This window comes from Antarctobacter sediminis (assembly GCF_019218285.1).
In the GTDB taxonomy this organism is placed as follows: domain Bacteria; phylum Pseudomonadota; class Alphaproteobacteria; order Rhodobacterales; family Rhodobacteraceae; genus Antarctobacter; species Antarctobacter sediminis.
The window spans coordinates 732,728-1,184,679 of record NZ_JAHUZG010000001.1; the positions used below are offsets into that span (position 1 = coordinate 732,728).

A 451,952-nucleotide genomic window follows, 5' to 3' on the forward strand; every position below is an offset into this window, starting at 1 on the left:
GCTATCCCCCTCGCTAATGTCGGAGATTGAAGGCACCTTCTCGACAGCCGCAACCTACGCAGGCAAGGGCCTGCTTCCCTTTCCGGCTGCTGTATCGGAGGAACAGAAGGGCAAGGCAATCTCTGGCCTTCAATCAGGGGCCTTGGCAGTCCGGACCAGCAAGGCCGATTACGCTCAACAGACCGGCGGACATCAAAGCGAATGGCGCAGGGTGGACCTCTCCGCCGATCTACAGAAGACGGACTTCGCCGAAATCAGCCGCGATCTGCACATTCGCCTGCTGACCGGGTGCGGCATTCCCCCGGCCTTGATGACAGAGAACGGCAACGCAGGGGCGATGCGGGAAGCATACAGGCTGTTTGTGCTGCAAACCATCCAGCCCCTTGCCCGTCAGTGTCTGCCCGAACTCATGGACAAGCTGGGCCTGACCAGCCTCACCACGGACGACATGATGAGCGCGGACGTGGCAGGCCGTGCCAGAGCCGTGGGCATTCTCACCGGGGCCGGGGTATCCCTCGACAAGGCTTTGAAGATGGCGGGCTGGGATGATGACTAAGCTTTCCCCTCTCGACATGGCCAAGAGAGCCGCAGCCCGTAGCCCGATCTACAAGACAGCCGTGCTCTATGGCGTTGCCCATGACAATGGCACCACCGCCTTCACCGCCGAGGGTAACCTACAGTTTGACCGGCTGGAACAGACCTTCGGCTATGTCGATATGAGCCGGGAAACCACCCTGACCGCTGCCCAGACTTATGAAGGCGACCACCTGCTAACCGTGCTGACTGCTGAGGCACCGAATGGCGTGGCCCTGATTCTCTTGGATGGCCGGTTCTACACCGTGCAGAGGGTGCAAGCTGGGGACGCTCTGGGCGTGTCCGTCACATTCGCCTGCAACAGCATCCCCGACGATGAACCGCCCGAGATAAGGAATGCCTGATGCCCGTGAAGCAACTCGACTGTGAACCGCTGCCCAACATCCCCGGCAAAGACGCCACCGCCGAACAACTGGCGCAGGCCATGCACGATCTGATCATCTGGGCATTAAACCGGCGACTTGGGGAACTGATTGCCGCTGGCATGACTGGCGATGACCTGAAATACCTGCACCGCATCGCCAAGCGGTTCGAGAAGGGCACGAACAAGGTAAGCGACTGGGGATGGCTGCAAGAACATATGCCCGAACTTGAGGCCGTGAGCATCCAATACACCCGGAACTGCCCCAAGACTTAGTAGGCAAGGAAAGCCCGAACTGCCTACTATCTGCCTACTAATGCCAAACACCCCTGAAACACCCTCTGCTGGGTGTCTCGTAAATCTCTGATTTACTTGGGATTTTTGGCTCCGGCGGTAGGGATCGAACCTACGACCAATTGATTAACAGTCAACTGCTCTACCGCTGAGCTACGCCGGAACTTGTGAGGAGGCGTATAACAATCTCGAATCCGGGCGTCCAGAGGCTTTTGTCACAAAAATGTGGATTACGTAGGGGCGGGCGAAAAAAATTCGAAAACGGCCTCTGCCGACAGCGCTCCTTGCGGCGCGACACGGGATTTTTCCGCAAGGTCAATGAGATGCGCCAGAACGTTCCGCGTGGCGGCGGGCAGAAGCGCGGCGGGGACCTCGGTGTAGATCCGCTCGGCCAGCGTGCGGGCGGTGGCGGGACCGTCGGAAAGGGCGTTCAGGATCTCGGCCTCCCGGCCACGGCGATGAATCAGCAGGGCCTCAAGACGCTCTGCCGGCGAGTCGACGGGCGCCCCATGCCCGGCGTGAAAGACCGACCAGTCGCGGAGCTTCAGCCGCTCCAGAGATCCCATGAAAGCGGTCAGATCGCCATCAGGCGGAGAAACAAGCGACGTTGCCCACCCCATCACCAGATCGCCGGAGAAGAGGACATCCCCCCAGGCAAAGGCCAGATGGTTGGCCATGTGTCCGGGCGTATGCAGCGCCTCGACACGCCAACCGTCCCCTTCGACAACATCGCCGTCCGCAAGCGTTTCATCAGGAGCAAATGCGCTGTCGACACCTTCTCCACCGCCTACAAGCCCCCCTTGGGCGAGGGCCTGCATCACCGCGCTGCGGCCGGCCTCGGCGGGGCCGAAGCCCAGCACGGGCGCACCGGTTTCACGCGACAACGCGCGGGCCAAGGGCGAGTGATCCAGATGGGCATGCGTCACGAGGATATGAGTGATCTTCTGCCCGGGACCAACAGCCGAGAGCAGCGCCTGCAAATGCGTATCGTCCTCGGGGCCCGGATCGATGACGGCAAGCCCGCCCGTCCCAAGAAGATAGCTGTTCGTTCCGCGAAAGGTCATCGGAGAGGCATTGGGCGCAAGCACGCGACGCAGACCCGGCGCCAGCTGTTCGGCCACACCGGGCAGAGGTCGAAATTCGGGTTGGGGATCCTGCATCGTCTTGTCCTTTTGGCGATGGCGGGCGCGGCCGCTGCGGGCTAGGCTTAGCGCATGTCCTTCAAGTGGCTCAAACAATATATGCCCCGCAGCCTGTACGGCCGTGCCGCGCTTATCCTGATCCTGCCGGTGGTGACGCTGCAACTGGTGGTCTCGGTGGTGTTTATCCAACGCCATTTCGAAGGTGTGACCGTTCAGATGAGCACCGAACTGGCGCGGCAGGTGAATCTTGTGGTCGAAGACATGTCGCAACAGGCCACGGCCCTGCGGCTGGGCATCCGCCCGCAAGCGGTGACCGAGGACACTCTGCCGGCTGCGAACCAACGCCGCTGGTATGATTTCACCGGCATCGTGGTGATCCGCGAACTGACCCAGCGAATCCCCGCGCTGGAACGCGTGGTATTGCCCAGCGACCGCGAGGTCTTTCTCTATCTGCGCAGCGACGGGCAATTGTACCGTGCCAAGGTGGAACGCACGCGTGTCTCGGCCTCAAATCCGCACCAGTTGTTCGTCAACATGCTGTTCTTTGGCGTCCTGATGACCCTGATCGCCTTTCTCTATCTGCGCAACCAGTTGCGGCCAATCACCCGATTGGCCTCGGCGGCCGAGGCTTTTGGCAAGGGCCGTTCAGTGCGGTATTCGCCTGCGGGCGCAACCGAAGTCCGGGCCGCCGGCCATGCTTTCCTTGAAATGCGGGCGCGGATCGAACGCCACATCGAACAGAGGACGATGATGCTGTCCGGGGTCAGCCATGATCTGCGCACGCCGTTGACGCGGCTACGGCTGGGCCTGTCTTTGCTGGACGATGATGATCGCGAACCGCTGGAACGCGATGTCGAGGAAATGCAGCGGCTGATTGATGCTTTCCTTGATTTCGCCCGTGGAGATGCCGAGACCGGCGACTCGGAAAAAACCGATCCCTTTGGGCTGGTGCGGGCCATTGTCGAGGATGCACAGCGCGGCGGGCAGGCGGTGGAACTTGGCGCACTGTCCGGTGAAGGTGATGCCATGCTGCGGCCGCGTGCCTTGCGCCGTGCGGTTGAGAATCTGCTGGCGAACGCCCGCCGCTATGCCAACCACAGCCGCGTGTCGGTTCAACTGACCCAACGGTCGCTGCGCATCCGGGTCGAGGACGACGGTCCCGGCATTCCCGCCGATCAGCGCGAAGACGCATTGCGGCCCTTTGTGCGGCTGGATCCGGCGCGGAATCAGGACAGGGGGTCGGGGGTCGGGCTTGGTCTTGCCATTGCCGCCGATATCGCCCGCGCCCATGGCGGCGTTTTGCGGTTGGGCCAAAGCGAGGACATGGGCGGCCTGCGCGCCGATATCGTCATCGGCCTGTGACCAAACCGTCGGTCAATTCCTGAAAACTCGACAGATACGCCACGGTTTCGCCGTTTCCCGGTCACTTAGCCGCAAGAGGTTTGGCCCAGAGTGGTCCCATCACGCCACCCCAAGTTTACGCGTTTCTACAGGAGTTTCGAAATGGCCGTCATGACCCTTGCCGCCGCTGCCCTCAGCCTTGTCACCCTTGGCGGCAGCGATGCCGATACCCCCAAGGGGCTGGTCCTCGCGCAGGCAACCCCCTTTGTCACAACCCAGGGCATCGCTGCGCCGCAAGGCGACTATATGACCACGCCCGAAGGGTGCACCTATCGCCGGACACAGGCACCCGGTCAGCCAGTGCGCTGGATCATCGTGGTCAATCCGCACCACGTCGGCAAAACCCTGTCGCCGCGGAACTGCAAGGCGATGCTGTGACCCTCTGAAACGCCAAAGCGCGCCGGGGTTCACCGGCGCGCTTTTTCATGCTGCAAGGGCAGGGGTCAGAACCAGCCTTGGACCGTTCTGGCACCAGAGGAAATGTCCTCGCCGATGCCTTCGACGGTGCCACATCCTGCCAGCCCGGCAGCCAGCGCAATTGCAATTACAACTCTCATCTCTGCCTCATGTCCGGTCTTGTCGCCGATGGTAGCGGGCGGGGTTATTCGCCCTCCCACCACCATACATCAGGCTGAAACCCGAGCCAATCGCCGTAGATCGGCAGACGGTCGGCCGCATAGGTCAGTTCCTTCACATGCGCGATACGGCTGACCGCGTATTTGTCCTGAACCGGGATCACGTAGCGCCCCGAAATCAGCACCCGGTCCAGCGCCCGCGTGGCGGCAAGGAATTCGTCACGGGTTTCGGCGGCCAGAAGGGCATTGATCATCGCCTCGGCTGCGGCGGATTTCATGCCCATCCAGTTGCGCCCGCCTTCCTGATCGGCCGCCTCGATTCCCCAATAGGCGAATTGTTCGTTGCCCGGGCTCAGCGACAATCCCCGCCGAAAGGTGGTCATGTCGAAATCAAAGAGGTTCGTCCGCTCCTTGTATTGCGCCGGGTCGATCATGGTCACCTGCGCGGTGATCCCGATCCGTTCCAGCGCGCGGATAAAGATCTCGGCCATGGCGACATTTTCGCTCTGGCCCTGCTGCAACAGGATCTCAAAGTCAAAGGGCTCGCCCGAGGCGTTTTTCATCACGCCGTCCTGAACCGTCCAGCCAGCTTCGGCCATGAGGTCGACCGCCGCGGCAAGGTTCTTGCGGTTGCGCGGGCTGCCATCGGAAACGGGCAGGGCGTACCCCTCCAGCGCTCCGGGCAGCAGTTCGTCCGCGAAAGGTGTCAGCAGGTCCTTCACCAGACCGTCGGCTGCCCCCTCGCGCATCCCCAACAGCGAGTTGCCGTAATAAGAGGTGATGCGCGGCTGCGCGCCGCCGGTCAGCGTGTCGTTGATATATTCAAAGTTGAAGGCATGGATCATCGCATCCCGCACCCGCCAATCCGCGAATTCCGGACGCCGGGTGTTCATCACGAAACCGGTGATGCCCGTGGGCCGCTGGTGCGTGATCTCGGACTGGACGACGTCACCCTTTGTCACCGCCGGGAAATCATATTGCGTCTTCCATTTCTCGGCATTGGTTTCACGGATCGTATTGATGATCCCGGCCTTGAATGCCTCGAACAAGGCGGTGTCATCGGCAAAGAACTCCAGCCGGATCTTGTCCAGATTGTTCGTGCCCCGGCGGAAATTCACATCCTTGCCCCAGTAATCGGGGTTCCGGTCCAGTTCGACATAGCGGCCCGGTTCATAGTCGCCGATCGTGTAGGGGGCCGAGGTGATCGGAACGAGGTCGAGGCTGGAGTTTTCAAAGTCCAGCCCTTCCCACTGGGCCTTTTTCAGGACCGGGCGCATCCCGATGATCAGCGCCAGTTCGGGATTGTCCTCGTTAAAGGTAAAGCGGATGGACCGGTCGCCGGTCTGTTCCATGCTTTCGATCTTGTCCCACAGGCCACGATAGCGCGGGTGACCCTTGGTGCCCAATGTCTCGTAGGACCACATCACGTCTTCGACCGTGACCGGGCTGCCGTCGGAAAATTCGGCCTCGGGCCGCAGGACAAATTCGACCCATTCGCGATTCGGCCCGACATCAATCGATTCGGCCAACAGTCCGTAAAGTGCGAAAGGTTCGTCGTAGTTTCGCCCCATCAGGCTTTCGTAGACGAGAAAGCGCAATTGCCATGGGGCCGAGCCTTTCAAGATCAGCGGGTTGAGGCTGTCGTAGCTGCCTAGCTCGCCCGTGATGATGATGCCGCCGGTCGGCGCATCCGGGTTCGCGTAGGGCAGCGACACAAAATCAGGTGGAAGCTGCGGATCGCCATACATAGCTATGCCATGCTGCGGTTCTGCCCACAGGCTCCCTGCGGAGAGAATCGCTCCCGCGGCGACGATTTTTGCCGTCAGGTTTTGGAAAAAATTTAGGTACATTTCAGCAACGACCCCTGTCTGCCCTTGTTTTGTTAGCCGCAAGCGTATCGCTCGTTTTACGCCTTTTCAAACTTTTAGCTTGGACTCACGCAGCGAAAAGCTTATACAGAGTGCACTGCTCGATAGGTTTCTTGCCTGTATGAAACCTGCCTCAATGACTGAACCCCGGCCTTGCGCCGGGGTTTTTTTCTGCCCAATCGTCGGGCAAGGCAATCACGCTTTACGTCACGTTTCCGTTCACAAAAGCCCGGTCGCGGGAACCCGCCGACGCGCTCTGCGTAATCTTCGCGTGCAGTGTCATTGAGCAGGTGCAAGCCCGCCCCCGCCGATCTATGCTGCACCTGCAAAATTCTGGGAATTGGGGAGCAGACATGTCGCTTCAGGGAAAGACCGCCGTCATCACCGGATCGAATTCAGGCATCGGGCTTGGCATCGCGCATGAGATGGCCAAGGCAGGGGCCTCGGTGGTGATCAACTCCTTCACCGACCGCGAAGAGGATCACGCGCTTGCCAGGGCCATCGCCGAAGAACACGGCGTCGAAGCGCGCTATATCAAGGCGGACATGTCCAAGGGCGAGGAATGCCGCGCGCTGATCGAACAGGCCGGCGCCTGCGACATCCTGATCAACAACGCCGGCATCCAGCACGTCGCCGCCATTGACGAATTCCCGACCGAGAAATGGGATGCGATCATCGCCATCAACCTCAGCTCGGCCTTTCACACCACCGCGGCCGCGCTGCCCAAGATGCGCGCCGCTGGCTGGGGCCGGATCGTCAACATCGCCTCGGCGCATGGTCTGACCGCCTCGCCGTACAAAAGCGCCTATATCTCGGCCAAGCACGGCATCGTCGGCATGACCAAAACCGTGGCCCTTGAAACCGCCGAGGAACCGATCACCGCCAATGCGATCTGTCCGGGCTACGTGCTGACCCCGCTGGTCGAGGCCCAGATTCCCGACACCATGAAGGAATACGACATGGACCGCGAAACGGTGATCCGCGATGTCATGCTGGCCCGTCAGCCATCCAAGGAGTTCGCAACCGTCGAACAATTGGGCGGCACTGCGGTTTTCCTCTGCTCTGACGCGGCGGCGCAGATCACTGGCACGACCATCAGCGTCGATGGCGGCTGGACTGCTCTTTAAGACCGGCCAGAAGGGGGCCTGCGCCCCCTTCAACCGCTTCTGACCTCCCCGGACTCAAGACAACGAAGGACACGCGCCATGGCCCAACCGGTGCGGATCAACCTTGCCCTCCAGGGCGGTGGCGCACATGGCGCCTTTACCTGGGGTGTGCTGGATCGGCTGTTGGAAGAGCCGGACATTGAAATCGCCGCGATCAGCGGCACCTCCGCCGGGGCCCTGAACGGTGCTGCGTTGAAATCCGGCCTCTTGCAGGGCGGTCACGAAGGCGCGCGAGAAATGCTGACCTGGCTCTGGGAACAGATCGGTGCGCTGCGGGACGAGGCTTTGCCCGACTGGCTGCAAGGGTGGATGCCACACCCGGAGGTGGTCAGCAAAAGCCTTGAATATTCGCTGCCCTACAGCTGGGGCGAGGCCGTGGGCCGCATGGTGTCGCCCTACGCCTGGGGACCGTTGTACCACAACCCGCTGGAGCGGATCGTTGAACGGTTCGATTTCGGCCGCGTCTGCGCCGAGCAGGGCCCAGAGTTCTATGTCAGCGCAACGCAGGTGCGCGATGGCAAGATTCGAGTGTTTTCCGGTGACGAGATCAATCCCAAGGTCATCATGGCTTCGGCCTGCCTGCCGACAGTTTTTCAGGCGGTCGAATTGGAGGACCCCAAGACCGGGACCGTCGAACCGTTCTGGGATGGCGGCTATACCGGCAACCCGGCGCTGTTCCCGATGTTCGAGAAACATCTGCCCGATGACTTGCTGGTGGTGAACATCAATCCGCTGCGGCGGGACAAAACGCCGGTCAGCCCGCCCGAGATCCAGAACCGGATCAACGAGATCAGCTTTAACTCGTCGCTGTTGCGGGAACTGCGGGCGATTGATTTCGTCCAGAGGCTCCTGCACTCGGGCGCTCTGGTCCCGGGATCAATGAAGGACGTGCGGGTTCACATGATCGCGGATGACGCGCTGATGAACGCATTGTCCGTCGCGACCAAGATGGTGCCGGTGCCTACGGTCATCGCCCAGATGAAAACCGCCGGACAGCGGGCCGCGGGCCGGTTCCTCGATGCACATAAGGACGATCTGGGCCAGCGGCAAACCGTTGACCTGCGCGCCATGTTCACCTGACACGGTTCAGGACGCCTTGCGAAACTGCGCTTCCAGCGACTTTTTGGCGTCCTGTCCGTTGGGATAGACAAGCCCCGCCGAAATCACCAGTTTGGCGGCATCCTCAAGGCTCATGTCCAGTTCGATCACGTCTTCCTTGGGGAAGAACAGCAGGAACCCCGAGGTTGGGTTGGGCGTGGTCGGCACAAAGACCGACATCAATTCGCCGCCAGTGACGGCCCGCTGCGCGACTTCACCCTTGGCCGTGGTCGAGATAAAGCCGATCGCCCAAATACCCTTGCGCGGGTATTCGATCAGGCAGGCCTTTTCAAAACTGCGCTCGGACTGGGCAAAGATCGTTTCCGCCAACTGCTTGATGCCGGAATAGATCGACCGCACCACCGGTGTCCGTTCCACAAGGCTTTCGGCGAAACTGATCATCGACCGGCCAATCAGCCCCTTGGCGATCCAGCCGACGATGATGGTGAAGATCAGGAAAACGACAACACCCAAACCACGCACGTTGATTTCGATCCGGCCATCTTGGTTTCGGTCCAGAAGGTCGAATAGCCACGGCAGACGCGGGCCATCCGGGCCGGTCAGCCAGCGGTTCAACAGGGCGTTGGGCTGATAGCTGTCGGGCACGAAGGGCCAGACGAAACCGTCGACCCAGCCGACCACCGTCCAGATCAACCAGACAGTGAGACCGACGGGGGCGATCACCACGATCCCGGTCAGAAAAGAGGTCCGCAGGCGGGCGAACAGGCCCGGCCGCTTGGGCGTCGTTGGTTCAAATGGCGTGGTCATCGCAAGTCCCGGTACGATCCTTCGAAAGGTAGGAGGAAGCAGCGCAGTCTACAATGGGGCGTCGCGATTTCCCGGCAATCAGGCGGGCAGGGCGCTCATTTCTTTCGCAATATCCGCCGCCAGACGCGCATTGTTCAGGACCAGCGCAATATTCGCTTCCAGCGACCGGCCTTCGGTCAGCTCGTAAATGCGTTGCAGCAGGTAGGGCGTCAGGTCCTTGCCCGCGATTCCATGTGTTTCGGCGTCGCGCGTGGCCTCGGCGATGATCGGCGCCAGGGTCGCGCGGGGAATTTCCGCCTCGACCGGGATCGGGTTGGCGATCAACTGACCGCCGGGCAGGCCCAGACGCAGGCGCATCCGGTGCGCAGAGGCGATTTCGGCAGCGCTGTCCGCCCTCAGCGGCGCTCGCAACCCGGCCTCACGGGACCAGAAGGCAGGCAGTTGATCCTGCCCGAACGCCATGACCGGCACGCCCAGCGTCTCAAGCCGTTCCAGCGTCTTGGGCAGGTCAAGAATGGCCTTGGCTCCGGCCGCAACCACGGTCACAGCGGTCTGGGCCAGTTCCTGCAAGTCAGCCGAGATGTCAAAGGTCGTTTCCGCCCCGCGATGCACACCGCCGATCCCGCCGGTGGCAAAGACCTCGATCCCGGCAAGATTGGCCGCAATCATCGTGGCGGCCACGGTGGTCGCGCCAGTGCCACCACGGGCCATGCAAACCGCCATATCGGCCCGCGACAGCTTGGCAACCTTCTTGGACTGGGCCAGCGCTTCCAGCTGATCATCTTCAAGACCGACGTACAGCGTGCCGTCGATCACCGCGATGGTGGCCGGGGTGGCACCAGCCTCGCGGATCACCGACTCGACCCGGCGCGCCACGTCAAGGTTCTGGGGCCACGGCATGCCATGGGTGACGATGGTGCTTTCAAGGGCAACCACGGGGCGGCCTTCGGCGAGCGCTGCGGCAACGGCGGCGGAACAGGTGAAGGGGGTCATGTGCAGTCTCCTCCGGAAACATAGTCTGCCGCGACGGCCAGCGCCTGCCGCAAGGCGGCCTGACGGTCCAGCCCGTCGCGTTCGGCGGCAATATGGGCCGCCATGAAAGTATCGCCCGCACCGGTGACACGGGTCACGGTTACGGGCCTTGGGGTTTCGGTCACGACACCGTCACGTATGGCATCGCCGCACGGCGCGCCGCCATTGGTCACCAAAGCACGCGCGGCCCCGCGAGCCACAAGTGCGGCAGCGGCCTCGGGCGCGCTGGTCAGCGGCGCCTCGCATAGCAGGCAGGCCTCTTCGAGATTGACATAAAGCGTCCCGCGCCCCGCCGACAGAAAGGGCAGCAGCCGTGTCGCCTTGCCAGGGCTGGCCGGTGCGATCCGCAGATCCGCCAGCGCAAAGGCCGGATGTTCTGCAATTTCCGCCAGCAAGCCCTCTGTCAGGTTGCCATCCAACGCGATTGGCCCCTGAAAGGGCGCATCGGGCGTGCCCAGCGGTCCATTGATCAGCGGCGATAGGATTCGGTCGCCCGCCGCCTCCAGCGAATGCGCATCGGCAATCGCCGCCACCAGCCCGTTTGACGCCTCGATCGCCATGTAGCGGTCCGTCGGAAGATCCTTGGCGCGGGTCAGATGGGTGATATCCAAACCCAGCCGCGCACATGCCAGCGAAAGCTCTGCGCCTTCCGCATCTTCTCCCACCACGGAAAGCAAGGCCGGATGAAAACCAAGGCCCGCCAGTGTCATGGCGATGTTCAGGGCCACGCCGCCGGGGATCCGCGTAATGCGGCCCGGTTTGTCATTGCCGGAAACCATCGGGTCGGTACAACGGCCGATCACGTCCCAGAGGACGGAACCGATGCAGAGGATATCAGGATCGCGCGGTGTCATTGGAGCGTTATTGGCGCGAAGGGCAGGGCGGTGCAAGCCGCATCCGACCGGCTTAGCGCGGCAGCATGTCCTCTTCGTCGGTCCGCATCTCCAGCCAGTCCCGAAATGCCAGCAAAGCCGGAGGTGTCGGGCGATCCGCGGGCCACACAAGGTAGTAAGATCCAAGGCTGACCGGCGACGCCTCATGAGCGGGCAGCAGACTGCCTGCCGCACGTTCAGTGGTACTGAGATAATCGGGCAAAAGCGCAACGCCCAGCCCATGCAGGGCCGCCTGAAGAATGGCGGTGAACTGATCGAATGTCGGCCCGGGCAAGGGGCCAGGCGCCATGCCCTGTGTCGCAAACCACGAGGCCCAAGCCTGCGGCCGTGTCTGGATATGCAGCAAAGGCATACGCCGCAACGCATCCAGAGATTGCGGGCCGTCCGGCAGCAAGGAAGGCGCGGCAAAGGGCTGCACGGTTTCCCTCATCAGCCGCAGATGATGCGTATCCGGCCAGTCCGGAGTGCCAAAATGCAAAGCCGCATCAAAGGGTTCGGCACCGAAATTGAAAGGACGCAACCGCGTGGTCAGGTTTACCGTCACCTCGGGATGGCGGCGCGTGAAATCCGGCAGCCGGGGCACCAGCCAGCGCATCCCGAAACTGGGCAGGATCGCCAGATGCAGCGCACCGCCCGACGGATCAAGCCTTAGCGCCATTGCGGCCTCGGTCAGGCGATCAAGCGTTTCGCGCACCGTCGCGGCAAAACCTCGCGCTTGAGGAGTGAGGCGCAAGGCCCTGTTTCCACGCAAAAAAAGCGTCACGCCCAACTGTTCTTCCAACGTCTTGAGCTGACGCGAAACCGCGCTTTGCGTCAGGTTCAGTTCTTGTGCAACGGCGGTGGCGCTGCCCAGACGGTCCAGCGCTTCGAGTGCACGCAATGCGGGCAGGGGTGGCAGATGCATTCCGATTCCTCATGAATACCTGCGATAATGTCGTTTTTCCATGAACAGGCTGCAAGCTATACTGATCCACAACAAAGGAGTGCCCGATGAACGAGATGACCCCGGCCAAGCCCAGCCTGAAACCCAAAGACGCGCCGGATCTTGGCGGTTTTGATTGGCAGGACGCGTTTCGCCTTGCCGATCAGCTGAGCGAAGAAGAAAGGATGTTGGCGGATGCAGCCCGCAACTTTGCCGACGAAAAACTGGCCCCGCGGGTGATTGACGCCTTCGAAGAGGAAACCGTGGCACCCGAGATCTTTGCCGAAATGGGCGAGATGGGTCTGCTGGGCGTGACGGTGCCCGAGGAATACGGCGGTCTGGGTGGCTCTTATGTCTCTTATGGTCTGGTCGCCCGCGAAATCGAACGGATCGACTCCGGGTATCGCTCGATGATGTCGGTGCAATCCAGCCTCGTGATGTACCCGATTTACGCCTATGGATCCGAGGAGCAGCGCAAGAAATACCTGCCTAAACTGGCAAGTGGGGAATGGATCGGTTGCTTTGGCCTGACTGAACCGGACGCCGGCAGCGACCCGGGCAGCATGAAAACCCGGGCCGAAAAGATCGACGGTGGCTATCGCCTGACCGGGTCCAAGATGTGGATTTCAAACGCGCCGATTGCCGATGTTTTTGTGGTCTGGGCCAAGTCCGACGCCCATGACGGCAAGATCCGCGGTTTCGTACTGGAGAAAGGCGCCAAGGGGCTGTCCGCTCCGAAGATCGGCAACAAGCTGTCGCTGCGCGCTTCGGTGACCGGTGAAATCGTCCTTGATGGCGTTGAATTGGGCGAAGAGGCTTTGTTGCCGCATGTTCAAGGTCTTAAAGGGCCGTTTGGATGTTTGAACCGGGCCCGTTACGGGATCGCATGGGGGGCGCTTGGCGCGGCGGAGTTCTGCTGGCATGCAGCGCGGCAATACGGACTGGATCGCAAGCAATTCGGCAAACCGATTGCCCAGACGCAGCTGTTCCAAAAAAAGCTCGCGGACATGCAGACGGAAATCTCGCTGGGGCTGCAAGGCTGTCTGCGGGTCGGTCGCCTGATGGACGAGGCAAAGGCCGCACCGGAAATGATCTCGATCCTCAAGCGCAACAATTGCGGCAAGGCGTTGGACATCGCACGCATGGCGCGCGACATGCATGGCGGCAACGGAATTTCGGCGGAATTCCAGGTGATCCGGCACATGCTGAACCTCGAAACGGTGAACACCTACGAAGGCACGCATGACGTACACGCATTGATCCTGGGCCGCGCGCAAACCGGCCTTCAGGCGTTTTTCTAGCGCCTGACCAGAAGGATAGCGCGCGGCGTTGGTCTTACTTGAACCGGTCGGGAATTTCGATCGGTTGCAAAATCAGCGCCGTGCGCCCATCCGTGTAATAGGCCTGCAACCGGCCGTGACCGATGTCTTCGAGGGTAAAGCAGTTCTCGCTGTTGTCGCGAAAGTTCTTGTAGCGCGTGCAATAGCTGTTGCCATCGATACGATAACTGCCGGGTTCATCCTTGGGATCGGCATCGGCAGGGCCTGCCATCCAAAGCGTCGACGTGCCATCCGGATGATAGACCACGCTGGCGACAACGGTTTCGGTTTCGGGATTGACGCCTTGATAGGCTTTGCCGGTGATGACTTCGGTCATGGTGGCGGCATCAATCATCTGCTGCGCTCCGGCAGGAATGGCAAAGCCAAGGGTCAGGGCAATGGTAGCGATGAAACGACTGGTCACAAGGGAACTCCCGCAATGGTTGTGTGCGTCAGTTTTGGCAGCATCGGGGAGCATAAAGCAAGACAAACCAAAGGGGCCGTGCGGGTCATGTTTGTTCTTATAATCAGTATTATGTAAATTTCTGATACGCACGGACCACGCCAAACCCTTGATCCATTGAAGGATCTGCCGCTAGCCTCGGCGCAGAGTTCATTCCTTCCCGCAGGCCCATGTCCAGATTTCTTTTTCAACTTACGCTTCTGATCGTCGTGACGGTCTTTCCGGTGCGCGATACCCAAGCCGCCGAATTCACAATCCTGCCGGTGTCACCTTTCGAATCCAACTGCTGGCTGGAAGTGATGACCGGTACAATCGTGCCCGGCAGCTTTGTCCGCGAAGCCATCCCAAGATGCGAAACCGATACGTCCGGCCATAGCCCGAACTACGGCTCCCGCGTGGATACTTCGGCCATCGGACGCAGCGAGAGCTGGCAGTTCTGGGACAGCGAAAGTGACCGTCCCGCCTTGGGCCTTGACGGTGCATGGAGCTATCAGGAAATCCATGACGTGGCCGCGGTTCAGGCGCTGGCCAACGGGCGCGTGATCAGGATGGACGGCACGATCCAGCCCGGAGACGCCGACAGGTTCGAAAGCTTTCTGCGCGAAAACAACCTGCTGAATTGTCTCGATGACGAGTATTGTCCGCATCAAAACGTTCTGGCGTTGGACAGTCCGGGCGGCAGCCTTGGCGAAGCGCTCAAGATCGCGGACATGGTGCAGCGCTATGATTTTCCGGTGCTGATCCCCGCCGATGCGGTCTGTGCTTCGTCGTGCAGCTTTGTGTATTTCGCCGGTTACACAGAATACGAAAGCTTTTTCCATAATCGCCGGTTCATCCATGAAACCGGTCGCCTGATGGTTCACAGACCTCGCATTGATCTGGCCGAGCGGGCGTTTTCCACCGGTGAGGTCCGGCAGATCGTCGAGGTTCTGGACGAGGTCAAGGAAGAGGCCATTCGCCAGTTCCTTCAGGCCCGCATTCCCCGGCTGGTGCTGTTGCAGATGTATGAAACCGCATCTGAAGATCTGGCGACCATTCCGTTGGCTCAGATGACCGGATTTGCCACCGTGATCGGATCAACCGCCTTGCAGGACACCCTGCCCGACCGCCATGGCATCCTGTCGTTCTGTGCCTTCCAGTATTACAATCACTCGGGTCGCATGCATCCCGATCTGCTCAAGAACCTCGAAGTACGCGACGAAAGCTTTGCCACGTGGATCGACAAGGAGGATTTCCTCTGCTTCGGGGCACGTTTGCCCGATAATGGATGGGTCTACGATGCCTGTCACGACAACTTCGGCTATGCCTGCGCCTTGATGCAATACGCCGAAAACGAACTGCCGGCTGGCAGTTTCACCCCGGATGGCGAATTTCCGACCTATGGCGCGCTTCTGGCAAGTTACCCGGGCCGCGGGCGGCACGACCTGATCCGCGCCGCCTTGTCGTGGAGCGGAGCGTTTGCGGATCACCTGCCGCGCTGGGTCAATGTCGCCACGGTTCCGCGACACTACTGCGGCGCGCTGGACATCGGTGCGCCGCAAAGCACTCGCCGCCTTCAGGCCGCGCTGAATGCCCGCGGCTATGACGCCGGTCCGGTCGACGGCATGATGGGCGGACGCACGGTTGCGGCACTGGCCGCCGCGGCCTCTGCCGCAGGTCAGCCACTGGGCGACACGATCACCCAAGATGTCCTGCGCGTCATCGGCGTCGCCGAGACCGACATTGACGCCATGCGGTTGTGCCAATGAGTGCAGAAACAGACCGCAAGCGGCGCAAGAGCAACGATTAATACGAAATCAGGCTGCCTGCGACGCGATCCGCTGGACAGGACCGCATGGCAGCTTTTACCGGTGGTTCAAACACCTCCGGAGACACGCATGACCTCGATCCTCGTTCTAAACGGTCCCAATCTCAACCTTTTGGGCACCCGTCAGCCCGAGATCTATGGCCACACGACACTGGCTGATGTCGAGGAGATGTGTGTCGCACATGGCAAGGCGCGCGGCGTTGCCGTCACCTGTGCGCAATCCAATCACGAAGGCGCGCTGGTGACCTTCATCCATGAGGCGCGCGGCGTGCACGACGGCATCATCCTCAATGCCGGCGCATATACCCACACTTCGATTGCGCTGATGGATGCCATCAAGGGCACCGAAATGCCAACCGTCGAACTGCATCTGTCCAATGTTCATGCCCGCGAAGAGTTTCGCCACCGGTCCTACATTGCCCCCGCCGCCATCGGCGTCATAGCGGGTTTCGGCGCAAACGGGTATAAATTGGCTATCGACGCCCTTCTGGGCCATCTGGAGACCCGGTCATGACACCCGAACTGAGAGACTACCTGATCGAAGTGACCAATGCCGAAGAGATCGAACCGCTATGGGAAACCCATTGCGCACGGATGGACTCTTATGGCTTTGACCGGCTCATATATGGGTTCACGCGGTTCCTGACCGCCAACAGTTTTGGCGACCCGAACGATCTGATCGTGCTGACCAACCACACGCCAGCCTATCGCAAGGGCTTTGTCGAGGATGGCCTGTACCGCCACGCGCCCATGGTTCGCTGGGCGCTGGAGAACGAAGGCCATTGTAGCTGGCGCGCCTTGGCCGAACAGATCACCAAGGGCACGCTGGATGACAAGGCGGCAAAAGTCGTTGCCTTCAACCTGCAACACAAGGTGCACGCCGGGTATACGATCAGCTTTAAGTCGGTTTCGCACAGGGCCAAGGGCGCGATTTCGCTGACCACGCGACCTGAGATGAACCAGGACGAAGCCGACGCCGTCTGGGCGGAACACGGGCAGGACATCGTTCTGATGAACAACCTCGTGCATCTCAAGATCCTCACCCTGCCCTTGCCGCTGGCTGGTCAGAATCTGACGCCGCGCCAGCGCGAAGCCTTGGAATGGGTCGGTGACGGCAAGACGATGCAGGACATTGCCCAGATCATGGGGCTGACGCAGGCCACCATCGAAAAGCACCTGCGGCTTGCGCGCGAGACCCTGAATGTTGAAACAACGGCGCAAGCCGTGGCAAAAGCCGCGTTTCACAACCAGATGTACATCCTTGAGGCGCAATAAAGTTACGACCCAAGTTAATCTTAAGGGAACAATGGGTTAACGGCCAATGCTTGCGTGATTTCAGCGTGAATTTCGCTGTTTTACCCTTTGGTCAGGAAATCCGTACTTCCTTTACCGAGGGTAAATTGCGATTGTTCAAGCGTTCCGTGAGTGGTGGCTTTGGCCATGGAACGAAGGGGCTGCAACCCGCGTATTTCCGGGCCCTGCGGTTCTTCGCTGGTTCGGTGGTGGCAATTACCGCTGCTGCCGGCCAGCATCCTTTCGGGGTCCCTGGATCTCATCCCCAATGTCTCACCGGGGGCCCCGAATCCACGATCCCCCAAGTCTGACACAATCGCACGCAGCATTTGCCCGGCGGAAAAAGAAAAGGCGCCGAACCCATGTCCGGCGCCTTTAATAGCGTCAGGGGCAAGGCGCGCGCCCTGCCCCACAATCCGAAAGATCAGCCCTGAGCGGCCTTCGCCACTTCGGCGGCGAAATCTTCTTCTTTCTTCTCGATGCCTTCACCGACCTGCATACGGACAAAGCCCACGATCTCGGCGCCTGCGTCCTTGGCGGCCTGCTCGACGGTCTTGTCGGTGTCCAGCGCGAACTGCTGGCCCAGCAGGGTCACTTCGGCGAGGAACTTCTTCATGCGGCCAACGATCATCTTTTCGATGACGGCGTCGGGCTTGCCGGATTCCTTGGCGATGTCGATTTGAACCTGACGTTCTTTCTCGACGATGGCCGGATCCAGCTCGGCTTCGTTCAGTGCGGCGGGGCTCATCGCGGCGATGTGCATGCCGACCTGCTTGCCGAACTCTTCGTTGCCGCCCTTGAGCGCCACCAGAACACCGATCTGGCCAAGGCCGTCGGCAGCCGCGTTGTGCACATAGGCCGCAACGACGTCACCTTCGACCGACGCCATGCGGCGCAGCGACATGTTCTCGCCAATGGTGGCGATCTTGTCGGTGATGGCTTCCGAAACGGGCTTGCCGCCCATGTCGGCATTGGCCAGCGCTTCGACGTCGGACACGGTCAGGGCGACATTGGCAATGCCGGACACCATGGCCTGGAACTCGGCGTTCTTGGCAACAAAGTCGGTTTCCGAGTTCACCTCGACGGCAACGCCTTTGCCACCGTCGACCTTGACGGCCACCAGGCCCTCTGCCGCGGTACGGCCGGATTTCTTGGCCGCCTTGGCCAGACCCTTGGTGCGCAGCCAGTCGATTGCGCCTTCCATGTCGCCGTCGGTCTCGACCAGCGCCTTCTTGGCATCCATCATGCCTGCGCCGGTCATCTCGCGCAGTTCTTTCACCTGTTTTGCAGTGATCGCCATGGTTTGGCTCTCCTCATCGATTCTTTACAGGAGGTCGGGTGGCCCCGCGCCGGGGACGATCCCCGGGCTTCGGCCACCCTATGTCACGGGCACATGTCGCTTTTGCGACAGTCGCCCAGGGGCCTGTGTCAGCCCTCGGCACCTTCGCCAGCTTCGGCCAGCAATTCTTCGGCCGGAGCGTCTTCGAGCGCGCCCAGGTCGACGCCTGCGGCTTCCATCTGGCCGGTCATACCGTCCAGAGCTGCGCGGCTGACGAGGTCGCAATACAGCGCGATGGCGCGTGCCGCGTCGTCGTTGCCGGGGATGATGTAGTCAACGCCATCGGGCGAGCAGTTGGTGTCGACGATCGCCACAACCGGGATGCCCAGCTTGTTGGCTTCGGCCACGGCCAGCGCTTCTTTCTTGACGTCGATGACGAACAGCATGTCCGGCACACCGCCCATTTCACGGATACCACCCAGCGAAGCTTGCAGCTTCGTCTGGTCGCGTTCCATGTTCAGGCGCTCTTTCTTGGTCAGACCTTCGGCGCCGCCTTCCATCTTTTCGTCGATTTCGCGCAGGCGGTTGATCGACTGGGACACGGTCTGCCAGTTGGTCAGAGTGCCGCCCAGCCAACGGTGGTTCATGTAGTACTGCGCGCATTTCTCGGCAGCTTCGGCGATCGGCTGAGCCGCCTGACGCTTGGTGCCGACGAACAGCACGCGGCCGCCCTTGGCAACGCAGTCACGGATCGCGTTCAGCGCCGCGTCCAGCATCGGGACGGTCTGCGTCAGGTCCATGATGTGGATGCCGTTGCGCGCACCGTAGATGAACTCGCCCATGCGGGGGTTCCAGCGCTGCGTCTGGTGGCCAAAGTGAACGCCAGCTTCCAGCAGCTGACGCATGGTGAACTCGGGAAGAGCCATGCCTTCTATCCTTTCCGGTTTCATGCCTCGGCGGGGGATCAAGGCGCTTGCCTCAACCGGTGGACCCTTGGGGATGTCTGTCCAATAGGCCCGCCCCCGCCTGCGGGGTTCATGGCGGTGCCTTTAGCGGGGTTTTCCCAAGGGCGCAAGCCCGGATCTGGCAGGAAAGTGGCGGCACGGTCCGCCCGTGGGTCAGGGTTGAACCTTTTCGGGCTTTTTCTGCCCTTCATCTGCTACGCTCAACCACGTTTTCACCCCGCGCAGGAATTCTCCAAGCTCGGCCATGCGGGCCCCCATTTCGGTCAGCTGCAAACTGTCGGGTGCGCGGTCCCCCAGTTCTTTGGCCAGCTTTTCGGCCTGCGCATTGATCCGGGCGATCTCTTTCTCGATGTCTTTGGTTTCCTGCAAAAGGCGCGCTTCGCGGTCCTCGCGCTTGGTCAGTTTGCGCATGTCCGCCATCAGACGTTTCAGCCGCAGACGATCTGACAGGGCCATGTAGATCAGCCATTGCGTCATCGCCGCGCCAAACCCGGTGACCTGAAATTTCCACCGGCGGCGTTTGCCCCACATGTCCATCAGGGCGTCCCGTTCCAATGTGCCGAATTCCACTTGTGAATAGCGCAGGCGCACGCTGGACCTGTTTTCATTGCCGATGCGCGCCAACGCCGCACCGGGCGCACATGCAAACCCAAGGAGGACAAACAGGCTGTGGCGGCGGGTCGGCATAAGGCTGGTCATGATCGGGGCCTTTCAAAGCGGTGGGCTATCATAACATAATCCACCGCCCCGATCTGTCGCAAAAGGCGGGAAAACCCGCCCTGCCCTTACAGGAACACCCGTTCCACGAACCAATAGGCTCCGACACAGGCAATCGCCAGCGACGCCGGCACGGCAACGAAGTGGCGATAGGCGCGCACGTCATCGACAAAGCTCGCCGACAACAGGCAGAGAATGCTCAACCCGGCCAAGGGCCAGAGGAACACAGGAGCCCCCGCGCCCATGGCTTCGGTGAAACCGGGACCGTTCAACAGATACCCCGCGGCCACAAAGCCCAGTGCCAGCACCCCATAGACGACTTGCCCGGTGCGCAGATCGGTGCGCCCGCTGTCCACGCGCTGCGCGAGATAGACCAACAGGAAGGCAATCGCGATCACCGTCAGCTGGCCAAGCTCCACCCCGACGTTGAAACCGATCAGCGCCGGGATGAACTGCCCCGCAGGAAGACCGAACTCACCCAGAACCGAGGCAAAGCCCAACCCGTGCAACAGGCCAAAGACGAAAATCACCACCGGCCGCCACTTGTGCAGACCGTCCGAAACGATGTTTTCCACCGCGACATAGACGATGGAAGCCGCGATGATCGGCTCGACGATGCTGCCGGGAATGTTGACATACCCCAGCGCGCCCAACGCCAGTGTGACCGTATGCGCCAGCGTAAAGGCCGAGATCTGCCACAGCAGCGGCCCAAGCCGAGTCGACAGAAAGAACAGACCCAGCACAAACAGAATGTGGTCCAGCCCCATGGGCAGGATGTGTTCGAACCCGACCGGAATGTAATAGGCAAAGGCACCGAACCCCGACATGGCATTGCCACCCGCGATTGCGATCGGGTCCGAGGTGCCGCCGGTCAGATACCCGGTGAACCCGTCCTCGACATCTGTCTGGCGCAGGATCAGAGTGCCGTATTCCGACGGCCAGCTGACCGTCAGCGCCTCTGCCCCGGCCGGCAGCGGACCGGTAAGGAACAGGCGCGACTCGCGCGGCAGGCTTTCGTCCGGGACATCATCAACCTGAACCTCGGTCACCGTCAGAGAGACCCCCTGCCCGTCCGCCGCGATGCCAAGGCTGGACAGGACCCCGGCAAGGCCGGACTGGATCTCGGCTTGCAGCGCCTCGGGGGACAAGGCGCGCAGGCTGTCGACACGATCCGCGCCGTCGGCCTCGTTGGTATCGTCCAGCCCCTCCAGATCGATCCCGGCCAGAACCGGCTCCATACTAAGTCGCAAGACCAGCGATACGGCACCGTCCTTGGTGGTCAGATCCCCGATGGCGGGCCTGACCTCATGGGCCTGAGCGGTTGAAACGGATACCACAAGCGCCAGAAGCGCGGCAAAAAATCGGAACATGGCAGACCCTGTCGGTTTTCTATCGTTACACGCCAAGATGACGCAGCCCGAAACAAGATCAAGCATCAATCCCGCCGAGCCGCCCCCGAAACCGCCCGAAAACGAAAACCGGCGGCCCCTGCAAGGGACCGCCGGCACTCATCCTTTGATGCTGTGATCCCGAAAGGGTCAGCCCAACGCATAGCCTGCGCCGCGCACGGTGCGCAGCGGATCGCCGCCGCCATGCTGGCACAGAGCCTTGCGCAGACGGCCGATATGCACATCGACCGTACGCGTATCGACATAGATGTCACGGCCCCAGACCCGGTCGAGCAATTGCTCACGCGACCAGACCCGTCCCGGCTTTTCCATGAAGGTCGTCAGCAGGCGGAACTCGGTCGGACCCAGCTTCAGCGCCTGGCCGTCGCGGGTGACACGATGGGTTTCGCTGTCCAGCACGATGTCCTCGTACTCCAGCCGCAGCCCCGCCGCCGCGGGACGGGCACGACGCAACTGCGCCCGCACCCGTGCCATCAGTTCAATCACCGAATAGGGTTTGACCACATAGTCATCCGCTCCGGTTTCCAGCCCACGCACCCGGTCCACTTCTTCGGACCGGGCAGAAAGCATGATGATCGGCACGTTGCGCGTATCCGACCGGGTCTTGATCTGGCGGCAGACCTCGATCCCCGAGACATTGGGCAGCATCCAGTCCAGAACGATGATGTCCGGGCTTTCCTCCTCGATGAGGACAAGCGCCTCTTCACCGTTTTCGGCCCGCGTCACGCGGAACCCTTCGGCTTCGAGGTTGTAGGTCAGGACTTCGCGCTGTGCCGCTTCGTCCTCGACCACCAGAACCGTTGGCTGATCTGCTGGCATGGTCTCAGTCCTCGTTTTCCGCGATTTCTTTCGGCAGATCGGGCGAAAGCGCCGGGTCGATCGACGTGCGGTCTTCCTTGACGCGCAGATCCTCCGGCTTTTCGCCCGTCGCGAGAAAGATCACCTGCTCGCAGATCGAGGTCACATGGTCGCCCATACGCTCGATGTTCTTGGCGATGAAATGCAGGTGCATGCAGGCCGTGATGTTGCGCGGATCTTCCAGCATGAAGGTCAGGAATTCGCGGAACAGCGTGTTGTACATCTGGTCGACGTCGCGATCCCGTTCGATCACGTCCTCGGCCAAGGCCGCATCCCGCTGGATATAGGCATCCAGCGCGTCCTTCAGCATCAGCTCGACCTCACGCGCCATCCGGCGCAGCGAAGGTGCGGTGCCGCCGATGGGCTGCATCTGCACCAGAACGCTGGTCCGCTTGGCCATGTTCTTGGACAGGTCACCGATCCGTTCAAGGTTCGCCGACATGCGCATGACCGACAGCACGATGCGCAGGTCGGTCGCCGTGGGTGCCCGCAGAGCGATCACGCGAGCGGCCTCTTCGTTCAGGTCCTCTTCGAGCGCGTCGATGGCGGCGTCGCCCTTCTGCACCTTCATGGCCAGATCGACGTCGCGGGTTTCCAGAGACTTGGCCGCCTCCATGATCGCCGCTTCGACCAGACCACCCATTTTCATGATCTGCGCCTGAATGCCTTCCAGGTCGCGATCATAGGAGGTCACGATGTGTTTGTTCAGATCTGACATCATCCAATCCGCCCCGTGATGTAGCTCTCGGTCCGGCTGTCGACCGGGTTGGTAAAGATCTTGCCCGTGTCGCCGTACTCCACGAGGTTGCCAAGGTGGAAGAACGCGGTTTTCTGGCTGACACGCGCGGCCTGCTGCATCGAGTGCGTCACGATGACAACCGAATATTCCTGCCGCAGCTCGTCGATCAATTCCTCGACCTGGCTGGTCGCGATCGGGTCCAGCGCCGAACAGGGTTCGTCCATCAACAGGACTTCGGGTTCGGTGGCAACGGCGCGCGCGATGCACAGACGCTGCTGCTGACCGCCCGAAAGCCCGGTGCCCGGCGCGTCCAGACGGTCTTTGACCTCGTCCCAGATGGCGCCACGGCGCAGCGATTTCTCGACGATCACGTCAAGGTCCGCCTTGCTTTTGGCCAGCCCGTGGATCCGCGGACCATAGGCAATGTTGTCATAGATCGACTTCGGGAAGGGGTTCGGCTTTTGAAAGACCATGCCGACCTTGGCGCGCAGCTGCACGGGGTCGACACGCTTGTCGTAGATGTCCTCTCCGTCGATGCGGATGTCACCTTCGACGCGGCAGATGTCGATGGTGTCGTTCATGCGGTTCAGACAGCGCAGGAAGGTGGATTTCCCACAGCCCGAAGGGCCGATGAAGGCGGTCACGGTCTTGTCTTCGATCTCGCAGTCCACGTCCTTGATGGCGTGCGTGGACCCGTAATAGACCTGCACCTTGCGTGCGGCGATCTTGATGTCGTTCTGCGTCACGTCTCTCTCCGTGTGCGGTGCGTCGTACATATTCATAACTCCTAGATCCGCAATCCGGCTCTTACCAGCGGCGCTCAAAGCGGCGGCGCAGAATGATGGCGATGATGTTCATGGTCAGCAGGAAGATCAGCAGGATGATGATGCCACCCCAGGCCTTTTCATAAAACGCCTGGTCGGCGCGTGCGGCCCAGGTGTAGATCTGCGCCGGCATGGCCGAGTTCGGATCGACGAACCCGCCGATGAACCCGTCCGGATAGCCGCGCGCCACAAAACCGACCATACCGATCAGCAACAGCGGAGCGGTTTCCCCCAGCGCCTGAGCCAGACCGATGATGGTGCCGGTCAGGATGCCCGGCATGGCCAGCGGCAGAACGTGGTGGAACACGGCCTGCATCTTGGAGGCCCCCACACCCAGCGCCGCGTCGCGGATCGACGGCGGGACCGCCTTGAGCGAGGCGCGGGTCGAGATGATGATCGTCGGCAGGGTCATCAGTGTCAGCACAAGACCACCGACAAGCGGCGCCGATTGCGGCAGGTGCATGAACTGGATGAACACGGCCAGACCAAGGATACCGAAGACGATCGATGGCACGGCCGCAAGGTTCGAGATGTTCACCTCGATCATGTCGGTCCAGCGATTTTGCGGGGCAAATTCCTCGAGATAGATCGAGGCGGCCACACCGATGGGCAGCGACAGGAACAGCACCACCAGCATCATGAAGAACGAGCCCACGACCGAGGCACCGATCCCGGCACCGCCGGGGTTGTCCACGCCCGAGTCCGCCCCGGTGATGAACCCCCAGTCAAAGGTCGTATGGATGATGCCCGCATCGGCCAGCGCATCCACCAGATCGAGGTCCGTAAGCATCAGGAACCGGCTGTCCTGAACGGTCTCGCGTTTGACGCGGCCCTTGAAATAGCCGTCCACCCGCGACGAGGCGTTCAGTTTGAAATCCACGGGCTCGCCGATCTTGTCGGGATTGGCGGCATAGTATTCGCGGATCGTGCCGCCGGTCTTGCCCATGATCCGCTCAATGGCGGCCTCGTCAAAGGCAACCTGGATACCTTCATCGACCAGCTTCTCCTGAAGCGCGGTGTTAAAGAAGGTCTGATAGGCCTTGGTCTTGAACAACTGGCCTTCGGCTTCGTCGACCTGTTCTTGGGTCATCGTGAATTTCACGTCGACCACGGTTGTGGTGAAGGCCGGAAGACCGGACCGCACGATTGAAAAGGCCAGAACGGCGAGAAAGAACAGCCCCGTGGCAATCGCGGCGATCCCGTAAGCCTGAAAGCGCTTTTCGGAAGCGTTGCGTTTTTTGGTCCGGGCGTCGTCGGCAACCAGCGACATCGTCTTCCGGCGCGGGTTGGGTGTATCCATGCTTGCGTCGGTCATTAGTCGTACTGCTCCCGGTATTTGCGCACGATGTACAGGGCGAAGACATTCAGCCCCAGCGTCATGATGAAGAGGGTCATGCCAAGCGCGAAGGCGACCAGCGCCTCGGGCGAGGCAAAGTCGCTGTCGCCGGTCAGCTGCGACACGATCTTGGCGGTCACGGTGGTCATCGCCTCGAACGGGTTGAGGCTCAGCCGGGCGGCGGCACCGGCCCCCAGGACCACGATCATGGTTTCCCCGATCGCGCGGCTGGCGGCCAGCAGGATGGCCCCCACGATGCCCGGAAGGGCGGCGGGAAGGATCACCTGCTTGATGGTTTCCGACTTGGTTGCGCCCAGCCCGTAGGAACCGTCGCGCATCGCCTGCGGAACCGCGTTGATGATGTCATCGGACAGCGAGCTGACGAAGGGGATCAGCATGATGCCCATCGTGATGCCCGCAGTGATGACGGCACGCTGTCCGGCCATCCAGTCCGCTCCATCGGGGCCAAAGACGGTCAGCAGCATCGGACCGACCGTCAGCAGCGCAAACAGACCGTAGACGATCGTCGGGATACCGGCGAGGACTTCGAGCATCGGCTTGGCAAAGGCGCGCACCGGCTTCGAGGCGTATTCGGACAGATAGACCGCTGCGAAAAGCCCGACAGGCACGGCAACGATCAGCGCCACGATGGAGATGTAGAACGTCCCCCAAAGCAGTGGGATCACACCGAGGCTGGACGAACCGCCACGGCCCGAAAAGCTGGGAGCCCATTCCAGGAGGGTAAAGAATTCGCCCGCCGGGTACAGCCGGAAGAACTCGATCGTGTTGAAGATCAGCGACAGGACGATCCCGACAGTGGTCAGAACCGCAATCGAGGCCGCCGCGATCAGCAGCGCCATGACGCCTTTTTCCACCACGTTGCGGGCGCGGAAATCAGCGTTGGTTTCCTTCAGCCCCCAAAGCGCGCCAGCCGCCGCGACAAAGATGACCAGCGCCGTCATCAAGAGGTTCGCGGTGGAACTGATGGACCGGTATTCCTGAGCGGCGCGCAGAACTGTCTGCGTGATCTGGTTGGTCACGACCTGACCGGCATCCTTGAGCCGGGTGGTCACGTCGGCAAGGTCGATCCGCGCATTGCTGGCGAATTCCTCGGTCATGACGCCTGCGGCCACCGCGTTGTCCAGACCGTCGGCGGTCCGCCGAACCTCGGCCAGAACCAGACCGCGGCTGGACCCGTCGGCGATCTCGCTGTCGGGGATCATGCCGGAAATGACATTGTTGATGTAAAACGGCTGCGCCAGCAGCCAGACGACCATCAGCAGCATGGCCGGAACCACGGCTTTCAGGGCGACGTTCGAACCGTAATAGGTGGGCAGCGAATGCAGGTCGCGTCTGTCCCCCCCGGCGCTGTTCAATGCGCGTGCGCGGCCAAGGATGAATCCCACGGCGGCCAGCACGAGCACGGTTACGATGAGCCAGAATACAGGCATGTGCCCCCCGGTGTCAGTGTGTCTGGAAAAGATCCATAAAGACGGAAACGGGGGCGGCGGAAAATGCCGCCCCCGAAAGCGTCAGGCGTAATCAACCCTATGGGGTTGAATTACATGCCTTCGCCCATGACCACTTCGTCAGCGATCATCTGCTGGGTCTTGGCCAGCTCGGGATCGGCAACCAGGCCGTAGTTGGACAGCGGGCCATTCGGGCCTGCGATCTCGTCAGCGACGAAGAAGGATGCGTATTCCTTCAGGCCGGGGATCACGCCGATGTGGGCTTTCTTCACGTAGAAGAACAGCGGGCGCGACACCGGGTATTCGCCGGTCGAGATGGTTTCGGTCGACGGGGAAACGCCGGCCATGGTCGCAACTTTCAGCTTGTCGGTGTTGTTCTCGTAGAACGCCAGGCCGAACACGCCGATGCCGTGGGGGTTGGCGTCGATCGAAGCGAGGGTTTCGGTGTAGTCGCCGTCGATGTCGACCGAACGACCGTCGGTGCGGACTTCGAGGCAGGCGTCTTCTGCGTCGTCTTCCGACATGCCGGCGGCGATCATCGCGTCGAATGCGCCGGTCATTTCACAACCAACCGCGATCACCTTTTCTTCAAAGACTTCACGGGTGCCGTGCTTGGTGCCCGGGATGAACGCCAGGATCTCGGCGTCGGGCAGGTCGGCGTTGAATTCGTTCCACTTGGTGTAGGGGTTGTCGACCAGTTCGCCGTCAACCATGACCTTCGGTGCCAGAGCGGTGAAGATGTCTGCCTGAGTGAAAGCAGTGTAGGCCGGACCGGTCTGCTGCGAAGCGAACACGATGCCGTCATAACCGATGCGAACTTCGATGATGTCGGTCACACCGTTTTCGGCGCAGGCCTTGATTTCCTTGTCACGGATTTTGCGCGACGCGTTGGCAACGTCGGTGTGCTCGGTGCCGACGCCCTGGCAGAAACGCTTGAGGCCAGCGGACGAACCGCCCGATTCCACAACCGGGGTCGCGAAGTCGGTGTTGTCACCGAACAGCTCTGCCACGATCGAGGCGTAGGGAAGAACGGTCGAGGAACCGGCAACCTGGATGTTGTCACGTGCTGCGGCAGTGGTGGCCGAGACAGCGGCGATCGCCAGAGCGGAGGCGGTCAGTTTTGCGAATTTCATGGAATGCTCCCTGAACTTAGGATTCGATCATCCCCACGATGATCTTGAGCGGAGCGCTAAAGGTCGCGCGCAATGCTTTTGTGACACGCGTGTAACGCTTTTATGACACCGCCAATCCTGTGCGCGAAATTCAACTTATGCGTGAAAATACACCTACAGGCATCATTCTCAGGTTCAAAACCTGCCCCGGGGTCATCCGACCAAAGTCTTGCCCGGGCTGGAAAAACCGAAAATTCATTCGAATGTATCAGAGATTACACGCAGATGACGCAAGGGCAATCCGCGTCACTCGAATCGATTCCCCTACCGCCGGCGACTCGCCAGTCGCGCCTTCATCCGCGCCTTGGCCACCTCTGTTCCGTCGTGAAAGGTGCCAAACAGCTTGTCCCAGGGAACCTCCAGCGTGCCGTAGTTCACCTCGAAATAGCGGTGGTGCATCTGGTGGTGGAAATTGCCCAGATGCAGCCGCTTGCGCCCCGCCGCCCACAGCCCTTCAAAACCGGTATGTGTGGTGACCGCGTAAAGCGCGTAGAACATCAGGTGACAGATCAGGTGCACCGGGTGGGTCGGCACGATGAAATGAATCGCAGCCGTCCCGAAATACAGCAGATGTTCCAGCGGATGCATCGACAGGCCGGACCACGGGCCGACATCGGTATTGCGATGGTGCAGCGCGTGAAAACGGTACAGCAAATCGGAATGCAGAAGCCGGTGAATCCAGTAGAAATAGAAGCTTTCCCAGATCGGGATCAGGAAAAAGATCGCGACAAACCAGACAGCGCCATCCGACCAGAGCCACACCGGCGCCACGCCATTGGACATGGCCCACCAGATCAGCGCCTCCCAAGCCGTCCAGATTGGCACGCCCGAGGCCAGCGTCCAGAACATGTTGTCCCGCAACTGGTCGCCAAAGGAAAACATGCGCCCCTGCCGGGGAAAGGGGCGCGGATCATACTTGTGGTCGCGGCCCTGCAAGCCGCCCGCATGAAAGACAAGGTGCAAGCCATGCGCCAGAGCGAAGATCAGGCAGAAATTCCGCAGCAGGATCAGGCCGATCCACGAACCCGGCGTCGCGGCCTCGGCCAAATTGGGCGAGGCCCAGCCCCAGGCCGCAAACGCCAGACCGACGATGGCCAGATTGACAGAGATCGGGAACCACGCGCCCCAATACCATGCCAGCACCGCCCCCGGCCGTGGCGGCCAAGTGAACAACGGGTTCACCTGTAGCGGCAGATCCGCCGGGGTGTGGTTCCATTCCTTCCGCGCCATGGGGTCCTCCGCCTGACGGGGGAACGCTGCCACAGCCGCATCGAAAATCAAGCCCCCGGCGCGTCGGTCAGGACTCGGGCAGCAACAGGCTGAAACGCGTCCCCTGCCCCTTTTCGCTTTCAATCCGCAACCGGCCACGGTGGCGGTTCACGATATGTTTGACGATGGCAAGCCCAAGCCCGGTGCCGCCCATCTCGCGCGAGCGGTGGTTGTCGACACGATAAAACCGTTCCGTCAGGCGGGGCAGATGCACCGGGTCGATGCCGGGGCCACTGTCTTCGACCACCAGTGTCACGCCCTGTCGCCGCAAACGGGCGATATATTCGGGCAGTCCCAACCGAACGGTGACGCGGGTGCCCTTGCCGCTGTACTTGATGCCGTTTTCGATCAGGTTGGTCAGGACCTGCCGCAACTGGTCTTCGTCCCCGGTCACCAGCACCGGCTCGTCCTCGGGCAGGTCGGTGTCCAGCGTGACCCCGGCGTCCTCGGCCATGGGACACAGGCGTTGCAGGGTGGACCTGACCAAAGACACCAGTTCGACACGTTCGGTCGGGCGAACCCGCTCTTCGGCCTCAACCCGGCTAAGCGACAACAGATCACCAACAAGCCGGTTCATCCGGTGGGCCTCGGCCTCCATGATATTGAGGAACCGCTCTTGCCCGGCGGGATCATTGCGGGCCGGCCCTTTCAAGGTCTCGATGAAACCGATCAAGGCCGTGAGCGGTGTCTTGAGTTCATGGCTGACGTTGGCCACGAAGTCGCGCCGCATCTGCGTCAGCTGATGCGCGTGGGTCACGTCTTCGAAGCTGACAAGCACGCCCTGCCCCGATGGCATGTCGATCGGGCGCACCGTCACCCGAAATGTCGTGTCCTGCCGCCCGTCGTTGCCAAGGAACTCTGTCGCGCGCGGCGCGCGGTCGCGCAGGCAATTCTCGATGGCGTCCAGAACCTGCGGTTGCCGGATCGCGGTAAAGAAATGCCGTCCGCCGATCCCGGTGCCCAGCAGGGCCTGCGCCTGCGCATTGGCCGCTTCGATCCGCTCGTCGCGGCGGATCACCAGCGCGGGCATGGGCACCGCTTCGACAAACCCCGCGACGAAACCGGTCATCAGAGCCCCCGTGCCGCGGCAAGACCGTCGCCAAAGCAGGCCAACAGCGCCTCAGGGTCCTCAAGCCCGACCGAGACCCGAAAGAACCCTTCGGACACGCCCATCGCGGCGCGAGCATCGGGCGTCAGCGCGCGGTGCGACGAGGATGCGGGATGCGATAGGGTTGTGCCCACATCCCCCAGCGTGGGTGCAAAGGCGACGCCGCGCGCGGCCTCGGCAAAGGCATTGGCCGCCGCCCGTCCGCCTTCGATTTCAAAGCTGACCATGTGACCACCGCGCCCCTGCAACAGCGATTGCGCGCGGGACGCTTCGGGGTGGTCGGGCCGGGTAGGATACAGGACCTTGCGCACGCCTTCCTGGGTCGACAGGTAATCTGCAAGCCGCTGCGCATTGTCCTGCGCCCGCTGATAGCGCAACTCGAAGGTGGCCAGACCCCGTTCCGCCAGCCAGCAGTCAAAGGGGCTTGGGGTCATGCCGGTTGTCACCGCAAAGATGCGCATCCGTTCCGTCAGCGCCGGATCTTTCGCCGCAACCCAGCCCAGCGTCGCGTCCGAATGCCCGGCCAGCAATTTGGTGACGGAATGCAGCACAATGTCCGCGCCATGTTCGAACGGCCGCACCCCAAGCGGCGTGGTAAAGGTATTGTCCACCGCCAGCAGGACGCCCCGCTCGGCGCAGAGCGCGGCAATAGCGTCCAGATCGGCGATACGGATCGTCGGGTTCGACACCACCTCTATCAGCAACACCTTGGTTTCAGGGCGGATCGCTGCGGCCACCGCCGTCACATCGGTCGCGTCCACCAGAGAGGTGTCGATGCCAAGCCGCGGGAGATCCTCGGCCATCATTCGCAACGAACGACCATACAGTTGGTCCGCGCCGATCACGTGGTCGCCGGTCTGGCACAGGCCCAGAAGAACCGCGCTGACCGCCGCCATGCCCGAGCCGACAACCAACCCGCCGTTGGCCCCCTCCAGCGCGTCGATGCGCTGGGCCAGAACCTCGGCGTTCGGGTGGCCTTCGCGGGCGTAGGTAAAGCCCGTTTCGCGCCCTTCGTACTGGGAATCCAGTTCATCCGGCGTAGCCGATGCATAGACCACCGAGGGCGACAGCGGTGTGACCACCGGCGTCGAAAGAGAGGCGGGCCAGCCCGCGGGGCGTTGCAGCGTTTTCTTCATCTCGCCTGTGTCCTTTTCGCGTTTTGCCGGATGCTTAGCCCATCGCCCGGACGCCGTCGATAGGCCCCGGCGGCACAGGGTCCGCCCCGGCTGCGGATCGGTTGACGGAACAAATTCCTATCCAAATGATCCAATTGGCTGTAGGCACTCAGGCGTTACCAAGGGGAAACCGTACCAGTGCGCGACGACAGCAATCCCGGCGAAGCAACAAACCGCGCGTCTGCGCCCGGTGCAAAAGAGCTTCTGGCCGCGTCGCAACCCGGGGCCGTCGATATCTATCAAGGCGCGCTGGACATCATCGGCAACCTGTTCTGGTCCCGTGACTGGGAACCTCTGCGCGACCATATCCTTGTCCCCAACCGGATCACCGCGCTGGACACTGAACGCATTGTTCACAGCCTCGACGAATGGATCCATCTCGCCAAGGCCGCCCGAGAGAGTTTCGTCCGGCTGGGCGCGACGGAATACCATCGCCTGTGCCGCAGTGCATGGTTCGAGGATGAGGACTGCCGCCGGATCTCGGGCGTGCATGAAACCTATATCCTTCGTGGTTCGACCCTTGTCATGCCGCCGCATCAGGGCTTTTTGATGTTATGGCAGTGCGATGACGGGCGCTGGCGTTCGGACGGTCTGCGGGCGGACAAACGCGATACCGTCCTGCCGACGATTCACGCCGACAGGATCACGCCGCCCAAACTGTGAAACTGCCGCTCAGACCGCCTTCAGACCGGCTGCGAAACGCGCCGCGTTCGCCTGATAGCTCAGCGCGGATTTCTTCAGCCCTTCGATGGCCGCCTCGTCCAGATCACGCACCACCTTGCCGGGAACCCCCATCACAAGACTGCCGTCGGGAATTTCCTTGCCCTCGGTGATCAGGGCACCCGCCCCGATCAGGCAGTTCTTGCCGATCTTGGCCCCGTTGAGGATCGTCGCCCCCATGCCGATCAGGCTGTTATCCCCGATGGTACAACCATGCAGCATGACCTTGTGGCCGATGGTACAGCCTTTGCCGATGGTCAGCGGATAGCCCATATCGGTATGACAAACGACGTTTTCCTGCACGTTCGACCCTTCGCCGACGCGGATTTCCTCGTTGTCGCCTCGCAGTGTACAACCGAACCAGACCGAGGATTTCGGCTCCATTACCACCTTGCCGACAAGGTTTGCATCCGGCGCGACCCAAGCGTCCGCCGCCAGTTGCGGTTCAATTCCGTCCAACGCGTAAAGGGTCATGACAGTTCCTCGAATTCCCGTTGCAGTCCACGCACGTGTTCCAAAAGCCCAGGCTGTTGCGTGCGCCGCAGTCGTGCGGCCGTGACGACGCTTTTCAACCGCGCCTCGGTTTCGTCCAGATCCTCGTTCACCAGAACGAAATCATAGGATCCCCAGTGGCTGATCTCGTCCCAGCTTTTCTGCATCCGCTTGGCGATTACATCGGCCTCGTCCTGTGCCCGCGCCTCAAGCCGCCGCTTGAGTTCGGCGATGGACGGCGGCAAGAGAAAGATCGACAGCGTGTGCAGCGCCAGTTCCGAGTTCGTCATCTGCTGGGCGCCCTGCCAGTCGATATCGAACAGCACGTCCTTGCCGGCGATGATCGCATCCCGCACCGGCCCTTTGGGCGAGCCATAGAAATTGCCGAACACATGGGCGTGCTCCAGCATCTCGCCGTCATTCACCGCCTTCTTGAAGGCGGCTTCGCTCATGAAATGGTAGTCTTCGCCATCCACTTCGCCGGGGCGCGGCGCACGGGTGGTGGCCGAAACCGAAAAGACGATCGACGGATCCCATGCGCGCAGACGCCGGGCAAGGGTCGACTTGCCCGCACCCGAAGGCGAAGACAGGATGATGAGCAGCCCGCGTCGGGTTGCAGTTTCGGTCATGTGCGGGTCACTCCACGTTCTGAACCTGTTCTCGCATCTGGTCGATCACCGTCTTGAGCGCCAGCCCGGCGCCGGTCAGACGGGTGTCGCCGGATTTGGAACACAGGGTATTTGCCTCACGGTTGAACTCCTGCATAAGGAAGTCGAATTTCCGGCCAACCGCGCCTTCGGCCTGCAACAGGGCGCGCGCCGCCGCGATATGGGCGCGCAACCGGTCAAGCTCTTCGGTCACGTCGGATTTCACCGCGATCAGCGCCAGTTCCTGCGCGATGCGCGCCTCGTCGACACCATCGACATTGGACATCACCCGCGCCAGTTGCTCTTGCAGGCGCGCGGCCTGCTGCGGTTGGCGCTCGGCGACGGCGGCTTCGGCTTCGTCGACGAGGCCGGTGATCTCGTCCAACTGCTGTTCAAGAATGCGTGTCAACGCCGCACCTTCGGACAGACGCATCTGAACAAAACCGTCCAGGGCGGCATCGAAATCCTTCAGCAGGGCCGCGCAAAGCGCCGCCGGGTCGGCCTCGGGGATTTCGGTCGTCAACACTCCGCGAAGGCCCACGATCTCGGCCGCGGTCGAGGGGGCCAGCGACAGGCCCTCGGCCATGGCCTCGGCCTCGATCCGGTGCATGGCGGCCAGAACGGCGCGCATTTGCGGTTCATCCAGCCGCAGCCCGCCGTCGCTCTCATCCGTGGCCAGTTTCAACGAGATTTGCAGGTTGCCACGTTTCAGCCTGTCGCCACAGCGCGTGCGCACCCCGGCCTCCAGCCCGTCGATCCCGTCAGGCATCCGCAGCCGCAGGTCCAGCCCCTTGCCGTTGACCCCGCGCAGCTCCCACGTCCAGCTGCGGCCAAGGCCCTGGCCGCTCTGGCTTGCAAAGCCGGTCATAGATTGCCGCATCACGGTCCTCCACTGGTGCTGCAACCGGGGTATCGGCAGACGCGCCCGGGCGCAAGCGCCTGCCCGTCCGTTAACCTTCGGTTCAGAATTAGGGCGAATTTGATGAGAACCTCTGCTAGTAATACTTTCGTAACCTTGATTAAGCAGGCTTGGTGGTCGGGGGGCCCCGCCATGCTGTACCGGACGACAGGAGCATAGCATGTTGGGCAAAGGTGGTAGCGACAAGGACGTCGTTTCGATGACGGATCGTGAAAAGATGCGGCGGCTGGCACCGCTGCGGCAGGTCGAGGCGTACTGGCACGGGCTTTGCGCCCGCGATGCCGTGCCCCTGCGCAGCCAGATCGATCCGCGCGGCATGGAAGACGCGCTGGAAAACGCTTTCCTGATGGAACGGATTGCGCCGACCATGGCCAAGATCCGCGTGGCCGGCACGCATCTGAACGATCTCATGGGGATGCAGATCGCGGGAATGCCGCTGTCCTGCCTCGTGGCCCCGTCAGACCGTGAACGGTTCGGCGAGGCGGTGGCGCATCTCTTTGCCGATCCGGCGATCATACGCATTGATCTGGTGGCAGAGGGCGGGTTCGGCAAACCCGATATGGAGGCGCATATGATCCTGCTGCCACTGCGGTCGGATTTTGGCGATCAAACCCGTGCGCTGGGCGCTTTGATCAGCCATGGCCGCATCGGCCGCACCCCACGCCGCTTCACTCTGCGCAATGTTGAAGTGACCCCGGCGCTGGGCGGCGCAGCGGATTTCACTTCGGACGCACCGGCCCGTCCGGCGCCCACCCCGGCACTTCAGGAACCTGCCGCGCCCTATCAGCCGCGCCCGGCGGAAGATCTGCAAAGCACCGCCGCACCCGCCACCCATGGCCATCTGCGGCTTGTGGTCAGCAACGACTGACCGGCCAGTCCTGACAGGGACGTTGACCAATAGGCCTCGACCCCACGGTCGGGGCCTTTTGGGGTCTATCGTCCGCGACCTGCGGCAGGATGAGGCAAATCTTTGAAAGGACTGTGTCTGGGTCAAACCGCGAGGGCGTCATAGCTAGGCCTACCGCGGTTTTTCACTGCGGACGCAATCCACGCCACCGCAGGGAGACAGGCCATGCAGGAAGTGTTCATCGTCGGGGAAATGCAATGCGCCCCGGACAAGATCGCCGAAGTCGAAACCATTCTCACCCGCCTTCGCGCAGCGACCCGCGCCGAGAAGGGATGTATTTTCTACCAGTTCTTCGAGGCAGAAAACCGCCCCGGCGTCTTTGCCACCATCGAACACTGGCAAAACGCCGAGGCCGAAGCCGCCCATTGGGGCACCGAGCATCTCAGGGAGGCGACCAGCCGATTGGGGCCGCTGCTGATCGGCGACATGCGGTTGTCCCGCTACAACCGGACCGGCGGCGAAACCGGCTGCATCTAGTTCATTCCCGCTAGCGTGCCCCCCATGTATCGGACAGGCGATAGCCGCCGGGCCAGGGATCGGACGGGTCCAACATGTGCTGATGGATACCGGTGATCCAGCCGCGCCCGGAAATCTCTGGCAGGATCGCCGGACGATCCCCGACCTGCGTTTCGCCAAGGATCGTTCCGGAAAACCGCGACCCGATCAGCGAACGTGCGGTCAACCGATCGCCCACCGCCATCTGGCCACGGGCGTGCAGCACCGCCATGCGCGCCGACAGGGCCGTACCGGTCGGCGACCGGTCGACCTTGCCGGGCTGGATCGCCACGGCGGCGGCGGTTTCCAATCCCTCTGCCCCCTCCCGCAGCGGCCCGGCAAACAGGCAAAAGGAGAAATGCCGCCAATCGGGGTTCTCCGGGTGAGTGAACCCAAGCTGCCGGTTGGCGGCATTGGTGATCCGCACACCCAGCCGGGCGATCTCATGCGCTTCGCCCTCGACCAGGGAAAACCCCAGCGCCGCCGCATCGACAATCACGAAACTGTCGCCGCCATAGGCGGTGTCGACGGTCAGGCTGCCCAGCCCCTCAACCTCCAGCCTCTGATCCAGTTTCGCAGCAAACGAAGGCAGGTTCTGCACGTGGATCCGCTCGGCCTTGCCCGCCCGGCAATCGGCCCGCACCCGCACCAGCCCGCCGGGTGCCTCCAGCACCAGATGCGTCACCGGCTCGACCATCGGCACCAGCCCGCCATCCAGAAGGACCGTCGCCACGCAGATCGAGTTTGACCCGGACATGGGCGGCGTGTCCTCGGGTTCCATGATGATCCACGCGGCCTGCGCCTTGGGGTGTTTCGGCGGCACCAACAGGTTCACATGGCGAAAGACCCCGCCGCGCGGTTCGTTCAGCACGAAGTTCCGCAAGGTCTGATCCTGCGCGATCCAGCGGCTTTGCTCCCAGATCGTCTCGCCCGGCGGCGGAAGGACACCGCCGACGATCACATCGCCCACCTCGCCTTCGGCATGGGCCGAGATCACGTGCACCGTCTTGACCGAGCGCACCTCAGATGTCCTTCAGCAGCCGCAGCGCGTCATAGATCGCCGCGTGGGTGTTGCGGGCGCTGACCGCGTCGCCGATCCGAAACAGCTGGAACGCCCCTTCCGCATTGCGCCGGATCGCTTGCGGGCGACCCTCGATCAGCGCGTCGTGATCCACCTCGCCCCCGTTGGACGACAGGGGTTTCAGGGCGAAATACAACTCATCCATCGGCAGCGTGCCATAGTTCACCACCACCTGATCATAGGTATTTTCCTTGGTGAAATCGCTGTAATCCGTGCCGATCACGGCTTTCAGGCGGTTGCCGTCGGGCAGCACGTCGCGCAGGCGCCGCGTAACGGTAAAGGTGACGTCCTTGTCTTGCAGGGCGCGCATGTAAGGCACAAGATTCATGGCCATGACCTCGGGCGCGAAACTGCGGTCCGGTGTCATGATCTCGACTGTGGCCCCCGCCTCGGCGGCGACTTCGGCGGCCATCAGCGCGGGGTGATCGCCGCTTTCGTCATAAACAAGAACGTCGCGCCCCGGCTTTATATCACCGGAAATCACGTCCCATGACGACACCACATGCGGGTTTTCCGCTCCGCTTTCAAAAAGTTCGGTGTTCGGCAGCCCGCCGGTCGCCACGATCACAACATCCGGGTGCAGCGCGGTCACGTCTTCGACTTCGGCCCATGTGTTGAAGCGGAACTCGACATCGCGCGCCGCGCATTGCGCCATGCGCCAGTCGATGATCCCGATCATTTCGCGCCGGCGCGGGTTAAGCGCCGTCAGCCGCACCTGCCCGCCGGGGTCCGGCTGCGCCTCAAACACGGTGACGGCATGGCCGCGTTCGGCGGCGACACGCGCCGCCTCCAGCCCACCGGGGCCGGCACCGACGATCACCACGCGCTTGCGGTGTTCCGTCCGGGCGATGTCATGCGGCATGGTCAGTTCGCGCCCCGTGGCCGCGTTATGGATGCAGAGCGCCTCGCCCGCCTGATAGATCCGGTCAAGGCAATAGGTGGCCCCCACGCAGGGACGAATGTCATCCTCGCGCCCCGAGAGGATCTTTTGCACCACCTGCGGGTCCGCCATATGGGCGCGCGTCATGCCGACCATATCCAGCTGTCCCGACGATACCGCGAAACGCGCCGTCGCCACGTCCGGGATACGCGACGCATGGAACACAGGCATCCCGGTCGCCGCCCGGACCGCGCCCGCCAGCCCAAGGTGCGGCGCGCTGGCCATGCCCTGCACCGGGATCATGTCGGTCATGGCCGGATCGGTGTGAATGCGCCCCCCGTTGATGTTGAACACATCCACCACACCCGCCGCCTGAATATGTTTGGCCAGAGCCACGCCTTCGTCCAGATCGATCCCGCCGGGCGTGTTTTCATCCGCGCCCATCCGCAGGCTCAGGATGAACTCTTCGCCCACCCTCTCGCGCACGGCTTTCAGCACGTCCAGCGTCAGTTGCGCCCGCGTCGCGGTGGAAGCGCCACCATAGGGTCCGTCCAGTTCGTTGCTGAGCGGTGACATGAACTGATCCAGCAGATGGCCATGGGCGATGATTTCCAGCCCGTCCATGCCGCCTTCCTTCATCCGTTCCGCCGCATCGGCAAAATCGGAGATGATCCGCGCGATGTCCCAATCCTCGGCCAGCTTGGGAAAGGCCCGGTGCGCCGGTTCCCGATGCTTGGTCGAGGACACGGAGGGCAGCCAATTGCCCTTGGACCACGTGGTGCGGCGGCCAAGGTGGGTCAGCTGGATCATCACCGCCGCGCCATGTTCGTGCACGCCATCCGTCAACCGCCGGATCCACGGCACGACCTCGTCCTTGTAGGCAAGGATATTGTTAAAGACCGGCGGGCTGTCCTTGGACACCGCCGCCGACCCGGCCGTCATGGCCAGCGCCACGCCGCCCTTGGCCCGTGCCGCGTGATAGGCGGCATAACGGTCCTTGGGCATCCCGTCTTCCGGATAGGCCGGTTCATGGCTCGTGGTCATGATCCGGTTGCGAAGGGTCAGGTGTTTCAGCTGGTACGGCTGGAGAAGAGGATCGTTCGACATGGGCAGCACTCCTGGCAATGGCGTGACGATCCGCAAAATGTTCACTTATGTCAAGTCTGCGTTCATAGCTGTCCATTTTTCTTGTGGGTCTGCCCGCCTTGGCCTATGGTCAGCCCATGAAAACGGATGTTCAGACCGACGAAGAGACGGGCAAGGCCAGCGGTTGGCGCGGTTCGCGTGAGATATGGTTGCAGGCGGCGCAGCAGGCGCTGGTGTCCTCGGGCGTCGACGCGGTCAAGATCCAGCCGCTGGCGACGCGGCTGGGTATTGCACGCACCAGTTTCTACTGGTTCTTCAAGGACCGAAAGGCCCTGTTGGCGGCGCTGCTGGACACCTGGGAGGCCAAGAACACCGGCGCCTTTGTCGAAGCCTGCGGCGGCTATGCCGAAACCATCACAGAGGCGATCCTGAACCTGATCGTCGTCTTTCACGACAATACCCTGTTCGACCCGCAACTGGACTTCGCCATTCGCGGTTGGGCGCATCAATCGTCGGATGTCACCGCCCGCGTGCATGACGCCGACGAGGCGCGGCTTGCCGCCATCCGCCACATGTTCCTGCGTTTCGGTTTTGCCCCCGAGGATGCCGATGTGCGCGCCCGCACCGTCTATCTGACGCAGATCGGCTATATTTCGATGCAGGTCAGGGAAACGACCGAGGTGCGGATCGCCCGTGCCCCCGGCTATGTCAAAACCTTCTGCGGCCATGCGCCCAGCGTGTCGGAACTGGCCCGTTTTCGCGCCCGCCTTGGGGCCGCGCCGGCCGCCTGATCCCCGCCCCCGCGCCTTTCTGCGCCGGGTATGCTATGATGGTCCCGCGCCTTGCCCGGTCACAGCTTTGCCAGAGGCCAGATCATGTCCCAGACCTATCTCAGGAATCCCGACGCGCTTGTCAGCACCGACTGGCTGGCCGACAATCTCGATGATCCGTCCTTGCGGATCTACGACTGCTCCACCGTGCTGGAGTTCCAGCCCGGCGGCGACCGGCCCTACCGGGTTGTCAGCTGCGCCAAGGAACATGCCGAAGGTCACATCCCCGGTGCCGCCTACCTCGACCTTCAGGCGGATTTCTCTGACGATGCCAGCCCCTATGGCATGACCCTCGCCGCCCCGGACATCGTCACCGCCGCCTTTGAGCGCGCGGGCATCGGCGACGACAACCGCGTCATCCTTTACAGCCGGCGCAGCCCGTCCTGGGCGACCCGCTTCTGGTGGATGCTGCGCTGGCTGGGTTTTGACAACGCGGCGGTTCTGGATGGCGGGTTCGAGGCATGGCAGGCCGAAGCCCGTCCTCTGGCCACCACATCCGCGCCTTATCCTCCCGGCAAGCTGACGCCAGACCTGCGCCCCGCGCTCTTTGTCGACAAGCAGGCCGTGCTGGCGGCGCTTGACGATCCCGACACCTGCATCGTGAACGCGCTGGGCCGGGACGTGTTTTCCGGCGAGAACCCCCGTTATGGCCGCCCCGGGCGCATTCCGCGCAGCATCAGCCTGCCGCAGGTCGAACTGGTTGACCCGGAATCCCACCGTTTTCTGCCCGTGGAACAGATCGCGCGTGCCGTTTCAGAGGCAGGGGCCGACGGGCACCGGCGGCACATCACCTATTGCGGCGGCGGGATCTTTGCCACCGTCGATGCCTTCTGGCTGCACCAACTGGGCCGTGATGACATTGCCGTCTATGAAAATTCGATGAGCGAATGGGGGCCCGATCCCGCGCTGCCAATCGAACGGGATTGACCGGAAAGCGCCCAAGAGGCTTGCGGCACGATGACCTTTCGGAAACAGTCACCCAAGGCCAAGTGATTGTAACAAGGAAGGTTCTTTATGCGCAGGCATGTTCTGTGGGCTGTGACAGCCTGTTTCCCGGTGTTTCCATCCATCACCCAGGCGGCCGAACTGGACATCCTCCCTCCGCCCGACATTCCGATCGAATACGAAGTGCAGGCGCCCGATCCCGCGCGCGCTTGCAGCTTTCGCCTGACCGGTCCATTGGCGACCGGTGATGGTGACCGCATCGTCGCCCGTCTGCAACAAACGCCGCGCGGCGTTCCGACCCCGGTGCTTTGCCTCGACAGTCCCGGAGGGTCGCTGGTCGAGGCGCTGGAACTCGCCCGGTTCCTGCGCAGCGCAAAGATCGGCACCCGGCTGGAACCCGGCACCCGATGCGAAAGCGCCTGCGCGCTGGTCTTTATGGCGGGCAGTTTCATCCCGCATGAATCCGGCCCCCGAAAGTGGCGGGTGATGCACCCGACGGCCCGGTTGGGGTTCCATTCGCCATCGCTGAACGTGCCCGAGGGCAACTACCGCGCCGATACGGTCAAGGCGTCCTACGAATTGGCCATGCGCAGCCTTGCGATGACCCTGACACAACTGGTCCAGAACCGGGATTTCGACGATGGCGAGCATCTGAAACCCTCATTGATGGCTGCCATGCTGCAAACCCCGTCGGACAGCATGTACCACATCCAGACGGTGGATCAGGCCGGGCGCTGGGGGATCACCGTCGGCCCGCTGACCGGTCAGGACACAACGTTCGACGCGCCCGCATTGCGGCGTGCCTGCGCCAACAAGGTGGCCTGGGAGGCAGACAAAAGCGCGCTGGAGGCGGCCCATTACGACCGGTGGCATGTCGCCTTTGGCAAGGATCAGTACGGCCCGAAAGTGGATGTCATCTACGACGAATTCTGGGGCGACGCCTGCACTTGGGATGTCCCGGAAAGCGCCGCAGCCACCGGCAGGATCGCCCTGCCAGACCTTGGTCAAGGCCTCCTCGACCTCAGCAAGCTGGTGGATCCGTCCACCCGGCTCGTCGATCTGCCGCACTAGGGTTTGACACGGAGGCCGTTACGGTACGGCACCGCGGCCGCCCCGGGATCTAGCCCAAGACCCCAAGGCGGCCCAGAGCATAGACCGTGGCAACCATCAGGACGCCGCTGGCAAGGTTGATCCGGAACATGGCCCAACGCCCCTTCGACTTGCCAGGGGCAACGCCATCGCGGGTCTTGATCGCACTCCCGATGACGCCGAATTCCACGAAGGCATTTACCGTCGCGGTAACGAGAAAGAAGAAGACAAAGAGCGCAATGGGCAAAACCGCGTTGTCGTAAGCCGGTCCCGGGCCCTGGATACCCGCGTCCAGCATGAACCCGACCGGAATGCCGAGGCAGATGCCGACAAGGGTCGAAACACTATTCGCCTGCACCACCGCGCCAAAGGCCCGCGACGTGGACAGGTCAAAGACCCTTTTGACAGCCATCCATTCCAACAGGAAAGGCAGTACCGCAATCCACCACAAGACGGCGGCGGCGGGCAGAAAGATCCATAGGCCGAACCAGGCAAAGGCCGGCGCCGGCAGAACCACGAGCCAAGCCACCAGAACCGCCTTGAAGGCATGAAAGGGTTTCCGGACGGGCATGGCGCCATCTTGCCTGTCAGGCGGACCGTTGCGTTGATCCGGATCAACCCCGTCGCGGAGGACCTGCCCTTGGCTTCCGCAGAACCCCGAAACGCGAAACGCCCCCGCGGTTTCCCGCAGGGGCGCAAATCCCGGTTCTGCAAAAGCGATCAGGCGCTGGCCGCTTCCATCGCCTTTTCGCGGCGCGCCACCAGTTCCTCGGCCACGAGGAAAGCCAGTTCCAGCGACTGCGACGCATTCAGACGCGGATCACAGGCGGTGTGGTAGCGGTCCGACAGGTCCTCTTCGGTGACTTCACGCACGCCGCCGGTGCACTCGGTCACGTCCAGCCCCGTCATCTCGAAATGTACACCGCCGGGGATGGTGCCCTCGGCATCGTGGATCCCAAAGAAGTCGCGGACCTCGCGCAGCACGTTGTCGAACGGACGGGTCTTGTACCCGGTGGCCGATTTGATCGTGTTGCCATGCATCGGGTCACAGACCCAGGTCACGTTGGCGCCCTCTTCCTGCACGGCCTTGATGAGGCGCGGCAGATGCTCTTGCCCTTTGCCCGCACCGAAACGCGCGATCAGCGTCAGCTTGCCCTCTTCATTGTTCGGGTTCAGCGTCTGCATCAGCACCTTGAGATCCTCGGCACTGGTGGTCGGACCGCATTTCAGGCCAACCGGGTTCAGAACGCCACGGGCAAATTCCACATGCGCGCCGTCCGGCTGCCGGGTGCGGTCACCGATCCAGATCATGTGGCCGGACCCTGCCAGCCATTTGCCCGAGGTCGAATCCTGACGGGTCAGCGCCTCTTCGTATTCCAGCAGCAGCGACTCATGCGAGGTGTAGAACTCGACCGTTTGCAGCGTATGCGCCTGATCCCCGGTCACACCGGCCGCGTTGATGAAGTCCAGAGCATCCTGAATGCGGTTCGCCATCTCGCGGTACTTGCCCGCCTCGTCACCCTGGGTAAAGCCCAGCGTCCACTGGTGGACCTTGTGCACATCGGCGTAGCCGCCGGTCGAAAAGGCGCGCAACAGGTTCAGCGTGGCAGCGGCCTGCGTGTAGGCCTGCAACATCTTTCTGGGATCGGGGATGCGGGCCTCGGGGGTGAAGGCCAGCTCGTTGATGATGTCACCACGGTAGCTGGGCAGTTCAAGACCATCCTTGACCTCGGTCGGAGCCGAGCGCGGCTTGGCGAACTGACCGGCCATACGACCGACCTTTACCACCGGAACCTTGGCACCGTAGGTCAGCACCATGGCCATCTGCAACATCACCTTGAAGGTGTCGCGGATCGCATCGGCCGAGAACTGGTCGAAAGCCTCGGCACAATCGCCGCCCTGCAAGAGAAAGGCCTCACCCCGTCCGGCGGCACCAAGGTGCGACTTCAACCGGCGCGCCTCGCCCGCAAAGACCAGCGGCGGATACTTGGCCAGCTGCGCCTCGACGGCGGTCAGGGCCTCTGCGTCCGTATACTCGGGCATCTGAACCCGCGGTTTCGCACGCCAGTTCGATTTCTGCCACTCGGTCATTGTCTCTCTCCGGTTGATCATTTCGAGCGCTAACGGAGGTGCTGTATACTTAACGTCTTCGTGCAAGACCACAGTGTTTTTTGCGACATGGCTTGACGCTTTGTTCTTGTTCTGCCCATGTGCTTCGACCAGCCTGCGGATGTAACGCCGCAGCCCGTCCAGGAAGGTGCCCGAGATGTTTCCCCCGCCCCAGCAGCAGGTCATCGAACTCGACACCGTGCCGGCCAAGCCGCGCCGTTTTGTCTTCGTGCTGCTCGACAACTTCACCATGCTATCCTTTGCCGCTGCGCTGGATTGCCTCCGTCTTGCCAATCGGATGGCTCAAAAGCCGCTGTATGAATGGCGTGTCATTGGCGAAGGTGGTGAGACGGCCACCTGTTCGACCGGCACGGTGTTCAACCTCGACGGCGATCTGGAAGAATTGCACCGCGAAGACACGATCCTTGTCTGCGGCGGTGCCGACGTTCAGAAGGCGACCACCAAGCGCCTGCTCAGCTGGCTGCGGCGCGAGGCCCGCAAGGGGCTGACCATCGGCGGGCTTTGCACCGCCGCCTTCGCGCTTGCCAAGGCCGGGCTGCTGGACGGCAAGCGCGCCACGATCCACTGGGAAAACCAGGACAGTTTTTCCGAAGAATTCGACGAGGTCGACCTGACCAAATCGGTCTTTACCATCGACGGCAACCGGCTGACCACTGCGGGCGGCACCTCGTCGATCGACCTTGTGTTGCAGATCATCGCCAACGACCATGGCGAGGAACTGGCCACCGCGGTGGCCGATCAGCAGATCTATTCCTCGATCCGCACCGACCAGGACACCCAGCGCCTTTCCGTGCCCACCCGCATCGGCGTGCGCCACCCCAAGCTGAGCCAGGTCATCCAGATGATGGAATCCAACATCGAGGAACCGATCAGCCCGGCCATCCTTGCCAAAGAGGTCGGCATGTCGACACGCCAGCTGGAGCGCCTGTTCCGGCGTTACCTCAACCGTTCGCCAAAGCGGTATTACATGGAACTGCGCCTGCAAAAGGCGCGCAACCTGCTGATGCAAACGGAAATGAGCGTCATCAACGTGGCTCTGGCCTGCGGTTTTGCGTCGCCCTCGCATTTCTCGAAATGCTACCGCGCGCATTATAAAACCACGCCGTACCGCGAACGCGGGGCGCAGGCGACCCGGCTGTCGGTGTGATCCGCACATCACGCCTGTTGCTTCGGCGGGCGCGGCCTGCCGATCTGGAACCGCTGCACGCGGTGCTGTCGTCCCCCAAGGCGATGCGCTATTGGTCGCATCCCGCGCATGAGGACATCACGCAAAGCCTGACCTACCTGCGCGGCCTGATGGATGACCGGCCAGAAGCGTTCGACCTGATCGTCGACTATCAGGGCCGCTGCATCGGCAAGGCCGGCATGTGGCGGGCACCGGACTTCGGCTATGTGCTGCATCCGGATTTCTGGGGCATGGGACTGGCGTCCGAGGCGCTGTCCGCCTTGTTGCCCGAGCTTGAACGTCAGCGTCCGCAGCTGGATCAGCTGACAGCCGAGGTTGACCCGCGCAATGCTGCCTCGATGCGCCTGTTGCGAAAACTTGGGTTCACGCACCTGCGGACGGAGGAAAAGAACTTTCTCTACGGCGGGTGGGAATGGTGCGACACCGCCTATTTTGCCCGCCCGCTCCGCGCGCAGTGATAGGCTGAGGGCAAAGACCCTGTTCACAGGGCCGCCGCTGGCCTAGGCTGGGACCGCACCCCGGCTGACATCGCGCAGGAGGCAAGCCCCTGTCTCACCGATCCAATCCAGCAACCGCCGCGCGGCTTGGCGGGCTTTGGGCCAAGTCACGCCGCGCCGCGGAAAACACGCCCGCCGCCCGCAACCGCGCGGTTGACCTGTACCGCGCCGTAGCCATCGGTTTTGTCGTGCTTGGCCACTGGATGATGGTCGCGCCGGTCTATTCCGATGGCGCTGTATCGCTGGCCAATATCCTCGCCGAAGACCCCTGGACCCAGTACCTGACCTGGCTTTTTCAGGTCATGCCCGTGTTCTTTTTCGTCGGCGGATTTTCCAACGCGATTTCATGGACATCCGCAAGGCAGGATCCCGAACGTCGCAGGATCTGGGCCGCAACACGGCTTGCACGTCTGCTGAAACCCACCGTCCCGCTGATCCTGCTTTGGGCACTGGCGGGGTTTGTCGCTAAACTCGCTGGCGTGCCGCGCGAACTGATCGACCCAGCCAGTCAGGCGGCGCTGGTGCCAGTGTGGTTCCTTGCGGTCTATATCGTCATCACCGTGGCGGTCCCCGTGACGGCTTGGGTCTGGGACCGGATCGGCCCGGTCTCGGTCCTGGTGTTGATGCTGGGGGCGATTGCCGTCGATGCCATCGCCTTTGGCATGGACATGGGATGGCTGCGCTGGGCGAACTACGGCTTTGTCTGGCTCGCCGTTCACCAAATGGGATTCTGGTGGCAGGATCGCGACCGATGGCAACCGCCATGGCCGCTGGTTTCAGCCTTCGGCCTGATCTGGATGCTGATCCTCGTGGTCGGGCTGGGCTTTCCTCTGGCGCTGATCAGTGTCCCGGGCGAAGATATCTCGAACACGCGACCCCCGACCACCGCCATGCTGGCGATTGGTCTTTTGCACATCGGCTTCCTGATCGGCATCCTGCCGCTGGTGCGCCGGGCATTGGAAAACAGACGGCTCTGGGCGGCGGTGATCCTCGTCAACCAGATGATCATGACGGTCTATCTGTGGCACCTGACGGCGGTCATCGTCCTTTTGGGGCTGTCCATGGCCGCAGGTGGGCTGGGCATGGGGATCGCGCCAGGAACGCCCCTGTGGTGGCTGTTGCGCCCGGTCTGGGTCATCTGTCTGGTTCTGGCGCTGTTGCCTTTTGTTTTGATGTTCTTCCGGTTCGAAGCCGGCGGAAAATCGACGACACGCGCGCTGCCCGGGCATGTTCAGGCGATGTTGGGCGCGCTGATGACCTGCGCCGGAATGATCCGGCTGGCGCTGAACGGGATCGGCAGCGGCTTTGCGCCGGGCTTCGATGGGTTTGCCGTCGCGCTGGTCATTGCCGGAGCGCTGGTGGCGACGCGCCGGTTCGGCGCGCCCTAAGCCCCCTTCACGCTCGCGATCCCGCGCAGGCGTCCGTCAGCTGTTTTCATCGGGCGCAATCCGATAAAGCGCACCGTTCCCGACGCTGAGGAACCACAGCATGCCATCCGGGCCCTGGTCCAGATCGCGCACACGCAGGGTTTCATCGCTTTTCAGTTGCTCGACCTCGGTCAGCGGATCTCCGGCCATGCGGGCGATATAGTCGAATTTCAACGATCCGACGAATCCGTTGCCCGCCCAGTCGGACACAGAGCCATCGTAAAAGGTCATCCCCGAGGGTGCGATTGACGGATCCCAGTAATGGACCGGCTGCGCCATGCCGTCCTTCTGCGACCCTTCGCCGATATTGGAACCGTCATAATTGACCCCGTAGGAGATCACCGGCCAGCCATAATTCACCCCCGGGTCGATGCGGTTCACCTCGTCGCCGCCCCGCGCGCCGTGTTCGGCGACCCAAAGCTGCCCCGATCCATCCATGGCCGCACCCTGCGGGTTGCGGTGGCCATAGGACCAGATCTCGGGCAAGGCCCCGTCTGTATCCAGAAACGGGTTCCCCGGAGCCGGTGCCCCGTCGCGGGTGATCCGCAGGACAGACCCGTTGTGCATCGACAGATCCTGCGCCTTTGGCCCGTCGCCCCGGTCGCCGATGGTCACAAACAGCGTGCCGTCCGGGCCTTCGACCAGACGCGAGCCGAAGTGAAAGCCGCCGCCGGTTCCGCGCACAATCTCAAAGATGACGCGACCATCGGTCAAACGGGACAGATCTTCGGACAGTTGCGCCCGATAGACCGCCGTGCCTGACCCGCGCAGGCCCTGCCGCTTGGCATAGGTAAAGAACACCTCACGCGTTTCGGAAAAGTCTTCGGGGACAAGAACATCAAGCAGGCCACCCTGCCCCTGATCCACCACCCGAGGCGTTCCCCGCACCTCTTGCGGTTCGCCGTCGCGGACCACCAGCAGGCGGCCGCCACGTTCGGTCACCAGCACATCGCCACCGGGAAGAAAATCAAAGGCCCAGGGGGTATCCAACCCCTCGACCACGGGAATCACCTCCATCGTGCCGGCCCCGGTCTGCATCGGTCCGGCAAGCGCCGCACCCGTCCAGCCGACCAGAAAAGCCATGCCTGTCACCGCAGAAAATGCTCGCATCGCGCCGTTCCTCCCTGTCTTTCCCTCGATGTGGGGCCTCTATCCGCTGCGGCAAGAGTGACTTGGCGTTCGGCGTGCGGCAGTCCGTCGCTTCGCCCCTTTTCTTTTCCCCAAACCCTGCTTAGGCTCCGCTCAGGACATCAAGATCCAACATGGGAGCTATCAAATGAAGAAATTGTTGCTTGCCACCACGGCGGCGGCGCTGACCGCTTCGGCTGCTTTCGCCGAAAGCCACGGCAGCGAAGCCAAGATCGGCATCATCCTCGGCTTTACCGGGCCGCTGGAATCGATCACGCCGGCCATGGCCGATGGCGCCGAGCTGGCAATTGCCGAAGTGAACGCGTCGGGCAAATTCCTGGATGGCATCATGCTGGCCCCGTCGCGCGCTGACTCGACCTGCATCGACGCCGCCGCAGCCACCGCCGCCGCGGAACGCCTCGTTTCCGAAGGCATCGTGGGCATCATGGGCGCGGATTGCTCGGGCGTGACCGGTGCGATCCTCGCGAACGTGGCGCTGGCCAACGGCATCCCGATGGTGTCGCCCTCGGCAACCTCGCCGGCCCTGTCGACCGCCGAAGACAACGGCCTGTTCTTCCGTACCGCGCCTTCCGACGCCCGTCAGGGTGCCGTGATGGCCGAAATCCTTGCGGAAAAAGGCATCACCGAAGTTGCGGTGACCTACACCAACAACGACTACGGCAAAGGTTTTGCCGACGCTTTCGAAGCAGCCTTCGACGGCACCGTGACCCTGTCCGCACCGCATGACGACGGCAAGGCCGACTATTCGGCCGAAATCGGCGCTCTGGCATCCGCCGGCGGTCAGGCACTGGTTGTTCTGGGCTACACCGACCAGGGCGGCAAGGGCATCATCCAGGCATCCTATGACACCGGCGCGTTCGATTTGTACGTGATGGGTGACGGCATGTATGGCGACACGCTGTTCTCGGAACTGGCAGACGCGCTGGAAGGCTCGATCGGCACTGTTCCCTGGGCACAGGGCGAAGGCGCCGAAGCGTTCTCGGCAATCACCAAGGCAGCAGGCATCAACGCCGACAGCTCGTACACCCGCGAGTCCTATGACGCGGCTGCGCTGATCGCCATGGCCATGATGAAGGGTGGCGAAGCGACCCCGGCGGCCATCGCGGCCAACCTGCTGGACGTTGCCAACGCTCCGGGTGAGCTGATCCTGCCCGGTGAACTGGGCAAGGCGATGGAAATCCTCGCCGCGGGCGGCGATGTCGACTATGTCGGCGCCTCGGGTGTGGAACTGATCGGCCCGGGTGAGGCCGCAGGTTCCTACCGCCACTACACCATCACCGGTGGCGCGGCAGAAACCGTCGAGTTCAAGTAAACCGACACGAAGGAAAGGCAGCCGGGACTCTCCCGGCTGCTTTTTCCGCATATGGCAGGCGCCGGTCAGAGCGCCGCCATCAGGGGGCTATCCAATTGATAAAGGTGGACAACCTGCACCGTCATTTCGGTGCCTTCCGAGCCGTTGATGGAGCTTCGCTGGAGATCGCCAAAGGGTCGATCACCGGGCTGGTGGGCCCCAACGGCGCGGGCAAGACGACGCTGTTCAACGTGATCGCGGGCGCGCTGCCTCCGACCTCGGGCACTGTCATCATGGACGGCGAGGACATCACCGGACTGCCGCCGCATGAACTGTTTCACAAGGGACTGCTGCGGACGTTCCAGATCGCGCATGAATTCCACTCGATGACCTGCCGCGAAAACCTGATGATGGTCCCCGGCGGCCAATCGGGCGAGTCGCTGTGGAACACGTGGTTCGGGCGCAAGCGCATCGCCGAGGAGGAACGCGCGCTAAAGGCCAAGGCCGACGAGGTGCTGGACTTCCTGACCATCTCGCATCTGGCCGATCACCCGGCGGGCGCGATTTCAGGCGGTCAGAAAAAGCTGCTGGAACTGGGCCGCACCATGATGGTCGACGCCAAGATCGTCTTTCTCGACGAGGTCGGCGCGGGTGTGAACCGAACCCTTCTGAACACCATCGCCGACACGATCGTTCGCCTCAACCAAGAGCGGAACTACACCTTCTGCGTGATCGAACACGACATGGATTTCATCGGCCGCATCTGCGACCCGGTCATCGTCATGGCCGAGGGCAAGAAACTGGCCGAAGGCACGCTGGACGAGATCAAGGCCAATGAGCAGGTCATCGAGGCCTATCTGGGCACGGGTCTGAAAAACAAGGACCAGGTGGCACAGGCATGAGCGACAATCCCTATCAGAACGACCGGGGCAACCACGATGCCTCGATCACCAAGCAAGGCAAGCAAAGCGAGATCGACCCCACGCGCCGGTCCGGCCCGATGACGGATGCGCCCGGCGGACCTTTCCTGATCGGTGACAGCATGACCGGCGGTTACGGCAAGGGGCCGGACATCCTGCATGATTGCACCATCGCCGTGGACAAAGGCGAGATCGCCGTGATCGTCGGCCCCAACGGCGCCGGCAAATCCACAGCGATGAAAGCGGTGTTTGGAATGCTGGACGTGCGGTCGGGCCATGTGCGGCTGGACGGCCATGACATCACCGCGCTGACCCCGCAGGATCGCGTGGCGCAGGGCATGGGCTTTGTCCCGCAGACCAGCAATATCTTCACCTCGATGACGGTCGAGGAAAACCTTGAAATGGGTGCCTTTATCCGGCTGGACGATTTCAAGAACACGATGGAGCAGGTCTATGAACTGTTCCCGATCCTCAAGGAAAAGCGGCGGCAACCCGCAGGCGAACTTTCCGGCGGCCAGCGTCAACAGGTGGCCGTGGGCCGCGCGCTGATGACCCAGCCCAAGGTTCTGATGCTGGACGAACCCACCGCCGGTGTGTCGCCCATCGTGATGGACGAACTCTTTGACCGGATCATCGAAGTGGCCCGCACCGGGATTTCCATCCTCATGGTCGAACAGAACGCCCGGCAGGCGCTGGAAATCGCTGACAAAGGCTATGTTCTGGTACAGGGCAGGAATGCCTATACCGGCACGGGCAAAGAGTTGTTGGCCGATCCCGAAGTACGCAAGTCGTTCCTGGGGGGCTGACCCGTGCGACCCATGGATCACGCGATGCTGGGGATGTTGGTGCTGGGCACCCCGGCAACAGCCGCCGTGCAGGCATATGCCTGCACGCTGTCGCGGGACGAGGCGCGGATCGACCTGCGCTTTGACCTCGACCCGGCCAGCTTTTCGCCCGCACTGGACAGTCGTGAGCCGCCCCGGCGTCGCGTCAGTCGTGTCACACTTTCGGACGGGCGCGGCTTTGAGGCCGAGGCCATACTGGGTCAGGACGGCAGCCGCGGCTTCTGGGCGGACAGCGAGAACATGCTGCTGACGGTGGCCGCCGATGGCACCGCCCGTCTGAGTGACGCCGCCAAGACACCCTGGCAGGGCCAATGCAAGGAGATCGACTGATGTGGAAGACCACTCTGGCAATCGGCATGACCCTTGCAGCGACCGTGCCGGCGCTTATGGCGCAGACCATCGAACAGCCGGGCGCGGCGTTGATGGCTTGCGAATACTCGGTGGAATGCCTTGACGAAGAGGCCTGCACCTTTGCGCAATTCGGTCATGACGTCACCCTGCCCGAACAGATGCCCGGCGAGGCGGTTCTGGACCTTGGGACCGGCCCGGCAAAAGGCACGGCGCAGGTTTTGAACGGCGTTCTTGTCATCATGGCACATGACCAATACGGCAGCTATCTGCTCAGCCAGACCCCGGGCGGGCTGGCCAAGCTCAGCGTGCAATTCGCCGAACCGCTGACGGTTGTAACCTACCACGGCGAATGCGTGGTGACCGGATGAGCCGGCGAACGACCAACAAGACAACAAGAGCCGCCGGGGCAACCGCGCGGCCGACCAACGAGGGCAACGACTGATGGATTTTCTCAACGCCATCGTGGCGCTATCCAACTTCGTGATCATCCCGGCCATGGCCTATGGCAGCCAGCTGGCGCTTGGCGCGCTGGGGGTCACGCTGATTTATGGCATCTTGCGGTTCTCGAACTTTGCCCATGGCGACACCATGGCTTTCGGGACGATGATCGTGATCCTGTTCACTTGGCTGTTCCAGTCCTGGGGCATCAGCCTGGGCCCGCTGCCCACGGCGCTGTTGGCGATCCCCTTCGGCATCGCTGGTACTGCGGCGCTGGTGTTGCTGACGGACCGGGGGGTCTATCGCTTCTATCGTGGGCAAAAGGCCAAACCGGTGGTCTATGTGATCGTGTCGATCGGGGTGATGTTCATCTATAACGGGCTGACGCGCTTTATCCTTGGCGCCGATGACCAACGGTTCGCCGATGGCGAACGCTTCATCATTTCGGCCCGCGAATTTAAGAACCTCACCGGTCTGGACGAGGGTCTGGGCCTTAAGACAACGCAGGGTCTGACCGTGGTCACAGCGGTGATCGTCGTGGCGCTGTTGTTCTGGTTCCTGAACCGCACGCGCACCGGCAAATCCATGCGCGCCTATTCCGACAATGAGGATCTGGCCCTGCTGTCGGGGATCAACCCGGAACGGGTTGTCATGGTGACATGGCTGATTGTGGCCGCGCTGATCACCATTGCAGGCACGCTTTACGGTTTGGACAAGAGCTATAAGCCGTTCACTTACTTCCAGCTTCTGCTGCCGATCTTTGCCGCCGCCATCGTCGGCGGTCTGGGCAGCCCGCTGGGCGCCATCGCGGGCGGCTTTGTCATCGCCTTTTCCGAGGTGGCGATCACATATGCGTGGAAAAAGGTCCTGACCTACATGATGCCAGAGTCGCTGGAACCGTCCGGTCTCGTGCAACTTATGGCCACGGAATACAAGTTCGCGGTCAGCTTCATGATCCTCGTGGTGGTGCTGTTGTTCAAACCCACGGGCCTGTTCAAGGGGAAATCGGTATGAGCCATCAGATCCGTACTCTGGCGCTTTTCGCGCTTGTCGCCGCGCTTATCCTTGGCACCGGCCTGATGCAGGGCTGGGACCTTGCGCTGGTCATCCTGAACATGGGCCTGATCAGCGCGATCATGTCGCTGGGCGTAAACCTGCAATGGGGCATCGCCGGGCTGTTCAACGTCGGCGTCATGGGGTTTGTCGCGCTTGGCGGCATGGCCGTGGTGCTGACATCGGTTCCGCCCGTCCAAGAGGCCTGGGCCGCCGGTGGCGCGCGTGCCCTGCTGGCGCTGGTGCTTGGCGCGGGCACCGTGGTGGCCACCGTTCTGGCATGGAAGAAGACCCGCAACCGTTACCTTGCTGCCGCGATCCTGATCGTGGGTTTTGTCCTTTACCGGCTGGTGCGCGATCCGGCGGTGGATGCCATCGAGGCGGTCAACCCGGCGGGCACTGGCTTCCTTGGTGGGCTTGGCCTGCCGGTGGTGCTAGCCTGGGCCGTGGGTGGCCTTCTGGCGGCCGGTGGCGCATGGATCATCGGCAAGACGGCGCTTGGCCTGCGGTCCGATTATCTTGCCATCGCGACACTGGGTATTTCCGAGATCATCATTGCCATCATGAAGAACGAGGAATGGCTGACCCGGGGCGTCAAGAACGTGTCCGGCCTGCCGCGCCCGGTGCCCGATGCCATTGACCTGCAAAACGACCCATCCTTCGTGGAACGGGCGGCGGGTTTCGGGCTGGACGCCACTTCGGCCTCGACCCTTTACATCAAGATCAGCTACGGCCTTATGTTCGCCGTTGTGCTGGTGGTGCTGCTGGTGCTGGCCCAGATGGCGCTGAACTCGCCTTGGGGCCGCATGATGCGCGCGATCCGCGACAATGAAACCTCGTCGCGGGCGATGGGCAAGGACGTGACTTTCCGCCATCTGCAAGTATTCATCCTTGGCTCGGCGATCTGCGGCATTGCCGGTGCCATGATGACCACGCTGGACGGCCAGTTGATCCCGACCTCGTACCAGCCTCTGCGCTACACCTTCCTTATCTGGGTTATGGTGATCGTCGGCGGATCGGGCAACAACCTTGGCGCGGTTCTGGGCGGCTTCCTGATCTGGTTCCTTTGGGTGCAGGTCGAAGTGCTGGGCCCCGGCGTCATGACATGGATCACCAGCTGGTTGCCGGATGAATCCGGTCTGAAGGCGCACCTCCTGAACAGCGTGCAGCACATGCGCCTGCTGACCATGGGTGTGATCCTGTTGCTGGTGCTGCGCTTCTCGCCGCGCGGGCTGTTGCCGGAACGGTAATTTACAACCCGCCAGCGAAACGACAAAGGCCCGCACCATCGTGGCGCGGGCCTTTGCTGTTATGGTTCCGCAACACAGGACCAAAGTCGTATGGGCTGCGGCAGCCTGCCCTCTTCCGAAATGTAACGGAAAAGATACATTGCATACTTGGCAAAAACGAAGGGGTGACCAAGATGGACTGGCACGAGCTTTCAGCCAACTGGGACAACATGTTCGGCAAACTCAAGCGCCGTTTCCCGGCGATTGACCGCAGCAGCCTGTCCGAGGCGCCGCGCGACTGCCGGGTCCTGACCCAGCATATCGCCGACATGCATGAACTGACGCCGAACGAGGCCCGCGATGCCTTGCAGGATTTTCTGCACCTCGAAGATCTGGCCCGGCGGGCGTCGGAACTGTCCAGCCAATAGGCCAGTGGCCCGGGATCAGGCCAACGACGTCACCCAGAGGATCGTCGCATCCTCGGGGGACACGGAAATCACGTTGTGCCCCATGGTGGCGTCGTAATAGGCGCTGTCGCCGCGCTTCATTTCGATAGGTTCGTAAAACTCGGTGTACAGCGTGACGACACCCGTCAGGACAAAGAGGAATTCCTCGCCGTCGTGGCGCACCCAGCCGTCGAACTCTTCCATGCTGCGCGCACGGACACGCGCGCGATACGGCAGCATTTTCTTGCGTGTCAGGCTTTCGGCCAGCAACTCGTGCTCATAGGTCGCCGTTGCGTGGCTTTGTCCGTCCCCGGCGCGGGTCACCGCCATGCGTCCGTTGACCTTTTCCTGCTGCGGCGGCGTGAACAGCTGCGGCACAGAGATCTCCAACCCGACGGCCAGTTTCTTGAGCGCGTCATAGGTGGGCGACATCTGCCCGTTTTCGATCTTGGACAGCGTTGACCGGGCCAGACCCGCCTGCCGCGCGGCCTGTTCCAGCGTCCAGTTGCGTTCCTTGCGCAGCTCACGCACCCGCTGACCAAGGTCAAGCGGTTCGGCATGCGGGGTTTCGCCACCTTCGCGGGCGATGCGGATCAGGGATTTCGGGTCTTTGGACATGGGGATTGGCTATAGGCCGCAGGGGGCGACCTTGCAAGCGTCCCCCTTGCAGCTTTGGGCCGCGCGGTCTAGCTGACTTGCATGAATTCGACCGTCTCGCTTTTCGACGAAGGGCCCTTTGCGCCCTGCCCCGCGCCTTTCAACCTCGCGGCCCATGTTCTGCGCGCCGGAGAGGCGGCCCCGGACAAGATCGCCCTGTCGGTGGTGCGCCCATCCGGCGCACAGCGCTGGTCCTATGGGCGGCTGATCGCGGCGGTGCGCGGCACGGCAACCGGCCTGCGCGAGGCGGGCATGGTTCCCGGTGACATCCTGCTGATGCGGCTGGGAAATACCGTCGACTTTCCGATCGCCTATCTTGGGGCGATTGCTGCCGGGGTGATCCCGGTGCCGACCTCGTCACAGTTGACCGCGCCGGAAGTGGCCGGGATCATCGCGCATCTTGCGCCAAAGGCCATCCTTCGTGCGGAAAAGGTCGCTTGCCCGGACACCGATCTGCCGGTGTACGGCCCCGAAACCTATGAGGCGTGGCACGATCTGCCGCCTGCGGACTATGAAATGGGGGACCCGGACAGGCTTGCCTATATCATCTATACCTCCGGCACCTCTGGCACGCCGCGCGCCGTGGGACACGCGCATCGCGCTATCTGGGCGCGGCAGATGATGATGGACGGCTGGTATGGCCTGACCGCCGATGATCGCCTGTTGCACGCGGGTGCCTTTAACTGGACCTATACGCTGGGCACAGGCCTGATGGACCCATGGACACGCGGCGCTACGGCCCTGATCCCGGCCGCCGGGACCGATCCGGCACAGTTTGCCTTGTTGATGAAACGGTTCGAGGCGACGATCTTTGCCGCCGCGCCCGGGGTTTTCCGCCAAGTGCTGAAATACCCGGTCCCCCAGATGCCCGCCCTGCGTCACGCCCTTGCGGCGGGCGAAAAGCTGTCCGAGGCACTGCGCGCCCGCTGGCGCGACAGCGTCGGCACCGAGATCTACGAAGCCTTCGGCATGTCCGAATGTTCCACCTTCATTTCCTCGGCGCCCGAACGACCGGCGAAACCGGGCACGCTCGGCCGGCCTCAGGCCGGGCGCCGCGTGGCCATCCTTGGGCCGGATGGCATCCCGGTGCCCACCGGACAGGAAGGTGTCATCGCGCTGAACCGGCACGACCCGGGCCTGATGCTGCGATACGTCGGCGCGCCCGAAGCAACCGCCGGGAAATTCAACGGCGACTGGTATCTGACCGGCGATCAGGGCGCGATGGATGCCGAAGGTCATGTCACCTACCTTGGCCGCGGCGACGACATGATGAATGCCGGTGGCTACCGGGTTTCCCCGCTCGAGGTCGAGGCCGCGCTGGCCGGTCTGCCCGGCGTCACCGAACTGGCCGTGACCGATATTGCCGTGAAAGAAGACGTGCGCATCATCGCCGCCTTTTATACCGCCGAAGACGAACAGGACGAAAACGCGCTGAAAGCCGCCGCCGCGGACCGCCTCGCGCGTTATAAATGTCCCAGAACCTTCATTCGCGTGGACAGCCTGCCACGCAATCCGAACGGCAAACTGCAACGCAACCGCCTGAAGGATCACGTGATCGACTGACCGGGGCAGATTTGCCAAGACATTTCACCTCTGCCCGCCAACCGGTGTATTCAGGGCGCAAGGGAGAACTCCATGATCCAACTCGACATCTTTTCCGATCCGATCTGCCCTTGGTGCTATATCGGCAAGGCCTATCTTGACCGCGCGCTGGAGGCGAACCCGGACCATCCGTTCCAGATCCGCTGGCTGCCGTTCATGCTGAACCCGGACATGCCCGCCGCTGGCATGGATCGGCGCGAATACCTTGAAACCAAGTTCGGCGGCAAGGACGGCGCGGTCCGCGCCTATCTGCCGGTCGAGGAACACGCCAAAAAGGCGGGTTTGTCGATGAATCTCGACAAGATCACCAAGACCCCCAACACCATCGACGCCCATCGTTTGATCCACTGGGCCGGGATCGAAGGGCGGCAGACGCCCATCGTATCCAGCCTGTTCCGGGCCTATTTCATCGAAGGCCGTGACATTGGCGATGCCGAGGTTCTGGCCGACGTCGCCGACGGTTGCGGTCTGGATGCCAGCCTTGTCCTGCGTCTGCTGGCCTCGCAAGAGGACCGGCGCGAGATCGTCGAACGCGACGCCGCGGCGCGTGGCATGGGCGTGAACTCTGTCCCCACATTCATCGTGGCGGGCAAACATGCGGTTCCCGGGGCGCAGCCGCCCGAATTGTGGAGCCGGGTGATCGAGGAACTGCGCACCGGGGCCGACCCCGAGGCATGACCCGGCTGCGCCTTCTCACGCTGCTATTGACGCTGGTCCTGATCATCTTTGGCGGGACCGTCTTCTTTCGCCACGTTGAAGGCTGGTCCTGGCTCGATTCCTATTTCTTCACAGTCGTGACCCTGTCGACCGTGGGCTATGGCGAACTGGTGCCGCAGACGGCGATTGGCCGCATTGGCACCACGGTTTTCATCCTGCTGGGACTGGGCATTTTTGCGGTGGCCGTCCAACAATTCGGCGTCTTTGCCATGCGCAAGCGTGAAGAGCATACCGAATGGTTGATCGCGCGGCTGGGCCACGAGGACAAGACCGTACCCCCGGCCAATGAAGATGACCCGCCGGAAGGCAAAAGCTGATCTGTTCCTCGCCTAAAACGCGTGTTAAGGCCGGGCTTTGACATTACGCGAGGTCCCCCGATGCAGGCGCCCCAGGAAACCCCGGTTCACAGCGCGCCCACGGCGGAAATGCCCGGTCGGGTGGAATTGATCGCCCTCATGGCGATGCTGGCGGCGATCATCGCCTTTTCCATCGACGCCATGTTACCCGCCCTGCCCGCCATGGCGGCCGAGATGAGCCCCGACGCGCCGAACCGCGTGCAACTGGTGGTGACGATCTTTGTTTTGGGCATGGGCATCGGCACGCTGTTCACCGGCCCCCTGTCCGATTTCTTTGGCCGGAAACCGGTGGTTCTGGCCGGGACTGCACTGTATATCGCCGCCGCCGCACTGGCCGCGCAGGCCGAAAGCCTTGGCATGTTGTTGTTTGCGCGCCTGTTGCAGGGCCTTGGCGCCGCCGGTCCTCGCGTTGTGTCCATGGCGATTATCCGGGACTTGTTCGCCGGGCGGCAAATGGCGCAGATCATGTCTTTTGTCATGATGGTCTTTACGCTGGCCCCTGCCATCGCGCCGACCATCGGCGCGGCGATGGTTTCCTTCGCGGGATGGCATTCGATCTTTTGGGCCTTTGTCTTCTTTGCCGGCGTGCTCAGCCTTTGGTTGAGCGTTCGCCTGCCGGAAACCCTGCCACGCGGGGCGCGTCTTCCGTTCCGGACAGCCGACCTCTGGCAGGCGACGAAGGAAACCATGTCATACCCCGTGGTTCGCCTGTCGATCGCGGTTCAGAGCTGTGTCTTCGGCATGTTGTTCGCAACGATTTCCAGCGTGCAGCAGATCTATGAAATCAGCTTCGACAAGGGCGACTCCTTTCCCCTGTGGTTTGGTGTCGTCGCGATCCTGTCCGCCTCGGGCAGCGTTCTGAATGCCATGCTGGTGGTGCGCATTGGCATGCGCAGGCTGGTGTCGATCATGCTGGCGGTTCAGATCGTCCTCAGCGGCGGGCTCTTGTTGGTGCAACTGGCCGGTGTCAGCGGCGACGCGTTGTTCGTGATCTTTTTCATTTGGCAGTTCGGCGCCTTCTTTCAGGCGGGCATGACCATTGGCAATCTCAACGCCATGGCGATGGAACCGGTAGGCCATATCGCGGGCATGGCGGCCTCTGTCATTGGCTTCATCTCGACCGTGGCCGCCGTGGTGCTGGCCGTGCCCGTTGGGCTGATGTTCGATGGCACCGCACTGCCCTTGGCCATCGGCGTATTGGTCTTTGCCATCGCCGGTTTGCTGTTGATGCAGGCCATGCGCCGGGCCGAGTCCCGCATGGCACCGTAGCCGGATCGGTCAAACCTCTGCCATGCCGCGCATCAGGTCCTCTTCGGTGAATGTAAAGGCCTCGATATCGCAGGATAGTTTCTTGGAGGCGATGGTCATCCGGCGAGAGGTCGAAGCCAGTTGTCGCGACCGTTCAGACACGCGGCGGGTTTCGCCATCTGCCTGTTGAATCTGGTTGTGCAACCCGGTCATCGCCCCGGCCTGATCTGCGTTGCGGGTCGCAATGGCGTCGGTCATCTCGCTGGTTCGGGCGATGCGCTCCATGATCTCGTCAAGGCTGTTGCCCACTGCGTCCACCAGTTCAGCGCCGGTGGTGACCTGTTCAGAGCTTCGGGTGATAAGCGACCGGATGCCCGCCGCGGCTTCGGACGTGCTTTGGGCAAGGTGGCGCACCTCTGCCGCCACTACGGCGAACCCCTTGCCCGAGGGACCGGCCCGCGCGGCCTCGACCCCCGCATTCAGGGCCAGCAGGTTGGTCTGAAAGGCCACATCATCAATCAGATCCACGATCTGCGAAATCTCGCGTGAGCTGTCCTCGATCCCGCGCATCGCGGTGATGGCCTGTGTCGTGACGGTCCCGATGCGTTCGGCGCTTGCGCGTGCTTGTCCCGCCGCAGAGGCCGCCTGTTTCGCCTCTTGTACGGTCGCCTCAAAGGCCTGAAGCAACTGGGTTGCGGCCGTTGTCATCTCGGCCAGACGGTCGACCTGATTGCCCGATTGTCCCGAAAGCGCGATCATGTCCTGCGCCAACCCCTGCGCATCGGTGGTGAAACTGCCAGCCAATGCATTCGCACTGAGAAAGGAATCCCGCAGGGTTTCGACGGTGGTGTTGAAATCCTCGCGCATGATCTCATAGGCCTCGGGGAATGGCTGATCGATCCGGCAGGTCATGTCGCGCCCGCTAAGCCGGGTCAGCGCGACCCGCACCTGCGCGATCACTTCTTGCGCGACAATGTTGGACGCCTCGGCCTCGGCCTGCGCATCGGCGGCCATGCGACGTTCGGTTTCCAACCGGGCGTTGGTCTGGGCAAGGCGTTCGCGTGCCTTTTTCCGTTGGATCATCGACGTGGCCAGCACCCCGCCTTCCAACAGCACGACCGCAAGATGCAAAAGCCCGCGCAGCAGGATCGACCCGCCTTCTCCCACGGGCCAGACCAGCGCGGGCCAAACCGTCCCGACCCCGAACAGATGGACCGCCGTCAGCCCGCAGGCCCACGCAAGGACAGGAACGCTCCCCAGTGTCGAGACAACCGCCAACACGGCGAAAAAGATCAGATGCGTATCGGTTTGCCATGGATGCCCGGAAAATTCCGCAGTGACCACAACCGCTTGCAGGATCAGCATGGTTGCAATGCCGTAACCGCCCAGCACATGCCCGCCCCGTGTGGACAAGGCCGCGAGTATTGCCGCCACCGGCAACACATGAATCAACATCCCCGGCACCTGCCCCGATGACAGGATCACCAACCAGGCCAGCGGCACGACCAAAACGCTGACCACGACCGCGATCACCCGGCCATCCATGCGCCAAAGCTGGGAAAACAGGGTGTTCATTGTCGTCTACTCCACAGGGGGATGGGGGTCTTGGGCCGCATGTTTCCTGTAGCCAGCCCTACGCCGCGCCCCTTACCTGCGGATTAACGGCCCATTTTTAATGCCTAAAATCCATTCTCTCCGCGTCGCTTGGTCCCAGCGCCCCTATTATCGTATACATTTGCATACCGCATTTCCGCACTGCCGAAAAACCGCTATGAAGGAGCCGAGTCAGACAAGGCCGAAGGGGCGCATCATGACGAAGATCAAGGTCGACAACCCGATCGTCGAGATGGACGGGGACGAAATGACCCGCATCATGTGGGACTTCATCAAGCAAAAGCTGATCCTGCCGTATCTCGACATCGATCTGCTGTATTATGATCTGGGCATCGAGGAACGGGACCGGACCGAGGACCAGATCACGATCGACGCCGCCGAAAAGACCAAGGAGGTCGGCGTCGCCGTCAAATGCGCCACGATCACCCCGGACGAGGCGCGGGTCGAGGAATTTGGCCTGAAAAAGATGTGGCGCAGCCCCAATGGCACCATCCGCAACATCCTTGGCGGAGTCGTCTTTCGCCAGCCGATCATCTGCCGCAACGTGCCGCGCCTGGTCCCCGGTTGGACATCACCCATCGTTGTCGGACGCCATGCCTTTGGCGATCAGTATAAGGCCACGGATTTCACCTTTCCCGGCCCCGGCAAGCTGACGATGAAATTCGAAGGCGAAGATGGCACCGTGATTGAACGCGAGGTCTATGACGCGCCGTCAGCGGGTGTCTATCAGGCGATGTACAACCTCGATGCCTCGATCATCGATTTTGCCCGTGCCTCTTTGAACTACGGACTGAACCTTGGCTGGCCGGTCTACCTGTCGACCAAGAACACGATCCTCAAGGCCTATGACGGCCGTTTCAAGGATCTGTTCCAACAGGTCTTCGAGGAAGAGTTCGAGGAAAAATTCAAGGAAAAGGGCATCTGGTACGAACACCGGCTGATCGACGACATGGTGGCCTGCGCCATGAAGTGGAACGGCAAATTCGTCTGGGCTTGCAAGAACTACGACGGCGACGTTCAGTCCGACACGGTGGCACAGGGCTTTGGCTCGCTTGGTCTGATGACGTCGCAACTGATGACGCCAGACGGCAAGATCGTCGAGGCCGAAGCCGCCCATGGCACCGTGACCCGCCATTACCGCCAGCACCAGAAGGGCGAGTCGACCTCGACCAACTCGATCGCGTCGATCTATGCTTGGACCGGCGGGCTGAAGCACCGCGCCAAGCTGGATGACAATGCGCGTCTGCGTGAATTTGCGGAAACCCTGGAGCGGGTGATCGTGGAAACGGTGGAATCGGGCCATATGACCAAGGATCTTGCCTTGCTGGTCGGCCCGGATCAGGGATGGCTGACGACCATGGGCTTTCTAGAAAAGATCGACGAGAATCTGAACAAGGCCCTCGCAGGCTAAATGCCCTCACGGCGGGGCGCGCGGGCAGATCCCGCGCCCCTGCCCCTCTGACCGGCGACAAAAGGGTTGCATCGCTACCGCACCCCGGCCCCGGACGCCCCGGCGCGGCTTGGAAAACCTTTGCGACAGGCGCTATGTCTTGGGGTGCTGCCACGCGACAGGCCCGGAGATCCCTATGAAAGCTGCTCGTCTTCCCCGTTCCCTCCTGCCCGCGCTTCTTGCCTGCGCCTCACTTGCGCCGCTGGCGTCCGAGGCAGGTGAGATCGTTTCGACCCCGGGCACGCATTTCGATTGCGCCGCCACGCTGACCGGACCGATCGAACCCGGCGATCTGGCCAAGATTGCCGCGCTGGACACGCGCAGCTTTGCCGGGGGCGACCGGCCCTTGTGCCTGAACAGCCCCGGCGGAAGCTTTGTCGAGGCTCTGAAGATCGCCGATTACCTGAATGAACGCGGTGTGCCCACGGCGGTGGACGATGGCGCTGAATGTTACCAATCCTGCGCGCTTGTCCTTTTGGGTGGCAGCAGCCTGACCCACAGCCAAGGCACGGTGCCCAACAAGCGGATGCACCTGAACGCCAAACTGGCCTTTGGCAGCCCCAGTCTCGCCTTGGACGATCAGAGCTATACACCCGAACAGGTGGCCGCGGTCTATGGGTCGGCCTTGCAGGCAGCCAGCGAACTGACCGCACGGCTGGATGATTTCGACATGACAGCCGATTTCGCCGCGCAGGTTCTTGCGCTGACAGACAGCGACCTTCTGTTTGTCGACCGCGTGGATCAGGCCCGCGCGCTTGGCCTGAAGCTGGAAGGATTCGAAGCGCCAAGCAGCCTTGGTGACGAGATGGTCACCCGCGCCTGTATCGCGGAAAAAACCGCCTTCGATCCCGATGTCTCGGAACCCGGGCAATCGGTCTATGACCACCGGGTGCTGCGCGAACAGGGCGCAACCGCCCATCGCAAAGCCACCTACGTGGTCGAGGCCATCATCGACGGCGTGCCCTCATGGATCGGCTGTCAGGTCGAGTTGAACACCGGCGCGGGCGATACCTCGGCTGCGCTTCGGATGCGGATCAGCCCGGATTGGACTGCGGGCGGGAACCCGTCGCTTTTTGCGGTTCACAAAGCCCTGTTGCCGTCCGACTGGATCGACGTGCCTTTCCGCGATTTCTGGAAATTCATCCCCGAAAACCAGACACTGGCCGAAGCCCGCAAGATGACCGCCCCGGATGCCAGTTCGTCGATTATCGTGGCCCCCGTGCGGGACCTGCCCGCAACCACACGCGGCACCGAGGACGTGCTGGCGCTTCTGTTCGACGACCGCAAGGAGATCCAGAACCGTCTGACGCTGCTGGGCTTTGACACCAATGGAGCGGACGGCATTTTTGGCCCCGGGACACGCAACGCGCTGCGCGACTGGCAACGCAGCAACGGGTTTCAGCCCACCGGCTTCCTTGATGCCGCGCAGCGTGACGCGCTCTTCCTGCAAAGCGAATCGCAATACCTTGTTTTTGCAGAAGAAGAACGCCAGAGGGATTTGGAGGACCAGCAGCTGCGCAACGCGCCTGCGCCTGTCTTCAATCCGCCGCCCGCCGCGAACACACCCGCGCCCGAACCGCAGGGCCAGCGCGTGCGGGTCTGCCAGCGCACCATCTTTGGCGAATTGGTCAACTGCCGGATTGAATTCCGCTGAACGAAAGAAAGGCGGCGGACCCTTGGGCCCGCCGCCGTTTTTGATGTCAGGGCCTGCGCGCGCCGCATCCATCCCCAACAGATGCGGCGCACAGCTGCCCCTCCCGGATCAGCTTTCGTCAGCCGGGATGACACCGGCGGTCCGCGCCGCCTCCAGTTCCTCTGCGCTCAGCAGGCCGTCACCATCGGCATCTGCGCCGGTGAAGTCGTCCTGCGAAACGTCCGGGTACATGGCCTGGACCTCTTCCAGCGACACCAGCCCGTCTCCGTCCATGTCGAGCTTTGCGCCCTCCATGTCCTGAGCAAAGGCAGGCAGGCTGAAAGCGGTCAGCGCGGCGATGGTGGTCAGGGTCGTTTTCATAGTCTTTCCTCCGTGAGTGGTGGTTGGAAGTGAGGGATACATGACGTTCCCCCGACCGGGTTGCGAGAGCCATCGACGCCAGCGGCGAAAACGGGCGGCGGGTCGCCAGAAATGCCCTGTCGCATAGGCGGACCAAAGCCGCCCCAAGACCACGCGCGACAAGCCGCGGATCAACACAACCACAACTGGCAACGCCCCGCCTAAGCGGATCGAAAATTTACATGAGCGGGAACCCACACATCCCTGATTTAGAATAGAAAAAAGGCGTTCCTTGGGGAAGGAACGCCTCTAGTTTCGCGAACAAGGCTCGTCTATTTCACCGCCCGAGTTTTTTGCCTGCGGCCTTGTCAGCGTCTGGGGCCAGCGCACCGGCCCCGGAACGGATGGCGGGACGGGACTCCCTAACCACCCAAACCATGCGGGGCCAAAGGCAACTGGCCCCACATCACCCCCCTAGGGTGTCTCTTATGCCCGTTTCCGATCCACGAGGGGCAACTCCCCGACGGTTCGGAAATGGGCCATTCCGGTCATCATGTCGAAGCGGTCCACCACCAGATCAAACCCGCTTCCGTCATGGGCAACGGCGCGCAGGGGCGCCTTGCCGCGCATGGCTGTTCCGATGAACCGCGCCGGCATCGCGAAGGACCCGGTTCCGCGGTGACCCCGGACACCCGGGATCACACTGACGGTGAGGGTCATGGGATCACTCAGCAAGCCATCCCATTCGAGCACGCAGTCCACCTCCAACGTGGCCATGGCCCGTCAGTCCTCAGCTACAACCCGAGGTCGCGCCGCAGGTGTTGCACTTCATGCAGGTGCCGTTGCGCACCAGCGTGTAGTTGCCGCATTCGCCGCAGGCTTCGCCTTCGTAGCCCTGCATCTTGGCCTTGGTCACCGCGGTCATCGCCATGGCCGACGCCGAGCCCCCGCCCGATTTCGGACCGGCGGCCGTTGCGGGCACCAGCGTGCGCAGCACCTGATCCGGATCGGTCCCGGCTTCCAGCGCGACAGTGGCCTGACCGCCCTGCAAGACCACCAGTTCCTGCGGCAGACGCTTGCGCAGGTAGCCGGTCGAACTGATCTGTTTCAGCACTTCGAGGCTGCGCGATGCGGCGGTTTCCGACAGTTCCTTGACGTTGCTCACGCCTTCTTCCTCGCCGCGGCCCAGATCGTCAAAGGTGGCCCCTTCGGGTTTCACATGGGCAAGGTCGGTGCGGTCCAGATAGGACACGGCCAGTTCGCGGAAGATATAGTCGAGGATCGAGGTCGCATTCTTGATGCTGTCATTGCCCTGCACCATGCCCGCCGGTTCGAACTTGGTGAAGGTGAAGGCATCGACGAACTCTTCCAGCGGCACGCCATATTGCAGACCGACCGAGACAGCGATGGCAAAGTTGTTCATCATCGCACGGAAGCCAGCGCCTTCCTTGTGCATGTCGATGAAGATCTCGCCAAGCGCGCCATCCTCGTATTCACCGGTCCGCAGGTACACCTTGTGGCCACCGACGATCGCCTTCTGGGTATAGCCCTTGCGGCGTTCCGGCATCTTGGTGCGTCCGGCGCGGATAACTTCCTTGATGACCACCTTTTCGACGATCTTCTCGGCCAGCACCTCGGCTTTTTCCTGCGGTGTACCGGTTTCCAGGATCTCGGCGGCCTCGTCGTCATCTTCGACCAGTGCGGCGGCCAGCGGTTGCGACAGTTTGGAACCGTCACGATACAGCGCGTTGGCCTTTACCCCCAGCGACCAGGACAGCTCATAGGCCTTCTGGCAATCTTCGATGGTGGCATCGTTGGGCATGTTGATCGTCTTCGAGATCGCGCCCGAGATGAACGATTGCGCCGCAGCCATCATGGTGATGTGGCTTTGGACCGACAAGAAGCGCTTGCCCTTCTTGCCGCAGGGGTTGGCGCAGTCAAAGACCTTGAGGTGTTCTTCCTTCAGGTGCGGCGCACCTTCGAGGGTCATGGTCCCGCAGACATGGTCATTTGCAGCCTCGACCTCTGCCTTGGTAAAGCCAAGGTGGCGCAGCAGGTCAAAGCTGGGATCGGTCAGTTTCTCGGCGGGAATGCCCAGAACGTCGCGGCAGAATTCTTCGCCCAGCGTCCACTGGTTAAAGACAAAGCGGATGTCAAAGGCCGAGGCCAGCGCGCTTTCCACCTTTTCGATCTGTGCCGGACCAAAACCATGGCCGATCAGCGCGGTATGGTTGATGCCCGGCGCATTGCCCAGCGTCTGATGACCCACCGCATAAGAGATGATCTCTTCGATCTGGCTCGAGGTATAGCCGAGGTTTTCCAGCGCCGCAGGCACCGACCGGTTGATGATCTTGAAATAGCCACCGCCTGCGAGCTTCTTGAACTTCACCAAGGCAAAGTCCGGTTCGATCCCGGTGGTGTCGCAATCCATGACCAGACCGATGGTGCCGGTCGGCGCGATGACCGAAACCTGCGCATTGCGGTAGCCGTGTTTTTCCCCAAGGCTGTAGGCTTCGTCCCATGCCGACATGGAAAGATGCACCAGCGCCTCGTCCGGGCAGTTCGCGAGGTCCAGCGGAACCGGCTTGACGGCCAGTTTGTGATAGCCTTCCGACGCGCCATACGCGGCGTTGCGGTGGTTCTGGATCACCCGCAGCATGTGCTCGCGGTTACGTTCATAGCCCGCAAAGGCACCCAGTTCGCCAGCGATCTCCGCCGAGGTTGCGTAGGCCGTACCGGTCATGATCGCGGTCAGCGCACCGCAAAGCGCGCGGCCTTCGTCCGAGTCATAGCCATAGCCCATGTTCATCAGCAGCCCGCCGATATTGGCGTAGCCAAGACCCAGCGTGCGGAAATCATAGCTGAGCTGCGCGATTTCCTTGGACGGGAACTGCGCCATGGTCACCGAGATCTCAAGCGTCAGCGTCCACAGACGTGTGGCGTGGATATAGCTCTCGGCGTCGAAACGACCGTCCTTGAGGAAGGTCAGCAGGTTCATCGAGGCCAGGTTGCAGGCCGTATCGTCGAGGAACATGTACTCGGAACAGGGGTTCGAGCCGCGGATCGCGCCGTCTTCGGGGCAAGTGTGCCACGCGTTGACGGTATCGTGGAACTGGATACCCGGATCGGCACAGGCCCATGCCGCGTGGCCCACCTGTTCCCAAAGGTCGCGCGCCTTGATCACCTTGGCCACTTCGCCGTCGGTGCGGCGGATCAATTCCCAATCCTTGTCTTCCTTGACGGCCTTCAGGAAGGCGTCGGTGACGCGGATCGAGTTGTTGGAATTCTGGCCCGAGACCGACGCGTAGGCTTCGCTGTCCCAATCCGTGTCATAGGTCGGGAATTCAATCGAGGCATAGCCCTGACGAGCATAATCCAGAACGCGTTTGATATAGGTCTCGGGGATCATGGCGCCCTTGGCTGCTCGGATGGCCGCCTTCAGGGTCTCGTTCTTCTTGGGCTCATATGCGTCCGCTTCATCGCCGTCCCAGACACGGATTGCCTCGAAGATACCGTTCAGCATCTTCTCGTGCATCTTCGAGCCGGCGACGATGGACGCCACCTTTTGCTCTTCCTTCACCTTCCAGTTGATGAATTCTTCGATGTCCGGGTGATCGGCGTCGCAAATCACCATCTTCGCTGCTCGACGGGTCGTCCCGCCCGACTTGATCGCACCGGCGGCGCGATCACCAATCTTCAGGAACCCCATCAGGCCCGAGGACTTGCCTCCACCTGACAGGGCCTCTCCTTCGGCACGCAGGGAGGAGAAATTCGTGCCGGTGCCGGAGCCGTATTTGAACAGGCGCGCCTCGCGCACCCACAGATCCATGATACCGCCTTCGTTCACAAGGTCATCGCTGACCGACTGGATAAAGCAGGCATGAGGCTGCGGATGCTCATAGGCTGATTTCGATTTGACCAGTTTGCCGGTCTTGTAATCGACATAGAAATGGCCCTGACCGGGGCCGTCGATGCCATAGGCCCAGTGCAGGCCCGTGTTGAACCACTGGGGGCTGTTCGGGGCGGCCATCTGGGTGGCCAGCATCACGCGCATTTCGTCGAAATAGGCGCGGGCATCTTCTTCGGTGGTGAAATAGCCACCTTTCCAACCCCAATAGGTCCAGGCGCCGGCCAGACGGTCAAAGACTTGGCGCGCGCTGGTTTCACCCGTCTTGGGAGTGTCCTTGGAGGCCGGGACCGACCGCCACAGGAACTCGGGCACACCTTCTTCGCGGACGCGCTTCAGTTCGGTCGGGACGCCGGCCTTGCGGAAGTATTTCTGCGCGATGACATCGCTGGCCACCTGGCTCCAGCCTGCCGGCACTTCGAGAGCGTCGAGTGCAAAGACCGTGGTGCCATCCGGGTTGCGGATCTCGGATTTGGTCGTGACGAAGTCGATATCCGCGTAGGCGTCCTGACCTGCCTTGGTGAATTTTCTTTCGATTTTCATCGCTGCTGCCCCTGAGCGTGTCCCGTGTCTCGTGCCGGCGGGATGACAAGGGTGAAACGTGCCCTGACCCCGCGGTTGCCACGCGGGCCGAGGCGCGACGCCTCGATTGTGTCTTTGATGAGCTTGTCTGTCCCTTGCCGCCGTCCACTATATGTTGTGGGCTTCCCGACCGGCCTCCACAAAATGGCCTTGGGGCGGCGCAGTCGTCAACGGCTTTTTTTACGAAATATACATATATTTGGTGTTGACCGGGAGGGGTGGCACAAGGGGCGGTAGGCATCCCCCGATTCAACAACAGGCTGTTAATAAATCAGGTTGAACAAAAGCCCAATAAAACTTGGCGCGGCATGTACTTGCACACAGAACCCTGTGGACAAGCGCTCGATTTGCCCTGTGGGCGATTAATTTCCCTTAATCTTCGTGAACACGGCCGATGTTGCGTTTGGATCACGCGCAACCCTGTCCCTCGCAGCGGTTTTGCGCCTCCACACCAGATCTAGTGGCCCTGCCGATTCTCCCGGTATCGCCCGCTGACCCCATATCTTGTCCCTGCCCGCCCCTTCGCAGACCCGGGCTCCGACCGGACACGACGAAAAAGGCCGCCCCAAATGGTGCGGCCCTGCGGATCTATCAACCCTGTGGTGAAATGGTCGGGGCGGCGAGATTCGAACTCACGACCTTCTGTACCCAAAACAGACGCGCTACCAGGCTGCGCCACGCCCCGACTCTCAGGCTTTGTGCGGTCTATCCGCAGGAAGCGAGGTTGAAAAGCCCCTTTTCGCGGATCAGCACGGCCAAGCTGCGCGGCGGATCATCGGATGGCGCATTTCCGCCCCCTCGCCGATCCCCAGCATCTTGGCGTAGCCACCGTTGATTTCCAGAACGAATTGCACCTGGTCCCCGCCGGGGATCGAGGTTTCGTCATGCGGCTTGGCGTTGCTGTGCACATGCACCACCACACCGCGGCTGTCTGCAAAAATGATGTCCAGCGGAATAAATGTATTCTTCATCCAGAAAGCCACCGGTTGCGGCGCCGGGTAGACAAAGAGCATTCCCTTGCTGGGCGGCATGGATTTGACGTTCATCAGCCCCTGCGCCCGGTCATCGGGTGTCGAGGCCACATCCACCGTGAACCGCATCGGCGCATGGCCGCCACGGATATACAGGGTATCCGCGCGACAGGCGCCGATCTTGTTGTCGGGATCATCGGAAACCTGCGGTCCGGCATCGGCCAGCGGTTCATCGCCAATCGGAAGGATCGGATCAATCGCCGGGGGTTTTTCCGCCGGAGGCTCGTCATCGGCCTTGGCCACCGGTTCCTCTTCGATCGGAGCATCTGGATCCCGGTCTTGTGCCACCGGGGTTGCCGGATCCGGGGATTCGGCCTCGGGTGGCTGTGTGGCCGGGACCTGCGCCGACGGGGGCGGCGCGGCTTCCTGTTCCAGAATGACAGAGCCACCGTCCTGGCTCCAGACCGGCCACGCAACCAGCGTGGCAAAGACACTCAACGCGACAAGGCGTTTTCCCATGCGTTCACTTCCATCGCCATGCGTCCTCGCTTGCCCTCGACCACGCGAATTGCCAAGGCTTCGCCCGGCTGCAAATCCGCGAGACCCGAGCGGCGCAGGACCTCGATATGAATGAACACATCTTCGGGTTTTCCGAACACATTTGCAAACCCGAAACCCTTGGCCTTGTCGAACCATTTGACCCGCGCAGGTTCCAGCGGGGCCTGCGCCATGACTTCGGGATCGAGTTGTTCGAAATCGGCCAGCGGCGCGCACTCCGGAGTCTCGGGCGGTTCGATCGTCAGAACCTGAGTCGCCTGTACGCCGCGATCCGTCCGCTGCACCGCGATTTCGATCCGCGCGCCATCGGCGACCGAGCTTTGTCCGAAATTCCGCAAGACATTTGCATGCAGAAGGATGTCCGGTCCGCCATCGTCCGAGATCACAAAGCCGAAGCCCTTGACCGGATCAAACCATTTCACCCGGCCAGAGACAGCCGTCTGTTCCATTTCCTCTCGAGTCAACTGCGCTTCCAACTGTACCAACTTTATCCCCACTCAGAGTCTTGGAACAAAGCTTGCCCACAGCGCAAGACTGCGCGAATGCCCTATTTTGTGTCAGCATGGTTAAGACATTCGAATGAATACCGTTCATGTAACGTGAAATTACAAAGTAAATTCAGTCACTTCACGGGTTCAATCGCGTCACATCCCAAGGCGCCGATATATCCTTTCGGACCCAGCGAAACCGGTCGTGCAGGCGGAATGCACCGTCTGCCCAGAACTCGATTTCGACCGGGCGGATGCGGTATCCGCCCCAGAACGGCGGGCGCGGCGGGTTGGTTCCATGCCGCGCCGTGACCTTCGCCACCTCGGCCATGAGGGCCGCGCGACTGTCCAACGGACGGCTCTGCGCGCTGGCCCATGCGCCCAACCGGCTCTTGATCGAACGCGAGGCGTAGTAGTCATCTGCCTGCTGCCCCTCTTCGCGTTCGATCAGCCCGCGCACGCGGATCTGACGTCGCAGAGACTTCCAGTGCATGACAAAGGCCGCCTTGCCCGCCTGATCCAGTTCCCCGGCCTTGGCGCTTTCGTAATTCGTGTAAAAGACAAATGCGTCGTCCTCGATGTCCTTGAGCAGGACCATCCGTGCATTGGGCAAGCCGTCGGCGTCCACCGTCGACAGGGCAATGGCATTGGGATCGTTCAGTTCCTTGTCTTCAGCCTCGGCCAGCCAAGTGCGGGCAAGGACAAAGGGGTCCTCCCCGGCGAAGATTCCGCTACGGTCGCTCATCTGAATGCTCTCCTGCTCTGTGATCCGGCCCGGACGGGCGGGACATTGGCCTGTGTCACCCGGGATGCAAGCCCCGTTTTGCGCACAAGGCAGGCTTGATGGTCCCGGGCCGATCCCCTAAAGGTCGCTGCAACATGGATCTGGCGGAAAGGGCTCACATGTCAAACCAGTTGATGGCGGGAAAACGCGGCCTGATCATGGGACTGGCCAATGACAAGTCGATTGCCTGGGGCATCGCCAAGGCCTGCGCGGACGCAGGCGCGGAACTGGCCTTTTCCTACCAGGGCGACGCACTGAAGAAACGGGTCGATCCTCTGGCCGGCCAGCTTGGGTCGGATATCGTCCTGCCCTGCGACGTCAGCGACGAGGCCTCGGTCGACGGTCTGTTCGACGCGCTGAAGGAAAAATGGGACACCCTCGACTTTATCGTTCACGCGATCGGCTTTTCGGACAAGAACGAACTGCGCGGTCGCTATGTCGACACGTCCAAGTCGAACTTTACCATGACGATGGATATTTCGGTCTACAGCTTCACCAGCGTGATGCAGCGCGCCGAGAAGATGATGAAGAACGGCGGCAGCGCGGTGACGCTGACCTACTACGGTGCCGAACGCATCATGCCGCATTACAATGTCATGGGCGTGGCCAAGGCAGCCCTTGAGGCAAGCGTGCGCTATCTGGCCGAGGATCTTGGCAAGGACGGCATCCGCGTCAACGCGATCAGCGCCGGGCCGATCAAGACACTTGCCGCCAGCGGTATTGGCGATTTCCGCTACATCATGAAGTGGAACGAATACAACTCGCCGCTGCGCCGCAACGTGACCATTCAGGACGTGGGCAATTCCGCGCTTTACCTCCTGTCGGATCTTGGCGCAGGCGTCACCGGCGAAACCCATCATGTGGACGCGGGCTATCATGTCGTCGGCATGAAGGCCGTGGATGCGCCGGATATGTCCAAGGGCTGACATCGCCCCGAAATCGAACAAGACACGCCCCGGACCATCTGTCCGGGGCGTTTTCGTTTGACACGGCCCCCGCCATAGCGCTGCTGTCAGGAGCGAAAGGAACCAAGATGACCTGGACTCACCTACTGGCCTTCAACCTCACGCTGTTGGCCGCCATGGCCGCACCCGGCCCGGCGCTGCTTTATGCGTTGCGACAGTCGATTGCCGGCGGTTTCCGGGTTGGTGTGGCCACGGGCGCGGGACTTGGGCTGATGGCGGCAACATGGACCGGCGCGGCGCTCTTGGGGCTTGAGGTGTTGTTCACGCTTTTTCCTTTTGCCTACGGCGCGATGAAACTGGCCGGGGCGTTTTACCTGTTGTGGATCGCGTATGGATTGTGGCGGGACGCGCGCAAACCTGTCACGGACAGCGCCCACCCCGGCGCGCGGGCCTTTCTGGGCGGCCTCTTGGTCAATCTTCTGAATCCGAAGTCCGTGCTTTTTGCCGCCTCGGTGCTTGTGGTGATTTTTCCCGCGGGCATGACTGTGACCCAAAAAGCCTTGGTCGTCGGCAATCACCTTGTCGTCGAACTGGCGGTCTACAGCCTCTTTGCACTGCTTTTGTCGACGCCTCCGGCGCGCGCCGGATACCTGCGGGCAAAACCGGTGATTGACCGGGTCGCCTCGGCCATTCTGGCGGCGCTTGGCCTGCGCTTGCTGCTTTCGCGGTAAGGAGACTTGCCCGCAGGCCAAACGCTGGCGTATAGGCTCAGCCCACATTGCCTGCCGAGGAGACTGCCATGGACAACCGCCTGCCGCATGAAAAAGGCTTTCACGTCAGCTGGGATCAGCTGCATCGCGACGCACGGGCGCTGGCCTGGCGGTTGCAGGGTCAAGGCCCGGACAACGGATACTGGAAGGCGGTTGTCGCCATCACGCGCGGCGGCATGGCACCGGCGATGATCGTGGCCCGCGAATTGGACATTCGCACCGTCGATACGATCAGTGTGAAAAGCTACCACTCGGGCGGCGGCAAGGCCGACCAGCGGCGCGAGGCACAGGTCCTGAAATCGCCCGATGCCGCATTGGTGGGCGATGGCGAAGGCATCCTGATCATTGATGACCTCGTGGACAGCGGCAAGACGCTGGAACTGGTCCGCAGCCTTTATCCCAAGGCGCATGTGGCCACCGTCTATGCCAAACCGCAGGGCCGTCCGCAGGTCGATACCTTCATCACCGAAGTCAGCCAGGACACCTGGATTTTCTTCCCGTGGGACATGGCGCTGCAATACGTCAAACCCTATCGCGGCGACGATTGATCGCCTGATTGATCGCCTGTCAGGACGAGGCGCGTGGCGCGCCTCGCCCCGTGCGTAATGGCTCAGGCAAGCGCCTCGTTCAGCGTGTCCTGCCACGCTGTGATCGGACGTCCGATCAGACGGCCAAGCGTGCCGTCGTCGCTGTCCAGTCCACCTACCGACGCACCGCGATCGCTTTCCGACAACAGTTTCGCCAGCCCTTCGGGCAGGCCCGCGCCCAAAAGGGTCTCTTTGAACTTGGCTTCGGTCATGTTCACATAAGGAATGTCCTTGCCCGTGAGGCGAGACAGTTCTGCTGCGAACTCGGTCAGCGTATAGCCTGTGTCCCCGGCCAGCTCGTAGATCGTCCCGCTTGCTGGCAGATCCCCCATCAGTACGGCGGCGGCAGCTTCGGCATAGTCCTTGCGGGCGGCGCTTGCGATCCGTCCGTCCCCGGCGGCCCCGATAAAGGCACCGTTTTCAATCGCGGGCGCGGCGCTCATCGCGTAGTTTTCCGTGTACCAGCCATTGCGCAGCACCGCGTAATGCAGGCCCGAGGCAGCAAGATCATCCTCCGTTTCGATATGTTCCGCAGGCAGATCCCCCAGCGGTGACTCCTTGGCGCGGAGCAGCGAGGTATAAGCGATGAAATCCACGCCCGCAGCCTTGGCAGCCTCGATCACGTTGCGGTGCTGCGGCGCACGTTGTCCGACCTCGGAAGAGGACACCAACAACAGTCTTTCAACACCGGTAAAGGCGGCGCGCAGTGCCTCGGTCGCGTCATAGCTGGCCACGCGCACGGCAACGCCGCGCGCTTCCAGCGCCGACGCGGCCTCCGGTCGGCGCACCAATGCGCCGATGGTTTCCGGCGCTTCGGTTTTCAGCAGCCTGTCGATGACCTGTGCGCCAAGTTGGCCAGAGGCGCCGGTGACGAGATACTTGAGGGACATGGTATTTCCTTTTCACTGGATCTAAGTTTGGTCCCGATTCGGGATATGGTCTCGGATGTAGACCGCATATCGAAACTCGCCAAGGAGGCACAAATTCATGACAAGGGCACAGCCGGGTAACCGCCTTTTCCCCGAAGTCTTTGACGAACCGCCCATGCGCGCCGAAAATTGCCCGGTACGCGATGTGCTGGACCGCGTGGGCCAGAAATGGACCCTGTTGATCCTCATCGCACTGGAGAACGGGCCGCAGAGGTTTTCCGCCCTGCAACGCAAGGTTGGCGATATTTCCAAGCGCATGCTGACCCAGACGCTGCGCGATCTGGAACGGGACGGCATGATCAGCCGCACGGTCTATCCGACCAAACCGCCCGCGGTGGAATATGCGCTGACCGATCTGGGCCGCTCGGCCCTGTTGCCCATCGCTCAGCTGTCAGACTGGGCAAGCGCCAACCACGACGCCATTCGCGCCGCCCGTGCGGCCTTTGACGCCGACGCATGACTTGCGCCCGCCGGCGGCGCTGATAGCTTCGCGTCAAATTTGCCGGAGAGCCCGATGACCAGCCGCACAGACGCGACCTTTTTCCCACCCATCCCCGAGGCGCAGCGCTGGTTGAAAGGGGTCGTGTTTCCGGCCGACCGCCCGTTGATCAACCTCAGTCAGGCCGCGCCCGCCGATCCGCCGCCGCCTGCCATGCGCAAAGCCATGGCCGAAATGATGGAAGACCCCGCCAGCCATCTCTATGGACCGGTTCTGGGTTTGCCAGAACTGCGCAGGGCGCTGGCGGCAGAATGGCAAGGGCATTATGGAGGCCCGGTCGACGCTGCAGAAGTCGGGATCACGGCAGGCTGCAATCAGGCGTTTGCGGCCACCATCTCGGCCATTTGCGGCGAAGGAGACGAAGTCATCCTGCCGGTGCCGTGGTATTTCAATCACAAGATGTGGCTGGACATGTCCGGGGTCCGCGCGGTGCCCCTGCCCTGTGGGTCTGACCTGATCCCCGATCCGCAAGCGGCCCGCGCCCTGATCACCCCGCGGACACGGGCGATTGCACTGGTCACTCCGAACAATCCCTGCGGTGTCGAATATCCCGCCGAAGTACTGGATGGCTTCTACGATCTTTGCGCCGAACTGGGGCTCAAGCTGATCCTGGATGAAACCTATCGCGATTTCGACTCGCGCTTGGGCGCGCCGCACAGCCTGTTGTCCCGGCCCGAACGCGCCGGGGTTCTGATCCAGCTTTACAGCTTTTCCAAAGCCTACCGGTTGACGGGTCACCGTGTCGGCGCTGTCTTGGGGGATGCCGACCTGTTGCACCAGATCGAGAAGTTTCAGGACACGGTGGCGATCTGCGCCCCGTCATTGGGACAACGCGCGGCACTTTGGGGACTGGACCATCTGGCCCAGTGGAAAGCTGAACAGCGCGACGAGATCCTCGACCGGCGCGCGGCCATCATCGAACATTTTGCCCCTCTGGAGGCACGCGGCTGGCGTTTGCTTGGGTGCGGAGCCTATTTCGCCTACATCGAACACCCCTTTGCCGAAGGATCGGCCGAACTGGCGCCCCGCCTTGTACAAGACGCCGGTGTGTTGATCCTGCCGGCCACCATGTTCACCCCAAAAGGCGACGCCAGCGGCGACAGACAGTTCCGCGTGGCCTTTGCCAATACCGACCGCGCCGGCATCGCGGAATTCGCCCGCAGGCTGGCGCAGGTCGACGGGCCTCTTGCAGGCCCCGGGGGAGCCGCTTAGACAGGGGCAAATCCGAGAGCGGGAGGTCACGATGGCGGACAAGAAAAGCGGCGCAGGCAAATTCCTGGTCTATGGCCTGTTGGGCCTTCTGCTGCTGGGGCTTGGCGGCTTCGGCGCCACCAATTTCTCTGGCACCGTGCGGTCGATCGGCAAGGTGGGCGAGGCCGAAATCTCGACCAACGACTATTTCCGGTCGCTGCGCAACCAGATCAACACGCTGCAACAGCAGACCGGTCAGGCCTTGTCCTTTCAGCAGGCGCAGGCGCTTGGCCTGACGCAACAGGTCCTGAGCCAGCTGGTCGTTACCGCCGCCCTGGAAAACGAGGCCGACGTTCTGGGGATTTCGATTGGCGACAGCCGCCTTGCCGAGGATCTGCGTGCCATTCGCGCCTTTCAGGGCGCCGACGGCAGCTTTAACCGCGATGCCTACAAGCTGACACTGGACAACGCCGGGCTGACCGAACGCGATTTCGAAGAAAAGCTGCGGAACGAAAGCGCCAGTTCGCTGCTGCAAGGGGCCGTTCTGGCCGGTGTCCGCTTGCCGGACACCTATGTGGACACGCTGATCGGATACACCGGTGAACGCCGCAACATCACCTGGGCCGAAATCAATGCCGATGCCGTCGAACTGGACATCGCCGACCCGACCGAAGAAGCGTTGCGTGCGCATTACGATGACAACATCGCGCTTTTCACCCGGCCTGAAACGCGCCAGATCACCTATGTGCTGCTGACCCCGGAAATGCTGGTGGACACGGTCGAGGTGGACGAGGATTCGCTGCGCGCCGCCTACGACGAGCGCAAAGAAGAGTTCGACCTGCCCGAACGTCGCTTGGTGGAACGTCTGGTTTTCAACGACACCGCCGCCGCCGAAGCGGCGCTGGCCCGCGTGACCTCTGGCGAAATCGCTTTTGAGGATCTGGTCGAGGAACGCGGGTTGGAGCTTGCCGATACCGACATGGGCGACGTCACCCGCGGCGATCTGGCTGGTGCCGCCGATCTGGCTGGTGCCGCCGATCTGGTCTTTGGCGGCGAAGTCGGTCAGGTGGTCGGCCCCGCGCCCACCACGCTTGGCCCGGCCCTTTTCCGCATCAATGCCGTGCTTCCCGCCCAGTTGACGTCCTTCGAGGATGCCGTGCCCGGCCTGCGCGGTGAACTGGCGCTGGACCGCGCCCGCCGTGTGATCGAAACGCAGGCGCAGGGGTTCGACGATGAACTGGCCGCCGGGGTGACGCTGGAAGAGCTGGCCGACACCACCGACCTGACGCTGGGCACCATCGGCTGGACCGGTGACAATGACGAGGACATTGCGGGCTACCCGGCGTTCCGCGACGCCGCGGACGATGTGCAGGACGGCGATTACCCGGCCATCGCGGCGCTTGGCGATGGCGGTGTCTTTGCCCTGCGGCTGGATCAGACCGATGCTCCGGCCCCGATCCCCTTCGACGAGGTCCGCGTTCGCGTCGAAGCCGACTGGCGTGCGGCACAAGAAGCGGACGCCTTGCTCAAACAGGCCGAAACGCTCGCAGCGCAACTGGGTGAAGGCGTGACTTTCGAAGGTCTCGATCTGACCCCGGCGACCGAGACCGACCTGACCCGCACCGCCCTTGGCGCCGTGCCGCGCCCGGTGCTGGACGCCATGTTCGAAATGACGCCCGGCGAGGTACGTGCGGTCCAGACCGGCGACAGCGCGATCATCGTGCGGCTGGACGACGTCCTTGAGGTCGACCGCGAAGGCGATCAGGCTCTGCAACTGGCACAGCTGTTCCGGGATCAGGCCGCTCAGGACGTGGCGCAGGACCTGTTCAGCGCCTTGGCCACGGACATCCAGGCGCGCGCTGGCGTCGAACTTGACCAGGCGGCGATCAATGCCGTTCACGCGAACTTCCAGTAAGAGCCATGGTACAACTGATCCCTTCCTTCGACGGCTTCGCCTCTGAATACGAGGCGGGCCGCAACCAGGTGGTCTATGCCCGTCTGGCCGCCGATCTCGACACGCCGGTGTCATTGATGCTGAAACTCACCGGCGCGGCACGCGATGCCTTCATGCTGGAATCCGTCACCGGCGGCGAAGTCCGGGGGCGGTATTCGATCATCGGCATGAAGCCCGACCTGATCTGGCAATGTCACGGCACGCAGGCACGGGTAAACCGCATGGCGCGCTTTGACCCGGATGCCTTTGAGCCGCAGTCAGAGGATCCGCTGAACGCGCTCCGGGCCTTGCTGGCCGAAAGCAGGATCGACCTGCCCGAAGATCTGCCGCAGGCCGCCGCCGGGCTGTTCGGCTACCTTGGCTACGACATGATCCGGCTGGTCGAACATCTGCCGAACGTGAACCCCGATCCGCTGGGTCTGCCTGATGCCCTGATGATGCGGCCCTCGGTTGTGGCCGTGCTGGATGGCGTCAAGGGAGAGGTCACGGTGGTCTCTCCGGCCTGGGTGCAGGATGGGCTGTCGGCCCGCGCGGCCTATGCACAGGCGGCAGAACGGGTCATGGATGCGGTGCGCGATCTGGAACGTGCCCTGCCGCAAGCCTCGCGCGATCTGGGCGATGCGGCGGATCTGGGCGAACCGGTGTCCAACTTTGCCCATGCGGACTATCTCGCCGCGGTGGAAAAGGCCAAGGAATACATCCGGGCGGGCGACATTTTTCAGGTTGTGCCGTCCCAGCGCTGGACGCAGGACTTCCCGCTGCCGCCGTTCACGCTCTACCGCAGCTTGCGACGGACCAACCCGTCGCCCTTTATGTTCTACTTCAACTTCGGCGGGTTCCAGGTTGTCGGCGCATCGCCCGAAATCCTCGTGCGGGTCTTTGGAGACGAGGTGACGATCCGCCCGATCGCCGGCACCCGCCCGCGCGGCGCCACCCCGGCCGAGGACAAGGCGCTCGAAGCGGACTTGCTGGCCGACAAGAAAGAACTGGCCGAACACCTGATGCTGCTGGACCTCGGTCGCAACGACACTGGCCGCGTGTCCAAGATCGGAACAGTCAAGCCTACCGAGCAATTTATCATCGAACGCTACAGCCACGTGATGCATATCGTATCGAACGTGGTCGGTGAACTTTCCGAAGACCAAGATGCCCTGTCCGCCCTTTTGGCAGGCCTGCCGGCCGGAACGGTTTCCGGCGCCCCCAAGGTCCGCGCGATGGAGATCATCGACGAGTTGGAACCCGAAAAGCGGGGTGTCTATGGCGGCGGGGTGGGCTATTTCAGCGCCGGCGGCGATATGGACATGTGCATCGCCCTGCGGACGGCCTTGGTGAAGGATCAGAAACTCTACATCCAGGCCGGCGGCGGCGTGGTCTATGACAGTGATCCCGAAGCCGAGTATCAGGAAACGGTTCACAAATCCAACGCCATCCGGCGCGCGGCCGCCAACGCAGCGCGCTTCACCGGCAACGGCAACCACTGACCGAGCCGATGAAGGGGGGCTCTGCCCCCCGCGCCTTCGGCGCGCCCCCCGAGGTATTTTCAGAACCAAAGAAGCAAGGGTTTGTTAACCTCGTTGAGCGATCATACTGACACGGTACAGGCTGAGGAGCCGATGACCGTAACCGAAGAAGCCCCCTGTCGCATGTCGGCAGGGGGTATTTCGTTTCAGTAAACGGTTCATTGCGAAAATCGGCTGCTCTTCTTTGGTTTTCCAAATACCTCGGGGGAGTCCGGGACGACTGTCCCGGGCGGGGGCAGAGCCCCCTCAACCGGCGCTCTGGCTGCGAATCCGTTCGATCATCGCGCGCAGACCGTTGGATCGCTGCGCTGAGAGGTGTTCGTTCAGTCCCAGCCGCCCAAGTTCGGCACGGGCGTCGACATTGGCCACTTCATCCAGCGGCAGACCGTCATATAACCGATGCAACAGAGCGATGAGGCCCTTGACGATCAGAGCATCGCTGTCGCCTTGGAAGTGGAAGTTGCCGTCTTCCGGAGCCATGTGCAGCCAGACCTGGCTGGCGCAGCCTTCGACCTTGGTGGCGGGGACTTTGAGGGCTTCGGGCATGGGCGCCATGTCCTTGCCCATCTCGATCACCATACGGTAGCGGTCTTCCCAGTCCTCAAGGAATTCGAAATCCTCGACCACGTCTTCGAATGCTGCCTGTGCCATTGCGACCTCCGTTTGCGGCAGACCTAGGCACATGCGGCCCGAAGGTCCAGCCCCTGCCCTTGCCGCGAGGTGCTTTTCATCGCCCGCGATCTGCGCTAACCCTCCGAGAAACCTTCCAGGGGGCGCGTCATGTTCAAACCGGTATCCACCCTCGTTCTTGCGGCCCTTGTGCTGACCAGTTGCGGCACTGTGCGCGACAGCCGCCTCAACCCGATCAACTGGTTCGGGCGGAGCGAATCCCTGCGCGTGGCAACACCCAACGAAGAGGTGAACACGCTGATCCCGCGCGGGCGTGAATCGATCTTCCGGAAGGAAAAGGACACCACTTACCGTGGCACCGACATGGGCGAAATCACCGAACTGGTGGTGGAACGTCGCCCCGGCGGGGCGATCATCCGGGCCACCACCGTGGCGGATTATCAGGGCGCCTTTGATGTCCAATTGGTCAAGATCGAGGAAGAAAGCACCGGTGGCACGCTGGCCTATGCGTTCCGGGGGTATCAGCCGCGCGGGCCGAAAGGATCGGATCTGTCGCGCACCCACACGGCCGCCGTATGGTTGACGGACAACCAGTTGGCCGGGATTCGCACGATCCAGGTCAAGGGGCGGCACAACATTCGGAATGTGCGCCGCTGACCCTGGTCAGATGTCGATGACCTTCACGGTTTTGCCCTTGGCACCGAGGGCAATCTTGCCGTCACACAGGCGCAGGGCGTCTTCGCCGAAGACTTCGCGGCGCCAGCCGCTGAGTGCCGGGACGTCGCGCTGACCTGCTGCAATTGCATCAAGGTCCGAGGACGGTGCGATGAGTTTGGAGGCGACACCGTAGTCTTCGGTTTTGGCCTTCAGCAGAACACGCAGCAGATCGGACAGAGCCGGGTTCACCTGCAACTTGTCCTTGTCATTGGTGACTTTCGGCAAATCTTCTTTTGGGCACTCCATCCCGGCGGCGATGGCGGAGAGGATTCCCTCGGCAATCGCGCCTTTGCGGGCTTCGCGCAGCAACAACCGTGAGCGGCCCAGATCGTTCATCGTCACGGGCTTGGTCGAGGCCAGTTCCACCAGCGCGTCATCCTTGAACACCCTGTTGCGCGGCACGTTGCGCTCTTGCGCATAGGCTTCTCGGAAGGCGGCCAGTTCGCGCACGATGGCAAGGAACCGTGGCGAGTTGGACCGGGTCTTGACGCGCTTCCATGCGTCTTCGGGACGGGTGATATAGGTTTGGGGATCGGTCAGCGTCGCCAGTTCCTCGCCGACCCAGCGGGCGCGCCCGGTTTCTTGCAGCTTTTGATCCAGGAATTCGTAGATCTGGCGCAGATGCGTCACATCGGCCAGCGCATAGGTCTTTTGCGCATCCGTCAGCGGGCGGCGGGACCAATCGGTAAAGCGCGAGCTTTTGTCCAACTGCTGTTTGGCGATCCGCTTGACCAGTGTCTCATAGCCCACCTGTTCGCCAAATCCGCAAACCATCGCGGCAACCTGCGTATCGAACAGCGGCTTGGGGATCACACCATTGTCGATGAAAAAGATTTCAAGATCCTGCCGCGCGGCGTGGAAGACCTTGACCACATTTTCGTTGCGGAACAGGTCCATCAACGGATCCAGTGACAGACCGTCCTCCAGCGGATCGACCAGAACCGCGTCTGAGTCGTCCCGTCCCGGCAAGGCCAGCTGAATCAGGCACAGTTTTGAGTAATAGGTGCGTTCGCGCAGAAATTCCGTATCCACGGTCACGTAAGGAACAGAGGCAGCGGCCTCGCAGAAGGCCGCAAGCTCTTCTGTCGTCTTCAAGGTCTTCATCCGGGCTCCGGCAGGATACACGGGCCGGAAGCGGCCCGCTCCGTGAAAGGTCAGGCAAGGTCTTGGCGCCCAACGCCGCCTTGCGTCGGATCACCATAGAGCAAACCCCGGAGACATTCAAAGCCCCCGTCGATCACGACATAGCAGGTTTGCGACATCACAAAACGTGATGCACAGCGCGCCAAACATTCATTTCAAGAATGGCCTGTCGGGACCTATCTGAGCGTCATCGCAAACAGGAGTACCCTGAAATGACTGCCCTCGTACATCCCCTCACCCGCGACCACCAAGTGTCGGACGCGGGCCTGCGCCGTGCAGGCGGCATCGCGCTGCTTGTGCTTGTCGCCTTTATGGCCGTGACCGCGATTACGGCACCACATGCCGTGGCCGATGCAGAGACCTGGCACGGCAATTCTGCCGCGATGCGGACGGTGGCGCGTTGACCGGGGCCGCGTTGTCAGGGCAACAGCACCGGGGTTCGGTCGCCCGCTGCGAACCGTCGGAGCACCGCCGGGTATAGCTGATGTTCCATGCGCAGCACCCGTGCGGCGAGGCTGTCCGGCGTATCATCCGGCTGGATCGGAACGCGGGCCTGCCCAAGGATCGGCCCGTCGTCCAGTTCCGGCGTGACCTCATGCACGGTGCAACCGGCCTCGCAATCGCCAGCGTCGATCGCCCGCGCGTGGGTGTGTAGCCCTCGGTACTTGGGCAAGAGCGAAGGATGGATGTTCAGCATCCGCCCTTCCCACGGCGTTACGAATCCCGCCGTCAGGACACGCATGAACCCGGCAAGGCAGAGGATGTCCGGGGCGTGGGGCGCAAGGGTTTCCTGCAACGCCTCTTCAAAGGCAGCGCGATCCTGACCAAAAGGACGATGGTCGACGACAGCCGTGGGCACGCCCCGCTCCGCCGCCTTTTGCAGGCCGCCCGCGTCGGCATTGTTGGACAGCACCAGAACGGGACGGGCCGGATGGTCGCCGGTCATGCTGTCCACCAGCGTGACCATGTTGGATCCACCGCCCGAAACAAAGATCGCGACGCGCTTCATCGCAGACGCCTCCTTAAAAACATTGCAGGATGACCCGGGCCTTGCTGAAATCGCGGTTCGTCAGGTCCGTTTCGCGAATCCAGACGTACAGCTGACCGCCATCGCCCCATTCCCTGTCATCGTCCGAGGCGATCTGGCACAGCAGCCGCCAGTCGGTTTGCGATGCAATGGCGGCCCTGCCCCGATCCGAGTGATACTGCGCCGGGTCACCCGCGCTGATTCCGTTGGCCACAAGGGCGCATTCCGCTTCCATTTCGCCTTGGATCGGGCTGGGCCATCCGCCGAATTGATCGGGCAAACCGGAATCCTCAAGGTCGTCGAGCGCCTCGTCATAGGCCGTGACCACGTCGTAAGGCAGGCCAAGTGCCGAAAACCTCGCCGAAGAGACCGGAATCCTCGATGTCTCCGGGTAGAAACCGATGGGAAATTCGGTCAGAGGGCCCACAAGGGGATCAAAGATCGGTGGAGTTCCACGCTGCAAGACGGTGTCCGGCGCGGCATGGATCACGGCGAAGCCGCGGTCATGTGACGGCTCGTATCCCCAGGGTTGCCAGATCGTATCGTAAAAGAGGAACAGGTGGCCCTTGTCCGGGAGACCCGGCAGCGCCGCCTGCGGATCCGGAACCTCAGCCAGGTTGACCTGCAGGACAAGGCTCATTGGCTGAGGCGCGGACAGATAGGCTCTCATATCGTCCGAAACACCATCGTGGATGTCTGCCTCGGTCAAGGCGGGACGCACGGGCCAGTCCAGACCGACAGGCAAATTCGGCTCGCCGCCGAATTTGCTTTGGCCCGGCTGTGCGACGTCATCGGTCAAGGGCACCATCCGAAAGCTGTCGCGGGCCTCTGCTGCAAGAGTGGCTGCATACTCTTGCAACCCCAAGCCGCGCAGGTCCGCTTCCAGCTTGTCGATGCCTGTCACTTCAGCCCACCGCTGTACGAAACGCCCTGCCCCTTGGTCACCGTGCCAAGGCGATGGACGGTTTCGCCCATCCCGCGCAGCAATTCGTCCACCGCGTATTCGCTTTCCGGTTCCACCACGAGGATCATGCCGATCCCGCAGTTGAAGGTCTTGAGCATCTCCCCCTCGGCGATGCCGCCGACGCCGCGCATCCATTTGAACAGATCCGGAAGATCCCATGCGCCAAGGTCGATCTCTGCGCCAAGCCCCTCGGGCAGGACGCGCGGCAGGTTTTCGGTCAGACCCCCGCCGGTGATATGCGCCAGCGCGTGGACCTCTCCGGCTTCGATGGCGGCAAGGGCCGGTTTGACATAAAGCCGCGTCGGCGCCAGCAGCGCCTCGCCCAGCGTGCTGCCACCCCAAGGGCACGGCGCGTCCCAGCCCAGACCCGACAGTTCCACCAGCTTGCGCACGAGGCTGTAGCCATTGGAATGCACGCCGTCCGAGCCAAGCCCCAAGAGAACGTCCCCTTCCTTCACACCGTCAGGCAGCGCCGCACCGCGTTCCATCGCGCCAACGGCGAAACCGGCAAGGTCGAAATCGCCTTCGGGGTACATGCCGGGCATCTCGGCGGTTTCGCCGCCAATCAGCGCACAGCCCGAGCGGACGCAACCTTCGGCGATACCTTCGACCACGCGGGCGGCAATCTCGGTCTCCAGCTTGCCCGTGGCGAAATAGTCGAGGAAGAACAGCGGCTCTGCCCCTTGGCACACCAGATCGTTCACGCACATGGCGACAAGGTCGATGCCCACGCCATCCACATGGCCGGTGTCGATCGCGATCCGCAGCTTGGTGCCCACGCCATCGGTGGCGGCGACCAGAACCGGGTCGGAATAGCCCGCAGCCTTGAGATCGAACAGCGCGCCGAATCCGCCCAGCCCGCTCATCACGCCGCTGCGGTTGGTCCGCTTGGCGGCGGGCTTGATCCGTTCCACCAGCGCGTTGCCCGCGTCGATATCCACACCCGCCTGGGCATAGGTCAGCCCGTTCTTGCCGTCGCTCATGTCGGTCCCTTCCAGATGATGCACACGCGCTTAGACCAAAGCGCCGCGCGCTGCAATTGCCCGCCCCGACGCCGCGTCACGAAGCTGCACGGTTTCGCGGCTGCCAAGAATTTTCTGCATGTGCAATGCAGCTATTCGCTGCCGCAGCATTGCAGCCAGTTGAGAACGGTTCTAGGTCGGAGAAAGTTCAATCGTTTCAGGGAATCAGACATGAATACCGGCTCCAAGCTTCCCCAGGTGACCTTCCACACCCGCGTGCGCGACGACAGCATCGAAGGCCCGAACCCCTTCCGTTGGGAAGACAAGACCACCGCTGATTACTTTGCCGGCAAGCGCGTGATCCTGTTCTCGCTGCCCGGTGCCTTCACCCCGACCTGCTCGACCTACCAGCTGCCCGGCTACGAAAACGGATTCGCCGATTTTCAGGAACAGGGCATCGACGCGATCTATTGCATGTCGGTCAACGACAGCTTTGTCATGAACAAATGGGCCGAAGCCCAGGGCATCAAGAACGTTCAGGTGATCCCCGATGGTTCGGGTGAGTTCACCCGCAAGGTCGGCATGCTGGTCGCCAAGGACAACCTTGGCTTTGGCATGCGGTCGTGGCGCTATGCAGCCGTCGTGAACGATGGCGTCGTCGAAGCTTGGTTCCAGGAACCCGGTCTGGGCGACAACCACCCCGAAGACCCCTATGGCGAAAGCGCGCCGGAAAACCTGCTGGCCTACCTCAAGGCAGCCGAAGAAAAAGCGGCCTGACCGGTCCCGACTTACCTCAGTCGAAAGGGCGTCGCGGATCGCGGCGCCCTTTTGCGTTTCGGCAGGCGCTTGACCTTGCGCCTGCCTCTGGTACTGCTCTGCGACACGGTGGGCCTGTAGCTCAATTGGTTAGAGCAGGGCGCTCATAACGCCTTGGTTGCGGGTTCAAGTCCTGCCGGGCCTACCAGTGATCCTGAAAACCGCGACACGCCGGACATCACTTGCCCGGCAGAATCGGTATATGCGGCGTTTCCCGTGGTCCGCCAAAGATCGCGTGACGTTTGTCCACCTCGATATCGATTTCCACGCCGCGCGGGTCGGAAAGCGGGCTGTGCACAAGGATCGCATCGCCCAGCCGATTGGTTCTTACGTCCAGCAAATCATCGGGTCCGGCGACCCGCGGCTTGAGGTATTTCTCGGCCCGGATCCAATATTCGCCGTCGGGGAGATCGTCGATCAATAGCTGATAGCTGCCATCCGGACGCGAGGCGGTTTCGGCATGGATATCGCTGTCGGCGGTGTTATGCGCCATGACCATGACACCCCCAACCCCCTTGTCCCTGTAGATCACCCGCCCCCAGATATGGCCGTCTTTGGGTTTGGGGCGGGTAACAAAGACCGTCACCACCGCAGTCTTGTGGTCCCAGACCGGTGGACTTTTGGAATAAAGCCCGGTTTCCAGTCCCAGCGTGATCGGCGTGGACCACCATGTCTTGGTCTTATCCAGACTGTAGCCCTGCGGAAAATCCGGGGGCACGACACTGCGCGCCTCTACCCAATAGATCCCTTTGGGAAGATTGCGAAATTCGAAACGGCCATCAGGCCCGACGCGAAACCGCTGCCGTTCGCCCGGCGTCTTGCCGCGCGGGATCAGTTCCAGAACGGCGCTGCGCGGACGGGCACCCCGCATGGCGGGCAGCGACGGATCGAAATCAAAGACCACCACACCTGAAATGCTGCCCAGCGGTTCGTCCAGTTTGACTTGCACCCGTCCTTGCACCTCGTCCTCGAACTCTTCGATCCTGATCTTGACCGCGAAAGGGATTTCTTTCTCATCTTTGACCATGGCCGAGAGCTTCAGCTTGCCGTCGAGGATTTCCAGTTCCGGCGGCAAGACCCATTGCAGGTTCTCATCCGGCACCCTGCGATCCGACGCGCCGCTGTCGTCACCAATCAAGGCGATCACCCAAGGCAAGCGTCTGGAATCGCCCGGTTTCAGGAACAGTATTCCGGGGGTCAGTTCCAGCCCCGTGACCTGATCCGGGTCGATCGGATCGCGCCACGGGAGGCGCGGCTTGTCATCCTTGTCCCCTGCCCCGTCCGGATCGTCATCATCCTTGGCCCCGGGTACGACCGGGTCTTCATCATCGGTGGGAAAGACATAGGCCCCCGCCGACGGGTCCTCGATCAATTCGCGCCCGGCGGGTTTGAAATTCCAGCCATAGCGCCCGCGTTCCCCGATGATCCGCAGATGCATCACCGGGTCGAAATAGCCGTCATCCTTGAGGAAAAACTCCATCGACCCGTGATTGTGGACATCCGAGCCGCAAAAATGTTCGGTGCCCTTCCAGTCTCCGGTGATCCGGGCATCCTTGCTTTCCCAAGCACCGGACAGCTGCGCACGCAAGGTCAGGTCGGCACCGCCAAGGCGGACATTCGTTTCGCAAACCCCTTGAATCCACACGGTTCCGGTAACCGTCGGCCCCGAAAAGATCAGCGTGATCCGAGCCTTGCGCCCATCGCCCGCCGCCTGCCCGTAATAGGTGATCCTGGTATGACCCTCGTCCGTCCGTCCGACCTGCGGTGCGGACCAGCTGTTGCCCTCGGGCGTGGCGACGCGTGGCGTGGCCGGGACTGGCGGCAGAGGGGCGACATCCGGTGTCCCGGATTCCCCCCGCAGCAGGTCATTGATGGCATCCGCCCCCTGCGCCCCGGCCTGTAACGGCAGCAGGAATGAAAGGCAGGCAAGCGCCCGCAACAGGATCAAAAGACGGCTCATGGATCTTCTACCCCGGATCACGAGTGAAGATCAGCCAAGCGCATTGGCACCCGGCCCGCCTTGACATGGCGCAAGCCCGTCCGGTCAGCGCCCTTTGAACAGGCCGCCCAGAACGCCGCGCACAATGCGCCGCCCGGTTGTTCCGGTCAGTTCCTTCATCACCATATCGCCCATGGCCCGGCCAAAGCTCTTGCCCTTGCGCACGGGACGCGAGGTCGAACGGCTGACCCGCGTGCCGCTATAGCGACGACCGGCACGGAACTCGCCGCTGCCGGTCTCTTCCTCCGCGCGCTCGGCCTCTGCTGCGGCCTGTGCCGCCTTGTCGGCCCGCGCCTTGAGGATCTCATGCGCCGAATGGCGATCCACAGAAGTATCGTATTTCCCCGCCATGTCAGAGGCTTGAAGGATCGCGCCGCGTTCGGCCCCTGAGATTGGACCCAATTGCGACGAGGGCGGACGGATCAGTGTGCGCTGCGCCACGCCCGGCGCACCCTTGCGTTCCAGAAAAGAGGTCACGGCCTCTCCCACGCCAACGGTGCGGATGGCCTCTTCGATGTCGAAATCGGGGTTCTCGCGATAGGTTTCCGCCGCCAGCCGCAAGGCCCGTTTGTCGCGCGCGGTAAAGGCGCGCAAGGCATGCTGAACACGGTTTCCCAACTGGCCCAGCACGTCCTCGGGGATGTCATCGGGCGACTGCGACACGAAATACACGCCCACGCCTTTGGACCGGATCAGCCGCGCCACCTGTTCCACCTTGTCGATCAAGGCCTTGGGCGCATCGTCGAACAGCAAGTGCGCCTCGTCGAAAAAGAACACCAACCGCGGTTTTTCCGGATCGCCGACTTCGGGGAGGGCTTCGAAAAGTTCGGACATCAGCCACAGCAGGAAGGTCGCGTACAGCCGTGGCCGCCCCATCAGCTTGTCTGCTGCAAGGATGTTGACCATCCCGCGCCCGTCGGGCGCCAGTTGCATCAGGTCATCCAGTTCCAGTGCGGGTTCACCAAAAAAACCTGCGCCCCCCTCGTTTTCCAGTACGAGGAGCCGGCGCTGAATCGCTCCGATGGAGGCGATGGAGATGTTTCCGTACCGCAAAGACAACTCTTTGCGGTTCTCGCCCAGCCAGACCAGCATCGACCGCAGGTCTGCCAGATCCAGCAGGGCCAGCCCCTCTTCGTCGGACAGGCGGAAAGCGATGTTCAGAATGCCTTCCTGCGCTTCCGTCAGTTCCAGAAGCCGTGCCAGCATCAGCGGCCCCATCTCGGTCACCGTGGTCCGGACCGGATGCCCCTGTTCACCGAACAGGTCCCAAAAACGCACCGGAAATCCTTGGTAGGCGAAATCGTCAAAGCCGATGGTGGCGCAACGCTCCATGAACGCTTCATGCAGCTTGTGGCTCTCGCTGCCCGCCTTGGCCAACCCGGACAGGTCGCCCTTAACATCGGCAAGGAAAACCGGAACACCGGCGGCGGAAAACCCTTCGGTCAGGATCTGCAAGGTCACCGTCTTGCCTGTCCCGGTCGCCCCGGCGACCAGCCCGTGACGGTTTGCATATCCAAGATCGAGATGCTGCTTGACGCCATAGCCAGCGCCCGCGCCGCCGACGAAAACCGGTTTGACCATGCTCTACCCCCTGTCTTCCTTGGGGAAACATACATCCTTAACCAATTGATGCCAGTATGTTTCCAGTTCGGGGCGTCATGTCCTCTCCTGCCCCGGACGGACTTCCTCCCTGTCAGACTGGCCGCGCCCAAGGGCGCGGCTTTTTTCTTTGTTTCAAAATCCGGGGCATCGCGAAAAAAGAAGGTCGAAAACCCTGTTGACCGCGGGAAATTCTTCTCGTAGCGTCACGACCAATGACAAAGTCGGCCGGTCCGACAGGGAGTGAAATGGAAAGGGGCCCCCGGGCCCCTTTCCTTTTTGTTTGCGGGCGCTTCGCTCCTTGGACCGGGTCGGTGAACGGGCGGCATTCCGCCAATCGGCGCGGCGGTGCGGCGGATTTTCTTCCCTGACACTCCGCCCGCCCCATGTTAAGCGACACACAGGCAACTGACCGGATTATTGAGGACAACATGAAGAAACCGCTTATCCTTTTGTCGTTGATCGCCTCGCTGGGCGCCGGCGCGGGCTTCGCACAATCCGCCGATGGGGACGATCCGGCGACTCCGCCGTCGGGTGGCCTTGATCTGGGCGAACCGGTTGCAGCACAGCCGCGCCGGGCAGACGTTCCCGAAACCTACGTCAAGGAAGTCTTCAAGGACTGGAGCCTTCAGTGCGTCAAGGTGAGCGAAGAGCGTGAGCTGTGCCAGATGTACCAGCTGCTTCAGGATGAAGAAGGCACCAAACTGGCGGATGTCTATATCTTCAAGGTTGAAAACGCGGGTCAGGCCGTGGCCGCCGGTGTCTTTACCGTGCCGCTGGAAACCTTGCTGCCGGCCAAGATGACCGTGCAGGTGGATACCCGCGAAGCCAAGCGCTATGACTATTCCTTCTGCAACCAGCAGGGCTGCTTCGCGCGCGTCGGATTTACCGCCGAGGATATCGACCGTTTCAAGGCAGGTAGCGCGGCAACGGTTTCCATCGTTCCGATGCTGGCCCCGGACAAGCCGGTCGCCCTGTCGATGTCGCTGTCAGGCTTTACTGCCGCCTTCGATGAGACCAGCGCCCGCTGAGGCCTGCGACCGGATCAAACGAAACGGCGCGCCCGATCCGGGCGCGCCGTTTTCTTTTGGACCCGCGCGTTGGGGCCGATGCCCAGCCGCCTAGTGCGCCCCGGCCTTGTCACCGCCAAAGATCCGGCCCCAGATCGGTGCGATCACCTTGGTTCCGACCGGAATCAGGATCAGCCCGACAACGAATCCGATCACGAAATCAATGCCTGCGGTGACGCCCCATTCCAGCGCCGCGTTCCCCTGCCCGATCGAATGCGCGATCTCATGCACGGTCTCCTCGGGCCAGTGCCAGCCCATCTCGTGACTGGAATGCACCATGATCGATCCACCGACCCAAAGCATCGCGGCCGTGCCGATGATCGCCAGCGCCTTGAGCAACCAAGGCATGAACTTCACGATGAATCGGCCAAATCCGCGCGTGACACCAAGCCGCCCGCGCTGGCTCAACCACAGGCCGACATCATCCATTTTGACGATGATCGCCACCGCGCCGTAGACGACAAATGTGATCAGCACCGCAACCACGGCCAGGGTTGCCGCCTGCATGATGAAATTCGGCGCCTCGATGGCCGAAAGAGAGATCACCATGATCTCGGCCGAGAGGATGAAATCGGTCTTGATCGCGCCTTTGACCTTGGCCTCTTCAAGATGCTGCGGATCGCCGACATCGTGGCTGCCGTCCGGCCCGCCGGAATGCTCGTCATGCGGCATCAACACGTGAACGATCTTTTCCGCGCCCTCGAAGGCAAGGTAACATCCGCCAAGGATCAGCAAGGGCCAGACCAGCCATGGCGCAAAGGCCGCCATCAGCAAGGCCGCCGGCATCAGGAACACCAGTTTGTTGATCAGCGACCCACGGGCGATGCGCCAGATGATCGGCAATTCGCGGGCTGGTTCGAACCCCTGCACATATTTCGGCGTTACCGCCGCATCGTCGATGATGACACCCGCCGTCTTGGACCCGGCTTTCATCGCCGCCGCGCCGATGTCATCGACCGAAGCCGCCGCAACCTTGGCGATGGCCGCCACATCGTCCAATAGTGCCAGAAGTCCGCTCATACCGCTCTCCCTTGCCCGCGCACGCCGCGCCACCCTAGCCCCTCACCCTTCAAGTTCAAGCCGGGCGATTCTGTTCCCGCGGGGGCATGGCCCGACGTTATCGCAAACGGCCCCGGACGGTTAGCGCCACCAAGGGGCAGCTTGCCACGTTTACCGCTAACATACTGACGGATAACAGTTAATGACCTTTCCAGATCAGGCCGCTCTCCGTATATGGGGGCAACAGGATTTTCCAGGAGGCGAGCATGACCGTCACGATCGGTATCAATGGATTTGGCCGGATTGGCCGCTGCACTCTCGCGCATATCGCGGAATCGGCGCGCAATGACGTTCAGGTCGTCAAGATCAACGCTCCGGGCCCGATCGAAACCCATGCCCACCTGCTGCGCTATGACTCGGTCCATGGCCGTTTCGCTGGCGAAGTCACCGTCAAGGATCAGGCCATCGACCTTGGTCGCGGTCCGATCGACGTCATGTCGTCCTACGAATTGTCCGAACTGGATTGGGGCGGCTGCGACGTTGTTCTGGAATGCACCGGCAAGTTCAACGACGGCGAAAAGGCCAACGCGCATCTGGGGCGCGGTGCCAAATCCGTCCTGATCTCGGCCCCGGCCAAGAACGTGCAGCGCACCGTTGTCTATGGGGTCAACCACCGCGACCTTGAGAAGGGCGATGTGATGGTGTCGAACGGTTCCTGCACCACCAACTGCCTTGCTCCGCTGGCCAAGGTTCTGGACGAAGGCATCGGGATCGAATCCGGTATCATGACCACGATCCACAGCTATACCGGCGACCAGCCGACGCTGGATCGTCGCCACAAGGATCTGTACCGCGCCCGCGCAGGTGCCATGGCAATGATCCCCACCTCGACCGGTGCCGCCAAAGCGCTGGGTGAAGTGCTGCCGAACCTCAAGGGCAAGCTGGACGGGTCCGCTGTCCGCGTGCCCACGCCGAACGTCTCTGCCGTCGATCTGACTTTCTTTGCCAAGAAGGACGTGACCGTCGAGGACGTAAACGAAATCGTCGCCGAAGCCGCCGCAGGCCGTATGGGCGCGGTTCTGGCCTATGACCCGGAACCCAAGGTCTCGATCGACTTCAACCACACCACGCAATCGTCGATCTTTGCCCCCGACCAGACCAAGGTTGTTGGTGGCCGCATGGTTCGCGTGATGGCATGGTACGACAATGAATGGGGTTTCTCGGCGCGTATGGCCGATGTGGCCGCCGCCATGGGCCGCCTTCTGCACTGATCGCAGTCCCATCCCCTGCATGATAGCGCCGCGCCCCCGTAAAAAGGGCGCGGCGCTCTGGTTTCAGGCCTTCGACCGTTTCCTTGCCCCGGCTTGGCCCTTTTCTCGCCGAGGTTACCCGGGATCTGCGCCAGTGGTTTGATGGCGATCTAACCACCGACCTTCACGACACAGCAGGCCAAAGGATTGACGACTGGGCCTAACGGTCGTGCATCCCTTTGCCGACCAGTATTCGGAGACGGTGCTTTTCGATCCGGGCCGCGCGGGTTGTGGCCTGCTTTGCACCGGTGAAATACAGCAAATAGCCGCGCCGTCGCCCCGGGGTCAGAGCATCGAAAGCCGTGCGAAACGCCTCATCCCGTTCAAGGGCTTCGGTCAGTTCCTCGGGATGGTCGAGATCATCCTTGGCGAAATTCACCTTGGCACCGGACTCTTGAACCGCGATGGCGCGCGCCACGTAGTCATGAACCTGCGCTGCGCGGGCCTGAACCTCGTCCACCGAGCAAAAGCGCAAGTACATGGACGCCCGCGACCTTGGCCCCGTCAGGATCAGCGCCTCTTCGGGATCGGGGATTAACGTGCCTTTGAAAAACGCCAGCCTGCACCCGTCCGAAAACCCGCCAAGAATAGCCACGTTGGCCCCTTGGCAGGTGTAACAGGCCGCCCCCCATTTCAGAGTCTCGTCCAGCGGTGTTGCCGCAAGGATCCCGCGAAGGGCCCGCAGTTCAGCGCCCCAGCGTTGATCGTCGAAAAACGTCGCAAGATCCCCGGCGCGGGGCATCAGAGGTAATCGGCGCGCGCCAACCCGTATTTCGCCATTTTCTCGTTCAGGGTTCGGCGCGGCAGGCAGAGCTCTTCCATGACCGCCGAGATTGATCCTTTGTGCCTGCGCATGGTGTTGTCGATCAACATGCGTTCAAAGGCCTCGACATATTCCTTGAGCGGCTTGCCCTCGGTGGTCATGACCGGTTGCATGTCGTCATGGTCATTCATCAAAAGCGAGGCGATGGTCCCCTGCCCGCGCCGCGATTGCAGGACCGCGCGTTCGGCAAGGTTGATAAGCTGGCGCACGTTCCCCGGCCATGGTGCCTGCAAAAGCTGCGCGGCCTCCTGCGCCGACACCTTGGGGGCCTCGCAGCCGTATTCATCCGCATAGCTTTCACTAAGCCGGGTGAACAGCGTCAGGATGTCTTCGCCGCGCGACCGCAGCGGCGGCACGGTGATCTTGAGCGCCGCAAGCCGGTAATAAAGGTCCGGGCGTAGCGCCTGTTCGCAGGTCCGGCCTTCTTCCTGAAGGTTTGAAATGGCAACGATACGGGTTTCCGGCGGCGACCCCTGATCGTTGATCGCCGACAACAGGCGCGCCTGAAGCGGGTCGGACAGCACCTCGATATCTTCCAGAACCAGCGTTCCGCCCCGTGCCTCTTCCAGTGCGGGCAACCGGGTTTCTTCCGGCTGCATCGGTCCGAACAGGCGGCGCGTCAGGGTTTCTTCATCCATGGCACTACAGGAGACCAGGGTGAATTTCTTGCCCGCACGTGTTCCGACCGCATGCAGCGCATGCGCCACCAGCGTTTTTCCGGTGCCGGTTTCACCTTCGATCAGGACGTGGCCATCGGCCTGCCCTAGGTCAAGGATGTCCTCGCGCAGGCGTTCCATCGCCGGGCTGGCGCCGATGAGCTTGGACATGATCTGCCCGCCATCCGCCAGTTCGCGGCGCAGCGCCCGCGTGTCCAGCGTCATCCGGCGCGCCTGCGTTGCCTTCTTGGCCAGTTCCGACATGCGATCCGGGTTGAAGGGCTTTTCAAGGAAATCAAAGGCCCCGATCCGCATCGCTTCGACCGCCATGGGCACATCGCCGTGCCCGGTGATCATGATGACCGGCAAGGCGCTGTCCGCCCCCATCAGTTTCTTGAGGAACTGGATCCCATCCATGCCCGGCATCTTGATGTCCGAGATCACGATGCCCGGGAAATCCGCGTTGAGAGCGCCAAGCGCCTCTTCGGCGCTGGCAAATGTCTCGGTGTCATAGCCGGACAGGGCCAGCCACTGGCTGATGGATTGGCGCATGTCCTGTTCGTCATCAACGATGGCGATCTTCATTGCATTGGCCATGGCACGTTTACTCCGCTGCTTCTGTGGTTTCGTTCAGAACCGGCAATTGCATTTCAAAGACGGCACCGCCGTCCTCGCCATTGCGGGCGGTCAGCCGCCCTCCCAGTTCGGTCACGATGCCCGAGGAAATGGCAAGGCCGAGGCCAACACCGTCGCCGGGCTGTTTCGTCGTGTAAAAGGGTTCAAAGAGCGCATCGAGGTCTTCGATCCCGGTTCCATTGTCGCGCACGGTCAACGTGGCGGTTTCTCCTGCCGCGAGGATGATGTCCACCTGCGGGTCATCGACGGATTTGGTGGCGTCGAGCGCGTTCCGCAAGAGGTTGACCAGAACCTGCTCGATCCGCATCCGGTCCCCCATGACACGCACTGGCGTGTCCGGCAGGATCTTGGTGATCTTGACGCGCCGCGACCGAAGCTGCGGTTCCATCATCGCCAGCGACGAGGCAAGCGCCTCTCCCATGTCGACGGGGCTGAGTTGCTCCTGCCCCTTGCGGGCAAAACTCTTCAGCTGGCGGGTAATGGCGCCCATGCGTTCGATCAGATCGTCGATGCGGTGAAAGGCGGACAGCGCCTCGTCAGGCCGGTTGCGGCGCAACAGCAGCCGCGCACCGGCAAGATAGGTCTTCATCGCGGCAAGCGGTTGGTTCAATTCGTGGCTGACCGCTGCGGACATTTCCCCCAGCGCCGCCAGTTTCGAGCTTTGCGCCAGCGATTGTTCAGCGACGGCAAGGTTCTTTTGCACCCTCTCCCGTTCGGCGATTTCGCGCTGGAGCCGCGCATTCAGCGCGCGCAGTTCATTGGCGTCACGCTGAAACAGCGCCATGCGGATCGCTGTCTTGCGCGACAGCGCGTAGAACACCAGCGCCGCCAAAAGCGCGAACCCCATGATCTCCAGCGCCAGAACGGCGTTCACCCGTTCGCGGACAGATGAATAGGTGGTGAAGGTGATCAGCGTCCAGCCGCGGAATGGAATGCGCCCGTCGATGCGCATCACGGCCTCACCGCGCAGATAGGCGTCGGCCTGCTGCGCGGTCCAGTCGGCGGTGGCGCGGATGGCGCGTTCGATGGCACCCTCGGCCGGTTGGCGTTGCAGCGCCTCTTCGGGGGTCAGGCTGCGCCAGCGCGGTTCCGTCGCAAGGATGATCTGACCTTCAGAGTTGGTGACCATGACCGCATCGGTGATCCCGGCCCATGCGCGTTCGAACTTGGCCAGATCGACTTCGACCATGATGACGCCGACCGTGTCGCCGCCACTTTCCATGCGCCGCGCATAGGTAAAGGAAAAATTCCCGGTCTCCTGCGGCAAGGCGGTAAAAACGGTGGTGTTGGATCGCAGCGCATCGACGAAATAGGCGGCTTCGCGGTGGGGTTCACCCAGTCGGTTGCGGTCAGTTGCGGCCACGGTTCGCCCGTCACGATCCAACAGCATCAGCGAGGCGGCGCCGATCTCGTCCACGAAGGAAATCAGGCGTTGCGAACTTTGGCTGTAGTCACCCGAGTTCAGCGCCGCGATCAGCGCCGGGTCACGTGCCAGCAGTTGTGGCACGATGGCATTGCGGCGCAGTTCGGAAATCAGGTTGCCGGAATACAGCGCCAGCCGCAGTTCGGCACGGTTGCGGACGGTTTCGGTAAACCGGTCTGTCAGCAACCAGTTGGTAACCCAGACAGTGCCGACCGCCGCAAGCAGCAGCAGGACAAGCGCAATACGCGCACGCCCCGAAAACGGGCCTGCGCGTCGCAATCCGGATCTTGTGCCATTCGAAACCATGGCGGCCAGAATACGCTGCGGGCGCGCGGCCCTCAAGTCAGGCCGAGGTCAGCGCCTCGGTCAGATGGGCGAAAAGGCGCGCACCATCTTCATTGCCATGCGCCGTGTCGCTTGCCCGCTCGGGGTGCGGCATCATGCCCAACACGCGACGGTTCGCGGAAAACACCCCCGCAATGTCGCGGGCCGACCCGTTGGGGTTGTCGGTATAACGGAACGCCACGCGGTCATCGCCTTCCAGCATGTCCAGTGTCGCATCATCCGCGAAATAATTACCGTCATGGTGCGCGATCGGCAGGGCAATCTCTGTGCCGCGGCCGTAGCCTTGGGTAAAGACACTGTCGCCTTCGGTGCGCAGCCCGATGGTCCGGCAAATATATTTCAGCCCCGCATTGCGCAGCAACGCCCCCGGCAGCAAACCAGTTTCGGTCAGCACCTGAAACCCGTTGCAGATCCCCAGAGCATAACCGCCCCGATCCGCATGGGCCTTGACCGCGCCAACGATGGGCGCGTTGGCCGCGATGGCCCCGCAACGCAGGTAGTCGCCAAAGGAAAACCCGCCCGGAATGCCGACAATGTCGACGCCCTCGGGCAGATCCGTATCCTTGTGCCAGACCATCTGCACTTGCAGTCCGGCCTGCTCGAAGGCGACGGCCAGATCACGGTCGCAGTTCGACCCGGGAAAAACGATGACAGCGGCTTTCATCTGGGATCTCCATTGGCAACGGGCGTGGATCCTGCCCTAGCCTCTTGGCCTGCCCTGCGCAAGGGCGGCCCGGTTCAACAGGTGCCGCCGGCAACCACATCCCGCAAAGGGCCGCGACTGCCGGGGTTCTGCGCCTAAGCGCAACGCGATCAGAGCAATTCGATCCGGTAGCTTTCGATCACCGTGTTGGCCAGCAGCTTTTCGCACATCTCGCCAATCGTCGCCTCGGACGTGCCATCGGCCAGATCCATCTCGATCACCTTGCCTTGACGCACCGAACCGACGCCGTCGAAACCAAGCGCCCCAAGCGCATGGCGGACCGCCTCGCCCTGCGGATCCAGAACCCCGTCCTTGAGCATCACATGCACGCGCACTTTCATGATCGTCCCCTTCTTGGCTTTGCTGGCAGGAACCGCATCACGCGGGGGAATGCAAGGGCAAAGAAAAACGCCGCCCCCGAGGGGACGGCGCCAAAGCGAACCTGTGGCTTCGCTTATTCCTTGTTGCCACGGCGGATGACGTTGCCGGCGTCCGCCTCGATCCGGAAGGTGCCGGCGGTGTTTCCGGCCAGATCGTTGTTTTCGTAGGTGCCGCCACCGCCTTCGCGGATGCGGATCGCCTCGTAGACATTGGCGAAGATCTTGTTGCCGCGCACCAGCGGGGTCGAGTCACCCTTGACCGAGAGACCGTAGAACCCGTTGCGGAAGATCTCGTTGTTCTCGATCACGCCGCGGCCACCGCTGTGGACATAGATGCCCGACTGCTGACCATCGCGCAGGATGTTGTCAAAGACCTGCGGGTTGGCGTTGGTCTTGATCTCGATCCCGGCGTAGGCGTTGCCGTAGATCTCGTTCTTGGTGATCCGGGCGATGCTGCCTTCCGAGGCCATGATGCCACCCTGCTGACCGTCGCGGACAGTATTGCCCGAAATCAGCGGATCGTCCGCGGCCTTCACCTCGATGCCGGACAGGGCGTTGTTGAAGATCGTGTTGCCTTCGAACCGGCCCTTGCCGCCTTCGTTGATGAAGATGCCCGAACCGCCGCCGTCGCGGAACGTATTGTCCTTGACGGTCGGGTCCGCGCCTTCCTTGAGCTCCAGACCAGCCAGCGAGTTGCCGAAGATCGTGTTGCCCTCGATCGTGGCCTTGCCGGCCTCGAACATGAAGATACCGCCCTGTGCACCGTCATGGATGACGTTGCGACGCACGGTCGCCCCTTTGTTGGCACGGATCGCGAGAACAGCCAGACCTTTCGAGGTCAGGTCGTTGTCTTCGATGATGACGGAACCGCCTGCAACGTGGAAGTTGAAGTACTTGCCGCCATCCTGGTGGATCGACAGGCGCGCCACACGGCCCGATTCGGCGGTCCAGCGGATCGCATTGTCGTCCTTGACCTTCAGGATGATGTCCTTGACCGGACCCACACCCACGATTTCCAGCGGCTTCGACACGTCGATACCGGTGGTGTAGGTGCCCGGGTAAACTTCGATCCGGGCATTGGGTTCGGCAGCGCGGACCGCATCCGCAAGGCTGGAGTAGTCACCACCACCCGAAGCCTTCACCGTCAGAACGTTCACGTTCTTGGGCTCGGGCGTCTTGGTTTTCTGACCCGGACCTTCGATATTGCCGATCCGGATGACCTTGCCGGCATCGGGTTCGATGCGGAAGGTGCCGGCGGTGTTGCCCGACAGGTCATTGCGCTCATAGGTGCCGCCACCGCCTTCGCGGATGCGGATCGCCTCGTAGACATTGCCCGAGATCACATTGTCACGGACGGTCGGGTTCGAGTCACCCTTGACCGAGATACCGTAGAACCCGTTGCGGAAGATCTCGTTGTTCTCGATCACGCCGCGACCACCGCTGTGCACATAGATGCCCGACTGCTGACCGTCGCGCAGGATGTTGTCATAGACCTGCGGGTTTGCATCGGCCTTGATCTCGATCCCGGCATAGGCATTGCCGTAGATCTCGTTCTTGGTGATGCGCGCCACGGTGCCCTCAGAGGCCATGATGCCACCCTGTTTGCCGTCCCGGATCGTATTGCCCGAAATCAGCGGGTTGTCCGCGGCCTTCACCTCGATGCCGGACAGAGCATTGTTGAAGATCGTGTTGCCTTCGAACCGGCCCTTGCCGCCTTCGTTAATGAAGATACCCGAACCGCCGCCGTCACGGAAAGTGTTTCCGGACACGATGGGATCTGCGCCTTCCTTGAGTTCCAGGCCCGCCAGCGAGTTGCCGAAGATCGTATTGCCTTCGATCGACGCCTTGCCGCTTTCGAACATGAAGATACCGCCCTGCGCGCCGTCATGAATGACGTTGTTACGCACGGTTGCACCCTGGTTGGCCCGGATCGCCAGCACGGCGAGGCCCTTCGAGGTCAGATCGTTGTTCTCGATGATGACCGAACCGCCAGCAACGTGGAAGTTGAAGAACTTGCCGCCATCCTGATGGATCGACAGGTTCGCCACACGGCCCGATTCAGCGGTCCAGCGGATCGCATTGTCCTCGGCCACTTTCAGGACGATGTCCCGCTTGTTGCCGACGCCGATGATTTCCAGCGGCTTCGACACGTCGATACCGGTGGTGTAGGTCCCCGGGTAAACTTCGATCCGGGTGCCCGGCTCTGCCGCCGAGACTGCCGCCGAAAGATCCGAGTAATCGCCGCCCGACGCCTTGACCGTCAGGACCGGACCGCCGTGTTCGGGCGGATCAACCTTGACCGTCTTGTTGTCAGGAATGCCGCACTCACGCTCGATGATACGCTGTGCCATCGGGGCAAAGGTGTGATCGGAACATTCCGAGGCATAGACCTCGTATCCCGAACAGCCAAGGATCTTGGCTTCGGCCCACATCGCGGAACAGGCCTGCGCATGTTCGCGATCCGGATCGATATCGATTTTCTTCTTTTTCGGACCGGGATCGACGACGACACCGCCATCAGCGGTCGCCTTGAGCACACGGCTTTGCGGCAGGATCCGGGTCATCGGGATGGCCATGTTGTACCCGGTGCGGCTGTCGCCCGCGTGGTGCAGGCCGACAACGGCATTGTCGCTCAGACGAATGACAGGCGAGCCCGAGTTGCCGCCCAGCGTGTCACAGCTGTGCATCAGCTTGCCCTCGGCGGAAATTGCCGGGATCGCGGCGGCACAGCCTTCGCGGCTGATGTGCTGCGCCTGGCCCTGCGGGTGGCCGATGATCCAGAGAAACTCGCTGTCCTGCGGATCGGCTTCGGCCAGCTTCAGCATGCCGTATTTGGTGGAGGGATTACCAAAGACGCGCAGCACGGTGTAATCCAGCTCGCGGTTGGTTTCGATGATCTGCGGGCTGACGGTGTAACGGTCGACGCCTTCCGAGCTGCCCGGCTTGATAAAGCCTGCAACGAACTGAGCCGCCTGCACACCGCTGTCACGACCGGTGGGATCACCGTCCATGCCGGGAATGCAGTGGTGGTTGGTCAGGATGTGCTGGTCATCGACGATGAAAGCCGTGCAAAAGCCGGTCTTGCCGTTCTGGAACAGCATGTCCAGACGACCGATCGGGCGACCCAGCTTTACGATCGGGCTGGCTTCGCCGTACTTGATGATCGGTTCGTTCTGGTAGTCGCCAAAGGCCTGCTCAAAAACAAGACCGCCGCCACCGGCCGACTGACGAGGCTGGATGACAATCTTGCCAAAGTCGGCTGGATCGAATTCTGCGGGTGCTTGCTGTGCAGAGAGAGGGCCGACTGCGGCCGCTGCCCCTGCACATAGCGCAAGTGCTGAGATGAGTTGACGCATGATAATGTCCCCGTTGGTAAAGAATACTGCTTAAAACTACTTTGATCCCGCCTGTGCCGCCAAGTAAAGAATTCCTTGCCTGCGACGGTGAAGTCCCGTGACTCCGGGGGCTTGCGGCAACGATCATGGTGTTTCGAAACGCGAAACAGCGACGCGCTGCGCCGCCGTTCCGCCCGTGTCACGCTTGCGTGATCAACGCTGATCGGGTCGTGGCGCAGCCGCCACCAACCGTTCCAGCGCACCGCGCGTGGTCGGCCCAAAGACGCCATCCACGTCCCCGGGCCGCAAGTAGCCCCGCGCTACAAGGTCCCGCTGGATCTCGCGCGTTGTGGCATTGGGCAGTTTGTGCAGCTGGGTGATCGGATGGGCATAGCCATCGGCAATGGACTCGACGAGGTATTTCGCCGCCAGCGCATGATCGGTGCGGACCGCTCGGCCAAGGCTGTAATAGACGCCAAGGGAAAACTTGCCCTGAGGCAGCCCGGCACCCGCCGTTTCGCGATAGATCTCCAGCGCCAGGTCATAGTTTTTGCGCAGGCCCAGACCGCTGTTATAGGCCACACCCAGCGAATAGCGCGCAGGCAGGAAATTCCCCATACGCGGGTTGCGCAGGATCGGGATCGCCTCGCTGTAACGTTTCTTGGTGATCAGGGCACGGGCATAGCCATAGTGAACGGCGGGCTCATCGCTGATCTTGCGGGCCGCGCTACAGGCCAATTCCGCAGCATCCGCGTCGAAATCAACGCGTGAGACACCGGCAATGCCCTCGACCGCGAATTGCGGCATCGAAACCTCAAGGCACTGGGTCACGATCGGGGCGCGCGCGGCCTGTTGGTCGGCCGCCTTGCGCAAAGCCAAGGCCTCTTTTTCGGTTTCGGATATGCGCCGTTCTGCAAGGGCCACCTGCGCGATGATCTGGTTCAGCCACTGGGCGGAAAGATCGCCGGTGTTGTCCACCCGCAACAGGGACTGTGTCACCACGGCCTCGTCCTTGGCCTTGGCGATTGCGTCCAGCCCGGTGTCGACAACCTTGGCAAGGCGTTCCATCCCTTCGGCGCGGGACTGCACCCTCAGCAAGTCGCCGGCCAGACCACGGGCAAGGGCTTCCCAAAGTTCGGCCACCTGCGTATCGCCGGGGCCGCCGGTCTCTCTTGCCTCCTGAGCCAGCACATAGACGCGGGCCACAATTTCTTCGTAGGCCGCGACCTGTTTCAGGGCGAGCGCCTGAACCTCGTCCATGGATTTGCGCGTGGCGTTGCCTTTGACCAAGGCCGCGTCGATGCTGCGGCGCAGGGCGGCGGCGCGCGGGTCTTCGGTCTGACGGTTCACCGCGTCCTGCAACAGGGCCAGCGCTTCGGCCTCGCCCTCCTTGAACAGCGCCTCCGCCATTGTCTTGCGAGCGGAAACAAAGGCCAGCCTTTCGCGGCTCGACTCGGCCAGCGTTCCCGCCCGTTTCAAGGCCGAGTCGATCTCGGCCTCAGTCGTCGCGGCGCGCAGAACGTCGAGTTCCGCGTCCATCGACGCCAACAGCCCGGACATGGCGCGCACACGTTCCTGGGCATCGGTCAGCGGTGCTGACAGGCGCTGCGTGATCCCGGTCCACAGCGCGGTCACCTCGGCGCTGCCCGGATCGACCGAGCTTTCGGCATCTCCGGCGCGGGCCCGGGCGCGGTTGACCGTCCCTTCAAGGCTAAGCACCGCGCGGTTTGCGGCGGTGATTTCGCGCGCGATCTCGGCGCGGCGACCTTCGGCAGTGCGCAGCGCCGTGTCGATGCTGTCCTTCAGCGGATTGACGGCCGGACCGGTATCGGGCGGCGTGCCACCGCCCGCCGCCTTGCAGGACCGATCCGCCAGCCCACGGGCCAGCGGCGCAAGCGGGTGCGCGCCGCATTGCTCAAGGAAGGTCTGATATCCAAGGCAACCATGCTGTTCCGCCGCGCCCCAGAGAATTTCGCAGGCCCCCTGCCCCTTGGGCGGTTCCGGCGGGCTCACCGGCGCGGCGGCCTTGAGGATCTGGCTTTCCTGTAGAATCCGCGTCATCGGGATGGCAAAGTTGAACCCGGTCCGGTTGTCACCCGCATGGTGCAAGGCCACCACCTGACGGTCCGAGATCCGGAACACAGGGGATCCCGAGTTACCGCCAAGCGTATCGCAGGTATGCACCACCTTCCCCTCGGTCGAGACGGGTGGATCACCCGCGGCACAGCCTTCGCGGCTGATGTGCTGGGCCTGCCCCTGCGGGTGGCCGATGATCCACAGAAACTCTGACGGGTCGGGATCGGCATTGGCCAGCAGCACCTTGCCATACCGGGCGGACGGGTCGCCAAAGACCCGCAGAACCGAATAATCCAGCGCGGCGCTGGTTTCCAACGGCTCCAGGCCAACCTGAAATTTCTCGGCCTTGTCGGGATGGGCCGCATCGACATAGCCCACCACGAACTGCGCCGCCTGCACTCCAACGCCGTCGATGCCGGGGATACAGTGGTTGTTGGTCACAAGATGTTCGGTATCGACGATGAAGGCGGTGCAATAGCCGGTTTTGCCATTCTTGTAGAGCACGTCCAGCCGCCCAACCGGCCGGCCCAGCCGCCGGGCGATGCTCTTTTCGCCATAAGAAATCACCGGCTCGTTCTGGTAATCGCCAAAGGCCTGTTCCAGCACGAAACCCGTGCCCGAAGACTGGCGCGGGGCCACCACGATCTTGCCGAAATCGGAGGGATCAAATTCCACCGGCTGCGCCGCAAGCGGCGCGGCCAAGACGGCCAACAGCAGGGATTTCAGGGCAACACGGCGCATGTTCAGGGCCTCGCAGATCCGGTTGACGACAGGGTAACGCGCTGAACAGTCGCCCGCCAAGTCATGAAATCCTCGCCATTCGGCACGGCGCGGGCCGCGATTACTTGGTTGCGTCGATCAAGATCTGTTCGCTTTCGGCCTTGCGCAACTGTGACCGGGCCACGTTCAGCAACCCCGAGACCCCGGAAGCCACCTTCCCGACCTTTTCAACCTGCGCCTCGATTCCTGTCACGATCTTGCGGGCCGCGGCCCCACGACCTTGCGATCCGATACCCGAAACACCGGCAAGCCGGAATTTCCGCCCAGCGTGTCGCAACTGTGGACCAGCTTGCCCTCGGGCGACACCGCCGGGTCATCCGCGGCACACCCTTCACGGCTGATGTGCTGCGCCTGCCCTTGCGGGTGTCCGATGATCCAAAGCGGCTCGCCGTTTTCCGGCGGGTCAGAGACCAGTTCGACCGCACCAAATTTGGCCGAGGGATCGCCAAAGACCCTGAGGACGGAGTAATCAAGCGGCACGCTGGTTTCCACCGGCTGAACGGCCACCTGGAACTTTTCGGCGCCGCGACCGTGCCCGCCGTCGACGTAACCCGCCACGAACTGGGCCGCCTGAACGCCAAGGCCGCCGATGCCCGGAATACAGTGGTTGTTGGTCAGGATGTGCTGATGATCGACGATGAAAGCGGTGCAAACCCCGGTCTTGCCGTTGGAATACAGCACATCCAACCGCCCAACCGGCCGCCCGACCCGGCGCGGCAGGCTATTTTGGGAATAGGTGATGATCGGTTCGTTCTGATAGTCGCCAAAAGCCTGTTCGAAAGTTAGCCCGTTAGCTCCGGCCGACTGGCGTGGGGCAAGGACGAGCTTGCCGAAATCCGACGGATCGAATTCGACCGCTTGCGCAGAGGCAAGCGTCCCCCAGACACAACAGGACAACATCAAGGCAGACCGAAACATGACATCCCCACAAGGCACAGCGCGACGTTGCAGGCAACGTTAGACGCCGTCGCGGATCAAGTCACGTCGCTATGATCGTAGGGTGTTTGCGACGGGTTTCAGCCCTGTGCCGGACGGGTCCAGCCCTCGTAGGACCAGCGCCAGCCTTCCAGCGCCTTTTCAAGCTCGGCTGTGCGGGAGTCGAAATCGGCGCCCGCCACGGCGCGTTTTTCGGCAAAGTCAAACCCGCCGCTTTCGCCCGGGACAACCTCGAACCCTTGAATCGCCAGAAAATCCTGAACGACGGTCGAGTTGATGTCGCCCGCCGGGCTTGGCACGGTGCGGTGGATCACCCGCCGCACCCGTAGAGCCGTCATCGCCTTTTGCCGCAAGCTCGGCCCGGATGGCATCATTACGCGCCACGTTCGGATCCTTGCGCTTGCGGAACAGGCCGAACATCAGTTGATGAGTTTCGGCTTGTTGATGTGGGTGGCCGACTTGGGCATCACGCCCAGACGGCGCGCAACCTCGGTATAGGCATCCGCAAGATTGCCAAGGTCGTGGCGAAACACATCCTTGTCCAGCTTCTTGCCGGTTTCGATGTCCCACAGACGGCAGCTATCGGGCGAGATTTCATCCGCAACGATCAGGCGCTGATAATCGCCGTCATAGACCCGGCCAATCTCGATCTTGAAATCCACAAGGCGGATGCCGACGCCATACATCAGGCCCGACAGATAGTCGTTCACCCGCAGGGCAAGCGCCACGACATCGTCCATGTCCTGCTGGCTGGCCCAGCCAAAGGCGGCGATATGTTCCTCGGTGACCAGCGGATCGCCCAGCTTGTCGTCCTTGTAGCAGTATTCGACGATCGGACGTGGCAGCGCGGTGCCTTCCTCGATGCCCAGACGCTTGGACAGCGACCCGGCGGCATAGTTACGCACGATCACTTCCAACGGAATGATCTCGCAGGCGCGGACCAGTTGCTCGCGCATGTTCAGCCGCTTGATGAAATGGGTCGGCACGCCGATGCCGTTCAGCCCGGTCATGAAGAATTCGCTCAGGCGGTTGTTCAGAACACCCTTGCCTTCGATCACGTCCTTCTTTTCGGCGTTGAAGGCGGTGGCGTCATCCTTGAAATATTGCACGATTGTGCCGGGTTCGGGGCCTTCGTACAGGATCTTTGCCTTGCCTTCGTAAATTTTCTTGCGCCGTGCCATCGGGGCCCTTTCCAAACGGATAAGCCGCGCTGGGAGAATCCAAGCGCGGGCTGCGCCCCCAATAAAGCACGCGCCAGCTTGCTGCAAGCACCGCCCGGCTGCGGCGCTTCTTCCCCTTGCGCCGCGCGCGTCGTGGCGGCATATCCGATAGGAAAGCCACGTTGCCGAGGGAGCCGAGCTCATGACCACCTTCGACGATCGCGAAAATGCGTTCGAAAACAAATACGCCCACGACGAAGAAATGAAGTTCAAGGCCGAAGCCCGCGCCAACAAGCTGCTGGGCATCTGGGCTGCGGAACTTCTGGGCAAAAGCGGCGACGACGCCAATGCCTATGCCATCGAAGTCGTGAAGGCAGACTTCGAAGAAGCCGGCCACGAGGACGTGGTGCGCAAGGTCGCAGGCGACCTTGGCGACAAGGCCACTGCGGACGAAATCCGCGCCAAGCGCGCCGCGCTGCTGGTGGTCGCAAAGGACCAGATCATGAAAGAGGCCTGAGCGCCTCTGCCTCATGCCTATCAGGGCCGACCGGTTTCGGTCGGCCTTTTTTGTTTGCCCAATTCACGAGTGCCCGCATGAAGCGCCTGTTCAACCTGTTGCGCCCGCGATTTTCCTCGCCTCGCGTGGTGGCCAGGGGCAACCACGAGGAAAATCTTGCCGCGCATCCACATGTTCAGATCCAACCGGTCGACACACTGGCAGAGTTTGACGTGCCGGTCTGGATCGATATCGCCCCGGACCAGCCCAGCGAAACCACTTATGAACATCTGCTATGGGAGATCGAACCCTACGGCGAGTATCTGTACCACTTGTCAGGCGATTTTCCCCGCAATGAAAAGGGCCTGTTGCGTTATGCCTCCGCCTCGCTCAGCGCAGAGGTCCACGTCAGTTTTGAATCCGACATCATCAATGTGGCGCTGCACGACCAGCCGCGCTATGCGGATCTGGCACGAACGTCAGCCTGCGAAGCGGCGGACCTTGCCTCGCTGACCGTTGCGGCGGCGCAGGCCCTTTTGGCGCAAGGCACCGGATACGCCTTGCTGAACGGCACACCGGGCTGGAGCCATGTCGAAGGGCGTGCTTGGGTTGGACCGTTGGACCGGGTCCACCGCAAGGCGATTACATTGACCACTTGCCTGATCGACAACGCGGCGCCCCGACCGCGCATGACGATGGTCCGAACGACCTGCTCACGCGCGGATCAGCAGGTGGGCGCCCTGACCCGGCACCATTTGGCCCTTGTCGACCGCTATCGCGCGATAGTTCCCTTGCAGCTGACCGGCGCGATCCGCATGTGACCGCGTAGCGTCCCGCACCGGGGGTGTCAGACCGCCCTGCCTGCTGTCGGCTGGACAATCCGGCGCCGCTCTGCACAGATGCGCGGCAGAACAGGGACGGGATTTTCCCAAAATGCATGACACATTGCGCGGCTGCCTCTGGATGACGGGGGCAATCGCCTCTTTTACAATCATGGCCATCGCCGGACGAGCGGTCAGCCTTGACCTCGACACGTTCGAGATCATGCTGTTCCGGTCATTGATCGGGATTGTGATCGTCGTCGGGGCGGCGTCGCTGGCCGGGACGCTGGGGGATATCAACCGCAACCGCATGCGCACCCATCTGTTGCGCAACCTGTTCCATTTCAGCGGTCAGAACCTGTGGTTCTTCTCGATCACCGCAATCCCGCTGGCACAGGTTTTTGCGCTGGAATTCACCTCGCCCTTCTGGGTCATGGTGCTGAGCGCGCTGATCCTTGGCGAACGGCTGACCAAAAACCGTGTCGCCGCCGCCGTGCTTGGGTTCGTCGGCATTCTCATTGTCACGCGACCTTCGCCGGAAACAGCGCATATCGGGCAGCTGACAGCGGCGCTGGCGGCCATCGGCTTTGCCGGTTCGGCGGTCTACACGCGCCTTTTGACACGTACCGAAAAAATCACCTGCATCCTGTTCTGGCTCACGGTCATGCAAGCCGGGTTTGGCCTGATCTGCGCCGGGATCGACGGTGACATCGCCCTGCCCGCCGTCAGTTCGCTGCCATGGGTCGCGCTGATCGCCGTTGCCGGGCTGGTTGCGCATTTCTGCCTGACGACCGCGCTTTCGCTGGCTCCGGCGACGGTCGTCATGCCCATCGATTTTGCCCGTTTGCCGGTGATCGCGCTGGTCGGCGTTGCCCTTTACGCAGAGCCACTGGACCCTCTGGTGCTATTGGGCGCGGTCATCATCTTTGGCGCAAATTACGCCAATATCTGGTTGGAAACCCGAAAAACTGCCTGAAAACCCAGAGAATTTCCGTGTTCACGGCCCCGAACGGGCAGTGTGACGAATTCGTGACGTTGCGTAGCGGACACGTAAGCTTACGTTTCGTCAAAGATTGACCGTTTCAAATCGTGCCCAATACCCTATCCACAGGAGACACCCACACTCAGGGGTTGAGGGACAATGAAAAAACTATACTTGGGGGCCAGCGCGCTGGCCTTTTCGACTGTTATGGCACAAGCGGGCGGCGTTGACCGTTCCGGGCAGTCCATGGGCGTCATCTTTGAAAAGGGCACCTATGCCGAATTTTCGTTCGGTTCGGTGTCGCCCGATGTTTCGGGCACGCAGCTGGTAACATTCCCGGCGGCGCTTGGCGGTTCGACCGCGGGCAGCAAATCCGACGACATGACCGAGCGTTTTCACCAGATCGGCGCGGCCATGAAATTCGACTACAACGAAAAGCTGTCGATGGCGCTGATCTTCGACCAGCCCTTTGGCGCGGACGTGAACTATGCCTCCGGCACGGGTTATTTTGCCGCTGGCGCCACCGCGCAGCTGGACTCGAGCGCGATGACCACGATCGCCCGCTACAAGTTCAACGACAACTTCAGCGTCCACGGCGGTCTGCGCTACCAGCGTCTGTCGGCCGAAGCCTTCATTCCATACATCACCCTGCCTGCCGGACCACTGGCCGGGGCCGCCTATGAGGTCGATGGTTCGCGGGACGAAGGCTGGGGCTATGTGCTGGGCGTCGCCTATGAACGGCCCGAAATCGCCATGCGGGTCGCGCTGACCTACAACTCGAAGATCAAGCATCAGCTCGACACGGTCGAAACCTCGGCCATCGGCATTGCCAATGCATCGACCACGGACATCGACACGCCGCAATCGCTGAACCTCGAATTCCAGACCGGCATCGCCAAGGACACGCTGCTGTTCGGCTCGGTGCGGTGGGTCGACTGGAGCGAGTTCTCGATTGCACCGGCCGATTACGACACGGTAACCGGCATCCTCGCCGGCACCGGCTCTGGCGTGCCGCTGGTGTCCTACAAGGATGACACCTACAGCTACACGCTGGGCGTGGGCCGTCGTTTCAACGACAAATGGGCCGGGTCCGTTTCGGTCGGCTATGAACCGGCGAACAGCAACTTTGCCTCCAACCTCGGCCCGACCAATGGCAACTGGAGCGTTGGGGTCGGCGCGGCCTACACGATCAACAATGTCGAGATCTCGGGCGGTGTGCGGTACATCCACATCGGCGAGGCCAAGACCGAAGTTGGTCCCTTCTCGCCCGCTGCGTCCTTTGACGACAACAGCGCTGTCGGCGTCGGCTTCAAGATCGCGGTCAACTTCTGATCCCAAGCCCTTTGCGGCCCTTCCAGACGCGCCCCGAACGGGGCGCGTTTTTCTTGGTCGCGGAAAGCGCAATTTCCGGATCGCGCCGCCCCCGCGCAGAGATTAGTCAGGCGGCATGACACAAACATCCCTTTCCCCCCGCGCATGGACCGAGATGGTCCTTCTGGCGCTGATCTGGGGCGGTTCCTTTTTGGCGATCCGCACCGCGCTGGACGAAATCGGTCCGTTAACCTCGGTCCTGTTCCGGACCGGTATCGCTGCGGCGGTTCTCTGGCCGCTGATCCTGTGGCGCCGCATTGCGCTGCCACGCGGCTGGCGGATCTGGTCGGCGCTGCTGGTGATGGGCCTGCTGAACAACGTGATCCCCTTTTCGCTGATTGCATGGGGGCAGTTGCATATCCCGACCGGGCTGACCTCGATCTTTAATGCGACCACGGCCATCTTTGGCGTGGTGGTGGCGGCGATGGTCTTTGCGGACGAACGTCTGACCCCGCGCAAGGCCATCGGCGTGGGGCTGGGCTTTGCCGGAGTGGTGACGGCCATCGGACCCTCGGCCCTGTTGACGCTGGACCTGACATCCGCCGCGCAACTGGCCGTGATCGCCGGAACACTGTCTTATGCGTTGGCCGCGGCCTGGGCGCGCATTCATCTCAAGGGGCTGGCGCCGCTCGCCGCGGCGACCGGGATGCTGACCAGTTCCACGGCCGTCATGATCCCGCTGACCCTGCTGACCGAGGGCGTGCCTTCGCCGGACATGGCGCCGGCCACATGGGCGGGCATCCTTTACTATGCGCTGATCGCAACGGCGCTGGCCTACCTGATTTTCTACCGCGTTCTGGCCATGGCGGGATCAGGCAACACCATGCTGGTCACACTGCTGATCCCGCCCGTTGCCATCACGCTGGGCGCATTGGTTCGGGGCGAGGCACTGGCCCCAAGCGCCTATGTCGGGCTGGGCTTGCTGGCCTTCGGGCTCAGCGTGCTGGACGGCCGATTGTATCGGCGCGCCGTCAGGGTTTGACGTGACGCCACCCGCCGCGTAATCCATCGCGAAACCGAAATCAGGACCGGCCCGAAATGCTCTATCCCACTGCCTCCGCCTGGCGCGACGCGCCGCACAAACGTGTCGTGCTTTTTGCCATGTCGGGGCTGGGCAAAACCCATGTCTCGAACCTGCTGCGTGAGGCGGGCGGCTGGTTTCACTATTCGATCGATTACCGCATCGGCACCCGTTACATGGGCGAATACATCGCCGACAACGCCAAGCGGCACGCCATGCAGGTCCCCTTTCTGCGCGAGCTTCTGCTGTCGGATTCGATCTACATCGGCTCCAATATCTCGTTCCATAACCTAACACCGGTTTCGACCTACCTTGGCAAACCGGGTGATCCCACCCGGGGCGGTCTGCCGATGGACGAATACCGCACCCGGCAGGCCCAGTTCGAACGGGCCGAGCGTCTGGCCCTTCTGGATACCGAATATTTCATCCAGCGGGCCGAGGATCTGTACGGCTATCCGCATTTCATCTGCGACACCGGCGGCAGCATCTGCGAATGGGTCGATCCCCAAAACCCCCGGGACGATATCCTGACCGCGCTCAGCCAGCAGGCGCTGATGGTCTGGATCAAGGGCAGTGACGCCCATACCGAAGAGTTGATCCGACGCTTTGACCGCGCGCCGAAACCGATGGCCTACCGCCCTGATTTCCTTGCGTCCGGATGGGCGCAATACCTTGCCGAGACCGGCCAAGCCGAGACCGAGGTCAACCCAGATGCCTTTATTCGCTGGACCTATGCCCGCGCGCTGGCCCATCGCCAACCGATCTACGAGGAAATGGCCCGCAACTGGGGTGTCACGGTGGAAGCAACACAGATGGCGCAGGTCAAATCCGAGTCCGATTTCACCGACTTGATCGCCGACGCCCTGCCAAAAGGATGACGTCACACCGGGGGCACCGTGCGGTCGTCGCGAAAACGTGCAACACCGCCGCCCCCGCGCCTACCTTGCCCCCGACCCGCCGATCCCCTATCTAATCGCCTCTTCGTCAAAAGGACCTGACCAATGCCGATCAAACTTCCCGCCGACCTGCCCGCCTTCGACGTGCTGACGCGCGAAGGTGTCATGGTCATGGCCGAGGAACAGGCGGCGCGGCAGGACATCCGGCCGCTGCGCATCGGGTTGCTCAACCTGATGCCCAAGAAGATCCAGACCGAAAACCAGTTTGCGCGCCTGATCGGTGCCACGCCCTTGCAGATCGAGCTGTCTCTGATCCGCATGAGCGAGCACCAGACCAAGAATACGGCCGCCGAACATATGGAGACCTTCTATCGGCCCTTCTCCGAAGTGGCCGAAACCGGCGAGAAATTCGACGGGCTGATCATCACCGGCGCCCCGATCGAACATCTCCCTTTCGAAGACGTGACCTATTGGGACGAACTGACCCAGGTTTTTGACTGGACGCAGGACCACGTGCATTCCACCTTTGGCGTCTGCTGGGGCGGGATGGCGATGATCAACTATTTCCATGGCGTAGAGAAACACCTGTTGGACGCCAAGGCCTTTGGTGCCGTGCGGCACAGCAATCTTGCGCCTGCTTCGCCCTATCTTCGCGGTTTTTCCGACGACATGGTGATCCCGGTGTCACGCTGGACCGAGATCCGTCGGAACGAGGTGGATGCCGCGGGGCTGCCGGTTCTGATCGACTCGTCAGAAACCGGCCCCTGTCTGGTCGAAGACCCGTGCCATCGCGCGCTCTATATCTTCAACCACCTCGAATATGACAGCGGCACGCTGAAGGAAGAATACGATCGCGACGTCGCCGCCGGGAAACCGATCAACGTACCCGCCAACTACTATCCGGGTGACGATCCGTCAAAACAGCCACAGAACCGCTGGCGCAGCCACGCACATCTTCTTTACGGCAACTGGATCAACCAGATCTACCAGTCGACGCCTTTCGAACTATCCTTGATCGGTAAGGCCACCAACACGGCCTGACAAGCCATGGAGTGATGAGGTGGTGCGTATTCTGGGAGCGGTTCTCCTCCTTTTGGTTCTGGGCGGTTGTGCGGTCACGCAGATCCGCGCCGACCGTGCCGAACGCGAAGCCGAGACGCGCTGGCCCCCGGTGGGCCAGTTCGTCGAGGTCGGCGGATTGCGGGTTCATTATGTCCAGAAAGGCAGCGGCCCCGACGTTGTGCTGCTGCATGGCGCAAGCGGCAACCTGCGGGACTTTACCTTCAAACTGGTGGATCTTCTGGCCAAGGACTACCGTGTCACCGCATTCGACAGGCCCGGACTGGGATACACGACGCGCGAGGCACGGTTCGCCGGGGCCTTCAACGCCAGCGCCGAAACCCCGCCGGATCAGGCCGCCATCCTTGCGCGTGCCGCGGCAGAACTGGGCGTGCGCAGACCGATCGTTGTCGGCCATTCCTTCGGAGGCGCGGTCGCCATGGCCTGGGGGCTGGATCAGGAGGCCGCCGCGGTGGTGTCGCTTGGCGGGGCGATCATGCCATGGCCCGGCGCGCTGGACAGCCAGTATCAGGTGCTTGGCAACCCATTGGGCGGTGCCATCGTGCCGCAATTCGTCACCGCGTGGTACGGCGAGGACCGCATCGAACAGGCTGTGTCGGGCATCTTTGCGCCACAGGCCGCGCCGCCGGGATACATCCAACACATCGGTCCGGGCCTGAGCCTGCGGCGTGAAACGATCCGCGCGAACGGCCGTCAGGTGGCCAGCCTGCGCCCCGCGCTGGTCGAGATGTCAAAACGTTACCCCGGCCTGACCATTCCCGTAGAGCTCGTCCATGGCACCGCCGACACCACGGTCGGCTTTGAAATTCACACGGTCGCCGCAGCAAAACTGTTGCCCGACGCCCGCGTCACCCCCTTGCAAGGCGTCGGCCACATGCCGCAACACGCGCGACCGGGCGCCGTGATCGAGGCCATCAACCGCGCCGCCGACCGTGCTGGTCTGCGATGACAACCGCGTACCAATGGTTTGCGTTAACCGGATTAACATCCCATAGTGTCAGTCACTTCGACTGACAGAGGCTCTCATGACGCTCCCTTTCGACGGCGCCATCTCCAGCTATTACGAGCATGACGCCCCCAAAACCGTCCGCGAGGCGATCCAGCGCGCGGACAAGGACGACATCCTCGACACCAGCTATCCTTATTCCGAAGGCATGAAATCCAAGGCCTACGACAAGGAAATGGAGCGTCTGCAAATCGAACTGGTCAAGATGCAGGCCTGGGCCAAGCAAACCGGCGCCCGTCTGGCCCTGGTGTTCGAAGGCAGGGATGCCGCCGGAAAAGGCGGAACAATCAAACGCTTCCGGATGAATCTTAATCCTCGTGGCGCGCGCGTCGTTGCGCTTGGGAAACCATCGGATCGCGAACAGACCCAATGGTATTTCCAGCGCTATATCGACCACCTGCCCGCCGCGGGCGAGATCGTCTTTTTCGACCGGTCGTGGTACAACCGTGGCGTCGTCGAACATGTCTTCGGCTTTACCGACAACGCCTCGCGGGAACATTTCTTCAGCCAAGTGCCGGCCTTTGAAAAGATGCTGGTGGACGAAGGCATACACCTGTTCAAATTCTGGCTGAACGTCGGACGTTCGGAACAGTTGCGGCGTTTTATGAAACGTGAAAGCGATCCGCTAAAGCAATGGAAACTCAGCCATATCGACGTCGAGGGGCTTGCGCGTTGGGATGCCTATTCCATCGCGATACAGGAAACGCTGGCGCGCAGCCATACCGCGCCTGCGCCATGGACGGTGATCCGTTCGGATGACAAGAAACGCGCCCGGCTCGCGGCGATCCGTCACGTACTGACCCATCTCGACTATGCCCGCAAAGACCCCAAATCCGTAGGAACGGTAGATCCCAAGGTCTTGGGCGGGCCGGAGATATGGGAAGCCTGAAGGCACCGCCAACAATCATGGTCAAGAAACGCGGATACCATCACGGCAACCTGCGCCAGGCGTTGGTCGAAGGCGCTCTGAAGCTGATCGAAGAGAAAGGCCCGTCTGGTTTCACCCTTTCAGAGGCCGCAAAACAGGCCGGCGTGACACCGGCCGCTGTCTACCGCCATTTTTCAGGCCGCGAGGACCTGATCGCCGAGGCCGCGCGCCAAGGTTATGAGATCTTCGCCGATGTCATGCAGTACGCCTATGACAAAGGTCAACCCTCGGCCCTTGCGGCTTTCGAGGCGACAGGACGTGCCTATCTTGCCTTCGCCCGGCGCTATCCCGGTCACTACATCGCGATGTTCGAGTCCGGCGTGTCGGTCAACCATTCGCCTGAACTGGCCGCGGTATCGGCTCGGGCCCGGGGCGTTCTGGAAAAAGCCGCCGAGCAACTGTCGCAGCACATCCCACCGGAAAAACGCCCGCCTCCGGCGATGTTCTCGGCCCACATCTGGGCGCTAAGTCACGGCGTGGTCGAACTTTTCGCCCGAAACTCCCCCGGCACCCAAGCGCCGTTTCCCCCCGAAGACCTGCTGGAAACCGGTATCGGCGTTTACCTGCGCGGGCTGGGTCTTTTGCCGGCGGATAAATGATCGCCGGTCATTAAACCGCGACCCGGCGCGCACCATGCGCTAGAACCACGCGCGGGAGAGTCGCCAGACAGACGACCGGAATTCAGACAACGGGGGCCGCGTGACCAAAACCTTTTTCCTTGGCCTTGGCGGGCAGAAATGCGGATCCACCTGGATTCAGGCCTATCTTGCGCGGCAACCCGGATCGGATTTTGGCCGCCTCGGCGAATACCAGACCTGGGAACACCATCTGGGCGGCGTCTTTGCGCGTTACCGTGCGGCAGAGCCTTCGTTGTTAGGCAAGCTTCGGGCCCGTGCGAAAACCACCTTCGGCGCGCTGGAACCCGCCGCGCATCTGCGCTGGCGCCTGCAAAAGGATCCGAACCAGTATTTCGATTATTTCGCAGGCCTCCTGTCGCGCGACGGGATCACGCGCACCGGTGACATCACCCCGTCTTACGCCGAACTCCCCGCCGAACGGCTTCAGTCGATCATTGACGGGTTCAGGACCCGCGGGATTACGGTCAAACTCCTGTTTTCCATGCGCGATCCGGTGGATCGGCTGCGCTCGCAACTGCGCATGGAGATGGAAAAAGGGCGCCTGCCGGAAAGTCCGGACAACGACGGCCCCATGCGGGCCTTCTATGCCACAACCGAGGCCGAGGCGCGCAGCCGATACGATCGAACGCTAAACCGGATCGAAGCCGTTTTTGCCCCGCAAGACGTCTTTCTGACCCCGTTCGAAACGCTCTTCACCGCTGACGGCATCGCCGGTTTATCGCGTTTTGCAAACGTGCCTGTCGATGCTCAGGCCGGCATGCGCGCGGTCAACAGCCGGGCCAAAGGATCGGGCCTGTCCGAAGAGCTCGAATCCGAAATTGCCCGCCACTATGCCCCGGTCTACGAGGCCACCGCGCACCGCCTGCCACAGGTCCGCGAGGCATGGCCGTCGGCGCGCTTTGTCTGGCCCACAGCCGCATGATGCCAGCCTACCAGCGCATCAAACCACAGTCGATCAGCCCCTCCGGCCCATCGTAAGCCACCGAATTATCGTCAAGAAATCCATTCTCGACGCCATCCATACGCTCCAGCAATTCGGCGTAGTAACGATATTTCGCCGCCGCATTGGCATGCGCCCCCCATGCGGTGGCGCGCGCGATCTTGTCGGCAAATTGCGCGGTAAAGACGAAATGCGCCACGGTCAGCAAAACATCGGACGACGGTGGCAGATTGCCAAAATGCGATCCGGTCAGCCGGCTTTGCGCACTGCGCAAAACGATGGGCGTCTTATGGCGCGGCGATTTCTGGAACTGCTGCGCCTTCTTTTCCCGCGAGGACATCCAGACTTTCTGCCAGCCCCGTCGAACAACTTTAGGTTCAATCTCGAACGTACTGAAAAGGCGAGCCGTTTTCGCCTTGCCAATCAGATCGGGCTGCGCCCCTTCACGCAAGGCGACCAGCTTTTCACACTGGTAATAGGGATAGGCCGCGATCAACCCCTCGAAACTTTGCGGTAAGGGGCCCGCCAGACCTGACGCCGCGGCCGGAAAGAACTCCACCACAGAGGCAATGGCCGAAGGCGCCCCAACCCCTTTCAGCCGCGCAATCACCTCTGCCACCGACCCAACCCCCGGCGGAAGGATCAGGAACTCATCCGCATCCACATAAGAAACATAAGCCCCGTCAAAGAACAGATGCGGCAGAGCGATCTTCATATAGGTGCCAAGCCGCTCTTCCCGGCTTTCCCCCTCCGGATCCCGGAACTTCAGCAGGCTGCCGAAACCAAGCCCCTCTGATCGCATGACAACCACATCCGGCTGCGCACGCAGATAATCAAAGGACCCGTCATTGCTGCTGTCGTCCCAGATCAGGAACTGTTCAAACCCGATACCGCGATGATGCGCCAGCCACGCCGGCAGAAACCCCATCTCGTTCTTCATGGTCGAAAACAGCGTCAGACGCGCCGGATCCACCTCACCCGAGACCACCCGCGCCAGCCGCCCCGCATCCTCGATCCCATAAGTCTCCATGACGCCTCGCCGTTTCTTCTGTCTGCAAATATCCCGGGGGGCTTGCCGCAGGCAAGTGGGGGCAGCGCCCCCGCGCCGCCTCGCAGAGGCGGCCACCAAAAAAGAAGGGGCCCCGAAGGGCCCCTGCAATCTGCCAATTCGAAACGATCAGCGCTTCGAGAACTGGAACGAACGACGCGCCTTGCGCTTACCGAACTTCTTCCGTTCCACGACACGGCTGTCGCGGGTCAGGAAGCCGGCTGCCTTGAGCGCACCGCGCAGGGCCGGGTTGTACAGTTGCAGCGCCTTCGAGATGCCGTGCTTGACCGCACCGGCCTGACCGGTCAGGCCACCGCCCTTGACGGTTGCCATGACGTCGAATTCACCTTCGACACCGGCCACCTGGAACGGCTGACGCAGGATCAGCTGCAGAACCGGACGCGCGAAATATTTGTCCATTTCCTTGCCGTTCACGGTCACCTTGCCCGAACCCGGCTTGATCCAGACGCGGGCCACCGCGTCCTTCCGCTTGCCGGTTGCATAGGAACGGCCCAGTTCGTCACGAACCGGCTCACGCGGGGCTTCTTCGACGACGACAGCGGCGTCAACGCCAGCTGCGGCGCCCAGCTCTTCCAGAGAGTTGATCTGATCAGCCATTACTGTGCCACCCGGGTGTTCTTGGAGTTCTTCGATTTCACGTCCAGAACCTCGGGGTTCTGAGCGTCATGCGGGTGCTCGGCGCCCGCGTAGATGCGCAGGTTGGTCAGCTGCTTGCGCGACAGGCGGTTGCCCGGCAGCATGCGCTTGACGGCCTGAAAGACCACACGCTCGGGGTGCGCGCCTTCGAGGATCTGCGCCTTGGTGCGCGACTTGATGCCGCCCGGGTGGCCGGTGTGCCAGTAGAAGTTCTCTTCGCGCTTCTTGCCGGTCAGCTGCACCTTGTCCGCGTTCACGATGATGACATTGTCACCCATGTCCATGTGCGGGGTGAAGGAGGGCTTGTGCTTGCCGCGCAGCCGCATGGCGACGATCGAGGCGAGACGGCCGAGAACGATGCCTTCGGCGTCGATCACGATCCATTTCTTGTCGATGTCTGCCGGAGTTGCAGAGTAGGTTTTCATCAGGGTCTGGTCCGTTCGATTGAGAAGGGCCAAGGCATGCGCCCCGGCCCGAAATTCGATTGCGCCGTTATACGCAGGCAAATTTTCCAGTCAAGCGCCGCAAGCCTGAAATTACCAAGCAAAAACAATCGGTTAAAATTACGGTATCTATATACCCCAAAAGTTCACCCCCTCCGTCAAGCTCGGGGCCGGCAAACAGGTCAGGGATTACCGCCTTGCAGAGCCTTCCCGCCCCATGCAGTCTTGCCCGAACGAACACAAGACCATCACGGACCAAATGACTTTCCTTCCCGCCGTCGGCCCCATTCTGGCCGGTCTTGCCCTTCTGGGGCTCTCTACCGCGACCGGCGCGGGCGCGATGCGCAAGCTGGTCCGCGTCTACGAAGCCAAACACGAACTCAAACAGGGCTCGGCGGGCTTTTTCCGCACCCTTGCCGGCTGGTCATGGATCGGCATCTGGGCCATGGCCACATGGTTTTTCGCCACCATCATAGGGGACTGGGCAATCTCGGGCGATCTGTCGGCGGCGGTCGCGCGCTCGTGGTTGCGGCTGGAAATCCTGCTGCATATCGCCAGCGCCCTGTCGGAGGCGGATTCGTGAGCGCGCTGGATGCGACCCAATCCGAGCTGAGCTGCCCGGCCTGCGGCGGCCAATGCCTTTACGACCCCGGTGTTCAATCCCTCCAATGCACCAGTTGCGGCACCACGCGCAGCCTTGAAACGCCATGGGACAGCGCCGCCAGCGCCGAGACCGACTATCACGAAGACACCGAAGAAACCCTGCCCCCGGTCCTGCCCGACAGCCGCGCCCATCGGTGCGAAACCTGCGGCGGCGAAGTGGTCTTTACCGGTGCGGCGCTTTCGGATCGCTGCCCTTATTGCGATGGCGCCGTGGTGCTGTCCTCGGCCGACACCGGCTATCGCACGACAGCTCTGATCCCGTTCCGGGTGCCGGAAAAGGACGCGCAGGCCCATGCGCTGAAATGGATACGCGGACGGCTGGCCGCGCCGCGCGGGTTGGCGGATGTGGTGGCCAAGGGCCGCGTGGCCGGGCTCTATGCGCCGTTCTGGACCTTCGACAGCACCGAGGTCGTGGACTACTGGGCCAGCTATACCGAAGGCAGCGGCAAGAACAAACGCAGGCGCAAGACCAAGGGCAAGATGACCGTCGAATTCGACGATCTCTTGATGCCGGCAAGCCCGCATGTGACCCCGCTGATCCGCGATGGCATCCTGCATCATTTCGACCCGCGCCGCCTGCGCCCCTATCGGGCCGGATACCTTGCCGGTTTTGCCGCCGAACGCCACCACCAAAGCGTCGCCGATGGGCTGGCCGCCAATGCCGCCGACAAGAAACTGCTGATCCGCAACCGCATCAAACGACACATCAACAAGAGCGGCGTATCGAACATCGGCTTCAACGCCGACACCAGCGGCATCCGTTACCGACGGATCCTGCTGCCGGTCTGGATCCTGCACTATCGCTGGGACGACAAACCGATGAAGGTTGTGGTCTCGGGGCTGGATGGGCGCACCTTTGGCGAACGCCCGTTCTGCCGCTGGAAGCTGACCGGTTACGCCGCTGCGGCCAGCCTTGCGATCATCGCTTTCGGGTTGGCCTGGGGGGCCGGTGCGGCGCCATAGTGCCGGGATCACAGGTTTTTCGCGCATGCAGCAAGAAAGCCCTTGAACGACTCGGGCCGGGCTCTTAGGTGGGCCTCACTTTCGGAACCGATCCCAACCCGGACGCCCAGCCCATCGCTGGGCTTATGTGTCTCTGGGGGGCGCTAAGGGACCGACTGGAACGCACTGCTGGATTGAAGGAGGCACGTCATGAAAGACGTAAACCTCTTCCAACTGGGGTACGGTCTGGAGACAGGCGCCCATGAGGAAGACACCACCCGGGGTCTGACCCCTGCAAATGAGTCCGTTTCGCCGCGCGACGTCTTTGACGAAGACCGCGAGGACCATTTCATCCGCCGCGACGGCAATGTCTTTGCCGGAACGCATCTGATCATCGAAGTGGTCAACGGCAAGGGGCTGGACGACGAAGCCCGCATTCAACAGGCCTTTCGCGATTGCGTCGACACCTGCGGCGCGACGCTGCTGCATATCCACACGCACAAGTTCAGCCCGCAGGGCGTGAGCGGCGTGGCCGTGCTGGCCGAAAGCCACATCTCGGTCCACACATGGCCGGAAATCGGCTATGGAGCCTTTGACGTATTCATGTGCGGCGATGCGCAACCGTGGAAAGCGGTCGATGTGCTGGGACGCGCATTTGCCACTTCGGACGTGCGCGTCAAGGAACTGTTGCGCGGCGAAGGCGTCGTGTCCGAGGCTGGCGTTGCGGCCTGAACAAGGTCCGCCCGCACCACGTCAACCAAAGGGCGGCCCGGCCGCCCTTTTTCATGTCCAGAGTTGAGATACCCGCCGCGCCCCCTATCCTGCGCGGCGACCAGAGGCAGGAGACCCGCATGACCGATCACCCCGAATGGATGCGCGAACAGCTGCACCGCCACTATGCGCAGGGCTTTACCGTCGACAAGCTGCTGTATGACAGCGAAACCGACCACCAGCGCCTGCGCGTTTTCGAAAACGGCAGCTTTGGCCGCATCCTGACGCTGGACGACGTGATCCAGACCACCGAAGGCGACAATTTCATCTATCACGAGATGCTGACACATGTGCCGATCCTTGCCCACGGCGCGGCGCGGCGCGTCTGCATCGTCGGCGGCGGCGATGGCGGCATGGCCCGCGAAGTCCTGAAGCACAGCAGTGTGAATCATGTCACCATGGTGGAAATCGACGCCGGTGTGGTGGAATTCTCCAAGGAATACCTGCCGATGCTCAGCCAGGGCGCCTTTGACGATCCGCGGCTGGAGCTGGTGATCGCCGATGGCGCAGAGTTCATGAAGACCACACAGGGCGGCTATGATGTCATCATTGTCGACAGCACCGATCCGATCGGGCCGGGTGAAGTGTTGTTCACCGATACATTCTATGGTCACGCCAAGCGCGCGCTGACCCCCGGCGGCATCCTGGTCACCCAGAACGGCGTGCCCTTCATGCAGGGCGACGAGCTGACCAACACCATGCGTGCCTTCAAGGCGCTGTTCGCCGATGCCAGCTGTTACATGGCCACCGTCCCCACATATGCCGGCGGCCCCATGGCCTTTGGCTGGGGCACCGATAGCGAGGCGCGTCAGGTGTCGCTGCCGGATCTTCAGGCCCGGTTTGCCGCATCCCGCCTTGCGCCCGATTATTACACCCCGGAGGTTCACAAGGCCGCCTTTGCCCTGCCGGGCTATGTGCTGAAACTCATGCCATAGCGGGGGGCGCTGCCCCCTCTTGGCCATACGGCCAATTCACCCCCGGGATATTTGAGGACAGAAGAAACGGCGATCCTTGCGTGGCGTTGTTGTGCCGATGTTGTGCCGGTGTTGTGCCGGACCGGGACGGTGGCGCCCTCTGGGCACGTGACGTCACGGGTTTCCGCGCCATGGCCCCTCCCGCTATCGTTCCAGAGTGGAATTCGGGAGGGCAGGCATGTTGGACACAGTGAACATTTTCGAGGCGGATGGCATCGCGGAGGTCGTTCTGAACCGTCCCGACAAGCACAATGCCGTGGACATGTCGGTGTTCGAAGGGCTGGCACGCGCCGGTGAGAAGCTGAAACAGGCCGAGGGTTTGCGCGCGGTGATCCTGCGGGGCGAGGGTGCGCATTTTTGTTCCGGGATCGACACGGGCCTGTTTACCGCCGAGCGTGACATGCAGGCGCTGGTCGCGCAGATCCTTGAGGTTCCCGACGGGGAAGCGGCCAATTTCTTTCAGAAGCCGTGTATCGTCTGGCAGGAGTTGGAGGTTCCGGTCATCGCCGCCCTTCACGGCGTTGCCTATGGCGCGGGGTTGCAGATTGCGCTTGGGGCCGACATCCGGCTGGCAGCGCGTGATGCCCGCATGTCCGTGATGGAGATTGCCTGGGGCCTGATCCCCGACATGGGGATTACCGCCACCCTGCCCCGGCTCATGCGTGCGGATCTGGCGAAGGAATTGATCTTTACCGGGCGAATCGTCGAGGCGGACGAAGCCGCCCGGCTGGGTCTGGTTACGCGGGTTTGCGACGATCCACTGGCCGAGGCGCGCAGCCTGGCGGCGGCGATGGCCGGGAACAACCCCGATGCCATGCGTCGGAACAAACGGCTGATCAACGAGACATGGCAGATGGACCGCGCCGATGCGCTGCGGCTGGAGGCCGTGTTGCAGGCCGAGGTCATCGGTCAGCCAAACCAGATCGAGGCCGTTATGGCGCGCATACAGAAACGCGCGCCGGTCTTTCGTTAGCGCTTGGGCGGGATCGAATAGGTGAGCGAGGCATGGGCCAGCGGCTTTGGATCGCCTTCGGAGAACAGCAGCACATCCAGCACCGCAAGGCTGCGGCCCAGTTTCAGCACCCGCGTTTCCGCGATCACGTCGACACCGGCAGGCGGTTTGCGCATGAAATCGATCGAGCAATGGGTGGTGACGGTCAGCGCCTCGCGTCCGATCCGCGCCAGAACGGCCACATAGGCCGACACATCCGCGAGGCTGAACATCGCGGGGCCGGATACCGTGCCCCCCGGGCGCAGGTACCGGTCATTCTGCAACAGCCGCATCACCAGCAGATCTTCGTCGAGGCGGTCGATACCAAAGACCCCCTTCACCTCGGGAAACACCTCGTCGAGGTAGGGCATCATCTCTTCATGCGGGATCTTCAGCGGCACGGTCTTTCCTCCTTGGCTGGGCGCACCTAAGCTGCCCCAAACACGGAGGACAAGATGGAAATCCTGGAACGTCGCGACGCCGGTGGCATCGCATATCTGCACATGAACTCTCCGGACCGGCTGAATGCCCTCTCGGACGAGATGCTGGCCGCGCTACAGGGCCAGATCGACGCGCTGGCGGAGGATCGGGACACGCGCGTGGTGGTGATTTCCGGTGCCGGCAAGGCTTTTTGCGCGGGGCACGACCTGAAACAAATGCAGGCCGGACGGCAGGCCGAGGATGGCGGCAAGGCCTATTTCACGGACCTTTTTGGACGCTGTGCCAAGGTCATGACCGGCCTGACCCGCCTGCCCCAGCCAGTGATCGCGCAGGTCCATGGAATCGCCACGGCTGCCGGGTGCCAGATGGTTGCCTCTTGCGATCTGGCCGTGGCTGCCGAAGGCACGCGATTTGGGGTGAACGGGGTGAATATCGGCTTGTTCTGTTCGACCCCGATGGTGGCCCTGTCGCGCAATGTGCACCGCAAGAAAGCCTTCGAAATGCTGACGACCGGCCGTTTCCTGTCTGCCCAGGAGGCCGAGAGCGCCGGTTTGATCAACAAGGTTGTTGCGGCGGAACACCTGGCGACCACCACGCAGGAACTGGCTGACACGCTGGCAGGCAAGCTGACGGCGGCGGTCAAGATCGGCAAATCCGCCTTTTACGAACAGATGACCATGGGGCTGGACGAAGCCTATGCCTACACCGGCCAAGTCATGGTGGAAAACATGCTCTGGCGCGACACCGACGAAGGGATCTCGGCCTTCCTTGAAAAGCGCCCGCCGGACTGGGCACCCAAGGGCTAAGCCCCGCATCGTTGCCTGACCGGTTGCCTTTGGCCTAGGCTGACGACAAGCGGAAACCACCAAGGGGCCTTGGCAGAACGCCTGCCATGGCCTAGATGCGCGCCATGACAGAGAAATTGCATATCGTCGGCGGCGGCATGGCCGGGTCCGAAGCGGCCTGGCAGGCTGCCAACTTGGGTGTCGAGGTGGTCCTGCACGAGATGCGCCCAAAGGTGAAAACCTTTGCGCATCAGACTGGAAACCTTGGGGAAATGGTCTGCTCCAACTCGTTCCGCTCGGACGATTCCGAACAGAACGCGGTTGGGTTGCTGCATTGGGAGATGTTGCAAGCCGGTGGGCTGATCATGTCGACGGCCTATGACAAGCGCCTGCCCGCGGGCGGCGCGTTGGCCGTGGATCGAGAAGGATTTGCAGAGGCGGTGACCGCAAAGCTGCGGGCGCATCCCTCCATCCAGATTTCATACGACGAGGTGACCGACCTGCCGGACGAGGGGCAGTGGATTTTTGCCACCGGGCCGCTGACCTCTCCCGCCCTTGGCGACGCAATCCAGCGCGAGACCGGTTCGGACCGGTTGGCCTTTTTCGATGCCATCGCGCCCATTGTCTATGCCGAAAGCATCGACATGTCCGTCGCCTGGCGGCAATCGCGCTATGACAAGGGCGAGACCGAAGAAGAGCAGAAAGCCTATCTTAACTGTCCGATGACAAGGGACCAGTACGAGGCATTCATCGACGCGCTTCTGGCCGCCGACAAGACGGAATTCCACGAGGGTGAAACCGCGGGCTATTTCGATGGCTGCCTGCCTATCGAAGTGATGGCGGAACGCGGCCGTGAGACCCTGCGCCACGGTCCGATGAAACCGATTGGCCTGACAAATGCGCATAAACCCGAGGAAAAACCCTACGCCGTGGTCCAGCTGCGCCGGGACAATGCCCTGGGGACGCTATACAATATCGTCGGCTTTCAGACAAAGATGAAGTATGGCGCGCAAGCCTCTGTTTTCAAAATGATTCCCGGTCTGGAAAATGCCAGCTTTGCGCGTCTTGGCGGCATCCACCGCAATACGTTCCTGAACAGCCCGACGTTGCTGGACAACCAGATGCGTCTGCGCTCCAAGCCCAATATTCGCTTCGCCGGACAGGTCACCGGTGTCGAGGGTTACGTGGAATCCGCGGCAATGGGCCTGCTGGCCGGGCGCATGGCTGCGGCCGAAATCCTTGGCAAACCGATGCCCGAGGTTCCGCAGGACAGCGCCCATGGCGCCCTGATCCACCACATCACCGGTGGCGCCGAAGCCAAGACCTTTCAACCGATGAACGTTAACTTTGGCCTGTTCCGCCCGCTGGAAGGGCTTCGCGGAGGACGCAAGGGCCGCCGGGAACGTTACAAAGGATATACAGACCGCGCGAAAGAGGTCTGGGGCGCGTGGCTGGCCGAACAAGGCCTTGACGAACAGGCGGCGGAGTAGAACCCTGACGGTATGAGCGACGATCATTTCGACAAGGTCTACAAGGCGCGGAACGAGGCAGAGACTCGCGCGCTATATGACGACTGGGCCAAAACCTACGAGGCATCGGTCGAGGCAGAGGGCTATGCGACGCCGGGCCGATGCGCGGCGGCGCTTCATGCCTTCGTGACCAACCCGGACGCGCCGATACTCGATTTTGGCTGCGGCACGGGCTTGTCTGGACTGGCGCTGCGATTGGCCGGTTTCACCACCATTGACGGTGTGGACCTGTCGCCGGGCATGCTGGAAAAAGCCGGCGAAAAGAACATCTACCGGAAACTCACCGCCATCGACCCGGATCAGCCGGTGCCGGGTGGCTACGCTGCGATTGCCGCAATCGGTGTGATCGGGCTGGGTGCCGCGCCTCTCTCTGCGCTCCAGCGGATTTTCGATGCTTTGGACACGGGTGAGAAATGCGTGTTTTCCTTCAATGATCACACATTGGAAGATCCGCAGTTTCAAGGCTGTGTCGACACGGTACTGGCCGAGGGCCGGTTTCGCGAACTGTTCCGGGAACATGGCGATCACCTGCCCGGACTTGACATGAAGTCCACCGTCTACGTTCTTGAAAAATTGTGACATTCACCACCCGCTTTGCACCGTCCCCAACCGGTCCGCTGCATTTGGGGCACGCCTATTCTGCGCTGTTGGCGCATGATATGACGCGTCAGGCCAATGGACGCTTTCTGCTTCGGATCGAAGACATTGACCACACCCGCTCTCGTCCCGCTTGGGAGCAGCAGATCTACGATGACCTGACATGGCTGGGTGTGACATGGGACGCGCCGCCGATGCGTCAATCGGACAGGCAAGCGGCCTATCGTGAAGGGTTGCACGACCTCTGGGCACGCGGCCTGCTCTATGCTTGCACCTGCACGCGCCGGGATATTGCCGCCGCCGTTTCGGCCCCCCAGGAAGGCGCAGAGCCGATGCATGGACCGGACGGACTGATCTATCCCGGCACCTGCCGTCACCGCTATCCGCGAAACACCGCACAACCGCCCGAAGGCACCGCTCTGCGGCTGGACATGGAGGCCGCCCTTGCCAGCCTGAACGGGGCGTCTTTGCGCTATTGCGAAACAGGCCCGGCAGGCACCCGACCGGGACAGACCATCGCGCCCCCTGCCCGTCACATGACTTTAAATATTGGCGATATCGTTCTGTCCAGAAAGGATTTTCTTGGATCGTACCACCTGTCGGTCGTGCTGGACGATGCCGCACAGGGGATCACCGATGTGATCCGTGGACAGGATCTTGCCGACGCCACGGCGATCCACGTCCTGTTGCAGGCACTGCTTGGGTTGCCGACCCCGACCTACTTGCATCACCGCCTGATCCGGGACGAAACCGGGCGTCGCCTAGCCAAACGCGACGACGCCCGATCCATTGCCACCTACCGCGCCGAGGGGCTGTCACCCTCCGATATTCGCACGAAAGTCGGCTTGTAAGCTATTGCTTTAACTTTATTCCATCGGCTTCATCAGCTCGACTTCCTCGCCATCGCGCACGGCCGTGTAAAAACAGGACCGCCGATTGGTGTGGCAGGCCGGACCGGTCTGACGCACCAGCGCCAAGAGGCAATCCCGGTCACAATCGACCCGGAAATCCACCAGTTCCTGGACATGCCCCGAGGTTTCGCCCTTGATCCAAAAGGCCTGCCGGGACCGCGACCAATAGGTGACACGCCCGGTTTCCAGCGTCTTGGCCACAGATTCGGCATTCATCCACGCCATCATCAGCACCTCGCCGCCATCGGCGTCCTGGGCAATGCAGGGGATCAGCCCGCTGTCGTCGTACTTTAGTGTAGAGGGATCAAAAGCCATGGGAAAAACCTTTTGCATCGGGGGACTCGCCGCCTATGTATGGGAGACCCGAAGCAGGAGAAAGCCATGAGCGGCGAAACCGACCTGATCAAACTCTATTCCGGTCGCATCCTCGAACTGGCGGCGGATATTCCGAACAACCAGCGGCTTGACGATCCGCAAGTCAGCGTCAAGAAGCGGTCGCCGCTGTGCGGGTCGACCGTGACCGTGGACCTGAGCATGCAGGACGGCAAGGTTTCTGCCTTTGGTCAGGACGTAAAGGCCTGCGCCCTCGGTCAAGCAGCGGCATCGGTTGTCGGGTCGGCCATCGTCGGCCGCAGCGCCGAGGAAATCCTCGCCGCGCGCGATGCGCTGCGTGCCATGCTCAAGGAAGACGGCCCCACGCCGCCCGCCCCCTTTGACGGGCTCGAAGTCCTGCGCCCGGCGGCGGCCTACAAGAACCGCCATGCTTCGATCATGTTGGCGCTGGATGCGGCCAGCGAAGCCGTTCAGGAAGCCCGGGAAACGCATTCGGCTTAACCCTCTGTTGGTCTTCCTGCCGTAGGCAGGCAGAAAACAGAGGCACGCCATGCAGCACCCCCAGAATCTGACCACACCTGACCAGACACAGGAACTTGCCCAGTTGACCGAGGCCGCCAGCGGGCTTGGCCGCGAAACCGTGGACATCGGCGGCTTTCTTCAGGATCTGGACAACCGGTGCCAACAGCAACTGTCTGAACTGTCAGACGCGGGCCAACAGACGGCGACCCTTGCCGAAGTCAGCGCACGCATGTTGCAAGCCGTGGACCAGATGGCGGGCACGGCGGACGAAACACTTGGCCGGGTCCAATCTTCGGTGCGCATGATCGGAGAAAGCGGCCAGAACTCACAAGTTCTTGCGGAGTGGGTCCGTTCTGTCCACGCAGGCAGCGCCGAGGTCGAGGAGATGCTGAACGCGGTCCAAAGCTCGAACACGCTGATTTCGGACATCGCCTGGCAGGTTCACATCCTTGCCGTCAACGCCAAGATCGAGGCCGCGCGCGCCGGGCAGGCTGGCAAAGGTTTTGCCATCGTTGCGGAATCCGTCAAGGATCTCAGTCAGAAGACCGCAGATGCGGCGCAGAAGATCGATGAAACGGTGGCGCGTCTTTCCGAGTGGATGTCGCGCCTGCACAATGAGGCGCGGACAACGGCGCAACAGGCCGACAGCGTCTTGTCGCAGGCCGGTGAAACCGATCATGCGCTGGCCGACATCCAGCAAGGTATCGGCACGCTGCGGGACGGGGCTCAGGGACTGTCGACAGAGGCAGAACAGGCACGCGCAGCAGTGGACAGCACCCGCGCCGGTGTCGACCGCATCTCAGCCTCTGTCACCAAGGTGGCCGCCGGCGTGGATGAGGCTTCGCGCCGCTGTTTCAGCCTGATCGACACCTCGGAAGAGATCCTGCAACACGCTGTGGCGCTTGGTGGCAACGGCGCGGACGGCGCTATGATCACGCTGGTGCAGGATCTGGCCGGACAGGTGGCGCAGGCCATGACCCGGGCACTGGACAAGGGGCGCATTACCGAAAGCGACCTGTTCGCGCGCCAGTATCGCCCCATCCCGGGCACAGATCCGGAACAGGTGCTGGCCCCGTTCACCCGTCTGACAGATGAAATCCTGCCGCCCATCCAGGACCCGGTTCTGCAACAGGACACACGGATCGTCTTTTGCGCAGCCGTGGATCAGAATGGTTATCTGCCAACCCATAACCGCCAGTTTTCGCACCCGCAGGGACAGGATCCGGTCTGGAACGCCGCCCACTGCCGCAATCGACGCATGTTCGATGACCGTGTCGGGTTGAAAGCCGGGCGCAGCACCAAGCCGTTCCTTTTGCAGGTCTATCGACGCGACATGGGCGGTGAAACCTTTGTTATGATGAAAGATCTGTCTGCCCCGATCACCGTCCGCGGTCGCCATTGGGGCGGCCTGCGCCTCGCCTACAAGTTCTGAGCGGCCCATAAAAAAGCCGCCGCTCTCCGGGACAGGGAGGGCGGCGGCAAGGGGCGTGTCGCTCCATAGACCCGGGGGTGTGATCGGTCACAGGCAGGCAAACCGACTTGGGGACAGGTGGCACATCGGGACAGGAGATGTGCAAAGACCCCGGGCTACAGACACGCAGGCAGAAACCGGAAAACTCAGAGAACGGATGGCAGGTGCAACGCCCCGAAGAAGATCACCACCAAGGACATGGCGCCCAGCGTATCCTGCCACAGCGTGGCGTGCTGGCGCTGAAGGGCGGTCTTGACGGTATCGATCATGGCGCTGCTCCAATGTTCCGTTTGTTGACCCTTTGTTCTCATATTCTTAACGTCGTGTAAAGAACTTAATGAGAACATTTGAGAACAAATTGAGCTCAAGCGGTAAACAGGCTGGAAACCAAGCGCGCGCTGCCTTGGTCGCCACCTCTTGTGTGCCCCCGGACGATGCACCGGAACAGGGATGGATCAGCCGACGCCGATAAGGCGGATCGCCTCGTCCTGCCGCATCAGCCACAGCAGCAGCCTGGCCGCCTGCCCGCGCGGACCGGTCAGGTCAGGATCCTCGGCCAGCAGGCGGCGCGCATCCGTTTGCGCCACGGCCATCAAGCCCGCCTGACGTTCCAGATCGGCAACACGGAACTTGGGCAGCCCCGACTGCGCCAGCCCGATCAGGTCACCGGCACCGCGCATTTCCAGATCCACCTCGGCAATGCGGAACCCGTCTTCGGTCTCACGCAGGGTGGTCAGCCGCTTCATCCCGGTTTCCGACAGCGGCGGCTGGTACATCAGCAAACAGGTCGAGGCCGCTTCGCCTCGGCCGACCCGCCCTCGCAACTGGTGCAACTGTGCAAGACCAAAGCTTTCCGCCCGCTCGATCACCATGATCGAGGCATTGGGCACGTTGACGCCAACCTCGATCACCGTGGTCGCCACAAGAACCGAGGTTTCCCCGGCCACAAAGCGCGCCATGGCGGCGTCTTTCTCGGAGGGCGGCAACTGTCCATGGACCAGCCCGACAACGCCTTCGCCAAGGGCCGCGCGCAGATGTTGGAACCGGGCTTCGGCGGCAACCAGATCCGAGCTTTCGCTTTCCTCGACCAGCGGGCAGACCCAATAGGCCTGCCGCCCTTCCGCGATGGCGCGGCGCAGGTGATCGACCACCTCTTCGATCCGTTCATTGGACAGAAGCGCCGTCTTGATCGGTTTGCGGCCCGGCGGTTTTTCATCCAGCACCGAAACGTCCATGTCGCCATATTGCGCCAGCGCAAGGCTGCGCGGGATCGGCGTGGCTGTCATGACCAGCACATCCGCGGCGGCGCCCTTCTTGCCCAACTCCATGCGCTGACGAACGCCAAAGCGATGTTGTTCATCGACGATGGCCAGGCGCAAATCCGCAAAAGCCACGTCCGCCTGAAACACCGCATGGGTGCCGACGAGGATCTGGATATCCCCCCGCGCAAGCGCCGCCAGCTTGGCCTTGCGCTCTGCGCCCTTGTCGCGTCCCGTCAACAGTTCCAGCACAACGCCCGCGCTTTCGGCCAAGGGCTGCAACCCTTCCAGATGCTGCCGCGCGAGAATTTCGGTCGGGGCCATCATGACGCCCTGCCCGCCCGCCTCCACCGCCGTCAACAGCGCCATGAAGGCGACCAGCGTCTTGCCCGCGCCCACGTCGCCCTGCAACAGCCGGTTCATGCGCTGCGGCTTGGCCATATCCTCGGCGATTTCCGTAATCGCCAGCTTTTGCGCCCCGGTCGGCGCATAAGGCAAGGCGGCCAGCACACGGTCCCGCAAGCGCCCGTCGCCCCGCGTGACAAACCCTGACGCACGCCGCCGGTTGGCCCGCGCCAAAGCCAATGTCAGCTGATGTGCCATCAGTTCGTCATAGGCCAGCCGAACCCGCGCCGGTGCCGTCGGCGACAGATCCTGCACCCCGGTCGGAGCGTGAACCAGACGCAGCGCCTCGTTCCAATCCGGCCAAGCCTCCGAAGATTTTTGAACCGTATCAATCCATTCCGGCAGGTCCGGGATCCGGGACAGCGCATCCGCCATGGCCCGCGACATCAGCTTTTGCGTGATATTGCCGGTCAGCGGATAAACCGGTTCGAACCCCGGAAGCTGATCCGCCTCATCGGGGTTCAACATGTGATCGGGGTGAACCATCTGCGGGACACCGTCGAACAGTTCGACCCGTCCAGACAGAATGCGCCTTTGACCTGTCGGCAAAGCGCGCTGGAGATAGTCACCTCCGCCGCGAAAGAACACAACCTGAAAGCGGGTTCGCGCATCATCGGCCTCGATCCGGTAGGCCCCGCCCTTGCGCGTGGCGGGCCGATGGCGTCCGATCAAAGCCTCGACCGTGGCCACGCCCGGCAGTTCCGCTTCGATCACGCTATCGCGCAACCGCCTGTCGATCCCCGAATACGGCAGAGTAAACAGCAGATCGCGTGGCGTTTCGATCCCCGCCCCGGCCAAGGCCTGCGCGGATTTGGGGCCGATCCCGTCCAGCCCGGTAAGATCCGCAAACAGCGGCCAGAGTGGCTCGGGCCGTCCGGTCATGCGCCGATCAACTCCAGCCAGCCATCCTCATCCAGAACGGTCAACCCCAGTTCACGCGCCTTGGTTTCCTTGCTGCCCGCGCCCGGACCGGCGACAACGATATCGGTCTTTTTCGACACCGACCCGGACACCTTGGCCCCCAGCGCCTCGGCCCGCGCCTTGGCTTCGGCGCGGGTCATCTTTTCGAGGCTGCCGGTAAAGACCACGGTCTTGCCCGCAACGGGCGACCCTTCGGTGGCAGGACGTTCGGGCGCGCTGACCCGCAAATGCGCCGTCAACCGATCGATCGAGGCCCGCTCTTGCGGGTTGGCCAATGCGTCCGACAGGGACAGAACCAAAACCGCGCCAATGCCGTCGATCCCGGTCAGTTCCCCCCAGGCTTCATGCGCTTCTGCCGGAATGTCCAACTCCGCCATCGCCGCGTCGCGTGTTTCCTTGATGCGGGCACGGCGGCTTTCTTCGGCTGATCTGGTCCGCTCGGCGCGTTCCGCTTCATCCGCCGCGCGATGGGCAAGGGCCGCCGGCCGTGCTGCGTCGACGGTGCGCGCCAGGGCTTCCCACGATCCGAAATGCAACGCCAGGTCGCGGGCCGCGGCCTCTCCGACGTGGCGGATGCCAAGCGCAAAGATCAGGCGTTCCAAGGCAATGTCACGCCGGGTCTGAATGGCCGCAAACAGGTTGGTCGCGGATTTTTCACCCCAGCCGTCGCGGTTCTTCAATCGCGCCAATGCCCCGGCATCCCGGGTTTCAAGCGTAAAGATCTCGGCCGGTTCGCGGATCGGCAGAACTTCGTCGTGAAAGAACATCTCGACTTGTTTGGCACCAAGTCCCTCGATGTCGAAGGCACCGCGCGACACAAAATGCTTCAGCTTTTCAACGGCCTGCGCGGGGCAGATCAAGCCGCCCGTACACCGCCGGACCGAGTCGCCCTCCTCGCGCATCGCGGCACTGTCACATTCCGGGCAGGAGGTCGGAAACTGGTAGGGCTGGGCATCTTCCGGGCGTTTGGACAGATCCACATCCGCCACCTTGGGGATCACGTCTCCGGCGCGGTAGACCTGCACCCAATCGCCGATGCGAATGTCCTTGCCATCCCGGATCGGGTTGCCGCTGCTGTCGCGGCCCGCAATATAATCCTCGTTGTGCAGTGTCGCGTTCGACACGACAACGCCACCAACCGTCACGGGCGTCAGGCGGGCCACCGGCGACAAGGCCCCCGTCCGTCCGACCTGAATGTCGATGGCCTCCAGCCGGGTCCATGCCAGTTCGGCGGGAAACTTGTGGGCGATTGCCCATCGCGGCGTGGTTGACCGGAAACCCAACCGCTCTTGCAAAGACAGGTCATTAACCTTGTAGACCACGCCGTCGATGTCATAGCCAAGCGTGGCGCGCTGCTCTTCGATTTCAGCGTAATGTGCCAGCATTTCCGCCGGTCCATCACAAAGCCGGGTCAGCGGGTTGGTCTGGAACCCCAGCGCGGCAAAGCGTTCGATCGCGGCGATCTGGGTGTCGGCCAGCGGTTCGGACAGTTCCCCCCAGGAATAGGCAAAGAACCGCAGCGGGCGGGCTCGGGTGATTTCGGCGTCCAGTTGGCGCAGGGATCCTGCGGCAGCGTTGCGGGGGTTGGCAAAGATCTTGCCGCCCCGTTCCGTCTGCCGCTGGTTCAGCGCCTCGAAATCCGCGTGGCTCATGTAGACTTCGCCGCGCACCTCAAGAACGTCAGGCACATCGGACAAGTTCTGCGGAACATCGGCGATTGTCAGCGCGTTGGCGGTGACGTTTTCGCCCTCTGCCCCGTCACCGCGTGTCGCCGCCTGCACCAATTTGCCCTTTTCATACCGAAGCGACAGCGACAGCCCGTCGATTTTCGGTTCGGCGGTATAGTTGAGCGGATCCGTGGCCCCAAGACCAAGGTAGCGCCGGATCGAACTGTCGAAATCCGTGATGTCACTGTCTTCAAACGCGTTGGCCAGCGACATCATCCGGACGCTGTGACGAACCTTCGAAAAGCCTTCGGCCGGCGCGGCGCCGACCTGTTCAGTCGGGCTGTCGGCACGTTTCAATTCGGGAAAACGCGCCTCGATCTCAGCGTTGCGACGTTTGAGCCGATCATACTCGGCGTCCGAAATCTCGGGCGCGTCTTCCCTGTGATAGGCTTGGTTTGCCTCTGCCAGAATCGCAGAAAGAGACGCGAGTTCCTCTCGCGCCTCAGACTCGGTCAGTGTGTCGACCTGTTTTTCGTTGAACGGTGTTCCGCCCATGCCCGCCCCCGCGTTTCACTTGTCAGAGTGATAGGCGCGCCGCGTGGCAAGGTCCAGCGTTCAGCCGTTTGCGGCGATGGCCTTGGGCTCATCCTGACTGGGTTCTGGATCGCGCAGCACATAGCCGCGGCCCCAGACCGTTTCGATGTAATTGTCATCGCCCGTCGCCTCGGACAGCTTTTTGCGCAACTTGCAGATAAAGACGTCGATGATCTTCAGTTCCGGTTCGTCCATACCGCCGTACAGATGATTGAGGAACATCTCTTTGGTCAAGGTCGTTCCCTTGCGCAAAGACAGCAGTTCCAGCATCTGGTATTCCTTGCCGGTCAGGTGCACCGGCTTGCTGGCCACCTCCACCGTTTTCGCGTCAAGGTTGACCGAGATCTTGCCGGTTCGAATGATCGACTGCGAGTGCCCCTTGGACCGCCGAATGATCGCGTGGATGCGCGCCACCAGTTCATCGCGGTGGAAAGGCTTGGTCATGTAGTCGTCCGCGCCAAAGCCGAAACCCTTGATCTTGGACTGGGTGTCATCCTCGCCGGTCAGGATCAGGATCGGCGTGTCGATCCGTGCCACGCGCAACTGCCGCAGAACCTCGTGTCCGTTCATGTCCGGCAGGTTGAGATCCAGCAAAATAAGGTCGTAATCGTAGAGCTTTGCCAGATCGATCCCTTCTTCGCCCATGTCGGTGGAATAGACGTTGAGGTTCGCGTGGCTCAGCATCAACTCGATGCTTTTCGACGTGGTCGGATCATCTTCAACCAACAGGATGCGCATGTGCTGTCTCCAGGCAATGTCTTCGGGTTGAACTCAAGTTGCGCGAAAAAGGTTAACGCCCCCTTACCATAACTGCCCGCTTTAAGATTTCAACTCATGGTTGACGATATTTTTGCACCCGGGTGACCTTCAAGGCGTCCTCACCGTGTTGCGTCGCGGCCTTGACCCACTCCAGCAGTTCCTCGTCACTCAGGCTGTAGCGGTCCTTGGCCTGATCATGGGTCAAGAGCCCGAATGTCACCGCCTTGACCACCGCCGCCTTGCGAGAAGCCACCCACCGGCGGGTTTCCTTCGGAGGCAGATCGGCGCGGGTCATCGTGCTGCCATCGGGAAGCCTGACCGCGCGCGGACCGTCGATCTTCTTGAGAAACATGCTGCCAACTCCAAAAACTGCGTTGGAAGGCATAAAGCCACGCGGCACTTAACGACGACTGAAACGCCCCCTTGAGAGTATTTCGGATTTTCCTATATTCCCCGGCATTCCAAGGAGAGACGTCATGCCGCTCGACACGCGCCCGCTGAATTCGCTGGGCCTGCCCAAACCGCCGTCCGAAACCCGTGTCGTCGTCGCCATGTCCGGCGGCGTGGACAGTTCCGTGGTGGCCGCCATGCTGAAGGAAGAAGGCTATGATGTGGTCGGCGTGACCCTTCAGCTTTATGACCACGGCGCGGCGCTGGCCAAGAAAGGCGCCTGCTGCGCGGGAATCGACATCCACGATGCGCGCCGCGTGGCGGAATCCATGGGATTCCCGCATTACGTTCTGGACTATGAAAACATCTTCCGCGAGGCGGTGATCGACGAATTCGCCGACAGCTACCTTGGCGGCGCAACGCCGGTGCCCTGTATCCGCTGCAATGAACGCGTCAAGTTCAAGGACCTTCTGGAAACCGCCAAGGATCTGGATGCCGATTGCATGGCCACCGGCCATTACATCCAGCGCAAACAAGGCGCGCATGGCCCCGAGCTGCATTCGGCCGAAGACGCCTCGCGCGACCAAAGCTATTTCCTGTTCTCGACCACACCGGAGCAGTTGGATTTCCTGCGTTTCCCGCTGGGCCACCTGCCCTCCAAGGACGAAACCCGCGCGCTGGCGGCGAAATATGGTCTGAGCGTGGCGATGAAGCCCGACAGTCAGGACATCTGCTTTGTTCCCGACGGCAACTACGCCGCCGTGATCGAAAAGCTGCGCCCCGGCGCTGCCGAACCGGGTGAGATCGTCCATGCGGACGGCCGCGTTCTGGGTGAACACAATGGCGTCATCCATTACACCATCGGCCAGCGGCGCGGCCTTGGCATCGGTGGCCTGTCCGATCCGCTCTACGTGGTGAAACTGGACGTCGAGAACCGCAAGGTGGTGGTCGGCCCGAAAGAGATGTTGGCCACACGCAAGATTCCCGTGCGCGAAATCAACTGGCTGGGTGACGATCCCTTCACCAGCCGCGACGAATGGGAACTGCTGGTCAAGGTCCGCTCAACCCGCCCCCCGCGTGAGGCCGTCATCCGCCCGATTTCGGACACCGAGGCCGAAATCGAATTGCTGGTGGCCGAAGAGGGCGTCAGCCCGGGGCAGGCCTGCGTTTTCTACGCGCCCGAGGGCTCACGCATCTTCGGCGGCGGCTGGATCTGGCGCGGATACTGACCCGCAAAGCCACCCTCTGCGGGCTTCTGCCCGAAGCCCCTGCCACCGGTTAACAATCACCGCGCCCCCATGTCCGGGGCGCGGTTTTCTTTCCAAAGGAAGCTTGGCGTCAGGCGCGTTCCGGGTCCAGCGTGACCGACCAAAGCTCGACATCCGCGCGATCCATCAGGCGCACTTTCATCTGCTCGGTGGCACCGTCGATATCCACGAGACCAAAGAACTGTAGCCCCATCGACGGCGGCAGGTTCGCGCCCTGCTCGGCAGTCGGCGCTTTTACGAATTTCACTTCGGGGCCAAAAGTCATGTCCAGACCGTTGGGGCCAAAAGTGCCCGCGTGGATCGGCCCCGAAACGAATTCCCAGAACGGTTCAAAGTCCTGAAAAGCCGCCCGGTCGGGCGAATAATGATGCGCCGCCGTGTAATGCACATCGGCGGTCAGCCAGACCGTGTTCTTGACGCCCGCCGTCTTGATAAAGCGCAGAAGGTCCGCAATTTCCAACTCACGGCCCTTGGCATCGCCGTCGTCACCGTTTGCGATGGCTTCGACACCGGATTGCGTGGCCCACTGATCCCAGACAATGACACCGATCGGCATATCCGAGGCGATCACTTTCCAAGTGGCATCGGATTGCGCCAGCTCCCGCTTCAGCCAGGCCACCTGTTCGGCCCCCAGACCACGGCTGTCCGGCGTCATGTCGGATTGCATACCGTCCGAGTTCGGCCCGCGATAGCTGCGCAGATCCAGAAAGAACACGTCCAGCATGGGACCGTAAGAAATCTTGCGATACACGCGACCGGGTTCCGCGGGCGTATAGCGGATCGGAGCCATCTCGTGAAAGGCCCGCCCCGCCCGCGCCGCCAGCACATCGACCGATTTTTCGGTATAGCGGTCATCCGCGGTCAGATCCTTGGACGCCGACCAGTTGTTCACAACCTCATGGTCATCCCACTGGAAAAAGGTCGGCAGTTGCGCATTCATCGCCTGCAAATGCGCGTCCATCATGTTGTATTTCCACTGGCCACGGAACTCGGCAAGCGTCTCTGCCACCTTGCGCTTTTCCTCGATCAGCGTGGTGTTCTTCCAAATCACCTCGCCATCTTTCTCGACCTCGTCCTTCATCGGACCGTCGGCATAGATCGTGTCGCCGGAATGGATGAAGAAATCAGGCTCATGACCGGCCATGGTGGCATAGGTCAGCATCCCCTCGTCATCGATGCCCCAGCCCTGACCAGCGGTATCCCCGGACCATGCAAAACGCACCGACCGGCGCGATCCGGGCGCCGTACGGAACCGGCCGGTGATCGGCTCGGAAACGGCATTCACATCGTTCAGATCGGCAGCGGTGAACCGGTAGAAAACCTCCTGATCCGAGACCAGCCCCGTCAACAGGCGCTTGACGGCGAAATCGCTCTCGGGCAGCGCGTTCAGCGGCGCCAGACGGCGCGCATCGGCAAAGCTCTCCGTGGTCGACACTTCCATCATCACCCGGGACGGGCGATCCGTGCGGGTCCAGATCATGCCGCTGGACAGATCGACATCGCCGGACTGGACACCATGCGTAAACACCGGACGCGCACCCGCGCGCGAAATCGCGGGCATGGCCAGCGAGGCCGCAAATGCAGTGGAACCGGCAAGGAAACCGCGACGGCTGGGACGCGGCAAGAGGAGACGGGCTTTGGACATGGCATGTCACCTGGAAATTGTTGGAAAAAGCCCCGCACGGGGACCCGCCCTAAGTCTCCAGCCGACACGACATTGCCGTTGCGATCTTGCGACGTTTCCAAGAAGCCTTTGTAACAGACACCGCCCCACTGTTTCTTCTTGGCGACAATACTCCGGGGAGTCGCAGCACCGCTGCGACGGGGCAGCGCCCCGCACCAAGGCGCGGGCCACAGGCCCGGGCCGAGGCAAACCGCGCGCCGCAAGGCGCTCCTTCAGGTCAGAGCCTCAGGCCCGGCCCAGAACCAGAACCGCGTTCAACCCGCCAAAGGCAAAGGCGTTCGACAGAACCACGTCCACCTCAGCCTCGCGCGCCTCGTTGGGCACCACGTCCAGCGCGCATTCGGGGTCCGGCTCCTCATAGCCGATGGTCGGCGCGATCACCCCGTCCTTCAGCGCCATCAGGCAGGCAAGCAGTTCCACCGCGCCGGTGCCCCCGATCAGGTGGCCGTGCATCGATTTGGTGGATGAAATCATCAGGTTGTCTGCATGGGTGCCAAAGACATCCGCCACCGCGGCGCATTCAGTCTTGTCGTTGGCCGCCGTCCCGGTGCCATGCGCATTGATATAGCCGACCCGGTCCCGCGCCACTCCGGCATCCTTCAGCGCCCCCGAGATCGCCCGCGCCGCGCCCTGTTTGGACGGCATGACAATATCCGCCGCGTCCGAACTCATGGCAAAACCCAGCACTTCACCCAGAATCTCGGCGCCGCGCGCCTTGGCGTGTTCGTATTCCTCGAAAACGAAGATCCCCGCACCTTCGCCCTGCACCATGCCGTTGCGGGTGGCGGAAAACGGGCGGCACGCGTCCTTGGACATGACCCGCAACCCTTCCCATGCCTTGATCCCGCCAAAGCACAACATGGATTCCGAGCCGCCGGTGATCATCGCCGTGCACATGCCGGCACGGATCATCTGGAACGCCTGCCCCATCGCGTGGTTGGAACTGGCGCAGGCCGTCGCCACGGTGAACGATGGCCCGCGCAGGTTGAATTCCATCGACACATGGCTTGTGGCCGCATTGTTCATCAGCTTGGGCACGACGAATGGGTGAACCCGGTTCTTGCCTTCCTCGTAGACGGCCCGGTAATTTTCGTCCTGCGTCGTCAGACCGCCCCCCGAGGTGCCCAGCACCACGCCCGACCGATCCGCCAGCTCTCCGCTGAAATCCAGCCCGGATTGTGCCATGGCCTGCCGGGCCGCCAACAGCGTGAACTGCGTGAACCGGTCATACAGGGCCAGTTGCTGCCGGTTAAAGACGCTTTCGGGCTCGAACCCCTTGACCTGGCCGCCGATGCGGATGGCCAGACGTTCGACATCGCGAAACTCCAGCTCGGAAATCCCGCAACGGCCCTCGCGCATCGCCTCCAGCGTCGTGGGCACGTCCTGACCCAGCGCGTTGATCGTGCCCGCGCCGGTGATGACGACGCGCTTCACGATTTCTGCTCGGCAATCAGCTTTTCGATGCCTTCGACGATCTTCGCCACCGAAGAAATGTCGAAATCGGATTCCGACGGATCGTTGGCGTTGAAGGGAACGGAGATGTCGAAACGTTCCTCGATGGCAAAGATCGCCTCCACCAGTCCCAGCGAGTCGATCCCCAGGTCCTCGGGTGTGCTTTCCATCGTCACGTCCGAAACATCGAGCATTGCCTGCTCTGCGATGATCTCAACCACCTGTTCCTTGACGGTCATGCCCTTTGCCCCGCGCTTGTCCAGAATTGTCGGACACTTAGTCATTTCCCATCAGCTTTGAAACCGATTTCTTCAGGTCTGCGACGTCGCGGAACAGCCGTGGCAGGCGACGCAGGCCCTTGTAGGCCTCAACGTGCTGTTCCATCTTCATCGCCGGATAGCCCAGCATGACCCGGCCGGCCGGCACGTTGGTCAGTACGATGGTGGCCCCGCCAAGGATCGCGCGGTCGCCGATACGCAGGTTATCGGACACGCCAACCTTGCCGCCCAGCACCACGTTGTCGCCCACAACGGTCGACCCTGCCATGCCGACATGACCGCATAGCAGGCAATCACGCCCGATCACCACGTTATGGCCAATCTGAACGAGGTTGTCGATTTTGGTGCCATCCCCGATGCGGGTATCGCGGATCGTGCCCCGGTCGATTGTCGACCCGGCGCCGACCTCGACATCGTCACCGATGGTAACCGACCCAAGGCTGGCGATACGGGCCCAGGACTGGGCGCTGTCATTGCCTTCTTCGCCCAGCGAGGCACGCGCTTTTTCAACGCCGGACAGTTCCGGCGTGACAAAAGAAAATCCGTCGCCCCCGATGATGGCGCCCGGTTGCCCGATAAAGCGTTGACCGATGACCACCCCGGCCATGATCCGCACGCCGGAATGCAGGATCGCATCCTCGCCGATCACTGTGTCACGCCCGACATAACACTGGGGCCCGATCACCGAGCCAGCACCGATGCGCGCCCCGGCCTCGATCACCGTGAAAGGACCGACGCTGACGCCTTCGCCCAGTTCGGCCGACCCATCCACCGCAGATTGCGGGTGCACGCCAACAGGATAGCCTTGCCCCGGATCCATCATGCCCGTCAGGCCGGACATGGCAAAACGTGGCCGTTCCGCCATCAGCGCCGCCTCCAGCCCAAGCGCGCGCCAGTCGGTGCCGGCAGGCACCAGCGCAGCACGCGCCTGACCTTCGCCCAGAGCGTCGAGGAATTCGGGCTTGGCGGCCAGCGCAAGCTGGTCCGGACCGGCGTCGGCCGGTTCGGCCAACCCGGTGACGGACAATGAAACAGCGCCCTCGGCAGTCATGCCAAGGGCGCGCGCGATCTCTTCGATGGTGTAAGTCATGGGATCTCCCGGACTTGGCAAGGCTTTGTCCGGGAGAGGTTTAGCTGCGCCCGACGCGCAGGGCCACCCCCTCATTGGACAAGGCCCGCCACAGCAGCTCATCCCGGCCATAGACATCATTGCGATAGTTCATCTGGCCTTTCGCCTTGGTAAAGGCGGTGCGGTAGATCAGGTGCACCGGCACCGGCTCTTCCAGCGGGATCCGGGTGTTTTCACCCGAACGGTGGATCCGTTTGAAATAGGCCTCGGCGTCATCGACCTGTTTGCTGAGCAGTTCGTAAGCGAACTCATGCGGGTCATCCAGACGAATACAACCATGGCTGAAGGTCCGCACCTCTCGCTTGAACAGGTGCTGCGACGGCGTGTCGTGCAGATAGATGTTGTACTTGTTCGGAAACAGGAACTTGACCGATCCCAGCGCATTGCTCGGCCCCGGACGCTGCCGCATGGTAAAGGGGAAACTGCCTGAATTGGCATAGGCGGCGGCCGTCTCGCGGCTGACGACGCGGCCGCGGTAGTCGACGATTTCCAGGTGGCCCGCCGCATAGGGATTGGACCGGATGGCGGGCAGGTATTCGCCTCGGATGATCGACTGCGGAATGAACCAATACGGGTTGATGACCACCAGTTCCATCACGTCGGAAAATTCAGGCGTGCGGCGATCGCGTCCCTGCGCCCCGATCACGGAACGGGTTTCAAAGGTCAGCTTGTCGTCGTCGATGATCTGGGCATGGAAATCCACCAGATTGACAAGGATGTGCCGCTTGCCGCGCCCGTCAGGCAGGTTCAGCCAGCGCTCGCGCTCCATCGCGACCATGATCGACTTCAGCCGCTCTTCGGGGCCGACGTTGATGGCGCGCAACGTGCCGCTCCCGGCGATACCGTCCGCCTCGATGGCGTGGTCTTCCTGAAACTCGCGTACCGCGGCCTCCATCTCGGCATCATAGGTCATGCTGAGCGACGGCTTCATGTAGCCCATGGCCGTCAGACGGTTGCGAAGCGCCACAACCGCGTTGCCGCTGTTGCCCGGGCGCAAGCTTCCGCCCGGAACGGTCGGCCCCCATCCGCCGTGGTTGATCTTGTGTTCCAACCGCAGCTTTGCCCGCATCAGGCGGGTATATTCAGGGCTGCTGGGTACAAGGCTAAGAAAGACCGCGCGCGGATCTTCCTGTGTCAGCCGTGTCAGCAGCATATCCGGGTCGCGACGCGGTAGGTCGCGCTTGATGCCTTCGACGATCTTGCCGGGCTCGAGGATGCCGGATTGCAGATCATTGGCGAACTGGATGAAGGTACGGGTCAGTTCGATCTCAAGCAATCCGCGTGACCGGCCGTCGGTAGCCTGGCTCAGACGTCGCATCAGCCGTTCGGGGTCATAACGTCCGGAGGGCAGACCGTGGTCATCGGCCAGCGAAAAGGCCTCCATCAGGGCAAGCCGGCGTGCTCGATCTTCTTCTCCGGCACCGGTCCAGATCGGCGCGAAATCCCGAGCACGGTAGAAAGCGCCGATCCGGTCGTCATCGGCGATATTCTCGGCGACCGCCTGTTTGTAGGCCGTCACCTTGAGCGTCAGACCATCCTCGGCGGCAAGCGGCAGCGCCGCACCCAGCCAGAGAGCCCCTGCCGCCACCGCGGCGCGGACGACTGTTCTTGCTTCGCTTCGGTACATGCTCAAATCCTTCATCGACCAACTATCCCCGAAAACACATTGCCGACAGGGCCATAGACCTGTCTATTCACAAATCCGCCAAGAGTCGACATTCCGGCGCAATGGCCTCGCCGTGACCGAAATGTGTCACACCTGCGCAAACTGGCCACAGTTTGAGAAGGGTGGGCAAAATCCCGCCAATTCCCCCTTGATCATTATAAATCGTCATAAATCGCCCTTTTTAGGCCACACGATTCGTGTCATATACCTATTGGCATCTGGGGATAGATGGCAGGTGGCGCACAACGATGCGCCCAGAATCAGGTAACACGGCGACCACGGGACAGGCGGTCATCATGACAGAGACAAACAGCGGCGGGATGACCCGTCGGGCACTTCTTGGCGCGTTCGCGGCGACAGCGGTTGCAGCGGCTCCGACCTACTCAAACGCAGCTGGCTTTCTGCGCGGCGCAGGCGACATCCGGCGCATCCGCATGCATTCCGGCCGCACGGGCGAACGGGTCGATATGATCTATTGGATCGAGGGCGAATACCTCGCCGACGCGATCAAAGAGATCAACTATTTCATGCGCGACTGGCGCAACAACCAGATCAAGTCGATCGACACACGGACGATCGACATCATGGCAGCGGCGCACAACCTGCTGGATGTGTCTGAACCTTACATGCTGATTTCCGGCTATCGCAGCCCTGCAACCAACGCGATGCTTCGGTCACGCTCTTCCGGCGTTGCCAAGAATTCGCGTCACCTGGTGGGCCAGGCGGCGGACCTTCGTCTGTCCTCGCGGTCGGTCAGCCAGATGTACAGCGCGGCCAAGGCCTGTAATGCAGGCGGCGTCGGTCGCTACACCCGGTCCAACTTTGTTCACATGGACTGCGGTCCGGTGCGTTCCTGGGGCAGCTAAGCCTTTTCTCCCCCAAACCTCCGTTCTCTGTTTCCCCTACCACGGGCGTCCCTTCGCGGGGCGCCTTTTGTTTTTCGCCGATCCGGCTGTTTGACGGTAGTCAGGTATTCCCTACGCGCCCCGTTCGAACCTGCGATCTGAAAAACAAACGCGCCGCGCCCGGAGAGGTTCCGGGCACGGGCGCATTTTTTTCTTTCGGAGTGAAAGTGGCGCGGTTGACGGGGCTCGAACCCGCGACCCCCGGCGTGACAGGCCGGTACTCTAACCAACTGAGCTACAACCGCGCTTTCGCGTCGGGCCTAGGCGTTTCGGGGCAGTGTTGGCGCGGTTGACGGGGCTCGAACCCGCGACCCCCGGCGTGACAGGCCGGTACTCTAACCAACTGAGCTACAACCGCTTGACTGCCGCCGTGACCGCTTGGCCGTGGCGTGGGGTGCGTTCTATGCTCAGCCCCCTGCCCCGTCAAGCGGTTTCGGACAGGAAAATTGCCCATTTTTTCGATTACCCGAGAGAATCTAAAGTGGCGCATTGGTCACGGGTTCACCACCGAGTCGCGGGCAAATGTCAATTGCCCTTGCGATTCCACATTCCCGCCGGCTTTTCTTGGCAGGTCTGCACGCCCAAGCCTAGCCAAGGTTATATCATGTCTGAATTTTCTCGCCGGGCGTTTCTGTCCGCCGGCACAGCGTCTGTTGCCTTTTTCCGCCCCGACAACCTTTGGGCGGCCCCCGACATCGCTTTGCCGCAGGATGTTATCAAACAGGATCCGGTCACGGTCACGGCCGTGAACACCTCATCCCCAGTTGTCGCTATGACATTTGATGACGGGCCGCATCCGACCCTGACTCCGCTGCTACTTGATATCCTCAAGGCCCGCGATCTGCGCGCCACTTTTTATCTTATTGGTCGTAGAGTGGTAACCTGGCCTGATATTGTCAAGCGTATTGCCGACGAAGGTCACGAGATCGGCAACCACAGTTGGTCCCACCCCAACCTGGCCGGCCATTCCAACACCAGCGTGCTCAGTCAGATCGACCGGACCTCAGACGCGATCTTCAAGGTCACAGGCCGACCGCCGGTAACTTTCCGCCCGCCCTACGGCGCTTTTACACAGCGTCAGCGCGTCATGCTGCACAATCAGCGCAAATTGCCGACGATTCTCTGGTCGGTGGATCCGCAGGATTGGCGGCGCCCCGGTTCCAGCGTCATCGCCAGCCGCATCCTGTCACACTCGCGCCCCGGGGCGATCATCCTGACGCATGACATCCAGCACGGCACCGTGCGGGCCATGCCCCGGACACTGGACGGGCTGACGGAACGCGGAATCAAGCTGGGCACAATGAGCCAGATGATGGGTTGGCCCCTCTGGCAAAGCCGCAATTTCGTGCGCACCGCTGCAGCCGGCTAAACGGCTGCCCCTTCGGGCTGCATCCGGGCCGAGATCGACTCGATCTCTGCCGCCAGCAGGATCAGTTGCGTCACCGGAGCGCCCTCGGCGTGGCGGGTCATCACATAGGCCGCATGTTCGACCATGGCCGCCGCGGTACGCAGCATTTCCGGAACGGCATCACCTTGGGTGCAGTTGCGGACGTCCTCGACCATTCCAAGGAATTTTTCCGTCTCCCGTGAGGTCTGCGGCATCTGTGTCTGGGCTGGATACATCATCTGTTGCTCGTAAGTAGGCGGGCCAGAGGCACAAGCCCGCCTTGATCCCGGTTTCGACAACTATGACACGAATTCTCGTCGTTCATATTGCGAATTACAGGAAATTTTCACGGTATCCTTGCTAAACGATCGGCTCATTTCTCCGGGAGCGGGATAAACTCCCTGTCGTCGCCCGGCGGCAACTGGAAACGTCCCGCTTGCCAGTCACCTTGGCGCCATGCTTCCTTGGCTTCTTCGATCCGCTCACGCGAGGACGCGACGAAGTTCCACCAGATATAGCGGTTGCCTTCCAGCGTTTCGCCGCCCAGCAACATGACCCGCGCCCCGGTTTCGCCCGCCTTCAGAGACACCCGGTCACCGGGACGAAAGACCATCATCTGACCCGCCTCATAGCGCGTTCCTGCCACCTCGACGGCACCTTCCACGATATAAACACCACGGTCCTCGTGTTCGTCGGGCATGGGAATCGCCGCGCCCGCTTCGAGGACGGCATCCGCATAGAACATTTCGGATGGTGTCTTGACCGGTGCCCGTTCGCCCCAGCCGTTGCCAAGGATCAGGCGCAACCTCTTGCCCTCGCCCTCCAACTCGGGGAGCGCGTCCTTGCCAGCGTGAATGAACTCGGCAGGTTTGTCCTCCTGATCCTTTGGCAAGGCGACCCAGGTCTGAATGCCGAAGAACGGCATCGGTTCGGTCTGGGTCTGGTCGTCCGTGCGTTCGGAATGGGTGATCCCATGTCCGGCCACCATCCAGTTGACTGCGCCCGGTTCGATCCATTGATCGGTGCCAAGGCTGTCACGATGGTGCATCCGTCCCCGGTAGAGATAGCTGATCGTGGCAAGACCGATGTGCGGATGCGGGCGCACGTCCAACCCGCGCGTTGGCAGGAATTCGGCCGGACCCATCTGGTCGAAAAAGATGAAGGGGCCAACCATCTGTCGGCGCGGGGCCGGCAGGGCCCGGCGGACCTCGAACCCGCCCAGATCACGGGCGCGGGGAACGATAACGGTTTCGATACTGTCGACCTCGTCGCCAATGGGGCAATGCGGGTCGATGGCGGGGTTCCAACTCATGGCGCTGACTCCTTTGCGTTTACCCGAAGTTAGCCCATCATATCGCGCACACAACGCCCCAAAATTCATATACTATGTGCATTTTTGTAAGACCCAGTAACGTTCGCACTTCCACCTCTTGCACAAAACTTCAGCACCGGCGACAGTGAGCCATTGTCTCCTCCCTACTGCTCTCCGTCCGGATTGTTGCATTGATAAAAGCGCTTACCCCCTATTGGCGGCGTCAGAAATGACCGCCAACCCCCAACAAACACTGACGTTCTTCGATGTGCTCGGCGGACGTTTCACACTGACCCCCGAGGAGCTGGTGGCGCTGATGCGGCACCGGACGACACTGACCTATCTTACCGTGGTCTACGTATTGTTGCTGGTCACGGATTCGCCACGGCTTTGGGGGGCCGTTCCCGTTCCGATCGTCCTGATCCTGTGGCTGGTGATCATGGTGGTCTTTCACGCCGCGGTCTGGGTCGTGGTGCTGACGATCAAGGCACTACAGGCGCGGTTCGGCGAGCGGATCTGGCCCGGTCCCGTAATCGTCCTGTGCTCGCTGACACCGGCGGTGGCCGCCGGGCAGGCCATTGCCTATCTGGGATCCGGCGGCACGGTCTGGTTTCAGTTCATTCCCGATTTCCTGATGTACTGGATCATCGCCGAACTTTTTGGCCTCATCTATTTCCGCTACGTCCGCGCCCATGTGGACGGCGCCGCGCCTCCGCCTGCCCCGGCGGCGCAGGAACGCAGTGTCGTCATCGGCGCCGAACCTGTGCCCCTGTCCCGGGTGCGCCACATCGAAGCCCGCGAGCACCATGTTCACGTGACGCTGGACAACCAGAGCCTGACACAACGCGCCCGACTGGGCGACATCATCGCCCAAACCGGCCCCGATGACGGGTTTCAGCCGCACCGGTCTTGGTGGGTCTCCGCGGCTTCGGTTGCGAACCTTGTTCAGGTCGGGGCAAAGCATGTCCTGCATCTTGAGGATGGCACCCATGTCCCCGTTGCCCGGTCGCGGCTGGACGAGGTCAGGTACTGGCTGGACCGCCACCGCTAAGCGACGCGGGTCTTGTTGCTGTCATGCGGCCTTGTTAGGGCTGGAATCGCTCTGAAGGAGGGCCGCATGGACGACAGTGAGGAAATGAACCCCGACACCATCCGATTTGGCTGGGAGGAATGGGTTGCCTTGCCCGATCTCGGTTTGCCCGCGTTGCGGGCCAAGGTCGACACCGGCGCGCGCACTTCGGCGCTGCACGCCTTTGACATCGAAACCTTTGGCCCCGCCTCGGCGCCAAAGGTCCGGTTCACCGTGCACCCGGTGCCCGGGCGCGAAGATCTGGTGATTCCCTGTTCCGCCCGCATCATTGACCGGCGCACCGTGACCTCGTCGAACGGCGAATCCGAATCCCGTTATGTCATCGCTTCGACCATGCGCGTGGGCGAGGAAAGCTGGCGGATCGAACTGACATTGACTGACCGCTCCAATATGGCGTCGCGCATGTTGCTGGGCCGCGAGGCTCTGAAGGATCATATCACCATCGTGGCCACCGACCGTTTCCAGCAGCCGAAACTCAGTTATGATGTCTATACGACCGCCCGCGTGCGTCAGGCGGCGCCCAACCGTGCCTTGCGTATCGCGGTCCTCAGCCGCGAGGACAACTACTCGACCCGCCGGTTGGTCGAGGAAGGCGAGGCGCGCGGCCACACTGTCGAGGTCATCGATACCACGCGCTGTTATATGGCGATCAACGCGCTTTCCCCCGAGGTGCATTATGATGGCAAGCGACTGCCCCGATATGACGCTGTGATCCCGCGCATCGGGGCCAGCGTGACATCTTATGGCACCGCCGTCATTCGCCAGTTCGAAACAATCGGCACCTTCTGCGTGAATGGCTCTGAAGGGATCACTGCCTCACGCGACAAGTTGCACGCACACCAGTTGATGGCGCGCCACAAGATCGGCATGCCGAACACCGCCTTTGCCGCCTCGCCCAAGGACACGCAATCGCTGATGCGGCTGGTGGGCACCGCGCCGCTGATCGTGAAGCTGCTGGAATCGACGCAAGGCAAGGGCGTGGTGCTGGCAGAAACCAAAAAGGCCGCCGAATCCGTGATCGACGCCTTCCGGGGGCTCAAGGCAAATTTCCTTGTTCAGGATTTCGTCAAAGAGGCCGCGGGCGAAGATATCCGCTGTCTCATCGTGGGCGGCAAGGTGGTCGCGGCCATGAAACGGACGGGCGCGGAGGGGGATTTCCGGTCGAACCTGCACCGCGGCGGGCAGGCCACAGTGGTGCGGATCTCGAAGGAAGAACGCGAAACCGCGCTGCGTGCGGCCAAGGCGTTCCGGTTGAACCTTGCCGGGGTGGATCTTTTGCGGTCCGAAGCCGGGCCCAAGGTGCTGGAGGTCAATTCCAGCCCCGGTCTTGAAGGGATTGAAACCGCGACCAAAAAGAATGTGGCCGAAAAGCTGTATGAACATATCGAGTCGAAGGTCCGCCCGGTTCCGGTGCGGTCGCGCCGCAGCATGCCGGACGAATAGGCCGCCGATCCGGGCCAAGCTGGACGGCACCGGGCCGGGTTTCTCCCGGCCCAATCGCCCAAACCGGGCTGACGTCGCGGCCCGCCGTCCGCATGGGCCGGGCCGCGGGTCTTTACCTGACAATCCCGCTCGCCTATATCCCCCTGTGAACAGCGAAGCCCCGAAGGATTGAGATGACCGAGCCTACGCCGCAGATGGAAGGCGCCCCCCTGATCGCCCCGTCGAGCACCGATCACCCGCTCTACGACACCGTGGTCGAGGCCTGCCGGACGGTCTTTGACCCCGAGATCCCGGTCAATATCTACGACCTCGGACTGGTCTACACGATCGAGATCAACGACCAGAGCGAAGTGCGCATCATCATGACGCTGACCGCACCGGGCTGCCCGGTGGCGGGCGAAATGCCCGGCTGGGTCGCCGAAGCGGTGGAACCGCTGCCGGGCGTCAAGCAGGTGGACGTCGACCTCACATGGGAGCCGCCCTGGGGTATGGAAATGATGTCCGACGAAGCAAGGCTGGAGCTCGGCTTCATGTAATTTCCGCGCCCGGACAGTTCATCCTGTCACCGGGCGCCGAAAACAGGTATCGCATGGGCATCTATTGATTGATGCCATGCGAACACCACCCGTTTCCCCTCCCCGCCTGATCACGCTTGTCCTCATGACCGTGCTGGGCATTGTTTCGGTTAACATGTTCCTGCCTTCGCTGGCGAACATGGCCGAAAGCTTCTCGATCTCCTACGCCACCGCCAGCCTGTCGATCTCGGTTTTCATGCTGATCACGGCGGGCCTTCAACTGGTGATTGGACCGCTGTCTGACCTCTATGGACGCCGGCCCGTGTTGCTGTGGTCCTTGGCGATTTTCACCTGTGCGTCGCTGGGGACGGCTCTTGCCCCGGATTTCACCAGTTTCATGGTCTTTCGCCTGGCGCAAACGGCGGTGATCGCGGGCAACGTGCTGTCCCGCGCCATCGTCCGCGATACCTCGCCCCCACAAGAAGCCACCCGCCGGCTGGCGACCATCGGCATGGCCATCGCGCTTGGCCCGATGGTGGCACCGGTGCTGGGCGGGATGCTGGACCAGTTTCTTGGCTGGCGCGCCACCTTGTGGAGCTTCACGGCTCTGGGCGCGGCGCTTCTTGGCCTGTGCTGGCTGGACGTGGGTGAAACCAACACCAACCGGGGTCGCGGGTTTGCCGCGCATTTCCGGGCCTACCCGGCCCTTCTGACCGACCTGAGGTTCTGGTCCTATACGTTTTCCATCGGTCTGGGCATCGGCATCTTCTTTGCCTTTCTGGCCGGCACCCCGATCCTTGGCAGCCGCCATTTCGACCTCACCTCCAGCGCCATCGGCGCGCTGATCGGTTTGCCACCCATCGGTTTTGTCTGCGGATCTTATGTCTCGCGCCGGATCGGAGCCCATGTGGCCCCGGCCCATATGGTGCTGGCGGGGCGGCTTGTCTCGGTGTTCGGACTGGGAGCGGCCCTGCTCTTGTGGATCTTCGGACCCGGCGCGGCATGGAGCTTTTTTCTGCTGATGCCCGTCATTGGCCTGGCCAATGGGCTTAGCACGCCTGCGGGCATGTCCGGTGCAATGTCCGTGCGACCAGACCTTTCCGGCAGCGCCGCAGGCCTGTCCGGGGCGGTCATGGTGGGATGTGGCGCGGCCATGACAACCGTTTCCGGCGCGCTATTGGAGGCCTCTGCCGATCCGATGCGCCTGCTTTGGCTGCTTTGGGGGCTGGCCCTGCTGTCGGTGCTGGCCGCCCTGCCCGCCCTCCGCCCGGAACGCACGGTCGCGACCCCGCTCTGAGACGTTCACGGATGCTCCACCGCCCCTTGTTCCCGCTTGGCGGATACCTTACCTTTGCACTCTGAAAAGGAGTGCCAAATGTTCGCCATTCCCGGCAAATCGCCCGTGACCCTCACCCCGTCCGCGGTGCAACAGATCCGCAAACTGATGGACCGCGACGGCCGCTTCGGCCTCAAGATCGGCGTCAAGAAAGGCGGCTGCGCGGGCATGGAATACACCATGGATTTCGTCGATACCGCCGATAGCAACGACGAGGTCGTCGAACAGGATGGCGCACGGGTGCTGATCGCGCCCATGGCGCAAATGTTCCTGTTCGGCACGGAAATCGACCACGAAACCTCGCTTCTGGAATCGGGGTTCAAGTTCCGCAACCCGAACGTGGCAGATGCCTGCGGCTGCGGCGAGTCGATCAAGTTCAAGGATGTCGAGGAACTCAGCGCCGAACGGGACGCCCAGGCGTGAGCGTCTCTGCCGAAGAGATCGCCTTTGCGCGCGATCTCTTCTCGGGGCTTGGGGCGATTTCTACCCGCCGCATGATGGGCGGGCTGTGCCTGTATCACGAAGGCACGATCTTTGCGATCCTTCACCCCGAAGGCGGGATCTATCTCAAGGGCGCCGGGGCCTTCATCGACCGGCTTGAATCCATGGGTTGCACCCGCTGGACCTATACCCGCAAGACCGGCCAAAGCGCCGCCATGCCCTATTGGACCCTTCCCGGCAGCGCGCTTGACGATCCCGAAGAGGCCGTCGACCTGGCGCGTGAGGCTTTGCGCCACCTTTGAACCCAAACCTGACGCACCGGTGGGCAGGGCGAAGCGCGGGCCTGTCAGGACATGCAAGAGCGCCGGCCCCGTCCCGCCTCAGCCGGTTTTCAGGTGGACGTAGGTTTCATTGAACCGCTTTTGCAGGTGCTCGCCCGCTGTCACCACCCGACCGGACCCGATGGGCGCGACGTTGGTGTCGTAGTCGGGGTTAAAGAACAGTGGCACGGAAATCCGTTCTTCCGCCGATCCCCGCACGCGGTGCAACGTTGCCTTGACCCGCCCGCCGGTCCAGATCTCCAGCATCTCGCCAAAATTGATAATGAACTCTCCGGGATCTGCCCGCACCGGCACCCAGTTGTCCTCTGGCGTCAGCACCTCCAGCCCCGGCACCCCATCCGTGCCCAAAAGAGTCAGACAGCCGTAATCCGTATGCGCGGCAATGCCAAAATCCTTTTCTCCGGCCCAGTCGGGACGCGGCGGATAGTAATTGCCCCGCAACAGGGCCATGGGCCGCGCAAATTTGTCATCGAAGAACCGGGGATCCTCGCCAATCGCCTCGGCGATGCCGCGCAGGATGTCCGTCGCGACCTCCATGGCGTCCCGGTAGTAGGCTTCGATCACCTGCCGAAATCCCTCAGGCCGGTCGGGCCACAGGTTCTCGGCATAAACCGAAAGCCCGCTGTCCGGGACCGCAAAGCCGCAATCAAAGACTTGTTTGTAGTCGGGGTTCGCCTCTGGATCGACCTGTTCGCTCTGCGGAGCGCCCCAGCCCCGGTTCGATCCCGTGGCCGCCATATCCACCCGGCGTTTCACGGTTTCCGGCAGATCGAAAAAGGCCCGGTAAGCGGCCAGCACGAACCGCATCCGCGCCGGTGTGATCGCCGTGCCATAGACCGTCAAAAAGCCGCTTTCCATCGCGCCCGCACGCAGTGCGGCGAGCGTTTCCGGCGCGCGGGCCGCGATTTTCCGGGCATCCAGTCTGGGGATCATCCGCTGTCTCCTTTTGCCATCCCGATTGTCATGACGTCGCGCGCATCGCAAGCGGGCTTGACGCCGCGGTGCCCCCGGTGACACTGACCCCATAAAAATGGGAGACGCGCATGCGACGCAAACTGGCCGCGGGCAACTGGAAAATGAACGGAACACGGGCCGCGCTGGCCGAACTGGCCGCCATGGCCGGGGCGGCAGAGGGCGCAGCCGAGGTGCTGATCTGCCCGCCTGCCCCCTTGATCGGCTCCGCGGCCGAGGCCGCCAAGGGCATCGCCATCGGCGGACAGGATTGCCACGCCGCGCCCTCGGGCGCGCATACCGGCGATGTCTCTGCGCCGATGCTGGCCGATGCGGGTGCCAGCTATGTCATTCTCGGGCATTCCGAACGCCGCGCCGATCACGGCGAGGATGACGCGCTGATCCGCGAAAAAGCCCGCGCGGCGTGGGATTCCAACCTGACCGCCGTGGTCTGTGTCGGCGAAACGCTGGACCAGCGCGAGGCGCATAACACGCTGGACATCATCGGCGGCCAATTGGCCGGGTCCATTCCCGACGGGGCCACCGCGCACCGTCTGGTTGTGGCCTATGAACCGGTCTGGGCCATCGGCACCGGCAAGGTCCCGACGATGGACCAGATTGCCGAGGTGCATGACTTCATCCGCGCGCGGCTGGAACGCCGTTTTGGCGCGGGTGTCGGACGGTCGACCCGGCTGCTGTATGGCGGATCGGTCAAACCCTCGAACGCGGCCGAGATCTTTGCCGTTCCCAATGTGGACGGTGCGTTGGTCGGAGGGGCCAGCCTCAAGGCCGCGGATTTTGTCCCGATCATCGACGCGCTGAACGCCGCCCCCATGGAGGCATGACGCGCAGGCGATTTGGCTTCTCTCCTTCCGAAACGAAAAAGGGCCGGTTTCCCGGCCCTTTTTCTTATTGTCCAGCGCGCGCTTCGCAGAAGGCGGCCTCGAGCTGGTTGGTGGGCGGTGCCCCCTCGCAGTTGATCTGCGGCCCCATCACGGCATCCGGCAACACCGTCGAGATGACCGGGATGTAAGTCACCATGATCAGGAAGACAAAGAGCACGGCAAGGAAGGGCAGCGCCGCCTTGACGACCCGCATCATCGGCATCCCCGCCACACCGGAGGTCACGAAGAGGTTCAGACCGACGGGCGGCGTGATCATGCCGATTTCCATGTTCACCACCATGATGATGCCAAGGTGGATCGGGTCGATGCCCAGCTCCAGCGCGATCGGAAAGACCAGCGGCGCCACGATCACCAGCAGGCCCGAAGGCTCCATGAACTGGCCGCCAATCAGCAGGATCACGTTGACGATGATCAGGAAGGTGATCGGGCCAAAGCCAGCGTCCAGCATCGCAGAAGCGATCTGTTGCGGGATCTGCTCATCGGTCAGCACATGCTTGAGGATCAACGCGTTGGCGATGATGAACATCAACGTGACCGTCAGCTTGCCTGCCTCGAACAGCGTGTCCTTGGTGTCGCGGTGGAAAAAGGCGGTGATCAGGGCGATGGGTTTGCGGATCAGCGGGATATTCGGTCCGCCGTCCTTGCTCGCCAGCGGCCCCATGTCACGATAGACGAAACAGGCGATGATGAAGGCATAGACCGCCGCCACCGCTGCCGCTTCGGTCGGGGTAAAGATACCGCCGTAGATGCCGCCAAGGATGATGACGATCAGCAGAAGGCCCCAAAGCGCCTCTCCGCCGGCTTCGGCCACTTCGCCCCAGCCTTTCCATTCGCCCTTGGGCAGGTCACGCATGATGGCGATGACAAGGATCGTGGCCATCAGCATGGTGCCCGCCATGAGGCCCGGGATGACGCCGGCCAGGAACATCCGCCCCACCGACACATCCGTGGCAGAGGCATAGACGACCATGACGATGGAAGGCGGGATCAGGATGCCAAGCGTGCCCGCGTTGGCGATGACGCCCGCCGCGAAGTCCTTGGAATAACCCACCTGCCGCATGCCCGCGATCACGATCGAGCCGATGGCCACCACGGTCGCTGGCGACGATCCGGAAAGCGCCGCGAACAACATGCAGGCAAAGACGCCCGCAATGGCCAGACCGCCCGGCAGATGCCCGACACAGGCGATGGAAAAGCGGATGATCCGCTGCGCCACGCCGCCTGTCGACATGAAGGACGAGGCAAGGATGAAGAAAGGGATCGCCAGCAGCGTGTAGTGCCCCGCCATCGCCTGGAAAAAGCTCTGCGCCACCGAAGACAGCGAGGTATCCGACAGGACCAGCAGGAAGACGATTGAAGAAAAGCCAAGCGAGACCGCGATCGGCACGCCGATCAGCATCAGGCCAATCACCATGGCAAAGAGAATGACAACGTCCATCGGCTCAGTCCTTGTTCAGATGGGCGACTTCGTCGACCGCGTCTTCGGCTTCGTGGCTGACGATCAGCGTCTCGTCATTTCCGCGCCAGATCCGCACAGTGGCCTGCACAAAGCGGACCAGCAGCAGCAGTGCGCCGAAGGGCAGGATGAAATAGGGAATGAAACGCGGGATCTTTTCATAGGCTTCGCCGTCATTGATCCAGGGTTCGATGAACCGCAGCCATTCCGGGATCGGGATGTCGTTGACTTCGTACCAGCTTCGGAAGGAAGTGCGCTTCATCTCTTCGAAGCCGGTCGGGAACCAACGACCCGTCGTCTGCGGCAGGTTGGCGAAATTGGCCCAGTAATCCCAGGCGCCTTTCAGCAAGAGAAAGGCATAGGCCACGCAGACCAGCGCCGCGATGATCGTCAACGCCTTGCGGACCGGGCTGGATACCACGTTGATCACCGCGTCGACGCCAAGATTGGCGGTTTTCTTGACCGCATAGCTGATCCCGAACAACACCAGCCAGGCAAAGAGGAACGAAGTTGCCTCCAGCCCCCAGATCAGGCCGCCGGGCAGGTCCACGCCCAGCACGCCTTCCAACCAGCGCCCGAACTGGCTGTTCACGCCATAGCGCAGGACCACGTTGATGAAGGTGATGATCGTCATGGCGCCCAGAAGCAGCGCGATCACCGTTTCTTCCAGATCGTCGATGAAACGTCCGAACATCCCGTTCGGTGGGTTATGTGATGACATGGTCCCCCTCCTTGCCCCGCATTCGGGTACAAAAAACCCGGCCCCCATAGGATCACAGGGGCCGGGCAGTTCGCTTTTCAGCGTTTACATGCTGCTGTTGATAGCCTGTGCAGCATCGATGTTATCCTGGCCGACGTCCTTGACGAACTCTTCCCAGACCGGCTTCATCGCGGCCACCCATGCGGCACGCTGTTCGGCGGTCAGTTCGCGGACCACGCCACCGGCCGCGATCACGGCCTGCTTGGCTTCCTGGTTCACACGATAGCTTTCACCGTTCCGGGTTGCGGTGACTTCGGCGATGATGGTGCCCAGCTGGTCACGCACGTCTTCCGGCAGACCTTCCCACCAGTCCACGTTGGTCACGACAAGGTAGTCGATCACACCATGGTTGGTTTCGGTAATGCCGTCCTGAACTTCAAAGAACTTCTGGCCATAGATGTTGGACCATGTGTTTTCCTGACCGTCCACAACGCCGGTTTGCAGCGCGCCGTAAACTTCGGAAAAGGCCATCGGCTGCGGCGAACCACCCAGAGCCGCCATCTGTGCCTTGAGCACTTCCGAGTTCTGCACGCGGAATTTAAGCCCGTTTGCATCGCCCGGATCAAGCAGCGGCTTGTTGGCCGACATCTGCTTCATGCCGTTGTGCCAGAAAGCAAGGCCCAGCAGGCCGCGGCGGGTCATGGATTCCTTCATCTTCTGGCCGGTGTCGGAGGCCTGGAAAGCATCAACCGCGTTGATGTCCTTGAACATGAACGGCAGGTCGAAGATGCGGAACTGCTTGGTGAACTGCTCGAACTTCGACAGCGAGGGCGCGGCCAGCTGGACGTCGCCTTGCAGCATCGCTTCCAGAACCTGGTCGTCGTTATACAGCGTCGAATTCGGGAAAACCTCCATGCAGGCCTTGCCGTCCATCTCGGCGTTCACACGCTCGGCCAGCAGGCTGGCGGCGATGCCCTTGGGGTGGCGGTCGGTGTTGGTGACGTGGCTGAACTTGATGACGATCTCGCCATCGTCGCAAGCCGCCTGGGCGGTGGTCGCGGCGCCGGTCATCACCACGGCGGCCGCGGCCGCGCTCATCAGGAACTTCTTCATGGGTATCCTCCCAGATACATACTTGTTTTCGCGGCGCCCCTCCTCGGGTGCCGGATGCGGAAAGAAAGCCGTGACGTTCGAATCGGATCAAGCGCGCAAAAGAGACAAGGCGCGGAATCAGCTTTTTTCTTTTACTTTATGGGTCTTAATCGCGATCACTGCCATTTTCCGTCCACGCCGGCGATCGGGACGGTGCGATTCTCCGCACAGCCGTTTCCGCTGACAGTGCGGAAATCCGCACAGTTTCGTGGTTGGCTGCGAATCCCCTCGCGCAAAGGTGAACAGCTCGATTCGCCGGTTCAGACGCGAAAGGTTTCTGGCTTCAGTCCGTATTTCGCCAGCTTGTCGTAAAAGGTCTTGCGCGGCAGTTTCAGCGCCTCGGCGGCCACGCGGGCTTGCCCTTCCGCTTTGCGCAGCGCCTCGATCAAGAGCGAGCGTTCAACCTGCGCCATCCGTTCGGCCAGCCCAAGAGTCCCTTCGGGGGCTGCCACGTCGCCCAGCCCCAGCACGAAACGCATGGCCGCGCTCATCAATGCGCGGGCATTGCCCGGCCAATCCTGCGCCATGAGCCCTGAGATCACCTCTTCGGTGATCTCAGGCGGGGTCAGCCCGGATTGTTCGGCCGCCTGCGCTACGTAATGCCGGAACAGCACCGGAATATCCTCCGGTCGCTCTGCCAAGGCCGGAATCCGCACTTGGCACACTTCCAGCCGGTAATAGAGATCGGTCAGCATTTCGCCACGTTCGGTCGCCGCAGCCAGATCCTGCGTGCTGCCGCCGATCAGCACCGCGCCGCCCTGTTCCATCAGGTCGATCAGCGCCAGTTGCGTGTCGAGGCTCAGTGCCCCGATCCCGTCAAGAAACAGCGACCCACCCGCGCAACCATGCCAGAGGCTTTGCAGTTCTTCCCGGCCCAATCCAGCAGCAGCGCGTTTCTGCAACGGCCCTTTGGCGCGAGGCGAGGCAAGGTGGATCACCTCGGCAATCTTGGGAATCCCGGTGCCCGGCGCGCCTGTGACCAAGGCTTCGGTCCCTGCGCGGGCGGCGACCCGAACCCGCGCCCGGAGCCGTTCTGCGGCAGGCGAAATCCCAAAGATCAACCGCGCCGCCGGGTCTCCGGCTTCCAGTTGCTGTTTCAAACGCCGGTTTTCCAATACAAGCCCGCGCGTCTTCAGCGCACGTGCCACCACAGCGGTGAAATCGGCGGGACTGCATGGTTTTTCCAGAAAGTCGAACGCCCCTTGCGACATGGCCCGCACGGCCATGGGGATGTCGCCCTCACCGGTCAGCAGGATCACCGGCAATTCCGGGTCCTGCTGGCGGGCATAGTCCAGCAGGTGAAATCCATCGCGCCCCGGCATCCGGATGTCGGACACGATCACCCCGTCGAAATTGGGCCGGATGTGATCCTTTGCCTCGACAAAGGACCCGGCGGTCAGCGCGTCGAAATCCGCAAGGTCAAGCGATTGCCCCAATGCCTCGCGAACCGCCGCATCGTCATCCACCAAAAGGACCCGCGTCACATCCATTCGCTACCTCCAAAGGGACGGTGGGTGGGGCGCCGTTCCGGCCAGAGGCCGGGACCAGCGTCACCCATCGTCCTCACGCGGCAAGTTCCGCACGCCAGTAATCCAGTTCAACCGAGAACAGCGCCCCGGTTTCCGTATTCGTCCCCCGGATCCGTCCGCCAAAACTCTGCACCAGACCGTAGGAAATCGACAGGCCCAGCCCCATGCCATCACCCACCTGCTTTGTCGAATAAAACGGTTCAAAGACCTTTTCGGGGTCCGCAATCCCGGGCCCGCTGTCCTGAACCTGCACCACAAGACGGTCCTGCCGCAGGATCGAGATTTCGATCTCGCGCTGATCCTGCCCGGCCATCGCGTCCGCCGCGTTGTTGATGAGATTGACAAAGACCTGCCCCAACCGCACCTCGCCCCCCGTGACCCAGACCGGATCGGGCCATAGTGCCGTGTCCCAGCGCAGAGTGACGCCATCTGCGGCAAGCCGTGCCTCGGTCAGTTCCACCGCCGAATTCAGCACCGCCACCACGTCGACCTTGCCCATGGGTTCGGCTTCGTTGCGGGCAAAGGCGCGCAGGTTCTTGATGATCCGCGCCGCCCGCGACGCCAGCCCGGCGATCCGGTCAAGATTGGCCGCCGCCTTGTCTGTTCGCCCCTTGTCCAGAAACGCCGCGCCGTTTTCGGCAAACTGGCGAATGGCCATCAACGGCTGGTTCAACTCGTGGCTGATCCCGGCGGACATCTGGCCCAGGGCACTCAGCTTGCCCGCCTCAACCAGATCGGCCTGCGCCTGACGCAACGCGGCTTCGGCTTCTTCCCGCTCGGTCACCTCGTGCCGCAGGGCTGTATTGGCCTCTTCCAAGGCCCGCGTCCGGGCCTTGACCCGCCCTTCCAGCCGGGCGTTTGCCTGCGCCAGAGCCCGCCGCCGCACCGTGGCCAGAAACAAGAGCGACCCGAAGAAGAGGCACAGGACCCCCACGACGGCTGTCTGCAACCATGCAAGGCGGCGGGCCGGGGCCACGTCCACCAAGGCCTCGCCGGTCATGCCGATGACCGGAAGCGGCTGTTCAAGGTGCAGGGCCGCGCGCGGCACGTAGGGGCTCAGCCCCTGCCGCCACAGTTCGAACCCGCCCACATGGCGGATCTTCAGCGGTGCGCGGGTGCCGTCCGGTCCGATCAGGGTTTCGTTATTGCGTTGCCAGAACAGCAATTCTGACCGGTTGGTGACAAAGATCTGGTTCAGCGCATCGGTGAAAAAGACCGACGGTCGCGAACCGCTCCATTCCCGTTCCAGCGCCTCGACATCGGCGACCAGCACCAGCACGCCGCGCACCTTGCCATCCGGGCCAAAGGCCGGTGCCGCATGGAAATAGGCACGGCGCGCCTCGCCCCGGCTGATCCCGCGATCCGCACCAAGCGCCCCGTTCACCGCTCGCAGGAACCACCGTTGCGAGGTCAGGTCGATCCGCACGTCCTCGTGCGACGAGGCCAACACCCGCCCCTCACGATCCGCATAAAGCGCGGTCAGCGCCCCGGTTCGGTCGACGTTGCGCAGAAGCATCGCATCCGCCGCCTCGCGCGCACCGCCGGTATGCAGCGACTCGATCACCGGATGATCCGCCAGAACCACCGCCAGCGAACGGTAACGCTGCAACCCTGTCACCAGTCGGTCCGCCGCCAAAGCAAGATCGGACCGGCCTCGCGCCTCGACCTGCCGCAGCGCCTCGGCAAAGCTGGTCGTCCAGACGATCCAGCCCAGCCCCGCGACCGCGGCCAGGTACAGCCCGACAATCGGGGCACGAGAGGATGGCTTTTCACTCATGACGCGTGATCATAGCCGCCCCTTGCCACCACTGCCAAGACGGGCAAGCATCGCGCCATGCAGCGTTTTTCCCAAGATCCGACCGCACCGGGATTCGTTCAGAACCCTTACCCTTTTTATGAACGCCTGCGCGCGGCGGGTGATTTGGCATGGTGGGAGGACTATGGCCTGCCCTGTGCCGTGTCGCACCGCGCGGTCAGCGCGCTGTTGCGGGATCGCCGTTTCGGGCGCGAGGTGCCGCCGGAACTGGCCCCGGAGATCCCGGCACACCTTGCGCCCTTCTACGCGGTTGAGTCGCATTCCATGCTGGAACTGGAACCGCCCCGCCACACGCGCCTGCGCGGACTGGTTCTGAGGGCCTTCACCTCGCGACGGATCAAAGCGCTTGGGCCAGAGATCGCGAACCTGACGCATGACCTGATCGACCATTTGCCCGCGGGCGAAACCGACCTTCTGACGGGTCTCTGCCAGCCTTTGCCGGTGATCGTGATTTGCCGCCTGCTGGGCGTTCCCGAAGGCCACGCCGACCAGTTGCTGGCATGGTCCAACGCCATGGTCGCCATGTATCAGGCCCGTCGCAACCACGCCATCGAAGAGGCCGCCGCCCGCGCGGCGCAGGAATTCGCGGACTACCTTGCGCGCTACATCGACAGTCGCCGCAAGACGCCCGCCGACGACCTCATCACGCATCTGATTGCCGCCGAGGAAGAGGGGCAGAAACTGTCGACTGACGAGTTGATCACCACCTGCATCCTTCTGTTGAATGCCGGGCATGAGGCCACGGTTCACACGATGGGAAATGGCATCAAGACCCTGCTGGAAACCGGCCAGAGGGTCAGCGCCGACAGTGCGGACCGCGCGGTCGAGGAAATCCTGCGACACGACCCGCCGCTGCATATGTTCACGCGCTATGCCTATGAAGAGATGGAGCTTTTCGGGCACCGTTTTCGGCGTGGCGATCAGGTGGCCCTGCTGTTGGCGGCGGCGAACCGCGACCCCGAGGTCTGGGCCGATCCCGCGCGGTTCGATCCGGCCCGTCCGATTGCCGCCAACACCAGTTTCGGCGCGGGGCTGCATTTTTGCGTCGGCGCGCCATTGGCACGGCTGGAATTGCAGATCGCGTTGCCGATCCTGTTCGAACGACTCCCCAACCTCCGCCTGAAACAGTCGCCACATTACGCCAATCTCTACCACTTTCACGGGCTGGAGGCGCTCCGCGTGGGCTACTGATCCCGGCCCGCCTTGCGTGGCGGAACGGGGTGGGCGGGTGGGCGTTTCGCCACGCAAGGCGCGGCGCTACAACGGCAGCTCGGTGGTCGCCTTGATCTCTTCCATCGACAAAAGCGCAGTAACGTTGTGCACCTTCACCTCTGAAATCAGCGCCTGATAAAACACGTCATAGGCGCGGGCGTTCCTGACCCGGACCTTCAGGATGTAATCGATGTCCCCGGCCAGCCTGTGTGCCTCTTGCACCTCGGGCCGGTCGCGCAGGGCTTTCAGGAACTTCGCCTGCCAGTCGGCCTCATGTTCCGATGTCCGGATCAGCACGAAAAACGTCGCCTCGAACCCCAGCTTCTCGGCATCCAGAACGACGGTCTGCTGGCCAAGAACACCGCCCTCGCGCAGCTTGCGAATCCGGTTCCAGACCGGCGTCTTGGATGACCCCACCTTGCGCGCGATTTCGTCCAGCGACTGGCCTGCATCCCGTTGCAGTTCCGCAAGGATTTTCCGATCCGTGTCGTCGATTTTCACCTTCGTTCTCCTTTGCGGTGCAGCGTGGAACATCTCTCCTCACTGGCTCCAAGATTAGAACATACGTTCTTAATTTTCCAGCCCCATAGGCAATAGGCGGGATAATTTCCTATTATTAGGGTCAGACGCAAGGAGCTTCGACGTGCAGCACTTTCCGATCTTTCTCGATCTCGCGGATCAGCGGGTGGTCCTGTCCGGCGGCGGTGCCGCCGCGCTGGCGAAACTGCGCCTGCTGATGAAGACCGAGGCCCGCATCACGGTCTTCGCGCCCGCGCCCGACAGCCAGATCATCGCATGGGCCGCCACCGGCGCGCTGACGCTGGAACCCCGCGCCCTGGCCAAGGGCGACGTTCTGGGCACGGCGCTGTTCTATGCCGCCGATGAGGATGCCACGGAGGATGCCCGCACCGCTGGCATCGCCCGCGCCGAAGGTGCGCTGGTCAACGTGGTGGACAATCTTCAGGACAGCCAGTTCATCACCCCCGCCATCGTCGACCGCGACCCGGTGACCGTGGCCATCGGCACCGAGGGTGCGGCCCCGGTGCTGGCTCGTGCCATCAAGGCCGATCTGGAAGAACGCCTGCCCGCCACGCTGGGCACGCTGGCCCGCATCGGCAAGGGTTTTCGCAAGATGGTCGAGTCCCTGCCCTTTGGCCGCGCCCGCCGCGATTTCTGGCAGGACTATTACTTCAATGCCGGGCCGCGTGCCATTACCCATGGAACCGAGGCTGTCGATCAGGCGCTGGACGACCTGCTGGCGCGGCACATGGCGCGGCGCGAACGGCCCGGGCACATCTCGTTTGTCGGTGCCGGTCCCGGCGATCCGGATCTGCTGACGCTCAAGGCGCGCAAGGCACTGGACGCAGCGGATGTGGTGATCCACGACCGTTTGGTGCCGCAGGCGATCCTTGAACTCGCCCGCCGCGAGGCCACGATGGTCGATGTCGGCAAGACCGGCTTTGGCCCTTCGGCCAAACAGGAAGACATCAACGCGCTGATCGTCCAGCATGGACTGGAGGGCGCGCAGGTCGTGCGCCTCAAGGGCGGCGATTGTACCGTCTTCGGCCGTCTGGACGAGGAACTGGACGCCGTGCTGGAGGCAGGTCTGTCCTATGACGTGGTGCCGGGCATCACCGCTGCCTCGGCCGCCGTCGCAGGCATCGGCCAATCGCTGACCAAGCGCGGCCGCAATGCCAGCGCCCGCATCCTGACCGGCCATGACATGCAGGGTTTCGCCGATCACGACTGGCGCAGCCTGGCCCGCCCCGGCGAGGTCGCCGCCATCTACATGGCCAAACGCGCCGCGCATTTCCTACAAGGCCGGCTGCTGATGCATGGCGCCACCCCCGACACCCCCGTGACCGTGGTTGAAAATGCCTCGCGCCCCGATCAGCGGGTGCTGGGCACGACACTCGACCGCCTTTCCACCGACCTCGGCGAGGCCGGTTTCGACGGCCCTGCCCTCATGCTTTTCGGTCTCGCCCCGCGCGACGGCCTGCCCGTGACAACTTTCGACCAGGAGGCTTACCCATGGCCCGCAGCTTCACACCAAAAGTCATCACCGCAAACGCCCTCCTCGCTGGCGATGTCGTCTACCTGACGGACGACGACCGGTGGAGCCCGGATCTGCGCGAGGCCGAGCTTTTGACCGACGAGGCCCACGCACAGGTGCGCCTGGTCGAGGCCAGCGCCCGGCACTCCGAGGTGGTCGGCGTCTATCTCGCCGACATGAAACCCGGCGCAGACGGGCCTGAGCCCACGCATTTCCGCGAGGCGTTCCGCCGCACGGGCCCGTCCAACTATCTGCACGGCAAACAGGAAATCAACGCACCCCGGACTTGATCCGGGGTCTCGGACCAGAGGTCCCGGGTCAAGCCCGGGACGCGCAGGAGACGCATCAATGTACCACTACAATGACTTCGACGCCGCCTTTGTGGCCGAGCGCAACCGCCAGTTCCGCGCCCAGGTGGAACGCCGCATCGCAGGCAACCTGACCGAGGACGAATTCAAGCCGCTGCGCCTGATGAACGGCCTTTACCTGCAACTGCACGCCTACATGCTGCGCGTCGCCATCCCCTATGGCACGCTCAACAGCGCCCAGATGCGTCAGCTGGCCTATATCGCTGAACGCTGGGACAAGGGCTATGGCCATTTCACCACCCGCCAGAACATCCAGTACAACTGGCCGAAACTGCAAGACGTTCCGGACATGCTGGACGCGCTGGCCGAGGTGCAGATGCATGCCATCCAGACCAGCGGCAACACCATCCGCAACGTGACCGCCGACCATTTCGCAGGCGCCGCCGCGGATGAGATCGCCGACCCGCGCCCGGTCGCGGAACTGTTGCGCCAGTGGTCCACCGACCACCCGGAATTCCAGTTCCTGCCGCGCAAGTTCAAGATCGCCGTGACCGGTTCGCCCAATGACCGTGCCGTGACCGCCGCCCATGACCTTGCCATCCGCATCGTCGAGAAGGACGGGGAAATCGGCTATGCCGTGCTGATCGGCGGCGGCCTTGGCCGGACGCCCATGATCGGCAAGATCGTCAACGAATTTGTCCGCCAAGAAGACCTGCTGCCCTATGTCGAGGCCGTCGTTTCGGTCTGGAACCTGCTGGGCCGTCGCGACAACAAGTACAAGGCACGCATCAAGATCACTGTGCATGAACATGGCATCGACGAGATCCGCCGCCTGGTCGAAGCGCGCTTTGCCGAAACCAAGGCCGCTTTCAACGGTGCGGACCTTGCCCTGTTCGACACGATCAAATCCCATTTCGCGGCCCCGTCGTTCGCGAAACGCCCGCTTTCGGCCTTTGAACGCGCTTACAACAGCGACCCGGTCTTCCGCTCCTGGGCGGATACCAACCTGTCGGAACACGCTGCGCCCGGCTATGCCATCGCGCAGATCAGCCTCAAGGCGCATGGCGAAACCCCCGGTGACGCCAGCGCGGAACAGATGCGGGTCATGGCGGACATCGCGCAGGAATTCGGCCACGACGAACTGCGCATCAGCCATGAGCAGAACGTGATCCTGCCGCATGTCCACAAGGACGACCTGCCGGAAATCCATGCCCGGCTGAAAGCACACGGTCTGGCCACGGCCAACATCGGCAAAATCAGCGATATCATCGCCTGCCCCGGCATGGACTACTGCGCGTTGGCCACGGCCCGTTCGATCCCGATCGCACAGGAAATCGCCACCCGTTTTGACGCGTTGAAAAACGAGCATGAGATCGGCGACCTCAAGATCAAGATCTCGGGCTGCATCAATGCCTGCGGCCACCACCACGTTGGCCATATCGGCATCCTCGGGCTGGATCGCGCGGGCGTCGAGAACTATCAGATCACGCTGGGCGGCGATCACACGGAAACCGCCGCGCTTGGCGAACGCACCGGCCCAGGCTTCCCGGCCGAGGAAATCGTGCCCGCGATCGAACGCATCGTCGACGCCTACCTGGCGAACCGCGAAGGTGCCGAAGAGAGCTTTCTTCAGGCCTATCGCCGCCTTGGCATGGCCCCGTTCAAGGAGGCGCTTTATGGTCCGCAAGAGCGCAAGGCCAATGCCGCGTGATCTGAGCCAGGCCGACCTGCGCGCCCGCGTTGACACGCTCAACGCGCGCTACCGGCACCACAGCGCGACCTCGGTCCTTGAGGGCGCGCTGAAGGATCCGGAGGCCGGAGAGCTGGCGATGGTGTCGTCTTTCGGGGCGGAATCCGTGGCGCTCCTGCACCTTGTGGCGATGGTCGACCGCAAGACGCCGGTGCTGTTCATCGACACGCGCCTGCTGTTTGCCGAGACGCTGACCTACCAACAGGAGGTGGCCGAGCGGCTGCGGCTGGAAAACCTGCGGATCGTCAAGACCGACCGCGCAGTATTGGAGCAGCGCGACCCCTACGGCGCGCTGCGCCTGTCGGACACCGATGCTTGCTGCGCCCTGCGCAAGACCGAACCGCTGAATGCCGCGCTGGACGGGTTCGACGGCTGGATCACCGGGCGCAAGCGGTATCAGTCCGGCACCCGCGCCGCGCTGGAATTCTTCGAACTCGAAGAAGGCACCGGCCGGATCAAGCTGAACCCGCTGGCGCATTGGACGCCAGAGGACGTCCGCGCCTACATGGAGGAAAACCGCCTGCCCAAGCATCCGCTGGTGGCGCAGGGCTATCCTTCGATCGGCTGCATGCCCTGCACCACCAAGGTGGCGCCGGGCGAGGATCCCCGCTCGGGCCGTTGGCGTGGGCAGGACAAGGAAGAATGCGGCATCCATTTCGTGAATGGCCGCGCCGTCAGAGGCGGCGAGACACAAGGAGAAAAGGCATGAGCATCATCGTGCGCGACGACGGTTTTCACGCCGAGGACTGGAACGGCGATTTCAACGGCCCGGCGGCTCAGGACCTGCCGTCCGATACCGACCCGGCCAGCCTGGCCTTCGATGACGATACGGGCATGATCCGCATCGACTTTCCCAGCTTTGCCGATGGCCGCGGCTTTACCCTTGCGCGGCTTTTGCGCCTGCGCGGCTACACCGGCCGGTTGCGGGCCAAGGGTCACGTGATCTCGGATCAATACGCCATGGCGCGCCGCGCCGGTTTCGACGAGGTCGAGATCGACGAGGCGCTGGCCGAACGCCAGCCCGAGGGTGAATGGGTCTTTCGCGCCGACTGGAAGGCGCATGACTATCAGGCCCGGATGCGCGGCACCGCCTGAGCGCAACGGTCCCCGGTTTGGCGTCTCACCGTTCCCCTCCCGGCGGTGCGGCGCCAAATCGCGTTTTTGCTGACACAGATCAAAGCTAGATATGAGGTGCCGGTTTAGACAGCCGGCAAGATCGACATGACAGAGATGACCCCCGTGACCGACGCCACCGCAGCCGAACCCGCCCGCGCCCCGCGCACACTTGCCGTGCCCGACGCCCAGACCGTGACCGAAGTAAAGCATTACACCGACCGGCTGTTTTCCTTCCGCTGCTCGCGTCCCGCCACCATGCGCTTTCGCTCGGGCGAATTCGTGATGATCGGCCTGATGGGCGACCCGGACCCAAAGACCGGCAAGCAGAAGCCGCTGCTGCGTGCCTATTCCATCGCCTCGCCCTCTTGGGACGAAGAACTGGAGTTCTACTCGATCAAGGTGCAGGACGGCCCGCTGACGTCCAAGCTGCAACACATCAAGCCCGGCGACCAGATCATCCTGCGCCCAAAGCCCGTCGGCACGCTGGTGCATGACGCGCTGTTGCCCGGCAAGCGGATCTGGTTCTTTGCCACCGGCACCGGCTTTGCGCCGTTCTCCTCGCTGCTGCGCGAACCGCAGACCTACGAGGATTACGATGAGATCATCATCACGCACACCTGCCGCGAAGCGGGTGAGCTGACCTATGGCCGCGAGATCATCGAGTCGCTCAAGACCGACGAGTTGCTGGCCGAAGTGATCGGCGAAGGCTTCTGGAAGAAGATCAAGTATTACCCAACCACCACCCGCGAAGAGAGCGACAAGATGGGCCGGATTACCGACCTTATGCGCTCGGGTGAGGCATTTGCAGACCTGGGTGTTCAGCCTCTCAACCCGGAAACCGACCGGGCGATGATCTGCGGCAACCTCGCCTTCAACCTCGAACTGAAAGAGATGCTTGAGGAATACGGCCTCGAAGAAGGCGCGAACTCGGATCCCAAGCATTACGTGGTCGAAAAGGCCTTCCTCGACTGAGGAAAGCGACGAGGGACAAGGAGAAAGGGCCACCCGATCGGGTGGCCCTTTGCTTTGCAAGCCCTGTGCGGCGCTTATTCGGCGTCCAAGCCCAGCAGCGACTTGACCTGATCCAGCGCGGCCTGCGTCACTTCGGGGCTTTCGCGCACGGCATCCAAAGCCGCCTTGGCCGCAGTCTTGGCCAGCGCGTTCAGCTCGGAGGTCTCGATGTAGTCGGCCACCTTGTCATAGTCAAAGCCGTCCACGGTCAGCAGGTCCTGAATGGTCGGCTCTGCGGTGTCCGCCGCAGGCTCTGCCGTTTCGACAGGCTCCGCCGCCGGATCGGCTGCGGGCTCGGCGGTTTCCACAGGCTCGACAACCGGGTCAGCCGCGGCAGGTTCAGCCGCTTCGACCGGCTCGACAACCGGATCAACCGCGGCAGGCTCAGCCGCTTCGACCGGCTCGACAACCGGATCGGCTGTGGCAGGCTCAGCCGCTTCGACCGGCTCGACAACCGGATCGGCGGATGCCGAAGGCTCAAGAACCGGATCGGTCGCGGCGGGGTCTGTCGCGTCCGCCCCGGCCAAAGCGGTATCGACTGCATCAGCCGCATCCTTGGCCGTGTCGATGGTCGTATCGACCGCGTCCTTGGCTGCGTCCAGCGTGCTGTCCACGGCCCCGGCAAGCGCGTCACCAACCTTGGCCTTGCCTTCGGCCACGTCTTTGGCCGCGTCGGCCAAAGCGGTTTCCGCCGCGTCCACGGTCTTTTCCGCTGCATCCTTGGCCACGTCGACAGTTGTATCGACGGCGTCCTTTGCCGTGTCGACCACAACGTCGGCGGCATCCTTCGCGGCATCCGCCGTCACCTCTGCCGCGTCCTTGGCCACATCCACCGTGGCCTCGGCGGCGTCTTTGGCCGCTTCCTTTGCCTTCTCAGCCGCCTCGGCTGCGGCGATTTCGGCAGCACGGGCCGCCTCGGCCGCCGCTTCCTTGGCCTGTTTGTCCGAATACCACCAATAGCCGCCCGCCGCGACAGCCACCGCCGCGATAACGAAGATCAGGTTTCTCATGGGAACCTCCAACGCATTCCGCCCCGCGCGCAGCTGCGCAGGGCCCCTGAAGGGGGTGTGCGCCTCTCAACCACAGCCTGCAAGGGGGAAACATGTCGATCCAGCGACACAGGCGTGGAATTGCCGCTTGAAAGCGCACCGACCCAAGTTTACCTTGGCGACCTGATAAAAATCGCAAATGGAGCATTACAATAGCCCGCAGACCGCATAACGCGCCCCCAACGCGCGACACAGGCCCCCGCGTCAATGACCGCATCCGGGCCCCTGAAATCCGTCTTATCGGCGCCGAAGGCGAAAACGTCGGCGTTGTGACGCCTGCGCGTGCGATGGACCTGGCCGAACAGGCTGGACTGGACCTCGTCGAAATTTCGCCCAATGCTACGCCGCCCGTCTGCAAGATCATGGACTACGGCAAGTTCAAGTATGAACAGCAAAAGCGCGAGTCCGAAGCCCGCAAGAAGCAGAAAATCATCGAAGTCAAAGAGGTGAAATTCCGTCCCAATACGGACACCCACGACTACGAAGTAAAAATGCGCAACGTTTTCAAATTCTTGGAAAACGGCGACAAGGTAAAAGTCACCCTGCGGTTCCGTGGCCGCGAGATGGCGCACCAGAACCTTGGGCGTGAGCTGCTTGAACGGGTGGCCGAGGACGTCAAGGAAATCGGCAAGGTCGAGAACATGCCGAAAATGGAAGGCCGTCAGATGGTCATGATGATCGGACCGACCTTGAAATAACGTTTGCAGGCCCGCCCCTCCGGCGGGCTTTTGCTTTCCCCGACAGCGTTGAACGGAATGACCCGCTGGACCCTGTCCAGGCCGGGAGGCTTGGCTTGGCTAAAAGGGCGCTGTTTCTGGCCCTGCGGGTGCAAGCGTGCCCGTCGCATCAGGGCTGATTCCCGCAAGCTGCGCCCTGCTGCCGCCAAAAGCCGCAACACAGGTAAACCGGCACGTCAAAGTTGCGTGTGACCGGTATGCGGCCCACCGCCTACCGCGCCCGCGTTCATGGATCAGATGATGCCGTAGCCGTTCAGGCTTCGCGCAAGCGCCCGCGTGCCGGGATCTCTTTGAGCAGGCCGCCCACTCCCATGCCCGCAATGTCACCGGACGTCATGGGCACACCACAGAGCAGCCGTTCCAGCACCCAATCGGCACCGTTCAGCGCCGGGGATCGCGCGCAGCCCGGCAGACCGATCACCGGCCTGTCCTGAAGCGCACCAAAGAACAGCAGGTTGCCCGGATCGACCGGCATCCCGAAATGGGTCACGGTTCCTCCGGCGGCGCGCACCGCCTCGGGGGCCACGTCATGCAGGTCAGAGGTGGCCGATCCCGTCAGGATCAAAACCGCGTCCGCATTGGTGGCCGAGATCGCCTCGGCCAGCGGCGCGACGCGATGCGGCACGACCTGCAAAGGACCCAGCGAAACGCCCAGACGGTCCAACCGCTCGCCAGTTACGGCGTGCCCCTTTTCCCCGCTTTCGCCCGTATCGACCGCGGTCTGGATCAACTGCGCCGTCTTGCAGGTGACGGTGCGCAGACGCAGCGCCGACTGGCCTGCGAGGCAGGCCGCCTCCAGCGCCGCTTCGGGCACCGCGTAAGAGATGATCTTGACCGTTGCCACCATGCCGCCCGTGGCGACCCGCTGCCACTCCGGCACCGTGGCCACGGTGATCATCGGGTGCAGCGCGTTCAGCGCGTGGATGCGGGGGGCCAGCACCTCGACCACACCGGGCGCTTCGGCGTGCAGGTTCACGCGCCCGGTCGACGCCTTGCCGATGCGCAGCCCCGCCCGTTCCGGATCGGGCACCAACGCCTTGGCCAACCGGGCGGCGGCCATGTCCTCGCCAAGGTCGCCGGGCTCCAGCCGCGCGACGATCACCTCGTCCATGCCAGTGGCACGCAGGGCATCCAGATCCTCGGCGCAAAGCACGCGACCCTTGCGCAACCGCCCACGTTCCAGCGCAACAGAATGGGCCAGCACCGCGCCTTGTGCCTGATCCAGCGGGACGGGGCCGAATTTCATGCCGCGCTGCCCTTGCGCAGCACCTGCGTCATCTCGGCGATGATCGACACGGCGATCTCGGCCGGGCTGGCCGCGCCGATGTCCAACCCGATGGGTCCGTGGATACGTGCGATTTCCGCCTCGGTGAACCCGGATTCTGTCAGCCGTGTCACGCGTTTGGCATGTGTTCGGGTCGACCCCAGCGCACCGATGTAGAAACACCCCGAACGCAGGGCCTTTTCGATGGCCGGATCGTCCAGTTTCGGGTCATGGGTCAGCAGCACCAGCGCCGTGCGCGTGTCCAGCCCCAGAGTTTCGACCGCGTCGTCAGGCCAGTCATGCAGCAATCTGGTGTCCGGGAACCGCGCCGGCGACGCAAATGTTTCGCGCGGGTCGATCACCGCCGGATCATAGCCCGCGATCCGCGCCATGGGCAGCAGCGCCTGCGCGATATGCACGGCCCCCACCACGACCAGCCGTAGTGGCGGATTGTGGATGCCCACGAATACCCGGCTGTCCGGTTCGAACCCGGAGCGATCCATGCGGAACCGTTCGACAAACCCGGTGCGATCCAGCCAGCGGTCGCTGCGGTCCAGATCTACCACATAGGCCACCGGCTCGCGTGCGGCGCGGGCCTTGACCAGATCCTCCAACAGCAGTTCCGGCAGCACGCGGCCCACCGGCTCGACCAGCACGCGGATGGTTCCGCCACAGGCAAGCCCCACCGCAAAGGCATCGTCATCCGATACGCCGAATTCCAGTTCGCGCAGGTCACCGGCCTCCAGCGCGTCCATCGCCTCGACGATCACCGCGCCCTCGACGCAGCCGCCCGAAACCGATCCTTCGATCTCACCGTTTCCGGAAATCGCCAGCTGGCTGCCAACGCGACGCGGCGCCGATCCCCAGGTTTCCACAACCGTCGCCAGAACAGCGCCTTGGCCCGCACGGTGCCATTCCAGCGCCTTCTCGGGAATCGCGTCCGCAATATCCATGATATGCCTCACCCATCAGTCTGCCATCTGTGTAGCATGTAGGGACCGGGTGTCGCCCCCTTCAATGGTCGCGGGTCAGGCCGTCACGTCATGGGCATAGAGCCAGTCGAACTGCCGCATCATGGCACCAGGCGCCATGCGCCCCACCACGCCCAGCCCAAGATGCGCCACTCCGCGAACCAGCGGGTTGCGCAGGTGGTACTTCCACGCGTTGCCGTTGGCGGCCGTGATCACCTTTTGCACCCGGTCGCGGCGGCGCGCCTGATAGTTGGCCAACCCGTGATCCAAAGTTTGCGCCGAGGCCAATGCATCGGACAGCACCCAGGCATCCTCCAGCGCCATGTTCGCCCCCTGCGCAAGGAAGGGTAGCGTCGGATGCGCCGCATCGCCCAGCAAGGCCACGCCCGGACCGTGCCACTGTGCGGCGACCGGATGACGAAACAGCCCCCAAAGGCCCGGTGTCTCGACAGCGGCCAGCAAACCCGGCACGACCCCGCCAAAACCCGCAAAGGCTTGTCGCAGGTTGGTGGCGTCGTCGCGGTGGCTCCAACTTTCTTCGACCCAGCCGCGGCGTTCTTCGACGGCGACAAGGTTGACCATATCGCCGCCACGCAAGGGGTAGCTGACCATATGGCGGCCCGGCCCCATGTGGACCCGCGCCTCGGCCGGATGGCCGACCGTGTTCGGCACCACCGCTCGCCATGCCACCTGCCCGGTGAAGAATGGTTCGGCCCGGCCATTCAGTGTTGGCCGCAAGACGGAATGCAAACCATCCGCGCCAATCACCAGATCAGCCGAAGTCGCATCGCCATTGCAAAGCGCGATCTGAGGAACCGCGCCCGGAGTGATCTCGCGCACTTTCTGCAACAGGCGCACCCGGATGCCCTGAGCCCGCGCGCGAGCTGCCAAAAGATCGACCAGATCGGCGCGGTGTACGAAACGATAGCTTTGGTCGGCAGGGAGCCGGGTCAGATCCAGCCGCAGCACCTCTGCCCCGCCGCTGGCCCGCAGCGACACCGCCTGCCCTGCGACCGAAATGCTGCGAAAGCCATCGCCCAGCCCCAGCGCCTCGATCACCCGCAGACCGTTCGGGCTGATCTGGATGCCGGCGCCGACCTCGCGGATCGCCTCGGCCTGTTCGAGTATGCGCACCTCCGCGCCGCGGGCGCGCAGCGCCAGCGCCGCCGACAACCCGCCGATCCCGGCGCCGATGATGGTGATCCTGAGCCCAGACAATTCCATGACGCCCCCTTGGCAAAGGAAAAACGCCGAGGCAAGGCCCCGGCGTTTTTTCTTGCTGCGTTCACCTGATTGAGAACCCGCGGTTCAGTCGTCGCGGTGGACTTTTTCGCGGCGCTCGTGGCGTTCCTGCGCCTCAAGGCTCATGGTGGCGATCGGACGGGCGTCCAGCCGTTTCAGGCTGATCGGCTCGCCGGTCACTTCGCAGTATCCGTATTCGCCCTCGTCGATACGGCGCAGCGCCTGATCGATCTTGTTGACCAGCTTGCGCTGGCGATCACGCGTGCGAAGTTCGATGGCCCGGTCGGTCTCCTCGCTGGCGCGGTCGGTCACATCGGGGATATTCCGCGTGCCTTCCTGCAGCGTCTCGATCGTGTCGCGGCTGTCGGACAAAAGCTCGGCCTTCCAGGCCAGCAGCTTGCGACGAAAATACTCTGTCTGCCGTTCGTTCATGAACGGTTCGTCTTCGGCCGGACGGTAGTCATCGGGCAGAAAGGTCTCTGGCTTCATATCCGCTCCCTCATCAACGCCAATACCCGCCATGTTGAAATTCCTCAGATATCTGGCACCCCTGCGAGGAGGCATTAAACCAAGCCGCGACCGTTGTCACGTCACATTAGTGCCTTTGCCCGGGGGAATTACGGCAACGCCGGGGCGGTTTCGTGACCTGCCGCACCCCTGCCGGGCGCCCCTTGTTGCAACCCCTTCTGCTGCCAAGCTTGTTGGCGCAATCAGCCGCTGCCCGGTGCTTGCAAATGCGCGCGGCCCCCTCTACCCCTCGGACGATGGGTCGCAAGGAAAGGGTTGCTGAATGCGCTTCGAAGGCACCGAGGATTACGTCGCCACAGACGATCTGACCATGGCGGTCAACGCGGCCGTGACGCTGGAACGCCCGCTGCTGGTCAAGGGCGAACCGGGCACCGGCAAGACCGAACTGGCCCGACAGGTGGCGAACGCCCTGAACCTGCCGATGCTGGAATGGGCGGTGAAATCCACCACCAAGGCGCAACAGGGTCTGTATGAATACGATGCCGTCAGCCGGTTGCGCGACAGCCAGCTGGGCGATGAGCGCGTCAACGACGTGGCCAACTATATCCGCAAGGGCAAGCTGTGGCAGGCCTTCGAAGCCGATGGCAAGGTTGTGCTGCTGATCGACGAGATCGACAAGGCCGACATCGAATTCCCGAACGACCTGCTTCAGGAACTCGACAAGATGGAGTTCCACGTCTACGAGACCGGCGAGACCGTCCGGGCGAAACATCGCCCCATCGTCATCATCACCTCGAACAATGAAAAGGAATTGCCGGACGCCTTCCTGCGCCGCTGTTTCTTTCACTACATCAAGTTCCCCGACACCGAGACCCTGCGCAAGATCGTCGAGGTGCATCACCCCGGCATCAAGCCCGCGCTGCTGACCACCGCGCTGACCCAGTTCTACGAATTGCGCGAACAGCCGGGGCTGAAGAAAAAGCCCTCCACCTCCGAGGTGCTGGACTGGCTCAAGCTGCTTCTGGCCGAGGATCTGGATGCCGAGGATCTGAAACGCGACGGTGCCAGCGCGCTGCCGAAACTGCATGGCGCGCTGCTGAAAAACGAACAGGATGTGCATCTGTTCGAACGGCTGGCCTTTATGGCGCGGCGCGGCGGGCGCTGAGTGGAAAAGTCGCGGCCTCTGGTTGCGACTTGATCCCGATCATTTCCGTCAGGCATAGACTATGGCCTAGTCATCCGCGAAAATCGGAGTCGCCATGTTCTTTCGCCTGACCGGTCTTGCCGCCCTTGGCCTTGGTGCCGCCGTCTTTGTCATCGCGGCCACCGCGGGTGATCCGCCCGCACCCGCCAGCAAGGCCGCCTTGGGCGAGCTGCTGTTCCATGACACGAACCTGTCGGCCAACCGAACGCAATCCTGCGCCACCTGCCACGATCCCGGTTTTGCCTTTGCCGATCCGCGCGGCATGGCCTCGCCCGGGGACAATGGCGTGTCGCTGGGGGATCGGAACGCGCCTACGGCGATGTATGCCGCGCTGTCGCCCGCCTTTCACCGCACCGAGGACGGCAAGTGGAAAGGCGGGCAGTTCCTTGATGGCCGCGCCGCGACACTGGCCGATCAGGCCGGGGGGCCACCGCTGAACCCGATCGAGATGGGCATGCCCGACAAGCCTGCGGTTGTCGCGCGCCTGCGCGAAAACCCGGTGTACCAGACCGCCTTTCCACAGCTTTTCGGGGCCGCTGTCTGGGAGGATGCCGATACCGCCTATGCGGCCATGACGCAGGCCATCGCCGCCTTCGAGGAAACCAAGATCTTCGCGCCATTCGATTCCAAATACGACCGATTCCTGCGCGGCGAGGCAGAACTGACCCGCGAAGAAGAGCTGGGCCGGCTTCTGTTCTTTTCCGAGCAATTCACCAACTGCAACCTCTGCCACCAGATCGGCCGCAGCCAGATGGACCCGCGCGAAACCTTTACTGATTACCTGTTCCACAACATCGGCGTGCCGGAAAACACCGCCCTGCGGGCACAGAACGGCGTCGCCCCGGGCACGGTGGACCACGGGCTGCTGGCCAATCCGCAGGTCGATGACGCGACCGAACGCGGCAAGTTCCGCACGCCCACGCTGCGCAACGTGGCCGTGACCGGCCCTTATATGCACAACGGCGTCTTCGAAGACCTGCGCACGGTGATCCTGTTCTACAACCGCTACAACTCGCTGTCGCCGGCCCGTCAGATCAACCCTGAAACCGGCGCGCTGTTCGGCCTGCCGCAGGTGCCTGACACCTTGGCCGCCAAGGAACTGACACACGGCCCCGCGCTGGACGATGAACGCATCGACGCACTGCTGGCCTTTCTCAGGACACTGACTGATGCCCGCTACGAACATCTCCTGCCCGGGGACTGAGCGGCTTGCCTCTGGCCGCGCGGCGTGATCTGTGCAGGCCACAGCCGCGGACGGATCCATGCTTCACATTCTCACCCATGACATTCTGCCCGTGTTCTCGATGCTGGCACTGGGCTTTCTGCTGGGCCGGACCGGCACGATCAGCAAAACCGAAGCAGCCGCAATCAACCGCGTGGCCTTTCTGATCCTGCAACCGGCGCTGATCTTTCCGCTGATCGCCGCGCTGGACTGGCCCACCTTTCGGGTGGCCCCGCTGGCCGGATACGCAGCTTCGCAGGTGGCGCTGTTCCTGCTGGCGCTGGCAGTCTGCCGACTGGTGTTTCGGCGGGACATGGTCGAGGCCTGGCTGCTGTCCATGGCGACCGTTTTTGTGAACACGCTCCTTTATGTCTGGCCGATCAGCTTTCTGATCTATGGTGAGGCCGCCGCCCTGCCCGTCACCGCCATCGTGGCCTGGGATTCCGCGATCACCTTTGCCTTTTTCATCGTCAGCACCGACCTGATGGCCAATCGCGGCGCTGGGTTTGGCCCGGCGTTCAAGCGGATAGCGACCAACCCGGTACTGATCGCGATCGCCTGCGGAATGCTGTTCAACCTCGCCGCGCTGGACGTGCCCGCCCCCCTGCTGACCGCGATGGATTTTGCAGGCGCCGGGGCGGCACCGCTGACGCTATTTGCGCTTGGCGTGATCCTGTCGGGCCAGTCCCTGACACCGTCACCGGTGATCGCCACGGTTGCCGCGCTAAAGCTGTTGGCTTTTCCCGCTCTGGTTGCCACGGCTGTCTGGGCCGTCGCCCCGCCCGAGACCTGGCAGACCCTGTTTACACTGACCGCCGCAGGCCCGTCGGGTGCGATGGCCTTTGCGCTGGCGCTGCTTTACGGCGTCCGCACCGATGCCATTGCCCCGGTCATCATCTGGACCAGCCTGTTGTCGCTGATTTCGCTGGCCTGGCTGGCCTGACTGGCCGCAATCCTGCCGCCATTGGCCCCCGAAGCGAACCGGCAACAGGCCGGATCGTGGCAAAAAGGGCTCACCCCGAGACCTGTTAACCTTTTGAAAAGGATAGTCTCAGGCAGCATTTTCCCGAAATCGGGAAAAAATTATCCACAGGCGGGCATCGCGCTAGGCAGCTTTCCAGCTTTTGCCCTATAGTGACCCCACAGAGGACAGAAAACCAAGGGATGTTGACAACATCCACACGGACAACAAGCAGGCAGGCTTCGATAGTGTCCCAGAAAACGGCTCTCACGGTGCGCCCTTTGCGTGCCGCGGACGAACCGGCGTGGCGTGAGCTTTGGACGGCCTATCTGGCCTTCTACGAAAGCTCGGTCGACGAACCGGTCTACGCGTCCACCTTCGCACGCCTTCTTGGCGACGATCCCCGTGATTTCAATGCTTTGATCGCCGAACTGGATGGCAGACCGGTCGGGTTGACCCATTACCTGTTTCACCGCCACGCATGGAAGATCGAAGAGGTCTGTTACCTGCAAGACCTCTATGCCCTCCCCGAAGTCCGCGGACAGGGCATCGGGCGCGCGCTTATCGAGGCTGTCTATGCCCGGGCCGACGCGCATGGCGCGGCCTCTGTCTATTGGCTGACCCAAGAGTTCAACAGCACCGCGCGCCAGCTTTATGATCGGATCGGCAGCGTCACGCCCTTTATCAAGTACCAGAGGGCATGATGCGCAGATCCCGCCGCCTGTTCCTGCCTCTCTGCCTGTTGCTGGGCGCCTGTATGCCCGCAACGCCCAACGACAGCGCCGCCACCCGCGCCGCGTCGATCAACAGTTCCAGCACTCTGCCACCGATGAAGAGCTTTGCCGTCCCGCGCCCGCAGGCGCCCGTGGCCTCGAACATCGACATTGCGCGCGATTTCCTCGACCTTTCCTTTGCCCTTGAATCCGGTCGCCCCCTCAAGACCTTTACCCGGTTCGATACCCCCATCACCGTGCGCGTCACCGGCGCGCCGCCGTCGTCGCTGGCGCCGGACCTGCGCCGCCTGTTGCACCGGTTGCGCAGCGAGGCCGGGATCGACATTGCCCTGACCGGCGCACCGGACGCAAATATCACCGTAGAGGCCGTCAGCCGGGCCGAGATCCGCGCTGCCCTGCCGCAGGCCGCCTGTTTCGTGGTGCCCAATGTTTCCTCGCTTGAGGAATATCGCGGCAAACGACGGTCCCGCGCGGTCAGCTGGTCCACCCTGACCAAGCGCGAACGGCTTGCGATCTTCCTGCCCAATGATGCCAGCCCGCAAGAGGTGCGCGATTGTCTGCACGAGGAACTGGCGCAGGCCATCGGTCCTCTGAACGATCTCTACCGGCTGCCCGACAGCGTGTTCAACGACGACAACGTGCACACTGTCCTGACCGGCTATGACATGCTGATACTGCGCGCCTATTACGACCCGGCGCTGCGCACCGGCATGAGCCGCCGAGACGTGGCCGACCGACTTCCCGGCATCCTTGCCCGGATCAATCCGCGGGGTCAGGCCGTACCGGCGCGGCGGCTGGCGCGGACCCCGCGTGTCTGGATCGACGCGGTGCAGACCGCGCTTGGCCCCGGCGCGAACCCCGCACAGCGCCGTGCCGCCGCTGTCGAGGCGCTCAAGGTCGCGTCGGCCATGGGGTGGACCGACCACCGCCGCGCCTTTTCGCATTACGCCATGGGGCGCCTGTTGCAGGCCACCGATCCGCAGGCGGCGCAGGATCATTTTGTTCTGGCGCAGCGCTATTTCGGCTATCGTCCGGACACCGCCCTGCACCGGGCCTATGTCGCTTCGCAACTGGCCGCCTACGCCATTGCCTCGGGCAATCCGCAAGAGGCGCTGGCCCTGATCGGCCCGCATCTGGACACTGCCGCCCGTCACGAAAACGCAGCCCTTCTGGCGACGTTGTTGATGTTGCGGGCCGAAGCGCTGGACCTGTCCGGACGCGCCACCGAGGGACGAAATGTCCGAGTGGACTCGCTGGGCTGGGCGCGATACGGGTTCGGCTCGGATTGGGCGGTCCGCGCGAAACTGCGCGAGATCGGCACGCTCAATCCCGCGAGGCAGGGACAGGGAACGCTATGATCGTGATCCTCGGGGCGCTTTTGGGCGCCATCATCGGTGGAACAACCGCGAAACGCCGCAAGGGCAACTGGGCGGATATTGCACAATACACGGTGATCTATGCGATCGCCTTTGGCCTGCTGGGGCTGCTCGTGACCATCGCGTTGGAAAAAACGCTGACCTGAGCGGGAATTGGCGCGGGGATCACGGGGGGCGCTGCCCCCGTCCCTGCGGGACTCCCCCGGGATATTTGCTGACAGAAGAAACCTGAAGCGCGGCGTTTTCCGGCGGCGATCAGGCCCTTTCGCTTGTGGGGTGAATCAGGCTAGCGTCGCGCCATGTTCGTACCCTTTTTCGAGACTCTGCGAAAATCCGGCGTGCCGGTGACCCTGCGCGAATACCTGACCTTTCTCGAAGGTCTGCGCGCGGGGCTGGCGACCTATGATGTCGAGGCTTTCTATTTCCTGGCGCGCAGCGCGATGGTCAAGGACGAGCGTCATCTTGACCGCTTTGATCGTGCCTTTGCGACGGCCTTCAGGGGACTGGAGGCCATCAGCGCCGAGGAGGTCTTTGAGGCCATCAAATTGCCGGCGGACTGGCTGCGCAAACAGGCCGAGAAGCATCTGAGCGAGGAAGAGCGCGCCCGGATCGAGGCGCTTGGCGGGTTCGACAAGCTGATGGAGACCCTGAAAGAGCGTCTGAAAGAGCAGCAGGGCCGTCATCAGGGTGGCAACAAGTGGATCGGCACCGCTGGGACCTCGCCTTTTGGCGCATATGGGTACAACCCCGAAGGCGTGCGCATCGGACAGGACGAGTCGCGCCACCAGCGGGCGGTCAAGGTCTGGGACAAGCGCGAGTTCCGCAATCTGGATGACACGGTGGAACTGGGCACGCGCAACATCAAGGTGGCGCTGAAGCGGCTGCGGCGTTGGGTGCGGCAGGGCGCGCAGGAAGAGCTGGACCTCAATGGCACGATCCGGGCCACTGCCGAACACGGGTATCTGGACGTCGTCACCCGCCCGGAACGACACAACGCGGTCAAGGTTTTGCTGTTCCTCGACGTAGGCGGATCCATGGACCCATTTGTGAAAGTGGTTGAAGAACTGTTCTCGGCCGCGCGCTCGGAGTTCAAACATCTCGAGCATTATTATTTCCACAACTGCCTTTATGAGGGTGTCTGGCGCGACAATGCCCGGCGGTGGGATGCGCAGACGCCCACCTGGGAGGTGCTGAACACCTACGGGCCGGATTACAAATGCATCTTTGTCGGCGATGCCTCGATGTCGCCTTACGAGATTGCCTACCCGGGGGGCGCCAACGAGCACTGGAATGCCGAGGCCGGGCAGGTCTGGCTGCAACGCACGCGTGAGCAATGGCACGATCATCTCTGGATCAATCCGGTTCCGGAAAAGCACTGGCAGTACACCCAGTCGATCCAGATGGTCCGCGAAATATTCGAGGACCGGATGGTGCCGATGACGCTGGACGGGATCGACCGGGGCATGCGTCTGCTGGGCTAGGCGGTCGCGCTGCGCAAGCCTCGGCCCCGGGACTTGCGACGTGCGCAGGGTACGGAAATTACTGGCGGGCCAACCCTTGGGCGGCGCGCAGGGTGCCCGGGCCAACCTTGGCATCCAGCGCACCATTGTACAGGCCGCGCTCCTGTAGCATGCGCTGGAAGGCCAGCGCAGTGTCGCGATCCCATGCCACGGCGCGGCCGCCGACCTCTCCGCGGATATCATTGACCGAGACCTTGCCGGTTTCCAAAGCCTGCACATACAGCGAGGCCGCCTGTTCCGGGTCGTAGTCCACGCCTTCGCCGCGTTCGTAAAGGAAGCCAAGCGCGTTGATCGCGGCCGGGTCGCCGCCCTGTGCGGAACGGCGGATCAGGGCCGCTCGTTGCACCGGATCGGTCACGGGGCCGTCTTCGGAGTAGAGCTGCTTCAGCGCACGCGCCGCATCCTCATTGCCCTGAGCCGAAGCGCGTTCCAGCATCTCTGCGGCCTTGACCGCATCCGGCAGGCCGAGTTCCTCGGCAAGGCTGCGGGGCATGTTGCTGGTGGGGTTCAAATAGATAGCCGCAAGGCGCAGTTGCGCGAAATGGTAGCCACCGTTGGCGGATTGCTCCAGCAGGCTGATCATCTGGCGGAAATCGCGGGAGGTGCCGCGACCAAGCTGGAACATGATCGCCAAGGTCGCTTTGGCCGGCAGGTCGCCGGCATCGGCGGCAGCGCGATATTCGGCCACGGCGCGGCCAAGGTCTTCTTGAACGTCGCCGGTTCCGAAATTGTAATAATCCCCGACCTTGGTGCGTGCGGCGGCAATGCCCGCCTCGGCGGCAAGTTCGAAGGTTTCCAAGGCCAGCGCGTGTTCGCCATCGGACTGCATCAGGACGGCCACATGGAACAGCGCCTGCGGATCAGGCGAGGCCCCGATCACTGCCCGCTCACAGGCCGCCCGGGCCGAGCGCAGGGCGCGGAAGTAGTCGCTGACCGCCTGTTTGCTGACCGGGGCCTCTGCGGTGACCGGCCCGGCCAGTTCGTGGCAGAGCGCAGCAGCGGCATCTGCCCCGGCCGCGCCTGCGGGCGCGCCAAGCGGCAGAAGGAAAGAGGCCAGAATCACTTTTGCGGTATTGCGTGTCGAACGGGTCATTCGCGCGTTCCTTTCAACTTTTAAGCGTTTTCTCCACAAATGACCGGCGGGCTGTTGCCCGGATGCCAGCCTCTGCGGATTTCCGCCACCGGTTGCCGAAGCAAATTGACTTAAAACCAGAGTTACCTTTTCATTCCAACTGGATGAGATCAAACCCTATCGACGGACAAATCGGTGCATGACCCGCTTTGCGGCCTTGCAGTCACAGGATGGCTGTGAGTCTCTCCGGCGGCTTCCCGCGCATGACGGGGGTGGCTGTGCGCATCGTCATTGTTCGCTTAACGCTTCAAGACTAGGAGGCAGCGCATGATGCAGGCACATTCCTCCGAACTCGAAATCTCCGATGACCGCAAGAGCTGGATTTCCAGACTTGAAGCGGCGGCGCGACGCCCGCGAAACGTGGCTATCGCGCTTGGCTTTGCTGCGGCCAACGCGGCGGCGGCCATTGCGGTTCTTGTTGTCTCGTCCGACGATGGCACAGGGGTCACGGCCCGCCCGGCGACGCCCGTCATCGTCAGCCAGCTGGCACCGGTGGCGGCAGCCCCGCACCGGATCGTGGTGGACGATGTTGTCCGCCGCCTGCCCCGTGCGCAAACATGGCATCCTCCGCATCAACTGCCGGAACAGCGTGCCCATGCCGCCGCGCCCGACATGATGCGCAGCGCGCCGCTGGGTCTTGCCCTTCCGGGGGCCGACAAGCTGCCTGCGCCCGATGTCGCCGCCGTTCCGCCGGCGCTTGCCGCATTGCCGCGCGATGTCACGCCCGAACCTGACGAGGAAGTTCTGAAATCCTCGCTTTTGCCGCGGCAGGCTTCGCTTGGCGGCATCCGCCCGCAGGCCCGTCCGCAGCTGGACCTGCCGAAAGAGCCCGACACCATTCAGGTTGCGGTTTCGCTGCGTCCGCAATTGCGCCCCGAGGGTTTGAAGGTGCCTGAACTTCCGCAAGTGGCCGATGCGCCCAAAGCCGATGCGCCCGATGTCACGCTGGCCTCCTTGCCGCGCACGATTGAACGCCCGGTCGCCGGTGCGGCCTGCAATTCGCGCCTGACACGCGCCATGCCCAACCGCCGGGGATCGGCACAGGCCGGATCTTCGGTCATGTCCGGCCTGATGCGCGTCAGCGGCACCGAGCGTGACCGGCTTGTCGCGCGCGAGATCATGGGCGGCAACATGCCGTCTTTCTTGCAGGATCTTGTCCCTGTTCAAGTCACGGGCCGCGCCCGCGACGGATCGCGGGTTCAGATCACTTTTTGCGCGACACCTGACTATCTTGCCGTGGGCAGCGACCGTGATTTCGTCCGTGTTCCGATGGGCCTGCCCGCCGCGATGCAGATCGCCGGACGGTTTGACATGATGCTGCCAACCCGCCACATGGTTGACCTGATCTATCGGGCCGCCGACAAACGTGTTGCACCGCAGCCAATGACACCGGGCCCGCAAATGTCCTCGACCGATTACCTCGTGCGTCACAACCGCACCGTCGAAGGACAGGTCAAGGGCGCGTCGGTCGCGGGCCACCTGATTTCCGGCCACAAGAAGGATCTCGTGATCACCAACCGGCTGAACAGCAATCGTGGCCGCGTGGCGATCTATGGCTGGCACCGTACCAATGGCCGCGCCATCCAACCGCTTAGCACGGTTCACGGTGCAACCTATGCCGACTACAGCCACGGTGTCCGCCTGATCAGCCAGACCGCATATCTGAACGGTCGCCCGGTGCGCCTTGCCGATCTCATGGCCGATCCGGACTATGCCGGCCTGCTGAGCGACGAGGGTCCGATCCGGGCCGCGCAATTGCGGGTGGCCAGCGCGAACTGATCCCCTGCCCAAACGCAGAGATCACAACGAAAAACGCCGCCAGAGTTGCTCTGGCGGCGTTTTCATGTCGACATCCTCTTGGGTCAGTTCACGTCTTTGAAGCACCGGAACCCGAGGTGATAGTTGTGATGGCTGCCCTGCGCCAACACCCGGGAACCATGCCAATACGGCGCGCGCCACCGGCTCCAGTGTGTATGCGCCCGGACGGTATCCCAGATGAACCAGCTGCCCTTCATCTCGGTCACGCCCAGCTTCTTGCTGCCGCGGCTGGCCATCTGGTCTGCGGCCAGCGGCAGGTTCATATGCTCGGCCGCGTTGCCGTCAATGTCATAGACGCCCAAGGGACTCTTGCAGTTGGGAAAGCTGCCCGCCGGGTAGGTGTTCGATCCGCAGCCGGTAAAGCTCCCGCCGTTGCAACTGCCGGATTTGAAGCTGCCGGTGGCGCAGACACCGCTCTTCCATGTCGGACCGATGCTGTAGCGTGCGCTGGACTGGTACTTGCGGTTATGTGCCGCGCGGGCGGCCTGAACGCTCATGCCAAAGAAATAATCCGGAGGCGTCAGCGCCCCGTGTGAGGCCCCTTCCCATTCATGCGCGTCACCGATCCGCTTGCCTTCGGCCCAGCACAGCTCCGCCGCCTCGCGGGCGCGGACCCATGTCACCGGATAGGCGAGCGGAACGTTCGGCCATTCGAACATATCCGCACAGACCTTGGCATCCTCGGGTCTTTGCGTCGCCGGATCATAAAGCGGGGCCATGTATTTCTCGCCACAGATCTTTTCGAACTGCTTGTTGCGATAGAATTCAAGCGCCGGGGCGGGCAGGCGCGCCTGCGCCTGTTCTGGTGTCAGAGGGTGCCGGGTGATCGACGGGTTGCCCTGACCGATCCAGCGCGACCCGGCAAAGATCTTGCGGATGCGGTTGATCTCGGCGTCGGTGACGCCTCGGGCCGCCTGCATCTGGCGGAACATGGCCTCATTGTTCTGTTGCAGGGTCTGTGCGGCCACGTCGGACACGCCCAGTATCCCGGCCAGCAGGGCCGACAGCCCTACTCCCAGCAGTTTCCGCCTGTACATCGGTCGCCTCCTCACTTGCGCAGCAGGTACATGAAGTCACGATTGTCCGAGAAGCCAACGAACCGAGGGATCGGCGTGCCATCGCGGCGACGGCTGTCGATCGAGGCCATGCCCCCCACGAGGTGATGCGGGACCACGTCGCCGTTTTCATGGGTATAGACCGCCGCGTAGGTGTGCTCTTGCGAGTTCATGTCCAGAAGCATCGCGTATTCACAGCCATAGGCTTGGAATGTGCGGGCCATGGCCGACGGCGTGGCGGTGGAAAAATAGGCGTAGATCAGGAAATCGCGCCCACCGGCGGTTTTCATGCAGGCGCCTCCGCGCAGGGTGCGCAGCTTGGCATCCGCATCGCCGGACCAGTTGCCGCCCATCCAGCTGCGCACCTGGCTGCCGGGGACGCCTTCGCCGGTGGCCGGATCGGGTTCCACCAGCGGCACACCGTTCTGGCGGGCAAAGCGGATCCGCGGCAGCAGCTTGTTGTCCTCTTCGGTCCATGCCCGCATGTCGATGGTGCCATCGTCCAGAACAAGGATCGTCGCCAGATCGGGCTGAAGCTTGGAAAAGACCACGCCCTCGCTGATGAACCCATAGTGGTGGCCGTAATTGGTATAGGCTTTCTCGGTCAGGCGCCACGCACCGTGGCTGCGCTTGAACCCGGCGGCAAAGGTGCCCACCACGCGGTCGGTCTTGGACGGGCTCAACATGCCCGACCGTACCAGCGGCGCAACATCGTCGATGCCATCCGGACCGGGAATGCGATAGTTGCGCCCCGCACCCGAGGGACGCGGCGACCATTCCACCCGCGGGTGATCCGTGCCCAGTTCGTACCCCAGTTCGAATTGTTCAAGGTCAAAAGCGATCATGTAGACATCAGCGCCGCGTTCCACACCATCCAGCGCATGGGTCTCTCCGGGACGGCTGAGGATCTCACGCGAGATCATGCCCGGTTTCATGGCGCTGGCGTAGACGCCGGGCACATCCTTGATCGCGTACCAGCTTCCCGCCTCGACGCGGCCGTTGTCGGCCCCCTCCAGATCAAAGTTGAAGCTGGCGCGGAACACAGGTGCCGAATCCAGCTTGGCCTTGCCAAGCGCCTTGACCGTCTCCCCTGCGTCCGCACCCTCGATCACCGGGCCGGAGTTCATGAAGGCATCTTCATAGAAAGAGCCCTTGATCATGTTCACGATGCTTTCGCCGAACACCACGTTGTCACGCAGGAATTCGGCCACCGCCTCACGGTTGGTCGAGTTGCCTTTGACCCGGTTGCGCAGGAACACACGCTCTTCGCAGATCGGCGCAAAAGGCAAACCGCGATACTGCGCCTCATCCAGTTCGGGGCGGCGGCCCGCCCAAGGGGTACAGCGGTTTTCGCCCGCTTCGCTGGTCAATACCAGCGCCGGTTCATCGCCACCGGCAAGCGCCATCACGGTATGTTCAGGGTCCGACAGTTCAAGGTGGAACTGCCGGGTGGTGGACCAGAACCCCTCCGAACTGACGGTCAGCACGTACCACGAATTCACCCCCGGGTTCAGCGAGACCAGTTCATAGCTGGTGCCGTCGGCCCCCTGAGCAAATTCGGTGGTCCGGAACGGTTGCAGTTCAAAGATGGTCTTGGTGCGATCCGCCTCGTATTGCTCCATCTGAAGCGCGCGGGTCTGCGGATCCAGAACGGCCCCGGCATCGGCCAGCGCGGCAGAAGCCTGAAACGAAACGGCTGCAAGCGCCGTCATCGCGGTCGTCATGAGAAAGCTCTTGGGTCGCACGATTTTCCTCTCGCGTTGTCCCGGGAAAGCGGCTGGCGCCTTCGAAGGAAAAAGAATTCGTCACCGGCCCCGCGTGGCTGGAAAAAATTCCGGCAGCGCCGCGCGTGATCGGACAGTCAAAGTTACAAATGACAAGGTTGACTGTGGGAAAGCAACCCCCGCGGCACAGCTCGCGCGGATGTTATGCACAGCCGCCACAGGGGCAGGACGGCATGTCGCCAATCCCGGGCATCCGCCCGGATTGTCAGCATCTTTGCGACGGACCAGGCCGCCGGGACGCCCGAAAAGGCGAGCCCGGCCAGTACCGCTCGCGTTTAACGCGAATATCGCTCTTTGTTCATTCGATGCGGTCGAGAATTTCAGTCTCGATTTCGCCAAGGCCGTCGATCCCGCCGGTTATGACATCGCCCGGCTCGACCGCGCCGACACCCGCGGGTGTTCCGGTCATGATGATGTCTCCGGCCTCCAGCGCGATGGAATGCGACAGGATCGAAACATGTTCGCGCACAGACCAGATCAGCTCGGACAGATCAGCGTCCTGCCGGACCTCGCCGTTAACCGCCAGCCAGATACGCCCCCGGTCCAGCGCGGGCACCCGCGCCAGCGGCGTGATCGGGTTCAGCGGTGCCGAACGGTCAAAGGCCTTGCCGAAATCCCACGGACGCCCCTTGTCGCGCGCCTCCAGTTGCAGGTCGCGGCGGGTCAGGTCGATCCCCACCCCGGCGCCCCAGAGGTGATCCATCACCTCGTCCTGCGCGATGTTTCGGCCCGACTTGCCGATGTAGACCACCAGCTCGATCTCGTAGTGGAAATTCGCCGTGCCCGGCGGATAGGGCACCGGCACGCCGCTTTCCACCACCGCATCGGCGGGCTTGGTGAAAAAGAACGGCGGATCGCGATCAGGATCCTTGCCCATCTCACGCGCATGGGCGGCATAGTTGCGCCCGACGCAAAAGATGCGGCGCACCGGAAAGCGCGCGTGGCTGTCTCGCACGGCGACAGAGGCCTGCGGATGGGGCGGAAACACGTAGTCGGTCATCGGGGCATGTCCTTTCGGGCGGGCCTGCGCCTTTAACTCAGCGGCACAGTCAGCGGATCGTAGTTGTAAAGCCACTTGGCCCGGTCGGCTGCGGGATCCTTGGCGGCAAAGGCGTCACGGAACTCTTGGTGCGTGTCGAAATGGAACAGCCTGGCGTGTTCGGTGGATTCATCGACGATGCGCGCAGTACGGTCGAGGCGCGCCGCCTCGTAGGCCCTGAGCGCGCCGGGCAGCGTTTCGATCTCGTCCAGCGCGCGGCACAGCACGGCGCCGTCCTCGATCGCCATGACCGCGCCCTGCGCCATGTAGGGCAGCGTGGGATGTGCGCTGTCGCCCAGCAGCGTCACCCGGTCGGTGGACCAGAAAGGCAGCCGCGGCCGGTTGTTCAGCGCCCAGCAGAAACAGGCATCGCGGTCGGCGGCATCAATCATGGTCTGCACGTCGGGATGGAAGCCCTCAAAATCCTTCTTGAGGTCCTCCCAGGGCGCCTTGACGGTCCAGCCCTCCTGCGTCCAGTCGGGCTTTTCCACGCAACCGACGAAATTCAGCAGCCGGCCCTGATTGACCCAGTAAACCACCATATGCTTGCCCGGCCCCATCCAGTTGATGAACACCTTGTCCATGAACTGCGCCGGCAGGCGGTCGGCGGGCACCATGACGCGCCATGCGACATTGCCGGTGAAATTCGCCGGTTCCGCGCCGTGCATCTGGGCGCGCACGACGGATTTGATCCCGTCCGCGCCGATCAGCACATCGCCCCGCTGGCTTGGGCCATCGGCGAAATGCAGCGTCACGCCCTCGGCGTCCTCCTCGTAGGCGGTGGCCGAGGCATTGAGCGTGATTGCCCCGGGATCGAGTTCCCGCACGCGGGCCTCCAGCACCCGGTGAATATCGGGGCGATAGACGTGGTAATAGGGCGCGCCGAACTTCTCTTCATGCGCCTTGCCCAGCGGGATCGTGGCGACGACCTCGGCGGTGTCATGCAGGCGCAGCTCGGTACGCTTGGGATGCACGGCCAGCTCGGCCAGAGCCTCCAGAACGCCGATGTGGCGCAGGACCTTGGTGGCATTGGCACTGACCTGAATACCCGCGCCGACCTCGCCCAGTTCGGGGGCCTGCTCAAAGATCCGCACCTCATGGCCCGCCTGCAACAGGCAGGCCGCCGCAGTCAGGCCACCCAGACCGGCGCCGGCGATGAGGATTTTCTTTTTCGGTGTCACGGGAGCCTCCATAATTGTTGTACAATACTTGTCGAAGGCGGAAGGTTCGGTCAAATCCCGGTGGCATAAATTGCTTTTGCCAGAAAGGCTTGCAGAAAGGTTCCGTTACCGCCCGACATTGGGCAAAGTGGTACAGCCCCGGTGGCCAACACCGGGGCAAGAAAACCGACAGACAGAGGAGGTCAGGGCGTGGCCGACTCTCGGTTCCAGACCCCGAACCAGATCCCATCCGCGCCGTCCTGCTCATCCAGCAAGGCCATCAATCCTGCATCCGACAGGGTCGTGGCGCGCTTTAGACCCAAGGCCCAGGTAAGCAGATGTCCACGCAGCTCCTCGACGACGCCATCGGGCGGTGTTGCGCCGAGGTCGTTCAACTCTTGCGGATCGGCCACGAGATCGAACAGCATCGGACGGAATGGCGGCGCGAACATCGCCTTCCAGCGCCCGGTGCGCACCATGTACAGACGACTGGCGCGCAGCCCGAGGTCCAGTTCCGCGCCCGCCGGTTTTTGAATGAAATCATACTCGCTGAACACGGCCCGGCGCCATTGGTCCGGTGCCCGCCCATGCAGAAACGGCAACAGCGAGCGCCCCTCGAACACATGCGCCGCAGGTGTCCCGCCCGCCCATTCGACAAAGCTCGGCGCAAGGTCGATGGCCTCGACCAACGCATCACATACGGTGCCGCGCGTCCCGTCCGCCTCGGGCGAGGGATCGACGACGATCAGCGGCACCTTGGCCGAAGGATCGTGGAACAGATCCTTTTCCCCAAGCCAGTGATCCCCAAGATAATCACCATGGTCCGAACAAAAGACGATCATCGTCTGGTCCAGCTTGCCCGCGTTCCGCAGATAGGCCACCAACCGACCCACTTCATCGTCGATCTGCCTGATCAGACCCATGTAGGTGGCAATCGCCTCGGGCCGGGCCCGATCATCGGAATAGCAAAGCGATTCCTTGTGCCGCATAAAGGCCGCATAGACCGGGTGCGGATCGGCACGCTCGGCATCTGAGCGCACGGGCAGCAGGATATCCGCCGCGCCGAACATGTCGTGATAGGGCGGCGGCGCAATCAGCGGCCAGTGCGGCTTGATAAAGGAACAGTGCAGCAACCACGGATCATCGCCCGCCTGCTCGATGAACTCGATGCTGCGGTCGACGATATAGGGCGTTTCGCCCTCTTCCGGCCGGATGGCGGCAGGCTGCGTGGCGTTTTCAAGAAACCAGCCAGACCGGATCTCTCCCTTCGGGCCGCGCCCGCTGTTGGCATTGTCGTGCCACGGATTGTCCGACCCATAGCCGCGTTCCGCAAGAAAGCGGTTGTAGGGCTGGTCGGGCTTGGGCGTCGGATACAGCCCGTCATGGCGATCCCAGACGTCAAAGCCGCATTCCGACACCCGCGCGCCGATCACGCTGTTGGGGTCAATGCCCAGCCGCTGCATCCCCTCTACATCGGCCCGCATATGCGTCTTGCCACACAGAACCGCCTGCATCCCAAGCGGACGCAAGTGATCGCCCAGCGTCCGCTCTCCGACATTGAGTGGGAAATCATTGCCCAGCGACCCATGGGTCGAGGGATAGCGCCCGGTGTAATAACTCATCCGCGACGGACCGCAGATCGGCGATTGAACATAGGCATTGGTGAACCGCACGCCACGCGCGGCCAGCGCGTCGATATTCGGGGTCTGCAAAGTCGGGTGACCGGCGCAGGACAGGTAATCGAACCGCAACTGGTCACACATGATCCACAGGATATTGCGACGGGTCATACCACGCCCCCTGCATGTAACTCATTGCCCGGCAATTCACGCACCCCGCTGTCGGGCGCATAAAGAGAAGGCGTACGGAGTCCGCCAAAAACCTCCCACTGCATGATCTCATGCGGGTCTTCGATCACCACGTCGAACAGGATTTCCGGTTCGTCCGTCCGGGTATACTCAAGGATCCGCGCGCTCGAGGCAAAATCATCCGGGTGACGGATCGCCGGGTTGTTTTCGTCATAGCTCATGTCGTCGCGGTCCGGCATGCAGATCGAGTGGATGACCAGCATGGTATCGCTTTCCTCCAGCCGGTGCGCGTCCCCCATGGCCCAGGTGCGCTCTTTCACGGCACTGTCGTCGCGGGCAGAGGTCCAGACCTCGCGCACAGTCATCGCCTCTTCGTCGACAAGGTATTCGACCCCCCGGCTAAAGGTCTCGTGCGGGGCTTTTGGCGGGGTGAAGGGCCGCGCCCCAAGGATGCCGTTGTCGAACATGACAATGGTGCCATCAGAGGTCACCCGCGGGTTATGCCCGTGCCAGGGCCAGCGGAACCCCTCCCCCTGCGGCGTCAGCAGCTTGGCCTGCAATTCCGGCGACCAGTCGCTGTGATCGCCAAGGATCCATTTGATCTGCCCGCTTTTGCGGTCGATCTTGAACAGCGCATCCTGAAGCCGCAGCGAGACGATCACGCTGTCGTCGCGCTCGTCATAGCAAACGCCGTTGCCGTGGGTCCAATCGCCGTGCTCGGGAAAACCACGCACATGCCAATAGGCTTCAAGTGCGTTGTAACCGATGCGGTTGATGTCGAGATGGTCAAAGGCGTCCCAACTCCAGACGATCTCTCCTTCGCGGGTGAACTCAAGAATCCTGTCGCCGACGATCCACTTGTCGGCGCGCGGCGCGTCGGGGTCGAACTCTGACGTGTACCAATCCTTTGCCAGCCGCGCATTGCCGGACAAGGCAAGGAAATTGCCGTTGGGCATCTGGTGGGGCTGGTGATGCAGGGTCTGCACCGGGATCGGAATCGCCCCGGGCGCCGGTCCCGCGGGCCGGTCACGGGCGAACCATTGCGCCTGTACGCGCCCCAGCATGTCGATCTCGGACGAATGCGAGTCCGCATTGTGATAAAACAGGTTGCCCGATTGCAGACGCTGAATGCCCGCCACGCGGCGCGGCAACTGATGGCGCCAGCAGACGCGGCCCTGTGCATCCAGCGCGATTAGCATGGACCAGTCCAGCATGAAGGACCGTTGACGGTCGGTCAGGTCGCGCGGCCGCCCGATGGCACGACGACGCACGGCCAGAATGGTATATCCGGGAGCCATGCGAGCCGGATCAGAGGCGCGCACCTCGATCGGCGGAAAATCCCGCTTGTCCACCGGCAGGGGTTCAGGATCAAAAACCAGCGGTTCGGGATGGGTCACGGCGCGCCCCTTTGCGTCGATCACCTGCACGGTGATGGTCGCGGGCGCATCCGCACGCAAGCCCAGAACCGGAAACCCTTCAGCAAAGGCGCCGGGATCGGAAAAGACCAACGTCCGCGCCTCTGATCCCTGCTCGACCAGCAGCCGCACCTCGGCATGGCCCGACGCCCGCAGCAAGACCACCGCCACCTGCGCCGTGGCGGCAGAGGTCGCGGGAGTGATGACCGGATTTTCCAGAAATGCGATTGCGTCTGCCACCTTGGGGTCTCCTTTGACTCCTCACCCTATTGTTCAACAGTCTGAGCGAAAACCTCTGACACGGCAATGGGTGAGTTCTTGCGCAAGAACGCATTCTTATTTTTGTTATAAGACCAACCAATCCTCTATAAAGTTGACACAAGCCCTCTGCGCCAACAAGAATTGTAGAACATAAACACAACTGCACGCCCCGTGTGCGGACCCAAAATAAGCGGAGGTCACCTCATGTTGAAACAGATTGCAACGGCCGCATTTCTTGGCGCGCTGACGATTGGCGCAGCTTCGGCGGAAACGGTGCGGGCGCATACAACCGCCGCCGGATCAGCCCCGAACACGGTCATCAAGCTGCTGTCGCGCTATGCCGGAGAGGCGGGGGTAACGGTACAGGTTGCCGAAGGTCAGGTCATGACCCGGTCCATGTTCGTCGTCGCCGCCGGCAAAGCCGAGGTGATGTCTGCCATCGTCGGCCAATATGCCCGCCTCCAAGACGGCACCGGCCCGTTCAAGGATATGTCGCAACAGGCGCAAGAGGCCTCGACCCACCTGCGGTCGGTCATGTCCTTCCCCGTGGGCGCCCTGCACGCGCTGACATGGGAGGGCAACGGCATCACCAGCTTTGCCGACGTGGCGGGCAAGCGTGTCTACACCGGCCCCGGGGGCGGCGGCGCATCGGTCGACAACGAAGAAATGATCGAACTGCTGACCGGACTGAAGGCAGGAAAAGACTACGAGGCTTCACGGATGCCGTGGCGCGAAGGCATGCAGGCGATGCGCGACGGACAGGTGGACGTGATGTTCCGCGTCGCCCCCATCGGCTCGGCCATCATCCAGGAATTCGGCCTGTCGAAAAAGATCCGCTTTCTTGGCTTCACCGATGAGGACCTCAAGGACGCGCATTTCGCCGAACATATGGACGTGCCCGGCCGCGTGGCGCTCAAGCTGGAGCCCGGCACCTACGAGGGGCAGGTCAACACCGACCCGGTCGGCATTGGCGCATTTCTGGGGGCCATCGCGCTCAGCGACAAGGTCAGCGATGACACGGCCTACAAACTGACCAAGGCCTTTTGGGAGAACTTCGATGCGATCCGCGACTCGGCGATCTTTTTGAAGTCGGTCGATCCGCAGGCCCCGTTTGAAGGCCTGAACATCCCGCTGCACCCGGGCGCCATCCGCTACTACGAAGAGGCCGGCATCGCCATTCCGGACGCCCTGCGCCCGTAAACACCGCCTGCCACACTCCGCGCGCATCGCCGCGCGGAGCCCCTCCCCCTGTAGCGCCCGACCGCCCGGTCCGGCAGGAGCTCCCCATGTCCGAACGCCCCGCATTTTATGGCCGGATGACCACGGCCGGCCTTGTGGTCGGCTTTGCCATCGCCACCGCCGGGATCCTGAATGCCTTTCCCAGCCTATTCGGCCTGCCCACCCCCGGCCCCTATCCGCCGATCATCCTGCGCCCGGCGATCTTTTTCGCCTGCGTGCTGATCTTTGTCCTGACGAAACCCTGGGCCGCCGAACTGGAACCCAGGCTGGGCACCACCGGCCGCGCCATCGGCGCCGCGGCGGATCTGGCTGTTCTGGCGATGATGGCGCTGGCCTGCTGGCGGTTCTACGAAGTCATGTCCATCCTCGACCAGACGCTGTATTTCTTCAGCACTGGCGACGCATGGATTGCCACGGGCGCCGCGCTGTCCATCGTCTACCTGTGCTGGCGCGCATGGGGCGCACCGCTGGCCATTGTCGCGCTGACGCTGCTGATCTTTTTCTTCACCAGTGACCACTGGCCCGGCTTTCTGAACCGCGTTCCGCCGGATTTCACCGAAGGCGCCAGCACGACACTTTGGTTCGGCCTTGCTTCGGGCATCCTCGGCTCGATCACGGCAACGATGATCCTGACAGTTTTTGTGTTCATCGTTTTCGGCCAGATGCTGGAAGGCACAGGCGCGGGCATGTCGCTGATCCGCGTGGCCTTTCGCCTGACCCGCCACCTCAAGGGCGGTCCGGCCCATGCGGCCATCGTATCATCGGGCCTGTTCGGCACCATGTCGGGCAACGCTGTGGCCAACGTGGTGGGGACCGGCGTTCTGACCATCCCGATGATGAAAAAGAACGGCTTTCCACCGCATTTCGCCGGCGCGGTCGAGGCCACTTCTTCCAGCGCCGGGCAGATCATGCCGCCGGTCATGGGCGCCGCCGCGCTGGTGCTGGCGGATTTCGTGGGTGAGACCTATCTGACCGTGATCACCGCCGCGCTGATCCCCGCCCTGCTCTATTACCTCAGCCTGTTCAGCGCCGTCGTCTTCGAGGCACGCAAGCTGAACATCGGACGGTCGCCCGAACTGTCGAAAGAGATGGAGATGGAGCGGCAGGACATCCTGAACCTCGCCATGGTCTTTGTGCCGGTCTTCGTCATGATCCTGTGCCTAAAGCTCGGCATGTCGGCCGCGGGCGGCGGGATCTTTGCCCTGCTGTCCAACGCGATCCTCAGCTTTATTAATCCCGAAATCCGCAAAGAGCCGATGAAGCTGGTCAAATCCTTCGCCTCGGGCGGCGTGGCCTTTGCCCATATGATGATGGCGGTTGGCGTGATCGGCATCGTGGTCAGCGTGCTGGGCGCAACCGGACTGCCAACGGATTTCGCCAATATGGTCAGCCGGATCGCGGACGGCGCGTTGTTCTGGACGCTTCTTGCAGCCATGGCGGCGGCGTTGGTTCTGGGCATGGGAATGCCCACCCTGCCCGCCTACCTGACCATCGCACTGATCCTTGGGCCCACCCTGCGCCAGTTCGGGCTGAGCGATCTCTCGCTGCATCTTTTCGTGCTGTACTACGGGGTTGCCTCGTCGATCACGCCGCCGGTGGCGATCACGGCCTATGCCGCGGCGGCGATTGCCAAATCCCCACCGCTCAAGACCTCGATCTATGCCTATCGCGTCGGATTGGTGAAATTCATCGTGCCTTTCGTCTTTGTCTACAACCCGGTTTTGCTGCTGGTGGACGAAGGCGGCTTTGACACCACAGAGTTGATCACCGTCTTGTTCCGCACAGTTCTGGCGATCTTTCTGCTGTCATCCTCGCTGGCCGGGTTTGACCGGATGCGCCTGCACCCCGCCGAAATCGCACTGCGCGTGGCCACGGCGCTGGGATGCCTCTGGACGGTGCCGATGATCCACTGGGGCGCGACGGCGATCGGGCTGGCGATTTTCGCAATCCACTGGATGCGCGCACGTCAGCCAGAGGCCGAAAACGCCTGACAAGCACAGCTCAGGCGTCGCCCTGCGGCGCCTGAGCCTGACGTAGAAGCTGGCGATATTCCTGCCGCACCGTTTCGATATGCGTCTGCATCAAAAGGCTGGTCAGCCGCGCATCGCGCAACTCCAGCGCCTCGATGATCTTGCGGTGATAGTCGATGGAAACGTCGGAATTGGTCGACCGCCCGAACTTGATGAACATGGCCACCGGCACCTCGACGAGGTTCTCGACGATATCGTACAGCCGCGGATTGCCGTTGCAGCGGTGGATCGCGGTGTGAAAGCGGGTGTTGTGCTCGAAGTAGACACTGTCGTCATGCGCCGTGCCGCCGAAATAATCCGCTTCCAACGCAGACTGAATCGCCTTGATCTCGGCCAGCCGTTCGTCGGTCATACGTTCGGCCGCAAGCCCGGCGCTGTAGCTTTCGATCATCGCCTGCACGTCGAACATCTGTTCCAGCGTGGCGGCATCTATGTCGATCACATGCGAGCGCTTGTTCTCGCCGATTTCGATCAACCCCTCGCTGACCAGTTGGCGCATGGCCTGCCGGATCGGCGTACGGCTGACCCCATAGGCAGCGGCCAGCTGCTCTTCGCGCAAGGCATCGCCGGGGCGGAACTCCCCCTTGAGGATCGCGGTTTTCAAAAGCGTGTAGGCCTGGGCGTGGGCGGTGACGTCACTCATGGGCGCTATTCTTGTCCTTGGGGCTGTTCATCAGTGGGCGTCAGGCAAGCGTGACGGGATCCGCCCGCCGGCCTTCAGGATTTCTATGATATTGCCAAAGGGATCGCGACAGTAAATCGCCCGCGCACCGCCCGGAACCTGTGTCAGAACCCCGTCCCGACGGCCTCCCGCCTCGAGAATCGCCTCGACAACCGCCTCTGGCGTGTCGGTTTCGATACCGATGTGACGCAACCCCCTGTCAGCAGCGGTTCGCGCCGAAGGGTCCGCATCCGAAGCCGGTGCGCTGTACTCAAACAGTTCCAACAGGCCGCAAGGCCCTTCCATCATCGCTGTCCTGGCAGATGTACCGCTCAGGCCGGTGATCCCCTCGAACAACGGCGAAGGCGCGGCCCACCCGCCCTCGAACAAGTCATGAAATCGCAGCGCCCGCGCATAGAAACGCCGGGCAGCATCCAGATCCGGGACCACAAGCCCGATGTGATGAAAGCGCATAAGCATGACTAACTGTAGACCAAAAGTACCCAGAACTGGAAGCGGAAAAGGTTGACCGCCTCATTTTTGCTCGTCATTCATAGTTTCAGCTTTCAAAATTGTTCAACAAAAGAGGCCGCCGTGGGTATCCGATATCTCGAGGTTCCGAAATGGGGACTGTCCATGGAAGAAGGGACAGTCGTGGCCTGGCTGATCGCGCCGGGCGCTGCATTCTCCGAAGGGGACGAGATCTGCGAGATCGAGACCTCGAAAATCACCAATGTGGTCGAAGCGCCGTTTGACGGTGTATTGCGCAAGGTGCTGGCCGAACCGGGAGAGACCCTGCCGGTCGGCGCGCCGATCGCGATTTCCGCCAGTGAGGACGTATGCGACGCCGAGATCGAGGCCGCAGGCGGCGCACCTTCCACGCCCCAGGTTGAAACACCCGCCGCCGCCGAAGCCGCGCCTCCCTCCGCCGCACCGGCACCGCAAACCGCCAGCAAGACCCCGACCTCATCGACGATCCCCGAACCGCTGAAGGGCGTCACATCAGCGGACGTGGTCGCGACCCCTTCGGCCCGCGCGCTGGCGCAGCAGCATGGAATCGATCTGGGCAAGGTGCCGGCCACCGGGCGCGGCAACCGCGTTTCGGTTTCGGACATCCTGACCGCTGTCGAGACGGCAGGCGGCCAGATGACGGCGGACATCGCCGAAGTCGCCGCACTGCGCGCCTCTCCGCTGGCCCGTCGAGTCGCCGGACAGAAAGGCATCGATCTTGGGCAGGTCACGCCCAGCGGTGCCAAGGGCAAGATCCTGCTTGCCGATGTCGAACAGGCGGCGCAGCCCGCCCCGGCCCCGGCCCCACAAGCCGCCTATCGCGACATTCCGATGACCGGGATGCGCAAGACCATCGCCGAACGGCTGACAGCCTCGGCGCGCGACATCCCTCATTTCCGGTTGAGTTCGGACATCCGGCTGGACGCGCTGCTGGCGCTGCGCAAACAGCTCAACGAAAGCGCGCCGAAAAAGATCAGCGTGACCGACATGCTGGTCAAGGCGGCCTCAAAGGCCTTGATCGCCGTGCCTGGCTGCAACGTGCAGGTTCTGGACGGCGCGATCCGCCAGTTCGATCAGACCGACATTTGCCTTGCGGTGGCGCTGGACGGCGGCCTTTTGACCCCGAAGGTCAGCGGCGTGGACAGCTTGTCGCTGTCGGCGGTCGCACAGGAAACCGCCGCGCTGATCGAGGCGGCGCGCGCAGGCACCCTGCAACCGGATCAGTTCACCGGCGGCACTTTCACGATCTCGAACCTCGGGATGTATGGCGTCGACCAGTTCGACGCGATCATCAACCCGCCGCAAGGCGCGATCCTTGCCGTGGGCGCAGGCCGCACCGAAGGCCACGGCTATCGTCACGGCGACGGCCCGGCCACGGTGATGACTGTCACCCTGTCCTGCGATCACCGCGCCATCGACGGCGCGCTTGGCGCGCAATGGCTGCAAGCCTTCCGCGCCGCCGTCGAAACCCCCATGCAAATCCTGCTCTGACCCGCGGAGACCCCCGATGGCCAAGACCCCCAAAACAGAGACCCCGCTGCCCGGCGCAAACACCCTTGTCACCGCCTATCGCAAGATGCGCGAGATCCGCGATTTCGAAACCCGGATTTCCAAGGAATTCGCCGCTGGCACGGTGCCCGGCATGACCCACCTTTACATCGGCCAAGAGGCCGTCGCGGTGGGCGTGTGCAGTCACCTCGACGATAACGACAACATTGCTTCTACCCACCGTGGCCACGGACACTGCATCGCCAAGGGCTGTGACCTGACCGGCATGGCGCTGGAACTGTTCCGCAAGGAGGGCGGGCTGTGCAAGGGCAAAGGCGGGTCGATGCATATCGCCGATGTGTCCAAGGGGATGCTGGGCGCCAATGCCATCGTCGGCGGCGCGGCCCCTCTGGCGCTTGGCGCTGCGCTGGCGGCCAAGACGCGCGGCAACGGCGCGGTGGCGGTGGCCTTTGCCGGGGACGGCGCCACCAATCAGGGCACCACCTTCGAGGCAATGAACATGGCCGTGGTGCTGAAACTGCCGCTGATCTTTGCCGTTGAAAACAATGGCTACGGCGAACATACAACGCTGGAATACGCTGTCGGCGCGGATCTGACAGAACGCACGCAGGGCTTTGGCATTCCTTCGGTCAAGGTGGACGGCACCGATTTCTTTGCCGTGCATGCCGCCATGGCCGAAGCGGTGGAACGCGGACGACGTGGCGGCGGCCCCTCGGCGATCGAGGCAGTGGCACAGCGCTGGCACGGCCATTTCGAAGGCGACGCCCAGGCCTATCGCGACAAGGCCGAGATCGCCGCGCTGCGCGAAACCGCCGACCCTCTCAAGAAATTCCGCGAGCGCGTGCTGGCCGAAAACCTCCTGACCGCCGAGACGCTGGACCAGATCGACGAGGATGTCGCCACGGCGGTGGATGCCGCCGTCGAGACCGCGCTTGCCGCTCCGCAACCGGCGCTCTCTGAGCTCCTGACCGACGTCTACGTCAGTTACTGACCCGAAATTCCGAGGAAGGACAGAGACATGGCCATCCGCAGCTTCCGCGAAGCGATCAACGACGCCCTGCGTTACGAACTGACCCACGACCCCGACGTGATCCTGCTAGGCGAGGATATTGGCGGCGGTGGCGGCGGGGTCGAAGGCTCTCATGGGTCGTCCGGCGGGATGCTGGGCGTGACCAAGGGGCTGCTTTATGAATTCGGCCCCGAACGTGTCATCGACACGCCGATTTCCGAAAGCGCCATCATGGGCGCCGCCGCCGGGGCCGCGCTGACCGGGATGCGCCCGGTGGCCGAATTGATGTTCATGGATTTTTTCGGCGTCTGCTTTGACCAGATCTACAATCAGGCCGCCAAATTCCGATACATGTTCGGCGGCACCACGCGCACGCCGATGGTTGTGCGCGGCATGGTCGGTGCGGGGTTCGGTTCGGCCGCACAGCACAGTCAGGCGCTCTGGCCCATTTTCAGCCACATCCCCGGCCTGAAAGTGATCCTGCCGTCCAACCCCTATGACGCCAAGGGGCTGTTGACCCGCGCGATCCGCGACGATGACCCGGTGATCTTCCTTGAACACAAGGTTTTGTACGACACCAAGGGCGAGGTGCCGGACGAGAGCTATGAGATCCCCTTCGGCGTCGGCAATATCACCCGCGAGGGGGCGGATGTGACCGTGGTTGCCTTTGGCCGCATGGTTCTGTTCGCCAATGAGGTCGCAGACCGGTTGAAAGGTGAAATCTCGGTCGAGGTGATCGACCCGCGCACCACCTCGCCCCTGGATACCGAATTGATGCTGGAAAGCGTGGCCAAGACCGGACGGCTGGTGGTTGTCGACGAGGCGAACCCGATCTGCTCGATGGCATCCGAGGTCATCAGCGTGATCGCCACCGACGGGCACGGCCTGCTGAAATCCGCGCCGCGCAAGATCACCGCGCCGCACACGCCGGTGCCTGCCGCGCCCGTGCTGGAACGGGCCTACATCCCGTCGCAGGACACGATCGAGGCCAATATCCGCGCCGCATTCGCGGGCGAAGGCGATGCCGCGCCGCATCTGGCGCTGGTTGCGGGGCTGGGCGCATGACGGCGGTCGGCAAACATCTGATCGCCGGGGAATGGCGAATTGACGGGGCCGAGGCCGAAACCATTGACCCCGCCACCGGCCAAGCCATCGGGCATTATCACCTTGGATCCGAGGCACTGACGGATCAGGCCATCGACGCCGCGCGACAAGCCTTTCGCCAAACCGACTGGGCGCAAAGCCCCCGCAAACGCGCCAAGGTGCTGACCGATCTGGCCGAAGTGCTGCGCACCCGCGAAGCAGAGATCGTGCGCCTGATCGTGCGTGAGACCGGCAAGAAGCTGATGGATGCCACCTTCGAGGTGCGCACTTCGGTCGAAGAACTGCACTATTACGCCGGCCTTGCGCGGTCGCTGTACGGCCGGGCGCTGGAAAGCGCGCCGGACACCTTTTCGGTCATGCTGCGCGAACCGGTGGGCGTTGCCGCGATCATCGTGCCGTGGAACGCGCCTGTGATCCTGCTGGTCCGCTCGTTGGCGCCCGCCCTTGCGGCGGGCTGCGCCACGGTGATCAAATCCGCGCCGCAGACGCCGCTTTGCAACGCATGGGTCGTCGCGCGGCTGGCCGAGATTGCCGAAGTGCCGCCCGGCATCATCAACTCGGTCAATGAAAACGGGGCCGAGGTTGGCAAGCGCATGGTCGCCTCCGAAGGCGTCGACACCATCAGCTTTACCGGCTCCAGCGCGACGGGCAAGGCCATCATGGCGGCCGCCGCACCGACGTTGAAACGTCTGTCGCTGGAACTGGGCGGCAAGGCCCCCTCGATCGTCTTTCCGGACGCTGATCTTGACGCCACCGTGCCGCAACTGGTGCGCGGCGGCCTGCTGATCTCGGGGCAGATGTGCGTGGCGATCACCCGCATCCTTGCGCATCGCGACATTGCCGATCAGCTGTCCGAACGGTTGATCGCGGCGCTGAAAGCCGCCCGGATCGGGCCGGGCATGGACCCCGAAACGCAGCTTTCGCCGCTGATCGACCATGCCAACCGCGACCGTGTCGCCGCGCTGGCCAAAGGCGCGGATGCCGAGGGTGAAGTGCTGCTGCGCGGCGCGCCGGTGGGTGGGGCACTGGCCGAGGGGGCCTTTCTGTCGCCGACGCTGGTACGGGTGGCGGACAGCAAATCCAGCCTTGTACAGGAAGAAGTCTTTGGCCCCCTCCTGACACTTGAAACCTTCGACACCGAGGAAGAGGCGCTGGCGCTGGCCAATGCCACCCGCTACGGCCTGTCCGCCAGCCTCTGGACCCGCGACCTGTCGCGCGCCTTCCGCATCTCGCGCCGGATCGAAAGCGGCACTGTCTGGCTGAACACCCACGGCAAGCTGATCCCCGAGGCCGAAACCGGCGGTTACAAGCAAAGCGGTCTTGGCCGACTGCATGGAGTCGAGGCGCTGAACGACTTTCTGGAAACGAAACACATCTACTTCGAGGCCGACGCCTGAGCCGCCCTCTCCTTCTCCTCCCCGCGTGGATACCCTCCATCATCCGCGCCCCTCGCCAGGCTACCCCGTTAGCCTGGCTTTTTTGTCGGCCCCTTGGTCGGCCCCTCAGCCACAAACAAAACCGCGCCGGATTTCCCCGACGCGGCGATAAAGGATCTGACCCGATAGGAATCTGACAGGATCACACCACGCTGTAATCCACCGGCACGCCGTGCCATCCAGCCCAGCGTTTTTCCCAATACAGGTTGTGCAACCGCGCGGTGATCGGCCCCGGCCCCTCGACCCCGCCGATCAATGTGCCGTCGATGCTGTTCAGCGGCATGATGCCCCCGGCGCTGGAGGTGTAGAACACTTCGTCCGCCGCCAGCGTTTCCGCCACGCTGACCGGGCGCACCTCGCAGGACATTCCAATCTCTTGCCCAAGCTCCAGCGCGGTCTTGCGCGTGATCCCCAAGAGGCACCATTCGGCGGGTGTGATCAGCTTGTCCCCTTTGACAAGAAACAGGTTCGACCCCGGGGCTTCGGTGATATTGCCCTGCCCGTCGGTCAGGATCGACCATTCGGCCCCGGCGTCGCCCGCTTCGAACAGCGACTGAGAAAAATCCAGCCCGTGCAGATTCTTGGCCGTCGGATCGACCGACTTTGGCGGGATGCGCAGGTAATTTCTGGAAATGATCGCATTGGCCCCGCGGGCCCGCATCTCGTCATTGGCGATAAAGATATAGGGCAGCACATAGGCGTAATAGCGATTGCTGAACTTGGCCGGGTTGGTCCGATCGGCCGAGTTCATCGGCGTCTTGCCACGCGTCACGCCAAACCAGACATAGGCATCGCGGCGGCCGGTCAAAGCCACGATATGATTCAGGATCTCGGCTTCGCGCGCGCGCGAAAACGGATTGGTGACACGGATACGATCGCAGGAGGCGGCAAAGCGTTCCTGATGATCCGCCAGCCGAAAGAACATGCCCCGGCTGACCGACACGACGTCATAGACCGCATCCCCGCGGTTGAACCCCAGATCGGTGATCGGCACGGCTGCGCGTGACAGCGGCACGTAGTCGTCGATGATGAAGGCCGCGCCATCCTCGTAGTCGGGCGCATGGCCACCCCTTGCGTGACGAGGATCGGTTGCCATGATGTGTTGCGCCTCGATCAGCGCCTCGACGGGGGACTCGACAAGTGACATGGGCCGCTCCTGTTTCGCAAAACTGTTCAACTCTTATGCCCCTCATTCACTCAATATAGAAGAAAATTCCGTCAAACTGCTGCTGAAAGCAAAATTAATGTAGAACAAAATGGCGCAGGATGTTTGACTGCCTCGAAACCAGAGACCACCGACCAGAGGGCCCGACCATGAGCGTAGACCTGAAACTGCCCTGCGGGGGCGCGACGCCGATGCCGATTTTCGTGAACGGGGATTGGGTCGCTGCCGGGGATGGTCCCTTGGTGGATGTGCTGAACCCCTGCAACGAAGAGGTTCTGGCGCAGGTGGTCGATTGTCAGGCGGCAGACGTGGATCGCGCCGTGGCCGCCGCGCGGCAGACCTTTGACTCGTGGGAATGGCGCCGCCTGCCCCCGTCGGAACGCACCGCGATGCTGTGGAAACTGTCCGAGCTGATCGACCGCGACCGCGACGATCTTGTCCGGCTGGAGGTTGCGAACCTCGGAATGCCTCTGGATCTTGCGCAGGCTTTTATCATCGACGGGGTGATCGCGACGCTGCGCTACTATGGCGGCTGGGCGACCAAGCTGGAGGGCCGCACCGTCACGCTCGGCCTGCCCGATGAACGCCCCTGCGGCAGCCTCGGCCCGGCCTTTCACGCCTATTCAACCAAGGAACCCGTGGGGGTTGTCGGCGCCATCGTGCCGTGGAACGTGCCGCTGACCATGGCGATTGCCAAGATCGCCCCGGCAATCACAGCGGGCTGCACCGTGGTTCTGAAACCGGCGCTGGAAACGCCATTGACCGCGCTGCGGCTGGCCGAACTGGCGCAAGAGGCGGGCTTCCCCCCCGGCGTGCTGAACGTGGTGACAGGCGGCGGCGCGGCGGGGGCCGCGCTTTCCGCCCACCCGGACGTCGACAAGATCGCCTTTACCGGTTCGATCGACACGGCGCGCAAGATCGCCACCGCGGCGCTTGGCAACATGAAGAAGGTCTCGTTTGAACTGGGCGGAAAATCGCCCTTTGTCATCCTCGCCGACAGCGATGTGGACGCAGCCATCACCGCCGCCGCGCAGGGCATCATGATGAACACCGGTCAGGTCTGTTTCATCGGGTCCCGGCTTTTGGTCGAGGCGCCAATCTTTGACCGGGTGATGGAAGGCGTGGCCGAACAGATGAAATCCGTGCGCATCGGATCGGCCTTTGATCCGCAGGTGGACATGGGGCCACTGATTTCGAGCCGCCAGAAAGAGCGGGTGCTGGGCTATCTCGATGGCGCGCGCAAGGAAGGCGTCAGCATCCTGCACGGCGGCGGTGATGTCGCCGGCAAAGGGTTCTTTGTCGAACCGACTCTGGCTGTGGCCAGTCCCGATGCGACGCTTGCGCGCGAAGAAGTCTTTGGCCCCGTGCTGACCGCGCAAAAAGGGGCGGATGCGGCCGAATTGGTGCGCATGGCGAATGACACCAGCTATGGCCTGGCGGCCTCGGTCTGGACCCGCGATCTGGGCAAGGCGCATGCCCTGTCGGACGAAATCCGCGCCGGCGTCGTCTGGGTGAACTGTCAGGGCGAACTGGATGAATCCCTGCCCTTCGGCGGCTTCCGCCAAAGCGGCTGGGGCCGCGAAGGCTCGCTTGAAGGGGTCGAGGAGTACCTTGAAAGCAAAGGCGTGGTGATGGCGCTCTAAGCGCCCGCCGGGAGAGCCAGAATGATCCGTTTCACACTGCAAACCCATGTCACCTTTGGGCAAGGCGCAATCGCCGAGGCCGGGGCCGAACTGGCCCGCCTTGGTATCGCGAACCCGCTGCTGGTGACCGATCCTTACCTGTCGCGCTTGCCGCTGGTGGCGGGCCTGATCGCCGCGCTGCCCAAGGCCACCGTCTTTGCCGACACGCCCGAAAACCCCACCGAAAGCGCAGCCGAAACCGCGCTGGCGCTGTATCGCGCCAAGGGGTGCGACGGGGTAATCGCCGTGGGTGGCGGTTCTCCGATGGATCTGGGCAAGGCGGTGGCCCTGCTGGCCACGCATGAGGGCGGTCTTGCCGATTATGATCTGACACAAGAGGGCCATCAGCCCGTCGGCCCCATCGCGCCGCTGCTTGTGGTGCCGACCACCGCCGGAACCGGCACCGAGATGGGGCTGGGCTGCGTCATGATCCTCAAGGACGGGCACAAGGCCATCATCGACAGTTTCAACCTGATCCCCGGAGGCGTGATCTGCGATCCGGACCTGACCGTCGGCCTGCCGCCGCGCCTGACCGCCGCGACCGGGATGGATGCGCTGTCGCATTGTATCGAAGGCATGTTTTCCAACATCGACAATCCCCCGGCCGAGGCCATCGCGCTGGACGGTGCCCGCCGCATCTGCCGGTCGCTGGAACGGGCCGTCGCAACGCCGGGTGACATCGAGGCACGGGCCGACATGATGTGGGGCAGCCTTGCGGGCGGCTATGCCATGCTGATGGAACTGGGTGCTGCGCATGGGATCTCGGTTCCCGTGGGCGCGGTACATCACGTCCACCACGGCGCGCTGACGGCGGCGGTTCTGGGCCGCGTGGTGGCGGTTAACGCCCGCCTTGCGCCAACCAAGGCCGCCCGCCTGCGCGAGGCAATGCAGGTGCCCGCGGAGCAGGACCTTGGAGATTGGATCGACGCGCTTTGCCTGCGGATCGGCCTGACGACCTCGCTGCGCGAATTCGGCCTTGCCGAGGATGAACTGCCCGGTTTCGCCAAGGAAGCGGTCGAAGGTTTCTTCAACGCCACCAATCCCAAGCCGCTGACACAGGACGATTACCTGTCGATCATGAAGGCGAATTGGTAGCCCGCCGACACCCCCGACCGCGCCCCGAAACCACAGTTACCCGAGTCATCGGAAAGGACCCCCATGGCCAACACCACTGCACGGATGTTGATCGACGCCTTCCACGATCCGCGCAGCTATCAGACGCTGCACGCCCAGCCGGGTGACTTCCTCGACAATCCGTTTCAGGACGGGGTGATCTGCTTTCGACACGACACTTTGAAAACGCTGTCGGGGCACCCCTTGATGCAGGCCGCGCCCCGCCGCCCGGCAGGGGATGACGGCCCGCCGCCGCAACACCTCAGCCGCATGTTCGACGCGCATCCCGTCTTTCAGACCGAACCAGACCATCAGGCCACGCGCAAGGAAGCCTTCAAACTGGTGGCACATGACGGCATCCCGGCGCTGAAATCCCGGCTGGAGGCGGCCTTTGCAGACCGCGCCGATTGCCTGGTCGGCAAGGGGCGGGCCGACCTGATCGCGGATTTCGTCACCCCCGTCGTCGGCGCGCTCTGGTCGCGCATCGCCACCGGGAGCGAGGCCTATGGCACGCCACTGTCGCAAGCGGTTCGGCCCATCGGCGCGATGATGCGCTATGATCGTCCAGCCAAGGTGGCCGAGGCCGCGGATGAGGCCGCGCAGGCCCTGCTGGCCTTCTTTGCCGAGGCGGCAAGCGGCGACCCGTCCTTGACGGCCGCCCTGTCTTTTGACGCCATCGACGGTATGGGCGGCATGACAGCCAATGCCCTGTGGGCCTGCGCCGCCGACCCGGCGATCCATGCCGCGCTGCGCACCGACCCCACCCGCGCCGCCGCCATCTGGACAGAGGCCACCCGCCTGACCCCTGCGATCCAGGGCCTTTATCGCGCACCGATCGAGGATCTGAAGCTGGAGTTTGGCACGCTGCGTCAAGGGCAGACCGTGTTGCTGCTTTACGCCGCCGGGAACCGCGATCCGCAAGCCTTTGACGATCCGCATACTTTCGACACCGACAGGACCGGACCTGCGCCGTTGACCTTCGGGTTTGGCCCCCGCGCCTGCCTTGGGCGCGGCCTGAGCAAGATCGCCGGTTGCGCCGCGCTGGAGGCGCTGGCCCGGCGTTTTGACACCATCACCCTGACCGAGACCGTGACCCTCGGGGCACCGGGACTGGGACGCACGCCGGAACGGCTGATCGTCACCCTGGCCTGACCCGACCATGAAAAGGACCCCTGCCATGACTGAACAGACCTTCGACATGATCGTGATCGGCGCCGGGCCCGGTGGGTATGTGGCGGCGATCCGCGGCGCGCAACTGGGCCTGAAGGTGGCCGTGGTCGAACGTGAGCACATGGGCGGCATCTGCCTGAACTGGGGCTGTATCCCGACCAAGGCGTTGCTGCGTTCGTCCGAGATTTTTCACACCCTGCACCGCGCCAGCGAATTTGGTCTCAGCGCCGAAGGCATCGGTTTCGACCTTGAAGCCGTGGTGGCGCGCTCCCGCAAGGTCGCGCAGCAATTGAACGGCGGCGTTGGCCATCTGCTGAAAAAGAACAAGGTGACGACCATCATGGGCGAGGCCACCCTGCCCGCCGCGGGGCAGGTCTTGGTCGCCATTGCCAAGGGTGAACAAACCTTGCACGCGCCGAACATCGTGCTGGCCACCGGCGCGCGGGCGCGCGAACTGCCGGGACTGGAGGCGGACGGCGATCTGGTCTGGACCTACAAACACGCACTGATGCCACCCCGGATGCCGGGCAAGCTGCTGGTCATCGGCTCGGGTGCCATCGGGATCGAATTCGCCAGCTTCTACAACACGCTCGGCGCCCAGACGACCGTGGTCGAGGTCATGGACCGCATCCTGCCGGTCGAGGACGCCGAGATCGGCGCTTTCGCTGCCAAGCAATTCGTCGCGCAAGGCATGGACCTGCGTACCGGTGCCAAAGTGGTCAAATTGGAGCGCGGTACGGGGTCGGCCAAGGCGCATATCGAGCAGAACGGTACAACAACGGTCGAGGAATTCGATACAGTGATCTCTGCCGTGGGCATCCTTGGCAATACCGAAGGGCTGGGGCTGGAGGCGCTGGGCGTCAGGATCGACCGCGCCCATGTGGTGACAGACGCCATGTGCCGCACCGGTGTCCAAGGCCTGTATGCCATTGGCGATCTCGCCGGTGCGCCATGGCTTGCGCACAAGGCCAGCCACGAAGGTGTCATGGTGGCCGAATTGATCGCCGGCGGTCAGCCGCATGCGGTCGATCCCGACAGCATCGCTGGTTGCACCTATTGCCACCCGCAGATCGCCAGCGTCGGGCTGACCGAGGCAGAGGCCATAGCGGCCGGGCACAATATCCGCGTCGGGCGTTTTCCCTTTGTCGGCAATGGGAAGGCCATCGCCTTGGGTGAACCCGAGGGCATGGTGAAAACAATCTTTGACGCGCAAACCGGTGCCCTGTTGGGCGCGCATATGGTCGGGGCCGAGGTGACAGAGCTGATCCAGGGCTATGTCATCGGCCGCCAGATGGAAACCACGGAGGAAGAGCTGATGCAGACCGTGTTCCCGCACCCGACCCTCAGCGAGATGATGCACGAAAGCGTTCTGGACGCCTACGATCGCGTCATCCACTTCTAATATGTTCCACAAAACTAGGCGATACCCATGCTTTCCACAGGTATAAATGTGAATTTTGTACGACAGTTTCGCAAACTGTAGTACAAAACAGGGGCAACCAACCAGATTCGGGGAATGACCATGATCAAGCGGCTTGCAGTATCGGCACTGGCTCTCGCGCTCTCGACAGGCGCGGCACTGGCCGAATGGCCGGAACGGCCGATCACCATCATCACGCCTTGGCCTCCGGGCGATGTCGAAGACACCATCGCCCGCCTTGTGGCCGACCGGATGGAGGCCGAATGGGGCGTCCCCGTTGCGGCGGTGAACAAACCCGGCGGCGGCGGCGTGATCGGCGCGACCGAGGTCGCAGGCGCCAAGCCCGACGGCTATACCATCGGCAACCTCGTGCTGAGCCATGTCACCAGCCACGTGGCGCTGGGCAACACCACCTATGGCAAGGATGCCTTTGACGTGGTGGGGATCTATGTCACCTACCCCTTCGTTCTGGCGGCCAAGGCCGATGCGCCTTTTGACGATCTGGCGGGCCTTGTGGAACATGCCAAATCAAACGACGTGGCGCTGGGCCACTTTGGTTACGGCGCGATCCCGACCAAGGTGACGCTGGGGCTTCAGGAACAGTTCGGGTTCAAATTCGCGACCGATGCCTCTTTCGAGGAACTGACCTGCATCACCCTGTCGAACGGCGACGCAACGCTGATCACCACGACCACGCCCCAGATCCAGGCCTGCTTGCAGGACGGCAGTGCCAAGGCGATCACAACCTACACCGAGGGTCGCATCGCCACCCTGCCCGACACGCCGACACTGGGCGAACAGATCGACAGTGAACCGATCGTTCTTTGGGGCGGGATGTTCGTGCCCAAGGGCACCCCGGACGAGGTGCGCGACAAGATCGCCGCCATCGTGGGCGAGGTGATGGAAAGCGAAGAAGTCGCCAACATCCGCTCCGCCACTGGCGCCGAACTGTACTGGCAAGGCCCGGCAGAGGCCAAGGCGCGCATCGACCGCACCTATGATGCCACCGTTGAATTGCTCACCGGGCTCGGTGAACTCTGATTTCCAACAGAACAGACGGCCCGCCCGGTCAAGGGCGGGTCACGAACAGGGAGATAAACATGAAACTCAAGACAATGATCCTCTCCTCGGCGGCACTGGCCGTCAGCGCGACAATGGCGCTGGCCGATTGGCCGGAACGCCCGGTCACTCTGCTGACGCCATGGCCTCCGGGGGATGTCGAGGACACGATCGCGCGTCTGATCGCCGACCGGATGGAAGCGGAATTCGATGTGCCCGTGCAGGCGCTGAACCGCCCCGGCGGCGGCGGCGTGATCGGCGCGACCGAGGTCGCCAATGCCCCCGCCAATGGTTACATGATCGGCAACCTCGTGATCGACCTTGTGACCAGTCACGTAGCGCTGGGCAACACCACCTATCCGATCGACGCCTTCGAAACCGTGGGCATCTACGTCACCTACCCCTTCATCCTCGCCGCCTCGGCGGATGCCCCCTATAACAACCTCGCGGAACTGGCGGACTACGCCAAGACCAACGAGATTTCCCTGGGCCATTTCGGCTATGGCGCGATCCCGACCAAGGTGACCTTCGACGTCGCGGACCAACTGGGCTTTTCCTTTGCCTCCGAGGCGTCTTTCGAGGCGCTGGACTGCACCACCCTGTCGAATGGCGACGCCGACGTGATCAATACCACGACCCAGCAGGTGCAGGCCTGCCTTGACAGCGGCGCGGTCAAGGCGATTGCCTCTTACACCAACGACCGTATCGTGACCCTGCCCGACACGCTGACATTGCATGAACAGGTCGACGGCGACCCCATCGTTCTGTGGGGCGGTCTTTTCGTGCCCAAGGGCACCCCTCAGGAGGTGATCGACAAGATCGCCGCCGTCGCCGCCGAGGTCATGGCCTCGGAAGAGGTCGACAAGATCCGTCAGGCCACCGGCGCCGAGCTGTACTGGCAGGGCCCCGAAGAGGGCAAGGCGCGACTCGACAAGGACTACAAGGCCGGTGTCGACCTGCTGAAGAAACTGGGCGAACTCTGAGTTCCGGGAAAGGACGCAAGTCATGACGCAGGAAGATCCAAGGAACAAGGCCGACGACGACGATGTCGATGGCGGCATGTCCACGGCCGAGGACCAGATCCGCGGACTGGGCCCCTTCCTGATGACTTCGGCGCTGTTTCTTGCGTCCGTTGCCCTGATCGTGCTGACCCCAAACCTGACCAAGGCGCCTCCGCCGAACATGGGCTATCACACGCATCCGGCGTTTTTCCCGATGCTCTGTCTGATCGTGATCGCCCTGTCCAGCGGGGTCGTCACCCTGCGGTGCCTGCTGCGCAGCCTGCCTTTTTCGTTGAGAGAGTTCGCGTCCAACCTCGCCCGGTACGGCACCATGCCGATGCTCTATTCGGCGCTTTATCTTGGGTATTTCTTCGTCGTTCCCCTGATCGGCTACATCCCGGCCACCGTGGTCTTTGTCGCCGTCACGCTGGCCTTTGCGAAGATGACCCTGCGCCAATGGCTGACGGGCGTGATCGGCCTGCCGATCATCTGCTTTGTCGCCTTCGTCTATTTCTTCGAGATCTGGTTCCCCGCGCCCAGCCTGTTCTGAGCCGTATCCTCTGATCCCCAAACCACCGGGAGACACCCTTGGAAGCCTTCGCCGTCGGAATAACCGCGCTGATGAACGTCTACGTTCTCACCGCTTTGGCCATCGGGGCCATTGGCGGGGTCGTGCTGGGCGCAATCCCCGGGCTTGGCCCGGTGGTGGCCATCGCCATCCTGCTGCCCGCGACCTTCCAGATGGATCCGCTTGTCGGGCTCAGCCTGCTGCTGGGGATCTATTCCGGCGCGTGGTACGGCGGCGCGATCCCGGCGATCCTGATCAACACCCCCGGCACACCGGTCAACGTGCTGACCACCTATGATGGCTATCCGATGACCAAACGCGGCGAGGGACGGCGCGCGCTGACGCTGGCCTATACCTCGTCCTTCGTGGGCGGCATCGTTTCGGTGCTGGCGCTGGTGCTGCTGTCGCAGCCGCTGGCTGCGATCGCCTCCAACTTCGGCTCGCCCGAGTTTGCCATGGCGGCGACAACGGCGGTGGTGCTGGTGGTGCTGGCGCATCGCGGTGCCACCCTGCCTGCGGCGATGATGGTGGGCGTGGGCCTGTTCTTGTCCACGGTCGGGCTGGAACAGACCTTTTACAGCCAGCGATACACCTTTGATCAGCAATGGCTTCTCAGCGGCTTTCCCCTGATCCCCGTGGGTCTTGGGCTGTTTGCGGTGTCGCAGGGTCTGGTGCTGCTCAGCGGCGCACAGAACCCGCCCGACACCAAAGAGCCGGCAACGCCCAACTACTCGGCCCTGTTCGAGGTCTTTACCTACCCCGTCACCCTGTTCCGTTCCGCCGGGTTCGGCGTGGTCATGGGCGTGCTGCCCGGTGTCGGCGAATGGATGGCCCAGTTCTTTTCCTACACGCTGGCGCGGTCCGGGTCGAAGAACCCCGAACAATTCGGCAAGGGGTCGCCCGAAGGGCTGATCGCCTCGGAAACCGCGAACAACGCGGTGCCTGCCTCGGCCATGGTGCCGCTGCTGTCGCTTGGCCTGCCCGGTGAGGCGCTGACCGCGATGATGCTTGCGGTCTTTACCGTACACAATGTCTTTCCCGGCCCGACCCTGTTCGAAACCCGGCCCGATTTCGTCTATGGCCTCTACGGCTCGCTGTTCATGATCAACATCGTGGCCTTCGTTTTCCTGCTGCTGTTCAGTCACTGGATCGCGCTGGTCACGCGGCTGAACTACAAACTGATCGGGATGGGCGTGCTCGTCTTCGCCTTTGTCGGGGTCTACACGACCAACTACAACATCCGGGACTGCTATCTTGCGCTGGCATTCGGCATCATCGGGCTGGGCCTGCGCCGGGCCGGACTGCCGCTGATGCCAATCCTGCTGGGGCTGGTTCTGGGTCCGATCCTTGAAAACCGCCTGCGACAAGCCATCGGCACCTCCGGTTCGGCCACCGTCTTTTTCGAACGGCCAATCTCGCTTGTCTTCATCGGGATGATGGCCTTGGCGATTGCGCTGCATCTCTACTCGGTCTTTCGCAAGGACCCCATGGGAGAGATCGAGCACGCCGGAAAACACGACTGACCCCATTCCAGCGGTCCCATGCGGGCTGCCAACAGAAGGACTCTGCCCAGTGGACAGCCAGACCCTCACCCCGGACGCCCCCGCGCAGGACGCGCGACTGACCTCGGATCAATGGCGCGCCCGCGCCAGTGCGGTGCTTGCGGGCAAGCAAAGCAACTTTCGTCCCGGGCCAGCCCTGCCCGCGATCATCGCCGATCACAGCAAGGGTTTCCGCATCTACGACGTGGACGGCAAGGATTACATCGACTTCGTACTGGGCATGGGTCCGGCGATCTGGGGACATGACAATCCCGAAATCGCCGAGGCCGTCCGTGCCCAGATGGAACGGCAGTTCTCGGCCGCCTCTTCGCTGATGCACACCACGCTGGAAATCGAATTGGCCGAAAAGGTCGTTCAGCACGTCCCCTGCGCCGAGCGGGTACGCTTCGGCCTGACCGGGACCGAGGCTGACCAGCTGGCGATGCGACTGGCGCGCGGTGCCACCGGGCGGCCCTACGTGCTGCGCTGCGAGGGGCATTATCACGGCTGGGTCGACAATGTCTTTGGCGGGCACCTTGCCTCGCTGGACCCGGAAACGCCCTTCCCCATGCGCAGCGATGCCACAGGCGCGGGCATCGGGCCACATGCGCAGGACGACATCATGATGGTCCGCTGGAACGACGCCGAGGCGCTGGAGGCGGTGCTGGATCGGCATGGCGACAAGATCGCCATGCTGATGATGGAGGCCGCTCTGTGCAACAACGGCTGCTGCCCGCCGCGCCCCGGTTATCTTGAGCGCGCGCGCGAACTTTGCGACAAGCACGGCGTCCTGCTGTGCTTCGACGAGGTCATCACCGGCTTCCGGATGCATATCGGTGGCGCTCAGGGGGCCTATGGTGTGACGCCGGACCTGGCTGTCTTTGGCAAGGCGCTGGCCGGGGGGCTGCCGCTGTCGGCGCTGACGGGTCGCGCCGACGTGATGGCGCATCTGTCCGAAAACAAGGTGCTGGGTGGCGGCACCTTCAACTCGTTTCCGCTGGCCATGGCCACGGGTCTTGCCACCATGCAGATGCTGGAACGTGACGATGGCGCGGTTTACCGGCGGCTGGACAAGGTTCACACATCCATCGCCGACGGCCTGCGCGAGGCTGGCCGAAAATACGGCTATGACCTGCTGGTGCAGGGACCTCCGGGCTTTTTGTTCTTTGCCTTCGCCGACATGGATGTGGCCTATGCGCCGCATGAATTCGCCCATGCGGATGCGACGCGCGCGATGGTCCTGCGCGGCCATCTCGAAGAGCAAGGCATCCTTGTGGCAGGTGGTTCGCGCCTTGTCACCTCGGGCGCGATGCCCGACGATGATATCACAGAGGCGCTAGCCCGCTTTGACCGCGCCTTTGACAGGATGCGCGCAGAAGAAGGCTGACCACCCATGGAGATCAAGCAGCTCAGGTATTTCCGCACCGTCGCACGGTTGCGCAGCGTCACCTCGGCAGCCGCCGAACTGGGCGTGACGCAACCGGCGGTGGGTATGCAGATCCGACGCCTCGAAGAGGATCTGGGTCTGACCCTGTTCACCCGCCATTCGCGCGGTGTGCGGCTGACCACAGCCGGCAAGCTGCTGCTTGAACACTCTGACAAGATCCTGCGCAGCGTCGAACGCGCCACGCGCGAGCTGGAACGGTTTGGCGATCCGGCTTCGGGGACGGTTCATATCGGCGTCACGCCTTCGATCGCGCGGGTGCTGGTGCCGCGCCTGTTGGAACAATGCGGTGACAAGCACCCCAGCGTCTCGCTGCTGTTTTCACACGGGTTTACCAACGAACTGGACCGGCTGTGGCAGCAAGGCGCGGTGGATTTCGCCTTTGTCGAAGAAGAAATCGACGACGAACAGGGCGAAAGCATGCCGCTCTACCGCGAGACCTTTCAGTTGATCGGCGCAACGCGCCTGATCGAAACACTGCCAAACCCGGTGCCAGTCGAAACGTTGGCCAGTCTGCCGCTGGTGCTGGACGGGCGCGACAACAGGCTGAAATCCCGGGTGCTGGTGGCGCTGAACGCGCAGGGGCTGACCTTTGACGACATGATCGAAATCCGCTCGCTCGAGATCCGACGCGAATATGTCTCGCAGCAGAAACGGTTTTGCATCGCCCCCACGGCGCTGTTCTCGAACGAACTGGACTCGGGCATCTGCTCCGCGCGCGACATCGAACTGTCCTCGCTGACGCGCGTGCTGCAATTCGCCGGGCCACGGGTCGAACGCCTGTCCGAGGCAGAGTCCCACGTCCGGGAGATGATCGTGAACATCGTGGACGATGCCATCGCCAAAGAGCTTTACGGCTGGTCCCTGCCCTGACCTCACGCGCGCCCGGACCGGCGCGCCAGAATCGAACAACCGAAACCCCGCGCGCCCTGCGTGATGGCCCCGTCCGGCCATCCGCCCGCCCGTCCCGTGTCTGCACCCAAGGCCTGCCCATGTCCCGTTTCGATCCCCGCCCGACCCTTGGATTCCTTGCCCGCGGCGCGCGCCCATTGATCGAGCGGCCAGATTGGTTCGCGCGGATCACACCACGGACACTGGGACAGGACGCCATCGCCGGGCTGACCGGCGCCTCCATCGTCCTGCCCCAAGGCGTAGCCTTTGCCGCCATTGCCGGACTGCCACCGGAATACGGCTTCTATACCGCGATGGTGACACCGGTTGTCGCGGCGGTTTTCGGTTCGTCTTGGCATGCGGTTTCCGGCCCCACCACGGCAATTTCAGCGCTGGTCTTTGGTGCGCTTTCGGGCAGTTTCACCCCCGGCAGCCCCGAGTTCATTTCGGCGGCGATCTCTTTGGCGGTACTGGTCGGCCTGATACAGGTCATGCTGGGGCTGGTTCGGCTGGGCGGGCTGGTAGACTTCGTTTCGCATTCGGTCATGGTTGGGTTCATGGCCGTCGCGGCCCTGCTGATCGCGCTCAGCCAGATGCGGCACGCCCTCGCGGTCGAACTGCCAAGACCCGAACACCTGACAGAATTCCTTGCCGCGCTGCCCGAGGCCCTGCGCGGCACCGATCCCGCATCGCTGTTTCTTGCGGCGCTGGCGCTGGCCGTGGCCATCCTGTTCCGCAGGATCTTTCCCAAGGGACCAAATTACCTTGTGGCCCTTGCGGCGGCGACGCTTGCCTATCTTGCGATGGGAGAGGCTGCCCAGACGGTCCATACTGTCGGCACCGTGCCGTCTGTCCTGCCGGGCCTTGCCATGCCGCAGATGAACCTTGCCGTCTTTGACAGCCTCGCCTCGGCCAGTGTCGCCATCGCGCTGGTCGGCCTGCTGGAGGCCATGTCCGTCGCACGCGGCATCGCGACGCAATCCGGCCAGCCGATCGACAATAACCGCGAGTTCCTGGGTCAGGGGATGTCGAACCTCGCAGGAGGGTTCTTTCAGTGTTACCCCGGCTCGGCCTCTTTTACCCGCAGCGGAGTCAACTACGAGGCCGGGGCGCAGACCCCGCTTTCAGCGATTTTTGCCGCCGTCTTTCTGCTGGTGATCCTGTTGTTCGTTGCGCCTTGGTTCGCGCTGGTGCCCACGCCAGCCATGGCGGGGATCATCATCCTTGTGGCGTGGAAGCTGATCAAGTTCGAGGAGATCACCCATATTGTCCGCAGCAGCCGCTCCGAGACATGGATCGCCATCGTGACCTTCGTCACCGGCCTTTTGGTGGATCTTGAATTTTCGATCTACGCCGGTGTCCTGCTGTCCTTGCTGTTGTTCCTGAACTGGACGGCGCATCCGACACTGGGCATTGCCGCCCCGGACCCGAAGGCACCGCGCCGGGTGTTTCGCAATGTCGAGCTGAACAACCTGCCGGAATGCCCGCAACTAGTGATCGTACGGTTGCACGGGCCGCTCTATTTCGGTTCGGTCGAATATGTGCGGCGCTGGTTCCGCGTGCTGGAAACCCAGCGTCCTGCGCAGCGGCATGTCCTGTTCATCGCCGCCGGCAGTTCGGAGTTCGATCTGCCCGCCGCCGAATTCCTGATCGACCTCGCGCGCCGCCTGCGCCAGCGTGGCGGCGCCCTGCACGTGCAGGTCAAGACGCCGCGCAGTCTGGCCCTGATGCGCGATTTTGGCGCCATGGCCCCGGATGCCGTGGGCAAGGCGCAGTTCCATCTCAGCAAGGGCGACGCGGTCGAAACCATCGTGCCACAGCTTGATCCGGCGATCTGCGACACATGCCCGGCCCGCATCTTTCGCGAATGCCCGCAGGCCCGGTGATATCGCGGCCCCTTCGCGCGCCGGGATCATTCGTGTTAACGATCGGCCATGGACAAGCTTTCCGTCATGCAGGCCTTCCGCCGGATCGTGGAGCGCGGCAGTTTCGCCCGCGCCGCCGAGGATCTGGGCGTTTCGCCCGCGCTTCTCAGCCGCGAGGTCAAACTGCTGGAAGAGAGCCTTGGCAGCACCCTCCTGACGCGCACCACCCGGGCCATGTCGCTTACCGATGCGGGGCGGCTGTATTACGAAGAGGCGCAAGGCATCCTTGACGCCGTGGCCGGGATCGAAAACCGCATCCGCGAGGGGGCCGGCGCGGTACGCGGCCATCTCAAGGTCAATGCCTCCAGCTCTTTCGGGCAAACCGTCATCGCGCCTTTCCTGCCCGCGTTTCTTGACCGCTACCCGGACCTGAGCCTGACCCTGTCGATGGATGACCGCGTGGTGGACATGGTCGAAGGTGGCTTTGACGTGTCGATCCGCATCCGTTCAGCCATGCCGGATTCGGCCCTTGTCGCGCGCAAGATCGGCACGGTTCGGCAAAGGATCTTTGCCGCACCGGGCTATATCGACCGAAACGGCGCCCCGGCCACCCCGACCGATGTGCCCAATCATCGGATCATCGGCTTTCTGCTGGCCGATCACCTCAGCAGCTGGGTATTGCACGGCCCCCATGGCACGGAAACGGTAGAGATCGACCCCAAGGTTCGCGTTGGCAACAGCCTTGTGCTGCGTGACCTGCTGATCGCCGGCCACGGGATCGGCACGCTGCCGGATTTCGTCTCGGCCGCGCCCGAAGCCAGTGGCGCGCTGGTTCAAATCCTGCCGGACTGGGAACTGCCCGCGCCAGAAATCTTTGCCGTCACCGCATCGCGGCTTGGGATGGATGCGCGCGTGACCGTCTTTCTCAAACACCTGCGCGCGGCGTTGGCGGGCTGACATTCTTCAACGCTGGTAAAGAGTGATGTGACAGCGGGCCGGTTATTCCCGCCCGCCGCATCACCGATCTTCCGGGCATCCACAGATGACAGCCCATGAGGATCCCATGACCCGCGTTCTTGTTCTTTACTATTCCAGCTACGGCCATGTCCGCGCCCTTGCCCGGGCCGAGGCCGAAGGCGCAGCCAGCCTGCCGGGCGTCCGTGTCGACCTGCGCCGCGTGCCTGAAACCCTGCCCGAAGAGATCCGTCGCAAGGCAGGTTTCGTCGAGGACGACACCGCGCTGGCCAGCCCCGCCGATCTGGAGAACTATGATGCCATCATCCTTGGCACGCCCACGCTGTTCGGGATGATGGCCGGACAGATGAAATCCTTTCTGGATCAGGCCGGGGCGCTTTGGGCGCGGAATGCGCTGGTCGGCAAGGTGGCCGCAGTTTTCGCCTCGACCGGATCGCAACATGGCGGGCATGAGGCCACGCTGCTGTCCACGCAGATCCCGCTTCAGCACTTTGGCATGTTGATCGTCGGCATGCCTTACAGTTTCGCGGGCCAGACCACGATGGACGAACTCACGGGTGGCGCGCCCTATGGCGCCGGAACCATCGCGGGATCGGATGGGTCACGCACCCCCAGCGAAAGCGAATTGGCCGGCGCGCGGTTTCAGGGCGCGCATGTGGCCCGGATCGCGGCGCGGCTGGCCTCGGCCCCCGCTCAAGATGCCGCCGCGTGACACCACTGTGAAAGGATCCAATTATGCTCCGCCATATCCTGCGCCTGCCGCACCGCAGCGCCCCGCACATCCGCCAATGTGACCTGCCCGCCACCCTTTTGCGCGATGTCGGGCTTGCCGATTGTTCCGGCTGTCGCAGTCCGCGCGCCGATCCTTTTCAGACCATAGCGAGGATGCGGCCATGACCCGGACCACCGACATCCTGCTCACCGCGCTGGCCCCGGCGATCTGGGGCAGCACCTATCTTGTAACGACCGAGGCGCTGCCGCAGGGCTATCCCGTCACGCTGGCGGTTCTGCGCGCCCTGCCTGCCGGGCTGGTACTTTTGGCGCTGACACGCAGCCTGCCACCCCGGGCATGGCTGGGGCGGACCTTTCTGCTGGGCGGTTTCAACTTTGCCCTGTTCTGGGTGCTGCTTTTCGTGGCCGCCTACCGCCTGCCGGGCGGGGTGGCGGCCACGCTGGGGGCCTTGCAGGCCATGATGGTACTGCTGATGGCGCGCGGCTGGCTGGGAACACCGATCCGCGCCGGCGCGGTCATGGCCGCCACCAGCGGCGTGCTGGGCGTCGCCCTTTTGTTGCTGGGACCAGAGGCGCGGCTGGACCCGATCGGTATCGCGGCAGGCCTTGGCGGCGCGGCTTCGATGGCGGCGGGCACGGTGCTAAGCCGGAAATGGCAACCTCCCGTCTCGGCGCTGTGTTTCACGGCGTGGCAACTGACAGCGGGCGGGCTGATCCTCTTGCCGCTGGCAGTGCTGCTGGAACCGCCGCTGCCGCCGCTGACCGCGACCAACCTTGCCGGGCTGGCTTGGCTGGGCCTGATCGGTGCCGCCGCAACTTATGCGCTGTGGTTTCGCGGGGTCGCCCGGCTGGAACCCGGTGCCGTGTCGATGCTGGGCATGATGAGTCCGGTCACGGCGGTGATCCTTGGCTGGCTCTGGCTGGGACAGGCGCTGTCCCCGGTTCAGGCCCTTGGCGCGGTCATCGTCCTGGCCTCGGTCTGGGCCGGTCAGCGGGCCAATCGCGCCACTGGCCAACCGCCGCTCCGCCGGAAAACCGTCAGGGCCGCGGCATAGCCCTCACCCCAAACCCCTGTTGCAAAAGGGGTTTGGGGACTTCTCAGCTTCATTTGTCCAAAGATTTCCGCTCCCGCTTGCCCGTAACGCATCTAGTATGGTAGTTAATTCAGCAAGAGGAGAGAATCATGGCGACATACCTAATTTCCGGCGCCGCCAGCGGCATCGGCCAGGCCGTTGCACGCCTGGCGTTAGAGGCGGGTCACAATGCGGTCTGCCTTGACCGCTCCGACGACATCGGCAGCCTGTTCCGCGATTTCCCCACCGCCCGCGCGTTCAATGGTGACATCACCCGGCCCAAAGATTGCCGCGCGGCGGTCGACCTTGCGCTTAGCGCATTCGGTGGCCTTGACGGGCTGTCGCACAATGCGGGCATCCAGCGGTACGGCAGCGCCGAGGACACATCGGACGAGATCTGGAACGAGGTCATCGCCGTCAACCTGACCGGCGCTTTCAACATGGCGCGCGCCGCGCTGCCGGAACTGCGCAAGCGACGCGGCAGCCTTGTGTTCATGGGCTCGGTCCAAAGCCTTGCCTCGCAACAGAACGTTGCCGCCTACACCGCATCAAAACATGGGCTGCTTGGACTGGCAAAATCCATCGCCATGGATTTCGCCGCCGACGGCGTGCGCTCGAACATGGTGGCCCCGGGCGCCGTCAAGACACCGATGCTGGACTGGGCCGTGTCGCTGGCCGACGACCCCGATGCCGTCTGGTCCACGCTGCATGGCATGCACCCGATGGGCCGCGTGGCCACCGCCGAGGAAGTGGCCGAGGTCGCCCTGTTCCTGCTCTCCGACAAGGCCGCCTTCGTCACCGGAGAGGTCATCCGCGTCGATGGTGGCCTACTCAGCCAGATCGCCGGAACCCCCAAGGAAGTCGAAAGATGAAAATCACAGATATCAAGGCCACGACGGTCGCCGTGCCGCTAGAGGCCCCGATCCGCCATTCCAACGGTGCCCACTGGGGCCGGTTCGTCCGTACCATCGTCGAGGTCGTCACCGACGAGGGACTCTCCGGCTGGGGAGAGATGGGCGGCGGCGGCAGTTCCGCCGAAGAAGCGATCTGTGGGCTGAAGCCCTACCTTGTGGGCCATGACCCGGTGCAGCTGGAACAGCTGCGCTGGAAGATCATGAACCCGGTCGGGTCGCTGTATAACAACCGGATGCAGCTGCATGCAGCGATCGAGATGGCCTGCCTTGACCTTGCGGGCAAGGCCACCGGTCTGCGCGCCTGCGATTTCCTGGGCGGCGCGCTGCGCGAACATGTGCCTTTTGCCAGTTATATCTTCTATCGATACGCCGACGAGGCCAGCGGCAAGGGCGGCGAAACCGCCGCCGAAGAGATCGTCGCCCACGCCAAGGCGCTGAAAGCGGCGCATGGGTTCAGGACGCACAAGCTCAAGGGCGGGCATTTCGCCCCCGACCATGACATCGAGGTACTGCGCGCCCTGGCCGAGGCCTTTCCGGGCGACGGGCTGCGGTTGGACCCGAATTCCGTCTGGTCGGTCGAAGAAGCGATCCGCGTGGGACAGGCGATCGAAGGTCTGAACAACGAATATTTCGAAGACCCCACATGGGGCCTTGAGGGCATGCGTCGGGTCCGCCAGTTCGTGCGCATCCCCACGGCGACCAACGCGGTTGTCGTCAACTTTGAACAGCTGGCGCAGTGCATCCGCCATGACCTTGTCGACGTGGTCCTGCTGGACACGACCTTCTGGGGCGGGTTGCGGCAGGCTCATAAGGGCGGGCAGGTTCTGGAAACCTTCCAATACGGCGCGGCGGTGCATTCCTCGGGTGAACTGGGCATCCAGCTTGCCTCGATGCTGCACCTTGGCGCGGCGCTGCCCAACCTCAGCTTTGCCGCCGACGCGCATTACCACCATCTGACCGATGACATCATCAAGGGTGGCAAGCTGGCCTATCGGGACGGCGGCATCGACCTGCCCACCGGTCCCGGTCTGGGGGTCGATGTCGACCGGGACAAGCTGGCCCAATACGCCGAACATTACCGCAAGGTCGGCGGCTACACCTACGACCGCGATCCGGGCCGCCCCGGCTGGTATTCGGTCTTTCCCGAACGCCGCTACGCCGATCCGGCGCTCAAGGAAATTCCGCAGATGGAGAAGGCACATGGCTGAGGTCACGCTGCGCAATGTCGTCAAGGCCTACGGCCGCCACCCGGCGGTCAAAGGCATCAACCTGGACATTCCCGACAAAAGCTTTGTCGCGCTGGTCGGCCCCTCGGGCTGTGGCAAATCGACGACGCTGCGGATGATCGCCGGGCTGGAAAGCATCTCTCATGGCGAGGTTTCGATTGGCGCGGATGTGGTCAACGACCTGCCCTCGCGCAAACGCGGCGTGTCGATGGTGTTCCAGTCATACGCGCTGTACCCGCATATGACCGTCCGGCGGAACCTGTCCTTCGGCCTGCGGATCAACGGCGTGCCCAAGGACGAAATCGACCGCCGCGTGGCCTTTGCCGCCGAGGTTCTGGAACTGGCTCCCTACATGGACCGCAAGCCCGCCAACCTGTCGGGAGGTCAGCGCCAGCGGGTTGCCATGGGCCGGGCCATCGTGCGCGAACCCAAGGTCTTTCTCTTCGACGAACCGCTGTCGAACCTTGACGCCAAGCTGCGCAACCAGATGAGGGTCGAAATCAAGAAGCTGCACCAGCGGCTGAAGAACACCATCGTCTATGTCACCCATGACCAGATCGAAGCCATGACCATGGCCGACATCATCGTCATCATGCGCGATGGCCGGATCGAACAGGTGGGCGCGCCGCTGGAGGTCTTTGAACAGCCTGCCAACCGCTTTGTCGCCGGCTTCATCGGCGCGCCGCAGATGAATTTCTTTTCCGCCCGCGTGCAGGGCGATGCCCTGCATGTCGAGGGGCTGGGGCGTTTCCACCCGCCCGCGGGCAAATTCGACCTGCCCGCCGATGGCGGCAGCGTCACGCTTGGCCTGCGGCCCGAAAACATCGTGCCTGCGGGCCATGGCCTGCAACCGACCAACGCGGTGGATTTCCAAGCCACCGTGCCGCTGACGGAATCGCTTGGCAACGAGACGATCCTTTTTGCCGAAGCGGCGGGCGTGCCCTTCACCGCGCGGATGCAACAGCCGCGCGACGTGGCCGAGGGCGAATGCCTGTCCTTTCACGCCGATGCCGACCGGCTGCACGTCTTTGACCCCGAAACGGAACAAAGCCTGCTGCGGCAGGCCGAACCGGAACTTGCTGCCTGAACAGAACGACGAGGAGGAGACCACCCAATGAAACTGACACGTTTGACCACCGCCGCGCTGGCTTTGGCCGCTGCGCCCGCGCTGGCGCAGGACATGGCCCATGACAAGGATTTCTGGCGCGATGGTCTGGACCAGATGGCCGAGACCTGTGGCTTTGACCACACCGGCTATGTGACCGACCAGTACAAGGCCTACCTGCAATCCACCATGAGCGCGGGCAAGCCGCCGCAAATCTTTACATGGTGGACCGGCAACGCGCTGACCGACATCGTGTCTTCTGGCCTTGCCGCCCCCGTGGACGAGATCTGGGACGCCAAGATCGCCAGTGGCGAATATGCCGCCGGGACCCGTGACCTGTTCACCGTGGATGGCAAGACCTACGCCCTGCCGATGCTGCTGGCGCGTTGGGTGATGTTCTACAACACCGAGATGTTCGCCGAGGCCGGGATCGAGTCCGAACCGCAGAGCTGGGCCGAACTGATGGAAGCCGCAGAAAAGCTCAAGGCCGCGGGGCACACCCCGTTCGAAGCCACCGTGCAGGACGGTTGGCGCGGGTTCATCTGGTTCTCCGAGATCATGATCCGGCAGAACCCGGAGGCCTACAAAGGCCTGCATGATGGCTCTGTCCCCTATGACGGCCCCGAAGTGCAGGCCGTGTTCGACACATGGGTCGACATGTACGCCAAGGGCTATTTCACCGACCCGAGATCCACGGAAGAGGCCGAGGACTTTGCCCGCGGCAAGGCAGCCATGTACCTGATGGGCGAATGGGCCGCTGGCACGCTGGTCGACAACGGCATGACCATCGGCAAGGATCTGGGCGTCTTCATCACGCCAAACGCCGATGCCGGGCTGCCCGCGCAGGTCATCGTCGAGGGCGCGCCGATCCTGATCTCGAACGACGCATGGGACGACGCCGAAGCCCGCGCCGCCTATGAATGCTGGGCCTCTGTCGATGGCGCCAACAAATGGGCCGAGGTGCAGAGCATCTTCAACGGGAACCTCAAGGCCAAGGCCCCCAACGGCATCGTACAAGAAGTGTCGGCCGACATGGCGGCGGGCGGTCATCTCGCCCGCAACCGCTGGTGGGAGGCGGTGCCTTCGGACCTGCAGGGCGATCTGGTGGCCGAACTCTCTGCCTTCATGCTGAACCCGACCGCCGAAAAGGCGACCGAGGTCATGCAGAACATGCAGGCCTTCAACCAAGCCTATTGGGACGATCAGTACTGACGTCTCCTCCCCGGATCCGGCCCGTCTCCCCGGCCGGATCCGGGACCTGATTTTCTTCCTCCGCGCAGGAGAGCAGCCATGCCCCGCCACAACATGACAGAGGCCGAACTGGCCCGCGTCGATCTTGCCGCCATCGAAAAGGCCGACCGCCGCCACCAGCGCCGCAGTCGCTGGACCGCGCTGGCCTTCATGTCACCGGCGCTGCTCCTTGTCGGGGGCATGTTGCTGTATCCGGTGTTCTACAACATCTGGATCAGCTTCACCAAATGGCGCAAGTTTCGGGGTTTCGATGAATGGGCAGGGTTCGGGCAATATGAACGGCTCTTTGCCAATCCCAATTTCGAAACCGCGGTGCAGAACACCTTTATCTGGGTCATCGTCTCATTGGTGCTGCCGGTGGCGCTGGGCCTGTTCATCGCGGTGCTGCTGCGCGGCCAACGGTTCGAGGAAGTTGCCAAGAGCATCTTTTTCCTGCCGCGCGTTCTGGCCCCGACGGCCATCGGCGTCCTTTGGTTCTATGTCTATGCACCCGACGGGATGCTGAACGCGGTGCTTGGGCTGTTCTCGTCCCAGCCCGTCGATATCGGCTGGCTTTACGATGATGCCACCGTGACCGGATCGGTTGTCGTGGCCTACCTGTGGCAGACCGTGGGCCTTGCCATGGTGTTGCTGCTGCTGGGGCTGGCCGCCCTACCCTCTGACCCGCTGGAGGCCGCCGCCGTCGAGGGCGCGACCGCCTGGCAGACCTTCCGCCACGTGACGCTGCCCCTGCTGCTGCCGACGATCCTTGTCGTGGTCATCCTTTCCGTGCTGGCCGGCTTTACCGTCTTTGACCACATCTGGGTCATGGCCAAGGATTATCCGGGCAAGCGCACGCTGTCGCTGACCGTCTACATGTATGTCGAAGCCTTCGAGAAATCGTCCTGGGCCTATGCCTCTGCCATCGCGGTGATCCTGGGCCTTGTGGTGCTCAGCGTCACCTGGGCGCAGGTGATCCTGCAAGACCGCATCGAACGTCTGACCAAGTGAGGATCCGGACATGACTGCCACCGACACGTCGATCGACCTCAAGGCGCTGGACTATGACGCCATCGCCCGCCGCGAACGCCGCCAGCACAGCCCGAACCGCGCCGTTGCCGCGCTGATGATCCTGCTCAGCCTCCTGTGGCTGGCACCCTTCTACTATCTCGTGGTCTCGGTTCTGAAGTCACCCGAGGAATACGCCGCCAAGCCGCCGCTGGCGCTGCCTGACGGGATCTGGCCGCTTTGGGCAAACCTGTCCGAAGCCTGGACCACGGCCAAGATGGGCTACGGGCTGATGAATTCGATGCTTTATGGCACGGTGGGCGCGGTTCTGGCTGTCTTTATCGCCACCATGGCCGCCCATGGCCTGTCACGGTTCCAGTTCCGCGGCCGCACCTTCTGGTTCATGCTGCTGTTTTCCGGCACTGTATTTCCGTTCCAGATGTACTTGATCCCGCTGTTCTTTTCCTATCTCAAGCTGGGGCTTCTGGACACGCGCTTTGGGATGATCCTGTTCTATACCGCGATCTGCATTCCCTTCCCCGTGCTGGTGATGAAAAGCTTTCTCAGCCAGATGTCGACCGAGATGGACGAGGCCGCGCGCATGGACGGCTGTTCGGAACTGCGCCTGTTCTTTTCGATTGTGCTGCCCAATTGCGCCGGTCCTTTCGTCGCGCTGTTCCTGCTGCAATTCACATGGATCTGGAACGACCTGATCTTTTCCACCGTCCTGACCCAAAGCGCCGAGGTCCGCTCGGTCATGTCGACGCTGCAAGTCTTTCAGGGCGCATATGCGAAGTCCTCGCAGACGGTGGTCATGGCGGCCTCGCTGCTGGCCTCGATCCCGACCGTGGTGCTTTTCTTCGCGCTGCGAAAACATTTCATGCAAGGCTTCCAGGCCAAGGGACTTTGAGGAGACGCCCATGCCCGCCCCCAAAAGCAAACCCGTAGCCCTTGGCAGTTTCGCCCTCGAAACCGGGCGCCCGGCCTCGCAGCAGGTCCATGATCACCTGCGACGCGAGATCATCTCGGGCCGCCTTGCACCGGGCACCTCGTTGTCCGAGGCCAACCTCTGCAACCATTTCGGGGTCAGCCGTCAGCCGGTACGCGAAGCGCTGTTGCGGCTGTCCACGCAATCGCTTGTGGAAATCTATCCACAGCGCGGCTCCGTGGTGACACGGATTTCCGTCGCGATGGTCCGTCAGGCCCAGTTGATCCGCGAGGCGGTCGAGGTCGAAACCCTGCGGCGCGCCATCGACCGCCGCACCAGCGATTTCCTCACCGAATTGCGCAATGAACTGACCCTGCAACGCGCCTATGTCGACGTGGGGGACATTGCCCGCTTTTTCGACAGCGACCAGAAATTCCACCGCCGGATCTGCGATCAAAGCGGCGTGACCGGGATCTGGGAAAGCCTGCAACAAAGCCGATCTCAACTGGACCGCGCCCGCCATGCCGAGCTTGAAACCGTCCGGTCCCTGCCGCCGCTGATCGCCCAGCACGAGGCCATCGTCGATGCCATCGACGCCGGGGACAAGCAACGGGCCGAAACCGCCATGCGTCAACACCTGCGCCGCATCACCGACCACCTCGAAGAAACCGTGGCACAGGCCCCCGAACTCTTTGACAATGACGATCCCGCATGAGCCACCCCATGCCGCAAATCCGCATCGCCTGCCCGCACCGGACGGTTGTGGGTGAAAGCCCGGTCTACGACCCGCGCACCGGAGCGCTGCATTGGGTCGATATTCTGGGTAAGGCCATCCTGACCCTGCGCGATGACGCGCTGACCGTCACGGCAGCGCCGGATTTCCCCACCGCCCTCGGCCTTTGCCGGGACAAGGGCACCGCGATTGTCGCCTTTGCCGGGGGCGTTTCGCTTTGGCAGATCGGCACCGACCGGTTCACGCCTTTTGCCCGGATCGAGGACGAACCCGACGGCAACCGCCTGAACGAAGGCGCGGTTGCGCCCGACGGGTCGTTCTGGGTCGGCACCATGCAAAGCAACTTTGACGTCTCGGGCACCATGCGGGACATGGATCGAAACTCGGGCGCTTTTCATCGTGTCGCCCCGGACGGCAGCGTGACGCGGCTGACCGATCACCGCTTTGGCATCACAAACACGCTGGTCTGGGACGAGCCACGCGGCCATGTGATCTTTGCCGACACGCTGGCGCAGGCGCTGTATCGCGCGCCATGGCCCAACAATGGTCCGCTGGCCGTCACCCCCTTTGCCGTGACGCAGCAGGACGGTTTCCCGGACGGGTCTTGCATCGACGCCGAAGGCCATGTCTGGAACGCCCGCTATGCCGGGGGCTGCCTGCTGCGCTTTGCGCCGGACGGGTCTCTGGACCGCCGGGTGCCGCTGCCCGCCACCAATATCACCGCCTGCGCCTTTGGCGGCGAGGGGCTGCGCACGCTCTACGTGACGACCGCCACCAACCAGCTGGACGCCAGCGCCCTGTCCCGCCCGGAACAAGGCGCGCTGCTGGCGCTGGACGTGGGTGTGGCCGGTTGCCCAAGCCCCCTGTTCGGAGCCTGACATGCCAGAGGTGACGATTTTTTGGGACCGGGGCCGCGCCCAAGTGCAGCTGTTGGGCAGCATGGTCACGCCGGTTCTGACCCTGCCCGACGGACGCGAGATCGCGCCGTTGGTCACGGCACCATGGGGCGACGATGACACTGCCGACCATGACGCCCTGCCTGGCCTGATGAAACGACTGCGCGGCGAATGGCCCTGTGTCCCTTTCGGCGCGCCGGACGCCCCGGCAGATCTGCCGTCCCGGTGGCGCCCCGCCAAATCGTCGCCGGTGGGCGAGGATTTCCACGGCTTTGGCGCGCACCATGACTGGACCGTGACCGGACAAGAGGATGGCGCGGTATCGCTGGCCATCGACTATCCCGCGGATCACCCGATTGCCCGGCTGGAACGGCGCATTGCCGGCGTCGCCGGTGCGCCCGCCATCGAGATTTCGCTGTCGATCCACGCACGCCGCGCCGTCGCCGCACCCATTGCGCTGCACCCGGTCTTTCGCCTGCCGGACGAACCGGGCGCGGCAGACCTGAATCCCGGCCCCTTTGCCGAGGCGCGCAGCTTTCCGCTGCCGGTCGAACGCGGCGTCTCGCGGCTGCGCCCCGACGCCGTCTTTGCCACACTGGAAAAGGCCCCGGCCAAAGGCGGCCCGCTGGCGCTGAACCGGTTGCCCTTGCCCGTGGACACCGAGGAGCTGGTGCAGCTTTGCGGCACCCTTGGCCGGGTCGAACTGACCAACCATGCCGAAGCCTACCGCGCCACGCTGGACTACGACGCCGAGGTCTTCCCCTCGACGCTGCTCTGGCTTTCGAACCGGGGGCGCAGCGCCTACCCGTGGAACGGACGGTTCCTTGGCCTTGGGATCGAACCGTTGCGTGGGGCCTTCGACCTTGGCCCCGATGTGGGTTGCGCCCCGGACAACCCGATTGCCCGCGCCGGTCACGCCACCGCGCTGGACCTGTCGCCCGACACGCCTTTCACCACCACCTACCGTATCGGCATCGCCGAGATCTGAGGCCCCATGCCCCCTATCCGCAAGATCCAGATCCTGCACCAGACCCACACGGATCTGGGCTATACCGACCACGCCGACGTTCTGCGCCTGCACCATCGCGACATTCTTGCCAAGGCGCTGGACCTTTGCGAGGAAACCGCAGACGCGCCGCCGGGCGCTCAGGTCAAATGGAGCTGCGAGGTCACCGGGACCACGCTTGATTTCCTGCGCAACACCTCCTCTCGCAATGTGGACAGGTTTCGCGCCCTGCATGAACAGGGGCGCATCGCCGTTGGCGCGCTGCGCTGGCACTGGACGCCGCTGGTGTCCCCCGCACTGGCCGCACAGACGCTGAAGGACATCGACAGCCTGCGCGACGATTTCGGCATCCGGATCCGTTCGGCCATGCAGTGCGACGTGAACGGGCTGGCTTGGTTCTGGAATGACCTTCTGACCGCACGCGGCGTGGATTTCCTGTTGACCCAACAAAACCCGCATCGCGGCTATTGGGGTGACCGGGTGCCCTCGGCGTGGTGGTGGAAGAACCGTTCCGGCGGGCGAATGCTGGTGGCGCAGGCCGAACACTACGGCATCGGCGGCGGCTATCTGATGCTGGCCCGCAGCGGGCAGCAGATGCTGGCCGACTTGCAAGAGGTGCTGGACCGGCACAGTGCCAGCCCCGCTTGGCCCTTTGACTTCACCACGCTGACCGTCACCAATACCGCCAATGGCGACAATGTCTTTCCCGACCAAGGACTAAGCGGGGCCGTGGCCGACTGGAACGCCAAGAACGAGATCCAGATGGAAATCGTGACGCTGGACGACCTCGCACAGCGATTGCACGCAAAGGCAGAGGCCCTGCCCGAACAATCCGGTGAATGGATGGATAGCTGGTCCGATGGCGAGGCGTCGACGCCGCTGGAAACCGCTGCCGCCCGCAGCGCAGAACGACTGTTGCCGGTGATCGAGGCGCTTGGCGGCGATGCCAGGCCGGAATTCGAGGCGCTGGTCGAGGCGCTGGCGCTATACGACGAACACACATGGGGGGCGCATAGTTCGGCCACAGCGCCGGAGTCGCTGTTCACCACCATGCAACGCACTGTGAAATCGAACCACGCCTACCGCGCCTTTGCCTTGGCGCAACGCCTGACGGCCACGGCGTCGCGCGCACGGTTGGCGTCACCGGTCGAAGGCGATGCCGGTTTTGGCGCGACCTCCGGCGACGCTCTGCCGGACGCGCAAAGCTATCTGGTGGCCAATCCGACGGATCTGCCCATGTCCGTCGACTGGCCGGTGCCCTTTGACCGGGGCGCGGGTCCGCAGATCTCGATCCCGCAGGGGCATGGCACCAATGCCTATTTCCCCGGCTTTGGTGAGGACGGCTGGACCGACAAACTGCAACCGGGTGCCCCCGATGGCCAACACCGACTGCGGGCAGAACTGCCGCCGCGCGCCGCCATCGTGATCCGCCCGACACTTGCCGAAACCGGCGGTACGACCGTCAGCGCCACGCGGATCGACACGCCCCATGCGCGCCTTGAGCTTGATGCCGCAAGCGGTGCCCTGACCGGCTGGCTGGACAAGGCAAGCGGCACCCAACTGATAGATGGCCCGACGCTCGCACCCTCGGTGCACCTGCTGCGCAGGGGTTTCACCCGCCGACAGATCTTTCGGGCGCCTTACTGGGAACGGTCGGGCCTGCCGATGGGATGGGAAGAACAGGATCTCTGGGAAGAGGACAGCATCACCGTCACCCCGGGCAAAGGCTTTGTCGATGCCTCGGGCGGGCACCTGCCGGTCACGTTTGATTTTGCCTGCGGCATACACATTGCCGCCACATGGACCCTGCCCCACGGCGCGCCATGGCCGCGCCTTGTGGCACAGCAAAGCGCGACCGGCGTGTCCCGCGCCTTTTCGATCAACTGGCCGGTGGATTTCGCGGGCTTTACACAGGGATCGCGCATCGACACCGGTGGCGGCATGGTCGACACGCTGACGGGGCACGTCACCTCGTCCTGCCTGCGCTGGCAATCGGCGCAGCGCGGCGTAGCGCTGGACGCCGCCGACGGACGTGCGATAGCGCTGGCCACACCCGACACGCCGCTGTTTCAGCCCGGCGGTCCCGCCACGCGCAGCCCGCACAAGGCGCCCGCGCGGCCCGATGGCGGTGTCTTTTGGGCGATCAATACCCATTGGGACACGAATTTCCCCAGTCACGTGCATGACCCGGCCCCCTTCCGCCTGACGCTTGGGCTTTGCTCTCATGACACCACGCTGGACACGCTGGAGGCCATGACGGCCACCCCGGTCATTGTCCGCGCCCCCTGTGCCAGCGAAGGCCCCGTGCCGGATTTCTGGCCCACCCGACCCTAAGGAGACCTCACCATGAAACTGCTACGACTGGGCCCCAAGGGCGCGGAACGACCCGCCGTGCTTGATGCCGATGGGCAGGCGCGCGACGTCTCGTCCCTTGTCAGCGATTTCGGCCCCGGCACGCTGCCCTCTCTGGGGGCGGTTCTGGCCGGCGCGGATCTGGCCGCGCTGCCCGCGATCGACATGGAAAACACCCGCATCGGCGCGCCCATTGCCCGGCCACACAATGTCTGGTGCATCGGGCTGAACTATTCGGACCACGCCGCCGAAGCCGGGATGCCCATCCCCGCCGAACCGATCCTCTTTACCAAGCCGTCCTCGACCGTCTGCGGCCCTTTCGACCCGGTGCCGAAAGCCGCCCATAGCAGCAAGCTGGACTGGGAAGTCGAACTGGGCGTGGTGATCGGCAAGCCTGCGCTGGAAATCACCGAAACCGAGGCGATGGATCACGTCGCGGGTTATTGCACCGTGAACGACATCAGCGAACGGGAATGGCAACTGGACCGCGGCGGCCAATGGTCCAAGGGCAAGGGCTATCCGAATTTCTGCCCCACCGGTCCATGGCTGGTGACACCGGACGAGATCGCCGATCCCGGTGCCCTGTCGATGCAGATGAAGGTGAACGGTGCGGTGATGCAATCCGGTTCCACCGAGACGATGATCTTTGGCGTCGCGCGGATCATCTCTTACCTGTCGCAATTCTGCCTGCTGGAACCGGGCGATCTGATCTGTACCGGCACCCCTCCGGGGGTCGGCATGGGCCAGACGCCGCCACGCTACCTTGATCCGGGAGACCGGATGGAACTGGCCATTCACGGGCTGGGCCGGCAGGCCCAACAGGTAATCCCCGCGGAGGAGTTCTCATGGATCTGAGCAAACGCCTGCAAGGCAAGATCGCGGTGGTGACCGCCGCCGGTCAGGGCATCGGGCGCGCCGTGGCCGAACGTTTCGCCGCCGAAGGGGCCGAGGTCCACGCCAGCGACCTGAACGCGGCGCTGCTGGCCGATGCCGAAGAAATGCAAACCGCGGCGCTGGACGCCACCGATGCACAGGCCGTGGCGGCCTATATGTCCGCTCTGCCAAGGATCGACCTGCTGGTGCATGCGGTGGGCTATGTGCACCAAGGCAACCTGACCGACTGCCCGCCCGACGAATGGCGCAAGAGCAGCGCGATCACACTGGACAGCGCTTATCACGTGATCCAGTCGGCCTTGCCGCGCATGGTACAGCACGGCGGCAGCATCACGGCGATCGCCTCGGTTGTCTCTTCGGTCAAGGGCCTGCCCAACCGGGCCGCCTATGGAACGATGAAGGCCGGCGTGATCGGGCTGACGAAATCGGTGGCCTGCGACTACCTGTCCTCCGGCATCCGTTGCAACGCTGTCTGCCCCGGTACGGTGGACAGCCCGTCGCTGCGGGCGCGCATTGCCGAACTGGCCAAGAAATTCGGCAGCGAGGAAGAAGCGTGGCGCTTTTTCCTCGACCGGCAACCGACAGGACGCCTTGGCACGGCGGCCGAGATCGCGGGGTTGTGCGCCTATCTTGCCTCGGACGAAGCCGCATTGATGACCGGTCAGGCGCTTTGCATCGACGGCGGGCTTACCATCTGATGCCTTTGGCGCGCGTGGCACTCTGGCCGCGCGCGCCGGGGAACAAAGCTGGTGCTTCGATAACCCGCCCCTTCAAAAACCGCCTGTTTTCACGGTTCATCCACGGGCTGGACGCGGATATCGAACAAACGGGTTCCGATGGTCGTGGAAAAACCAAAGCGGTCTACCACACCCAAAGCGCCGTCCGGGCGCGCGCCTTCCCGGGTCACGACAGTTTTCGCTTCGCTTGCCGGGTCGTTTGACCGCTCCACAAACCGACACCAAAGGCGATCATGGCCAAAACTGCGGCGGCCACAAATGTTGCCGAAAAGGCCATGGACACATCAACGATCCGCGCGTCCGCCGCATCTCCGGTCCCCATGACAACCACGAAGAAGGTGGACATCGACGAAGCGCCCGTCATCAGGCCAAGATTGCGGGACAGCCCCAGCAAACCGGACAGGCGTCCGCGCTGCTCTTTCGACGCACCTGCCATGACGGCGGTATTGTTGGCGGCAAGGAACATCTGAAAGGCGGGCGTCAACACGGTCAGCGCAACGACATAGCCGCCAACACCGAACAGGCGCGGCAAGAAGGCAAGGCAGACAAGCCCCAGCACAGTCTGCGCCAACCCGCCAAGCATCACGCGCCGCGCTCCGTAGCGATCCGTCAAACGACCGGCGGGCACCCCGAATAGCGCCCCCACAACCGGCCCGACGGCCAGAACCATTCCGACCACGGCTTCGCCCAGACCAAGAGAGAACGTCAAGTAGAATGGTCCCACGACCAGCGTCGCCATCATGACGGTTCCAACAAGGATGTTCATGACAAAACCCGCCGCCGTCCTTCTGTCCAACAGCACCGCCATCGGAACAAGCGGCGCGCTTGCGTGGCGTTCGACGGCAACGAAAAGCACGGTCGCAGTCAATGCGACCGCCATCAGCACGCCCGGTGACAGCGGAACGCCCGTGGCCCCTCCGCTGGTCGCAAGGGAATAGGTCAAAAGCGCCACGATCAGAACGGCGGTCCCCGGGATGTCCAGCGATCTGAGCCCTGCCCGTGGCCGCGATCCGTCCCGCCAGACGGCCAGCAAGACAAGCGCCAAAGCCAGCGCGGCAAACCCGGCGAGGAACCAGAAGGCCATTCGCCAGTCACTCCACGCCAGCACAAGACCGCCAAACGAGGGGCCAAGCGCGGTCCCGGCGGCAGAGGTGGTCCCCAAAAGCCCCATGGCCATACCAAGCTGTCCAGGAGGCACCAAATCACGCGCAACCGACATCGGCAGCGCAATCAGGATCGCACCGCCCACCCCCTGAAGCGCACGCCCCATGATCAAAAGGCCAAGGTTGGGGGCGGCAGCACTAGTGACCGAGGCCGCTATGAATAGGGCAAGGCCAGAGATCATGACCCGGCGATGGCCAAACAGATCTCCTAGCCGTCCGGCCGAAACAATCGTGACAGTCACCGACATGAGATAGGCCAGAACGACCCATTGAGCCTCGGATACGGTGACGCCAAAGCTGCGGGTCAGCGTCGGCAGCAACACCGAAGCGATGCTGATCCCAAGCGATGCGGTCAGGGAAGCGGCAGCAAGCGCTGCCAGGACTGGGCGCGATGCGCGCTCTGGCGGGGTATTGTTCATGGTAACGACTCTTGCGTTGATGACTGGCGGCGGATAGCCTGCCACTTCAAGTCAACTTGAGGTCAAGCATGAAGCTGCTCGATATCGGGGACCTGTCGAAACAAAGCGGCCTCGCCCCTTCAACGCTGCGCTACTACGAAGAAATCGGATTGATCCAATCGGTCGGACGGCACGGCTTGCGGCGGCAGTTCGAAGCGCAAGCCGCCACCCAGATCGCCCTGATTTCATTGGGAAAGATGGCGGGGTTTTCCTTGCAGGACATCAAGGGCATGTTCGCAAAGGACGGAACACCACAGTTGCCCCGCACCGAGTTGCATCTGCGCGCCGATGCGCTTGATGAGCAGATCCGCGGATTATCACGCTTGCGCGACGCGCTGCGGCACGTGGCGGAATGCCCGGAACCAAGCCACATGGACTGTCCAAAGTTCAGACGGCTGATGAACTTCGCCTCTCGCGCTGCCAGCAAAGGTCCGGCATAAGACCCCTGATTGTTGATCTTGTTAATCAGGAAAGCCGGAATGTTGAAATCCGTATCCGCGGCCCTCGCGGCTTGTTTCTTTGCCTTGCCCGCATTTGCAGAACCTTTGGTCGGCGTCCGAACCATTGCCCCCTCTGCCGGAGAGGATCTGCGCGCCCTGTCGGTGACGGTCTGGTATCCCGCCAAAGACGGCGGTTCGCTGGAAGATATCGGTCGAAATGCCGTTTTCGTCGGGCAGCCCGCCTATCGCGATGCCGAAATCGTGCAGGACACCCTTCCGTTGCTTTTGCTTTCGCATGGAGGCTTGAGATCGGCGGCCGATTCCGGCGCATGGCTGGGCAGGCGACTGGCCGAAGCGGGGTTCATCGTGGCCGAAGTCAACGGCCCGCGCCCGGGCAGCGCTGAACAGGCCGTGAACGAGATTTGGCGGCGGCCGCAGGATGTGTCGCTCGCGCTTGATCGGATTATACAGGATCAGACCCTGTCCGCCTTGGTAGATCCGACCCGGATCGCCGTGGCGGGACATGCGCTTGGAGCCACCGCCGCGCTGGCCCTGACCGGCGGCAGGTTCGATGCCGATATGTTTGCGGCAGCCTGCGCACCTGACGCAGACGGCCCGGATTGCGCATGGTACGCGGCGCAAGGCGTTGCATTGGCCAGCGTTGACCGGGAGCATCTTGAAAACCCGCATCGCGATCCCCGGATCAGTGCCGCCATTGCCGTGGACCCGGAGTATGCGGAGGTCTTCCTTGCTCCGAGCCTGAATGACCTAGCCCCTGATACTCGGGTGGTCTGGCTGGGTGCTCCGACCCGCCCGCAATTCGCAGGCACCGACCTGCCACAAGCGGTGATCGAAGGCGCATCGGGCTATGACGCCTTCCCGCTATGCACCCCCAAGGGCAAATTCATCCTTGCCGAAGACGGTGGCGATGCCGCCCTGTGCGACACAGATGGCGCAAAGCGCGCGCGCATCCACGATGAGGTTGCCAAGCGTATTGGCGCGCTTCTCAATCCTTGAAAACACCGCCCCTTCCCCTGCAAAAAATAATTGCAGGGGCTTGGCTTGGGCCTATGCGGGTCGGGGAGGATGGACCTTGGCTCAATCGACGTGACGTCCAGTGGCCGTTGCCCCAAGCCTTGCGCCCCCTGAAAGACTGGGAAACAGGCGCCCGCCATCGCGAGCGCCTGTGAATCCTCAGGCCAGTTTCCTCTCGCGCTCTTTCCAAAGCATCGCCACCTCTACAGCCACCAGCACCAGCATCGAAAGGCCAACCAGCGGAAAGAACAGACCCGCTGCAATGGCCATCAACATCAGTGTGCGGGGAATGCGCCAGTCTGCCGGCACCGTCGGCACGCCGACCGCCCCGGCTGGCCGACGCTTCCACCACATCGCTGCGGCAGAGACGCACAGCCCGACCATGGCGACGCAGGCGAGCAGCAGGACGATCTGGTTCGCCAATCCCCATTCCTGCCCCATGTGGACCGAGATGCCCCATTCGGCCGAGCGGCCCAACCTGCCGAGATCTGCCAGTCCCGCGTCGTAAAGCACCGCTCCGCTATACTGATCCAGATGGATCACCCGCTCATAGGTGATGTCGTCAGGATAGACTGATGCGGTAAAGACCCCTTGGGCGCCTTTCGGCATCGAAACCGAATATCCCGGAACGATGCCAAGACCTTCGACCGTTGCAACGACCTGATCGAGCGTCTGCGGCACGCCGTTTGCGGCACTGGAAAGCGGCACCGGTTGTTTTTCGATGATCCAAGGCGCTCGATCCGTTGCCTCGGACAGCGGTTGCGTCGAAAGCGGCAAGCCGGACCAATAGCCATCTGGCATACCAAGGCCCAACGCATTGGCGTAATCGTAGAACTTGCCGCCCCAGACGGCGGACCAAGGCAGGCCCGTCAGCGCAAGGAAGACGATGAAAAACCCGGTGTAAAGGCCGGTCACCGCGTGCAGGTCGCGCCACCATGGACGTCCGCGCGCGGCCTTGATTGTCACGGTGCCAAGACCCTTGCCCCGTGGCCACCACAGGTAGATGCCGCTGGCAACCAGCAAGACCATCCAACCTGCGGCAAGCTCGATCAGGCGATTGCCAATCCAGCCGACATATTCCAGAGAATGCAGCTTGCGCACGACATACATGGCCGGGCTGCCGGCCGCACCACCGTCCCAAAGCGCCCCCAGCACCTCACCGGTATAAGGGTTCACATAGATCGTATTCTTGAGCCCGTCGCGACCAAGAATGTCGACCTCGGCACTGCGGGTCTTGGTGGGGGGCGGCGTATAGGCCTTTACCGTTCCGGGATGGGTGTCGAGAGCGGCCGCCACCAGAACCGACGGGGCAAGTTGCGACGTTTCAGGGGCGACCAAGCGCAACCCGGAATAAGCGGTGTCGTTGATTTCATCCTTGAAGAGATAGATGCCGCCTGTGACCGCAAGGATAAGCACGAAGGGCAGGATCATCAGCCCGGCGATAAAGTGCCAGCGCCACACGGCGCGATAGAGCGCTGCCGAGGCAGCGCGCGGAGTTGTTTCTGTCATTTTGATTGTCCGATTGGCCCGGCGATCAGCCGGGCATGAGAAAAGCGCCTCGGGCAGAGAGTCGCCGAGGATTGGATCCGAAAAGCCGGTGGATGACCGTCAGACCCGGACCGGGGGCGCTCTCGGTGAATGACAGGGGTTACGGGCCTGCGCCGCACGGTGCAGATCGTCGCGGCGCTGCCACGCCTCATGCGGCACCAAAAGGAAGCTCTTGCCGTCATAAGTGCTTGCCGGGGCTTCAGGAAGGCCGTGGCAAAGCGGACAGCGATGATCATGCGCCGCCTCCTGACCGCACAGATCGCCACCCGAGCTTCCAAAAATCAGGGCGTAGCTCTCTAGCTGGACAGTCGCGCGATCCGGCGCCATGCGTGCAGCAGAAAAGGCGCTCGACCATGCCATCAGCACGCCAAGCGCCAAGATCACCACAAAGGTCGCCCCGTTTCGCATGGCGACCAATTGGCACGGGTTTGACGCAAGCGAAAGTTCAATTTCCATGGCTCCTGACATTTCGCCCTTGGGCAACGTCAGGGAACTTGGGCAGCCAACTACGAAGCTTTGCTACATTCCCCCGATGCCTTGGCGCAGCAGCGCCACACGAACCATTGGTGGCATCGTGTAGAAGGACCGCCGGAAGAGAGGTTAGCTGTCCGCGACACTTGGCGTCACCGGTTTGCACCCGGCCAGGCGCAACCGACCCCGACAATCATGGATTTCGAGATTGCAGGCTTTAGCAGGGTCACGACGTTAAGCGACGCATCGCCCATCGCGGAGATCACCCCAAGACAGAGGTGAATTGCTGCGGCGGCCCGGTCCTTTTGGCCCGCCCTTCTCCCACCAGAAATGACCGCGCCATCGACCAATGCCGGGCTGGCAACGCTTTGCTGCGGAACCGTTGTGCTGGGCGGCAGACAGGAGTAACCGAGCGCAACACCTGCCAGAAAATCGCAACGCCGCACATCAGCCGGGTTCGCTGAAGTACCGGGTTACGATTCTCTGGCATTCCGTTTACAGGCAGTATTTCTCCCGCAAGGCATCGCGCGATTCACTCGGAAAAGGGCCACGCTTGCCATGCGCTTTGAGACGGGCAATGTCCCTTTTCCTCGAGCTTTTTTCGTTTTCGTATTTCGGCAACCATGCCGGCTCGCCTGCGACCTCTGTTGTCACGTAGGGAAATCGCAAATCCGGGTAGGACATCTTCATGCTTCTTTCCGCCGCTGCTACGTGTTGCAACATTGAATGCCTTGCCCATGAACGAATAAGTTCCTGAAGGTGGTCATCTGTGGCGTCAAACCTCTTCAGGCGATGTGTGCGCGCAACGATTAGATAGCGGTGTCGCCAATCCATCGCAGCAAAAACCATGGCCGGAGCAATCGTAAGAAACAGAACCAGCCTCAGTGCTTTTGCCCAAAACAATTCGGGCCAAAGAAGGTCAGACCCAAGGCCGGCGCTCAAGACGGCAAGGGGTTGGGTCAGGACAAGGTTCACAGCCTCACCCTGCGAAATCATGTCTGGCGCAACGCCCTGTTGCCCGAACAATCCCAGCCAAATCACCAGCGGCAGGAACGCCAAAAGCGGCAACGCAATCAACGGCAAGGCCAGCCAACGACCCACCGGTGTTCCCGGGCGCCAACGTTGAATTGCAAGATAATGCCAGTCGGATGCACGTTGCAAAGACCATCTCTTGTGCAGCCAGACAATGCCAAGGGGTATGACAACGGCGCTGACAACAAGAAAACCGATGATCCAGGACAGCGGGCCGTCGACGACAACAACTCCGGTTTCAATCGGGGTGAACTCGTAAAACCACAGGTTAATCACCGGCACATTGCCCAGCCCCGCCAACATGACCACGGAGCCAAGAAATGCGAACAGTGCCGGCCCCGCCCGAAAGAAATGGACGAACAAAAAGGCCCACATGACCAGTCCGAACAACGCCATGGCCCAAGTTATCAAAAACGGAAGAACCGAGATCAAAAGGATCACACCAAAGATCGGACCCAATAGCTTTCCAAGGGCAAAGCCTCCAGAGGCCAGAGCCTGAAACTCTTCCTGGTCTTGCCGCGCAATGCGGTCCCTTTCGTCCGCGGTGAGGGCATTTGGGCCTTGGGCGTTGTAAATCTTTCTAATTTCAAAATCTTCGCGCATCATCTGACCGTTTAATAGAAACTGCCATAGGTGTCTGATACTGCTATATGGCAGCTTTATGGCGCGCGGATTGGAACAGGCCGTCTTTTTGGGAAAACTTCGACCGGCAACCCGTCATTTCGGAAATGGAAACAATCGTCCCAAATGTCGTTATAGAACACGAGAAGTACGTGGCGCACCAATGCCGTCGACTTGGACGATGGTGAAACTCGGCCCTGCCGCCAAGCCTTCAACGGAACGTCTGCCCCGTGGTCTTGGTGTTGGCTGCCCGGAGTGCCTGATGGGTGTCTCGCCTCACATCTGTGAGCGCGCACATATTCTTTGAACGGTTCGACCTATCAGGCCAGGCGTGGATCAGGGCAGTCGGGCACACCCCAAAGCCCCCGGCGGTTCGGCCCGGCGGAAATGAAGGCAACCTCAGCGACCGGCCGGAGCGGCGACCGTGTCATCTACCGGCGATGCGAAACGTATCCCGCAGCCGTTATGTCGTTGAAAGTGGTGGGTGATGAGAGACTCGAACTCCCGACATCTTCGGTGTAAACGAAGCGCTCTACCAACTGAGCTAATCACCCGAACCGACGCGGGATTTACCCAAAGGGATGCCCCCGCGCAAGACCGGTTTTGACCGGAACGACAATCGCCCCGAAGTGAAAACGCGCCCCTTCTCAGCGGCGCGTTCCCGAAAATCTGGTGGGTGATAAGAGATTTGAACTCCTGACATCTTCGATGTGAACGAAGCGCTCTACCACTGAGCTAATCACCCGGTGGCGGAGTTCTTAGCGGCTCGTGACGACCTGTGCAAGAGCCTTGGGACGCAAAAAATCGCCCTCTTTCACAAAGTTTTGCCCCCTCACCTAGCGGCAGCTTCATCACAGGTCTGGCGCGAAAACCACAGCCTTTCCCCGGGTTGCTTGACTTGCAACGAATCCCCGATGCAGGATTTTTGGGCAACCACCACCTGGGTTTGGAGACTCAAATGAAAAAGACAATTGCTGCCGCAAGTCTTCTGATCGCCGCGACGACCACCACGGCCGTCGCCGGAAGCTATGAAACACCCTACGTCGCACCGCCGGTCGTCGTCGAAGAGACGCAGCAGACCAGCAGCAGCGGCGGTATGCTTATCGCGCTGATGACCATTGTGGTCTTTGGCGTGGCCGCCAGCCAATAAGGCAATCCGGCCGGGATCTGCCCCCGGCCATCCAGTTCCCGCAGTTGGATGCGGGGCATCATCTCCGGGGACGCGGGGACGACGAAACGGGGACAAGGGCCTTGCGATGCGCAGGGTCCTTTTCTTTGTCCTGCATGATCCGGTTGTTGCATTCCGGACGCGCTGAAACAGGTGTCGCAATTTGATACTTGCCCCAAGGTCAATCAAGGGCAGACTGAAAACATCACCGCCGATCAGGCGGTTGACGGTTGGGTAATCGGTATCTTGGTCACTTCATAATTCGGGGGATCAGATGAAGAAAACAGCACTCACCACCGCGCTCTGCCTGTCCGTGGCAAGCGCCGCCATCGCAGACAGCAAACCGGTCCCGAGGATGAGCCCGGACCAATTGCGCGATGACATGATCGTATCGTCGCAAAGCGCCGAACTGGCAGCGGCCTCGGCGTCGGCTTCCAGCGCCGCGCTGCTTATTCCGCTGATGCTGGTGGTGATCCTTGCCGCGGCGGCCAGCTCGGGTGGCGGGCACCACTACTATCCGTATTACCACCTGCACTGACCGCAGGTCGGCCAGACCGGCGACGACAGAAAAAACGCGCGGTGGTTATCCACCGCGCGTTTCTGGTTTCCTGATGGGGAAGTCCGTCCCCCGGCCCGGCAGGCCGCGCTTAGTGCGCGGTTGCCCCGGCGACGGAATCCTCGGCCTTGCGAGCTGCGGCGGCTGCCGCTTCCTCGGCCTCTTCGTCCCATTCAACCGGTTCCGGCTTGGACACCAATGCGATGTCCAATACCTCCGAGACGTGTTTGACGGGGATGATCTCCAGCCCCTCTTTCACGTTGTCCGGCAGTTCGGCCAGATCCTTTTCGTTTTCCTGCGGGATGAGGACCGTCTTGATCCCGCCCCGCAAGGCCGCAAGCAGTTTCTCCTTCAGACCGCCGATCGGCATGGCATTGCCGCGCAGCGACACCTCGCCGGTCATGGCAATGTCCTTGCGGACCGGGATGCCGGTCAGCACCGACACGATCGAAGTCACCATGGCCAGACCCGCAGAGGGGCCATCCTTGGGCGTTGCACCGTCGGGCACGTGGACGTGAATATCCAGCTTGTCGAACTTCGGCGGTTTCACCCCGATCTTGGGCGAAATCGACCGGACATAGCTCGACGCGGCGTCGATGGATTCCTTCATCACGTCGCCGAGTTTGCCGGTGGTCTTCATCCGGCCTTTGCCCGGCAGCTTCAGCGCCTCGATGTGCAGGAGGTCGCCGCCGACCGACGTCCAAGCCAGACCGGTGACCACACCCACCTGGTTTTCGTCCTCGGCCAGACCGTAACGGAATTTCCGCACGCCCAGGAAATCGTCGAGGTTTTCAGAGGTGACAGTGACCTTCTCCTCCTCCTTCTTGACGATCTTGGTCACGGCTTTCCGCGCCAGCTTGGCAATCTCACGCTCAAGGTTCCGCACGCCGGCCTCGCGGGTGTAATACCGCACGATATCCGTCAACGCGTCATCGCCCACTGCGAACTCGGTCTTTTTCAGGCCGTGGTTCTTGACCTGCTTGTCCAGCAGGTGCCGCTTGGCGATTTCGATCTTTTCATCCTCGGTGTAACCCGAGAGCGAAATGATCTCCATCCGGTCCAGAAGCGGCCCGGGCATGTTGTAGCTGTTGGCCGTGGTCACGAACATCACGTTGGACAGATCGTATTCCACCTCAAGATAGTGGTCCACGAACGTCCCGTTCTGCTCGGGGTCCAGAACCTCCAGCATCGCGCTGGCCGGGTCGCCACGGAAGTCCTGACCCATCTTGTCGATCTCGTCGAGCAGGATAAGCGGGTTCGTGGTCTTGGCCTTTTTCAGCGCCTGGATGATCTTGCCCGGCATCGACCCGATATAGGTCCGGCGGTGGCCGCGGATCTCGGATTCGTCACGCACTCCACCCAGCGAAATGCGGATGAACTCGCGCCCCGTGGCCTTGGCGACCGATTTGCCCAAAGAGGTCTTACCCACACCCGGAGGTCCGACGAGGCAGAGGATCGGGCCCTTGAGCTTGGTCGACCGGGCCTGCACGGCCAGATATTCGACGATCCGCTCCTTGACCTTGTCCAGGCTGTAGTGGTCGTGATCAAGGATGTCCTGCGCCTTGTTCAGGTCCTTTTTCACACGGCTTTTCGTCCCCCACGGAATGCTCAGCATCCAGTCAAGGTAGTTGCGCACCACTGTGGCCTCGGCGCTCATCGGGCTCATGTTCTTCAGCTTCTTGAGTTCCGCCTCGGCCTTTTCCTTGGCCTCTTTCGAAAGCTTGGTCTCGGCGATTTTCTCTTCCAGCTCGGCAACTTCGCCTTCGCCGTCTTCGCCGTCGCCCAGCTCTTTCTGAATGGCTTTCATCTGCTCATTCAGATAATACTCGCGCTGGGTCTTCTCCATCTGGCTCTTGACGCGGGTCTTGATCTTTTTCTCGACCTGCAAGACAGACAGCTCGCCCTGCATCAGGCCATAGACCTTTTCCAGACGCTCGCTGATCGAAAGCGTTTCCAGAAGCTCCTGCTTCTGTTCCACCTCGACCCCAAGATGACCGGCGACCAGATCCGCAAGCTGTGCGGGGTCGGTGGCCTCGCCCACGGCGGACAGGGCTTCTTCGGGAATGTTCTTCTTGATCTTCGCGTAACGTTCGAATTCTTCGGCGACCGTATGCACCAACGCCTCGATAGCGGCGGTGTCACCCGGCATTTCGTCCAGGTACGCGGCCTTGGCTTCAAAGAAATTCTCGTTTTCGATATATTCCTCGATGCGCACGCGGGTCTGACCCTCGACCAGCACCTTGACGGTGCCATCGGGCAGTTTCAGCAGTTGCAGCACATTGGCCAGCACGCCGGCCTGATAGATGCCGTCCGTGTCCGGATCGTCGATCGAGGGATCGATTTGCGACGCAAGCAGGATCTGCTTGTCATCGTTCATCACCTCTTCCAGTGCGCGCACCGACTTTTCGCGCCCCACAAAGAGCGGCACGATCATGTGCGGGAACACGACAATGTCGCGCAGCGGCAGCACAGGGTAAGATGGATTCAGAGGTTGTTTCATGCTCGTGTCCTGTTCTTGGCAAGACGTCCCTGCCCCGCTTCGCGGCAGCCTTGGTCCGTCTCCGGTCATGAGGGCTAAAGATGGGGTCGGCGCGCCAGGATTCAAGCTTGCCGTCTCGGGCCCGTGATGGACCGCAGAATGACGGTCCGCCCCGGCGGGCGCAAGGTGACTTTGCGCGCAATCGCACGGATTCCACCCTGAAAATGCGGTCCCAACCGGGGTTTGCGCGTGCCCCGCGGACGGAGCACGCACCAAGATTGGCAAACCGCTCAGGCGGCCTTTTCCGACAGCGTGGGATAGTCGGTATAGCCCTCGACGCCGCCACCGTAGAAGGTTTCGCGCTTGGGCGTGTTCAGCTCGGCCCCAAGTTCAAGCCGGCGCGGCAGGTCCGGGTTGGCGATGAAGGGCACGCCAAAGGCCACAAGGTCCGTCAGCCCCTCGCCCACGCGTTGGTTGGCAAGGTCACGGTCATAGCCGTTGTTGCCCATCCACACCCCGTCAAAGCGCGCCTTCAGCTTGGCCAGATCCGCCCCTTCAGGCAGGTCACGCGGTCCGCCGGTCTGACCTTCGATCATGTGCAGATAGGCCAGTCCGCGCCCCGAAACGAAATCCACGAGGTATTCGGCCAGCGCCGCCGGATCGCTGTCCACGGCGGCATTTGCCCCCGAGAAGGGCGACAGCCGCAGACCCACGCGCGACGGCTCCCAGGCGGAGGTCACGGCATCCAGCACTTCGCCCAGCAGGCGGGTGCGGTTTTCCAGCGACCCGCCATAGGCGTCCTGCCGGTGGTTGGTGCCATCCTTCAGGAACTGATCCAGAAGGTAGCCATTGGCCGAATGCACCTCGACCCCGTCGAAACCGGCCGCCTTGGCGTTCAGCGTGGCCTGCCGATAGGCTTCGACGATGCGCGGCAGTTCGTCCAGTTCCAGCGCCCGTGGCGGCGAAACCTCGACCATCTGCGTGCCGTCAAAGGTTGGCACACCTTCGGCATGGATTGCGGAGGGCGCAACCGGCGCCTTGCCATCCTCCTGCAAGGACACATGGCTGACACGACCAACATGCCACAGCTGGATCACGATCTTGCCACCCTCGGCATGGACCGCATCGGTGACCTTTTTCCAAGCAGCCACCTGCGTGTCATTGTAGATGCCCGGCGTCCAGGCATAGCCCTTGCCCTCGGGTGAAATCTGGCTGGCCTCGGTGATGATCAGGCCCGCGCCCGCGCGCTGGCGGTAATACTCGACATGCATCTCGGACGGCGCATCGTCAAAGGCACGGTTCCGCGTCAGCGGGGCCATGACGATACGGTTCTTGAGGTCGATGGCCCCGACGGTGACGGGGTCGAAAAGGCTGGCTGACATAATGAGCTCCTTGCTCCACAGCATTTGGAGGTCAGCAAATAAGCAGCCGCAGGCCGCGCCCAACCCCGCCAGCCAAAAAACATCTGCGGACAGGTGCTGTGCGTCGATGCACAATTGTTTAGGAGCGGGCAAAACCACCCTGCAAAGATCCAAATTATTACTGTATCAATTCACGACAACCACGCTGAAAATGCGCGGTTTTTCGCCACAAAACCGCATTCCCCTTGCATCAATCGTCGCAAAATTTTCATTTTACTTTCACACCCCCGCCCCCTACCCGAAGGCGGAGCGCCCCACAGGGGCACGAGGCAAGAGGAGAACACCCCATGCGTATCGCGATCCTTGGCGGCGACGGTTTCGTCGGATGGCCCACCTGTCTGCATCTCTCGGCACAGGGGCACGAGGTGCATATCCTCGACAATCTCTCGCGCCGCTGGATCGACACCGAACTGGGCGTGCAATCGCTGACGCCGATGGATTCGATCCAGGAGCGGGTGCGCATCTGGAAGGAGACCAGCGGCGAGACAATCCATTTCCACCTGCTGGACCTTGCCAAGGAATACGAACGCCTCAAACAGTGGCTGGGCGAATACCGCCCCGACGCCATCATCCATTTCGCCGAACAGCGCGCCGCGCCCTATTCGATGAAATCCGACCGTCACAAGGTCTATACCGTCAACAACAACGTCAACGCCACGCATAACCTTTTGGCCGCAATGGTCGAGTCGGGCTGCGACGCGCATCTGGTCCACCTCGGGACCATGGGCGTCTACGGCTATTCCAGTGTCGGCGCGCCGATCCCCGAAGGCTATCTGGACGTGACCATCGACACGCCCACGGGGCCGCGCGACCAGCAGATCCTCTACCCCACGCGCCCCGGCTCGGTCTATCACATGACCAAATCGCTGGATCAGATCCTGTTCCAGTTCTACGCCCAGAACGACGGCCTGCGGATCACTGACCTGCATCAGGGCATCGTCTGGGGCACCCATACCGACCAGACCCGCCGCCATGAACAACTGATCAACCGTTTCGACTATGACGGCGACTATGGCACCGTGCTCAACCGCTTTCTGATTCAGGCCGCGATCGGTTATCCGCTGACCGTGCATGGCACCGGCGGACAGACCCGCGCCTTTATCCATATCCAGGACTCGGTGCGCTGCATCGAACTGGCGCTTGGCGACGCGCCCGCCCACGGTGACCGGGTCAAGATCTTCAACCAGATGACCGAAACCCACCGCGTCCGCGATCTGGCGCAAAAGGTGGCCGATCTGGCCGGCGGTGAGGTCAAATTCCTGCCCAACCCGCGCAAGGAAGCGGCCGAAAACGACCTGATCGTCGACAATGACCAGTTCCTTGCACTGGGCCTGAACCCGATCACGCTGGCCGAGGGCCTGTTGTCCGAGGTGGTCGACGTGGCAAAGAAATACGCCCACCGGATCGACCGGTCGCGCGTGGCCGCCGTTTCGGCATGGACCAAGGACATCGCCGCCAAGGTGGACCATGATCCCGAAGGCAAGGCGCTGCGGTCGGTCTCGTGAAACGCGCCTATGTGACACTGGTAACCAACGCGGATTTCGCGTTGGGTGCCAAGGCTTTGCTGCACTCTCTTAACCTGACCGGCACAACCGCCGACCGGGTGGTGCTGCACACCGGCGGTGTCCCGGCAGAGGCGCTGTCGCCTCTGGCCGCGCTTGGTGCGCGGCTGGTCAGTACCGAGTTGTTGCCCACCTCGGACGCCTTCAACGCCGCCCATGCCCGCGCCGCGCTGCACGGCGCGGCCCCTTTCACCAAGGGTGAAAAACCGGCCTTTCACACGCCGCTGGACAATTTCTGCAAGCTGCGGCTCTGGCAGTTGGACTATGACCGCGTGGTCTTTCTGGATGCCGATACGCTGGTACTGCGCAATATCGACAATCTGTTCGACTACCCCGAGTTCTGCGCCGCCCCGAATGTCTACGAAAGCCTTGCGGATTTTCACCGCATGAATTCCGGCGTCTTTACCGCGCGTCCTTCCCGGACTACCTTCGACGCGATGATGGCGCGACTGGACGTGCCCGGCGCCTTCTGGCGGCGCACCGACCAGACCTTTTTACAAGCGTTCTTCCCCGATTGGCACGGGCTGCCGGTGACCTGTAACATGCTGCAATATGTCTGGTTCAACATGCCCGGCCTTTGGGACTGGGACAGTGTGAAAGTCCTGCATTTCCAATATGAAAAGCCCTGGCAGGACCATGCCAAGGCCGACCGTCTGCGCCCGCTGATCGACCTTTGGCAGGTCTATGCCCGGGGCGGTACGCCGGATCTGTCCGCCCTGCCGCGCGCCGCATGATCGGCTTGACCGGTGCCAGCGGATTGATCGGGGCCTTCCTGTTGCGGGGCCTGCCCGGTCCGGTGACCACATTGGGTCGCAAACCTGTCCCGGATCATCCGCACCGAATTTGGGATCTGACCGGCCCCGCACCGGATCTGACCGGCATCCAGACGCTGATCCACGCCGCCTTTTCCCATGTCCCGGGCCGCTATCGCGGCGGTGAAGGCGATGATCCCGACGGTTTCCTGCGCGCCAATCTCGACGGCACGCGCCGCCTGTTCGACGCTGCCGCAGAGGCAGGCGTGAAGCGCATCCTCTTTCTCTCCTCCCGCGCGGTCTTCGACGGGCTGCCCGACGATACCCCGCTGACAGAGGCCACCGCGCCGCATGCCGCCTCGCTTTATGGACAGGTCAAGGCGCGGGCCGAGGCACATCTGCGCGACCTGCCCCTGATCCGTCAATCACTCCGCGCCACCGGCGTCTATGGCCCCGGCCCCCGGCACAAGTGGCGCGGCCTCTTTGCCGACTATCTTTCAGGTCAGCCCATCGCCCCGCGCCGCGGCACCGAGGTGCATGGCGCAGATCTGGCACAGGCCGCCTGCCTGCTGCTGAACAGCCACGCAACCGGGGCCTTCCATGCCTCCGACATCCTGCTCGACCGGCATGACCTGCTGTCCGAGGTCCAGCGCCTCACCGGCTGCCCCCACGCGCCGCCGCCGCGCAGCCCCCGCATCGCCAACCCGCTGGTCTGCCAAAGGCTTCCCGAACTGGGCTGGCGCCCCGGCGGCCTGTCCCGCCTGCGCGCCGACCTGCCCGCCATGCTCGCCTGAACAGCTGTTTCCCGGAGCCCTCCATCGCTGATGCCGGTCCGAGGCAGAGCGGACGCCGCTGCAAGGGGGCGCAGCCCCGCGCTTGCGCGGCTTGCCCTTGCGGCGGGGTCCGGTTTGTCTCAGGCATCTTTCAGCGATGGTGGGGGCTGGGAAACACGCCTGTTTCCTGGTGAGTCCAGAAGCGAACATTCCCACGCCAAACCCGCGCAACCCGGGCTCCAAATCTTAACGAATCGTGAAATCGCCCCTGTAAGCCATTGATCTGGCATTCCCCCCAAGCTGTCCGCGCGTGGACAGGCTCAAAGCGGCGGAAGATCCCCCTCGGCGCGTTGCGCGTGGAACTGCGCCTCGAAATCGGCAAATGTCCCCGCCTCGATTGCCGCCCGCATATCCGCCATCAATTCCTGGTAATAATGCAGGTTGTGCCATGTCAGCAGCATCCCCGAGATCATCTCTCCGGCGCGGAACACGTGATGCAGATAGGCCCGCGAATAGCCGGTGCAGGCCGGACAACTGCACTCTTCGTCTAGCGGGCGGGGATCGTCCGCGTGACGGGCGTTCTTGATGTTCACCTGCCCCCGCCGGGTCCAGGCCTGCCCGGTACGCCCCGACCGCGACGGCAGAACACAGTCCATCATGTCGATGCCCCGTTTGACCGCACCGACGATGTCGTCGGGCTTTCCCACGCCCATCAAATAGCGCGGCTTGTCCTCGGGCAGCATCTCGGGCGCGTAGTCAAGGCAGCCGAACATCGCCTCCTGCCCTTCGCCCACGGCCAGGCCGCCCACGGCGTAGCCGTCAAAGCCGATCGCCCTCAGGGCCTCGGCCGACTCGCCGCGCAGGTCCTGTTCCAGTCCGCCCTGCTGGATGCCGAACAGCATATGCCCCGGCCGGTCGCCAAAGGCCTCGCGCGAACGCGCCGCCCACCGCATCGACAGCCGCATCGACTCGGCAATGCGCGCCCGATCCGCCGGCAACGCCGGGCATTCGTCAAAGGCCATGACGATATCCGACCCCAAAAGCTTCTGGATCTCCATCGACCGCTCCGGGGTCAGCATGTGTTTCGACCCGTCGATATGGCTGCGGAAACTCACGCCTTCTTCGGTCAGCTTGCGCAGTTCCGACAGACTCATGACCTGGAAACCGCCCGAATCCGTCAGGATCGGCTTTGACCAGTTCATGAACCGGTGCAGCCCTCCCAGGCGCGCAACCCGCTCGGCCCCGGGCCGCAGCATCAGGTGATAGGTGTTCCCCAACAGGATATCCGCGCCGGTTTCCGCCACGCTTTCCGGCATCATGCCCTTGACGGTGGCTGCGGTGCCCACGGGCATGAAGGCCGGGGTGCGGATTTCTCCACGGGGGGTGCGGATCACACCGCGCCGCGCGTGCCCGTCCCGGGCGATCAGGTCGAAACTTGTCTGTGCCATGCCCGCCCCTCTACACCCAACGCAAACCGGAACAAAGCCACAATCGCCTCGCCGCACCGGCCCGAGGCAAGGCCCCGCAGGGGCCGCCGCCAAGGCTTCCTGCGCGCGCAGCGCGCACATTCGGATCACGCCCCCTTGCCCGCAGGCCCCGCCAAAGCCACTGTAGCGCCATGAGCAGAACCCCGACGTACAAGGGCGGAATCAAGGCCGTCATCGACCAATACGAAGCCCGCCGCGCGCCGCTTCCCGGGGCGCCCGGTCAGGGGTTGCCGCCGCTGGACTGCGACCTCGACGCGCTGGCCCGTGCCATCGTGACCGATCCGTCGAAGGGGCCATATGCGCCCCCCTTTGCCGATAACCTGCATCGCAAGATCTACCAGTTGCGCGAAGAGTTGCAGGGACAATCGGAACTGACCGTCCTGCACGGTCTGACCGTCGCACATCTGCGCAAGCGCAGCTTTCCCGATCACGCGCCTCAACTGTTCCAACGGCTCTGGGCGGAACAGGGTGCGCAACTTCTCGACCAACTGGATTCCCGCTGGCTTGTCTCGGCTGTGACAACCTTTGGCGACCATGGCACAACGCCGATCCAGCGCAGCACCGGGCTGGCGCTCTCGACCCTCTTCGGGATGATGAAGCTCTACGAGAATGAACGCCTTTACAGCGGCAAGACCCCGGATCAGCCCTTTGCCCTTGGCAACCGGCTCAAGGCCCGTCTGCCGCTGGAGATGAACTCTTATGCGCTGGTCGGTGGCGGGCTGGACGTCAACCTCATCGCCCGCCTCTGGCAAGAGGCCCAAGAGGACGCGGTGATCGCCCCCCTTGCGCATCACCTGCTGGACCTGCTGATCCATGACGAGGCCGGAGTCTTTCGCCGCCTCGCGGTCATGGGCGCGCGCAAATCCCGGCGCGACCGCGCCGAGCCCCCCAAGGGCAACGAGGCACCGGTCCCGGCCCGCCCGCGCAAGACACCCGACACCCTGCGCTGGGGACTTGTCAGTACCATCAAGGCACCGCTGCCGCAGATAGCGCGGTTCGCGGCGCATCACCTCGGTCTTGGCGCGCATGTGCTGCATCTCTACCTTGATGCGCCGGACCCGGCGACCGCAACCTTTCTCTCGCGCCATCCGCGCATCCATGTCACCTGTTGTGACAAGACCTATTGGCAGACCGCCGGGCGCAACCGAATGCCCGCCCATCAGTTGCGCCAAGCGTTCAACGCCACCCGAACCCTGCGCGCCAGCGCCGACATGCTGGATTGGCTGGGCCATATCGACCATGACGAATTTCTCATCTCCGACCGCCCCATTGCCCGCATCCTGTCCAAAGTGGCCGCCGACCGGGCCATCGCGCGCATCCCCCCGGCCGAGGCGCTGGCGCGCGAAGACGGAGCGCCCCGCCACTTCAAGCTGACGCACAAACAGGCCGGGGCGACGAAATCCACGCTTCAGGAGATCTATCCAACCTTCGGTCTGCATCTCTTTGGAGGCTTTCTCAGTCACACCGGCGGCAAGGTCTTTGCCCGGCCCGGCATCCCCGACACCCGTCTGGGTATCCATACGCTCAAGTACAAGGGAGAGGACGCCACCAACCGTACCAAACCGGACGGTCTCTATCTGGCGCATTTCCACGCCCCAAGCTGGCGGCATTTTCGCGACCATCTGGATTTCCGGCGGGAAAAAGGGTCTTACCGACCCACCGAGGCGCGCAGCGAAATGGGTCAGGGCGAGTTGTTGACCTATCTTGAGGCCGAAGAGGGCGAAGCAGGTTTGCGGGCTTTCTTTGACGAGGTATGTGCCGACACACCAGCGCTGCGGGACCGGCTGGACCGGCACGGAATGCTGTTGCGCCATGACTTCGATTTCGACGCCACGGTCAGGCGCGTCTTTGGAACCCTGCCATGACCCGCTGGGGCACGGTCACCACGGTCAAGGCGCCACTGCGCGCGATCCTCGACTTCGCCGCCTGGCATCTCGAACTGGGCGCGCACAGGGTTTATCTCTATCTTGATGAGGACGCGCCACAGAGTTTCGCCGCGCTCAAGGCGCACCCAAAAATCCGGGTGGTGCAGACCGACGCCGCATGGTGGGCGAAACGCAACGGCCGCCCCGACAAACATCAGGCTCGTCAGGCCGCCAATGCCCGCCACGCCAACAACCGCAAACCCGAGGTCGACTGGCTGTGCCATATCGACGTGGATGAATTTCTGCTGACCGACCGCCCGGTGGCGGAGCAACTGGCCGCGCTGAACCCATCGGCGCTTTGCGCCCGTGTCCGCCCGGTCGAGGCGCTGGCCCCCGGCAGCGGCACGCGGGAGGGTGAAACGGCATTCAAGGCCTTTCACCTTGACCAGACGGCCAGACAGGCCGCCGCCCGCGATTGTTTTCCGACTTGGGGGACACACCTGTCAGGCGGTTTTCTCAGCCATGTGGCCGGCAAGATGTTCTTTCGCGCGGGCACCAAGGGATTGCAGATCCGGATTCACAACGTCCTGCTGGACGGCGAACAGAACCCCGGACAGGCGGTATTGCCCGGTATCGAACTGGGCCATTTTCACGCCGCCAGCTGGGATCACTTTCTTTCCGCATACCGCTTTCGCCTTGCGCGCGGATCCTATCGTTCCGAGTTGAAACCGCAGGTCCGGGGAGAAGACGCCATCAACCTGCATGACCTGTTTCGCAGTATCGAATCCACCGGAGGCGAACCGGCCCTGCGCGCCTTCTTTGAAGAGGTCTGCACCGCCGATGCGGCACTTTGCACACGGCTTGACCGGCACGGTCTTTTGCGGCGACGGGTGATGAATCTGCCCGCCTTGCGCAATTGTCACTTTCCCGACGTCAAACTGTCATAGGCTCTGCACCAGTTTCCCGTCTGGATGGGATCCCGCCCCGTCATCCGGCCCCCAAATCGAGCGAACGATTGACCTTTCCACCAGTTTTGACTATGGCAAGCGCCACACAGGGGGATGACTGTACTGCCACCGGGCCACACGGGCCCTTCCCCAATCAGACGCGCGGGCCAGGCTTAGTGTCCGCAAACAAACCGGACATATATGACCAAATTCTCTGATCTGAACCTCAGCCCGAAAGTCCTGAAAGCCGTCGAAGAGGCCGGCTATGAAAGCCCGACGCCGATTCAGGAAGGCGCCATTCCCCACGCGCTTGAAGGCAAGGACGTGCTGGGGATCGCCCAGACAGGCACCGGCAAGACCGCCAGCTTTACCCTTCCGATGATCTGCAAGCTGGCCCGTGGCCGCGCCCGAGCCCGGATGCCGCGCAGCCTTGTGCTTTGCCCGACCCGCGAACTGGCCGCACAGGTCGCCGAAAACTTCGACACCTATTCCAAATACGTCAAACTGACCAAGGCGCTGCTGATCGGTGGCGTTTCCTTCAAGGAACAGGATGTCCTGATCGACAAGGGCGTCGACGTTCTGATCGCTACACCGGGCCGCCTGCTGGACCATTTCGAACGTGGCAAGCTGCTGTTGACCGGCATCGAGATCATGGTCGTGGACGAAGCAGACCGGATGCTGGACATGGGGTTCATCCCCGATATCGAACGCATCTTCTCGCTGACGCCCTTCACCCGCCAGACCCTGTTCTTTTCGGCCACCATGGCCCCCGAGATCGAGCGGATCACCAACACCTTCCTCTCTGCCCCCGCGCGGATCGAGGTTGCGCGTCAGGCGACCGCCTCGGAAACCATCGAACAGGGCGCCGTCGTCTTCAAACCCTCGCGCAAGGATCGCGAAGGCAGCGAAAAACGCCGCGTCCTGCGTGCGCTGATCGACGCCGAAGGCGAAGCCTGCACAAACGCCATCATTTTCTGCAACCGCAAGATCGACGTGGATGTGGTGGCCAAATCGCTGAAGAAATACGGTTATGACGCCGCGCCGATCCACGGTGATCTGGATCAGTCGCAGCGGATGAAAACGCTGGACGGGTTCCGCAACGGCGACGTGCGTCTGCTGATTGCCTCGGACGTGGCGGCGCGCGGGCTGGATATTCCGGCCGTCAGCCATGTGTTCAACTTCGACGTGCCGTCGCATGCCGAGGATTACGTTCACCGCATCGGGCGCACGGGCCGCGCAGGCCGCTCCGGCAAGGCCTTTACCATCTGCACCCCGCGCGATGAAAAATACTTCGACGCGGTGGAAAAGCTGATCCAGAAGGAAATTCCCAAGCTGGACAACCCGGTCAAGACCGAGGCCCCCAAACCCGTCGAAACCGCCGAGGAACAACCCGTCCGCAAAAGCAGCAGCAGCCGCCGTTCGGAAAAATCCGAAGACCGCGCGCCGCGCAGCTCGGATCGCGGCCGTTCCTCGGACCGCCGTGGTGGCCGCGACAACAATGTCGTCGGCATGGGTGATCACATGCCCGAATTCATCGCACTCAGCTTTGAGGAACGGCGCGCCAGCTAAGCCTCCTGCGCGCCCCCTCAGAAACGACAAAGGCCGGCCCTTGCGGGACCGGCCTTTTTCTTGGTCATAGGTGATGGGGTCAGCTCAGCCGGCTGACCACCACCGTGACTTCGGGCTTTTTGCCAATCTCGTTCAGCGCGGTTTGACGCGCGACGCGGCGCAGCCCTTCCTCCAGCTTGTCGTCATCGGTCAAGGTCTTGCTGCCTGCGCGGCCCATGAACTGCGACAGGTCTTCTTCGAGAATATCGACCAGCGGCGCGTGGCTGCGGCCCTGTTCGGGCAGACCCATCAGGTCACACCACGGATCCCCAAGCGGTTCATCATCTTCGTCGAGGATCACGGTAATTACCACGTGGCCATTCAGCGCCATACGGATCCGGTCGCGGACGATCCCGTCCAGAGCACCGATCTGTACCGAGCCATCCAGATAGGTGCGCCCGGTTTCGATATATTCAACCACGCGCGGTTCATTCCCCGACAGGTCGATCATCATGCCGTTTACAGCCAGAACCCCCGCGCGTCCCTTGGCCGACGCAAGGCTGGCGTGTTCGCGCAGGTGCCGGTGTTCGCCATGCATCGGCACGACGATCTGCGGGTTCACGACATCATGCACGGTTTCCAGATCCGGACGGTTCGCGTGTCCCGAGACATGGTAGTCGCCCATCGAATCGTCGACCACATCAACGCCCTTTTCGGACAGTTGGTTCATGATCCGGATCACGTCACGTTCGTTGCCCGGAATGGTCTTGGAGGAGAAAAGAAAGAGGTCGCCCTCTTTCAATTCGATGCCGTTGTATTTGCCCCGCGCCAACTGGGCACTGGCGGCCCGGCGTTCGCCCTGACTGCCGGTGACCAGCAGCATGACATTCTCACGCGGCAGGCTCGACACGTCCTCGGGGCCGATCACCTTGGGAAATCCGGTCAGAACGCCGGTTTCCACCGCCGCCTCGATCATCCGGCGCATGGCACGCCCCAAAAGACAGATCGACCGCCCGGCCCGTTCCCCCGCCTCGGCAAGGGTTTTTACCCGTGCCACGTTCGAGGCAAAGGTCGTGGCGACAACCATGTTGCGCGCCTCGGAGACCAGTTTTTCAACCGACGGGCCAACCGTCGCCTCCGACCGGCCGGCATGGCGCGAGAAAACATTGGTCGAGTCGCAGATCAGCGCCTTGACCCCATCCTTGGCCACCTCGCCCCACAGGACGGGATCCCAAGGCTCCCCCACCAAGGGCGTCGGGTCCAGTTTGAAATCCCCGGTATGGACAATCCGCCCGGCAGGGCTGTCGATCACCAGCGCGCTGCTTTCCGGAATGGAATGCGAGATCGGCAAAAATCCCACGGTAAAGGGGCCAACGGTCACGTTTTCCGGCCAAGCGGAACAAGTCCGAACAGCCTTGCCCTCGACCCCGTATTCCGCCAGCTTGCCGCGCGCGATATTGGCGGTAAACGCCCGTGCGTAGATCGGCACACCCAGCGCGTCAAAAGTGTGACCGACAGCGCCGACATGATCCTCATGCGCATGAGTGATGAACAGCGCCTCGATCCGATGTTTGTTCGCCTTCAGCCAGCTGATGTCCGGCAGGATCAGGTCAACGCCCGGCGTCGTGTCCATGTCGGGGAAAGTCACCCCCATGTCGACGACGATCAGCCGTTCCTCCCCCGGTTTGCCATAGCCATAGACATAGCAGTTCATGCCGATTTCGCCGGCGCCGCCAAGCGGCAGATAGATCAGTCGGTTCTCGCTCATGCGGGCGCCTCAATTGTCTTGTTGTGATTATGGATTCGGACCAGCCCGTGCATGGTCAGGAATTCTTCGAACGCATCGAACAGCGGGTCGGCCTGCTGGAATAACGGCGCCAGCCCGCCAGTGGCTATCACCTTCATCGGACGATCCCGCTCGGCCCGGATACGGGTGCAGATTTCGCGTACCAACCCGACATAGCCCCAATAGACACCAGACTGCATGCAGGCGACCGTATTGGTGCCCACAACGCGCTGCGGTTTGGTGATGTCCACATGCGGCAGGGCGGCCGCTGCAAGGTGCAGCGCCTCAAGGCTCAGGTTTACGCCCGGCGCAATCACCCCGCCCACATAGGCGCCATCCTCGTCAACCACGTCAAAGGTCGTCGCCGTGCCGAAATCCACCACGATCAGGTCCCCCCCGAACAGGTCGAACCCGGCCACGGTGTTCACCAGACGATCCGGCCCCACCTGCGTTCCCTCGTCCACCCGCACGTCCACCGGCAAAGCGCACTCAGGCTTGCCCACGACCCATGGCCGCGTGTTGAAATACCGGTCCGACAGAACACGGAGGTTAAAGACCACGCGCGGCACCGTGGACGATATGATGACGTCGGTGATGTCTGCCTCGATCTTCTGGAACTCCATCAGGGTGGACAGCCAGACATAATACTGGTCCGCCGTCCGCTGATGTTCCGTCGCGGTGCGCCATGTGGCGATGAATGCCTGCCCGTCCCAGATCGAGAAAACGGTATTTGTGTTGCCACAGTCGATGGCCAAAAGCATGACGCCCGCCTATTCGAAAAAGATATCTGCCGCCGCGATGGTCACACGGCCTTTGGGCGTCTTTAGGACAAGTTGCCCGGCGCCGTCCACCGTCTCGAAAACGCCGGTGGTGCTCTCACGCGACGTGCGGGCAACGATCACCTCGCCCAACCGCGCCGCCCGCGACAGCCAAAGACTGCGGATCGGATCGAACCCATAGGTGACAAATCGTTCTTCCTGCACCGCATAGGCCTCGGCCAACGCATCCAGAAAAACCTCGGGCAAGACCCGAACACCCGTTTCCTCCAGCAATGACACCGGCGCAACCGCGCCCGCCTCCACCGCCTCGCGTCCGGGCGCGGCCAGAAGATTGACCCCGATCCCGATCGCCAGATGCCCGCCGGGGCCACCGATCCCTTCCAACAGGATTCCGGCCAGCTTGCCACCGTTCAGCAAGACATCATTGGGCCATTTCAACGCCAGCCCGGCCTCGGTCCCCGACACCGACGCCAGCGCGTCATAAAGCGCAAGCGACGCCACGAAGGACCGCAGCGCCAGTTTGTCAGCTGTCTCGTCGGGCCGCAGCACCAGCGTTCCGGCAAAATTCCCCGCCGGGTTGACCCAGGCCCGGCCGCGTCGCCCGCGCGCCGCCGTCTGACGCAAACCCAGGATCCACTCGGGCCCCGAAAGCCCGCCCGCGATCCGCGCCGCCTCGGCATTGGTGCTGTCCACTTCCGCCAGCACGCGCCGCCCATAACCCGAAGGCCAGCCCATCAGGACCGGCCTCCAGTTTCTTCTTGGCACAAATACTCCCGCCGGAGGCGGTCCGACAGCGCCCCGGGCGCACCGCGATCAGTTGACAAGCGTTGCCGCCGCCGCCTGTGCCGCGCCTTCAATACCAAAGAGATTGACGACACCGGCCACCATGATGACCGCCGAGACCATGAGAAAACCCCAGAGAACCGGCGACTTGCCGCCATCCAGCGCATCTTCGCGATCCTGACCGAAATACATGTAAAACACGATCCGCAGGTAGTAGAAAGCACCGATGACCGAGGCCACCACGCCCGCCACCGCCAGCCAAGCCAGACCACCCTCATAGGCGGCGCGCAGCACGTAGAACTTGCCGAAGAACCCGACCAGCGGCGGCACACCGGCGAGGCTGAACAACAGCACCAGCATGGCCAGCGCCTTGCCCGGCTCGCGGGTCGAATACATGCCAAGGCTCTGGATATCGGTAACCGGTTGGCCGTCGCGTTCCATCGACAGGATAAAGGCAAATGTGCCGACGTTCATGGTGACGTAGATCGCCATGTAGATCAGCATTGCCTGCACGCCCAGTTCGGTTCCCGCGGCCAGCCCCATCAGCGCATAGCCCATGTGGGCGATCGAGGAATAGGCCATCAGTCGCTTGATGTCGCGCTGGCCGATCGCGGCAATCGACCCGACGAACATCGACAAAACCGACAACAAGGCCACGACCTGCCCCCAATCCGCGGTCGCCTGACCGAAGGCATCGAACATCACGCGGGCAAAGAGCGCCATGGCCGCCACTTTCGGAGCGGTGGCAAAGAAGGCCGTCACCGGCGTCGGCGACCCTTCGTAGACATCCGGCGTCCACATGTGGAACGGCACCGCCGAAACCTTGAACGCCAAACCGGCAATCAGCATGACCAGACCGATCAGCAGGCCAACGGAAACATGGCCTTCGGTCGCCGTCTGGATGATGCCCGAAAACAGTGTCGTTCCGGCAAAGCCATAGGTCAGCGAGGCACCGTAAAGCAACAGACCCGACGACAACGCGCCCAGCACAAAGTACTTCAGTCCGGCCTCAGTGGACTTGGCACTGTCACGGCGGAGCGAGGCCACCACGTAAAGCGACAGCGATTGCAGTTCGAGGCCCATGTAAAGCGCCATCAGGTCGCCCGCAGAGACCATCATCATCATGCCGACTGCCGCCAGCGTGATCAGCAGCGGATATTCGAACCGCAGCAAGCCCCGGCGCGCCATGTAACCTTCGCTCATCAGCAGCACCGCCGCCGCCGAGACAAGGATCACAACCTTGGCGAACCGCGCAAAGCCATCGTTGATGAACATACCGTTGAAGGCCACCTGAGTGCCCTCGCCGGTGGTTCCGATCCAGAAGGCCAGCGCAAGGAACAGCGCCGAGGTCACCCAGACCAGCAGCGGCGCGAACTTGTCCTTGCCGCTGTAGACAGCCCCAACCAGCGCCGCCATCGCGTAAACCGCCAGCCAGATTTCCGGCATGATGATGTTGAGATCGGCCGAGATCATGTCCCGCTCTCCTTAGTGTTCCGCGACAGCAACTTGCGTGTCGGCCTCGGTGCGGCCGGCAGCGGCAAGCGCCGTGTCGTATTTCGTGACCAATGCCTCGACCGCGGGGCCGGTGCGATCCAGGATCGGCGCCGGATAGACCCCCATCCAGATCGTCATCACCACCAGCGGTGCAAAGATCGCCTTTTCGCGCGTGGTCATGTCCTTGATGGTCTTGAGGCTTTCCTTGATGAGGTCGCCCATGACCACCCGGCGATACAGCCACAGCGCATAGGCTGCCGACAGGATCACGCCGGTCGCGGCGCCCGCCGCCACCCAGGTGTTGACCTGGAAAATCCCCATCAGCGTCAGGAATTCCCCGACAAAGCCCGAGGTGCCCGGCAGCCCCACGTTGGCCATGGTGAACAGCATGAAGATCAGCGCATAGGCCGGCATCCGGTTGACCAGACCGCCATAGGCGTCGATTTCGCGCGTGTGCATCCGATCATAGATCACGCCCACGCAGAGGAAGAGCGCGCCCGAGATAAACCCGTGCGAGATCATCTGGAAGATCGCGCCATCGACCCCCTGCTGGTTCGCCGCGAAGATGCCCATGGTGACATATCCCATGTGCGCCACCGACGAATAGGCGATCAGCTTTTTCATGTCTTCCTGCACCAGCGCCACCAGCGAGGTGTAGATGATCGCAATCACCGACAGCGTGAAAACAAAGTTCGCCATCACGTCGCTGCCCACCGGGAACATCGCAAGGCTGAACCGCAGGAAGCCGTAGCCGCCCATCTTCAGCAGGATCGCGGCCAGCACGACCGACCCGGCGGTCGGCGCCTGCACGTGTGCCTCGGGCAACCATGTGTGGACCGGCCACATCGGCATCTTGACCGCGAAGCTGGCGAAGAAGGCGAGGAACAGCATGGTTTGCATCCCGCCAATGATCTGGACACCGAGGATCGAGAAGCTTTCCGAAGCAAAGTTGTGCTTGAGCAACGAGACGTCGCAGCCGCCAATACAGGTGGTGCCCGCATCCGCATACATCGCCACCATGGCCACCAGCATCAGAACCGAGCCGAGGAAGGTGTAGAGGAAGAACTTGAAGCTGGCGTAGATCCGGTCCTTGCCGCCCCAGATGCCGATGATCAGGAACATCGGGATAAGGCAGGCCTCGAAGAAGAGGTAGAACAGAACCAAGTCCAGCGCCATGAACACGCCCAGCATGAGCGTCTCAAGCATCAGGAAGGCGATCATGTATTCCTTGACGCGGTGCTTGACGTCCCAGCTGGCCGCGATGACCAGCGGCATCATGAAGGTGGTCAGCAGCACGAACAGGACCGAAATCCCGTCCACCCCCATGCGATAGCTGAGCCCAAGGAGCCATTCACGCTCTTCCAGCATCTGGAAGCCGGTGTTCGACGCGTCGAACTGCGCCAGGATGAACAGCGAGATCAGGAAGGTCGCTCCCGTGGCGATCATCGCAAGCCATTTCGCGTTGCGTTGCGCCGCCTCGTCGTCGCCCCGCAGGAACAGCGCAAGGATCAGCGCTGCCAGTGCGGGCAGGAAGGTGACGATGGAAAGCAGGTTGCCCATTAGTGTGCCCCTCCGCTGAGCGTCATCCATGTGATGAAGATCGCGATCCCGATCACCATGGCGAAGGCATAAGTAAAGATGTAGCCGGATTGGGCCCGGCCCGCGAGCCGGGTAAAGAAGGGTACGATGCCCATGGCAAGACCGTTGATCCCGCCCTTGATGATCGCCTCGTCACCGCCCTTCCACAGGATGCGACCCAGCGCCTTGGCGGGCTGCACAAAGAGGAAGTCGTAGATTTCGTCGACATACCACTTGTTCAGCAGGAACAGGTACAGCGGACGCTGGCTTGCCGCGAGGGCGACGGGCAGCTTGGGGTTCACGATGTAGAACCAGAAGGCCACCACGAAACCAAGGATCATCGCGATGAAGGGAGAGATCTTGACCCACTTCGGGACGTAGTGCGCGTCATGAAGCACGTGGTTGTCGGGCGCCATGTAGATGGCCCCTGCCCCGGGTGCCGCCGCCGCGTGGTCGTCCTTGGCCGCGCCGTGATCGTCCGCGTGGTCATCGCCATGTGCGGCGTCCTTGACCTCGGCATGGTCGTCCGCGTGACCGGCGTCTTTCGCCTCGGCATGGTCATCGCCATGCTCGGCCGCGGCAACCGCCGGAATTCCGAAGAACTTGTTGACGTAGTCTTCTTTGCCGAAGAACGACCCGTACCAGATCATCCCCGAGAAGACCGCCCCCAACGCCAGCACACCCAGCGGGACCAGCATGACGGTCGGGCTTTCATGCGCGTGCTCATGCGTGTGCTTGTCGCCGCGCGGCTTGCCGTAGAAGGTCAGGAACATCAGGCGCCAGCTGTAGAAGCTGGTGAACAGCGCCGCGATAACCAGCATCCAGAAGGCATAGCCACCGTTGGTGCCGGCATAGGCGCTTTCGATCACCGCATCCTTGGACAGGAAGCCGGCAAAACCGATCGTTGTCAGCGGGATGCCGACACCGGTGATGGCCAGTGTGCCGATCATCATCGCCCAGAAGGTATAGGGAAGCTTTTTGCGCAGGCCACCGTAATTCCGCATGTCCTGTTCGTGATGCATCCCGTGGATCACCGAACCGGCGCCAAGGAACAGCATCGCCTTGAAGAAGGCGTGCGTGAACAGGTGGAACATGGCAACCGAATAGACGCCCACACCGGCCGCCACGAACATGTAGCCCAGCTGCGAACAGGTCGAATAGGCGATCACGCGCTTGATGTCGTTCTGAACAAGGCCGACCGTGGCGGCAAAGAAAGCCGTCGTTGCGCCAAGGAAGGTGATGAAGGCGGTGGCATTGGGCGCGAATTCCATCAGCGGCGACATGCGGCAGACAAGGAAGACGCCCGCGGTCACCATGGTCGCGGCGTGGATCAGGGCCGACACCGGGGTCGGACCTTCCATCGCGTCCGGCAACCAGGTGTGCAGGATGAACTGTGCCGATTTGCCCATGGCACCGATGAAGAGCAGGATCGCCACCACCTCGGCGGCATTCCAGTCGCGCCACAGGAAGGTCAGCTGCGTTTCCGCAATCACCGGCGTCGCGGCAAAGATGTCGTCGAACTTGATGCTGTCGGTCAGGAAGAACAGCGCGAAGATCCCAAGCGCAAAGCCGAAGTCACCGACCCGGTTGACCACGAAGGCCTTGATCGCAGCGGCATTGGCGCTTGGCTTGCGGTAGTAAAAGCCGATCAACAGGTAAGAGGCGACACCCACGCCTTCCCAGCCAAAGAACATCTGCACCAGGTTATCCGAGGTGACCAGCATCAGCATGGCGAAGGTAAAGAAGGACAGGTAGGCGAAGAAACGCGGTTTGTAGCTCTCCTCGCCCTCCTTGAAGTTCTCGTCATGCGCCATGTAGCCAAAGCTATACAGGTGCACGAGCGCCGAAACCGTGGTCACGACGATCAGCATGATCGAGGTCAGACGGTCCAGCCGGATCGACCAAGAGGTGTCCAGAGACCCCGACGAGATCCAGCGCAGGATTTCGATATGGCGCGCGTCCGGACCGTGCTGGAAAAAGACGATCCAGGAAAAGGCACAGGCCAGGAACAGCAGACCCGTGGTGATCCACTGGGCGCCGCGAATGCCGGTCAGTTTCCAGCCAAAGCCCGCAATCAGGCTGCCCACGAGGGGCGCAAAGAGGATGATGCTCTCCATGGGGCGTTAGCCTTTCATCACGTTGACGTCTTCCACGGCGATGGTGCCGCGGTTGCGGAAGAAGCAGACCAGGATCGCAAGCCCGATGGCCGCCTCGGCGGCGGCGACGGTCAGAACGAACAGGGTAAAGACCTGACCGACCAGATCGCCCAGATGGGTCGAGAAGGCGACGAGGTTGATGTTCACCGCCAAGAGCATAAGTTCGATGCTCATGAGCAGGATGATCACGTTCTTCCGGTTCAGGAAAAGCCCGAAGATGCCGATGACGAAGAGCACCGCCGCCACCGTCAGGTAATGTTCCAATCCGATCATTATCGCCCCTCCGGGCCTTGCGCCCGATTTCGTTCCGTCTCGTTCGGCCCGGTTCCCCGGACCACTGCGCCCCGGTCGATCTGCCGGGGCTTTCTGGTCTTGGTTCCGCCCCTGTCGAGGCGGAGGTCCCGGGTCAGGCCCGGGACGGGTTTATCCCTGCCGCCGCCGCAGCTTAAGACGCGACAGCTTGTCTTCGGTCCAGTCCTGCGCCCGCACCGGCAGCAAGAGCATCGCCTTGCGCAAGAGCCAGGCACCGAACATGAGCTTGAGGATCCAGAAGCCCACGTATAGCGCCAGCCCGTAAGGCGACAGGACGATTTCCCAAAGCCCCTGCATCACAGGCCCTGCCCCGGTTTCACGTCTTTCAGCTCCATCGCCTTGGCCGGATCACGATACATCTGGGCCAGCACATCCTGACGCTTGACGTCCTGACGGTGGCGCAGGGTCAGCACGATGGCGCCGATCATCGCGACCAGCAGGATCAGGCCCGCCAGTTGGAACAGCAGGAAATAGTCGTCGTAGAGGATCATCCCCAAGGCCTGCGTGTTGTGCATGCCTTCGGGCATCGGCTGGGCCAATTGGGCCGCCGCCATGTCCGAGGACTGCCAGGCGCCAAAGGCCATCGCCAGTTGCATCAGGATCACCAGACCGATCAACAGCGCCAGCGGCATGTACTTCGCCATCTCCGCCTTCAGTTCGGCGAAATCGACGTCCAGCATCATGACCACGAAGAGGAAAAGGACCGCGACCGCACCGACATAGACGATGATCAGCAGCATGGCGACAAACTCCGCGCCCATAAGCACGAACAGGCCCGCCGCCGACAAGAAGGCGAGGATCAGCCAAAGCACCGAATGCACCGGGTTGCGGGAAACGACGGTGAACAGACCGCCCGCAATGGCGCCGAGTGCGAAGAGGTAGAAGGCAAAGACCATCATGTCTCGTCATCCTTGTTTTCATTGATGACTTCGCGCGCCAGTTCCATGGCGCGGGTCATCGCGGGAATTCCTGCGAACATCGACATATGGCCGATGGTTTCTGCGATTTCTTCGGGGGTGGCCCCGGCCTCCAATGCATGGCGCACGGTGAGCCGGAACGGCGTTTCTGCCTGAGCCCCCTGCATGGTCAGCCCGGAGAGCGTCAGCAAAAGGCGGGTCTTGGCATCAAGCCCCTGTTTCGAGATCCCCTTGCCGAACCACATTTCCATGGCGTCCTTGGACATGGTCGGCCAGAGTTTCTCGAACCCTTTGGGATCAAAGCTGCTGAGCGCGGGGTTGAAGGCTTTGGCCATCTCCTGCGCCTGCTGCATCATCAATTCGAAAGGTGTCTTGGAGTCGGTCATGTCCGGGTCTCCTTCGGGGCGCAGGCCGCATCGACCCGCGCATCAAGTTCACGGCTGAGCACATCCAGCGCCGCGCTGGCACGCTCTGCCTTGGCGGACAGGGCGTCGATCTTGCGCGTCGCGGCGGTCAGAATATCGTCCAGATAACCGGTGGAAGCGTTCATTGCCCCCCCTCCCCGGTCGGACAGGCACCAAAGACCGAAACCCGCGCTTCAAGCCAGTTCTGGCCATCCAGCTTGCGCGGTTCAAGGATCGAAACAGCCTCGACCCCGTCGCGCTGGAACGGCGCCACATTGGCCAGCCCCTCGGGCTTGCCGGTAAAGGACGCCCCCCAGTCCTTCATCAGTCGATCAAAGATCGTCTTCACCATGGCGGCCTGATCCGGCGCGCCAACGGTCATGAAGCAACTGCAAAAGCCGTCATGCGCCAGCAAGCTGACGACCGCCTCGGGCGGCAGGTGCCAACCCTGTTCGATCTTCTGCAAACCCGCGGCCCTTGCTTTGGCGTCAAAAGACGCAAACCCGGGCGCAGACGCCATGCAGACCAAGGAAAACACCTCGGCGCGCTGTGCCATCCATTCCGGGCTGCCCTCGACAAGTGTCTGGGCACCCACGGCTTGGGTGGCAAGAAGCAGGGTTATGACAGCGGGTCGGATCATTGGCGGGTCAGCGGTACGGAGCGTCCAGTTCGAGGTTGCGGGCGATTTCGGCCTCCCAGCGTTCGCCGTTTTCCAGCAGCTTGGCCTTGTCGTAGTAAAGCTCTTCGCGGGTCTCGGTCGAAAACTCGAAGTTCGGACCTTCGACAATCGCATCCACCGGGCAGGCTTCCTGGCAGAAACCGCAGTAGATGCATTTGGTCATGTCGATGTCATAGCGCGTCGTGCGGCGCGAACCGTCGTCGCGCGGTTCCGCGTCGATGGTGATCGCCTGCGCCGGACAGATCGCTTCGCACAGCTTGCAGGCGATGCAGCGTTCTTCGCCGTTCGGATAACGGCGCAGCGCGTGCTCGCCACGGAACCGGGGCGACAGCGGCCCCTTTTCATGCGGATAGTTCAACGTGGCCTTGGGCGCGAAGAAATACTTCAGGCCCAGTTGAAAGCCTTTCACAAAGTCCGCGAGCAGAAAGTATTTCGCGGCGCGCCCGTAGTCGATGGTCGCCATGCTAGCCTTGCTCCTGTGCCAGTTTGTGCAGTTCGGCGTCCAGCGCCTCTGCGTTGGGGGCATCCGCCAACGGATCTCCCAGTCTATCGTCGTCATCCTCGGTGGGGGCGCCCTGCGCCGGGACCGGATCGGCCGCCGCGCGCGCCGCTTCGGCGGCTTTCATGTCGGCCGCCCAGCGGAATACCGCGGCGGCGATTTCCGTCGCCTGCGGCATCAGGTTGCCGTCACTGTCCACGTCCGGCAGGCCGGTATCGCGCACCACGAAATCACCCAAATCGATCATGTCGATGTATTTCGCGTCGAGGATGGCGTTCTTGAGATCAGACATTGCTTTCTCCGCTGGCTGCGGGGCCGCGATGATCGCGTGCCCCTGCCAACAGGATATCACCCAAGGGCAATACCTGCGCCGTCCGCTTCACTTTGAAGCTGTCCGAAACGATATGTTTCCGATCAGTCAACAACCTCAGCCCCCGGTCACCCAGCGTGCATAGCTTTCAAAGAACCAGCCGAACTTGGCGGCGAAGGCCACAAACACGACCCAGACCAGCGAGAACGGCAGGAAGACTTTCCAACCCAGCCGCATCAGCTGGTCATAGCGATAGCGCGGGGTAATCGCCTTCACCATCGCGAAGATGAAGAAGAAGAAGGCCATCTTGCCGACCATCCACAGCGCCCCGTCCGGCAGACCCGGGATCGGCGACAGCCAGCCGCCGAAGAACAGCAGCGTCGTCAGGGCGCACATCAGGAAGATCGCGATATATTCACCAGCCATGAACAGCAGGAAGGGGGTCGAGGAATATTCCACCTGGTAGCCCGCCACCAGTTCCGATTCCGCCTCGGGGAGGTCGAAGGGCGGGCGGTTCGTTTCGGCCAGCGCCGAGATGAAGAACAGGAAGACCATCGGGAAATGCGGCAGCCAGTACCAGTTGAAGAACCCGAGGTTGCCGTCCTGCGCCCGCACGATATCGCCAAAGTTCATCGACCCGGTCGAGATGATCACACCGATGATGATCAGGCCGATAGACACTTCGTAGGAAATCATCTGTGCCGCCGAGCGCAGCGACCCAAGGAACGGGTATTTCGAGTTCGAGGCCCAGCCGCCCATGATCACGCCGTAGACCTCAAGCGAGGAAACCGCGAAGACGTAGAGGATCGCCACGTTGATATCCGAGATCACCCACCCATCCGAGAAGGGGATCACCGCCCATGCGATCACCGCCAGCACAAAGCTGAGCATCGGCGCCAGCAAAAAGACCGTCCGGTCCGCGCCCGCCGGGATCACCACTTCCTTGACGACGTACTTTAGCGCGTCGGCCACGGATTGCAGGATGCCATAGACGCCGACCACGTTCGGGCCGCGCCGCATCTGGACCGCGGCCCAGATCTTGCGGTCGCCGTAAACGAGGAACAGCAGTGAAATCATCACGAAACCCAGCACCGCAAGGCATTGGGCGAAAATGATGACAAAGGTGCCCAGAGGCGTGGCGAAGAAGTTTTCCATCAGGTCCTCACACCATCGGTATTCCGTTCTCGGCACAGGCCAGCGCCACCACTTCGGCGTCGATGGTCTTGAGCCCGCGGGGCAGCGCCGCCGAGATGGTGTAAACCGCATCTCCACGCCAGAGGCCACCCTCTTCGTAAACTGTCGTGCGCAAATGCCGCGCGAAACCATACCCCCGGATCAGCACGTATTGCGCGGCTGCGCATTCGGCGTAATCCTCGACGTCACCGGCATCGCGCGCACCGCGCATCTCGACTTCGAACTGCACCAGGTCTCCGTCCAGAAGCCGCGTCTCGATGCCCGAATAGGAGGGCATGAACGGGGCTTCGGGGCCTTCATCCTTGGTGCAGGCCGACAGGCCGGTGGCAATCACCAGCAGGGGTATGATCGCGAGACCGCGCACTTATTCCGCCGCCAGCGGGGCAGAGGCCCGACCGCGTGCCTGTTTCGACAACTCGGCCATCAGTTCCGAGGACCGCGCAATCGGGTTGGTCAGGTAGAAGTCGCGCACCGCATAGCGGAAATCCGCACTGCCCAGCGTTCCCGCCTCGACCAGTGTCCAATCGTTCTCGGGGACCTCGTCGATGTTTGCCAGGTGCGGAACCGCGCCGATCAGCGCCTGACGCAGCTCTGCCAGCGTGTTCCACGGCAGCGCACTGCCCAGTTCCGCCGAAAGCGCCCGCAGGATTGCCCAGTTTTCCTTGGCCTCGCCCGGCGCAAAGCCCGCGCGCAGCGCCAGCTGGGGACGGCCTTCGGTGTTCACGAACAGGCCCTGTTCCTCGGTGTAGGCGGCACCCGGCAGGATCACGTCGGCGCGATGTGCGCCCCGGTCGCCGTGCGACCCCTGATAGATCACAAAGGCGCCTTCGCCGATCTCGACCTCGTCCGCGCCGAGGCTATAGATCACGTCCGCGTCCTGAACCGCATCCATGCCGCGTTCATTCGTGGCATCGACGTCCAGCGCGCCAACGCGGGATGCGGCGGTGTGCAGCACCAGCATGCGACCGGACAGCCCCATGCAGGCCGCCAGAACCGCGGCGCCATCAGCCTCGTTCAGGGCGCCCTGCCCCACGATCACGATGGCCCCTTCGCCCGCGGTCACATTCGCCAGCGCCGCGCGGTCAGTGCCACATTCCTCGACGTCATAGGTCAGGTCGACAGCCGGACCGATCCGTTTGACCGTCGCACCCAGCGACCACGCCTTGCGGATCCGCGCGTTGAGCACCGGCGCTTCCTCGCGCGGGTTGGTGCCGACAAGAATGATCTCGCTGGCGGAGTCGATGTCCTCGATCGCAACATTGCCGACATAGGCCGAACGGTTGCCGGCGGGCAGCTTCGCGCCGTCGGTGCGGCTTTCGACAACGCCGCCCAGCCCCTCGACCATCTGCTTGAGGCTGAAGATCGCCTCGACCGGGGCCAGATCGCCAACGATACCGGCAGGTTTCGCGGCACCTTTCAACGCGGCACCGGCCTTGGCCAGCGCCTCACCCCAGCTTGCGGGGCGCAGTTTGCCGTTTTCGCGGATGTAAGGACGGTCCAGACGCTGACGGCGCAGCCCGTCCCAGACAAAGCGCGTCTTGTCGGAAATCCATTCCTCGTTCACGCCGTCATGGTTGCGCGGCAGAATGCGCATCACTTCTCGGCCCTTGGTATCGACCCGGATGTTCGAGCCAAGCGCATCCATCACGTCGATGGTCTCGGTCTTGGTCAGTTCCCACGGGCGGGCGGTGAAGGCATAGGGCTTGGACACCAGCGCGCCCACCGGGCACAGGTCGATGATATTGCCCTGAAGGTTCGAATCGAGCGTCTGGTTCAGATAGCTCGTGATCTCGGCATCTTCGCCGCGACCGGTCTGGCCCATCTGGGTGATGCCCGCGACCTCGGTCGTGAAGCGCACGCAGCGGGTGCAGGAAATGCAGCGCGTCATGTGGGTTTCGACCAGCGGACCAAGGTCCAGATCGTCCACCGCGCGCTTGGCCTCGGTAAAGCGGCTGAAATCGACGCCATAGGCCATCGCCTGATCCTGAAGGTCGCATTCGCCCCCCTGATCGCAGATCGGGCAGTCCAGCGGGTGGTTGATGAGCAGGAACTCCATCACCCCTTCGCGGGCCTTCTTCACCATCGGCGAGTTGGTCTTGATTTCCGGCGGTTCGCCGTTCCGGCCCGGACGCATGTCCCGCACCTGCATCGCGCAGGACGCGGCGGGTTTGGGCGGTCCGCCCACAACCTCGACAAGGCACATGCGGCAGTTGCCGGCGATCGACAGACGTTCGTGGTAACAGAAACGAGGAACCTCGACCCCGGCCTCTTCGCAGGCCTGAATCAGGGTCATCGCCCCGTCCACTTCGATCTCTTGTCCGTCGATGATGATCTTGCGCAAATCGGACATGCCCGTGCCTCTCCCGTTCTTCGGCTGGCAGCGCCCGCTTGCAAGGCAGGCCGCAGTCCTCGGCGTTCTATCGTGCAACGTCAGACGTTACCAGATGCAGGCGCAGCGAAAACGCAGGAAAAATCGACGCGGCCCGCAGGTTTTGCCCACAAGCCACATCTGACGGACAACAAAAGGAGAATATGATCCGCCCGTTAGGCGATCATCGCGACTCAGCGCAGGAAGAAACCGATAGGCCCGCCGCGTGCGATGTCATCGCGTCCGAACTGGCACAGCGCCCCCTTGTCCTTGGCGTTCACACCCTGCGTGGCCAGCCAGCTCTCGGCCTTTTTGCGCATACGTTTCTTTTCGGCATCCGAACTCACGTAGCGGTCGATTTCCTCTTCGGAATAGCCAAGCGCCTTGGCGCGCGATTCCAATGCCTTGATCTGGCGATAGGCGCGCACCATCCGCGGATTGATCTCGTCACACCGTTTGCGGATGTCGTCTGCGATGGCGATGGCCATCAGCCCGTCGTCGATTTCGCGCACTTCGCTCAGCGGCGGCTTGGCCGCGGCAGGCAGGGCAAAAGTCAGGCAAAGGGCAGATGTGAGAATCAGGCGCATGAACGGGCTCCCCGTTGAGAAAACTTGCCTGATAGCTGGGGGTCGCAGGCCCGGATATTCAATATCCGGGCCGAACTTGTTCTGATTTCGGCAGGTTTCCACGCTTTTTGCGCGGGGGATCGCCGGTTTTGCCCTGCGGATCAGGCCGCTTTGTCGTGACAACTGCCTTTGAAGGTCAGCGTATCGTCGACAACGCGCAGCGATTGCCCGTCCGCATCAGGCGCCACCGTCCAGTCGATCTCGGAGGTGCCATAGAACTGGATGCAATGCTGAGTCGCCTTGTACAGCGCCGACGCGCGCGCGCCCTCGACCGATTTGGACACCTGATAGACGGTCACGGTGAAATCCTGCCGGTTGCGACGTTCGGATTTCACCACCGTCCGGAACCGCTGGCCGTCAAAAACCGGGGCGTTCGACTTGAAGATCCCGGCCCGTTCACAGCCGCCCAGCGTGGCCGCCATGGCCAGGATGCAAAGCACACGAGTCATCATTTCATTGCCCTCCCCGGCACAGAACCTCGAATTCGGCCGCCGTGGCCGTCACCCCGGCCAGAATTGTTGCAAGCGCGTTGGTCCCACGGCACCCGGCACTGGCGGCAAAGCGCCCCGCCGCCTGCATCTGGGCCTGCGCCGGTGCCGCACCAGCGGCTGTCTTGACGCTGACATAGGCCTGAACCGCCTGTGTCGATCCCGATCCGTCGCGCGCCTGCATCTGCACGGCGCGGCGCTGGATCTCGCCGACGAAAGCCTTGGACCGCACCGTTTCCGCCTGCGCCACCGACGCCAGCGCCGCAATCAGCGCTGCCGCCCCCAAAATCCGTTTCATTGTCGTTCCTGTCGTTCTCAGCTCGCCTCGGTCACGCACCGCCGATTACGCCACATTTGCGCCTCGGGCAAATGCGCCCAGCCGAACGCGTCGTCACTGTCGCCTTCGCGGCGATGGAGGTCAAGGCGCGCCAGCGCCTCGTCCAGCGTCGGCCGGTGCCCCGCCGGCACCCACCACATGACGAAATGCTGATCCTGCATCAGTTCGAACCATTCCGCACGGCGGTCATAGAACTGTTTGTGGATCGTCCCCCAGACGAATCGCTCAAGGCTTTCAACGTCTTCCCAGACGGTCAGGTTGGCGACGAACTGCGGATCGTCGCCAATGGCGTTTTCGGTATTGCCCGTCCCCGGTTCGCCCGAACCTTCCATCATCCAGACGAAGCCGGGCATACGCTTGCCCAGCCCGTTGATCTTGTCCAGCGCCCCCATGAACTCGGCCACACGCGGATCATCCGTCGGCGCGACCAGCCGTCCGATGTTCAATTCCGCAAGGTGAAATCCGTCACGTGTCATCGCTGGGTCCTTCTCAAATCCGCTCGCTCCGCGTTGCGAGGCTGACTAATTCATCTTTTGCCAAGGGTTCCGCCCGAACAGGAGGCAGAACCTACCAACCCGCTTTCCAGCACAGGTCGTAAAACACCCACTGACCATCCCTCTCGCCAGACGAAGACGGCGCGTCGCGCACCTCCAGCGCGTAATGGCGGCAGAAACTCTCTGCCAGCTTGCGGGCCAGCGCCTCATCGCCCGGTCCCAGTTGGGGGGCCGCGTTGGCTGTCACCTCGATATAGCTTTCCGAAACCCAAACCTTCGACGGCAGGCCGTCCGTCGGCATGGGTTCCACATCCTCGCGTTCGTATTGCGAGAAATATCCGTTGAAGGACCGCCCCTTGTACCGGATTTCATCCTGAATAGAAACCGGCTCCCTGTTCTGGGCCACGGCTGCGCCGGCACAAAGAAAAAGACCCCCTGCCAAGCGGCAGAGGGTCCTGAAATCACAGCCGACCGCCAAGGTCACTCTGCCGCGACCGCGCTGAGGCGGCCGGTTTTCTGTGCCTTGATGCGATCCTCGATCTCGTCGCGGAAGTTGCGGATCAGGCCCTGGATCGGCCATGCCGCCGCATCGCCAAGCGCACAGATCGTGTGGCCTTCGACCTGCTTGGTCACATCCCAGAGCATGTCGATTTCTTCCTCGTCGGCCTCGCCCTTCACAAGGCGGTCCATGACGCGCATCATCCAGCCGGTGCCTTCGCGGCAGGGCGTGCACTGGCCACAGCTTTCGTGCTTGTAAAACTTGGATAGCCGCCAGATCGCCTTGATGATGTCGGTCTGCTTGTCCATCACGATCACCGCCGCCGTGCCAAGGCCCGAGCCAAGCTCGCCGCGCAGATAGTCGAAATCCATGATCGCGTCGCGCATCTTTTCGCCGCGCACACAAGGCACCGAGGATCCGCCGGGGATCACCGCCTTGAGGTTGTCCCAACCACCGCGAATGCCACCGCAATGCTTTTCGATCAGTTCTTCAAAGCTGATCGACATGGCCTCTTCGACAACGCAGGGGTTGTTGACGTGGCCCGAGATGGCGAACAGCTTGGTGCCCTTGTTGTTGTCGCGGCCAAAGCCCGAAAACCACTCGCCGCCCCGGCGCAGGATCGTCGGCACAACGGCAATCGATTCAACGTTGTTCACCGTGGTCGGGCAGCCGTACAGGCCCGCGCCCGCCGGGAACGGCGGCTTCATCCGGGGCATGCCTTTCTTGCCTTCAAGGCTTTCCAGCAGCGCGGTTTCCTCGCCGCAGATATAGGCGCCCGCGCCGTGGTGTACGAAAAGCTCGAAATCCCAGCCCGAACCGGCGGCGTTCTTGCCCAGCAGGCCCGCGTCATAGGCCTCGTCGATCGCCGCTTGCAGGGCCTCACGCTCGCGGATGTATTCGCCGCGAATGTAGATGTAGCAAGCATGGGCGTTCATCGCGAAAGAAGCGATCAGGCAGCCTTCGATCAGCGTGTGCGGATCGTGGCGCATGATCTCGCGGTCTTTACAGGTGCCCGGCTCTGATTCGTCGGCGTTCACCACCAGGTAGGCCGGACGCCCATCCGATTCCTTGGGCATGAAGGACCATTTCAGACCGGTCGGAAAACCGGCACCGCCGCGACCGCGCAGGCCCGAGGATTTCATTTCCTCGATGATCCAGTCGCGCCCCTTGGCAATGATGTCCTTGGTGCCGTCCCAATGACCACGCTTTTTCGCGCCGTCGAGGGTGCGGTCATGCATGCCGTAGAGGTTGGTAAAGATCCGGTCCTGGTCAGCTAGCATCTCTCAATCCTTGTGTTCCTGGCGGTCCCGCCAGAGCCCGTATAACATCCACATCGCCCAGACAAAGCCACCAAGTGCAGCAAGGTCGAAAAGCGCGCGCCAGCGCTGGCTCAGGTCCAGCGCCGCGCCAAGTGCATTGGCGACGACCCAGCCGAGGCCCGTTCCCGCGATGACCAACGCGATGACGCGGCCTCTTCGGTTGAATTCCTGGTCCCCGGCCATCGCCGCCCCTGCCTTACTTCTTCACCAGACCGGCGGCTTGCGCAACCCAACCGTTGCGCGAGGCACGGCCACGCACACCGGCAAGGTTCTCGTCGGCCCAGGCGACGTTTTCCTTGGTCCAGGCGGCAATCTGGTCGTAGTGATAAATCCCTTCGGCGTTCAGCGCCTCTGCCAGCTTGGGGCCGACGCCGTTCAGAACCGTCAGGTCGTCCGCTTCGCCCTTGGGCGCGCTCAGCGCCTTCGGCTTGACAAAGGCCGGCGCGGCCTCGGGTTCGGCCACGGGCGCGACAACGGTTTCAGCCTCGGGCGCCGGTGCAACCTCGGCCGGCGTTTCGGCGGGCTTGACCGGGGCCGCCTCGGGCGCGGGTGCTTCGACCACGGCTTCGGCTTTCACTTCGACAGCTTCGACAGCTTCGACAGCTTCGACAGCTTCGACAGCTTCGACAGCGGGCTCAGTCGCCGGGGCCTCTTCGGCAACCGGTTCGGCGACGGTCTTTTCCACCGCGACGCTGACCGCGCCCATCGGTGTACAGATCGAGCCAAAGCCCGTGGGCAGACCGGCCCAGGGCATCATCGCAAGCTTCATCATCCCCTGGCTGGCTTCCATCGCAAAGCGGGTCTGCAACTGCATCATGCGCATCAGCGGGGTAAAGTCTGGTGTCATCGGAAATAGAGGGGTCGTCATGGTCACGTTCTCGCTCCACTAAACGGGCGCAGTCCTGCTGCGCATTGATTAGCGCCGTTCCTCCCCAACAGTGCCGGAAACACGCCTGACATACTGCGCCGCGGCACGCAAGCCATGGCGTTGTCGCAGCCCCGTTTCCAGGGCCGCCAAGCGCAAGTTTGCCAAGCAGGGCGTGCCCCGTGACCAAGGGCGCGGCAGATGGAAAACCACAAGGCCGCCCCGGGTTCGCCCCCTAGTTCGGAACGTAGGTCCAGCTGCCTTTGCGGCTGGCCAGTTCGGCTTCTCCGGCCAGAGGGGTCGAGGGTTTGATGACCGGAGCCGCCGGCGCGGCGGGGGCGGCTGCCATAGGGGCCGGTGCCGGCTCAGCGACGGTGCCCTCATAGCGCCAATCGCCCTTTCGGCTGGCCAGATCATCTTCGCCGGCAAGGCTGGCGGTCGGCTTGACCAAAGGTTCCGAAGCCTGTGGTTCGGCTGTCGGCGCAGGATCAGGGGGTGAAACGGGCTGTGGGGCTGCAACCGGTTCAGGTGCCGGAGCCGCCGCACGGGGCGCAGGGGCCGAAACCTTGGGCGCAGGCTGTGATTGTTCCGAACACAAGACCCGCGACATCAGGAAGCCAAGCACCCCAAAGACCAGCGCGCCGACGATCAGGGCGCCGATGGCTCCCCAGCCGCCAAGCGTCATCAAAAGTATGAAAGCCAAGGCCCCGGCAACCGCCGCCACGGTCCAGCTTGTCCGGGCGCAGCCGCCCGATCCATTCGTTCCAGACATCCCAATTCCTCCCTACCCATTTTCCGGGTTCGTTGCAGGGCAACTATCACCGGAAAACAGGCAAGGCGCCAATGAGACTTTGGGACCGTGCGGAAACCGCCGAACCTTAGTCCTCGGCAGCAAAGTCCTTGGCTTGCGCGATCCATTCATCGCGCGACGCACGGCCCTTGAACCCCTCAAGGTTGTCATCGACCCAGGCCAGTTCCTTTTCCGTCCAGATCGCGATCTGGTCAAAGTGGAACACCCCCATGCCGTGCAGCATCTGTTCAAGCTTGGGGCCAACGCCCTTGATCCGTTTGAGATCGTCGGCCTTGCCCTCCCGCGGCGCGGACAGCCCGGCGGGCTTGTCGGCGTCGGTCGGCTCGGCAGGTTCCGCTGCCGGGGCTTTTTCGGCGGCCGGGGCTTCGTATTTCCAGCTGCCCTTGCGGGTTGCCAGTTCTGCCTCACCGGCCAGCGGGCTCGACGGCTGGATCAATGCCTGCTCTACAGCGGCGGGCGCTTCGGCCACCGGCTCGGGGATCGGCTCGGGCTTGGCTTCGGCGGGCACATCGGCCTCGGGCGCTTCGGGTTGCTGGCCACGGGTGCCCGACTGATCGTTCCAAGGCGCCAACAGCGGCACTTCGGTTCCGTCGATGCGCTTGACCGTATCGCCGATGTCATGCGCCAATTGTGCGCTGGCGTTCAGCTTGATCGAGCCGTTGACGAATTCCGTCAGCGTGGTGATGCCCGATTTGGGTTCCGAGGCAAAACGTCCGTTCTGCGGGCCGACCTGCGGCACCTCGCCCTTGGCCAGCGCGTCCAGCAGGTTGCGCAGGCTCTCGACGGTCAGATCCTCGTAATAGTCCTTGCCGATCTGGGCCATGGGCGCGTTGGTACAACTGCCAAGGCATTCCACCTCTTCCCAGCTGAACTTGCCATCGGCAGACACCACATGCGGCTTGTCCGCAATCTTTTCGCGGCAGACCGAAATCAGATCCTCGGCACCGCAGATCATGCAGGAGGTGGTGCCGCAGATCTGGATGTGCGCCACAGAGCCGACCGGCTGCAACTGGAACATGAAGTAGAACGAGGCCACTTCCAGCGCGCGGATGTAGGCCATGCCCAGCATGTCGGCCACGGCTTCGATCGCCGGACGGCTCAGCCAGCCTTCTTGTTCCTGCGCCCGCCACAACAGCGGGATGATCGCGCTGGCCTGACGGCCCTCGGGATACTTGGTGATCTGCTCACGCGCCCAAGCCATGTTGGCCGGGGTGAAGGCAAAGCTATCGGGTTGCTCGGGGTGCAGTCGGCGCAGCATGGCTTTCGGCTTTCCGTCTAACGTCGGGCGCCGCCGGGCAGCGCCCCCTTGGGTTTACATCTCTTGTCCTCCGGCCCCGCGGGCCGGCAGCATCAGGTTGCCGCGGCTGGGGCAGGCTCGGTCTTGGGGGCGCAGGTGCCGGTCACAAGACGCACACCGCCATTGGACAGCGCCACCGCTTCTTTCTGTTCCACCTTGTATTGCGAGATGGTCACGACCTTCTCTCGCGGCATACCGGTTTGCAGTTCGACCGGAAGGTAATCGCTTTCGTTCACCAGATCGCAGCCGATCGAGGCTACAGCCGCGTCAAAAGCGGCGAGATCTTCCTCGGTCACGCCTTCCGGCAGGATGCAGCCCGAAACAAAGGCCACCGCACCAAGCGCAAAAGCGAATTTCTTCATCATGTCGTTCCTTGTACCCGGCCGCCCGGTGGCGACCCGTTCGCCCCGGTCAGGGGCAATCTACCAATTGAGCCTTGCCAACCGACCTATCCAGCACGATCAGCCCCTGGTCCAGCATCAGTTCCGCCGTGTCCTCGGTGATCTCGCCGATGGCGTCGATCAGATCCTCGGTCATCGCGCCATCATAGACCGCCGTTTCCGCCACGTGGCGCGCCAGAACGGCAAGGAACGCGTCCTCGCCGGTGCGCAGATCCAGCACACAGCCGAATTCCTTCATCGTCTGGGTGACGGTCGGGATGAAAGCCGCGGGTGGCATCGCCTCCAGCGCCTCCAGAAAGGCCTGTTCGCCCCGCGCCTTGGACAGGCTGGCACGCGATGCGGCCAACGCAGCCTTGGGCCCGATGATCGGCGCGCAAGTCTCCAGCACGAAGAACCGGTCGCCCGGTCCTTCCTCGACCTCGCAGTAAAAGGCATGAGCGCCGTTCCGAACCAGCAGACCGTCGTCGACCCCGCCAAGGATCTCGAACCCGAGTTCCTCGTTGAACGCAGGCACATCCTGCGCAAATGCGGGCGCGACGGTCAGCGCCAGAACGGCGGCAAGCGCTCTCACCTGTCGATCTCCCCGAACACCACGTCCATGGTGCCGATGATCGCGGCCACATCGGCCAGCTGGTGCCCCTTGGCGACATGGTCCATCGCCTGAAGGTGCAGGTAACCCGGTGCGCGGATCTTGGAGCGGTAGGGTTTGTTGCTGCCATCGGCAACAAGATAGACGCCGAATTCGCCTTTGGGTGCCTCGACGGCGGCGTAAACTTCGCCCTCCGGCACGTGGAACCCTTCCGTGTACAGCTTGAAGTGATGGATCAGAGCTTCCATCGACCGCTTCATCTCACCGCGCTTGGGCGGGGTGATCTTGCCACGGGCCAGAACATCGCCCTGCCCTTCGGGCGCGCGCAGTTTCTCGATGGCTTGCAGGATGATCTTGACGCTTTCGCGCATCTCGGCCATGCGGCAGAGATAGCGGTCATAGCAGTCGCCGTTCTTGCCGACCGGGATCTTGAAATCGAACTCGTCGTAGCACTCATAGGGTTGCGACCGGCGCAGGTCCCATGCAAGGCCCGACCCGCGCACCATGACGCCCGAAAAGCCCCACTCGTTGATCTCTTCCTCGGTCACCACGCCAATATCGGCGTTGCGCTGCTTGAAGATCCGGTTTTCGGTCAGTAGCCCGTCGATATCGTCCAGCACCTTGGGGAAGGTGCCACACCATTCCTCGATGTCGTCGATCAGATCGTCGGGCAGATCCTGGTGGACACCGCCGGGGCGGAAATAAGCCGAGTGCAGACGGGCGCCACAGGCGCGCTCGTAGAACACCATCAGCTTTTCGCGTTCCTCGAAACCCCAGAGCGGCGGCGTCAGCGCGCCAACGTCCATGGCCTGCGTGGTCACGTTCAGCAGGTGGTTCAGGATCCGGCCGATTTCGGAATACAGAACCCGGATCAGCGAACCGCGGCGCGGCACCTCGACCCCGGTCAGCTTTTCGATTGCCAGACACCAGGCGTGTTCCTGATTCATCGGCGCCACATAGTCCAGCCGGTCGAAATACGGCAGGTTCTGCAAGTAGGTGCGCGATTCCATCAGCTTTTCGGTGCCACGGTGCAGCAGGCCGATATGCGGGTCGCAGCGTTCCACGATCTCGCCGTCCAGCTCCAGCACAAGGCGCAGCACGCCGTGCGCTGCCGGGTGCTGAGGACCAAAGTTGATGTTGAAGTTGCGGATCTTCTGCTCGCCCGTCAGGGCGTCGTCAAAACCTTTGGAGCCGTCCATCACTTCGCCTCTTCCTGCTTTTCATCGCCGGGCAGCACGTATTGCGCACCTTCCCACGGAGACATGAAATCGAACTGGCGGTATTCCTGAACCAAGCTCACCGGCTCGTAGACGACGCGCTTTTGCTCTTCGTCGTAGCGCAACTCGGTATAACCGGTTGTCGGGAAATCCTTGCGCAGCGGGAAGCCGCGGAAACCATAGTCCGTCAGGATGCGGCGCAGGTCAGGATGGCCGGCAAAAAGGATGCCGAACATGTCAAAGACTTCACGCTCGAACCAGTTGGCCGAGGGGTGCACCGATACGATCGACGGCACCATCTCATCCTCGCGGATCGACACCCGAAGGCGGATCCGGTGGTTCTGGTACATCGACAGGAAGTGATAGACCACGTCGAACCGCTTGGGCCGTTCGGGATAGTCGACGGCGGTGATGTCCACCAGCGACGAGAAACGGCAGGTCGGGTCGGTCTTGAGGAACTCGACAAAGCCCCGGATGTTCGACGGGGCCACGTCGACATTCAGCTCGCCATGCGTGACATCCCAGCCGATCACGCAATCGGGGCGTTTCAGCTCGATGTGGCCGCCCAGTTCTTTCAGTGCGTCAGTCATCGCAACCCCCTCAGCGCACCAGCGTGCCGGTACGGCGGATTTTCTTTTGCAGCGTCATGATGCCATAAACCAGCGCCTCGGCCGTCGGCGGGCAGCCGGGCACATAGACGTCGACCGGCACCACGCGGTCGCAGCCGCGCACGACACTGTAGGAATAATGGTAATAACCGCCGCCATTGGCGCAGGATCCCATCGAGATCACGTAGCGCGGCTCGGGCATCTGGTCATAGACCTTGCGCAGGGCCGGGGCCATCTTGTTGGTCAGCGTGCCAGCCACGATCATCACATCCGACTGGCGCGGGCTGGCGCGGGGCGCAAAGCCAAACCGCTCCACGTCATAGCGCGGCATTGCAGTATGCATCATCTCGACCGCGCAGCAGGCCAGACCAAAGGTCATCCAGTGCAGCGAGCCGGTGCGCGCCCAGTTGATGATATCCTCGGTCGAGGTCAGCAGGAATCCCTTGTCCTGAAGCTCGCGGTTGAGGGTCTGTGTGGCCACCTCGCGGTCGAAACCGGCGGTGTTCGCCCCGGTCATCACTCCCATTCCAGCGCCCCTTTCTTCCATTCATAGGCAAAGCCCGCGGTCAGCACCGCCAGGAACACCATCATCGACCAGAAGCCCACCATCGAGATATCCTTGAACGCCACGGCCCATGGGAACAGGAAGGCGATTTCAAGATCGAAAATGATGAACAGGATCGAGACGAGGTAGAACCGGACGTCGAATTTCATCCGGGCATCGTCAAAGGCATTGAATCCGCATTCATAGGCCGACACCTTCTCGGGGTCCGGATTGCGCACGGCAACGATGACCGCGGCAAGGATCAGGACGAGGCCGAGACCGATGGCAATGGCCAGAAAGACGAGGATGGGAAGATATTCCCGCAGCATCTCTTCCAAGACGTGGCTCCTTCAGGATCGGGCGCTGTGGCGCTTGGCTTATTGTCCCATATCCCCGCCTCCCGGCAGGGTCAACACGGGGCAGAAGCATTCAAAGCCCTGCGAATAAACGAATTTCCCGGAAAACGGCAGATTTTCCTTTGTAGACAACAGGATGCCGGGAAAATTCGTGCTGCGGGGCAGCAGACGCCGCGCCCAAGCGTCGCGCCCGTCGGCTCGATCACCGCATCCGGCGGGCGGGTATTCCCCCATGGCCCTGCGGCGCTGATCGCACTAAAGCCGGGGAAAACCCGGAAAGACCCGCCATGACCGTCCATATCCTTGCCCCCGACGACACGCTTTTTGGCATCAACCGCCATGTGGCCCGGGTGGGATTCTCTCAGCTTGGCGAAGAGGTGTGCCTGTTCGACACGGATGGATTCGACGCGCTGGACCTGCGGCCCGGTGACAGGGTCGTCGGCGGAATCGGCTTTGCGCAGCGTGGCATGCGCCGGCTTGGCATTGCCGTTCCGGATCTGGACAGCGTGCCGGCCGAACTGATGCCCTTTGCCGGGCGGCGGATCTGGCAGGCGACCATGGCCGAGGCGCGCCGGATGGCCGGCAGCGGCTGCGCTGTCTTTGTCAAACCGCGCCCCGAGCGGCTCAAGCTCTTTACCGGAACGCTGCTGCGCAATTTCGCCGACCTGATCCCGACCGCGCATATCCCCGACGACGAACCGGTGATCTGCGCCGATCCGGTGGATTTCGTCACCGAATACCGCGGCTTTGTCCTGCATGGCGACCTGATCGACCTGCGTCCCTATCGCGGCGATCCTCTTGCCTTTCCCGATCCCGAGGTGATCCGGAACGCGCTGGCGGTTCAGGCCAGGGCCGCCGCGCCATCAGCCTATGCGCTGGACTTCGGTGTAACCTCCGATGGCCGGACGCTGGTGGTCGAGATCAACGACGGCTACGCCGTGGGCGCCTACGGGTTGTCCCCGCTGCGCTACGCACGGCTGATCGAAACCCGGTGGACGGAACTGGAGGCAGCAAGCGCCTGAGGCAGACCTGTGGGTCACCCCTGCCCGGCGGTCGAGATCATGACGTAGGCGGCAATCCCCGACATGACCAACATGATCGGAAACCACACCGCCCGTTCCCGGGCCGACGGGGTGATCCCGTTCAGGACACTCGCCAGAACGCTCACCCCCAGCGCCAGCCAGCCGCACCAGCGCGGCCAGTCCAATCCGGGAAAGCCCGCCGCCGACAGGATCGCCAAGCCCTGAAAGGCCACCACCGGCACCGAAACCACGGCAACCAGCCGACCGGACAGCGGCAAGGCCCCATCGTGGCGGCCCCCTTGGGTCCACGGCCCCAACGGGGCTCCGCCGATCAGCGCGAATTGGAAAAAGATCACCGCGACACAGACAGTCGCGTACAGATGCGCCAGTTGGATCAGCATGTCGGCCCTCTGGAAAGTCTCGGTTCTGTTGGCATTTGGGGCATTGCACGGGTCATGTTATCCTGTCCAGAGACACCCGCGTCACAGGACCCGTCCCGATGCTCCAGCCCACAAGTCGATCCAAAGCCATGCCGCTTACCACTCTGCTGGCGCTCTGGCCACTTGTATCGACCGCCCAACACAACAGCGCCGAGCGGATGGAGACCGGCGGCCCCTGCCCCGGTGCCGCGCAGGCCATTGCCCTTGCACCGGCCGGATTTCTCGGCCTTGACGGCAGTATCGCGCATCTGACCTTCGGCCCGGCCCTGCACGTCTGCCTGACGGGCGACAGCGTCGCGGTTCACGACAGCGCATCGCGGACCCTGCCCTGCAAGGCCATCCGGGACAGCGCCGACGAAGGCATCGGCCATGCCTTCACAGCCGAAGGCATCGCGCATCATCTCTGGTTCCACATCCCGCCCGAGGATCCTGCTCCGACACTTGAGGTCGGGCTGTATCGCGAGGATGAAGAGCTGGTTTGGATCGACACCGGCTTTGCCATCTGCACCGGCTGAGCGCCGGTCTCAGGTCCAGGGTGCCGGACGCTTGTCGAAAAAGGCCGCGATGCCCTGTTGCGCCTCTTCGGTCTCCCAGCGATCCGCCAGCGCGTCGATTGCCCCGTCCACTGCCTCTGGCGAAACTTCGCCCGCAAGCCGCCGCAACAACGCCTTGGCATCGCGGACCGCACCGGGCGCGCAGGCCAGATAGGGGGCTATTTCGGCCTCGACCGCGGCGTCCAGATCCTCGGCTGTGGCCACCCGGTTCACCAATCCAAGGCGCTGCGCCTCCTCAGCCTCAAAGATCCGCGCGTTCATAAAGACTTCCTGCGCGGCGCGCGCCCCCATGCGATGCACGACATAAGGCCCGATGTTGGCCGGGATCAGGCCCAGCTTGACCTCGGTCAGACCGAACTTGGCGCTGGCGGCAGCCACAGCGACGTCACAGACCGAAATCAACCCCAGACCGCCGCCAAAAGCATTGCCTTGCACCTTGCCGATCAAAGGCTGCGGCAAGGCATAAAGCGCGCCAAGCGCCGTGGCGATGCGCGCCGATTCCGCCCGCCGCGTGGCGCGATCCATCTCGAACTGCGCCCGCATCCACGCAAGATCGCCCCCGGCGCAGAAACTGCGCCCCTCTGCGGCCAGCACGACCACGCGAATATCCTGCTCGGTGGCCAGCGCCTTGGCGGTGTCCTCCAGCTCGGTCATCATCTGCACCGACAGGGCATTGTGTTTGTCCGCCCGCGCCAGCCCGATCTCCGCCACGCCACGGGCGTCGCGTGTCACCTTGATAAAGTCCATGTCTCTCTCACTCCCTCGCCTCACCGGCAACAGGCGGTCTCAGCCCGCCCGCATCGCCCGCGCCATCTCGGCCCCCTGCCGCAACAGGTCGCGATCCAGCCCCGTGTCATACCCAAGCGCCACAAGATGATCCTGCACCGCCTCCGTCGCCACGTTGCCCGCAGCACCCGGCGCATAGGGACAGCCGCCCAGACCGCCCACCGCCGCGTCAAAGACCCGCAATCCGCGGGCCAGCGCCACGTCGATATTCTCCAGTGCCCGCCCGGCCGTATCGTGGAAATGCCCCGCCAGCCGATCCGCCGGCAATTCCTGCAACACCGCCGCCAACATGGCATCCACCGCCTCGGGCCGCCCCTTGCCAATGGTGTCGCCCAATGACACCTCGTAACAGCCCATATCCCGCAAGGCCGCCACCACTTGCGCCACAGCCTCCGGTGCCACCAGCCCGTCATAGGGGCATTCCACCACGCAGGACACATAGCCCCGCACGGGCAGCCCCTGCGCGCGCGCGGCCTCGGCCACCGGAACGAACCGCGCCAGCCCTTCCTCGATCGTCGCGTTGATATTGGCCTTGGAAAACCCTTCCGAGGCCGAGCCAAAAACCGCCACTTCATCGGCCTGCGCCGCAAGCGCCCGTTCCAGCCCCTTCATGTTCGGCGTCAGCGCCGCATAAGACACCCCCTCCGCCCGCGTGATACCCGCCAAAACATCGGCGCTGTCCGCCATCTGCGGCACCCATTTCGGGCTCACGAAAGAGGCGCATTCGATCCGCCGAAAACCCGCCCCGGACAAGAGATCCACCAGCGCCACCTTCTCCGCCGTGGGGATCTGTCGCGCCTCGTTCTGCAACCCGTCGCGCGGTCCCACCTCGAAGATCTCGACCGTCTCGCTCATGGCTCTTCCCCTGGTTTCTTCTTGGTTCAAATACTCATCTCCCGAGCCGTCCGCCGCAGGCGAAAGGCGAGAAAACCTGCGCGCCGAAGGCGCTCCTCCGGATCAGGCCTCGTCAGGCACCGGATAGAAATCCTGCGCATAAAATCGCTGCGGCCCTTCGCGCTCAACCGCGCGCCGATGGGCCGCGCGGGCTTCGATCCGCGCCTTGTAGGCGGACACGCGCGGAAATTCGTCCAGTTTCACATAGAACGGCGCCGCGAACAGGTTGAACCCCATCATGACGTCCGCCGCCGAAAAGCCCGACGGCAGCAACCATTCCCTGTCCCCCAGACGCGCCTCCATGCCCGCCAGTGTCTGCCGCAGGCGGGCCACCGTCAGCTTGACCACCACGGGCGATGGCTTGGCCGGGCGGCGCAGGAACACCATCATCAGGTTCAGCTGTTCGATCAGGCTGGCCTGCGTTTCGGCGTAGTGAATCCATTGCTGGTAGGCGGGACGGTCCTCATGCCCCACCGGCCGGTCCAGCGCGGGCGCATGGGTTTCGACCAGATGCTGCACGATGGCGCCGGATTCGCTCATCTCCAGCCCGTCGATCTTGATCGCCGGGATACGCACGGCGGGCGAAATCCGGCCAAGATCGCTTTCACGCATTTCCCGCGTACCGATCCGGTGCTCGACGATGTTCAGTGCGCCGAACCGCTCCATCCCGATCTCTTCCAGCAGCCAGAGCACCCGGAAAGACCGCCCGTATTGCACATGGTGCAGGGTGATGTCGGGCTTGCTCATGCCTCGTCGTCCTCCAGCACCACCAAAGGCGCGCCCGCTTCGACCTGATCGCCCTCGGCCACCAGCACTTCGCCCACCGTGCCGGCGCGCCCCGCGCGCAGGGTGTGTTCCATCTTCATGGCCTCCAGCACCACCAGCCGGTCGCCCTCCTCGACCGACTGCCCGACCGAGACATGCACCGACACAACCCGGCCCGGCATCGGCGCAAGGGCGCCTTCGGCTGCCCCTTCGGCCGCGCCCCGGGCCAGCGGATCGGGCAGGTCAAATCCGATGCCATAGGCGGCAAAGACCGTCACCCGGCCCGCAGCCACAAAGGCCCCGGCCCCCGGCTGTCCGTCGAACGTCCAGCCACGCACCCCGCGCAGCGCCTCGACCACCGTGCCCTCGACCGAGATCAGGGCCGAATCCGGGCCGCGCAGCTTGACGCCAATCTGGCGGTTCTCGCCATCGCGCGCCAGCGTCACAGCCCGCCATTCCGGTGCCCAGAGGCTGAAACCCGCGTCCCAGCCCATGGGACCGCCCAAGCCCGAAGCCGCCAGTGCGGCCTCGGCCCAGATCTGCGGCGTCACCTCTGCCGGGGCGGTCAGCGCCTCGAGATCACGGGCGATCAGACCTGTGTCCACCTCGCCCCGGCCAAACCCCTCATGTTCCGCAAGCGCCCCGAGGAAGGAAAGGTTGGTGACCGTTCCCGCAACGCGGGTCTTGCGCAGCCCCTGCGCCAGACGCTGCAGCGCCACCGCGCGGGTCGGTCCATGCACCACCAGCTTGGCGATCATCGGGTCATAATGCGGGCTGATGGCATCGCCCGAGCGCACGCCGGTTTCCGCCCGGACCCCTGCGGGGAATTCCAGATCCGCCAAGGTGCCCGTGGCCGGCAGGAACCCCGCTGGCACGTCCTCGGCGTAAAGCCGCGCCTCGAAAGAGTGACCATTGATCGACAGGTCCTCTTGACGCGCCGGGAGGGTTTCCCCCGAGGCGACGCGGATCTGCCATTCGACGAGATCGACTCCGCAGATTTCCTCTGTCACCGGATGTTCGACCTGAAGGCGGGTGTTCATCTCCATGAACCAGAAGCCGTCGGTCCGCAGCCCATCGGCACCGTCAACGATGAATTCCACCGTGCCCGCGCCCTTGTAGCCAATGGCCTCGGCGGCACGGACGGCGGCGGCGCCCATGGCGGCGCGCATCTCTTCGGTCATGCCCGGTGCGGGGGCCTCTTCGATCACCTTCTGGTGACGGCGTTGAAGAGAGCAGTCGCGTTCGAACAGGTGCACGGCGCGGGTGCCGTCGCCAAAGACCTGAACCTCGATGTGGCGCGGGCGCTGGATGAATTTCTCGATCAGCACCGCGTCATTGCCAAAGGCACTGCGGGCTTCAGCCTTGGCGCGTTCAAGCGCGTCGATGAACTCTTCAGGAGCTTCGACCAGCCGCATCCCCTTGCCGCCGCCGCCGGCGACGGCCTTGATCAGCAGCGGATAGCCCACCCGATGGGCCTCGACCTCAAGATGGCCGGGGTCCTGATCCTCGCCCATGTAACCCGGCACGACAGGCACACCGGCCTGATCCATCAGGCGTTTGGCCGCATCCTTGAGACCCATCTTGCGGATCGCCTCGGCCGAAGGGCCGATGAAAGTCAGGCCCGCCGCCTCGACCGCCTGCACGAAATCGGGGTTTTCCGACAGGAAGCCGTAACCGGGATGGATCGCCTGTGCGCCGGTGGCTTTTGCGGCCTCGATGATGGCATCGCCCCGCAGGTAGCTTTGCGACGGTGCGGCGCCGCCGATGCAGACGGCCTCGTCGGCCATGGCCACATGCAGCGCATCGGCGTCCACGTCGGAATGGACGGCGACGGTGCGCAGGCCCATGGCCCGAGCGGTGCGCATGACACGCACGGCGATTTCGCCTCGGTTGGCAATCAGGATGGTGTCAAACATGGGAAATGTCCTTTTGCCGGGGCGTCTGGATCGGGCGGCGGGCAGCGAGGGGCCAGCCCCTCGCGCTCCCCGGGATATTTTCAGACAGAAGAAACAGGGGGCGCGGCGCCTGTGGCTGGCGCGACGCCGGACGGCGGAATGTGGCGGGGGTCTGCATGGATTACGCTCCTTGCCGGATCACATCCGGAACACGCCAAAGCGTGTTTCCTCGACGGGTTTGTTCAGCGCCGCGCGCAGGGAGAGCGCCAGCACTTGCCGGGTCTTGCGCGGGTCGACGATGCCGTCGTCCCAGAGCCGCGCCGAGGCGTAGAGCGGGTGGGATTGTTCCTCGAACATGTCCAGCGTGGGGCGCTTGAACTCGGCTTCTTCCTCGGCGGACCATGTGCCGCCTGAGCGTTCGATGGCGTCGCGTTTGACCGTGGCCAGAACGCCTGCCGCCTGCGGGCCGCCCATGACGCTGATGCGGCTGTTGGGCCATGTCCACAGGAACCGCGGCTGGTAGGCGCGCCCCGCCATGCCGTAGTTGCCCGCGCCGAAGGAGCCACCCACCAGCAGGGTGATCTTGGGCACCGAGGTGGTGGCCACGGCGGTCACCATCTTGGCACCGTGGCGCGCGATGCCTTCGTTTTCATATTTGCGGCCAACCATGAAGCCGGTGATGTTTTGCAGGAACACCAGCGGGATGCGGCGTTGTGAGCAGAGTTCGACGAAATGCGCGCCTTTCTGGGCGCTTTCGCTGAACAACACGCCGTTGTTGGCGATAATGCCGACGTCCATGCCTTCGAGCCGGGCGAAGCCGCAGACCAGCGTTTCCCCGAAGCGCGGTTTGAACTCGTCGAAGTAGGAGCCGTCGACCAGCCGCGCGATGACCTCGCGGATGTCATAGGGCGTGCGCAGGTCGGCGGGCACCACGCCCAGCAGTTCCTCCGGGTCATAGGCGGGCGCCTCGCCGGTGAAGCCCTGCACCTCGCCGCCCGCGCCAAGCGAGCCAACCGCCCGCCGCGCCAGGGCCAGCGCATGGGCATCATCCTCGGCCAGATAATCGGCCACGCCCGACAGGCGGGTGTGGACGTCGCCACCGCCCAGATCCTCGGCGCTGACCACCTCGCCGGTGGCGGCCTTGACCAGTGGCGGGCCGGCCAGAAAGATCGTGCCCTGTTCCTTGACGATGATCGACACGTCCGACATGGCCGGAACATAGGCGCCGCCCGCGGTGCAGGAGCCCATGACTACGGCGATCTGGGCGATGCCCTTGGCCGACATGCGGGCCTGATTGTAGAAGATGCGGCCAAAGTGATCGCGGTCGGGGAAGACCTCGTCCTGATTGGGCAGGTTGGCGCCGCCGCTGTCCACGAGATAGACGCAGGGCAGCGCGTTTTCCTCGGCGATTTCCTGGGCGCGCAGGTGTTTCTTGACCGTCATCGGGTAGTAGGTGCCGCCCTTTACCGTGGCGTCGTTGCAGATCACCATGACCTGCCGCCCGGCGACCAGCCCGATGCCCGCGATCACACCGGCGCAGGGAGCGGCACCTCCGTACATGCCGTGGGCCGCCGTCAGCCCGACCTCGAGAAAGGGAGAGCCGGGATCAAGCAGGTTTGCGACCCGTTCACGCGGCAGCATCTTGCCCCGGCTCAGGTGACGTTCGCGGGCCCGTTCGCCGCCGCCCGCCATGGCCGTGCCGACCGCCTCGCGGATCTGTTCCATGGCCTCGAGATGGGCCGCCCGGTTGGTCTTGAAGGCATCGCCCCCGGTCAGCACCTGCGATTGCAGTTTCATGTCCCCGTTCCCTTTCTCATGCCTCGGAGGCGGCGGGTTCCGCCGCCGCCCGGGCCTTCAATTCCTTGCGGATCACCTTGCCGGTGACCGTCATCGGCAGCGCCTCCAGAAAGGCGATTTCCCTTGGGTAGGAATAGCTTGCCAGCCGATCTTTCACCCAGTCGCGCAATTCGTCCGCGCCGACCTTTGCGCCCTGTTTCCGGACGACATAGGCCTTGACGATCTCGGTCCGCAGCGGGTCGGGCTTGCCGACCACGCCCACCGTGGCGACGCCCGGATGGGTCAGCAGGCAATCCTCGATCTCGGCCGGGCCGATGCGGTAACCGGCAGAGGTGATGACGTCATCTTCGCGCCCGACAAAGCGGATAAAGCCGTCTTGGATGACACCCCGGTCGCCGGTCACCAGCCAGTCGCCGCGGAATTTCCCGGCCGTCTCCTCGGGGCGGTTCCAGTAGGCCAGCATCATCGAGGCACAGCCGCGCCGCACCGCGATGTCACCTTCGCCCGCGACCGTTGCGCCATTGTCGTCAATCACCGCCAGATCAAAACCCGGCGCAGAACGGCCAAGGCAGCCCGGGCGCGGATCGAACAGCGCCGCACAGGAGGAAGCGACCATGTTGCATTCGGTCTGGCCGTAGAATTCGTTGATGGTGACGCCAAAGGCATCGCGCCCCCATGCCAGCATCTCCGCCCCCAGCGGTTCACCACCGCTGGCAACCGAGCGCAGACCGTCGATCCGCGCGTCTTCCGCCTTGAGCATGCGCAGTGCAGTGGGCGGGAAAAACACATTCCGGACAGCATGTTCCGAGGTGATCCTCACGCATTCCGCAACATCAAAACGCCGCATACGCGCAGCGACAACCGGCACCCCCAGCGCCAGTCCCGGCATCAGCACATCGAACAGCCCGCCGATCCATGCCCAGTCGGCAGGTGTCCAGAGCACATCGCCCGGTTGACCAAGGAAATCATGGCTGACCTCGACCCCCGGCAAATGGCCGGTCAGCACCCGGTGCCCGTGCAGCGCGCCCTTGGGTGTGCCGGTGGTGCCCGAGGTATAGATCAGTACCGCAGGCGTTTCCGGTGTGCTGTCGATCGCCGGTCCCTTGGCGCCTTCGGCGGGAAGGTCGTCCGCTGTCACCACGGACAGGTCGAAAGGGGCCAGCATCGCCGCCCCTTCCGCATCCGTCACCACGACAGTTGCACCGCTGTCGCCCAGACGGGCGCGCAGCGCGTCCTCCCGGAACAGCATGAACAGCGGCACGGAAATCGCGCCCATCCGCCAGCAGGCCAGATGCGCCGCCGCACAAAGCGGCGACTGGCTGAGCAGCACGCCCACCCGATCGCCCTGCCCGACTCCTCGGGCCAGCAAGGCGGCCTGTACACGCCGCGACAAGGTTTCGAGCGCCGCATAGGTGACAGGTTGGCCGCTGGCATGGTCGAGGATCGCCAGCCGCGCCGGATCGCGCCGCGCCCAGCCATCACAGGCCTGCTCGGCCATGTTCAGGCGGTCGGGCAGATCCCAGCGGAACCCGGCGCGCAGCGCGTCATATGTGGGCGCAGTTTGCAGCATCAGCCCGGTGTCACCATGCTTTCGATGTACCATGTCTGCTCGGCGGTTTCGCGCATCAGGCATTCCGCCCCGGCAGGCCCCGCGCCGGTGCCGCCGCCCCAATGGCTGCGGGCATAGGCGCATTTGGCATCGCGGAACCGGATCCATGCGCGCTGCATCTCGCGCAGGGCGTCGGCCTGCGACGGCCCAAAGCCGCCGTTATCGACATCCGCCTGTTTCGCATGGCGCATTGCAAAACCGTAAGAGGCATTCAGGCGGTCGTCCCACCAGTCCAGTTCGCGGGCAAAGCACCCGCTCAGCACGACGGTGGCGTAACCGTTGTCATCAATGCAGGCCTCGGCCGAGAGGCCGATACAGCTGCGAAAATCCGCCCCCGACCCAAGGCAGGATTCGGTGGCCTGTGACGAAAAACGCAACTCCTGCGCTGCGGCGGGGGCCGCCGAACACGCAAGGGCGAGGGCAATCAGGTAGGGTTTCATGTGCTAGGCTCCTCCATCCGGATGGTTTCCTCCGGGTCCCCTGTCACCAGTCCGCCAAAGCGGTTCACCCGGTAGATGCGCCGATCCTCGCCGGTTCCGCATCGTATCACCAGCCAAACCTTTTCACCGGGCACCGCCGTGCAATCCGCAGCCGGTGCGCCGGTTTCCTGCATGTAACGTGCGGCATAGGTCTCGATCGCGGCGCTCTCGCTCAGGTGGGCAACGATCCATCCGGCCCGAAAGGCCTGTATCGCGCCGAACAGAACCAGCGCCGCCAGCGGAAGCCACAGCAGCACGCGCATCCCTACGTCCTCCGCCACGCCTCCGGCCGGGCGCAGAACGAGGCCCCGAAGGGCAGCGCCGCCGACACCAAGACGGCGGCCCGGCCCGTCACGCCATGGATCCCATCAGTTCGCGGCCAATCAGCATCCGGCGGATTTCGCTGGTGCCCGCGCCGATTTCCATCAGCTTGGCATCGCGGAACAGCCGCGCCACCGGTGCATCCGCAAGGAAACCCGCGCCGCCAAGCGCCTGCACCGCCTGGTGCGACTGCACCATGGCCTGTTCGCTGGCGTAAAGGCAGCAGGCTGCCGCGTCCTGACGGGTGACTTCGCCGCGATCACAGGCTTTGGCGACCTCATAGACATAGGCCCGGGCCGAGTTCATCGCCGTGTACATGTCAGCGATCTTGCCCTGCATCAGCTGGAAATTCCCGATCGGCTGACCAAACTGCTTGCGTTCGGAAAGATAGGGCATGACCTCGTCCATACAGGCCGCCATGATGCCCAACCCGATGCCTGCCAGCACCACGCGTTCATAGTCCAGACCGGACATCAGGACGCGCACACCCTTGCCCTCTTCGCCGAGGATGTTCTCGTAAGGCACTTCGACTTCGTCGAAAATCAGCTCGGCGGTATTTGACCCGCGCATCCCCAGCTTGTCGAAATGCTTGGAGGTCGAAAACCCCTTCATGTCCTTTTCGATCAGGAAGGCGGTGATGCCCTTGGGTCCGGCCTCGGGGTCTGTCTTGGCATAGACAACCAGCGTGTCGGCATCCGGGCCGTTGGTGATCCAGTACTTGTTGCCATTCAGCACAAAGCGGTCATTCCGCTTTTCCGCCCGCAGCTTCATGCTGACCACATCCGAGCCAGCCGAAGGTTCGGACATGGCAAGCGCGCCAACGTTTTCGCCCGACAACAGACCCGGCAGGTACTTGCGGCGCTGTTCGTCGGTGCCGTTCAGTTTGATCTGGTTCACGCAGAGGTTGGAATGCGCGCCGTAGGACAGCGAAACCGAGGCCGAGGCCCGCGCCACCTCTTCGACCGCGACCGTATGGGCAAGATAGCCCATGCCCGCGCCGCCGAACTCTTCGGGCACCGTGATCCCCAGCAGGCCAAGGTCCCCCATCTCGCGCCACAGCGGCGCGGGGAACTCGTTGGTGCTGTCGATCTCGGCCGCCAACGGCTTGACGCGCTCCTGCGCCCACCGGTGCACGGTCTCCTGTAGCGCCAGAACATCTTCGCCCAGATCAAATTTCATCGTCGCAAGAAACACGCCCGCCCCTCCCAAGTATTGAACGCTTGTTCATTTACTGCGATCCGGTGAGTCGGGTCAATGGTTTTGACCAGCGCCCTTGCGGAAAGCCCGCAGCCCCCGACCGCCCCTTGCCTGCACCGGGCCGAAACGCGTACTGAGCACAGGCGGGCAAAAGAGAGCATCCACATGCAGCGGCAGGACTTCGAGGCCGAACTGGAACGCGCCGAGACAGCGGCCAAGACCGGCGATTCTGCCAAGGCGCGCAGCCTGCTGGACGCCCTGCCCGACCGCTGGCGCTGGACGCCGCAGGTTTTTGCGATCCGGCACCGGCTGTTTGCCCGCGCGCAACCCGCCTTTCTGGCCAAGACCCTGCAACCGGCGGAGGCCCAGCGGCTTGCGGCGCTGCTGAACGCGCGCAAGCTGGAAGCGGCTGTGCCCTTTGCTCGCAGCCTTGCCGCGAAGGCCCCGCAAGCGGCGAGCCCGCATGAGGCGCTTGCCATCGCCTTTAATGCGCTGCGTCGCCCGCAGATGGCCCGTGATGCTGCGGTCGAGGCGCTGGTTCGCGCGCCCGAACGCGCCACCGTGTACCGCGAGCTTGCGCTGGCGTTTTTTGAACTGGGCGAGACAGAGGCCATGGCCGGCCCGGCCCGTATGGCCGCCGATGCCTTGCCCGACGACCCGCAGGCGCAGCGCATGGGCGCGGTTTCGGCGCTGATCCTCGGGGATGCGGAAACCGCCCGCACCGGTTTCGGCCGACTGGCGGAACTGATGCCGCACAACGGCGCGGCCCATCGTGGCTATGCCGAGCTGCACCGCTATGAAAGCGACCGCGATCCGCACCTGCGGCGGATGCAGAAGCTGCTGAAAACCGGCAAGGCGACTCCCGCCGAAGAGCTGGAGTTCCGGTTCGCCCTCGGCAAGGCTTTTGACGATCTTCGGCAGGTGGACAAGGCCTTTGCCCATTACGCCAAGGGCAATGCGCTCAAGAAAGAACTGCACGGTCTGGGAGCCGCCCGCGATGTCCAGGACGCCGCGCTTGTCCGCGACGGCTTTGCGGGGCTGCACGCCCCGCCCCTTGCAGGCCCGGCCCGACCGCTGCCGATTCTCGTGGTTGGATTGCCCCGGTCAGGCACAACGCTGGCGGAAAGCATTCTTGGCGCGCATTCGCAGGTGGCCACCGCAGGAGAGCTTCCGTTCCTGCGCCAGCGGTTGTTGCCCATGCTGCGTGAAAACCGCGCGGACCCGGACTCGCTGGCCAAACTGCGTGACGGTTACCTCGACATCCTCGACAAACACGCACAAGGCGCGGATTTCGTCGTGGACAAGATGCCGATGAACTTCGTTCTTGCCGGGATCGTGGCGCGCCTGATCCCGGGAACACGCATCGTGGCCATGCAACGTGATCCACAGGCGCTTGGCTGGTCGGTCTACAAACAGTGTTTCGTCCGCACCGGAAACGGCTTTGCCTATGATCTGCGCGATATCGCCGAGATCATGGCCCTCTATCGGGATATGACCAGCTTTTGGGAGGAGTGCGGAATCGCATTGCACCGGCTGGATTACACGGCCCTGACGGAAACACCGCAAGACGCCATTCCGGCCCTGCTGGACGCGCTGGATCTGCCACCTGAATCCGCCTGCCTTGACTTTTCCGGGTCCGACCGCGCGGTGGCCACGGCCTCCAGCCTTCAGGTGCGCGGCGGGATCTACAAAGGCAGCGATGCGGCATGGCGGCGCTATGAGACACATCTGGAACCACTGACAACGGCCTTGCGGGCACAGGCGCTGATCTGAGCCGGGACGCGGGCCCGGCCCCTGCGCCGCATCTTCGTTACATTTTTCTTCACATCTGCGGATTACCCATTCGACCCAAGCCGGGTTCGGGTGCTGTGCCTGCGTCGGGCTGAAATGCACGTTGAACTTCGGACGTCCCGATGCCGACCAGACGATATTTACGCAGGTTTCTTGTGGGGTGGTGGATCGCCGCCCTGCTGTCGCTTTCGGTTTCGGCATGGCTTTGGCTGCGGACCGACCGGCTGGAAGACACCTCACTGGACCTGACCTCGGCCATGCTGGATCTCGAACGGGCCATTGGCTATGTCGGGCTGATCCACCACTTCAAGAATGCGGTTCTGCGCCCGGACGAACCGCAATACCACGCCGATGCCATCGCCAGCCACCGGCGCGCGGTCGACGCGTTGGACCGGATCGAACAGGCGGCACTGGCAGCAACCATTGCCACCGATCTGACCGCCTTGCGGGACACCTTGCAGGCTTATCGCGCAAACCTTGACATTGCGCGCGACGGCCATGGCCGTGGCCTCACTATTCCCGAGGTCGATGCACTTGTCCGGATCCCGGACCAGATCGCCAGCCAGCAGATCGCGGCCAGCCATGCGGGAATCAGGGCCGTCATCGCCGACCGCCACCGCGCCTTGCAAACCGCCCAGACCGCCAGCCTGCTGATCCTCCTGTGCCTGATCGCCGGTGGCACCAATGCCTTTGTGCGGGTGCGCCGGATGGTCGGCAAACGGGAACAGGCCTTTCGCGACATGCAACTGGAACAAGAACGCAAACATACGCACAAGCTGGAACATCTTGTCGACCAGCTTAAAACGACCAACCGGCAACAGGCCGAATTCGCCTATTCGGTCAGCCATGACCTGAAATCACCGACCAACACCGCCCGCATGCTGATCGGCGAATTGCAAGGAGAGGTCAAAGGCACGCTGGACAACTCGGCCCAAGAGCTTGTCGACGATCTTGAGAACGTGCTGAATCGCATGGGGTCACTGATCGAGGATGTGCTGGACTATACCCGGTCGCTTGGCGGCGACACGATCGGTCAGGCGGTGGCGCTGGATGCGATCATCGACGATGTGCTCAGCGATCTGCGCGCCGACCTTGCCGAAAGCGGGGCCGAGATCTGCCGCAACCCGCTGCCGACAGTCCCGGGTCATCCGGTACAGATCCGCCAGCTTTTCCAGAACCTCATCAGCAATGCACTGAAATTCCGCGAACCGGGCAGGATCCCGCGCGTGGAAATCGGCGCGACCCCCGCGCCTGACTGCGGTGAGGTGGCCGTTTTTGTGCGGGACAACGGCATCGGCATCGCACCCGAAAACTACGACAAGGTCTTTGGCCTGTTCGGTCGGCTGCACACACGCGACGATTACGACGGAACCGGGCTTGGCCTGCCGATCAGCCGGCGCATCGCACAGGCCCACGGCGGCGACATCACGATCGACTCCGCCCCCGGCGAGGGGGCCTGTTTTACCGTGCGGCTGGCCGCCTGCTAGGCCGTCGTCGCCCCGCCCGCCTGATAGACGGCGCCAACCTCGGCCCGGATGATCCGGGCAATCAGCGCGCAGTCCTCAAGGCTGAAGGTCAGGGGGAGCCGCATGTCCAGAAGGCCACGCAGAATGCGATCTGTCTGCGGCATCGGTTCGGACGGCGCATAGCGCCAGCTGTCATAGCGCGAGGTGAACCCGCTGGGTTCCGCCCCGCCAAACCACTTGAGTTCGACCCCGCGGGCGGCACAGCGCGACAGCACCTCGCCCACCGCAGCGGCAGTCCAGTCCTCAAGGACAAACTGGATCGAGGAACCAACATAGCTTTCGGCTGCCGGCCGTTCGGGCAGATACAGACCCGGCGTGCCCCTCAGCCCGTCCTCGACCACGCGGTAACGATCATTCCAGCGCGTCACCTGCGCATCCAGCGCCCGCAGTTGCGGTCGCAGGATCGCCGCGCGCAGGTTGTCCATCCGCCCCGAGATATTGGGCGTGACATATTTGACCTGTTCGAACACATCGACCGGCGGCGCGGCCAAATGGCGTTCATACAACATGTAAGACCCCGACAGCATGATCGCACGTGCCGCAAGTTCGGCATCGTCCGTGATCAGAAAACCGCCCTCGCCCGAGTTGACGTGTTTGTAGGTCTGCATCGAATAACAGCCCATCGCCCCGTGTCGCCCCGAAGGCACCCCGTTCCACGCCGCCCCCATGGTGTGGGCGCAATCCTCGATCACGGTGATCCCGGCGGCGTCGCAGATCGCCATCAGCCGGTCCATGTCACAAAGATGTCCGCGCATGTGGCTGAGCATCAGCACCTTGGCCCGGTCGGCCTTGGCCTCCAGATCGTCGAGGTCAATCACCAGATCCCGCGTCACCCCGACATATACCGGCACCGCGCCGACACCGGCAATGGCGCCCGGCACCGGGGCCAGCGTAAAGGCGTTGGTCAGCACGGGATCGCCCGGTGCAACCCCCAGCGCGCGCAGGGCACATCCCATGGCATACCCGCCCGACGCCACGGCAAGGCAATAGCGCGCGCCCGTCATGGCCGCGAACTCCTGCTCCATCAGCGCGGTTTCCGAGGTTTCGCCCGGAGCGGTGTTGTAACGATGCAGACGCCCGCCCCGCATGACCTCGACCGCTGCGGCGATGGCCTCTTCGGGGATCGGTTCCTGCTGGGTGAATGTGCCGGTAAAACGCTCTGTCATGGCCGAGTTGTGGCGCGGCTTTGCGGGCCGGTCAATCCGTTCGCGACCTCTGCCCGCAGGGTTGCGTCGCTTTCTGGCCGCAGGGCCGCGGGGTGCGGGGCTAGGCTGATCTCATGACACCGATTGCATTCATTCATGACCTGCGCTGGCAGGACCTTCCCGAAGCGGTGCGCGCGCAGGCGCGGCGCTGCCTGCTGGACCTCATCGGCGTGGCAGCCGGTGCCCTGGGCACCGACTTGTCGCGGATCATCCGCGACCATGCCGCCGAGGATCTGCCCGGCAGGGCACCGATGCTTTTCGACGACAGGCGCGCCGCGCCTGCCGCTGCCGCCATGGCCATGGGCATGACCATCGACAGCCTTGACGGCCACGACGGCTATAACCCGGCCAAGGGGCATATCGGCTGCCCTCTCCTGCCTGCATTGCTGGTGTTGGGCGATGCCGCGACTGTATCGGGAGAAGATTTCCTGACGGCGCTGGTCATGGGTTATGAATTCGGCGCCCGCGCAGCCGAGGCGCAGCACGGCACCTGCCCCGATTACCACACCTCGGGCAGTTGGGGTGCGGTGACGGCGGCGGCGGCGGGCGCGCGCCTGCTGGCCTTGTCACCGGACCAGACCCGGCACGCCCTGGGCGCGGCGGAATACCACGGGCCGCGCAGCCAGATGATGCGCTGTATCGACTGGCCCACCATGGTCAAGGACGGCGCGGGCTGGGGCGCGATGTGCGGCGTGTCTGCCGTGCAACTGGCGCGGCGCGGCTTTACCGGCGCGCCCGCGATCACCGTCGAACAGGCCCCGGAATACTGGTCCGGGCTTGGCACGGACTGGCGCATCCTGCGGCAGTATTTCAAACCCTATCCGGTCTGCCGCTGGGCACAGGCCCCGGTCGAAGGTGTGCTGGAACTGCGGCGCGCACACGGCCTGACCTCGGGCGATGTCGACCGGATCGAGGTAGACAGCTTTCACGAGGCGACGCGGCTGGCGACGGCGCGCCCATCGACCACCGAAGAGGCACAGTATTCGACATCCTTCCCCTGCGCGGTGGCGATGGCACGCGGGGCGCTTGGCCCCGAGGATCTGGACGGCGAGGCCCTGCGCGACCCCGAAATCCTGCGCCTGTCCGAAGGGCTGGTCATGGCCGAGGCAGAGGAAGCCAACCGGAATTTCCCGCTGCACCGGCTGGCCCGCGTGCGGCTGATCCTGCGCGACGGGCGCGAACTGGCGACCGATTGGGTGCGGCCCAAATGGGATGCCGAAGCGCCGCCGAGCGATGCGGAACTGTCCCGGAAATTCCACGGGCTGGCCGACCCGGTGCTGGGGCGTGACCGGGCCGAAGCCATCGAACAAGCCATCGGCGGGCTGGACCGCGCGCCCCTTGGCTCTTTGACGGAACTGCTGTTCCGCGCCCCCTAGCCTATCCGATCAGGCCGCGCACCACGCCAGAAAGCTCGTCGAAGTGGTCGATCACCCCTTCGGGATTCAACGCGCGGACGGCGTCGCCTTCGGGCGCGAATGTCACCAGCACGCAGGGCACGCCCGCCGCCGCTGCGGTCTTGCGGTCGGTGTCGCTGTCGCCCACCAGCAACGACGCCTCGCGCCGCCCGCCGCACAGATCCACCGAGGCCCAGTAAGGGGCCACGTCAGGCTTGCGCGTCGGTCCGGTATCGGCCCCGATCAGCGACCCAAAGAGATCGCGCACGCCGAGGCTGGTCAAAAGGACATGTGCCAACGCCTCGGGTTTGTTGGTGCAGACGCCCACCGCGTAATCCGCCGACCGCAGGGCCTGAACCGCCTCGACCGCGCCGTCGTAAAGGCGCGTGTGCACGTCGATCGACTCGCCGTAAAACTCCAGAAGGCGCGGATACCAGGCGTCGACCGTGGCCTCGTCCATGCGACCGGCGCGGGTCAGCCCCTCGGTCAACATCCGCCGACCGCCGCGCAGCGCCACCCCGGCATCGGCCAGCGGATCAAGGCTCACCGCCTCACCCATGCCGTCGAAACAGGCATTGGCCGCGGCGATGAGGTCGCCGCTGGTATCGGCCAATGTGCCGTCGAGGTCAAAAATTACGCATTTCTTCATGGTTCGCCCCTGTGCCGGCAAAGGATGTCACATGCCGCAACCTGCCGTGATCCACGCCACCTTGCGCCACTTCGCCACTCGGATAAAACGGGCACGAAAAAGAGGCAATTCCGGAGCAGCCTTATGAGCACCGCCCTCATCACCCTTGCCGCTGGCAAGGGCACCCGCATGAAATCGGATCTGCCCAAGGTCCTGCACCGGATCGCGGGGGCCCCGATGTTGTGGCATGCCCTGCGCGCCGGGGCCGCGCTGGACCCCGAGCGCAGCGTTGTCGTCGCCGGTCACGGCTTTGACCAGGTCGCCGCCTCTGTCCGAGAGTATGACCCCGAAATGCAGGTCGTCGAACAGGCCGAACAACTGGGCACGGGCCACGCGGTCAAGGTGGCGCTGCCCGCGCTGGAGGGGTTCGACGGCGACGTCGTCGTGCTTTATGGCGATACGCCCTTTATCTCGTCCGACACGCTGGAGGCGCTGCGCGCCGCTCGGGCCACGCATGACGTGGTGGTGCTTGGGTTTGAGGCCGCCGATCCCGGCCGATACGGGCGGCTGGTTCTGGACGGAGACGAGCTGGTCAAGATCGTCGAGTTCAAGGATGCCACCGACGCCGAGCGCCAGATCACCCTGTGCAATTCAGGGGTGATTGCCGTCGATGCGGCGCTGCTGATCCGGATGCTGGCCAAGCTTGGCAATGACAACGCCAGCGGCGAATACTACCTGACCGACGTGCCGGAACTGGCGCGCGCCGAAGGTTACAAGGCCACCGTGGTGCGCTGTCCCGAGGCCGAGACTCTGGGCGTGAATTCGCGCAGCGACCTGGCCTTTGCCGAGGCCGCCTTTCAGGCGGCGGCACGGGCGGAGCTGCTGGACCTTGGCGTGACCATGCAGGCCCCCGAAACGGTGCATCTGGCCTGGGACACGGTGATCGGCCGCGATGCCGAGATCGAGCCGAACGTTGTCTTTGCCCCCGGCGTCACAGTGGAATCCGGCGCGCGGATCCGCGCCTTTTCGCATCTCGAAGGCTGTCACGTCAGCCGGGGTGCCATCGTCGGCCCCTATGCCCGCCTGCGCCCCGGCGCGGAACTGGCCGAGGACGTGCACGTGGGCAACTTTGTCGAGGTCAAGAACGCGGTGCTGCACGAGGCCGTCAAGGCCAACCACCTGACCTATATTGGCGATGCCGAGATCGGCCAGAAAACCAACATCGGCGCAGGCACCATCACCTGCAACTATGACGGCGTGTTCAAGCACAAGACCACCATCGGCAAGAACGCCTTTATCGGGTCCGACACCATGCTGGTGGCCCCGGTGTCCATCGGCGACGGCGCGATGACCGGGTCGGGATCGACCATCACCTCGGACGTGCCCGCCGGTGCGCTGGCCATTGCGCGCGGCAAACAGGAAACCAAACCCGACCTCGCCACGAAATTGATGAACATGCTGCGCGCCAAGAAGGCCAAGCAAAAGACAAACGCCTGACCGGGCGTCCTTTTTTGACATAGGGAATTTGGAATCATGTGTGGAATCGTAGGCATTCTGGGAAACCACGAAGTTGCCCCGCAATTGGTCGAGGCGCTGCGGCGGCTGGAATATCGCGGCTATGACAGCGCCGGCATCGCCACCGTGCATGACGGCAAGCTGGACCGCCGTCGCGCCATGGGCAAGCTGGTGAACCTTTCGGACGAACTGGTCCATCACCCGCTGGCGGGCAAATCGGGCATTGGCCACACGCGTTGGGCCACTCATGGCGAGCCGTCGACAGACAATGCCCACCCGCACCGTTCTGGCCCGGTCGCCGTGGTGCACAACGGAATCATAGAAAATTACAAAGAGTTGCGGGGCGAAGTTAAGGCGTCCGGCCTGGACCCGGTGACCGAAACCGACACCGAAACCATCGCCCTGCTGACCCACAGCCTGATGATGTCCGGGCTTGGCCCGGTCGAGGCCGCCATGGCCTGTATCGACAAGCTGGAAGGCGCCTTTGCGCTGGCTTTCCTCTTCGATGGTGAAGAAAACCTGATGGTCGCTGCGCGCAAGGGATCGCCCCTTGCGGTGGGTCATGGCGAGGGCGAAATGTATGTCGGATCGGACGCCATCGCGCTGGCCCCGCTGACGCCGCAGATCACCTATCTTGAAGAAGGCGACCGCGCCGTGCTGACCCGCGACGGCGTGACCATCCGGGACGAGGAAGGCCGTCTGGTCAACCGCGAGATGCGCACCATCCGCATGGATGCTGCGCGGGTGGACAAGGCCGGGTACAAGCACTTCATGGCCAAGGAAATCGCCGAGCAACCTTCGGTCCTGTCGAATGCGCTGAACGCCTATCTCACCGAAGACGGCATCGCCCTGCCGGATCCCGGCATCGATTTCACCAAGATCGAACGGCTGACCATGGTGGCCTGCGGCACCGCCTATTACGCCTGTTTCACCGCAAAATACTGGTTCGAACAATTGGCCGGCCTGCCGGTCGAGGTCGATATCGCGAGCGAGTTCCGCTATCGCGAACCTCCGGTCCTGCCGGGCACGGCGGCGCTGTTCGTTTCGCAATCGGGTGAAACGGCGGACACGCTGGCGGCGCTGCGCTATTGCCGGGACAAGGCTGACAGCATCTATTCCGTGGTCAACGTGCCGGACAGTTCCATCGCCCGGGAAAGCGATCTGGCCCTGCCCATTCATGCGGGCGTGGAGATCGGCGTGGCCTCGACCAAGGCCTTTACCTGCCAGTTGAATGTGCTGCTGTTGTTGGCACTGAAAGCGGCCGAGGCGCGTGGGCATTTGGACGCCGAGGCACGGGAAGAGATCCTGAAGGGCCTGCGCGCTTTGCCGGGCACTTTCAACGCCGCACTGGACCGCGACGAAGCCATCGCAGGCGTGGCCCGCAAGCTGGCCGAGGCGCGCGACATCCTGTTCCTGGGTCGCGGGCTGATGTACCCTCTGGCCCTGGAAGGGGCATTGAAATTGAAAGAAATCAGCTACATACACGCCGAAGCTTATGCGTCAGGCGAGCTCAAGCACGGGCCTATCGCGCTGATTGACAAACATGTGCCGGTGGTGGTCATGGCCCCCAAGGACGCGCTGTTCGAAAAGACCGTGTCGAACATGCAGGAGGTCATGGCGCGCGGCGGCAAGGTCTGCCTGATCACCGATGCCGAAGGCGCGGCCGCTGCCGGTCAGGATGTCTGGCGGGTGATCCAGATGCCAACGGTGCCGGATGTCCTGTCACCCATCCTTTATGCACTGCCGGCGCAGTTGCTGGCCTATCACACGGCCATTGCCAAAGGCACCGACGTGGACCAGCCGCGCAACCTCGCAAAATCCGTGACGGTGGAGTGAATGGCACCGGGGGAGGCGATTTTTCTATGAAAAATCGGCAGGGGGCGCTGCCCCCGGCGCCCTGCGGGCACCTCCCCCGGAGTATTTCGACCAAGAAGAAACAAGGGGAAGCAGCATGACCCTGGATGAGGCACTCGCCCTGTTGAACGCGCAGGGTGATGCGGACCGTGCCGCCGGAGCGGCGGCCTATCACAAGGTGGACCGGGTCTATCTTGGGGTGCCCAATCCCGTGCTGAACGACCTGTCCCGCGATTGGCGGGCAGAGATGGATCTGGAGGCGCGCGTCGCGCTGGCCGATGCGCTGTGGCAAAGCGACATCCACGAAGCGCGGATCCTTGCGGCGAAACTGTTGACGCAGGCGCGCATCCGCCCCGACGAGGCGGTCTGGCGGTTGATCTGCTCATGGGTGCCGGGTTTTGACGCCTGGGCCGTGGCCGATCATGCCTGTATGGCGGGGCATCGCCGGGTCATGGCAGATTTGTCGCGGCTGGACGAGATCGAGGCTTGGACCGGCAGCGATCACTTATGGACCAAACGCGCCGCGCTGGTCATGACGCTGCCGTTGGCGCGTCTGAACTTTCCCAAACCCGAGCAGGTCGCCGCGCGCAACCGGGTTCTGGGCTGGGCCGCTGGCTATGTGCCGGATCAGCAGTGGTTCATCCAGAAAGCCATTGCCTGGTGGCTGCGCGACCTGTCGAAACATGACGCAGAGGCCGCGCGCGGCTTTCTGGATGTGCATGGCCGCGAGATGAAGTCATTTGCCCGCAAGGAAGCGGGCAAATACCTGTCTTAGCCTCCGGCGAAGACCTTGAGCGTCGGCAGATCGGTCAGCGGCGCTTCGATCAGCCGCATGGCCGCCAGCGAGATCCGGCTGCCGCCTGTACTGGGCCCTTCGATCGGGATCAATTCGACCTGCGCCGATTTTCCCGTAGCCGGGTTCAGCACCCGCCCCTGTTGGCGGCTGGTCACCAGCGGCGTTTCCAGCCAAAAACCCGCCGCCGCCGGGTCGCCGAGGCTGGCCACCGTTTCACCAAGCGCCGTTTCGCCACCGGGTTTCGGCGCTGCGGCGGCCTTTTTGCGTTCGTCCGGGGTGGTCGTATCGAATTGTTCCGCTGTACGAGCCCCGGCCGGAGGTCGCACCGCACCGGTTTCCGGCACGGGTTGCGGTTGCGCCGCCGGGGCCGGCCCTTCGGGGCGGTCCTTGAGGAACGGCAGTTTGCCGCAGCCCGCGGGCAGCAGGGCCGCGACGGCCAGCATGGATATCAGGATACCGCGCAAATCTACGCCTTTCGTCTAGATGACTTTTCTGTCGGCACTCTTGCCGAATTTCCGACCGATGACTACTCTCTCGCACATGACACAGCCGCTCATCGATCCTTTTCAGCGCCCGATCTCATATCTTCGGGTCTCCGTCACCGACCGCTGCGATTTTCGCTGCGTCTACTGCATGTCGGAGAACATGACGTTCCTGCCGAAGAAAGAGCTGCTGACGCTCGAAGAGCTGGATCGCATGTGTTCGACCTTTGTGCGACTGGGTGTCGAGAAATTGCGCATAACCGGCGGTGAACCGCTGGTCCGGCGCGATATCCTGACCTTCTTCCGCCGCATGACCCGGCATCTGGACACCGGTGCCCTTAAGGAACTGACGCTGACGACCAATGGCTCTCAACTGGAGCGGTTTGCGGGCGATCTGTATGAAGCGGGCGTGCGGCGGGTGAACGTCTCGCTCGATACGCTGGACGAAAAGAAATTCGCCGATGTGACCCGTTGGGGCCGGCTGCCGCAGGTTCTGAGAGGGCTGGACGCCGCGCAGAAAGCCGGTTTGAGGGTCAAGATCAACGCTGTGGCTCTGAAAGGGTTCAACGAAGACGAATTGTTCTCGATAACCGAATGGGCGGCGGAACGCGACATGGACCTGACCTGGATCGAGGTCATGCCGATGGGCGATATTGGCAACGAGGATCGGCTTGACCAGTACTGGAAGCTGTCGGATCTTCGGGCGAAGCTGTCAGAACAATATTCGCTGACAGACCTACCCGAACGCACCGGTGGCCCGGCGCGCTACGTGAGACTGGAAGAAACGGGGCAGAAGATCGGATTTATCACGCCCCTGACACATAACTTCTGTGAAAGTTGCAACAGGGTGCGCCTGACCTGCACGGGGGAGTTGTTCATGTGCCTTGGGCAGGAAGACAATGCCGACCTGCGCGCCGCCCTGCGCAACCATCCCGGTGACGATGCCCCGCTGGAATCCGCGATCCGTGATGCGATCTCGCTCAAACCCAAGGGCCATGATTTCGACTATTCGCGCCAGACGGTCGACGGGCGGGTATCGCGTCACATGAGCCATACCGGCGGATGACTTGTTTTTGATCCGGCGGAGCGGCTGCGCCGCGCTGGATTTTGCGATGAGGGGCGCTGCCCCTCAAACTCCCCGGGATATTTTCGGACAGAAGAAACGGCAGGCGCCTGTCAGCGTTTCGGGATCAGAAACCTTTCCTTAACCATGATCGACCAATCTTGGTTTTGCGGGACAGGCGGGGACGCCGATGACCGCGACAGGAGAAGCGTTGGCTTCCCGGGCTCGTCTCGTATTGCGGGACGGGCCCTTATCTTGTGGGGCGCCCTGTTTCTTCTGTCCTGAAATATCCCCGCCGGAGGCCCGCGCCGCAGGCGCGATTCAACCCTCGACCCGCTCGGGATGACTGATTTGTCCGCCGCCGACCGGGGTGCTCACACCCGTCGTTGCCGGCGCAGAGGTTGGCAGGCCGCGTGCGACGCGCACTGCAAGATAGGCAAAGGCCTGCGCCTCGAGCATATCTCCGTCCAGTCCCGCCTTTTCGACCGGTTCGACCGGGCAATCCAGGCCTGCGGCCAGCATTCGCATCATCACCGGGTTCTTGCGGCCACCGCCGGTGACCAGCACACGGTCGGGCGGGCTGGGGCAATGTTCCATGCCTTGCATGACCGCGGCCGCCGCCATGCCGGTCATCGTGGCCGCGGCATCGGCGTCGGAGAGTTCGCGCACAAGGTCCAGCATCAGCGAAAAATCGTCACGGTCCAGCGACTTGGGTGGCATCTTGCGGAAGTAGGCCTCGTCAAGGAAAAGTTCCAGCGCGCCTTCCTCGACCCGGCCTTTGCGGGCGATACCTCCGTCGCGGTCGCAGTCGAGGCCCAGACGTTCGGCCACCAGGTCGTTGATCGGCGCATTGGCAGGACCGGTGTCGAAGGCCAGCAGCGCGCCATCGGCTTCGGGCCGGTCCTTGCTGGGGTCGACCCAGGTCAGGTTGCCGACGCCACCGAGGTTGAGAAAGCACAGCGGGCGCTTGGCGCCGATCCGGCGGGCGCAGGCCCAGTGGAAAAAAGGCGCCAGGGGCGCGCCCTCTCCGCCAAGGGCCACGTCCGCCGAGCGGAAGTCCCAGACCACCGGTTTGCCGAGTGTCTGCGCCAGCGCAGCCCCGTCGCCCAGTTGATGCGTGCCGCGGCCACGCGGGTCATGGGCGAGGGTTTGACCGTGAAACCCCACCAGTTGCGCGCCCGGAAAGCGCGAGAGCAGTTCCGAATGAGCGGATTGTACGACCTGCAAGGGGGCGTCAAGATTTTCGCCCGGCCATGACCCGAGCGCGGATTTCAGAATCGCGCGTTCTGCCGCGGTGTAGGCACGATAGCCGCTGGTGCCGAAATCGAGGATCGACACGCCATCGGTGTGCAGCATGGCCGCATCCACCCCGTCCAGCGAGGTCCCGGACATGGCGCCAAGCGCCCAGACGGCCCCTTCTTTCAACATGCTCTTTCCCTCGGCCCTGCCCGCGCTTATACCTGCGCCGCGCAGTATACAGAGGCACCGACATGACCTACCATCCCAAATCGGATTTCATGGCCGTCATGATGCAACGCGGCTACCTTGCCGATTGCACCGATTACCAGGCGCTGGACGACGCGCTGTCGAACGGGGTGGTGACCGCCTATATCGGCTATGACGCCACGGCGCAGTCGCTGCACGTGGGGCATCTGCTGAACATCATGATGCTGCGCTGGTTGCAAAAGACCGGGCACAAGCCGATCACCCTGATGGGTGGCGGCACGACCAAGGTGGGCGATCCGTCCTTCCGTTCGGACGAGCGTCCGCTGTTGGGGCCGGAGCAGATCGACGCCAATATCGACGGCATGAAACAGGTCTTTGCCAAGTACCTGTCCTACGGCGATGCGCCCACCGATGCGCTGATGCTGAACAATGCCGAATGGCTGGACAGCCTGAACTATCTCGAGTTCCTGCGGGACATCGGGCGGCATTTCTCGGTCAACCGGATGCTGTCCTTTGAATCGGTGAAGTCGCGGCTGGACCGCGAGCAATCGCTGTCCTTCCTCGAATTCAACTACATGATCCTGCAAGCCTATGACTTCCTGGAGCTTCACCGCCGCTATGGCTGTACGCTCCAGATGGGCGGCAGTGACCAGTGGGGCAATATCGTCAACGGGATCGACCTGACACGCCGCGTGCTGGACAGCGAGATCTTTGGCCTGACCTCGCCCCTGCTGACCACTTCGGACGGGCGCAAGATGGGCAAGAGCCAGGGCGGCGCGATCTGGCTGAACGCCGACATGCTCTCGCCTTACGAGTTCTGGCAATTCTGGCGCAACACGACCGACGCGGATGTGGGCCGGTTCATGAAGCTTTATACCGAGCTGCCGGTCGAGGAATGTGAACGTTTGGGCGCGCTGGCCGGGTCCGAGATCAACGATGCCAAGATCATCCTTGCCAACGAAGTGACCAAGCTGTGCCACGGCGCCGAAGCCGCAGCCGCGGCAGAGGCTACCGCGCGCGAAGTCTTTGAAAAAGGCGGCGTGGGCGATGACCTGCCGACGCTGGAACTGACCCCGGCGGACCTGGGCGACGGGATTTCCATCGTTCAACTGATCGTGAAATCGGGTCTGGCCAAGTCCGGCAAGGAGGCCAAGCGCCTGATCGCCGAGAATGGCGCGAAGATCGACGATGCGCCGCTGACCGATGCCGGCATGATGCTGGACGCGGGCGCGCTGTCCTCGCCGGTCAAACTGTCGGCGGGCAAAAAGCGGCACGCGCTGGTCAAGCTGGCCCAGTGAACCTTTCGGCGCGGGTGGTGCGGGTGGTGCGGATCTAGAACAGCATCTGGATCAGCGCCAGCGCGCCGAAGGGCAGCGACAGCAGACAGGCCAGCAAAAGCGCCGCGCCAGAGGTTGGCCTTGGCCGGGTGGCGCTGAGAACGCGGGTCGAAACGGGGCGGTGCAAAGCGTTTTTCATGGGGTCAGTTAACAGCATGGAAACTTTCCATGAGGTTAATGCCCCTCATGTCATTGATCCTGCCCCTGCCCCAATCCGGTGAATTTGCCCGAGCCTGCGAGGTTCTGGGCCAGCCCTTGCGCCGCCACAGGCGCGAGGCGGGCGGTCAGACGCGCATGGTGTGGCAGGTTCAGTCGCGGCGGCTGGGTCCGCTGGGGCGGGTCGATCTTGTGTCGCGTGGGCCGGTGGCCGCGACGACAGACGATTTGCGGGACTGGACCGAAGGCTGGCGGCGCTGGCACGACGGGCGGCCCCTGCTGCTGAATGCCGACGGGATGACGTGCCAGATGCTGCGCGCAGCCGGGTTCTGGCCGCTGATGACCCCGGCGAGCCTTGCGCTGTTGCCTCTGGGTGATGTCACAGACATGCGCGCGGCGCTGGCGCAGAAATGGCGCAACCGTTTGAACCGGGCCAAGCGCGAAGACCTGCATGTGACCGAAAGGGAGCTGACCGCCGATCACTGGCTGCTACAGGCCGAGGCCGCGCAGGCAAAGGCCCGGCGTTATCGCGGCTTGCCACCGGTTTTTGCGCAAGCCTTTGCCGTGGCCAATCCGGGACAGGCGCGGGTTTTCGAAGCGCAGCACAGGGGCGCCCCGTTGGCGGCGGCGCTGATGCTGCGGCACGGGTGCATGGCCACGTGGCAGATCGGCGTCACCACGGCAGAGGGGCGCAGGCGCCACGCCATGAACCTGATCCTGTGGCACGCGATGCAAAGCCTTGCGGCACAGGGGCACGAGGTGTTGGACCTTGGGATCCTGAACGCGCAGGACGCGCCCGGCCTGACCCATTTCAAGCTGGGCACCGGGGCGCGGCTGCACCGGCTGGGCGGGACATGGCTGCACATGGGGGCGCTTGCGCCTTTGGCGCGGCACCTGCCCGCCCGTCTCGCGGCATGAGGAAGGTGCGCGGTGAATGCGCACCCTACCCGGGCTTCAGTTGCCCAGCATCCATTCGCCGTCCGGCCAGAAGGCATGGAAAGCAAAGGCGAACATCACGTCATGCGGCAGATCCGCGCCCGAGGCATCGCGCACCCGGACCGAACCCACGTCGCGGCCCTTGGCAATCACACCCGTATCGAGCGCCGAAGCCTGTCCTTCGCGCCAGGTGAGGGTGACGCCGGCTTCGTGGATCTCCTGCGCCTCGGCGAGGCGGCTCATCGGCCATGCGCGATCCCCCACACGCACCACGCGCATCAGCGGAGCAATGCCATGCGGCGGCGCCTCACCCGAATAAAGGAACGGGCGTTTCGACCGGTCATAGCCCACATAGGGGTTTCGGCCATAAGGCCGGTTCCACGAGGGTTGCGCCATGACCACCCCGTCGGGATGACGTTCGCGGAACTGGTCAAAACTCTCCATCCAGCTGGGCAGCGTGACCAGCTCGGTTCCCGTCAACTCGCCCACGATGCCGGTACCGATGGCCTGTTGCCACCAGCTTTGGGTTTCCTTGTCATACATGACCATGTCGGAATTGCGCAGCTTGCCCGAGACACCGAAGGTCAGCACCTGCCCGCCAACGCGCCGGTCGAAGGTCAGCGCGGAATTGCACAGCGGGCAGAAGGTGACGGCAACCGGAACATTGCCGATCACGTCGTTCACGATCTCATGCCAGGTCAGGTACCGGATCGGATAGGCACGCGGGCGTTCACCCGTCACCAGGACGGTGATGACTGGCTCATTGCCAAGGATGCGGGTCTCATCGCCCGCGGGCAGGAATTGCGGATCGGACAGCGCCGGAATGCCATCCTTGGGTGGGCCGCCGGACATGATCTCGACCCAGTTCGTGATGCTGGTTTTTTCGAAATCCGTATCGGGCCATTCGTGCCGCCAGAAGGACGGGTCAGCCGAGGCCAGCGAGGCCGCGAATACCAGGATAAGGCTCAGTCTGGGCAAAAGGCGCATGGGGTCTCCTCCGGGTGCTGCCCCAAGGATGCCGCCAAATCCGCCTTCTGCCCAGCCTTTCCCACGCGCTTGTGAGGCGCGTGAGAGCGGGTCACTCGGTCACGGTGACCTTGACCATGCGGTCGGGTTCACCCGTAACCTGAAGGGTGCTGCCGTCGCCGCGCTTGATATCGTCCAGCACGTCCAGCCCATCGGTCACGCGACCGACCACCGTGTACTGGCCATTCAGGAACGGACCTTCGGCAAACATGATAAAGAACTGCGAATTCGCCGAATCCGGGTCACGGCTGCGCGCCATGCCGACGATGCCGCGCTCAAAGGGAATGTCGGAAAACTCGGCCTCGATATCATCGTAGGACGAACCGCCAGTGCCCGCGCCGCCAAGTGCGCGCGGGTTCCATTCCTTCATCACCTTGCCGTTTTCACCGTCGCCGGTCTGGGCCATGAAGCCGTCGATCACGCGGTGAAAATAGACGCCGTCGTAAAAGCCTTCTTCGGCCAGCTTGGTGATCTGGGCGACGTGCTTGGGCGCGACCTCTTCCAGCAGGTCGATCTTGATGACCCCGCTGGTGTGGGCGCCCTCGACCTGAATTTCGATCCCGTCGGCCAGCGCGGGCGCGGCCAAAAGGGCAAAAGCGGCGGCCAGCTTACGCATCCGCGGCCACCTTGACCGAGATCATGCGGTCGGGGTTCGCGGGCGGTTCGCCGCGGGTGATGGCATCCACATGTTCCATGCCGGAAATCACGCGGCCATAGACCGTGTACTGACCGTTCAGAAAGTGGTTGTCGTTGAAGTTGATGAAGAACTGCGAATTGGCGCTGTTGGGGTTCTGCGAACGTGCCGCACCCAGCGTGCCACGGTCATGCGGCAGCTTGGAGAATTCGGCCTTGAGGTCAGGCAGATCGGAACCGCCGGTGCCCGCGCGGCGCAGGTTGAAATCCTTTTCCATGTTGCCATGGGCCACGTCGCCGGTCTGGGCCATGAAGCCTTCGATCACGCGGTGGAAGCAGACGTTGTCATAGGCACCGGCGCGGGCCAGTTCCTTCATCCGTGCGGTGTGATCGGGCGCCACATCGGGCAAAAGCTCGATGGTGACGGTGCCGCCCTTGAGTTCCATCAGGATGGTGTTTTCCGGATCCTTGATCTCGGCCATGTCGTTCTCCGTTCTTAGACTGCGACGAGAGGTAGCCCGTGACGCTGCCGATGCCAAGTGAGCGTTGACCTGCGGCGCTCATCGGGTCTAGTGGGCCGGGACAGTGGACCGGAGGGATCAACATGGCCTGGAACACCCTTGATGACATGGACCTGGAGGGCAAACGCGTCCTCACGCGGGTCGACATCAACGTGCCGATGGAGAACGGGGAGGTGACGGACACCACCCGGATCGAACGTATCGCAGCAACCGTGCAGAACATTCTGGACAAGGGCGGCAAGCCGGTCCTTCTGGCGCATTTCGGTCGCCCCAAGGGGGAACGCCGCGAAGACATGAGCCTGCAACCGCTGATCCCCAGCCTTGAGGCGGTGCTGGGTGTCGAGGTGGTCTTTGCCGCCGATTGCGTCGGCCCGGCCGCGGCGACGGTGATCGACGGGTTGAAGGAAAATCAGGTCGCGCTGCTGGAAAACACCCGTTTCCACGCCGGTGAGGAAAAGAACGACCCCGAGCTGGTGGCGGGCATGGCCGCGCTTGGCGATGTTTTTTGTTCGGATGCCTTTTCTGCCGCGCACCGCGCGCATGCCTCGACAACCGGGCTGGCCCATGCCCTGCCGTCCTGCGCCGGTCGCCTGATGCAGGCCGAGCTTGAGGCGTTGGAAAGCGCGCTTGGCAGTCCTGCCCGCCCCGTGCTGGCCGTGGTTGGCGGCGCCAAGGTGTCGACCAAGCTGGACCTGCTGGGCAATCTTGTCGAAAAAGTCGACCTGCTGGTGATTGGCGGCGGCATGGCCAACACCTTCCTTGCGGCGCAGGGCATCGACGTGGGCAAATCGCTGGCCGAACACGAAATGACCGGCACCGCCAAGGACATCATGGCCAAGGCCGAAGGCGCGGGGTGCAGGATCCTGCTGCCCACGGATGTGGTCGTTGCCCGGGAATTCAAGGAAGGTGCCGAGAACGAAACCGTCGCCGCCGATGCCTGCCCTGCCGACGCAATGATCCTTGATGCGGGTCCGGCCTCGGTCGAGGCCATCGTCGAGGCCATCGACGAGGCGGAAACCCTGATCTGGAACGGCCCGCTGGGTGCCTTTGAAATCGCGCCCTTCGACGCGGCCACCAATGCCGCCGCGAAACATGCCGCCGAACGCAGCGAGCTAGGCAAGCTTGTTTCGGTCGCGGGCGGCGGAGATACGGTTGCGGCGCTGAACAAGGCCGGTGCGGCCTCGGGTTTCAGCTATATCTCCACTGCCGGGGGCGCGTTCCTGGAGTGGATGGAGGGCAAAACCCTGCCCGGCGTCGCCGCGCTGGACGTGGACGCGAACTAAGCCATTCCCGCAAGCGCCCCGCTCAGGGGCGCTTGACGATGTTGCGATGCCCGATGCTTCTAGGTGCCGGTCCCGTCGGTCACGAACAACCAGACGCTGACACGGCCCTTGCCCAGATTTCGCGTGGTCGAGCCAAGATGGACCTCGGTCTCGGGCCCAAACTGTTCGTGTATACAGGCAAGCGCCTGTTCCAGATCCGCCAGGCCAAGGTCCTGATCCCCCATAACGTTGACCAGAACCGAACGTGCGGTCCTGCCGTTCAGCGGTTCCAGCAGGGGATTGGACAAGGCGCTTGACACCGCGTCCCGTGCGGGCTGTGCGCCCTCCGCCGTCCCGAAACCAACCGTTGCCGTCCCCGAAAATCCAAGCAGGGCCTTGATGTCCGGAAACTCAAGGTTGACCAGCCCCGGTTGCGTCATGACGTCAGAGAACCCGGCAATGGCCCGGTAGAGCACGTCGTCGGCAATCGAGAATGCCTCGGTAAAGGTGGTGTTTTCGTTGGCCAGTCGAAACAGGTTCTGGTTCGGGATGACGATCAGCGTGTCGACCACCCTTTGCAGGCATTCGATCCCGTCTTCGGCTTGCCGCATCCGCTTGGCCCCTTCGAACTGAAAGGGTTTGGTCACCACGCCAATCGTCAGACAGCCCAGCTCGCGCGCGGCTTGCGCGACAATGGGCGTGGCCCCCGTGCCGGTGCCGCCCCCCATGCCGGCGGTGATAAAACACATATCCACCCCGGCCAGATGATCCACGATCTGTTCGATGCTCTCTTCGGCCGCCGCCGCCCCAACAGCGGCCCGCCCTCCGGCGGCCATGCCTTCCGCAACGCGCGCGCCAAGCTGGATCCGGTTTTCGGCCCGTGATTTCGCCAGTTGCCCGGTATCCGTGTTGGCGACAACGAATTCGACACCGGCCATCGCCTTGGCGATCATGTTGTTGACGGCATTGCTGCCCGCGCCGCCAATTCCAAACACCGAGATCCGGGGCGTTTCCAGCGTCGCATGGTATCGCTGGTTCTGCTTGCGCAGCAGATGCAGGATGGCGGGCTGCACATGGGTCAGATCCCCGTCTGCCTGCCGTCCGGGTCCGCCCCCTACCTGCCCGGCCCCCAAGGGAACCGTCCGGGCCGGAAACTGCCCCAAGGGGATCGGTCGGTAAGTGACCCCGAGAGAATCGATGAATCCGCGCTTGGCAAAGCCAACCAGATCCATTCCCCACTTTTGAAAATGCCAGGGCACCATCGTCGGGTCTTGGAGCAGGGAAAGATCATCGTTCTCCGAGGTCAGCGGCCGGATTCCGACAAGGAAATCGTCCGGGGCTTCTTCGAAACGTTTCAACAACCCGTCGCTTGAGGAAACCGGCCTGTCGACGATCAGGTCGGCCCCCGAGCACAGGCCCTGCATCCGGTCAGGCGCGATCCTGTCGGCGGGAGCTTCGCCCGCTGTCAGCGTGATGCCGACATGATCGGAGGCAAACACATTCTCGGACAGCCGGGACAGCTTGCCGTCCAACGAGGCGATCTGGCCGTCCAGTTGTTCCAGCCGGTACAGCATGGCGTCATTGGCGGCATCGATTTTCCTTGCCCGCCGAAACCCCGCGACAGACCCATGCACCGCGTGCCCGCCAGAGGCGACAGTGATCCCACATGCCAGAAGATTGAGCCAGTCGGGTACCATTCACATGCCTCTGCGCGCAGCCCTGATCCATGCCAAGAGCCAGGTGGAAGGCTGCGTTTGCGGTGGACGCAGCATCGGAAAACTAGTTTGCAGCGCCATCGCCCGGAGGTCGCGGAAAGGCGCTCGTCCGGGTCAGTCCGCAGTTACCGGCCCAGTTCGCGTTCCATCTTGTACAGCATCTTGATCGCTTCGGGCGCGGTCAGCGCGGTCAGATGTTTGCGCCGATCCCCTCCCGCCACATTGCTGAGGTCAACGATCCGGATCGGCAAACCCGCCAGCCGCGTCTTGTCCTGGATGGAACCAAGGCGCCATGGCTTGCCCGTCAGCCAGGCCGAAACGCTCAGCGCCGAGTCCAGCTTGGACACAAGGACGAGGAAAGGTTCGGGGAAGGGTTTGATCTTTAGCGCCTGCTGAACGAACACGTCTTCGTCGATGTCCGGGCTGATCAGCGCGACACCGCGCAGCGACGTCAGCGATTTTTCATCCCCCGCGATCGAGGCCTGCCGCAGCGCCTCCATCGTCAGTTGCGCCCCCATGGAGTGCGCCACCAGCGTCACGCGCCATCCGCTGCCCGTCAGGTCGCGCAAGACCTCGGCCAGCCCGTCGCGCGAGAACATGACGCTGTCGCGGTCATAGACATAGCCGCGCACACGCCCCGCCGAGGCCCAAGAATACAGGACAATCGGGATCTTGGCGTCGAAATCATGCGCCACCTGCGCCACGCGATAGACGGCTTCGGCGTTGCGGACATTGAACCCATGCACAAACAGGACCACGTCCTTGCGCCCCGGTTGCGAGGCGGCGGTCAGCCCGTTCAGAAAGGCGCGCTTGTCCTCATAAGGGGCACCGTCACGGGTAACGAAATGCCGCGAGGGATCGGGCCTAGCATTGCCGGGCCATTCGATCTCGCCCTCTTTATGGCCGGGCGGGATGGAAATATCGGCCCAGCCATAACGCAGTTCGCGCGCCCGGTCCGCGCCAAAGGTCTGCCGGACAAGGCTGAGGTCGCCCTGCGGAGCAAGGTTGCGATTGGTCGCCACAAAGACACGGCGCAGGTCGATGGCCCCGGGCGCCGCCCGTGGCACATGGTCAATCTCGCCACGCGGGGTGCAGGCAGCCACAAGGCCGCACAGCAGGACAATGAATAAGCCTCTCGTCATGCGCGAAAAATTTACGTGGACCGCGATTCGTTTCCAGCCCCAAATGCACGAAGCCGCCCGGTCCGTGCAAGCATGCAACGTTTTGAATGGCGCACTCAGGTGCCGCCCAGATCCCGCAGCAGCCGAATGGCCGCGGGCGCGGTAAAGGCGGTGGAATGACCGGCACGATCGCCGCCTTCGATATCGCTGAGATCGATGATCTCGACCGGCAGGTTGCCCAGCCGCGAAGGATCCTGAATGGAACCCAGCCGCGAAGGTTTGCCGGTCAGGAAGGCCGCCAGACCCAGCGCCCTGTCTCGGGTCGAAACCATGATCATGAAGGGCTGCGGAAAGGGGCTGATCCGGCGGGACTGCCGCAAAAAGACGTCTTCGTCGATGTCCGGGCTGATCAGCGCCACGCCGGACAGTTGCCGCAAGGCTCCGCCCTTGCCCGAGATCGACATCTGGCGCAGCGTTTCCATCACCAGTTGGCCACCCATGGAATGTGCCACGATCAGGATCCGCCGACCGTCCGCCGCAAGCCCGGTCAACAACGATTCAAGATCGTCGCGGGCAAAGATCACGCTGTCGCGATCATAGACATAGCCCCGCGCATCCCCTGCCGACGGCCACGAGAAGGAAATCACCGGTACGTCGGTTTCATAATCATGCGCGATCTGCGCCAGACGATAGACCGCTTCGGCGTTGTTAACGTTGAACCCATGCACGAACAGCACCACGTCCTGTGCCGGACCAGCGCGCGGGATGTCCCGCAGAAAGGCATATTGGTTGGCGTACCGCTCGCCCGAGCGGGTGACGAAATGCAGCGCAGGATCGGGCGGATCGTGGCGGGGCCATTCGATCTGCCCCGGCTGGTGGACCGGCGGGATCGAGATGTCCAGTCGGCCATAACGCAGTTCTGTATCCCGCTCGGCACCAAAGCTGTGGTGCGGCAGCGCCTGCGACCCATCCCCGATCACCCGGCGGTCCGAGGCGACAAAGACCGGTTGCAAACTGGCCCCGAGGGCTGCGGGTTTGAACCCTGCGACCACGGTCACCGAGCCGCGCGGGCTGCAACCGATCAGCGCAAAACTCAGGACAAACAGGATCAGAACGCGGTTCATGAGGCGCACATAGCGCCATGCGGGCCTATTGGTCGACTCCAAAGTCATTCCATCTCACGAATCCGTGCGAATCCCGGGAATTGGCATAAATGCAACGCACAAAACCTTAATTTCATGCCGATTCGGAAACCGGCCTATCGCGGGATTCACATTGCCCCGCGGCTGTGTCAGACTCATGTCATACGCCCGCTGCAAGAGGCGTGATCGAGGCAGATAAATGACAACCCGTCGACCGCGGCCTTCGCTGGGGGCCCTTGTCTTCTTTACCGTGACGCTGAGCCTGTCGGCCTATTTCACCTTTGCCGCCGTGCAGGGGGATTTCGGGCTGTTTCGCCGTGCGGAAATCGCGGTGGAAGGGGACAGGCTGGAACGCGAGTTGCAAGAGCTGCGGGCCGAGGTCGCGCGGATGGAAAACCTCACGCACCGCCTGTCGGACGAGTTTCTTGACCTGGACCTGCTGGACCAACAGGCGCGCGATGTGCTGGGCCTGATGCGCAGCGACGAGATCGTCGTTCAGTAAAGCCGCCCGCCCCCGCGACAGGCGATCAGGCTTTACGCCGCCGGTCCCCGCGCCTAAGCTTCCTCAAAAGTAGTTCAGCCTTGAACAAGTGCTGGGGAGGAGACGGCATGGCAGCCCGCAAGACGACGACGAAACCCAATGTCTCGCCCGAGGAACTTACGCAGTTCTACCGCGACATGCTGCTGATCCGCCGGTTCGAGGAAAAGGCCGGCCAGCTTTACGGCATGGGGCTGATCGGCGGGTTCTGCCACCTGTATATCGGGCAGGAGGCCGTCGTGGTCGGGCTGGAGGCCGCTGCCGAGGAAGGCGACAAGCGCATCACTTCTTACCGCGATCACGGCCACATGCTTGCCTGTGGCATGGACCCGAACGGCGTCATGGCGGAACTGACAGGCCGCGAGGGCGGCTATTCCAAGGGCAAAGGCGGCAGCATGCACATGTTCAGCCGCGAAAAGCATTTCTACGGCGGGCACGGCATCGTCGGCGCGCAGGTGCCGCTGGGCGCCGGGCTGGCCTTTGCGGACAAGTACAAGGGCAATGGCCGCGTGACCTTTACCTATTTCGGGGATGGTGCCGCCAATCAGGGCCAGGTCTACGAGACCTTCAACATGGCCGCGCTCTGGGACCTGCCGGTGATCTTCGTGATCGAAAACAACCAATACGCCATGGGCACCGCGATGAAGCGGTCCACCTCGACGCCGGACATCTTCCATCGCGGCAATGCCTTCGGCATCCCCGGTGAAATGGTCGACGGCATGGATGTGCTTGCGGTCCGCGACGCGGGGCTGAAGGCGGTCAAACACTGCCGCGCGGGCAAAGGCCCCTATATCCTTGAGATCAAGACCTACCGCTATCGCGGGCATTCCATGTCGGACCCGGCCAAGTACCGAACCCGCGAAGAGGTGTCGAAGATGCGCGAGGAACGCGACCCCATCGACCACGTCCGCGAGATGCTGGTGCAGGGCGGCCATGCCTCCGAAGAGGATCTCAAGGCCATCGACAAAGAGATCAAGGCCGTGGTCAACGCCTCTGCCGAGTTCGCCCGCGAAAGCCCCGAGCCCGCCATGGACGAGCTTTGGACCGACATCTACGCGGAGGCCTGAGCGATGCCGCATTTCGAAATTCACGCCGCCGATCCGGCACGCGCCCGGCGGTTCTACGGCGGCTTGTTCGGCTGGCGTTTCTCGCCGATGCCCGGCGCGGAAGAAATCGACTATCACCTCGTGGACGGCGACAACCTTGGCGCGGATCTGACCGGGGGCATCATGAAACGCATGGATGCGGCCCCTGCCCCGCAGTCCCCGGTGCGCGGCTGCACCCTGACCTTCGAGGTGGCGGACTGCGATGACCGTTACCGCTGGGCGCTGGACAATGGCGGCGCCGAGGCATTGCCGCCCGCCGATTACCCCGGGATTGGCCGCGCGGCCTATGTCGAGGACGGCGAAGGAAACATTGTGGGCTTCATCACGCCCGAAACGCGGGGAGATTGACCGCATGGCAACCGAAATCCTCATGCCCGCCCTGTCCCCCACGATGGAGGAAGGCACGCTGGCCAAATGGCTGGTCAAGGAAGGTGATACCGTGTCCGCCGGCGACGTGATCGCCGAGATCGAAACCGACAAGGCCACGATGGAATTCGAGGCGGTGGACGAAGGGACCATGGGCCGGATCCTTGTGCCCGAGGGCACCCAGAACGTCGCCGTGAACACAGCCATCGCGGTTCTGGTCGAAGACGGCGAAACACTTGATGATGCGCCCGTGGCCACGGCGCCCCCGGCGCAGGCCACGGCGGCTGCCGAGGTGGCCCCGTCAGGGGCCGGCGAGAAAGCCGCAACCGCCCCCGCGCAACCTCTGCCCGAAACCCGGGTCGAACCAGACTGGCCCGAAGGCACCAAGACCAAGAAACAGACCGTGCGCGAGGCACTGCGTGACGCCATGGCCGAGGAGATGCGCGCTGACGGCGATGTCTTCCTCATGGGTGAGGAGGTTGCCGAGTATCAGGGCGCCTACAAGATCAGCCAGGGCTTGCTGGACGAATTCGGCTCCAAACGTGTGATCGACACGCCGATCACGGAACATGGGTTCACTGGCATCGGTGTCGGCGCGGCCTTTGGCGGGCTGAAACCGATCGTCGAGTTCATGACCTTCAACTTCGCCATGCAGGCGATGGACCAGATCATCAACTCCGCCGCCAAGACGCTGTACATGTCTGGCGGGCAGATGGGCTGTCCGATCACTTTCCGCGGCCCCAATGGCGCCGCCGCCCGCGTCGCGGCCCAGCACAGTCAGGATTACGCCGCTTGGTACGCGCATATTCCGGGTCTCAAGGTTGCCATGCCCTATAGCGCCTCCGACGCCAAGGGCCTGCTGAAATCCGCCATCCGCGATCCCAACCCGGTGATCTTCCTCGAAAACGAAATCCTCTACGGGCGCAGCTTCGAGGTCCCCGTGATGGAGGATTTTACCGTGCCCTTTGGCAAGGCCCGCATCTGGCAGGCCGGCACCGATGTGACACTTGTCAGCTTCGGCATCGGGATGACCTACGCACTTGAGGCCGCCGAAAAACTGGCCGAGGACGGCATCAGCGCCGAAGTCATCGACCTGCGCACGCTGCGCCCGCTCGACACGGCCACGGTCATCGCCTCGGTGCAAAAGACCAACCGCTGCGTCACCATCGAAGAAGGCTGGCCCGTGGGGTCCATCGGCAACCATATCTCGGCGGTCCTCATGCAAGAGGCCTTTGACTACCTCGACGCGCCGGTGCTGAACGTCACCGGCAAGGACGTGCCCATGCCCTATGCGGCCAACCTGGAACGCCACGCGCTGGTGACCACACCCGAGGTTGTCGCCGCCGCAAAGAAGGTCTGCTACCGGTGAACATGGCCTTTGCTACCGCGCCCCATAGCCGAACAGACCAGTAAGAGAGGACGGCCCGATGCCCACAGAAATCCTCATGCCCGCCCTGTCCCCAACGATGGAAGAGGGCACACTGGCCAAATGGCTGGTCAAAGAAGGTGACACGGTCTCGGCCGGTGACGTGATCGCCGAGATCGAAACCGACAAGGCCACGATGGAATTCGAAGCCGTCGACGAAGGCACCATGGGCCGGATCCTCGTTCCCGAAGGCACGGCAGAGGTCAGGGTCAACACCCCCATCGCCGTCCTGCTCGAAGACGGCGAAAACGCCGAGGATATTACTCAGCCCACGGCCAGCGCGCCCCAAACGCCGGCCCCGGCCACCGGAGAAGGCACGCCCAGAGAACCGGCCGAAGCGCCGCCGGCCCCGCGCAACGACGGCAACCGCGTCTTTGCCTCTCCCCTTGCCCGCCGCATCGCCGCTCAGAAAGGGCTGGACCTGGCGCAGATCGCCGGCAGCGGCCCGCGCGGACGCATCGTCAAGGCGGATGTCGAACAGGTCAGCGTCCCCCCGGCAGAACAGGGCACAGCACCGGTTTCACCCCCGTCCCCGACCCCGACGGCGCCCGCACAAACCGGCCCGCAACAGCCTGCCAGCGCCGATGCCGTGCTCAAGACCTACGCCGACCGTCCGCATACCGAGGTGCCGCTTGATGGCATGCGACGCACCATCGCCGCCCGCCTGAGTGAGGCCAAGCAAACCATCCCGCATTTCTACCTGCGCCGGGACATTCGCCTCGACGCCCTCATGGCTTTCCGCAAACAGTTGAACGACCAACTGGCCTCGCGCGGTGTGAAACTTTCGGTCAATGATTTCATCATCAAGGCCTGTGCGCAGGCGCTGCAAGAGGTGCCCGCCGCCAATGCGGTCTGGGCCGGCGACCGGATCCTGCAACTCACCCCGTCCGACGTGGCGGTGGCGGTCGCCATCGAAGGCGGGCTCTTCACGCCCGTCCTCAGGGATGCCCAGCAAAAGACGCTTTCGACCCTCTCCGCGGAAATGAAGGATCTGGCGGCCCGCGCCCGTGACCGCAAACTCGCCCCCCATGAATACCAGGGCGGCAGCTTTGCCATCTCCAATCTGGGCATGTTCGGCATCGATAATTTCGACGCGGTCATCAACCCGCCGCACGGGGCCATCCTCGCCGTAGGTGCCGGGGTCCGGAAACCGGTCGTGGCCGACGACGGCAGTCTGACGGTCGCCACAGTCATGTCGGTGACGCTCTCTGTGGATCACCGGGTCATCGACGGCGCCCTCGGCGCGGAACTGTTGCAAGCCATCGTGCAGGGGCTGGAAAACCCGATCGCCCTGCTGGCCTGACCGGCCTTTCTTCTGTCTCGAAATATCCCGGGGTGAATGCCGCGCCAGCGGCAGAGGGGCAGCGCCCCTGCCCCGAAACCAAAAGCGGCGCGCCCCAAGGGCGCGCCTCCGCTCAATCAAACCGGCAAGAACCTCAGCTCTGCCGCAGCAGCTGATCCATGCTGACCGCCGGTTGCGAACAGCCCGCCTCGCCCACCACCTTGGCGGGCACGCCAGCCACCGTCTTGCAGCGCGGCACCTCCTGCAAGACCACCGACCCGGCGGCAATCCGCGAGCAGTCGCCCACCTTGATATTGCCCAGAACCTTCGCCCCGGCCCCGATCAGAACCCCGTTGCCGATCTTCGGGTGACGGTCTTCTTCCTCCTTGCCGGTCCCGCCCAGCGTCACCGAATGCAGCATCGACACATTGTCGCCCACAACCGCCGTTTCACCAATAACGATGGAATGCGCGTGGTCGATCATGATACCTTTGCCGATGCGCGCCGCCGGATGGATGTCGATGCCGAAAACCTCGGACGATCGCATCTGGAAGAAATAGGCCAGATCCCGGCGGCCCTCTGTCCACAGCCAATGTGCCACCCGGTGCGCCTGTACTGCCTGAAACCCCTTGAAGAACAACAGCGGTTGCAGAAAGCGGTGGCAGGCGGGATCGCGTTCGTAGGTGGCGGTAATATCCGCACGTGCATCCAGCGCCAGTTCCGGAGCCGCGCCATAGGCCTCGTCACAGATTTCGCGCAGGATCTGCTCCGACATCTCGGGATTGGCAAGCTTCAACGAAATCCGGTAGCTCAGCGCCCTGTCTATCGAGGGATGGTGCAGGATCGAATAGTGCACCAAGCCGCCCAACAGCGGTTCGTCGATCACCGCCTTTTCAGCTTCGCTTCGGATGCGGGCCCAGACAGGGTCCAATTCCGCCAGATGTGCGCGCGTTTCGGCCATGGCTGTCCTCCTTTGACGCCGTGACCCTATCAGATAGGGTCACCGGATCGAAACGCAAATCCGTGATGAGGTGAATGACCGACATGGATGAGTCCGAAATTGCCCGATTCCGCAGGCAAATCGCCGTCCGGCTGATTGAACTGGACGACGAAGACGCCCTTGGTCGAGAGGGACAATCGACCGTTCAGCTTGACCAACAGGCCGTCGGGCGCCTGTCACGGCAGGACGCCCTATTGAACCAATCCATGGCCAAGGCCACGCAGGCCCGCCGAGATGCCTTGCGGCGCGCTCTTAGGGCCGCAAGGGACCGGATCGACAGTGGCACATTTGGCTATTGCGAGGAAAGTGGCGACAGCATCGCCCCCAAACGGCTGGACCTCGATCCCGCCGCCATACGCTGTATTTCCTGCGCCTCTGGTTGACCCCGCTCTCGCAGCGCCGCCATCACCGTGATCTGACAATGCAGAAAGTCCGAATCTTCAAAGCAGACTTCCCGCCCTTGCGGCCAGCCAAAGGCTGCCGCCATCAACGTCCCGTTGCCCCAGCGCGCATGGGCGCGCCCGGTCTGGCGACAATGCGCATCGGCGGCACTGGCGGCCTCGATCAGCCGCCGCGCCAATGCAGGTCGAGCGTCCGGCGGCACGGGCAACAAGGCCCGCGCCGCCGCGCTGACGTCGCCGGGCAGCACCGGCTTCACGCCGACAGCTCCAGAACGGCCGCAAGACCCGGCCCGTAGCGTTCCGAAACCTGCGCCACCGACAGGGTAAAGGCTCCGTTCAACCCGTCCTCGGCCTGTGCACCCGCACCATAAACCCAGACCGGCGCAAGAACCGTTTCCTCACGCACAACCGTATCGCCTTGGCGGACCGTGACCAGATAGGCCTCGCGCTCTTCGCCAAGTGGGACCTCGCTGCGTCCCCAGGCATCGCCTTCGATCCGCGTCCGGCGCACCCAATTGATCAACAGACCGCCGCCTTCGTCGCTGTACCCTCCCATCGGTTCGGCGCGCAGGTGGGCCGGTCGGTAAGGTCGCAAACCATTGCCGTCGAAGGCGTGACTGAGATGTTCATAGGCCGGATGATCATAGGTCTTGCCAGCGGGTCCGATCCTGAAATGCCGCTCCAGCCCCCGGTGCAGCGCCTTCAGACCGATCTGGGCAGGCGCCCCATCCAGAAGGACCACCCAGGATCCCACCGGCCAGACCTCTGGCATCAGGCCGTCACTGCCCGCCTGCCCCCGCAAGCGGTGAGACAGACGCCAGACTCCCTCGGAAACCAGATCAGCATCCCTGAACTGAAACAACTCCCAATTTCCGGGCGAGCCGTCACCGATCGCCATCAGGTTCGCACCTGACAGGAGCCCCGCGTCGCTGATCGACTGAAGCGTTCCGCTGGCCAAACGAACGTTCAGCCCAGCGCCCCGGTCGATCACACCGGGCCGCGCGGCGGGCAAGACGGTTTCGGTCAGGCCAATGACCGACTGGCGGGCAATGACATCGTTCAACGCATAATCCGAGTCCTGTGCCGCATCGTAAACGGCAACCGCCCCGGGCCATGGTACGCCGGTCAGCGCAATGTGCGGCGCATGGGGCACTTCGTCCCCGCTCATCAGCGGAAGATCCAGAAAGACGGGTGTCACAGGTACTGCGGGCGAAAAGGTCCGGATCGGAGCGCTCTCCTCTGGCATCCGTGAGGGCGTGAACACATCCGGTTCGATACGCACCGCATCGACAACCTGATGTTCCATGACCTCCACCTTGTCCACTCGCGCAAGGATCGGCCCGCTTTGCGAGGGCAGTCGCACAACATCCCCCGCGCCCAGCGCGAGTTTTGACGGAGGCAAGGCAAAACGCAAACTGTCCCGTGCAACCCGCGCCTCGGCCAGCCAACGCTCGGCCGTCTGCCTCCCTTCGCTTCGGGTCATGGCCAGCGGCAGGTCCGTTTCGGAAACGGCATGTGTGGCGTCATCGGGCAGGATCGCCTCCTCCGAAGCGACTTGATGATCTGCATCGGCCAAAACGAACTGGACCCGCACCCGTCCGGCCATCTCGGCTTCACTTGCGCGGATTTCCAGCACGTCCCCCTCGATCTCCTCGCTGATGGCAAGGTCTTCGCGTGACAGATCGACCGGGCCTTGCCCTCGCCGCATCCGGAATTCCAGAACGCCATCGCGTTCGACAGCATCGAAGCCATGGGCCAGCATCAAGGGCTGCAAGGCGCGCCGGGCGTCGGTTACTTGTGAAACGGCGTAACCCCGCGCGAACCCGTGTAGACGGCTGGTGTCGATCTCTGTCAAACCAACACGGGTGCAGATTTCCTCGACGACCGAGGCAAGGCTGCGGCCGGAAATCCGGCCATTCAGCCAATGTCCGCTGCGATAGTTCGGACCGTCCGACCACAAGTCGTCGTTCGCCGGGAACCAGGGATACGGCCGCGCGTCCCATGCCCAGACAAAACACCGCTCGAGATCCAGCATCGGCCCACCGTAAACTGACGAGACCGGATTGTGTTCCGCCTCCCCCCAGTAACCAAGCTGAGCCTTAATGTACTGTTGCTGGATCGCCTCGTCCCGCAGGCCGCTGGAGTAATGCGGCAGATCGGATTCCGAAGATTTCGGATCAAGGAACTTGTTGGGCTCGTTCGTGGCTTTGTCCAGGGCCGCACAGCCCAGTTCGGTGAACCAGATCGGCTTGGACTCAGGTTGCCATGTCGTTGGTTGTGCTTGCCGCACGCCGCCAACCCGTTCGTGATGGGCTTGCCCCCACCAATTCCGAATGTCCTTGAACCGCCAGACCCATGGTTCGCCATGCGCCCCGTCCAGGATCGGAGTTCGAACCTGCGCATCCCGATCGGCTTGCGAGGCATAGTACCAGTCATAGCCCTCGCCACCTTCGATATTGCTTCGCAGGTAGCCCAAGTCATGGATCGCACCCCAAGCGGCATCGGCATGAGCGTCACCATCACGCCAATCAGATAGCGGCATGTAGTTGTCGATCCCGACGAAGTCGATCTCGGTATGTGACCAAAGCGGATCGAGATGATAGTATAGGTCACCGGATCCGTCCTGCGGATGGTAACCGAAATACTCGGACCAATCGGCTGCATAGCCAATTTTCACATCGGGCCCCAACAGGACGCGGCACTCTGTTGCCAGAGCCTTGAGCGCTTCGACCGCGGCGAAGCCTGACGCGCCCCGGATCTGCGTCAATCCACGCATTTCAGACCCAATGCAGAATGCCGCCACGCCCCCTGCTACAGCACAGAGCGCCGCCTGATGCAGGATAAAGCGCCGATAGCTCCATTCGTCGGGACCGTTGTACGACACGGACGCCCCGGACAACGTAAAATCACTGGCGGCGGCAGTTCCGAAAAAACTCGCAACTTCTGCTTCGGCAGCCACCGTTTGGTCTGTTGATCCCGGTTGCCCGGGTGCCACGCCAAGGGTGATGCGACCGCGCCAAGGCAATTCCGGTTGATCCGCGCTCCCCGTCCACGGATCGGACCGGCCATTGCCCGCCATCTGATCCATCAGGATGAACGGATAATACATCACGGCCAATCCCTCGGCCTGCATCTTCTGGATGGCCTGTATGACCGAGGCATCCGCCGGCGTTCCGCCATAGACGGGCCGACCGTCCTGCAACGGCACTATCTGGGCTTCATCGCGCGAGATACCGGCAACGCTCCAGGGCATGGATTTCGCTTCGAAAGTGTCCTGTTCAACCTTCGGCCGTATCGTACAGTTGCCGCACCGCAAATCGTCGCCGAACCAACTCACGATCAACGAAGCCGCACCACAGTTCGGGGCTTCATCCGTGAGCTGCCTCAATGAGGTGACAAAATCGGGTTCCTCAGAAGGCGAACTGACATTCGCAACAGCCTGACCGTCCTCCCCGACACCAAAGGGATTCTGCAATGTCGCCCCGGCAAACCCCATGTAGACAGGCTCAGTGGCCAGTGCATACTCTCCGGTTCCAGGGATCATAGCGACCCCTCTCACCAAGTCCGGCACCTCGCCTTCCGACAAATCCGGGCGGGTGACTTCAAAACTGAATTGCGGCACACGATTGCCGAACCGCGACAACGAAAGGTCTTCGATGACGACATAGGCCGTCCCGCGATAGGCTGGCACAGTCCCCGGGCCTTCAACGGCTTCGATCTTGGGGTCTGGCAGTTGATCCTGCGTCCCGGAATACACCCGCATGTTCAATTCGGACACGGCGATTTCCGCGCCATCCGCCCAAACCCGGTTGACCGAGGTGATCTCTCCCTCGCACAGCGCCAGAGCAAGGCTCACGGAATAGCTGAACTCTCGCACGGTTGGCTGAACCGGGGCTCCCTTGCCTGAACCGCCGGACTCCTTGACCCGTTCCTTGAACTCGGTGGCCCAGATCACATGCCCGCCCACACGCATGCGGCCAAAGACCTGTGCAACCGGGGCACCCTCGCCGGCCCCCGTCAGCCGGAAACGGTCGATCTTGCCCGTCTCGACGGCTTCGGATCCGGCCCCAAGCAATCGCTGATCCAGCGTTCGACCGATGGACGCACCAATAAAGCGGCCAACAGCCGTCATTGACAGGCCCAGAACAGACCCGCCGATCGAACTGCCGATAGCCGCACCCGCGGCAGAAAGAAGGATCGTCGCCATCACTCAGTCTCCGTTGGTAGGGCAAAACGGGCCACGATGCGCCGCGCCCACGGCCCGCTCAGCGGGCTCTCGATCACGCCGTGCCCGGAATAGGCATGGATGAAACTGGCCTCGGGACCTGTCTCCGCCTGAAGCCCCACATGTTTCGCAATCGCCCCGTCCCGCATGCGGAACAACAGGACATCCCCGGCCTTGGCGTCCTCGGACGGCTTGGGTGTCAGGTTGCGCATGGCCGCCCGCCACAGGCGTTCATCGCCCTGCGGTTCCGACCAGTCCATACTATAGGCGGGCACCCGTTCGGGCTCGTCACCGATCAATTCCCGCCAGACACCGCGCAACAAGCCAAGACAATCGCAACCTGCGCCTTTACACGACGCTTGATGAACATACGGCGTGCCAATCCAGCCTCGTGCCGCCGCGACCACCCTTGTCATCTGCGGCTCCCTCCATTCAGGCGTTTGGCATAGCTGGGATGAACCGTGATCCAATCCTCTTCGGGCAGATCGGGGAACCCGCGAAAATTCAGCTGGTTGCCAAATTTCAGGCGGCAGGTTCCGAACCGCTTGTCACAACCGGCGGTCAGTCGAACTTGGTCGCCCGCTTCAATGGCCACGCGGAGCGGTTCCCAAACCTCGATAACCCGCGCGCCATCGCTTCGCTGAAAGTCTTGCTTGATTGCGGCCGCAATTCCCTGCCCGGCACCGCTCAGCAGTTCGAGCTTGCCGCGTTGGAACCAACCTGTTGCAAAACCGGCAAGCGCGCCCACCAGAAATGCCCGGTTGTCCTCCACGGAAACCAGCGCCCCCTCGTGAACGTAGCCTCCCGCCAACAGGTCGAAGCCACAATCACGATCTCCAAGAACCGCAGTACACGGGCGTTGATAGACACGCCCAACAGGACGGTTCAGCGCCTCGGTCAGTCCGCGCAACTCTGCGTGAAAAGCGCCATCGCCCCGGCGAATTTCACCGATGGTTCCGCGAAACAGGATGCGGCGGGCGGAAACATCCGCCCAATTCACCAGCCAAGCGACGACTTCGGCACCATCATAGCGTCCCGCCGCAATGTCCAACTCACTGATCGCATTTGCGCTGAGGGCTCCCATGGCTTCGGTATTGTCGACCGATAGACCCGTGGCTTGGCTCAATGCCCGGGCTGACAAACCGCTATCGGCCCGAAACACCAGACCGTCAAAGCTCAAGTCCCGATCGTGGTCGGTGAACCCCAACCGCTGTCCGTCTTTCCGCGTCAAGGCCCAAGCTCGGGCGACCGTGGTCAGGCCAGCTTGCAGATGCGTGTCAAGTTCCGCCGCCCCCATCAGACCCGGACCTCCACAACAGGCACGTCCGGCACTTGCCCCGCATTGAAGGCGCTCGCACTGACATGGATGCGGTCCGTGTCGAACCGCACCGGCACATCAAAAACGAATCCTGCCCGAACATCCTGTCCGACGCCGGGTGCTGTCTCCAAGGTCACAATACCAGTGGCCTCATCCACCGAGAAACCAGCCCCTTCGGTCAAACCAATCCCGTCCACCTCGATCAGGACCGTCCCGACCACCGGCTTTGTCACCGGACGCGCATAGTTTGCCCCTCCCGAGGAATAGGTCTTGGTCAGTTGAAAAGCTTGCGTTGCCCCATCACCGGTGCCAATCAGCTGATCCGCAGAGGAAGGCGTCTGCGATGGTGCGCAGGACTTGAAGTCTGCCCAGTCCTTCCAGCGAAACCCAAACAGTTGCCCTTGGCGCGCCTCGAAAAACGCAATCAATTCGGCAAGGTCATCCAGAGACCGCAAACCCAGTCCCGCATCGTACCGGCGCCGCGAATGCGCCCAAGGTGTGTTGCGTTCTTCAAAGCCCGAAGTCAGCGTCACGATATCCGTCCGCCGCTCAGGACCTCCAACCGAACCAAAGCTCAGGTCGGTTGGAAATCTCACTTCGTGGAAACTCATGTCTTCCTCCTCAGCGGTTTCGTGCGCCACGGCTCAGCGCCTGACTCATGCGGGCTGCGATCTGGCTTTGGCTGCGCTGAAAACTCGCCGCATCCGGGGTCGAAATGTTCATGACAATCGACACCGGCGCCTGTCCGCCGCCCTGGGCGCGGACACCCAATTTGCCGTCCGCGCCCCGGGTCAGCGGCATGATCGCTTCTGGCCCGGCTTCGCCCATAAGCCCGGTTCCGCCGCGCATCGGGAAAAATGTCGGACTGTTGACAACGCCGCCATTGGCAAAAGGCATCACGCGCCCCTGTGCAAACCCGGCGCCGTCCGCAAACGGCGCATATCCACCGAACATTCCTGAAACCGCGGACGACAACAGCCCGCCCACATGATTGGCCACCGGAGCGACAGCCGCTTTCCAAGCCGCGTCGATCATGGACTGTGCGACGGTCTTCAGCGCGTCGGACAGTTTCATCCCATCCAACACAACTCCGTCGATTGCCTTGGCCACGCCGCGACTCAGGGTGGCTTCCAACTTGGCAGCGCCGCGACCGGTGGCGGAAAATGTCTCGTGGATCCGCTTCAATTCGGCGTCGAACTGTGCCGCCATGCCGATCGCGCCGCCCAGAGAGGTCTCCAGTGCATCAACCTGCACTTCAAGATCGTCGATCATGTCACTCATGTTCCGTCACCTCGCGTGTCGTCGGGAAAGGCAGCCATCAGTTCGGTCAATCGACCGTGGTCCATTGGTTTAGAACCACCACCTTCGCCCAGCATCAGTTGCAATTCGGCCGGGGTCAGCGCCCAGAATTCCCAAGGTTTGAGCCCAAGCCCCCGCATTCCGGCGCGCATCAATGAAGGCCAGTCAAACCCTGCCATCACTGCTCTCCGGCAACATGAAGGCCCGCGCCAAGAGCTCTGCGGCCGCGCGCGCCGCCGCCATGGGACCGCCTTCGATATCGGAGGCCAAAAGATCCGACGCTCGGCCCGTCCAGCCACCGCCGCGCAAACCCGCAACGATCAGGGCCAGCACGTCCCGCGTGCTAAAGCCACCGGTTTCGAACCGTTGGACAAGTTCGACCAGCGAACCGCTGTCCAACCCTGCTTCGAGTTCGGCCAAAGCTCCCAGCGTCAGCCGCATCTCGCGGCTCTGGCCATCTATGACCAGAACCACATCCCCCCGCCACGGATTGCCCATCGTCAGACCGCCGTGAAGCTCAGGGCACCTGCCGAGGCCAGAGAAAGTTCATAGGTGGCCTCGCCATTGTGCGACCCCGCATATTCGATGCCAGTCACCTGAAACGCGCCTTCGACGGTGCCGAAATCCGGGATGATGACCTGAAAATCCGGTGTCTGGCCGTCAAAAAAGATCTGTCGCGCGCGTTCATCCGTTGCGCCATCCTTGAACACACCAGAGCCGCTCAGGCTGGCCGATTTGACGCCTGCTCCCGCCAGTAGCTCACGCCAGCCACCCGTGGATTCCAACGTAGTTACGTCGACCTGTTCGGCGTTAAAGCTGATGCGCGTCGCGCGCAGTCCTGCCAATGTTTCGAACGTGCCACCCACGTCCACCTTGATCAGAAGGTCCTTACCGTTCTGTGCCGCCATTGCTTTCACTCCTGCGAAAATGTCATTTCAGTCCGGGCCCCGATCAGGGCGCCCCGTTGTCTTCGACCCTTGCGCGAAAACTCAGATCGATCCGCCGCAACCCGCGGCTTTCGCGTCCGGCCTTGGCCTTCTGGAACCAAAGGCCCACCAAGACGCCACGGCTGAGTGTCAGATCCGCGCCATGCAGCGCGTCGCTGACAGCGGCCGCAGCTTCCTTGGCGGTTTGAAACCCCGCATTCGCGGTAACCACCGAAACAATGAACTCGTGCCAGGCGCCATTGCCGCCCGTATCGCTGGCGTCGCGCGCCTTCTCTGGCCCCAGGGCGACGTAGATCGGCGGAACGGCCCCGGTCGGCAAAGCATCGTATATGTTCCCGCCCACGATCGCGCCCAGCGCTGAATTGGCCTGCAACCGGGCATAAACCGCCGCCTGCAAGGCCGCAGAAACTCCGTAGCTCATGGCGCGACCTCCTCTTGGCATTGGCAAATCAGGTAGAGGCCACCGGGCTCTTCTTCGGTTACGGCTTCGATCCGAAAGACCCGCGTGCCCATCCGAAACCTCTGCCCCGGCTCGGGGCGGCTGCTGTGCCCTTGCGGGGCGCCGCGCGTCACGATCTTGAATCCGCCAACCGAAACCGCGCCGGTTTCGCCATTGGTCAGTCGCCCGGTTCGCGGCTTGACGCTGGCCCAAAGCGTGCCCAGCGCGACCCAGACCTCTTGAAATCCGCCAGCCCCATCGCTCACCCGGTCAGGGGCTTCCAGCTCTAGACGTCGGTTCAAAACCCGCCTCATGCGCCCAGCCCCATGCGCACGGGTCGATAACGGGCGATCAAACTGGTAACACCAAAGGGCATACAGCCCTGTCCCAGCGCGGTGTCGGCCCGGTATTCGTAGTAATGCGACGCCAGCATCAGGACCGCTTGTTTCAGATCCTCGGGGACGGCTTCGAAACTGGCACCATAGCCCGCGTCGAACCTGATTTCGACCGATCCGCCGGTTGGAACCGAAGGCAGCAGGGTCGACATTGGACGGAGCCGCGCCGCAAATGCATCCTTCTGCAAACGATAAGTCGACGGATCCAGCCGGGTTGCGACACCATAGGCGTCAATGATCGAGACCTCGTTGACCGATTGAACCGGGGCTACGGGCAGCTTCTGTTCGCTCCGCGAAGCCCAATCGTCGATTGTCATCAGGAACCCGCGGGCGATCAGCGCCTTGCTAGTCCGCCCCTCGATTGCTGCAAGGGCGGCGCGCAAAAACGAGACCAGAACCGGATCCTGCAAGTCGCCTTCGGCAAAACCGCTGCCGATCAGCAGGTGATCCTTGAGGGCATCAACCGGCAGAACCGCATCCGATACCAGGGTTTCTTCCACCAACATCATGTTTCTTCTCCGAATTCCTCGACCATCCCTTGTCCGCCAGGCGGTCGGGCGCGCGCCGCCCAGGCTGCACGGGCGGAGGGGTAGCTGGACAACATGAACAGGCGCGCGCCCTCAGAGAGACGGACCACGCGGCCCGCCTCCCATCTCATGGCCGGGGTCAGCTGACGGCGATACGGGCCAGCTTGATCGCGGCAAAATCGCTCACGTCGCCGCCCACGCGCTTGGAGGCGTAGAACAGGACATGCGGCTTGGCGCTGAAGGGATCGCGCAGAACACGCAGGTCCGGACGTTCGGCCACGGTGTAGCCAGCGCCGAAATCGCCGAAGGCCACCGGGAAGGCATCCGCAGCAACGTCGGGCATGTCCTCGACAATAAGGACGGGATAGCCCAGCAGGCGCGACGGTTCGCCAGCCGCAAGACCATCGGTCCACAGGTGGCGGCCATCATTGTCCTTCAGCTTGCGGATTGCCGCAGCGGTCTTGGAGTTCATGACGAAGCTCGCGTTCGGACGATAGCGCGCGTCCAGCGCGTAGGTCAGGTCGATCAGGAAATCGCCGTCCCCCAGATCGCTGGCAGCCCCCGAAGGCACATAGCCCAGCGATCCCCAGCTCCACACGTCATTGTCGACGGTCGCATGGGTCAGAAAACCGGTCGGTTTGTCGACACCATCGCCGTTGACAAAGGCAGACGCCTCGGCACGCACGAACTTGTCAGCGATCCGCGACGCCAGCCAGCCTTCGACGTCAAAGGCCGAGTCGTCCAGAAGGCGCTGCGACACCTTCGGCATGGCGTTCAGTTCGAACAGCGGGATCGAGATGCGTTCGATGGTGGGCGTGCCTGTCTCGGCGGTGGCCGAGGTTTCGTTGGCCCAGCCCGCGCCGGTGTCATTCAGGTCGATCAGCACGTCGAACGACGAGGCGTCCACGTTCACGACGTTGGAAATGGCGCGGATCGACACCTTCGAATCCAGCTTGGACTTGATGATGTCCGCGGTCTGCGGATCCACCAGGAATCCGCCGTCCGAGTTGATCGCCGTGGACATGGCCTTGCCTTCCAGCTCGATCCCGCGCAGGGCGTCGTCATCGCCGGTGCGAAGGTAGGCGTCAAAGGCCTTCTGGTGGGGGGCTTCGACCTCGGTCCGGGTCGAAAGCACCGGACGGTTCGCTTGCGCGGTCTTGTGATCCAGCATCGTCAGTCGCTCTTCCTGTTTCTGAAGCTTCTCTTCAAGGGTGGCCTGAAGGGCCTTGTAGTCCCCGATCAGTCCCGCCATCGCGGCACTCACCCGGGCGACCGGAGACAGATCTTCCCCGGTCCGAGACTTGGTCTCGGTTTCGCTCATCCTTGGTTCCCTCATGAGTGGCGCGCGTCAGCCGCCCGCCAGGTTGTGGCGCATGGCCTCAAGGGCCTCCGCCAGGTCACGCAGGGCGGTGTCGTCCGGGGTTTCCCCCTTGGACGCCACCCGCGCACTGGGCAGCATCGGAAAGGTCACCAGTGACACCTCCCAAAGCTCCAGTTCCGTCAGGACACGATGGCCCTTGTCGTTCTTTGCCGCCTTCAGCGTCCGGTACCCGATCGACAGCCCGTCGATCGCACCGGCCTCGATCAGCGCCGCCGCCTCGCGGCCCTTTTCGACACTGTCCAGCAGACGGCCTTTGACGTAGAGGCCGCGCTCGTCTTCGCGCACCTCGTCCCAGATGCCGATCGGTTGCGCCGGGTCATGCTGCCACAGCATCTTGACCGCGCGCCCCTCTTCGGTCAGCCGCTGTAGCGACCGGGCATAGGCTCCTTTCGCAACCACATCGCCGCCCTGATCGCAGGCACCGAACAACGAGGCATAGCCTTCGATCCGCCGTCCATCGACCGTCACATCCGCGTCAAAGCGGCTGAACTTGTGTTCAAGCTCCATCCTACATTCCTTTCCTTGGATCCGGGTTTCCGCCGGCAAAGCCCTGCGGCCTGTTCGCAAAACGGTCCCGGTCAGGGCGCCGCGGACAGCAACCCCTGAAAGACATCTGCAAGGATCGCCGCGGCCACCCCGTAGACCGTCAGCCACAATCGCCGTTCCAAGCGTTCCATCAGCGTTTCAAGCCGCTGGAACCGGTCGGTCAGCGCATCGAATTGCAACTTGCTGACCCGTTCATGCGCCTCCAGACGCAGGCCCGGCGCACAGGCAAAGGACTCGTGCCGCGATCGCAACTCAGTCACCGCTCTGCTCCTCCATCTCGGCCGGCAGTCCCAGCATCCGGCGCTTTTCCACCGGGGTCAGGAAATCGGCCTGCGCAACGCGGTTCCACTGGGCATCACGCTCGGCGGCAAGGGCGGGCACTTGGTCAAGATCCGGCCCCAGAACCACCTCCTCGCCGATCCAGTTCGACAGCCAGCGGCCAACGCTGTTCGTGACCTTGGTCGCCAGAGGCAAAACCGTCTGCCGATAAAAGGCGCGGTGCGCCTCGGCATAATTGGCGTAGGTCGCCTCGCCGGGGATCCCCAGCATCATGGGCGGGACTCCGAATGCCACCGCGATCTCGCGCGCGGCGGATTCCTTGGTCTTCTGGAACTCCATGTCCGAGGGCGAAAACCCCATCGGCTTCCAGTCCAGTCCTCCTTCCAGCAGCATCGGACGGCCCGCATTCCGGGCCCCTTGATGATGCATCTCCATCTCTGCCTGAAGCCGGTCGAACTGTTCCGGGCTCAGTTGCCCCTGGCCATCGGCCCCGGTCCAGACGATGGCTCCTGATGGACGCGCAGCATTGTCCAACAGCCCCTTGGACCAGCGTGACGCGGCATTGTGCACATCCACCGCCTGCGCTGCTGCCTGCAAAGGCGACAGGCCATAGTGGTCATCTTGCGGGTGAAAGGCCTTGATGTGACAGACCGGGGTCACACTGCCCGTCACGCCAAACCGATGTTTGCGCCCGCCCACCGCATATTCATAGGCCACGGGCCAGCCATCCGCCCCCGGCACCACGCTCATCCGGTCACTGCGCAAGACGTGCAACTCGAAAGGCAGCCCGCTTTCGCCCGCCACGGCCTCGACATAACCGTCCCCGGACAGCAAAAGTTGACCGTACAGCGCCTCGAACAGTTCGGCGCGGCCCTGGCCAGGGTTCGGAGCCGCCACCAGTTTCAGGATCGGATGCTCGGCATAGCGCGTCGCATTGTCCTGCAAAACCAGCGGCAGCGCCGCCGCCGCCTCGGCGATCAGCTTGACCGCACGAAACCCGACCGGGTTCCCGGCAAAGGCCTGCTTGGTCAGCGATACCGTGTCCCGCGGGCTCCACGCCACGCGACCGCCATTCAGATGCGCCACCAGCCGACCGGTGGCCGAGGCCTTGGCCTCGGGCGCGGTCTGCGCCCCCGCATCCTGTCCGCCCCGCCGCAGAAAATCGAATACCATGCCAAGTCGCTCCTTGTTCCCATCCGGCCCAGCGGCCCGCACCCGTCCCGTCCGCGCGGGGCCACCGGCCCGCCCGCCGCAGAGAGTTTCGTTTTCAGATCGTTCCGAAGGTTGCCCACCTCCGTGTCTCGTGAAGGACACTAGGCCCGGCGCCTTAAAACCGTGTCACACCACCGTCCGGCCCTTGCGCAACACCACCGCGCGGCGCGCCGGCCATGCCCCGGCGCGCCGCGTGACCGGGCTCACAAGACGCGCACCTGCGGCACACGCCGCACCGCAGGCCGGTCCAGCATCAGTTCGGTCAACGCCCAGACCAGCGCATCCACCCGGTCAGGGCTGCCCGCGCCTTCAAACCCCTGCGACGTCATCAGGCACATCTGCGCCTCGACCTCGTCCAGCCCGCGCGCATGTTTCACCCGACCCTGTTCGTAAAGCGCCGCCACCGGTTCTGCCCGCACGGATTTGCCGCGCGTCGCGTGCACCGCCTTGAAGGCCACGTAGGGATCAATCTGCCGCAAGGTCGTTTCCACCATATCGCCGCCCTGATTGACCTCGCCCACGATGCGATCTGCCTCCCATCGACGGGCCGCATCGATTGCCGCCTCGGCCCATCCGGTAGGCGACAGCCCCTGAACCGAGGCATCCTCCAGAACATAGGCCCGCCGGTCCCGCGGATCCTCGGCTTCGACGATGCCCGCGACCACGATACCGCAAGCGTCGGCGCGCGGCCCGGATCCGGCAGGCGGATCCACTGCTACCACGATCCGGTCCAGATCGGGCTGCCGCCCCGCCCGCGCCCCGTCAAGGATCTCACGTGTCCACAGCGCCCCGTCCACCTGATCCAGCAGGATGCCGTCCAGCTCTTGCAACCCCAACGATTGCCCGGCGTACCGCGCGCGGACTTCTTCGAGGAACGAGGCCGCAAGATGCGCCCGGTTCGCCTCGGTTTTGGCGTGGGTCGAAACGGTGGACGAAAGCTCCAGCAGCTCCTTCAGTACATCCACATTGCGCGGCGTGGTCGTGACGCAAACTCGCGGCGACGACCCCAGCCGCAGACCAAACTGCAACATGTCCCAGACGTCCCGCGCTTTTTTCCATTTCGCCAGTTCGTCCGCCCAGGCGCCATCGAACTGAGGCCCCCGCAGCGCTTCGGGATCCTGCGCGGAAAAAATCGTCGCCTCGGCGCCATTTGGCCAGATCAGAGTGCGGCGCGACTGGATGAACCTCGGCTTTCTGTCCGGTGGCGTACAGGCCATGATCCCGCTGTCTCCCTGGATCATCACCTCACGCGCCTGGTCATAGGTTTCGCCGATCAGCGCGATCCGCCGGCACCTGCCCCGGTCCAGCGGTTTCGGACCTTCGACCTGTGCCCGCACCCATTCCGACCCAGCGCGCGTCTTGCCCGCACCCCGCCCGCCCAGGATCACCCAGGTCCGCCAATCGCCCTCTGGCGGCAACTGGTGCGGATGCGCCCAGAATTCAAAAAGATAGGGGAGCGCAAGGCGCTCCCCCGGGGTCATGTCATTCAGGAACCTGTCCTTCAGCACAGCAGGCGCGGAGGCTATCCAGACGGCACCCGATCGCAAGTCGGGCCGCTTCGAGGTCGACGCCGTAGACGTCACAGATTCCCTCTTCCTTTCGGATGATTTCTTCAAGTTCCAACTCCGTTTCCCGGGCTGCGCGCAGCCAGTATCTCAACTCGCCCAAGGCGCCACTCGCCTCGGACTTCTTCGCGATGTCCCCTTTCTTGGCCCTGTCCTGCAGCTCGCCGATCTGGTCGACGAGTTCCGCAATCGTTTCCGTTGCCCGGTCACGTTGTCTGCGCAGTCGTTCACACCGCTCGTTGGCGATGATGAGGATGCGCTGTTCTTCTGTTTTCTGCTCTGCACTGCTCATGCTCGACACCTTTTTTGCCTGTAGGTTGCCCCTCCAAGGTGGCAGGGCACGAAAAACGGCCCCAAGGGGTCACCCCGGGGGCCGCTTGCCGTACCTCGTCCAGCATGTCACAGACCATACGTCCGACCGTTCGCTGGGTCAATCCAGCCTGCGGGCGCAACCAATTGATTTCGTTAACACTTCCGAACCCCGACTTAACAGGCGGAGAAGCGGGTTGCCGCGCCCCGGCGGCTCTGGCAAGAGTTTTGCAAGAAAGGACAACCACATGCCCCAGCTCTCGACCCGCATCTCAACCCTCAACGAAGGTGGCTCTGACGGGTGGGAGGTGTTCTACCGCGCCCGCGCCATGGCCGCCGCCGGACAGCCGGTCACCGAACTGACCATCGGCGAACATGACATCGGTACGGACACGTCCATCCTCGACGCGATCCATGCGGCGGCGACCGGCGGCCATACCGGTTATGCCATGGTTCCTGGTGTTTCGGGGCTGCGCAAGGCCGTGGCCGACCGGGTAACCGCGCAATCCGGCGTGCCGACCTCGCCGGAAAACGTGCTGATCACCCCGGGCGGACAGGCCGCCCTTTTTGCAGCGCACATGGCGGTTCTGACTCCGGGTGACGCGGCGCTTTATATCGATCCCTATTACGCCACCTACCCCGGCACGATCCGCGCCGCATCAGGCAAGGCCGTTCCCGTCCGGACCGAAGCCGCCCGCGCCTTTCTCCCCGAAGCTCAGGCCATCGCCGAGGCTGCGCGACAGCACAAGGCCCGCAGCCTGCTCATCAACACGCCGAACAATCCCACCGGGGTCGTCTATCCCCGTGCCACCATCGAAGAGATCGCGCAGGCCAGCATCGACAACGATCTCTGGCTGATCTCGGACGAGGTCTATGACACGCAGGTCTGGAACGGTGAACACCTCGGTCCGCGCGCCTTGCCGGGCATGGCAGAACGCACGCTTCAGATCGGCTCCATGTCGAAAAGCCACGCCATGACCGGGTCACGTGTCGGCTGGATCGTCGGACCTGAAACCGCCATCTCGCGACTGATCGACCTTGCCACGGCAACAACCTACGGCGTGCCCGGCTATATTCAGGACGGCGCGCTCTTTGCGCTTCAGCAAGGCCCTGAACTGGAAGAAAAAATCGCCGCACCCTTCCGCCGTCGCCGTGATCTGGCGATGAAAATCGTCGCCGAACAGAACACCGTCACCGCGCTGCCTGCGGACGGTGCCATGTACGTCATGCTCGACATCCGTGCGACGGGCCTCTCGGGCCGCGACTTCGCCGAAGCCTTGCTGGATGAACACCTGATCGCCGTCATGCCGGGCGAAAGCTTTGGCCGCTCTGCCGCCGGACATATCCGCGTAGCGCTCACAGTCGAGGACAACCGCCTTGCCGAGGCGCTGCGCACACTTTGCGCCTTTGCCGATGCCAAGGCCCACGCCGATGCCTGACAGCTTTCGCCAGATGCATCGCCCGGGCGATCCTTTCATCCTTGCAAACGCATGGGACGCGGGATCGGCCAAGATGCTGGTGGCCATGGGGGCACGCGCCATCGCGACCTCCTCTGCGGCGCACGCCTTTACCCTTGGACGGCCCGACATGGGCACCATCACCCGGGACGAGGCTCTGACCCATGCGCAGGATCTGGTTGCCGCCGTCGATGTACCGGTCTCGGGGGATTTCGAAAACGGCTTTGGCGAAGCGCCCGAAACCTGCGCGGAAACCGTTCGGCTCGCGGCAGAGATCGGCCTTGCCGGGATCTGTATCGAAGACACCGCGCTGCCCGGCGACGCCCCCTATGAGGCGGCGCTTGCCGCGGAACGCATCCGTGCGGCCGCTGCGGCTGCACGCGCCTTGCCGGGGGATTTCGTTCTGGTGGCCCGCGCCGATGGTATCCTGACCGGCCAGTACGATACCAAGACGGCAATTGCCCGCATCCAGTCCTTCGAAACCGCCGGTGCCGATGCCGTCTATGTGCCCGCACCGCCCTCGATGGAGGATCTGGGCCGCTTGGTAAAGGCCACCGCGCTGCCGTTCAATGCGCTGGTCGCCGGACCCTACGCTACCTGTTCGCGCGCAGAATTTGCCGCGCTCGGCGTCGCCCGCCTCTCGCTTGGCTCCGCATTGGCCCGCGCGACTTGGCGCACCATCCACGACGCCGGTCAGCAAATGTTCGGCGAAGGCCGCTTTGACAACCTGTCGAACGCCCTGCCCTTTGCCACCGTTAACCCCATGCTGACATGAGCGGCACGCCTATCTCAACCATTCGCAACCTTGGCCCCGCCTTTGAAAAATCCTTGCAGGCAGCGGGGATACCGGATGCCGAGTCGCTGCGCGCCATTGGCGCGCACGAAGCGTATCGGCGACTGCTGAAAAATGGCGAACGCCCGCATTTCATCGGCTACTACGTCCTGCACATGGGGTTGCAGGGCCGTCCGTGGAACGATTGCAAAGGGGCCGAAAAAGACGCCCTGCGGGTCCAGTTCGACACCCTCAAGGCAGAAACCGGCGCCGCGCCGCTGGCCGGGTTGGAAAAGATCCTGAACGAGATCGGCGTCATCGAACGCCCCAAGCCGCGCCCCTAACGCAACTCGCGGATCGGCATGTCCGCCGGAAAGGCCATCCATGGCCTCAGTGGCATCTGCCCAAGGGTCACGCCGCCCATCTCGATGCGCATCAACACCGCCCCGCCACCGGTCTCGCGCACGGCACAGTCGATGGTGAACAGCTCTCCGAACTGTACGGCCCAACCGTCCGGCACGGTCCGAACCTCACCCCATTCGCCTTCAAGCTCCCAGTCGTTGACGGCAAATTCCATGCGGGGGTCATCCGCCAGCCAGCGCACGCCGCCCTTGCAACTGCGGATCAGGTTGCCTTTGTTCAGGCTTGGCCGCTTGTCTGTGATCACCCAGATATCCCATCCGGCGGCCTTTTCGATCGTGTCGATCTCCAGAAAATCTTCGCCGCGATGAACCAGCATCTCTGCCATCAACGAACGTGGAAACCGGTTGATCGGTGTCCCCAGATGCGTGTGATCCAGATCCCCGGCGATCCGGGCCATGGCGTCCACGGCAATATCAAAAGCCCGGCTGACCGTGGCGGCGGTATAATTGCCCTCGCCGATCTCCAGCCTTGGCGCGTGAAACCCCAACCGCGCCGAAGGATGGATCAACCGCATGTTGTAGATGTCTTCGTAGGCACCAAAGGTCCCGCCCATGAAGGCAACGGCACAGGCGCTCAGGCATTCGCCCCCCTGCGGGACGACCGTGGCCGTGAAATGCCCTGCCAGGATCTGCGCCAGCTTCACCCCCTCGTCCAAGCTGCCCCCCGGGCTGTCAAGGCACAGGGAAGGACTGCGGTCGTCGAACTCCAACGGGAACAGATCTTCCAGCATCTGTTTCAAACGCGCCGCATCCCCGGCCTCGATCCGGCCACCAAGCCGCAGCGAACAAGCCCCGGCCTCGATTTCCTCGAAGGTAAAGGTGCGGTCCTGTACCAAGGTAATCTCGGCCGCCCGCAGGTGCGGCGGCATCAGGACAAGGGCAACGATCACCGCGAAAAGGCGCATCTGAAATCTCCGGGGTCAAAACAATTGGCCATGATCCTCGGCCGCCAAGAGATAACCTGTCAACGCCGCAGGGCTTGCCGCCCCAACGCAAAAGGGCCGCCCAAACGGACGGCCCCTTCGAAAAATCGTTCTGAACCGGCTTAGCCGACCAGTTCGAGACCCGAGAAGAAGAAAGCGATCTCTTCCTTGGCGGTTTCCGGTGCGTCGGAACCGTGGACCGAGTTTTCGCCAACCGATTCGGCGAACTCGGCGCGGATGGTGCCGGGGGCCGCGTCGGCGGGGTTGGTTGCGCCCATGACTTCGCGGTTTTTCAGGATGGCGCCTTCGCCTTCCAGAACCTGCACGACAACCGGCTCGGACGCCATGAACTCGCACAGTTCGTCATAGAAGGGACGCTCGGCGTGCACGGCGTAGAACTGGCCGGCCTGCGCCTTGGTCAGCTGGATGCGCTTCTGAGCGACGATGCGCAGACCTGCGTCTTCGAACTTGGCATTGATCTTGCCGGTCAGGTTACGCTTGGTTGCGTCGGGCTTGATGATCGACAGGGTGCGTTCGGTGGCCATGGGACTTCTCCTGGTTTGACACATGCAGGCCGGCTCACCCGGCCCCGATTGCGCGCGGCGTTAGCATGGGCACGAAAGTTTGGAAAGGGGGTTGGGGCGCGGGGCGTGCGCGCTGTCCCTCCCCTGCACGCGCGTTACACCGGCAAGAAACGAAAGGCCTCACCCTCCTGCGCGACCTTGCCCAGCCCGGGAAAGGCAAAATGGGTCGCCGCGATTGTCACGCCGCTATTGGCACAGGCGGTCAGCATGGCCTTCCGTGTCTCTGCCGCCTGCGCGGCGTCGCTGTCCAACGCATAGCCGATCTCCGGGTTCGCAAACTGCAAATCCTCGGAAATGACCGCATCGCTGACGATCAACACCGCATCTTTCCCCTCGCCCAGCCGCAGCCCGCAATGGCCGGGTGTGTGACCGGGCAAAGGTTCGAACCTCACGCCCGCTGTCAATTCGCCCGAACCGTCATGCAAAACGACACGATCCGCAAAGCCTGCGGCCACTTGCTGGATCATCAGGATCATCGGACGCTGATCCTCGGGCACCGCATCGGCCAGCCCGTCCTGCGTCCAGAACTCCCATTCGGCCCGCGCAACGTGGATGCGCGCCTCGGGAAAGGCCGCTCTGTCCGCCAGTCCGCCAATATGATCGGCGTGCATATGGGTCAACACGATGTCCGTCACGTCCTCGGCCCGAAGATCGTCCCACGCCTGTCCTGTCTGCGGGAACATCTGCCGCAGCGCCTCGGCTGACCCGGTGTCCACCAGGATGCGCCGATCGCCCGCTTTGATGAACCAGAGATTCGCACCGATGGAACGTGTCGCTTCCTGCGCGGCGGCAACCTCCTCCGGCAGATTGAAGAAGTAGCCGGACGGCAGGGTAAAGCCACCGTCGTTCAGTACGGTCATTTCAATGTCACCAAGGCTCAGCTTGTGTGTTTCGGTTGTCATGTCGGTCTCCGATAAAGGGTCACCTGCATATGGCCGAAGGTCCTTTGCGGCTCTATTGTCGCAGATGACAATCACTTTGCCGATCACGCCAAACCATGCCGAGACCCACGCCGCCTGTCATCCTCGCCTATCCAGGTGCACAGCAATCCGCTGTCCTGGGTCTCTCTGACATTCTCGCATTTGCCGGGCTGCACCCCCTGATCCTGTCGGAAGCGGCAGACAAACCAGCCTCATGCAGCGCCATCCTATTGCCGCCCGCCGCGCAGACGCCCGATCCCGGCGGCGCTCCGTGGATCACCGACTGGCTCAACGAACGGGCAAGACAGGGCACCCTGATCTGCTCGGCCTGCGTGGGCGTGACATGGATTGCCGCCGCGCGCATCGACGCCGGGCGTGACGTCACAACCCACTGGGGAATCGGCCGTGAAATGCAAAGAACGTGGCCTGATCTCAGGATCGACACCGATCGCCTTGTCATCGAATATTCCGATCTGGTCACCGCCGGTGGGCTCATGGCCTGGATCGATCTAGCCTTGATCGTGATCGAACGTCTGGCCGGGCATGACACCATGCTGGCCACCGCGCGCCATTTCGTCGTCGATCCGGGCCGGCGCGATCAACGCCGGTTCCAGCGATTCCTGCCTGATTTCGACCACGGCGATCAGGCGATCCTGCGCGCCCAGAAACGCATTGAAACCACGCTCGCGGCCCAACACCGGATCACTGACCTTGCCACGGCCCTCGGCCTTTCGGACCGCAGTTTTCAACGCAGGTTCACAAAGGCCACCGGGCACAGCCTTACCGATTACGTGCAGCGCCTGCGCGTCGAACAGGCACGGAATATGCTGGCCGACACCTCCGCCAGTGTGGCCCAAATCGCCAACACCGTCGGCTATGGCGATGTGCCTGCCTTCCACCGGGTCTTTCTCAAGATCGTCGGCATGCCGCCATCCGCCTTCCGCAAGGCGGTACAGGCGCGCTGATCCTCGCGCGCGGCCAGAGGGTTGGCGGGTGGGTCGGCCAGAGGGTCGGCGGGTGGGCGCCTTTGGCCGCAGGCCGAACAGAGCCATCCGGCGACCGCTGGCCCCCGCCGTTGCGCTCTGCTACAGCGCCTCCATGCTCAGGATCGAAAACATCTCTTACTCGGTCGAAGGCCGCCCCCTGTTCGAGGGCGCCTCTGCCACCATTCCCGAAGGTCACAAGGTAGGCCTCGTCGGTCCCAACGGCGCGGGCAAGACCACGCTCTTCCGGTTGATCCGGGGCGAACTGACGCTGGACAACGGCGAGATCACCCTGCCCTCGCGCGCCCGCATCGGCGGCGTCAGCCAAGAGGTCCCCTCGTCCGAAACCTCGCTGATCGACACCGTTCTGGAGGCCGATACCGAACGCGCCGGGCTTTTGGCCGAGGCAGAGACCGCCAGCGATCCCAACCGCATCGCCGAGGTTCAGACCCGGCTTGCCGACATCGACGCATGGAGCGCTGAGGCCCGCGCCTCGACCATCCTGCGCGGTCTCGGGTTCGACGACGCCCAGCAAAAACAGCCCTGTTCGGATTTCTCCGGCGGCTGGCGGATGCGCGTGGCGCTGGCCGGCGTGCTTTTTGCCCAACCCGATGTCCTGCTGCTGGACGAACCGACCAACTATCTCGACCTCGAAGGCGCGCTCTGGCTGGAAAGCTACCTTGCCAAATATCCGCACACGGTCATCGTCATCAGCCACGACCGTGGGCTGTTGAACCGTGCCGTGGGCAGCATCCTGCACCTCGAAGACCGCGCGCTGACCTATTACGGCACGCCCTATGACGGTTTCGTCAAGCTGCGCGCCGAGAAACGTGCGCAGCTCGCGGCCTCTGCCCGCAAACAGCAGGAACGCCGCGCGCATATGCAGGCCTATGTCGATCGCTTCCGCTACAAGGCGTCGAAGGCGAAACAGGCCCAGTCCCGCCTCAAGATGATCGAAAAGATGGACATGATTACCGCGCCCGAAGACGCGGCCAAACGTGTCTTTTCTTTTCCGCAGCCGGATGAACTGTCTCCGCCGATCATCAATATCGAAGGCGGCTCCACCGGTTACGGTGATACCGTCGTGCTGCGGCGGCTGAACCTGCGCATCGATCAGGACGACCGGATCGCGCTTTTGGGCAAGAACGGTCAGGGCAAATCGACCCTGTCCAAGCTGCTCTCCGACCGGTTGCCGCTGATGGAAGGCCGGATGAACCGTTCGTCCAAATTGCGCATCGGCTATTTCGCTCAGCATCAGGTGGACGAACTCCATCTGGATGAAAACCCGATCCAGCACCTGCAACGCGAACGGCCCGACACGCCGCCGGCAAAGTTGCGGGCGCTGCTGGCGGGCTTTGGCCTGATGGCCGCTCAGGCCGAAACCGAGGTCGGGCGCCTATCCGGCGGGCAAAAGGCGCGTCTCTCGCTGTTGCTGGCAACGCTGGACGCGCCGCATCTGCTGATCCTTGACGAACCGACAAACCACCTCGACATCGAAAGCCGCGAGGCGCTGGTCGAGGCGCTGACCGCCTATTCCGGCGCGGTGATCCTTGTCAGCCACGACATGCACCTGCTGAGCATGGTGGCCGACCGGTTGTGGCTGGTGGGCGGCGGCACGGTCCAACCCTACGAGGAAGACCTTGACGCCTATCGCAGCATGCTGCTGTCCCGTGATCCTGCACCGAAACCTTCGGCCCCGGCCCCGCAAAAGCCCAAGCGCCCCTCGCGCGACCGTATCCTCGAACTGCGTGCCGAAGTGCGCAAATGCGAGGACCGGGTGAGCAAGCTGGAGGAGATGCGCGAAAAGCTGGCGACCAAGTTGGCCGATCCCGAGCTTTACGAAGACAGCCGCGTGGGCGAGCTTGAGACCTGGAACCGGAAATACGCCGAGGTCATGGAAGGGTTGAACCGGGCCGAATCCCTGTGGGAGGCCGCGGCCGAGAAACTGGACGCCGCCGAAAGCCTGTAACAGGGCCACGCGGCCAAGAGGCTGGACACGGACCGGACAAGAGACTAGCCCGAACCTCATGGACACCGCCTTTCTCATCAGCGCCTTTGTCACCATCTTCGTGGTGATCGACCCCATCGGGCTGACCCCGATGTTCATCGCGCTGACGCAGGGGGCGGACGCACGGCACCGGCGGGCCGTGGCCTACCGGGCCTGCGGCATCGCCTTGGCCCTGCTGACGCTTTTCGCCTTTTTCGGCGAGGCGGTGCTGGGTTTCATCGGCATTTCCATGCCCGCCTTCCGCATCGCCGGGGGGATCTTGCTGTTCATCACCGCGCTGGACATGCTGTTCGAACGCCGCACCAAGCGGCGTGAGGACAAGGCCGACGAGGAAGATTTCCCGGACCCTTCGGTTTTTCCGCTGGCGATTCCGCTGATCGCGGGCCCCGGGGCGATTGCCTCGATGATTCTGCTTGCGGGCAGCGCGCAGGACGCGCTGCATATGGCCGGGGTGCTGGTGGTCATGGCCGCCGTCCTTGTCCTTGTGCTGCTGATGTTCCTGACTGCCGGTGTGATCGAACGCGCGCTGGGGCGCGTGGGCATCAACGTGGTGACGCGCCTGCTGGGCATGTTGCTGGCCGCACTTTCGGTGCAATTCGTGCTGGACGGGCTGCGCAATTTCGGTCTGGCGCCGGTCTGACCCTGTACCTCGGGCGGGAAATCCCTATCTCTGAATGGGAACCAGCGGGGAAACACCATGTCGGGCGACCAGATTGCCAATCTTATCTATCTTGTCTTGCTTGGCAGCGTGATTGCCGGGTGGTTCTTTGTGCAGAACCGCAACAACCTGAACAAGACGCTCCAATATATGGCGGCCTGGGCGTTGATCTTTCTTGGCGTCGTCGCCGTCTACGGGTTGTGGCAGGACATCCGGCAGACCGTATCGCCGCAGCAGATCGTTGTCGCCAACGAAGGCCGGGTCGAACTGCCCCGCGCGCCGGACGGCCATTACTATGTCACCTTGCAGGTGAACGAGACCCCGGTGCGTTTTGTCGTCGATACCGGGGCAACCTCCATGGTTCTGACGGCGCAGGATGCGCGCCGCGCCGGGATCGACCCGGACAGGCTGCCCTATCTGACTGAGGCCATGACCGCCAATGGCGTGGTTCGCACGGCCCGGGTGACGCTGGATCAGGTGGCCCTTGGCGGCGTCGTCGACAGCCGCGTGCCCGCATATGTCAACGGCGGAGAGATGGCCAATTCGCTGTTGGGAATGAGGTACCTGAACCGCTATTCCAGCATCCAGATCACCGGCGGCAAACTGGTGCTGCAACGCTGACCCGGCAACGGGATCAGCTTTCGGCTTTCTTTTCCCAGCGGCCCGACTCCTCGGACCAGTATTGCGCCTTGCAGCCCGCGCCGGTCAGCGCGCGCCACTGGTTTCGGGCCTGGGCAAGGGCCATTTGGTCGTGGCCGTCAAACAGAACACAGACCCTGTCGAGCCTGCCAACCTCTTCCGGCGTGACATCGGCCCCGTCGATGCTCATGAGGCAGGCCGGGTCATTGGCCGCCTCCGCGCCGGTAATCAACAGGACAGGCTGATCCGCATCATGCGGCCCGCCTGCCAGCCCATGTGGCAGAAAACCTTCTTCGGGACCGAGCCAGAGCTTTTGATCCAGCCATTCCATCCGGTCCGCATGGGTGCCGCGCACCGCGACCTTCCATCCCGCCGCCAACGATTTTTCCAGCAAGACCGGCAGCGTCGTTTCGAGCGGCTGACGGGTGAGATGGTAGAAAAAGACGTCTCCCATGGATGCTCCGCCTGTGGCGCCGGGGGTTGGGGGCGCTGCCCCCCTGGCCTGCGGCCATTCCCCCCGGGATATTTACGGACAGAAGAAAGGCCGGTGTTCAGCCCTGTTCGTAGCGGTCCCGCACGAGGCGATCCAGAGCCATGACACCCCAGCCCGTCGCGCCCTTGGGGGCAAGATCGGTATCCTTGGTCACCTGCGCGACACCGGCGATGTCGAGGTGGATCCAGGGCGTGCCGTCCTTGACGAAACGTTGCAGGAACTGCGCGGCGGTGATTGCGCCACCGGGGCGGCCGCCGACGTTCTTCATGTCTGCCTTCTGGCTTTTGAGCTGGTCGTCATAGGCCTTGCCCAGCGGCAGGCGCCATGCGCCTTCGCCCTCGGTTTCGGCGGCTTTGAGAAAATCGCCCGCCAGCGCGTCATCGTTGGCGAAGACGCCGGCGTTCTCATGTCCCAGAGCGATGATGCAGGCCCCGGTCAGCGTGGCGAGGTCGATCATGGCGGCGGGTTTTTCGCTTTCCTGCGCGTGCCACATGACGTCGGCCAGAACGAGGCGGCCTTCGGCGTCGGTGTTGATGACCTCGATCGTGTCGCCCTTCATCGAGGTGACGATGTCGCCGGGCCGTTGGGCGCGGTCGCTGGGCATGTTTTCGACGAGTCCGACCATGCCAACCACATTGGCCTTGGCCTTGCGCAGGGCCAGCGCCTTCATCACACCGGCGACGGTTCCCGCGCCGCCCATATCCATGGTCATGTCTTCCATGCCAGCGGCCGGTTTCAGGCTGATGCCGCCGGTGTCAAAGACGACGCCCTTGCCGATCAGCGCCAGCGGCGCCCCTTCCCCGCCCTTCCAGCGCATGGTGACCACCTTGGATGGCATGGCAGAGCCCATGCCCACACCCAGCAGGGCCCCCATGCCCAGCTTTTCCAGTTCGGGTTCGTCCAGCACCTCGACTTCGAGGCCGGTGTCGCGCAGCGCTTCGAGCCGGTTGGCAAATTCGGTGGTGGTCAGCACGTTGGCCGGTTCCGAGACGAGGTCGCGGGTGAAGGCCACGCCTTCGGCCACGGCGCGACAGGCGGCAAAGGCGGCCTCGGCTTCGTCCGGGGCCTTGACCATGATCACGGCGGCCTTGGGTGTCTTGGAGGGGTCGGATTTGCGGGCCGTGAAGGCATAGCCGCGCAACGCAAGGCCCAAGGCGATCTCTTCGGGAAGGCGGGTGGCTTCGACCAGAACGGTCAGCGCAGCGGATCCCGCCGCGCGGGCCATGGTGGCTCCGGCCTTGCGCGCCTCGGCGGTCGAGGGGCGGCGCGCCAGCTTGACGATTTCGACGCCTTCCGCCGCCATGCCGACCGGCCATGCCAGGCTCAGCGCCTCGCCCGGTGCCAGTTTCTCGAAGGCCTCGCTTTCGACGGCGCGGCCCACCGCGCCCTTGGTCAGCCGGTTCAGCCGCCGCGCACCGGGGCTGAGCGTGCCTTCGGGCGTCACGACGACGGCCACCCGACCGGCAGCAGCGTCAAGCCCGTCAAGACCTGTTTCGGCAAAGCTGATCGCACGCAGTTCGGTCATATGTCCTACACTCCTAGGCTGGGTTTCGCCCATGACAGGTAACGCTGCCCGCCCCGGTTGACCAGAGCCACCTTTCCCATTCCCGCGCGATCTACTAAGTTGCCTGCACCGGGACGGGTCTGGGGGGACCAAGCCTTTGCAGAGATTCGACAGATATGTGCTGTCGCAACTTATGGTGGTGTTCGGCTTTTTCGCCCTAGTCCTTGTGGCTGTCTATTGGGTGAACAAGGCCGTTGCGCTGTTCGACCGCCTGATTTCAGACGGGCATTCCATCCCTGTGGTGATGGAATTCACCGTGCTGTCGCTGCCTGCGGTGATTGCGCAGGTGCTGCCTCTCGCCTCGTTCGCGGCGGCGGTTTATGTCACCAACCGGCTGACATCGGACAGCGAGATGACGGTGGTTCAGGCGACCGGTTATTCGCCGTGGCGGCTGGGCCGTCCGGTGCTGTTGTTCGGGATCATCGTGGCGCTGATGATGTCGGTCCTGACCCATCTTCTGGTGCCGAAATCTCTGGAACAGCTTCGGGTGCGCGAAAAGGCGCTGTCGGGATCGGTCAGCGCGCGGTTGTTGCGCGACGGCGTGTTCCTGCACCCGGTCAAGGGCGTGACCTTTTACATCCGCGACATTACCCCAGAAGGCGAGTTGCGTGATGTTGTGTTGTCCGACAGGCGGATGACCGGGCGCGACGTGATCTATTCGTCGGAAAAGGCCTATCTGCTGCGTGACGACGGTGGCCCGAAACTGGTGATGCTGTCCGGCATGGCGCAGACCATGGACCTTGAGACGCGCCGCCTGTCGACGACCAATTTCAACGACCTCGTCTATGATGTTTCCGAGCTGGTCACCGCGGCACCGCCCACACGTCGGCGGCTGAATTACATGTCCACGGCCGAACTGATCACGGATCCTGTCGCCTCGGCCGCCGAGTCGAAAGACCGCCCCGGAGAGGCGCTGGAGGAAGGGCATCTGCGGTTCCAACTGGCCTTGCTTGTCCTGATCGCTCCGTTGATCGGCTATTCCGCCCTGATGGTCGGCGGTTTCTCGCGCTTTGGCGTGACGCGGCAGATCGTCTTTGCAATCGTCCTGCTTGTCCTGACCAAGATGGTCGAAAGCCTTGTCTCGGACCCGGTGCGCGGCGATCCCAAGCTTTGGCCGATGGTCTATCTGCCCAGCCTCGTGGGTCTGACCATCGTCGCGGTGCTGTTGTGGCAGGCGTCGCGCGTTCACAGGCCCCGGCGGCGCCAGCCCCCGGCGCAGGAGTCCGCGGCATGATCCTGCATCTGTATTTCGCGCGGCGGTTCCTTTGGATGTTCCTCAGCGTCTTTGGCATCTTTGCCCTGTTTCAGGGAATGCTGGACCTGATCGAGGAAATGCGCCGCTTCGACGACACGGTCAGTTTCGGTCAGGTTTTGCAGGTGGTGCTGATGAAGCTGCCCGCCGGTATGTACGAGATCATCCCGCTCGTCATGATCCTTGCCACCATCGCGCTGTTCATCGGGCTGGCGCGCTCGTCCGAACTGGTGGTGACGCGGGCCGCGGGACGGTCCGGTGTGGTCGCCCTGATGGCCCCCGCGACGGTGGCGCTGATCCTTGGCGGGCTGATCGTGGCGCTGTTGAACCCGATCGTGTCGGCCACCTCGAAACGCTATACGGAACTGCGCGAGATCTATGAAAACGGGTCCGCCGCGGCGCTGTCCATCGGCCCCGAGGGGCTGTGGCTGCGCCAGGGCGGTCAGGACGGACCGGCGGTGATCCACGCCGCCCGCGCCAATGCCGAGGCGACAGAGCTTTTCGACGTGTCAATCGTCGTCTACGCGCCCGGCGGCGGCCCCGCGACGCGAATCGTGGCGGATACCGCGCGGCTGGAAGACGGCTATTGGGTGCTGAACACGGCCAAGGCCTGGCCGTTGACCGCCGGCCTGAACCCCGAGGCCGGGGCACGTGAACACGAAGAATTGCGCCTGGCCTCCAGCCTGACGCAGGACAGCATCCGTGACCGTTTTGGCAAACCCTCTGCTGTCGCGATCTGGGACTTGCCCGCCTTTATCGACGGGCTTGAAGAGTCAGGTTTTTCGGCCCGACGGTACGTTGTCTGGCTGCACATGGAACTGTCGCGCCCGCTGTTCCTGGTGGCGATGACGCTGCTGGGCGCGGCCTTTACGATGCGGCCCACGCGCCTCGGCCGGACAGGAATTGCCATCCTCTCGGCGGTCCTGCTTGGCTTCGGACTGTATTACGTGCGAAGTTTCGCCCAGATCATGGGGGAAAACGGTCAACTGGCACCACTTATCGCTGCCTGGGTGCCACCGGTGGCTTCGGTTCTCCTTGCGTTGGGGTTGGTCTTGCATATGGAGGACGGATGAGGCGTGCGCTGACATATCTGGCCGGGCTGCTGCTGTCCGCCGCCCTGCTGGCCCCCCCGGCCCTTGCGCAAGAGACCGCACAACCGGCGATGCTGGTGGCGGATTCCGTCTATCTGGAAGGCGACAGCCGTCTGGTCGCCACCGGCAATGTCGAAGCGTTCCACGATGGTCTGCGCATGACCGCTGGCAGCATCGTCTATGACCAGTCCACCGACCAACTGGTGATCGACGGTCCGATCCGCATCATCGACGAGGCGGGCAATGTCATCACCGCGACCTACGCCGAGATGGATCAGGGATTGCGCAACGGCCTGTTGGCGGGCGCGCGCATGGTGCTGGACCAGCAATTGCAACTGGCCTCGGTCGAGGCGCGGCGGGTCAACGGACGGTACACACAACTGAGCAAAGTGGCCGTCACCTCCTGTCAGGTCTGCGGCAAACGGCAGGTGCCGCTGTGGCAGATCCGCGCCTCGCGCGTGGTGCATGATCAGGAAGAACGGCAGCTTTACTTTGACGATGCACAACTGCGGGTGCTGGATTTCCCGATCTTTTACCTGCCCCGGATGCGCCTGCCCGATCCCACGCTGAAACGGTCGCGCGGCTTTCTGATCCCCACGATCCACAGCAGCACGCTGTTGGGATTTGGGATCAAGACACCCTATTTCTTTCCCATTGGACAGCATCAGGACCTGACGCTGACACCCTATGTCTCGCCCAAGACGCGCACCTTGGAATTCCGCTATCGCCGCGCCTTCAACGCGGGAAAACTGACGCTCGAAGGCGGCGTGACCTCTGACACGCTGAAGGCGGACCAGACGCGCGGCTACCTCTTTGCCGAGGGTGAGTTCCTTGTGGCGCGGGAATTCAAGCTGAGCTTCAACCTCAAATCGGTCACAGATGACGCCTATCTGAACGATTACGACATCACGACCGCCGACCGGCTGGCCAGTGACGTTTCGCTGTCGCGTTTTCGCTACAACGGTTTCATGCAGGCCAGCATCCTGAACTACGAAACCCTGCGGGATTTCGAAAACAACGCGACCCAACCGCGGTTCATCGCCGACTATGTGATCGAGCGCCGCTATTTCCCCAGCCTCGGGGGCGAATTCCGATTCAACGCCGAAACCCACGGCCACCTGCGCCAGTCCAAGCTGGACGTAGACGGACCGGATGACGACACGGATGTCGACGGGCGCGACGTGGCCCGTATCAACGCCGAGATGAGCTGGCGCAACCGCTGGACGCTGGCCGGGGGAATCCGCGCCGGGCTGTCCGCGCATCTCTGGGTCGATCATTACCTGACCGAACAGGACGCCACATCCGACGCCGAGGTCAGCCGCGCGATTCCCGGGCTTGCGGCGGAATTCCGCTATCCTCTGCAACGGCAGGACGGACGCGGAGGGCGCACCCTGCTGGAACCGGTCTTGCAAGTCGGCTGGGTCGGTGGCGAACGCCTGAAGAACCCCAATGACGAAAGCACCCGCGTCGAATTCGACGAGGCCAACCTGCTGTCCCTGTCGCGTTTTCCGGCGGCCGACCGCCGGGAACACGGCGTCACCGTGGCGGCGGGGCTGCGCTGGCTGCACCATGCCCCGGGCGGCTGGTCGGCGGCGCTGACGCTGGGCAAGGTCTGGCGCGGCACGGAGGATGCGGATTTCTCCTTGTCTTCGGGCCTGTCCGGCAAGAACTCTGACCTGCTGATCGCCGGGCGGTTCTCGAACCCGCTGGGCCTGTCGATCTCGGCCCGCGGCCTGCTGGATTCCAACGCCGAGATTTCCAAGGCCGAGGCCCGCGCCGGCTGGTCGAACACGCGCATGGATCTTGGCGCGTCATATCTTTTGCTGGTTGCGGACCCGGACGAGGACCGCGACCTGACACAATCCGAATGGACCTTCGATGGTCGCTATCAGGTGAACCGCCACTGGGCGACCTCGGGTGAGGCGCGCTATGACATTGCCGACCGCCGGGTTGACCGGCTTGGGGTCGGCCTGCAATACCGCAACGAGTGTATCCAGGTGGACTTCCAGGTGACGCGCGATTACGCCTCTTCCAGCAATATCGAACCGTCCACCGATTTCGACCTGACCGTCGCGCTGACTGGGTTCGGCGCTGGCAACAGTGGCAAGGAGTATCGCCGCACATGTTCGTTCTGACCCGTTTGCTCGCCCCTGCCATCGCAGCTTTGGGGATTGCCTTGGCGCCCCTGCCAGTTTCCGCGCAAAATCTCTTTGCCCCTGCGATTCAGGTGAACGACAGCGTGATCACCTATTACGAACTGCAACAGCGCAAGCGCATGTTGCAGGTGCTTCAGGCCCCCGGCGACTCGACCAAGCTGGCGCGCGAACAGCTGATCGACGACCGGCTGCGGCTTCAGGCGGCGCGCGACAATGGCATTCGCCCGACGGATGAGGAAATCCTTGACGGCATGGCGGAATTTGCCGGTCGCGCCAATATGAGCCGCGATCAGTTCGTGGCCGCGCTAGCCGCCGAAGGTGTTGCGGAACAGACCTTCCGTGATTTTGTGCACGCCGGTCTTAGCTGGCGGCAACTGGTTCAGGCGCGCTTTGGCGGTCGGGCCTCTGTCTCCGAGGATGAAATCGACCGCGCCCTGTCCCGGCAGGGCACCGGCAGCAACGTTCAGGTTCTGCTTTCGGAACTCATCATGCCCGTGCCGCCGGGTCAGGAAGAGCTGGTCAGCACCCGCGCCGAGCGGATTTCGCAGCTCAAGAGCTTTGGCGCCTTCTCGGCCGAGGCGCGCCAGTATTCCGCCACCGCCACGCGCGATGCCGGCGGACGCCTGCCGTGGCAGAACCTTGCCGACCTGCCGCCGCCGCTGCAACCGCTGCTTCTGGGTCTTGCGCCGGGCGAAGTGACCGCTCCGATCCCGCTGGAGGGCGCCATCGCGCTGTTCCAGATGCGCGACATCCGCGAAACCGGATTTGCCCCCGCCAAGGTCGCCGCCGTGGAATATGCCGCCTATTACATGCCCGGTGGCCGTTCCGCCGAAACGCTGGCCCGCGCGCGCCAGATCGCAGGCCAGGTGGACCGCTGCGATGACCTTTACGGCATCGCCAAGGGCCAGCCGGAAGAAGTGCTGGAGCGCGGCACCCTGCCTGTCGAGGAACTGCCCACGGACATCGCACTGGAACTGTCCAAGCTGGATCCGGGCGAAGTCTCCACGGCGCTGACGCGGTCCGGCGGTCAGACACTGGTTTTCCTGATGCTCTGCGGCCGGTCCGCCGACCTGTCGGAAGAGGTCGACCGCAGCCAGATCACCATCGGTCTGCGCAATCAGCGGCTGGGCAAGCTTGCGGATGGCTATCTTGCGCAGCTGCGCGCCGACGCGCTGCTTGTCGAGAAATGAGCCCGCGCGCGCCCGTCGCGCTAAGCTGTGGTGAACCTGCCGGGATCGGCCCTGAATTGGCCGAAGCGGCTTGGCAGGAGCTGAAAGCGGACTTGCCCTTTGTCTGGATCGGCGATGCCCGTCACCTGCCGGGGACCGTGCCGCATGTGATCTTGCAGGATCCCGCAGAGGCAGGGACCGTATCTGCCCGGGCACTGCCGGTCTGGCAGATCGACATGCCCGGCCCCCGTATCCCCGGACAGCCGCAGGCCAGCCATGCAGCCGGTGTGATCCGCGCCATCGAAGAGGCGGTGCAACTGGTGCAGCAAGGGCGCGCTGGCGCGGTCTGTACCCTGCCGATCCACAAGCAGGCGCTGGCCGAAGGCGCGAATTTCGCGTTCCCCGGCCATACTGAATTTCTTGCCCATCTCGCGGGGGTTGACGAGGTGGTGATGATGCTGGCCTCGGACCGGCTGCGGGTTGTGCCGGTGACCATCCATATCGCCATCGCTGATGTGCCGGCGACCCTGACGGCGGACCTGCTGGAGCGTCGCATCCGCATCACGCATGAGGCGCTGGTGCGCCAGTTCGGCATCGCTGCGCCGCGACTGGCAGTGGCCGGCCTGAACCCCCATGCCGGCGAAGGCGGACGTATGGGCCACGAAGACGCACAGGTGATCGCCCCGGTGCTGGCCCAGCTGCGCGCCGAAGGCATGGACCTGCGCGGCCCCCTGCCCGCCGATACCATGTTTCACGACCGGGCGCGCGCCGGCTATGACGCTGCGATCTGCATGTATCACGATCAGGCACTGATCCCGATCAAGACGCTGGACTTCGACGAAGGTGTGAACCTGACGCTGGGCCTGCCTTTCGTGCGCAGTTCGCCCGATCACGGGACAGCCTTTGACATCGCGGGCAAGGGGGTGGCGAACCCGTCATCGACCCTTGCCGCCTTGCGCATGGCGGCCAACCTGTCGTGACGGGGGCGCTGCCCCCTCTGCGCGTGCCGCGCATTCACCCCCGGGATATTTTTGGACAGAAGAAGACATGAGCCGTATCGACGATCTGCCCCCCCTTCGCGAGGTGATCGCGCAGCATCAATTGTCGGCGCGCAAGGCGCTGGGTCAGAATTTCTTGCTGGATCTCAACCTGACGGCGCGGATTGCACGGATCGCCGGAGATCTGTCACAGACCGATGTGCTGGAAGTGGGCCCCGGGCCCGGAGGATTGACCCGTGGATTGCTGGCCGAGGGGGCCCGCAAGGTTCTGGCGGTAGAGAAGGATCCGCGCTGTCTGCCGGTTCTGGCCGAGATTGCCGAAGCCTATCCCGGGCGGCTGGAAGTGATCGAGGGCGATGCGCTGGAGGTGGCGGCGGAGGCACATCTGGCCGCGCCTTATGCGATCTGCGCCAACCTGCCCTATAACGTGGGGACCGAACTGTTGGTGCGGTGGTTGACGCCGCCGCAATGGCCACCGGCCTGGCGTTCGCTGACGTTGATGTTCCAGAAAGAAGTGGCCGAGCGGATCGTGGCGGACCCCGGGTCCAAGGCCTATGGGCGGTTGGCGATCCTTGCCCAGTGGCGTTGCGATGCGCGGATAGCGCTGACCCTGCCGCCGGGGGCTTTTACGCCGCCGCCCAAGGTCAGCTCGGCGGTCGTGCATCTGACCGCCCTGCCCGCGCCGAGGTTCGAGGCCGATGCCAAGGTATTGGAGAGGGTTGTGGCAACCGCCTTTAACCAGCGGCGCAAAATGCTGCGCGCAGCGTTGAAAGGTCTGTCACCGGAAATCGAGGATCACTTGGCCGCTGCCGGGATCGCCCCCACCGAGCGGGCGGAGCGCGTGCCTTTGGAGCAATTCTGCGCCCTGGCGCGGAGCCTGGACGCGGCGTGAGCCGCGTCCCTCAGGTGCATTCCGCGGCTTGAGCCGCGCTGGGAAGGCGGTTATTCCGCCGCGTCCGGTGCGGGAGGCGTGCTGTCCGCCGATGCCGCCGCATCCGGTGCTGCCTCTGCCACCTTGGGTTCAGGCTTTTTGCGGGGTTTGCGCGGCGCGCGCGGTTTTTTCGGTTTCTCGGCGGGCTTGTCCGCGCTGTCGGCCGGTTTGGCCTCGGACGGAGCCTCGGGGGCGGCTGCTTCGGCAGGGGTCTCTGCCGCAGGTTCGGCAATGGTGCCCGGCAGGGTCGGTTGCACCTCGGCCCGCGATTCCGGCGTTTCGACAAGACCCGGACCGTCGTCGTCAGAGCCGCCAAGGTCCACCACATCCGCCGACATGGACGGCGCGGCCGCCTCGGGTTGAGGCGCGGGATCGGGACGCGCGGTCTTTTCCTGCTTTTCGCTGCGGTCCGGTTTGTCCGCCTTGTCGGCGTCGGATGTATCGCGCTGCGCCCGCTCGCGATCCCGCTGGGCCTGCCGTTCCCGGTTTTCGCGTTCCTGCTGTTCGCGGCGCTGGTCCTGTTCGCGCTGCGCCTCGCTCAGCAGGCGCATGTAGTGTTCGGCGTGCTGCTGAAAGTTTTCGGCGGCCACACGGTCATTGCCGAGGGCCGCGTCACGGGCCAGCTGGTTGTACTTGTCAATGATCTGCTGCGGCGTACCGCGCACCTTGCCCTCGGGGCCGCTGCTGTCGAACACACGGTTGACGACATTGCCCAGCGAGTTGCGGTTACGGTTGTTCTTGCTCCGCGAGCGGGATTTGGACGAACGCATATTTTTTGGTTTCCAGCCTTATTCCGACGGCTTGGTGACAGGGTACGGCGCGTCCTGCGCCAATCCGGTAGTGTCACCTTCATGTTGGCTTGTCGTTGCGCAGGACCGGCCCAAGGGCCATTCGACTAGGCAACTGATCATGAATATGCATATGGCCCGGTCAGTGACAAGAGAAAATGGCGAAAACAGGGTGTTTCGGCGCGAAAATGTCGCTACTTGCGCGCCTTTGTGCCCAGAACGACGCGGTCACGCCCGGCCAGATCGGGGATCACCCGCACGCCGCGCAGGCCCGCCTGCGCAAAGAGGCGCGACACCGCCATTCCCTGCGATGCACCGATTTCCACGATCAGGCGACCGCCCGGCGCCAGATAGGGCGACATACCGTCCAGAATCAGCCGGTAGGCGCTAAGTCCGTCGGCTTCGTCCGTCAGCGCAAGACGTGGTTCGTGGTCCCGCACCTCGGGCGCGAGAAAGGGCATTTCATTGACCGCGATATAGGGCGGATTCGATACGATCAGATCAAATTCGCCATCCTCGGGCGTCAAGGCCGTGTACCAGCTTCCCTCGCGCAGGTCGGCGCGCGGCTCCAGCGACAGCGCGTTGCGATTCCAATAGGCCACGTTCAGCGCCTGCGGCGAGACATCGGTGCCCAGGCCCACCGCGCCTTCGCGCTCGGCCAGCAGCGTCAGCAGGATGCACCCCGAACCGGTGCCCAGATCCAGCACCGTGGCGAAGGGTTCGGTCAGCGCCACCTCGATCAGGGTTTCGGTTTCCGGGCGCGGATCCAGCGTTTCCGGCGTCACAAGGAAATCGCGCCCGTAAAAGGCGCGACGGCCCACAAGATGGCTCACCGGTTCGCGCGCGGCGCGCCTGTCGACCAGCGCCTGAAACGCGGCTTCCATCTCCGGGCTGACAGGTTCCGGCAGGAACAGCGTCAGTCGCCCCGGCGGCACCTTCAGCACGTGACTAAGCAGGCGGCGGGCATCGCGGCCCGCATCGGGCACATCGGCCGCGACCAGTTGCGCCGTCGCCCGCGCCAAAAGATCCGATCCACGTGCCATGGCGCTCAGGTCTCCAGCTCGGCCAGTTGCGCGGCCTGACTATGGGCGGTCAGCGCGTCGATGATCTCGTCCAGATCGCCCTGCATGATCTGTTCAAGCCGGTAGAGCGTCAGCCCGATACGATGGTCAGTCATACGGCCCTGCGGAAAGTTGTAGGTCCGGATACGTTCCGAGCGGTCGCCCGATCCCACCTGTGCCTTGCGGTCCGCCGAGCGTTCGGCATCCGCCGCCTGCCGCTGTTGGTCATATAGACGCGCGCGCAGCACCTGCATGGCGATCTCGCGGTTGCGGTGCTGCGATTTCTCGGAACTGGTCACGACGATGCCGGTGGGCAGATGGGTGATCCGCACCGCCGAGTCGGTGGTGTTGACGTGCTGCCCGCCTGCCCCCGAGGATCGCATGGTATCAATGCGCAGGTCGTTCGGGTCGATGCGGATGTCGACCTCTTCGGCCTCGGGCAACACGGCCACCGTGGCCGCCGAGGTGTGGATACGGCCGCCGGATTCGGTTTCCGGCACGCGCTGCACGCGATGGACACCGCTTTCGAATTTCAGCCGGGCAAAAACACCCTCACCCACGATCCGAACCACCAGTTCGCGCACGCCCCCCAGTTCAGAGTGCTGTTCCTCGATCACCTCCCAGCGCCAGCCGCGGGCCTCGGCATAACGTTGGTACATCCGAGCCAGGTCGCCGGCAAAGAGCGCGGCCTCATCCCCGCCCGTACCCGGCCGGATTTCCAGCATTGCGGGGCGCGCATCGGCGGCATCGCGCGGCAACAGCGCCAGTTGCACGGCATGTTCGGCCTCAGGCAGGCGGGCCCGCAGACCGGGCAGTTCTTCCTCGGCCAGCGCCTTCATCTCGGGGTCGGCCAGCATGGCCTCTGCCTCCTCGATGTCGGCCACCAGCCGTTCCCATTCCGCGATCTGGCTGACCACCGGGCGCAATTCGGCGTATTCGCGGCCAAGGGCGGCAATGTCGCCCTCGCCCGAGGACATCCGCGCCTCGACATATTCGAGCCGTTCCTTGATCTGTTGAAGTCGGTCTGTCGGGATCATTCGGGATGCATTGCCGAAAGCGCGCAGGGCGTCAAGCGCCCCGCGTCATTCGCCGCGCGGGCCCAGCCGCGCCAGCCAGCTTTCCACCCGTTCGCGGTTGACGCCCAGATCCGACTGGCCAAAGCGCGACCGCGCCCAAAGTTCCAGCACCCCGTCATTGACGCGCACCGTCGTGTAATCGGGAAAACCCATCCAGAGCGAACGCGTGACATAGGTCGCCTGCCCTTCGGCAACGCTGCCGAACAGCAGTTCGGTTCGCGGGGTTTCAAGGATCACGGAATGCAACCGCTGAAAGCGGCCCTCACTTGCCGGGATGCGCCGCCGCACCCCGTTGGCAAGGTCTTGGTCGGCGGTCACCTTGGGATCCACGTGCCAGTCCGCAGGGTCAGAGGGCGCAAGCCGGATCCAGCCCAGCAGCGCCACGACGATAATCAGGATCAGGAAGAATACCATGCGCAAGGCGCGTCTCTCTTCGTCAGGGTCTTGAAAGGGGGCATGCCATGCCGCCCCCCGATTCTGAAAGCCAAGCTTTCGCGACAGGCGCCGAAATCAGCCGGCGCGACGGGTCCAGCCCCAAAGACACAGCAATTCGACCGCAACATGAGCAGCCGCAACAGCGGTCGCGCCGGTTGTGTCGAAGGGCGGTGACACTTCGACCACGTCGCCGCCCTTTACGTCCAGCCCGGCAAGATGGCGCAGGATCACCGCCGCCTGATGGCTGGTCAGCCCGCCCCAGACCGGCGTCCCCGTGCCCGGGGCAAAGGCCGGGTCCAGCGCGTCGATATCAAAGGTGATATAGCAGGGTTGTCCGCCCACGATCTCATGCACCCGTTCGGCGATGCGTTCGGGGCCTTCGCGGTGCACCTGCCGCGCATCGAGGATGTTAAAGCCGTGGGTGTCGGGGTTGTCGGTGCGAATGCCGATCTGAACCGAACGTTCCGGCACCACCAGCCCCTCTTTCGCGGCCTTGTACATAAAGGTTCCGTGATCGACCCGTGCCATGTCGTCGTCGGTCCATGTGTCGGTATGGGCGTCGAACTGGATCACGCTGAGCGGACCGTGTTTTTCCGCGTGGGCACGCAAACAGCCGTGCGTCACCGAATGGTCGCCCCCCAACGCGATGCAGGCCGCCCCTGCCCGCAGGATCTCGCCCACATGTTCGGCAATCCGCCCCGGCACATCGGCGGGCATGGCATAGTCGAACGGCATGTCGCCGTAATCCGCGATGGCGAATTCCGACATCACATCATAGCCCCAGCCATAAGGCGCGTCGAAAGGCTGCAAGGTCGAGGCCTCGCGGATCGCGCGCGGCCCCAGCCGTGTGCCGGGCCGATTCGTCACCGCCTGATCAAAAGGCAGCCCCGTCACGGCCACGTCGACCCCGGTCAGATCCTTGGTGTACTTGCGCCGCAGAAAGGACGTCGCCCCGGCAAAGGCGTTTTCAAAGGACTGTCCCTTCAGATCCTCGCGGGTAAAGGCGTGGTCGATCTGGCGTTTCGCGTCTTCAAGGCTCATCGCGGCATCCTTGTGCTGAGGTCCCTCACAGGTATCCCCGCACCCGGCGCGGGACAAGTGGCCGCGACAGGGACAACACTGAAACCGGCGGCGCGTCGGGCGCGCCACCGGGGTCGCAGCGGCATCAACCTGCCGAAACTTCCATGTCCCACAGGGTTTCGTGGTATTTCCGCACATCCTCGCCAAAGGCCGGCGGATGCACGGTGCGGAACTTGTGGCTGTCCTGCGGGATCACCTCGACCATGACATCCACCATGCCCTGCGGATCGAACTGGAAATCCGGGTCGGCGAACATGCCCTGCATGTCGCGCAGGGGCTGTTCGGGGGTAAAGTTCTGCGCCGGATCGAACCACTGATCGACGGTTTCATACATCCGGTCGTTGAACCCGGTGTCGAAGGGACCGGGGTTGATGGTGGCCACCTGCACGCCCAGCGGTGCCAATTCCAACTGCATCAACTGGAAAATCGCCTCGACCGCGTGTTTCGACGCGGTGTAGGGCGCGAGGAACGGATAGGGCATCAACCCGGCCGTCGAAGAGACCACGACGATCTTGCCAGCCCCGCGTCGCGCAAAGATAGCGGCGAATTTCTGCGCCAGTTCCACGGTCCGAAAAACGTTGATCTCAAAGACATGGCGATACCGTTCCATCGGGATCTCGGCCGCCGGACCGGTTTCGCCGGTCGCGGCGTTGGCGACGAAAATGTCCACCTCTGCGCCGTATTTGCGCAGGATGGTGTCATGGTCGGCCTCCTTGGTGTATTCCAGCTTGTCCACCACGATATCGGCCCCCGCCTCGACCGCCGCGGCCCGCAAGCTAGACACCTGCGGCCAGTTTTCTACCGTGGCGATGACCTTGTGCCCCGCCTTGGCCAGCCCAAGGGCGGTGCCCTTGCCCAAGCCGCTGCCTGCTCCGGTGATCAGGATCGTCTTGCTCATCTCGGCGCTCCTTTTTTGCGCTGTTTCCGTCTGCCCGGATACCTATGGAGACCGCACCGCCACCGACAGCAACGTTCCTGCCAAGGATTTGCCCGATCCTGCCCGATTTGCCCTGATCCGCTTGCCGAGCGCCCGGGATCATGCATTTTTCGCCTCAGCAGCCGGAGAACGGATATGAGCTTTGCCGAGGATTTCGCCGCCCTGAGGACGATCTACAGCTTTCCGCAGGCTGCCGGCGTGGTGGAAACCTACATGCCGCAGGTGCGGTTCTTCTGGGCCACCGAACCGGTGCCGCGCGCGCCCTTGCTGTATGATACCGGCATCGTCGTGATCGGACAGGGCCACAAGATCGGCCACTGGAACGGCCAGAGCTTTCGTTACGACCGCGATCACTATCTTGTCTCCAGCCTGCCCACGGCACTGGAATGCGAAACCCGCGCCAGCCCTGAGGAACCGATTCTTGGGATCTTCATCGACATCGACACACCCCGGCTACACCAGATGATCGAACGGGTGGAACGCCATTCTCCCGATCATGATTTCAACGGTCAGGACATACTTGCGGGTATCGAACCGGTGCGCATGAACGCCCCCATGCAGCAGGCGGTCGAACGGTTGCTGCATTGCCTGCGCTCGAAACTGGACAGCGATGTGCTGGGCCCCGCCATCCTCGAAGAAATCACCTTTCGCGCCCTGCTGGACGATCACGGCACGGCTCTGGCCGCGCTGACGCGACAAGACACGCATCACGCAAGGATCGCCCGCGCCCTGTCCTATCTTCAGGAAAACTATAGCGCCGCCATTTCGGTCGAGGCGCTGGCCGAACAGGCCAACATGAGCGCCTCGGCCTTTCACCGCGCCTTCAAGACAGTGACAGGGGAAAGCCCCCTGCAATACCAGAAGAAACTGCGCCTGAACCGCGCCCGCCAGATGATCCTGCGCGAAGGCCTGCGGGTCGGCACCGCCGCCAACCGCGTGGGCTATGAAAGCGTCTCGCAGTTCAGCCGCGAGTTCAAACGCTACTTCGACGTCCCGCCAAGCGCCGCCCAAGACGGCGCCTATGCCGAGATGTTCCGCTGACCCGCCTCAACCCAGCGGTAGCGCCTTTTCCACCAGCCGGGCAAAAAAGCTGGCCCCGATCGGCGCGATGCTGTCGTTGAAGTCATATCTGGGATGATGACAGACCGGCGTGTCCCCCTGACCGAGGAACAAATAGGCACCGGGCCGCGCCTCCAGCATGTATGAAAAATCTTCGCCCGGCATGATCGGGGGCGAGTCGATGTCCACCGCATCGGCTCCCACGACCTCGCGCGCGACCTGCGCCGCGAATTCCGCCTGCTCGGGATGGTTGATCGTGGGCGGATAACCGTCGATGTAGTCCAGCTCCGCGCTCATGCCGAAACTCTTGGCCTGAAATTCGGCGATCTCGGCCATGCGCGACTTGACCAGCGTCTGAACGTCCTTGTCGAAATAACGCACCGTGCCGTTCAAAACCGCCGTCTCCGGCACGATGTTCATGGCCGAGCCGGTGTGGATCTGCGTCACGCTGACCACCAGCCGCTCCAGCGCATCGACGTTGCGACTGACGATGGTCTGCAAGGCCTGCACCATCGAGGCGGCGCAAACCACCGGATCCCGTGTCTGGAACGGCATCGCTCCATGGCCGCCCTGCCCGGTGATGATGATCGTGAATTCATCGACCCCCGCCAACAAGGCACCCCGGTTGGTCAACATTTGCCCGACCTCTCCGCCCGGCATGTTGTGAATGCCATAGACTTCTTCGATGTCGAAACGGTCCATCATGCCTTCTTCGACCATGATGCGCCCGCCGCCCTCGTTTTCCTCGGCCGGTTGAAAGATCAGCGCCACGCGACCCGCAAAGTTGCGCGTCTCCGCAAGATATTTCGCCGCTCCCAAAAGCATGGTGGTATGCCCGTCATGGCCACAGGTATGCGCCATGCCCGGCACCTTCGAAGCATGCTCCGTCCCCGACAGATCCTCCATTGGCAGCGCGTCCATGTCGGCCCGCAAGCCGATGGTCCGGCCCGGCGCGCGGCCCTCGACAATGGCCACAACACCGGTCCGCGCAATGCCGGTGTGGATCTCGGTGATGCCAAACCCCTTCAACCTTTCAACCACGAAATCGGCGGTCTTGAAACAATCCAGCCCCAGTTCCGGATGCTGGTGCAGGTGCCGCCGCCAGGCAGTCATTTCCGGTTCCAGGGCGGCGATTGAATTGACGATGGGCATGGACATGTCTCCTTTGCCGCGCAGACTGCCTGTTGCAAAGGACATTGAAAAGAGCTTGCGTGCCGCCGGTTTTAAACCGGGCAATGAGTATTTTTACCAAGAAGAAACCAAAAGCCTGCCCCAAGGGCGCGCGCCTGGCTTCTTCTTGGCTCAAATACTCAAAACAGCGGGCCGATCAGCCAAGGGCGTGACGTTTCTCGATGAGCGCTGCAAAGAAGCTGGCGCCGAATGGTGCCGCCGCATCGTTGAAGTCGAATTTCGGGTGATGGACTGAAGGGCCAAGTCCCTGACCCAGAAACAGGAAAGCGCCCGGACGTGCGTTCAGCATGTAAGAAAAATCTTCGGCACCCATCTCGGGCGGCAGGTCATCGACGGCGCGCGATGACACCTGGCGGGCGATTTCCGTGGCAAAGAGAGTTTGATCGGCGTGGTTGATGGTGGGTGGATAGTTGCGCTGGTAATCAAGTGCCGCCTCGACGCCGTAGCCGGTCGCCACGCTGGACACGATTTCGGTGATGCGGGACTGTGCCATGTTGCGAACTTCGGGCGTCAGGCTGCGCACGGTGCCGCCCAGCGTGACCTCTTGGGGGATGATGTTCGAGGCGCTGCCGCCGTGTAGCATGGTCAGCGAGACCACAAGGGCCGCCAGTGGATCGGTGTTGCGCGACACCACGGTTTGCAGGGCTTGCCCGATGGCAAGGGCTGCGGGCATGGGATCGCGGCAGGTTTGGGGATAGGCCGCGTGCCCGCCCTGCCCCTTGACGGTGATATAGAATTCATCCGCCGCGGCCATGATCGGCCCCGGCGTGGTTCGGAACTCTCCCAGTTCCCCGAAGGGATCGGTATGCAGCGCATAGACTTCTTCGATGCCAAACCGGTCCATGATGCCCTCTTCGACCATGATCCGGCCGCCGCCGATGGTTTCTTCGGCCGGTTGAAAGATCAGCACCACACGGCCAGTGAACCGGCGCGTTTCGGAAAGGTATCTGGCCGCCCCCAGCAGCATGGCCGTATGCCCGTCATGGCCGCAGGCATGCATCCGGCCCGGCACCGTGCTGGCCCATTCCGCGCCTGTTTCCTCTTGCATCGGCAGCGCGTCCATGTCGGCCCGCAGACCTGTTACCGGCCCGTCCCCCTGCCCCTTGATTACGGCCACCAGCCCGCTGGTGGCGATGCCCTCGTGGATCTCGGTCACGCCCATGTCTCGCAGGCGGGCGGCCACGAAAGCCGCCGTGTCATGGCAGTCGAGGCTCAGTTCCGGGTGCATGTGCAGGTGGCGGCGCCATCCCGCCATCTCTTCGGCAAAACCGGCAATACGATTGATGACCACCATGGCTGGACTCCCTGCGCCCGATCCCTCATGTCGGAAACCATGATGCCAAAGCGGGAGCGGATGCAATGAGCGACGACCTGATCCACGATCCGAAAGGCGGGATGCCGCGACTGGTCGAGATCATGCGGCGGTTGCGCGATCGCGACACGGGCTGTCCCTGGGATCTTGAGCAGAGCTTTGCGACCATCGCGCCCTACACCATCGAAGAGGCCTATGAAGTGTCCGACGCCATCGAACGTGAGGCGTGGGACGAACTGAAGGGCGAGTTGGGAGACCTTTTGTTCCAGTCGGTCTTTCACGCGCAGATGGCCTCGGAGGCGGGGTTGTTCACCTTTGACGAGGTGGCCGACGGCATGTCGGACAAGATGGTGGCGCGGCACCCGCATGTTTTCGGCGAGGAAAGCCGGGACAAGTCCGCCGACCAGCAGACCCGCGACTGGGAGACGATCAAGGCAGCCGAGCGTGCGGCCAAGGCCGAAACCGGTGTGCTGGATGGGGTGGCGCTTGGCTTGCCGGCGCTGCTGCGGGCGGTAAAGCTGCAAAAGCGGGCCGCGCGCGTGGGCTTTGACTGGCCCACCACCGACGAGGTCATGGACAAGCTGCGCGAGGAGATGGACGAACTGCGTCAGGCCGAAGATGCCGACCATCGGTTCGAGGAATTCGGAGACCTGCTGTTCGTTATGGCCAACCTTGGCCGTCACATGGGGATCGACCCCGAGGCGGCGCTGCGGGCGGCCAATGCGAAATTCACCCGTCGGTTCCAGGCGATCGAGGCGGCGCTGGCCGAAGACGGGCGGCGGCCCGAGGACAGCGACCTTGAGGAAATGGATCGCCTGTGGGACGCGGCCAAGGCGGCGGAAAAAGCCGCGAAATAGGCGTTACCCGTAGCCCAGTACCATCAGGACCAGCGGGATCGTCACCACGGCAGCGAGGGTCTGAAACGTGACCAGCCCCGCCATCAGCGTGCCGTCGCCGTTCAACTGCCGGGTCAGCACATAGGCCGTGGGCGCGGTGGGGATCGCCGAAAAGACCACCAGCACCAGCGCCTCGACCCCGTTCAGGCCAAAGCCCCAGGCCACCAGCGCCGCCAGCATCGGCATCCCCAACAGACGCAGCGCCGCATTGCCGCCAACCACCAGCCCATCGCGGCCAAGCGCCTTGGGTTGCAGCGCGGCCCCGACGCAAAGCAGGCCAAGCGGCAGGCTGCCCCGCGCCAGCAATTCGAGGAAGGTGCCGATTCCAAAAGGCAGGCCCAGATCCAGCAGCGCCAGCGCAATACCCAGCAGACAGGCGAGAATCAGCGGGTTGCGCAACATGGTCTTGAGCAGCGCGCCGGGGCGGCGCAGAACGTCGCGTTCGCTGAGCGCCATGATCGACAGCACGTTGACGAAGGGCACGCAGATCGCAAGGTAGACCGCCGCGCGTTCGACCCCCGTGCTGCCCGCGATGCTGGCCGTAACGGCGAGGCCAAGGTAGGTGTTGAACCGTACCGCGCCCTGAACCGCCGGACCAAAGCGGGCCGCCGGCGCGGGAAAGACCCGCCGCGCAATGGCCATGGCCACGACCGCAAGCGTGATCGTCGCCAGCGCCGCCGCGCCCAGCCGCAGGATCTGCGGATCATCCAACGGCGCCTTCACAAGGCTGGAGACCAGCAGCGCGGGAAACAGCAGGAAATAATTGAGCCGTTCAGCTGCGGGCCAGAAAGCGGGATCGGGAAATCCCTTTCGCATCAGCACGAAGCCAAGGCAGATCAGGGCAAAAAGCGGCCAGATGGTGATGAACAGCACGGGGTTTTGGCCTTTTGGCAGCGGGGAATTGCAGGGCCCAAAATGAAAAACGGCGCGCCCCAAGGGCACGCCGTTTATCCGTCACCGCGAAGGTGACATAAGCGGCTTACTGAGCGTCCGAGATGAACTTGACCGCGTCGCCGAAGGTCTGGATGGTTTCGGCTGCGTCGTCGGGGATCTCGATGCCGAACTCTTCTTCGAAGGCCATCACCAGCTCGACAGTGTCAAGGCTGTCTGCGCCGAGATCGTCGATGAAGGAAGCCGATTCCGTCACCTTCTCTTCTTCGACGCTCAGGTGCTCGACCACAATCTTCTTCACGCGATCTGCGATGTCGCTCATGTCTCTTCCTCACAAGTCTATCGGGCGCTTTGCCCATTCTGCCCTGCCCGTGGCGTGGCGTTCTTTGCCCTTGCGGGCGGCTCGATCTCCCGGGAGTCCGGGGGGGCCGACCGCATGCAAGGGCGTGCAACCGGCTGAAAATCTGCGCGGCCTATAGCACAGGCGACGGAGATGGCAAACGCTTTCCCACGCCGCAGTGCAACAGGCAGCAAGGCTTACAACATGGCCATGCCGCCGTTGATATGCAACGTCGTTCCGGTCACATAGGCCGCTTCGGCGCTGGACAGGTAAAGCACGCCTGCGGCGATCTCTTCGGGGGTGCCCATGCGGCCCGAGGGAATCTGGGTCAGGATGGCGCTTTTCTGGTCGTCGTTCAGCTTGTCGGTCATCGCGGTCTCGATGAAACCGGGGGCGACGGCGTTCACGGTGACGCCACGGCTGGCGACCTCGTAGGCCAGCGATTTCGACATGCCGACCATGCCCGCCTTGGCGGCGGCATAGTTGCCCTGACCGGGGTTGCCGGTGGCGCCTACGACCGAAGAGATGTTCACGATCCGGCCCCAGCGCGATTTCATCATGCCGCGCAGCACGCCTTTGCACAGGCGGAAGGTGGCGGTCAGGTTCACGTCCAGCACGCTTTGCCATTCGTCTTCGGACATGCGCATGAACAGGTTGTCACGGGTGATGCCCGCGTTGTTGACGAGGATGTCGACGCTGCCCATCGCCTCGGCCGCCTGTTTCGGCAGCGCAGTGACGGCCTCGGCATCACCAAGGTTGCAGGGCAACACAAACGCACGGTCGCCCAATTCGGCGGCCAGCGCCTCAAGCGGTTCCACCCGCGTCCCCGAAAGGCCGACGTTGGCGCCCGCGCCGTGCAGCGCCTTGGCAATGGCGCCACCGATGCCGCCAGAGGCGCCGGTGATGAGGGCGGATTTACCCGTCAGATCGAACATGTCTCTATCCTTTTCCGAATGCCTTGTGGCGGGCCTTAGCCCTGCGCGGCCTCGACCGCGGATTTAATGTCTGCGGCGGTGCCGATGTTGCGCACACCCGCCGGGCGGTGAATGCGGCGCACCATGCCCGACAGCGCCTTGCCCGCGCCGATTTCCCAGAATTCTTCGACGCCGTCCTCGACCATGCGGGCGACGGATTCGCGCCAGCGAACCGCGCCGCAGATCTGCGCTTCGAGCAATTCGCGGATGCGGGCCGGATCGCTGACCGGGGCGGCCTCGACGTTGGAAACCACGGGCACGGCGGGGGTCTTGAACTCGACCTCGGCCAGCGCCACGGCCATTGCCTCGGCGGCGGGTTGCATCAGGGCACAGTGGAACGGGGCCGAGACCGGCAGCATGACGGCGCGTTTTGCTCCTGCGGCCTTGGCGATTTCGACCGCGCGTTCGACCCCGGCCTTGTGGCCAGAGATGACCACCTGACCCGGGTCATTGTCATTGGCGGCGGCGACCACATCGCCCTGCGCGGCCTCTTCGGCCACCTTGCGCACGGCGTCCAGATCAAGCCCCAGAAGCGCGGCCATGGCACCCTCACCCACGGGGACGGCGGCCTGCATGGCCTGTCCGCGCTTGCGCAGCAGGCGGGCCGCATCGGCCACACTCAATGCGCCGGCGGCGGTCAGGGCGGAATATTCGCCAAGCGAGTGACCGGCGACAAAGGCGGCGGCCCCGATGGTGATGCCCTCGGCCTCCAGCGCGCGCATCGCCGCCATCGAGGTGGCCATCAGCGCGGGTTGGGCGTTCTGCGTCAGGGTCAGGGTTTCGATCTCGCCTTCCCAGATCAGGTCCGAAAGCTTTTCGCCCAAGGCCTCGTCGACTTCGTCAAAGACGGCGCGGGCCGCCGGGTAGGCCTCGGCCAGGTCGCGGCCCATGCCGATGGTCTGTGCCCCCTGTCCGGGAAAGATAAATGCGCGGCTCATGCCCCTCTCCTCGCCGTAATTGCTGTTTGACAGCCCTTACTAGGCCGCGCCGCGCTGCGCAATCACTAGGCATCCACAAGGCATCGCCCCCAAGGCCGGAACGCCCCGGGGCAATCGGGTCATTCGGGGCGCGGCCCCATGCCAAGGCACAGTTCCAGCGCCTTGTTCAGCATAACGCAAGAGGCCAACAGCTTGAACGGCACCAGTATCGGCGCGTCGATCCCCATGGGCACGATCCAGATCATATAGGCAAACAGCGCCAGCGCGCAGCCCGCAATCCGGAGGATCGCCGCGGCGGAAATGCGCGGCGCGGCAAAGGCGGACCCGAGGTCCATCGGCGTAGAGAAATCGGTCAGGGCCATGGTTATCGCTCCGGTTGTTGGTTAATCTCAGGTTAACCGCTCGATTGTGCCGGGAATTGGGCCAAGACGGGGCATTCCCGCGAAGCGCCCGGACCGCAGCGGTTCCTCTTGCGCCACGCGCCGATCCGTGTATACGGAGCGCTCCCTTCGCAACGACGTTTACCCGCGCAGTCTCTCGTGGGCAGGGCGCGAAGGGACATCGGCCCCTGCCCTATGAAATGCGCCTTGATAGAAATGGAGTGCACATGCCGCTTTACGAGCATGTATTCATCTCGCGTCAGGACCTGTCCAACGCGCAGGCCGAAGGCCTTGTCGAACATTTCAGCACCGTCCTCGCGGACAACGGCGGCAAAGTCGTCGACAGCGAGTACTGGGGCGTGAAAACCATGGCCTACAAGATCAACAAGAACCGCAAAGGCCATTACGCCTTCCTCAAGACCGACGCCCCGGCGACGGCCGTGCAGGAAATGGAACGCCTGATGCGCCTGCATGACGACGTCATGCGTGTTCTGACCATCAAGGTCGACGGCCACGAAGAAGGCCCCTCGATCCAGATGCAGAAGAAAGACGAACGTGGCGACCGCCGCGAGCGTCGGAACCGCGACTGATAGACCTGAAGAAGAGGAGATAAACCATGGCTGCAAAACCGTTTTTCCGCCGCCGCAAGGTCTGCCCCTTCTCGGGCGACAACGCACCCAAGATCGACTACAAGGACACCCGTCTGCTGCAGCGCTACATCTCTGAGCGCGGCAAGATCGTCCCGTCCCGCATCACCGCCGTTTCGGCAAAGAAGCAGCGTGAACTGGCCCGCGCCATCAAGCGCGCCCGCTTCCTCGCCCTGCTGCCCTACGCCGTGAAGTAAGGAGTACGAGCAATGCAAGTCATCCTTCTCGAACGTGTGGCCAAGCTGGGCCAGATGGGCGACGTCGTGGACGTCAAGCCCGGTTACGCACGCAACTACCTGCTGCTTCAGGGCAAGGCGCTGACCGCCTCGAAAGAGAACATCGCCTCTTTCGAAGCCCAGAAAGCGCAGCTCGAAGCACGCAACCTCGAAACCAAACAGGAAGCAGAGGCCCTGGCCGAGCGTCTGGATGGTCAGAAGTTCGTCGTGATTCGTTCGGCCTCGGACGGCGGCAACCTTTACGGTTCGGTCACCACCCGTGACGCGGCCACCGTTGCCACCGAAAACGGCTTCTCGATCGACCGCAAGCAGGTCCTGATCCGTCAGCCGATCAAGGAACTGGGTCTGCACGAAGTCGAAGTGCACCTGCACCCCGAAGTCATGGTCACCATTCTGCTGAACGTTGCACGTTCGGTTGAAGAGGCCGAGCTTCAGGAATCGGGCAAGTCGATTCAGGAACTGGCAGCCGAAGAAGAGGCGCAGGCCGAATTCGAAGTCAGCCAGCTGTTCGACGACATCGGCAGCGCAGCCTCGGACGACGACGAGGGCGATGCCCCGGCGCGCACAGGCGAAGCCACCGACGGCGACGACGACTGATACCGCGACAGATCGCGACAGATTTGAAACCGCGCCGGAACTCCGGCGCGGTTTTTCTTTATGTGCCAAATCGTTAGGCGGGCCTGACACAAAAGCTTCATGAATATTAAACACGGGCTTCACGTTATAACATCACATATCAGCCTGCGCACAGCCGCCCTTGTTCGGTGGCGGTGCCCCCTATCTGCAAGCTGATACGAGGCCAGCCATGAAGAAATCTGACATTGCCGATCTGTCCTGGGACGATTTCGACGAACTGCGCGACCCGCGCCCGGAAGAAAACGGCTTTGACGCCGTAGTCGAGCGCGCGATCTCGCGCCGCGGGTTCCTGGGCGGCGCTCTGGCCTTCGGTTCCGCCGCGACCGTCTTTGGCGCCGGTGTGATGGGTTCGGCCACCTCGGCCCGCGCGCAGGCCGCCGCCTTCGACTTCCAGCCGATCGGCACCGCCACCGATTTCGAAATTCACGTGCCCGAAGGCTATCAGTGGAAGCCGGTCGTGCGCTGGGGTGACGCGCTGTGGTCCGAGGCCGATGGCGCCTATTCGCCCGAAACCGGCGTAGCCTTCGAGATGTCGGACAAGGTCTTTGGTGAAAACACCGACGGCATGGAACTGTTTGCCGTGGACGGCAAGCAGGTCATCGCCGTGAACTCGGAATACGTAAACCCCAAGATCAACCTGCCCGCCGCCAGCGAAGGAATGCCCACCTCCGCCGACGAAGTGCGCATGTTGCAGAACTTTCAGGGCGTGACCGTCATGGAAGTGGCCGACAACGGTGACGGCTATGCCGTGGTCGTCGACAGCCCGCTGAACCGCCGCATCGACCACAACACCCCGATGACCATGGACGGCCCCGTTGCCGGGTCCGATCTGGTCAAGACCAATGCCGACCCCGACGGCATGTCGCCGCTGGGCACGCTGAACAACTGTGGTTCGGGCAAGACGCTGTGGGGCACCTACCTGACCTGCGAGGAAAACTTCAACGGCTACTTCGGAGCGACCGGCGAATACGACGCGACCGAGGGGTTCAAGCGCTATGGTATCGGTGGCGAAGGCCGCTATGCCTATGAGAAATTCGACGCACGTTTCGACCTGTCGAAAGAACCGAACGAACCGCATCGCCACGGCTGGATCGTCGAGATCGACCCGGCGAACCCGGACAGCACCCCGGTCAAGCACACGGCCCTTGGCCGTTTCAAGCACGAGAACGCCGCCATGACGCAGGCCAAGGACGGCCGGATCGTGGTCTACATGGGCGACGACGAGCGCGGCGAGTTCATGTATAAATTCGTCTCGAACGGCACCTGGGACGAAGGTCAGCCGACCGATGGCCTGCTGTCGGACGGCACGCTGTACGTGGCCAAGTTCAACGACGACCTGACCGGCGAATGGCTGGCCCTGACGCCGGAAACCACCGGCATGGCGCTGGACGAAATGCTGGTGCATGCACGGATGGCAGGCTCCAAGGTGGGCGCGACCACGATGGACCGCCCCGAGTGGATCGCCGTCAATCCGGTCAAGACCGAGGCCTATTGCGCCCTGACCAACAACAAGAACCGCGGCATCAAGCCGAACGCCGGTGGCGACGAAACTCCGGTGGGCGGCCCCAACCCGCGTGAGTCCAACAACTATGGTCAGATCGTGCGCTGGGTTCCCAATGGGGACGACCATGGCGAAACCGCGTTCTCGTGGGATCTGTATGTCATGGCCGGCAACCCCAAGGTCTATGACAACGCCTATGCCGGCTCTGACAATGTCACCCCAGGCAACATGTTCAACTCGCCCGACGGCATGATCTTTGACAGCAAAGGCACGCTGTGGATCCAGACCGACGGCAACTACAGCAACGAAGGCGACTTTGCCGGACAGGGCAACAACCAGATGCTGGCCGGCAACACCGAAACCGGCGAGATCGCCCGCTTTATGACCGGCCCCTATGGCTGTGAAGTGACCGGCATGTGCTGGTCGGTGGACCGCAAGGTGGCCTTTGTCGGCATTCAGCACCCGGGCGGGTCGTGGCCCGACGGCGAAGGCAAGCCGCGCTCTTCTGTCATCGCCGTGTGGCGCGAAGACGGCGCAACCGTCGGCTGATCCGCCTCAAACAGCACCAAGACCCCGCGCCAAGGCCCCTTGGCGCGGCTTTTTCATGCCCTGATGTACCGATTTGCATGATAGACATGCCAATTTCGCCAATATCCATGCGAGTTTTCCCGGTCTATTTCCTCGACACAGACAGAAAGTCATTTGCCAACCCGAGGAAAACAAACATGAAATTTCAAACCAGCCTGCTTTCCCTGCCGCTGATCGCAATGGCCGCCTGCACCGCGCCGATGGATCGGAGTTATACGCTGGACGGCCCGCGCAATGCGATGTTCGACACAGACCTGGCCCAGTGCAAATCCGCGGCGCATGACTATCGCCCCGATGCGCACCGCAATGGCGCGTTGATGGGGGCCGCCGCCGGGGCCGTTTTCGGCGCGCTGGACGACGAAGACGACCGGGCCGAGGGCGCTCTGGCCGGGGCCGCCATCGGCGCCGTGACCGGTGTGGCCACCGCCGAGGACGAGTTGAGCGAGCAGCGCCGCGAGGTGGTCATTCGCTGCCTGCAAAACCGTGGTCACAAGGTGATCGGCTGACCCGGCGGGCCGCCCCCCGGGGCGGCCCCCTGTCCGACGGCGCATTGCTTTGCCCCCCTATGGCCCCTAAACCGGGGACAAGTTGCAAGGAGATGCACGTGACACAGGACTATCCCGTTTATGGCCGCATTGACGGTCCCATCGTCATCATCGGCTTCGGTTCCATCGGCAAAGGCGTCTGGCCGCTGATCGAAAGGCATTTCGACTATGACGCCGACAAGCTGACGGTGGTCGAACCGGACGCGGGCCAGGCCAATTTCCTGCGCCAGCACAAGCTGAACCACTTGCAGGTCTCGCTGACCCCGGACAATTACCGCGAGGTTCTGGGCGGGCTGTTCCCCGATGGCAAGGGGTTCTGCGTGAACCTTTCGGTCGATACCTCCTCGCTGGACCTGATGAAGTTCTGCCGCGAGATCGGCGTGCCCTACATCGACACCGTGGTCGAACCTTGGGAAGGGTACTATTTTGGCACCACCGACAACGCGGCGCGCACCAACTATGCGCTGCGGCAGGCGGTGCGGGACGAAAAGGCGGCCAATCCCGGCGGCACCACGGCGGTAAGCTGCTGCGGCGCAAACCCCGGCATGGTCAGTTGGTTCGTCAAGGAAGCACTGCTGACGCTGGCCAAGGACACGGGCCGCGAGGTCACGGCGCCCACCACCCGCGACGGCTGGGCCAGACTGATGCAGTCGCTGGGCGTCAAGGGTGTGCATATCGCGGAACGCGACACCCAGGCACGCCGCCTGCCCCGCCCGCGCAATGTCTTTGTGAACACATGGTCGGTCGAGGGGTTCATCGCCGAAGGCTTTCAGCCAGCCGAGCTTGGCTGGGGCACGCATGAGACATGGTTCCCGGAAAACGGCCATCGTCAGGACAGCGGCTGTCAGGCGGGGATCTGGCTGGAACGGCCGGGCGCAATCACCCGCGTGCACACCTGGTGCCCGACGCCGGGACCGCAGTTCGGCTTTCTGGTGACCCATAACGAGGCGATCTCGATCTCGGATTACTACACTGTCGGCGAAGGCGCCCACCCGGAGTTCCGCCCCACCTGCCACTATGCCTATCACCCGTCCGACGACGCGGTTCTGTCGCTGCACGAGATGTTCGGATCGGGCAAGCAGCAGGAAAAGCACCACATCCTGACCGAAGACGAAATCGTCGAAGGCATCGACGAACTGGGTGTGCTGCTGTTCGGCCATGAGAAAAACGCGCTGTGGTACGGCTCTCGCCTGTCCAACGAGGAGGCGCGTGACCTTGCGCCCTATCAAAACGCCACCGGGCTTCAGGTGACCTCGGCCGTGCTGGCGGGTATGGTCTGGGCCCTGGAAAACCCCAACGCGGGCATCGTCGAAACCGACGAAATGGACCACGCGCGGTGCCTGGAGGTGCAACGCCCCTACCTTGGCCCGGTCGAGGCGCATTACACCGACTGGACACCGCTTCAGGACCGTTGGGAACACTTCCCCGAGGACATCGACGAAAGCGACCCTTGGCAGTTCCGCAACGTGCTGGCCAGCTGATGTGCCGCTCAGGATGGGTCTGCAGACCCATCCTTTCCTTGCGGTCGGTGTCACCTGTCAACCGGGCCGACACGCCCGCATGTTTTGAAAATCACGCCAATCCTGTAGTCTGATCCCGCGCCCATGCTCGGGACATCGAAAGGATAGGCCAAAGATGATGGATCTGAACGGCTCCTGCCATTGCGGAAAAGTCAGTTTCAGCCTGAAATCGCACGCGCCTCATCCCTACCGATGGTGCTATTGCACCCGCTGCCTGAAGACGAACGGTGGCCTTGGCGGCGTCGCCAGCATCATGGGAGAGGCGGACACGCTGGTGGTTGAGGGCAAAGACCATCTCATTGTCTATTCCACTTTCAGCAACCCACCAGGACCGGGTCTTGCCCCTGTGGAGCTTCGTCTGCACAACTGCAAAGAGTGCGGCAGCCACCTCTATATCTTTTCGCCGTCCTGGGCCCAGTGGGTGTATCCTGCGGCTTCGGCGATCGACACGGAGCTGCCGGTCCCACCCGAATATTTCCATATCAATCTAGGGCAGAAACCCGGCTGGGTGCACGTCCCCGACGGACCGGGGCATGTGCATTTCGACGGCGTGCCCGCCGAGTCGATCGAAGACTGGCACAAGCGACACGGCCTGTATCTCTAGCCCGGCTCACAAGACACCGCGACCATCCCGCGACGAAAAAGCCGCCCCGAGGGGCGGCTTTCCGTATTGTTGCAGAGACTGACGATCACTCGTCGTCCAGCGCCTCGACGGCTTTCTGAAGGTCGTCCTTGGAGACTTCCTTTTCCGTCACTTCGGCCTTTTCCACGATGTGGTCGACGACCTTGTCTTCGAACAGCGGCGCGCGCAGCTGCTGCTGCATCTGCTGGTTCTGGCGCACGTATTCAAAGAACTCGCGCTCTTGCCCCGGGTACTGGCGTGCCTGGTTCATGATCGCCTGAGTCATCTCGGCCTCGGAGACCTCGACCTCGGCTTTCTGGCCAACCTCGGCCAGCAGCAGGCCAAGGCGCACGCGGCGCTCGGCCAGCTTGGTGTGCTCTTCGGTCGGCTCGATCTTGTCGTGGTTGTGATCGTGGACGTCCGGGTTTTCCTCGTGCCACAGCTGATGCGCGATCTGGCCGGCTTCGGCTTCGACGAGGGTCGGCGGCAGTTCGAAGGACACCAGTTCGTCCAGCTTGTCCAGCAGGGCGCGTTTCATCACTTGACGCGCGGCACCGGCGTATTCGGCTTCCAGACGCTCGCGGATCTGGCCCTTGAGGCTTTCGAGATCCTCGGCACCGAATTTCTGTGCCAGTTCGTCGTTGATTTCCGCGGCTTTGGGGGCCTTCACACCTTTGACGGTCACGTCAAAGACAGCGGCCTTGCCCGCCAGATGCTCGGCACCGTATTCCTCGGGGAAAGTGACCTCGACGGCTTTCTCATCACCGGTGGACACGCCGACCAGCTGCTCTTCGAAACCGGGGATGAACGAACCCGAACCCAGCGTCAGCGGGTAATCCTCGGCGGAACCGCCGTCGAATGCTTCGCCATCGACCTTGCCGACAAAGTCGATCACAACCTGATCGCCGTCTTCGGCCGCGCCGTCCTTGTCTTCGAAATCCTGCGCCGAGGAGGCCAGCGATTCCAGCGCTTCGTCGACCGAGGCATCGTCAGCCTTGACCACCAGACGTTCCAGCGCAACGCCGGTCATGTCCAGTTCCGGAACCTCGGGCAGCGCCTCGTAAGTCATTTCGACGTGGATGTCGTCGCCTTCTTTCCAGTCCTCGTTGGTCATCTTGACCTCAGGCTGAAGCGCCGGGCGGTCGCCCGAGTCTTCGAAGTGCTGGTTCATCGCACCATCGATGACTTCCTGCATGGTTTCGCCCAGCACACGCTGGCCAAACTGCTTCTTCAGCAGCGGCATCGGGACTTTGCCCTTGCGGAAACCCTTCATCTCGATGTCGGGCTGCGCTTCTTTCAGCTTGGCGGTGACTTTCTCGTCCAGCTCGGCCGCCGTCACGGTGATGGCGTAGCCGCGCTTGAGGCCTTCGTTCAGCGTCTCGGTGACCTGCATATCTCTTCCCTCGGAATTCAAGCGCCCCGGAAACCGGGGCGCGTGTGGTCGGCGAATTTGGCACCTTCTATTGCCCGAAGCACGCGCGCGCAAGCGGCTTTCAAGCGCTAATCGACAGGGTTTCGGCCTTCATTCGCTGATAATGTGGCAAGGCGGCCTTGTGGACGGCAACCAAGGCGGGGTCCACGACGGGCAACGGCCCCTCTGCCCCGGCAAACCCTGTTGAGCGATGGACCGCGTCATACCAATGCGGGGCCCAGACACCATCGTCGGGATGTCCGCCCGCGGGCCATGTCAACATGGCGGGATCGAATGGCAGGCCGATTGCCCCGCACAATGCACGCAGCGCCGGTTCCGGTGCCCGACGAATGTCGAAACTGTCGATCACCGCATAGCGCCAGCCGCGGGCGCGGACTTCGTCGAAGATCGCGCTTTGCTGGGCAAAACCGATGTCCTCCAGCGTCGGGTTCTCGCGTTTGGCGGAATAGCTGGCCAAGACCCGTGCCGGATCGCGGATCAGGAAGACATGTGTCGCATCGGCGGCCCAGTCGAGGCTGTCGCCTTCAAGCACGTGATGTGTCATCAGCTTGAGATAGAAATGCGCCTGCCCCATCGGGGCAGGCGCGCCTGCACGGCGGGCGATGTGATTGGGGTCAGGGTCGCCCGCCGCCAGGATTTCGGCACGCATCGGGTGTTTCAACCCGGTGCGTGCCAGGTATGCGGCGTAGAAGGGTTCATCCCACACGCCACAGTCGGCGCGGGCGCCAAAGGAGTACATGAGCGCGGTCGACAGGTTGCGCGGTCCAGACCAGCAAGCGATATTCACGATCTGGCCGCTCCGTGAGTGGTGGTGCTTTGTGTCATCCGTCATTCATGCGCCCAATTGACGCCCGCGTCGAGCGGTCAGGCCACCTTGGCGATGCCAGTGCCTGCCTGCCCTACCAGTTCCTTGATGATCCGCCCCCAGCCCGCGGCGAATTCGGCCTCGGCGCCTTTGGTCGGATCAGAGTCCATCGCCTTTGCGTCCAGCGCACGGCCCAGCGCGGCGGCCAGCCCGTCGGTCGAGGCATTGCGCAGCGTTTCCACCGTGCCGGTGACCTGATCGGCCAGACCGTCCACACCCGAGGTGACCAGCGCGCGACCGGCGGCGCGGGCCTCCAGCGCGACAAGGCCAAAGGCCTCCCAGCGCGACGGCATGGCAACCACGTCAGCCGCCGCCATGGCATCCTGCGGCGACGCGGCATGCCCCATGAAACGGATACGGGAATCCCCGGCGGCCAGGTCTTCTAGCGCGGCGCGCTCGGCACCCTCGCCGTAGATGTCCAGCCGCACATCGGCGCGCTTGAGCGCCTTGAACGCCGGGATCAGCCGGTCAAAACCCTTTTGCCGGTCCAGCCGTCCGATGGCGGCAATGGTGCGACGCGGAGCCTGCGGACGCGGCAGGGCGCGGAACCCGGACAGGTCCACAACCGAACGGATCACCTGCACGCCATTGTCGCGTACCAGACCCCGGGACCGCATCCAGCGGGCCTGCCCTTCGCTGACGGCAACCACGCGGTCAAACAGCGCGTAGGCCGTGCGCAACAGCGTGTGGAACCGCGCCTTGGCCCCGACGTTCAGCGCGGTGAACGCCTCGGTATAGCTGTGTTCGACATGCACCAGCGGTGTGGTCGCGTGGCGGGCGCGGAACAGGATCAGCATCGGCAACACGCGCCAGTTCACCGTCAGGTGCGACACGACCAGATCGGCGTTGACCGCGGGCAAGGGTTTGCCCCGGCGCACCGGTTGCAGGCTGTGGATCGCATCCTGTGCCATCTGAGGGCAGTTGCGAATGTGATCTAGGACGCGCATCACGCCTCCGGCGGTGGTGTCATCGATCAGGTGCAGAACATGGGGGCGCGTGGTCATGGCAGTATCCTTGGGCAAAATCAGGGGTCAGCGGGCGCTGCGGAATTTCGGGTGAATGGACTTGGCGGCGCTCAGCGCGGCGGGGCCCGCACGGTCAAGGACCTGTGCGGCGGCCCAAGTGGTCACGGTCTTGACCGGTTCCTCGCGCAGCGGTGCCTTGGACAGGCGCAGCGCATTGGAGATCAAGGCACGCGCGGTGGCACCGTCCGCATCGCTGACCGCCCTGCGCGCGAGATAGCGCAGCTGATATGCGCGCGCGGCGCTTTCATGGCGGGCAAAGAACGCGGGCGCGACGGGGCGCAGCTTGTCGACCATCCGCTCCCACGAGGCAAGCTGCGCCTCGGTGTTCGCGGACAGGCCACCGGGATTGATCCGGTAGCAGGTCAACAGCCCGGCAACGCCCTCGACCCGCCAGTCGGTGGTCAGGGCAAAGCGGGTCCAGCACTCGATGTCCTCGGACTGGCGGAAGGATTCGTCAAAAACCCAGTCGCGGGTCTTTTCGAACCGCGGCCGCCATGCCAGCGCGTCCAGCGCCGCGCGACGAAAGACCGGGGCCGACCCATTGCCCACCGGGTTGCGCTTGAACACATGTGCGGCGGTGACATTGCGCAGACGCGGCGTTTGTGCGTGGCCGGTACGCTTGCCCTCGGTGTCGATCAGGGCCGAACCGGAATAGCTGAGGCCGACCTCTGGCGCGGCGGCCAGATGCGCCACATGCGCCGAAAGCTTGCCCGGCATCCACAGGTCATCCGCGTCGCAAAATCCGATCACCTCGCCCCGCGCGGCGGCGATGCCGCTGTTGCGCGCACCGGCAAGGCCGCGGTTGGCTTGCTGGACGATGCGGATGCGCTTGTCACGGGCGGCATAGCTGGCCGCCAGTTCGGCGGTTTCATCGGTGGAACCGTCGTCCACGACAATGATCTCAAGATCGCGATAGCTTTGCACCATCAGGGAGTCCAGCGTCGGGCGCAGGGTCGCGGTGGCGTTGAACGAGGGAACGACAATCGAGGCGAAAGGCATGGCTCAGGCTCCTTAATGGGCGAACAGCGCGCGGCGCACACAGGTGGGCAAAAAGGGGGCGATCAGCGCAGCCCCGGCGGTGGCAAGCCCCCGGCGCAACGGCAGCAGAAAGGCGGCGGGCGCCTGCGCCACACCTTGCAAGGCAAGACGGCGGGCAAGACGCGGTTCGTGATCCAGCCGCAGGGCGCGACGCGCGAGATAGCGCAGGTGGACCGCCTCGGCGCGGGCATCGGGACGGATGCCATAGGCACGCGCGGTTTTTAGCGCCTCGTCACGCCCCTTCTGCATCTTCAGCAGATCGGCCGAAAGCCCGCCCGCACTGGCGCGATAACGCACCATCAGTTGGTCGATGCCCCGCAGGTAGAACCCTTCGGCCACAAGGCGGATCAGGAATTCGAGATCCTCGTTATGCACCATGTCCGACCGGAACCCGCCCAGCGCCGCAAAGGCCCGGGTGCGGATGGCAAGGTTCGACATGGTGCAGACCGGGTTTTCCCCCAGCAGCATCTGAACGGTCACCTCGCCCTCGGGCACGGTGGACTGGGTGGTGATCCGGGTCGGATCCTCGTTGAAGAAAGCGATCTGCCCAAACAGCGCGTCGCCTGCACGAGCGGTAAAAGCGGCCGCCAGCGTCATCAGCTTGTCCGCTTCCCACAGGTCGTCCGCATCGCAGAAGGCAAGAATTTCGCCCTGGGCGCGCAGCGCGCCAAAGTTGCGGGCGTCGCTGGGGCCTTTGCCGGGATTGCGCAGCAGGACGATGCGGGCGTCCGCCTTGGCATAGCCGCGCACCAGCGCGGCGGTTTCGTCGCTTGACCCGTCGTCGACCACAAGGGCCTCCCAATCGGTCAGGGTCTGTGCCTGAAGGCTGTCCAGCGTCTGGGCCAGCGTGGCGGCGGCGTTGAAGGCGGGGATCACGATCGAAAAGCGCATGGGGTCAGGCCTTTTTGAAAGCGGGAAGGAAAGCGGTGTTGAGCGCGGGCCATGACAGCAGGGTCATGGTCAGGCAGGCGGTGGCGAGATAGCCAAGCGCGACGGCCTCCAGCCCCTGCCCGGCCAGCGCGGCGGTATTGACCAGCAGCGCGGCGGTGATGATGGCCGTGCCCTTGAGTTCCTGCTGCGGACGGCCCTCGGCGCGCATCCAGCCGGCGGCTCCGGTCCAGAGCATGGTGGGGATCGCGGCAAGGCAGAGGATCGAGACGATGCCGCTCAGCTCCACCCATTTCTCGCCCAGCAGCATCGGCACGTACCAGGGCGCAAGGATCGCTTGCAGGGTAACGACCGGAGCAACCAGCGCGACCGAGAGGATCAGCCCCTGACGCAGCGCGGCGGAACGGTCATCGCTGGCACAGAGATGCGGAAAGAGAACGGCGGCGAAGGCGGTCGAAAACGAGGTCGCAAGGCTGAGGCCGGCGTTGAAGGCCATGAAATAGAGGCCCAGCGCCTGCGGTCCCAGCAGAATGCCGACCAGCAGCTTGTCCGCTTGCAGGCGCAGCGCCTTGACGATCTCGACCCCCAGAACCGCCCAGCCAAAGCCGATGAAGGGGCGGACCGGCGCGAAACCGGCGGCGGAATTGCGACTCCAACCGTGCAGGCGGCGCACCGCCACCAGCCAGACCGGCGCCGTCAGAAGACGCGGCAGAACCAGCGCGATTGCCCCCGGCCAGACAATCGCCAGCACCACGGACAACAGGTTGGCCGAAACCGCCTGCGTGCCCGCGATGGCCGCCGTCTGGCGCATCTTGCCGGCGCGCATGGCCAGCGCCACCTGCACCAGCCCGCCCGGCATAAAGAGGTATTCGCCTGCCAGCAGCAGGATCAACGCGGCCACCGTGACCGAACCGCCAAACCCGAAATAGACACCGGCGACGGCGGCCTGCACGGCGAAAAGGCCAAGGCACCAGATCCAGAACAGGCGATGCGCGGTGTTGCAGGTGGCGTCCAGATCGTCTTCGCGGGCGGCGATGATGCGCTGCACCACGCCGTTTTCGGTCAGCGCCTTGAGGATGTCGCCGGTGGCCAGCGCCGCGGCGGCAAGGCCGATCTGTTCGGGGTCAAGCACGCGCGCCACGGCGATCACCACGAAGAGGCGTGACAGCTTTGTCACAACCTCGGAGGCTCCGTAGGCCATCAGGTGGCTGATGAATGTCGATCTGTTGCGCGGCACGGTCGCTTCTCCGATTGTGTGGCCAAGGTATAGGCCGGGGCGCGGGCGCAAGTCGTGCGCGCGGCAGGACGGAAAAGGGGCGCGGACGGGATCGACCCAATCCGAAAGGATAGGGTCGCTATCCGCCGTAACGCTTTCGCGGATCACAAACCGGCACGAGCAGTCGAGGACGAGGAAAACATGGTGCAGTTTCGGACACATGCGCTGATGGCGGGATTGGCCCTGGGGCTGACGGCAAGCGCCTGCGGCCCGATCAAGGCCCCTGACAACATCCCCCCCGTGGCCAGCGGACGCGCCTATCAGGCGCAGTACCGCGATCCACCACCCCGCAGCACCGACCGGATGCATCTTGTGTCGGCACGGATGAACGCGGAACGGTGCAAACCCTACCTTGGGGCGCATGGCAACGGCACCGCCAAGGGCAGCGGGCTGGTCGAAGTCGTGCTGCGCGGCGAACGGCTGTCACGCAACGACCTGCTGGATATTCGCGTGGTCGATGACGAGACCTTTACCGGCGACTACGTGATTTCCCGCGATGGGCTGATCAAGCTGCCCTACCTTGACCCGATTCAGGCCGAGGGGCGCAGCACCGCCGATATTGAACGCGACCTGACGCGGGCCCTGCTGTCGGACGGTTTCTATGACAGCGCGCCGCGCCTGTCGGTGCGGGTCAAGGATTTCTCGGGCATCAGCGTGGCGGTGTCCGGCGCGGTCTTTGAACCGCATGCCTCGGAAATCGGCGGTGCGGGCGACCGGATCGACACGGTGCGGCAGGCGGCGCTTGGCGCCTCGACCGATGCGCGCAACATGTCCGACGCGCTGCGGTCCGTCGGCGGGGTGCGGCCCGATGCCGACCTGTCGGCGGTGCGGCTGATCCGCGGCGGGCGCAGCTATACGCTGGACATGCGCGGCGTGTTCGAGGGGCGTCACGCGGTGGATGTCATGCTGATCACCGGGGACGAGATCGTCGTGCCCTCGCGCATGTGTTTTCAGGATCACCTGATGCGGCCCAGCCCGGTCAGCCCGCCGGGGATCTCGCTGTTCCTGTCGAATCTGACGGTGCCCGCCACCGGCAATGCACCGTCGGCCATCGGCCGCGAGGTGCGCGAAGTGCCCTATGGCACGCGGTTCATGCAGGCGGTTGTAGACACCAACTGTGTTGGCGGTGCGCGCGCGTCCAGCGCGCATCGTTCGGCCCTGTTGCTGACACGCGATCCGATGACCGGCGTGTCAATCGTGATCGAACGGCGGATCGAGGACATGCTGCGGCGGGGCGACCGCGACGACTATGACCCCTATCTTTTGCCCGGCGATGCCATCGCCTGTTACGACAGCAGCGTCACCAATGTGACCGAGGTCGCCCGCGTGCTGGGGGCCGTGGGCGCGGTGGCCGTTCTGGCGCGCTGAGACGTCAGGCGACGCTGGGTTCCGGCGCCTCGGCCCAGGCCTTGCGCGCCTTGACCACCGCATCGGCCAGCGCCGGGGCATCCTCTGCCTCGGCCGCGGTTTCGACCTTCAGCAGGGCCATGCGCAGATCCGGCTGACCGAAGGCCGCCGCGCTGCCGGCGATGCGATGGGCGCGGTTGGCGATTTCCGTCCAGTCTCCGGGCTTGCTTTCCAGCCAATCGAACAGCGCGCGGGTTTCGTCCAGATACCGCGCCATAAGCGCCGCGATGGGATCATCCGCAACAGGTTCCGGCGCGACCGCCTGCGGTTTCGGCTCGGCGGATGGCGGCGCATCCTTGCAAAATCTGGCGATGACCTGAGTCAGTTCGTCTTTCATCAGCGGCTTGCCAAGGAAATCGGACATGCCGCTTTTGATGAACCGTTCCTTGGCCTCTGGCAGCACATTGGCCGACAGCGCGACAATGGGGACATCGCGGCTTGCGCCCTGCCCTTCGCGGATCGCCTTGGTCGCCGCCAGACCGTCCATGACCGGCATGCGAATGTCCATCAGGATCAGATCGTAGCGCTCTGCCTCTGCCGCCTCGACGCCCTCGCGGCCATCACGGGCGACGCTGACACGATGGCCCAGCAGGGTCAGCATATCGCGCGCCAGTTGCAGGTTGATCTCGTTGTCCTCGACCAACAGGATGTTGCGATCGACGACCGGGCCAGCCGGTTTCGGCGCCTGTTCGACCTGCTGCTGGGGTTCAGAGAGCACAACCGGCAACCGCAGCCAAAAGACGCTGCCTTCGCCGACGGTGCTTTCGGCACCGATTTCGCCCCCCATGGCGGTCACGAAACGCCGCGCAATGCCCAGGCCAAGACCCGTGCCAGGAAGCCCGTGATCCTGTTTCGATCCGCTGGTCTGGAAATCCTCGAACACGCGGTCAAGATCCTCGTCCGCGATGCCGATCCCTGTGTCGATGATCCGGAAATCAAGGCACAGCTCGTTTCCGCCCGCCTCTTCGGGTTCGCAGCGCTCGATCTCAACCTGAATGCGGCCATGGCGGGTGAACTTGATGGCATTGCCGATAAGGTTCAGCAGCACCTGTTGCAGGCGCGAGGAATCCACGAGGATCCAATCGGCAGGCCGGCCCACCCAACCCCATTCCAGCACATTGTCATTTGCCTCTGCCGCGCTGGTCTGGCTGTCGACGATATCCTGCACCAGTCGCCCGATATGCACTGTTTCTTCCTGCGAGGTGCTGGCCCCGGATTCGAACCGCGCGATATCCAGCACCGCGTCCACATGCGACATCAGCAGCTTGCCCGATACGGCCATGTTGTGGACATACCGCGACTGGACCGGGGTCAGCGGCGTTTCTTCCAGCAGCGACAGATTACCCAGCACCCCGTTCAGGGGCGTGCGGATTTCATGGGTCATCATGGCAAGAAAATCGGCCTTGGCCTGTTCCCCGGCCAACGCCTTGTCCCGGGCTTCGACCAGTTCGTTTTCCGCCGCCACCCGGTGCGAGATGTCGCGCAGAAAGCCGATCACGATCTCTTCGCTGCCGGTGTTGGCCGACTCCAGCGCCAGTTCCACGGGAAAGATCTCTCCGGTGCTGCGCATCCCCTCCAGCCGGACACGGCCATGGCCAACCACGCGGCGTTCGCCGGTCTTGTGCATTCGCGCCATGCCCGCATCATGGGCCGCGCGCAGATGTTCGGGCACGATCAAGGCGCCGATATTGCGACCGATCACATCCTGCGTCTGGTACTTGAAAATACGTTCCGCCGCCGGATTGAACCGCTGGATGTCCCCTTTCATATCCGCCACGATCACCGCATCCAGCGAGGTGTCGAGGATCGTGTTCAGGCGTGCATAGGCGGCCGAAAGCTCATGCCCGCGCCGTTCTGTCTGACGCGAGGCGGTCTGGGCGAGGCGCAGCAGAAACAACAGAACCAGCACCAGGATCACCGTCAGCAGAGCCAGCCGCATCAGCGTTACGGCCACGGAATTGCGCTGTGCGTCCGATTGCCGGGCAAAGAAATCCAGCCCCGAGGTCGCCAGCGCCCGCAAGTCCGCGCGCACATCGTGCAACATGTCCTCAAGCCGCGGCAGATCGGCGATCAGCGCCTCTGTCGGGCCGTCGATCAGCGGAACAGAGGCGGCCAGCGTCTGTTGAATGCGGGCAAGCGGCGCGCCGAAATCCGGCAAGCCGCGCAGATCCGTATAGATCCGACTGTTGGCCAGAGTCTGGATACGGCTGTAAAAAATGTCGTATTCCTCTTTCAGCGAGTCGAGATCAGCGCCCTGATCCAGCTGCGCATGTTCCACCTCGTAGAGCAGTTCAAGGAATTCGACTTCGGCCTGTGACAGGGTCCACTGCACGTTGTCCGACCGCGCATCGTTCAGCAGCCGCAGATCGCGGACGATCTCGACGGCGAGAATGCCGATGGCCACAACGCAGAGCAATGCGACGCCGAAAAAGATCGCGCGCCCGCCCTGCCGAAACAAACCGAGAAATTTCATAGCCTGTCCGTTCCCTGGGCCGGCGTTGCGGCCTTACTTGCGAATGTCCATCCGGTCCAATTGCCAGATGCTGCGCGCGTAGATGACTTCTGTCCGGTATTCAGAGGACGCGGCATAGGGATAGATCAGCCACAGCGGCCCCTTGTCCCGGCGCGACATGATCTTGCCGTCCATTTCGAATGCGATGATCGGTCCACCGTCCACGCCGTCGGCTACCGGCACACTGACGGCGTAATCATTGATGGCGCGGGCCTCGATTTCGCCCCCGTCGGCCTGAAGGTAATCCAGCAGATCCTCCAGCTCGACCCCGGTGAAGGTCGATGTATCCGCCGTCCAGATCGTATCGGTGACAATCTCCGTCTCGCCGATGGCCCGCAACATGTCGAGATCGAAACGCGCGGCCCCGTCGCCGTTGGTGCGCCCTATCTCTCCGGTGACGGTCAGAACCACGGGCCCGCGCGGTTCCGGCAGATCCTGTGCAAAAGCGGCACCCGCCAGCAGGACGGTACCGCAGGCGGCTGAAACAAGGCTCAAAGACGTCATTCGCAAAATCCTTCCGGTTCGATTCACTTGTGCCATAGCCGCCTTAATAGAGCATGGGGACTTTCGGATTGCCGCCCTATCCATCTGGATAGGGCAGCGTAGCGGTGGCGATCAATAGGCCCCCCGCCCCGAAATCACCGCGCGTGCCGTCATCGCCAGCAGCAACAGGTCCAGCAGCAGGCTGCGCGAACGCACATAGGCGACGTCCATGTCGATCATCTTGTCGAACCCGATGTCCGCCCGCCCCGAAACCTGCCACAACCCGGTGATGCCCGGCTTGGCGTTCAGACGCTCTAGCGCGCGGGCCGGATAGGCGGCAACCTCCTTGGGCAGCGCCGGGCGCGGGCCGACCAGCGACATGTCACCTTTGAGAACGTTCAGGATCTGCGGCAGTTCGTCGATGGAGTAACGGCGCAGGATACGACCGATGCGGGTGACGCGCGGATCGTGGCGGGATTTGAAACAGATGCCCTCGCGGTCCGAGTTGGCCTCCAGCTCGGCGCGGCGCGCCTCTGCGTTGACGTGCATCGAGCGGAACTTGTACATGGTGAAAAATTCGCCGTTTTCACCCACGCGGACCTGCCGGAACAACACCGGGCCGCGGCTGTCGAGCCGGATCACCATCGCCACCAACAACAGGATCGGCGCCGCCGCAAGGATCAGCGCGGCGCTGGAAAAGGCGTCAAAGGCGCGTTTCACCGCAACGTCCTTGCGAATGGTGCCCAGCGCATGACGGGCCGCCCGCGCAAGAAAGGTGAAATTGCCCACGAGATAGCGGTTCGCCATGCGGCGCGGTTCCATCGCAAGCCGCCAGACCCACTCGGCCTTGGCCTTGCGCACCAGTTCCGGCGCGCGGCGCACGTTGCCGGCAAGGAAGTCGAACAAGGCACCGACGCCAAGGATCAGCCGGGGCGAAAGTTTCTCGGCATTCCGGTCGATCCACAACTCTTGCATCGGCACGCCCATGGCAACCAGCAGGATGTCCGCGCCAGAGCGGTTGATGTGGGCGATGGCGGCCTCACTGTCGGCGGCACCTTCGTATCCGTCACGGGTGCCCGCGATCCGCAGGCCGGGAATGGTCAGCGCCAGCTTGCGGGCCGCCGACTCCGCCGTGCCCGGCTTGGCCCCGAACAGATAGACCGACTTGCCCTGTCGCGCGGCTGCGCGCAGCAGTTCCGGGGTGAAATCCGTGCCGTTGAGATTTTCAGTCAGGCCCTTGCCGGTCATGCGGGCCGCCAGTTCCACACCGATGCCATCGGGCAGCACCATGTCGGCGTTTTCCAGCGCCGCGGCATAGGCGCTGTTGCGGACACGGACATTGGCGCAATGCGCATTCAGGAAATAAACCCGACGTGCCGTCCCGTCGAGCAACGCCTCGACCGTCTGGGCCGTGGTGGCATCCACCAACGGCAGCCCCATGACGGTGCGGCGGCGCATCGGCAGGGCAACGGGGGTGGCGGTGGTGAAGGCGTCAGAGGCATAGGCGTGCATTGTCGGATTCTCCTGGGCTGGATTTGATCCAATGCTTCCCCCATTCGGCCGCTTTGCCTCAATTCCCGCCATCGGACAGTCAGCGGCGCCGAGGCATGGCCCCGCCCCCCAAGCGGCCAGCGCCGCCGCCCCATCCGGATCGGTCGGCCTATACCGTGGCATAGGGCGCCCCCCATTTCCCCCTGTGCCTTGCCCTGCGAAAGGCGTAACGAAGACCGCAGAGCAGCGCTTTAACTCTGCGCCTGATCCAGTAAGGTACCGATATGCGAATTCTGATTGCCGACGATCATGACCTTCTGCGCGATACGCTGGTCGCCTTTCTGGGCGCCGAGCAGGGCTTCGAGATCGGCACCGCCGCCAGCTATCCCGAGGCACAGACCCGTATCCGCGAAGATGCCCCCTATGACCTTGTGCTGCTGGATTACAAGATGCCGGGCATGATGGGGCTGGACAGCCTGAAAGAGGCGCTGGAGATGGAAGGCGGCCAGCGCGTTGCCCTGATTTCCGGCGAGGCCACGCGCGAAATCGCGGAACAGGCGCTGGAAATGGGGGCCGCCGGTTTCGTGCCCAAAACGCTGCCCGCCAAATCGCTGGTGAACGCGGTGCGCTTTATGGCCATGGGCGAGAAATACGCGCCCATCGACTTTATGACCGCACCCGAGGCCGAGGAAACCAATCCGCTAGCCAAAAAACTGACCCCGCGCGAAATGGATGTTCTCAAGGGGCTTGGCGAAGGCAAGTCCAACAAGGAAATCGCCCGCGACCTTGGCCTGACCGAACCGACCATCAAGCTGCACATGAAGACGCTTTATCGCAAGCTGGAGGTCAACAACCGCACGCAGGCAGCGCTGGCCGCGCGCGAAGCCGGGCTGTTCTGACTGGGCTTGTTTCCGGCGCACCCTATCCGCCCGGATAGGGTCACGGGCCGGATGCGCCCCTGCGCCCTCCCCCCGCGTGCAAGCCATGCGCGGCCCCGTCCTGTAGGTCTTCGGTCAAAGGAGACCCGCCATGACCCTTCAGGACACATTCGCCCCCGAACCGCGCCGCCGCAAGGTGCCCGCCATCATCCGCACGCCGCTGCGGCAGCTGTCGATCAAGCGCCTGTTCCTTGGTGGCCGCGCCGGTGATCTTGGCCGCCTGCCGCGTTACGCCGGCATCTTCCTGATGGGCTCGACCGCGATCTGGGCGCCGATCACCGGCTATCTCAAGACCGCGCCGCTGAGTTTTTCCAGCCACATGTCGCTGATCCTGCCGGGGTCCGGGGCCTCGGCCTCGGTCAACCTTGCGGACATCGGGCAGGCCTCGTCCTTTGCCAGTTCGGCCTTTGCCTCGAACTCGATCAGCCCGACGGAAACCTACAAGCGCCTGCTGGGTGCGGGCCGCATTCTCAAGGATGCCGCCGACCGGCATGGCGTCGACTGGCGCGCCTTTGGCCAGCCCAAGATCCGGCTGGTGGACCAGACCGCCTTTATCCACGTGGAAATGACCGGCTCCACACCCGAGGACGCCCGCGACCGCAACAGCGCCTTGCTGGCCGCCTTCTTCGAGGAAATCGACCGGCTGCGGGCCGATGAACTGGCCACGCGCGAGGGCGGCGGCTTGAACGCGATCCGCGAATATCAGGCCTCGGTCGCGGGAACGCGGGACGAAATCGCCCTGCTGCAGAAATCCACCGGGCTGTATTCGGTCGATCAATACGCACGACAGGTGGACGAACTGGACGCCCTGCGCACACAGGCCGATCGCCTGACCACCGAGTTGCAGCGCGCCGAAGGCGCCGTTGCCCGGCTGGAGGCCCGGCTGGGCACCGATGCGGAACGCGCGGCGCTGATCCTGCGGGTCAACGCCGACAGCAATTACCTTGCGCTGCTGGAAACCATGGCCGAGGCCGCCGCCGATCTTGCCGATGCGCGGTCGCGCTATGGCTCGCGCCATCCCCGCGTGTTGAGCGCACAGGCCGCCCATGACGAGGCGCGCTCCGATGCCGATACGCTGGTGGCCGAAATCACCGGCAACGCGCTGGATCTGGAACGTGCCGCCAACGGTGGTCGCACCGACCTGCTGACCGATCTTGTCCGGCAAGAGGCCGAACGCACCGGACTTGCCGCGCAGCTTGCCGAACTGAGCGCCCAGTTACAGACGGAAACCGCGCGTCTGGACGCCCTGGCCCCCGCCGCCGCCCGTCTGGAAGACATGCAGCGCGATTTCAACGTGGCCGAGGCAGTCTTTGCCTCTGCCATCGCGCGCACGCAGTCCTCGAAAGCGGACATCTACGCTTCGTATCCGCTGGTGCAGGTGCTGGAGGATCCGACGCTGGCCGAGGAGCCGACCTCGCCCAAGCGCAAGCTGGCCATCGCCGCCGGGGGCGCCGCGACCTTCATGCTGTTCATGGGGCTGATGCTGGGCTGGCTGCGCAAGCCGCTGATCGAAAAGCTGCTGGTCAAGAAGGACAAGTAAGCCATGACGCCCGATCCGGTCCTGCCCCGCAACCCCGCCGAGGGCGCCTTTTACAAGATCATCGTCCTGACCTGGGTGTTCTACCTTTTCGGGGCGCTTTACGTGGTCGGCCCGGTTCTGGCCTGGACGATGGGCGGTCTGGCGGCGCTGTCGCTGTACCTTGGGCCGGCGGTGCGCGAAGACCTGCGCGCCACCGGGGGTATCCCGCCGATCATCTGGGGCTGGATCATCGGCATGATCGTCATGCTGGTGGCGCTGTGGGCCGGTCACATGGATTGGGCGCTGGGGACCAAGAAAACGATCAAATCCTCGATCGGCTGGGCCAAGGGCTGGGCGCTGCTGGCGCTGTTCCCGCTGATCGGGGCCGTTCTGCCGATCCGCCGCGAAGTCTTGGTGCGCGCGCAATGCCGGCTGGGCATGTGGACGCTGATCCTTGCGCCGGTCTTGATCGCCGCGCCCTATATCGGGATGCCGGAAAAGATCTTTACCTCCCCGCTCAAGGCCATTGGCGGCCCGGGCCCCGAGTATTTCTCGGTCTATTTCTTCACCTACGACCCGGCAAGCTGGACCCCGCGCTGGCAGTTCTATGCACCTTGGTCGCCCTTTGCCGCACTTCTGGGCGTGGTGCAGGTGCTGTTCGCGCTGGAGGAAAAGAACCGCAAGTGGATGATGATGGGCGTGGCCGCGGGCGTGCTGATGATCCTTGCATCAAAGTCGCGCATGGGTCTGGTGGGACTTGTGGCCTGCACCATCGGCCCGCGCATGATGCCGCTGGTCTTCAAGGTCTGGGCATGGATGGCACTGTCGGCAATGACGGCCACCTTGTCGGTCATCGGCGGCTGGCTGGGCGAAAAGATCGAGGCCTTCGTCGCCGCCTTCAAGGGCGCGCGCGCCGACAGCACCCGCGTCCGCGAAACGCTGCAACGCATCGCCCATGAACGCTGGGAAAACGAGGCCGTCTGGTTCGGTCATGGCACCGTGCATCCCGGCCCGCACCTTGTGGAATACATGCCCATCGGCAGCCATCACACGTGGTACGGCCTGCTGTTTGTCAAAGGGCTGACCGGTTTCTTTGCCCTGCTGGTGCCGCTGGTCTGGCAGACGCTGCTGGCGCTGTGGGATTCGGCGCGCGGTCCACGCGGCCGCCTGCCGCTGGGGATCATGATGGTGATCGTGCTGCTGTCGATGGGCGAGAACCTAGAAATCGAGGTCTACCTTCTGTGGCCCGCGCTGGTGGTTCTGGGCATCCATGCCCGCGAACTGGCCGACGAAAAGGCCGAAAAGCGGGCCGAGCGCGCCCTTGCCACCGCGCAACCCGCCTGATCCACCGGGCGCCCGGGCGCAAAAAAAGACCGGCCCACACAGGGCCGGCCCAATCCTGTCGGACCCGTCACAGGCCCGTTTGTCATTCCGGCCACGCCGCCCGTCAGGCGACCAGCGCGACCTCTGCTTTCTCATCGTCGAAGAACGCGTCGTGCAGGCTCTTGATGGCCTTGGACATATCGCCCCGTTCGAGGATGAACTGGGTATCCACGTTGCGCGGCCCCTGACTCGCGCCAACCGAATAGATGCCGCTGTTGGCAAAGGATTCCAGCCCGCGTTGCAGCACCGACAAACCGCTGAGATCGCGGCCCACAACCGACACAAGCGACAGCTTGCGCGTCTTGATCTCGGCCTGCGGATAGCGTTCGGCAAGATCGGACTCGACCCGGCGTAGCGCCTTCAGCGTGGTGTCGACATAATGCGTCACCGTGTTGGCGTTAGAGACCTTGGACACGATCCGCACGTTGTGCCGCGTCAGAACATCAAGGATCGAGGCGTCATACCCCTTGACCCCCACCATGTCCTGCTCGAACACCTCCAGCGCAAAGACATCCAGACCGGTCACGATCTCGACGCCCGGCGTATCGGCGGGCTGATCGTCGATCAGCGTGCCCGGATCGCCCGGATCAAAGGCATTGGTCACCCGCAGTGGAACGCCGGCCTGACGCAGGGTCTTGGCCGCCGACGGATGGATCGCCTCCATCCCGAGGTTCGCCATCTGGTCCGCCACGTCATAGTTGGTCCGGCCCAGCTTGCGCACCTTGCTCGCGCCCACGATCTTGGGATCGGCAGAGGACAGGTGAAACTCCTTGTGAATGATCGCCTCTCGCGCCCCTGTCTGGGCGGCAAGCTGCGAGAACGTCACCTCGGAATAGCCCCGGTCGAATTCCCGCATCAGACCTTCGCGGCACTGGGCATAACCGGTGACGATCGGCATTTCGGTCGAAGGGTCGATCCCCTCCATGCCGCGCGCCAGCCGTTCGTCCAGCGATACCTCGCCTTCATCGCGCCAGCCGGTCAGGTCGACCAGCCGCGCGTCTGCGCCCGCCCTTTGCAGCAGCAAGACCGCCACAAGTGCGGAATGCGCCTCGCCCAGACCGGACAGCAGCTCGCGGATGTGGAGCAGATGTGCATTCAACCGAAAGTGCCCGTAGGAACACAGGCGTTGCAGATCGATCAGGCAGTTACGCGCGCCTTCGATACGTTCCTGCACAAAGGCCGTGGCCTGTTCCACGTCGCCGGGATGATCCAGAACCGCCTCGTGAGCCTCGATCATCGCCTGGCTGACGCGGCTCAGCGCATCGTGCCAGCCGTGGTCGTCCTCGGCATTGGCAAAACGCGCATAGGCGCCCGCCTCGCCGGTTTTCTTATGCTCCAGCAGCAGGTTGGTGATGCCACCAAAGGCCGACACCACGAAGACGCGGCCATATTCCGGCTTGCCGTCTTTCAGGAACAGCGTATCCCGCAGTTCCGCGAGGCGGGACATGCTTGTCCCGCCGATCTTTTCAACAGTATGGGTCATCTGTTCAGGCCTCCACCTCCTCGGGGGCGGCATAGGAACCATCTTCGCGGTGCACCTCGTTCCCGGTGACCGGCGGATTGAAACAGCAGGCCATGACCAGTTCCTCATCCGCCTTCAGGCGGTGGCGGTCGTGCTGGTCCAGCGCATACATCACGCCCGGCTTGATCTGATGGACCTCGCCGGTGGCCAGATCGGTGATCGAGCCCTTGCCCTGCATGCAATAGACGCTTTCAAAGTGGTTCTTGTATTCAAACACATGTTCCGACCCCGCTTCGAGGAAGGTGATGTGGAACGAAAACCCCATGCCGTCATCGGCCAGCAGCATCCGCACGCTGGTCCATTTCGCGTCCGAGACGACCCGGTCGCGCTGGTTCTTGCTGATTTCTTCGAAGTCTCTGACAATCATACCTGTTACTCCGCTGCGATCTTCTGTGCCGACAGGACGGTGCGCGCCGCGTCGATGAGGATGTTCAACCCATCCTTGAGCTGTTCATCCGGTGTGGTCAGCGGGGCCAGAACCTTGACCACCTCATCCTCGGGGCCCGAGGTTTCGATGATCAGACCGTTTTCAAAGGCCTCGGCGCAGATGGCTGCCGCCAGATCGCCCGAGCCGACATCGACGCCGCGCATCATGCCACGCCCCTTCAGCTTGGCGCCCGGCACCATCGAGGCGATGGTTTCCAGCCCGTGCTCCACGGTCTTGGCGCGCCGTGCGATGTCCTTCTGGAAACCGTCGTCGCTCCAGAACTTCTCGATCGCCACGCGGGCGGTGACAAAGGCGTGGTTGTTGCCGCGGAAGGTGCCGTTGTGTTCGGCCGGTTTCCAGATGTCCAGTTCTGGCTTGATCAGCAGCGCCGCGAAAGGCAGGCCCATACCGCTCAGCGATTTGGCCATCGGGATCAGGTCCGGCTCGATTCCCATATCCTCGAACGAGAAGAAGGTGCCGGTACGGCCACAGCCCGCCTGAATGTCATCGACGATGAACAGCGCGCCATGTTCCTTGGCCAGCCGGGCGATGCCCTGCATGAATTCCTTGGAAGCCGCGTTCAGACCGCCCTCGCCCTGCACGGGTTCGATGATGAAGGCCGCGGGCGCGTCCACACCCGACGAAGGGTTGGACAGCATCTGTTCGATGATCTCAAGGCTGTCGATCTCATCGCCAAAGGCGCCTTCGAACGGCATATGCGTGGTTCCGCCCAGCGGTGTGCCCGCACCGTCGCGCTTGCCGGAATTGCCGGTCAGCGACAGCGCGCCCATGGTCATGCCATGAAAGCCGTTGGTGAAGGCGATCACGTTCTGGCGGCCGGTGATCTTGCGGGCCAGTTTCATCGCGGCTTCGACGGCATTGGTGCCGGTCGGGCCGGTGAACATGACCTTGTGGTTCATGCCGCGCGGCTTGAGGATCACCTCCTCGAAGGTTTCAAGAAAGCGCGCCTTGACGCCGGTATGCATGTCCAGCCCGTGGGTCACACCGTTCTCGGACAGATGCGCCATCAGGGCGGCCTTCATGTCCGGATCGTTGTGGCCATAGTTCAACGAGGAACAGCCAGCGAGAAAGTCGATATAGGTCCGCCCGGCAGTGTCGGTCATTTCCGACCCAAGCGCGGTGGTGAAAACGGTATCGAATCCGCGGCAATAGCTGCGCGCCTCCGATTCCCGTCGTTTGAAGATGGTCGGGTGAAAGGTCTGTGATGACATCAGGTTTTCTCGGGTTTTCGTGATCAAAAAAAGGGTGACTTTGGCGGGCCGGTCAGGCGGCCTGCGCCAATTCCTCGGACAGCTTGATGGTCACGAGGTTCTCGGTCTTGTGGCGCTGACGAAAGTGCAGCGACTGCGTGTAATAGGGCTGAACGTCCAGACCCCGCCCCTGCGACCGGCCGAACTTGCGGAACAGCGCCCAGGAGGCATCGTTGTCGCCGGTGATCGTGGTCTGCATCCGGGTCACATCGGCACAAACATCGCGGTCGAGGATGGATTGCAGCATCAGCCCGCCCAGACCCAGCCCGCGCGCCTTTTCAGACACGGCGACCTGCCAGACAAACAGCGTGTCGGGATCGTTGGGCATGACATAGGCAGAGACCCAGCCCACCACCGCGCCGTTCAGTTCGGCGACGACGCAGGTGTCGGCGAAATGATCACACTGCAACAGGTTACAGTACATCGAGTTTTCGTCGAGCGGCTTGCACGAGCGTACCAGCTCCCAGATCGCCGCCCCGTCTTCCGCAGTAGGGCACCGCAGGCTGGGCAGGGACGAACGGGCGATATCGCGCGGGTGTTGCATCGGTTGCAGTCTCCATGATTGCTTCGCCAATCGAAGTAGCCCGCACCCCGGAAAATTTCAACCGTCGAAGCAAATTTTCTTTCTTGCGCTGATTTTACTTCATAATTTCAAAGCACATGCCAAATTTTCACTTAGCAAATCAAAGCAAGAAACGGTTGAATACCCTGCGAAACCCCTATATTCTTTGGTATGCTAACCAATGGACTCTTGATGGACCGCGTCGATACCTGCCTGATTGCCATTCGCCGTATCCTGCGCGCGACAGAGCTTTACGGACGTGAATTGAAACAGTCGGCGGGGATCACCGCCGTGCAATTCCGTGTGCTTCAGATCATCGCCGAAAAGGGCCATGCCACCGCGAAAGAGATCTCGGTGCGGATGCGCGTGTCACAGGCGACGGTGACTTCGCTGGTCGACAAATTGGTGCGGCAGGACATGGTGGTGCGCGAAAAATCCGCCACTGACCGGCGCCAGACGGACATTCACATCACCCAAAAGGGCCGCACCACACTGGCCGAGGCCCCGGACCCGCTGCAACAGCGCTTTGTGCGCAAGTTCGATGCGATGGAAGATTGGGAACAATCGATGCTGGTGGCCAGTCTGGAGCGGGTCGCGGCCATGCTGGACGCCGAAGACATCGACGCCTCGCCGGTGTTGGACACGGGCGAACTGAAACGCCCGCTGGATCACTGATTACCTCGGGTGTCAGCTCTCCTGCGCCGCGCCGGAACAATTGTCGGGGATAGACGGTCCCGCTGACAGCAGCTCGATCAGGCCGCAGTTGCCGCGCACCAGATCATCCAGCGTGACCATGTCCAGTTCATGATAGAACGCCTCCAGCGCGCGGGTCACATACCCCCGCAGACGGCAGACCCCGATCAGGGGACAGCTGTTGTTTTCCGGGTCAAAACACTCGGCGAAAGGGATTTCCGTCTCGAACAGGCGAAAGACCGCGCCTATCGAAATCCTGTCCGCCGGGCGCGCCAGACGCAGGCCACCCGATCTCCCGCGCAGCGTTTCGATATAGCCCTCGGCCTGCAACTGCTGGACCACGCGCGCCACGTGGTTCGTCGATGCATTGCATTCGGTGGCGATGTCAGAGGTGCGGGCAAGGGTCCGATCATTGACAGCGCAGTACATCAGCACGCGCGCGGCTAGGTTGGTCCGTATGGTCAGGCGCATGGCTTCTCTCGCTCGGGTCCGAATATATTTCGCATCTTTGGTGTGACTTACCTTGATCCAGATCAGGTCGCACCGGTCGCGAATGGGATACCGCCTGTTCGACGCGATTCAAAGGCATATCCATGATGCGGATTTCTCAGGGCTATGGCAAATCCTCCGCTCCGCGCCGGGGGGCGATGCTGTCACTGGCTGCGGTACTGATCTGGCCCGTGCAGGCAGCGGTGATCGCCCTTGCTCTTGCCGATCTTCTGACCGCAGAAGCGCGCCTGTCGCCGGTGATCGCGGGATGTGCGGTATTCGCCCTTGCCGGCCTGCGCGCGTTTCTGGACGCCGCCGCCCAGCGCCACTTGTCCGATACCGCGACGCGACGCATTTCCGCGTTGCGGACCCAGATCCTGACCGCCGAAACCGCCGCCGCCGCCCCATCGCAAACCGGCGGCGCCGGGGCCATTGCCGCATTGGCGACGGAAAAACTCGAAGCCTTGCGCCCCGACGCGCTACGCTATCGCCCGGCCCGTTTGCGGGTCATGATCTTGCCGCCGCTGATCCTTGTCATCGCCGCCTACTTCAGCTGGGCCGTTGCCCTTGTTCTATTGATGGCCGGGCCGCTGATCCCGCTGTTCATGGCGCTGGTTGGCTGGGCCGCGAAAGAGGCCAGCGCCCGGCAAATGGCCGAAATCGGCACTCTCAGCGACCTGCTGGCCGACCGGTTGGCGGCCCTCGCGGACCTGCGGCTGATCGGGGCCGGACCAGCGGTGATCGCAGGCTTTGCCAAGGCCACCGACCGCTTGCGCCTGCGCACCATGGCCGTTTTGCGCATCGCCTTTCTGTCCTCCACGGTGCTGGAGCTGTTTTCGGCGCTTGGTGTGGCCATGGTCGCCGTCTGGGTGGGCTTTTCACTGCTCGGAGAGATCGGTTGGGGCACATGGGGCGCACCGCTGACGCCTTTTGCCGGCCTCTTCCTGTTGCTGCTGGCGCCAGAGTTCTTTCAGCCCCTGCGCGATCTGGCCGCTGCCTGGCACGACAAGGCCGCCGCCGCCGCCGTCGAGGACGAACTGACCCAATGGCGTCAAGAGGCACGCCCGGCGCGGCTGGGCAGCGGCACACACCGCCCCGGGGTGAGGTTTGGCGGGCTGCGATGGCAGGGTCTGACGCTGAACCGGGAGGGCCAGACCTTGCGCTGGCCCGATGCCCGGATCCGCCCCGGCGACACCCTTGCCCTGACCGGCGCCAGCGGCACCGGCAAGACCACGCTCTTGCGGATGCTTGCGGGATTGCAGAGCCCCTCGACCGGTCAGATCCTGATCGGTGACATGCCGCTGGACGACAGCACCGCCGATGCATGGCGCGCGCGGATCGGCTGGATGCCGCAGGCGCCGCATTTCCTCAACCGCTCGCTGCGGCACAACATCGGCTTTGGCGCGCCACCGGATCCCGATCTGCTGCGCCGGGTGCAACTGGACCGCGTCATCCGCGCCTTGCCGCGCGGGATGTTGACCCCTTTGGGCGAACGCGGTGCGGGACTCTCCGGGGGCGAGGCGCGGCGCGTCACGCTGGCGCGCGCGCTGAACGGCGCGCCCGACGTTCTGCTCGCGGATGAGCCGACCGCCGATCTGGACGCTGAGACCGCCGCAGAGGTGATCGACGGGCTGATGGATTTTGCCGCGGACGGCGGCACCCTGATTGTCGCAACACATGACCCGCGTCTGGTGCGTCGCATGGCCCGCGTCCTGCAAATGGAGCCTCTCGGATGACCGCCATGATCCGCATCATGGCCCTGCTTTGGCAGGGTGAGCGCAGGTCCTTTCTGCGCGGTTTTGCCCTGTCGATCGCCGTGCTGGCCATGGGGGCCGCCCTGCTGGGTCTGTCGGGATGGTTCATCACCGCCGCTGCCGCCTCTGGTCTTGCGGGCACTGGCGTGCTGTTCAATGTCTTTGCTCCCTCGGCCATGGTCCGCTTTCTGGCGCTGGGGCGCACCGCGGCCCGTTACGGAGAACGGCTGACGACGCATGACGCCACGCTGCGCGCCCTGTCGCGGCTACGGGTGCGCCTTTTGCAGGGCTTGCTGGCCAGCCCCTATCGCCGGTTGGAACGGCTGCGGGCCAATGCCGTGCTGAACCGGGTGACGGCGGATATCGACGCGCTGGACGGGCTGGCCCTGCGGTTGATCCTGCCGGGGCTGGCCGGGCTGGCGGTGATCCTGATGTCAAGCCTTGCGCTGTGGTTCCTCGTTCATCCTTCGGTCGCGCTGGTGGTGGGCGCGGGCTATGCCGGGCTCCCCACGGTGATCTTTCTGACCGGGCAACGTCTGGCCCGCGCGCCATCGCGTCAGGCCGAAGCCGGGTTGATGGCGTTGCGCAGCCGCTTGATCGACCTCGTAGCGGCGCGCGACGACCTGACCGTTCTTGGCCAGCTTCCCCACGCGCGGGACAGTGTCGCCACTGCCATTTCGCGGCACGCTGCGGCGCAGGCCCGGACCGACCGGATCGAACGCCAAATGGGGCTGGCGCTGGACCTGATCGGCGCAGCCATTGCCGCCGCCACTCTGGCCATCGGGGCCACGCTGGCGCAGGCAGATCAGATCACCCCGGCCCGCGCCGCCATTGGCGTTTTCGTCGCGCTGGCGCTGGGGGAAACCGTCGCTCCGGTGCGCCGCGCCCTGGCCGAGATCGGCCGCATGATCCCCGCCGCGCGCCGGGTCGCCCCCGCGCTTGGTCACCTGAACTCGCCCGCCGCCTCGGGGCTGGCCCCTCGGGGCACAGATCTGCACCTGCGCCGTGTCAAATATACCCGCCCCGGTGGCACGCCCCTTTTTGCACCGCTCGACCTGCACCTTCGGGCGGGCGAAACGCTTGCCCTGACCGGTCCCAGCGGTTGCGGCAAAAGTACCGTTCTCTTGATGGCCGCAGGCGAACTGCCCCCCTCTTCGGGCGATCTGAGCCTTGGTGGCGTGCCTTTTGCACAGATGTCGCCACAGATCCGGCGCGACCGGATCGCCATGGTGCCACAACGCCATGCGCTGATCGCGGGCACCGTGGCCGGGAACCTGCGACTGGCCGCGCCCGACGCCACCGATGACGACCTGTGGCATGCGCTGCGCGCCACCTGTCTGGACCGGACCATCGCCGCCCGGGGCGGGTTGGACATGCGGCTGGGCTTTCGCGGCGCGGGCCTGTCCGGCGGCGAGGCACGGCGGCTCGTACTGGCGCGGGCGCTGCTGCGCCGCCCTGCCCTGCTGATCCTTGACGAGCCGACCGAAGGTTTGGACAGCGACACCGCCCGCGCCGTGCTGGCCGGTGTCCGGCAGGCGTTGCCCCGGGCCGCAATCCTCATGGCGGCGCACCGGCCCGAGGAAACCGGTTTTGCCGACTGCCGCGTCGCGCTGACGGCCTGACAGCCCGTATTGGGGCAGAATTATTCCGCAGCCATGATGTCGATTTTGACCCAGATCAAGAACACATATCGCAAAAGGAATATAAGCCGCATTAATCCGCATCCATGATGCGGAATAAATGCATTGCTCAAGGAGCCCCGAAAATGGAGATCGGATTGGTCGAGCTGTCGCGCCTGCAATTTGCGATGACGGCCATGTATCACTTTCTCTTCGTGCCGCTGACGCTGGGTCTGTCGATCCTCGTCGCGATCATGGAGACCGTCTATGTCATGACAAACCGCCCCATCTGGCGGCAGATGACAAAATTCTGGGGCACGCTGTTCGGGATCAACTTTGTCCTCGGCGTCGCCACCGGCATCACCATGGAATTCCAGTTCGGCATGAACTGGAGCTATTACAGCCACTATGTCGGCGACATCTTTGGCGCGCCGCTGGCGATCGAAGGCTTGATGGCCTTCTTCCTCGAGGCGACCTTTGTCGGCTTGTTCTTCTTTGGTTGGGACAAGCTGACCAAGGTGCAGCACGCGGTTGTCGCCTGGCTGGTGGCCATCGGATCGAATTTCTCCGCGCTCTGGATCCTGATCGCCAATGGCTGGATGCAGAACCCGGTGGGCGCGCAATTCAACCCAGACACCATGCGGATGGAAATGACCTCGTTCTTTGACGTGGTCTTCAACGAGGTGGCACAGGCGAAATTCGTACACACCGTCAGCGCCGGCTATGTGACCGCCGCCGTCTTTGTCCTTGGTGTATCGGCGCTGTACCTGATCCAGAACCGGCACAAGGATCTTGCGCGCCGTTCCATCGCGGTGGCCTCGGCCTTTGGCCTTGCCTCGGCGCTGTCGGTGGTCGTTCTGGGCGACGAATCCGGCTATTCCGCCAGCCACACCCAAAAGATGAAGCTCGCCGCGATCGAGGCGATGTGGGAAACCGAACCGGCCCCCGCCTCTTTCACGCTGGTCGGTCTGCCGGACAAGCAGGCACGCGAAACCCACTACGCGGTGCACATCCCCTGGGCCATGGGCCTGATCGGAACCCGGTCGCTGACCGAGGAAATCCCCGGCATCAATGACCTTGTGATCGAAGCCGAGGCAAAGATCCGGCGCGGCATCATCGCCTATGACGCGCTGATGACCATCCGCGAGGCCCGCGATGCCGCCCCCGCCGATGTCCGCGCCAGTTTCGAGGAACACTCGGACGATCTGGGCTTTGCCTTTCTGCTGAAGAAATACGTCGATGATCCGCGCGACGCGACAGACACGCAGATCAAACAGGCCGCCGATGACACGATCCCCGGCGTCGCGCCTCTGTTCTGGGCTTTTCGGATCATGGTGGCGCTTGGCTTCAGCTTTATCGCGGTCATGGCCTATTTCTTCTACCGCGCTTCGTTTCGGAACATGCAGTTCCCGCGCTGGTCGCTTTATGCCGCGGTGGCCATCATCCCGACACCATGGCTGGCCGCCGAACTGGGATGGTTCGTGGCCGAGTTCGGGCGCCAGCCATGGACCGTGGATGGCGTCTTGCCCACGGCCCTGTCCGCCAGCCATCTGAGCGTAGCCGATCTGCTGATCACGCTGGCGGGCTTTGTCACCTTCTACACGGTGCTCTTCGTCATCGAGATGAGCCTGATGGTCAAATACATTCGCAAAGGCCCGTTCCAGGACGTCGAAGAAACCAATGCATGGCAGCAACGCCACGAGGCGCGACTGCGCCAGATGCCCGGTGAGCCGACCGCGTCTGCCACCCCTGCGGAGTAACGGACATGATCCTTTATGAATTGATCGACTATGACACGCTGCGTGTCATCTGGTGGGCGCTGCTGGGCGTGCTGCTGATCGGATTTGCCCTGACGGACGGGTTCGACATGGGGGTGGGCGCCTTGCTGCCCTTCGTCGCCAAGACGGACGTGGAACGCCGCGTGGCCATCAACACCGTTGGTCCCGTCTGGGAAGGCAACCAGGTCTGGTTCATCCTTGGCGGCGGCGCGATCTTTGCCGCATGGCCGCCGCTATACGCAGTGTCGTTCAGCGGCTTTTACCTTGCGATGTTCGTGGTGCTGGCCGCTTTCATCGTCCGCCCCGTGGCGTTCAAGTACCGCTCCAAGCGGGACAGCGCCGGCTGGCGTGCGCGCTGGGACTGGGCTCTGTTTGCCGGCGGCGCTGTTCCTGCCCTGCTGTTCGGCGTCGCCGTGGGCAATGTTTTGCTGGGGGTGCCCTTTCACCTGACCGACGACCTGATGCCCATGTATGATGGCAATGTCGCGGTAAAGTTCCTTGGCCTGCTGCGCCCCTTTGCGCTGTTGGCGGGCGTGGTGTCCCTGTCGATGCTGTTGATGCATGGTGCCGCGTGGCTCAGCCTCAAGACCGAGGGCAAAGTGGCCGAACGCGCCCGCACCATCGGCACAAGGGCCGGGCTTGTCGCCGCCACCGGCTATGCCCTTGCGGGGCTTTGGCTGGCGATCGGGGTCGATGGCTTTGCGCTGGTGAACGAGGTTGTGCCCAACGGCCCGTCGAACCCGCTGTATTCCGAAGTGACGCGCGGAGGCTCTTGGCTGGCCGCCTATTCCCTGCGGCCATGGATCGTCGCGGCACCGCTGATGGGCTTTGCGGGGATCGCCATGGCGGTGCGGGGGCTGCGGGCTGGCCGCGAAGTCTCGACCCTTCTGTGGTCGAAACTGGGCATCACCGGGATCATCGCCAGCGTCGGCCTGACCATGTTCCCCTTTGTCCTGCCCTCGACCGTCGATCCGAACAGTTCGCTTACGGTCTGGGATGCCTCCAGTTCCCACCAGACCCTGTTCATCATGCTGGTGGCCACGGTGATCTTCATGCCGCTGATCCTTGCCTACACCGCGTGGGTCTACCGGGTGCTCTGGGGCAAGGTCACAGATAGCCAAGTCACTGAAAATGCAGACACTGTGTACTGAGGAGATCCCGAGATGTGGTATTTTGCATGGGCCCTTGGCCTGCCGTTGGCCGCCGGTTTCGCCGTGTTGAACGCGATGTGGCTGGAACTGCGGACCGACGCCTGTTTCACCGAAGAAGGCGACTGCCCCGTCGGAGAACATCATCGCTGAGACACGGGGGGCCTTGTCCCTTCCCCCCCCGTTTCGCCGGATCTCTTGCCATCAGGCCGGGATCCGGCCCCGACATCGGCCCGGCCCGCGCAGGCTCTGCGCCGCGCCCGCCCGGCCAGTGCTGTTCACACAGCCCTCACGGAGAAGACAAATGACACACCCGATCCACAACCGGTCGCGGCGGGCCGTTCTGGCGCTTGGTGCCGGGGCCAGTGCGATGGCCCTGACAGGCGGTTCCGCAAACGCAGCGCCGCGCCTGCCCACGACAGCCAAGATCATTATCATCGGCGCAGGTGCCGGGGGCACGGCGCTGGCCAACCGGCTTGTCAGACGGCTGGAGGGCGCGCGGATCACCCTGCTGGACCCGCGCGCGAACCACCTGTATCAGCCCGGCCTGTCGCTCGTCGCAGCCGGGCTGAAACCTGCAAGCTACGTGGTGTCGAAAACGACCGACTGGCTGCCGGACGGGGTGACGCTTGTCCCGGAACGGGCCGCGGCCATCGACCCCGAAGCACAGACCGTGTCGACAGACAGCGGCCAGACCCTTTCTTATGATTTTCTTGTGGTGGCACCGGGGCTGGTGCTGGACCATGACGCCATCGAAGGGTTTTCGCTGGACATGGTCGGGCGGAATGGCATCGGCGCGCTTTATGCCGGGCCGCAATATGCCGCAGCCACGTGGAAGGCCGCGCAGACCTTTGCCGAAACCGGCGGCACCGGCATCTTTACCCGCCCGCAGACCGAGATGAAATGCGCGGGCGCACCGCTGAAACACACCTTTCTGATCGACGATATCGCGCGGACCAAGGGCACCCGGGGCAAGGCGCATTTTGTCTATGCCGCCCCACAGGAGACGCTGTTCGGCGTGCCAATCGTGGCCGAGAAATTGCGGATGCTGTTCGGGGATCGCGGCATCGACACGGCCATGAATCACCGGCTGCACGCCATCGACGCGGGCGCGAAAAAGGCGCAGTTTGTCGACCAATCGGGATCCAGGGTCGAAATAGACTATGACTATCTCCATGTCATCCCACCCCAGCGTGCGCCCGAAGTGATCCGCCAGTCGGGCTTGTCATGGGCTGACAAATGGACCGATCAAGGCTGGGTCGAGTGTGACAAGGCCAGCCTGCGCCATCTGCGCTATGACAGGATCTGGGCGCTTGGAGACGTGGCCGGCGTCCCCAAGGGCAAGACCGCCGCCAGCGTGAAATGGCAAGTGCCCGTGGTCGAAGACGGGCTGGTCGCCGCCATCGCCGACCGCGACCCGGTGGAAACCTACAACGGTTACACGTCCTGCCCGATGATCACCCGCGTTGGCCGCGCGATGCTGGTCGAATTCGACTATGACAACAACCTTGTGCCCTCGTTCCCCGGGATCATCGCCCCGCTGGAAGAGCTGTGGATCAGCTGGCTGATGAAAGAGGTTGCGCTGAAAGCCACCTACAACGCCATGCTGCGTGGCCGCGCCTGAGGAGACAGACCATGAAAGACATGACATTCGGCACCATCCTTGCGGTCTTTGAGGAAATCTTTGGCAAGGGCCTGTTCTGGGCCATGGTCGTGGCGGCTGCTTTGGTCACGCTGGCCTATCTTTACGTTCTGATCCGCGACCGGTCGATCAGCTGGCGAAAGTTCCTGCTGGCGCAACTTTCCATGCCCATCGGAGCAGTGGCGGCGGTCTGGTTCGTGCTGCACATGACGCATTCCAAACTGGCCAACCTTGGTGGCCCGGTGGATGTGATCGTCTTTCTTGGCATCGCGCTGGCGGGGGCCGTGGGATTGGCGATCCTTGTTTACACGGTGCAATCGCTGATCGCGGCCCCGCACACCGACCGGCGCTAACCGGCAAAGGCGGCGCTTACCCTTTGGCGGGCCCGCCCTTCATGTCCGGTGCCTTGCGTCCGCGATAGTGAACGGTCAGTTCCAGCGGGGTATCATTTTCGTCATAGACCCCCAGAACGACGCCGCGCCTCCCGGATTTCCGGCGCATCTCCATCAGTTGCGCCTCGGACCGGGTGGTGCGTTGCGAAGGGCGGCGTGTCCATGCAAACAGCTTGTCATACAGTCCGGAAATGACCTCGGCATAGTCGGCGCTGTCGCCCAGATCCACCAGTTCCTGCGGATCGTTGCGAAGATCGAACAGCAGCGGGCGATAGCCGCCCTCGCAATGAATCAGCTTCCAGCGGTCGTCGATCAGGCAGAACATCACCGCGTCCCGCACCGGCGCCTGCATCAGCGCCGCCACCGGCGAGCCGGAATAGTCGTATTCGCAGATCGCATAGTCGCGCCGCGTGCCGGTGCGTTCGCCATGCAGGATCGGCAGCAGGCTTTCGCCCTCCAGCACGTGATAGGCCGGTTCCGCCCCCGCGACCTCGACAAAGGTCGGGGCAAGGTCGATGGATTCGACCAGTGCATCACAGACGGTGCCGCGCGTAGAGTCCGCCTCGGGCGAAGGATCGTAGACGATCAGCGGCACACGGGTCGATGTGTCGTGGAAAAAGGTCTTTTCCCCCATCCAGTGATCGCCAAGAAAATCGCCGTGGTCCGATGTCAGCACGATCAGCGTGTCCTGCATCCGTCCGGTCTTTTCCATCCAGTCGAACAAGCGCCCCATCTGGTCGTCCGCCTGTTTGATAAGTCCCATGTAGGCCGGGATCACCGCGTCGCGCACCTCGGCCCGGGAAAACGCTTCGCCCACGCGGGTGTCCATGAAGGCGCGCAGCACCGGATGCGTGTCCTCGCGTTCCGCATCCGAACGGATGACCTCTTGCACGTCCTCGGGCCCATACATGCTGGCATAGGGTTCGGGCACGATATAGGGCCAGTGCGGCTTGATATAGCTGAGATGACAGCACCACGGCCCCTCGGCCTGTTCCATGAACTGGATGCCGCGCCCGGTCAGATAGGGGGTTTCGCTGTCCTCTTCGGCGATATTCGCCGCCTCGCGTGCGTGTTTGAGGAACCAGCCGGACAGGACATTGCCATCCTCGTCGAGCCCGGAATTGGCAAAGTCATGCCATGGGTTGTCGCTCTCGTATCCCTTGGCGCGCAGGTAGGCGTTGTATTCCTTGGCACCGTTCGGATCGTAAGGCCCGTCCGGTCCCTCGGGCAGCATCCCGTCGTCGCGCTCAAAGACGTCAAAGCCGCATTCCGCCACCCGCGCGCCGATCAGGCTGTCCGGCTCCAGCCCCAACCGCGCCATCCCCTCGGCATCCGCCCGCATATGCGTCTTGCCGACAAGGTGACAGGACATGCCCGCCTTGCGCAGGTGATCGCCTAGCGTGACCTCTCCCACTTTCAGCGGGATACCGTTCCAGCTTGCGCCATGGCTGTGAACATAGCGGCCCGTGTAGGTGGACATGCGCGACGACCCGCAGATCGGTGACTGGATATAGGCGCGGTCAAACCGCACCCCGCGCGCCGCCAGCCGGTCGATATTGGGCGTGTGCAATGTCTTGTGCCCATAACAGCTCAGGTAATCCCAGCGCAGTTGGTCAAACATGATGAACAGGATGTTCTTTGCTTTTGCCATGATCCGCCCGCCCCCCAAGGCCACGCATATGCGCCCCCGGTTGGCCCCTTTCCTCCCCAATTCGGCACAAGCTGTACCGGGTTTCGGCGCGCAACGAAATCGTCGAAATCCGATGCCGCAAGGCGCAGGCTTTTGACCAAACGCCCATGACGGACCAGCAACCGCCCAAAGGGCCGATCATCTAGCGGAATGTAAGGGAAATTTGGCGCACCCATGAGGATTCGAACCTCAGACCTCTGCCTTCGGAGGGCAGCGCTCTATCCAGCTGAGCTATGGGTGCTTCGCAGGCTTCTATAGCGGCTCATAAACTGCGCCGCAATGGGGGTTTGATGCAAAAGGGCGATGCAATTGCATCGCCCCGCATCGCGTTCAGCCAAACAGCTCGTGCGCCAGTTCCAGCGCCTCGACCAGCGCGTCGATCTCACCTTCGGTGTTGTACAGACCCATGGACGCGCGGCAGGTGGCCGTGACACCAAGGTGATCCATCAAAGGCCCGGCACAATGATGCCCTGCCCGCACCGCGACGCCCTTTTTGTCGAGGATGGTCGAGATGTCATGCGCATGCCCTGCCCCCTCCATCGTGAAGGAGAAAATCGCCGCCTTGTCCGGTGTCGTGCCCTGCACCGACAACCAGTTCAGCCCGCCCAGTTTCGACACCGCGTAATCACGCAGCCGCGATTCATGGGCGGCGATGTTTTCCATCCCCAGACTCATCATATACTCCAGCGCGACGCCAAGGCCGATCTGCTGGACGATACCGGGCGTGCCGGCCTCGAACTTCATCGGCGGATCGTTCCAGGTGATCTCGTCCTTGTGGACCTCGCGGATCATGTCGCCGCCGCCCATGAAGGGGCGCATTTCGTCCATGCGGGCGCGGCGAATCCAGATCGCCCCCGAGGCCGAGGGCCCATACAGTTTGTGCCCAGTGATGGCATAGAAATCACAGCCGATTTCTTCGACGTTGACCGGCATATGAACCGCCGCCTGCGACCCGTCGACCAACACCGGAACGCCCTTGGCCCGTGCGCCTTCGCAGATCGCCTTTACATCGACCACCGTGCCCAAGACGTTGGACACCTGCGTGACCGCCACCAGTTTCGTGCGCGGGCCGATGGCGTCGATCACCTTTTGCGGGTCAAGGTAACCGGTCGAATCCACATCGACCCATTTGATGACAACGCCTTGCCGTTCGCGCAGGAAATGCCATGGCACGATGTTGGCGTGATGTTCCATCACTGACAGGACGATTTCGTCCCCGGGCTGCAAATTGGGCATGGCCCAGCCATAGGCGACAAGGTTGATGCCCATGGTCGTACCGGTGGTATAGACGATTTCCTCGGGATCTTTCGCCCCGAGGAACCGCGCAATCACCTCGCGCACGCCCTCGTATTTCTCGGTCGCAAGGTTCGACAGATAATGCAACCCCCTGTGGACGTTGGCATATTCCTCGGCATAGCCCTTGGTCACCGCGTCGATCACCACCTGCGGCTTTTGCGCCGAAGCACCATTGTCGAGGTACACCAGCGGTTTGCCGTTCACCTCGCGCGAGAGGATCGGAAAATCGGCGCGGATCGTCTCTACATCATACATAATCGCTCATCCCTTCCGGTGAGACCCCGGCAAGGGTCAGCAAGATCGACACGGCAAAGGCCATTGCCAACATCCCCAATACCAAGACGGCCAAGGCACGCAAGAGCCCGCCCAGCCCATGCGCTTCGTCGATGAAATTGACCGCGATCCAGACGCCCAGCCCGGTGGCCACCATGGTCAACAGCCCCGCCAGCGACAGCGAGACCGGCACCAGCAGAAGTGTCGCGGCCTGAACCAGCACCCGCAGCCCCTGCATCCAGATCAGCAAAAGCGCGATTTCCTCGACCTTGGCCCGGCCACCGAACATCCGGCCCACCCATGTCAGCGCAAGGATCGAAGCCGCAAGCGCCCCGCCCTGCATCACGAGAAAGGCTACGGGACTGGACAGAAACGGCGGAACGCTGGACGGGTCCACCAGGATCGAGGCCGAAAACAACAGCGCGTTCAGAACCACGACCAGCGCAAAGGCGGTCCACAGCGCTTCGCGGTTGGGCCGGATCGACAATAAAAGCGCGGCAACCTCACGCGGGTTGGTCACGCTTTGTGCCGCAAGTCGCAGAAAGCCGTCCAGCGTCACGCCGCCACTCCGCTTGTCGCGATGCGCCGCGCCTCACGCAGGCCGGTGCTCCAGAACCACAGGAACGCCGCAAACCATGCCACGCCAACCAGCGTCAGCGCGCCGCCCGGCCCGATGAAACCAGCCACCAGCCCGTTCAGCAGCGCCAGTGGCGAGGCCGCAAGCAGCGCCCAGAACAGCGCCAAACGGGCGTCATAGCCCGTCACCGTGCGGCCAACCGCCCGCGATACCAGCTGTACCAGCCCGGCAACGACGTAAAAGATCAGCGGCAGGAACAACATGGTCGCCAGCAGCGCGCCACCAAGCGCCGGTTGCAGTTCAGTGTCCTGCAAATGCGCTTCGCGCGCCAGCCGGGGCCATTGCGCGACGAACATCACCCCGCAGGCGCCCATCAGATAGGCCAGCGCCCGCGGTTCCGAGGCGCCGCGCGCCATCAGGCCGCGCAGCACCTGTCCCGGCCTGCGATAGCTGGCCGCGATATCACGGGTGACGGGCACGGCTCAGCCGCGCCGCCGTGCCAGCCAGGCCGCCACGCGATCCACCAGTTCCTCTTGCAGGCTCTCGTCTTCGACCTCCTGCACCGCTTCGGCGATGAAGGCGATGGTCAACAGGTCCTCGGCGGTGCCACGCGGCACACCCCGCGCCCGCAAGTAAAACAGCCCATCCTCGTCGATCGCACCAGAGGTGGAGCCATGCGAACAGGCCACGTCATCGGCGTAGATTTCCAGCTCGGGCTTGGCAAGGAACTGGCTGTCCTCGTCCAGCAACAGCGACTGGCTGATCTGGTAACCGTCGGTTTTCTGCGCGTCCGGTTTGACAAGGATCTTGCCCTGAAAGACGCCGGTCGCACCGTTGCGCAGCACCTTCTTGAACACCTGCCGGCTTTCGCAATTCACCGCGTCATGGGTCACAAAGACCGTATCGTCGTGATGGAACGCGCCGTCGCCCATGCAGGCCCCGGCCACATGCGCCACCGCATCGTCACCGGTAAATTCGACCACAACCTCGTTGCGGGTCAGAACGCCATTAACAGTGAGCGTGAAGCTCTTGAAAACGCTTTCTTTCTCCAGCCGCGCAAAGATATGCGTCGCCGCGCGGCGTTCGTGGTCGCGGCCCTGAGCACGGATGTGGTGCAGCTTGGCACCCTCGGCGATGTCGATCTCCATGCATTTGTTGAAACGCGCCGCCGCCGGGCCGTTTTCAAGGATCGTCGCCTCCGCGCCCGCGTCCAGCTTGATGACATGATGCAGCATCGCGTCCGAGCTGTCCGAGACATGGCGATAGATCAGGCTGATCGGCTTTGACAGTTTGCCGGTCACATGGATCAGCAGCCCGTCAGTGGCAAAAGCGGTGTTCAGCGCCGCCAGAGGGCGCGCCACCGGCACCTGGCCGCGCGCTTCAAGTTCGCCGTACAAGCCCTTGGCCCAATGAATATCTTTTGCATCGGCCAGCCGGTCGATGGTGACCGCCTCAAGGCTGAGATCATCCGAATCCTCGGCCGAGAACACGCCATCGACAAAGACGATCTTCAGGCGGTCGCGGTCGTTGAACAGCGGCGCTTCGTCATGGGCGAACACGCTGGCCTTTGGGGCCTCTGCAGCGACCAGAGTGTCGGGTCGGGTGTACTTCCAGTATTCGTCGCGCGCGCCCGGCAGGCCCATAGCCCGCACCCGCGCCAGCGCCTCGCGCCGGGCCGTTTCGGCCCAGCCGCCTTCGGGCAACACCAGCGCGTCAATCCGCGCCTCGGTTGCGTCCTGCTTTGCTTGCGGCAGCGCCATTACGCCACCTCCGCAAGGATGTCTGCATAACCGTTCTGTTCGACCTCAAGCGCCAGCTCGGGGCCACCGGTTTTGATGATACGGCCATTGGCCATGATGTGCACAACGTCCGGTTTGATGTGGTCCAGAAGCCGCTGATAGTGCGTGATGACAAGGAAACCCCGGCCCTCGTCGCGCAGCGCGTTCACGCCATCGGCCACCAGTTTCATCGCGTCCACGTCAAGACCCGAGTCGGTCTCGTCCAGGATGCACATCTTGGGTTCCAGCATGGCCATCTGAAGGATTTCGTTGCGCTTTTTCTCACCGCCCGAGAAACCGACGTTGACCGGACGCTTCAGCATCTCGGCGTCGATCTTGAGGTCCTTCGCCTTGGCGCGGATCACCTTGAGGAACTCGGCCGAGGACATTTCCTCTTCGCCGCGCGCCTTGCGCTGCGCGTTCACCGCCGTGCGCAGGAAGGTCATGTTGCCAACACCGGGGATCTCGACCGGGTACTGGAACGCAAGGAACAGGCCCGCCGCGGCGCGCTCTTCCACTTCCATGTCCAGCAGGTCGTCGCCTTCCAGCGTGGCCGACCCGTCGGTCACCTCATAGCCGTCGCGGCCCGAAAGAACGTAGGACAGGGTCGATTTGCCCGACCCGTTCGGCCCCATGATCGCATGGACCTTGCCCGCCTCGACGGTCAGGTCGACACCTTTGAGGATCTGCTTGTCCTCTTCTTCAAGTTTGACGTGCAGGTTTTTGATTTCCAGCATTTTTCTTCCTCTCAAGTCTTTCGCCGCAACGGCGGCTGGCCTTGGCTCAGACGGCCGCCGCAGGGGCGCCCGTGGCCGAGACCGTCAGCATGGTGTTGAAGTCATCTTTTCCGTCGCGGACCGCAGGTTTCTGCGGGGCGAAACTTTTGTACCGGGTCACAGTTCGCCCTCCCAGTAATCGACCTGCGTCTCCCGCTTGCCGATCACCTTCAGGTGGGCATTCCACCAATCCTTGCCGGGCGCGATGGCCATGGCCGAGTATTTGCCGCTGTCGGGATATTCCACGATATCCGGGTCGCCCATGGTGCCGATGCCAAGGTACCGCAGCGCCACGTCACCGGTATTGATCAGCTGATGCGCCTTGTCCGGCCCGCCGCGCGGCGCGGCACAGACATCCCCCGGTTTGACCGGATGCTCCTGCTCGCCAAAGCGATAGGTTCCGGTGCCTTCAAGGATCACGAACAGCTCATCATTGCCCAGATGGTTGTGGAAAGGAAAGGCGCGTTTGCCCGGCTCGACCGTGACATACATCGCGCCCAGACCGGTGGACCCGATGACCTCGCCGATGGGCGCGATGCGCGCGGCGAATTTCTCGCCGTCGCCGCCCGCGAAATCCATCGCCTCGGCCTCGTGAATGTTCACAACCGGTTTCATCGCGTTTCCCTCGGGTCCTACATCCACCAACCGCAGAAACGCGGCATGAACAGGGGCGCAACACACTCGCGGACGTTCTGCGCGGCGGCAATGTCCAGTCCGGGCAGCAAGGGCGGGTCGAACCGCGGACCGGCGGCCAGCGCCGGCTCGTGCCACCCAAGTCCCGCGGACAGCGCCAGCGCAAAAGACACGCCGGTCACCGCCACGACCACCTTGCCTGCCCGCGACAGGCTCACCCCACCGATCCTTCCAGCGAGATCGCCACAAGCTGTTGCGCTTCCATGGCGAATTCCATCGGCAGTGCCTGCAGCACGTCGCGGCAGAAGCCGTTGACCACGAGGGCCACCGCCTCTTCCTCGTCCATGCCACGCTGACGGCAATAGAACAGCTGGTCGTCGTCCACCTTGGACGTGGTCGCCTCGTGTTCCACCCGGCTCGAGTTGTTCTTGACCTCGATGTAGGGCACCGTATGCGCCCCGCATTTGTCACCGATCAGCAACGAGTCACACTGGGTGTAGTTGCGGCTGTTCTTGGCCTTGGGGTGCATGGACACAAGGCCGCGATAAGTGTTCTGCGCCACGCCAGCGCTGATGCCCTTGGACACGATGCGCGAGCGCGTGTTCTTGCCCAGATGCACCATCTTGGTGCCGGTATCGGCCTGCTGGTGATTGTTGGTGATGGCGATGGAATAGAACTCGCCCTGGCTTTCGTCGCCGCGCAGGATGCAGGACGGGTATTTCCACGTCACCGCGCTGCCGGTTTCGACCTGCGTCCACATCACCTTGGACCGGTCGCCACGGCAATCCGCGCGCTTGGTCACAAAGTTGTAGATGCCACCCTTGCCTTCCTCGTTGCCCGGATACCAGTTCTGGACCGTCGAGTATTTCACCTCGGCGTCTTCCTCGATGATGATCTCGACCACGGCGGCATGCAGCTGCGCGGTATCCCGCTGCGGGGCGGTACAGCCTTCCAGATAGCTGACATAGCTGCCCTTGTCGGCGATGATCAGCGTGCGTTCGAACTGGCCGGTGTTTTCGGCGTTGATGCGGAAATAGGTCGACAGCTCCATCGGGCAGCGCACGCCCGGCGGCACGTAGACAAACGACCCGTCGCTGAAAACGGCGCTGTTCAGCGTCGCATAGAAGTTGTCAGACACCGGGACCACCGAACCCAGGTATTTCTTGACCAGCTCGGGATGTTCGCGGATCGCCTCGGAGATCGAGCAAAAGATCACGCCCGCTTTCTTCAGCTCCGCCTGAAAGGTGGTGCCCACCGACACGGAATCGAAAACCGCGTCCACGGCCACCTTGCGCCCCTCGGCGGGCATGTTCTCGGCGCCCTCGACCCCGGCAAGGATCATCTGCTCTTTCAGCGGGATACCCAGCTTTTCATAGGTCGCCAACAGTTTCGGATCGACCTCGTCCAGCGACTTGGGCTTTTCCGTCATGCTCTTGGGGCGGGCGTAGTAATACTGATCCTGGAAATCGATTTCCGGATAGTCGACCATGGCCCAGTCCGGTTCTTTCAACTGCACCCAGCGGTCATAGGCCGCCAGCCGCCAGTCGGTCATCCACTGCGGCTCGTCATTCTTTTCCGAGATCAGCCGAACGATATCCGGCGTCAGCCCCTTGGGGGCATATTCCATCTCGATGTCGGTGTCCCAGCCGTGCTTGTAGGTGCCAACGGATTTGACCGCATCCACGGTCTCCTGGTCGACACCCTCCTTGACCGTCACTTCTTCGAAAGCCGCCATCGGGTTCCCTTCCTCTCACGCGGCCCTGTCGCGGTGCCGCTTGTACTTGCCGATCCATGCCGCGCAGAACCGCGACACGTCGTCTTCGGTTGTATCCAGGCCAAGACTCACCCTGATGGCCGAGCTTGACACGTCTTCTTCGTATCCCATCGCCTCGAGCACACGGCTCCGGCGCACCTTGCCGCTTGAACAGGCCGACCCCGCGCTGACCGCGAAGCCCGCCAGATCCATCTGCATGACCTGCGTTTCGCCCTTCCATCCGGGGGTGGCGAAACAGGTGGTGTTCGGCAGACGCGGCGAATCTTTCCCGACAAAAATAGTCACGTCGGAGGCAGCCTCAAGAGATTCTTCTAGAATGTTTCTAAGTTTTTCCACACGGGCCCATGCGCCTGCCTCAACGTCATGCCGCGCCGCCTCGGCGGCGGCCCCGAATCCAGCGATGCCGATGACATTTTCCGTCCCGGACCGCCGCCCCATTTCCTGCCCGCCGCCGCGCAGGATCGGCTGCGGATCGTCACGGGTGAAATTGATCAACGCACCCACACCCTTGGGCCCACCGATCTTATGCGCGGACAGGATCATATAGGCCGGCTTGCGCCCGCCGGGATAGCGCGGCGCCACCTTGCCGGCCAACTGGGTGATGTCGCAAACCACGGCGCCCCCCTCGGGCGAGGCCACCACCTCACCGCCAAAGGTGATCCCGGTTTCGCTGTTGGCCGCCGACACCGCCAACAGGCGGCCCCGCGCCAGATTGTCCACTGTCTCGGGCACCGGTCCCGCCACAGGATGCGGGCTCGGCAAATCCACCGCGCTCCAGGCGGCGAAGCAATCGTGTTCGGTGGCCAAGGCCGCGAAATCGCCGCCGTGCCGCTCCTTCTGCGCCACGGCCAACGCCGCCGCCTCGGTGGCCGACCCGGTAAAAACAACCTGCGTCGGCAAACAGCCCACCAATGCCGCCACCTGCGCCCGCGCCGCCTCGACCAGCCCCTTGGCCGCCCGACCCTCGGCATGAACCGACGAAGGATTGCCGACCACGTCCATGGCCCGCAACATCGCCTCGCGCGCCTCTGCGCGCAGAGGGGTTGTCGCGTTATGATCCAGATAGACCCGGCTCATTCCTCCGCTCCCGGCTTCTTCTGTCCGAAAATATCCCGGGGGGAATGCGCGCCAGCGCAGGGGGGCAGAGCCCCCCCCCGCATGCCGCCAGACCGGCGATCAGCGTTCATCGTCAACCACGGCAAAGATCGACGGCACCGCCGGGCAAGGCGCCAGCGTGTTCTCGATCACATCCGACAACCGCGCCTGATGCAGAAAGACATAGACATGCGCCGACAGGCTCTGCCACAGGCGGTTGGTCAGCGATTGCGCCCGACTGCCCGACAGCGCGCCCGAGGCCCCGGCCCCCTTGTGCATCGCATCCACCGTCTCGTCGACGGCGGCCAGAACTTCGACCACGCGAATCTCGGTCGCCGGGCGCGCAAGGCGATACCCCCCGCCCGGACCGCGCACCGACTCCACCAGACCGGCCCGGCGCAGCTTCACGAACAGCTGTTCAAGATACGGCAGCGACACATCCTGCCGCCGCGAGATATCCCCCAGCGTCACCAGGTCGCCGTCGGGTTGCAACGCAATATCTGCCAGCGCCACCATTGCATAGCGCCCCTTGGTGCTCAGTTTCACGGCTATCTCGCCCCCACGTGCCGTGGCAATTGACCTTGACCGCCCAATTGCCTATCTGCTTCGCAGCCCGGATCACGCCCGCGCTGGTTTAGAAGCTTTCTAAAGTAGCCGCGTGTTTTGGTCAAGAATATCAGGCAGGCCGTGATTCACCCCGGCCAAAGCCATTGTGAAGGAGCAACTCCGCCCCATGCCCGAGGTCATCTTTCCCGGACCCGAAGGCCGCCTCGAAGGCCGCTACCACCCGCAGAAGGACCGCGATGCGCCGATTGCCATCGTGCTCCATCCGCATCCGCAATTCGGCGGGACCATGAACAACAAGGTGGTCTACAACCTTCATTACGCCTTTTACAACATGGGCTTCACCGTGCTGCGCTTCAACTTCCGCGGCGTCGGACGCAGCCAGGGCGAATATGATCAAGGCGTGGGCGAATTGTCCGACGCCGCCTCGGCGCTGGATTATCTCCAGTCGATGAACCAGAACTCCAAGCATTGCTGGGTGGCCGGGTTCTCTTTCGGGGCATGGATCGGCATGCAGCTGCTGATGCGCCGCCCGGAAATCACCGGCTTTGTCTCGGTCTCGCCCCCGGCGAACATGTATGACTTCAGCTTCCTTGCGCCCTGCCCGTCCTCGGGTCTGATCATCAACGGCAGCAATGACCGCGTGGCTCCGCCCGCGGACACGCGCTCGCTTGTGTCCAAACTGCACGAGCAGAAGGGCATCCAGATCACCCATGAAGAGGTCGATGGTTCCGGCCACTTCTTCGAAGAGCCGCATATGGACACGCTGATCGACTCGGTCACCGGCTACGTCAAGCGGCGCCTGACCGAGAACACTCGCTAAGCAGAGGCCCCCATGTCCGTCGTTGATGATCTGGCCGACAAGCTCGCCCGCGATACGATCAAGGCGATGGACGCCTTGGGGGATGAAAACCTTCCCGAGCAGGTGGCCAAGGTTCTGGGGGCGTCTTCGCCCTCGTCCGAAGAAATCTTTCGCGCCGCCGTCCGCATCCGCCTTGCCGAAAGGCGGGCGCGGAACTTCCTGAACGATCACGTCAAGCGCGCGCTCGAAGCAAGGAAACGCGGTGAAACAGCGCCCAAGGCGCTGGCGCCGGGGTCGGACAACGAAGATCTCTGACTTTCTTTTCCACACAATATCAAGAAATTACCTCACGAAACTGATGTAAGACGTCAGCTTGGGGTAATATCCCAACGGCTGCCCAGGTCGGCAAGGCCCGCGCGGATCAACTCTGCCAGAACATCCAGATCGACCTTGGCAATCGCGCCAAGGTAAAGGCACGACTTGCCCAGACGATGCGGCCCCAACCGCCCGAGGATCTCGGCGAAATCGGCGTATCCCGGCATGATGTAGACAACCATATTGGCCTTGCGCGGAGCAAAACCGGTGGCAAGGCTCTGCCCGGAATGGCCGCTGGCATAGGTATAGGCATAGCGTCCATAGCCCACGATGGACGTCCCCCACAGCACCGGTTCCCATCCCGTCACCTGCCGGAACAACCGATCCAGTTGCACCGCGTCTTCCCGTCGTCGCACCGGGTCCACCGTTTTCAGAAGTTCTGCCACCGGGACATCCGAGGGCACGGTCATGCGATCCGCCAAGGGTCTGCCTCCTGTTTCAGCCGTTCATTCGTATAGGAACACGGATTGGCGCTTTCAGCTTTGTGAAAGTTTTGTGACACTAGACTATAGTTTACATGACCAACCGCCACTCACACCCTTTTCTTATTGCCGCCCTGCTGATTGCAGGGCCCGCCGCCGCGATCGAGGTTTCAGATCACATGACTCCCTGCGCCGTGGCGCAGGCGCTTGGGGCCGAACTGACATTGCTCAGCGGCTATGCCCCGCCCGCCACCTGTCCACGCATCACGCGCAGCCTGCCCGCTGCCGGAACCAACCCGGAGGCGCAGCTTGGCGAATACCTGCCGGACAGCGGCACCATCGCTTTGGCCGCGGATCTGGACCTGACGACCGCATGGGGGCAAAGCGTGCTGTTGCATGAACTGGTTCACTTGGCCCAGCATCGCGACAATGGCCTGCCCGACTGCCGCGCCGCCATGGAGTACGAGGCATATGCCGCGCAGGCCGCCTATCTGCGCCGCAACGGGCACGAACGGGACGCTGTGATGCTGTATGTCTTTGGTGCTTTGGTTTCGACCTGCGGCAACCCTGAACCCTGGATGGACTGACCACGGGCCGGCAGGCTCAGAAATGAATCGCGCGGCCCCATGCGTCCAGAACGCTTTCGTGCATCATCTCGCTGAGGGTCGGATGCGGGAAAACCGTCTGCATCAGGTCCTCTTCGGTGGTTTCCAACTGGCGGCCCACCACGTAGCCCTGGATCAGCTCTGTCACCTCGGCCCCGACCATATGCGCGCCCAACAGGGCACCGGTTTGCGCGTCAAAGATGGTTTTCACCATGCCCTCGGGTTCGCCCAAGGCGATGGCCTTGCCGTTGCCGATGAAGGGAAAACGCCCAACGCGGATATTGTGCCCTGCCGCTATGGCCTCTGCCTCGGTCAGCCCGACGCTGGCGATCTGTGGCTGGCAATAGGTGCAACCGGCGATGCTGTCGGGGTCGACCGCATGCGGCTGACCGCCCGCGATCAATTCGGCCACCATGACACCTTCGTGGCTGGCCTTGTGCGCAAGCCATGGCGCACCGGCAAGATCGCCAATGGCAAAGACGCCGGGAACCCCGGTGCGGCACATCGGGTCCGTCACCACATGGGTCCGCTCGACGCGAACGCCCAGTTCCTCCAATCCCAGATCTTCGACATTTCCAACAATACCCACAGCGGAAACCACCGTATCCACGGATATTTTTGACTTTTCCCCATTTTTATCCACATGCGCCACAACCTCGTCGGCGCCCCGGTCCAACTGCGTGACCATAGCACCTTCGAGGATCGTCATCCCCTGCTTGACGAACTGCTTCCTGGCAAATGCCGCGATCTCGGCATCTTCGACCGGCAGAATACGGTCCATCACCTCGATCACCGTGACATCGGCGCCCAGCGTGTTGTAAAAGCTGGCAAATTCGATACCGATGGCACCAGACCCGATCACCAGCAGCTTTTTCGGCATATGCGGCGGCACCAGCGCGTGCTTGTATGTCCAGACCCGCTTGCCGTCTGCCTCAAGGCCCGGCAGTTCGCGCGCCCGCGCGCCGGTGGCCAGTACGATGTTGGCCGCCTCCAACACCTGTTCGCCCTTGTCGGTCGTGACAAGCACCCGCCCCGGACCATCCAGCCGCGCGCGGCCCATGATCGCCGTGACCTTGTTCTTTTTCAGCAGATGGCCCACGCCCGAATTCAGCTGTTTGGCCACCCCGCGCGACCGTTTGACAACTGCGTCAAGGTCATAGCCCAACCCCTCGGCCCTGAGCCCGAAATCACCCGCGCGCTGCATCAGGTGGAACACCTCGGCGGAACGCAACATCGCCTTGGTCGGGATACAGCCCCAGTTCAGGCAGATGCCGCCCATGTGCTCACGCTCGACCACGGCCACTTTCAGGCCCAGTTGCGCGCCGCGGATCGCCGCCACATACCCACCGGGCCCGGCGCCGATCACCACCATGTCAAAGCGTTGCGCGGTCATGCCGTTCCTCCCTGCACTTGCCTTGCAGGGAGGCTAGCCCGTCGCCGCACCCGGGGCAATCACCCCGCGCAGCCCGCTGTCATGCAGCCAGACGTTGCTGCAATTCCCGCAGCGTCGCACCATAACCGCCGGCATCCAGAAAGCCCTGCTCGGGCTCGGTGGTATTGCGCGCCATCACGGCATTGCGATGCGGGAACCGTCCGAACATGCGGATCACCTCGCGGTGCGCGCGGGCATGCAGCAGGTTGCCTTCGGCCTCGGGCATCCGCTCCTTGATCAGGCGCACACATCGGTCCTGATCGCAGAGATTCTCGGAATGCGACAGCGGCAGGTAAAAGAACTGCCGCGCGGGCACGTCAATCTTCATGTCCCAGCCACGGTGGATCGCCTGTTTGGCCGCGGCCCGGGCGATTTCGTCCGCAGCATAGGCGCGTGCGTCCTCGCGGTACATGTTGCGCGGGAACTGGTCTGCCAGAATGATATAGGCCAACGCACCCGAAGGATAGGTCAGCCACAGACCATAACGGCCCTGCATCAGCCCCTCCAGCGCGGGACCAAAACGCTGTGCGATCTCCGCGTCCAGCGCATCGTCCTTGGCGTACCAGCCCTTGGGGCCCACCTCGTCCAGCCAAAAGGCCAGTATGTCGTCGGGCGTGCTCATCTTGCTCTCCTCTGTCACCCGTTGATCACTCCACCGCGAAATATTATTGCGCGAAGCCTTGCCGGTCCCAAATCACGAATTCTGACAGGTTCTGACAGCAAGTCCTCACTGAGAGGTCTCCTCCCCCTCTTCGTCCTGGTGGTCGATGAAGTATTCCTGCGCCACTTCGACGGCGACCGGGGTCGCCGACGGCATGACCGGGGCATAGGCCCCCGTGTCACTGACAGAGGGCGCAGCCCGCTGCGTCATTCGGTACAGCGCGTAAAGCGCCATCAAGGCAAGCAGCGTGAAGATCAGCATAAAGAAGCCCTGCGGCCCGGCGGCTTCCATCACCCAGCCGATGATCAGCGGACCGGCAATCGCGCCCAGCCCGTTGACAAACAGAAGCCCCGCCGAGGCGCTGGCCATATCTTCGGGTTCAAGAAAGTCGTTCGTATAGGCAATCAGCAAGGAATACAGAGGGTTGGAGCATCCACCGATGACAAAGGCCGCCCCCATCAAAACGGTGAAAGTGCCACCCGACACGGTGGCCAGCGTCGCCGCAGCGGCCCCCGCCGCCGCCACGACCATAATCAGCTTGCGCCGATCCATCCGGTCCGACAGCCAACCCAGCGGATATTGCAGCACCAAAGCGCCGACATAGAAAGAGGCCACAAAGATCGAGATCTGTCCAAGGGTCAGGCCGACCTCGGTGCCATAGACCGCCGCCATGCCGAATTGCGCCGCAAAGACCCCCCCCAGAAGGAACATGCCCACCATGCCCAGCGGAGACACGCCATAGAGCTCACGAAGGGTCATCGGCTTGGAGGACTCGAAGGCCGGTGTCGGTGAAATCGACAGCAAAATAGGCGCAAACGATATGGAAACGAGCACCGAAGGAATGACGAACAAAAGGAACCCGGATACATCGGGCACCACCAGCAGCGCCTGGCTGGCGATGATGCCCAGCATCTGAACGATCATATAGGCCGAAAGCGTCTGGCCGCGCGTTTCGTTGTCAGCGGCATTGTTCAGCCAGCTTTCGGCGGTCACGTAGACGCCGCAAAAACAGAAACCCAGCACCAGCCGCCCCACGGTCCAGGCAATCGGGTCCTGCACCGCCGGGAACAGGATCAGCACCGCCGAGACAAAAGACCCCAGCGCCGCAAAAACCCGCACGTGCCCGACCCGCCGGATCATGCCCGGAACGGTGCGCGACGCCAGCAGGAACCCGGCGAAATACCCCGCCATGACGATCGACATGGTGCCCGCGGAAAACCCCGCCGCCGCACCGCGCACGCCCAGCAAAGAGCCCTGAAGCCCGTTGCCGATCATCAGGAGCAACATGCCGAGCAATAGCGCCCAGGAGTTTTTCAGCACATAGAGCAATGGTCTGTCCTTTCGCGTTTCCAGACTGACGGCAGCGCGCAGCCGCAGGATGGCCGTTGGCGACGCCCTGCACGATTCTGTGTCGCTGTGAAAGCATCCCGGGCGTGGAAAAGCGAATTGCCGCGCGTTTTTTGCCGCGACGCCGGGGATTTCGGCAGCCGGGCATGGGGGCTCTGCCCCCGTCTCGCGCCGGGAGACTCCCCCGGAGTATTTCCGCCAAGAAGAAGCCCGGACCCCGCGTTCAGCGGGCGGGCGGGATCAGCAGGGAGGCGTCGCCATAGGAGAAGAAACGATAGTTTTCGGCGATGGCATGGGCGTAGATCTTGCGGATCCGCTCGGGCCCCATCAGGGCCGAGACCAGCATCATCAGCGTCGATTTGGGCAGGTGAAAATTGGTCATCAGAGCATCGGCCACGTGGAAGGTGAACCCGGGATAGATGAAAATATCGGTCACGCCCCTGAACGGGGCGATGGCACCGCCGCGCGCGGCGGTTTCGATCAGGCGCAGCGCAGTGGTGCCCACCGGGATGACGCGGCCGCCCTCGGCCCGGGTGGCGGCGATTTCTTCTGCGGCCTGTTCCGAAACCTCGCCCCATTCGCCGTGCATTTTGTGGGTGGTCACGTCCTCGACCTTGACGGGCAGGAAGGTTCCCGCGCCCACATGCAGCGTGACATGGGTGAAGGCGACGCCGCGCGCCCGCAGGGCGGCCAGCAGGGCGTCATCGAAATGCAGCGAGGCCGTAGGAGCCGCGACCGCGCCCGAATTCCGCGCCCAGACGGTTTGGTAATCTTCGCGGTCGCGGTCGTCCGCAGGCCGTTTGGCGGCGATATAGGGCGGCAGAGGCATGGCACCCGCAGCGTTGAGCGCGGCGTCGAAATCCGCGCCCTGAAGGTTGAAGCGCAACTGGCCCTGCCCTTCACTGCGCGATTGAAGAGTGGCGCTCAGGCCATTGGAAAAGATGATTTCTTCGCCGTCGCGCACCTTTTTCAGCGGTTTGATCAGCGCCGTCCATGTGCCATCGGCCGCAGGTTCCAGCAGGGTGACTTCGATCCGCGCCTCTGTTTGGCCGGCTTCGGAGGATCGGCGCCGCAGGCCTTGCAACCGGGCCGGGATCACCCGCGTGTCGTTCAGCACCAGGCGGTCGCCCGGGCGCAGCCAGTCCGGCAGGTCGATGACAGTTGCATCGGTGATCAGATCACCTTCGGCCACCAGCAGCCGCGCCGAAGACCGTGGGCGTGCGGGCCGGGTGGCGATCAGACCTTCGGGCAGATCGAAATCGAAATCGCTGAGCTTCATGGGTCAACCCGTTGGAATCACTGTGACAGCTTGGGAGGGGGCCGGCGGAAGATGTCACGGAACATGCCGGGGGTGAAGGCCGAAAGCGGGTTCACCGTCACGCGCGGATTGTCCGGGGCGCCGCGCAGGTTGAAATTGAAACCGATCAGCCCCTCACCGCGACGGGAAAAGATCTGACCGACGCCATTGAGCAGGTAGATCGGCGACAGCACGCCCTGCATGTCCATCCGGCCCCTTTCAAGATCGTAGTAGCCGTCCAGCGAGATCCCCATCGACGGGCCGACCGCGCTGGACCGGCTGACGATCACGCGGGTCGGTGTCAGGCGAAAGCGGGCTTCGACATCGGTAAAGAAGATCCCCGGGCCGTTGAGCTGATCCAGCAGGCCGACGATGCTGACCGCATCCAGCAGCGCGGCGATGGCCGGGGCCTTGCGCAACCGCGTGCCCTGAATTTGCAGGAAACCGTCGTAGCTGCCGGTTTGTCCGCGCACCGGGGCCAGATCCAGCCGGAAGGTGCCGTTGCTGACCGTCCGCAGCAAGCCCGCGCCGCGCAGCACGTCCCCCGCATCTTCGGCGGTGATCAGGAAAGCCGTTCCCGCCGCCTGCGGCACGGCAAAGCCCTGCACATCGGCCCGCCCGCCCAGCTTGGCGTCGAACCTCCCGTCCAGCCCGCGATTGGTGTCGAAATCGCCGCGAAACTCCTCCAGCACGATGCTGTCGGTCAGCCGCAAACTGTCGAGGGACAGCGACAGCGGCGCACCGCCGCCACCCGCCCCGGCGCTGCCGGCGCCGCCCGAACTGGACGTGAAGGGCGCGCTGCGCATGTCGATCCGTCCGCTGGCGATCTCGACCGCGGGCACCGTATCGGCACCGCGCCCGCGCAGTGTGCCGGCGATGTCCATCCAGTCATCCACGACCAGCCGCTCCAGCTCCAGCCGGTCAAACCCGCCGCTCCGGGTCAGCAGAACGCGTCCCTCGGCCTGAAGCCCCGCGCCCTCCAGTTCCAGCCGGTCGATGGTGTGGACCGCGCCAAGGGTGCCGGCAACCTCGAACCGGCCACGGCTGGCGGGGGGCAGATCCCACCCGAGTTGCGGCAGCGACAGGCCAAGCCCGTCAAGATCGCTGGTCACGGAAAACCGCGCCGGAGCGCCGCGCGGCATGTCGATGCGCAGGATCCCCTTGCCACTGCCGCGCACGGTGCCCGGTGGCAGGCCGATCCCCAATGCCGCGATGCTGTCGGGGGTCAGCGTGACCTCGGCATCGACCTCGCCGCCGCTGCCCGTGAAGGGGCGCGCCCAGCGGCCCGTGGCGGGCACCCCGTCGACCAGAACCGCGCCTTCCAGCGCCACGGACTCGTTGGTGATGCTCAGCGCCAGCCGGTCGGCGGTCAGCGGCTTGCCAGGGATCGCGGTGGGCGCATCCACGTCGCGCAATGTTCCTTTGAGATCCAGCGCCACCTTGGCAAAGGTCAGCCCGCGGATCAGCGGCAAGGCGATGCGACCGGTCATCTGCGCCCGCCCGCTGGCCATGTCGACGGTGCGGTCCGCCTTGTCCATCAGCCGCCATGCGTCGTTGTTGAGATAGGCCAGCGCCTCGGTGATACCGCTTTGCGCCGCAAGACGGATTTCTCCGACCGCGGGTCGTTGGCCAAGGTCGGGGATCACAAATTCCGTGCCGCTGAGGTCGATGGGACCGCGCCCGCCGTCGGTGGTGCCGCCGGTCAGCCGCAGGCCCAGCCGCCCGCCGTAAATCGTCAGCCGCCCGGACGCGTCGGTCAGTTCCGGCAGGTTGGGGTTGATCGTGGCCAGCCCCTCCGAAAAGGCGAAATCGATGTAGGTGCTGGGCCGGGTTGCCCCCGGATCGGCACGCAGGGCAAACTGGATGTCGTGCAGGCGTCCGCTCTTGACGTTGTTTTCCACCCAGCGGCGCGGGCCGGGATGCAGATCCGCCGGCCAGAAGCTCATGACCTGTTCAGGCGTGGTTTCAGCAATGCGCGTGTCCAGCGCCAGCCGCCAGCCGTCGCTTTGTGCCGACAGCGTGCCCTTGGCGCGCAGCGGATAATCGGGATCGGTCAGGCGCAATTCGCCCAGCGTGACCTCGAATGGATCCAGCCGCACCTTGAAGGCCGCCTCGGCCCCCGACAGGCTGACCGCGCGTTCCAGCAGCGCCCCCTCGGCCAGTGCAAGATTACTGAGCGAAAACTGACCGGTCAGCCCCTGCGGCCAGCCGGTTTCGATCCCGTTCAGCCGCGCGGTTCCGGCCGCCGTGACCTGCCCCAGAGGCGAGGCAATGCGAATCCGCTGGAACCGCAACAGGCCCTCGGTCGGCGCATAGGTAAAGGCGGTCTCGGCCGAATCGAAAGGCAGCGCGCGGGTGGCCGCAGTGGGTTGCAGCGCGCCCTTGCCGATCTGCAAGGAGGCCTCCAGCGGTTGCAGCCGCCCCTCGTCGTCCACCCCCGAACGCAGCGCCCCCGAGATCGGCGCATCGAGATCCTCAAGCCAGGCCAGCGCCGGGCTTTGCGTGGCGATATCGCGCGAGGCCAGCCCGTGCAGAAGGATGCCGAAATCAATGCTGGGCCGACCGATCGGGCTTTGCGCCTCGACCTCGACGGTGGCGACCCCGTCGCCGCCCGCCAGCAGGGCCACGTCACCGGTCAGCCGCAAGTCGCCGTTTTCGCGTGCAAGACGCATCCGGCCGCCATCGGCGGTCCAGCCGCGCCGGGCGCGCTGATCCTCGTAGCGCAGCGTCAGCGCGTCCGCCTCGAAAACCTTGAGCCCGGCAAGGCGCGGATCGGCCATGATCTCATCGACCGTCGTCATGATCTGGCCGAAATAGGGCATCTCGGCCCCTTCGGAAAAGGCATCGCCAAGCGCCAGACCCAGCCGCCCCTCGCGGTCCCGCCGCAGGGTGACGAAAGCACCGGACACCTGCGCCTCGCGCAGTTCCACCTGCCCGTTCAGCAGCGCGGTGGGTGACAGGCCCGCCTCGATGTCCGACAGTTGCGCCACGGTTTCACCGTTGAGATTGCGGATCTGCACGTCCCAGAGAATGACCCGCGCCAACCCCGAGGATTGCACCAGCAGGCTCATCCGGCCGAAATCGACCCGGATGCCGGGCAAGGCCTGGGCGATGCGGGCCTCGATACGCTCGCGCACCCAGCCGGGGGCATCGACGGGCCGGTCGACCATGGCATAACCTGCCACCCCCAGCGCCGTCAGCAGCGCCGCGACAGCCAGCAAAAGCCGCCGCCCGCGCCGCCGGCGGCGTGGCAGGCTGCGCGCCCCCTTGCGCGCTTTGGCGATTTCGCTGTCATTGCTCACTGGAAGCCCGCCGCCAATGTCTTACTCTCCCTAGCCAGCATCCCATGACTGGCCAATGGCCCGCTCTAGCGCAGTTTAGCGTATCAACACAAAGGAGACACCCATGACCGACACCACAGCCGCCGCCGCACCGGATTTCACCCTGCCTTCGACCGATGGCGAGGTCACGCTTTCGGCATTGAAGGGTGCGCCGGTGGTGCTGTTTTTCTATCCCCGCGACGACACATCGGGCTGCACCAAGGAAAACGAAGCCTTCACCGCGCTGAAACCCGAGTTCGAAACCCTTGGCGTGAAACTCTATGGCGTGTCCAAGGATTCGATGGCCAGTCACGAGAAGTTCATGGCCAAGAAGGCGCTGACGGTGCCGCTGATCTCGGACGAGGGTTCGGACATGTGCGAGGCATACGGCGTCTGGAAGGAAAAGAAGATGTACGGCAAGACCTTTATGGGCATCGAGCGCAGCACCTTCCTGATCGATGCCGATGGCCGGATCGCGCGGGAATGGCGCAAGGTGAAGGTGCCGAGCCATGCCGAAGAGGTGCTGGAGGCCGCGCGGGCGCTGTAGACCCGAGGTCGCGGCGGAGACTTGCGTCATGGGGGCTCTGCCCCCATACCCCCGGAGGTATTTTCACCAAGAAGAAGACAAAGGGGGCGCGGCATGATGAGCCTGTGCGAGATGGCGGTGGATGTTCTGACGACCGCGGATGGCCGGCAGAAGACCGCCAAGTCACGGGCCTATGCGGCGCAATGGTTTGCCGCGCAGGAGGCCGGGACGCCGATCCCGCTGGGGGTTGCGCAGCCCCCCTTGCGGCCCGCGCGGCCCGCGCAGCCGGAGCTGTTGGATCCGCGCGACGTGCCCAAGCGCAAGCCGGGCAGCCCGCAGGGGCGCATCGCCTTGCTGCATGCGGTGGCGCATATCGAACTGAATGCGGTCGACCTGCACTGGGACATCATCCCGCGTTTTGCCGAGACGCCGATGCCGGTGGGTTTCTACGATGACTGGGTCAAGGCGGCGGACGAGGAATCGAAACATTTCAACCTGATCTGCGACTGCCTTGAGGAGCTGGGCAGTTATTACGGTGCCCTGCCCGCCCATGCCGGCATGTGGCGGGCCGCAGAGGATACGGTCGGGGATTTCATGGGCCGGCTGGCGGTGGTGCCCATGGTGCTGGAGGCACGCGGGCTGGATGTGACCCCGGGCATGATCGAGATCTTTCGAAAGGCCGGTGCCGACAGCGCGGTAGCCGCCCTGGAGGTGATCTATTCCGAGGAGGTCAGCCATGTGGCCTATGGGTCCAAGTGGTTCCATTTCCTCTGTGGCCGACATGACACTGATCCGAAACTTGTGTTTCACAAGCTGGTGAGGCGCTACTTCAAGGGGGCGCTGAAACCGCCGTTCAACGAGGAGAAGCGCGCCGAGGCCGGACTGCCGCCGGACTTCTACTGGCCATTGGCCGAGGAGACCCCGCAGCGAAGCCGTTGAATCGGCGGATTTTTGCCATTTCGGCTTTTCCCCGCCGGTGCGACCGAATCGCATCGCCAAAATTCTTGCGGTTCCGTGAATTGCTGGGGTAAGCCCGTGTGCAGGGTGCCGGCATGTGGGGACAGCGTGCACCTTGTACAGGGACGGGACGAGGGGACAGTCAGGTGAGATCACGTCTGACGATCAGACTTCATGCGCTTGTCGAGCGTTTTTTTCCCGAGCGGCGGTTGTTTCTGCGCTCGGACAACGACACCCGGTTCATCCGGCTGAGGTCCGAAACGCAGGCGGTGGCCGTGATCGGCATCACCGCGCTTGTGGGTTGGACCACCGTTGCGACCTCGATCCTGCTGATGGACTCGATCGGTGCAGGCAATTTCCGTGAACAGGCCCGCCGCGACCAGTTGACCTATCAGCAGCGTCTGAACGCCCTGTCGGCGGAACGTGACGCCCGCGCCGCAGAGGCCGTGGCCGCGCAGGACCGTTTTTCCGCCGCGCTGAAACAGATTTCGGTCATGCAGACCGAACTGCTGAGTTCGGAGGCGCGCCGCCGCGAACTGGAAACCGGCATCGACGTCATCCAGGGAACGCTGCGCGAAGTGATGAAGGCCCGCGAGGCCGCCACCGCGCGCCTGACCGAACTGGAATCCCAGCTCAAGGGCGAAGTGGCGCTGGCCCGTGCCAGCGGTGACGACGCCACCGTCAAGCTGCTGAACGAGGCGCTGACCCGTGTCGCCACCGAGCGTGACCAGGTCATCGCGGATGCACAGGCCGCGCTGATCCGTGCCGCCGAGATGCAGGCCGAGATCGAGATCCTCGAAGACAAGAACGACCGCATCTTTCGCCAGCTTGAAGAGGCAATGACCGTCTCGGTCATGCCGCTGGACAAGATGTTCGAAAAGGCCGGCATGAACCCCGACCGCATCCTTGACGAGGTGCGCAAAGGCTATTCCGGACAGGGCGGTCCGCTGACCCCGCTGAGCTTTTCAACCAAGGGCGAAGGGCCGGAAACGCCGGACACCATGCGCGCCAACCGCATCCTGAACCAGATGGACCGGTTGAACCTGTACCGGATCGCCGCGCAGAAGGCGCCGTTTGCTTCGCCGCTGAAGGATGCCTTCCGCTTTACCTCGGGCTTTGGCTATCGCTGGGGCCGGTTGCATGCGGGCACGGATTTCGCCGCGCCGCATGGCACCCCGATCTATTCCACCGCCGATGGCGTGGTCATTCACGCCGGCTGGCAATCCGGTTACGGCAAGCTGGTCAAGATCCAGCATGAGTTCGGCATCGAAACCCGCTATGCCCATATGTCCAAAATCCGCGTGAAGGTCGGCCAAAGGGTCTCGCGCGGGCAGCGGATCGGTGATATGGGGAACACCGGACGCTCGACCGGGACGCATCTCCACTATGAAGTCCGAGTCGGCGGCGAACCCGTCAATCCGATGATCTATATCAAGGCTGCGAAAGATGTTTTCTAAGAGCAAGATCAATGAGCCCGGCCACAAGGCCGACGATACGTCGAAACCGGCCATGCCCGAGCCTTCGAAACCTGCCGCAGGTGACTACAAGCCCGCAGCCACGCCCAAGGCCAAGCCCCCGGCGTCTGTCCTGTCGGCCGATCTGCACGTGACCGGCAACATCAAGACCACCGGCGACATTCAGGTCGAAGGCACGGTCGAAGGTGACATCCGCGCGCATCTTCTGACCATCGGCGAAAGCGCCACCATAAAGGGCGAAGTGGTCGCCGATGACGTGGTGGTGAATGGCCGGATCGTGGGCCGCGTGCGTGGCCTGAAGGTCCGCCTGACCGCGACCGCCCGCGTTGAGGGTGACATCATCCACAAGACCATCGCGATCGAATCCGGCGCCCATTTCGAGGGGTCGGTGCAGCGTCAGGACGATCCGCTGAACGGCGGCAAGCGTCCGGCCCAGCCCGCGCCGCAGGCCCCCGCAGCGGCCCCGGCTGGCAACGGCTGATCGCCAAGCGTCCTCGCCCCCCAATAGAAAAGGCCCCGCATAGTGCGGGGCCTTTTGCATTTTGCAGGTCGGGCCATGGCACATCGCGCGCGCCCGGCCCCGGCGACCTCAGCCGCCCTTTTTCTGCTGCTGGGTCTGAACCTGCTGGGTCTGCTGGCTCTGATACTGCTGTTGGGTCTGTTCTCGGTGACGATACTGGTTCCCCGCGGCCACGTCCGGACTGACCGGTCCGACCACCGTGCCATCGTCCAGCACGAAATAGCCATCGACGATGCTGCCGCCTACCACGTCACCGTATTTGTCAAAGGTGACGGGCACATAGACAGTGTCCGTTTCGGTTTGTGCGCAGGCAGCGGCAAGCGACACCAGGGCCACGGCGGCCAGGGCTTGGATACGCATGAGTCTTTCCCTCGTTCTTGGACTCCTTGCAGGAGTTTGCACCGCGGCTCACAGGCGCACAAGAAAACAATTCCATGTATGGAATATGTACCTTTGCCCGTAGCCCCCCGGCCAGACCGGCCCCGGGACGGGAAAGGACGAGACGGGGATGCACCGGACCGAAATGGCTCGCATTACAGGGCACAGTTTGCTTTTGTCCGGGCAGGAGGTGATGTCATGTTCCGATTTGTCCTGCTTGCATGGGCAGCACTTGTCTTGCCCGCCGCATCCCATGCCGCGCAACTGGCGCTGGTCGACGATGCCGAATTCGGCTGTCTCATCACTCTGGATGGAGAGATCGCGGACGGCGATACAGAGCGGCTTCTTGAGTTGATCCGGCGCGCTTCGACCGAGTCGCGTTTCGCCGATACGATCTGGTACACCGACTATCCCGACGCGCCGCCGGACATCGACTTCAAGACGCCGCTGAACCTTTGCCTGAACAGCCCCGGCGGTTCGCTGGCCGCGGCTGTCTCGCTGACCGAGGCGGTGCATGGCCGGCTGGGGACGATGATCCGGCCCGGCGCGCGCTGTGAAAGCGCCTGCGCACTTGTCTTTATGGCCGGGGCCTACAACACCGCCAGCGACATCGGCATCATTCCCAGCCGCCATCTGCACGTGGACGGGCGATTGGGCTTTCACGCGCCCAGCTTGACGGTGCCGCAGGGCAATTACGACGCCGAAACCGTGGCCCGCGCCTATCAGATCTCCGTTGCGGCGACCTCACTGATCTTTCGCAACCTCGTGAAATTCCGCTTTGCGCCCTCGCTGGCCGCCAAGATGCACGACACCCCGCCCCAAGAGATGTTCTACATCACCACCGTGCGCGAGGCCGCGCGCTGGGGCATCTCGGTGCTTGGGATCGACGCGCCCAGCCCGCTGTCGGATGCGGCGATCCGCACTGCCTGTGCCAATCTTTACCTCTCGACCACGGACCGGCTCAGCAGCAACCCCGACGACTGGTACAGCGGTGGTGACACCGGCGTGCCCGTGACCCGGCGCAACGACGGCACCTTTTCCTTTGGCGGCTTCGGCATGGAGGCGCTTGGCTTTTGCGAAGGGCGTTTCATAGATCCCGCGGATGAGTTCAGCTTTGCCCGGCAGGTCTGGGGTCCGGCGCGCGCGGTGCAGGAAACGGTCTGGGCCGGCGGTGCCTTTCCCGAGGCGGAACCGCCGCTGTTCTACGCCTTCATGCAGCATTTCATGGCCTATCCGCCCGAAATGCCGCTGGCTGCCCTGCCCCGCAGCGGCCAGACCCGAACCCTGACGCGCCAAGGTACCTGTTTCATCTACAACAGCGACGATGTGCTGACCGATCGCGATCCCTGCACCCAAGAGGCGACCGTCGGCCGTGATGCCGCGCTGACAGCGGTGCATATCTGGCCCTCCGGCGCCCGGACCGTGGTGCAGACCGCCGGGCTTGAAACCACGATCAACGGCAAACCGGCCTTCAACTGGTATTGGCCCGATCCGCGCCCGGACGGGGCCGCGAACGACTGTCCGCGCAGCGAAGCCTCGCGCAATATCTTCTGTTTTCACCCAGATTAAGGCCCGCCCCGAAATGAACGATGTCCCGGCGCTTGCCGATCGCGTTGCCCGCACGCGCAGCCGCCTTGATGCCCATGGCCGCATGGCCGTGCCTTTTGACCTGATGGAAACGCACCCGGCACCCGGACTGCTGGACAACCGCGCTGGCGGCCCGCTGGCATGGCCCGCCAGAACGCCGCTGCCCCTGGATGCCGAAGGGCAACCCATGGTCCAGTTGCTTCAGGTCCGGTTGCAGGATCTGGCGCCTCTGCCGGGTTTTCCGCGCGACGGCCTGTTACAACTGTTCCTTTCCGCGAACATGGATGCCGCCATTCTGGCTGCCGACGACACAGACACCGACCTGGTGCAACCGCGCGGCTTTCGGCTGGTCCATCATCCCGATCCCTCGCAGCTGGTCACCACCCCCGCCCCAGCCCCAGAGGTCGACTATCCCATCGTCGATGAGCATTGGTTCACCACGGCGCGCAAACTGGCGCTGTTCGATCCGGTCCCGACCCCCGCCCCCCAGTTCAACATCCACAACCGCGATCTCGAAGCCGAGATCGCGCAATGGCCCGAACTGGTTTCGCGGCAGGTTTCACCGTTCGAGGTCGAAGAGGCGCTTTGGGATCCGATCCGCATGGAGGCACCCGGTTTCATGTTCGGCGGGTTTGCCGCCCCGCTACAGGTCGACCAGCGCACGGAATGGAAGGGTGCCGCAAATCACCTGCGCTGCATCATCGGGTTTGGCGACCATCATGAATGGATGCTCGAAGGCCTCAGCATGGCGGTTGTCATGCGCGACGCCGATCTGGCGGCGGCCCGTTGGGACCGCGCCCTGCTGATCATGGACAGCGATTGATACGCAGGCGCTCAGGCCTCCAGAACCGCATCCCAATAGAGGAAATCCAGCCAGCTTTCATGCAGGTGGTTTGGCGGGAACCGACGTCCCATGTTCAACAGCTCCGAGGCCGAGGGCTGCCGCGGCGGCTTGCGCAGTGCCATGCCCACCTGCCGCAGGCTCTTTGACCCTTTGCGCAGGTTGCAGGGTGCACAGGCCGCCACCACGTTTTCCCAACTGGTGATGCCGCCCGAGGCGCGCGGGATCACGTGGTCAAAGGTCAGCTCCGTCTTGGCCCCGCAGTACTGACAGCGGAATTCGTCCCTCAGAAATAAATTAAAGCGCGTGAAGGCCACGCGCTTTTGAGGTTTGACGAAATCCTTGAGAACAACGACCGAGGGTATCCTGATCGACATGCTCGGACTGCGCACAACCTCGTCATATTCGGCAACGATATCCACTCGGTCGAGGAAGGCCGCCTTGATGGCATCCTGCCAAGGCCAGAGCGACAGCGGATAGTAGGACAAGGGCCGGTAATCCGCATTCAGCACCAGCGCGGGATGGTTCTTCAGCGCGCCGGGTTCGCGTACGAAATTGGTTCTGAACTCGGTATTCATTGGGGACTCTTCCCTCGCCCTGCCTGCTCACCCTCGAAGCACCAGAGCGGGGAACCCGCCCCAGCCTGTAAAACACTATATCTCGCGTTTTGCCTCTGGCAAGCCCCGCAAGATGAAGTGCCCGGAACGATGGGTAGCCTGCTTAGGTAAAAGGCATGTGACACTCCGCGGGCCAGATGCCGACCTGATCGCTCACCGGCCCGGCGGTTCAGGCGGTTCGGGCGGTATTGGCTTCTTGCGGCAGGCGCCGGCGCTCTTCTTCGGCCTGCAGCCGCCTGCGCTCGGCCTCGATCTTGCCAAGGTCCAGATCGGCGAGCGGCGGTCGCCTTCAGGGCTCTGGATTGCGCCAGAATTCACCCATCGGATGGCCGATCCCCCGGAACGGATCACGATCCGATGGCAGGGGGGAAACAGTTCCAGCGCGCCGAACGCGGCACTGGCATCCCCGCCGGCGATCTGGAGAACCGAATAATCCAGCGCCTTGTTGGTTTCGATCGGCATCGGGTTGACGTGGAACATGCGGGTGCCGTCCACGATCCCGTCGCGCAGCTAGCCCATGCGCAACTGCACCGCGACGATGGCGCTGGCACCCAGCTTTTCATTCTCTATCACGCCCGGAACACAGTGGTGATTGGCCACCAGCCGGTTGCCTTCGACAAGGAAGGCCCTGCAGGGCGCGTGCCCCTCGTCGGTGAGGATATCCAGCCGCCCCACCGCGCGCCCGGTCCGCGCAAAGGCCGAACTGGCGCCGTAGTTCGAAAGGAACTCGTTGCTATCGGACCCGATCCGCGCCTTCAGATCGGCGCGGTGCAAGGCCGTCTGGTTGCGGGACCAGACGGCGCGCCCAAAGGTATCGGGATCGACCATCAACAGGCTCTGCGCCGGAACGGCGGAGCCAAGAAATGACAGGAAAACGGCAAATGAAATGGACTTTGTCATGAAACACCCGATGGTTACGGGCATCCGGCCAAAAAAGGCCGGAGACCGCATCGGTCGGGTCAGGACTATCGCATCCCAAAGGCATCTATTGCCCCCGGGATAGACCTGCCCCGGTTCAGAACCCGCACTTGTCCCGCAAAAAGGCCAGCGCAACCCCAAGGCCATCGGGCGCGATGCCATGGGCGGTGCCCTCCATGATGTGGGCGAAGACCTCGGTAAAGCCTGCCTCCTGCAAGGCCTCTGCGGCCTGCGGCAGCGATTGCACCGGCACCACGTCATCCTGATCGCCATGGATCAGCAGGATCGGCGGTTTGCTTCTGTATTCATCCGCCAGCAGTTCCGGCGCCAGCAGGCGGCCGGAAAAGCCGACGATCCCCGCCAGTTCATCTTCGCGCCGGGGACCGACGTGCAGGCTCATCATGGTGCCCTGGCTGAAACCGACCAGCGCCACCTGTTCCGGCAACAGATCCTCGTCCACCATCAGTGCGTCCAGAAAGGCATTCAGGTCGTCAATGGCGCGCGCCATCCCGGCCATGCTTTCCTCTTCGGACGATCCGTCGATCCAGGGGATCGGGAACCACTGAAAACCGAAAGGCGCCCCGGCACAGGCCTCGGGCGCATCGGGGGCCACGAACAAGGTGTCCGGCAGATGTTCGCCCAGCGGATCGGCAAGGCCCAGCAGGTCGGCCCCGTTGGCGCCATACCCGTGCAGGAACACCACGCAAGAGCGCTTGTCCCCCGATACCGGCTCCTTGCGGCCGGTTTGCAAAACTCGTGTCATACTCTGTCTCCCGTGATGAGCCCGAGGTCAGCGTTTCTCGAAAAGGCAAACCTCGACCGCGCCCGCATTGTCCTGTAGCGCCGTGTCGTTGATGCGAAAATCCATGACCCGCGACAGCGCCTCGGGATTAAAGGTCCATCCGCTGCCGCTATGGCCCAGTGCGCCGCTTTCCACCCGGAACAACAGCCGGCCAAAGGGCAGCGACGGCACCTCCTTGTAACCCGCATAAGGGGCAAGGCGCGCCTCGTCCGCCGGGCCATGACCGTCGGGGCCCACGCGGCCATAGGTATTGGCATCCACGGTCCAGCCGTCGCCCCGTCCAAGGCGCATCGCTTCCAGCGGGCCACCCATCCGGGTCACATGCCGCTGCCAGCCCTGCCGGGCCGAGATCGACAGGCATTCGACACCCGGTGCCGTCCCGATAACCCGTGCCGTGACGAATTCCTGTGCCTGCGCGCCGCCGGACAGCGATGCCGCCAATACACCGGCGGCCACCAATACATGTTTCATGCGATCCCCTCGCGGTTCTTGTCCACACGGTAGTAGGCCCAGAGGATGCGCGCCGCAACCGATCGCCACGGCGCCCAGTGCCCGGCCATGGCGCGCAGGGCGCGTTCCTTTGGCCGCTCGGGCAGATCGAACAGATGCCGCGCGGCGTCTTGCAGGGCCAGATCACCCGGGGCAAAGACATCCGCCCGCCCAAGGCTGAACATGGCGTAGATCTCGGCGGTCCAGACGCCGATACCCTTGACCGCCACCAGTTGCGCGATCACCTCTGCCGTGGGCATTGCGCGCAGCGCATCAAAATCAATCCCCGCCTCGGCCAGCGCCCGTGCATAGACCGCCTTCTGCCGGCTCAGACCCAGCGCGCGCAGCCCGTCCTCCGTCTCGGCGCGCACCGCCTCGGGGGTGGTCATGCCCGCCGCCTCCAGCCGCGCCCAGATCGCCCGGGCCGAGGCGACACTGACCTGCTGGCTGACAATGGCGCTCAAGAGCTGGTCAAACCCGTCAGGCCGCAACCGCAGCGGCAAAGGCCCGGTCAGGCGCAACGCATGGGCAAAACGCGGCTCCCGCGTTGCCAGCCAGCCCGCGCCTTCGGCCACGCAGGCGTCGCCGCGAATGATCCGCCCTATCTCTGCGTCTCCAGCCATGCCAGCGCCTCCTTCACCGTCGCCACCCGCGGCCCGCCCGGACGCCGCGGCCGCGCCACCAGCGCCACCGGCAGTTGCAGCGCACGCGCCGCCGCCAGCTTGGGCCAGCCACCGGGCCCGCCTGCATCATGGACCATCAACCAGTCAATCCGTTCCCTGCGCAACAGGCGGATCTCGTCGGCCACGGTAAACGGCCCCGCGCCGCAAATCATCCGCCCGCGCCACAAGGGCAGCGGCGCGCAATCATTGCCGATGCGCCGCATCAGTACCTCCGCCCGCAAGGCCCGCAACTCGGGCAAAACCTCGCGCCCCGTGGTCACAAGAACCCGCGCGCCGCGCGGGATCACCCGCACCGCATCGCTGGCCCGGCGCAAAGGAACCCAGCGGTCCCGATGCCCCGCCCGCCAGCCCGGCCGCACCAATTGCAGATGCGGCACCCCCGCATTGGCCGAGGCCCGCGCCGCCGCAAAAGCGGTGCCCGCATCACAGGGATGCGCCGCCTCCACCACTGCCACGGCCCCCCATGCATGCAGATCCGCCGCTGTCAGCGGCCCGCGCAACAAGGCGTTGTCCCAAGACCGCGCCACGCGCTCGGCCTCGGGCAGAACCACAAGCGCCTCCGGCAGCGCCCGCGCCAAGGCGCGCGCCTCTCCCGATCCGGCAATGATGACGATCCTCTTCATGACTGAAACCCCTACCCCAGCCATTCCGCCAAAGGAACCTCCGCCAAGACCGACTCCAGACACCTGTCCAGACACCCAGCCCGGGCTTCGGCCTTCTTTGGTTCCCTAAATACCTCGGGGGGGCCGCAGGCGGGGGGCAGAGCCCCCCTCCCGCCCGGACAACACAGCCCCCCGGCCCGCCCCAACTCTGCCCCGGGTCCCTCTTCCGACCCCGGCGTCTTTGCGCGAAACAATCCGCTTGCCCCCGCCGACAAGCAGGCCTACCCATCACATCATGAACGTTGAACATGATACCAAGGCCCGCCGCAACGTCGCCGTCCTCGTACTGGCTCAGGCCATTCTCGGCGCGCAGATGCCGATGATCTTCACCATCGGCGGGCTGGCCGGTCAGTCGCTGGCTGCCAACGCCTGTTTCGCCACGCTGCCGATCTCGCTGATCGTGCTGGGGTCGATGCTTTCGGCCACGCCGGTCTCGGCGCTGATGCAACGCTACGGGCGGCGCGCGGGTTTCTTCATCGGCGCGGGCGGCGGGGCGCTTGGCGGCGCGGTCGGGGCCTACGGGCTCTACGTGGCCTCTTTCCCGATCTTCCTGCTGGGCTCGCTGCTGACCGGGATCTACATGTCGGCGCAGGGCTTTTACCGGTTTGCCGCCGCCGACACCGCTTCGGACGATTTCCGCCCCAAGGCCATCTCTTACGTCATGGCGGGCGGTCTGGCCTCGGCCATCATCGGCCCGCAACTGGTCAAGGTCACCTCCGATACCTTCCTGATCCCCTTTCTCGGCACCTATGCCGCGGTGATCGCGCTGAACCTTGGCGGCGCGCTGCTGTTCCTCTTTCTCGACATCCCGCGCCCGCCGCGCCCTTCCGAGGACGCCCCCCGGGGCCGTACCCGCTGGGAGCTGCTGACCACGCCGCGCATCGCCGTCGCGGTGATCTGCGCCACGGTGTCATACGCGCTCATGAACCTTGTCATGACCTCGACGCCGCTGGCGGTGGTGGGCTGCGGTTTCGAAACCGACGATGCCGCCAATGTCGTCACCGCGCATGTCCTTGCCATGTTCGCGCCCAGCTTCTTTACCGGGCACCTGATCGCCCGGTTCGGCGTCGAAAAGATCATGGCCACCGGTCTGGTGATCCTTGCGGGCGCCGGGATCGTCGGCCTTTCAGGCGTGGCACTGGAACAGTTCTTCGTGGCGCTGGTGCTGCTGGGGCTGGGCTGGAACTTCGGGTTCATCGGCGCAACCTCGATGCTGGCCGCCGCGCATGAACCGCATGAACGCGGCCGGATGCAGGGCCTGAACGATCTGATCGTCTTTGGCGGCGTGACCTTTGCCTCGCTGGCCTCGGGCGGGCTGATGAACTGCTCGGGCGGCTCGCCGGAACAGGGCTGGACCGCGGTGAACCTTGCCATGGCCCCCTTCCTCGCGCTGGCCGGTGGCGCGCTGATCTGGTTGGTGCTGCGGCCCAAGGACACGGCCGAGGCCTAGGCGCACCGGCCACGGCCGGTTGACCCGGTGCCGGGCCTGACCCGGCACCTCTTGCCACCTCAGCTTGTCAGCAGACGCCAGCGACGCTGGAACTCGCTCAGCGTCACCCGGCCCTCGGCCACCGCCGCCGGATCGCGTGCCACGATCTCCAGCAAAGACCGCGCCTGCGCAAATTCGCGCAACGCCGCCCCCGCCACCCCCAGCTGCCGCCGCAATCCGCGCAGGCCGGGCTGTCCGCGCAGCTCGGCCAGCCGCGCCTGTGCCAGCGCCGCCAGCGCCTCGGGCCGCCCGTCGGGCAAGGGCAGCTTGCCGCGCGCCTCCAGCTCGGGCACCGCTTGCAGATAGCGCGCCAGCGCCGCGGCCCGCGCATGGGCCAGCACCGCCCCGCGATGCTGCGGCCCCACCCCCAGCGCCGCAACCCCGGCCAGCGCCAATTCGCCCGCCGTCGCATCCAGATAGGCCATCAAGGCCGCTTCGTCGGCAAAGGGCGCGCGCTCCAGATCCATCTCGCGCGCATCCACCGCCGCCCGCAACCCGGACAGGTCGACCCCGGCCAGACCCTGCGCCAGAGGCGTGACAACCTCGTGCCGGCGGACAAAACCGCCCGCCTCGATCTCGTCCAGGGCATCCAGCCACCATTGCAACCGCATCCGCGCGATCATCGGCTCCTGCGTGACCCAGGGCGCGCGCGCCACCTCGACGTTGAAGGCATACAAAGGCATCAGCACGGCGCGCGCCTCCACCGGCGCAGCCATGGCGGCGGCAAAGCGTTCGGGATCGCCCTTCTCGACGATCTGCGCGCAGGAATGCAGGTCTGTTCCGGGATGCCAACTCATGTGCGGCGCGCCACGGTCAACAGATAGCCGGTCTGTTCGCGCACAGCCCGCCAGTCGCGGGCCTCTTGCGCGCAAAGGTCCAGAACTCCGGTCAACGACGGCGAGGCACCGGGCCGCAGATCCGCGATACGCGCCTCCATCGGTTGGTAATAAGCCTCCCATCCGGCGTCGGGCACCGGGCGCGATCCCAACACCTCGAACCCCGCTGCCGAAACCGCCGACAGGATGCCGCCCGCATCGCGCGTGGGATAGCCCTCCCAAAAGGCACGCGCGGCCTCTCCCGGTGTGTCCGTAAAATAGCAGGGTTCGGAAAACGCCAGCACGCCGCCGGGTTTCAACCCCGCCCGCAGGGTGGCCAATCCATCCTCCAGCCCAAGGAAATACAAGGCCCCGGCGCACCAGATCAGGTCAAACGGCGCTTCGGGGAAATCCGCGATACCCGCCATGTCCGCCCGGCGCACCGTCACAGCCGGCAGATCGGCAAAACGCGCCTGCATCTGCGTCACGAACCCCTCTTGCAGATCGACCGCCAGAACGCGCCCCGCGCCGGACAGGGCGGCCACGTCACCACCCGCACCGGCCCCGGCATCGCAAATCGCCGCGCCCTCGGGCAAGGCCGCCAGTTCCAGCGCCCAGGCCACGTCCGAGGCCGTGCCCGGCCCCTCGCGCGGCAAATCCTTGTGCACCTCGAAAAAGGCGTCCCAGTCCATCAACCCGCCGCCCCGTCGCGCACCAGCTTCCAGCGCACCGCGTCCAGCAACGCCTCGAAAGAGGCATCGACTATGTTGGCGCTGACGCCCACGGTGGCCCAACGCCGCCCCTGCCCGTCCTCGCTGTCGATGATGACGCGGGTCACGGCCTCGGTCCCGCCCTGAGTGATGCGCACCTTGAAATCCACCAGCCGCATGTCGTCGATGGCCTCCTGATAGCGGCCCAGGTCCTTGGCCAGCGCCTTGGACAGCGCGTTGACCGGCCCGCGATCACTACCCGCCTCATCCATGGATTCGCTGACCGACAGCTTCTTTTCACCATCGACCTTGACGACAACCACCGCCTCGGACAGCGACACCATCCGGTCGTACTTGTTCTTGCGCCGCTCCACCGTCACCCGATAGCGCTTGACCTCGAAAAATTCGGGCAGAACCCCCAGCTCCTCGCGCGCCAGCAACTCGAACGAGGCCTGCGCCGTGTCATAGGAATAGCCCTCGGCCTCGCGCGCCTTGACCCGGTCAAGGATCCGCGCCAGCGCCGGATCGCCCGGCTCCACCTCCAGCCCGGCCTCGGCCAGACGTTTGCGCAGGTTCGACTGCCCGGCCTGGTTCGACATCGGCACCACGCGCCGGTTCCCCACCAGCGCCGGGTCGATATGCTCATAAGTCGTCGGATCCTTGAGGATCGCCGAGGCATGCAACCCCGCCTTATGCGCAAAGGCCGAGGCCCCCACATAGGCCACCTGCTTCTGCGGCACCCGGTTCAGGATGTCGTCCAGCATTCGGCTGGTGCGGGTCAGCCCGGCCAAAGCCTCGTCGCTGATGCCGGTCTCGAACACCTCGCAATAAGGCGCCTTCAACAGCAGCGTCGGGATCAGGGCGGTCAGATTGGCATTGCCACAGCGCTCTCCCAGCCCGTTCAGCGTGCCCTGAATCTGGCGCGCGCCCGCCATGACGGCGGCCAGTGACCCGGCCACGGCGGTTTCGGTGTCATTATGTGTGTGAATGCCCAGTCTTTCGCCCGGCACCCCGTTTGCGATCACCTCGCGCACGATCCGCCCTATTTCGTCGGGCAACGTCCCGCCATTGGTATCACACAGCACGATCCAGCGCACCCCCGCCTCCAGCGCGGCCCGCAGGCAATCCAGCGCATAAGGCGCATTCGCCTTGTAGCCGTCAAAGAAATGCTCGGCATCGAACAGCGCCTCGCGGTCCTGCCCCACAATATGCGAAACGGAGGCCGCGATATTGGCGACATTCTCCTCCAGCGTGATCCCCAGCGCCGTGGTCACATGGAAATCATGCGTCTTGCCCACAAGGCAAACCGCCTGCGTCCCGGCATTCAGAACCGCCGCCAAAACCTCGTCATTGGCGGCGGACCGCCCCGCCCGCTTGGTCATGCCAAAGGCGGTCATCCGCGCCCGCGTTGCGCCCACCTCTTCGAAAAAGGCCGAATCCGTCGGATTCGCCCCGGGCCAGCCACCTTCGATGTAATCGACGCCCAAGGCATCCAGCGCCCCGGCAATCCTCAACTTCTCGGCGGTCGAGAACTGAACGCCCTGCGTCTGCTGCCCGTCGCGCAAGGTGGTGTCATATAGCCAAAGCCGTTCCCTGCCCATCACGACACCCCTGCCTTCTTCTGTCCGGAAATATCCCGGGGAGCGCGAGGGGCTGGCCCCTCGCTCCCGCCCGCCGCCGCCACGCGCACCCTCATCCCAAAGCCTCCAGCTTGGCCGCGTCGAACCCGGCACCCGGCACCAGCTCGACGCCCGCCTTGGACATGCGCACCTCGACCCCGGCAGCAACCAGCGCCTGTTTCATCGCATCCACGGCGCTGAAATCCTTGCTCTGCATGGCCTCCGTCCGTGCCGTGGCCAGACGTTCGGCCAAGGCGGAAAGATCCACGGAAACAGCCTCCCATCCCGCCAGATCCGGCGTCAGCAACCCCAGCAACCCCGCCCCGGCCCTAAGCGCCGGGGCCTCGCCCGCCGCTGCAAGACGATGCAATTCGGAAATCGCACCGGCCGTGTTCAGATCATCTGCCAGGGCCGAAACCACGCCCAAGGGCATCACCCCTGCCTCGACTCCCTCCACCATACCGCGCCATTTGCGCAGGGTCGCTTCCGCGTCCCGCGCCTTCTCCGCCGTCCAGTCCATGGGCTTGCGGTAATGCGTCGACAGCATCACGAAACGGATCACCTCACCGGGCACACCCTGATCCAGCAGGTCGCGCACGGTAAAGAAATTGCCAAGGCTCTTGGACATCTTCTTGCCCTCCACCTGCAACATCTCGTTATGCAGCCAGACCCGCGCAAACTCTCCCTCGGGATGGGCGCATTTCGACTGGGCGATCTCGTTCTCATGATGCGGGAAACTCAGATCGTTGCCGCCGCCGTGAATGTCGAATGTCTCCCCCAATAGCGCATGGCTCATGGCCGAACATTCGATATGCCAGCCCGGTCGCCCCCGGCCCCAGGGGCTGTCCCACCCCGGCAATTCGTCCGAAGACGGCTTCCACAACACGAAATCCATCGGGTTCTTCTTGTAGGGCGCCACCTCGACCCGGGCCCCCGCGATCATGTCATCCACGGACCGCCCCGACAGCGCGCCATACTCCTTGTAGCTGTCCACCGCGAACAGCACATGCCCCTCGGCCTCATAGGCGTGGCCCTTGTCGATCAGGTCCGAGATCATGGCGATCATCTGCCCGATATAGGCCGTCGCACGCGGCTCATGCGTGGGCCGCAACGCCCCCAGCGCATCCATGTCCGAATGATACCAGGCAATCGTCTCGTCCGAGCGCTCCTGAACCAGTTCTTCCAAACTGCCCGAGGCCCCCGCCTCCTTGCGCGCCAGCGCAGTGGCGTTGATCTTGTCATCGACGTCGGTGAAATTGCGCACATAGGTCACGTGATCCGGCCCATAGACATGCCGCATCAGCCGGAACAACACGTCAAACACCAGCACGGGCCGCGCATTGCCCAGATGCGCCCGGTCATAGACCGTCGGGCCGCAGACATAAATCCGCACGTTTTCCGGGTCGATCGGGCGAAAGTCTTCCTTCTTCCGCGTCCGCGAATTGGTAAAGCGAATGTCCATGGCCTCGTCCTTCGCAAATGGTGCGGCGGGACTAGCAAGTCTATCATTGAATTGGAATAGAAGACCGTCCCGCCATTGGCCGGGAGCCCCCGACCTATGTCAGCAGGTAATGCAGCAAATGATGGTTGCATTGGTGGTCATGCGGCGCACCTACCACGCGCGCCGCCCGCTGCCAAGGGCGATCCGCCCCCACGGCCTTCAGGCCGCCGCCAACAACCACCCGGCTCAAGGACCTTCGCTCCTCCTGGCTTCTTCTTGGGGACAATACTCCGGGGGTTTGGGGGCAGAGCCCCCACCTGCCGCAGGCAGCGCAAACCGCCGGTCAGCCATAGCTGATCATCTCGTATTCCACCGCATCCGGCCCGTCGAAATAGAACCGGCGTCCCGGTTCGTAATCCGCGTGATTGTGGGTTTCGATGCCCATGTCACGGACCCGCGCCTCAACCGCGTCCAGATCGTCGACGACGATTCCCACATGGTTCAGGCCAGCCGCGTTGCCATAGCGCGGGATCGCCCCGGCGGGCGGGGTTTTCGGCGTGTAAAGCGCAAGATAGCTGTCTTCGCTGCCGACATGTACCGAATAACCTTCGTGGATCGACGCGCCTTCCCAGCGGATCTTCCAGCCCAGCAGGCGGCAGAGAAACGCGGCGGTGGCATGGGCGTCGGGCACGGTGATGTTCACATGTTCAAGGCGGGCCATGATGTCTTTCCTTTCATTTGTTGTGCCGTCAGGGTAATTCTTCAAGCATACTTTAAGGCAAACGGAGAGTTTCGTTTTAAATCAATGCCAAAAGATGGATTGAGCATTTCCCATGTGGCGCAAAGGACCGGGCTGGCGGCCTCGGCGATCCGCCACTACGAAGCCGAGGGCCTGGTATTTCCCGACCGTAATGCCGGCGGGCAGCGACGCTATCGGGCGGCGGACATCCGGCGGCTGTCCTTTGTCATGATCGCCCAGCAGCTTGGCTTTACCCTGGCCGAGATCCGGGCCGAGATGGACCGCCTGCCGCGCGACCGCGCCCCCGCCAAGGCGGACTGGAGCCGGATCTCGCGCCGGTTCGGGCGGGTCCTGGATGCGCGGATCGCACGGATGCAGGCGCTGCGCGACAGGCTGGACGGCTGTATCGGCTGCGGCTGCCTGTCGTTGCAAAGCTGTGCGCTGTACAACCCCGAGGACCGCGCAGCGCGCAGCGGACAGGGGCCGCGTTACCTGATGGGCGACCGCCCGCTGTCCGAGTGACGCGCCTGCGCCCGCCAGCGGCAGTTCTGCCGGGCGGGGTCAGGTGGTTCGGTGGCAAAAGCCAAAGGCTGAAAACGGCGGCCGCCGGACGGATCTTGCGTGCCGGGGTGTCACTCCCGGCCCTTTCGGGGCGTCGCCCCCTCGTTCCGCGCAGATCGAAAGGCCCCCGAGCGGGGTCATGATCCGGTTTTCAGTGCTAGCGAGGGGGAAGATGCGCCGCCACGGTTGAGAAACCGTGACGGCAGCGTGCGCTACTGGTCGCGCTGCGCCTCGAGCGCGCGATAGGCGGCGACGTTGCGGTTGTGCTCGTCCAGCGTCACCGCGAAATTGTGGCCGTCGGCCGGGTTCAGCGTCTTGGCCACGAAGTAGATATAGTCCGTATCCGCCGGGTTCAGCGCGGCCTCGATGCTGGCGCGGCCCGGGTTGGCGATGGGCGTCGGTGGCAGACCGTCGATCCGATAGGTGTTCCAGGGTGTTTCGCGGTCCAGTTCGGACCGGCGCAGGCCCCGGCCCAGCTGCCCCTCGCCCTTGGTGATGCCATAGATCACCGTCGGGTCGGTTTGCAGGCGCATCCCCTTGTCCAGCCGGTTGACGAAGACGCTGGCCACCTCGCGGCGCTCCTGCGGGCCGCCGGTTTCCTTCTCGATGATCGAGGCAAGGATCAACGCCTCTTCGGGTGTCTCAAGCGGCAGACCAGAGGCCCGGTTGGCCCAGGCCTGGGCCAGGATCACCTCTTGCCGTTCGGCCATGCGCGCGATGACATCGGCGCGGCTGTCACCGGGCAGGATCTCATAGCTGTCGGGCGCAAGGCTGCCCTCCGGGGGCACATCGACCTCGCCGTCCAGCACGTCGATCTGTTTCAGCTCTTCAACCACCTGCCAGCTGGTCACACCCTCGGCCAGCGCCACGCGGAAACGGGTGCCGGTGGTGTCCTTGACCTGTGCATAGATCTCGGGCGTGTCGCCTTCGGCGGGGTCAAAGCTGGTGCGTTCCTCGTAGCGGCCCGTTGCCGGGTCGACTTCGCGCACCTGCACCGTGGCGCGGGTGACACCGATCCGATAGACCACTTCGGTCCCGCAGGTCGACGCGCCGCCACGGGTCACGATCTCGGTGATTTCCGCCATCGAGGCGCCCTCGGGCACCAGATAGCTGCCCGCCTTCAGCGCCTGCGTCTTGTCGGCGTAATCGGCACCGACGCGGAACATCATGGCGCTGCTGATCGCGCCCTGCCCCGACAGGTTTTCCGACACGGACCGCATGTTGGTGCCACGCGGCACCTCAAGGCAGATCGGCGCCGTCAACGGGCCCTGCGCGGTATATTCGCGCTGCGCCCAGATCAGGAGCCCGCCAAAGAGAAACAGCGCGACGACCAGAAAGGTCAGCGCGTTCGAGGCGATGCTGCGCCACATGGCGGGTTACTCCACCTTTCCGAAGATCACGCTGGCGTTGGTGCCGCCAAAGCCAAAGGAATTCGACAACGCGTAGCCCACCTTGCGGTCACGCTTGGCGTTGGGCGCAAGGTCGATCGGCGTTTCCACCGCCGGGGTGTCAAGGTTGATCGTCGGCGGCGCGACCTGATCGCGGATCGCGAGGATCGAAAAGATCGCCTCGATCGCACCGGCGGCCCCCAGCAGGTGGCCGGTGGCGGATTTGGTCGAGGACATGGTGACATTGCCCGCGTGATCGCCCAGCAGCCGTTCCACCGCGCCAAGTTCGATGGTGTCCGCCATGGTCGAGGTGCCATGCGCGTTGATGTAGTCCAGCGCCGAAGGCTCCAGCCCCGCGTCCTTCAACGCGGCGCGCATGGACCGTTCGCCACCTTCGCCGTCCTCGGAGGGCGCGGTGATATGATAGGCGTCGCCCGACAGGCCATAACCGCAGACCTCGGCATAGATCCGCGCGCCGCGCGCCTTGGCGTGTTCGTATTCTTCCAGCACCACGACGCCTGCGCCTTCGCCCATGACAAAACCGTCACGGTCGGCGTCATAGGGGCGGCTGGCCGCCTTGGGGTCATCGCCACGCTTGGTCGACAATGCCTTGCAGGCGTTGAAGCCCGCGATACCGATTTCCGAGATCGCCGCCTCGGCCCCGCCGGCCACCATCACGTCGGCGTCGCCGTATTTGATCAGGCGGGCCGCGTCACCGATGGCATGGGCGCCGGTCGAACAGGCGGTCACAACCGCGTGGTTCGGTCCCTTGAAGCCGTATTTGATCGACACGTTGCCCGAGATCAGGTTGATCAGCGCGCCCGGAATAAAGAAAGGCGATACGCGGCGCGGACCCTTGTCCCGGATCAACAACGCCGTTTCGGCGATAGAGTTCAGCCCGCCGATCCCCGATCCGATCATCACGCCGGTGCGCAGGCGGTCCTCTTCGTCCTCGGGCATCCAGCCCGCATCGGTCACGGCCTGATGCGCGGCGGCGATGCCAAAGCGGATGAACTCGTCAACCTTGCGCTGTTCTTTCTTGTCCATGTAGAGGTCGGGATTGAACGTCCCGTCCGAACCGTCGCCATAAGGCACTTCGCAGGCATAGGTCGTGGCCAGATGGCTGGCGTCGAACTTGCTGATCGTGCCCGCGCCCGACTGACCGTCCAGAATGCGCGACCAGGTTTCATCGACTCCGCAAGCCAGCGGCGTGACCAATCCCAATCCGGTGACAACAACGCGACGTGTCATGCGCCTGCCCTTCTATCCTGTGTTCTTTGCTCCGCTCTTACCGCGCCTTGGCGGGCGGGGGCAAGTGCGGCGCGGCAACAGCGGCGCGCCGCCAGGTTCGGGGGGCATGTTTTCGCTGGGCAGAAGGCGGGGCGCGGATTGGCCGGGTTTCCCATCAGGTCAGAGGGGCGCGCGCGCCCCGCGTGGCATCCGCCCCGTGGGCCTTTCCCAAAGGCCAAGTGGGCCGCGCGATCAGCCGGGCAGCGTCAAGACCATGGCACCGCGGGGCGTGGCAACGACCGTATGTTCGAATTGCACGGTCTCGGCAGGCGGCACGCTGTGCAGGGTCCATCCGTCCGGTGCCTCGTCCGCCATCCGCCCGCCACGCGACAGAAAGGGTTCAACGGTCAAGACAAGGCCCTTGGTGATGCGGCGGCGGTCGCCCCGGTTGGGCCAAGTGGCGATTTCCTGCGGGTATTCGTGCAGGCTCCGCCCGACGCCGTGACTTGCGAGGTTGCGAATGAGTGTATAGCCGCGCTTTTCGGCAAAGCGCCCGATGGCAGCCCCGATACCTGCCAGCGGTTTGCCTGCCGCAACCTGCGCGATGCCGATCTGCATGGCGCGGCGACCGTCCTTGCACAGCCGGTCAGGCTGTGCCGCGGCAAGGCGAAAGCTGGCCCCGGTGTCTGCGAAATAGCCATCCTTGCTGGCAGAGACGTCGATGTTCACCAGATCCCCGGCCCGCAGCAGCCGGTCACCGGGAATTCCGTGGGCGATTTCTTCGTTGACGCTGATACAGGTGGCCCCCGGAAAGCCATAGGTCGCCTCTGGCGCCGGCACCGCGCCCGCCTGGTCCAGCAGGCGGCGCCCGAGATCGTCGAGTTCGCAGGTCGTCATGCCCGGCTCTGCCGCGCGGATCATCGCCTGCAAAGTGTTGGCGACGATGCGCCCGATGACCCGCATCCCGTCAAGTTCCCGTTCCTGAGTGATCGTCATGACGTGCCTTTCGTGTTCCACCGCCTTGGCCTGCCGGTCGGTCAGGCCGAAGGCAGGCCATGTTTTTCGCCTCAGGCCCAGTCGGCCCCAAGATCCGCCCGCGCACGGTCAATCCAATGGTCGGCCAGCCAGCCGCAGGGTTTGGAATAGCGGATGAAAGACCCGGAATAGCCGCCGATGGCATCGGTCATCTTGGGCCGCCCGTGAAAACAGACCACCCGCGCATCGGCGGGCAGTTTCGGCGCGCGAAAATAGTTCAGAGGGAAGGGGTTGCAGTCATATTTGAACGACACGACCCAAGGGTCCGGGATATAGGTGAACAGGTCGCGATCCATCGCCTTGTGCGAGGTATAGCGCTGCTCCGACCCGCGCGCCTGCTCGACCTCTTCATAAGGATTCGCGGCAAGGTCATCGTACAGAAACCCATGATCCACCGGATCAAAGCGAAACACAGATCCGTGGCCGGTGGGGCGCCCCTTGCGTTTCTCGGTCCAGTCGTGGCGCATGGCCACCGTGCCCGGGGCCAGATCGTGGATCTCGTCCAGCGAGCCGGTGATGACCACGTCAAGGTCGAAACCCAGCACCGGCCCTTGCAGGTCGGGCACAAGCCCGGGGCGAAACAGGGACGTCTTGCGCATCGCGCCTTGACGGTTGGCCACCGCAAGCGCCGCGTTCATCGGTTCGGCGAAAGGTTCGACCGGCAGATCCAGCACCTCGATGTCCGGGTGCAGGCCCTGCGCGTCCTCGGTCATCACCATGAAACGGATCGGCCGCGTCATGTTGCGCCGCACGCCGGAATACAGCCGGTTGACATATTCGGGACCAAAGAGCGTGCCCCATTTGATGCACATGATGTTGACGGTACTCATGCCGCGCCCCTGCCCGTTCCAGATGTCTTGCCCCGATAACAATGCCCGGCACGGAATACCAGCGCTTGCCGCGGCGCGCGGCGGACGCTAGGGTCAGGACGGACCCGAAACAGGACGGAGGCCATGATGGAGATTGCATGCCCCCTCCGGGCCGCGCGCTAAGTTTCAGCTCGCCGCCCGTGCACGCTGACCTGACCGCCCCGGCGGTCCTGATACGCATGTCTGAACGGGACTTCTAACATTGACTGATACCACTCTCGCCGACCTTGGATGGTCGGCACGTTTCGCGCGCCAATTGGGCACCGAGGACGCCGGGCTGACCCCCGCCCGGCTCGTCGAGGTGCATCGCGACCGGCTCCGGGCGCTCACGCCCGGGGGGCCCTGCGCGCTCTTGCCCAGCGAAAATACCGGCGCCTATGCCGTGGGCGACTGGGTGCTGAGCGACGGCACACAGGCTGTGCGCCGGTTGGAACCCACAAGCGACCTGACGCGCCGCGCCGCCGGGCGCGAGGCAAAGATCCAGCGCATCGCCGCCAATGTCGATACGCTGGGAATCGTCACCAGCTGCAACGCGGATTTCAACGTCGCGCGGCTGGAACGCTATCTTGCGCTGGCCCATACGGCGGGATGCCTGCCGCTGGTGGTTCTGACCAAGGCCGATATGGCCGAGGATCCGGGCGACTATCTGCGCGCCGCAGAGCGGCTCTCGCCGCTGCTCACCGCGCTGTCACTGGATGCCACCGATCCCGAAGAGGCGCTGCGCCTCCAGCCTTGGTGCCGTGACGGGCAAACGCTGGCTCTGGTCGGGTCGTCGGGCGTGGGCAAGACCACGCTGCGCAACGCCCTGACCGGGGAAACCGCCGCCACGCAGGGCATCCGCGAGGATGACGCCAAGGGGCGGCACACCACCACGCACCGCAGCCTTGTGCCCACCACAGCGGGCGGATGGCTGATCGACACGCCCGGAATGCGGGAACTGCAACTGGCCGAGGCCGATGACGGGATCGAGGCGGTTTTCGAGGATCTCGAGGAACTTGCCGCCCAATGCCGTTTTCGCAACTGCGCCCATCAGGGCGAACCGGGCTGTGCCGTTCAGGCCGCCATCGCCGCAGGGGCGCTTGACCCCGACAGGCTGGCCCGCTGGGAAAAGCTGAAACGCGAGGACCGCTACAACAGCGAAACCGTCGCCGAAAGCCGCGCCCGCGGCAAGGCATTCGGCAAGATGGTACGCGAGGTGACAGGCCGCAAAAAGCAACAGCGGCGCGGCCCCTCCTGACCCGACAAACGCCGTCCCGTCGCCGGGGCGGCGCGTGGTGGGACGGCGGGCGGGGCGATCTGTCCCCGGGATCTTTTCCGGGGACAGTAGCGGCGCCAGTCGCCCCACCCTGCCTTTACGATGCCACGGGCATCCGCCGTTCCACCACTTCGGCCCACCACGAACACCCGGCGGGGATCGCCTCGTCGTTGAAGTTGTAGGCCGGGTTGTGCACATCCGCAGTGTCGCCGTTGCCCACAAGGATATAGGCCCCCGGACGTTCCTCGAGCATATAGGCGAAATCCTCGCCCCCCATGGTGATGGGCGCCTCACGCTCGCAAGCGCCAGAGACAGCCTCGGCCACATCGGCGACAAAACGGGTCTGCTCTTCGTGGTTCACCATCGCCGGATAGCCCGGGATCCAGCGCACCGCCCCGTCACAGCCAAAGGCCGCCGCGGTGCCCGAGGCCACCGCCTTGATCCGCTCTTCGCCCAGCGCGCGGTTCTCTTTTGACATGGTGCGCATGGTGCCGCGCAGGGTCACATGGGCCGGGATCACATTGAACGCCTTGGACGAACTTTCGATCGAGGTGACAGAAACCACCATCTGGTCGTCGGGGTTGGAATTGCGCGACACGATGCTTTGCAAAGCCGTCACCACATGGGCCGCAGTCACCAGCGGATCGGTCGCCTGATGCGGTTTCGCCGCATGCCCGCCCTTGCCCGTAACGGTGATCTCGAATTGATCGGTTGCAGCGAAAAAGGCACCGGGCCGGATGGCAAAGCTGCCCACGGGCATCCCCGGCCAGTTGTGCATCCCATAGACCTCCTGAATGCCCCAGCGCTCCATCATACCGTCGTCGCACATTTCCTTGCCGCCGCCGCCGCCTTCTTCGGCGGGCTGAAAGATCACAACGACCGTGCCATCGAAATTGCGCGTCTCGGACAGGTATTTCGCCGCGCCCAGCAACATCGCCGTATGGCCGTCATGGCCGCAGGCATGCATGGCACCCGGCGTCTTCGAGGCATAGTCCACCCCGGTCTGTTCATGGATCGGCAGCGCGTCCATGTCGGCGCGCAACCCGATCACCTTGCCCGACCCGGACTTGCGCCCCTTGATGACGCCGACAACCCCGGTCCGGCCGATACCTGTCACCACCTCGTCACACCCGAAGGCCTCCAGCTTTTCCGCCACCAGCGCCGAAGTCCGGTGCGTTTCGAAAAGGATCTCGGGGTTCTCGTGGATGTCCCGCCGCCAGGCGGTGATCTCGTCCTGCAATTCTGCAAAGCGGTTCTTGACCGGCATCGTAAACACTCCTGATACGGGTTGATTGGGTCGACCGCGTGACCCTGCCAGCGCGCCACGCCCGACGCAAGGCCGACCCACGGGACAGAGGGTGGATTTTTGACCCCATGGTCAAAACGACGCCATCCATCCGCCCGAAAAGGTCAGAGGTTCGGCCCGGGGCGCAGACGGGTCCCGTCGAAAAACCGCCCCATGCGAAACCGTGCATGATCATGCCCCGGATCGCCGCCCGTCGCCAGATCCACGGCCACCCGGCCAAATCCCGGCCCGATGCCAAACCCGTGCCCGCACATGCCGGTGGCAACAGTCAGCCCCGGCAGCGCGCCCACCCGGTCAACCACCGGCACGACATCAGGCAGAACGTCGATCATCCCGGCCCAACGCGCGGCCACCGGCACCTCGCCCAGCGCCGGATAGGTCTCGGCAAAACGCCGCGCCACCCGTGCCAGTTTGCGCCGGTTCGGCACCGGATCAAGGATGCGCATCCGCTCGAACGGGCTTTCCCCCTCGGCGCTCCACTGGCGTGGCGTGGTGAAGGCATCGGGCCACCCCCGGGGCTGCGGTGCCCGCAGATGCACGTCGAATTCCCCCGACAGCGCCAACGGCAGATAGCGCCGCAGATGCCGCAACGCATCCGGTCCAAGGAACAGTTCGGCAAAGGCCGCAGGCGCCAGCGTGTAACCGCCATCCGCACGCGGACGGAAAGCCAGCCGGTCATCCGCCGCCGCCGTCCCCACAACCTGCGGCAACGGGCCGGTGGCCATGACCGAAGACCGCACCGACAGCTGCGGAATATCAAGACCATGCCGCCGCAGGAACAACGAAGACCACGCGCCGCCCGCAAGGATCACCGCCCCCGCCCGGATGCGGCCCGCTTCCGTCACCACGCCCGCCACACGCCCCGCCTCGATATCCAGCGCCCGCACTGCGCAGGATTCGCGGATCACTGCACCCTCGGCCCGCGCCAGGCGCGCCAGTTCGGGCACCGCGACCCAAGGCTCGCCCTTCATGTCGCCCGGCGTGTGCAAAGCGCCGACCCAATCCGCCATGGGCTTTCCCAGACGGCCCGCCACCATCTTCCGGTCCCAGATCTCGGACCCGACACTCAAGGGCTCCGCAGCAAGACGCCACGCCTCGAAATCCGCCATCTCCTTGTCATCGCGCGCAAGATAGGTCACCCCAAGCGTCCGCAGCCCCAGCCGCCCACGACATTCGACATCCAGCGTGCGCCACAAGGCCTGCGCCTCCAGCGCCACCGGTATCTCGGCAAGGTCCCGACCCTGCACTCGGATCCAGCCCCAGTTGCGGCTGGATTGCTCGGCCGCCACCCGCCCCTTTTCCAACAGAACCACCGAAAGCCCGCGCCGCGCAGCAAACAGCGCCGCAGATACTCCGATCACCCCGCCACCGATGACAACCAGATCCGCCTCTGCCGGCAAGTCTCCGGCAAATTCTGCCCGACCCATCTGGTGGAATGGAAAACTCATCTCAACACCTCCGCCAACTCGAACCCCATCGTCATCACCCAGATCACCCGCTTGCCATGGGGGGCTCTGCCCCCGCCTCCCTTCGGTCGGCTCCCCCGGGATATTTCCGGACAGAAGAAGCCCAAGACCGAAGCCTTCTGTTTTCTTCTGTCGGAAAATATCCCGGGGGTGAATTGGCCGTCAGGCCAAGAGGGGGCAGCGCCCCCTCACCCACCGCTCAGCCAAGCGATTCCAGCAGTCGTTCCATGAACCTTTGCCCTTCGGAAAACTGTGCGAGCGTAATGTATTCATCCGGCTGGTGGGCCACGGTGATGCTTCCCGGGCCGCAGACCACGGCTTTGTAGCCCGCCGCCTGAAAGTGGCTGGCCTCGGTGCCGTAGCTGACGAAGTTTTCGGAGTTATCGCCTGTGATACGGCGGACAAGCGCTTCGGCGGTGTTGTCCGGTTCCGGGGCGAAGGGGGGCAGGTTGAATTTCTCCGTCAGCTCGATTCTTGCCTCGGGGCGGATCGCCTGCATACCCGCGGTCAGTTCCGCGACTTTCGCTTCGGTCAGGTCGCGCCATTGGTCGAGGCTTTCGCCCGGCACAACGCGATAGCCAAAGCCGAATTCGCAGTCCTTGGCGGCGATGTTATGTGCCGTTCCGCCGTGTATCTGGCCGACGTGGACATTGGTGTAGGGCGGATCGAAAAGGCCCGCCATGCCGGTGGGGTCAGCGGCCTGAAGTTCGTCGTTCAGCCGGTTGGCCCAGTCGATCATCTTTGCGCCCCACATGATGGCGCTGACGCCGGTATGCAGGAGCGAGCTGTGCACCTCGTACCCATGCACATGCACCCAGTAGGTGACGCCGCCCTTGTGGCCTGTCACCGCCTTCATCATCGTCGGTTCGCCCACGATGACGTCCTCTGCGCGGGGCAGCACCTGCATCGCTTCGATCAGCGGCGGCGCACCGGCACAGCCGATCTCTTCGTCATAGGACAGCGCGATCTGCAAGGGCCGCGTGACACCGCGGCGATGGGCCTCGACCAGCGCCCAGATCGCCAGTGCATCAAAGCCTTTCATGTCGGTGGTGCCGCGCCCGTAGAGCCGCCCGTCCCTTTCGGTCACTGTGAAGGGATCGCCGGACCAGTTCTGACCGTCCACCGGCACCACGTCCGTATGACCCGAGAGGATGACGCCGCCTTCGACCATGGGGCCGACATGGGCAAAAAGCGCCGCTTTTTCCGGCTCGTCCGGTTTGACGTGGCGATGCACAGTGATGCCATGGCCGGAAAGGTAATCCTCGACCCAGTCGATCAGAGGCAGGTTGGTGTCGCGGCTGACGGTTGGAAAGCTGACCAGCTTGTCCAGCAGCGCGCGCGGAGAGAGCAGCTCGCCCATGGGCACCTCGTGTTCGGGGATCCTTTCACAATGCCTGTCACGGCACGGCGATGTCCGCAACCACCGGATAATGGTCCGATGGCCAGTCCCCGGCCCTTTGGCCGCGCAGGGCCCATGGTCCGCCCAGCAGGGTCACATTCGGGGCGCGGCCCAGCCGGTCGATGGCGGGCAGGATGTGCAGCCCGCGGTTGAAGTGGAAACTGCCCCCCGGCGGATCGGCAATTTCCAGCCCGGCGTCACGCAGGATCCGAACCGTCCGCCAGCCCGCCAGAGCGTTCATGTCCCCCAGCACCAGCACCGGCATGCCCGCCGCCAGCGCCG

At 63.3% G+C, this 451,952-nt stretch carries 446 protein-coding genes, 8 tRNA genes and 1 pseudogene (2 of these 455 running past the window's edge); 201 read left to right on the forward strand and 254 right to left on the reverse strand.

Annotated elements, in window-relative coordinates:
- The 3 genes in view from KJP30_RS03470 to KJP30_RS03480 are tightly spaced (each overlapping or abutting the next) and all read left to right on the forward strand, a layout consistent with a single transcriptional unit that may run on beyond the window.
- Window positions 1-556, forward strand: the 3' portion of a protein-coding gene (locus KJP30_RS03470) for a phage portal protein (protein ID WP_218447605.1). It extends 458 nt beyond the left edge of the window; only the last 556 of its 1,014 coding nucleotides appear in the window; its start codon lies beyond the left edge, outside the window; its stop codon occupies window positions 554-556.
- Window positions 549-938, forward strand: a complete 390-nt coding sequence (locus KJP30_RS03475; RefSeq protein ID WP_218447606.1) for a hypothetical protein — start codon at window positions 549-551, stop codon at window positions 936-938. The genes KJP30_RS03470 and KJP30_RS03475 overlap by 8 nt, the downstream gene beginning before the upstream one ends.
- Window positions 938-1,231 (forward strand): hypothetical protein, encoded by a 294-nt coding sequence (locus KJP30_RS03480; protein WP_218447607.1) that lies wholly within the window; start codon window positions 938-940, stop codon window positions 1,229-1,231. The genes KJP30_RS03475 and KJP30_RS03480 overlap by 1 nt, the downstream gene beginning before the upstream one ends.
- 106 nt (window positions 1,232-1,337) lie before the next feature.
- On the opposite strand, the gene KJP30_RS03485 is transcribed toward KJP30_RS03480, so the two are convergent.
- Both KJP30_RS03485 and KJP30_RS03490 read right to left on the reverse strand, forming a co-directional pair.
- Window positions 1,338-1,412 (reverse strand) — tRNA-Asn (locus KJP30_RS03485).
- 67 nt (window positions 1,413-1,479) lie between these two features.
- Entirely contained in the window at window positions 1,480-2,409 is a 930-nt protein-coding gene (locus KJP30_RS03490) for an MBL fold metallo-hydrolase (protein WP_218447608.1), read from the reverse strand.
- Between the two features lie 54 nt (window positions 2,410-2,463).
- On the opposite strand from KJP30_RS03490, the gene KJP30_RS03495 reads away from it, so the two are divergent.
- Both KJP30_RS03495 and KJP30_RS03500 read left to right on the forward strand, forming a co-directional pair.
- Window positions 2,464-3,753 (forward strand): ATP-binding protein, encoded by a 1,290-nt coding sequence (locus KJP30_RS03495; RefSeq protein ID WP_218447609.1) that lies wholly within the window; start codon window positions 2,464-2,466, stop codon window positions 3,751-3,753.
- A gap of 141 nt (window positions 3,754-3,894) precedes the next feature.
- On the forward strand, window positions 3,895-4,170 hold the full coding sequence (locus KJP30_RS03500; protein ID WP_218447610.1) for a hypothetical protein: 276 nt from the start codon (window positions 3,895-3,897) through the stop codon (window positions 4,168-4,170).
- A 65-nt stretch (window positions 4,171-4,235) separates the two neighbouring features.
- Here KJP30_RS03500 and KJP30_RS03505 read toward each other — a convergent pair whose 3' ends face one another.
- Window positions 4,236-4,349: an entericidin EcnA/B family protein gene (locus KJP30_RS03505; protein WP_218447611.1), complete on the reverse strand. Its 114-nt coding sequence runs from the start codon at window positions 4,347-4,349 to the stop codon at window positions 4,236-4,238.
- Window positions 4,350-4,393: 44 nt separating this feature from the next.
- Window positions 4,394-6,217 (reverse strand): extracellular solute-binding protein, encoded by a 1,824-nt coding sequence (locus tag KJP30_RS03510; RefSeq protein WP_218447612.1) that lies wholly within the window; start codon window positions 6,215-6,217, stop codon window positions 4,394-4,396.
- 371 nt (window positions 6,218-6,588) lie between these two features.
- Here KJP30_RS03510 and KJP30_RS03515 point away from each other — a divergent pair, with 371 nt between their 5' ends.
- Together KJP30_RS03515 and KJP30_RS03520 are read left to right on the forward strand one after the other, a co-directional pair.
- Entirely contained in the window at window positions 6,589-7,362 is a 774-nt protein-coding gene (locus tag KJP30_RS03515) for a 3-hydroxybutyrate dehydrogenase (RefSeq protein WP_218447613.1), read from the forward strand.
- 78 nt (window positions 7,363-7,440) lie between these two features.
- Window positions 7,441-8,481: a patatin-like phospholipase family protein gene (locus KJP30_RS03520; protein ID WP_218447614.1), complete on the forward strand. Its 1,041-nt coding sequence runs from the start codon at window positions 7,441-7,443 to the stop codon at window positions 8,479-8,481.
- Window positions 8,482-8,487: 6 nt separating this feature from the next.
- Here KJP30_RS03520 and KJP30_RS03525 read toward each other — a convergent pair whose 3' ends face one another.
- The 4 genes from KJP30_RS03525 to KJP30_RS03540 form a co-directional block, all read right to left on the reverse strand.
- Window positions 8,488-9,267, reverse strand: coding sequence for a DUF502 domain-containing protein (locus KJP30_RS03525; protein WP_218447615.1), 780 nt, complete (start codon window positions 9,265-9,267; stop codon window positions 8,488-8,490).
- 78 nt (window positions 9,268-9,345) lie between these two features.
- Window positions 9,346-10,260, reverse strand: coding sequence for a pseudouridine-5'-phosphate glycosidase (locus tag KJP30_RS03530; protein ID WP_218447616.1), 915 nt, complete (start codon window positions 10,258-10,260; stop codon window positions 9,346-9,348).
- Window positions 10,257-11,153 (reverse strand): PfkB family carbohydrate kinase, encoded by an 897-nt coding sequence (locus tag KJP30_RS03535; RefSeq protein WP_218447617.1) that lies wholly within the window; start codon window positions 11,151-11,153, stop codon window positions 10,257-10,259. The genes KJP30_RS03530 and KJP30_RS03535 overlap by 4 nt, the downstream gene beginning before the upstream one ends.
- Window positions 11,154-11,205: 52 nt before the next feature.
- Window positions 11,206-12,096 carry a LysR substrate-binding domain-containing protein gene (locus KJP30_RS03540; RefSeq protein ID WP_218447618.1) on the reverse strand — a complete coding sequence of 297 codons (891 nt, stop codon included), beginning with the start codon at window positions 12,094-12,096 and terminating at the stop codon, window positions 11,206-11,208.
- Window positions 12,097-12,182: 86 nt separating this feature from the next.
- Here KJP30_RS03540 and KJP30_RS03545 point away from each other — a divergent pair, with 86 nt between their 5' ends.
- A complete protein-coding gene (locus tag KJP30_RS03545; RefSeq protein WP_425515695.1) occupies window positions 12,183-13,415 on the forward strand; it encodes an acyl-CoA dehydrogenase in 1,233 nt (410 codons plus the stop codon).
- A gap of 34 nt (window positions 13,416-13,449) precedes the next feature.
- Here KJP30_RS03545 and KJP30_RS03550 read toward each other — a convergent pair whose 3' ends face one another.
- Window positions 13,450-13,857: a hypothetical protein gene (locus KJP30_RS03550; protein WP_218447619.1), complete on the reverse strand. Its 408-nt coding sequence runs from the start codon at window positions 13,855-13,857 to the stop codon at window positions 13,450-13,452.
- Window positions 13,858-14,066: 209 nt separating this feature from the next.
- Between KJP30_RS03550 and KJP30_RS03555 the strand changes: the two genes are divergently transcribed.
- The 3 genes from KJP30_RS03555 to KJP30_RS03565 all read left to right on the forward strand — a co-directional run bounded on the left by KJP30_RS03555 (window position 14,067) and on the right by KJP30_RS03565 (window position 16,978).
- Entirely contained in the window at window positions 14,067-15,644 is a 1,578-nt protein-coding gene (locus KJP30_RS03555; RefSeq protein WP_218447620.1) for an ATP-dependent Clp protease proteolytic subunit, read from the forward strand.
- 129 nt (window positions 15,645-15,773) lie between these two features.
- Entirely contained in the window at window positions 15,774-16,217 is a 444-nt protein-coding gene (gene aroQ / locus KJP30_RS03560) for a type II 3-dehydroquinate dehydratase (RefSeq protein ID WP_218447621.1), read from the forward strand.
- Entirely contained in the window at window positions 16,214-16,978 is a 765-nt protein-coding gene (locus tag KJP30_RS03565) for a helix-turn-helix transcriptional regulator (protein WP_218447622.1), read from the forward strand. Before aroQ ends, KJP30_RS03565 begins: the two co-directional genes overlap by 4 nt.
- A gap of 442 nt (window positions 16,979-17,420) precedes the next feature.
- On the opposite strand, the gene tsf is transcribed toward KJP30_RS03565, so the two are convergent.
- The 13 genes from tsf to KJP30_RS03630 all read right to left on the reverse strand — a co-directional run bounded on the left by tsf (window position 17,421) and on the right by KJP30_RS03630 (window position 31,277).
- Complete coding sequence (gene tsf, locus KJP30_RS03570; protein ID WP_218447623.1) at window positions 17,421-18,296, reverse strand: translation elongation factor Ts; 876 nt, start codon at window positions 18,294-18,296, stop codon at window positions 17,421-17,423.
- Window positions 18,297-18,424: 128 nt separating this feature from the next.
- Window positions 18,425-19,201, reverse strand: a complete 777-nt coding sequence (gene rpsB / locus KJP30_RS03575) for a 30S ribosomal protein S2 (protein ID WP_218447624.1) — start codon at window positions 19,199-19,201, stop codon at window positions 18,425-18,427.
- A 192-nt stretch (window positions 19,202-19,393) separates the two neighbouring features.
- The gene (locus KJP30_RS03580) at window positions 19,394-19,939 is read right to left on the reverse strand and encodes a hypothetical protein (protein ID WP_218447625.1); all 546 of its coding nucleotides are present in this window, start codon (window positions 19,937-19,939) and stop codon (window positions 19,394-19,396) included.
- Window positions 19,940-20,025: 86 nt separating this feature from the next.
- Window positions 20,026-21,327, reverse strand: coding sequence for a HupE/UreJ family protein (locus tag KJP30_RS03585; protein ID WP_246594337.1), 1,302 nt, complete (start codon window positions 21,325-21,327; stop codon window positions 20,026-20,028).
- Between the two features lie 168 nt (window positions 21,328-21,495).
- On the reverse strand, window positions 21,496-22,185 hold the full coding sequence (gene phoB, locus KJP30_RS03590; RefSeq protein WP_218447627.1) for a phosphate regulon transcriptional regulator PhoB: 690 nt from the start codon (window positions 22,183-22,185) through the stop codon (window positions 21,496-21,498).
- A 4-nt stretch (window positions 22,186-22,189) separates the two neighbouring features.
- Window positions 22,190-22,942 (reverse strand): phosphate signaling complex protein PhoU, encoded by a 753-nt coding sequence (gene phoU, locus KJP30_RS03595; protein ID WP_218447628.1) that lies wholly within the window; start codon window positions 22,940-22,942, stop codon window positions 22,190-22,192.
- Complete coding sequence (gene pstB / locus KJP30_RS03600; protein ID WP_218447629.1) at window positions 22,942-23,739, reverse strand: phosphate ABC transporter ATP-binding protein PstB; 798 nt, start codon at window positions 23,737-23,739, stop codon at window positions 22,942-22,944. The genes phoU and pstB overlap by 1 nt, the downstream gene beginning before the upstream one ends.
- Window positions 23,740-23,770: 31 nt before the next feature.
- Window positions 23,771-25,102 carry a phosphate ABC transporter permease PstA gene (gene pstA, locus KJP30_RS03605; RefSeq protein WP_218447630.1) on the reverse strand — a complete coding sequence of 444 codons (1,332 nt, stop codon included), beginning with the start codon at window positions 25,100-25,102 and terminating at the stop codon, window positions 23,771-23,773.
- Window positions 25,102-26,574: a phosphate ABC transporter permease subunit PstC gene (gene pstC / locus KJP30_RS03610; protein WP_218447631.1), complete on the reverse strand. Its 1,473-nt coding sequence runs from the start codon at window positions 26,572-26,574 to the stop codon at window positions 25,102-25,104. Before pstC ends, pstA begins: the two co-directional genes overlap by 1 nt.
- 110 nt (window positions 26,575-26,684) lie before the next feature.
- The gene (locus KJP30_RS03615; protein WP_218447632.1) at window positions 26,685-27,725 is read right to left on the reverse strand and encodes a substrate-binding domain-containing protein; all 1,041 of its coding nucleotides are present in this window, start codon (window positions 27,723-27,725) and stop codon (window positions 26,685-26,687) included.
- Window positions 27,726-28,028: 303 nt separating this feature from the next.
- On the reverse strand, window positions 28,029-28,994 hold the full coding sequence (locus KJP30_RS03620) for a sterol desaturase family protein (RefSeq protein WP_218447633.1): 966 nt from the start codon (window positions 28,992-28,994) through the stop codon (window positions 28,029-28,031).
- A gap of 67 nt (window positions 28,995-29,061) precedes the next feature.
- Window positions 29,062-30,102: a sensor histidine kinase gene (locus KJP30_RS03625; RefSeq protein WP_218447634.1), complete on the reverse strand. Its 1,041-nt coding sequence runs from the start codon at window positions 30,100-30,102 to the stop codon at window positions 29,062-29,064.
- Window positions 30,102-31,277, reverse strand: coding sequence for a trans-sulfuration enzyme family protein (locus tag KJP30_RS03630; protein WP_218447635.1), 1,176 nt, complete (start codon window positions 31,275-31,277; stop codon window positions 30,102-30,104). The genes KJP30_RS03625 and KJP30_RS03630 overlap by 1 nt, the downstream gene beginning before the upstream one ends.
- 177 nt (window positions 31,278-31,454) lie before the next feature.
- Here KJP30_RS03630 and KJP30_RS03635 point away from each other — a divergent pair, with 177 nt between their 5' ends.
- On the forward strand, window positions 31,455-31,979 hold the full coding sequence (locus tag KJP30_RS03635) for a hypothetical protein (RefSeq protein WP_218447636.1): 525 nt from the start codon (window positions 31,455-31,457) through the stop codon (window positions 31,977-31,979).
- 9 nt (window positions 31,980-31,988) lie between these two features.
- Here the strand turns inward: KJP30_RS03635 and KJP30_RS03640 are convergent, their stop codons facing one another.
- Genes KJP30_RS03640 through KJP30_RS03650 form a run of 3 tightly spaced genes read right to left on the reverse strand, consistent with a single transcriptional unit; the run spans window position 31,989 to window position 34,043 of the window.
- Window positions 31,989-32,510 carry a gamma carbonic anhydrase family protein gene (locus KJP30_RS03640; protein WP_218447637.1) on the reverse strand — a complete coding sequence of 174 codons (522 nt, stop codon included), beginning with the start codon at window positions 32,508-32,510 and terminating at the stop codon, window positions 31,989-31,991.
- Window positions 32,507-33,157: a guanylate kinase gene (gene gmk / locus KJP30_RS03645; RefSeq protein WP_218447638.1), complete on the reverse strand. Its 651-nt coding sequence runs from the start codon at window positions 33,155-33,157 to the stop codon at window positions 32,507-32,509. The genes KJP30_RS03640 and gmk overlap by 4 nt, the downstream gene beginning before the upstream one ends.
- 7 nt (window positions 33,158-33,164) lie before the next feature.
- The gene (locus tag KJP30_RS03650) at window positions 33,165-34,043 is read right to left on the reverse strand and encodes a YicC/YloC family endoribonuclease (protein WP_218447639.1); all 879 of its coding nucleotides are present in this window, start codon (window positions 34,041-34,043) and stop codon (window positions 33,165-33,167) included.
- 211 nt (window positions 34,044-34,254) lie between these two features.
- Here KJP30_RS03650 and KJP30_RS03655 point away from each other — a divergent pair, with 211 nt between their 5' ends.
- Together KJP30_RS03655 and KJP30_RS03660 are read left to right on the forward strand one after the other, a co-directional pair.
- Entirely contained in the window at window positions 34,255-34,962 is a 708-nt protein-coding gene (locus KJP30_RS03655) for a PAS domain-containing protein (RefSeq protein ID WP_218447640.1), read from the forward strand.
- A 204-nt stretch (window positions 34,963-35,166) separates the two neighbouring features.
- The gene (locus KJP30_RS03660; RefSeq protein ID WP_218447641.1) at window positions 35,167-35,478 is read left to right on the forward strand and encodes a putative quinol monooxygenase; all 312 of its coding nucleotides are present in this window, start codon (window positions 35,167-35,169) and stop codon (window positions 35,476-35,478) included.
- A gap of 10 nt (window positions 35,479-35,488) precedes the next feature.
- Here the strand turns inward: KJP30_RS03660 and KJP30_RS03665 are convergent, their stop codons facing one another.
- Both KJP30_RS03665 and KJP30_RS03670 read right to left on the reverse strand, forming a co-directional pair.
- The gene (locus KJP30_RS03665; RefSeq protein ID WP_218447642.1) at window positions 35,489-36,517 is read right to left on the reverse strand and encodes a trans-3-hydroxy-L-proline dehydratase; all 1,029 of its coding nucleotides are present in this window, start codon (window positions 36,515-36,517) and stop codon (window positions 35,489-35,491) included.
- A gap of 1 nt (window position 36,518) precedes the next feature.
- Entirely contained in the window at window positions 36,519-38,564 is a 2,046-nt protein-coding gene (locus KJP30_RS03670) for an NADH:flavin oxidoreductase (protein WP_218447643.1), read from the reverse strand.
- A gap of 116 nt (window positions 38,565-38,680) precedes the next feature.
- On the opposite strand from KJP30_RS03670, the gene KJP30_RS03675 reads away from it, so the two are divergent.
- From KJP30_RS03675 to KJP30_RS03685, 3 genes are all read left to right on the forward strand, one after another.
- Window positions 38,681-39,334 (forward strand): TetR/AcrR family transcriptional regulator, encoded by a 654-nt coding sequence (locus KJP30_RS03675; protein ID WP_218447644.1) that lies wholly within the window; start codon window positions 38,681-38,683, stop codon window positions 39,332-39,334.
- Window positions 39,335-39,418: 84 nt separating this feature from the next.
- Entirely contained in the window at window positions 39,419-40,300 is an 882-nt protein-coding gene (locus KJP30_RS03680; protein ID WP_218447645.1) for a sulfurtransferase, read from the forward strand.
- Between the two features lie 87 nt (window positions 40,301-40,387).
- Complete coding sequence (locus KJP30_RS03685; protein WP_218447646.1) at window positions 40,388-41,389, forward strand: COG3904 family protein; 1,002 nt, start codon at window positions 40,388-40,390, stop codon at window positions 41,387-41,389.
- Between the two features lie 49 nt (window positions 41,390-41,438).
- On the opposite strand, the gene KJP30_RS03690 is transcribed toward KJP30_RS03685, so the two are convergent.
- The gene (locus tag KJP30_RS03690) at window positions 41,439-41,978 is read right to left on the reverse strand and encodes a hypothetical protein (RefSeq protein WP_218447647.1); all 540 of its coding nucleotides are present in this window, start codon (window positions 41,976-41,978) and stop codon (window positions 41,439-41,441) included.
- 149 nt (window positions 41,979-42,127) lie between these two features.
- Window positions 42,128-43,498, reverse strand: a complete 1,371-nt coding sequence (locus KJP30_RS03695; RefSeq protein WP_218447648.1) for a class II 3-deoxy-7-phosphoheptulonate synthase — start codon at window positions 43,496-43,498, stop codon at window positions 42,128-42,130.
- 175 nt (window positions 43,499-43,673) lie between these two features.
- Here KJP30_RS03695 and KJP30_RS03700 point away from each other — a divergent pair, with 175 nt between their 5' ends.
- From KJP30_RS03700 to KJP30_RS03710, 3 genes are all read left to right on the forward strand, one after another.
- Window positions 43,674-44,684, forward strand: coding sequence for a GlxA family transcriptional regulator (locus tag KJP30_RS03700; protein ID WP_218447649.1), 1,011 nt, complete (start codon window positions 43,674-43,676; stop codon window positions 44,682-44,684).
- A complete protein-coding gene (locus tag KJP30_RS03705) occupies window positions 44,681-45,181 on the forward strand; it encodes a GNAT family N-acetyltransferase (RefSeq protein WP_218447650.1) in 501 nt (166 codons plus the stop codon). The genes KJP30_RS03700 and KJP30_RS03705 overlap by 4 nt, the downstream gene beginning before the upstream one ends.
- A gap of 197 nt (window positions 45,182-45,378) precedes the next feature.
- Window positions 45,379-46,608 carry an acyltransferase family protein gene (locus KJP30_RS03710; RefSeq protein WP_281421409.1) on the forward strand — a complete coding sequence of 410 codons (1,230 nt, stop codon included), beginning with the start codon at window positions 45,379-45,381 and terminating at the stop codon, window positions 46,606-46,608.
- A 36-nt stretch (window positions 46,609-46,644) separates the two neighbouring features.
- On the opposite strand, the gene KJP30_RS03715 is transcribed toward KJP30_RS03710, so the two are convergent.
- A complete protein-coding gene (locus KJP30_RS03715; RefSeq protein WP_425515696.1) occupies window positions 46,645-47,757 on the reverse strand; it encodes a PQQ-dependent sugar dehydrogenase in 1,113 nt (370 codons plus the stop codon).
- Between the two features lie 166 nt (window positions 47,758-47,923).
- Here KJP30_RS03715 and KJP30_RS03720 point away from each other — a divergent pair, with 166 nt between their 5' ends.
- The 8 genes from KJP30_RS03720 (at window position 47,924) to KJP30_RS03755 (ending at window position 54,351) form a co-directional block, all read left to right on the forward strand.
- Window positions 47,924-49,108 (forward strand): ABC transporter substrate-binding protein, encoded by a 1,185-nt coding sequence (locus KJP30_RS03720; RefSeq protein WP_218447652.1) that lies wholly within the window; start codon window positions 47,924-47,926, stop codon window positions 49,106-49,108.
- A 95-nt stretch (window positions 49,109-49,203) separates the two neighbouring features.
- Complete coding sequence (locus tag KJP30_RS03725) at window positions 49,204-49,989, forward strand: ABC transporter ATP-binding protein (RefSeq protein WP_218447653.1); 786 nt, start codon at window positions 49,204-49,206, stop codon at window positions 49,987-49,989.
- On the forward strand, window positions 49,986-50,813 hold the full coding sequence (locus tag KJP30_RS03730) for an ABC transporter ATP-binding protein (RefSeq protein ID WP_218447654.1): 828 nt from the start codon (window positions 49,986-49,988) through the stop codon (window positions 50,811-50,813). The genes KJP30_RS03725 and KJP30_RS03730 overlap by 4 nt, the downstream gene beginning before the upstream one ends.
- Window positions 50,814-50,816: 3 nt before the next feature.
- Complete coding sequence (locus tag KJP30_RS03735) at window positions 50,817-51,182, forward strand: hypothetical protein (protein ID WP_218447655.1); 366 nt, start codon at window positions 50,817-50,819, stop codon at window positions 51,180-51,182.
- Window positions 51,182-51,571 (forward strand): hypothetical protein, encoded by a 390-nt coding sequence (locus tag KJP30_RS03740; protein WP_218447656.1) that lies wholly within the window; start codon window positions 51,182-51,184, stop codon window positions 51,569-51,571. The genes KJP30_RS03735 and KJP30_RS03740 overlap by 1 nt, the downstream gene beginning before the upstream one ends.
- A gap of 73 nt (window positions 51,572-51,644) precedes the next feature.
- Window positions 51,645-52,655 (forward strand): branched-chain amino acid ABC transporter permease, encoded by a 1,011-nt coding sequence (locus KJP30_RS03745; protein WP_218447657.1) that lies wholly within the window; start codon window positions 51,645-51,647, stop codon window positions 52,653-52,655.
- Entirely contained in the window at window positions 52,652-53,944 is a 1,293-nt protein-coding gene (locus tag KJP30_RS03750) for a branched-chain amino acid ABC transporter permease (RefSeq protein WP_218447658.1), read from the forward strand. Before KJP30_RS03745 ends, KJP30_RS03750 begins: the two co-directional genes overlap by 4 nt.
- 164 nt (window positions 53,945-54,108) lie before the next feature.
- Window positions 54,109-54,351 (forward strand): hypothetical protein, encoded by a 243-nt coding sequence (locus tag KJP30_RS03755; RefSeq protein WP_218447659.1) that lies wholly within the window; start codon window positions 54,109-54,111, stop codon window positions 54,349-54,351.
- A gap of 15 nt (window positions 54,352-54,366) precedes the next feature.
- Here KJP30_RS03755 and KJP30_RS03760 read toward each other — a convergent pair whose 3' ends face one another.
- Entirely contained in the window at window positions 54,367-54,987 is a 621-nt protein-coding gene (locus KJP30_RS03760) for a helix-turn-helix domain-containing protein (RefSeq protein ID WP_218447660.1), read from the reverse strand.
- A gap of 81 nt (window positions 54,988-55,068) precedes the next feature.
- On the opposite strand from KJP30_RS03760, the gene KJP30_RS03765 reads away from it, so the two are divergent.
- From KJP30_RS03765 to KJP30_RS03780, 4 genes are all read left to right on the forward strand, one after another.
- The gene (locus KJP30_RS03765) at window positions 55,069-56,589 is read left to right on the forward strand and encodes a class I adenylate-forming enzyme family protein (protein ID WP_218447661.1); all 1,521 of its coding nucleotides are present in this window, start codon (window positions 55,069-55,071) and stop codon (window positions 56,587-56,589) included.
- 72 nt (window positions 56,590-56,661) lie between these two features.
- Complete coding sequence (locus KJP30_RS03770) at window positions 56,662-57,306, forward strand: DsbA family oxidoreductase (RefSeq protein WP_218447662.1); 645 nt, start codon at window positions 56,662-56,664, stop codon at window positions 57,304-57,306.
- Window positions 57,303-57,662 carry a potassium channel family protein gene (locus tag KJP30_RS03775; protein WP_218447663.1) on the forward strand — a complete coding sequence of 120 codons (360 nt, stop codon included), beginning with the start codon at window positions 57,303-57,305 and terminating at the stop codon, window positions 57,660-57,662. Before KJP30_RS03770 ends, KJP30_RS03775 begins: the two co-directional genes overlap by 4 nt.
- 60 nt (window positions 57,663-57,722) lie before the next feature.
- The gene (locus tag KJP30_RS03780) at window positions 57,723-58,970 is read left to right on the forward strand and encodes a multidrug effflux MFS transporter (protein ID WP_246594338.1); all 1,248 of its coding nucleotides are present in this window, start codon (window positions 57,723-57,725) and stop codon (window positions 58,968-58,970) included.
- 9 nt (window positions 58,971-58,979) lie between these two features.
- Here the strand turns inward: KJP30_RS03780 and KJP30_RS03785 are convergent, their stop codons facing one another.
- Entirely contained in the window at window positions 58,980-60,524 is a 1,545-nt protein-coding gene (locus KJP30_RS03785; protein WP_246594339.1) for a methyl-accepting chemotaxis protein, read from the reverse strand.
- A 235-nt stretch (window positions 60,525-60,759) separates the two neighbouring features.
- Between KJP30_RS03785 and KJP30_RS03790 the strand changes: the two genes are divergently transcribed.
- On the forward strand, window positions 60,760-61,974 hold the full coding sequence (locus tag KJP30_RS03790; RefSeq protein ID WP_218447664.1) for an NADP-dependent isocitrate dehydrogenase: 1,215 nt from the start codon (window positions 60,760-60,762) through the stop codon (window positions 61,972-61,974).
- A gap of 175 nt (window positions 61,975-62,149) precedes the next feature.
- Window positions 62,150-63,667: a peptidoglycan-binding protein gene (locus tag KJP30_RS03795; RefSeq protein ID WP_218447665.1), complete on the forward strand. Its 1,518-nt coding sequence runs from the start codon at window positions 62,150-62,152 to the stop codon at window positions 63,665-63,667.
- Between the two features lie 108 nt (window positions 63,668-63,775).
- Here KJP30_RS03795 and KJP30_RS03800 read toward each other — a convergent pair whose 3' ends face one another.
- The 7 genes from KJP30_RS03800 to pdxH form a co-directional block, all read right to left on the reverse strand.
- On the reverse strand, window positions 63,776-64,027 hold the full coding sequence (locus KJP30_RS03800) for an EF-hand domain-containing protein (protein ID WP_218447666.1): 252 nt from the start codon (window positions 64,025-64,027) through the stop codon (window positions 63,776-63,778).
- Between the two features lie 465 nt (window positions 64,028-64,492).
- Window positions 64,493-64,783 carry a hypothetical protein gene (locus KJP30_RS03805; RefSeq protein ID WP_218447667.1) on the reverse strand — a complete coding sequence of 97 codons (291 nt, stop codon included), beginning with the start codon at window positions 64,781-64,783 and terminating at the stop codon, window positions 64,493-64,495.
- Between the two features lie 13 nt (window positions 64,784-64,796).
- Window positions 64,797-68,456, reverse strand: a complete 3,660-nt coding sequence (locus tag KJP30_RS03810; protein WP_218447668.1) for a vitamin B12-dependent ribonucleotide reductase — start codon at window positions 68,454-68,456, stop codon at window positions 64,797-64,799.
- Between the two features lie 647 nt (window positions 68,457-69,103).
- A tRNA-Pro gene (locus tag KJP30_RS03815) sits at window positions 69,104-69,180 on the reverse strand.
- Window positions 69,181-69,241: 61 nt separating this feature from the next.
- Window positions 69,242-69,985 carry a DUF192 domain-containing protein gene (locus KJP30_RS25160; protein ID WP_321206948.1) on the reverse strand — a complete coding sequence of 248 codons (744 nt, stop codon included), beginning with the start codon at window positions 69,983-69,985 and terminating at the stop codon, window positions 69,242-69,244.
- Complete coding sequence (locus KJP30_RS03825; RefSeq protein WP_218447669.1) at window positions 69,961-70,473, reverse strand: cold-shock protein; 513 nt, start codon at window positions 70,471-70,473, stop codon at window positions 69,961-69,963. Before KJP30_RS03825 ends, KJP30_RS25160 begins: the two co-directional genes overlap by 25 nt.
- Before the next feature lie 178 nt (window positions 70,474-70,651).
- Window positions 70,652-71,257, reverse strand: a complete 606-nt coding sequence (gene pdxH, locus KJP30_RS03830; RefSeq protein ID WP_218447670.1) for a pyridoxamine 5'-phosphate oxidase — start codon at window positions 71,255-71,257, stop codon at window positions 70,652-70,654.
- 158 nt (window positions 71,258-71,415) lie between these two features.
- Between pdxH and fabI the strand changes: the two genes are divergently transcribed.
- From fabI to gpt, 3 genes are all read left to right on the forward strand, one after another.
- Window positions 71,416-72,222: an enoyl-ACP reductase FabI gene (gene fabI, locus KJP30_RS03835; RefSeq protein WP_218447671.1), complete on the forward strand. Its 807-nt coding sequence runs from the start codon at window positions 71,416-71,418 to the stop codon at window positions 72,220-72,222.
- A gap of 107 nt (window positions 72,223-72,329) precedes the next feature.
- Window positions 72,330-72,932 carry a LysE family translocator gene (locus KJP30_RS03840; RefSeq protein WP_218447672.1) on the forward strand — a complete coding sequence of 201 codons (603 nt, stop codon included), beginning with the start codon at window positions 72,330-72,332 and terminating at the stop codon, window positions 72,930-72,932.
- A gap of 68 nt (window positions 72,933-73,000) precedes the next feature.
- Window positions 73,001-73,519, forward strand: coding sequence for a xanthine phosphoribosyltransferase (gene gpt / locus KJP30_RS03845; protein ID WP_218447673.1), 519 nt, complete (start codon window positions 73,001-73,003; stop codon window positions 73,517-73,519).
- 62 nt (window positions 73,520-73,581) lie between these two features.
- Here the strand turns inward: gpt and KJP30_RS03850 are convergent, their stop codons facing one another.
- A complete protein-coding gene (locus KJP30_RS03850; protein ID WP_218447674.1) occupies window positions 73,582-74,448 on the reverse strand; it encodes an SDR family oxidoreductase in 867 nt (288 codons plus the stop codon).
- Window positions 74,449-74,545: 97 nt separating this feature from the next.
- Between KJP30_RS03850 and KJP30_RS03855 the strand changes: the two genes are divergently transcribed.
- The 4 genes from KJP30_RS03855 to trpE are packed head-to-tail and all read left to right on the forward strand — an operon-like array spanning window position 74,546 to window position 79,612.
- Window positions 74,546-74,947, forward strand: a complete 402-nt coding sequence (locus KJP30_RS03855) for a winged helix-turn-helix transcriptional regulator (protein WP_218447675.1) — start codon at window positions 74,546-74,548, stop codon at window positions 74,945-74,947.
- A gap of 54 nt (window positions 74,948-75,001) precedes the next feature.
- Window positions 75,002-76,198, forward strand: a complete 1,197-nt coding sequence (locus tag KJP30_RS03860) for an aminotransferase (protein ID WP_218447676.1) — start codon at window positions 75,002-75,004, stop codon at window positions 76,196-76,198.
- A 31-nt stretch (window positions 76,199-76,229) separates the two neighbouring features.
- On the forward strand, window positions 76,230-78,092 hold the full coding sequence (locus KJP30_RS03865; RefSeq protein ID WP_218447677.1) for a peptidylprolyl isomerase: 1,863 nt from the start codon (window positions 76,230-76,232) through the stop codon (window positions 78,090-78,092).
- Window positions 78,093-78,097: 5 nt separating this feature from the next.
- Entirely contained in the window at window positions 78,098-79,612 is a 1,515-nt protein-coding gene (gene trpE / locus KJP30_RS03870; protein ID WP_218447678.1) for an anthranilate synthase component I, read from the forward strand.
- Between the two features lie 285 nt (window positions 79,613-79,897).
- Here trpE and KJP30_RS03875 read toward each other — a convergent pair whose 3' ends face one another.
- Window positions 79,898-80,302, reverse strand: coding sequence for a SufE family protein (locus tag KJP30_RS03875; RefSeq protein ID WP_218447679.1), 405 nt, complete (start codon window positions 80,300-80,302; stop codon window positions 79,898-79,900).
- A gap of 129 nt (window positions 80,303-80,431) precedes the next feature.
- Here KJP30_RS03875 and KJP30_RS03880 point away from each other — a divergent pair, with 129 nt between their 5' ends.
- A complete protein-coding gene (locus KJP30_RS03880; protein ID WP_218447680.1) occupies window positions 80,432-80,938 on the forward strand; it encodes a hypothetical protein in 507 nt (168 codons plus the stop codon).
- A 6-nt stretch (window positions 80,939-80,944) separates the two neighbouring features.
- Here KJP30_RS03880 and rnd read toward each other — a convergent pair whose 3' ends face one another.
- Window positions 80,945-82,102 (reverse strand): ribonuclease D, encoded by a 1,158-nt coding sequence (rnd, locus tag KJP30_RS03885; protein WP_218447681.1) that lies wholly within the window; start codon window positions 82,100-82,102, stop codon window positions 80,945-80,947.
- Between the two features lie 251 nt (window positions 82,103-82,353).
- Here rnd and KJP30_RS03890 point away from each other — a divergent pair, with 251 nt between their 5' ends.
- On the forward strand, window positions 82,354-82,545 hold the full coding sequence (locus KJP30_RS03890) for a hypothetical protein (RefSeq protein WP_218447682.1): 192 nt from the start codon (window positions 82,354-82,356) through the stop codon (window positions 82,543-82,545).
- A gap of 14 nt (window positions 82,546-82,559) precedes the next feature.
- Here the strand turns inward: KJP30_RS03890 and purN are convergent, their stop codons facing one another.
- The 3 genes from purN to purM are packed head-to-tail and all read right to left on the reverse strand — an operon-like array spanning window position 82,560 to window position 85,115.
- On the reverse strand, window positions 82,560-83,150 hold the full coding sequence (gene purN / locus KJP30_RS03895) for a phosphoribosylglycinamide formyltransferase (protein WP_218447683.1): 591 nt from the start codon (window positions 83,148-83,150) through the stop codon (window positions 82,560-82,562).
- A 13-nt stretch (window positions 83,151-83,163) separates the two neighbouring features.
- Window positions 83,164-84,072 carry a YwqG family protein gene (locus KJP30_RS03900; protein ID WP_218447684.1) on the reverse strand — a complete coding sequence of 303 codons (909 nt, stop codon included), beginning with the start codon at window positions 84,070-84,072 and terminating at the stop codon, window positions 83,164-83,166.
- A complete protein-coding gene (gene purM / locus KJP30_RS03905; protein ID WP_218447685.1) occupies window positions 84,069-85,115 on the reverse strand; it encodes a phosphoribosylformylglycinamidine cyclo-ligase in 1,047 nt (348 codons plus the stop codon). Before purM ends, KJP30_RS03900 begins: the two co-directional genes overlap by 4 nt.
- Window positions 85,116-85,325: 210 nt before the next feature.
- Here purM and KJP30_RS03910 point away from each other — a divergent pair, with 210 nt between their 5' ends.
- Window positions 85,326-85,871: a peroxiredoxin gene (locus KJP30_RS03910; protein ID WP_218447686.1), complete on the forward strand. Its 546-nt coding sequence runs from the start codon at window positions 85,326-85,328 to the stop codon at window positions 85,869-85,871.
- Window positions 85,872-85,981: 110 nt separating this feature from the next.
- Window positions 85,982-86,058: transfer RNA gene (locus KJP30_RS03915), tRNA-Ile, on the forward strand.
- Between the two features lie 30 nt (window positions 86,059-86,088).
- On the opposite strand, the gene KJP30_RS03920 is transcribed toward KJP30_RS03915, so the two are convergent.
- A complete protein-coding gene (locus KJP30_RS03920; RefSeq protein ID WP_218447687.1) occupies window positions 86,089-87,870 on the reverse strand; it encodes a collagen binding domain-containing protein in 1,782 nt (593 codons plus the stop codon).
- 84 nt (window positions 87,871-87,954) lie between these two features.
- Window positions 87,955-89,490 carry a helicase HerA-like domain-containing protein gene (locus KJP30_RS03925; protein WP_218447688.1) on the reverse strand — a complete coding sequence of 512 codons (1,536 nt, stop codon included), beginning with the start codon at window positions 89,488-89,490 and terminating at the stop codon, window positions 87,955-87,957.
- 449 nt (window positions 89,491-89,939) lie between these two features.
- Here KJP30_RS03925 and KJP30_RS03930 point away from each other — a divergent pair, with 449 nt between their 5' ends.
- Window positions 89,940-90,539: an invasion associated locus B family protein gene (locus tag KJP30_RS03930; RefSeq protein ID WP_218447689.1), complete on the forward strand. Its 600-nt coding sequence runs from the start codon at window positions 89,940-89,942 to the stop codon at window positions 90,537-90,539.
- A 90-nt stretch (window positions 90,540-90,629) separates the two neighbouring features.
- Here the strand turns inward: KJP30_RS03930 and KJP30_RS03935 are convergent, their stop codons facing one another.
- Window positions 90,630-91,598, reverse strand: coding sequence for a DUF808 domain-containing protein (locus tag KJP30_RS03935; protein ID WP_218447690.1), 969 nt, complete (start codon window positions 91,596-91,598; stop codon window positions 90,630-90,632).
- Between the two features lie 245 nt (window positions 91,599-91,843).
- On the opposite strand from KJP30_RS03935, the gene gap reads away from it, so the two are divergent.
- Window positions 91,844-92,848, forward strand: a complete 1,005-nt coding sequence (gap, locus tag KJP30_RS03940; RefSeq protein ID WP_218447691.1) for a type I glyceraldehyde-3-phosphate dehydrogenase — start codon at window positions 91,844-91,846, stop codon at window positions 92,846-92,848.
- Window positions 92,849-93,047: 199 nt separating this feature from the next.
- Here gap and KJP30_RS03945 read toward each other — a convergent pair whose 3' ends face one another.
- From KJP30_RS03945 to purC, 11 genes are all read right to left on the reverse strand, one after another.
- Window positions 93,048-93,629, reverse strand: a complete 582-nt coding sequence (locus KJP30_RS03945; protein ID WP_218447692.1) for a YdeI/OmpD-associated family protein — start codon at window positions 93,627-93,629, stop codon at window positions 93,048-93,050.
- Window positions 93,629-94,963 carry a sigma-54-dependent transcriptional regulator gene (locus tag KJP30_RS03950; protein WP_218447693.1) on the reverse strand — a complete coding sequence of 445 codons (1,335 nt, stop codon included), beginning with the start codon at window positions 94,961-94,963 and terminating at the stop codon, window positions 93,629-93,631. The genes KJP30_RS03945 and KJP30_RS03950 overlap by 1 nt, the downstream gene beginning before the upstream one ends.
- Window positions 94,964-94,970: 7 nt before the next feature.
- The gene (locus tag KJP30_RS03955; protein ID WP_218448421.1) at window positions 94,971-96,731 is read right to left on the reverse strand and encodes a sensor histidine kinase; all 1,761 of its coding nucleotides are present in this window, start codon (window positions 96,729-96,731) and stop codon (window positions 94,971-94,973) included.
- Window positions 96,732-96,768: 37 nt separating this feature from the next.
- Window positions 96,769-97,434: a phosphoribosylformylglycinamidine synthase subunit PurQ gene (purQ, locus tag KJP30_RS03960; RefSeq protein ID WP_218447694.1), complete on the reverse strand. Its 666-nt coding sequence runs from the start codon at window positions 97,432-97,434 to the stop codon at window positions 96,769-96,771.
- A 149-nt stretch (window positions 97,435-97,583) separates the two neighbouring features.
- Window positions 97,584-97,814 carry a phosphoribosylformylglycinamidine synthase subunit PurS gene (gene purS, locus KJP30_RS03965; RefSeq protein WP_218447695.1) on the reverse strand — a complete coding sequence of 77 codons (231 nt, stop codon included), beginning with the start codon at window positions 97,812-97,814 and terminating at the stop codon, window positions 97,584-97,586.
- A 113-nt stretch (window positions 97,815-97,927) separates the two neighbouring features.
- Entirely contained in the window at window positions 97,928-101,209 is a 3,282-nt protein-coding gene (locus KJP30_RS03970; RefSeq protein ID WP_218447696.1) for a right-handed parallel beta-helix repeat-containing protein, read from the reverse strand.
- Window positions 101,210-101,401: 192 nt separating this feature from the next.
- Complete coding sequence (locus tag KJP30_RS03975) at window positions 101,402-104,005, reverse strand: trypsin-like peptidase domain-containing protein (protein ID WP_218447697.1); 2,604 nt, start codon at window positions 104,003-104,005, stop codon at window positions 101,402-101,404.
- Between the two features lie 100 nt (window positions 104,006-104,105).
- Window positions 104,106-104,237, reverse strand: coding sequence for a hypothetical protein (locus tag KJP30_RS25020; RefSeq protein ID WP_281421399.1), 132 nt, complete (start codon window positions 104,235-104,237; stop codon window positions 104,106-104,108).
- A complete protein-coding gene (locus KJP30_RS03980; RefSeq protein WP_218447698.1) occupies window positions 104,234-104,962 on the reverse strand; it encodes a trypsin-like serine peptidase in 729 nt (242 codons plus the stop codon). The genes KJP30_RS25020 and KJP30_RS03980 overlap by 4 nt, the downstream gene beginning before the upstream one ends.
- Before the next feature lie 98 nt (window positions 104,963-105,060).
- Window positions 105,061-105,318 carry a hypothetical protein gene (locus KJP30_RS03985; RefSeq protein ID WP_218447699.1) on the reverse strand — a complete coding sequence of 86 codons (258 nt, stop codon included), beginning with the start codon at window positions 105,316-105,318 and terminating at the stop codon, window positions 105,061-105,063.
- 81 nt (window positions 105,319-105,399) lie between these two features.
- Window positions 105,400-106,161, reverse strand: coding sequence for a phosphoribosylaminoimidazolesuccinocarboxamide synthase (purC, locus tag KJP30_RS03990; RefSeq protein WP_218447700.1), 762 nt, complete (start codon window positions 106,159-106,161; stop codon window positions 105,400-105,402).
- A gap of 181 nt (window positions 106,162-106,342) precedes the next feature.
- Between purC and KJP30_RS03995 the strand changes: the two genes are divergently transcribed.
- The 11 genes from KJP30_RS03995 (at window position 106,343) to KJP30_RS04045 (ending at window position 116,301) form a co-directional block, all read left to right on the forward strand.
- On the forward strand, window positions 106,343-106,657 hold the full coding sequence (locus tag KJP30_RS03995) for a DUF1476 domain-containing protein (RefSeq protein ID WP_218447701.1): 315 nt from the start codon (window positions 106,343-106,345) through the stop codon (window positions 106,655-106,657).
- A 77-nt stretch (window positions 106,658-106,734) separates the two neighbouring features.
- A complete protein-coding gene (locus KJP30_RS04000; RefSeq protein ID WP_218447702.1) occupies window positions 106,735-107,457 on the forward strand; it encodes a hypothetical protein in 723 nt (240 codons plus the stop codon).
- A 112-nt stretch (window positions 107,458-107,569) separates the two neighbouring features.
- On the forward strand, window positions 107,570-108,433 hold the full coding sequence (locus KJP30_RS04005) for a DMT family transporter (RefSeq protein ID WP_218447703.1): 864 nt from the start codon (window positions 107,570-107,572) through the stop codon (window positions 108,431-108,433).
- A gap of 165 nt (window positions 108,434-108,598) precedes the next feature.
- Window positions 108,599-109,771: an OmpP1/FadL family transporter gene (locus KJP30_RS04010; protein ID WP_218447704.1), complete on the forward strand. Its 1,173-nt coding sequence runs from the start codon at window positions 108,599-108,601 to the stop codon at window positions 109,769-109,771.
- 115 nt (window positions 109,772-109,886) lie between these two features.
- Window positions 109,887-110,792 (forward strand): DMT family transporter, encoded by a 906-nt coding sequence (locus tag KJP30_RS04015; protein WP_218447705.1) that lies wholly within the window; start codon window positions 109,887-109,889, stop codon window positions 110,790-110,792.
- Between the two features lie 56 nt (window positions 110,793-110,848).
- Entirely contained in the window at window positions 110,849-111,709 is an 861-nt protein-coding gene (locus KJP30_RS04020; RefSeq protein ID WP_218447706.1) for an ATPase, read from the forward strand.
- A 123-nt stretch (window positions 111,710-111,832) separates the two neighbouring features.
- Window positions 111,833-112,768, forward strand: a complete 936-nt coding sequence (locus KJP30_RS04025) for a homoserine O-succinyltransferase (protein WP_218447707.1) — start codon at window positions 111,833-111,835, stop codon at window positions 112,766-112,768.
- Between the two features lie 22 nt (window positions 112,769-112,790).
- Window positions 112,791-113,756, forward strand: coding sequence for an alpha/beta fold hydrolase (locus tag KJP30_RS04030; protein ID WP_343222736.1), 966 nt, complete (start codon window positions 112,791-112,793; stop codon window positions 113,754-113,756).
- 76 nt (window positions 113,757-113,832) lie between these two features.
- Window positions 113,833-114,702, forward strand: a complete 870-nt coding sequence (ppk2, locus tag KJP30_RS04035) for a polyphosphate kinase 2 (RefSeq protein ID WP_218447708.1) — start codon at window positions 113,833-113,835, stop codon at window positions 114,700-114,702.
- Between the two features lie 17 nt (window positions 114,703-114,719).
- Window positions 114,720-115,340, forward strand: a complete 621-nt coding sequence (locus KJP30_RS04040) for a TetR/AcrR family transcriptional regulator (RefSeq protein ID WP_218447709.1) — start codon at window positions 114,720-114,722, stop codon at window positions 115,338-115,340.
- Window positions 115,341-115,440: 100 nt separating this feature from the next.
- Window positions 115,441-116,301: a sulfotransferase family protein gene (locus KJP30_RS04045; RefSeq protein ID WP_218447710.1), complete on the forward strand. Its 861-nt coding sequence runs from the start codon at window positions 115,441-115,443 to the stop codon at window positions 116,299-116,301.
- A gap of 7 nt (window positions 116,302-116,308) precedes the next feature.
- Here KJP30_RS04045 and KJP30_RS04050 read toward each other — a convergent pair whose 3' ends face one another.
- The 3 genes from KJP30_RS04050 to rplM form a co-directional block, all read right to left on the reverse strand.
- On the reverse strand, window positions 116,309-117,349 hold the full coding sequence (locus KJP30_RS04050; protein ID WP_218447711.1) for a glycosyltransferase family 2 protein: 1,041 nt from the start codon (window positions 117,347-117,349) through the stop codon (window positions 116,309-116,311).
- A 147-nt stretch (window positions 117,350-117,496) separates the two neighbouring features.
- Window positions 117,497-117,985 (reverse strand): 30S ribosomal protein S9, encoded by a 489-nt coding sequence (gene rpsI, locus KJP30_RS04055; RefSeq protein WP_218447712.1) that lies wholly within the window; start codon window positions 117,983-117,985, stop codon window positions 117,497-117,499.
- On the reverse strand, window positions 117,985-118,449 hold the full coding sequence (rplM, locus tag KJP30_RS04060; RefSeq protein ID WP_218447713.1) for a 50S ribosomal protein L13: 465 nt from the start codon (window positions 118,447-118,449) through the stop codon (window positions 117,985-117,987). Before rplM ends, rpsI begins: the two co-directional genes overlap by 1 nt.
- A gap of 277 nt (window positions 118,450-118,726) precedes the next feature.
- On the opposite strand from rplM, the gene KJP30_RS04065 reads away from it, so the two are divergent.
- The 5 genes from KJP30_RS04065 to KJP30_RS04085 all read left to right on the forward strand — a co-directional run bounded on the left by KJP30_RS04065 (window position 118,727) and on the right by KJP30_RS04085 (window position 122,790).
- On the forward strand, window positions 118,727-119,050 hold the full coding sequence (locus tag KJP30_RS04065) for a hypothetical protein (RefSeq protein WP_218447714.1): 324 nt from the start codon (window positions 118,727-118,729) through the stop codon (window positions 119,048-119,050).
- Window positions 119,047-120,093 (forward strand): hypothetical protein, encoded by a 1,047-nt coding sequence (locus KJP30_RS04070; RefSeq protein ID WP_218447715.1) that lies wholly within the window; start codon window positions 119,047-119,049, stop codon window positions 120,091-120,093. The genes KJP30_RS04065 and KJP30_RS04070 overlap by 4 nt, the downstream gene beginning before the upstream one ends.
- Window positions 120,094-120,282: 189 nt before the next feature.
- The gene (gene speD, locus KJP30_RS04075; protein WP_218447716.1) at window positions 120,283-120,804 is read left to right on the forward strand and encodes an adenosylmethionine decarboxylase; all 522 of its coding nucleotides are present in this window, start codon (window positions 120,283-120,285) and stop codon (window positions 120,802-120,804) included.
- Between the two features lie 119 nt (window positions 120,805-120,923).
- Complete coding sequence (gene speE, locus KJP30_RS04080) at window positions 120,924-121,778, forward strand: polyamine aminopropyltransferase (protein WP_218447717.1); 855 nt, start codon at window positions 120,924-120,926, stop codon at window positions 121,776-121,778.
- A gap of 217 nt (window positions 121,779-121,995) precedes the next feature.
- Window positions 121,996-122,790: a crotonase/enoyl-CoA hydratase family protein gene (locus KJP30_RS04085; RefSeq protein ID WP_218447718.1), complete on the forward strand. Its 795-nt coding sequence runs from the start codon at window positions 121,996-121,998 to the stop codon at window positions 122,788-122,790.
- Here KJP30_RS04085 and KJP30_RS04090 read toward each other — a convergent pair.
- Entirely contained in the window at window positions 122,787-123,182 is a 396-nt protein-coding gene (locus KJP30_RS04090; RefSeq protein ID WP_218448423.1) for a PaaI family thioesterase, read from the reverse strand. The genes KJP30_RS04085 and KJP30_RS04090 overlap by 4 nt on opposite strands.
- A gap of 72 nt (window positions 123,183-123,254) precedes the next feature.
- Here KJP30_RS04090 and KJP30_RS04095 point away from each other — a divergent pair.
- The 4 genes and pseudogenes from KJP30_RS04095 to gluQRS all read left to right on the forward strand — a co-directional run.
- A pseudogene (locus KJP30_RS04095) lies at window positions 123,255-124,055 on the forward strand (enoyl-CoA hydratase); the annotation flags it as partial.
- A 104-nt stretch (window positions 124,056-124,159) separates the two neighbouring features.
- A complete protein-coding gene (trmFO, locus tag KJP30_RS04100) occupies window positions 124,160-125,524 on the forward strand; it encodes a methylenetetrahydrofolate--tRNA-(uracil(54)-C(5))-methyltransferase (FADH(2)-oxidizing) TrmFO (protein ID WP_218447720.1) in 1,365 nt (454 codons plus the stop codon).
- A 12-nt stretch (window positions 125,525-125,536) separates the two neighbouring features.
- A complete protein-coding gene (locus KJP30_RS04105) occupies window positions 125,537-126,142 on the forward strand; it encodes a class I SAM-dependent DNA methyltransferase (protein WP_218447721.1) in 606 nt (201 codons plus the stop codon).
- On the forward strand, window positions 126,139-127,011 hold the full coding sequence (gene gluQRS, locus KJP30_RS04110) for a tRNA glutamyl-Q(34) synthetase GluQRS (protein WP_218447722.1): 873 nt from the start codon (window positions 126,139-126,141) through the stop codon (window positions 127,009-127,011). The genes KJP30_RS04105 and gluQRS overlap by 4 nt, the downstream gene beginning before the upstream one ends.
- A 15-nt stretch (window positions 127,012-127,026) precedes the next feature.
- Here gluQRS and hisI read toward each other — a convergent pair whose 3' ends face one another.
- Complete coding sequence (hisI, locus tag KJP30_RS04115) at window positions 127,027-127,404, reverse strand: phosphoribosyl-AMP cyclohydrolase (RefSeq protein ID WP_218447723.1); 378 nt, start codon at window positions 127,402-127,404, stop codon at window positions 127,027-127,029.
- 48 nt (window positions 127,405-127,452) lie between these two features.
- Between hisI and KJP30_RS04120 the strand changes: the two genes are divergently transcribed.
- Window positions 127,453-127,905, forward strand: coding sequence for an iron-sulfur cluster assembly scaffold protein (locus KJP30_RS04120; RefSeq protein WP_218447724.1), 453 nt, complete (start codon window positions 127,453-127,455; stop codon window positions 127,903-127,905).
- 49 nt (window positions 127,906-127,954) lie between these two features.
- The gene (locus KJP30_RS04125) at window positions 127,955-129,358 is read left to right on the forward strand and encodes a methyl-accepting chemotaxis protein (protein WP_218447725.1); all 1,404 of its coding nucleotides are present in this window, start codon (window positions 127,955-127,957) and stop codon (window positions 129,356-129,358) included.
- Window positions 129,359-129,543: 185 nt separating this feature from the next.
- On the opposite strand, the gene KJP30_RS25025 is transcribed toward KJP30_RS04125, so the two are convergent.
- The 5 genes from KJP30_RS25025 to sciP form a co-directional block, all read right to left on the reverse strand.
- Window positions 129,544-129,666, reverse strand: a complete 123-nt coding sequence (locus tag KJP30_RS25025) for a hypothetical protein (RefSeq protein ID WP_261332031.1) — start codon at window positions 129,664-129,666, stop codon at window positions 129,544-129,546.
- Between the two features lie 186 nt (window positions 129,667-129,852).
- Entirely contained in the window at window positions 129,853-131,943 is a 2,091-nt protein-coding gene (gene recG, locus KJP30_RS04130) for an ATP-dependent DNA helicase RecG (protein WP_218447726.1), read from the reverse strand.
- Entirely contained in the window at window positions 131,940-134,204 is a 2,265-nt protein-coding gene (gene ligA / locus KJP30_RS04135; protein ID WP_218447727.1) for an NAD-dependent DNA ligase LigA, read from the reverse strand. Before ligA ends, recG begins: the two co-directional genes overlap by 4 nt.
- A 60-nt stretch (window positions 134,205-134,264) precedes the next feature.
- Window positions 134,265-134,981, reverse strand: coding sequence for a response regulator transcription factor CtrA (gene ctrA / locus KJP30_RS04140; protein WP_218447728.1), 717 nt, complete (start codon window positions 134,979-134,981; stop codon window positions 134,265-134,267).
- A gap of 94 nt (window positions 134,982-135,075) precedes the next feature.
- Window positions 135,076-135,354: a CtrA inhibitor SciP gene (gene sciP, locus KJP30_RS04145; RefSeq protein WP_218447729.1), complete on the reverse strand. Its 279-nt coding sequence runs from the start codon at window positions 135,352-135,354 to the stop codon at window positions 135,076-135,078.
- Window positions 135,355-135,478: 124 nt separating this feature from the next.
- Here sciP and mnmA point away from each other — a divergent pair, with 124 nt between their 5' ends.
- Complete coding sequence (gene mnmA / locus KJP30_RS04150; protein ID WP_218447730.1) at window positions 135,479-136,621, forward strand: tRNA 2-thiouridine(34) synthase MnmA; 1,143 nt, start codon at window positions 135,479-135,481, stop codon at window positions 136,619-136,621.
- Window positions 136,622-136,730: 109 nt separating this feature from the next.
- Here the strand turns inward: mnmA and KJP30_RS04155 are convergent, their stop codons facing one another.
- The 5 genes from KJP30_RS04155 to KJP30_RS04175 all read right to left on the reverse strand — a co-directional run bounded on the left by KJP30_RS04155 (window position 136,731) and on the right by KJP30_RS04175 (window position 142,830).
- Complete coding sequence (locus KJP30_RS04155; protein WP_218447731.1) at window positions 136,731-138,305, reverse strand: alkaline phosphatase D family protein; 1,575 nt, start codon at window positions 138,303-138,305, stop codon at window positions 136,731-136,733.
- Window positions 138,306-138,569: 264 nt separating this feature from the next.
- Window positions 138,570-139,778 carry a beta-ketoacyl-[acyl-carrier-protein] synthase family protein gene (locus KJP30_RS04160; RefSeq protein WP_218447732.1) on the reverse strand — a complete coding sequence of 403 codons (1,209 nt, stop codon included), beginning with the start codon at window positions 139,776-139,778 and terminating at the stop codon, window positions 138,570-138,572.
- Window positions 139,775-140,035, reverse strand: coding sequence for an acyl carrier protein (locus KJP30_RS04165; RefSeq protein WP_218448424.1), 261 nt, complete (start codon window positions 140,033-140,035; stop codon window positions 139,775-139,777). The genes KJP30_RS04160 and KJP30_RS04165 overlap by 4 nt, the downstream gene beginning before the upstream one ends.
- Window positions 140,036-140,072: 37 nt before the next feature.
- Window positions 140,073-141,164 (reverse strand): UDP-3-O-(3-hydroxymyristoyl)glucosamine N-acyltransferase, encoded by a 1,092-nt coding sequence (gene lpxD, locus KJP30_RS04170; RefSeq protein ID WP_218447733.1) that lies wholly within the window; start codon window positions 141,162-141,164, stop codon window positions 140,073-140,075.
- Window positions 141,165-141,204: 40 nt separating this feature from the next.
- On the reverse strand, window positions 141,205-142,830 hold the full coding sequence (locus tag KJP30_RS04175) for a L,D-transpeptidase family protein (RefSeq protein WP_218447734.1): 1,626 nt from the start codon (window positions 142,828-142,830) through the stop codon (window positions 141,205-141,207).
- A 335-nt stretch (window positions 142,831-143,165) separates the two neighbouring features.
- Between KJP30_RS04175 and mepK the strand changes: the two genes are divergently transcribed.
- On the forward strand, window positions 143,166-143,735 hold the full coding sequence (gene mepK / locus KJP30_RS04180) for a peptidoglycan L,D-endopeptidase MepK (RefSeq protein ID WP_218447735.1): 570 nt from the start codon (window positions 143,166-143,168) through the stop codon (window positions 143,733-143,735).
- Window positions 143,736-143,942: 207 nt separating this feature from the next.
- Here mepK and KJP30_RS04185 read toward each other — a convergent pair.
- Both KJP30_RS04185 and KJP30_RS04190 read right to left on the reverse strand, forming a co-directional pair.
- Window positions 143,943-144,019: transfer RNA gene (locus KJP30_RS04185), tRNA-Asp, on the reverse strand.
- Between the two features lie 36 nt (window positions 144,020-144,055).
- Window positions 144,056-144,132 (reverse strand) — tRNA-Asp (locus KJP30_RS04190).
- A gap of 45 nt (window positions 144,133-144,177) precedes the next feature.
- Here KJP30_RS04190 and KJP30_RS04195 point away from each other — a divergent pair.
- The gene (locus KJP30_RS04195) at window positions 144,178-145,143 is read left to right on the forward strand and encodes a polysaccharide deacetylase family protein (protein WP_218447736.1); all 966 of its coding nucleotides are present in this window, start codon (window positions 144,178-144,180) and stop codon (window positions 145,141-145,143) included.
- Here the strand turns inward: KJP30_RS04195 and KJP30_RS04200 are convergent.
- Window positions 145,140-145,337, reverse strand: coding sequence for a hypothetical protein (locus KJP30_RS04200; protein ID WP_218447737.1), 198 nt, complete (start codon window positions 145,335-145,337; stop codon window positions 145,140-145,142). The two genes, KJP30_RS04195 and KJP30_RS04200, sit on opposite strands and share 4 nt — an antisense overlap.
- Before the next feature lie 197 nt (window positions 145,338-145,534).
- Window positions 145,535-146,473: a pirin family protein gene (locus tag KJP30_RS04205; RefSeq protein ID WP_218447738.1), complete on the reverse strand. Its 939-nt coding sequence runs from the start codon at window positions 146,471-146,473 to the stop codon at window positions 145,535-145,537.
- A gap of 229 nt (window positions 146,474-146,702) precedes the next feature.
- Here KJP30_RS04205 and KJP30_RS04210 point away from each other — a divergent pair, with 229 nt between their 5' ends.
- The 6 genes from KJP30_RS04210 to KJP30_RS04235 all read left to right on the forward strand — a co-directional run bounded on the left by KJP30_RS04210 (window position 146,703) and on the right by KJP30_RS04235 (window position 151,600).
- Entirely contained in the window at window positions 146,703-147,524 is an 822-nt protein-coding gene (locus KJP30_RS04210) for a LytTR family DNA-binding domain-containing protein (protein ID WP_218447739.1), read from the forward strand.
- Window positions 147,525-147,590: 66 nt separating this feature from the next.
- On the forward strand, window positions 147,591-149,006 hold the full coding sequence (rimK, locus tag KJP30_RS04215) for a 30S ribosomal protein S6--L-glutamate ligase (RefSeq protein WP_218447740.1): 1,416 nt from the start codon (window positions 147,591-147,593) through the stop codon (window positions 149,004-149,006).
- 173 nt (window positions 149,007-149,179) lie between these two features.
- Window positions 149,180-149,542: an SUF system Fe-S cluster assembly protein gene (locus tag KJP30_RS04220; protein ID WP_218447741.1), complete on the forward strand. Its 363-nt coding sequence runs from the start codon at window positions 149,180-149,182 to the stop codon at window positions 149,540-149,542.
- Window positions 149,543-149,666: 124 nt separating this feature from the next.
- Window positions 149,667-150,818, forward strand: coding sequence for a multidrug effflux MFS transporter (locus KJP30_RS04225; protein ID WP_218447742.1), 1,152 nt, complete (start codon window positions 149,667-149,669; stop codon window positions 150,816-150,818).
- 78 nt (window positions 150,819-150,896) lie between these two features.
- Entirely contained in the window at window positions 150,897-151,280 is a 384-nt protein-coding gene (locus KJP30_RS04230) for a HesB/IscA family protein (protein WP_218447743.1), read from the forward strand.
- Complete coding sequence (locus tag KJP30_RS04235) at window positions 151,277-151,600, forward strand: TfoX/Sxy family protein (RefSeq protein ID WP_218447744.1); 324 nt, start codon at window positions 151,277-151,279, stop codon at window positions 151,598-151,600. The genes KJP30_RS04230 and KJP30_RS04235 overlap by 4 nt, the downstream gene beginning before the upstream one ends.
- Before the next feature lie 78 nt (window positions 151,601-151,678).
- On the opposite strand, the gene KJP30_RS04240 is transcribed toward KJP30_RS04235, so the two are convergent.
- Complete coding sequence (locus tag KJP30_RS04240; RefSeq protein WP_218447745.1) at window positions 151,679-152,572, reverse strand: isopenicillin N synthase family dioxygenase; 894 nt, start codon at window positions 152,570-152,572, stop codon at window positions 151,679-151,681.
- 110 nt (window positions 152,573-152,682) lie between these two features.
- Between KJP30_RS04240 and tpiA the strand changes: the two genes are divergently transcribed.
- Window positions 152,683-153,435 (forward strand): triose-phosphate isomerase, encoded by a 753-nt coding sequence (gene tpiA, locus KJP30_RS04245; RefSeq protein ID WP_218447746.1) that lies wholly within the window; start codon window positions 152,683-152,685, stop codon window positions 153,433-153,435.
- 64 nt (window positions 153,436-153,499) lie between these two features.
- Here tpiA and KJP30_RS04250 read toward each other — a convergent pair whose 3' ends face one another.
- From KJP30_RS04250 to KJP30_RS04270, 5 genes are all read right to left on the reverse strand, one after another.
- A complete protein-coding gene (locus KJP30_RS04250; RefSeq protein ID WP_218447747.1) occupies window positions 153,500-154,933 on the reverse strand; it encodes a TRAP transporter large permease in 1,434 nt (477 codons plus the stop codon).
- A 4-nt stretch (window positions 154,934-154,937) separates the two neighbouring features.
- The gene (locus KJP30_RS04255; RefSeq protein ID WP_218447748.1) at window positions 154,938-155,672 is read right to left on the reverse strand and encodes a TRAP transporter small permease; all 735 of its coding nucleotides are present in this window, start codon (window positions 155,670-155,672) and stop codon (window positions 154,938-154,940) included.
- Window positions 155,673-155,756: 84 nt separating this feature from the next.
- Window positions 155,757-156,764, reverse strand: coding sequence for a DctP family TRAP transporter solute-binding subunit (locus KJP30_RS04260; RefSeq protein ID WP_218447749.1), 1,008 nt, complete (start codon window positions 156,762-156,764; stop codon window positions 155,757-155,759).
- Between the two features lie 299 nt (window positions 156,765-157,063).
- Window positions 157,064-158,293, reverse strand: a complete 1,230-nt coding sequence (locus KJP30_RS04265; RefSeq protein ID WP_218447750.1) for a sigma-54-dependent transcriptional regulator — start codon at window positions 158,291-158,293, stop codon at window positions 157,064-157,066.
- Between the two features lie 73 nt (window positions 158,294-158,366).
- Complete coding sequence (locus tag KJP30_RS04270; RefSeq protein WP_218447751.1) at window positions 158,367-160,109, reverse strand: sensor histidine kinase; 1,743 nt, start codon at window positions 160,107-160,109, stop codon at window positions 158,367-158,369.
- A gap of 57 nt (window positions 160,110-160,166) precedes the next feature.
- On the opposite strand from KJP30_RS04270, the gene KJP30_RS04275 reads away from it, so the two are divergent.
- A complete protein-coding gene (locus KJP30_RS04275) occupies window positions 160,167-161,339 on the forward strand; it encodes a cytochrome P450 (protein WP_218447752.1) in 1,173 nt (390 codons plus the stop codon).
- Window positions 161,340-161,405: 66 nt separating this feature from the next.
- Here the strand turns inward: KJP30_RS04275 and KJP30_RS04280 are convergent, their stop codons facing one another.
- Window positions 161,406-161,894, reverse strand: coding sequence for an Lrp/AsnC family transcriptional regulator (locus KJP30_RS04280; RefSeq protein ID WP_218447753.1), 489 nt, complete (start codon window positions 161,892-161,894; stop codon window positions 161,406-161,408).
- Window positions 161,895-162,003: 109 nt separating this feature from the next.
- Here KJP30_RS04280 and cysG point away from each other — a divergent pair, with 109 nt between their 5' ends.
- The 6 genes from cysG to KJP30_RS04310 all read left to right on the forward strand — a co-directional run bounded on the left by cysG (window position 162,004) and on the right by KJP30_RS04310 (window position 167,559).
- Window positions 162,004-163,461, forward strand: coding sequence for a siroheme synthase CysG (gene cysG, locus KJP30_RS04285; RefSeq protein ID WP_218447754.1), 1,458 nt, complete (start codon window positions 162,004-162,006; stop codon window positions 163,459-163,461).
- Window positions 163,392-163,703, forward strand: coding sequence for a DUF2849 domain-containing protein (locus KJP30_RS04290; RefSeq protein ID WP_218447755.1), 312 nt, complete (start codon window positions 163,392-163,394; stop codon window positions 163,701-163,703). Before cysG ends, KJP30_RS04290 begins: the two co-directional genes overlap by 70 nt.
- 58 nt (window positions 163,704-163,761) lie before the next feature.
- A complete protein-coding gene (locus KJP30_RS04295) occupies window positions 163,762-165,432 on the forward strand; it encodes a nitrite/sulfite reductase (protein ID WP_218447756.1) in 1,671 nt (556 codons plus the stop codon).
- Complete coding sequence (locus KJP30_RS04300) at window positions 165,422-166,180, forward strand: phosphoadenylyl-sulfate reductase (RefSeq protein WP_224874373.1); 759 nt, start codon at window positions 165,422-165,424, stop codon at window positions 166,178-166,180. The genes KJP30_RS04295 and KJP30_RS04300 overlap by 11 nt, the downstream gene beginning before the upstream one ends.
- Entirely contained in the window at window positions 166,177-166,566 is a 390-nt protein-coding gene (locus KJP30_RS04305; RefSeq protein WP_218447758.1) for a DUF934 domain-containing protein, read from the forward strand. Before KJP30_RS04300 ends, KJP30_RS04305 begins: the two co-directional genes overlap by 4 nt.
- Before the next feature lie 126 nt (window positions 166,567-166,692).
- The gene (locus KJP30_RS04310; protein ID WP_218447759.1) at window positions 166,693-167,559 is read left to right on the forward strand and encodes a ferredoxin--NADP reductase; all 867 of its coding nucleotides are present in this window, start codon (window positions 166,693-166,695) and stop codon (window positions 167,557-167,559) included.
- Between the two features lie 74 nt (window positions 167,560-167,633).
- On the opposite strand, the gene KJP30_RS04315 is transcribed toward KJP30_RS04310, so the two are convergent.
- Complete coding sequence (locus KJP30_RS04315) at window positions 167,634-168,608, reverse strand: hypothetical protein (protein ID WP_218447760.1); 975 nt, start codon at window positions 168,606-168,608, stop codon at window positions 167,634-167,636.
- A 191-nt stretch (window positions 168,609-168,799) separates the two neighbouring features.
- On the opposite strand from KJP30_RS04315, the gene infC reads away from it, so the two are divergent.
- Entirely contained in the window at window positions 168,800-169,345 is a 546-nt protein-coding gene (gene infC / locus KJP30_RS04320) for a translation initiation factor IF-3 (RefSeq protein WP_218448425.1), read from the forward strand.
- 292 nt (window positions 169,346-169,637) lie between these two features.
- On the opposite strand, the gene KJP30_RS04325 is transcribed toward infC, so the two are convergent.
- From KJP30_RS04325 to dksA, 4 genes are all read right to left on the reverse strand, one after another.
- Window positions 169,638-170,630: a molybdopterin-binding protein gene (locus KJP30_RS04325; protein WP_218447761.1), complete on the reverse strand. Its 993-nt coding sequence runs from the start codon at window positions 170,628-170,630 to the stop codon at window positions 169,638-169,640.
- Complete coding sequence (locus KJP30_RS04330; protein ID WP_218447762.1) at window positions 170,627-171,601, reverse strand: XdhC family protein; 975 nt, start codon at window positions 171,599-171,601, stop codon at window positions 170,627-170,629. The genes KJP30_RS04325 and KJP30_RS04330 overlap by 4 nt, the downstream gene beginning before the upstream one ends.
- Before the next feature lie 75 nt (window positions 171,602-171,676).
- A complete protein-coding gene (locus KJP30_RS04335; protein WP_218447763.1) occupies window positions 171,677-172,843 on the reverse strand; it encodes an FAD-dependent monooxygenase in 1,167 nt (388 codons plus the stop codon).
- A gap of 84 nt (window positions 172,844-172,927) precedes the next feature.
- Entirely contained in the window at window positions 172,928-173,350 is a 423-nt protein-coding gene (dksA, locus tag KJP30_RS04340) for an RNA polymerase-binding protein DksA (protein ID WP_218448426.1), read from the reverse strand.
- A 301-nt stretch (window positions 173,351-173,651) separates the two neighbouring features.
- Between dksA and KJP30_RS04345 the strand changes: the two genes are divergently transcribed.
- The 7 genes from KJP30_RS04345 to KJP30_RS04375 all read left to right on the forward strand — a co-directional run bounded on the left by KJP30_RS04345 (window position 173,652) and on the right by KJP30_RS04375 (window position 180,307).
- A complete protein-coding gene (locus KJP30_RS04345) occupies window positions 173,652-174,494 on the forward strand; it encodes an AAA family ATPase (protein ID WP_218447764.1) in 843 nt (280 codons plus the stop codon).
- A 94-nt stretch (window positions 174,495-174,588) separates the two neighbouring features.
- The gene (locus KJP30_RS04350) at window positions 174,589-175,737 is read left to right on the forward strand and encodes a cytochrome-c peroxidase (protein WP_218447765.1); all 1,149 of its coding nucleotides are present in this window, start codon (window positions 174,589-174,591) and stop codon (window positions 175,735-175,737) included.
- A gap of 58 nt (window positions 175,738-175,795) precedes the next feature.
- Window positions 175,796-176,698 carry an AEC family transporter gene (locus KJP30_RS04355; protein ID WP_218447766.1) on the forward strand — a complete coding sequence of 301 codons (903 nt, stop codon included), beginning with the start codon at window positions 175,796-175,798 and terminating at the stop codon, window positions 176,696-176,698.
- Between the two features lie 221 nt (window positions 176,699-176,919).
- Window positions 176,920-177,420 (forward strand): GNAT family N-acetyltransferase, encoded by a 501-nt coding sequence (locus KJP30_RS04360; RefSeq protein WP_218447767.1) that lies wholly within the window; start codon window positions 176,920-176,922, stop codon window positions 177,418-177,420.
- Window positions 177,420-178,808 carry a DUF2927 domain-containing protein gene (locus KJP30_RS04365; RefSeq protein ID WP_218448427.1) on the forward strand — a complete coding sequence of 463 codons (1,389 nt, stop codon included), beginning with the start codon at window positions 177,420-177,422 and terminating at the stop codon, window positions 178,806-178,808. The genes KJP30_RS04360 and KJP30_RS04365 overlap by 1 nt, the downstream gene beginning before the upstream one ends.
- Window positions 178,805-178,972 (forward strand): apolipoprotein acyltransferase, encoded by a 168-nt coding sequence (locus KJP30_RS04370; protein ID WP_218447768.1) that lies wholly within the window; start codon window positions 178,805-178,807, stop codon window positions 178,970-178,972. Before KJP30_RS04365 ends, KJP30_RS04370 begins: the two co-directional genes overlap by 4 nt.
- Window positions 178,973-179,125: 153 nt before the next feature.
- Window positions 179,126-180,307: a vWA domain-containing protein gene (locus tag KJP30_RS04375; protein ID WP_218447769.1), complete on the forward strand. Its 1,182-nt coding sequence runs from the start codon at window positions 179,126-179,128 to the stop codon at window positions 180,305-180,307.
- Between the two features lie 58 nt (window positions 180,308-180,365).
- Here the strand turns inward: KJP30_RS04375 and KJP30_RS04380 are convergent, their stop codons facing one another.
- Window positions 180,366-181,439 carry a tetratricopeptide repeat protein gene (locus KJP30_RS04380; protein ID WP_218447770.1) on the reverse strand — a complete coding sequence of 358 codons (1,074 nt, stop codon included), beginning with the start codon at window positions 181,437-181,439 and terminating at the stop codon, window positions 180,366-180,368.
- Window positions 181,440-181,745: 306 nt separating this feature from the next.
- Between KJP30_RS04380 and KJP30_RS04385 the strand changes: the two genes are divergently transcribed.
- Window positions 181,746-183,257, forward strand: a complete 1,512-nt coding sequence (locus tag KJP30_RS04385) for a hypothetical protein (protein ID WP_218447771.1) — start codon at window positions 181,746-181,748, stop codon at window positions 183,255-183,257.
- An 83-nt stretch (window positions 183,258-183,340) separates the two neighbouring features.
- On the opposite strand, the gene KJP30_RS04390 is transcribed toward KJP30_RS04385, so the two are convergent.
- From KJP30_RS04390 to KJP30_RS04415, 6 genes are all read right to left on the reverse strand, one after another.
- Window positions 183,341-184,333 carry an SUMF1/EgtB/PvdO family nonheme iron enzyme gene (locus tag KJP30_RS04390; protein ID WP_218447772.1) on the reverse strand — a complete coding sequence of 331 codons (993 nt, stop codon included), beginning with the start codon at window positions 184,331-184,333 and terminating at the stop codon, window positions 183,341-183,343.
- Window positions 184,334-184,344: 11 nt separating this feature from the next.
- Complete coding sequence (locus tag KJP30_RS04395; RefSeq protein WP_218447773.1) at window positions 184,345-186,075, reverse strand: hypothetical protein; 1,731 nt, start codon at window positions 186,073-186,075, stop codon at window positions 184,345-184,347.
- 358 nt (window positions 186,076-186,433) lie between these two features.
- Window positions 186,434-187,135 carry a fumarylacetoacetate hydrolase family protein gene (locus tag KJP30_RS04400; protein WP_218447774.1) on the reverse strand — a complete coding sequence of 234 codons (702 nt, stop codon included), beginning with the start codon at window positions 187,133-187,135 and terminating at the stop codon, window positions 186,434-186,436.
- Between the two features lie 32 nt (window positions 187,136-187,167).
- Complete coding sequence (locus KJP30_RS04405) at window positions 187,168-188,355, reverse strand: FAD-dependent monooxygenase (RefSeq protein WP_218447775.1); 1,188 nt, start codon at window positions 188,353-188,355, stop codon at window positions 187,168-187,170.
- 182 nt (window positions 188,356-188,537) lie between these two features.
- Complete coding sequence (locus KJP30_RS04410) at window positions 188,538-190,124, reverse strand: sulfatase-like hydrolase/transferase (RefSeq protein WP_218447776.1); 1,587 nt, start codon at window positions 190,122-190,124, stop codon at window positions 188,538-188,540.
- Complete coding sequence (locus KJP30_RS04415) at window positions 190,121-191,797, reverse strand: aryl-sulfate sulfotransferase (RefSeq protein ID WP_218447777.1); 1,677 nt, start codon at window positions 191,795-191,797, stop codon at window positions 190,121-190,123. The genes KJP30_RS04410 and KJP30_RS04415 overlap by 4 nt, the downstream gene beginning before the upstream one ends.
- Window positions 191,798-192,022: 225 nt before the next feature.
- Between KJP30_RS04415 and KJP30_RS04420 the strand changes: the two genes are divergently transcribed.
- Together KJP30_RS04420 and KJP30_RS04425 are read left to right on the forward strand one after the other, a co-directional pair.
- Complete coding sequence (locus KJP30_RS04420; RefSeq protein WP_218447778.1) at window positions 192,023-193,018, forward strand: TAXI family TRAP transporter solute-binding subunit; 996 nt, start codon at window positions 192,023-192,025, stop codon at window positions 193,016-193,018.
- 86 nt (window positions 193,019-193,104) lie between these two features.
- Window positions 193,105-195,048 carry a TRAP transporter permease gene (locus KJP30_RS04425; protein WP_218447779.1) on the forward strand — a complete coding sequence of 648 codons (1,944 nt, stop codon included), beginning with the start codon at window positions 193,105-193,107 and terminating at the stop codon, window positions 195,046-195,048.
- A 10-nt stretch (window positions 195,049-195,058) separates the two neighbouring features.
- Here the strand turns inward: KJP30_RS04425 and KJP30_RS04430 are convergent, their stop codons facing one another.
- Both KJP30_RS04430 and KJP30_RS04435 read right to left on the reverse strand, forming a co-directional pair.
- Window positions 195,059-195,730 carry a GntR family transcriptional regulator gene (locus tag KJP30_RS04430; RefSeq protein ID WP_218447780.1) on the reverse strand — a complete coding sequence of 224 codons (672 nt, stop codon included), beginning with the start codon at window positions 195,728-195,730 and terminating at the stop codon, window positions 195,059-195,061.
- A gap of 30 nt (window positions 195,731-195,760) precedes the next feature.
- Entirely contained in the window at window positions 195,761-196,228 is a 468-nt protein-coding gene (locus KJP30_RS04435) for a VOC family protein (protein WP_218447781.1), read from the reverse strand.
- A gap of 114 nt (window positions 196,229-196,342) precedes the next feature.
- Here KJP30_RS04435 and KJP30_RS04440 point away from each other — a divergent pair, with 114 nt between their 5' ends.
- Genes KJP30_RS04440 through KJP30_RS04455 form a run of 4 tightly spaced genes read left to right on the forward strand, consistent with a single transcriptional unit; the run spans window position 196,343 to window position 201,277 of the window.
- Window positions 196,343-197,749 (forward strand): dihydrolipoamide acetyltransferase family protein, encoded by a 1,407-nt coding sequence (locus KJP30_RS04440; protein ID WP_343222738.1) that lies wholly within the window; start codon window positions 196,343-196,345, stop codon window positions 197,747-197,749.
- Between the two features lie 16 nt (window positions 197,750-197,765).
- The gene (locus KJP30_RS04445) at window positions 197,766-198,758 is read left to right on the forward strand and encodes a thiamine pyrophosphate-dependent dehydrogenase E1 component subunit alpha (protein ID WP_218447783.1); all 993 of its coding nucleotides are present in this window, start codon (window positions 197,766-197,768) and stop codon (window positions 198,756-198,758) included.
- Window positions 198,759-198,785: 27 nt separating this feature from the next.
- Window positions 198,786-199,841 (forward strand): alpha-ketoacid dehydrogenase subunit beta, encoded by a 1,056-nt coding sequence (locus tag KJP30_RS04450; RefSeq protein WP_218447784.1) that lies wholly within the window; start codon window positions 198,786-198,788, stop codon window positions 199,839-199,841.
- Entirely contained in the window at window positions 199,838-201,277 is a 1,440-nt protein-coding gene (locus tag KJP30_RS04455; protein ID WP_218447785.1) for an aldehyde dehydrogenase family protein, read from the forward strand. The genes KJP30_RS04450 and KJP30_RS04455 overlap by 4 nt, the downstream gene beginning before the upstream one ends.
- Before the next feature lie 181 nt (window positions 201,278-201,458).
- Here the strand turns inward: KJP30_RS04455 and KJP30_RS04460 are convergent, their stop codons facing one another.
- A complete protein-coding gene (locus KJP30_RS04460) occupies window positions 201,459-202,463 on the reverse strand; it encodes an aminotransferase class IV (protein WP_218447786.1) in 1,005 nt (334 codons plus the stop codon).
- 167 nt (window positions 202,464-202,630) lie between these two features.
- Between KJP30_RS04460 and KJP30_RS04465 the strand changes: the two genes are divergently transcribed.
- The 26 genes from KJP30_RS04465 to KJP30_RS04590 all read left to right on the forward strand — a co-directional run bounded on the left by KJP30_RS04465 (window position 202,631) and on the right by KJP30_RS04590 (window position 232,005).
- Window positions 202,631-204,124 (forward strand): aldehyde dehydrogenase family protein, encoded by a 1,494-nt coding sequence (locus tag KJP30_RS04465; protein ID WP_218447787.1) that lies wholly within the window; start codon window positions 202,631-202,633, stop codon window positions 204,122-204,124.
- A gap of 21 nt (window positions 204,125-204,145) precedes the next feature.
- Window positions 204,146-205,258 (forward strand): iron-containing alcohol dehydrogenase, encoded by a 1,113-nt coding sequence (locus KJP30_RS04470; protein WP_218447788.1) that lies wholly within the window; start codon window positions 204,146-204,148, stop codon window positions 205,256-205,258.
- Between the two features lie 63 nt (window positions 205,259-205,321).
- Window positions 205,322-206,428 (forward strand): cytochrome P450, encoded by a 1,107-nt coding sequence (locus KJP30_RS04475; protein WP_218447789.1) that lies wholly within the window; start codon window positions 205,322-205,324, stop codon window positions 206,426-206,428.
- Window positions 206,429-206,453: 25 nt separating this feature from the next.
- The gene (gene lpdA / locus KJP30_RS04480; protein WP_218447790.1) at window positions 206,454-207,848 is read left to right on the forward strand and encodes a dihydrolipoyl dehydrogenase; all 1,395 of its coding nucleotides are present in this window, start codon (window positions 206,454-206,456) and stop codon (window positions 207,846-207,848) included.
- A gap of 114 nt (window positions 207,849-207,962) precedes the next feature.
- Window positions 207,963-208,907 (forward strand): tripartite tricarboxylate transporter substrate binding protein, encoded by a 945-nt coding sequence (locus KJP30_RS04485; protein WP_218447791.1) that lies wholly within the window; start codon window positions 207,963-207,965, stop codon window positions 208,905-208,907.
- A gap of 59 nt (window positions 208,908-208,966) precedes the next feature.
- Window positions 208,967-209,908, forward strand: a complete 942-nt coding sequence (locus tag KJP30_RS04490; RefSeq protein ID WP_218447792.1) for a tripartite tricarboxylate transporter substrate binding protein — start codon at window positions 208,967-208,969, stop codon at window positions 209,906-209,908.
- A gap of 22 nt (window positions 209,909-209,930) precedes the next feature.
- Window positions 209,931-210,476, forward strand: a complete 546-nt coding sequence (locus tag KJP30_RS04495) for a tripartite tricarboxylate transporter TctB family protein (RefSeq protein WP_218447793.1) — start codon at window positions 209,931-209,933, stop codon at window positions 210,474-210,476.
- 38 nt (window positions 210,477-210,514) lie between these two features.
- On the forward strand, window positions 210,515-212,017 hold the full coding sequence (locus KJP30_RS04500; RefSeq protein WP_246594345.1) for a tripartite tricarboxylate transporter permease: 1,503 nt from the start codon (window positions 210,515-210,517) through the stop codon (window positions 212,015-212,017).
- Window positions 212,018-212,066: 49 nt separating this feature from the next.
- Entirely contained in the window at window positions 212,067-213,422 is a 1,356-nt protein-coding gene (locus tag KJP30_RS04505; RefSeq protein ID WP_218447794.1) for an aspartate aminotransferase family protein, read from the forward strand.
- Between the two features lie 6 nt (window positions 213,423-213,428).
- A complete protein-coding gene (locus KJP30_RS04510; RefSeq protein WP_218447795.1) occupies window positions 213,429-214,352 on the forward strand; it encodes a LysR family transcriptional regulator in 924 nt (307 codons plus the stop codon).
- 119 nt (window positions 214,353-214,471) lie between these two features.
- Window positions 214,472-216,256 carry a SulP family inorganic anion transporter gene (locus KJP30_RS04515; protein ID WP_218447796.1) on the forward strand — a complete coding sequence of 595 codons (1,785 nt, stop codon included), beginning with the start codon at window positions 214,472-214,474 and terminating at the stop codon, window positions 216,254-216,256.
- A gap of 48 nt (window positions 216,257-216,304) precedes the next feature.
- Complete coding sequence (locus KJP30_RS04520) at window positions 216,305-217,192, forward strand: LysR family transcriptional regulator (RefSeq protein WP_218447797.1); 888 nt, start codon at window positions 216,305-216,307, stop codon at window positions 217,190-217,192.
- A gap of 106 nt (window positions 217,193-217,298) precedes the next feature.
- Window positions 217,299-217,922 (forward strand): NAD(P)H:quinone oxidoreductase, encoded by a 624-nt coding sequence (gene wrbA / locus KJP30_RS04525; RefSeq protein WP_218447798.1) that lies wholly within the window; start codon window positions 217,299-217,301, stop codon window positions 217,920-217,922.
- 181 nt (window positions 217,923-218,103) lie between these two features.
- Window positions 218,104-218,997, forward strand: a complete 894-nt coding sequence (locus KJP30_RS04530; RefSeq protein ID WP_218447799.1) for an EamA family transporter — start codon at window positions 218,104-218,106, stop codon at window positions 218,995-218,997.
- 128 nt (window positions 218,998-219,125) lie between these two features.
- Window positions 219,126-219,887 carry an SDR family NAD(P)-dependent oxidoreductase gene (locus KJP30_RS04535; RefSeq protein ID WP_218447800.1) on the forward strand — a complete coding sequence of 254 codons (762 nt, stop codon included), beginning with the start codon at window positions 219,126-219,128 and terminating at the stop codon, window positions 219,885-219,887.
- Complete coding sequence (locus tag KJP30_RS04540) at window positions 219,884-221,137, forward strand: enolase C-terminal domain-like protein (protein ID WP_218447801.1); 1,254 nt, start codon at window positions 219,884-219,886, stop codon at window positions 221,135-221,137. Before KJP30_RS04535 ends, KJP30_RS04540 begins: the two co-directional genes overlap by 4 nt.
- Entirely contained in the window at window positions 221,130-222,242 is a 1,113-nt protein-coding gene (locus tag KJP30_RS04545; protein ID WP_218447802.1) for an ABC transporter ATP-binding protein, read from the forward strand. Before KJP30_RS04540 ends, KJP30_RS04545 begins: the two co-directional genes overlap by 8 nt.
- Before the next feature lie 27 nt (window positions 222,243-222,269).
- Window positions 222,270-223,472: an ABC transporter substrate-binding protein gene (locus KJP30_RS04550; RefSeq protein WP_218447803.1), complete on the forward strand. Its 1,203-nt coding sequence runs from the start codon at window positions 222,270-222,272 to the stop codon at window positions 223,470-223,472.
- A gap of 78 nt (window positions 223,473-223,550) precedes the next feature.
- The gene (locus KJP30_RS04555; RefSeq protein WP_218447804.1) at window positions 223,551-224,501 is read left to right on the forward strand and encodes a carbohydrate ABC transporter permease; all 951 of its coding nucleotides are present in this window, start codon (window positions 223,551-223,553) and stop codon (window positions 224,499-224,501) included.
- Window positions 224,502-224,511: 10 nt separating this feature from the next.
- Entirely contained in the window at window positions 224,512-225,408 is an 897-nt protein-coding gene (locus KJP30_RS04560; RefSeq protein ID WP_218447805.1) for a carbohydrate ABC transporter permease, read from the forward strand.
- A gap of 10 nt (window positions 225,409-225,418) precedes the next feature.
- Window positions 225,419-226,141: a GntR family transcriptional regulator gene (locus KJP30_RS04565; RefSeq protein WP_218447806.1), complete on the forward strand. Its 723-nt coding sequence runs from the start codon at window positions 225,419-225,421 to the stop codon at window positions 226,139-226,141.
- Window positions 226,138-227,037 carry an SMP-30/gluconolactonase/LRE family protein gene (locus tag KJP30_RS04570; RefSeq protein ID WP_218447807.1) on the forward strand — a complete coding sequence of 300 codons (900 nt, stop codon included), beginning with the start codon at window positions 226,138-226,140 and terminating at the stop codon, window positions 227,035-227,037. Before KJP30_RS04565 ends, KJP30_RS04570 begins: the two co-directional genes overlap by 4 nt.
- 1 nt (window position 227,038) lies before the next feature.
- Entirely contained in the window at window positions 227,039-228,043 is a 1,005-nt protein-coding gene (locus tag KJP30_RS04575) for an aldose epimerase family protein (protein WP_218447808.1), read from the forward strand.
- Window positions 228,044-228,049: 6 nt separating this feature from the next.
- Window positions 228,050-230,395, forward strand: coding sequence for a glycoside hydrolase family 38 N-terminal domain-containing protein (locus KJP30_RS04580; protein WP_218447809.1), 2,346 nt, complete (start codon window positions 228,050-228,052; stop codon window positions 230,393-230,395).
- 12 nt (window positions 230,396-230,407) lie between these two features.
- Window positions 230,408-231,268 carry a fumarylacetoacetate hydrolase family protein gene (locus tag KJP30_RS04585; RefSeq protein ID WP_218447810.1) on the forward strand — a complete coding sequence of 287 codons (861 nt, stop codon included), beginning with the start codon at window positions 230,408-230,410 and terminating at the stop codon, window positions 231,266-231,268.
- The gene (locus KJP30_RS04590) at window positions 231,259-232,005 is read left to right on the forward strand and encodes an SDR family oxidoreductase (protein ID WP_218447811.1); all 747 of its coding nucleotides are present in this window, start codon (window positions 231,259-231,261) and stop codon (window positions 232,003-232,005) included. Before KJP30_RS04585 ends, KJP30_RS04590 begins: the two co-directional genes overlap by 10 nt.
- Before the next feature lie 205 nt (window positions 232,006-232,210).
- Here the strand turns inward: KJP30_RS04590 and KJP30_RS04595 are convergent, their stop codons facing one another.
- Window positions 232,211-233,626, reverse strand: coding sequence for an MFS transporter (locus KJP30_RS04595; RefSeq protein WP_218447812.1), 1,416 nt, complete (start codon window positions 233,624-233,626; stop codon window positions 232,211-232,213).
- A 68-nt stretch (window positions 233,627-233,694) separates the two neighbouring features.
- Here KJP30_RS04595 and KJP30_RS04600 point away from each other — a divergent pair, with 68 nt between their 5' ends.
- Together KJP30_RS04600 and KJP30_RS04605 are read left to right on the forward strand one after the other, a co-directional pair.
- Window positions 233,695-234,105: a helix-turn-helix domain-containing protein gene (locus KJP30_RS04600; protein ID WP_218447813.1), complete on the forward strand. Its 411-nt coding sequence runs from the start codon at window positions 233,695-233,697 to the stop codon at window positions 234,103-234,105.
- Window positions 234,106-234,144: 39 nt separating this feature from the next.
- The gene (locus KJP30_RS04605; RefSeq protein WP_218447814.1) at window positions 234,145-235,122 is read left to right on the forward strand and encodes an alpha/beta hydrolase family protein; all 978 of its coding nucleotides are present in this window, start codon (window positions 234,145-234,147) and stop codon (window positions 235,120-235,122) included.
- A 177-nt stretch (window positions 235,123-235,299) separates the two neighbouring features.
- Here KJP30_RS04605 and KJP30_RS04610 read toward each other — a convergent pair whose 3' ends face one another.
- The 5 genes from KJP30_RS04610 to KJP30_RS04630 all read right to left on the reverse strand — a co-directional run bounded on the left by KJP30_RS04610 (window position 235,300) and on the right by KJP30_RS04630 (window position 239,557).
- On the reverse strand, window positions 235,300-236,649 hold the full coding sequence (locus tag KJP30_RS04610) for a PepSY-associated TM helix domain-containing protein (RefSeq protein ID WP_218447815.1): 1,350 nt from the start codon (window positions 236,647-236,649) through the stop codon (window positions 235,300-235,302).
- A 99-nt stretch (window positions 236,650-236,748) separates the two neighbouring features.
- Entirely contained in the window at window positions 236,749-237,144 is a 396-nt protein-coding gene (locus KJP30_RS04615; protein WP_218447816.1) for a hypothetical protein, read from the reverse strand.
- 510 nt (window positions 237,145-237,654) lie between these two features.
- Window positions 237,655-238,797: a hypothetical protein gene (locus KJP30_RS04620; RefSeq protein ID WP_218447817.1), complete on the reverse strand. Its 1,143-nt coding sequence runs from the start codon at window positions 238,795-238,797 to the stop codon at window positions 237,655-237,657.
- A gap of 493 nt (window positions 238,798-239,290) precedes the next feature.
- A tRNA-Val gene (locus KJP30_RS04625) sits at window positions 239,291-239,366 on the reverse strand.
- Window positions 239,367-239,482: 116 nt separating this feature from the next.
- Window positions 239,483-239,557, reverse strand: a tRNA-Val gene (locus tag KJP30_RS04630).
- Window positions 239,558-239,770: 213 nt separating this feature from the next.
- Between KJP30_RS04630 and KJP30_RS04635 the strand changes: the two genes are divergently transcribed.
- Complete coding sequence (locus KJP30_RS04635) at window positions 239,771-239,962, forward strand: ferrochelatase (RefSeq protein WP_218447818.1); 192 nt, start codon at window positions 239,771-239,773, stop codon at window positions 239,960-239,962.
- Between the two features lie 292 nt (window positions 239,963-240,254).
- Window positions 240,255-240,518 carry a hypothetical protein gene (locus KJP30_RS04640; protein WP_218447819.1) on the forward strand — a complete coding sequence of 88 codons (264 nt, stop codon included), beginning with the start codon at window positions 240,255-240,257 and terminating at the stop codon, window positions 240,516-240,518.
- 109 nt (window positions 240,519-240,627) lie between these two features.
- On the opposite strand, the gene lon is transcribed toward KJP30_RS04640, so the two are convergent.
- Both lon and KJP30_RS04650 read right to left on the reverse strand, forming a co-directional pair.
- Window positions 240,628-243,036, reverse strand: coding sequence for an endopeptidase La (lon, locus tag KJP30_RS04645; protein ID WP_218447820.1), 2,409 nt, complete (start codon window positions 243,034-243,036; stop codon window positions 240,628-240,630).
- A 269-nt stretch (window positions 243,037-243,305) separates the two neighbouring features.
- The gene (locus KJP30_RS04650) at window positions 243,306-244,397 is read right to left on the reverse strand and encodes an alkene reductase (protein WP_246594348.1); all 1,092 of its coding nucleotides are present in this window, start codon (window positions 244,395-244,397) and stop codon (window positions 243,306-243,308) included.
- A 326-nt stretch (window positions 244,398-244,723) separates the two neighbouring features.
- On the opposite strand from KJP30_RS04650, the gene KJP30_RS04655 reads away from it, so the two are divergent.
- From KJP30_RS04655 to KJP30_RS04665, 3 genes are read left to right on the forward strand one after another with little or no spacing between them, the layout of a single operon-like run.
- Window positions 244,724-245,941: an NAD-dependent epimerase/dehydratase family protein gene (locus KJP30_RS04655; protein WP_218447821.1), complete on the forward strand. Its 1,218-nt coding sequence runs from the start codon at window positions 244,724-244,726 to the stop codon at window positions 245,939-245,941.
- Complete coding sequence (locus KJP30_RS04660; protein WP_218447822.1) at window positions 245,938-246,732, forward strand: glycosyltransferase; 795 nt, start codon at window positions 245,938-245,940, stop codon at window positions 246,730-246,732. The genes KJP30_RS04655 and KJP30_RS04660 overlap by 4 nt, the downstream gene beginning before the upstream one ends.
- The gene (locus tag KJP30_RS04665; RefSeq protein ID WP_218447823.1) at window positions 246,729-247,544 is read left to right on the forward strand and encodes an NAD-dependent epimerase/dehydratase family protein; all 816 of its coding nucleotides are present in this window, start codon (window positions 246,729-246,731) and stop codon (window positions 247,542-247,544) included. The genes KJP30_RS04660 and KJP30_RS04665 overlap by 4 nt, the downstream gene beginning before the upstream one ends.
- A gap of 299 nt (window positions 247,545-247,843) precedes the next feature.
- On the opposite strand, the gene tgt is transcribed toward KJP30_RS04665, so the two are convergent.
- Complete coding sequence (gene tgt / locus KJP30_RS04670; RefSeq protein ID WP_218447824.1) at window positions 247,844-248,971, reverse strand: tRNA guanosine(34) transglycosylase Tgt; 1,128 nt, start codon at window positions 248,969-248,971, stop codon at window positions 247,844-247,846.
- 170 nt (window positions 248,972-249,141) lie between these two features.
- Here tgt and KJP30_RS04675 point away from each other — a divergent pair, with 170 nt between their 5' ends.
- From KJP30_RS04675 to KJP30_RS04685, 3 genes are all read left to right on the forward strand, one after another.
- Window positions 249,142-250,875, forward strand: a complete 1,734-nt coding sequence (locus KJP30_RS04675; RefSeq protein ID WP_218447825.1) for a glycosyltransferase family 2 protein — start codon at window positions 249,142-249,144, stop codon at window positions 250,873-250,875.
- Window positions 250,872-251,822, forward strand: a complete 951-nt coding sequence (locus tag KJP30_RS04680; protein ID WP_218447826.1) for a glycosyltransferase family 2 protein — start codon at window positions 250,872-250,874, stop codon at window positions 251,820-251,822. Before KJP30_RS04675 ends, KJP30_RS04680 begins: the two co-directional genes overlap by 4 nt.
- Window positions 251,823-252,023: 201 nt before the next feature.
- The gene (locus KJP30_RS04685) at window positions 252,024-253,391 is read left to right on the forward strand and encodes a DEAD/DEAH box helicase (RefSeq protein ID WP_218447827.1); all 1,368 of its coding nucleotides are present in this window, start codon (window positions 252,024-252,026) and stop codon (window positions 253,389-253,391) included.
- A 79-nt stretch (window positions 253,392-253,470) separates the two neighbouring features.
- On the opposite strand, the gene KJP30_RS04690 is transcribed toward KJP30_RS04685, so the two are convergent.
- From KJP30_RS04690 to KJP30_RS04850, 33 genes are all read right to left on the reverse strand, one after another.
- Entirely contained in the window at window positions 253,471-255,138 is a 1,668-nt protein-coding gene (locus KJP30_RS04690; RefSeq protein ID WP_218447828.1) for a ribonuclease J, read from the reverse strand.
- Window positions 255,135-255,917 (reverse strand): type III pantothenate kinase, encoded by a 783-nt coding sequence (locus KJP30_RS04695; protein ID WP_218447829.1) that lies wholly within the window; start codon window positions 255,915-255,917, stop codon window positions 255,135-255,137. Before KJP30_RS04695 ends, KJP30_RS04690 begins: the two co-directional genes overlap by 4 nt.
- A 9-nt stretch (window positions 255,918-255,926) precedes the next feature.
- A complete protein-coding gene (locus KJP30_RS04700; protein WP_218447830.1) occupies window positions 255,927-256,670 on the reverse strand; it encodes a biotin--[acetyl-CoA-carboxylase] ligase in 744 nt (247 codons plus the stop codon).
- 78 nt (window positions 256,671-256,748) lie between these two features.
- On the reverse strand, window positions 256,749-258,191 hold the full coding sequence (nuoN, locus tag KJP30_RS04705) for an NADH-quinone oxidoreductase subunit NuoN (RefSeq protein WP_218447831.1): 1,443 nt from the start codon (window positions 258,189-258,191) through the stop codon (window positions 256,749-256,751).
- A gap of 12 nt (window positions 258,192-258,203) precedes the next feature.
- Window positions 258,204-259,772 (reverse strand): NADH-quinone oxidoreductase subunit M, encoded by a 1,569-nt coding sequence (locus KJP30_RS04710; protein ID WP_218447832.1) that lies wholly within the window; start codon window positions 259,770-259,772, stop codon window positions 258,204-258,206.
- On the reverse strand, window positions 259,772-261,907 hold the full coding sequence (gene nuoL / locus KJP30_RS04715) for an NADH-quinone oxidoreductase subunit L (protein WP_218447833.1): 2,136 nt from the start codon (window positions 261,905-261,907) through the stop codon (window positions 259,772-259,774). Before nuoL ends, KJP30_RS04710 begins: the two co-directional genes overlap by 1 nt.
- Before the next feature lie 6 nt (window positions 261,908-261,913).
- Complete coding sequence (gene nuoK, locus KJP30_RS04720) at window positions 261,914-262,219, reverse strand: NADH-quinone oxidoreductase subunit NuoK (RefSeq protein WP_023849383.1); 306 nt, start codon at window positions 262,217-262,219, stop codon at window positions 261,914-261,916.
- Between the two features lie 150 nt (window positions 262,220-262,369).
- Window positions 262,370-262,555, reverse strand: coding sequence for a hypothetical protein (locus KJP30_RS04725; protein ID WP_218447834.1), 186 nt, complete (start codon window positions 262,553-262,555; stop codon window positions 262,370-262,372).
- On the reverse strand, window positions 262,555-263,157 hold the full coding sequence (locus tag KJP30_RS04730) for an NADH-quinone oxidoreductase subunit J (protein ID WP_218447835.1): 603 nt from the start codon (window positions 263,155-263,157) through the stop codon (window positions 262,555-262,557). The genes KJP30_RS04725 and KJP30_RS04730 overlap by 1 nt, the downstream gene beginning before the upstream one ends.
- Entirely contained in the window at window positions 263,154-263,561 is a 408-nt protein-coding gene (locus KJP30_RS04735; protein WP_218447836.1) for a carboxymuconolactone decarboxylase family protein, read from the reverse strand. Before KJP30_RS04735 ends, KJP30_RS04730 begins: the two co-directional genes overlap by 4 nt.
- Window positions 263,558-263,725 carry a hypothetical protein gene (locus tag KJP30_RS04740; RefSeq protein WP_218447837.1) on the reverse strand — a complete coding sequence of 56 codons (168 nt, stop codon included), beginning with the start codon at window positions 263,723-263,725 and terminating at the stop codon, window positions 263,558-263,560. The genes KJP30_RS04735 and KJP30_RS04740 overlap by 4 nt, the downstream gene beginning before the upstream one ends.
- On the reverse strand, window positions 263,722-264,219 hold the full coding sequence (locus KJP30_RS04745; RefSeq protein ID WP_218447838.1) for a hypothetical protein: 498 nt from the start codon (window positions 264,217-264,219) through the stop codon (window positions 263,722-263,724). Before KJP30_RS04745 ends, KJP30_RS04740 begins: the two co-directional genes overlap by 4 nt.
- Window positions 264,220-264,226: 7 nt before the next feature.
- The gene (gene nuoI / locus KJP30_RS04750) at window positions 264,227-264,721 is read right to left on the reverse strand and encodes an NADH-quinone oxidoreductase subunit NuoI (RefSeq protein WP_218447839.1); all 495 of its coding nucleotides are present in this window, start codon (window positions 264,719-264,721) and stop codon (window positions 264,227-264,229) included.
- 1 nt (window position 264,722) lies between these two features.
- Window positions 264,723-265,049, reverse strand: a complete 327-nt coding sequence (locus tag KJP30_RS04755) for a hypothetical protein (RefSeq protein ID WP_218447840.1) — start codon at window positions 265,047-265,049, stop codon at window positions 264,723-264,725.
- Window positions 265,050-265,184: 135 nt separating this feature from the next.
- Window positions 265,185-266,222: an NADH-quinone oxidoreductase subunit NuoH gene (gene nuoH, locus KJP30_RS04760; RefSeq protein WP_218447841.1), complete on the reverse strand. Its 1,038-nt coding sequence runs from the start codon at window positions 266,220-266,222 to the stop codon at window positions 265,185-265,187.
- Window positions 266,223-266,229: 7 nt separating this feature from the next.
- Window positions 266,230-266,595: a YNQ4 family lipoprotein gene (locus KJP30_RS04765; protein WP_500861503.1), complete on the reverse strand. Its 366-nt coding sequence runs from the start codon at window positions 266,593-266,595 to the stop codon at window positions 266,230-266,232.
- A 30-nt stretch (window positions 266,596-266,625) separates the two neighbouring features.
- Window positions 266,626-268,611: an NADH-quinone oxidoreductase subunit NuoG gene (nuoG, locus tag KJP30_RS04770; RefSeq protein ID WP_218447843.1), complete on the reverse strand. Its 1,986-nt coding sequence runs from the start codon at window positions 268,609-268,611 to the stop codon at window positions 266,626-266,628.
- A gap of 212 nt (window positions 268,612-268,823) precedes the next feature.
- Window positions 268,824-269,216 (reverse strand): DUF5333 domain-containing protein, encoded by a 393-nt coding sequence (locus tag KJP30_RS04775; protein WP_218447844.1) that lies wholly within the window; start codon window positions 269,214-269,216, stop codon window positions 268,824-268,826.
- A 140-nt stretch (window positions 269,217-269,356) separates the two neighbouring features.
- On the reverse strand, window positions 269,357-269,704 hold the full coding sequence (locus tag KJP30_RS04780) for a hypothetical protein (RefSeq protein WP_218447845.1): 348 nt from the start codon (window positions 269,702-269,704) through the stop codon (window positions 269,357-269,359).
- Between the two features lie 4 nt (window positions 269,705-269,708).
- Window positions 269,709-270,041: a hypothetical protein gene (locus tag KJP30_RS04785; RefSeq protein WP_218447846.1), complete on the reverse strand. Its 333-nt coding sequence runs from the start codon at window positions 270,039-270,041 to the stop codon at window positions 269,709-269,711.
- Window positions 270,042-270,058: 17 nt separating this feature from the next.
- A complete protein-coding gene (locus tag KJP30_RS04790; RefSeq protein WP_218447847.1) occupies window positions 270,059-270,556 on the reverse strand; it encodes a DUF3291 domain-containing protein in 498 nt (165 codons plus the stop codon).
- A gap of 91 nt (window positions 270,557-270,647) precedes the next feature.
- Window positions 270,648-270,980 carry a hypothetical protein gene (locus KJP30_RS04795; protein ID WP_218447848.1) on the reverse strand — a complete coding sequence of 111 codons (333 nt, stop codon included), beginning with the start codon at window positions 270,978-270,980 and terminating at the stop codon, window positions 270,648-270,650.
- A gap of 74 nt (window positions 270,981-271,054) precedes the next feature.
- Window positions 271,055-272,353 carry an NADH-quinone oxidoreductase subunit NuoF gene (gene nuoF / locus KJP30_RS04800; protein WP_218447849.1) on the reverse strand — a complete coding sequence of 433 codons (1,299 nt, stop codon included), beginning with the start codon at window positions 272,351-272,353 and terminating at the stop codon, window positions 271,055-271,057.
- Between the two features lie 3 nt (window positions 272,354-272,356).
- Window positions 272,357-272,575, reverse strand: a complete 219-nt coding sequence (locus tag KJP30_RS04805; protein ID WP_218447850.1) for a DUF5337 domain-containing protein — start codon at window positions 272,573-272,575, stop codon at window positions 272,357-272,359.
- Window positions 272,576-272,588: 13 nt separating this feature from the next.
- A complete protein-coding gene (locus tag KJP30_RS04810; protein ID WP_218447851.1) occupies window positions 272,589-273,260 on the reverse strand; it encodes a helix-hairpin-helix domain-containing protein in 672 nt (223 codons plus the stop codon).
- A 232-nt stretch (window positions 273,261-273,492) separates the two neighbouring features.
- Window positions 273,493-274,029 carry a hypothetical protein gene (locus tag KJP30_RS04815; RefSeq protein WP_218447852.1) on the reverse strand — a complete coding sequence of 179 codons (537 nt, stop codon included), beginning with the start codon at window positions 274,027-274,029 and terminating at the stop codon, window positions 273,493-273,495.
- Between the two features lie 106 nt (window positions 274,030-274,135).
- The gene (locus KJP30_RS04820; RefSeq protein WP_218447853.1) at window positions 274,136-275,326 is read right to left on the reverse strand and encodes an NADH-quinone oxidoreductase subunit E; all 1,191 of its coding nucleotides are present in this window, start codon (window positions 275,324-275,326) and stop codon (window positions 274,136-274,138) included.
- 92 nt (window positions 275,327-275,418) lie between these two features.
- Window positions 275,419-275,727, reverse strand: a complete 309-nt coding sequence (locus KJP30_RS04825; RefSeq protein ID WP_224874380.1) for a hypothetical protein — start codon at window positions 275,725-275,727, stop codon at window positions 275,419-275,421.
- A gap of 49 nt (window positions 275,728-275,776) precedes the next feature.
- Window positions 275,777-276,337, reverse strand: a complete 561-nt coding sequence (locus KJP30_RS04830; protein WP_218447855.1) for a hypothetical protein — start codon at window positions 276,335-276,337, stop codon at window positions 275,777-275,779.
- Window positions 276,334-277,554, reverse strand: coding sequence for an NADH-quinone oxidoreductase subunit D (locus KJP30_RS04835; RefSeq protein WP_218447856.1), 1,221 nt, complete (start codon window positions 277,552-277,554; stop codon window positions 276,334-276,336). Before KJP30_RS04835 ends, KJP30_RS04830 begins: the two co-directional genes overlap by 4 nt.
- Window positions 277,554-278,162, reverse strand: a complete 609-nt coding sequence (locus tag KJP30_RS04840) for an NADH-quinone oxidoreductase subunit C (RefSeq protein WP_218447857.1) — start codon at window positions 278,160-278,162, stop codon at window positions 277,554-277,556. Before KJP30_RS04840 ends, KJP30_RS04835 begins: the two co-directional genes overlap by 1 nt.
- 10 nt (window positions 278,163-278,172) lie before the next feature.
- Window positions 278,173-278,706: a NuoB/complex I 20 kDa subunit family protein gene (locus KJP30_RS04845; protein WP_218447858.1), complete on the reverse strand. Its 534-nt coding sequence runs from the start codon at window positions 278,704-278,706 to the stop codon at window positions 278,173-278,175.
- Window positions 278,697-279,062, reverse strand: a complete 366-nt coding sequence (locus KJP30_RS04850) for an NADH-quinone oxidoreductase subunit A (protein ID WP_218447859.1) — start codon at window positions 279,060-279,062, stop codon at window positions 278,697-278,699. The genes KJP30_RS04845 and KJP30_RS04850 overlap by 10 nt, the downstream gene beginning before the upstream one ends.
- A 305-nt stretch (window positions 279,063-279,367) precedes the next feature.
- On the opposite strand from KJP30_RS04850, the gene KJP30_RS04855 reads away from it, so the two are divergent.
- On the forward strand, window positions 279,368-280,102 hold the full coding sequence (locus tag KJP30_RS04855; RefSeq protein WP_218447860.1) for an ATP-grasp domain-containing protein: 735 nt from the start codon (window positions 279,368-279,370) through the stop codon (window positions 280,100-280,102).
- A gap of 14 nt (window positions 280,103-280,116) precedes the next feature.
- Here the strand turns inward: KJP30_RS04855 and KJP30_RS04860 are convergent, their stop codons facing one another.
- Window positions 280,117-280,503, reverse strand: a complete 387-nt coding sequence (locus tag KJP30_RS04860) for a hypothetical protein (protein ID WP_218447861.1) — start codon at window positions 280,501-280,503, stop codon at window positions 280,117-280,119.
- 128 nt (window positions 280,504-280,631) lie between these two features.
- Here KJP30_RS04860 and KJP30_RS04865 point away from each other — a divergent pair, with 128 nt between their 5' ends.
- Window positions 280,632-281,057, forward strand: a complete 426-nt coding sequence (locus tag KJP30_RS04865) for a hypothetical protein (protein ID WP_218447862.1) — start codon at window positions 280,632-280,634, stop codon at window positions 281,055-281,057.
- 9 nt (window positions 281,058-281,066) lie between these two features.
- Here KJP30_RS04865 and KJP30_RS04870 read toward each other — a convergent pair whose 3' ends face one another.
- From KJP30_RS04870 to KJP30_RS04910, 9 genes are all read right to left on the reverse strand, one after another.
- Window positions 281,067-281,843, reverse strand: coding sequence for a crotonase/enoyl-CoA hydratase family protein (locus KJP30_RS04870; RefSeq protein ID WP_218447863.1), 777 nt, complete (start codon window positions 281,841-281,843; stop codon window positions 281,067-281,069).
- Window positions 281,844-281,882: 39 nt separating this feature from the next.
- The gene (locus KJP30_RS04875) at window positions 281,883-282,737 is read right to left on the reverse strand and encodes a hydroxymethylglutaryl-CoA lyase (RefSeq protein WP_218447864.1); all 855 of its coding nucleotides are present in this window, start codon (window positions 282,735-282,737) and stop codon (window positions 281,883-281,885) included.
- A 102-nt stretch (window positions 282,738-282,839) separates the two neighbouring features.
- Complete coding sequence (locus KJP30_RS04880; RefSeq protein ID WP_218447865.1) at window positions 282,840-283,523, reverse strand: glutathione S-transferase family protein; 684 nt, start codon at window positions 283,521-283,523, stop codon at window positions 282,840-282,842.
- Entirely contained in the window at window positions 283,520-285,457 is a 1,938-nt protein-coding gene (locus KJP30_RS04885; protein ID WP_218447866.1) for an acetyl/propionyl/methylcrotonyl-CoA carboxylase subunit alpha, read from the reverse strand. Before KJP30_RS04885 ends, KJP30_RS04880 begins: the two co-directional genes overlap by 4 nt.
- A 177-nt stretch (window positions 285,458-285,634) precedes the next feature.
- A complete protein-coding gene (locus KJP30_RS04890) occupies window positions 285,635-287,233 on the reverse strand; it encodes a carboxyl transferase domain-containing protein (protein WP_218447867.1) in 1,599 nt (532 codons plus the stop codon).
- A gap of 16 nt (window positions 287,234-287,249) precedes the next feature.
- Window positions 287,250-288,803 carry an AMP-binding protein gene (locus KJP30_RS04895; RefSeq protein WP_218448430.1) on the reverse strand — a complete coding sequence of 518 codons (1,554 nt, stop codon included), beginning with the start codon at window positions 288,801-288,803 and terminating at the stop codon, window positions 287,250-287,252.
- Window positions 288,803-289,282, reverse strand: a complete 480-nt coding sequence (locus tag KJP30_RS04900) for a lysozyme inhibitor LprI family protein (protein WP_218447868.1) — start codon at window positions 289,280-289,282, stop codon at window positions 288,803-288,805. The genes KJP30_RS04895 and KJP30_RS04900 overlap by 1 nt, the downstream gene beginning before the upstream one ends.
- A complete protein-coding gene (locus tag KJP30_RS04905) occupies window positions 289,279-289,584 on the reverse strand; it encodes a hypothetical protein (RefSeq protein ID WP_218447869.1) in 306 nt (101 codons plus the stop codon). Before KJP30_RS04905 ends, KJP30_RS04900 begins: the two co-directional genes overlap by 4 nt.
- An 88-nt stretch (window positions 289,585-289,672) precedes the next feature.
- Window positions 289,673-290,836, reverse strand: a complete 1,164-nt coding sequence (locus tag KJP30_RS04910) for an isovaleryl-CoA dehydrogenase (protein WP_218447870.1) — start codon at window positions 290,834-290,836, stop codon at window positions 289,673-289,675.
- 168 nt (window positions 290,837-291,004) lie between these two features.
- Here KJP30_RS04910 and KJP30_RS04915 point away from each other — a divergent pair, with 168 nt between their 5' ends.
- Both KJP30_RS04915 and KJP30_RS04920 read left to right on the forward strand, forming a co-directional pair.
- On the forward strand, window positions 291,005-292,612 hold the full coding sequence (locus KJP30_RS04915) for a tetratricopeptide repeat-containing sulfotransferase family protein (RefSeq protein WP_218447871.1): 1,608 nt from the start codon (window positions 291,005-291,007) through the stop codon (window positions 292,610-292,612).
- 140 nt (window positions 292,613-292,752) lie between these two features.
- The gene (locus KJP30_RS04920) at window positions 292,753-294,117 is read left to right on the forward strand and encodes a sensor histidine kinase (RefSeq protein WP_218447872.1); all 1,365 of its coding nucleotides are present in this window, start codon (window positions 292,753-292,755) and stop codon (window positions 294,115-294,117) included.
- On the opposite strand, the gene KJP30_RS04925 is transcribed toward KJP30_RS04920, so the two are convergent.
- Window positions 294,114-295,322 carry a DegT/DnrJ/EryC1/StrS family aminotransferase gene (locus tag KJP30_RS04925; RefSeq protein WP_218447873.1) on the reverse strand — a complete coding sequence of 403 codons (1,209 nt, stop codon included), beginning with the start codon at window positions 295,320-295,322 and terminating at the stop codon, window positions 294,114-294,116. The genes KJP30_RS04920 and KJP30_RS04925 overlap by 4 nt on opposite strands.
- Before the next feature lie 113 nt (window positions 295,323-295,435).
- On the opposite strand from KJP30_RS04925, the gene KJP30_RS04930 reads away from it, so the two are divergent.
- On the forward strand, window positions 295,436-296,737 hold the full coding sequence (locus KJP30_RS04930; RefSeq protein WP_218447874.1) for an MmgE/PrpD family protein: 1,302 nt from the start codon (window positions 295,436-295,438) through the stop codon (window positions 296,735-296,737).
- Between the two features lies 1 nt (window position 296,738).
- On the opposite strand, the gene KJP30_RS04935 is transcribed toward KJP30_RS04930, so the two are convergent.
- Complete coding sequence (locus KJP30_RS04935) at window positions 296,739-297,404, reverse strand: HAD hydrolase-like protein (protein WP_218447875.1); 666 nt, start codon at window positions 297,402-297,404, stop codon at window positions 296,739-296,741.
- A 123-nt stretch (window positions 297,405-297,527) separates the two neighbouring features.
- Here KJP30_RS04935 and glmU point away from each other — a divergent pair, with 123 nt between their 5' ends.
- The 3 genes from glmU to KJP30_RS04950 all read left to right on the forward strand — a co-directional run bounded on the left by glmU (window position 297,528) and on the right by KJP30_RS04950 (window position 301,527).
- Window positions 297,528-298,880 carry a bifunctional UDP-N-acetylglucosamine diphosphorylase/glucosamine-1-phosphate N-acetyltransferase GlmU gene (gene glmU, locus KJP30_RS04940; RefSeq protein ID WP_218447876.1) on the forward strand — a complete coding sequence of 451 codons (1,353 nt, stop codon included), beginning with the start codon at window positions 297,528-297,530 and terminating at the stop codon, window positions 298,878-298,880.
- Between the two features lie 36 nt (window positions 298,881-298,916).
- Entirely contained in the window at window positions 298,917-300,734 is a 1,818-nt protein-coding gene (glmS, locus tag KJP30_RS04945; protein WP_218447877.1) for a glutamine--fructose-6-phosphate transaminase (isomerizing), read from the forward strand.
- 115 nt (window positions 300,735-300,849) lie between these two features.
- On the forward strand, window positions 300,850-301,527 hold the full coding sequence (locus KJP30_RS04950; protein WP_218447878.1) for a DNA alkylation repair protein: 678 nt from the start codon (window positions 300,850-300,852) through the stop codon (window positions 301,525-301,527).
- Here KJP30_RS04950 and KJP30_RS04955 read toward each other — a convergent pair.
- Window positions 301,524-301,991, reverse strand: a complete 468-nt coding sequence (locus KJP30_RS04955; protein WP_218447879.1) for a hypothetical protein — start codon at window positions 301,989-301,991, stop codon at window positions 301,524-301,526. The genes KJP30_RS04950 and KJP30_RS04955 overlap by 4 nt on opposite strands.
- Window positions 301,992-302,088: 97 nt before the next feature.
- Here KJP30_RS04955 and moaA point away from each other — a divergent pair, with 97 nt between their 5' ends.
- Window positions 302,089-303,096 (forward strand): GTP 3',8-cyclase MoaA, encoded by a 1,008-nt coding sequence (gene moaA / locus KJP30_RS04960; protein ID WP_218447880.1) that lies wholly within the window; start codon window positions 302,089-302,091, stop codon window positions 303,094-303,096.
- 318 nt (window positions 303,097-303,414) lie between these two features.
- Here the strand turns inward: moaA and KJP30_RS04965 are convergent, their stop codons facing one another.
- On the reverse strand, window positions 303,415-304,521 hold the full coding sequence (locus KJP30_RS04965) for an anhydro-N-acetylmuramic acid kinase (protein WP_218447881.1): 1,107 nt from the start codon (window positions 304,519-304,521) through the stop codon (window positions 303,415-303,417).
- Between the two features lie 62 nt (window positions 304,522-304,583).
- Here KJP30_RS04965 and tyrS point away from each other — a divergent pair, with 62 nt between their 5' ends.
- Window positions 304,584-305,837 (forward strand): tyrosine--tRNA ligase, encoded by a 1,254-nt coding sequence (gene tyrS / locus KJP30_RS04970; protein ID WP_218447882.1) that lies wholly within the window; start codon window positions 304,584-304,586, stop codon window positions 305,835-305,837.
- 34 nt (window positions 305,838-305,871) lie between these two features.
- Here the strand turns inward: tyrS and KJP30_RS04975 are convergent, their stop codons facing one another.
- Complete coding sequence (locus tag KJP30_RS04975; protein WP_218447883.1) at window positions 305,872-306,015, reverse strand: hypothetical protein; 144 nt, start codon at window positions 306,013-306,015, stop codon at window positions 305,872-305,874.
- A gap of 47 nt (window positions 306,016-306,062) precedes the next feature.
- Between KJP30_RS04975 and KJP30_RS04980 the strand changes: the two genes are divergently transcribed.
- On the forward strand, window positions 306,063-306,950 hold the full coding sequence (locus KJP30_RS04980) for a GNAT family N-acetyltransferase (protein WP_246594350.1): 888 nt from the start codon (window positions 306,063-306,065) through the stop codon (window positions 306,948-306,950).
- A gap of 36 nt (window positions 306,951-306,986) precedes the next feature.
- Here KJP30_RS04980 and KJP30_RS04985 read toward each other — a convergent pair whose 3' ends face one another.
- From KJP30_RS04985 to KJP30_RS04995, 3 genes are all read right to left on the reverse strand, one after another.
- Complete coding sequence (locus KJP30_RS04985) at window positions 306,987-307,955, reverse strand: DUF3179 domain-containing protein (RefSeq protein WP_218447884.1); 969 nt, start codon at window positions 307,953-307,955, stop codon at window positions 306,987-306,989.
- Window positions 307,956-308,046: 91 nt separating this feature from the next.
- The gene (locus KJP30_RS04990; RefSeq protein WP_218447885.1) at window positions 308,047-308,610 is read right to left on the reverse strand and encodes a peptidylprolyl isomerase; all 564 of its coding nucleotides are present in this window, start codon (window positions 308,608-308,610) and stop codon (window positions 308,047-308,049) included.
- On the reverse strand, window positions 308,603-309,109 hold the full coding sequence (locus KJP30_RS04995; RefSeq protein ID WP_218447886.1) for a peptidylprolyl isomerase: 507 nt from the start codon (window positions 309,107-309,109) through the stop codon (window positions 308,603-308,605). Before KJP30_RS04995 ends, KJP30_RS04990 begins: the two co-directional genes overlap by 8 nt.
- Window positions 309,110-309,231: 122 nt before the next feature.
- Between KJP30_RS04995 and KJP30_RS05000 the strand changes: the two genes are divergently transcribed.
- Window positions 309,232-310,431 (forward strand): phosphoglycerate kinase, encoded by a 1,200-nt coding sequence (locus KJP30_RS05000; protein ID WP_218447887.1) that lies wholly within the window; start codon window positions 309,232-309,234, stop codon window positions 310,429-310,431.
- 59 nt (window positions 310,432-310,490) lie between these two features.
- Here the strand turns inward: KJP30_RS05000 and ftsZ are convergent, their stop codons facing one another.
- The 3 genes from ftsZ to KJP30_RS05015 all read right to left on the reverse strand — a co-directional run bounded on the left by ftsZ (window position 310,491) and on the right by KJP30_RS05015 (window position 314,370).
- The gene (gene ftsZ, locus KJP30_RS05005) at window positions 310,491-312,107 is read right to left on the reverse strand and encodes a cell division protein FtsZ (protein ID WP_246594352.1); all 1,617 of its coding nucleotides are present in this window, start codon (window positions 312,105-312,107) and stop codon (window positions 310,491-310,493) included.
- A 143-nt stretch (window positions 312,108-312,250) separates the two neighbouring features.
- Window positions 312,251-313,267: an alpha/beta hydrolase gene (locus tag KJP30_RS05010; protein WP_218447888.1), complete on the reverse strand. Its 1,017-nt coding sequence runs from the start codon at window positions 313,265-313,267 to the stop codon at window positions 312,251-312,253.
- A 95-nt stretch (window positions 313,268-313,362) separates the two neighbouring features.
- The gene (locus tag KJP30_RS05015; RefSeq protein WP_218447889.1) at window positions 313,363-314,370 is read right to left on the reverse strand and encodes an alpha/beta hydrolase; all 1,008 of its coding nucleotides are present in this window, start codon (window positions 314,368-314,370) and stop codon (window positions 313,363-313,365) included.
- Window positions 314,371-314,587: 217 nt separating this feature from the next.
- On the opposite strand from KJP30_RS05015, the gene KJP30_RS05020 reads away from it, so the two are divergent.
- The 5 genes from KJP30_RS05020 to KJP30_RS05040 all read left to right on the forward strand — a co-directional run bounded on the left by KJP30_RS05020 (window position 314,588) and on the right by KJP30_RS05040 (window position 319,127).
- Entirely contained in the window at window positions 314,588-314,890 is a 303-nt protein-coding gene (locus tag KJP30_RS05020) for an FtsB family cell division protein (RefSeq protein WP_218447890.1), read from the forward strand.
- Window positions 314,891-314,997: 107 nt separating this feature from the next.
- Window positions 314,998-315,993, forward strand: a complete 996-nt coding sequence (gene pdhA, locus KJP30_RS05025) for a pyruvate dehydrogenase (acetyl-transferring) E1 component subunit alpha (RefSeq protein WP_218447891.1) — start codon at window positions 314,998-315,000, stop codon at window positions 315,991-315,993.
- Between the two features lie 3 nt (window positions 315,994-315,996).
- A complete protein-coding gene (locus tag KJP30_RS05030; protein ID WP_218447892.1) occupies window positions 315,997-316,380 on the forward strand; it encodes a VOC family protein in 384 nt (127 codons plus the stop codon).
- Between the two features lie 4 nt (window positions 316,381-316,384).
- Window positions 316,385-317,767 (forward strand): pyruvate dehydrogenase complex E1 component subunit beta, encoded by a 1,383-nt coding sequence (locus tag KJP30_RS05035; RefSeq protein WP_218447893.1) that lies wholly within the window; start codon window positions 316,385-316,387, stop codon window positions 317,765-317,767.
- Window positions 317,768-317,825: 58 nt separating this feature from the next.
- Window positions 317,826-319,127, forward strand: coding sequence for a pyruvate dehydrogenase complex dihydrolipoamide acetyltransferase (locus tag KJP30_RS05040; RefSeq protein WP_218447894.1), 1,302 nt, complete (start codon window positions 317,826-317,828; stop codon window positions 319,125-319,127).
- A 133-nt stretch (window positions 319,128-319,260) separates the two neighbouring features.
- Here the strand turns inward: KJP30_RS05040 and cysE are convergent, their stop codons facing one another.
- Entirely contained in the window at window positions 319,261-320,067 is an 807-nt protein-coding gene (gene cysE / locus KJP30_RS05045) for a serine O-acetyltransferase (protein ID WP_218447895.1), read from the reverse strand.
- An 83-nt stretch (window positions 320,068-320,150) separates the two neighbouring features.
- Between cysE and KJP30_RS05050 the strand changes: the two genes are divergently transcribed.
- Window positions 320,151-320,489: a TraR/DksA family transcriptional regulator gene (locus KJP30_RS05050; protein ID WP_218447896.1), complete on the forward strand. Its 339-nt coding sequence runs from the start codon at window positions 320,151-320,153 to the stop codon at window positions 320,487-320,489.
- On the opposite strand, the gene KJP30_RS25245 is transcribed toward KJP30_RS05050, so the two are convergent.
- From KJP30_RS25245 to KJP30_RS05135, 18 genes are all read right to left on the reverse strand, one after another.
- Window positions 320,399-320,764, reverse strand: a complete 366-nt coding sequence (locus KJP30_RS25245; protein WP_485020612.1) for a DUF7742 family protein — start codon at window positions 320,762-320,764, stop codon at window positions 320,399-320,401. The genes KJP30_RS05050 and KJP30_RS25245 overlap by 91 nt on opposite strands.
- Window positions 320,761-324,714 (reverse strand): baseplate multidomain protein megatron, encoded by a 3,954-nt coding sequence (locus KJP30_RS05055; RefSeq protein ID WP_218447897.1) that lies wholly within the window; start codon window positions 324,712-324,714, stop codon window positions 320,761-320,763. The genes KJP30_RS25245 and KJP30_RS05055 overlap by 4 nt, the downstream gene beginning before the upstream one ends.
- A complete protein-coding gene (locus KJP30_RS05060) occupies window positions 324,714-325,148 on the reverse strand; it encodes an NlpC/P60 family protein (protein WP_218447898.1) in 435 nt (144 codons plus the stop codon). The genes KJP30_RS05055 and KJP30_RS05060 overlap by 1 nt, the downstream gene beginning before the upstream one ends.
- Complete coding sequence (locus KJP30_RS05065) at window positions 325,145-326,029, reverse strand: phage/gene transfer agent baseplate hub protein (RefSeq protein WP_218447899.1); 885 nt, start codon at window positions 326,027-326,029, stop codon at window positions 325,145-325,147. Before KJP30_RS05065 ends, KJP30_RS05060 begins: the two co-directional genes overlap by 4 nt.
- Window positions 326,029-326,661 (reverse strand): DUF2460 domain-containing protein, encoded by a 633-nt coding sequence (locus KJP30_RS05070; RefSeq protein WP_218447900.1) that lies wholly within the window; start codon window positions 326,659-326,661, stop codon window positions 326,029-326,031. The genes KJP30_RS05065 and KJP30_RS05070 overlap by 1 nt, the downstream gene beginning before the upstream one ends.
- Window positions 326,662-326,671: 10 nt before the next feature.
- A complete protein-coding gene (locus tag KJP30_RS05075) occupies window positions 326,672-327,331 on the reverse strand; it encodes an RcGTA-type gene transfer agent tail tape measure protein (protein WP_218447901.1) in 660 nt (219 codons plus the stop codon).
- Complete coding sequence (locus tag KJP30_RS05080; RefSeq protein ID WP_218447902.1) at window positions 327,328-327,528, reverse strand: rcc01693 family protein; 201 nt, start codon at window positions 327,526-327,528, stop codon at window positions 327,328-327,330. Before KJP30_RS05080 ends, KJP30_RS05075 begins: the two co-directional genes overlap by 4 nt.
- Window positions 327,515-327,847 (reverse strand): gene transfer agent family protein, encoded by a 333-nt coding sequence (locus KJP30_RS05085; RefSeq protein WP_218447903.1) that lies wholly within the window; start codon window positions 327,845-327,847, stop codon window positions 327,515-327,517. The genes KJP30_RS05080 and KJP30_RS05085 overlap by 14 nt, the downstream gene beginning before the upstream one ends.
- Before the next feature lie 2 nt (window positions 327,848-327,849).
- Window positions 327,850-328,257, reverse strand: coding sequence for a phage major tail protein, TP901-1 family (locus tag KJP30_RS05090; RefSeq protein ID WP_218447904.1), 408 nt, complete (start codon window positions 328,255-328,257; stop codon window positions 327,850-327,852).
- Between the two features lie 43 nt (window positions 328,258-328,300).
- On the reverse strand, window positions 328,301-328,717 hold the full coding sequence (locus KJP30_RS05095) for a DUF3168 domain-containing protein (RefSeq protein WP_218447905.1): 417 nt from the start codon (window positions 328,715-328,717) through the stop codon (window positions 328,301-328,303).
- Entirely contained in the window at window positions 328,714-329,049 is a 336-nt protein-coding gene (locus KJP30_RS05100; protein WP_218447906.1) for a head-tail adaptor protein, read from the reverse strand. Before KJP30_RS05100 ends, KJP30_RS05095 begins: the two co-directional genes overlap by 4 nt.
- Window positions 329,046-329,639 carry a head-tail connector protein gene (locus KJP30_RS05105; protein ID WP_218447907.1) on the reverse strand — a complete coding sequence of 198 codons (594 nt, stop codon included), beginning with the start codon at window positions 329,637-329,639 and terminating at the stop codon, window positions 329,046-329,048. Before KJP30_RS05105 ends, KJP30_RS05100 begins: the two co-directional genes overlap by 4 nt.
- Before the next feature lie 157 nt (window positions 329,640-329,796).
- Window positions 329,797-330,978: a phage major capsid protein gene (locus KJP30_RS05110; RefSeq protein WP_218447908.1), complete on the reverse strand. Its 1,182-nt coding sequence runs from the start codon at window positions 330,976-330,978 to the stop codon at window positions 329,797-329,799.
- 27 nt (window positions 330,979-331,005) lie between these two features.
- On the reverse strand, window positions 331,006-331,545 hold the full coding sequence (locus KJP30_RS05115; RefSeq protein ID WP_218447909.1) for an HK97 family phage prohead protease: 540 nt from the start codon (window positions 331,543-331,545) through the stop codon (window positions 331,006-331,008).
- 71 nt (window positions 331,546-331,616) lie between these two features.
- Window positions 331,617-331,844, reverse strand: a complete 228-nt coding sequence (locus KJP30_RS05120) for a GTA head formation protein, RCAP_rcc01685 family (RefSeq protein ID WP_218447910.1) — start codon at window positions 331,842-331,844, stop codon at window positions 331,617-331,619.
- Complete coding sequence (locus KJP30_RS05125; protein ID WP_218447911.1) at window positions 331,837-333,036, reverse strand: phage portal protein; 1,200 nt, start codon at window positions 333,034-333,036, stop codon at window positions 331,837-331,839. The genes KJP30_RS05120 and KJP30_RS05125 overlap by 8 nt, the downstream gene beginning before the upstream one ends.
- A gap of 242 nt (window positions 333,037-333,278) precedes the next feature.
- A complete protein-coding gene (locus KJP30_RS05130; protein ID WP_218447912.1) occupies window positions 333,279-334,556 on the reverse strand; it encodes a DNA-packaging protein in 1,278 nt (425 codons plus the stop codon).
- Between the two features lies 1 nt (window position 334,557).
- The gene (locus KJP30_RS05135) at window positions 334,558-334,932 is read right to left on the reverse strand and encodes a hypothetical protein (RefSeq protein WP_218447913.1); all 375 of its coding nucleotides are present in this window, start codon (window positions 334,930-334,932) and stop codon (window positions 334,558-334,560) included.
- Between the two features lie 265 nt (window positions 334,933-335,197).
- Here KJP30_RS05135 and KJP30_RS05140 point away from each other — a divergent pair, with 265 nt between their 5' ends.
- Genes KJP30_RS05140 through KJP30_RS05150 form a run of 3 tightly spaced genes read left to right on the forward strand, consistent with a single transcriptional unit; the run spans window position 335,198 to window position 337,522 of the window.
- A complete protein-coding gene (locus KJP30_RS05140; RefSeq protein ID WP_218447914.1) occupies window positions 335,198-336,388 on the forward strand; it encodes a pyridoxal phosphate-dependent aminotransferase in 1,191 nt (396 codons plus the stop codon).
- On the forward strand, window positions 336,381-337,181 hold the full coding sequence (locus KJP30_RS05145; protein ID WP_218447915.1) for an isocitrate lyase/PEP mutase family protein: 801 nt from the start codon (window positions 336,381-336,383) through the stop codon (window positions 337,179-337,181). The genes KJP30_RS05140 and KJP30_RS05145 overlap by 8 nt, the downstream gene beginning before the upstream one ends.
- Window positions 337,178-337,522, forward strand: a complete 345-nt coding sequence (locus KJP30_RS05150; RefSeq protein ID WP_218447916.1) for a TfoX/Sxy family protein — start codon at window positions 337,178-337,180, stop codon at window positions 337,520-337,522. The genes KJP30_RS05145 and KJP30_RS05150 overlap by 4 nt, the downstream gene beginning before the upstream one ends.
- Here KJP30_RS05150 and KJP30_RS05155 read toward each other — a convergent pair.
- The 3 genes from KJP30_RS05155 to KJP30_RS05165 all read right to left on the reverse strand — a co-directional run bounded on the left by KJP30_RS05155 (window position 337,519) and on the right by KJP30_RS05165 (window position 340,009).
- A complete protein-coding gene (locus KJP30_RS05155; protein WP_218447917.1) occupies window positions 337,519-338,505 on the reverse strand; it encodes a COG3904 family protein in 987 nt (328 codons plus the stop codon). The genes KJP30_RS05150 and KJP30_RS05155 overlap by 4 nt on opposite strands.
- Before the next feature lie 140 nt (window positions 338,506-338,645).
- Window positions 338,646-339,068 carry a nucleoside-diphosphate kinase gene (gene ndk / locus KJP30_RS05160; RefSeq protein WP_218447918.1) on the reverse strand — a complete coding sequence of 141 codons (423 nt, stop codon included), beginning with the start codon at window positions 339,066-339,068 and terminating at the stop codon, window positions 338,646-338,648.
- Window positions 339,069-339,202: 134 nt separating this feature from the next.
- Window positions 339,203-340,009, reverse strand: a complete 807-nt coding sequence (locus tag KJP30_RS05165) for an MBL fold metallo-hydrolase (RefSeq protein WP_218447919.1) — start codon at window positions 340,007-340,009, stop codon at window positions 339,203-339,205.
- A 95-nt stretch (window positions 340,010-340,104) separates the two neighbouring features.
- Between KJP30_RS05165 and KJP30_RS05170 the strand changes: the two genes are divergently transcribed.
- The 4 genes from KJP30_RS05170 to KJP30_RS05185 all read left to right on the forward strand — a co-directional run bounded on the left by KJP30_RS05170 (window position 340,105) and on the right by KJP30_RS05185 (window position 344,297).
- Window positions 340,105-340,992 (forward strand): GlxA family transcriptional regulator, encoded by an 888-nt coding sequence (locus KJP30_RS05170; RefSeq protein ID WP_218447920.1) that lies wholly within the window; start codon window positions 340,105-340,107, stop codon window positions 340,990-340,992.
- Window positions 340,993-341,125: 133 nt separating this feature from the next.
- Window positions 341,126-342,979 carry an ABC-F family ATP-binding cassette domain-containing protein gene (locus KJP30_RS05175; RefSeq protein ID WP_218447921.1) on the forward strand — a complete coding sequence of 618 codons (1,854 nt, stop codon included), beginning with the start codon at window positions 341,126-341,128 and terminating at the stop codon, window positions 342,977-342,979.
- Window positions 342,980-343,037: 58 nt separating this feature from the next.
- On the forward strand, window positions 343,038-343,658 hold the full coding sequence (locus KJP30_RS05180) for a MarC family protein (protein ID WP_218447922.1): 621 nt from the start codon (window positions 343,038-343,040) through the stop codon (window positions 343,656-343,658).
- 57 nt (window positions 343,659-343,715) lie between these two features.
- A complete protein-coding gene (locus KJP30_RS05185) occupies window positions 343,716-344,297 on the forward strand; it encodes a TIGR02281 family clan AA aspartic protease (RefSeq protein ID WP_218447923.1) in 582 nt (193 codons plus the stop codon).
- A gap of 13 nt (window positions 344,298-344,310) precedes the next feature.
- Here the strand turns inward: KJP30_RS05185 and KJP30_RS05190 are convergent, their stop codons facing one another.
- Both KJP30_RS05190 and KJP30_RS05195 read right to left on the reverse strand, forming a co-directional pair.
- Window positions 344,311-344,769 carry a DNA polymerase III subunit chi gene (locus KJP30_RS05190; protein WP_218447924.1) on the reverse strand — a complete coding sequence of 153 codons (459 nt, stop codon included), beginning with the start codon at window positions 344,767-344,769 and terminating at the stop codon, window positions 344,311-344,313.
- A gap of 97 nt (window positions 344,770-344,866) precedes the next feature.
- The gene (locus KJP30_RS05195) at window positions 344,867-346,333 is read right to left on the reverse strand and encodes a leucyl aminopeptidase (RefSeq protein WP_218447925.1); all 1,467 of its coding nucleotides are present in this window, start codon (window positions 346,331-346,333) and stop codon (window positions 344,867-344,869) included.
- Window positions 346,334-346,490: 157 nt separating this feature from the next.
- Between KJP30_RS05195 and lptF the strand changes: the two genes are divergently transcribed.
- From lptF to rsmA, 6 genes are all read left to right on the forward strand, one after another.
- Window positions 346,491-347,606 carry an LPS export ABC transporter permease LptF gene (lptF, locus tag KJP30_RS05200; protein ID WP_218447926.1) on the forward strand — a complete coding sequence of 372 codons (1,116 nt, stop codon included), beginning with the start codon at window positions 346,491-346,493 and terminating at the stop codon, window positions 347,604-347,606.
- On the forward strand, window positions 347,603-348,697 hold the full coding sequence (gene lptG / locus KJP30_RS05205) for an LPS export ABC transporter permease LptG (protein WP_218447927.1): 1,095 nt from the start codon (window positions 347,603-347,605) through the stop codon (window positions 348,695-348,697). The genes lptF and lptG overlap by 4 nt, the downstream gene beginning before the upstream one ends.
- The gene (locus KJP30_RS05210) at window positions 348,694-350,850 is read left to right on the forward strand and encodes an LPS-assembly protein LptD (protein WP_218447928.1); all 2,157 of its coding nucleotides are present in this window, start codon (window positions 348,694-348,696) and stop codon (window positions 350,848-350,850) included. Before lptG ends, KJP30_RS05210 begins: the two co-directional genes overlap by 4 nt.
- A complete protein-coding gene (locus KJP30_RS05215) occupies window positions 350,838-352,061 on the forward strand; it encodes a SurA N-terminal domain-containing protein (RefSeq protein WP_218447929.1) in 1,224 nt (407 codons plus the stop codon). The genes KJP30_RS05210 and KJP30_RS05215 overlap by 13 nt, the downstream gene beginning before the upstream one ends.
- Window positions 352,058-353,020, forward strand: a complete 963-nt coding sequence (gene pdxA, locus KJP30_RS05220; RefSeq protein ID WP_218447930.1) for a 4-hydroxythreonine-4-phosphate dehydrogenase PdxA — start codon at window positions 352,058-352,060, stop codon at window positions 353,018-353,020. Before KJP30_RS05215 ends, pdxA begins: the two co-directional genes overlap by 4 nt.
- A 67-nt stretch (window positions 353,021-353,087) precedes the next feature.
- A complete protein-coding gene (rsmA, locus tag KJP30_RS05225) occupies window positions 353,088-353,930 on the forward strand; it encodes a 16S rRNA (adenine(1518)-N(6)/adenine(1519)-N(6))-dimethyltransferase RsmA (protein WP_218447931.1) in 843 nt (280 codons plus the stop codon).
- Between the two features lie 50 nt (window positions 353,931-353,980).
- Here the strand turns inward: rsmA and KJP30_RS05230 are convergent, their stop codons facing one another.
- The 6 genes from KJP30_RS05230 to KJP30_RS05255 form a co-directional block, all read right to left on the reverse strand.
- Entirely contained in the window at window positions 353,981-354,739 is a 759-nt protein-coding gene (locus tag KJP30_RS05230; RefSeq protein ID WP_218447932.1) for a DUF4167 domain-containing protein, read from the reverse strand.
- A 212-nt stretch (window positions 354,740-354,951) separates the two neighbouring features.
- Window positions 354,952-355,800 carry a peptide chain release factor N(5)-glutamine methyltransferase gene (prmC, locus tag KJP30_RS05235; protein WP_218447933.1) on the reverse strand — a complete coding sequence of 283 codons (849 nt, stop codon included), beginning with the start codon at window positions 355,798-355,800 and terminating at the stop codon, window positions 354,952-354,954.
- A gap of 5 nt (window positions 355,801-355,805) precedes the next feature.
- A complete protein-coding gene (prfA, locus tag KJP30_RS05240; protein ID WP_218447934.1) occupies window positions 355,806-356,855 on the reverse strand; it encodes a peptide chain release factor 1 in 1,050 nt (349 codons plus the stop codon).
- 45 nt (window positions 356,856-356,900) lie between these two features.
- The gene (locus KJP30_RS05245) at window positions 356,901-357,308 is read right to left on the reverse strand and encodes a DUF1499 domain-containing protein (RefSeq protein ID WP_218447935.1); all 408 of its coding nucleotides are present in this window, start codon (window positions 357,306-357,308) and stop codon (window positions 356,901-356,903) included.
- A 96-nt stretch (window positions 357,309-357,404) separates the two neighbouring features.
- Window positions 357,405-358,370 (reverse strand): agmatinase, encoded by a 966-nt coding sequence (gene speB, locus KJP30_RS05250; protein ID WP_218447936.1) that lies wholly within the window; start codon window positions 358,368-358,370, stop codon window positions 357,405-357,407.
- Window positions 358,371-358,494: 124 nt separating this feature from the next.
- Window positions 358,495-359,307: an SDR family oxidoreductase gene (locus KJP30_RS05255; protein ID WP_218447937.1), complete on the reverse strand. Its 813-nt coding sequence runs from the start codon at window positions 359,305-359,307 to the stop codon at window positions 358,495-358,497.
- A gap of 174 nt (window positions 359,308-359,481) precedes the next feature.
- Here KJP30_RS05255 and KJP30_RS05260 point away from each other — a divergent pair, with 174 nt between their 5' ends.
- Window positions 359,482-360,387 carry an AraC family transcriptional regulator gene (locus KJP30_RS05260; protein ID WP_218447938.1) on the forward strand — a complete coding sequence of 302 codons (906 nt, stop codon included), beginning with the start codon at window positions 359,482-359,484 and terminating at the stop codon, window positions 360,385-360,387.
- Between the two features lie 6 nt (window positions 360,388-360,393).
- Here the strand turns inward: KJP30_RS05260 and KJP30_RS05265 are convergent, their stop codons facing one another.
- Both KJP30_RS05265 and KJP30_RS05270 read right to left on the reverse strand, forming a co-directional pair.
- Entirely contained in the window at window positions 360,394-361,557 is a 1,164-nt protein-coding gene (locus tag KJP30_RS05265) for a M20 aminoacylase family protein (protein ID WP_218447939.1), read from the reverse strand.
- Window positions 361,558-361,732: 175 nt separating this feature from the next.
- Entirely contained in the window at window positions 361,733-362,890 is a 1,158-nt protein-coding gene (locus tag KJP30_RS05270) for a M20 aminoacylase family protein (protein WP_218447940.1), read from the reverse strand.
- A gap of 65 nt (window positions 362,891-362,955) precedes the next feature.
- Between KJP30_RS05270 and mazG the strand changes: the two genes are divergently transcribed.
- Entirely contained in the window at window positions 362,956-363,765 is an 810-nt protein-coding gene (gene mazG / locus KJP30_RS05275; protein ID WP_218447941.1) for a nucleoside triphosphate pyrophosphohydrolase, read from the forward strand.
- A 3-nt stretch (window positions 363,766-363,768) separates the two neighbouring features.
- On the opposite strand, the gene KJP30_RS05280 is transcribed toward mazG, so the two are convergent.
- From KJP30_RS05280 to KJP30_RS05300, 5 genes are all read right to left on the reverse strand, one after another.
- Complete coding sequence (locus KJP30_RS05280) at window positions 363,769-364,677, reverse strand: AEC family transporter (RefSeq protein ID WP_218447942.1); 909 nt, start codon at window positions 364,675-364,677, stop codon at window positions 363,769-363,771.
- 106 nt (window positions 364,678-364,783) lie between these two features.
- Window positions 364,784-365,017 (reverse strand): acyl carrier protein, encoded by a 234-nt coding sequence (locus KJP30_RS05285; protein ID WP_043143437.1) that lies wholly within the window; start codon window positions 365,015-365,017, stop codon window positions 364,784-364,786.
- Between the two features lie 215 nt (window positions 365,018-365,232).
- Window positions 365,233-365,970 carry a 3-oxoacyl-[acyl-carrier-protein] reductase gene (gene fabG / locus KJP30_RS05290; protein WP_218447943.1) on the reverse strand — a complete coding sequence of 246 codons (738 nt, stop codon included), beginning with the start codon at window positions 365,968-365,970 and terminating at the stop codon, window positions 365,233-365,235.
- A 35-nt stretch (window positions 365,971-366,005) separates the two neighbouring features.
- Window positions 366,006-366,947 (reverse strand): ACP S-malonyltransferase, encoded by a 942-nt coding sequence (gene fabD, locus KJP30_RS05295; RefSeq protein ID WP_218447944.1) that lies wholly within the window; start codon window positions 366,945-366,947, stop codon window positions 366,006-366,008.
- Between the two features lie 119 nt (window positions 366,948-367,066).
- Window positions 367,067-367,309 carry a hypothetical protein gene (locus tag KJP30_RS05300; RefSeq protein ID WP_218447945.1) on the reverse strand — a complete coding sequence of 81 codons (243 nt, stop codon included), beginning with the start codon at window positions 367,307-367,309 and terminating at the stop codon, window positions 367,067-367,069.
- Between the two features lie 245 nt (window positions 367,310-367,554).
- Between KJP30_RS05300 and rpsF the strand changes: the two genes are divergently transcribed.
- The 7 genes from rpsF to KJP30_RS05335 all read left to right on the forward strand — a co-directional run bounded on the left by rpsF (window position 367,555) and on the right by KJP30_RS05335 (window position 373,604).
- Window positions 367,555-367,917 carry a 30S ribosomal protein S6 gene (gene rpsF / locus KJP30_RS05305; RefSeq protein WP_218447946.1) on the forward strand — a complete coding sequence of 121 codons (363 nt, stop codon included), beginning with the start codon at window positions 367,555-367,557 and terminating at the stop codon, window positions 367,915-367,917.
- Between the two features lie 26 nt (window positions 367,918-367,943).
- Window positions 367,944-368,171 carry a 30S ribosomal protein S18 gene (rpsR, locus tag KJP30_RS05310; protein WP_005982441.1) on the forward strand — a complete coding sequence of 76 codons (228 nt, stop codon included), beginning with the start codon at window positions 367,944-367,946 and terminating at the stop codon, window positions 368,169-368,171.
- A 12-nt stretch (window positions 368,172-368,183) separates the two neighbouring features.
- Complete coding sequence (gene rplI, locus KJP30_RS05315; protein WP_218447947.1) at window positions 368,184-368,807, forward strand: 50S ribosomal protein L9; 624 nt, start codon at window positions 368,184-368,186, stop codon at window positions 368,805-368,807.
- A gap of 208 nt (window positions 368,808-369,015) precedes the next feature.
- Window positions 369,016-370,896: a PhoX family protein gene (locus KJP30_RS05320; protein WP_218447948.1), complete on the forward strand. Its 1,881-nt coding sequence runs from the start codon at window positions 369,016-369,018 to the stop codon at window positions 370,894-370,896.
- Between the two features lie 176 nt (window positions 370,897-371,072).
- On the forward strand, window positions 371,073-371,441 hold the full coding sequence (locus KJP30_RS05325; RefSeq protein ID WP_218447949.1) for a YMGG-like glycine zipper-containing protein: 369 nt from the start codon (window positions 371,073-371,075) through the stop codon (window positions 371,439-371,441).
- A gap of 92 nt (window positions 371,442-371,533) precedes the next feature.
- On the forward strand, window positions 371,534-372,961 hold the full coding sequence (locus KJP30_RS05330; RefSeq protein WP_246594353.1) for a homospermidine synthase: 1,428 nt from the start codon (window positions 371,534-371,536) through the stop codon (window positions 372,959-372,961).
- A 154-nt stretch (window positions 372,962-373,115) separates the two neighbouring features.
- On the forward strand, window positions 373,116-373,604 hold the full coding sequence (locus KJP30_RS05335; RefSeq protein WP_218447951.1) for a GFA family protein: 489 nt from the start codon (window positions 373,116-373,118) through the stop codon (window positions 373,602-373,604).
- 85 nt (window positions 373,605-373,689) lie between these two features.
- On the opposite strand, the gene tig is transcribed toward KJP30_RS05335, so the two are convergent.
- The 6 genes from tig to KJP30_RS05365 form a co-directional block, all read right to left on the reverse strand.
- A complete protein-coding gene (gene tig / locus KJP30_RS05340; protein WP_218447952.1) occupies window positions 373,690-375,015 on the reverse strand; it encodes a trigger factor in 1,326 nt (441 codons plus the stop codon).
- A gap of 100 nt (window positions 375,016-375,115) precedes the next feature.
- Window positions 375,116-375,841, reverse strand: a complete 726-nt coding sequence (locus tag KJP30_RS05345) for a sulfotransferase-like domain-containing protein (RefSeq protein ID WP_218448433.1) — start codon at window positions 375,839-375,841, stop codon at window positions 375,116-375,118.
- A gap of 77 nt (window positions 375,842-375,918) precedes the next feature.
- Window positions 375,919-376,923 carry a glycosyltransferase family 4 protein gene (locus tag KJP30_RS05350; RefSeq protein WP_218447953.1) on the reverse strand — a complete coding sequence of 335 codons (1,005 nt, stop codon included), beginning with the start codon at window positions 376,921-376,923 and terminating at the stop codon, window positions 375,919-375,921.
- A 27-nt stretch (window positions 376,924-376,950) separates the two neighbouring features.
- Window positions 376,951-377,943, reverse strand: coding sequence for a glycosyltransferase family 2 protein (locus KJP30_RS05355; protein WP_218447954.1), 993 nt, complete (start codon window positions 377,941-377,943; stop codon window positions 376,951-376,953).
- A gap of 12 nt (window positions 377,944-377,955) precedes the next feature.
- The gene (locus KJP30_RS05360) at window positions 377,956-378,873 is read right to left on the reverse strand and encodes a glycosyltransferase family 2 protein (RefSeq protein ID WP_218447955.1); all 918 of its coding nucleotides are present in this window, start codon (window positions 378,871-378,873) and stop codon (window positions 377,956-377,958) included.
- A 4-nt stretch (window positions 378,874-378,877) separates the two neighbouring features.
- Window positions 378,878-380,107, reverse strand: a complete 1,230-nt coding sequence (locus KJP30_RS05365; protein ID WP_425515697.1) for an oligosaccharide flippase family protein — start codon at window positions 380,105-380,107, stop codon at window positions 378,878-378,880.
- Window positions 380,108-380,287: 180 nt separating this feature from the next.
- On the opposite strand from KJP30_RS05365, the gene KJP30_RS05370 reads away from it, so the two are divergent.
- On the forward strand, window positions 380,288-381,514 hold the full coding sequence (locus KJP30_RS05370; RefSeq protein WP_218447956.1) for a polysaccharide biosynthesis/export family protein: 1,227 nt from the start codon (window positions 380,288-380,290) through the stop codon (window positions 381,512-381,514).
- A gap of 4 nt (window positions 381,515-381,518) precedes the next feature.
- Here KJP30_RS05370 and KJP30_RS05375 read toward each other — a convergent pair whose 3' ends face one another.
- The 3 genes from KJP30_RS05375 to KJP30_RS05385 form a co-directional block, all read right to left on the reverse strand.
- Window positions 381,519-384,026 carry an ATP-binding protein gene (locus KJP30_RS05375; RefSeq protein ID WP_218447957.1) on the reverse strand — a complete coding sequence of 836 codons (2,508 nt, stop codon included), beginning with the start codon at window positions 384,024-384,026 and terminating at the stop codon, window positions 381,519-381,521.
- Between the two features lie 33 nt (window positions 384,027-384,059).
- Window positions 384,060-384,569 (reverse strand): putative pterin-binding protein, encoded by a 510-nt coding sequence (locus KJP30_RS05380; protein WP_218447958.1) that lies wholly within the window; start codon window positions 384,567-384,569, stop codon window positions 384,060-384,062.
- A gap of 111 nt (window positions 384,570-384,680) precedes the next feature.
- A complete protein-coding gene (locus tag KJP30_RS05385; RefSeq protein WP_246594355.1) occupies window positions 384,681-386,060 on the reverse strand; it encodes a WecB/TagA/CpsF family glycosyltransferase in 1,380 nt (459 codons plus the stop codon).
- Window positions 386,061-386,323: 263 nt separating this feature from the next.
- Between KJP30_RS05385 and KJP30_RS05390 the strand changes: the two genes are divergently transcribed.
- The 3 genes from KJP30_RS05390 (at window position 386,324) to KJP30_RS05400 (ending at window position 389,840) form a co-directional block, all read left to right on the forward strand.
- Window positions 386,324-386,938 (forward strand): response regulator transcription factor, encoded by a 615-nt coding sequence (locus tag KJP30_RS05390; protein ID WP_218447959.1) that lies wholly within the window; start codon window positions 386,324-386,326, stop codon window positions 386,936-386,938.
- A 130-nt stretch (window positions 386,939-387,068) separates the two neighbouring features.
- Complete coding sequence (locus KJP30_RS05395; RefSeq protein WP_218447960.1) at window positions 387,069-388,517, forward strand: GumC family protein; 1,449 nt, start codon at window positions 387,069-387,071, stop codon at window positions 388,515-388,517.
- 3 nt (window positions 388,518-388,520) lie between these two features.
- Complete coding sequence (locus KJP30_RS05400; RefSeq protein ID WP_218447961.1) at window positions 388,521-389,840, forward strand: O-antigen ligase domain-containing protein; 1,320 nt, start codon at window positions 388,521-388,523, stop codon at window positions 389,838-389,840.
- Window positions 389,841-389,943: 103 nt separating this feature from the next.
- On the opposite strand, the gene KJP30_RS05405 is transcribed toward KJP30_RS05400, so the two are convergent.
- From KJP30_RS05405 to ectA, 4 genes are read right to left on the reverse strand one after another with little or no spacing between them, the layout of a single operon-like run.
- Window positions 389,944-391,362, reverse strand: coding sequence for an aspartate kinase (locus KJP30_RS05405; protein ID WP_218447962.1), 1,419 nt, complete (start codon window positions 391,360-391,362; stop codon window positions 389,944-389,946).
- A gap of 4 nt (window positions 391,363-391,366) precedes the next feature.
- Window positions 391,367-391,768, reverse strand: a complete 402-nt coding sequence (locus KJP30_RS05410; RefSeq protein WP_218447963.1) for an ectoine synthase — start codon at window positions 391,766-391,768, stop codon at window positions 391,367-391,369.
- Between the two features lie 5 nt (window positions 391,769-391,773).
- On the reverse strand, window positions 391,774-393,060 hold the full coding sequence (gene ectB, locus KJP30_RS05415; RefSeq protein ID WP_218447964.1) for a diaminobutyrate--2-oxoglutarate transaminase: 1,287 nt from the start codon (window positions 393,058-393,060) through the stop codon (window positions 391,774-391,776).
- A gap of 52 nt (window positions 393,061-393,112) precedes the next feature.
- Window positions 393,113-393,643 (reverse strand): diaminobutyrate acetyltransferase, encoded by a 531-nt coding sequence (gene ectA, locus KJP30_RS05420; protein WP_218447965.1) that lies wholly within the window; start codon window positions 393,641-393,643, stop codon window positions 393,113-393,115.
- A gap of 210 nt (window positions 393,644-393,853) precedes the next feature.
- Here ectA and KJP30_RS05425 point away from each other — a divergent pair, with 210 nt between their 5' ends.
- On the forward strand, window positions 393,854-394,336 hold the full coding sequence (locus KJP30_RS05425) for a MarR family winged helix-turn-helix transcriptional regulator (protein ID WP_218448436.1): 483 nt from the start codon (window positions 393,854-393,856) through the stop codon (window positions 394,334-394,336).
- A 12-nt stretch (window positions 394,337-394,348) separates the two neighbouring features.
- On the opposite strand, the gene KJP30_RS05430 is transcribed toward KJP30_RS05425, so the two are convergent.
- A complete protein-coding gene (locus tag KJP30_RS05430) occupies window positions 394,349-394,825 on the reverse strand; it encodes an Rrf2 family transcriptional regulator (RefSeq protein WP_218447966.1) in 477 nt (158 codons plus the stop codon).
- 122 nt (window positions 394,826-394,947) lie between these two features.
- Between KJP30_RS05430 and cydD the strand changes: the two genes are divergently transcribed.
- The 7 genes from cydD (at window position 394,948) to KJP30_RS05465 (ending at window position 403,137) form a co-directional block, all read left to right on the forward strand.
- Window positions 394,948-396,579: a thiol reductant ABC exporter subunit CydD gene (gene cydD / locus KJP30_RS05435; protein ID WP_218447967.1), complete on the forward strand. Its 1,632-nt coding sequence runs from the start codon at window positions 394,948-394,950 to the stop codon at window positions 396,577-396,579.
- Window positions 396,576-398,219 (forward strand): thiol reductant ABC exporter subunit CydC, encoded by a 1,644-nt coding sequence (gene cydC, locus KJP30_RS05440; protein WP_218447968.1) that lies wholly within the window; start codon window positions 396,576-396,578, stop codon window positions 398,217-398,219. Before cydD ends, cydC begins: the two co-directional genes overlap by 4 nt.
- A 143-nt stretch (window positions 398,220-398,362) precedes the next feature.
- On the forward strand, window positions 398,363-399,976 hold the full coding sequence (locus KJP30_RS05445) for a cytochrome ubiquinol oxidase subunit I (protein ID WP_218447969.1): 1,614 nt from the start codon (window positions 398,363-398,365) through the stop codon (window positions 399,974-399,976).
- A gap of 5 nt (window positions 399,977-399,981) precedes the next feature.
- The gene (gene cydB / locus KJP30_RS05450) at window positions 399,982-401,145 is read left to right on the forward strand and encodes a cytochrome d ubiquinol oxidase subunit II (RefSeq protein WP_218447970.1); all 1,164 of its coding nucleotides are present in this window, start codon (window positions 399,982-399,984) and stop codon (window positions 401,143-401,145) included.
- A 12-nt stretch (window positions 401,146-401,157) separates the two neighbouring features.
- Entirely contained in the window at window positions 401,158-401,295 is a 138-nt protein-coding gene (gene cydX / locus KJP30_RS05455) for a cytochrome bd-I oxidase subunit CydX (protein ID WP_218447971.1), read from the forward strand.
- Window positions 401,296-401,446: 151 nt separating this feature from the next.
- Entirely contained in the window at window positions 401,447-402,766 is a 1,320-nt protein-coding gene (locus KJP30_RS05460) for an NAD(P)/FAD-dependent oxidoreductase (protein ID WP_218447972.1), read from the forward strand.
- Window positions 402,767-402,777: 11 nt separating this feature from the next.
- Complete coding sequence (locus KJP30_RS05465; RefSeq protein WP_218447973.1) at window positions 402,778-403,137, forward strand: DUF5368 domain-containing protein; 360 nt, start codon at window positions 402,778-402,780, stop codon at window positions 403,135-403,137.
- A 16-nt stretch (window positions 403,138-403,153) separates the two neighbouring features.
- Here KJP30_RS05465 and KJP30_RS05470 read toward each other — a convergent pair whose 3' ends face one another.
- From KJP30_RS05470 to iscR, 12 genes are all read right to left on the reverse strand, one after another.
- A complete protein-coding gene (locus KJP30_RS05470; protein ID WP_218447974.1) occupies window positions 403,154-404,827 on the reverse strand; it encodes a sulfatase-like hydrolase/transferase in 1,674 nt (557 codons plus the stop codon).
- 203 nt (window positions 404,828-405,030) lie between these two features.
- Window positions 405,031-405,107, reverse strand: a tRNA-Arg gene (locus KJP30_RS05475).
- Between the two features lie 89 nt (window positions 405,108-405,196).
- Window positions 405,197-406,417 (reverse strand): cysteine desulfurase, encoded by a 1,221-nt coding sequence (locus KJP30_RS05480; RefSeq protein WP_218447975.1) that lies wholly within the window; start codon window positions 406,415-406,417, stop codon window positions 405,197-405,199.
- Window positions 406,410-406,994, reverse strand: coding sequence for a YIP1 family protein (locus KJP30_RS05485; protein WP_218447976.1), 585 nt, complete (start codon window positions 406,992-406,994; stop codon window positions 406,410-406,412). Before KJP30_RS05485 ends, KJP30_RS05480 begins: the two co-directional genes overlap by 8 nt.
- Window positions 406,991-407,491 carry a YIP1 family protein gene (locus KJP30_RS05490; RefSeq protein WP_218447977.1) on the reverse strand — a complete coding sequence of 167 codons (501 nt, stop codon included), beginning with the start codon at window positions 407,489-407,491 and terminating at the stop codon, window positions 406,991-406,993. Before KJP30_RS05490 ends, KJP30_RS05485 begins: the two co-directional genes overlap by 4 nt.
- Window positions 407,492-407,494: 3 nt before the next feature.
- On the reverse strand, window positions 407,495-408,772 hold the full coding sequence (gene sufD / locus KJP30_RS05495; RefSeq protein WP_218447978.1) for a Fe-S cluster assembly protein SufD: 1,278 nt from the start codon (window positions 408,770-408,772) through the stop codon (window positions 407,495-407,497).
- Entirely contained in the window at window positions 408,772-409,527 is a 756-nt protein-coding gene (gene sufC, locus KJP30_RS05500; protein ID WP_218447979.1) for a Fe-S cluster assembly ATPase SufC, read from the reverse strand. Before sufC ends, sufD begins: the two co-directional genes overlap by 1 nt.
- Window positions 409,528-409,683: 156 nt before the next feature.
- Window positions 409,684-410,181, reverse strand: a complete 498-nt coding sequence (locus KJP30_RS05505) for a cupin domain-containing protein (RefSeq protein ID WP_218447980.1) — start codon at window positions 410,179-410,181, stop codon at window positions 409,684-409,686.
- A 17-nt stretch (window positions 410,182-410,198) separates the two neighbouring features.
- On the reverse strand, window positions 410,199-410,417 hold the full coding sequence (locus tag KJP30_RS05510) for a hypothetical protein (RefSeq protein WP_218447981.1): 219 nt from the start codon (window positions 410,415-410,417) through the stop codon (window positions 410,199-410,201).
- The gene (sufB, locus tag KJP30_RS05515) at window positions 410,414-411,934 is read right to left on the reverse strand and encodes a Fe-S cluster assembly protein SufB (protein ID WP_218447982.1); all 1,521 of its coding nucleotides are present in this window, start codon (window positions 411,932-411,934) and stop codon (window positions 410,414-410,416) included. The genes KJP30_RS05510 and sufB overlap by 4 nt, the downstream gene beginning before the upstream one ends.
- A 15-nt stretch (window positions 411,935-411,949) precedes the next feature.
- Window positions 411,950-413,050 carry a cysteine desulfurase family protein gene (locus KJP30_RS05520; protein WP_218447983.1) on the reverse strand — a complete coding sequence of 367 codons (1,101 nt, stop codon included), beginning with the start codon at window positions 413,048-413,050 and terminating at the stop codon, window positions 411,950-411,952.
- 99 nt (window positions 413,051-413,149) lie between these two features.
- The gene (iscR, locus tag KJP30_RS05525; RefSeq protein WP_218447984.1) at window positions 413,150-413,614 is read right to left on the reverse strand and encodes a Fe-S cluster assembly transcriptional regulator IscR; all 465 of its coding nucleotides are present in this window, start codon (window positions 413,612-413,614) and stop codon (window positions 413,150-413,152) included.
- A 187-nt stretch (window positions 413,615-413,801) separates the two neighbouring features.
- On the opposite strand from iscR, the gene KJP30_RS05530 reads away from it, so the two are divergent.
- Entirely contained in the window at window positions 413,802-414,455 is a 654-nt protein-coding gene (locus KJP30_RS05530) for an alpha/beta hydrolase (RefSeq protein ID WP_218447985.1), read from the forward strand.
- Window positions 414,456-414,467: 12 nt separating this feature from the next.
- Window positions 414,468-414,749 carry a hypothetical protein gene (locus tag KJP30_RS05535; protein WP_218447986.1) on the forward strand — a complete coding sequence of 94 codons (282 nt, stop codon included), beginning with the start codon at window positions 414,468-414,470 and terminating at the stop codon, window positions 414,747-414,749.
- A gap of 53 nt (window positions 414,750-414,802) precedes the next feature.
- On the opposite strand, the gene KJP30_RS05540 is transcribed toward KJP30_RS05535, so the two are convergent.
- Window positions 414,803-415,231, reverse strand: coding sequence for a DUF1801 domain-containing protein (locus KJP30_RS05540; protein WP_246594356.1), 429 nt, complete (start codon window positions 415,229-415,231; stop codon window positions 414,803-414,805).
- A 95-nt stretch (window positions 415,232-415,326) separates the two neighbouring features.
- Between KJP30_RS05540 and KJP30_RS05545 the strand changes: the two genes are divergently transcribed.
- Window positions 415,327-415,818: a DUF6647 family protein gene (locus KJP30_RS05545; protein WP_218447987.1), complete on the forward strand. Its 492-nt coding sequence runs from the start codon at window positions 415,327-415,329 to the stop codon at window positions 415,816-415,818.
- A gap of 16 nt (window positions 415,819-415,834) precedes the next feature.
- On the opposite strand, the gene lpdA (KJP30_RS05550) is transcribed toward KJP30_RS05545, so the two are convergent.
- The 5 genes from lpdA (KJP30_RS05550) to KJP30_RS05570 all read right to left on the reverse strand — a co-directional run bounded on the left by lpdA (KJP30_RS05550) (window position 415,835) and on the right by KJP30_RS05570 (window position 423,875).
- Window positions 415,835-417,229 (reverse strand): dihydrolipoyl dehydrogenase, encoded by a 1,395-nt coding sequence (gene lpdA, locus KJP30_RS05550; protein WP_218447988.1) that lies wholly within the window; start codon window positions 417,227-417,229, stop codon window positions 415,835-415,837.
- Between the two features lie 79 nt (window positions 417,230-417,308).
- Complete coding sequence (locus KJP30_RS05555) at window positions 417,309-417,890, reverse strand: DUF924 family protein (RefSeq protein ID WP_218447989.1); 582 nt, start codon at window positions 417,888-417,890, stop codon at window positions 417,309-417,311.
- 105 nt (window positions 417,891-417,995) lie between these two features.
- A complete protein-coding gene (locus tag KJP30_RS05560; protein WP_218447990.1) occupies window positions 417,996-419,258 on the reverse strand; it encodes an MFS transporter in 1,263 nt (420 codons plus the stop codon).
- A 241-nt stretch (window positions 419,259-419,499) separates the two neighbouring features.
- A complete protein-coding gene (queA, locus tag KJP30_RS05565) occupies window positions 419,500-420,555 on the reverse strand; it encodes a tRNA preQ1(34) S-adenosylmethionine ribosyltransferase-isomerase QueA (RefSeq protein WP_218447991.1) in 1,056 nt (351 codons plus the stop codon).
- 17 nt (window positions 420,556-420,572) lie between these two features.
- Window positions 420,573-423,875, reverse strand: a complete 3,303-nt coding sequence (locus tag KJP30_RS05570) for a YhdP family protein (protein WP_343222742.1) — start codon at window positions 423,873-423,875, stop codon at window positions 420,573-420,575.
- A gap of 103 nt (window positions 423,876-423,978) precedes the next feature.
- Here KJP30_RS05570 and KJP30_RS05575 point away from each other — a divergent pair, with 103 nt between their 5' ends.
- The 4 genes from KJP30_RS05575 (at window position 423,979) to KJP30_RS05590 (ending at window position 427,332) form a co-directional block, all read left to right on the forward strand.
- Window positions 423,979-424,440, forward strand: coding sequence for a peroxiredoxin (locus KJP30_RS05575; RefSeq protein ID WP_218447992.1), 462 nt, complete (start codon window positions 423,979-423,981; stop codon window positions 424,438-424,440).
- Window positions 424,441-424,533: 93 nt separating this feature from the next.
- Window positions 424,534-425,358 carry a ferritin-like domain-containing protein gene (locus tag KJP30_RS05580; protein WP_218447993.1) on the forward strand — a complete coding sequence of 275 codons (825 nt, stop codon included), beginning with the start codon at window positions 424,534-424,536 and terminating at the stop codon, window positions 425,356-425,358.
- A gap of 164 nt (window positions 425,359-425,522) precedes the next feature.
- Window positions 425,523-426,833 (forward strand): DUF5930 domain-containing protein, encoded by a 1,311-nt coding sequence (locus KJP30_RS05585; RefSeq protein ID WP_218447994.1) that lies wholly within the window; start codon window positions 425,523-425,525, stop codon window positions 426,831-426,833.
- Window positions 426,823-427,332 carry a bactofilin family protein gene (locus KJP30_RS05590; RefSeq protein ID WP_218447995.1) on the forward strand — a complete coding sequence of 170 codons (510 nt, stop codon included), beginning with the start codon at window positions 426,823-426,825 and terminating at the stop codon, window positions 427,330-427,332. Before KJP30_RS05585 ends, KJP30_RS05590 begins: the two co-directional genes overlap by 11 nt.
- 108 nt (window positions 427,333-427,440) lie before the next feature.
- Here the strand turns inward: KJP30_RS05590 and KJP30_RS05595 are convergent, their stop codons facing one another.
- Window positions 427,441-427,731: a hypothetical protein gene (locus tag KJP30_RS05595; RefSeq protein WP_218447996.1), complete on the reverse strand. Its 291-nt coding sequence runs from the start codon at window positions 427,729-427,731 to the stop codon at window positions 427,441-427,443.
- Window positions 427,732-427,947: 216 nt separating this feature from the next.
- Between KJP30_RS05595 and KJP30_RS05600 the strand changes: the two genes are divergently transcribed.
- Both KJP30_RS05600 and KJP30_RS05605 read left to right on the forward strand, forming a co-directional pair.
- Window positions 427,948-429,318, forward strand: coding sequence for a COG3904 family protein (locus tag KJP30_RS05600; RefSeq protein ID WP_218447997.1), 1,371 nt, complete (start codon window positions 427,948-427,950; stop codon window positions 429,316-429,318).
- Window positions 429,319-429,331: 13 nt separating this feature from the next.
- Window positions 429,332-430,159: a DUF1963 domain-containing protein gene (locus KJP30_RS05605; protein WP_218447998.1), complete on the forward strand. Its 828-nt coding sequence runs from the start codon at window positions 429,332-429,334 to the stop codon at window positions 430,157-430,159.
- 11 nt (window positions 430,160-430,170) lie between these two features.
- Here the strand turns inward: KJP30_RS05605 and KJP30_RS05610 are convergent, their stop codons facing one another.
- The 7 genes from KJP30_RS05610 to KJP30_RS05640 form a co-directional block, all read right to left on the reverse strand.
- Window positions 430,171-430,755, reverse strand: a complete 585-nt coding sequence (locus KJP30_RS05610; RefSeq protein ID WP_218447999.1) for an HNH endonuclease — start codon at window positions 430,753-430,755, stop codon at window positions 430,171-430,173.
- A 192-nt stretch (window positions 430,756-430,947) separates the two neighbouring features.
- Window positions 430,948-431,274: a hypothetical protein gene (locus KJP30_RS05615; protein ID WP_218448000.1), complete on the reverse strand. Its 327-nt coding sequence runs from the start codon at window positions 431,272-431,274 to the stop codon at window positions 430,948-430,950.
- Between the two features lie 30 nt (window positions 431,275-431,304).
- A complete protein-coding gene (locus KJP30_RS05620; protein WP_218448001.1) occupies window positions 431,305-431,694 on the reverse strand; it encodes a hypothetical protein in 390 nt (129 codons plus the stop codon).
- 115 nt (window positions 431,695-431,809) lie between these two features.
- Window positions 431,810-432,475 carry an alpha/beta hydrolase gene (locus KJP30_RS05625; protein ID WP_218448002.1) on the reverse strand — a complete coding sequence of 222 codons (666 nt, stop codon included), beginning with the start codon at window positions 432,473-432,475 and terminating at the stop codon, window positions 431,810-431,812.
- 27 nt (window positions 432,476-432,502) lie between these two features.
- Window positions 432,503-432,985: a hypothetical protein gene (locus KJP30_RS05630; RefSeq protein ID WP_218448003.1), complete on the reverse strand. Its 483-nt coding sequence runs from the start codon at window positions 432,983-432,985 to the stop codon at window positions 432,503-432,505.
- Window positions 432,982-433,626, reverse strand: a complete 645-nt coding sequence (locus KJP30_RS05635; RefSeq protein WP_218448004.1) for a DNA-3-methyladenine glycosylase family protein — start codon at window positions 433,624-433,626, stop codon at window positions 432,982-432,984. The genes KJP30_RS05630 and KJP30_RS05635 overlap by 4 nt, the downstream gene beginning before the upstream one ends.
- Window positions 433,605-434,309: a precorrin-6A/cobalt-precorrin-6A reductase gene (locus KJP30_RS05640; RefSeq protein ID WP_218448005.1), complete on the reverse strand. Its 705-nt coding sequence runs from the start codon at window positions 434,307-434,309 to the stop codon at window positions 433,605-433,607. Before KJP30_RS05640 ends, KJP30_RS05635 begins: the two co-directional genes overlap by 22 nt.
- A gap of 274 nt (window positions 434,310-434,583) precedes the next feature.
- Between KJP30_RS05640 and KJP30_RS05645 the strand changes: the two genes are divergently transcribed.
- Entirely contained in the window at window positions 434,584-435,798 is a 1,215-nt protein-coding gene (locus KJP30_RS05645) for an MFS transporter (protein WP_218448006.1), read from the forward strand.
- A 59-nt stretch (window positions 435,799-435,857) separates the two neighbouring features.
- On the opposite strand, the gene KJP30_RS05650 is transcribed toward KJP30_RS05645, so the two are convergent.
- The 6 genes from KJP30_RS05650 to KJP30_RS05670 form a co-directional block, all read right to left on the reverse strand.
- The gene (locus KJP30_RS05650) at window positions 435,858-436,634 is read right to left on the reverse strand and encodes a squalene/phytoene synthase family protein (protein ID WP_218448007.1); all 777 of its coding nucleotides are present in this window, start codon (window positions 436,632-436,634) and stop codon (window positions 435,858-435,860) included.
- Window positions 436,631-437,344, reverse strand: a complete 714-nt coding sequence (locus KJP30_RS05655) for a class I SAM-dependent methyltransferase (RefSeq protein ID WP_218448008.1) — start codon at window positions 437,342-437,344, stop codon at window positions 436,631-436,633. The genes KJP30_RS05650 and KJP30_RS05655 overlap by 4 nt, the downstream gene beginning before the upstream one ends.
- Window positions 437,344-438,963, reverse strand: a complete 1,620-nt coding sequence (cimA, locus tag KJP30_RS05660; RefSeq protein ID WP_218448009.1) for a citramalate synthase — start codon at window positions 438,961-438,963, stop codon at window positions 437,344-437,346. The genes KJP30_RS05655 and cimA overlap by 1 nt, the downstream gene beginning before the upstream one ends.
- 91 nt (window positions 438,964-439,054) lie before the next feature.
- On the reverse strand, window positions 439,055-440,443 hold the full coding sequence (gene cysS / locus KJP30_RS05665) for a cysteine--tRNA ligase (RefSeq protein WP_218448010.1): 1,389 nt from the start codon (window positions 440,441-440,443) through the stop codon (window positions 439,055-439,057).
- Window positions 440,444-440,537: 94 nt separating this feature from the next.
- Window positions 440,538-440,672, reverse strand: a complete 135-nt coding sequence (locus KJP30_RS25030) for a hypothetical protein (RefSeq protein ID WP_281421402.1) — start codon at window positions 440,670-440,672, stop codon at window positions 440,538-440,540.
- Between the two features lie 93 nt (window positions 440,673-440,765).
- Window positions 440,766-441,146 (reverse strand): VOC family protein, encoded by a 381-nt coding sequence (locus KJP30_RS05670; RefSeq protein WP_218448439.1) that lies wholly within the window; start codon window positions 441,144-441,146, stop codon window positions 440,766-440,768.
- Between the two features lie 81 nt (window positions 441,147-441,227).
- Between KJP30_RS05670 and soxR the strand changes: the two genes are divergently transcribed.
- Entirely contained in the window at window positions 441,228-441,683 is a 456-nt protein-coding gene (soxR, locus tag KJP30_RS05675; RefSeq protein ID WP_218448011.1) for a redox-sensitive transcriptional activator SoxR, read from the forward strand.
- Between the two features lie 251 nt (window positions 441,684-441,934).
- Here the strand turns inward: soxR and mltG are convergent, their stop codons facing one another.
- The 4 genes from mltG to KJP30_RS05695 all read right to left on the reverse strand — a co-directional run bounded on the left by mltG (window position 441,935) and on the right by KJP30_RS05695 (window position 446,205).
- Window positions 441,935-443,092, reverse strand: coding sequence for an endolytic transglycosylase MltG (mltG, locus tag KJP30_RS05680; RefSeq protein ID WP_218448012.1), 1,158 nt, complete (start codon window positions 443,090-443,092; stop codon window positions 441,935-441,937).
- Between the two features lie 6 nt (window positions 443,093-443,098).
- On the reverse strand, window positions 443,099-444,361 hold the full coding sequence (gene fabF, locus KJP30_RS05685; RefSeq protein ID WP_218448013.1) for a beta-ketoacyl-ACP synthase II: 1,263 nt from the start codon (window positions 444,359-444,361) through the stop codon (window positions 443,099-443,101).
- A 231-nt stretch (window positions 444,362-444,592) separates the two neighbouring features.
- Window positions 444,593-445,336, reverse strand: a complete 744-nt coding sequence (gene map / locus KJP30_RS05690; RefSeq protein WP_218448014.1) for a type I methionyl aminopeptidase — start codon at window positions 445,334-445,336, stop codon at window positions 444,593-444,595.
- A 71-nt stretch (window positions 445,337-445,407) separates the two neighbouring features.
- On the reverse strand, window positions 445,408-446,205 hold the full coding sequence (locus tag KJP30_RS05695; RefSeq protein WP_218448015.1) for a glycosyl transferase: 798 nt from the start codon (window positions 446,203-446,205) through the stop codon (window positions 445,408-445,410).
- Window positions 446,206-446,446: 241 nt separating this feature from the next.
- Here KJP30_RS05695 and rsgA point away from each other — a divergent pair, with 241 nt between their 5' ends.
- The gene (rsgA, locus tag KJP30_RS05700; protein WP_218448016.1) at window positions 446,447-447,481 is read left to right on the forward strand and encodes a ribosome small subunit-dependent GTPase A; all 1,035 of its coding nucleotides are present in this window, start codon (window positions 446,447-446,449) and stop codon (window positions 447,479-447,481) included.
- A gap of 115 nt (window positions 447,482-447,596) precedes the next feature.
- Here rsgA and KJP30_RS05705 read toward each other — a convergent pair whose 3' ends face one another.
- The 4 genes from KJP30_RS05705 to KJP30_RS05720 all read right to left on the reverse strand — a co-directional run.
- Complete coding sequence (locus KJP30_RS05705; protein ID WP_218448017.1) at window positions 447,597-448,766, reverse strand: M20 aminoacylase family protein; 1,170 nt, start codon at window positions 448,764-448,766, stop codon at window positions 447,597-447,599.
- Window positions 448,767-448,909: 143 nt separating this feature from the next.
- Window positions 448,910-450,253: an NAD(P)/FAD-dependent oxidoreductase gene (locus KJP30_RS05710; RefSeq protein ID WP_218448018.1), complete on the reverse strand. Its 1,344-nt coding sequence runs from the start codon at window positions 450,251-450,253 to the stop codon at window positions 448,910-448,912.
- Window positions 450,254-450,470: 217 nt separating this feature from the next.
- The gene (gene argE / locus KJP30_RS05715) at window positions 450,471-451,631 is read right to left on the reverse strand and encodes an acetylornithine deacetylase (protein WP_218448019.1); all 1,161 of its coding nucleotides are present in this window, start codon (window positions 451,629-451,631) and stop codon (window positions 450,471-450,473) included.
- Between the two features lie 37 nt (window positions 451,632-451,668).
- Window positions 451,669-451,952: the final stretch of an endonuclease/exonuclease/phosphatase family protein gene (locus KJP30_RS05720; RefSeq protein ID WP_218448020.1), read on the reverse strand. The gene runs 604 nt beyond the window's last position; 284 of the gene's 888 nt are visible here — the last part of the coding sequence; its start codon lies off the right edge, out of view — the gene reads right to left on this strand; it ends in the stop codon at window positions 451,669-451,671.

Coding starts and splice junctions, on each gene's coding strand:
- KJP30_RS03475 (WP_218447606.1), top strand. CDS start 549: ATGACTAAGCTTTCCCCTCTCGACATGGCCAAGAGAGCCGCAGCCCGT.
- KJP30_RS03480 (WP_218447607.1), top strand. CDS start 938: ATGCCCGTGAAGCAACTCGACTGTGAACCGCTGCCCAACATCCCCGGC.
- KJP30_RS03490 (WP_218447608.1), bottom strand. CDS start 2,409: ATGCAGGATCCCCAACCCGAATTTCGACCTCTGCCCGGTGTGGCCGAA.
- KJP30_RS03495 (WP_218447609.1), top strand. CDS start 2,464: ATGTCCTTCAAGTGGCTCAAACAATATATGCCCCGCAGCCTGTACGGC.
- KJP30_RS03500 (WP_218447610.1), top strand. CDS start 3,895: ATGGCCGTCATGACCCTTGCCGCCGCTGCCCTCAGCCTTGTCACCCTT.
- KJP30_RS03505 (WP_218447611.1), bottom strand. CDS start 4,349: ATGAGAGTTGTAATTGCAATTGCGCTGGCTGCCGGGCTGGCAGGATGT.
- KJP30_RS03510 (WP_218447612.1), bottom strand. CDS start 6,217: ATGTACCTAAATTTTTTCCAAAACCTGACGGCAAAAATCGTCGCCGCG.
- KJP30_RS03515 (WP_218447613.1), top strand. CDS start 6,589: ATGTCGCTTCAGGGAAAGACCGCCGTCATCACCGGATCGAATTCAGGC.
- KJP30_RS03520 (WP_218447614.1), top strand. CDS start 7,441: ATGGCCCAACCGGTGCGGATCAACCTTGCCCTCCAGGGCGGTGGCGCA.
- KJP30_RS03525 (WP_218447615.1), bottom strand. CDS start 9,267: ATGACCACGCCATTTGAACCAACGACGCCCAAGCGGCCGGGCCTGTTC.
- KJP30_RS03530 (WP_218447616.1), bottom strand. CDS start 10,260: ATGACCCCCTTCACCTGTTCCGCCGCCGTTGCCGCAGCGCTCGCCGAA.
- KJP30_RS03535 (WP_218447617.1), bottom strand. CDS start 11,153: ATGACACCGCGCGATCCTGATATCCTCTGCATCGGTTCCGTCCTCTGG.
- KJP30_RS03540 (WP_218447618.1), bottom strand. CDS start 12,096: ATGCATCTGCCACCCCTGCCCGCATTGCGTGCACTCGAAGCGCTGGAC.
- KJP30_RS03545 (WP_425515695.1), top strand. CDS start 12,183: ATGAACGAGATGACCCCGGCCAAGCCCAGCCTGAAACCCAAAGACGCG.
- KJP30_RS03555 (WP_218447620.1), top strand. CDS start 14,067: ATGTCCAGATTTCTTTTTCAACTTACGCTTCTGATCGTCGTGACGGTC.
- aroQ (WP_218447621.1), top strand. CDS start 15,774: ATGACCTCGATCCTCGTTCTAAACGGTCCCAATCTCAACCTTTTGGGC.
- KJP30_RS03565 (WP_218447622.1), top strand. CDS start 16,214: ATGACACCCGAACTGAGAGACTACCTGATCGAAGTGACCAATGCCGAA.
- tsf (WP_218447623.1), bottom strand. CDS start 18,296: ATGGCGATCACTGCAAAACAGGTGAAAGAACTGCGCGAGATGACCGGC.
- rpsB (WP_218447624.1), bottom strand. CDS start 19,201: ATGGCTCTTCCCGAGTTCACCATGCGTCAGCTGCTGGAAGCTGGCGTT.
- KJP30_RS03580 (WP_218447625.1), bottom strand. CDS start 19,939: ATGACCAGCCTTATGCCGACCCGCCGCCACAGCCTGTTTGTCCTCCTT.
- KJP30_RS03585 (WP_246594337.1), bottom strand. CDS start 21,327: ATGTTCCGATTTTTTGCCGCGCTTCTGGCGCTTGTGGTATCCGTTTCA.
- phoB (WP_218447627.1), bottom strand. CDS start 22,185: ATGCCAGCAGATCAGCCAACGGTTCTGGTGGTCGAGGACGAAGCGGCA.
- phoU (WP_218447628.1), bottom strand. CDS start 22,942: ATGTCAGATCTGAACAAACACATCGTGACCTCCTATGATCGCGACCTG.
- pstB (WP_218447629.1), bottom strand. CDS start 23,739: ATGTACGACGCACCGCACACGGAGAGAGACGTGACGCAGAACGACATC.
- pstA (WP_218447630.1), bottom strand. CDS start 25,102: ATGACCGACGCAAGCATGGATACACCCAACCCGCGCCGGAAGACGATG.
- pstC (WP_218447631.1), bottom strand. CDS start 26,574: ATGCCTGTATTCTGGCTCATCGTAACCGTGCTCGTGCTGGCCGCCGTG.
- KJP30_RS03615 (WP_218447632.1), bottom strand. CDS start 27,725: ATGAAATTCGCAAAACTGACCGCCTCCGCTCTGGCGATCGCCGCTGTC.
- KJP30_RS03620 (WP_218447633.1), bottom strand. CDS start 28,994: ATGGCGCGGAAGGAATGGAACCACACCCCGGCGGATCTGCCGCTACAG.
- KJP30_RS03625 (WP_218447634.1), bottom strand. CDS start 30,102: ATGACCGGTTTCGTCGCGGGGTTTGTCGAAGCGGTGCCCATGCCCGCG.
- KJP30_RS03630 (WP_218447635.1), bottom strand. CDS start 31,277: ATGAAGAAAACGCTGCAACGCCCCGCGGGCTGGCCCGCCTCTCTTTCG.
- KJP30_RS03640 (WP_218447637.1), bottom strand. CDS start 32,510: ATGACCCTTTACGCGTTGGACGGAATTGAACCGCAACTGGCGGCGGAC.
- gmk (WP_218447638.1), bottom strand. CDS start 33,157: ATGACCGAAACTGCAACCCGACGCGGGCTGCTCATCATCCTGTCTTCG.
- KJP30_RS03650 (WP_218447639.1), bottom strand. CDS start 34,043: ATGACCGGCTTTGCAAGCCAGAGCGGCCAGGGCCTTGGCCGCAGCTGG.
- KJP30_RS03655 (WP_218447640.1), top strand. CDS start 34,255: ATGTTGGGCAAAGGTGGTAGCGACAAGGACGTCGTTTCGATGACGGAT.
- KJP30_RS03660 (WP_218447641.1), top strand. CDS start 35,167: ATGCAGGAAGTGTTCATCGTCGGGGAAATGCAATGCGCCCCGGACAAG.
- KJP30_RS03670 (WP_218447643.1), bottom strand. CDS start 38,564: ATGTCGAACGATCCTCTTCTCCAGCCGTACCAGCTGAAACACCTGACC.
- KJP30_RS03675 (WP_218447644.1), top strand. CDS start 38,681: ATGAAAACGGATGTTCAGACCGACGAAGAGACGGGCAAGGCCAGCGGT.
- KJP30_RS03680 (WP_218447645.1), top strand. CDS start 39,419: ATGTCCCAGACCTATCTCAGGAATCCCGACGCGCTTGTCAGCACCGAC.
- KJP30_RS03685 (WP_218447646.1), top strand. CDS start 40,388: ATGCGCAGGCATGTTCTGTGGGCTGTGACAGCCTGTTTCCCGGTGTTT.
- KJP30_RS03690 (WP_218447647.1), bottom strand. CDS start 41,978: ATGCCCGTCCGGAAACCCTTTCATGCCTTCAAGGCGGTTCTGGTGGCT.
- KJP30_RS03695 (WP_218447648.1), bottom strand. CDS start 43,498: ATGACCGAGTGGCAGAAATCGAACTGGCGTGCGAAACCGCGGGTTCAG.
- KJP30_RS03700 (WP_218447649.1), top strand. CDS start 43,674: ATGTTTCCCCCGCCCCAGCAGCAGGTCATCGAACTCGACACCGTGCCG.
- KJP30_RS03715 (WP_425515696.1), bottom strand. CDS start 47,757: ATGCGAGCATTTTCTGCGGTGACAGGCATGGCTTTTCTGGTCGGCTGG.
- KJP30_RS03720 (WP_218447652.1), top strand. CDS start 47,924: ATGAAGAAATTGTTGCTTGCCACCACGGCGGCGGCGCTGACCGCTTCG.
- KJP30_RS03730 (WP_218447654.1), top strand. CDS start 49,986: ATGAGCGACAATCCCTATCAGAACGACCGGGGCAACCACGATGCCTCG.
- KJP30_RS03740 (WP_218447656.1), top strand. CDS start 51,182: ATGTGGAAGACCACTCTGGCAATCGGCATGACCCTTGCAGCGACCGTG.
- KJP30_RS03745 (WP_218447657.1), top strand. CDS start 51,645: ATGGATTTTCTCAACGCCATCGTGGCGCTATCCAACTTCGTGATCATC.
- KJP30_RS03750 (WP_218447658.1), top strand. CDS start 52,652: ATGAGCCATCAGATCCGTACTCTGGCGCTTTTCGCGCTTGTCGCCGCG.
- KJP30_RS03760 (WP_218447660.1), bottom strand. CDS start 54,987: ATGTCCAAAGACCCGAAATCCCTGATCCGCATCGCCCGCGAAGGTGGC.
- KJP30_RS03765 (WP_218447661.1), top strand. CDS start 55,069: ATGAATTCGACCGTCTCGCTTTTCGACGAAGGGCCCTTTGCGCCCTGC.
- KJP30_RS03770 (WP_218447662.1), top strand. CDS start 56,662: ATGATCCAACTCGACATCTTTTCCGATCCGATCTGCCCTTGGTGCTAT.
- KJP30_RS03775 (WP_218447663.1), top strand. CDS start 57,303: ATGACCCGGCTGCGCCTTCTCACGCTGCTATTGACGCTGGTCCTGATC.
- KJP30_RS03780 (WP_246594338.1), top strand. CDS start 57,723: ATGCAGGCGCCCCAGGAAACCCCGGTTCACAGCGCGCCCACGGCGGAA.
- KJP30_RS03785 (WP_246594339.1), bottom strand. CDS start 60,524: ATGAACACCCTGTTTTCCCAGCTTTGGCGCATGGATGGCCGGGTGATC.
- KJP30_RS03790 (WP_218447664.1), top strand. CDS start 60,760: ATGACGAAGATCAAGGTCGACAACCCGATCGTCGAGATGGACGGGGAC.
- KJP30_RS03795 (WP_218447665.1), top strand. CDS start 62,150: ATGAAAGCTGCTCGTCTTCCCCGTTCCCTCCTGCCCGCGCTTCTTGCC.
- KJP30_RS03800 (WP_218447666.1), bottom strand. CDS start 64,027: ATGAAAACGACCCTGACCACCATCGCCGCGCTGACCGCTTTCAGCCTG.
- KJP30_RS03805 (WP_218447667.1), bottom strand. CDS start 64,783: ATGGCCACGTTGGAGGTGGACTGCGTGCTCGAATGGGATGGCTTGCTG.
- KJP30_RS03810 (WP_218447668.1), bottom strand. CDS start 68,456: ATGAAAATCGAAAGAAAATTCACCAAGGCAGGTCAGGACGCCTACGCG.
- KJP30_RS25160 (WP_321206948.1), bottom strand. CDS start 69,985: ATGGGAAAACGCCTTGTCGCGTTGAGTGTCTTTGCCACGCTGGTTGCG.
- KJP30_RS03825 (WP_218447669.1), bottom strand. CDS start 70,473: ATGGAACAGACGGCTGTCTCTGGCCGGGTGAAATGGTTTGATCCGGTC.
- pdxH (WP_218447670.1), bottom strand. CDS start 71,257: ATGAGCGACCGTAGCGGAATCTTCGCCGGGGAGGACCCCTTTGTCCTT.
- fabI (WP_218447671.1), top strand. CDS start 71,416: ATGTCAAACCAGTTGATGGCGGGAAAACGCGGCCTGATCATGGGACTG.
- KJP30_RS03840 (WP_218447672.1), top strand. CDS start 72,330: ATGACCTGGACTCACCTACTGGCCTTCAACCTCACGCTGTTGGCCGCC.
- gpt (WP_218447673.1), top strand. CDS start 73,001: ATGGACAACCGCCTGCCGCATGAAAAAGGCTTTCACGTCAGCTGGGAT.
- KJP30_RS03850 (WP_218447674.1), bottom strand. CDS start 74,448: ATGTCCCTCAAGTATCTCGTCACCGGCGCCTCTGGCCAACTTGGCGCA.
- KJP30_RS03855 (WP_218447675.1), top strand. CDS start 74,546: ATGACAAGGGCACAGCCGGGTAACCGCCTTTTCCCCGAAGTCTTTGAC.
- KJP30_RS03860 (WP_218447676.1), top strand. CDS start 75,002: ATGACCAGCCGCACAGACGCGACCTTTTTCCCACCCATCCCCGAGGCG.
- KJP30_RS03865 (WP_218447677.1), top strand. CDS start 76,230: ATGGCGGACAAGAAAAGCGGCGCAGGCAAATTCCTGGTCTATGGCCTG.
- trpE (WP_218447678.1), top strand. CDS start 78,098: ATGGTACAACTGATCCCTTCCTTCGACGGCTTCGCCTCTGAATACGAG.
- KJP30_RS03875 (WP_218447679.1), bottom strand. CDS start 80,302: ATGGCACAGGCAGCATTCGAAGACGTGGTCGAGGATTTCGAATTCCTT.
- KJP30_RS03880 (WP_218447680.1), top strand. CDS start 80,432: ATGTTCAAACCGGTATCCACCCTCGTTCTTGCGGCCCTTGTGCTGACC.
- rnd (WP_218447681.1), bottom strand. CDS start 82,102: ATGAAGACCTTGAAGACGACAGAAGAGCTTGCGGCCTTCTGCGAGGCC.
- KJP30_RS03890 (WP_218447682.1), top strand. CDS start 82,354: ATGACTGCCCTCGTACATCCCCTCACCCGCGACCACCAAGTGTCGGAC.
- purN (WP_218447683.1), bottom strand. CDS start 83,150: ATGAAGCGCGTCGCGATCTTTGTTTCGGGCGGTGGATCCAACATGGTC.
- purM (WP_218447685.1), bottom strand. CDS start 85,115: ATGAGCGACGGCAAGAACGGGCTGACCTATGCCCAGGCGGGTGTGGAT.
- KJP30_RS03910 (WP_218447686.1), top strand. CDS start 85,326: ATGAATACCGGCTCCAAGCTTCCCCAGGTGACCTTCCACACCCGCGTG.
- KJP30_RS03920 (WP_218447687.1), bottom strand. CDS start 87,870: ATGAGCCGTCTTTTGATCCTGTTGCGGGCGCTTGCCTGCCTTTCATTC.
- KJP30_RS03925 (WP_218447688.1), bottom strand. CDS start 89,490: ATGGTCAAACCGGTTTTCGTCGGCGGCGCGGGCGCTGGCTATGGCGTC.
- KJP30_RS03930 (WP_218447689.1), top strand. CDS start 89,940: ATGAAGAAACCGCTTATCCTTTTGTCGTTGATCGCCTCGCTGGGCGCC.
- KJP30_RS03935 (WP_218447690.1), bottom strand. CDS start 91,598: ATGAGCGGACTTCTGGCACTATTGGACGATGTGGCGGCCATCGCCAAG.
- gap (WP_218447691.1), top strand. CDS start 91,844: ATGACCGTCACGATCGGTATCAATGGATTTGGCCGGATTGGCCGCTGC.
- KJP30_RS03945 (WP_218447692.1), bottom strand. CDS start 93,629: ATGCCCCGCGCCGGGGATCTTGCGACGTTTTTCGACGATCAACGCTGG.
- KJP30_RS03950 (WP_218447693.1), bottom strand. CDS start 94,963: ATGGCCAATGCAATGAAGATCGCCATCGTTGATGACGAACAGGACATG.
- KJP30_RS03955 (WP_218448421.1), bottom strand. CDS start 96,731: ATGGTTTCGAATGGCACAAGATCCGGATTGCGACGCGCAGGCCCGTTT.
- purQ (WP_218447694.1), bottom strand. CDS start 97,434: ATGAAAGCCGCTGTCATCGTTTTTCCCGGGTCGAACTGCGACCGTGAT.
- purS (WP_218447695.1), bottom strand. CDS start 97,814: ATGAAAGTGCGCGTGCATGTGATGCTCAAGGACGGGGTTCTGGATCCG.
- KJP30_RS03970 (WP_218447696.1), bottom strand. CDS start 101,209: ATGCGTCAACTCATCTCAGCACTTGCGCTATGTGCAGGGGCAGCGGCC.
- KJP30_RS03975 (WP_218447697.1), bottom strand. CDS start 104,005: ATGCGCCGTGTTGCCCTGAAATCCCTGCTGTTGGCCGTCTTGGCCGCG.
- KJP30_RS03980 (WP_218447698.1), bottom strand. CDS start 104,962: ATGTTTCGGTCTGCCTTGATGTTGTCCTGTTGTGTCTGGGGGACGCTT.
- KJP30_RS03985 (WP_218447699.1), bottom strand. CDS start 105,318: ATGACGGCTCTACGGGTGCGGCGGGTGATCCACCGCACCGTGCCAAGC.
- purC (WP_218447700.1), bottom strand. CDS start 106,161: ATGGCACGGCGCAAGAAAATTTACGAAGGCAAGGCAAAGATCCTGTAC.
- KJP30_RS03995 (WP_218447701.1), top strand. CDS start 106,343: ATGACCACCTTCGACGATCGCGAAAATGCGTTCGAAAACAAATACGCC.
- KJP30_RS04000 (WP_218447702.1), top strand. CDS start 106,735: ATGAAGCGCCTGTTCAACCTGTTGCGCCCGCGATTTTCCTCGCCTCGC.
- KJP30_RS04005 (WP_218447703.1), top strand. CDS start 107,570: ATGCATGACACATTGCGCGGCTGCCTCTGGATGACGGGGGCAATCGCC.
- KJP30_RS04010 (WP_218447704.1), top strand. CDS start 108,599: ATGAAAAAACTATACTTGGGGGCCAGCGCGCTGGCCTTTTCGACTGTT.
- KJP30_RS04015 (WP_218447705.1), top strand. CDS start 109,887: ATGACACAAACATCCCTTTCCCCCCGCGCATGGACCGAGATGGTCCTT.
- KJP30_RS04020 (WP_218447706.1), top strand. CDS start 110,849: ATGCTCTATCCCACTGCCTCCGCCTGGCGCGACGCGCCGCACAAACGT.
- KJP30_RS04025 (WP_218447707.1), top strand. CDS start 111,833: ATGCCGATCAAACTTCCCGCCGACCTGCCCGCCTTCGACGTGCTGACG.
- ppk2 (WP_218447708.1), top strand. CDS start 113,833: ATGACGCTCCCTTTCGACGGCGCCATCTCCAGCTATTACGAGCATGAC.
- KJP30_RS04040 (WP_218447709.1), top strand. CDS start 114,720: ATGGTCAAGAAACGCGGATACCATCACGGCAACCTGCGCCAGGCGTTG.
- KJP30_RS04050 (WP_218447711.1), bottom strand. CDS start 117,349: ATGGAGACTTATGGGATCGAGGATGCGGGGCGGCTGGCGCGGGTGGTC.
- rpsI (WP_218447712.1), bottom strand. CDS start 117,985: ATGGCTGATCAGATCAACTCTCTGGAAGAGCTGGGCGCCGCAGCTGGC.
- rplM (WP_218447713.1), bottom strand. CDS start 118,449: ATGAAAACCTACTCTGCAACTCCGGCAGACATCGACAAGAAATGGATC.
- KJP30_RS04065 (WP_218447714.1), top strand. CDS start 118,727: ATGACTTTCCTTCCCGCCGTCGGCCCCATTCTGGCCGGTCTTGCCCTT.
- speD (WP_218447716.1), top strand. CDS start 120,283: ATGAAAGACGTAAACCTCTTCCAACTGGGGTACGGTCTGGAGACAGGC.
- speE (WP_218447717.1), top strand. CDS start 120,924: ATGACCGATCACCCCGAATGGATGCGCGAACAGCTGCACCGCCACTAT.
- KJP30_RS04085 (WP_218447718.1), top strand. CDS start 121,996: ATGTTGGACACAGTGAACATTTTCGAGGCGGATGGCATCGCGGAGGTC.
- KJP30_RS04090 (WP_218448423.1), bottom strand. CDS start 123,182: ATGATGCCCTACCTCGACGAGGTGTTTCCCGAGGTGAAGGGGGTCTTT.
- trmFO (WP_218447720.1), top strand. CDS start 124,160: ATGACAGAGAAATTGCATATCGTCGGCGGCGGCATGGCCGGGTCCGAA.
- KJP30_RS04105 (WP_218447721.1), top strand. CDS start 125,537: ATGAGCGACGATCATTTCGACAAGGTCTACAAGGCGCGGAACGAGGCA.
- hisI (WP_218447723.1), bottom strand. CDS start 127,404: ATGCAAAAGGTTTTTCCCATGGCTTTTGATCCCTCTACACTAAAGTAC.
- KJP30_RS04120 (WP_218447724.1), top strand. CDS start 127,453: ATGAGCGGCGAAACCGACCTGATCAAACTCTATTCCGGTCGCATCCTC.
- KJP30_RS04125 (WP_218447725.1), top strand. CDS start 127,955: ATGCAGCACCCCCAGAATCTGACCACACCTGACCAGACACAGGAACTT.
- KJP30_RS25025 (WP_261332031.1), bottom strand. CDS start 129,666: ATGATCGATACCGTCAAGACCGCCCTTCAGCGCCAGCACGCCACGCTG.
- recG (WP_218447726.1), bottom strand. CDS start 131,943: ATGACCGGACGGCCCGAGCCACTCTGGCCGCTGTTTGCGGATCTTACC.
- ligA (WP_218447727.1), bottom strand. CDS start 134,204: ATGGGCGGAACACCGTTCAACGAAAAACAGGTCGACACACTGACCGAG.
- ctrA (WP_218447728.1), bottom strand. CDS start 134,981: ATGCGCATCCTGTTGGTTGAAGATGATCCGACCACGTCGAAAAGCATC.
- sciP (WP_218447729.1), bottom strand. CDS start 135,354: ATGTTTCTCAAGAAGATCGACGGTCCGCGCGCGGTCAGGCTTCCCGAT.
- mnmA (WP_218447730.1), top strand. CDS start 135,479: ATGCCGCTCGACACGCGCCCGCTGAATTCGCTGGGCCTGCCCAAACCG.
- KJP30_RS04155 (WP_218447731.1), bottom strand. CDS start 138,305: ATGTCCAAAGCCCGTCTCCTCTTGCCGCGTCCCAGCCGTCGCGGTTTC.
- KJP30_RS04165 (WP_218448424.1), bottom strand. CDS start 140,035: ATGACCGTCAAGGAACAGGTGGTTGAGATCATCGCAGAGCAGGCAATG.
- lpxD (WP_218447733.1), bottom strand. CDS start 141,164: ATGACTTACACCATCGAAGAGATCGCGCGCGCCCTTGGCATGACTGCC.
- KJP30_RS04175 (WP_218447734.1), bottom strand. CDS start 142,830: ATGTACCGAAGCGAAGCAAGAACAGTCGTCCGCGCCGCGGTGGCGGCA.
- mepK (WP_218447735.1), top strand. CDS start 143,166: ATGACAGAGACAAACAGCGGCGGGATGACCCGTCGGGCACTTCTTGGC.
- KJP30_RS04195 (WP_218447736.1), top strand. CDS start 144,178: ATGCTCAGCCCCCTGCCCCGTCAAGCGGTTTCGGACAGGAAAATTGCC.
- KJP30_RS04200 (WP_218447737.1), bottom strand. CDS start 145,337: ATGGTCGAGGACGTCCGCAACTGCACCCAAGGTGATGCCGTTCCGGAA.
- KJP30_RS04205 (WP_218447738.1), bottom strand. CDS start 146,473: ATGAGTTGGAACCCCGCCATCGACCCGCATTGCCCCATTGGCGACGAG.
- KJP30_RS04210 (WP_218447739.1), top strand. CDS start 146,703: ATGACCGCCAACCCCCAACAAACACTGACGTTCTTCGATGTGCTCGGC.
- rimK (WP_218447740.1), top strand. CDS start 147,591: ATGGACGACAGTGAGGAAATGAACCCCGACACCATCCGATTTGGCTGG.
- KJP30_RS04220 (WP_218447741.1), top strand. CDS start 149,180: ATGACCGAGCCTACGCCGCAGATGGAAGGCGCCCCCCTGATCGCCCCG.
- KJP30_RS04225 (WP_218447742.1), top strand. CDS start 149,667: ATGACCGTGCTGGGCATTGTTTCGGTTAACATGTTCCTGCCTTCGCTG.
- KJP30_RS04230 (WP_218447743.1), top strand. CDS start 150,897: ATGTTCGCCATTCCCGGCAAATCGCCCGTGACCCTCACCCCGTCCGCG.
- KJP30_RS04240 (WP_218447745.1), bottom strand. CDS start 152,572: ATGATCCCCAGACTGGATGCCCGGAAAATCGCGGCCCGCGCGCCGGAA.
- tpiA (WP_218447746.1), top strand. CDS start 152,683: ATGCGACGCAAACTGGCCGCGGGCAACTGGAAAATGAACGGAACACGG.
- KJP30_RS04250 (WP_218447747.1), bottom strand. CDS start 154,933: ATGGACGTTGTCATTCTCTTTGCCATGGTGATTGGCCTGATGCTGATC.
- KJP30_RS04255 (WP_218447748.1), bottom strand. CDS start 155,672: ATGTCATCACATAACCCACCGAACGGGATGTTCGGACGTTTCATCGAC.
- KJP30_RS04260 (WP_218447749.1), bottom strand. CDS start 156,764: ATGAAGAAGTTCCTGATGAGCGCGGCCGCGGCCGCCGTGGTGATGACC.
- KJP30_RS04265 (WP_218447750.1), bottom strand. CDS start 158,293: ATGGATGTGACGCGGGTCCTTTTGGTGGATGACGATGCGGCGGTTCGC.
- KJP30_RS04270 (WP_218447751.1), bottom strand. CDS start 160,109: ATGAGTGAAAAGCCATCCTCTCGTGCCCCGATTGTCGGGCTGTACCTG.
- KJP30_RS04275 (WP_218447752.1), top strand. CDS start 160,167: ATGCAGCGTTTTTCCCAAGATCCGACCGCACCGGGATTCGTTCAGAAC.
- KJP30_RS04280 (WP_218447753.1), bottom strand. CDS start 161,894: ATGTTCCACGCTGCACCGCAAAGGAGAACGAAGGTGAAAATCGACGAC.
- KJP30_RS04290 (WP_218447755.1), top strand. CDS start 163,392: ATGGCCCGCAGCTTCACACCAAAAGTCATCACCGCAAACGCCCTCCTC.
- KJP30_RS04295 (WP_218447756.1), top strand. CDS start 163,762: ATGTACCACTACAATGACTTCGACGCCGCCTTTGTGGCCGAGCGCAAC.
- KJP30_RS04300 (WP_224874373.1), top strand. CDS start 165,422: ATGCCGCGTGATCTGAGCCAGGCCGACCTGCGCGCCCGCGTTGACACG.
- KJP30_RS04305 (WP_218447758.1), top strand. CDS start 166,177: ATGAGCATCATCGTGCGCGACGACGGTTTTCACGCCGAGGACTGGAAC.
- KJP30_RS04310 (WP_218447759.1), top strand. CDS start 166,693: ATGACAGAGATGACCCCCGTGACCGACGCCACCGCAGCCGAACCCGCC.
- KJP30_RS04315 (WP_218447760.1), bottom strand. CDS start 168,608: ATGAGAAACCTGATCTTCGTTATCGCGGCGGTGGCTGTCGCGGCGGGC.
- KJP30_RS04325 (WP_218447761.1), bottom strand. CDS start 170,630: ATGAAATTCGGCCCCGTCCCGCTGGATCAGGCACAAGGCGCGGTGCTG.
- KJP30_RS04330 (WP_218447762.1), bottom strand. CDS start 171,601: ATGGATATTGCGGACGCGATTCCCGAGAAGGCGCTGGAATGGCACCGT.
- KJP30_RS04335 (WP_218447763.1), bottom strand. CDS start 172,843: ATGGAATTGTCTGGGCTCAGGATCACCATCATCGGCGCCGGGATCGGC.
- dksA (WP_218448426.1), bottom strand. CDS start 173,350: ATGAAGCCAGAGACCTTTCTGCCCGATGACTACCGTCCGGCCGAAGAC.
- KJP30_RS04345 (WP_218447764.1), top strand. CDS start 173,652: ATGCGCTTCGAAGGCACCGAGGATTACGTCGCCACAGACGATCTGACC.
- KJP30_RS04350 (WP_218447765.1), top strand. CDS start 174,589: ATGTTCTTTCGCCTGACCGGTCTTGCCGCCCTTGGCCTTGGTGCCGCC.
- KJP30_RS04355 (WP_218447766.1), top strand. CDS start 175,796: ATGCTTCACATTCTCACCCATGACATTCTGCCCGTGTTCTCGATGCTG.
- KJP30_RS04360 (WP_218447767.1), top strand. CDS start 176,920: ATGTTGACAACATCCACACGGACAACAAGCAGGCAGGCTTCGATAGTG.
- KJP30_RS04365 (WP_218448427.1), top strand. CDS start 177,420: ATGCGCAGATCCCGCCGCCTGTTCCTGCCTCTCTGCCTGTTGCTGGGC.
- KJP30_RS04370 (WP_218447768.1), top strand. CDS start 178,805: ATGATCGTGATCCTCGGGGCGCTTTTGGGCGCCATCATCGGTGGAACA.
- KJP30_RS04375 (WP_218447769.1), top strand. CDS start 179,126: ATGTTCGTACCCTTTTTCGAGACTCTGCGAAAATCCGGCGTGCCGGTG.
- KJP30_RS04380 (WP_218447770.1), bottom strand. CDS start 181,439: ATGACCCGTTCGACACGCAATACCGCAAAAGTGATTCTGGCCTCTTTC.
- KJP30_RS04385 (WP_218447771.1), top strand. CDS start 181,746: ATGATGCAGGCACATTCCTCCGAACTCGAAATCTCCGATGACCGCAAG.
- KJP30_RS04390 (WP_218447772.1), bottom strand. CDS start 184,333: ATGTACAGGCGGAAACTGCTGGGAGTAGGGCTGTCGGCCCTGCTGGCC.
- KJP30_RS04395 (WP_218447773.1), bottom strand. CDS start 186,075: ATGACGACCGCGATGACGGCGCTTGCAGCCGTTTCGTTTCAGGCTTCT.
- KJP30_RS04400 (WP_218447774.1), bottom strand. CDS start 187,135: ATGACCGACTACGTGTTTCCGCCCCATCCGCAGGCCTCTGTCGCCGTG.
- KJP30_RS04410 (WP_218447776.1), bottom strand. CDS start 190,124: ATGACCCGTCGCAATATCCTGTGGATCATGTGTGACCAGTTGCGGTTC.
- KJP30_RS04420 (WP_218447778.1), top strand. CDS start 192,023: ATGTTGAAACAGATTGCAACGGCCGCATTTCTTGGCGCGCTGACGATT.
- KJP30_RS04425 (WP_218447779.1), top strand. CDS start 193,105: ATGTCCGAACGCCCCGCATTTTATGGCCGGATGACCACGGCCGGCCTT.
- KJP30_RS04430 (WP_218447780.1), bottom strand. CDS start 195,730: ATGAGTGACGTCACCGCCCACGCCCAGGCCTACACGCTTTTGAAAACC.
- KJP30_RS04435 (WP_218447781.1), bottom strand. CDS start 196,228: ATGCTTATGCGCTTTCATCACATCGGGCTTGTGGTCCCGGATCTGGAT.
- KJP30_RS04445 (WP_218447783.1), top strand. CDS start 197,766: ATGGCCAAGACCCCCAAAACAGAGACCCCGCTGCCCGGCGCAAACACC.
- KJP30_RS04450 (WP_218447784.1), top strand. CDS start 198,786: ATGGCCATCCGCAGCTTCCGCGAAGCGATCAACGACGCCCTGCGTTAC.
- KJP30_RS04455 (WP_218447785.1), top strand. CDS start 199,838: ATGACGGCGGTCGGCAAACATCTGATCGCCGGGGAATGGCGAATTGAC.
- KJP30_RS04460 (WP_218447786.1), bottom strand. CDS start 202,463: ATGTCACTTGTCGAGTCCCCCGTCGAGGCGCTGATCGAGGCGCAACAC.
- KJP30_RS04465 (WP_218447787.1), top strand. CDS start 202,631: ATGAGCGTAGACCTGAAACTGCCCTGCGGGGGCGCGACGCCGATGCCG.
- KJP30_RS04470 (WP_218447788.1), top strand. CDS start 204,146: ATGATCCGTTTCACACTGCAAACCCATGTCACCTTTGGGCAAGGCGCA.
- KJP30_RS04475 (WP_218447789.1), top strand. CDS start 205,322: ATGGCCAACACCACTGCACGGATGTTGATCGACGCCTTCCACGATCCG.
- lpdA (WP_218447790.1), top strand. CDS start 206,454: ATGACTGAACAGACCTTCGACATGATCGTGATCGGCGCCGGGCCCGGT.
- KJP30_RS04485 (WP_218447791.1), top strand. CDS start 207,963: ATGACCATGATCAAGCGGCTTGCAGTATCGGCACTGGCTCTCGCGCTC.
- KJP30_RS04490 (WP_218447792.1), top strand. CDS start 208,967: ATGAAACTCAAGACAATGATCCTCTCCTCGGCGGCACTGGCCGTCAGC.
- KJP30_RS04495 (WP_218447793.1), top strand. CDS start 209,931: ATGACGCAGGAAGATCCAAGGAACAAGGCCGACGACGACGATGTCGAT.
- KJP30_RS04510 (WP_218447795.1), top strand. CDS start 213,429: ATGGAGATCAAGCAGCTCAGGTATTTCCGCACCGTCGCACGGTTGCGC.
- KJP30_RS04515 (WP_218447796.1), top strand. CDS start 214,472: ATGTCCCGTTTCGATCCCCGCCCGACCCTTGGATTCCTTGCCCGCGGC.
- KJP30_RS04520 (WP_218447797.1), top strand. CDS start 216,305: ATGGACAAGCTTTCCGTCATGCAGGCCTTCCGCCGGATCGTGGAGCGC.
- wrbA (WP_218447798.1), top strand. CDS start 217,299: ATGACCCGCGTTCTTGTTCTTTACTATTCCAGCTACGGCCATGTCCGC.
- KJP30_RS04530 (WP_218447799.1), top strand. CDS start 218,104: ATGACCCGGACCACCGACATCCTGCTCACCGCGCTGGCCCCGGCGATC.
- KJP30_RS04535 (WP_218447800.1), top strand. CDS start 219,126: ATGGCGACATACCTAATTTCCGGCGCCGCCAGCGGCATCGGCCAGGCC.
- KJP30_RS04540 (WP_218447801.1), top strand. CDS start 219,884: ATGAAAATCACAGATATCAAGGCCACGACGGTCGCCGTGCCGCTAGAG.
- KJP30_RS04545 (WP_218447802.1), top strand. CDS start 221,130: ATGGCTGAGGTCACGCTGCGCAATGTCGTCAAGGCCTACGGCCGCCAC.
- KJP30_RS04550 (WP_218447803.1), top strand. CDS start 222,270: ATGAAACTGACACGTTTGACCACCGCCGCGCTGGCTTTGGCCGCTGCG.
- KJP30_RS04555 (WP_218447804.1), top strand. CDS start 223,551: ATGCCCCGCCACAACATGACAGAGGCCGAACTGGCCCGCGTCGATCTT.
- KJP30_RS04560 (WP_218447805.1), top strand. CDS start 224,512: ATGACTGCCACCGACACGTCGATCGACCTCAAGGCGCTGGACTATGAC.
- KJP30_RS04565 (WP_218447806.1), top strand. CDS start 225,419: ATGCCCGCCCCCAAAAGCAAACCCGTAGCCCTTGGCAGTTTCGCCCTC.
- KJP30_RS04570 (WP_218447807.1), top strand. CDS start 226,138: ATGAGCCACCCCATGCCGCAAATCCGCATCGCCTGCCCGCACCGGACG.
- KJP30_RS04575 (WP_218447808.1), top strand. CDS start 227,039: ATGCCAGAGGTGACGATTTTTTGGGACCGGGGCCGCGCCCAAGTGCAG.
- KJP30_RS04580 (WP_218447809.1), top strand. CDS start 228,050: ATGCCCCCTATCCGCAAGATCCAGATCCTGCACCAGACCCACACGGAT.
- KJP30_RS04585 (WP_218447810.1), top strand. CDS start 230,408: ATGAAACTGCTACGACTGGGCCCCAAGGGCGCGGAACGACCCGCCGTG.
- KJP30_RS04590 (WP_218447811.1), top strand. CDS start 231,259: ATGGATCTGAGCAAACGCCTGCAAGGCAAGATCGCGGTGGTGACCGCC.
- KJP30_RS04595 (WP_218447812.1), bottom strand. CDS start 233,626: ATGAACAATACCCCGCCAGAGCGCGCATCGCGCCCAGTCCTGGCAGCG.
- KJP30_RS04600 (WP_218447813.1), top strand. CDS start 233,695: ATGAAGCTGCTCGATATCGGGGACCTGTCGAAACAAAGCGGCCTCGCC.
- KJP30_RS04605 (WP_218447814.1), top strand. CDS start 234,145: ATGTTGAAATCCGTATCCGCGGCCCTCGCGGCTTGTTTCTTTGCCTTG.
- KJP30_RS04610 (WP_218447815.1), bottom strand. CDS start 236,649: ATGACAGAAACAACTCCGCGCGCTGCCTCGGCAGCGCTCTATCGCGCC.
- KJP30_RS04615 (WP_218447816.1), bottom strand. CDS start 237,144: ATGGAAATTGAACTTTCGCTTGCGTCAAACCCGTGCCAATTGGTCGCC.
- KJP30_RS04620 (WP_218447817.1), bottom strand. CDS start 238,797: ATGATGCGCGAAGATTTTGAAATTAGAAAGATTTACAACGCCCAAGGC.
- KJP30_RS04635 (WP_218447818.1), top strand. CDS start 239,771: ATGAAAAAGACAATTGCTGCCGCAAGTCTTCTGATCGCCGCGACGACC.
- KJP30_RS04640 (WP_218447819.1), top strand. CDS start 240,255: ATGAAGAAAACAGCACTCACCACCGCGCTCTGCCTGTCCGTGGCAAGC.
- lon (WP_218447820.1), bottom strand. CDS start 243,036: ATGAAACAACCTCTGAATCCATCTTACCCTGTGCTGCCGCTGCGCGAC.
- KJP30_RS04650 (WP_246594348.1), bottom strand. CDS start 244,397: ATGTCAGCCAGCCTTTTCGACCCCGTCACCGTCGGGGCCATCGACCTC.
- KJP30_RS04655 (WP_218447821.1), top strand. CDS start 244,724: ATGCGTATCGCGATCCTTGGCGGCGACGGTTTCGTCGGATGGCCCACC.
- KJP30_RS04665 (WP_218447823.1), top strand. CDS start 246,729: ATGATCGGCTTGACCGGTGCCAGCGGATTGATCGGGGCCTTCCTGTTG.
- tgt (WP_218447824.1), bottom strand. CDS start 248,971: ATGGCACAGACAAGTTTCGACCTGATCGCCCGGGACGGGCACGCGCGG.
- KJP30_RS04675 (WP_218447825.1), top strand. CDS start 249,142: ATGAGCAGAACCCCGACGTACAAGGGCGGAATCAAGGCCGTCATCGAC.
- KJP30_RS04680 (WP_218447826.1), top strand. CDS start 250,872: ATGACCCGCTGGGGCACGGTCACCACGGTCAAGGCGCCACTGCGCGCG.
- KJP30_RS04685 (WP_218447827.1), top strand. CDS start 252,024: ATGACCAAATTCTCTGATCTGAACCTCAGCCCGAAAGTCCTGAAAGCC.
- KJP30_RS04690 (WP_218447828.1), bottom strand. CDS start 255,138: ATGAGCGAGAACCGACTGATCTATCTGCCGCTTGGCGGCGCCGGCGAA.
- KJP30_RS04695 (WP_218447829.1), bottom strand. CDS start 255,917: ATGCTTTTGGCCATCGACTGTGGCAACACAAATACCGTTTTCTCGATC.
- KJP30_RS04700 (WP_218447830.1), bottom strand. CDS start 256,670: ATGGGCTGGCCTTCGGGTTATGGGCGGCGCGTGCTGGCGGAAGTGGAC.
- nuoN (WP_218447831.1), bottom strand. CDS start 258,191: ATGATCTCGGCCGATCTCAACATCATCATGCCGGAAATCTGGCTGGCG.
- KJP30_RS04710 (WP_218447832.1), bottom strand. CDS start 259,772: ATGGGCAACCTGCTTTCCATCGTCACCTTCCTGCCCGCACTGGCAGCG.
- nuoL (WP_218447833.1), bottom strand. CDS start 261,907: ATGGAGAGCATCATCCTCTTTGCGCCCCTCGTGGGCAGCCTGATTGCG.
- nuoK (WP_023849383.1), bottom strand. CDS start 262,219: ATGATCGGATTGGAACATTACCTGACGGTGGCGGCGGTGCTCTTCGTC.
- KJP30_RS04725 (WP_218447834.1), bottom strand. CDS start 262,555: ATGCAGGGGCTTTGGGAAATCGTCCTGTCGCCTTACGGGCTGGCGCTA.
- KJP30_RS04730 (WP_218447835.1), bottom strand. CDS start 263,157: ATGATGGTCTTTGCCTTCTACCTCTTCGCACTCGGCGCCATTGCGGGC.
- KJP30_RS04735 (WP_218447836.1), bottom strand. CDS start 263,561: ATGACCGACTCCAAGACACCTTTCGAATTGATGATGCAGCAGGCGCAG.
- KJP30_RS04740 (WP_218447837.1), bottom strand. CDS start 263,725: ATGAACGCTTCCACCGGTTATCTGGACGATATTCTGACCGCCGCGACG.
- KJP30_RS04745 (WP_218447838.1), bottom strand. CDS start 264,219: ATGATCCGACCCGCTGTCATAACCCTGCTTCTTGCCACCCAAGCCGTG.
- nuoI (WP_218447839.1), bottom strand. CDS start 264,721: ATGGCGACCATCGACTACGGGCGCGCCGCGAAATACTTTCTGCTCGCG.
- KJP30_RS04755 (WP_218447840.1), bottom strand. CDS start 265,049: ATGTCTGATCTCAAGAACGCCATCCTCGACGCGAAATACATCGACATG.
- nuoH (WP_218447841.1), bottom strand. CDS start 266,222: ATGGAAAACTTCTTCGCCACGCCTCTGGGCACCTTTGTCATCATTTTC.
- nuoG (WP_218447843.1), bottom strand. CDS start 268,611: ATGTCCGATTTGCGCAAGATCATCATCGACGGACAAGAGATCGAAGTG.
- KJP30_RS04775 (WP_218447844.1), bottom strand. CDS start 269,216: ATGCGCCTGATTCTCACATCTGCCCTTTGCCTGACTTTTGCCCTGCCT.
- KJP30_RS04780 (WP_218447845.1), bottom strand. CDS start 269,704: ATGACTCGTGTGCTTTGCATCCTGGCCATGGCGGCCACGCTGGGCGGC.
- KJP30_RS04785 (WP_218447846.1), bottom strand. CDS start 270,041: ATGAAACGGATTTTGGGGGCGGCAGCGCTGATTGCGGCGCTGGCGTCG.
- KJP30_RS04790 (WP_218447847.1), bottom strand. CDS start 270,556: ATGACACGTGACGGATTTCACCTTGCGGAATTGAACATCGGACGGCTG.
- nuoF (WP_218447849.1), bottom strand. CDS start 272,353: ATGCTAGCTGACCAGGACCGGATCTTTACCAACCTCTACGGCATGCAT.
- KJP30_RS04805 (WP_218447850.1), bottom strand. CDS start 272,575: ATGGCCGGGGACCAGGAATTCAACCGAAGAGGCCGCGTCATCGCGTTG.
- KJP30_RS04810 (WP_218447851.1), bottom strand. CDS start 273,260: ATGACGACCCCTCTATTTCCGATGACACCAGACTTTACCCCGCTGATG.
- KJP30_RS04815 (WP_218447852.1), bottom strand. CDS start 274,029: ATGTCTGGAACGAATGGATCGGGCGGCTGCGCCCGGACAAGCTGGACC.
- KJP30_RS04820 (WP_218447853.1), bottom strand. CDS start 275,326: ATGCTGCGCCGACTGCACCCCGAGCAACCCGATAGCTTTGCCTTCACC.
- KJP30_RS04825 (WP_224874380.1), bottom strand. CDS start 275,727: ATGAAGAAATTCGCTTTTGCGCTTGGTGCGGTGGCCTTTGTTTCGGGC.
- KJP30_RS04835 (WP_218447856.1), bottom strand. CDS start 277,554: ATGGACGGCTCCAAAGGTTTTGACGACGCCCTGACGGGCGAGCAGAAG.
- KJP30_RS04840 (WP_218447857.1), bottom strand. CDS start 278,162: ATGACTGACGCACTGAAAGAACTGGGCGGCCACATCGAGCTGAAACGC.
- KJP30_RS04845 (WP_218447858.1), bottom strand. CDS start 278,706: ATGGGAGTGATGACCGGGGCGAACACCGCCGGTTTCGACCGCGAGGTG.
- KJP30_RS04855 (WP_218447860.1), top strand. CDS start 279,368: ATGACCGTCCATATCCTTGCCCCCGACGACACGCTTTTTGGCATCAAC.
- KJP30_RS04860 (WP_218447861.1), bottom strand. CDS start 280,503: ATGCTGATCCAACTGGCGCATCTGTACGCGACTGTCTGTGTCGCGGTG.
- KJP30_RS04865 (WP_218447862.1), top strand. CDS start 280,632: ATGCCGCTTACCACTCTGCTGGCGCTCTGGCCACTTGTATCGACCGCC.
- KJP30_RS04870 (WP_218447863.1), bottom strand. CDS start 281,843: ATGGACTTTATCAAGGTGACACGCGACGCCCGTGGCGTGGCGGAGATC.
- KJP30_RS04875 (WP_218447864.1), bottom strand. CDS start 282,737: ATGAGCGAGACGGTCGAGATCTTCGAGGTGGGACCGCGCGACGGGTTG.
- KJP30_RS04880 (WP_218447865.1), bottom strand. CDS start 283,523: ATGAGCAAGCCCGACATCACCCTGCACCATGTGCAATACGGGCGGTCT.
- KJP30_RS04885 (WP_218447866.1), bottom strand. CDS start 285,457: ATGTTTGACACCATCCTGATTGCCAACCGAGGCGAAATCGCCGTGCGT.
- KJP30_RS04890 (WP_218447867.1), bottom strand. CDS start 287,233: ATGAAACTGCAATCGCAGGTGCTGACCGGGGGCGATGCCTTCAAGACC.
- KJP30_RS04895 (WP_218448430.1), bottom strand. CDS start 288,803: ATGCTGCAAACTGCGCCCACATATGACGCGCTGCGCGCCGGGTTCCGC.
- KJP30_RS04900 (WP_218447868.1), bottom strand. CDS start 289,282: ATGAAACCCTACCTGATTGCCCTCGCCCTTGCGTGTTCGGCGGCCCCC.
- KJP30_RS04905 (WP_218447869.1), bottom strand. CDS start 289,584: ATGCGCGTGCTGCTGTGGCTTCCGCTGGCGGCGCTGGTTCTGTTCGGC.
- KJP30_RS04915 (WP_218447871.1), top strand. CDS start 291,005: ATGCAGCGGCAGGACTTCGAGGCCGAACTGGAACGCGCCGAGACAGCG.
- KJP30_RS04920 (WP_218447872.1), top strand. CDS start 292,753: ATGCCGACCAGACGATATTTACGCAGGTTTCTTGTGGGGTGGTGGATC.
- KJP30_RS04925 (WP_218447873.1), bottom strand. CDS start 295,322: ATGACAGAGCGTTTTACCGGCACATTCACCCAGCAGGAACCGATCCCC.
- KJP30_RS04930 (WP_218447874.1), top strand. CDS start 295,436: ATGACACCGATTGCATTCATTCATGACCTGCGCTGGCAGGACCTTCCC.
- KJP30_RS04935 (WP_218447875.1), bottom strand. CDS start 297,404: ATGAAGAAATGCGTAATTTTTGACCTCGACGGCACATTGGCCGATACC.
- glmU (WP_218447876.1), top strand. CDS start 297,528: ATGAGCACCGCCCTCATCACCCTTGCCGCTGGCAAGGGCACCCGCATG.
- glmS (WP_218447877.1), top strand. CDS start 298,917: ATGTGTGGAATCGTAGGCATTCTGGGAAACCACGAAGTTGCCCCGCAA.
- KJP30_RS04950 (WP_218447878.1), top strand. CDS start 300,850: ATGACCCTGGATGAGGCACTCGCCCTGTTGAACGCGCAGGGTGATGCG.
- KJP30_RS04955 (WP_218447879.1), bottom strand. CDS start 301,991: ATGCTGGCCGTCGCGGCCCTGCTGCCCGCGGGCTGCGGCAAACTGCCG.
- moaA (WP_218447880.1), top strand. CDS start 302,089: ATGACACAGCCGCTCATCGATCCTTTTCAGCGCCCGATCTCATATCTT.
- KJP30_RS04965 (WP_218447881.1), bottom strand. CDS start 304,521: ATGTTGAAAGAAGGGGCCGTCTGGGCGCTTGGCGCCATGTCCGGGACC.
- tyrS (WP_218447882.1), top strand. CDS start 304,584: ATGACCTACCATCCCAAATCGGATTTCATGGCCGTCATGATGCAACGC.
- KJP30_RS04975 (WP_218447883.1), bottom strand. CDS start 306,015: ATGAAAAACGCTTTGCACCGCCCCGTTTCGACCCGCGTTCTCAGCGCC.
- KJP30_RS04980 (WP_246594350.1), top strand. CDS start 306,063: ATGTCATTGATCCTGCCCCTGCCCCAATCCGGTGAATTTGCCCGAGCC.
- KJP30_RS04985 (WP_218447884.1), bottom strand. CDS start 307,955: ATGCGCCTTTTGCCCAGACTGAGCCTTATCCTGGTATTCGCGGCCTCG.
- KJP30_RS04990 (WP_218447885.1), bottom strand. CDS start 308,610: ATGCGTAAGCTGGCCGCCGCTTTTGCCCTTTTGGCCGCGCCCGCGCTG.
- KJP30_RS04995 (WP_218447886.1), bottom strand. CDS start 309,109: ATGGCCGAGATCAAGGATCCGGAAAACACCATCCTGATGGAACTCAAG.
- KJP30_RS05000 (WP_218447887.1), top strand. CDS start 309,232: ATGGCCTGGAACACCCTTGATGACATGGACCTGGAGGGCAAACGCGTC.
- ftsZ (WP_246594352.1), bottom strand. CDS start 312,107: ATGGTACCCGACTGGCTCAATCTTCTGGCATGTGGGATCACTGTCGCC.
- KJP30_RS05010 (WP_218447888.1), bottom strand. CDS start 313,267: ATGACGAGAGGCTTATTCATTGTCCTGCTGTGCGGCCTTGTGGCTGCC.
- KJP30_RS05015 (WP_218447889.1), bottom strand. CDS start 314,370: ATGAACCGCGTTCTGATCCTGTTTGTCCTGAGTTTTGCGCTGATCGGT.
- KJP30_RS05020 (WP_218447890.1), top strand. CDS start 314,588: ATGACAACCCGTCGACCGCGGCCTTCGCTGGGGGCCCTTGTCTTCTTT.
- pdhA (WP_218447891.1), top strand. CDS start 314,998: ATGGCAGCCCGCAAGACGACGACGAAACCCAATGTCTCGCCCGAGGAA.
- KJP30_RS05030 (WP_218447892.1), top strand. CDS start 315,997: ATGCCGCATTTCGAAATTCACGCCGCCGATCCGGCACGCGCCCGGCGG.
- KJP30_RS05035 (WP_218447893.1), top strand. CDS start 316,385: ATGGCAACCGAAATCCTCATGCCCGCCCTGTCCCCCACGATGGAGGAA.
- KJP30_RS05040 (WP_218447894.1), top strand. CDS start 317,826: ATGCCCACAGAAATCCTCATGCCCGCCCTGTCCCCAACGATGGAAGAG.
- cysE (WP_218447895.1), bottom strand. CDS start 320,067: ATGGCCGAAACGCGCGCACATCTGGCGGAATTGGACCCTGTCTGGGCC.
- KJP30_RS05050 (WP_218447896.1), top strand. CDS start 320,151: ATGGATGAGTCCGAAATTGCCCGATTCCGCAGGCAAATCGCCGTCCGG.
- KJP30_RS05055 (WP_218447897.1), bottom strand. CDS start 324,714: ATGGCGACGATCCTTCTTTCTGCCGCGGGTGCGGCTATCGGCAGTTCG.
- KJP30_RS05060 (WP_218447898.1), bottom strand. CDS start 325,148: ATGACAAGGGTGGTCGCGGCGGCACGAGGCTGGATTGGCACGCCGTAT.
- KJP30_RS05065 (WP_218447899.1), bottom strand. CDS start 326,029: ATGGGGGCGGCGGAACTTGACACGCATCTGCAAGCTGGCCTGACCACG.
- KJP30_RS05070 (WP_218447900.1), bottom strand. CDS start 326,661: ATGAGTTTCCACGAAGTGAGATTTCCAACCGACCTGAGCTTTGGTTCG.
- KJP30_RS05075 (WP_218447901.1), bottom strand. CDS start 327,331: ATGAGTGACATGATCGACGATCTTGAAGTGCAGGTTGATGCACTGGAG.
- KJP30_RS05080 (WP_218447902.1), bottom strand. CDS start 327,528: ATGGCAGGGTTTGACTGGCCTTCATTGATGCGCGCCGGAATGCGGGGG.
- KJP30_RS05085 (WP_218447903.1), bottom strand. CDS start 327,847: ATGGGCAATCCGTGGCGGGGGGATGTGGTTCTGGTCATAGATGGCCAG.
- KJP30_RS05090 (WP_218447904.1), bottom strand. CDS start 328,257: ATGGCGGCACAGAACGGTAAGGACCTTCTGATCAAGGTGGACGTGGGT.
- KJP30_RS05095 (WP_218447905.1), bottom strand. CDS start 328,717: ATGAGCTACGGAGTTTCTGCGGCCTTGCAGGCGGCGGTTTATGCCCGG.
- KJP30_RS05100 (WP_218447906.1), bottom strand. CDS start 329,049: ATGAGGCGGGTTTTGAACCGACGTCTAGAGCTGGAAGCCCCTGACCGG.
- KJP30_RS05105 (WP_218447907.1), bottom strand. CDS start 329,639: ATGATGTTGGTGGAAGAAACCCTGGTATCGGATGCGGTTCTGCCGGTT.
- KJP30_RS05110 (WP_218447908.1), bottom strand. CDS start 330,978: ATGAGCGAAACCGAGACCAAGTCTCGGACCGGGGAAGATCTGTCTCCG.
- KJP30_RS05115 (WP_218447909.1), bottom strand. CDS start 331,545: ATGGAGCTTGAACACAAGTTCAGCCGCTTTGACGCGGATGTGACGGTC.
- KJP30_RS05125 (WP_218447911.1), bottom strand. CDS start 333,036: ATGGTATTCGATTTTCTGCGGCGGGGCGGACAGGATGCGGGGGCGCAG.
- KJP30_RS05130 (WP_218447912.1), bottom strand. CDS start 334,556: ATGACCCCGGGGGAGCGCCTTGCGCTCCCCTATCTTTTTGAATTCTGG.
- KJP30_RS05135 (WP_218447913.1), bottom strand. CDS start 334,932: ATGAGCAGTGCAGAGCAGAAAACAGAAGAACAGCGCATCCTCATCATC.
- KJP30_RS05140 (WP_218447914.1), top strand. CDS start 335,198: ATGCCCCAGCTCTCGACCCGCATCTCAACCCTCAACGAAGGTGGCTCT.
- KJP30_RS05145 (WP_218447915.1), top strand. CDS start 336,381: ATGCCTGACAGCTTTCGCCAGATGCATCGCCCGGGCGATCCTTTCATC.
- KJP30_RS05150 (WP_218447916.1), top strand. CDS start 337,178: ATGAGCGGCACGCCTATCTCAACCATTCGCAACCTTGGCCCCGCCTTT.
- KJP30_RS05155 (WP_218447917.1), bottom strand. CDS start 338,505: ATGCGCCTTTTCGCGGTGATCGTTGCCCTTGTCCTGATGCCGCCGCAC.
- ndk (WP_218447918.1), bottom strand. CDS start 339,068: ATGGCCACCGAACGCACCCTGTCGATCATCAAGCCCGACGCAACCAAG.
- KJP30_RS05165 (WP_218447919.1), bottom strand. CDS start 340,009: ATGACAACCGAAACACACAAGCTGAGCCTTGGTGACATTGAAATGACC.
- KJP30_RS05170 (WP_218447920.1), top strand. CDS start 340,105: ATGCCGAGACCCACGCCGCCTGTCATCCTCGCCTATCCAGGTGCACAG.
- KJP30_RS05175 (WP_218447921.1), top strand. CDS start 341,126: ATGCTCAGGATCGAAAACATCTCTTACTCGGTCGAAGGCCGCCCCCTG.
- KJP30_RS05180 (WP_218447922.1), top strand. CDS start 343,038: ATGGACACCGCCTTTCTCATCAGCGCCTTTGTCACCATCTTCGTGGTG.
- KJP30_RS05185 (WP_218447923.1), top strand. CDS start 343,716: ATGTCGGGCGACCAGATTGCCAATCTTATCTATCTTGTCTTGCTTGGC.
- KJP30_RS05190 (WP_218447924.1), bottom strand. CDS start 344,769: ATGGGAGACGTCTTTTTCTACCATCTCACCCGTCAGCCGCTCGAAACG.
- KJP30_RS05195 (WP_218447925.1), bottom strand. CDS start 346,333: ATGACCGAACTGCGTGCGATCAGCTTTGCCGAAACAGGTCTTGACGGG.
- lptG (WP_218447927.1), top strand. CDS start 347,603: ATGATCCTGCATCTGTATTTCGCGCGGCGGTTCCTTTGGATGTTCCTC.
- KJP30_RS05210 (WP_218447928.1), top strand. CDS start 348,694: ATGAGGCGTGCGCTGACATATCTGGCCGGGCTGCTGCTGTCCGCCGCC.
- KJP30_RS05215 (WP_218447929.1), top strand. CDS start 350,838: ATGTTCGTTCTGACCCGTTTGCTCGCCCCTGCCATCGCAGCTTTGGGG.
- pdxA (WP_218447930.1), top strand. CDS start 352,058: ATGAGCCCGCGCGCGCCCGTCGCGCTAAGCTGTGGTGAACCTGCCGGG.
- rsmA (WP_218447931.1), top strand. CDS start 353,088: ATGAGCCGTATCGACGATCTGCCCCCCCTTCGCGAGGTGATCGCGCAG.
- KJP30_RS05230 (WP_218447932.1), bottom strand. CDS start 354,739: ATGCGTTCGTCCAAATCCCGCTCGCGGAGCAAGAACAACCGTAACCGC.
- prmC (WP_218447933.1), bottom strand. CDS start 355,800: ATGGCACGTGGATCGGATCTTTTGGCGCGGGCGACGGCGCAACTGGTC.
- prfA (WP_218447934.1), bottom strand. CDS start 356,855: ATGATCCCGACAGACCGACTTCAACAGATCAAGGAACGGCTCGAATAT.
- KJP30_RS05245 (WP_218447935.1), bottom strand. CDS start 357,308: ATGGTATTCTTCCTGATCCTGATTATCGTCGTGGCGCTGCTGGGCTGG.
- speB (WP_218447936.1), bottom strand. CDS start 358,370: ATGAGCCTTGAAGACGCGAAACGCCAGATCGACCACGCCTTTACCCGC.
- KJP30_RS05255 (WP_218447937.1), bottom strand. CDS start 359,307: ATGAGCAAGACGATCCTGATCACCGGAGCAGGCAGCGGCTTGGGCAAG.
- KJP30_RS05260 (WP_218447938.1), top strand. CDS start 359,482: ATGAGCTTTGCCGAGGATTTCGCCGCCCTGAGGACGATCTACAGCTTT.
- KJP30_RS05265 (WP_218447939.1), bottom strand. CDS start 361,557: ATGCCCATCGTCAATTCAATCGCCGCCCTGGAACCGGAAATGACTGCC.
- KJP30_RS05270 (WP_218447940.1), bottom strand. CDS start 362,890: ATGGTGGTCATCAATCGTATTGCCGGTTTTGCCGAAGAGATGGCGGGA.
- mazG (WP_218447941.1), top strand. CDS start 362,956: ATGAGCGACGACCTGATCCACGATCCGAAAGGCGGGATGCCGCGACTG.
- KJP30_RS05285 (WP_043143437.1), bottom strand. CDS start 365,017: ATGAGCGACATCGCAGATCGCGTGAAGAAGATTGTGGTCGAGCACCTG.
- fabG (WP_218447943.1), bottom strand. CDS start 365,970: ATGTTCGATCTGACGGGTAAATCCGCCCTCATCACCGGCGCCTCTGGC.
- fabD (WP_218447944.1), bottom strand. CDS start 366,947: ATGAGCCGCGCATTTATCTTTCCCGGACAGGGGGCACAGACCATCGGC.
- KJP30_RS05300 (WP_218447945.1), bottom strand. CDS start 367,309: ATGGCCCTGACCGATTTCTCTACGCCGATGGACCTCGGGTCCGCCTTT.
- rpsF (WP_218447946.1), top strand. CDS start 367,555: ATGCCGCTTTACGAGCATGTATTCATCTCGCGTCAGGACCTGTCCAAC.
- rpsR (WP_005982441.1), top strand. CDS start 367,944: ATGGCTGCAAAACCGTTTTTCCGCCGCCGCAAGGTCTGCCCCTTCTCG.
- rplI (WP_218447947.1), top strand. CDS start 368,184: ATGCAAGTCATCCTTCTCGAACGTGTGGCCAAGCTGGGCCAGATGGGC.
- KJP30_RS05320 (WP_218447948.1), top strand. CDS start 369,016: ATGAAGAAATCTGACATTGCCGATCTGTCCTGGGACGATTTCGACGAA.
- KJP30_RS05325 (WP_218447949.1), top strand. CDS start 371,073: ATGAAATTTCAAACCAGCCTGCTTTCCCTGCCGCTGATCGCAATGGCC.
- KJP30_RS05330 (WP_246594353.1), top strand. CDS start 371,534: ATGCACGTGACACAGGACTATCCCGTTTATGGCCGCATTGACGGTCCC.
- KJP30_RS05335 (WP_218447951.1), top strand. CDS start 373,116: ATGATGGATCTGAACGGCTCCTGCCATTGCGGAAAAGTCAGTTTCAGC.
- tig (WP_218447952.1), bottom strand. CDS start 375,015: ATGCAGGTCACCGAGACGCTGAACGAAGGCCTCAAGCGCGGCTACGCC.
- KJP30_RS05350 (WP_218447953.1), bottom strand. CDS start 376,923: ATGACCACGCGCCCCCATGTTCTGCACCTGATCGATGACACCACCGCC.
- KJP30_RS05355 (WP_218447954.1), bottom strand. CDS start 377,943: ATGCCTTTCGCCTCGATTGTCGTTCCCTCGTTCAACGCCACCGCGACC.
- KJP30_RS05360 (WP_218447955.1), bottom strand. CDS start 378,873: ATGCGCTTTTCGATCGTGATCCCCGCCTTCAACGCCGCCGCCACGCTG.
- KJP30_RS05370 (WP_218447956.1), top strand. CDS start 380,288: ATGGTGCAGTTTCGGACACATGCGCTGATGGCGGGATTGGCCCTGGGG.
- KJP30_RS05375 (WP_218447957.1), bottom strand. CDS start 384,026: ATGAAATTTCTCGGTTTGTTTCGGCAGGGCGGGCGCGCGATCTTTTTC.
- KJP30_RS05380 (WP_218447958.1), bottom strand. CDS start 384,569: ATGACGTCTTTGAGCCTTGTTTCAGCCGCCTGCGGTACCGTCCTGCTG.
- KJP30_RS05385 (WP_246594355.1), bottom strand. CDS start 386,060: ATGCACGCCTATGCCTCTGACGCCTTCACCACCGCCACCCCCGTTGCC.
- KJP30_RS05390 (WP_218447959.1), top strand. CDS start 386,324: ATGCGAATTCTGATTGCCGACGATCATGACCTTCTGCGCGATACGCTG.
- KJP30_RS05395 (WP_218447960.1), top strand. CDS start 387,069: ATGACCCTTCAGGACACATTCGCCCCCGAACCGCGCCGCCGCAAGGTG.
- KJP30_RS05400 (WP_218447961.1), top strand. CDS start 388,521: ATGACGCCCGATCCGGTCCTGCCCCGCAACCCCGCCGAGGGCGCCTTT.
- KJP30_RS05405 (WP_218447962.1), bottom strand. CDS start 391,362: ATGACCCATACTGTTGAAAAGATCGGCGGGACAAGCATGTCCCGCCTC.
- KJP30_RS05410 (WP_218447963.1), bottom strand. CDS start 391,768: ATGATTGTCAGAGACTTCGAAGAAATCAGCAAGAACCAGCGCGACCGG.
- ectB (WP_218447964.1), bottom strand. CDS start 393,060: ATGTCATCACAGACCTTTCACCCGACCATCTTCAAACGACGGGAATCG.
- ectA (WP_218447965.1), bottom strand. CDS start 393,643: ATGCAACACCCGCGCGATATCGCCCGTTCGTCCCTGCCCAGCCTGCGG.
- KJP30_RS05425 (WP_218448436.1), top strand. CDS start 393,854: ATGGACCGCGTCGATACCTGCCTGATTGCCATTCGCCGTATCCTGCGC.
- KJP30_RS05430 (WP_218447966.1), bottom strand. CDS start 394,825: ATGCGCCTGACCATACGGACCAACCTAGCCGCGCGCGTGCTGATGTAC.
- cydD (WP_218447967.1), top strand. CDS start 394,948: ATGATGCGGATTTCTCAGGGCTATGGCAAATCCTCCGCTCCGCGCCGG.
- cydC (WP_218447968.1), top strand. CDS start 396,576: ATGACCGCCATGATCCGCATCATGGCCCTGCTTTGGCAGGGTGAGCGC.
- KJP30_RS05445 (WP_218447969.1), top strand. CDS start 398,363: ATGGAGATCGGATTGGTCGAGCTGTCGCGCCTGCAATTTGCGATGACG.
- cydB (WP_218447970.1), top strand. CDS start 399,982: ATGATCCTTTATGAATTGATCGACTATGACACGCTGCGTGTCATCTGG.
- cydX (WP_218447971.1), top strand. CDS start 401,158: ATGTGGTATTTTGCATGGGCCCTTGGCCTGCCGTTGGCCGCCGGTTTC.
- KJP30_RS05460 (WP_218447972.1), top strand. CDS start 401,447: ATGACACACCCGATCCACAACCGGTCGCGGCGGGCCGTTCTGGCGCTT.
- KJP30_RS05465 (WP_218447973.1), top strand. CDS start 402,778: ATGAAAGACATGACATTCGGCACCATCCTTGCGGTCTTTGAGGAAATC.
- KJP30_RS05470 (WP_218447974.1), bottom strand. CDS start 404,827: ATGGCAAAAGCAAAGAACATCCTGTTCATCATGTTTGACCAACTGCGC.
- KJP30_RS05480 (WP_218447975.1), bottom strand. CDS start 406,417: ATGTATGATGTAGAGACGATCCGCGCCGATTTTCCGATCCTCTCGCGC.
- sufD (WP_218447978.1), bottom strand. CDS start 408,772: ATGGCGCTGCCGCAAGCAAAGCAGGACGCAACCGAGGCGCGGATTGAC.
- sufC (WP_218447979.1), bottom strand. CDS start 409,527: ATGCTGGAAATCAAAAACCTGCACGTCAAACTTGAAGAAGAGGACAAG.
- KJP30_RS05505 (WP_218447980.1), bottom strand. CDS start 410,181: ATGAAACCGGTTGTGAACATTCACGAGGCCGAGGCGATGGATTTCGCG.
- sufB (WP_218447982.1), bottom strand. CDS start 411,934: ATGGCGGCTTTCGAAGAAGTGACGGTCAAGGAGGGTGTCGACCAGGAG.
- KJP30_RS05520 (WP_218447983.1), bottom strand. CDS start 413,050: ATGAGCCGGGTCTATCTGGATCATAACGCGACAACCCCTCTGCGCGCA.
- KJP30_RS05530 (WP_218447985.1), top strand. CDS start 413,802: ATGCCCGAGGTCATCTTTCCCGGACCCGAAGGCCGCCTCGAAGGCCGC.
- KJP30_RS05535 (WP_218447986.1), top strand. CDS start 414,468: ATGTCCGTCGTTGATGATCTGGCCGACAAGCTCGCCCGCGATACGATC.
- KJP30_RS05545 (WP_218447987.1), top strand. CDS start 415,327: ATGACCAACCGCCACTCACACCCTTTTCTTATTGCCGCCCTGCTGATT.
- lpdA (WP_218447988.1), bottom strand. CDS start 417,229: ATGACCGCGCAACGCTTTGACATGGTGGTGATCGGCGCCGGGCCCGGT.
- KJP30_RS05555 (WP_218447989.1), bottom strand. CDS start 417,890: ATGAGCACGCCCGACGACATACTGGCCTTTTGGCTGGACGAGGTGGGC.
- queA (WP_218447991.1), bottom strand. CDS start 420,555: ATGAAGCTCAGCGATTTCGATTTCGATCTGCCCGAAGGTCTGATCGCC.
- KJP30_RS05575 (WP_218447992.1), top strand. CDS start 423,979: ATGACCGACACCACAGCCGCCGCCGCACCGGATTTCACCCTGCCTTCG.
- KJP30_RS05580 (WP_218447993.1), top strand. CDS start 424,534: ATGATGAGCCTGTGCGAGATGGCGGTGGATGTTCTGACGACCGCGGAT.
- KJP30_RS05590 (WP_218447995.1), top strand. CDS start 426,823: ATGTTTTCTAAGAGCAAGATCAATGAGCCCGGCCACAAGGCCGACGAT.
- KJP30_RS05595 (WP_218447996.1), bottom strand. CDS start 427,731: ATGCGTATCCAAGCCCTGGCCGCCGTGGCCCTGGTGTCGCTTGCCGCT.
- KJP30_RS05600 (WP_218447997.1), top strand. CDS start 427,948: ATGTTCCGATTTGTCCTGCTTGCATGGGCAGCACTTGTCTTGCCCGCC.
- KJP30_RS05605 (WP_218447998.1), top strand. CDS start 429,332: ATGAACGATGTCCCGGCGCTTGCCGATCGCGTTGCCCGCACGCGCAGC.
- KJP30_RS05610 (WP_218447999.1), bottom strand. CDS start 430,755: ATGAATACCGAGTTCAGAACCAATTTCGTACGCGAACCCGGCGCGCTG.
- KJP30_RS05615 (WP_218448000.1), bottom strand. CDS start 431,274: ATGTTCCACGTCAACCCGATGCCGATCGAAACCAACAAGGCGCTGGAT.
- KJP30_RS05620 (WP_218448001.1), bottom strand. CDS start 431,694: ATGACAAAGTCCATTTCATTTGCCGTTTTCCTGTCATTTCTTGGCTCC.
- KJP30_RS05625 (WP_218448002.1), bottom strand. CDS start 432,475: ATGACACGAGTTTTGCAAACCGGCCGCAAGGAGCCGGTATCGGGGGAC.
- KJP30_RS05630 (WP_218448003.1), bottom strand. CDS start 432,985: ATGAAACATGTATTGGTGGCCGCCGGTGTATTGGCGGCATCGCTGTCC.
- KJP30_RS05635 (WP_218448004.1), bottom strand. CDS start 433,626: ATGGCTGGAGACGCAGAGATAGGGCGGATCATTCGCGGCGACGCCTGC.
- KJP30_RS05640 (WP_218448005.1), bottom strand. CDS start 434,309: ATGAAGAGGATCGTCATCATTGCCGGATCGGGAGAGGCGCGCGCCTTG.
- KJP30_RS05645 (WP_218448006.1), top strand. CDS start 434,584: ATGAACGTTGAACATGATACCAAGGCCCGCCGCAACGTCGCCGTCCTC.
- KJP30_RS05650 (WP_218448007.1), bottom strand. CDS start 436,634: ATGAGTTGGCATCCCGGAACAGACCTGCATTCCTGCGCGCAGATCGTC.
- KJP30_RS05655 (WP_218448008.1), bottom strand. CDS start 437,344: ATGGACTGGGACGCCTTTTTCGAGGTGCACAAGGATTTGCCGCGCGAG.
- cimA (WP_218448009.1), bottom strand. CDS start 438,963: ATGGGCAGGGAACGGCTTTGGCTATATGACACCACCTTGCGCGACGGG.
- cysS (WP_218448010.1), bottom strand. CDS start 440,443: ATGGACATTCGCTTTACCAATTCGCGGACGCGGAAGAAGGAAGACTTT.
- soxR (WP_218448011.1), top strand. CDS start 441,228: ATGCCAAAAGATGGATTGAGCATTTCCCATGTGGCGCAAAGGACCGGG.
- mltG (WP_218448012.1), bottom strand. CDS start 443,092: ATGTGGCGCAGCATCGCCTCGAACGCGCTGACCTTTCTGGTCGTCGCG.
- fabF (WP_218448013.1), bottom strand. CDS start 444,361: ATGACACGTCGCGTTGTTGTCACCGGATTGGGATTGGTCACGCCGCTG.
- map (WP_218448014.1), bottom strand. CDS start 445,336: ATGACGATCACTCAGGAACGGGAACTTGACGGGATGCGGGTCATCGGG.
- KJP30_RS05695 (WP_218448015.1), bottom strand. CDS start 446,205: ATGAGTACCGTCAACATCATGTGCATCAAATGGGGCACGCTCTTTGGT.
- KJP30_RS05705 (WP_218448017.1), bottom strand. CDS start 448,766: ATGCCGGTCAAGAACCGCTTTGCAGAATTGCAGGACGAGATCACCGCC.
- KJP30_RS05710 (WP_218448018.1), bottom strand. CDS start 450,253: ATGAGTTTTCCATTCCACCAGATGGGTCGGGCAGAATTTGCCGGAGAC.
- argE (WP_218448019.1), bottom strand. CDS start 451,631: ATGGGCGAGCTGCTCTCTCCGCGCGCGCTGCTGGACAAGCTGGTCAGC.